Raw genomic sequence first — 461,373 nt, forward strand, 5'->3', positions numbered from 1 at the left:
GCCAGCTCCGGCGACAGGTGCGTGGCCAACAGCACCGCCACCAGCGGAAACCCGATGGTCACCAGGTTGACGAAGCCGCCGAAACTGTCCGCCGACCGGCGGGCGAACCCGGGACCGGCACCGAGCTGGTACGGCACGAGGAGGTCCAGCAGCGCGAGGAACAGGAAGACGGCGGTGGCGCCGAGCAGCACGACAGCCGCCACCTCCCGTAGCGGCATGGTGAAGTCCCTGGCCGGAGGTCGGTCTCCGGGTGTGGCCTCGGGGGGCGTGGTCACGGCTTCTCCCGATCCTTCAGTGGCGGTGTACCGGCAGAGCCTAACGGTGTCCGCCGATGGGCGAGGATGGTCGGCATGCGGATCGTGGTGCTGAGCGGTGGGATCGGCGGGGCGAAGTTCCTGGTCGGTGCCCGGGCGTACGCCCGGCGCACCGGGGCCGAGGTGACCGCCGTGGTCAACGTGGGTGACGACGTCATGCTGCACGGGCTGCGGATCAGCCCCGATCTGGACAGTGTGATGTACACCCTGGGTGGTGGTGCCGACCCGGAACGCGGCTGGGGTCGGGTCGACGAGACCTGGACCGTCAAGGAGGAGTTGGCCGCGTACCAGGCGGAGCCGACCTGGTTCGGGCTCGGTGACCGCGACATCGCCACCCACCTGGTGCGGACCACGATGCTCAACGCCGGCTACCCGCTGTCGGCGGTCACCGAGGCGCTCTGCGTCCGGTGGCGGCCGGGAATCCGGATGCTGCCGGCCACCGACGACCGGTTGGAGACCCATGTCGTCGTCGCGGACCCGGACGGCGGTGAGCGGGCCATCCACTTCCAGGAATGGTGGGTACGCCACCGGGGCGCGCTGCCGACGCACCGGTTCGTCTTCGTCGGGGCCGCCGAGGCGACACCGGCGGTCGGCGTACCGGAGGCGGTGGCCACCGCCGACGTCGTACTGATCGCGCCGAGCAATCCGGTGGTGAGCATCGCGCCGATCCTCGCCGTACCGGGAATCCGCGCCGCGCTGGTCGACGGCCCGGCACCGGTCGTCGGCGTCTCGCCGATCATCGGCGACGCGCCGGTCCGTGGAATGGCCGACCGCTGTCTGGCGGTGCTCGGCGCCCCCTGCACCGCCGGCGGTGTCGCCGGCCTGTACGGCGCCCGCCGCGACGGCGGCCTGCTCGACGGTTGGCTGGTCGACGGCGTCGACGCCGGCACCCGGCTCGACGGGGTCGAGGTCCGGGCCGCACCACTGTGGATGACCGACGAGGCGGCGACCGAGGCGATGGTCGCGGAAGCCGTGGAGCTGGCCGCAACGGCCAGGACCGAGGTCGCCGGATGAGACTGGAGATCCTGCCGGTGACCGGGATCGGCGAGGTACGGCCCGGTGACGACCTGGCCGACGTGATCGCCGACGCGGCACCGTGGCTGCGCGACGGCGACGTCCTGGTGGTGACCAGCAAGATCGTGTCGAAGGCGGAAGGTCGGCTGGTGGCGCTGCCGGCCGACGAGCCGGACCGTAGCCGGGTCCGCGCCGACCTGCTCGACGCCGAGACCGCCGAGGTGGTCGCCGAACGCGGGCCGACCCGGATCGCTCGGACCCGGCACGGGTTCGTGATGGCCGCCGCAGGGATCGACAACTCCAACGTGGCGTCCACCCATCTGGTGCTGCTGCCGGTGGACCCGGACCACTCGGCACGCCGGCTGCGGCGGGCGCTGCGGGCCCGGCGGGGCTGGGACGTGGCGGTGATCGTGTCGGACACGATGGGCCGGCCGTGGCGCAACGGCCTCACCGACGTCGCGCTCGGGGCCGCGGGCATCGACCCGGTCCGCGACTACCGGGGGCTGACCGATCCGTACGGCAACGAGTTGCGGCTGACCCAGGTGGCCGTGGTCGACGAACTCGCCAGCGCCGGTGACCTGGTCAAGGGCAAGGCAGAGCAGGTGCCGGTCGCGGTGGTACGCGGCTATCCGTGGCACCGGGGCGAGGCGGCGGAGCAGGCCGACGACGACGGCCCCGGGGTCCGGCCGCTGATCCGTGAACCGGGTCAGGACATGTTCCGGCTGGGCACCGCCGAAGCACACCGGGCCGGCCTGATCGCCGCCGCGACCCTGCCGGACCTCACCGGACCGGTCGACGGACCGGTCGACGCCGAGGCGGTACGGCGAGCGGTCCGGTTGGTGTCCGAGCTCACCGCGCCGGGCACCCGGTTCACCCCGTTGTCACCGCACGCCATGGCTGGGCCGACCGACGATGGGCCGACCGACGATGGGTCGACCACCGCCGTCTCGCCGATCGGCTACCTGCGCTGTCAGCCGCCCTCGGCCGCAGCGACGGATCTGGTGCGGTTCGGCGCGGACCTGCACCGGCTGCGGGCCGCGTTGGCCGCCGACGGCATCGCCAGCACGGCCCTGGTCACCGACGCACCCGACGGGCGGGTCGACGTACTGCTCGGGCTGACGCCCGACGCCGGGTCGACCGGCCACCTCGCGCACCGCGCCGGCAGCTGATCCGCACACCATCTGGGTGGCTGGCCCGCCGCCGGCGCGGTGACTCACACGTACCCGTCGGCGCCGCGTTCCTTGAGCGCGTCGACCAGTCGTTTGACGTCCTGCGCCCGGTCCCGGGGGCAGACCAGCACCGCGTCCGGAGTGTCCACCACGATCAAATCCCGTACGCCGAGCGCGGCGACCAGGCGGCCGGAGTGCGGCACGACGACGAGGCCGGTGCTGTCGTGCAGCAGCACACCCGGCTTCTCCTCGGCGGTCGGGGCGCCGAGCACGACGTTGCCGTCCGGATCGGCCGGCAGCACGTCGCCGAGGGTGTGGAAGTCGCCGACGTCGTTCCAGCCGAAGTCGCCCGGTACGGTGCCGACCCGACCGGCCGCCGCCGCGCCCTCCATCACCGCGTAGTCGACCGAGATGCGCGGCAGGGTGGGCCAGATGTCGCCGAGCACCTCGTCGCGGTCCGGCGAGTCCCAGCGCGCCGCGATCCGAGTCAGGCCGGAGTGCAGTTCCGGCTGCTGGCGGGCCAGTTCGGCGAGGAACGCGTCGACCCGCCAGACGAACATGCTGGCGTTCCAGAGGTGCCGGCCGGACCGCAGGTAGTTCTCGGCGACGGCCAGGCCGGGTTTCTCGGTGAACTGCTCGACCCGGCGGACCGGGCCGGGGCCGATGGTGTCGCCGCAGGCAAGGTAGCCGTAGCCGGTCTCCGGTCGGGTCGGGGTGATACCGACGGTCATCAGCAGCCCGGCCTCGGCTCCGGCCACCGCCTGACGGATCGTGGTCACGTACCGGTCGGTGTCGCCGATGAGGTGGTCGGCGGCGAACGATCCCATCACCGCCTGGGGTTCGCGGCGGGCGATGACCGCAGCCGCCAGGGCGATCGCCGCACACGAATCCCGGGGCGACGGCTCGACGAGCACGTTCTCCTCCGGCACCGCCGCCAACTGCCGGGCAACCGCTGCGGCGTGCGCCGCACCGGTCACCACCAGGATCCGGTCCGGATCGGTGAGCGGGGCGAGCCGGGCCACGGTCGCCTGGAGCAGCGACGCGGCGGTGCCGGTGAGCGGATGCAGGAATTTAGGGTTACCGGCGCGGGACAGCGGCCAGAGTCGGGTGCCGCTGCCACCCGCCGGAATGACGGCGAAGAGCATCAGCCCATCATGCCCGCCCGGCGCACCCGTCCCGGCGGTACCTGGACCGGCTCACCCGGCAGGCCCTGGACCGGCTCACCCGGCAGGCCCTGGACCGGCTCACCCGGCAGGCCCTGGACCGGCTCACCCGGCGGACCGTGCCGCTGCCCGGTGCCAGGACGCGACGTGCACCTGGGCGCTGGACGACCAGGTGAAGTCCCGGGCCCGGTCCACGCCGGCCTTGGCGAGCGCGTCCCGGCGGGATTCGTCGTCGAGCAGGGTGGCCAGGTCGGCGGCGATCCGGTCCGGGTCCTCGCTGGTGTAGGCGACCGCGTCACCGCCGACCTCGGGCAGCGACAGTCGGGGCGTGGTCAGCACCGGCGCGCCGCAGGCCATCGCCTCCAGGATCGGCAGTCCGAAGCCCTCGCCGTACGAGGGGTACGCGGCCACGAGCGCGCCGCCGAGGAACCCGGGCAGGTCGGCGTAGCGCAGGTAGCCGGGGCGCAGCAGCCGCAGGTGGGCAGGGACGTCGGCGACGGCCCGGTCGATGTCGTCGTCGTGGCCCTGGCCCCCGGCCAGGACCAGGGCGGGTGGTTCGGGGCGGTCCTGGACCGCACGTACCCAGCCCCGGATCAGGTTCGGGACGTTCTTGCGCGGCTCCTTGGCGCCGAGGAAGGCGATGTAGCCGGTGTCGGCGAGGCCGAGCCGGGCCCGGACCCGCGCCTTCTCCTCGTCGCTGGGCACGTGGAAGGCGCTGCCGTCGACCCCGTGGTAGGCGACGTCGATGCGTGCCTGGTCGGCGTTGAGCAGCCGGATCAGCTCGTCGCGACTGGCCTTGCTGGGCACGATCACCCGGCTGGCCCGGCGCAGCGAGGTCTTGATCGCGCTGCGGAAGAAGGTCCGGCGGGATTTGTCGTAGTGCTCCGGCTCGGTGAAGAAAGTCGCATCATGCACAGTCACAGTAACCGGACAACCCGCACGCATCGGGCAGGTGTAGTACGGGGAGTGCAGCACGTCCGCACCGACCTGCTGAGCGAGCAGCGGTAGCCCGGTCTGCTCCCAGGCCAACCGGGCGGGACGGTGCGCCACCGCCGCCGGAGCGGCGATCACGTCGACGGCCGGCAGCATCCGGGTGTACCGCTCGACGTCTGTACGCAGCGCGACGACGGAGACCTCGATGTCGCTGCCGACGAGGGCACCGAGGGCACCGAGCAGGCCGTCAACGTATCGACCAACGCCACCGCGGTCGGCGGGCACGCTCGTGGCGTCGATGAGTACGCGGGGCGGTCGACCGGCGGTCACAGGGCAACTCCTCTAGAGGGGTGGTGGAGGGTTGTGAAGAACGACACGTGTGCCAAGCCTACGCCGCCCGACGCCGTGCGCCGCGTCGACGACGCGGACGAAAACCAGCGTTCGTGTGCCGGCCGGCCGCCCGTCAGCGGGGCGAGACCGGACCGTGACTGCGAGTACGGTCAGTGACCGTCGGGCACCGCCGCGAACCGCACGTTAGGCTCGGCGCCGATGACCAACAACCTCGCCGGACTGCTCGCGGTCACCATCGCGGCGGATCCGACCCGACCACTGCTCACGTGGTACGACGACGCGATCGGCGACCGGACCGAGCTGTCCGGAGCGACCCTGGCCAACTGGGTGGCCAAGACCGCCAACCTGATCGTCGACGGTGCCGGTGCCACGGCTGGTGACACCGCCGAGGTGCTGCTGCCGCCGCACTGGCAGACCGCCGCGGTGCTGCTGGGCTGCTGGTCCGCCGGGCTCACGGTGCGGGCCCCCGGGCTGGCCGACGACCAGGACCAGGCCAGCGCCGGAAACCAGGTCGACGGCACGGCCGGCCCCGCCGCCGAGGTGTGCTTCGCCGCCGCGCACCAGCTGCCCGGACCGGACCGGCCACCAGCCGGGGAGCAGTACCTGCTGAGCCTCGCGCCGATGGCGATGCCGGCCCGCGACCTGCCGCCCGGCTGGGCGGACTACGTCACCGAGGTACGCGGGCACGGCGACCATTTCACGCCGTACCCGGCGGTCGATCCACAGGACGCCCAGCTGGCGGCCCGGGCGGCCGCACGCGGCGCGGAGCTGGGCATCGTCGCCGGCAGCCGGGTCCTGATCGACGCCGACCGGCATCCGGATCCGGTCGACTGGCTGCTCGCACCGCTGGCCGCCACGGCCAGCGTGGTGCTCTGCCGGCAGCTCGACCAGGCGTCGCTCCACGGGCGGGCGGCCAGCGAGAAGGTCGATCTGGTGCTGGCCTGAGCGGGCTGCTCCCGCCGGGTCACCCGCCCGCCGGGTCACCGCTTCCTGGTCAACGGTCCCTGGTCACCGGTCACCGGGTCACAGCTCGCTGGGGACCACCTCCCGTTGCGCCCCGTCCGGCGCGCACACGAAGAAGCCACCGCGCTCGGCCAGCCACGGCTTGCCGGCCGCCTCGCCGTCGGTGAGCACCTTTTCCCGGACCCTGAGGATGATGTATCGCGATCCGTCCGGATTGCCGTTCCGCCAGCCGGGCCCGTACAGGCGGTCGACCAGCATCTCGCGGCGCTGCTGAAGGATCGCACCGTTCACCACCCACTCGGTCGGCAGCCGGTACCAGAACGTCCGGGTGATTCCGGCCGCAGGATCGAAGGCATGCGTCCCCTCGACCCAGACGCCGAGCGTATCGGTGATCTGTAGGCGGAAGTAGATCCCCACGACAGTCAGACGCACAACGCTGACGCTGAGTTGCCAGGTCGGCCGAATTCGATCCACCGTCGGTAACTGGCCGGCACCCGTCGGTCAGCTGGCCGGCACCCGGTCGGTGGCGAGCCGGACGAACGCGTCGAGCGCCGCCGGGTTCGCCAGCGCCCCGCTCGCCACCGCCTGCTCCACCGGCGTACCGGTCAGGATCTTCTTCACCGGCACCTCCAGCTTCTTGCCGGACAGGGTCCGGGGCACCGCCGCGACCTGGTGGATCCCGTCCGGAACGTGCCGCGGCGACAGCGCCGACCGCAGCTCACGCACGATCCGGGTACGCAGCGCGTCGTCCAGCCCGGCACCGTCGCGCAACGCCACGAACAGCAGCAGCTCCCCCGCTCCGCCCTGCGGATCCTCCAGATGGATCACCAACGAGTCGGCGACCTCGGGCAGTGCCTCCACCACCGAGTAGAACTCGGCCGTGCCCAGCCGGACGCCGCCACGGTTGAGCGTCGCGTCGGAGCGACCGGTGATCGCGCAGGCGCCGTGCGCGGCGATGGTGATCCAGTCGCCGTGACACCACACACCCGGGTAGCGCTCGAAGTACGCCTGCCGGTAGCGGTGCCCGTCCGGATCGTTCCAGAACCCGACCGGCATGCTCGGCATCGGTGCGGTGATCACCAGCTCGCCCAGCTCACCGACGACCGCCCGGCCGTCGGCGGCCCGGGCCTCGACCCGCGCGCCCAACGCGCGGCAGGCGATCTCCCCGGCCCGTACCTCGACCAGCGGTACGCCGCCCACGAACCCGGTGCACACGTCGGTGCCGCCGGACAGCGACGCCAGCTGCAGGTCCGCGCCGACCGACTCGTACACCCAGGTGAATCCGGGTGCGGGCAGCGGCGCCCCGGTCGACCCGACGCCCCGCAACGCGGACAGGTCGGCGATCTCGCGCGGCACCAACCCGTCCTTGCGGCATGCCAGCAGAAACGGTGCCGAGGTGCCGAAGTAGGTGGTGCCGGTGTGTGCCGCGAGTCGCCACAGGGTGCCCAGGTCCGGCCGGGCCGGGCCGTCCGGCGCCGCGTCGACCGCCGGGTTGCCGTCGAACAGCACGATCGCCGCACCGACCGCCGGCCCGGAGGCGAGGTAGTTCCACATCATCCAGCCGGTCGTGGTGAACCAGAAGAACCGGTCTCCCGGGCCGAGATCGTGGTGCAGCGCCAGCATCTTCAGGTGCTCCAGCAGAATGCCACCGTGGCCGTGCACGATCGGCTTCGGCAGCCCGGTGGTGCCCGAGGAGTAGAGCACGTACAGCGGGTGGTCGAACGGCACCGCGTCGAACGCGAGCGGCTCGTCCGTCGGCGCGGCCAGCGCCGACCAGGTCGACGTCGCCCACTGCGGGGTCCCCTCCTGGGGCGACAGGTACGGGATCACCACCCGGTGCCGGGCCGACGGCAGCGCGGCGGCGATCGCCGCCAGCTCCGCCTGCCGGTCCACCGCCTTGTCGCCGTACCGGTAGCCGTCGACGGCGACCAGCACCGTCGGCTCGATCTGCCGCCACCGGTCGGTGACGCTGCGGGTGCCGAACTCCGGCGCGGCCGACGAGAAGACCGCGCCGAGGCTCGCCGAGGCCAGCATCAGCACGTACGTCTCCGGGATGTTCGGCGCGTACGCCGCGACCCGGTCGCCGCGACCCACCCCCAGGCGGCGCAGCCCGGCCCGCACCCGGCGCACCTGGTCGCGCAGCTCGGCGACGGTGAGGGTGACCGGGGCCCGGGTCTGACTGTGCGCGATGACCACCGGATCGTCGTCGGCGAGCCCGCCGGCGCGCAGCACGTGTTCGGCGTAGTTGAGCCGGGCACCGGGGAACCACCGGGCACCGGGCATCCGTGCCTCGGCGAGGACCTCCTGCGGCGGCTCGTGCGCGATCACGGCGAAGTACTCCCAGATCGACCCCCAGAAGCCGGCCAGGTCGTCGACCGACCACTGCCAGAGCTGCGGGTAGTCGGCGAACCGCAGGTCCCGGGTGCGTTCCAGCCACTGCAGGTAGGCACCGATCCGGGTCCGCTGCCGTACGTCCGCCGGTGGGCGCCACAGCACCTCGCTCACGCCTGCACTCCTCCCCGGGTCCCGGCCGCGCCGCCGGTGGCACCCGTGCCCATCCTCGCGTACCGCCGTCGCCATTGTCGTGCCTGCGGCACCGGTGCCATTGTCGTGCCTGCGGTGGGGGCAACGGAGCGTGCTGGGAACACAAGCCGTGGCGGGCAGGTCGCGGTACGGGCACAGCCGACCGGCGTACCGCCGAAAAACCCGCCGGTGCTGCCCAGGGTGCCCGCCATCACCCACCCGAAACGGTACGGTTCGCCCATGCGTCATCTCTGGAGCTTCCTCAGCGGCATCGCCGTCGCGCCGCTCTGTTGGCTGCTCGTCGCGGTGGGCCAGACGACGTCGACCAGGACCATCGGTGACTGGGTGTCCGACGGCGAGTACCACACCGCGACCCTGCTCGGGCCGGCGGCGCTGCTGTTCGCGGCCGGGCTGCTGCTCGGCCTGCTGGGTACGCTGCGGTTCTCCCCGCTCGGCCCGCTCGCCGCCGGGCTGGCCCTGGCCGCCCCGTACGTGGCGACGTTCATCGACCCGTTCGGCACCCGTGACCTCCTCGGCGTCGACGCGGTGGTGTTCGGTGAGCCGATCGTGCTGCTGACCCCGGTCGACAACGGCACCCTGGCCCTGCTCGGGGTGCTGTTGAGCACGGCCGTGCTGAGCCGGCGGCGCTGGTCGGCCGACCGCCGTACGGGCGACCCGACCCCCGCCGAGCCGGCGGCACCGGCGGCGGAGCCGTTGCCGGTCCGGCCGCTCGGCGAGTTCGACCCGTCGCTGTGGTCGCTGCCCGGTGGCCCGACCGAGCCGGCGCCGGCGGCGACCCCCACTGCGCCCACGGCGGCCGATCCGACGACCGGAGGCCGGACCGGCACCACCACCACGTTGACGGCCACAGCGGCCGACACCGACGCCGACCGGTTGCGGCCGGCCCGCCCGATCCCCCGGTCGGCCCGACGGAGCCGCTGACCCACGCGTCGGCCGCTGACCCACGCGTCGGCGGGGACTCCGCCGGTCACCTGCGGCCGCCATCGTCCCGGCGGGTACCGTGCGATGAGGTGTCGACGCGTGAGGAGTCCGGATGAGGCACGTGGGCTCGTTGGTGCTGTCGCTGGTCCTCGCCCCGGTCATCTGGTTCCTCGCCGGCCTCGGGCTCAGCGAGTACGCGGCGGCCCGTCGGGAGGCGTACGACCAGCCGCCGACCGAGGTGTTCGTCGGGCTGGCCGCGCTGGCGGTCTGCGGCATCGTGTACGCGGTGCTGCTGCTGCCCCGGCTGTCACCGATCGGACCGGTCGTCGCCGGCCTGTCGTTCCTGGGTCTCGCCGCCTGGTCGGCCGCCGACATGACCAGCTTCTACCAGAACATGCCGGGCCGGCTGTTCGGCACCGACGACACGTTCACCGCCCCGGCCGAAGGACTGGCCGTCGTGCTGGCGGTGCCGCTGCTGGCCACGGTGGTCAGCCCGCGACGGTGGCGCGGCGAGCGGATGGTCGCCCTGTACGCCGGTCAGCCGGACCCTCCGCAGGTGGCCAGGACGGCGCCGCTGCCCGGCCACGGCCAGGGCGGCGGGTACGGCGGCGGGTACGGCGAGCCCCGGGCGTACGGCGGGTACGGCGGCCCGGCCCAGACCATGGCGTTTCCGGCCGCCGCCGGGCCGCTGCCGCGCCCCGCCCATCCGGCGGGGATCCCGGATTCCGAGCAGGACACGATGCGGTTGACGCCACCGGGGCACCGCCGGGACGACCCGACGATCGCCCTGCCGCCGGTGCCGGGGGCAACGCCCCGGATCCCGGCCGGCCCGCCGCCGGTCGACCAGACGGTCCCGCTGCGCACCGGCGCCGGCACCGGATCGGCCGACGAGACGACCCGGATCCAGCTACCGGCCGCCGCCGACACCGGCAGCGACGAGACCACCCGAATCCAGCTACCGGCCGCCGCCGACACCGGCCAGACCACCCGCGTGCCGCCGACGGACGAGACGGTGCGGATGCGGACGCCACCGGCGGCCGACGCCACCGTGCGGATCACACCGGCGGCCGACGCGCCGGACACCGGGGGCGACGAGCAGACCACGGCCGTGGTCGCCCCCGCCGCCGACCCGGACGCCACCACGGCGCTGCCCCCGGCCGACCCGGACGCCACCCCGCGCAGGTCGTCCGACTGACCGACGGTCGCCGGGTCAGTCGGACGTCACCGCTCAGGACGACAGCAGCTGGCGGGCCATCACGATGCGCTGCACCTGGTTGGTGCCCTCGTAGATCTGAGTGATCTTGGCGTCCCGCATCATCCGCTCCACCGGGAAGTCCCGGGTGTAGCCGTAGCCGCCGAGCAGCTGCACCGCGTCCGTGGTGATCTCCATCGCGACGTCGGAGGCGAAACACTTCGCCGCCGCGCCGAAGAAGGTCAGGTCGGCGTCGCCCCGCTCGGACCGGGCCGCCGCCGCGTAGGTCACCTGACGCGCGGCCTCCAGCTTCATGCCCATCTCGGCGATCATGAACTGGACGCCCTGGAACTCGGCGATCGGCTTGCCGAACTGCTGGCGCTCCCGCACGTACCCCCGGGCGTAGTCGAGCGCGCCCTGCGCGATCCCGACCGCCTGGGCGGCGATGGTCACCCGGGTGTGGTCCAGGGTGCGCATCGCGGTGGCGAACCCGGTGCCGGGCTCGCCGATCATCCGGTCCGCCGGAATCCGTACGTTGTCCAGGTAGACCTCGCAGGTCGGGCTGCCCTTGATGCCCAGCTTCTTCTCCGGCGCGCCGAAGCTCACCCCGGGATCGGACTTCTCCACCACGAAGGCCGAGATCCCCCGGGACCGGGCACCGGGCTCGGTCACCGCGAAGACGGTGTAGTACTGCGAGACACCGGCGTTGGTGATCCACCGCTTGACGCCGTCGAGCACCCAGTGGTCGCCGTCACGTACCGCCCGGGTGGTCATCGACGCCGCGTCGCTACCGGCGTCCGGCTCCGACAGGCAGTACGAGAACATCGCCTCCCCGGCCGCGACCGGAGTCAGGTACCGCTGCTTGAGCTGCTCCGATCCGGCCAACAGCAGCGGCAGGCTGCCCAGCTTGTTGACCGCCGGGATCAGCGACGACGACGCGCAGGCCCGGGCCACCTCCTCGATCACGATCGCGGTGGCCAACGCGTCGGCCCCGGCGCCGCCGTACTGCTCGGGGATGTGCGGGGCGTGGAAGTCCGCCGCCCGCAGCGCGTCGTAGGAGGCGCTAGGAAACTGCGCGGTCTCGTCCGCCTCAGCGGCGTTGGGGGCGACCTTCGCGTCGCACACCTCCCGTACCGCCTGCCGGACCGCTTCGTGCTCCTCCGGTAGCTGATAGACATCGAACGCTGGCCCGGACGTCATCGCGCCCCTCCCTCACCTGGGGGTCACTACTCGCATCGTGCTCGAATGCGAGGATACCGGCGAGTAACGGCGGTGCCAGTCGCCCCTACCCCGCCGAACGGACTATCGTCTGCCGGGCAGCCGGCCGGCACCGCGTCCGGGTCGGGCCATGAGAAGCGGTCTGCCGCACACATCAGAACAACGATGATTGGTGTCGAGCCCCCGGCACCGGACCACCGAGCGCGACGCAACCACGGCGCCGCCAGCGCGAGCGGAGAACACAGGCGTGACCATCCCGTACCCGAACACCCAGCCAATGCCAGCCATCGCGGCGGTCACGCCGCCGTCCGGTGCCTCCCGTCCGCGGCTGACCTTCCTCGGTACCGGCTACCTGGGCGCGACCTACGCCATCTGCTTCGCCGAACTGGGCTACGAGGTGATCGGCTACGACGTCGACGCCGACAAGATCGCCAAGCTGAGCGCCGGTGAGGTGCCGTTCCACGAGCCGGGCCTCGACGAGCTGCTCAAACGAAGCCTGGCCGCCGGGCGGCTGCGGTTCACCACCGACATGGCGGAGACCGCCGAGTTCGGCGACGTGCACTTCATCTGCGTCGGCACCCCGCAGCGGGCCGACGGGATGGGCGCGGACCTGTCCTACGTCGAGGCGTCGGTGACCAGCCTGGCACAGCACCTGTCCCGCAAGGCGTTGATCGTCGGTAAGTCCACCGTGCCGGTCGGCACCGCCGAGTGGATCGAGCAGCTGGTCGGCAAGCACGCCCCGGGCGACCTCGGCGTCGAGGTGGCCTGGAGCCCCGAGTTCCTGCAGGAGGGCTTCGCCGTCGAGGACGTGCTGCGACCGAACCGGATCGTCGTCGGGGTGCGCAGCGAGTGGGCCAACGGCATGCTGTACGCCGCCCACAAGGGCGTGTTCGACCTGGCCGCCACCGAGGACCGGGAGGTGCCGTTGGTGGTGACCGACTTCGCCACCGCCGAGCTGGTGAAGGTCGCCGCGAACGCCTTCCTGGCCACCAAGATCTCGTTCATCAACGCGATGGCCGAGGTGTGCGAGGTCGCCGGCGGCGACGTCACCCAGCTGGCCCGCGCGATCGGCTACGACCCCCGGATCGGCAACCGGTTCCTGCAGGCCGGCGTCGGCTTCGGCGGCGGCTGCCTGCCCAAGGACATCCGCGCCTTCCAGGCCCGCGCCCAGGAGCTGGGTGCCGGTGAGGCGCTGCGGTTCCTGCACGAGGTCGACCTGATCAACCAGCGGCGGCGTACCCGGGTGGTGCAGCTCGCCGCCGAGCTGCTGGGCCGGCGGGCCGGACCGGCCGGACCGGACCTGTCCGGCACCACGATCGCCGTGCTCGGCGCCACCTTCAAGCCGAACTCCGACGACGTCCGCGACGCGCCGTCGCTGGCGGTGGCCGCCATGCTGGCCAAGACCGGCGCGCAGGTGCGGGTCTTCGACCCCGAGGGTACGGAGAACGCCCGCCGCGCCCAGCCGGACCTCAACTACGTACCGTCGATGGTCGACGCGGTCCGCGACGCGGACCTGGTCTGCGTACTGACCGAATGGGCCGACTTCCGCAACGCCGACCCGGTCGCGCTGGGTGAGCTGGCCGCCGGACGGCGGGTGATCGACGGCCGGAACTGCCTCGACTCCGTCCTGTGGACCAGCGCCGGCTGGGAGTACCGCGGCATGGGTCGCCCCTGACCCACGAGCCGACCGCGGCCGGTCCGCCGACCGTGGTCGGCTTTTTTCTCCGATCTCCACGCCGTCAGGGACTGTTCAACAGTTGCCTGGTTTAGGCATGCTTCGTTAGAAGCGGTCCACAGTGTTGGCCAGGCGTGGAGGAGGTGCCGATGAGTACGGCGTACCGCTGCACCTCGTGCGGACGGACGGTCCCGGCCGCGGCGACCTGTTCCCGTTGCGGCGCCGCGCAGCCGCAGTTCGCCGAGGACCTGGCCCGGATCGAGCGCTCGATCGCCGAGATGAAGGCGCGCGAGGTCGCACTGGCCAAGGAGCAGAAGCAGATGGCCGCCGACCTGCAGGCGGCGATCTTCCAACGGGACATCCTGTCCACCGGCGGAGCCGCCGGTCGTCGGGGTCCGGCCCCACGGATATCGGTACGCCGCCGCGCCGGCCGCCGGCCACCGACCGCCGAGGCCGGTGCCGCCCCGCCCCGGTTCCCCCGTCAGACACCGCACCGCTCCGGCGACGCCGGCACCGACGGCGGGCCGCCACCCGGCAGCGACGAACCCGGCTATCCCCCGGCGTCCGCCGACGACGATCCGACCCGGGTGCTGTCGGCCGACGGCACCCGACCCGAGGCGTCCCCACAGTCGATCCAGAACGTTCTGCTCGGTCTCGGCGCGCTGATGGCCATGGTGGTCTTCGCCGCCGTCGCCAACAGCACCCTGCCCGACGCCACCCGGCTGCTGATCCTGCTCACCGGCACGGTGCTGCTGCTCGTGGCACCGCCGGTCGTCGCGGCCCGGGGGCTGCGCTCCACCGCCGAGACGATCGCCGCCGTCGCGTTGATTCTCGTGCCGATCGACGGGTACGCGCTGTGGGTCACCGACGCGGTCCGGTCCGGCCCGGTCAGCCCGGCCGTCTTCGCCGGGCTGACCTTCGTGGTCACCGCCCTGGTGGCCGGCGGGTACGCCGCCACCACCGGGCTCCAGCTGCCCCGGTACGCGATGGTGCTCGCCGTCCAGCCGATCGTGCCGCTGCTCTGCTACGACCTGATCCTGGGGCCGGCCGGCTGGGCGCTGGCGCTCGCCGCCGTCGCCGTGGTCGATCTGCTGCTGGTCCGGCTGCTCACCGGCTCCGGGCGGTTCACCAGCGGGGCCTGGCTGACCGGCCGGGCCGGGCGGGCGACAGCCGACGGGGCCGCCGCACCGGCCAGCCCGGCCGGGTTGGTCGCCCCACCGCAGCGACGCTCCACAGACCCGGCCGCACCACCCGGTGGGCCGACCGCGCCGACCGACGACCCGGCCACGACGGCCGACGGGCCAGCCGACCCGGGCACGGCCGCGGGCAGCGGTGCCAGCCGGCCGGAGGGCGCCCCCGAGGAGGCCGACGCCGTCGTCGGCGCGGACCTGCCGGGCGACGCCGGACCGGACCGGCGGGCCGGGCGGCGCGGGCCAGGGTGGACGCCGCCGGCTCCCAGCGCCGCGATGCTCTGGCTCCGCGATCTGATCTGGACCCTGCACGGGCTCGCGGTCGCGGTGGCGCTCGCCTACGCCGTGGCAGCCGTGCTGAGCGCCGACACGGTGCCGGCCGCGGTCCGCGCCGGCGCGGTCCTGGTGATCGCCGCCGGAGTCGGGCTGATCGGCGGCTTCACCCTGGGGTACAAGCCGGTGCCGGACATCGCCGCCGGGGTGTTCACCCTGGCGGTCATCGGTGCCGCCAGCCGCATCGTGGCCGTCGGTCTACCCGGCCGGGCGCTGCTGCTGATCGCCGCCGTGGTCGCGATCGCCGGAATCGGCGTCCGGGCCCTGCCGGAAACCCTGCGGCGCGGTCCACAGCTCGCCGCCACCGCCACGCTCGGCGTACTCGGTGTCCTCGTCGCCGGCAGCGCACTACGGGCCGCGCTGGCCCCGGTCCGCGCCGCGCTGCCCGCCTGGCAGACCGAACTGTCCGACTACCAGCAGCGGCTGGACGCCTATGCCGGCCCGGCCGACTGGCAACTCGCGCTGGCCGCGCTGCTGATCACCGTCGCCGCGGCGGTCGCCGTACCGGTCGAGTGGCGCCGGGAGGCGACCGTCACCGGTGTCACGCTGACCGCGCTCGCCGTACCGGCGTCGTTCGACCTGCCCTGGTACGCCGCCTGCTGGCCACCGGTGCTGGCGGCCGTCGTGGTCGCCGGCGCCGGCCTGTTCGCCGGCTCCGAACGGTCCGCCCGGGTGCACGTCGGCTGCGCCGCCGTGCTGGGTGCCGCCGGAGCCGGTGCCGCCCTGGCCCGCCCCGGTGCGACCGCCGCCGTCCTGCTCGTGCTCGCCGCCGCCGGGGTGCTGATCGCGGTGGCCGGCAGCCTGCCGGAGATCCGCCGCCGACCCGCTGCCGACCCGGTCGCCGGTTGGGCCGCCGGTGGCGCGGCGTTCGCCCTGCCCGGCGGCGTCGCCGCGTTCGTCGCCGCGATGGTGCCGGCACCCGGGCCGACCGGGCCGGCGCTGCAGCAGACGACCGCGCCGATCCTCGCTGCCGCGTTCCTGGCCGTCTGCGGCGCCCTCTGCTACGCCGCGCTGGCGCAGGTCGCCGAACGGCAGATCCCCCGGCCGTTGACGATCGGCACCGGGCTCGGCGCGCTGGCCGTCACCGCCGCCACCTTCGGCTCCCCGGGTGCCACGGTCGCCGACGTCTGGGTCGCGGTCGCGCTGCTGCTCGGTGGCGTCCTGTTGTTCATGACGCCGAGCATCGACGCCAACCGGCGCGCCGACCGGCTGCTCGACGGCACCGACTACGCCGCCGCCGCCGCGATCGCCGTACTGGTCGGCACCCTGGCCAGGATCAGCGCCATCGTGGCCCCCGGCATCGAACTGGTCGCCAGCGCGGCGCTCGCGCTGCTGGTGGCGGTCGCCATCCGGGCCATGCCGCAGCACTGGCAGCGCGGGCCGGTGCTGGGGGTGGCGGCCAGTGGTGCCGTCATCGCGGTACTCGCCGGCTACACGGCGGTCGCTGGCGGCATCCGGGCGCTGGCCACCCCCGGGCAGCTGTGGCAGGCGGATCTGACCGCCTGGTCGGTCGAGACCACCGCGAACGCCTGGCAGGTGCCATTGGCGCTGGTGCTGCTGGCGATGGCCGCCGCGGTGGCGCTGCCCCGGCCCTGGTCGTTCCATGCCGCCGGGGTGCTGGTGGCGCTCGCCACCGTCGGTACCCCGGCAGCGCTGGGCCTGCCCTGGTGGTCACCGATCGCGGTCGGCTGCCTGGTCGCGATCGGGTACGGCATCGCTTCCGTGGCCGCCACCGACCCGCAGGCGGCGACCGCCCGGGCCACCGTCGCCGCCGCCGTGGCCCTGTACGCCGCCGGCGCGAGTCTCGTCCGGCCGTGGACCACCGCAGCGGCGCTCGGCGTGATCGTGCTGACCTGCGTCGTCGTGGCCGTGCTCGGCCGGGTGATGGCGGCCGACATGCCGCCGGACGCGGCGGACGGCCCGGACGACGACGCCGACGACGACACGGACCTCGAACTCGACCCGGCGGTGCGTCAGCGCCCGACGTGGGCGGCGGACGACCCCGCCACGATGCCCCGGCACCTGGCCACGGTCGGCGGTGCCGCCACCGGCGCCGCGTTGCTGGCGCTGCCCGGCGCGCTCGCCGCGTTCGCCGCCACCCTCGGCTGGACCACCGAGGTGGTGCTGACCAGTGCGTTGGCCGCGTCGGCGCTGGGCGTCGCCGTGCTGGCCGCGGTCCGCCGTCAGGTGCCGCACTACCTGCCGTACGCCACGGTCGGGGTCGCCGGCGGGGCCACCGTGACGGCGCTTGCCTCGCTCCCGACCGACCTGCCCACCGGGATGTACGCCGCCGGCGCGGCGCTGCTCGCCGTCCTCGCCGAACTGCTCCGGGCCGCCACCCCGCCGCCGACGGAGCTGTCCCGGCTGAGTCGGCGGTGGAGCGGACTCGGCGAACGGCTGGGCCGACCCGGGCCGCTGGAGATCGGCCAGGAGTGGGCGATCAGTCCGGTCAAGGGTGCCCTGGCCGCTGCCGCGCTGCCGACGGCGCTGGCTGTGGCGGCCGTGGCGCCGACGTTGACCACCGCGTTGGTCGAGCCGTACCGGACGTTGGCCGCGATCTGGCAGGGGCCGCCGGCGGTGCTGCTCGATCCGCCGGCCGCCGCCGTCGGCCCGACCAACGTTCTCGCGGCGCTGCTGCTCACCGTCGCCGCCGCGCTCGCCGCGACCGCGTTCAACAGCGGCCAGCCCGGGCAGATCGTTCCGGTGGTGCTGCCCGGCGTGGCGCTGACCCTGCTGATCACGCCGCTGTCGTTCGGCATCGGCTGGCCGACGAGCACCACGGCCGCGTTGCTGGTCTTCGCGGTCGCGATGATCGGCCTGGCGTTGACCGCGCCGCCGCCGGACACCGAACGGCACCGGCCGCTGCGGATCGCCCGTCGGGTGCTGTTCATCATCGGCCTGGCCGCCGGCGGGGCCGGGCTCGCCGGTGCCCTCGCCAACGACCAGCTGACCGTGTTCACCCTCGGCAGCGCGGTCGCCGTCGGCGCGGTCGCCGCGTACGGCGGGCGCAGCCAACCGGCCCGGATTCTCGGCTGGCTGTTCGCCTCGGTGATGGCGCAATTGTTCGTGCTGACCCTCGGACTGGTCGCCGGGTTGCCGCCGACCTGGTCGGCCTTCGGGGTGCTGGCCGTCGGGGCGGCGCTGCTGCTGTCGGCGACCCGGCTGCCCCGGCTCGACCATCCGGAGGCGGTCCGGGAACGGTCCGTCGTCGAATGGAGCAGCTACGCCGCGGCGCTGCTGGCCCTGGCGCTGGCCTACAGCTCCACGCCGCACCTGGCCGGGCTGCTGGCCGCCTGGGGTGCCGTTCTCGGGGTGACCGCCACCCGGCCTGGCCGGCGGGCGTTGGAGCGCCGGATCCTGTTCTGGACCGCCGTCGGCTGTGAGATCACCGCCTGGTGGATGCTGATGCGCATCGCCGACGTCGCGCTCATCGAGGCCTACACGCTGCCGTTCGCCGCGCTCGCCCTGCTCGTCGGGGTGCTGGAGCTACGCCACCGGCCGGACCTGAGCAGCTGGACCGCGTACGGGCCGGCGCTGGTCGCGACGTTCCTGCCGACCCTGGTGATCGTGATCAGCGACGGGGACAACAGTTTCCGGCACGTTCTGCTGCTGCTCGGCGCGGTCGGCACCCTGCTGCTCGGCGCGATGAGCCAGCAGCAGGCCCCGGTGGTCGTCGGTACGGTGGTCAGCGCGGTCACCGCGCTGCACGCGCTGACCTTCTTCGGCCCGTGGCTGGTGCTGATCCCGGTCGGCCTGGTGCTGCTGGCCCTCGGGGCGAGCAGCGAATGGCGACGCCAGACCCAGGAGCGGGTCCGGGGTGCACTGCGCGGGATGCGCTGACCCCCGTTACCGCCAAGATCCCGGCGATCTTGCAATTATTGACGGACAAATCCGACAAAAGTTCTCGATAACTGCAAGATCGACGCGGTCAGGTGGGGGTGGGGGTGGGGGTACGGGAGGCGCGCAGCGCGGCGTCCTTGGCGGCGACCAGCTCGACCAGCTCCTGCTGGTAGGCGGCCATCCGGGCGCGCAGCACCGGGTCGGCCGCCGCGAGGATCCGGACGGCCAGCAGGCCCGCGTTGCGGGCCCCGCCGATGGAGACCGTCGCCACCGGTACGCCGGCCGGCATCTGCACGATCGACAGCAGCGAGTCCATCCCGTCCAGGTGCTTCAACGGCACCGGCACCCCGATCACCGGCAGCGGGGTCATCGAGGCGACCATGCCGGGCAGGTGCGCGGCCCCGCCGGCCCCCGCGATGATCACCTGCAGGCCACGGTCGGCGGCGGAGCCGGCGTAGTCGAGCATGCCGCGTGGCGTGCGGTGCGCCGAGACGACCCGCACCTCGTAGGCGACGTCGAACTCGTCGAGCGCCTCGGTGGCCGCGCGCATCGTCGGCCAGTCCGAGTCGCTCCCCATGATGACGCCGATCATCGACCCTCCTGCAGCCAGCGGGCGGCGCGGGCCGCCCGGCCCCGTACGTCGGACAGCTCGGCACCCAGGACCGTGACGTGGCCGATCTTGCGGCCGGGCCGGACCTGTTTGCCGTACAGGTGGACCTTGGCGCCGGGGTCGGTGGCGAACAGGTGGTGCAGCCGTTCGTCGATGCCGATGCCGCCGTCGGCACCGCCCAGCACGTTCGCCATCACCACGGCGGGCGCGGTCAGTGCGGTCTCCCCCATCGGGTAGTCCAGCACGGCTCGCAGGTGCTGCTCGAACTGCGAGGTCCGGGCACCCTCGATCGTCCAGTGCCCGGAGTTGTGCGGCCGCATCGCCAGCTCGTTGACGACCAGCTCGCCATCGACCTCGAACAGCTCGACCGCGAGCAGCCCCACCACGTCCAACGCGGTCGCCAGGTCGATGGCCAGCTGCTGGGCCGCCACCGCGAGCCGCTGCGGCAGATCCGGCGCGGGGGCCAGCACCTCGACGCAGATGCCGTCGCGCTGCACGGTCTCCACCACCGGGTAGACCGCGATCTGCCCGAACGGCGAGCGGGCGACCTGCACCGCCAGCTCCCGACGCAGCGCCACCCGTTCCTCGGCGATCAGCTCCAGCTCGGGCCGGTCGGCCGGGTCCAGCCCGGCGGCGGCCAGCCCGGCCGGGCCGTCGATCACCCAGACGCCGCGACCGTCGTAGCCGCCACGTGCGGTCTTGACCACCACCGGCCAGCCGACCTGCGCGCCGAACGCGGCCAGCTCGTCGACCGTGGCGACGCGGCGCCACCGGGGCACCGGGGCACCCAGGTCGGTCAGCCGCTGGCGCATCAGCGCCTTGTCCTGGGCGTAGCGCAACGCGTCCGCCCCCGGGTGCAGCCGCACGCCCTCGGCGGCCAGCGCCCGGATGTGCTCCCCGGGCACGTGCTCGTGATCGAAGGTGACCACGTCGCAGCTCTTCGCGAAGGTACGCAGCGCGGCCAGGTCGGTGTGCTCGCCGTACTGCACGTCGGCGGCGACCAGCGCGGCACCGTCCTCCGGCGTCCGGGCGAGCACGCGCAGCGACTGGCCGAGGGCGATGGCGGCCTGGTGGGTCATCCGGGCGAGCTGCCCGCCGCCCACCATGCCGACGATGGGCAGACCGGTACGGGTATCCATGGCGGCGCCAGCCTAGCGCAGCTGGGCGGTCAGGTCGTCGGCCGAGGTGACCGGCCGGTCGCAGACGAAACCCCGGCAGACGTACGCGGTGGACACGCCGCCGACGGCGGGCCGGTCCGCCAGCAACGGCACCCCCGGCTGGTCGGTCGACCCGGCGACCACCACCGCGCCGGGTGGCGCGTGCCGGCGGGCCGCCCGCAGCAGCGGGTCGCCGGCCGGGTCGCCGGTGACCACGGCGATCTCGTACGGGCCGGCGAGCAGCGCCTCGCCGACCGCCGCCGCGTACCCGGTGAACCGGGCGTGCCGGGCCACCACCGGCGCGACGGTGGCCAGGGCGGCCTCGGCGGCAGCCCGGTACTGCGGGGCACCGCGCAGCGCGGCGTACGTGGTGAGGGCGGCGGCGGTCGCGCTCAGCCCGGACGGGGTGGCGTTGTCGGTCGGGTCGGCCGGCCGGGTGACGAGACGTTCGGCGTCGTCGGCGGTGTCGTAGAAGCCGCCGTTGTCGGCGGAGAACCGGGTCAACGCCACGTCGAGCAGCTCGCCGGCGAGGTCGAGCCAGCGGCCCTCGCCGCGCAGCTGGTGCACCGCGCAGAACGCCTCGGCGACGCAACCGTAGTCCTCCAGTACGCCGGCCGGGGCGCCGACCAGGCCGTCGCGGGAGACCCGCCGCAGCCGGCCGTCGACCAGGTGGGTCCGGGCCAGGTACGCCGCGGTGGCCGTCGCCAACTCGGCGGCCAGCTCGACGTCGGGATCAGCGGTGCCGCCGCTGTCGGCACCGTCACCGCCGAGGGCGTCGGCGGTGACGGCGAACTCGGCCAGGGCGGTGACGGCCAGGCCGTTCCAGGCGGCCACCACCTTGTCGTCGCGGGCCGGCTGCGGCCGGCCGGCGCGGGCCCGACGTAGCGCCGACCGGATCCGGTCCACCGGCTCCAGCGGCACGTCGTCGATGTCCCTGGCCAGTCGCAGCACGCTGCTGCCGTGCTCGAAGGTGCCGTCGGCCGTCACGCCGTACAGATCCGCCGCCCACTGGCCGTCCGCCTCGCCGAGGACCTCGGTCAGCTGCTGCGGGGTCCACACGTACGTCGCACCCTCGACGCCGTCGGTGTCGGCGTCCAGCGCCGAAGCGAACCCACCGCCGGGTACGGCGAGCGCCTCGGCGAGGAACCGGACCGTCTCCCGGGCGACCCGGGCGGCCAGCCGGTCCCCGGTGAGCCGCCACAGCTGGGTGTAGACCCGCAGCAGCAGCGCATTGTCGTAGAGCATCTTCTCGAAGTGCGGCACGGTCCAGGTGGCGTCCACCGCGTAGCGGGCGAAGCCGCCGGCGAGCTGGTCGTAGATGCCGCCCCGGGCCATCGCCTCGGCGGTGTGCCGGGCGGTCTCCAGGCTGTCGGCGTCGCCGGTGCGCTGGTGGTGGCGCAGCAGGAACAGCATCGCGAGATGTGGCGGAAACTTGGGCGCGCCGCCGAAGCCGCCGTGGGTCGCGTCGTACTCCTCGTGCAGCGTGCGCGCGGCGGCGTCCAGCAGGTCGGCGGTGAGCGGGGTGGTCGGGCCGCCGACGGCCTGCGCGCCACCGATCGCGGTGAGCACGGCGGTGCCCTGACGCCGTACGGCGTCGCGCTGGTCACGCCAGGCGGCGGTGACCGACTGCAGCAGCCGGACGAAGTTCGGCCGGGGGAAGTAGGTGCCACAGAAGAACGGGGTGCCGTCCGGGGCGGCGAACACCGTCATCGGCCAGCCGCCCTGCCCGGTCATCGCCTGGGTGGCCGCCATGTAGACCGCGTCGACGTCGGGACGCTCCTCACGGTCCACCTTGACCGCGACGAAGTTGTCGTTGATCAGCTGCCCGACGGCGACGTCGGCGAACGACTCGTGCGCCATCACGTGGCACCAGTGGCAGGCGGCGTAGCCGACCGAGATCAGCACCGGCACGTCCCTACGGCGGGCCTCGTCGAACGCCTCCGGGCACCACGGCCACCAGTCGACCGGGTTGTCGGCATGCTGTTGCAGGTACGGGCTGGTCGCCTCGCCAAGCCGGTTCACGCGGGCTGCTCCTCGGGTCGTCGTACAGCCGACCTTAGTCAGTGACCCGGCCCGGTGCCGGCAGCTGTGGATAGCACAGCGCGGTGAGGCCGGCGGCCGCTGCGGCCGCGACGTTCTCCGGTCGGTCGTCGACGAAGGTGACCTGCCCGGCCGGAGCGGCCAGCTGGCGCAGCAGGACCTGAAAGATCGCCGGGTCCGGTTTGGTCAGGGCGATGCGGCAGCTGAACAGCAGGTGGTGGAACGCCTGCGCCCAGGGTGCCGCCTCGATCGCGACCGCCAGCGACGCCGGGGCGTTGGACAGCAACGCGAGACCGTGGCCGGCGGCGGCGCAATCGGCGACGAACTCGACCGTGTCCGGATTGAGCCGTGACCAGCTGGCCACGTCGGCCCGGTCCAGCTCGACCACCAACGGGTCGTCGTCGTCCAGCGGCCGGCCGACGACCTGGCTCCAGTACCGGCCGGCCGGACAGCCCCCGTCGTAGGCGTCCCGGTACTGCCAGTACCGTCGCTCGAAGGTGGCCGCCGGCAACCCGGCGACGGCGGCCATGGCGGCCACCGCGTCCGGCGCCTGCGGCAACGAGATCACCTTGCCGTAGTCGAACACCAGCCAGCTGTCGGGGGCCGTGCCCGGGTGGGTGGTCACGAGGCGCCGTCCGCCCGCAGCGGGTAGATCTGGGCCTGGGCGGAGTCGAGCAACGACCGCAGTACGGTGACGATCTTGTCCGCCGGCATCGGCTTGAAGAAGTGGTAGCCCTGCGCGGCGGCGCAGCCGAGCGCGGCGAGCGTCGCCCGCTGGTCGGCCGTCTCGACCCCTTCGGCGACCACCCGCAGCCCCATGTCCCGGCCGAGATGGACGGTGTGCCGGACGATCGCGGCGTCCGCCGGCGAATCGATCATGTTCATCACGAACGACCGGTCGACCTTGAGTTCGTCCACCGGGACCCGGGTCAGGAAGGCCAGCGACGAGAATCCGGTGCCGAAGTCGTCGACCGCCAGTTGCACGCCCATCTCCCGCAGCGTGCCCAGCACCTCGTCGATGATCTCCAGCTCGCTCATCACCACCGTCTCGGTGATCTCCAGCACCAGCCGCCGGGCCGGCACCTGATGCCGGCGCAGCAGCTCGCCGATCTCGGCCGGCAGTTGCGGGTCGAGCAGGCTGCGGGCCGAGATGTTGACCGAGATCGGCACGTCGATGTCCTGCGCCGCCCACTGCGCCGCCACCGACAGGGCACGGTCGACGACGTACCGGGTGAAGGGGGCGAGCAGTTCGCTGCCCTCCACCGCCCGGACGAAGTCGACCGGGGTGAGCCGGCCGCGTCGCGGGTGCCGCCACCGGATCAGCGCCTCGACCCCGGTGGGCGCGCCGGTGGCGAGGTCCACCGCCGGCTGCAAAGCGAGTTCGAGCTGGTCGTCGGTGTCGAGCGCGGCGCGCAGCTCGGCCAGCAGCGCCAGCTGGTCGGTGCTGGCGGCGTCCTTGGCGCTGTCGTAGCCGGCGACGCTGCCGCCGATCTCCTTCGCCTGGCTCATCGCGATGTTGGCCCGGCGCAGCAGCTCGTTCATGTCGGCGGTGCCGGCTCCGGCGACCACCACGCCGAGGGCGCTCTCGACCGACATCCGCACCCCGGCGACCTCGGTCGGCTCCGCCAGCGCGGTGATCATCTCGCGGGCCCGCCGCATCGCCGTCCCGGTGGGCGAGCTCCGGTCGCCGGTGGCCCCCGACGGCGGTGCCAGCGACGTCAGCAGTACGGCGAACTCGTCGTTGCCGAGCCGGCCGAGCAGCTCACCGGAGCCGGTCCGGGCCCGCAACCGACGTGCCGCGGCCTGCAGCAGCTCGTCCCCGGCGGCGTTGCCGAGGGTGTCGTTGACCTCTTTGAAGCCCTTGATGTCCAGCATCAGCAGGGCTACCTGATGGTCGTTGCCGAGTTCCTGCAGGGCGGCGTCCCCGCCGGTCAGCAGCGCCGACCGGTTGAGCAGCCCGGTCACCGGGTCGTGCGTCGACTCGTGGGCGGCCCGGGCGCTGAGGCTGGCGAGCTCGCGGTGGGTGGTGGCGTCGTGCAGCGCGGCGGCCAGCGCGTGGCCGAAGGCGGAGAGCGCGTTGCGGTCCCGGGCACCCGGCAGCGCACCGACCGGAAGGTGGACCCGGAGCACGCCGACCGTGGTCGCACCGACGGTGAGCGGATGCACCAGGACCCGGTCGTTGGGTTCGACGTCGGCGTACGGAGCGGATCCGGCGTCGTGCCCCGGCACCCGTACCGCAGCTGTTCGCGCCTCGGCGGGTGCCTGCGCGCCGTGCAGTTGGCCGCTGTCGTCTCCGACGTAACGCCACAGCCGGCCGTCGGCGCGCCGGACATCCACCTCGACCCGCTCGGCACCGAACAGCGCCAGGCCGCCGACCACGCCGGCACCGGCCACGCTCGGCTCGTCCAGCTGGTTCAGCGCGTGGGTCGCCTGGGCGAACTCCTGCCAGGCCCGCCGCTCGTCCTCGACCCGCAGCCAGTGCCCGTAGGTCTGCTGCAGCAGCCACAGCACCGGTGGCAGCAGCAGCAGCCAGCGCGGATCGTGGTCCAGAACGGTCACCGTGCCGAGGCCGACCAGCACGTTGCCGACGAACATCAGCACCTTGTTGCGCAGCGCGTGCAGCAGGGTGGCGCCGAAGGGTCGGCCGTGGCGCAGGGCGATCGTCACCGCGGCCAGGCCTGCGGTGACGAGCAGATAGGTGACCGCGCCCAGCGCCAGGGCACCGGCCAGTGGCGGAGTCAGCGGCTGGCCGTACGGATCGGACACGACCCGGGTGAGCAGCCCCGCCGCGGCGACCGCGACGGTCAGCGAGGCGGTGACCCGGGCGATCTCCGGCACCGTCCGCGGCTCGGCGAACATCGACAACAGCGTCCAGGCCGCACTCACGCCGACTGCGGTTGCCACTGGCAGCCAGCCCGCTGGCACCAGGTACAGCCCGACGATGAGGGCTGCCTCGCCCCAGGTGAAGCTGACCGTGCCGGTGCCGATACGGAACCGCAGACGGGCGAGCTGGGCGACCCCGAGCAGCAGGACGACGACGGCGAACCGCGCCGGGGCGGGCCACGCCGTACCGCCGGGGTCGTCGTTGGTGACCAGGCCGATCGCGGCGGTGGCCAGCGCACCGAACAGGAGCGTGGCGGTGAAGACCGCCAACTGCCACTGCCCAGCGGGCCGGTCGGGCGTCATGGGCCGCTCCCGGTGCGGGCGACCGATCCGAGCGTCACTCGCGTCCGTGACGCCCCGCACGAGGCGACTGCAGTGCCGTCCATGGTCGCCCCTTTCCGCGCGCGGTCGGAGGAACTCAAGGCCCCCCGGCGGAAGGCTAAGCCAAAGCCGATTGCGGCAACAGGGGCCACAGGGCCGGTTTAGGAGCGGACGTCCACTCAGTGGGAGAAAAGTCCCTGACAGCAGGGGATGTAAGCGGTTACAAAGGCGATCCGGGGCGCGACTCCCGATCTGTCAGATCAAGGACATTAGCCTCGGCGGTCGCCGGCGTGTCGTCCGAGGATCGACTCTCGAACCGCTCGGGCAACCGCCGCAGCCGGGCGTTCATGTTCCGGACCAGCAGGACCGTCACCGCAGCGAGCAGCAGGAGCAGGAACAGACCCATCGGGCCGGCCAGCCCGCCGCTGCGGGTGTCCCCGAAGTTGTTGGCCGCGACGACCTGCACCAGGTCGAGCATGTCGGACTCCTCGCAAGCGCTGACGACGACAGGTACACGCTACGCCGCCCTGTTCAGGCCCGGTCCAACCACTCCCGTACTCCGGCGAAAAGGTCGGATTCCGGCATCGGGCTGGTCACCGACGACCGCACCAGTTCGTAGTCCTCCGTCGGCCAGGCCTGCCGCTGCACCTCCATCGGCACCTGGAACCAGAATCCGTCCGGATCGACCTGCGTCGCGTGGGCACGCAGCGCGTCGTCGCGGACCGGGAAGTAGTCGGCGCACTCGACCCGGGTGGTGATCCGGTCGCCCTTGTCCGGGCGGTCCTCCCACCGGTCCATCCACTCCACGTACGGCGACTCCAGGCCGGCGGCGATCATCCCCTCGTGCAGGGCGAGGATCCGGGCCCGGGTGAAGCCCATGCAGTAGTACAGCTTCAACGGCTGCCACGGCTCACCGAGCTGCGGGTACCGCGACGCGTCCCCGGCGGCGTCGAACGCGGCCAGGCTGACCCGGTTGCACATGATGTGGTCCGGATGCGGATAGCCGCCGTCCTCGTCGTAGGTGGTCACCACGTGCGGACGGAACTCCCGGATCAACCGCACCAGCGGCGCGGCGGCCTGCTCGACCGGCTCCAGGGCGAAGCAGCCCGCCGGCAGCGGCGGCAGTGGGTCGCCCTCGGGCAGGCCCGAGTCGACGAACCCCAGCCAGGCCTGCTCGACGCCGAGGATCGCCCGCGCGGCGTCCATCTCCGCCCGCCGGATCTCGGCGATGTTCTCCCACACGTCCGGCCGGTCCAGCTTCGGATTGAGCACACTGCCCCGCTCGCCTCCGGTGCAGGTGACCACCAGCACCTGGGCGCCTTCGGCGACGTAACGCGCCATCGTCGCCGCACCTTTGCTGGACTCGTCGTCCGGATGCGCGTGAACCGCCATCAGACGCAGTTGCTCAGCCAACGAACCGCTCCCTCGTAACACCACCGACGCCCCTGCCGACGTCTCTCCGGCCCGGCTTGCGACAATAGGGCCCGACGACCATTCTCACCGATGGCCCCGATCCGACCCGTTGGCACCGATCCGCCCCGCCGAGGAGATGCGTCCCGGGTGACCGACCCGTCCGCCACAACAGCACCGACCGCCGACATGTTCCCACCCGGGCGGTACGGCCGACGCCGCGCGTCCCGCCGTCGCCGGCCCTGGCTGGTCGCGGTGCTGGTCGCCCTGGCGGTGCTGGCCGGGCTGGTGGTCACGGTCCGGCTCTACACGCTCTACGGCGATCCGACGTACGACCCGAAGGTGATCACGTACACCGGGGCGACCGAGGAGGCGATCCTGATCGACTTCGCGGTGACGGTGCCGCCCGGTGGCGCCGCCACCTGCCTGGTCCGGGCGCGCTCGCGCGACGGCGCGGAGGTCGGCCGGGACGAGGTGACGGTCCGGGCCGCACCGGGCGAACGGCAGATCCGGACCACCCACCGACTGTCCACCGAGCGGCAGGCGTTTCTCGGCGAGGTCACCCGCTGCCGGCCGGCCGACTGAAACTCCGCCGGCCCGCAACCACGGCACCACCATGCCGATCACTGGTACGTTGGTAGTTCGACCTCGTCCGCCCGCAAGCCCCAAGGAGATCGTCTGTGTCCACGACCGACCGCGAGGCGCCCGCCACCTGGCTGTCCCAGGACGCTTACGACCGGCTCAAGGCCGAGCTTGACGAGTTGATCGCCGGTCGCACGGTGATCGCCGCCGAGATCAACGCCCGGCGTGAGGAAGGCGACCTACGGGAGAACGGCGGATACCACGCCGCCCGGGAGGAGCAGGGCAAGCAGGAGGCGCGTATCCGCTACCTGCAGGAGCTGCTGCGTACCGCGCAGGTGGGCGAGGCCCCGAACGCCGACGCCGTGGCACCCGGGACGGTCGTCACGATCCACTTCGACGACGATCCGGCCGACACCGAGACCTTCCTGCTCGGCTCGCGGGAGATCTCCTCGACGACCGAGCTGACCGTCTACAGCCCGGAGTCGGCGCTCGGTAAGGCGATCCTCGGGGCACGCAAGGGGCAGACGGTGACCTACACCGCGCCCAGCGGCGCGGACATCAAGGTCACCGTCGACACCTTCGAGCCCTTCGCCGGCTGAGCCGCTGTCGCTGGCCGCCGCTCCCGACTGACGCCGACGTTGACCGACGCTGACGGAGACCGACGACGCCGCCGCCGACGCTGACGGAGACCGACGACGACGGACACCGATGACCACCGACGCCACCGGCCGTCGGCCGTCGGTGTCCGGCCCGTTGGTCAGCCGGTTTCGGTCGCGGCGAAGCTGACCTGGTAACCCCGGCCGCGCAGCGCACCGACCAGGGCTTCCGAATGCTCCGGCCCCCGGGTCTCCACGGACAGCCCGACCTCCACCTCACCGAGTCGCAACCGGGGGCTGCGGCGCTGGTGTTCGACGTCGACCACGTTGGCCCGCTGCTCGGCGATCAGCGACAGCACCGCGGCCAGCTCGCCGGGGCGGTCGCCGCACCGGATCGTCAACCGCAGGTAGCGCCCGGCGGCGGCGAGCCCGTACTCGATCACCCGCAACAGCAGCAACGGGTCGATGTTGCCACCGGAGAGCACCGCGACGGTCGGCGTGGCCGGCCGTACGGCACCGGACAGCAACGCGGCGACGGCGGCCGACCCGGCCGGTTCGACCACCTGCTTGCCACGTTCCAGCAGCATCAGCAGGGCCTGGGAGATCTCCTCCTCCGACACCGTCACGATCTCGTCCACCAGCTTGCTGACGTGGGCGAAGGTGAGCTCGCCGGGCCGCCCGACGGCGATGCCGTCGGCGATCGTGCGCATGGAGTCCAGTCGCACCGGCGCACCGGCCGACAGCGACGGCGGGAACGCCGCCGCGTTGTCGGCCTGTACGCCGATCACCCGCACGTCCGGCCGCAGCGCCTTGACCGCGACCGCGATCCCGGAGACCAGCCCGCCGCCACCTACCGCCGTGACGATCGTGGTGACCTGCGGACACTGCTCCAGGATCTCCAGCGCCACGGTGCCCTGGCCGGCGATGACGTCCGGATGGTCGAACGGGTGGATCAGCACCGCCCCGGTCCGCTCGGCGTGCTCCCGGGCGGCGTCCAGCGCCTCGTCCACGGTGGCCCCGGCGAACTCGACCTGGGCGCCGTACCGTTTGGTGGCGGCGACCTTCGGCAGCGGCGCGCCCACCGGCATGAACACCGTGGCGGCGATGTCCAGCAGGCCGGCGGCGAGAGCGACCCCCTGGGCGTGGTTGCCGGCGCTGGCGGCGACGACGCCGCGCTGCCGTTGCTGCGCGGTCAGCCGGGAGATCCGCAGATAGGCGCCACGGACCTTGTAGGAGCCGGCGCGTTGCAGGTGCTCGCACTTGAGCCACACCGGACCGCCGAGCAGCTCGGTCAACGGCCGGGACGGCTCCAGCGGGGTGACCCGTACCACGTCGGCGAGAGCCGTACGGGCGGCGACGACGTCCGCGAGGGTGACCAGGTCCGGCATCAGACCCGCGCTCCGTCGTACACCTGGGGCCAGGCTCGGGCGAGCCGTTCCTCCTGGGCCCGACTGACCTGCCGGATGACGATCACGATCGACGCGGCGGCGACGCCACTGGCCGTCGCGGCGAGCACCCGCCCGGGCACCAGCGAGACGAACTCGGCGCGGAACGCGGTCAGGCTCACCGGGAACGCCGAATCCACGACCTCGGTGAACACCCGGTCGCCCTGCCGGCTCGCCACCCTGTTCAGCAGCTGGTAGCCGAGGAAGGCCGCCCACCAGACCCGGACCACCACCGGGGTGGCGGCCTGCCACAGGCTGTCCCGGGCCGCGTTGGCCACCACCCGGTACGGCACGAATAAGTTGGCGACCGGCACCAGCCAACCGGCGATCGCCCAGCCCCGGCTCATCGTCGCGCCTGCGCCGGGGAAAGCGTCCAAGTTGGACCGGACCCGGTAGGTCCACATGATCATCGGTACGCAGGCGGCCACGATCAGCGCGGCGGTCAGCAGCCCGAACGCGAGATCGACGGTGAGCGCCGCGAGGACCAGCAGGTCGCCGTCGCCGACCACACCGGCCTCGGCGAGCAGCGCGACGGCCAACGGCCAGCTGGCGTACCCGACCTCGGCGGCCACCACGGCGCCGATCGCCACGCAGGTCACGGTCCCGAGGGTGTGGGTACGGTACGTACGCACCCCGGGCCGCACCGCCGGCTCGCCGACCGGGGTGTTGCACCGCAGGCAGTACCGTCGCCCGGAACCGACCTGCCCGCCGCAGGTCGCGCACGGCACACTGGCCGCCTGATCGTCCACGTCGTCCTCCTCCACGCCCGCGACAGCATGTCGGGCGGCGGTGGCCGGGTCAACCTGGATCATCGGCCGACCGGGCTGCCCGGCCGCGGCCAGGAGGGGGCGTGCCGGGGCCAGGGTGCCATCAACTCCAGTTGGCCGGCGACGGCCAGCAGCAGCAACTCGGAACCGGGCGGGCCGACCAGCTGTACTCCGACCGGTAGCCCTTCAGGCCGCTGCCCGGCCGGCACCACCAGCGCCGGCAGACCGGCCATGTTCCATGGCGCAGCGTACGGGGCGTAGCGCACGCAGCTCCACATGTTCGCTGCCCAGGAGCGGCGCGCCCAACTGCTGGCCAGTGGCGGCACGCTGGCCAACGCAGGGGTCAGCAGTACGTCGACCCGGTGGTCGGTGAAGAGCCCGACCATCCGCTCCCGCCAGGCGGTCCGGTCGGCTTCCCGGACGTACCCCCGGCGTTGCACCCACCGACCCAGCGCGACGTGCCGGCGGGTCCGCGGCTGCAGGTCCCGCCCGCCGGCCCGGCCGACGGCGGCGTCCTCGGCGGCCCCGGCGAACCAGGTCGCCACTCCGCGCAGCCCGAGCGAGACCGGGTACGTCAGCTCGTGGCCGACCACGTCGTGCCCGGCCTCGGTGAGCCGGCGCGACGTCGCCGCGACGGCGTCGCGGTTGGCCGCGTCCGCGCGTACCCCGGCCAACGGAGAGGTCAGCGACACCGCGACCCGCAGCCGGGCCGGTTGCACCAGCTTCTCCGGCCGCCGGCCGGCGAGCACCGCGAACCCGGTGGCCGCGTCGGCCACGCAGCTGGCCAGGATGCCGTGTTCGGTGAGCCCGAACCAGTCCTCGGCTCCGAGTTGGCGTGGCACCACGTCGCGGCCGGGTTTGAGCCCGAGCAGACCGCAGCAGGCCGCCGGGATCCGGATCGAGCCGAACCCGTCGTTGCCGTGTGCGATCGGCACCATCCCGCTGGCGACCGCCGCCGCCGCGCCGCCGGAGGAGCCGCCGGGTGTGCGCGTCGGCTGCCACGGGTTGCGGCTGGTCCCTGAGGTGTCGTCGGTGGTCGCCCAGAGGCCGAGCTCCGGCATCCGGGTCACGCCGACGACGACCGCACCGGCTCCCCGCAACCGGCGGACGACCTCGTGATCGTCCTCGGCCACCTCGGTGCGCACCGCCGCCGAGCCGCGCCAGGTGGCCAACCCGGCGACCGGGGTGTTCTCCTTGACCGCCACCGGCACCCCGGCCAGTGGCAGGTTCGCCAGGTCCTCCTGCTCGTCGACCTTCTCCGCCTCGACGATCGCCTCCCCGCCCCGGACCGCGCGGAACGCGGAGAGCTCGCCGTCGACCCGGGCGATGTGGTCGAGGTGGTCGGCGACGACCTGGGTGGCCGAGGCGTCGCCCCGGCGCACGGCACGGGCGATCTGCCGGGCGGTGGTTCCCACCCAGGTCGGGACGATGTCGTGCACGGCACCTCCAGGCAGCCGGTACTAGGTGGGGGCTTTGCGACGTCTCAGCCGAGGGCCTGGTCGAGGTCGGCCAGCAGGTCGTCGACGGTTTCGATGCCGACAGACAGTCGCACGAGATCACCGGGGACTTCAAGAGGTGACCCGGCGGCGCTCGCGTGCGTCATCTGTCCAGGATGTTCGATCAGCGATTCGACGCCGCCGAGCGACTCGGCGAGCACGAAGAGTCGGGCCCGGTTGCAGATCTCGATGGCGCGGGCGGGCCCACCGGCGGCCCGGAACGACACCATGCCGCCGAACCGACGCATCTGCTTGGCCGCCGTCTCGTGACCGGGGTGCTCGGCGAGCCCCGGGTAGAGCACCTGGTGGACCGCCGGGTGGTGGACCAGGAACTCGACGATCCGCTCGGCGTTGTCGCAGTGCCGTTCCATCCGTACGCCGAGGGTCTTGACCCCGCGCAGGGTGAGCCAGGCGTCGAACGGTCCGTTGACGGCACCCATCGCGTTCTGGTGGAAGGCCAGCTCGGCGGCGAGCTCCGGGTCGTCGACGACGAGTGCCCCGCCGACCACGTCGGAGTGTCCACCCAGGTACTTGGTGGTGGAGTGGACGACGACGTCGGCGCCGAGGGCGAGCGGCTGCTGCAGGTACGGCGAGGCGAAGGTGTTGTCGACCACGAGCAGCGCGCCGGTGTCGCGGGCGAGGGCACCCAGGGCGGCGATGTCGGCGATGCCGAGCAGCGGGTTGGTCGGGGTTTCCGCCCAGATCATCCTGGTACGTCCGGGTTGTACCGCTGCCCGGACCGCGTCGACGTCGGAGATCCGCGCCGCGCTCCAGGTCAGCCCCCACCGCTGCGCGACCTTGGCGAACAGCCGGAACGTGCCGCCGTACGCGTCGTCCGGGATGATGACGTGGTCACCCGGCCGGCAGACGGTCCGCAGCAGCGTGTCCTCGGCGGCGAGCCCACTGGCGAAGGCGAGCGCGGTCCGGCCGCCCTCGATCGCCGCCAGGCATTCCTGCAGGGCGTCGCGGGTCGGGTTGGCCGAACGGCTGTACTCGTACCCCGACCGGGGGGCACCGACCTCGTCCTGGGCGTACGTGCTCGTCTGGTAGATCGGTGGCACGACCGCCCCGGTCCGGGCCTCCGGCTCCTGCCCGGCGTGGATGGCGACCGTGTCGAACCCGTATGTCATGGGTCGAGGCTAGGCCATCGTCGGGGAGCCGCCCCCGGTCGGGACGGATGCGGCGCTTCCGGATGGGTACGCCCTGACAGCGAGCCGGGAACGGCACACCGGGGCACCGGGGCACCGACGGGAACGACCCCGGGTACGCCGGCGGGAACGACCCGGCCGCCGACGGTGTTACCCCGGTGGCAACGACGAGAGGAGTCGCGGTGTTCCTACGACCGATGAAAGCGAACCTGCCCGCGCCGGGTCAGGCGCTGCCCGGCCGGGACCGGCCGATGCCGGTCGCCGACCGGCACCTGGTGCTCGGTACGCCGCTGGTCGGCCCCTGGCCGGCCGGTACCCGGGTGGCGATCTTCGGCATGGGCTGTTTCTGGGGGGCCGAGCGACTGTTCTGGAGCCTTCCCGGGGTCTACTCGACCTCGGTCGGCTACGCGGGTGGCGAGACCGCCAACCCGACGTACGAGGAGGTGTGTTCGGGGGCGACCGGGCACGCCGAGGTCGTCCAGGTGGTCTACGACCCGTCCGTGATCAGCTACGCCGACCTGCTCAAGGTGTTCTGGGAGAACCACGATCCGACGCAGGGCATGCGGCAGGGCAACGACGTCGGCACCCAGTACCGGTCGACGATCTACACCACCGACGCCGAGCAGGCGGCCGAGGCCGCCGCGTCCCGGGAGGCGTTCGCGCCGGTCGTGGCGGCGGCCGGGCGGGACGGGATCACCACCGAGATCCGGCCGGCGGGTGCCTACTACTACGCGGAGGACCACCACCAGCAGTACCTGCACAAGAACCCCGGTGGCTACTGCAACCACGGGCCGAACGGGATGACCTGCCCGGTCGGCGTCGCCCGTACCGCCTGACGGCACGGCTGTCCCTGAAGATCGGCAGGTCGGCAGGTCGGCGCTTGCGCCCCGGCGTCAGGCGGCGGCCTGCTCGACCTCCCGCAGCATCAGCCGCAGGGACTGGCTGTGTTTGACCGACGGCAGCCGGGCCAGTGCCGACCGGGCGTACCGCACGCCCTCGGTCCGGTCGCCCGACTTGACCAGCATGAGGCCACGGTGCAGCTCGATGTGGGTGGCGAACCGGGTCAGGCTCGCCGGCCGGGTCCGGTCCGCCCACTCCTGAGCCCCGATCGCGGCCGGGTCACCCAACCGGGCCAACAGCATGCTGGTGAAGGTGGCCATCCGCCACTGCGGCACCGCGAAGTCGGAGATCTGGTCGGCCGAGTCGACCGCGTCGAAGACCCGCCGGGCCGCGTCGAGATGGGCCAGAGCGGCGGTACGGTCGCCGCGTACCCCGGCGACCTGGGCCTTCGCCATCAGCGCGTTCAGCCGGCCGAGCGAGGGTCGCTCGCTCAGCGTGAGCGCCTGGTCGGCGAGGTCCTGCGCGACACCGAGCGCGGCACCTTCGTACCCGAGGGCCAGCGCGGCCCGGCCACGGACCCACACCCGTACGGCGGTGTCCCCGCTGCGATCGGCGGCGACGGCGGCGAGCCGGTACCACCGGACAGCCTCCTGTGCCTGCCCGGTGGTCTTGCCGTACACGCTGAGGAAGCGTGCGGCCAGCCCCCACATCGGCGGCGAACCGAGCTGCTGCTGCAGCACCACGAGGTCGCTGGCGAGCCGCTCCTGCAGCTCCCCGGCGCCGACGGACATGTAGTCGCGGCCGAGATTGTCGGCGCGCTCGCGCCACTGCTCCTCGGCCGCCGGGTCGCCGAGCGCGGCGGTGAAGCCACGGTGGATCAGTTCGGAGATGGCACCCGGTGCCACCACCCCGGCGGCCAGCCCGGTGATCAGACCCCGACGTTGCATCTGGTCCCCCAACACCTGTTCATACGCGGTCACCACGTCTGCTGTCGCGGTCCGCCGCCCGGCCTCGACGTTCGACAGATGGCCCTTGCTGAAGTGGCTGAGTGCCGCCATTCGGGCCAGACTGATGCCGGCGGATTCCCGGGCCACCCTCAGCTTCTCACCCGTTTCACTCATATTCTGCCCGCCCACCCCTATTGAAACCTGCTGAAAACCCGCCCGCCCTATTCATGGTCGACAGCGACGCACGACGCTATCGACCAGGGCTGCGGGGATGGCGCGAGGACGCGTTCGACGAGCCTCCACCGACTTGGCGTAACGACCCGTCGACCTCGCGGCCCGTCCACAGCTGCCGCCCCGGAACGTAGCCTTTGATCGACTTGTCCCCTCGATCACACACGCTGCGACTGATCGACTGTGTGTGGGTATTCGCACCGACCACGCCTGTCCGATCGTCGCGATGGAGCGAATCACCCGGAAAGACGATGGCAGATACAACGACCAACGGACAAGTCGCCATCGTATCGTTTCAGTCAATATTGATCACTCCACAGGTTTCCCCACTTCATAAGGCGAACATCAATACACCAGCCATTGCATACTTTATGCACACAGTTGACTACATTTAGTAACCACGCGGAGATCGACAGTCACCCCGACCGGTGCCACCCGGACGGTCGGAGCGGCGCACCGCCGGCCGTCGTGGTGGTCGGCAAAAACCGTTGCCGACGGCCAGCGCGCCCGGTTAGCGTTGCCGTACACGGGAAAGGAGGTGGTCCGACGTTGGATAGCAATGGGACTCGTGAGGTGACTGTCCGCTAGCCGCTGTCCTCGACAGCTCCGATCGTCGAGACCGTGTGGCAGCGGTGCGGCGAAACCACGACAGCCACCCGACCCCCGGGGTGCCGGCCCAGTCCAGCCGGCCCACGTCACCGACGTGGAAACCCCGGGGGTCGTTTTTCTCTCGGTACGCTCACCAGGTGGCGCTCATCCTCCGCCCGGCCCGGCTCGACGACGTCAGCGCGGTCGGCCACCTGCACCACCTCTCCCGGCGCAGCGCCTACCGGGGCATCGTCGCGGACGCCGCGCTGGACGCCGTACCCGGTCCGGCGCTGGCCGCCTGGTGGACCGAACGGCTGACCTACGAACGCGACACCCACCGGCTCACCGTCGCCGAACGCGACAGTGAGCTGGCCGGCTTCACCTACGTCGGCCCGCACAGCGACGGCGACCCCGACACCGGCGAGCTGTACGCCATCCACGTCGCCCCGCCGCACCAGGGCACCGGCATCGGCGCCGCGTTGCTGCGCGACGCGCTCGACACGATGCGCGGCCACCGCTACGACCGCGCGGTGCTCTGGGTGCTCGCCGAGAACCGGCCGGCCCGACGCTTCTACGAACACAGTGGCTGGCGGCCGGACGGGCAACGCCGGGACAGTTGGATCGGGCCGGTGCTCACCCCACAGCTGCGCTACACCCGCGCGCTGCCCACGACCGACGTGTGACGGCCGGGCGAGAGTACGGAGCCGCTGCTGCGGGGGTTCCGTCCAGCCCCGTACTCTCGCCCGGCACTGCCCGCCCTAACCGGGGGAAAACGCCTGGCCGAAGGCGCTCAACCGGCGGAGGCGTGCCGGTTGATCGGCGTGGGCGGGCAACAATGCGGGACACCGGGATGCTGGCGGGCGCCCGGGTCACCGCAGAGTGAAGCACCATGGTCGTCCGCCCCGGCAGCGGACAGTGCCGGGGCGGAACTTCCATAGCCCTAGTCAACATCAGCTCACGGCATCCAACCGGACACCCTGTGCGATTATTCGCCGCTGTTTCCGAGATGCGCCAACAGGTCCTGACGAGTGATCACGCCACGCGGCTTGCCGTCGACCAGCACCAGCGCCGCATCCGTACCGGCCAGCAGCGCCACCGCCTCGCGGACCGGCTGCCCGCCACCGATCATCGGCAGTGGTGCGCCCATGTGCCGCTCGATCGTGTCGTGCAGCTGCGCCTTGCCGCTGAACAGCGCGTCGAGCAGATCCCGTTCGGCGATCGACCCGGCCACCTCACCGGTCACCACCGGCGGCTCCGCCTTCAGCACCGGCAGCTGGGAGATGCCGTACTCGCGCATGTAGTCGACCGCGTCGCGGACCGTCTCGGTCGGATGGACGTGCACCAGCTCCGGCAGGCCACCCGGCTTGGCCGCCAGTACGTCACCGACGGTCGGCTCGGCACCGTTGGTGTCCAGGAATCCGTACCGGGCCATCCAGTCGTCGTTGAAGATCTTCGACAGGTAGCCGCGACCGCCGTCGGGCAGCAGCACCACCACCACGTCGTCCGGGCCGGCCCGGCGGGCCACCCGCAACGCGGCGGCGACCGCCATCCCGCACGAGCCGCCCACCAGCAGCCCCTCCTCGCGGGCCAGCCGCCGGGTGAGCACGAACGACTCCTGGTCGGAGACCTCCACGATCTCGTCGCAGACGGACCGGTCGTAGGTCTGCGGCCAGAAGTCCTCGCCCACCCCCTCCACAAGGTACGGTCGACCCGACCCACCGGAGTAGACCGAGCCCTCCGGATCCGCACCGATCACCCGGACCGCACCACCGGAGGCCTCCTTCAGGTAGCGGCCCACCCCGGAGATCGTCCCGCCGGTGCCCACCCCGGCCACGAAGTGGGTGATCCGGCCGTCGGTCTGCGTCCACAGCTCCGGCCCGGTGCCCTCGTAGTGCGACTGCGGGTTGGCCGGGTTCGCGTACTGGTCGGGTTTCCAGGCCCCCGGGATCTCCGCCGCCAGCCGGTCGGAGACCTGGTAGTAGGAGCGGGGGTCCTCCGGCGCCACCGCAGTGGGGCAGACCACCACCTCGGCGCCGTACGCCCGCAGCACGTTCTGCTTGTCCTCGCTGACCTTGTCCGGGCAGACGAAGACGCAGTGGTAGCCCTTGAGCTGCGCGACCAGCGCCAGGCCGACGCCGGTGTTTCCGCTGGTCGGCTCCACGATCGTGCCGCCGGGCCGGAGTTGACCGGACCGCTCGGCGGCTTCCACCATGCGCAGCGCGATCCGGTCCTTCACCGAACCGCCGGGGTTGAAGTACTCGACCTTGGCCAGCACCGTCGCGGAGATTCCGGCGGTGACCTTCCGTAGGCGGACCAGCGGGGTGTTGCCGATGAGATCAACGACGTTGTCGTGGTAACGCACCTCGTTGTGCCCTTCTGCTGACGCCGGCACCGTCATCGTCGGGGTCGAGGTCGTCAGCCGACAACAGCCCGCTGCCGGCGGTGGAGTATGTCGCGGTCAGCCTACGACCTGACCGGGCACCACCGACTCGCGACGCGTCTCCCAGTCCAGGAAGCGCTCGGTCTCGGCGAGCACGCTGCCCGCCAGCCAGGTGACCACCAGGGCGTCGTCGACGATGCCGAGCAGCATCAGGAACGCCTCCGGCACCAGGTCGACCGGGGAGGCGACGTACGCCACCGCAGCCGTCATCAACGCCAGCCGCAGGCCACCGTCGTAGTCGCCACGCATCGTGGCCCGGATCATCCGCGGCACCGCCGCCAGCCGACGCCCCAGCGACGGTCCGGAACGGGTCCCCGCCGTCAGCGCCCGGCCGAGCGCCGCGAACGCCGCCGCCCGCTTGAGTGTCCTGGCCATCGGCTCCTCCTCGTCACACCCGCCGGGCACGCACCGCCGCCCTTGCTCTCCATGATGCCCCCGATCGGCAAACTTCGCCGCGCGCGGATCCTCGCCGCGCGGAACCTCGCCGCGCGGAACCACCGCGTCCGTGCCGCGCCCGCACCGCGTCCGCGCCGTGCCCGCGCCGTCGCGTCCCGCCGGGACGGGACGGCGCGGCGGTTACCGAGATAATCTCGAACGGACGCAGCACGACGGCACGACGGCAGCAGCGGATCGCAGTCGGGGGGCGCGATGGGCACGGTTGACGCGGGGACACACCCGACCGGCCGGACGTGGGCGGTCCGTGCGGCCCGGCTCGCCGCGTTCGGGGCCGGCACCGCCGCCGCCGCCGCGGTGGTCGCCGCCGGCACCCTCTACGGTCAGGCCAGGCAGGCCCGGCGGATCATCCCGCTGGCGGAGGCACCCCCACCGCGCGGCGACGGGCTGTACGGTGCCCGGCTGCCCGGTCCACCACTGACCCTGGCGGTGCTGGGTGACTCGTCGGCGGCCGGCTACGGCGTGCACCGTCCCCGCGAGACCCTCGGCGCGCTGCTGGCCACCGGGATCTCGCGCCGGCTGCGACGGCCCGTACGGCTGCACCGGCTCGCGGTGGTCGGGGCCCGCTCGTCCGGTCTCGTCCCGCAGGTCGAGGCCGCCCTCGAGATCCGTCCCGACCTGGCCGTCATCCTGATCGGCGGCAACGACGTCACACACCGGACCCCGCTGGAGGTCGCCGTCGGGCACCTGGTCGACGCGGTACGCCAACTGCGCGCCGTCGGCGCGCAGGTCGTCGTCGGCACCTGCCCGGACCTGGGCGCGATCGAGCCGATCAAGCCCCCGCTGCGGTGGCTGGCCCGCCGCTGGAGCCGACAACTCGCCGCCGCGCAGACCGTAGCGGTGGTCGAGGCCGGCGGCTGGACGGTCTCCCTCGGCGACCTGCTCGGCCCACGGTTCGCCGCCGAGCCGACCCGGCTGTTCTCCTGGGACCGGTTCCACCCGTCCGCCGAGGGGTACGCGATGGCGGCCGCCGTACTGCTGCCGGCCGCGCTCGGCGCGCTCGGCGCCAGCACCGCGTCGCGGACCGGCGTCGCCGGTCGCGAGAAGGTCCGGACCCTGCCGCAGGCCGCCCACGAGGCGGCGCGTCACGCGGGCACCGAGGTACGCGGCACCCAGGTGGGCGGGCGCGAGCGCGGGCCGGACGGACGGTGGGCCCGGCTGCGCCGTCGCCCCCGGCTGCCCGGCCGCTCCTGGCAGAACGCAGCGCTGAGCTGGTTGTTCGGTCCGCCGGGGACGGATCGGGACGCCGACCACCGCCGATCGGCCGTATCCTCCGGTCAGCACCTGGGGCTGTCCCCAGCGGGTCCGGAAAGCTGAGCCGGTGCGCACCCGCCACCGCCGCAACGGAAGGCGACCGCTGTGACCACGAGGAGTCTCGCCGTACGGGTCGGTCAGGTCACCGCAGCGGCGGTCGTCGCCGGTACCGTCGGCAGCGCCGCGCTACTGGTCAGCGAGGCGCTACTGGCCCGCAACCGCCGGTACGCCCAGCCCGAGCTGGGACTGGCCGTACGGGCCGCCCTCGGGCCGGCCGGCGGGGAGCCACTGCGGCTCGTGCTGCTGGGCGACTCGGTGACCCTCGGGGTCGGGGTGAGCCGGGTCGCCGACACCGTCGGCGGACAACTGGCCCGGCTGCTGACCCAGCACGACGGCGACCCGGCTGCCGGCGAGCGCCGGGTGCTGCTGTCCAGTGTCGGGGTGGCCGGGTCCCGGTCCAGTGACCTCTCCACCCAGGTCGCCCGCGCCCTGCTGGGGCAACGGCCGGACGTCGCGGTGATCCTGATCGGGATCAACGACGCGACCTCCCTGCGTCGGCCGGGCGAGTCCGCCGTGCACCTCGCCGCCGCGGTACGCCGGCTACGCGGGGCGGGCAGCGAAGTCGTCGTCGGCACCTGCCCCGACCTCGGGGCGGCCCGCGCGATCGCGCCACCGTTGCGCCAGGTCGCCGGGCTGCTGGGGCGACGTACGGCCCGGGCACAGGCCCGGGCGGCACGCGACGCGGGTGCCCGGGTGGTCGACCTGGCGAACGAGACCGGTGCGGTGTTCCGCGCCGACCCGGGGACCTACTGTCACGACGGCTACCATCCATCGGCGGACGGCTACCGGATCTGGGCGCACGCTCTGCTGCCGGCGGTCCGGGGTGCCGCGACCTCGGCCTCCCACAGCTGAAGCCTGGGATCGCCGCCGTCAGAGCTGGTCGCGCAGTCGCCGTACGGCCGCCGCCGCAGGCTCCAGCGTCGCCGGTTCCGGCGACGCCCGGACCAGGTCCGCCGCCACCACCCGCAGCTGGTCCGGCAGGGCGGTGTCGAGCCGCAGCCGCGGCACCGGCCGGACCGGACGACCTTCGGCGGCGGCGCCCAGATCGGCGACGTACTGCACGAGTTGGTGGAACTCGCTGGCCCGCCGGCCGCCGCCGGCCGCCCAGCGGGGGTTCTCCCAGTGGCCCACCTGCCGGACCAGCAGCTGGACCTGCCGGGTCAGAGGGTCCGTCTGGTCTCCGGGCTGTCGCGTTCCCACCGACGCAGTCTAGTCAGCGGCGACCGGCAGCCACGGCCGGCGAACACCCGCACGTCAGGGCCGGCGAACACCCGCACCGCTACGGCCCGCCGACGGGGAAACGGCGCGATGCCCGGCCGCCGGGAACACCGGTGGCCGGGCATCGCGCGTACGCAGACCCGTCGGACCTGCGGGGTCGGACTCGCCCAGAGGGGCGCTGGATCAGTCGTCGCCCTGGAAGAAACTGAGCAGCCGCAGGATCTCGATGTAGAGCCAGATCAGGCTGACCAGGATGCCGAAGGCGGCGACCCAGGAGTACCGCTGCGGCAGGCCGAGCCGGACGCCCTCCTCCACCTCGTGGAAGCTCAGCACGAAGCTGAGCGAGGCGACCACGATGCAGATGAGGCTGAAGATGATCGCGATCGGGCCGCCGCTGCGCAGGCCGGTGTCGACGCCGAACAGCGACAGCACCAGGTTGATCATCATGACGGCGAAGACGCCGACCATCGCCGCGATCAACCCACGGGTGAACTTCGGGGTGGCCCGGATCACCTTCATCTTGTAGAGCGCGGCCATCAGGAAGAACACACCGAAGGTGGCGACCACCGCCTGCAGGACGATGCCCTGGTAGCCGGCGATCTCCTGGAAGAACTTGCTCACCATCCCGACGAAGACGCCCTCGACGACGGCGTAGGTGACCACCAGGGCCGGGTTCGCCATCCGGGAGAACGAGATGATCAGGCCCAGCACCAGACCGACGATCGCCGCGCCGATCCAGGCCACCCCGAGCAGTGCGTCGGGCACCAGGATCCAGGCGGCGACCGCCGACAGGCCGGTGATACCGAGCAGGGTCACGGTCTTGACGACGACGTCGTCGATGGTCATCGGCGCCACGGTGGGCGGCGCGGCAGGCGCACTGCCCGCGCCCGGGTACGGCTGCCCGTAGCCGGGCTGCCCGTACGGGCCGGCGGGGGCGTACCCGGCCGCCCGTTCCCGCTCGGCCGCCTGGCCGAGCCGGGCCAGGACCGGGTTGGATGTCTTCACTGTCCAGCCTCCCTCAGGGGGGTTGTCACACGATCGTGTGACTCAAGGGTAGACGCACCGATCGAGGGTGGGGAGGACGTGTGCGTCACGGGCCTGCATCGACGGGGTCGCGGTGACCAGGGACGGACCGCCGTGCCCGGGGCGGGACTCGAACCCGCACGCCTTTCGGCAGCCGCTTTTAAGGCAGCCGTGTCTGCCGTTCCACCACCCGGGCCCGTCCCGGCCGGGCTGGCGACGTCGGGCCGCCGACCGGCCCGCCGTCGGGTAGGTTGCCCGACCGCAGACTGTCACGTTAGCGGGTCGCACCCAGCCGGGCGCATCCCGGCCGGCGCGCGGCACTAGGGTTCGGTTCGTGACCCGCTCAGCCACCGCAGCGCAGGACACCGGCCCCGGTCCGGATGTTCCGGACGAATCCCCGCGGCGCGGCTCCCGACGGTCCCGGATCGCGGCAGCCGCTCGCCGACACGCGCCGGACATCGCGGTGAGCCTGTTCTTCGTCGCGGTCTCGGCCTGGTTGACCTACCACCTCTGGCCCTCGCCCGGTGGCCGGCTGCTGGCGCTCAACCCCGAGGACCAGACCCTGTACGAGTGGTTCCTGGCCAGCGACGCGCGGCTGCTGCTCGGCGACTTCAGCCTGCTCAGTGACCGACTGAACGCCCCGGACGGGGTCAACCTGATGACGAACACCACCGTCATCGCCCTCGGCTTCCTGATGGCCCCGGTCACCCTGGCGTTCGGCGCCCCGGTCACCTTCGCGCTGCTCGTCGCCGGCAACCTGGCGGCCAGCGCGATCGCCTTCTACCTGATGTTCGTCCGGCTCGTCGGCGCCCACCGGTTCGCCGCCGCCGTTGGTGGCGCGTTCTGCGGCTTCGCCCCCGGGATGGTGTCGCAGAGCAACAGCCACCTGCACATGACCGCGATCTGGCTGATCCCGGTGATGGTCTGGCTGCTGGCCCGGCTGATGCAGGCCGCCGACCCGACCGGGTCGACCCCGAACGGTCGCATCACCGGCCCGGCCGGCCGGGCCGACCGCCGCCGTACCGTCACCTCCGGGGCATGGCTCGGCGTGGTCGTCGCGGTCCAGGTCTTCGTCGGCGAGGAGGTGCTCTTCCTCACCGCCGTCACGTTGATCGTCATGGCCGCCGCGTTCGCGGCCGCCGCCCCCCGGTACGTGCGGCGGATCCTGCCCACCTTCGTGGTCGGCATGGCCGTCGCCGTCGCGGTCGGCGTGGTACTGCTGGCGTACCCGCTGTGGTTCCAGTTCGCCGGCCCGCAGGGCGTCTCCGACGGCGTGTTCGACCCCGACTACTTCTCCGCCGACCTGGCCAGTTGGCCGGCGGTGTCCGAGCTTTCGGTCGCCGGCTCGGCCAGCGCCGCAGACCTCACCACCGGCCCCGCCGAGTACAACACCTTCCTCGGCTGGCCGCTGCTGATCGTCACCGCCGGCTGCGCCGGCTGGTTGATCCGCCGGCCGATGGTGGTCGCCTGCACCGTGGGGACCGTGCTGATGGCCGGGCTCTCGCTCGGGCCACGGGTCGTCGTCGACGGTACGCGCACCGACGTTCCCGGGCCGTACGCGTTGCTCAACGGATTGCCGGTGGTCGACGGCGCGTTGCCGATGCGCTTCGCCCTCGCGGTGATCCCACTGATCGCCACCATCCTGGTCCTCGCGATCGACCGGGCGCTACGGCTCGGGTGGCGACCCGGCCGGGTGCTGGTGCCGGCGGTGCTCACCGCCGCGCTGCTGCCGGTCGTGCCGGCACCGCTGCCCGGCATGGACCGCGAGCCGTTGCCGGAGTTCATCACCGCCGGACACTGGCGCGAGTGCGTGTCGACCGGCGGCGTCCTGGTGCCGGTGCCGCCCGCCACCCCGAAGGAGCCGTGGCCGATGGCCTGGGCGACGGCCGCGAACGTCGCGTTCGGTATGCCGGAGGGCTTCTTCATCGGCCCCTACGCGCCCGGCGGGGAAGCCTCGATGGGCACGTTCAAGCAGCCGACCTCGAAGATCTGGGCCGAGGTGGCCCGCACCGGCGAGGTGCCGGAGATCACCGACGACGAGCGGGCCCGGGCCCGGCGGGACCTGGCGCGCTGGGGCGCCGACTGTGTGGTGGTCGCGGACGGCACGGTGCACGCCGACCCGCTGCGGCGCACCACCGAGGAGCTGATCGGCCCGGGTGAGCGGATCGCCGACGCCTGGGTCTGGCGGGTCGGCTGACCGCAGCCGGTACGGCCGAGCCGGCCGACCGGCGGTACCGGACCCACTTCGGTGCCGCCGTGGCGGCCTACCGCAGGTTGGCCGGCTCCGGTGCGGTGGTGACCGGCGGTGTCGCACCGAGGAAGTCCTCCCGCGGGTCGTGCAACTGGCCGAGCGCCACCACCTCACGCTTGAGGAACAGCGCGAGCGTCCAGTCGACGATGACCCGTACCTTGCGGTTGAGCGACGGAATCCGGCTCATGTGGTACGTACGGTGCATGAACCAGGCGGGCAGCCCGGTCATCTTGATGCCGTACACCTGGGCGACGCCCTTGTGCAGGCCGAGGCTGGCGACACTGCCGGCATGCTTGTGCCGGTACTCCACCGGCTGCTGGCCACGGATCACCGCCAGGATGTTGTCGGCCATGGTCCGGGCCTGGCGGACCGCGTGCTGGGCGCTGGGCGAGCAGTACGCCCCGGGCGGCCCGGTCAGGTCCGGCACCGCCGCGCAGTCCCCGGCGCTCCAGGCTCCCTCGATCGCCCGCCCGTCCTCGGCGACCTGCAGGGTGGCCAGGCAGTTGACCCGACGCCGCTCGTCACGGGGCAGGTCGGTGGCGTCGAGCATCGGTGACGGCTTGACCCCGGCGGTCCAGACGATCGTGTCGGCGCGGAAGCTGTCGCCGTCGGAGAGCCGCACCAGCCCGTCGACGCAGGATTCCAGCCGGGTGTCCAGCCGGATGTCCATGCCGCGCTTGACCAACTGCTGCACCGTGTACGCGCCCATGTCCCGGTCGACCTCGGGCAGCACCCGCTGGGTCGCCTCGACCAGCACCCAACGCATGTCGGCCGGCTTCAGCTCCGGGTAGTACCGCAGCGCGTCGCGGGCCATGTCCTCCATCTCGGCGAGCGCCTCGATCCCGGCGTACCCGCCGCCGACGAAGACGAACGTCAACGCGGTACGGCGTACCTCGCCGTCGACGGTCGCCGCCGCCACGTCGAGCCGCTCCAGCACGTGGTTGCGCAGGTAGATGGCCTCACCGATGGTCTTGAAGCCGATGCCGTGCTCACGCAGACCGGGGATGGGCAGCGTCCGGGACACCGAACCGGGGGCGACGATCACGTGGTCGTAGGCGATCTCCCGGGGCGGGCCGACGATCGGCTGCACGCTGGCGACCTTGCGGGCGTGCTCGATGCGGGTGACCGCCCCGGCGATGACGTGGCAGCGGCGCAGTTCACGGCGCAGCGGCACCACCGAGTGCCGCGGGGAGATGTTGCCCGCCGCGGCCTCGGGCAGGAACGGCTGGTAGGTCATGTGGGGCTGCGGGTCGACCACGATCACCTCGGCCTCGCCCCGTCGCATCTTCCGGGACAGGCGCAGGGCGGCGTAGAGACCGACGTGCCCGGCACCGACGACAAGGATCCGTTGCCTATTCACATCGCCATCTTCCTCCCGTCCGCCTCTTGACGCAGCCTCGAAAGCCAGATATGTGACCCAGCACGCGGGTGTGACGTCGCACGCAGTGACCCCCGACACCACCGCCGGTGCGGGCAGCGGGTCAGCGGCACCGGGTCGGTCAGCGGCGCCGGACCAGGGCGGCGAGCAGGGCGACGGCACCGACGGCGACCGCCAGCCCGGCCAGCGCCGCCAGCAGGAACGGCGGCCCGGCCGCCTGCCCGGCGACGGCGAGCATCAGCACCACCAGCACCGCCGACGCCAGCAGCACCCCGCCCGCCCGGGTCGACCAGCGGAGCACGACGTCCGGCGCGAGTACCACGTCGTACGGCAGCGCGGCGGCCAGCGCGGCCAGCGAATGCGTCAGGTAGAGCAGCGAGCCGACCGCGAGCAGCCGCCACAGCTGCACCGGTACGCCGTACACCGTGGTCGACAGCGCCCAGCCGACCAGCCCGACCAGGATCGCCACCGTCGGCGCGTGGCCGCGCGGCGCGAGCGCCGGCAGCACCGCGACGGCCAGCAGCGCCAGGCCGAGCCGGTCGAGCAGCAGCTCGGCCGGGTACGCCAGACCGAGGCCCAGCAGCGTCACCACGGCCACCGCGACGCGCAGCAGCACCGGGGCCAGGGTCGCCCGGTGCAGCACGGTGCGCACGGCCGCCACCCGGTCCCGTACGGCGGTGATCATCGCAGCACCGCCTTCGGTGCCGACGCCAACCGGGCCACGTCACGCAGCACCTGGTCGAGGCTGCCGGCGCCGGCCCAGGCCACCACCGGTACGCCGTGTTCCCGCAACTGCCCGATGGTGTTGTCGCGTTCCAGCCGCCACAGTCGGTACGCCACCTCCGACCAGCCGCCGGAACGGGCCGGCGGAGCCAGTGTGGCGGGCAACGTGTCGACGGCGACCACGATCCGCCCGGACCGGGCCATCCGGGCCAGCATCTCCGCGGACCGTGGGTCGACCAGCGGGGTCAGCACCACCACCAGCGCGTCGGAGGAGAGCAGCTGCGGGCCGAACACCTGGTCGTAGGGCTCGTACGGGGTGGGCCGGGCGGTGACGTCCAACAGCCATTCGAGCACGGTCAGGTACTGCCGCCGGCCGGTGGCCGGACGTAGCCGGCGGGCCAGTGGCCCGTACTCCAGCATCGCGACCCGGTCCCCCCGGTGCAGGTAGTGCTCGGCGACGGCGGCCGCCGCCCGGACCGTCGTGTCCAGCACCGACGCACCACCGGACACCCCGCCGGAGCGGCCGACCTCGGTGAGCACGTCCAGCAGCAGCACCACTTCGGCGTCCCGGTCGGACAGCGTCGCCGCCACGTGCAGCTGCCGGGCCCGCAGCGACACCCGCCAGTCGATCCGGCGCAGCCGGTCACCGGGGCCGAAGATCCGTACCCCGGCGAGTTCGCCGCCCTCCCCCGGCCGGCGGGACCGGTGCCCGCCGACCAGGCCGGCGGCCCGGGGCATCGCCTCGTCGGCGTCGAACGGCTCGATCACCGGGTAGACCGGCACCCGGACCGGTTCGGCGACGAGCGGCCGGCAGGCCAGCAGCCCGTCGCAGGCCACCGCGCGGGCGGCGACCGGGCCGATCGGCTGACGCCCCCAGCGCAGCGCCACCCCACCCAGTTCGAAGCCGGCGGCGGTGCCGCTCGGCACCGCCAGGGCGAACGGTCGGTCCGGCACCCCACCGGACGGCGTCGGCCGCGCCGGCGGGCCCAGTTGCTCGAGCACCTGCACCGACCCGGCATCGGCCGGCGGATCGGCGGCCCCGGTGCCGGCCGCCGGGTCGGCTCCGGCCACGGTCGCCGGGTCGGCGCCGACGCCGGTCGGGTCGATCGTCACGGCCGGCAGCATCCCGATCTCGTCGATGCGCAGCCACGGTGACACCTTCGCCCGGACCACCACCAGGTCGTAGTCGGCGTCCGCCGGGTTGGCGGCGGCCGCCCGGGCACCCACCTGACCGCCTTCGACGATCTCCCCGTCGACGGCGCCGACGTCGAGCAGCGGCGCGCCGGTCGGCCGGCGGCGCAACCCGTACGCCGCCCCGAGTGCGAACGGTGCCGCCAACGCGACCAGGTCGACCCGGCCCAGGAGCACTCCGGCGATCAGCAGCAGGCCGGTGACCACCACCGCCCGCCCGAGCGCCCGGGTGGGCAGCCACTCCCCGCCGGTCACTGCACCGGGCGGCGGCCGCCGGCCGCCACGCCACCGGCCGGGCCGAAGCCGCCCGCGTAGCTGGGCAGCGCGCCGCTGGCCGGTGCCGGCGTCTGCGCCAGCACCTCGGCGACGACGAACGACGGGTCGACCCGGCGCAGCCACATCTCCGGCCGCAGAGTGATCCGGTGCGCCAGCACCGGCGCGGCGACCTCCTTGACGTCCTCCGGGACGACGAAGTCCCGGCCGGCGAGTACCGCCTTGGCTCGGGCCAGCAGCAGCAGCGCCAACGACCCCCGGGGCGAGGCCCCGACCAGTACCGACGGGTGTTCCCGGGTGGCCTGGGTCAACGACACGATGTAGCGGCCGATGGAGTCCTCGACGACGACGTTCTCCAACGCGGCCTGCATGGCGCGCAGCCCGGCCGCGTCGACCACCGCCGACAGTTCGGCCTCCTCCTGCCGCCGGGCGATCCGCCGACGCAGCACCTCCCACTCCTCGTCGTGGGTCGGGTAGCCGAACGACACCCGCAGCAGGAACCGGTCCAGTTGGGCCTCGGGCAGCGGATAGGTGCCTTCGTACTCGATCGGGTTGGCGGTAGCCAGCACGTGGAACGGCGCCTCCAGCCGGTAGGTCACGCCCTCCACCGACACCTGCTTCTCCTGCATCGCCTCCAGCAGCGCCGCCTGGGTCTTCGGCGGCGTCCGGTTGATCTCGTCGGCGAGCAGCAGGTTGGTGAAGACCGGGCCGGCCCGGAAGGTGAAGTCGGCGCTGCGCTGGTCGTACAGGAACGACCCGGTGACGTCGGCGGGCAGCAGGTCCGGGGTGAACTGCAGGCGACGGAAGTCCAGCCCCAGCGCCTGCGCGAACGACCGGGCGGTCAGGGTCTTGCCGAGACCCGGCAGGTCCTCCAGCAGCACGTGCCCGCCGGCCAGGATGCCCGCCAGCACCAGCTCCAGCGCGTCCCGCTTGCCGACCAGGATGGTGCCGACCGAGTCCAGTACGGCGTGCGCCAGCCGGCTCGCCTCGGCGGTCGGGGCGGCCACCACGTCGTTCATATCTTCTCCAATTGGCTGATGAGCAGCGCGTAGTCCTTTGCCGACGGCGCGCGCCGGACGGGGGCGTCGAGGAGCCGCCACAGTTCGTCGCCGCAGATCGCCCGGGCCCGCTGCGGGTCGCTGGCCCGGGTGAACCCGTGCCGTTGCCGCAGCCGCTCGTCGACGAGGTCGGCGAGCACCGGCATCATCACCTCGGTGAACCGGGCAGCGTCGCGGTGCCCGGAACGCAGCCGGCTCTCCCACCGACGGACCGCCTCCCGCAGGCCGTCCTCGCCGCCGAAGACGTAACTGCCGTCCTCCGGGTCGACGCCGACCCGACGCAGCTTCACCCGCGGCGGGGCGGCGACCGAGCGTACGGTGCGTCGCAACGCCACCAACGCCAGGCAGCCACCGAAGACCGCCACCACCGGCACGGCGAGACCGAACGCCCGCAGCCCGAACACGACGACCGCCGTACCGGCGGCGGCGATCAGCAGTGCGCTGAACCAGCGACGGATCCGCCCGCGTGGGCGGGCGGCCGGCTCGGGGGCGGGCCGCTCCTCCTCGTGGCCGAGCAGGTCGTCGATGCTGGTCTGCTGGTCACGCATCGACCGGCTCACTTCCGGTGGCCGGGCCGGCTCCGGTGGCCGGGCCGTTGCCGGTGGCGCCGACGCCGGCGGTCAGCTCGCCGCGCAGCCGGCGCAGCGCCGACTGGGCCTGGGCGCGGGTACGTTCGTCGACCGCGTGCCGCGCGTAGCGGGCCTGGCGGTAGACGGCGGCGAACGCGGAGAGCACCTGCGCGCTGATCGCGTGCCCGGCCAGCAGCCGGGTCACCAGGTCGGTGGAGGTGTCGCCGACCTGTCGTGGGGTGCCGGCCGCGGCGGCGGCCTGCTCCAGCCGTACCCAGCAGGCGATCACGGCCCGGCGGGGGTCGGTGTCGGCGTCGGAGAGTTCGACCAGGCCGGCGTCGACGGCGGCGACCACCTCCGCCGCGCTGCCCGGCTCGTCCGGCAGGCGGGTACGTCGGCGGATGCCGCCGGTCGCCCGCCGGGGACGGCGACGGACCAGGTCACGTAGCAGCGTCCAGATCAGCAGGCCGGCGACCACCAGCACGGCCGTCCCGCAGAGGGCACCGGCGGCCAGCGGAATCCAGGACGGGATCTGCTGCTGATCGGCGGCGGCGAAGTCCTCCTGCGGCGGCTCGAACGTCGGCGCGGTCTGTGGTTGCTGGTAGTCCGGCAGGGCCGGGAGTTCCCGCTCGACGGTGGCGTCGGTCCGGCCGACCGGCAGGGTGGAGTTCGCTGCCGCGACGGCGGTCAGCGCGAGCAGGACGGCGACGGCAGCGAGTGGCCACAGTCGACGGAAGGCCGCATAATCCATTGGCGACGTGATGCCCCTCGAATCCTCCAGCGTGGGATGGCCCGCCTCAGCTGCCCAGCGCCCGGCGTTTCGCCTCGGCGAACACCTCGTCGAGCATGACCGGGGTGAGCCGGCCGGTGAACGTGTTCTGCTGGCTGACGTGGTAACAGCCCAGCAGGTCGGGCGCCCCCGCGCCACCCGACCAGTGTGCCCCATGGCCGAACGCCGGTCGGGGCGTGGGCGGGCGTCGGCCGTACACCCGGGTCAGCGTCGGCCACCACGCCGCCCAGGCGAACGCGCCGAGCGCGACCACCACCCGCAGCGAGGCCCGCAGCAGGTCGAACTCACGGTGCAGCCAGGGCGCGCAGGTGTCCCGCTCGGTCGGGGTCGGCTTGTTCGCCGGTGGCGCACAGCGCACGGCGGCCACCACCCGGGTGTCGATCAGGCGCAGTCCGTCGTCGGCTGCGACGCTGGTCGGCTGGTTGGCCAGGCCGGCCCGGTGCAGCGCGGCGAAGAGCACGTCGCCGGAGCGGTCGCCGGTGAAGACCCGCCCGGTCCGGTTACCGCCATGTGCCGCCGGGGCGAGGCCGAGCACGGCGATCCGGGCGTGGAGTGCCCCGAACCCCGGCACCGGCCGGCCCCAGTAGGTCTGGTCGCGAAACGCCGCCCGCTTCGTCGCGGCGACCTCCTCCCGCCAGGCGACCAGGCCGGGACAGGCCCGGCAGTGGGCGACCGCCGCGTCCAGCGCGGGCAGGTCCGACACCTGGGCCGCCGCCGTGGTCACCTCGTCGGCGGTACGGGTCACCACGGCTCCTCCCGGCGTCGCAACGGCGCAGCGGGCGGCGGCCACCGCACCGCCGCCCCCGACACCCGCCGCGCTCAGCCGAGTCGGGTCCGGAACAGTTCCAGGGTCCGCGCCCAGGCCCGCGTCGACGCGTCGGGGTCGTACGACTCCGGACGGTCGTCGTTGAAGAACGCGTGCCGGGTGCCAGGGTAGTCGTAGACGGCGCAGTCCCCGCCAGCTGCCTCGATGTAGCCCCTGGCCTGCTGAATGCCCTCGGCGGCGGAGGTGCCGTCCTGCTCCGAGCAGTGGATCGTCGCCGCCTTGCCGGCGTAGCCGGACCAGTCGGGGCGCATCCGCTCCCACGGCACCGCCGGGTAGAACCCTGCGGTGGCGACGATCCGGTCGGTGAGCGTGGCCGACCACAACGCCAAGCTGCCGCCGGCGCAGAAGCCGACCGTACCGACGGTGTCGCCGGCGGTCTCGGCCCGGCCGGCGAGGTAGTCGGCGGCCCCGGCGATGTCCTTCGCCGCCTGGTCCATCGCCAACCCCATCAGCAGCCGACGCGCCTGGTCCGGCTCGGTGGCCTGCACTCCGTGGTAGAGGTCCGGGGCGAGGGCGACGAAGCCGGCTTCGGCGAGCCGGTCTGCGACCGCGGTGATGTGCGGTACCAGCCCCCACCATTCCTGGATGACGATGACCGCCGGGGCACCGGTGTCGCCCGGTGTCGGCGGCAGGGCCAGGTATCCCTCGCTGGTCCCGCCGTTGCTGCGGTAGCTCACCATCTCGCCCATGGGGGGTCCTCCTGTCGGTCAGTCATCGTTGGCTGGCGCACAGTGGGTCACGTGTCCGGGTAGCCTGACACGCGCCGTGAGGCCGGGGAAGGCGCGCGGAGGGTGGCGTACGCCTCTTGGTGAGCTGCCGTACGCCCAATGGTCACCGGGGTCCGGCAGCCCCGGGGCCGCAACGACCACCGCCCGAGGTCTGCCGGTGGCCGCGACGGACCACCGCCCGGGGGCCTGCCCCGGAGCCACGACGGGTCAGCGCAGGCTCAGGCAGATCCCGTCGAGGATGTCGTGCTCGCTGGCGACGACGGCGGGCACCCCGGCCCGCTCCATGATGATCCGCAGCACCATCGCGCCGGCGGCGATCACGTCGGCCCGGCCCGGATGCATCACCGGGATCCGCAATCGCCCGGCGACCGGCATGGCGAGCAGGTCGGCCGTGACCGCGGCGACCTGCTGGTAGCTGACCGTGGCATGGTGCAGCCGCTCGGGCCGGTAGGCGTCCAGCCCCAGCGCGATCCCGGCGACGGTGGTCACCGAACCGGCCAGGCCGACCAGGGTCGGCGTACCGTCGGTCGACCCGGCGGCGCTGGCGCCGGTCGCCCGGCCGGCCAGGCCGACCGCCGCCAGTGCCCGGTCGACCGCCTCGGTGACGTCCCGCTGCGCGGCGTCGATCTGCGCCGGGGTCGGCGGGTCGGCCCGCAGGTGCCGTTCGGTCATCCGGACGCAGCCGATGTCGACCGAGACCGCCCGGTCCACGGCGTCGGCACCGACGACGAACTCGGTGGAGCCGCCGCCGATGTCGACGACCAGGTAGGGCGCGGCGGCGGTCGTGGCCAACCCGCCGACCGCACCGGCGAAGGTGAGCCGGGCCTCCTCGTCGCCGGTGACCACCTCGGGGGTCACCCCGAGGGTGGCCTGCACCATCGCCACGAACTCGGCGGCGTTGTCGGCGTCGCGGCTGGCCGAGGTGGCACACATGCGGACCCGCTCGGCGCCGTGCGCGGTGATCTCGGCCGCGTACCCGGTCAGGGCCCGGCGGGTCCGTTCGATGGCCTCGGGCGCGAGCCGGCGGGTCCGGTCGACGCCCTCGCCGAGCCGGACGATCTCCATCCGGCGGACCACGTCGGTCAGCGGCGGGTCGGCTCCCGGCGCGCCCAGGTCGGCGATCAGCAGCCGGACCGAGTTGGTGCCGCAGTCGATGCCCGCCACCCGCATCACGCCACCCATTCCCTCTCCCCGATGATCTTGCACTCATCGAGAGCTTTTGTCCAGAATATCCGTCGATAGTTGCAAGATCGTCGGGATCTTGGCGGGTCGGGGTGCTCAGCGCAGGTGCAGCAGCATCCGGGTGTTGCCGAGGGTGTTGGGCTTGACCCGCTCCAGCCCGAGGAACTCGGCGACGCCCTCGTCGTAGGAGCGCAGCAGCTGCTCGTACACCTGGCCCGGCACCGGCGCGCCGTCGATCTCGACGAAGCCGAAGCTGGCGAAGAACCGGGTCTCGAAGGTGAGTACGAAGACCCGGGCGACGCCGAGCTCGCGGGCGGCGGCGACCAGCTCCGCGACGATCCGGTGCCCGATCTTGCGGCCGCGACACAGCGGGTCGACCGCGACGGTACGGATCTCCGCCAGGTCCTCCCACATCACGTGCAGCGCGCCGCAGCCGACGATGGCACCGTCGGCGGGGCGTTGCGCGACCCAGAACTCCTGCACGTCCTCGTAGAGGGTGACGGTGGCCTTGCTGAGCAGGCGGCGGTCCGGGCTGTACAGGTCGATCAGTCGACGGATCCCCCGTACGTCGGGGGTGCGCGCCCGGCGGATCACCACCTCGGCGTCGTCGGTGTCAGGCGTCGACACGGTCGCCGTCCTGCGCGGGCTGCGCGGACCGCTCCGGCGACGCGGACCCGGCCGGCTCCACCGGTGGTACGCAGGGCCCGCCCTCCCACCACGGCCCGACCAGCTCCCGGACCCGGTCGCCGATCGGGTTGACGCCGGGGCCGACGGCGAGCGCGTGCCCCAGGTGCACGTGCAGGCACTTGACCCGGCCGGGCATGCCGCCGGCCGACACCCCGTCGATCTCCGGTACGTGGCCGATCGCCTCGCGCCGGGTCAGGTAGTCGTCGTGCGCCGCCCGGTACGCGGCGGCGAACTGCGGATCCTCGGCCAGCTGGTCGGCGAACTCGCGCATCAGGCCGGCGGATTCCAGCCGGCTGCACGCGGCGGTCGCCCGGGGGCAGGTCAGGTAGAACAGCGTCGGGAACGGGGTGCCGTCGGCCAGTCGGGGCACCGTCTCGACCACGTCGGGCAGCTGGCACGGGCAGCGGTGGGCGACCGCCCGGGTGCCGCGCGGTGGGCGACCGAGCTGCGCGGCCACCGCCGCCAGGTCCTGTTCGTCGGCGGGTCGGCTGGTCACGGCGAGGTCCCTTCGGTGGCGTCGGCGGCCTGGACGCTGGACCACAGGGTGTCGTACCACGGGTCGGCCGGTGTCGACTCGCCCTGCGGCGCGTCGAGCGGGTCGCCGGCGTCGCGGGCGGCCCCGGCCGGGTCGTGCAGCACCAGCAGCGGCACCTCCCCCGGGTACACCATGTAGAAGCGCCGTTTGGCCTCGATCCGGATGTAGTCCGGGTCCTGCCAGCGCTCGGCCTGCGCGGTCAGCTCCGCGATCCGCTCCCGCTGCTCCTGCTGGGCCTGCTCCATCCGGGCGATGTCGGACTGCTGGCTGAGGTACACGCGGACCGGATAGGTGTAGGCCAGGGCGAGCGCCACCAGCACCACCAGCAGGACGGTGGCCCGGCCGGTGACGCGGTTGGGCTGTGCCGCTGTGGTCCGCTTGACCGGCCCGGCGGGCGCCCGCCGGGCCGCCGCCGGCCGACTCGCCGGGCGCCCCGCGTCGCTGCCACGGCCGCCGTCGCGGGCGGTGTCGCGACCGACGCCGCGGGGAGCGTCGCGGCCGGTGTCCCGGCCGGCGGTACGCACCGGCCCCCGGGCGCCGGAGCGTCCGGTCTGGCCGGTTCGCCGGGCCGGGCCCTGCCCACTCGGTGTGCGCCGTTGCGTCACCGTCGTCACACCCCTCCCGGTCAGTTGGCGGTACGGAACCCGGCGGTGCGCGCCGGTCCGGGTGGCTCTGTCCAGCCGCCGGCCGGGCGCGCACCGCCGTCCGTGTGTCAGGTACGCCGTGCGGTCACGCCGAACGGTAGCGCGGGAAGGCGGCCGCCCCGGCGTAGCGCGCGGCGTCGGCCAGCTCCTCCTCGATGCGCAGCAGCTGGTTGTACTTGGCGACCCGCTCGGACCGGGCCGGGGCACCGGTCTTGATCTGCCCGCAGCCGGTCGCCACCGCCAGGTCGGCGATGGTGGTGTCCTCGGTCTCGCCGGACCGGTGGCTCATCATGCACCGCATGCCGTTGCGGTGGGCCAGCTCGACCGCGTCGAAGGTCTCGGTGAGCGACCCGATCTGGTTCACCTTGACCAGTACGGCGTTGGCGGCCTGCTCGGCGATGCCCCGGGCGATGCGCTCCGGGTTGGTGACGAACAGGTCGTCACCGACGATCTGGATCCTGTCGCCGAGCGCGGCGGTCATCGCCGACCAGCCGGCCCAGTCGTCCTCGGCCAGCGGGTCCTCGATGGACACGATCGGGTACTCGCCGACCAGCTTGGTGTAGTAGGCGATCATCTCGTCGGCGGACTTGTTCGCGCCCTCGAAGACGTACGCGCCGTCGGAGTAGAACTCGGTGGCGGCCACGTCCAGCGCCAGCACCACGTCGGTGCCGAGCTGGTAGCCGGCGGCGGCCACGGCCTCGGCGATCAGGTCCAGGGCGGCGGCGTTGGTCGGCAGGTCCGGCGCGAAGCCGCCCTCGTCGCCCAGCCCGGTGGCCAGGCCCTTCTTCTTCAGCACCGCCTTGAGCTTGTGGTAGACCTCGGCCCCGGTACGCAGCGCCTCACGGAAGGTCGGCGCGCCGATCGGCGCGATCATGAACTCCTGGACGTCGACGTTGGAGTCGGCGTGCGCACCACCGTTGAGGATGTTCATCATCGGCACCGGCAGCAGGTGGGCGTTCGGGCCACCGAGGTAGCGGAACAGGCTCAGCTCGGCGCTGTTGGCGGCGGCCTTGGCCACCGCCAGCGACACCCCGAGAATGGCGTTCGCGCCAAGTCCGGACTTGTCGGCGGTGCCGTCCAGGTCGAGCATCTTCTGGTCGATCAGCCGCTGCTCGCTGGCCTCGAATCCGACCAGCTGGTCGACGATGCGCTCCTCGATGTTGGCGACCGCCTGCTCGACGCCCTTGCCGGCGTACCGGTCGGCGTCGCCGTCGCGCAGCTCGATCGCCTCGAACGCCCCGGTGGAGGCACCGGACGGCACTGCGGCGCGGGCGATGGTGCCGTCGTCGAGCCCGATTTCGACCTCGACCGTCGGGTTGCCGCGCGAATCGAGAATCTCCCTGGCGACGATTCCCTCGATGGTAGCCACTGTGTCGCTCCTCGTGTTCAAATTCCCGCAAGGCCGCGACGGTGCGGCCGACCGTTCCGATGGCAGCGTATCGGGCGGGCCGGGGGTCGCGGGCGGTGCCTTCCCTAACGCGGGATGTACCAACCGTGAACCGCACACACCACGCAGCGCTCCCAATTATGGACATTGATGACAACGAGTTTGCAGGGAGTGGACAGCATCGGCCACCCTGTCCCCATGCGTGCACCGGGCAAGCTCGTCCGTCGGCTGACGACGGCCACCCTCGCCGGCACGCTGCTGCTGACCGCCGGTTGCCAGAACATCGCCGACGCGGGCCAGACCATCCAGCCGGCCGACCTGGTCAACGAACTGGCCACCCGGCTCGGCGGCGCCGACGACCTGACCTACTCCGCCGAATACCAGCTCGTCGGCGGGGCCAGCGCCAGCATCGTGCAGGCGCAGAACCCGCAGCGCACCGCGTACGTCTATCCCGGCGGCAAGCTCATCGTCACCTCGGCGGCGACCACGGAGTGCGACACCACCAGCGACCGCCCGGTCTGCACGCTGACCGCCGGGCCGTCGCCGTCGGCCCCGCCCCAGCCCGAGCTGTTCAGCGACGCCAACGCGGGCGGACTGGTCACCCCGCCGGTGGTGATCGCCCTGTTGAACGCCACCGCTGTCGACCCGGCGGCGGTGGTGACGCAGAACGACACCACGATCGCCGGGCGGCACGCCACCTGCGTCACGGTCCGGCAGGTGCAGGGCGCGGCGGCTCCCCGGTTCGACGTCTGCGTCACCACCGAGGGTGCCCTCGGCAGCTTCACCGGGGTGGTCGATGGACAAGCCGTCGAAATCGCGATAAGCCGGTACAGTGACACCGTCGACGACACCGCCTTCGAGCTGCCCGACGGTGCCCGCTCCGTCGACCGGCGACCCGGCCCGGCGTAGCCGCAGGTTCGTGCCGGACGCCGGCACCGGGGGCACCGCCGACCCGGCCGACCTCTGCCTGGTGGTCGCCGGCCGTCGGCTTCTCGGCGGCGCCCACGGCCCGCTGCCCTCGGTGGCCGACCTGCCGGCGGAGACCGAGTGGGTGCCGCTGGGCAGCCTCGACGGCGCCCGGGTCTGGGCCACCGGGCTACCCAGCGTCGACGAGCGGCTCGGCGACTGGCACAGCTGGCCGGCGCTGGCCGGCCGGCTCGGCGAGCCCCTCGCCGCCCTGGCCGGACGGGCGATGCAGGTGATCACCTGGCGGCGTACCCACCGGTTCTGCGGCGCCTGCGCCACCGAGCTGGCCGACGTCCCCGGCGAGCACGCCCGCCGCTGCCCGGCCTGCGAACTGTACGTACCGATGCAGCTCTCCCCCGCCGTGCTGACCGCGATCACCCGCACCTCGACCGCCGGCCGTCCGCAGCTGCTCCTGGTCCGGCACACCTACGGGCCGACCGCGATCTGGGCGCTGGTCGCCGGCTTCGTCGAGGCCGGCGAGACCCTGGAGGACGCGGTGCACCGGGAGGTCGCCGAGGAGGTCGGCCTCGACGTGCACGACGTCGTCTACTTCGGCAGCCAGCCGTGGGCGATGTCCGGCCCCGGCGTGGTGCTCGCCGGCTTCACCGCCCGGGCGGCGACACAGGCCGAACCGGTCGTCGACGGCCGGGAGATCGCCGAAGCCCGCTGGTTCGACCTCGACGACCTGCCGGCCGAGCTGCCGGCGGCGTACTCGATCTCCCGCTGGCTGATCGAACACCAGCGGACCGGACGCTCAGATCCGCAGTAGCGCCGGCAGGTGCCGCGGCGGCGGGGAGCCGTGCGCCAGCATCGCGTCGTGCCACTGCCGCACCGGGGTGTCCGCCGGCCGCTCGGCCGCGATCCGCGCCACCTCGGTGTAGCCCACGAAGTACGTGGACAGTTGCGTGGAGGTCAGCAGCGCCCGACGCCACTTGCCGGCCGCTTCGCCCTCCTCCTGGAACCCCCGGCCGGTCAGCAGCGCCATCGCCTGGGCCTGCGGCAGCTGCTCGCAGTGGGTCAACTGGTCCAGGATCGCGTTGAGGGTCATCCGCAGCTGCATCTTCAGCTGCTGCAGCCGCACCGCAAGACCGCCGAAGCCGGCGTCGACCATCAGCTCCTCGGCGTACACCGCCCAGCCCTCGACGAACGACCCGGACCGGCCGATCGCCCGGACCCGGGTGGTGCCGAGGAACCGGCGGGCGTGCGCCAGCTGCAGGAAATGCCCCGGCATCGCCTCGTGCACGGTCAGGTTGCGCACCATGTGGTCGTTGTACTCACGGTAGAACGACTCGACCCGCTCCGCCGGCCAGTCCGCCGGGGTCGGCGCGATGCAGTAGAACGTCGGCACGTCGGCGCGCTCCAGCACCCCGGGCGGGTCGCAGTAGGCGACCGCGACCCCCCGGGCGAACTCCGGCATCTCCTGGATCACGCACCGGTCGTCGACCAGCGACACCAGGTCGTGCGCGGCGACGAACGCGGTCGTCTCCCGCATCGCCGTCTGCGCCAACGTCACGATCGACGCATCGTCGGGGTGCGCGGCCGCCAACTGGCCCAACGCCGTACGGACCGTGTCGTCGTCGGCCGGCCCGCCGGTCAGCTCGGCCGCCGCCGCCCGGATCTCCCCGGTCACCCGCTCCAGGTTGGCCCAGGCCCGGTCCAGGACGTCGGCGGCGGTCAGCTCGGTGTCCAGGGTGTGCCACAGCTGCGCCTCCCACAGCCGCCGGCCCAGCCGGGGATCGCGCCGGTCGACGTCGCGCTCCAGACCGGCGCGCAGCCAGCCGGCGAACTCGTCGAGCGCGGCCGCCGCCTCGGTTGCCAGCGGCTCGACGGTGCCGCGCAACCCCGGCTCGGCGGCGAGCAGCGCCGGGACCTGGTCGCGGACCAGCGCGGCGGTGCCGGCGAACTGCCCGGCGGCGGTCTCGGCGTGGACGGCCGGCACGCCGCGCAGCGTTTCGCGCGCGGTGGCCAGCACGTCCGGTACGGCGCCGAGCCGCCCGGCCAGGCTGGTCAGCCGCTGCGCGGCCGGGGCGAACGGGCGGGCGATCAGGCCGTGCAGCAGCGGCCCCGGGTTGTAGACCAGCGGGTTCCACTCCCGGGCGCGTACCTCGGTCAGCTCGAACAGCCGCCGGTCGACGATCGCCGACAGGATCGCGTGGTCCACCCGTTCCTGGGCGGGCAGTGCGTCCGCGTCGACCTCGGCGAGCGCGTTGGTGGCGTCCAGCAGCATCGTCGCGGTGGCGGCGACCGTGTCGGCGGACAGGTCCGGCAACCGGTCGTCGTAGCGGTGGTCACCGGCCAGCGCCGCCAGTGCGGGGTCACTGGCCAGCAGCGCGTCGACGATACGTTCAGCCAACGGTACGAACGGCACCATGGCACCGACCATAGGCCATCCCACCGACGCCGGCCTCCGGCCGACCGGCGGGTCGGGTGGGCTGGTCGACCTGCCGGTCGGTCGGCTCGCCGGGTCGGCGTCTGCCGGCAGCCGGACGGGGTGATTCCCCGATAGAAACACCAATGCCACGAGGCGGCACTACCGGGCAAATCGACGAGGCGTTGCCGAACAAAAATCGACATCGACCTGCCAGAAACCTGCCGAACAGCCAGTGATGAAGATCACATGTATTGATGACGATCTTAGTTACTCTTTAGGATCTCCACGGCAGCGAGATAAGCACAATTGATCGGCACGTCGCCACATGCCCACCAGATCAATATCAGTCATGGACGCCCGTTCATCTCGATGCGATTTGATGCACAGGAGGGACAACTCCGCCGATGCCGCTTCTCGCCACAAAATCGCTGCGCGTTCACACACTCGGACCGTCGGGCACCAATTGCGAGGCAGCCGCTCACCACTGGCTCCAGCAGCGGGGCCTGCCGAATGGAGCTGTCGTGCTGCATCCCACGCTGGAACGCGCGGTGCAGGACGTGCTGGCCGAACCCGAGTCGAGCGCGCTGCTCGCCTGCGTGGTCTATCCACACCTGCACGAAATCGTGTTCAAGAATCTGACAATGCTGACCATGCGGGACTGCTTCGTCTTCCCGACCCACAACATGGTGTACGCAGGGCGACCCGACACCGACTGGCGAACTGTCGCCAGCCACCCCGCTCCAGTCAACCTCCTCGACGGTCGCGACGTCGAGATCATCCTCGTCAACAGTAATTCGGCGGCCGCCGCGACCTGCTCGGCCGGAAACACCGATGCCTGCATAACCACACTACCCGCAGCCCAACGCCACCAGTTGGACATACGAGCCGACTTCGGGCCGGTCCCGATGGGGTTCAGCCTGCACGCCCCGCGAGAATGCGATGTCTGAATCGACCAGAATCGTGTGGCTCGACGGTCGGCTATGGGACGCCTCCAAAGTCGGTTTGTCGTTGTGGAACCACTCCCTGCACTACGGGTTCGGTGTCTTCGAAGGGCTACGGGTCTACGCCCGCCCCGACGGGCCACACGTGTTCCGGCTCGCCGACCACGTACGGCGGCTCTACCGCTCGGCCGAGCACATCGGGCTGGAGATCCCCTTCGACCCGGAAACGGTCACCGCCGCGCACGCACAGGTCCTGGCGGCCAACGGCATCACCGAGGGGTACCTGCGCCCGATCGCGTACCTCGGTGACGGGCTGGCCGGGCTCACCGACACCGGCGTCCCGGTCCACCTGGCCGTCCTGGCCTGGCCGTGGCGTCCGCCAGCGACCCAGCCGACCGGCATCAGCCTCACCGTCTCACCCATCCGCAAGCCCTCCGGCGAGGCGTTTCCGCTCCAGGCCAAGGCGACCGGCTCCTACCTGGCTTCGAAGATCGCCTATCTCCGGGCCCGGCGTCTGGGGTTCGACGACGCGGTGCTGCTCGACGCGCACGGCATGGTCTCGGAGACCACCGCGCAGAACCTGTTCGCGGTGGTCGACGGCCGCTTGCTCACCCCGCCAGCCGAGAGCTGCCTGCCCGGGATCACCCGCGCCACCGTGATCGACCTGGCGCGACACGCCGGCATCACCGTCGCGGCAGAGGAACTGCCGCCCGGTCGACTCGGCGACGCCGACGAGGTCTTCCTCACCAGCACCGCCGGCGAGGTACGACCGGTCGGCCGGATCGACGACCACGTACTCGGCGACGAGGGCCGGCCAGGGCCGGTCACCCGGCTGCTCGCCACGGCGTACCGCGAACTGGTGACCGGCAGTCACGCCCGACCGACGGAGGAACCGATCCATGTCTGATGACGCTGTCGTCGACCAGCACCGTACGGTCGACCGGATCGTCAAGGCCGCGGGCATCACCACCTGCACCGTCTCCGACGTCCTCGACGGGCTCGGCATCGCGAACGCGGTCCTCGACGTCGACATCCGCCGGGTGGCCGGAGCACCCGGGCTGTTCCACGGCGCGGCGTACCCGGTCGAATGGGTGCCCAACCGCAAAGGCCCCCGGATCACCGCCGCCGGCCCGAGCACCTGGAGCCAGGTACGCGACTTCCTCGTGCCCGAGGTGACCGACGGCTCCGGCCGGGTCTACGTGGCCGGCTCCGGTGACCTGATCCGCGACGCGGCTCTCGCCGGCGGCCTGTCCTGCACGTACCTCGCCGAGCAGTTGCGGTTCGAGGGGATCGTGCTGGGCGGGGCGGTCCGGGACCGGGACGTCGTGGGCCGGTTGACCACGCCGGTGCTGGCGACCGGCTACGTGCCGGTCGACACCCAGGGCAGCTACCGGGTCGCCTCGACCGGCGGCGACTGCCTGGTGGCGAACGTGGTGGTCCGCCACGGCGACTGGGTGTTCGCCGACGACAACGGGGTCGTGGTCGTGCCGGCCGACCGGCTGGCCGAGGTCCTGGCCGTCGCCGGCGAGATCGAATCGACGGAGCGGGGCATCCTCGACCGGATCGCGGCGGGTGAGCGCCTGCCGGACATCGTCGACTCGCTCGGGCGGATCTGACCGCGCCGGCAAGCCCACGGCGCACCAACACCCTGACCCAGCGACACGCTCACCGCACCAGCGAGCTCACCAAGGAGATGGCGGATGGAAAAGACGACGACGCGCCTGGTCGAGATAACCAGGCCCGACGTGGACCTGGCCGAACTGCAACGGACCTTCGACGGCATTCCGCGCGACCCGTACCTGAAGGTCGGCGTCCGACACCGCACCCAGTCCCGCTTCCGGTACGAACCCGACCGGCTCGTGCTGCTCGACCGGGTCGACCTCTACCAGAGTTCCGACATCAACCCTCTGGAGCAGTACGGCGGCATCGTCCGGACGTACCCGGACATGCCGGCGTGGGTACAGACGAGCCCGGCCTTCCGCGCCTTCATCGACCACTGGCTGTCGCTGGTACCGGTACCGGTGACCGAGTTCTCCGCGCACCAGATCCGTACGGTGGGCGACGGGTCGCCGGTGCCGGAGGGCCGCCACCGCGACGGCTACGAGTACGTGGCCGTGTTCGTGGCGAAGCGGCACGGCATCACCGACGACTGCGCCCGCACGACCGTATGGGACGCGGCCACCGAGGAGCGGATCGTCGACGAGGTGGTCCTCCGCGACGGTGAGATGGTCACCTTCGACGACCGGCTCGTGCTGCACGACGTTTCCCCGCTGGTGCCGTCCGGCGAGGTCACCGACGCCTACCGGGACGTGATCATCCTGACCTTCCCGGACCACAGCAAGACGCTGGAGCACGGCAAGGTCGTCGCGGAATCGCAGAAGGGTGGGTCGTCGTGACCACGGTCCACGAATGGTTCGCGCCGGCCTCGGCCGGCCCCGGCAGCGAAGTCATCCCCGGCTACCACGGCCGGTTCGTGCACGGCGAGCACCTGACCGTGGCGCACTGGACGGCGGTCGCCGGCGCCGAGGTCCCGCTGCACGACCACCCGCACGAGCAGATGGTCAACTGCATCCGGGGCAGCTTCGAGATGCGCGTCGGCGACCAGACCTTCATGATGGGCCCGGGAGACACCGTCGTCATTCCCGGCGGCGTTCCACATTCGGCGCTCGCACACACCGATGTGTACTGCATCGACGTGTTCCATCCGGTCCGCGAGGACTACCGGCTCTAGGCTGACCCAGATGACCGCCGCCATCCTCGCGTTCCTGGTGTTCGCCGTCTCCGCATCCCTGTCGCCGGGGCCGAACAACCTGCTCATGGCGGCGTCCGGGTCCAGCCGGGGCTTCGTCCGCTCCGTACCGGCCATTCTCGGCGTCTCGGTCGGCTTCCTTGTCCTGCTGCTCATCAGCGCGACCGGGGCGGCCGCCGTACTGACCGGCAACGACCGACTGGTCCTCGCCCTCAAACTGGTCGGTGGCGCCTACCTGCTGTACCTCGCATGGAAACTCGCGACCGCCCCGGGCGTTCTCGTCGTGCCGTCCGACGACGACGGCCGGGGCGACCGGGTGCCAGCGGCAGGGCAGGAGGCCGCACCGGACCACCCTGCGGCGCCGACCGGCGACACCGGCCCCGCCCGCACCGTCAGCCGGCGGGCGGCCACCGCCGCCCCCGGCTGGCAGGTCGGGTTCCTGCACATGCTGGTGCTGCAGTTCGCCAACCCCAAGGCCTGGGCGATGGCGCTGTCCACCGTCGTGACCTTCCAGCCGTCGTTTCCCGGTTGGGCCGGCTTCGTCCTGCTCTGCCTGCTGTTCACGATCGTCAACCTGTTCGCGAACAGCGCCTGGGCACTGCTCGGCCAGGGCATCGGATCGTTCCTGGACCGACCACAGCGGATCCGGGCGTTCAACGTCGCGGCCGGCGTGCTGCTCGCCGCCTCGGTCCTGACCATCATGCTCTGACTAAGGCGGCGGTCCTTGCCGCCCCAGGCCCGGTCGTGCTCTGACTGGGGCGGCGGTCACGGCTGTTGGCGGCTGGTGGTGATCGAGAGGGTCCGGGTCGCGGTGATCCCGTTCGCGTCGATCACCTTGACGGTGAAGGTGAAGGTCCTGGCCCGGCTCGGGTGCCCGACGATCGCACCGGTCCTGCCGTTGAGGGTCAACCCGGGCGGCAACGGGCCCGCGCCCGCCACCATCCGCCAGCGGTACGGCCCCTCGCCACCGGTCGCGGACAGCTCCGACTTGTACCAGCGGCCGACCCGGCCGGGTTCGAGCGACTCGGTGGTGACGGCCAGCGGTGCGGCGGGCGTGGTGAAGCTCGACCGTGCGCCGGTCGTGGTGCCGGTGCCGTCGGTGATGCGCAGCCGGAAATGGTACGTCGTCAGCGGGGTCAGCCCGGTCAACTCGGCCCGGACCAGTTGCACCCCGGTGCCGGTGACCGGACCGACCGGTGACGTCTGGCCGTACCCGGGGGTCGGACCCCACTCGAAGGTGGCGGTGGTCGCCGGGCCGACGGCGGTGACCACGCCGTTGAGTACGGCCGTCGTGCCGGTCACGTCGCTGGCCGGCGCGGTCAGCCCGGCCGCGCAGCGCGGCGAGTCGAGAGTCGCGACCGCCTCCTGCCCGTCGACGGACCAGGCCACCGCGGGGAAGGCATTGGCGTTGAAGACCGCCGCGAACACCCGGGGGTAGTGGCCGACGTTGAAGACGCTCGGCTGACCCTGGTATCCGAGACCCGGATACACCTGGTTCGCGTCGCCGAACTCCAGCAACTGCTGGGCGCCCGCCTCGTATCCGAAGTAGATGGTGTAGACGCCGGTACCGTCGGGCCGCTCCTGGATGCAGTCCACGAACGGCCGGACCTGACCTGGTGCGGCGAACGCCTGTGGCACCGCCAGGCCGCCGGCCAGCAGGGTCGCCGTTGTCACCGCGAGCACGGAGAACAGCCGGCGTCGTCGTCGGGCCGGCCGGAGCCTGCGGGTGGAAAGTCGGTGGTGGCGGGTGGCCGGAGCCATGGTTCCTCCATAAGCGGTGTCTGTACCTCGGACTATGACGAGACGTAGCGCCCGGAACCATGAAGTAACACCGGCAGTTTCACCGGCACGACCCGACCGCTGCCGGCTCAGCCGAGCTTGCGGTCCAGCTCGGCTGCCTCGGGAAGACCCAGTTCGGCGAAGATCCGCCGCGCCGTCGTCCAATGCTCCTCGGCATCGCCGGGAGCGCCGCCAGCGGCGGCGATGTCGCCGAGCAGGGCCGCCGTCCGGGCCCGCCAGACCGGCACTCCGGCCGCCGCGTACCGGCGCAGCGCCGCCTCGGCCCGCGCAGCGGCTGCCGCCAGCTCGCCCTCGGCCAGCAGCAGCATCCCGAGGGTGTAGTCGACGAACGCCAGGCCGTCCGGCAGGTCCATCTCGGTGAACATGACCTCGGCCTCGGTCAGCAGCTGCCGGGCCGCGCCCAGCTCACCCTGTTTCAGCCGCAGGTCCCCCAGCGTGGCCAGCACCTGTGCCCGCAACCGCCGATCATCGGTACGCCCGGCGGCCGTCGACGCCTCGGCAAGCGCCTCGGCCGCCGCGTCCAACGTACCGGCGGCCAGATGGGTGAGCCCGGCACCCAGCAGTGCCTGGGCCGTGCCCCGCTGGTCGCCGCTTCTCCGGAAGATCGCCAGGGCCCGACCGAACCGCTGCACCGCACCAGCCAGCTCACCCCGGGTCCGATCGCGACCGCCGCCTGCACCAGCGCGTGTCCCGTACCGGTGGGCATGCCGGCGGCGGCGAACAGCTCGGCTGCGGTGGCCAGCCGAGCGCTGGCGTCGGCGAGCCGTCCGGCGCTGCGGTCGTTCGCGCCGAGCAGCAGCAACGCGTTCGCCTGGCCGGCCGGGTCGCCGATCTCCGCAGCCAGCGTCAACGCCCGGGCCAGCAGGACATCGGCCCGGTCGAACTGTTGGCGTACGACGTGCCACTCGGCCAGCCGGTGCGCCATCCGGGCGGTGCCGGCGGCGTCGCCAAGGGCCTCGCAGCGCCGCAGCGTCCGCTCGGCCACGTCCCGCCACTCGTCGAAGAGCCCTCGGGTTGCCCAGTAGTCGACCATCGCGTCGGCGATGGCAACCGCTGCCAGGGTGTCATCCGTCGCCAGGCCTTGACCGATCGCGGCAAGCAGCGCCGGCCGCTGCACATCGAACCAGCCCAGCGGGTCGGCCGCCAGTGCCGGATCCGCGTCGTCGTCGACCGGTGTGGTCGACATCGGCCGGGGCGCGCGCAGCGTGTCGCCGGGCAGGTGCCTGCTGGCCGTGTCGGCCATCGCCGCGTACGCCCGGATGCCCCGGCGGACGGCGGCGGTCCGCACCCCGGCGTCCAGCTCGGCCGCCGCCGTCTCCCGCCCGTACGCCCGGATCAGGTCATGGAACCGGTAGCCGGCCCGGCCACCGCCGACCTCGCTCTCAGCCGGCACCGCGTCGAGCAGGCTGGCCCGCACCAGCGCGTCGAGCGCCTCGGACGGGTCGGTGTCCAGCACCGCTGCCGCCGCCCAACCGGTCAGCGTCGGCGCGTCGAGCAGGCTGAGCAGCGGCAACGCCCGGCGGGCGGGCGCCGCAAGCAGGTCGACGCTGAGCGAGATGCTCGCCCGTACCCCGAGGTCGCCGGCGGTCAACCCGTCGAGCCGCTGCGACTCGACCGCCAACTGGTCACGCAACACGCCGATCGGTACGCCGGGCGCGACCGCCAGCCGGGCACCCACCACCCGTACCGCGAGCGGCAGGTGTCCACAGTGCCGCGTCACGTCACCGGCCGCGTCCACGTCGGCTGACACCCGCCGCGCCCCGGTGATCGTGCCCAGCAGCGCCAGCGACTCCGCCGGGGTCAGCACCCCGACGGCGACGAACCGCGCCCCGGCCAGCCCCGCCAGCGGATGCCGGCTGGTGACCAGCAGCGCGCCGCCAGCGGTGCCGGGCAGCACCGCGCGGACCTGTTCCTCGGCCGCCGCGTCGTCGAGGACCAGCAGCGCCCGCCGGTCGGCCAGAACGGAGCGGAGCAGGCCGACCCGCTCTGCCGTCTCGTCGGGCAACTCCCGGCCGGTGACCCCGAACGCGCGCAGTACGGCAGCGGTCAGCGCGCCGGCGGTCACCGGACCGGTGGCGGCGACGCCGCCAAGGTCGGCGAAGATCTGCCCGTCCGGGAAGTGCTCCCGCACCCGGTGGGCAACGTGGACGGCGAGCGTGCTCTTGCCGACGCCCGGCGGGCCGGAGAAGGCGTACACGACCGGACTGCCCGACCTGCCCGCTGTGGCCAGTTCGGCGCTGATCTCGTCGACGAGGGTGGACCGGCCGACGAAGTCCGGGATGTCCATCGGCAACTGCGCCGGCCGCAGCGACAGCGGCCGCCGTACCTCGGGTTGCGGGCCGGGCCGGGCGGCGGACCGGAACCGCTGCAGCTCTTCCTCGCTGAGACCGAACGCGGCGGCCAGTCGGGTGATCGTCGCCCGGCGGGGCCGGGCTACGCGGTTGCGCTCCAGGTCACTGACGGCCCGTACGCTGAGCCCGGTCCGCTCGGCCAGCTCCTCCTGGGTCAGGCCGGCGGCGACCCGCAGCGAGCTGACGAGCTGCCCGAACCCGCCCCGATCGTGCTCCGCCGACACCCGGCACATGCTAGACCAACAGCTCACCGCCGCCCGCCGCCGAGGCAGACCCGCCGAGGCAGAGCCCTCCAGTCACCGGGGTGCCCGATGACTCGATCCACATCGGTCCTGCGACGCGACACGCGGCAGTGCTGTCCGCTGTCGCGAAGTGGATCAGGACCGCCCACCGGCATCACGTCCAGGTAGAGTCCGGCAGCGTGGCGGCAGGGGTACGACCAGCCTGGGCCAACGGCCGCCAGGGTGGTCAGGAGGTGAGGCGCGATGCCGTTCACGGGTAGCCACGTCGCGGCGGTACTGCCGCTGACCCGGACGGCGTGGCTGGTCCCCTCGGCCCTGGTGATCGGGAGCATGGTCCCCGACCTTCCCTACTTCCTGCCGCTGCCGGTGGACGCGACACTGACCCACTCGCTCGTCGGTGTCCTCACCGTCGACGTGATCCTGGGTCTGCTGGCGGTGGCCGTGTGGCACGGGCTGCTGGTCCGCTTCCTGACTGCCATCTCGCCGGCTCCGCTACGCAAGCGCCTGCCACCGCCCGCGGCCCGGCGGCCGAGGTCGGCGCACCGGGTGGCGATGCTGGTTGCCTCGCTCGTGCTCGGGGCGTCGACCCATGTGCTGTGGGACTCGTTCACCCACGACGGCATGTGGGGCGCCACGCACATCGACTGGCTGGCCGAACCACACTTCGGCACGGCCGGCTATCGCTGGGCGCAGCGGGTGAGCAGCGTCGTCGGCGCGGCCGTCGTCACGGTCTGGCTGGTCCGATGGTGGCGTACGCGGCCGCCTGCGGCCAGACCCGCAGCCACGCAACCGCCACCGGCCGGTCGGCTGCTCATCGTGTCCGCGTGGACGACCATCGGGCTCGCCGCCGCCGGTGGTCTCGCTCTGGCCGCCGCTGGTGCCCCGACGCCCCAGCGCATGGTGTTCCTGGCCGTCACCTATGCCGGCGGCGCCGGTCTGGCGACCGTGACCGTCCTCGCTGCCGCCGCCGCGCTGCCTCGCGCCGTACGGCTCCTCCGCCACCGGGACGCGCCGTCGACGTGAGGCTCCCGGCAGCCTCGCCCGCCGGAGACGACGTCAGTCCGGATCGTCGCCGGCCGCCGTCTACGCCAAGCTTGGGCTCCGCCACTACACCGCGCCCTGATCAGACACCCGGCAGGCACCGGTCACCCCGGCAGGCACCGGTCACCCGGCGGTCGACGCGGCTGTGGGCTGCCGGGCGGCGGTGGGAGAATCACCGATCATGAGCGAGCAGGCCGGCACCGACGAGACCATCCACGAACCGACCGACGGCGGTACGGCGGCACGCGCGCCCCGCCAGCAGCGGTGGACCCGCCGGGCCCCGTGGCTCGCCTTCGGCATCGCCGCCACCGTGCTCGTCGTCGACCAGCTGACGAAGATGTGGGCGGAGGCGACGCTGACCCGGGGCGAACGGACCCCGCTGATCGGCGACGCCCTCGGCATCCAGTTGATCTACAACCCGGGCGCGGCGTTCTCGATGGGCGAGAACACCACCTGGGTGTTCACGATCGCCGCCGCGATCGGGGTCGGTGTCACGGCCTGGTTCGCCGCGCGGGCCCGCTCCCGAGGCTGGGCGGTGGCCCTCGGTCTGGTGCTCGGCGGGGCGTTCACCCACCTGCTGGACCGGCTGTTCCGCGAGCCGTCGTTCGGGCAGGGCCACGTCGTCGACTTCATCGCGTACTTCGACTGGTTCATCGGCAACGTCGCCGACATCGCGCTCTTCTTCGGGGTCGTCACGTTCCTGACCCTGGAGCTGCGCGGCATCCGGCTGCGCCCCGACGCCGCCGAGAAGTCAGAGTCGTCGGAGTCGTCGGAGTCGTCAGCCGGTGGTGGTGGCGCGGACGGCGTCGACGTACGCGAGGGCGGCGCGGCGTAACGCCCCTTCGGCGTCCAGGCCGTCGGCCCGGGCCTGCGCGACCAGCGCGAGCAGGTGCGCGCCGAGCCGCGTCGACGGGTCCGGGGCCGCGTCCGGCTCCGGCAGCGGTACGTCGACCCCGGCCCGCCCGGCCCGCTGCAGCACCTTGTCGGCCAGCGACAACGCCGGCTGGGCGAGCACGATCCCGTCCATCGGTGACGGCGTCCCGCCCACGCCAGCGGCGGCACCCGACTCGGCCCGCTCGGCGGCCTTGATCTGCTCCCAGTTGTCGATTATTTCTTCCACACCGTCGACCCGCACACCGGCGAAGACGTGCGGGTTGCGGCGGATCATCTTCGCCACCAGCCCGCCGGCCACGTCGTCGACGTCCCAACGTTCGTCCTCGGGCAGCTCCTGGGCGAGCCGGGCGTGCAGCACCACCTGCAGCAGCACGTCCCCCAACTCGTCGCGCAGCGCCGGCAGGTCACCGGCGGCGATGGCGTCGTACGCCTCGTAGCTCTCCTCTAGCAGATACCGCGCCAAGGAGTCGTGAGTCTGCTGCCGCTTCCACGGATCCCCGCCGGGCGAGACGAGACGGTCCATCACCTCGACGGCGTCGAGCAGCCGGGCCCCGGGCGGATCCCAGGAGCCGTACATCAGCTCCAGCTCGGCCAGGCCGGGCTCGCGGGCCAGGCGCAGCCCCAGCCGGCGGGCCAGGTCCTCGTCACCGGTCGGACCGGCCAGCCAGACCGCGGTGCCGTGCGCGGCGGCCGCCGCCAGCAGCGTCTCCTCTGCGGGCTCCGGTGCCGGCGCGGTCACCGGCGAGCCGCCGGCCACGCTGATTGCCGTGGTCAACTCGCTCTCCGCGCCGGCGAAGACCGGAAACCGGCGTACGGTGTCCCACGCTTGCGCCGTGAGCAGCCCGGCCGGCAGCCGGGGCGAGGTGACCAGCAGGACGACCCGGGCGGTCACTGCCGTTCGCTGACCGTACCCGAGTCGGTGTCGCCCAGCGGAATGCCGACCGCGATCACGTTGCTCTGGAAGCTGAGCACCGGAAACTCCAGCGGGCGGTAGCGCGGGTTCACCGACACGTCCTGCTCGGCGGCCGCCTCGGCGATCGTGTTCCGGGTGGCCAGGGCCGACCGCAGCTGCTCGCCGTCGAGCTGGCTGGCGGCCTCCTCGTCGGTGACCTCGGCCGGGATCACCCCGGCGGCGCGGCCCCGGTCGACCAGGTCCTGCAACTCCTCCTGGGTCGGCTCGACCAGCTCGCCGCCCTGCAGCCCGGAGATGCAGGTCCACGCCTGCGCCGCCGCCTGCACGTACGCCGAGTCGGCCGGCAGGCCGAACTGCTGACCGTACTGCTCCGGAGTGATCTGCTGGCCGCCGGCCGGCACGTCCAACTGCTCGCAGACGTCAGCCAGGACCAGGGCGCTGACGACCTGCTGGCGGGTCGGCGCAGCGGGGGCACCCTCCGGGGCGGCACCGTCGGCGCCGAGCTGCTCGGTGAGCTCGTCGACGAGGCGGGTCACCTGCTCCTCGGTGTACTGCTCGTCGCCGACATAGGCGGCGACCCCGGGCTGCGACCGGCAGGCGGACAGTGCGGCGACCCCGACCAGGGCAATGACGGTGATCGACGCCAGGCGACGGACACGCTGCATGGACGACACTCTCTCACGCACCCTTGCCGGCCGGTGCACCGACCCGGGCACTGTCCGTCGACGTCGACGCTGCGCTGCTCGGCGGGTCGCCGAGCAGGTCACGCAGCAGCTGGCCGCACCAGTCGAGCAACGCCTGGTCACGCAGCGGGTCCCCGCCGATCCGCCGGGTCGTCGGCCGGGGCACGCTGACCTGGTCGACGGCCGACTTGTAGACCGCGTCCGGGTGGTAGCGCTTGAGCCGCAACTGCTTCGAGTCGGGCAGCACCAGCGGGGCGAACCGGACATGCTTGCCCTGCATCGACACGTCGGTCAGCCCGTACGCCTTCGCCAGCAGCCGGAACCGCGCCACCGCAACCAGGTTGCCGACCTGCTCCGGTGGTTCACCGTACCGGTCGGTCATCTCGGCGACGATCTCCTGCAACGCGGCGGCGTCGCGGGCCCCGGCCAGTTTGCGGTACATCTCCAGGCGCAGCCGTTCCACCCCGATGTAGTCGTGCGGCAGGTGCGCGTCCACCGGCAGGTCGACCTTCACCTCGGCGGCCTCGGCGTCGTCGGGCGTCTCGCCCTTGAAGTTCTGCACCGCCTCGCCGACCATCCGCACGTACAGGTCGAAGCCGACACCCTCGATGTGGCCGGACTGTTCGCCGCCGAGCAGGTTGCCGGCACCCCGGATCTCCAGGTCCTTCATCGCCACGTACATGCCGGCGCCCAGCTCGGTGTGCTGGGCGATGGTGGCCAGCCGCTCATGGGCGTGCTCGGTGAGCGGCTTCTCCCGCGGGTAGAGGAAGTAGGCGTACGCCCGCTCCCGGCCCCGGCCGACCCGGCCCCGGATCTGGTGCAGCTGGGCCAGGCCGAGCAGGTCGGCCCGCTCCACGATCAGCGTGTTCGCGTTCGGGATGTCGATGCCGGATTCGACGATCGTGGTGCAGACCAGGACGTCGAACTCCTTCTCCCAGAAGCCGACCATCACCTTCTCCAGGGCGTCCTCACCCATCTGGCCGTGCGCCACCGCGACCCGCGCCTCCGGCACCAGCTCGCGCAGCCGCCGGGCCGCCCTGTCGATCGACTCGACCCGGTTGTGCAGGTAGAAGACCTGGCCGTCGCGGAGCAGCTCGCGGTGGATCGCGGCGGCGACCTGCTTGTCGTCGTACGCGCCGACGGCGGTCAGCACCGGGTGGCGCTCCTCCGGCGGGGTGGCGATGGTCGACATCTCCCGGATTCCGGTGATCGCCATCTCCAAGGTGCGTGGGATCGGCGTCGCCGACATGGTCAGGACGTCGACCGAGGTACGCAGCGACTTCAGGTGCTCCTTGTGCTCCACCCCGAACCGCTGCTCCTCATCGACGATGACCAGCCCGAGCTGCTTGAAGCGGGTCGCCGACTGCAGCAGCCGGTGGGTGCCGATGACGATGTCGGCGGTGCCGTCGGCGGCAGCGGCAAGGGTCTGCTCGGTCTCCTTCGCGGTCTGGAACCGCGACAGCTGGCGGATCTGCACCGGGAACTGGGCCATCCGCTCGGCGAACGTGTTGTAGTGCTGCTGGGCGAGCAGGGTCGTCGGCACCAGCACCGCCACCTGCTTACCGTCCTGCACCGCCTTGAACGCCGCCCGTACCGCGATCTCGGTCTTGCCGTAACCGACGTCGCCGCAGATCAGCCGGTCCATCGGGGTCGACTGCTGCATGTCGGACTTGACCTCGTCGATCGCCGCCAACTGGTCCGGGGTCTCGGTGTACGGGAAGGCGTCCTCCAGCTCCCGCTGCCACGGGGTGTCCGGCCCGAAGGCGTGCCCCTTGGCGGCCTTGCGGGCCGCGTACAGCTGGATCAGCTGGGCGGCGATCTCCCGGACCGCCTTACGGGCCCGCGCCTTGGCCTTCTGCCACTCCGAGCCGCCCATCTTGTGCAGCGTCGGCTGCTCGCCGCCGACGTAGCGGCTGAGCTGGTCGAGCTGATCGGTCGGCACGAACAGCCGGTCACCGGGCTGGCCGCGCTTCGCCGGGGCGTACTCGATGACCAGGTACTCCCGGTCGGCGCCGTTGACCTTGCGCTGCACCAGTTCGACGTAGCGGCCGATGCCGTGCTGTTCGTGCACCACGTGGTCGCCGGCGCGCAGCTCCAACGGGTCGATGGTGTTGCGCCGGCGGCTCGGCATCTTGCGCATGTCCTTGGTGGACGCGCCCCGGCCGCCGCTGATGTCGGCCCCGGTGACGATCGCCAGCCGGGCCCGTTCGGCGAGGAAGCCGTTGCCGACCCGGCCGCAGGTGACGATCAGCTCACCGGCTTTCGGCGCGTCCGGCACGGCCTCGGTGAGGGTCGCGCCGAGCCCGGCGTCACGCAGCACGCTGACCGAGCGCTGCGCCGGCCCGTGCCCCTCGAAGACCAGCACCACCGACCAGCCGTCGCCGGTCCAGCGTTTGAGGTCGTCGACGACCCGCGCGGTCTCTCCGTGGTACAGCGGCGCCGGGACGGCGGCCAACGCCACCGCGTCCCCGGCGTCCGGGGTCACACTCACCGGAGCCGGCGCGTCCGCCCACGGCTCGTCGTCAGAGGTCGAGTCGGTCTCCGCCTCGGTCAGCCCGAACGGCGACAGCGTCCACCACGGCTGGTCGAGCGTCGCGGCCACCGCGCGTACCTCGGCCAGCGTGCGGAAGGCGGCCGCGCCCAGGTCGATCGGGGCCTGGCCACCGACGGCGGCCGCGGCCCAGCTGGCTTCGAGAAACTCCGCCGAGGTACGGACCAGATCGTGCGCCCGGGTGCGGATCCGCTCCGGGTCGCAGAGCAGTACGTGGGTGCCGGCCGGCATGCAGTGCAGCAGCAACTCCATGCTGTCGGTGCCGTCGAGCAGGGCCGGGGCGAGGGACTCCATGCCTTCGACCGGGATGCCCTCGGCCAGCTTGTCCAGGATCTCGCCCAGCTCGGGGTGCTGCTGGGCCAGCTCGGCGGCCCGCCGCCGTACCGGGTCGGTGAGCAGCAACTCCCGGCACGGCGGGGCCCACAGCTGGCCGACGGCCTCGATGGTGCGCTGGTCGGCGACGGCGAAGGTACGGATCTCCTCCACGTCGTCGCCCCAGAACTCGACCCGGGACGGGTGCTCGTCGGTCGGCGGGAACACGTCCAGGATGCCGCCGCGTACGGCGAACTCACCGCGCTTGGTGACCAGGTCGACCCGCGCGTACGCCATGCCGACCAGCCGGTCGACGGTCTCCTCCAGGCTCGCCGTGCCGCCCGGCGTCAGGTGCACCGGCTCCAGGTCGCCGAGCCCTTTGAGCTGCGGCTGCAGCACGGACCGGACCGGCGCCACGACCACCCGCAGCGGCACCGTGTGGGTGGCACCATCCTGCGTCGGGCCGGTGTCGGCGTCGGGGTGCGCCAGCCGGCGCAGCACGGCGAGCCGCCGCCCGACGGTGTCCGATCGTGGTGACAGCCGCTCGTGCGGCAGCGTCTCCCAGCTCGGGAAGACCGCCACTTGACCGGCCGGCAGCAGGTCGCCGAGGGCGGCGGCCAGGTCGTCGGCCTCCCGGCTGGTCGCGGTGACCGCCAACACCGGCCGTCCCGCGCCGCCTGCGGTTGTTTGTGCCGCCACCGCCGCGACCGTGAACGGGCGCAGCGCCGGCGGCGCGGTGACGTCCAGCCCGTCCTTGTCTGGCGTGGCAACCTTGGCCAGGTCCCGTACCCGGGTCAGGGCGGGATCGGCGAGGGCGGCGCTGAGCAGGCCGGCGAGCGCGGTCATGATCACAACCTTCGCGGTGGGATACGCCTTGCTGTGCGGCGGTGCACGCCTGGGGCGCACACGCGACGACAACCCCGCGCCCGGTACGGGCGGGGGGTCAGGCCTACCAGCCTATCCGCCCCGCCCGCTCCGCCGAGGTCAGGCGGCCCACCGGTACGGGGTTGCCGCGTCGCCGCGCCGAGGCACCGCGTCGCCGGGTAGTAGTCGTGGAATGAGGTGCACCAGGGCGAGCGCCTGCGCGCGGTCGACCGGCCACTGGTCGACGTCGTCACCGAGCCGGGACGAGTGCCAGGCCGCGCTGTCGGGCGTGGTCGCGCAGTCGGGGCCACGCAGACACCGCGGCGGATGGGCACGCTTCGGTAAGAGCAGTCATCGAGGAGCCAGGAAGTCGCTCACCGGTCAAGGCCCGGGAACCTGGAGCGCCAACTCCACCCGGGCCGCCTACAAAACCTCACCACACTTCGACCTGCCACGGTCGACTTGGCCAATCTAGGATTACCTGTCATGTCAGGTCAAGCCCTGTTCTCTCTTGACATTGACGCTTGAGCGAGATCCGTGATCACATGGGCATACCTGCCACGGAAGTCACGCCCATGCCTGCCTACACGAAGAAACAGCGCTTGATCGACACGCTGACCTCGCGGATCGAGTCAGGCGAGTACCCACCCGGCGCGAAGCTGCCGTCCGGCACCGAGCTCTGCGCTGAGTTCGACGTATCCCGTCAAGTGGTCCGCGCCGCGATCGACTGGCTCAAGGCACGTGGCCTCGTCGATGGCGCACCCGGCGCCGGCGTGTTCGTACGGGAACAGTCGGATCGGTGACGTAACCGGCCACCGGGGCTGCGGTCGGCATTCGGCGTCGGGCAGGCTCTGCCGATGTCCCGCGCCGCCAAGATTCCGCGTGAGCTGAGGTCGGCCCCGTTCTCCGGGAGCGAGGCAGTCGCGACCGGCCTGGTCACCTGGGGCATGTTGCGCGGACCCACCTGGCGACGGTTACTCCCCGACGTCTACCTGCGGGCGGCTGCGTTCGACGCCGACGACCACCGGATGTGGTGCGAGGCGGTGTCAGTGAAGTTGCCGGTCGGTGGAGCGGTCAGCGGACTGAGCGCCGCACTGCTGTGGGGTGTCGACCTGCTCCCCCGAGGCGGCGGCCCGGTGCACGTCACCCTGCCCCGCTCGGCCCGGCTGGGCACGCATCCTCGGCTGGCGATCTCCCGTCGCACCCTCGACCCGACCGACATCACCATCTTGTTCGGCGGCGTACCGCTGACCACCGAGGTGCGTACCGCGTTCGACCTGGGCCGACTTCTCCCCCGCGCCGACGCGCTCGCCGCGCTCGACGCCATGCTGCACCGCCGCCTGTTCAAGGTCGACACCCTCACCTGTTACCTGAACGCCCACCCTCGCGGACGCGGCATTGCTCAACTGCGCGAGCTCGTCGGGCTTGCCGAGCCACGGACCGAGTCACCGATGGAGTCCCAGCTGCGGCTGCTGCTGCACGACGCCGGACTGCCCCGCCCGACCGCGCAGTACGAGGTACGCCTGCCGACGGGACGGTTCATCGCCCGGGTCGATCTTGCCTACCCGCAGTGGCGGATCGCGATCGAGTACGAAGGTGACCATCACCGGGAGCGTGCCACGTTCCGCCGTGACATCAGCCGGTACAACGCGCTGCGGGCCGCCGGCTGGCTGACGCTGCGCTTCACTGCGAACGACGTACTCCGACAAAGCGGGCAACTCACCGATCTGGTTCGACATGCCATCATCCAACAAGGCGGTTGAACGGATCGAGGGAACCGTCATTGTCGTCATCCGGCAGGTTTAACGACAATGGAGGTTCCCTCGCCGCGACGGAGGGGTCAGTAGTACACACGTGGGTGCGGCGGGCGGCGACGTCGATCCGGGCGAGTCCGCCGATCGGGACGATCAGCTGCGGATCGGTGTGCCCGACGTCAAGACCGAACACGATCACCGGCGCAGCGCCAACTCCAGCCTCAACACCACCACCGGTGCCATCACGACCAGCGCCAAGGCCAACTCCACCACCACGCCAGCGCCAGCCCCACCACCAGCACGGCCGTACTCGGTGAAGGCACGCAACACAAGCGGGCGCGGCGGGTCGAAGAGGGCGGCACGTAGGGAGGCCAGGGTCAACGGGTGCATCGCGCCCGGCCGGCCCAGGTGCACCAGCACCGAGCCGCCGTGGAAGGCGACCGTCCCCTGAGCGCGCGGGTGGTAGAGGCCGTGGAGGTGGTGCAGCAGGTTGGTGTTGTCGGAGTAGCCGAGGAACGGCCTCGGGTTCGCCCGCAGCACCTCGTCGTCGAGATGGCGGATGACCGTCAGCTGGTCGTCACCGCCGACGGCGCGATCGACGAGGGAGGCATGCGCAGCCCTGGTGGTGGGGTACCCCACGGGCACGAGGCCGAGCTGGTCGCGCAGCCGGCGCAGCCCCAGTTCGTACACGTGGGGGTAGACGGCCGCAAGTCCGGCGGAGGGCGACAGAACGGCCACCCGGTCCCCGGCCGCACCTTCAACACTGAGCGTCGGCAGGACCCTTGCGGAGGCGCAGAAGGGGACATTCCGGTACGGTACGCCGATCGCTGAGACAAGACTCACCAGTTTCCCCGCGCCCGGGGGGATCGCCGATAGCATCCAAAGATGTCGGACAGCGCCGTCCCTCGTACTCGCGTGAGGAGCGACCAGTGACCGAGCTGTCCGCAAACCCGATGCCCGACGCCCCGCAGACCGACGCCGCGACGCTCGACGCCACCCGGCTCGACGCGACGCTCGACGCCTCCGGCACCAGTCAGGATCAGGACGGACCGGACGCGGCGCTGCGGGCGGACATCCGCCGGCTCGGCACGCTGCTCGGCCAGACCCTGGCCCGGCAGGAGGGCCAGCCGCTGCTCGACCTGGTCGAGGAGATCCGCGCCCAGGTACGCAGTGACGCCGAGGCCGCCGCCGCCCGGCTCGGCGCGATGGACGTGACGACCGGCACGAAACTGGCCCGCGCGTTCTCCACCTACTTCCACCTGGCGAACATCACCGAGCAGGTGCACCGGGCCCGGGATCTGCGCCGCCGGCGGGCCACCGAGGGCGGCTGGCTGGACAAGGCGGCGACGTTGATCTCCGAGCGGGGGGTGTCGGCGGACGAGATCGCCGCCGCCGCCCGCCGGCTGGCGGTCCGCCCGGTGTTCACCGCGCACCCGACCGAGGCGGCCCGTCGGTCGATCCTGTCGAAGCTGCGCGCGGTCGCCGACGAGCTCGACGTGGAGATGACCGAGGCGGTGCTCTACGGCGCCAGCGAACACACCTCGGCGAGCAGCCGTCGGCTGGCGGAGCTGCTGGACCTGCTCTGGCAGACCGACGAGTTGCGGCTGGACCGCCCGGATCCGACCGACGAGGCCCGCAACGCGGTCTACTACCTGCGCGACCTGTACGCCGACGCCGCCCCGCAGGTACTCGACGACCTCGCTGACACGCTGCGCCGGCTGGGCGTCGAGACGTCCCCGACGTCGCGGCCGTTGACGTTCGGCAGCTGGATCGGCGGGGACCGGGACGGTAACCCGTACGTGACGCCGGCGGTGACCCGCGACGTGCTGATGATCCAGCACGAGCACGGGATTCAGGCCACCGACGCGGCGATGGACGCGCTGATCAGCGAGGTGTCGGTGTCCCGGCGGCTGCGCGGGGTGTCGTTGGATCTTTCCGCCAGTCTGGCGAAGGACCTGGACGCGTTGCCGGAGGTGGCGCCCCGGTTCCGGCGGACGAACGCGGAGGAGCCGTACCGGCTGAAGGCGCGCTGCGTGAAGGCGAAGCTGGCGAACACCCGGCTGCGGCTCAACCAGGGCACCGCGCACGTGCCGGGGCGCGACTACCGGGGCTCCGACGAGCTGCTGGCCGATCTGGAGCTGATGCGGGCGTCGCTGGCCCGCAACGCCGGGCAGCTGACGGCGGTCGGCAAGCTGGCGTCGGCGATCCGTACGGTGGCCGCGTTCGGCCTGCACCTGGCGACGCTGGACGTACGGGAGCACGCCGAGGCGCACCACGCGGTGCTGGCGCAGATGTACGCGCGGGTCGGGGAAGTGCCTGACTACAACTCGCTGTCGCGCCCCGAACGGACGAAGCTGCTGGCCGACGAGCTGACCGGGCGCCGCCCGCTGTCCAGTATCGACACTCCGCTGACCGAGTCGGCGCGCAAGACGTTCACCGTGTTCGGCACGATCCGCGAGGCACAGCAGCGGTTCGGTCCGGAGGTCGTCGAGTCGTACATCATCTCGATGACGCTGGGCTGCGACGACGTGCTGGCGGCCGCGGTGCTGGCACGTGAGGCCGGGCTGGTCGACGTGCACACCGGGCAGGCCCGGGTCGGCTTCGTACCGCTGCTGGAGACCCCGGCGGAGCTGGACGCCGGCGGTGAGCTGCTCGACGAGCTGCTGTCGCTGCCGGCGTACCGGGCGATCGTGCGGGCACGTGGCGAGGTGCAGGAGGTGATGCTGGGCTACTCCGACTCCAACAAGGAGGCCGGCATCACCACCAGCCAGTGGAAGATCCACAAGGCGCAGCGGGCATTGCGGGACGTCGCGGCGCGCCACGGCGTACGGCTGCGGTTGTTCCACGGTCGTGGCGGCACGGTCGGTCGCGGCGGAGGGCCGACGCACGAGGCGATCCTGGCCCAGCCGTACGGCACCCTCGACGGCGCGATCAAGGTGACCGAGCAGGGCGAGGTGATCTCCGACAAGTACACGATCCCCGCCCTGGCCCGGGAGAACCTGGAGCTGACGGTGGCGGCCGTGCTGCAGGCCACGCTGCTGCACACCGCGCCGCGTCAGCCACTGGAGCTGCTGGAGAACTGGGACTCGGCGATGGACGTCGTCTCCGACTCGGCGTTCCGTTGCTACCGCTCGCTGGTCGAGGACCCGGACCTGCCGGCGTACTTCTGGGCGGCGACCCCGACGGAGCTGCTGGGGGCGCTCAACATCGGTTCCCGGCCGGCGAAGCGGCCGAACACCGGTGCCGGCCTGGGTGGGCTGCGGGCGATCCCGTGGGTGTTCGGTTGGACCCAGTCGCGCCAGATCGTGCCCGGCTGGTTCGGCGTCGGGTCCGGGTTGGCCGCCGCCCGCGAGGCGGGCCTGTCGAACGTGCTCAGCGAGATGTACGACCAGTGGCACTTCTTCCGCACGTTCCTGTCGAACGTCGAGATGATGCTGACCAAGACCGATCTGAGCATCGCGCGGCGCTACGTGGAGACGCTGGTGCCGGGTCCGCTGCAGCCGATCTTCGACAAGATCTCCGACGAGTACGAGCGGACGGTACGCGAGGTGCTGGCGATCACCGGGTCGTCGAGTCTGCTGCAGAACAACAACGTGCTGCAGCGCACGCTCGCGGTGCGGGACACCTACCTGGAGCCGCTGCACCACCTGCAGGTGGCGCTGCTGCGGCAGTACCGCGAATCGGGGGCGGCGACCCGGACGGTGGCGACCGCGCCGGGGGCGCGCCGGGCACCGAGTGACAACACCGCGTTGGAGCGGGCCCTGCTGACCACGGTCAACGGCATCGCCGCCGGGATGCGCAACACCGGCTGACCTCAGCGCACAGCCACCGATGACGCGGCCGGGCCGGCCGACCAGTGGGGAGACTGGTCGGCCGGCGCGGGCACCCCCCGATGCGCAGCCGCTCGGTACGGCCGGTTCAGCTGGTTTCGCCGGCCACGCTGAACGAGCGGAGCCGGTCGATGGCGAGCAGGGTGAACAGCACCGCGATCACCGCGGTCATGATCACCGATACGGTGATCGAGACCTGCCCGTCGAACAGCGCCGTGGCGGCCATCCGGTCGGCGAAGGTGACCACGTACTGCTGGACGGAGAGCACCTGGGTGCCGGAGACGACGTTGCCGAGCAGGCCCTCCCAGATCAGGACGTAGACCAGGCCGAGCAGCACCGGGCGGCGGGTGATCAGGCTCAGCGCGACGAACAGTGCCGAGTACGCCAGCGCGCCGGCGGCACTCGCGGCGGCCAGGGCCAGGCCGAGGCGCACCGAGTCGGCGAGCACTCCGGCGACGTACAGCGGCACCGCGACGGTCAGCGCGGTCACGCCGACCGCGACGGCGAGCTTCGGCAGCACGATCTGCCAGCGGGGCAGCGGCTTGCTCAGCACGTGCACGATGGTGCCGTCGTCGATCTCCGAGCCGAGGACGCCGGTGCCGACGATCAGCGCCACCACCGGCAGCACCACCGCCAGGCCGAGGCCGATCAGCACCGGCTGGGCCCAGTTGCTCGGGGCGACGCCGAGAGCCCGGCACAGCACCGCGAGTGCGATCACGAGCAGCGGCAGCGGCAGCAGGAGCAGGAACCGACGGCGGCCGAACAACCCCCGCGCGGTGATCCACATGATGGTCGAGTTCACGGCGGTCAGGCCTCCACGAGGTAGGAGAAGACGCTCTCCAGGGATTCGTCCGAGGGCAGCAGGCGATGCACCCGGATGCCTTCGGTCAGCGCGATCCGGGGCAGGGCGCGGGTGAAGCTGCCGTAGTCCCCGGCCCGTACGGTGAGTCCACCGCCCTTGATCAGGTCGACGCCGGCGACCGACTCGTGTCGCAGCAGTGCCACCGCCAACGCCCGGTCGTCGCTGGACTGGACGGCGAACACGTGCGGCCGGTTGGTCATCAGCCGCCGGATGCTGCGGAAGTCGCCGGAGGCGGCCAGCCGGCCGGCGACCATCACCTGGACGGTGCCCGAGACCTGCTCGACCTCCTCCAGGATGTGCGAGCTGAACAGGATGGTGCGGCCGGCGTCGCCGAGCGAGTGCAGCAGCGTCATCATGTGCATCCGCTGGCGCGGGTCCATGCCGTTGAACGGTTCGTCGAGCAGCAGCACGGCCGGATCGTGCACCAGGGCGGCGGCGACCCGGGTGCGCTGACGCATCCCCTTGGAGTAGGTGCCGATCCGCCGGTCCTGCGCCGGGGTCATCTCGACCAGCTCGATGGCCCGCCGGGCGGCGGCCGCCGGGTCCGGCAGGCCGTGCAGTCGGGCGCTGGCCAGCACGAACTCGTACGCGGTGAGGAAGCCGTGCACCGCCTCCCGTTCGCTGACCAGCCCAAGTTTGCGGTAGACGCCCGGGTTGCGCCAGGTCGGTTCGCCGTCGACGGTGACGCTGCCCCGCGACGGGGCGAGGAAGCCGGCCATCATGTGCAGCAGGGTGGTCTTGCCGGCGCCGTTGGGGCCGAGCAGGCCGGTGACGCCGGCACCGAGGCTCATCGTGATGTCGTTGACCGCGACGACGTTGCCGTACCAGCGGGACACCCCGGCCAGTTCGACGGCGCTGCCGGTGCCGGGGCCGGCGGCGGGGCCGGCCGGCGTGGCAGGCGCGGTGGTGGTGGAGGTGGTCATTGGCGGGCCGCCTTCCGGTAGCGGGCGATCAGGGCGGCGAAGCAGCCGGCGATCAGGACGAGGGTGACCAGTCCGTACAGCGGGCCGAAGGAGCCGATGCCGATGCTGCCGCCACCGTCCGGACTGGTGACCAGCGCGTCACGGAACAGCCACAGTCCGGTGCCCTGCACCAGGCTGGACGGCGCGGCCAGACCGGCGAGCTGGTTGGCGGTGACCGACGGCAGCACCGACAGCACCCCGACGATCGGGGCGGTCATCAGGAACACGGCGACCACTCCACCGGCGGCGAATGCCCGCTTGCCGGTCACCGAGGCGACGACCAGGCCGATGGCGCTGAACACGGCGGCCCACAGCATCGCGTACACCAGGCCCGGGGCCAGGTCGGTGACCTCGTCCCACACTCCGGACCAGCCGGTGTCGGTGGTGAACGCGCCGCCGAGGAACATCACCAGCTGCGGTGCACCGAGCAGCAGGAACACGGCGCTGGCCAGGGCGGCGAACTTGGCCAGCGGATAGTCGACCAGCCGCAGTGGCCGGGAGAAGTACAGCGGCAGGACGCCGCTGCCGATGTCGCGGGAGACCAGTTCGGGGGCGACGACCGCGACGAAGAAGATCACCAGCCAGCTCATCGCGTCGGCGAACTGCGCGTACGTCAGCAGCACCTGACCGAACTGGGCGCGGACCGTCACCAGCCCGGCGGCGACGACCACCACCACGCCGACGATGAACCAGGGGAAGATCTTGGCCTTGGCGCTGCGGCCGAGCCCGAAGGCGGTCCGCAGGCTGTGCGCGTAGAGCGCGCCGAAGACGTGGCGGCGGCCGAGTCGCTGGCCGGTGTAGCGCTGGTAGCCGATGTCGTGGATGACGCCGGCGGCCGGTGCCGGTGCGGCACCGCCGGTCGCGGTGAGCTGCTCAGACAGTGACACGGGTGTCCTCCGTGGTGGCGAAGAGTTCGGCGACCCGGTGCCGGCGCTGGTCGAGCCGGTGCAGCGGCAGGTCGAGGTCGACGACCGCGGTGAGGATCCGGTCGTACACGTCGGTGCCGCCGTCGGTGGGCACCGGCACCAGCAGCAGCTGCCCTTCCCGGGTGACCGGCAGGTCGGCGGCGGTCAGCCGGGCGGCGAGCGCGTCGGTGCCCTCGCTGACCTCGATGGCGAGCACGTCGCTGGTGGTGGTCATGTCGGACAACTGCGCCGAGCGCAGCAGCCGACCGCCGTCGATGGCGATCAGTGAGTCGCAGATCCGTTCCACCTCGCCGAGCAGGTGCGAGCAGACCAGCACCGAGATGCCGAACTCGGACCCGATGCGGTGGATCAGGGCCAGCATGGCGTCCCGGCCGGCCGGATCGAGGCCGTTGGTCGGCTCGTCCAGCAGCAGCAGGTCCGGGTCGTGCACCAGCGCCTGGGCCAACTTGACCCGTTGCTTCATGCCGGTGGAGTAGCCGCCGATCTGGCGGTACCGCTCCTCGTAGAGCCCGACGTGGCGCAGCGCCTCGGAGGCCCGTTCCCGCGCGGCGGCACGCGGCAGCCCGCTGATCCGCCCCAGGTGGGTGACGAATTCGGCGGCGCTCAGGTCCGGTGGCAGGCAGTCGTTCTCCGGCATGTAGCCGACCCGGGCGCGGACCGCCTCGGCGTCGGTGGTCGGGTTCAGGCCAAGGACGCGCGCCTGCCCGCTGGTCGGCGCGAGCAGGCCGAGGAGGATCTTGATGAGGGTCGACTTGCCGGCGCCGTTGGCGCCGACCAGGCCGACGATGCCGGGCTGGACGTCGACGGTCAGGTCGGCCAGGGCCGTCACCCGCCCGCCGTACGTCTTGGTCAGCGCATCGGTCGCGATGAGAGTCACCCGGTCAGCGTAGAAAGACCTGGCACCTCGTGGGATGGGGTTTCCCCCTCAATGTTCCCTGAGGTGCACCCCACATCGCGCCATTAGGGGTGGCCCGACGCCGCGCCGTCAGGGGTGGCACCGCCACCGCCCGGCGCTGAACCGCGTTCCGGTTCGACCCGATCGGACGTCGACATCGTGCGATGGCGGGAGAACTCGCCGTGCCAGTCTCGACCCACGGCCGGCAGGCTGCGAAACTGTGAGCCGATCCATTGGGGGTGTGATGACCGACGGCTGGGTGCTGCCTGACGACGTGCTGCGGGACGCGCCGGCGTACACGCCGCGGCCGTTCGAGCTGGCCGATCTTGAGCTGATCCTCTCCGGTGCCTACGCCCCGTTGACCGGCTTCCACACCCGCGACGACCTGACCGCGCTGCGCAGCCGCGGCCGGCTGGCCGACGGCACGGTGTGGCCGGTGCCGGTCACCCTCGAGGTGCCGGCCAGCCTGGTCGCCGGTCTGGACCTGACCAACCCGCTGCGACGGGTGCTGGTACTGGCCGACCCAGAGGGCGCTCCGGTGGCGGCGCTGGACGTCGCCGACGCGTGGCCGAGCCGGGACGGCTACTCGGCCGTCGGCGGCCGGGTCCGTCGGCTAGGCGACGGCGTCCACGGGCCGTTCCAGCGGCTGCGCCGCAACCCCGAGGAGGTACGCGCGCTGCTGCCGCCGGGACGGGTGCTCGGCGTGATCGCCGACCGCCCGTTGCATCGCCCCCAGTTGGCGCAGATCGCGCACGCGGCCCGCACCCTGGCCGCGCATCTGCTGATCCTGATTCCGGTCGCCGACGGCGGTGTCAGCGGGCTGGCCCCCGAGGTGCTGGTCCGGTCGGTCTTCGCCGCCCGGGACCGGATGCCGCCGGCGACGCTGGTCGCGGTGCAGTTGACCCGGCGCGGCGACGAGATCCGTGACGCGCTGCTGCGGGCCCGGGTGGCCGCCGCGTACGGCGTCACCCACCTGCTCTCCACCGGCGAGATGCTCTCCGGCGGCGGCCCCCGGGTGCTGGTGCCCCGGGAGCTGGCCTACGACAACCGGGACGGGCAGTGGCGCTGGCGCGACGACATTCCGCCGCGCAACCGACGGCTGGCGTTGAGCCAGGAGGAGATCGACGACCTGCTCGACCGGGGCTTCCCGCTGCCGGAGTGGCACACCCCACCGGCGGTGGCGCGGGAGTTGGCCCGGGCCCGGCCGCCCCGGCGCCACCGTGGCCTGGTGGTGTTCTTCACCGGGCTGTCCGGCTCCGGCAAGTCGACCATCGCCCGAGGGGTCGCCGACGCGCTGCGCGAGTCCGGCGACCGGACGGTCACGCTGCTCGACGGGGACGTGGTGCGCCGGGAACTGTCGGCCGGGCTGACCTTCTCCAAGGCCGACCGGGACCGTAACGTGCGCCGGATCGCCTGGGTCGCCGCCGAGGTGGGCCGCCACCACGGGGTGTCGATCTGCTGCCCGATCGCCCCGTACGCGCAGGCCCGCGCGGTCGCCCGGCAGATGGCGACGGAGGCCGGTGCCGGCTTCCTGCTGGTCTGGGTGGCGACGCCACTGGAGGTCTGCGAGGCCAGGGACCGCAAAGGCCTGTACGCCAAGGCCCGCGCCGGCCAGTTGACCGGGATGACCGGCGTCGACGACCCGTACGAGGAGCCGACCGACGCCGATCTGGTGCTCGACACCAGCAAGATGACCATCGAGGCGGGGGTGCAGGCGGTGCTGCACCACCTGACCGAGACCGGCTGGGTGGAGCCCCGGCTGCAGCCGGCCTGACCCACCGCCTCCGGACGGCCGCCCCGCCCCGCCCCGCGCCGCAGGCCGGGCTCCCAGACCACTGCGGGCCGCGTCGGTGCCGGCCGCATCGGTGCCGGACATGTCGGCCGGACACCGACCGGTTGTCCAGATGACGGGAAGTCATCCGCCCGGCCGGTCCCCGGCGCCCCGCGTCGGCGTTGACCTCCACGAGGGTGTGCACCACACCCTCGTGGAAGGGAGACGCCGATGCCGCTACGCAACCGGATCCCCGCGCCGTTGGCCCGGTTCGTGCCGGCCCGGCCCTGGTCGTACGGTCGGTGGACGGCACCCGGCCGGGTGTTGCCGACGTTCCTGATCTGCGGTGGCCACCGATGCGGCACCGCCGGGCTGCACCGGCTGCTCGCCGCCCACCCGCTGGTGCTACGGGCGGCCCGCCGGGACGGGGTCAGCTTCTTCGACGTCTCCTACGAGCGCGGCATCGACTGGTACCGGGGCCACTTTCCCCGGCAGCGCACCGCCCGGCGGCTGCAACGGCGGCACGGCGGACCGACGGGTGCCTTCGAGACCAGCCCGTACTACCTCTACCACCCGTACGCGGCGGTGCGCATCGCCCGGGACCTGCCCGAGGTACGGCTGCTCGTCCTGGTCCGCAACCCGGTCGACCGCGCCTGGTCGCACTTCCGGCTGGAGCGGGCGGCCGGCCACGAACCGGAGCCGTCGTTCGCCCGCGCGCTGGCGTTGGAGTCGGCGCGGCTGCGGGGTCAGGAGGAGCGGCTCGGGGTCGAGGCCGGCTACCGCAGCTTCGCCCACCAGCACCACGCCTACCGCCAGCGTGGCGAGTACGCCGCGTACCTGGACCGGCTGGCCGGGCAGGTCGGCCGGGACCGGATCCACGTGGTGGAGGCGGAGCGACTGTGGGCGGCGCCGGCACGGGTCTACGCCGAGGTGCTGGGGTTCCTCGGGTTGCCGCTGCTCGGCGTACCGCAGGCGGACCCCGTCGGGCCGCCGGCCGCTACCGAGGGCGCCCCGGTCGAGCCGCTGGCTGGCCGCATCCGGCGGGAGCTGGGTGACCACTTCGCCCCGCACGATGCTCGGCTCGCCGGCTGGCTCGGGCGCCCGCCGGTCTGGCGCACCGCCGACGTCCTGCACCGGATGCCGCCGCACCCGGACGCCACCACCTGGTGAGGCAGGCCGGCGGACGGCGTCGTGCCTCACCAGGTGACACCGGCTCTTCCGCTGGGCCTCGCTGCGCGATAGTGTTCGGATCTGTTTGATTAGGTTCGAGCACGTGGGAGGCATCGTGCGACGGCTGGTGCTGGCGATCGACGGTCCCGGCGACGACGGCCACCGCGACGGGCCGGGCACCGACGACCACCGCGACGGTCCCGACGTCGGCGACCGCCGGCAGCAGGCCGGTGCCCACTGATGCTCGCCCCGCAACGGCAGTCGGCGATCCTGGAGCGGGTCCGCGCCACCGGCGGGGTACGGGTCAGCGACCTGTCCGCCGAGTTCGGCGTCTCCGACATGACGATCCGCCGTGACCTGGACATCCTCGCCGAACGCGGCCTGCTGGCCAAGGTGCACGGCGGGGCGACGCTGGTCGACCCCGGCGCCGCCGACGAACCCGGCTTCGCAGCGAAGTCGGCCCGTCAGCAGGCGGAGAAAGCGGCGATCGCGGCCCGCGCCGCCGGCCTGGTCGCCCCGGGCAGCGCGGTGGCGTTGTCAGCCGGCACCACCACCGTCGAACTGGCCCGCCGACTGGTCGACGTCGCCGGGCTGACCGTGGTGACCAACTCGATCCCGGCCGCTGACGTGTTCTACCGCGACGGCCGCACCGACCGCACCGTCATCCTCACCGGCGGAGTGCGGACCCCGTCGGACGCGCTGGTCGGACCGGTCGCCGTCACTGCGCTGCGTCATCTGCACGTCGACCTGCTCTTCCTCGGGGTGCACGGGATGAGCGAACGGACCGGGTACACCACGCCGAACCTGCTGGAGTCCGAGACCAACCGGGCGCTGATCTCGGCGGCGGCCCGGCTGGTGGTGCTCGCCGACCACACCAAGTGGGACACCGTCGGCATCTGTTCGATCGCCCCACTGGCCGAGGCCCAGTCGCTGGTCTCCGACGCCGGGCTGACCGCCGCCGCCCGCGACGCCCTCGCCGGGCACGACGTCGAGCTGCTGATCGCCGATCCACACCGATAGGAACCCCGATGAAACGCAGTACCGTACGACTCGCCGACGGGCGGGAACTGATCTACTTCGACGAACGTGACGACGCCGTCCGCGACGCCCCCGACCTGCGGGAGCTGCCCCCACCGCCGCCCGCCTCCGAGCTGCGCTACGACCCGCTCACCGACGAGTGGGTGGCGATCGCGGCGCACCGACAGACCCGCACGTTCCTTCCGCCTACCGACCAGTGCCCGCTGTGTCCGTCACGGCCCGGCCGGTCCAGTGAGATTCCGGCCCACGACTACGACGTGGTGGTCTTCGAGAACCGCTTCCCGTCACTGAGCGACCGGATCGGGACTTCCGCCGACCCGTCGTCGGCCGGCGACCAGAACGGCATCACCCCGTTCACCCCGACCCGGCCCGGTCTCGGCCGCTGCGAGGTGGTCTGCTTCACCGACCGGCACGACACCTCGTTCGCCGCCCTGCCACCGGAGCGGGTGCGGACCGTCGTCGACGCGCTCGCCGACCGCACCGCCGAGCTGTCCACGCTCGATGGCGTGGAGCAGGTGTTCTGCTTCGAGAACCGGGGCGTGGAGATCGGAGTGACCCTGCATCACCCGCACGGGCAGATCTACGCGTACCCGTTCGTCACGCCGCGGACCCGGGCGCTGCTGGCCGCCGCCCGCCGGCACGCCGACGCCACCGACGGGCGCAACCTGTACGCCGACGTGCTGGCCGCCGAACGGGCCAGCGGCGAGCGGGTGGTGGCGGCGAACGAGCTGTGGACCGCGTACGTGCCGGCGGCGGCCCGCTGGCCGTACGAGGTGCACCTGGCGCCGCACCGGCAGGTGCCGGACCTCGCCGCGCTCGACGACGCCGAGCGGGATGCCTTCGGCCCGCTGTACCTGGACGTGCTGGGCCGCTTCGACCGGCTCTTCGACACCCCGCAGGGCACCGGGTACATCGCCGCCTGGCACCAGGCACCGGTGCGGGTGGATCGGGAACTGGGCTACCTGCATCTGCAGGTGTTCACGGTGCGGCGGGCGGCGGACAAGTTGAAGTACCTGGCCGGGTCGGAGTCGGCGATGGGGGTGTTCATCAACGACATCCGCCCCGAGCAGGCCGCCGCCCACCTCCGTCGCTGACCTGCGGTCCGCTCTCGGCCACGAGTGACGGGTCGTGGCCGAGAGCGGATGCTCAGAGGCTCCTTGCCCGCGCGCCGGTCCAGGCGAGCCGCTTCCCAATTCGGGATTCCCGATTTAGGATGCCGAGTGATCACTCAGGACGGGTTCTGTGACATCGATAGGAGGTAACAGACGTGTCGTGGTTCACCCTGGCTTTCCTACTGGCGCTCGTCGGCTCCAGCGCTTACGCCGCCGGCCGCATGCACCTGCGCTTCGCCTATCGAGCCGGCTACCGCCATGGGCACACCGACGGTGCCCACCGACAGGTCGGCACGATGGTGCGCGTCATGGAGGAGGTCTCCCGCAACGGCAGCGCCGTATACGCCCGACGACCGGCAGCGGGACCGGCCGGGCTGCCCTCCACTCAGGAGTACACCGCCACCGCCCGGCACCGCAGAATGGACTGACAGTGGCTGTCACAGTGGTCCGCCGGCGCATTCGCGCCGGCGGGCCACTGTGACAGCCACAACTATCCGGACTCCCGATCGTCCAGCTGGTCGACCACGTCCGCCAGCCGCGCAAGCCCGACGTCGATCCGCTCGAGACGAGCCGACGACACCGGTGGACTGATCGTCGAATCCAGGTGTTCCACCAGCCGGTCGCGCGCACCGCTGCGATGCGCACCAGCAGCCATCTCCGCTACCAGCGCGGCGGTGGTCCGATCCGTCGACAGGGCCACGATCCGGTTCCGCTGGGTCGGAGACCAGCAGCCGGCGGCGATCAGCTCCGCCACGAGGACCCGCACCGGATCGTCACCCGCCCCAAGACACCGGCCAACGGCGAGGTGCTCGGCCACCACCCGGACCGCCGCCCGCACTGCCGGGTGCACCGTCAGCACCCGCGCAACGTGCCTGCGGTACCGTGCCGCCCGGGCCAGCCTCCGTTGACATCAGCGGCCGAGTGAACGGACCGGCCCCGCCACGACGACTCGGCCATCACCAACGGCCGCTGTCTGGGTCCTCGGTCATCACTTTCGCGAATTCTTCAGACAACATCTGGGCCCAGCTCACCCCGAAAACGTCCACTCCGCCGCGCATCATCCCCATGATCGTCGAGACCAATGCCTGCCGGGTGAAGAGCAGCGTCGTCCGCGGAGCCCGCCGCCCAGCCTGATCCCAGCCAATGAACTCCGCATAGATGAAGCGGTCGCGACCACCGCCGGTGGTGTCAGCCGACACCACCCCGGTCCGCATGCTCCTGGCCCATATCGCCTCGTCGGCGGCCGGCGTCGCCGCCTGCCCGGGCCCACAATCCGGAACAGCCGCCCCATCCTTTTTGCCGCCCGGCTCATTGCCGTTCACTGATCGAAATGCCACCGCCAGCTCCCCCAAACTCGTCGCATTCGCAATGACGTGTCGCCATTGCCGCCGTCGTTGGAAACGCGCCAGTCGACACCCAGCAGGCAAAGCCCGGAGAAACCACCGCCCCACGCCGGGGGGCGGGGACCCACCAGTGTGGTGCCCGTTCACCTTCCCGCTTGCCAGTCCCATAATGGAACATACAAACAGGAACTCCCACTGTCACGCTCAGCTACGCATGGGTTTCATGTGACTTGAGTCACAATGTTGTAGACGACGCCGAATCCTCGGCTGACCCCGACCCGGCCATGGACGGCCCGACACCCATCAGAGGTCGGTCAGCGACTTGGCCACCCGGACAAGAAAGTCGCTCGTCTCCTCCGGCGGGAGCGCGGCCTCACTCAGCCGCTCGAAAACCTCGCGGAAGCGCCTGACGTACGTCTCACCTTCCACGAATTGAGCAACCTCACATGTCTCGAGGAAGACCAGTGGTGGATCCGGGTCGAGTTCGAGTGTCACGAAGCCCCCACCGGCTGCGGCAAACGTCCTTCCCGCGACGAACGGCAGAATTCGGACTGAGAGGTTCGGGCGCTCGTTCGCTGCGGCGAGCGCCGTTATCTGCTCGCGCAGGACCGCACGATTCCCGACCTGACGGCAGATCGCCGATTCGTCGACGACCACCGAAATCGCGGCCGACGAGTCGGCACCGGTCAACAACTGCTGCCGAGCAGCCAGCAACTGCAACCGGTTGACTATCGTGTCTGGGTCGTGCCCTTCGGCGGCCAGCGTCGCGGACGCGTAGTCGGCGGTCTGGAGCAGGTGGGGAACGAACAGGCTGTAGATCGACAGCGCGCTCGCGGTGGCTTCGAGCCCGACGTACGTACGGAGCCACTCGGGAACGATCACACCCTCGCCGAACAGGGACGCCCGCCAACCACGACGTCCAGCCTCCCGGGTGAGGTCCTCCAACTCGCTCCGCAACTGCGCTGGCGCCCCGTACACGGCCATCAACGCCCGCAACGTATGGATCTTCGGGGCCGAGTGGCCATTCTCGAAGCGAGAGAGCGAAGACTTGGTCACCTCTGCGCGTTGGGCGGCTGCCTCGAGAGTAAGCCCTTTGCGCTCCCGCAGCGCTCGCAACTCCGACGCGATACGGCGCTTCAGGGCAACGGGCGGTCGGGTCATGGCAGACAGTCTGACATGCGCACAAGGTCCCGACCACGCTCGGCCACGCAGCCGAGGCGGACTCTGTAGAACTTCCATTCGCGGAAATTCCATCCGAGTCTACAGGGTAGTTCGATGCATGACCGGGACAACGCCCTGGCAAATTTCGCCCAGATATCGGCACCACGCTACATATCGGTCAAGTGCGTGGCCCGATCGGGCGACTCCACCGACGACACACGGCAGCCGCTGCGGTCCGGACATGGTTGCGGGGGGCCCGGGACAGGGCCCCCCGCAGGGAAGGGACGGCAGGCTGCTGGTTCACAGCCGAGGACCGACCGCTGACGTCATGATGCTCAGGGCGACCGCCAGCGCCCGACCCCCCTTGGACGCGACTGGCACCACGTCCATCCTGCTCAACGATTCGCCGTCGACACCGGTGACGGTGCCGCCCGACGGCCTCGAGACCGACGACCGGCTCAGCCGGGACAGGCGCTGAGCCGGTCAGGCGCTCAGGCGCTTGGCCAGGTTGCTGTCGAGTGCTGCCATGAACTCGTCGGTGGTCAGCCACGGGGCGTTGCGGTCGATCAGCAACGCCAGGTCCTTGGTCATCTGGCCGCCCTCGACGGTGTCGATGCAGACCTGCTCCAGGGTGTTGGCGAACTCGGTCACCGCCGGAGTGCCGTCCAGCTTGCCGCGGTGCGCCAGGCCCCGGGTCCAGGCGAAGATCGACGCGATCGGGTTGGTCGAGGTCTTCTCGCCCTTCTGCCACTGCCGGTAGTGCCGGGTGACCGTGCCGTGCGCCGCCTCGGCCTCGACCGTACGGCCGTCCGGGGTCATCAGCACCGAAGTCATCAGCCCGAGCGAGCCGAAGCCCTGGGCGACGGTGTCCGACTGCACGTCACCGTCGTAGTTCTTGCAGGCCCAGACGAAACCACCCTCCCACTTGAGCGCGGCGGCCACCATGTCGTCGATCAGCCGGTGCTCGTAGGTGATGCCGGCGGCGGCGAACTCGGCGGCGAACTCGGTCTCGTACACCTCGGCGAAGATGTCCTTGAACCGGCCGTCGTAGGCCTTGAGAATGGTGTTCTTCGTCGACAGGTAGACCGGGTAGCCACGGTCCAGGCCGTAGCGCAGCGAGGCGCGGGCGAAGTCACGAATCGACTCGTCGAAGTTGTACATGCCCATCGCGACGCCGCCGCCAGCGAAGTTGGCGACCTCCATCTCGACCGGGGCGCTACCGTCGGCCGGGGTGTAGGTGATGGTCACCGTGCCCGGGCCGGGCACCACGAAGTCAGAGGCCTTGTACTGGTCGCCGTGGGCGTGTCGGCCGATGATGATCGGCTTGGTCCAGCCCGGCACCAGCCGGGGCACGTTCGACATGATGATCGGCTCGCGGAAGACGACACCGCCGAGGATGTTACGGATCGTGCCGTTCGGCGACCGCCACATCTTCTTCAGGCCGAACTCCTCGACCCGGGCCTCGTCGGGGGTGATGGTGGCGCACTTCACGCCGACGCCGTGCTGCTTGATGGCGTTGGCGGCGTCGACCGTCACCTGGTCGTCGGTCTCGTCGCGGTACTGGATCGACAGGTCGTAGTAGTGCAGGTCGACGTCGAGGTAGGGCAGGATCAGCTGCTCCCGGATCTGCTTCCAGATGATCCGGGTCATCTCGTCGCCGTCGAGCTCGACGACCGGGTTCGTTACCTTGATCTTCGCCATCGACCGGCGCTCCTCTCGGAAACTCGTGTTAGCAGTACGAGCGTACTGGATTGCCGGTCGCGGCGTGCAGCCGGTGACCGAAGCAGCGACGGAGCTCAGCGGCGCGGGAGCGGCGGACGCCGACGGGCGGGCCGGCGTCGTCCGCCGTACCCGCCCGGTCTCCACTGGCGACCTGCCCGCCGCCTACAGGTTCGCGACGTCCGCCTGCTTGGCGCGGACCGCCTCGGCGGCCTCGGTCAGCGCGGCCAGCTCGGTCTCGGTCAGGTCGGTGGTGACCACCCGACGCACGCCCTCGGCCCCCAGCTCGGCCTCGACGCCCAGGTAGACGCCGTCGATGCCGTACTCGCCGGTGACCCAGGCACAGACCGGCATCACCGCGCCGGAGTCCTCCGCCACGGCCTTGGCCATCCGGGCCGCCGCCGCCGACGGAGCGTAGTACGCCGACCCGGTCTTGAGCAGGGCCACCACCTCGGCACCGCCGTTGCGGGTCCGGACCACCAGCTCCTCGATCTTGTCTGCGGGCAGCAGCTCGGTCAGCGGCTTGCCGTTGACCGTGCACCGCGACGGCACCGGCACCATCGTGTCGCCGTGCGAGCCGAGGGTCAGGGTACGCACGGTCGCCACCGGTACGGCGAGCGTCTCCGCGACGAAGTGGGAGAAGCGGGCGGTGTCCAGCATGCCGGCCTGCCCGAGCACCCGGTTGCGCGGGAAACCGGTGGCGATCTGGGCCAGGGCGGTCATCTCGTCCAGCGGGTTGGACACCACGATGACCACCGCGTCCGGGGCGTACCGGGCGACGTTCTCCGCCACCCCACGGACGATCTTCGCGTTGACCTCGAGCAGGTCCATCCGGCTCATCCCCGGCTTGCGGGGCAGCCCGGCGGTGATGATGACGACGTCGGAACCGGCGATCACCTCGTAGCCGGATCCGTCGACGCCGGTGGTCGCTCCGACGACCTTGGTCTCGAAGCCCTCGATCGGCCGCGACTGGTTGATGTCGAGGGCCAGGCCCTCGGGCTTGCCCTCGATGATGTCGGTCAGCACGACGGTGTCGAAGACGTCGTACTCGGCCAGGCGCTGCGCGGTCGTCGAGCCGTAGAAGCCGGCCCCGACGACGGTGACCTTCTTGCCCATTGTCGTCTCACTCCCTGCTACCGGGCGAATTTGACGGGACCGTATCAGCCAGGTAACGGCTCAGCGGCCCAGGGGCGCGCCCGGAGACCCACCTCACGCGCCCAGGACGGTCCCCGCCCGCACGCGTCCAGGACGGTCCATTCTCCCGCGCCCAGGACGGTCCCCGCCCTCACGCGTCGGCCAGGCCCCGCTCGGCGAGCTCGACGACGTTGGTCAGCAGCATCGCCCGGGTCATCGGGCCGATCCCGCCGGGCACCGGCGCGAGGGCGCCGGCCACCTCGGCGACGTCCGGTGCCACGTCACCGGTGTACTGCCCTTTGCCGTTCTCGCCGATCACCCGCGTGATGCCGACGTCGACCACGGTCGCCCCAGGAGTGATCATCTCGGCGGTGACCAGGCCGGGCACCCCGGCCGCAGCGATCACGATGTCGGCCCGGCGGGTGTGGTCGCCCAGGTCCAGGGTGCCCGTGTGGCACAGCGTCACCGTGGCGTTCTCGCTGCGCCGGGTCAGCAGCAGACCCAACGGCCGACCGACCGTCGTACCGCGGCCGATCACCACGACCTCGGCACCCCGGATCCGGATCGCGTGGCGACGCAGCAGCTCGACGATGCCGCGCGGCGTACAGGCCAGCGGCGCGTCGAAGCCGAGCACCAGCCGGCCCAGGTTGACCGGGTGCAGCCCGTCGGCGTCCTTGTCCGGGTCGACCCGTTCCAGCACCCGCTGGGTGTCGATCTGCGCCGGCATCGGCAACTGGACGATGTAGCCGTGGCAGGCCGGGTCGGCGTTCAGCTCGGCGACGACCGCCTCGACCTGCTCCTGGCTGGCGTCGGCGGGCAGGTCGCGGCGCAACGAGGCGATGCCCACCTCGGCACAGTCGCGGTGCTTGCCGTTGACGTACGCGTGGGAGCCGGGGTCGTCGCCGACCAGCACCGTACCGAGCCCGGGCACCACGCCCTGCTCGGCCAGGGCCTTGACCCGGGCGCGCAGATTGTCCTTGATCGCGGCGGCAGCCGCCTTACCGTCCAGAATTGTCGCCGTCACGTCACCGATCGTCTCACGGGCGTACGTCGGCACCGTAGGCCGCCGCCACCTGCACCGCCTGGCCCAGGTCGATCCGGGCATCGGTGAGATCGAGACCGCGCAGCTCGACCCCGGCCAGGTCCGCGCCGCGCAGGTCGGCACCACGCAACGTCGCGTTGGTCAATCGGGCGTAGCCGAGGTCCGCCCCGGTCAGGTCCACCCGGCTCAGGTTCGCCCCGGTCAGATCGGCCTCCCGCAGCCGCAGCCCGGACAGTTTCGTCCCGGTCAGATCCGCCCCGCGCAGCAGCACGAAGCCCCAGTCGCCGCCGTCGACGTGCAACGGTCGCAGCGTGCAGTCCAGGAACTGGCTCCCGGTCAGCTTGCAGTCGGTGAAGGTCGCGTCGAACAACGACGACCGCCGTACGACGCAGTGCAGCAGCGCGCAGTGGGTGAACGTCGCCGCGTTCGCCCGCACGTTGGCCAGGACGCAGTTGGTGAAGACGCAGCCGGCCAGCACCGCCTCGGTCAGGTCGACGTCGAGGAACTCACAGCGGTCGAAGTGGACACGGTCGAACTCGTCGAGCGCCCAGTCGGCGCCGACAATCCGTTCCTCGACCCGCTGCTGCGTCGACACGACGGCGACCTGCGGCTCAGTGGAAGAAGTGCCGGGTACCGGTCAGGTACATGGTGACCCCTGCGGCGGCCGCCGCCGCGATCACTTCCTCGTCCCGCAGCGATCCACCCGGCTGCACCACCGCCCGTACCCCGGCGTCGAGCAGCACCTGCAGGCCGTCGGCGAACGGGAAGAACGCGTCGGAGGCGGCCACCGACCCGGCGGCCCGCTGCGCGCCGGCCCGGCGGACCGCCAGTTGGGCGGAGTCGACCCGGTTCACCTGGCCCATCCCGACCCCGACGGTGGCCCCGTCGGCGGCCAGCAGGATCGCGTTGCTCTTCACCGCCCGTACCGCCCGCCAGGCGAAGACCAGGTCGGCCAGTACGGCGTCGTCGGCCGGCGTACCGGTGGCCAGCCGCCACTGCGTCGGGTCGTCACCGGCGGCGTCGATCCGGTCGGCGGTCTGGGCCAACGTACCGCCGGTGACCTGCCGCCACTCGACGGCGGCCGGCTGCCACGGCGGCGCGACAAGCAGCCGCAGGTTCTTCTTCGTCGCCAGCACCTCGACGGCCCCGGCCTCGAACCCGGGCGCCACCACGACCTCGGTGAAGATCTCCGCGATCTGGCCGGCCAGTTCGACGGTGACCGGCCGGTTGACCGCGATCACCCCACCGTACGCCGACACCGGGTCGCAGGCGTGCGCCTTGCGGTGCGCCTGCGCGACGTCGTCGCCGACCGCGATGCCGCACGGGTTGGCGTGCTTGATGATCGCCACCGCCGGGGCGGTGAAGTCGTTCGCCGCCCGCCAGGCCGCGTCGGCGTCGACGTAGTTGTTGTACGACATCTCCTTGCCGTGCAGCTGCTCGGCCTGGGCCAGCCCGGCCGGGGCCGCCGGGTCCAGGTAGAGCGCCGCCCGCTGGTGCGGGTTCTCTCCGTAGCGCAGCACGGTGGAGCGGCGCAGCGCCGTCCCGGCGAACTCGGGCCAGTCGGCCGTCGCCGCGGCGGACGGCGTACCGGCCGTCGCCGCGACCCCGTCGACGACCCCGTCGGCGACCCCGTCGACGTCCGCGCCGACCAGGACACGGGCGCACCAGTCGGCGACCGCCACGTCGTACTCGGCGATGTCGGCGAAGGCCCGCGCCGCGAGGGCGCGGCGCTGCCGCAGGGTGAAGCCGCCGTCGGCGAGGGCCTGCTCGATCAACGGGTACGCCGACACCGAGGTGACCACCGCGACACTGGCGTGGTTCTTCGCCGCCGCCCGGACCATCGCCGGGCCACCGATGTCGATCTGCTCGACGCAGCCGTCCAGGTCGGCGCCGGAGGCAACGGTCTGCGCGAACGGGTAGAGGTTCGACACCAGCAGGTCGAACGGCGCGACGCCGAGGTCGGCCAGCTGCCGGGTGTGGTCGGCCGACCGCAGATCCGCCAGGAGTCCGGCGTGGACGTGCGGGTGCAGCGTCTTGACCCGGCCGTCGAGGCACTCGGGGAAGCCGGTGACGTCCTCGACCCGGACCACCGGCACCCCGGTGGCGGCGATCGTCGACGCCGTGGAGCCGGTGGAGACGATCTCCACCCCGGCGGCGTGCAGCAGGCCGGCCAGTTCGGTCAGTCCGGTCTTGTCGTAGACGCTGATCAGCGCACGGCGGACCGGACGACGGCCGTCGGTGGTGGTCGGGTTCATCCGATGGTGACCTTTCGGTGCGAGATGCTCCAGCCGTGCCGGACCAGCCGGCCGACGTACTCGACGAGTTGGGCGCGCTCGGCCTGCTTGATCCGCTCGGTCAGGCTGGCCTCGTCGTCGTCCGGTTCGACCGGGACGGCGACCTGGGCGACGATCGGACCGGTGTCGACGCCCGCGTCCACGAAGAACAACGTGGCCCCGGCCAGCTTCACCCCGTAGGCCAGGGCGTCCCGGGGGCCGTTCATGCCGGGAAAGGCCGGCAGCAGCGAGTTGTGGGTGTTGACGTACCGGTCGCCGAAGGCGTCCAGGAACCGCGCGCCGACCAGCTTGAGGAACCCGGCCGAGACGACCAGGTCCGGCCGGTACGCCGCGACCTGCGCGGTCAGCGCCGCGTCCCAGTCGGCGCGGGTCGGGTGGTCGCCGACGCGGGTCACGAAGGTCGGCACCCCGGCGGCGACCGCCCGCTCCAGGCCGGCGATACCGTCGCGGTCCGCGCCGACCGCGACCACCTCGGCACCGTAGGCCGGATCGGCGGTGGCGTCGAGCAGCGCCTGCAGGTTGCTGCCGGAGCCGGAGACGAGCACCACGAGTCGGGCCGCAGACGAGGTCACGCCAGCACCCTACCCGGCGGCGCACCGGTGCGTCGCAGGCCATCGGACGGCAGGATTTGCGCTGACCAGATACGCTGCCGGTCGCTCGGGCAGTTTCCATTTCCGGCCCGGCCTGAGCGTCGTCGTCGTGAAGGAGTGCCCTGTGCAGCCCGGCTATCCAGGCCAGGATCCGTACGGCCAGCAGCCCCAGCAGCCCCAGGATCCGACCTCGTCTCCACCGTCCGACCCGTACGGCCAGCCCAACTACGGCCAGCCCGGCTACGGCCAGCCCACGTCGGGGCAGCCGGCCTACGGCATGCCGCCCACCTCCGGCCAGCCGTACGGCCAGCAGCCGCCCCCGGGCCAGCCCTACTCCGACCCGTACGCGCAGCAGCCGGTGCCGGGGCAGCCCTACCCGGCACCGGGTTACGGCGCGCCGGGCCCGCAGAAGAACAACACCCTCGGCCTGGTCGGCATGATCGTCGGTATCACCTCGATCGTGCTGGCGTTGTGCTGCCCGCTGCTGGGCATCCCGGCTGCGATCGCCGGCATCGTGCTCGGCTTCCTCGGCCGCAACAAGGCCGACCAGGGCCTGGCGGACAACCGGGGTCAGGCGATGGCCGGTCTGATCTGTGGCGCGGTCGGTGTGGTACTCGGTATCGCGAACGCGATCCTCGGCGTGGTGTTGAACACCGGCGGCGGTTTCACCTTCTGAGCTGGCCGGCCTCCTGAGCGCGCAGGGCGTCCCGGGTCAACCGGGGCGCCCTGCGGCGCGTCTGCGGCTCATCCGGGGCACCCCACGGCGTTGCCGGGGCGGATGCCGCCGGGCGCCGGCCGTCGTGCCGTCAACCGGTGGCGCCGCCACGGCGCGGGCCGCGCCGGCGCCGATCGCCGCGCCGACGCCGACCACCGCGCCCGCGACCGCCGCCACCTGCCAGGCGACCGGCCCGACCTCGGCCAGCCGGCCGGCACCGAGCGGACCGCTGGAGGCGGCGGCACCGGCACCGAGGATCACCCCGGCGACCGGGCCGCTGAGTAGGGCCGCACCGAGCAACGCGAGCCACCCCACCGGCTCGGCGGTGTCGTCGGCACCGACGGTGGACCAGCGCCGGGTCAGTACCCAGCCGGCGGTCATCCCGGCCAGCACCGGCAGGGCCAGCAGCGCGGCGCTGAGCCCGCCGGACGGGCCGCCCGGCAGGCCGGCGAACAGCGGTACGGCCGGCAGACTGCCGAGGGTGACCTCGCTGGTGCGTACCGCAGTGCCGGTGCCCAGCGCGAACCCGGGGCCAAGCAGATAGGACGTCGCCCACATGGCGGCGTTCGGCGCGTACGCGAGGCTGAGCAGGGTGATGCCGGCCTGGCCGGCGACGCCGGCCCGGTAGACGCCGATGGTGTCGGCGGCGTCCCCACCGCTGATCGCCACCGACAGCCCGACGGCACCGGCACCGGCCGCGAGCACCAGCAGCGCCGCGACCAGCCCGGTCCGGCCGGCGTGGCGCAGCGGCACCGGGACGCGGGCCCGCAGTCGGGCGTCGACGCCGGTGGTCCGGGCCGCGCCGAGCAGCGCACCGACCCCGCCGAACACCGCCAACCCGAGCCCGGCCCGGGTCGGGTCGGCCGCCGCTGTCGTGGCCCCGGCGACCAGCCCGGCGGCGGCACCGACGGCGCCGTACACGAGGCCGACCGCGAGCGCGACGGCGGCGGTGTGCCCCGGCGAACCGCTGCGGCGGGCGCCGATGGCCCGGGTGGTGTGCACCCCGGCGCGGTAGATCCGCCAGGCGGCGAGGGCGCTGAGCAGCAGCGGGGCCAGCCCGAGCGGGCCGGTCGAGGTCTCCAGTGGTACGCCGTGGCCGAGCAGCCAGGCGGCGAGGCCGACGCGGGCCGCGTCGGACACCGACGACGCCCCTTCGGCCGAGCGCAGCAGCCACAGCACCGCGGCGACCGGCAGGTAGGACACCACCGCCGCCCAGAGCGTGGTGACGGTGGCCGCGACCAGCAGCGGGGCCCGCCGGCGTCGGGCCGCACCGGCCGGTGACGGTCGGCTGGCATTCCCCGGCCGGCCGGCACCGGGCGGCCGGGCCACGTCGACGGGTACGGCGTGGTCCGGCGGCGGTTCCGGGGGGTGGGCTGCCATCGTGCCTACTTTGGCACGTCAGTGCACCGAAGCTGTGGCATTACCGCCGTGATCGGGCCGCTGACCTGCCGAACCACCCACCAATTCGGGCAAAAGACCGTACGCTCGGGGCGTACCGCACCGCCGTCGGCGGCGGTCGTCGACTCGACGGGGGTGTACGTGACCGCGCAGTATCCACCGCCTGCGGCAGCGGCCGGCAGCGACCGGAGCACCCTGTGGGGTGTGCTCGGCATCGTGGTCGGCCTGCTCTGCTGTGGCATCCTCGGGATCCTCTTCGGCGCGCTGTCGATCCGCGACGCCAACCGCTTCGGCAAGTCCACCGTGCTGGGTTGGGTGGCGATCGTGCTCAGCGTGCTGAACATCATCGGTGGGGCCAGTCTCTGGGCCACCGGGAACTACCCGATCGGCTGACCGGGCACAGCGTAGGGGGCCACCAGCCGGTCACCCGGCCGATGGCCCCCCTGCGGTGCGCACCGGTACGGCGGCTCAGCCGCCGGTGATGACCTGCCGCATCAGGCGGGCGGTCTCGCTCGGCGTACGGCCGACCTTGACGCCGACCGCTTCCAGGGCGGCCTGCTTGGCGTCGGCGGTGCCGGCGGAACCGGAGATGATCGCGCCCGCGTGGCCCATGGTCTTGCCGGGCGGGGCGGTGAACCCGGCGATGTAGCCGACCACCGGCTTGGTCACGTTGGCCTTGATGAAGTCGGCGGCCCGTTCCTCGGCGTCGCCGCCGATCTCGCCGATCATCACGATGGCGTCGGTCTCCGGGTCGTCCTGGAAGGCCGCCAGGGCGTCGATGTGGGTGGTGCCGATGACCGGGTCACCGCCGATGCCGACGCAGGTGGAGAAGCCGATGTCGCGCAGCTCGTACATCAGCTGGTAGGTCAGCGTGCCGCTCTTGCTGACCAGGCCGATGCGCCCGGCGGGGGTGATGTCGGCCGGGATGATGCCGGCGTTGGACGCGCCCGGCGAGGCGATACCCGGGCAGTTCGGGCCGATGATCCGGGTCTTGCCGCCGGAGGCGGTGTTGTACGCCCAGAACGCCGTCGAGTCGTGCACCGGGATGCCCTCGGTGATCACCACGGCGAGCGGGATCTCCGCGTCGATGGCCTCCATCACCGCGGCCTTGCAGAACGCCGGCGGGACGAAGATGACCGTGACGTCGGCGCCGGTGCTGCTCATCGCCTCGGCGACGCTGGCGAAGACCGGCAACTGCACGTCGCCGAACTCGACCTGCTGGCCCGCCTTGCGGGGGTTGACCCCGCCGACGACGTTGGTGCCGGCGGCGAGCATCCGCCGGGTGTGCTTGGAGCCTTCGGAGCCGGTCATCCCCTGCACGATGACCCGGGAGTCCTTGGTCAGCCAGATCGCCATTTCGATCACTGTCCTTCCGGGCGGCCGGACGCCGCTGCGGCGAGCTGCGCGGCCCGCTCGGCCGCTCCGTCCATGGTGTCGACCCGCTCGACGAGCGGGTTGGCTGCCGAGTCGAGGATGGCCCGGCCGGCCTCGGCGTTGTTGCCGTCGAGGCGGACCACGAGCGGCTTGGTGACCGTCTCTCCGCGCTGCTCCAGCAGCGCCAGGGCCTGCACGATGCCGTTGGCGACCTCGTCGCAGGCGGTGATCCCACCGAAGACGTTGACGAAGACGGTCCGCACGTCCGGGTCGGAGAGCACGATCTCCAACCCGTTGGCCATCACCGCCGCGCTGGCCCCGCCGCCGATGTCGAGGAAGTTGGCCGGCTTGACGCCGCCGTGTGCCTCACCGGCGTACGCGACCACGTCGAGGGTGGACATGACGAGGCCGGCGCCGTTGCCGATGATGCCGACCGAGCCGTCGAGCTTGACGTAGTTGAGGTCCTTCTCCTTGGCCCGCTGCTCCAGCGGGTCGACCGTGGACTGGTCGACCATCGCCTCGTGGTCGGGGTGCCGGAAGCCGGCGTTCTCGTCGAGGGTGACCTTGGCGTCCAGGCACAGCACCCGCCCCTCGGTGGTGCGGGCCAGCGGGTTGACCTCGACCAGGGTGGCGTCCTCGGCGACGAACGCCTGCCAGAGACGTACCGCGATCTCGGTGATCTGGTCGGCGAGCTCCGCCGGGAAGCCGGCGGCGGTCACGATCTCGGCGGCCTTGGCCTCGTCCACCCCGACGGTGGCGTCGATGGCGATCTTGGCGACCCGCTCCGGGGTCTCGGCGGCGACCTGTTCGATGTCCATGCCGCCAGCGACGCTGGCGATGCAGAGGAAGGTACGGTTCGCCCGGTCCAACAGGTACGACAGGTAGTACTCGTCGGCGATGTCGGCGGTCACCGTCAGCATGACCTTGCCGACGGTGTGCCCCTTGATGTCCATCCCGAGGATGTTGGTGGCGTGGGTGGTCGCCTCGTCGGCGTCCTCGGCCAGCTTGACGCCGCCGGCCTTGCCCCGACCACCGACCTTGACCTGGGCCTTGACCACGACACGGCCGCCGAGGCGCTCGGCGATCGCGCGGGCCTCTTCCGGGGTGGTGGCGACGCCGCCGGCGAGCACGGGCAACCCGTGTCGCTCGAACAGCTCGCGCCCCTGGTACTCGTACAGGTCCACGTTTGCGCGTCCCGTTCCGTCTCCGCGGCGCGCCGTCGCGCCGCCGCCAGCGTGCATTGCAGATGACTTGTCCGGTCACGAGCCGTGACCGGCCATTGGCGCAGCCTAACCACCCGTACCGGTGGGGCCAGCAGCCGGGCGGACGGTGTGCGCAACCGCACACACCTCGCCCGGACGGGAAAAAGACCGGCTGGCCACGTAACCACCGGTGACAGGCGTCGTTGACTGAGATGTCGGTGCACGCGCAGCGGGGCCGACACGAAAGCGGCCGATGCCCTGTCGGTCGAGGGGTGGCGGCGGGGCATCGTGCATGGAGAGGCCGGACGTGTGAGGGGTGCGTCCGGCCTCTCACCTATTGGCGGACGTGAGTCAGCTATGGCGCGAGTCGCTGGGTTGGCCGGACACGTTGCCGCGTACCCAGTCCACGATCTCGCTGGTGCTCGCCCCGGGGGTGAAGATCCGGGCGACGCCGAGCGCGGCGAGCGCGGCGATGTCGTCGTCGGGGATGATGCCACCGCCGAAGACCACGATGTCCTCGGCGTCGCGCTCGCGCAGCAGGTCGAGCACCCGACGGAAGAGCGTGAGGTGCGCGCCGGAGAGCACCGAGAGCCCGACGGCGTGGGCGTCCTCCTGGATCGCGGTCTCGACGATCTGCTCCGGAGTCTGGTGCAGGCCGGTGTAGATGACCTCGATACCGGCGTCGCGCAGCGCGCGGGCCACCACTTTGACTCCCCGGTCGTGGCCGTCGAGCCCCGGCTTGGCCACCACCACCCGGATCCGCGTCTGCATCGCTGCGCCTCCCGCCCGTCGGCCCGCCGCATGCGGCCCTTAACGAAGGTTAACCAACGTCGGCAGGCAGGCGGGAGCCCGCCCGTCGCCCGACGTGGACCGGCGGGCCGACCCACTGAACGCACGATAAGTATTGCTCAATGTAACCGGGAGTTACCAACGAGTGGGCCGATAAAAGGTTACGAATTCGGACAATACACAACGGACGATCGCAGATCGTCAACGGTTTTTTGCGAGTCGGGTTGTGGCCGGGCTGGGGGTTGGCTACCGTGTCCACGGTTGTCATCTGGTTCCGGCCAGATCCAACCCGGCCAACGAGCGTTAACCACACGGTCCCACGACGCTTGCACCACCGGCCGAACTACCCGCCAACGGAGGGTGTGCGTGCGCCAACGCCTGTCGTCAGAGCCCGACAGATATCGGGGTCGCCGCCGCGTACCCACCCCCCCTCGCAACCGGTACGCCGCGGTGATGACCACCGCCGTGGTCGGCGCGGGTGTCGTCGCCCTCGGGGCCAGCGCGATGCCGGACGCCAAGACACTGAGCCCGTCGGCCCTGGCCGACCTGGAGACCACGGCTGCCCTCAGCGACCAGGCCCTCGAGCGCGCCAGCGATGCCGAGCGGGCGTCTCGGGACACCGACCGCGCCCCGGCCACCTCGATGACCCAGGCAGCGCCGGACGTGTGGATGCTGCCGCTGCACGGCTACACCTTCACCTCCCCGTACGGGATGCGGTGGGGCAAGCTGCACGCCGGTGTCGACCTGGCCGCCCCGGAGGGCACCCCGTTCCAGTCGATCCACTCGGGCACGGTCACCCTGGCCGGCTGGAACGGCGGCTACGGCTACTGCGTCATCGTCAAGCACGACGACGGCACCGAGGCGGTCTACGGGCACGCTTCCCGGCTGCGGGTCACCGCCGGCGACCGGGTCGAGGCCGGTGACCTGCTCGGGGACGTCGGGAACACGGGCCACTCCTACGGTGCCCACCTGCACCTGGAGGTGCACGTCGAGGGCGAAGCGAAGGACCCGATCCCGTGGCTGCGGGACAAGGGAGTGGACATCCAGCTACAAGTCGAGTCAATTTACGGCGGAGTAGTCGACTCCTGACTTACGGTAGCAGAAGATAGCCGCCCAGACCAGACGGTCTGGGCGGTTTCTTGTGCCCCCCGGTCACCAAAAGTGACCTGCACCACTCGACGTATTGTGGCCGCCGTCACACTAACCTGCCCTGCGGAAACTACGCAGAGCTACCGCCCACGCCGCAGAACTCCCCCTCCGTAAGCACCCTGAGTGACTTCTCCGGGTACCCCGTACCCACCCTCCGTGGTTGGCACACCACCATTTTCGGGTCCGTGCTCTCCCTACCACGGAGGTCCCCCCGTGTCGCACACCGAGCCTTCCCGGCCCGCCGCACCGGCCCGACACCGCGCCACTGGCGCCCACCGGCTCCCCGCCGGCGCCCGCGCCCGGATCCGCCACATCGGGCGGCGCAGCCGCACCGTGGCGCTCACCGGGCTGGCGATCGCCGCCCTCGGCATCGGCGGTGCCGCCACCGCCCTGACCTACCCCGACGAGCCCGGGCAGAACGACCCCACCACCGTCACCACCGCTGGCGAACGGTCCAGCGACGAGCAGGCGGCCGTCGACGAACGGTCCGACGCGGCACAGCGGGCCGACCGCAGCGACCGCCGAGCCACCGCCGAGCCCGGCGGGCAGGCCGGCTTCGGCCCGGCCGACGCCACCCCGACGCCGAGCGGCACGACACCTGCTGCCGCGCCTACCGACGCGGCGACCCCGACCGAGGCCGAGGCCGACGCGGAGGCCGACGCCCCGGCCGACAGCGGGGCGGCCACCGCTGCCGCCGCCACCGCTCCCGACCCGACGCCGAGCGCCACCCCCGACTGGGTCACTCCGATGCCCGGCGCTCAGATCACCTCCTGCTACGGCCAGCGCTGGGGGGTCCTGCACGCCGGAATGGACCTCGCCATGCCGGCCGGTACGCCGGTCCTGGCCGCCGGAGCCGGCACCGTCACCGTCGCCGGCTGGGCCTACACCGGGTACGGCATCTCCGTGGTGATCGACCACGGCGACGGCCTGCTCACCCACTACGCCCATCTCTCCGCCACCAGCGTCGCCGTCGGTGACCGGGTGGCCCCCGGCGACCAGATCGGCCAGGAGGGCTCCACCGGTGACTCCACCGGCCCGCACCTGCACTTCGAAGTGCACGTCAGCGGGCTGTGGAGCCAGGTCGACCCGGCACCGTGGCTGCGCGAACGCGGCGTCGACCTGGGCTGCTGACCGTCGCTGGCGACCGCCGGTCGCGACCTGCCGCCGACCGGCGGGGCGCGATCCGGCCGACCTGACCGGCGGCCGGGGTCAGACCTTCTCGATCGGGGCGTGCCGCAGCACCAGCCACATCGTCTGATCGCCGAAGTCGATCTGTGCCCTGGCCGCCGGGCCGTGGCCTTCCACCGCCAGCACCCGACCCAGCCCGTAACGCTGGTGGTTGACCCGCTCCCCGACCGCCACCTTCGGAGCGGTTGGCAGCTCACTGGCGGTGCTCAGCCGGCTCGGGTCCACCCCGAGCCGCTGGGCGAGGCGGGCGGCTTTCGGCGTACCGCCGGCGAAGCCGCCACCGCGCGCCACCAGTGACCGGTCCGCAGTCCCCGACCGGCCCCCGACGCCGCCGCCCGTGCCGGACCAGGACGTGTACGCGCCCTCGGTGCGCTCCCAGCGGACCAGCTCGGCCGGCAGCTCGGCGAGAAACCGCGACGGCGGGTTGTACGCCGGCTGCCCCCACGCCGCCCGGGTGACCGCGCGGGACAGCAGCAACCGCTGCCGGGCCCGGGTGATCCCGACGTACGCCAGCCGCCGCTCCTCCTCCAGCTCGCGGGTGTCGCCGAGGGCGCGCAGATGTGGGAAGACGCCGTCCTCCAGCCCGGTCAGGAAGACCACCGGGAACTCCAGGCCCTTCGCGGTGTGCAGCGTCATCAGCGTGACCACGCCCTGGTGGTCCGGATCGTCGTCGGGCACCTGGTCGGCGTCGGCGACCAACGCCACCTGCTCCAGGAAGCCGGCCAGGGTGGCCGGCTCGTCGGACGCCTCGACCCGCTCGGTGTACTCCCGGGCGACGCTGACCAGCTCCTGCAGGTTCTCCACCCGGCCGGCGTCCTGCGGGTCCAGGCTCTCCTCCAGCTCGGTGAGGTACCCCGACCGCAGCAGCACCGCCTCCAGGACCTCCTCCGGCGTGGCGGTGGCGGCCGTCTCACGGACTCCGTCGAGCAGCGCCACGAACTCGCCGATGGCGTTCACCGCCCGGGTGGAGATCCCCGGGGCCTCGGCGGCGCGGCTCAGCGCGGCGCCGAACGAAATCCGCTCCCGGGCGGCCAACGCCTCGACGCACGCCTCGGCCCGGTCGCCGATCCCCCGCCGGGGCGTGTTGAGCACCCGCCGGATGCTCACCGTGTCGTCGGCGTTGACCACCGCCCGCAGGTACGCCAGCGCGTCGCGGACCTCCTTGCGCTCGTAGAAGCGCACCCCGCCGACCACCTTGTACGGCAGCCCGACCCGGATGAACACCTCCTCGAAGACCCGTGACTGGGCGTTGGTGCGGTAGAAGACCGCGACGTCGCCCGGCCGGGCCGACCCGTCGTCGCAGAGCTGGTCGATCCGCCGGGCCACCCAGTCCGCCTCGGCGTGCTCGGTGTCGGCGACGTAGCCGACGATCGGCTCGCCGTCGCCCTGGTCGCTCCAGAGCCGTTTCGGCTTGCGGCCGGCGTTGTTGGTGATCACCGCGTTCGCGGCGGACAGGATCGTCTGGGTGGAGCGGTAGTTCTGCTCCAGCAGGATCGTGCGGGCCTGGGCGAAGTCGCGCTCGAACTCAAGAATGTTGCGAATGGTCGCGCCCCGGAAGGCGTAGATCGACTGGTCGGCGTCGCCGACCACGCAGAGCTCCCCCGGCGGTACGCCGTCGCTGCCGTCGCCGACCAGCTCCTTGACCAACTGGTACTGCGCGTGGTTGGTGTCCTGGTACTCGTCGACCAACACGTGCCGGAACCGCCGACGGTAGCTCTCCGCGACGTGCGGGTGGGACTGCAACAGGTGCACCGTCGTCATGATCAGATCGTCGAAGTCGAGCGCGTGCGCCTCCCGCAGCCGGCGCTGGTAGAGCGCGTACGCCTCGGCGAGCGCCCGCTCGTTGGGGCCAGCCGCCCGGTCGGTGAACGTTTCCGGGTCGACCAGCTCGTTCTTCAGGTTCGACACTCCGGTGGCCAGCCCACGGGCCGGATAGCGCTTCGGATCCAGGTCCAGCTCGCGGGCGACGAGCTGCATCAGCCGCCGGGAATCGTCGGCGTCGTAGATCGAGAAGGTGGACTTCAGACCGGCGTGCTCGTGCTCGGAGCGCAGGATCCGCACACAGGCGGAGTGGAACGTGGAGACCCACATCATCCGGGCCCGGGGGCCGACCAGGTTGCCGACCCGCTCCTTCAACTCCCCGGCGGCCTTGTTGGTGAAGGTGATCGCCAGAATCTCACCGGGGTGGGTGCGCCGAGCGGCGAGCAGATACGCGATCCGGTGGGTGAGCACCTTGGTCTTGCCCGACCCGGCACCGGCGACGATCAGCAGCGGGCCACCGGCGTGGGCGACCGCGTCCCGCTGCGGGCCGTTGAGACCGGTCAGCAGGGCCGCGCCGGCGAGGGAACCGTCGTCGCCGGTCCGGGCGCGGTCAGCGGTACGAGGGCTGTCGTCGGGTACGCCACTACCGCCACGGCTGGCAGCAGGTACGGGTGTGGCCGCTGGGGTTTCGAAGAGAGGATGCATCGCAGCAGGAGTCTATGCCGACCGACTGACAGCGGTGAGCAGGCTCTCGGCGGGCAGTTGGCCGGAATCCTTGCGCTGGCGTCGGCCGCATGGGCATACTCACAGGCGTGATCCGCCGAGCGCGATTTTACTTTACCTACGGTTCCGGGAGTCCGGCTGCCGCAGGTCGCGCCTGATCATCAGACCTACGAATGCCCCGGCTCTCGCGAGAGTCCGGGGCATTTCGCGTTCCGGGCATCGCGGAGCGTCCACCGGGGGCCCGACCAGTCCAGGAGGCAGGACATGGGGACCAACGCCGTAGCGCCACAGAGCGCCGAGGACAGCGCCACCGGTGCCACCACGGGCGGCACACCGCCGGGTGGCCGGCAGCAGACCGGCACCGACGCTCCGGAGGCGGCCGACCGGATCCTGGCGATCCGCGACCGGATCAACGAGATCGACGAGGCCTTGATCTCGCTGTGGCAGGAACGTGCCGAACTGTCGCGCCAGGTCGGCGCGGTCCGGATCGCCTCCGGCGGCACCCGGCTGGTGCTGTCGCGCGAACGGGAGATCATGGAGCGGTACCGCACCGCGCTGGGCGCGGACGGCACCCAACTGGCCCTGCTGGTGCTGCGCGCCGGCCGTGGGCCGCTCTGAGCCATCCGTGAGCGGCCGGTTCAACGACCTGTGAACCGCCGATTCGATTGCCCGTGAGTCGCCGCTGACGCGACGGTGGCCGGCACCGATGACACCCGACGAGGGTGACGACCGGCGCCGGCCACCGTGGGCGGCAGCGCAGCCAGAGAGCTACTCCTTGGCGTGCACCACGTCGCGTACCTCGGCGAAGTGGCAGGCGCTCGGGTGCGCCGACGCGTCCCGTACCGTCAACGCCGGCTCCTCGGTCGCGCAGAGGTCCTGCGCCTTCCAGCAGCGGGTGCGGAACCGGCAGCCCGACGGCGGGTCGGCCGGCGACGGCACGTCACCTTCCAGAACGATCTGGTCACGCAGGCCGCGTACGGTCGGGTCCGGCAGCGGCACGGCGGAGAGCAACGCCTGGGTGTACGGGTGGGTCGGCCGCTCGTAGATCTCGTCCTCGTTGCCGATCTCCACGACCTTGCCGAGGTACATCACCGCGACCCGGTTGGCGATGTGCCGCACCACCGACAGGTCGTGCGCGATGAAGATGTACGACAGCCCCAGCTCCTTCTGCAGCTTCTCCAGCAGGTTGATCACCTGGGCCTGGATCGACACGTCGAGCGCGGAGACCGGCTCGTCGCAGAGGATGATCTCGGGACGCAGGGCGAGCGCCCGGGCGATCCCGATCCGCTGCCGCTGCCCGCCGGAGAACTGGTGCGGATACCGGTTGATGTGGTCGGGGTTGAGGCCGACCAGGTCCAGCAGCTCCTGGACCCGCCGTCGCCGGTCGCCGCGCGGCGCGACGTCCGGGTGGATCTCGAACGGCTCACCGATCAGGTCGCCGACCGTCATCCGTGGGTTCAGCGACGTGTACGGGTCCTGCATCACCAGCTGGATGTTGCGCCGGGCCCGACGCAGCTCGGCGCGGCTGCGACCGGCCACGTCGGTGCCGTGCACCAGGATCGAACCCGACGACGGCTTCTCCAGCCCGACCAGCAGCTTGGCCAGGGTGGACTTGCCGCAGCCGGACTCACCGACGATGCCGAGGGTCTCGCCCCGGCTCAACTGCAGGTTGATGCCGTCGACCGCGCGGACCGCGCCGATCTGCTTCTTGAACAGGATGCCCTGGGTCAGCGGGAAGTGCTTGACCAGGTCCCGGGTCTCCAGAACGACGTCACTCATCGCCCTTGACCTCCTTCCAGAAGTGGCAGGCGGAGGTACGGGTGGGGGCCACCGGGAACCGCGGTGGTGGCGGATCGGCCCGGCAGACGTCCTGCGCGTACCGGCACCGGGGGTTGAACGAGCAACCCGCTGGGATGTTCGTCAACGCCGGTGGCAGCCCCTTGATGACGTTGAGCTGCTGGCCCTTGAGGTCGATCCGGGGGATCGACTCCAGCAGCGCCTTGGTGTACGGGTGCGCCGGTGAGGCGTAGATGTCCCGGACCGGCGCCTCCTCGACGACCCGACCCGCGTACATGACGGAGATCCGGTCGGCGACGTCGGCGACCACCCCCATGTCGTGGGTGATCAGCACCAGACCCATGTTGCGTTCCCGCTGCAGCTCTGCGAGCAGGCTCATCACCTGGGCCTGGACGGTCACGTCGAGGGCGGTGGTCGGCTCGTCGGCGATCAGCACCTCGGGGTCGAGCGCCAACGCCATCGCGATCATCACCCGCTGGCGCATACCGCCGGAGAACTGGTGCGGGAAGTCGTTCACCCGCTGCCGGGCGGCCGGGATCTTCACCAGGTCGAGCAGCTCGACCGCGCGGGCCTTGCTGTCGGCCCGGGACATCCCCCGGTGCTTGCGGAACAGTTCGGACAGCTGGAACCCGACGGTGAAGACCGGGTTCAGCGCCGACAGCGCGTCCTGGAAGATCATCGCGATCCGGTTCGCCCGGATCTTGCGACGCTGCGACTCCGGCAGCTTCAGCAGGTCGACGCCGCGGTAGCGGATCTCGCCACCGGTGACGTACCCGGGGGGCGAGTCGATGATGCCCATGATCGCCTGCGCGGTGACGCTCTTGCCGCAGCCGGACTCACCGAGGATCGCCAGGGTCTCACCGGGCTGCAGCGAGAAGCTGACCCCGTTGACCGCGTGCGCGATGCCGTTGCGGGTGCGGAACTCGACCTGCAGGTCCTTGACCTGCAGCGGCGGGGCGCTGGAGTCGAGGCCGGGCAGTGCGTCGATGGTGGCGGTGATGTCTCTGTCCGTCGTCATGGCTCACCTCACCGCAGTTTCGGGTCGAGGGCGTCACGCAGCGCGTCGCCCATGAGGATGAAGGAGAGCACCGTGCCGACCAGCAGGCCACACGGGAACAGCAGCAGCCAGGGGTCCTCCAGGAAGTAGACCTGGTGGGCGTTGATCATGATGCCCCAGGACTGCGTCGGGGCCCGCAGGCCGACGCCGAGGTAGGTCAACGTCGCCTCGGCCGCCACGAACGCACCCAGCGCGATGGTCGCGTAGACGACCATCGGCGCGATCGCGTTCGGCAGGATGTGCCGCATCATCATCCGGCCGTTGGTCGCGCCCATCGCCCGCGCCGCCTGGACGTAGTCCAGCCCCTTGGATGAGATCACGCTGCCCCGGATGATCCGGGCGATCGTGGTCCAGCCCAACAGGATCAGCACCGCGCCGATCGTCCAGACGTTCTGGATCCGGATCACCGTCAGGAAGACGATCGCGCCGAGCAGGAACGGCAGTGAGAAGAAGATGTCGGTGATGCGGGAGAGGATCGCGTCGACCCAGCCGCCGAAGTAGCCGGCCAGCAGGCCGATGGCGCCGCCGATGAGCACGATGCCCGAGGTCGCGAAGATCGCGATCGACAGCGATGGCCGGGCACCGTAGATGGCGTGCGAGTAGTAGTCGCAGCCCAGCTGGTCGAAGCCGAACGGATGGTCCCAGCTCGGTGGCGTCCGGGTCCGGGAGACGTTGCAGTCGGCCGGGTTCTGGCTGGTCCACAGCCCGGGGAAGGCCGCCATCGAGCCGACGATCAGCAGGTAGATCGACGCGATCACGAAGACCGGGTCGCGGACCAGCTGCCGGCCCGCGTCGGCCCAGAGGCTGGCGTTGCGCTCCGTACCGGTCGTCGGGGTGCCGTTGGACGCGGTGCCGTTGGACGCGGCGTCGCCCGGGGTCGGGGTCCCGGCGGCGGGCGGCTCACCGTCGTCGACGGTCTTGGCCGCGTTGGTCGGGTCACTCATGGTGCCACCTCACTACGCTCGGTCCGCCATGGGTCCGCACGGCGCCGGGCAGGCCGATGTGTCGGTTGTACTCACTCATAGCGGATCCGTGGGTCGAGGACCGCGTAGAGCAGGTCGACCAGCAGGTTCACCACGAGGAAGACCAGGACCAGCATGGTGACCACGCCGATCGCCACGGACGCCTCACCGCCGGTCGCCGACCGGGCGACCAGCAGGCCGATGCCGGGGACGTTGAAGATCCGTTCGGTGACGACCGCGCCGCCCATCAGGACGCCGACGTCGACGCCCAGGTAGGTGATCACGGGGATCAGCGAGTTGCGCAGGGTGTGCACGCCGACGACCCGCTTGCGGGCCAGGCCCTTGGCCTTGGCGGTACGCACGTAGTCGGAGCGGATGTTCTCCATGATGCTGGTCCGGGTGAGCCGTGCGGTGGTGGCCAGCGACACCGCGCCGAGCACCAGACCGGGGATGACCAGGCTGGCGAACGGATACTCCACCTTGAACCCGGCGCTGAAGACCCCGCGGGATATCAGGTCGGGTATCCAGTCGATGTCCCGCAGCACGTTGCCGAACTTGACCCCGACGTACTCGCGCACCACGATGCCGAGCACGAAGATCGGCACCGAGATCACGAACACCGTCGAAATCTTGACCAGGTAGTCGGCGAAGCTGCCGCTGCGCAGTCCGGCGAGCACGCCGGCGGCGATGCCCACGATGGACTGGAAGAGCATCGCGATCAGGACGATCTTCAGGGTGAACGGCACCGCGTCGGCCACCATCTCGACGACCGGCCGGCCGCGCAGGTTCACGCCGAAATCGAAGTGCAGGAATATGCCCTGCAGGCGGTCACCGAACAGCCCGAAGCAGGGGTTGAACTTCTGTTCCAGGCACGGGTCGTCGAGCCCCAGCTTGGCGCTGAGGGCGTCCATCTGTGCCTGGGTGGGGGTCCGGTCGCCGAACAGGGCCCGGACCGGGTTGCCGCTCAGTTGGATACCCACCGACGTGATGTAGTGCAGCAGGAACATCGTCCCGAGCACGGTGGGGATGAACTGGAGCAACCGTCGGATGACGTAGCGCCCCATGACGGGGGTCTCCTCTCGGCGCTAAACGTGGCGGCAACAGGCTCCTCGTGGGAGACCCGTTGCCGCCACGTCGCGTTACGACTTGATCAGTCAGACCCGGGGGTCAGGAGTTGCTCTTCAGCGTGATCTTGCCGTACTCGGCGTCCGAGATCTTGTTCCAGACGAACTGGTCGACGTTCTCGCCGTACAGCGCCGCGACCTTGCTGAACCACATCGGGATGACCGGCAGGTCCTCCACGACGAGGTCCTCGGCCTGGTTGTAGAACGGGATGGCCGCTTCGAGGTTCTCGGCGGCGTCGCCCTGGGCGATCAGCGAGTCGAACTCCGGGTTCGAGTACGTGGAGTTGTTGCTGCCCGAGCCGGTGCCGTACAGCGGCTGCAGGTAGGTCTCGATGACCGGGTAGTCCGGGCCCCAGCCGAGCCGGAACGGGCCGGTGAAGGCCTTCTGGTCGGCGGTCGACAGGTACTCGGGGAACTGCAGGTTGACCTTCAGCTCGTAGTCGATGCCGAGCGCCGCCTTGATCTGGTCGCCGACGGCCTGCAGCCAGGCCTCGTGACCGGCACCGGCGTTGGCCCACAGCTCCAGCGGCCCGCCCTTCCAGCCGCCGGCTTCCTCCAGCAGCTGCTTGGCCCGCTCGACGTCCTGGGTGCAGTACTCGCAGACGCCCGGACGGTAGCCGTCGAAGGTCGGCGCCACGACACCCTCAGCCGGGGTGAACCGGCCATTGAAGACGGCGTCGATGATGCCCTGCCGGTCGATGGAGAGCGAGAACGCCTGGCGGATCCGCTTGTCCTTGAAGTTCTCGTTGTACAGCGGCATGCCGACGTAGGTGAAGCTGTCGCCCGGCGCCTCGTACATCTGCTCGCCGTACTGCTGCTTCGCCTCGGCGTAGCGGGCCGGCGGGATGGTGTACATGACGTCCAGCTCGCCGGCCTGGAAGGCGGCGTAGCCGGCGTCGACGTCCTGGTAGATCTTGTACGCCAGGGTGTCGGCCTTGCCCTTGTCCTCACCCGCCCACGAGTCACTGCGCACCAGGGTGATGCCGACGTCGTGCTGCCAGCTGCCCTCGATCTTGTAGGGGCCGTTGCCGATCGGGGTCTCGTTGCAGGCCTCGGTGTCGGCGATGCAGGCCTCGGCCATCGGGAAGAAGCCGGAGTAGCCGACGATCGCCGGGAAGCCGGAGAACGGCGCCTTCAGCTCGACGGTGAAGGTCAGGTCGTCGACCTTCTGCAGACCGGACAGCTCCTGCGCGGCCGGCTCCGGAGCCTCCTGCGGCCCGTCACCGTCCGGGTCCTCACCAGCGGTGACCTCGTCGATGCCGGCGATGCGCTTCATGAAGTACGAGTTGTTCTGGGCGTTCGGCCCGTACGCCGTGAAGTTCCACGCGCGGATGAAGGCGTCGGCGTTCACCGGCTCGCCGTTGTCGAAGGTGTAGCCGTCCTTGACCTTGATCGTCCAGGTCTTGTTGTCCTCGGACTCGATGGACTCGGCAAGGTCGTTCTCCGGCTCACCGGTCTCGGCGTTGTACTTGACCAGACCACGGTAGAGCTGGCGGATCACCAGGATGGACGGCTCGTCGTCACCAGCGGACGGCAGCAGGAAGGCCGGCTCCGAGGCATAGATGCGAAGTTCACCGCCGGAGTCGTTCTCCGTGGTCTCTCCGCTGTCGCTACTGCAAGCGGTGGCGAACAGAGCGATGGCGGTCGTTGCGACCGCCACCTTTAGGGATTTCCCACGCATGGGAGAGCCTCCTCAGGGCGCTCACGGGGGGGTTGTGAGGTGACTGACACTGTGACACCAGGTAGCCCGTTGCGTGAAGGTGCCGTTATCAAGCCGATACGCGGCCGGGACGGCTCCGATACGCCGATCGAGATCTCTCGACCTCGCCCGGAACCCGTGCTGACCTGGGCATCCGACCACTGTACAACCCCGATTACCGGAGAGTAGGGACGCCCTGCTGTGACCTTCCCCGCCACCCCTTCATCACTCTCGGATGTCAAGTTAATACTTTCCGTCACCACTCGCCCGAGGTGTCCGGATGCCGGATTGGCGACAATTGCGAGATTGTAACCCCGGCGTGAACGCGAGTCCGCAGTAGCGCTGCCCCGGCGGCCGGACCTGCCGGGGTCGACAGCCACCCGACACCCGTGGCGCCACCAGGTTCCCATCATCCGGGAGATAGAGCAAGTCCACTGACGGTCAGATCAGTCGTCGGTCTGCCGCCCATCTGGATAGTTCGTACCGGTTTGACATCTGCAGCTTCCGCAGCACGTTCGACACGTGGGTCTCGACCGTCTTGATCGAGATGAAGAGCTCCTTGGCGATCTCCTTGTACGCGTACCCCCGGGCCAGCAGCCGCAGCACCTCGCGCTCCCGGTTGGTCAGCTGGTCCAGCTCCGGATCCACCACCGGGGCGTCCGGCCGGGCCGCGAAGGCGTCCAGCACGAACCCGGCCAGTCGTGGGCTGAACACCGCGTCGCCGTCGGCCACCCGGTGGATCGCCGCCGCCAGGTCCTCCGGCGAGATCGTCTTGGTGACGTAGCCGCGGGCTCCGGCCCGGATCAGCCCGATCACGTCCTCGGCCGCGTCCGACACGCTCAACGCCAGGAACCGCACCGACGAACGACCGGCACCCGGACCCCGCAGGACGGCGTCCAGTACCGCCCGTCCGCCACCGTCCGGCATGTGTACGTCGAGCAGCACCACGTCCGGTTCGGTCGCCGCGATCCGGCTGACCGCCTCGGCGACCGTGGCGGCCTCGCCGATGACCGCCACGTGCGCCCCCAGCTCGGCCCGTACCCCGGCCCGGAACATCGCGTGGTCGTCGACCAGAAAGACCCGCAGTCGCCGCCCGTCGGAGGTGTCCGGCTCACCACCCGCCGTCGGTCGACCGGTCGGCTCGTCCATCACTGTCCGCCCTCTCCTGTCCGCGCGTCGGCGCGCGGCTCGTCTCCAGCCGTACGTGGCCCGTCCCCGTTCGCCCGCACTCCGGCCGCCGGCCGGGTCTCCGGGCCGACCGGGAGGGTCAGCCGGACCTCGGTGCCCTCCCCCGGCGTGCTGATGATCTCCGCCCGCCCGCCGTGTCGACGCATCCGCCCGACGATCGAGCCGCGCACGCCGTGCCGATGGTCCTCGACCTGCGCCGGGTCGAAGCCGGCACCCCGGTCCCGGACGAAGACGCTGAGCTGCTCGGGTTCGGCCTCGGCGTACAGCGAGACGGTCTGCACCCCGGCGTGCCGGGCAGCGTTGACAAGGGCCTCCCTCGTCGCCGCGACCAGGGCGCCGACCCGCTCGTCGGTGCCCCGGTCACCGACCACCACCGCTTCGACGCTGAGCCCGTAGGTGTCCTCGACCTCGGCCGCCGCCTGCTCCAACGCGGCCGCGAACCGTTCCGTCGGCGACGCCGTCGGCTTGTACAGCCAGTTGCGCAGCGACCGTTCCTGACCACGGGCCAGCCGCTGCACGGCCTTCGGGTCGGCGGCGTTGCGCTGGATCAACGCCAGGGTGTGCAGCACCTGATCGTGGATCATCGCGGCCAGCTCGGCCCGTTCCTGCTCACGGACCCGACCCTCGCGTTCGGCCCGCAGCTGGTTGAAGGTCCGCCACAGCACCGGCGCGGTCACCACCCCGACCCCGGCCAGCCCTACCAGAGCGAAGATCACCCCGTTGAGTACGGCGGCGGAGTTGCCCTGCGGCGTGTACACCGCCGCCACCCCGATCACGCCGACCGCGACGAGTAGCCCGCCGCCGATGAACCGCAGCAGGAACGCCCGCCGGTCGCTCTCCTCGACGACCGCCCCGAGCCAGGGCACCTGCGGCAGCGTCTCGCTCCACGCCCGCCGCCGCTCCGGCGCGGCGTCGTGCCAGATCACGCCGGCCCCGACCGCGACGATCGCGACCAGCCATCCGGCGGTGGTGCCGATCCCGCTGGAGGCGAAGACCAACGCCTGGATCAGGATGACGCCGAGGCCGATCGCGACGAACGGCAACAGCTCGACCAGGTCACGTCGGCGCGGCTGACCGTTGCTGGCCGGCGGGACGACGGCCCAGAACGCCGCGTAGAGCAGCACCCCGAGCCCGCTGAAGCCGATCAGCACGACGAACGCCGCCCGGACACCGACCAGTGGCAGGCGCAGATGCTGCGCGATACCAGCGGCCACCCCGGCCACCACCCGCTGCTCACGGGAGCGGTACAGCCGTGGTGGCTCGATCGCGGTGGTGATCTCGGCCTCCCGGGACGGCACGGACGCCGACGCGGCGGCGGCGGCGCTTCGATCGTCACACGTCGGACACCGCCCGGACCACGGGGACGTCCCGGAGACCCGGTGGCATCGGATCTCAGGGTGCGCTCAGGGTCGAATCCCGAGGCATGCCGGGCGGCCGGACCCGCAGGATCACGGTATGACCGACGACCCGACCACGCCGCGCGGTCCGGTGCCGCCACCCGGCCCGCCGCCCGCCAGTGACCCGCCGGCGGCCGAGCCCTCGGCCGCCGGGCCGCTGCCCGAACAGCCGCCGTCCGCCGAACAGCCGCCGTCCGACGAACAGCCGCCGTCCGACGACCCGCCACGGGGCGAGCCGTCGGCCGCCGGGTCGCCCGGTGGGGGGTCGGCGTGGGGTCCGCCGCCCGGGGCCTTCACCCAGCGGTACGGGCTCGTCCGGCCACGGCAGGGCCGTTACCTGGCCGGAGTGTGCGGGGCGATCGGGCGGGCCACCAACACCGACCCCGTCCTGTGGCGGGTGCTGCTGGCCGTCCTCGGCTTCTTCGGCGGCATCGGCATCCTGGTCTACCTGGTGGTCTGGCTCGGCACGCCGAGCGAAGGGGACAGCACCTCCCCGGTGGAGGGGCTGCTGGGCCGGGGCCGGTCGAGCATGTCGCCGGTCACCGTACTGGTCCTCGGCATCCTGGCCGCGGTGATGTTCGCCTTCATCGTCACCGACGGGTTCCGCGCCGTGCTGCTCGGCTCGGCGGTGCTGATCGGTGGAGTGCTGCTGCTCAACCGCAGTGCCCACCAGGGCGGCCCGGCGCCGGCCCCGTACCCCGGTGGGGCCCCCGACCCGGCCCGCCAGGGACCGATGGCCGCGGCCACCACCCCGTACCCCCCGTCGGGTTTCCCGGCCGCGGCGCCCTACCCGACGTCCTACCCGGTGCCGGCGGCCCCGGCGCCGGCCTATCCGTCGGCGCCCGGCGGGGCCGCCGCCGCGCCCACCGCCGGCTACCGGGCTCCGTTCGCCCCCTACGGGCCGTACGCGACCCGCCCGTCGCCGTACGGACCGGTGCCGCCGCCGGCACCGCCACCACCACCGGTGCCGCCACCACCACCGAAGGAGCGGTCCCGACTCGGCACCGTCACCTTCTCGATGATCTTCGTGGTGCTGGGCGTCGTCGCCGTGATCGACCTCACCGACGCGGCCGCGACACCCCCGTCGGCCTACTTCGCGGCGGTCCTGGCCACGATCGCGGTCGGTCTGCTGGTCGGCGCCTGGTTCGGCCGGGCCCGGTGGCTGATCGCACTGGGGCTGGTGGCCAGCGCCGCAGTCGGCATCTCCAGCCTGGCCGAGTCGGTCACCGCGACCGAGTCCCAGGCGGTGTACTGGCAGCCCGCCAACTACGACCAGCTGGCCTACCGGTACGAGACGACGTTCGGCGACGCCGTTCTCGACCTGCGCGACGTCGACTTCGCCGACCGGCAGACGGAGGTGACGGTGACACTCGGGCTCGGCACGCTGCTGGTGCAGCTGCCGCCGGAGGTGGACGTCCGGGCCGAGGCCGACGTGAAGGCAGGTGAGGCCGTGGTGCTCGGCCAGCGGTGGAGCGGATTCGACCAGTCCCCCCGGGTGATCTCCGATCTCGGCGACGACGGCGCCGGCGGCGGCGAACTCACCCTGCGTGTCAAGGTAGCGGCCGGCGACCTGGAGGTGGTCCGATGAAACGGCACCGTACCGATGTGGTGTCCCTCACCTTCGGGCTGATCTTCAGCCTGATCGCCGGATGGTGGTTGGTCTCCCGCATGGCCGACGTCCCGCTCCCACAGGTCGGCTGGGTGGTCGCCGGCGGTCTGATCCTGATCGGCGTCCTCGGTCTGGTCGGCGCGCTGCGCTCGGGCCGGGGCGACCGCTCGGACACACAACGGACCGACACCGCACCGACCGGCGTACCGTCCACCGACGCACCGCCGGTCGACGCACCACCGGTCGGCATGCGGACCGACCCGCGGACCGGGGACGACAGCGATGCGCCGACCCTGACCGAGCTGAGCGACCTGCCCGGTCCGCCACGCGGTTGACGGCCGCTGCGGGGTGCCGGGCCGGCACCTATGCTGGGCTTCGCGCCCCGCCATCACCGCCGCAAGGAGCCCGCCCGACATGTCTGACGCCCCTGCCCCGTCCGCTGCCGCCGCTGTCGGCATCGGTGACCGCGCCGCCCGGGCACTCACCGCCGAACTGGCCCGGGACAACGCGGAGAAGCACGCGCTGCTGGTGGACGCGACAGCCGGATCCGCCGTACTCGGTGCCGCGATCGACGCGCTGCTGCCCGGCGACACCCTCACCGTGGTGCCGGCCGACGCCGGGCAGGCGGCCCGACTGCGTACGGAGATCGCCGCGCACGGCCGCTGGGTCGCCGACCGGGTCCGGGTGGTGGACTCGCTGTCCGCCGCCGACCCGGCCGAGCTCCTGATCGTCGGGTCGGTCCTGACCGGCACCGGCGACGAGGCCCGGGCGGCCGTCGACGGGTACACCAAGTACCTGGCCGACGGCGGCGTGCTGGCGGTGGCGGCACCCGCGCTGCCCGGTGGCTCCGCCGGTGCCGCCGCCGAGCTGGACCGGCAGGCCGCGCTGTTCGGCAGCGGCAGTGACCTGGTGCTGCGCAACGCCCCGCCGCTGCGGGTCCACCGGCTGCGCTTCGCGGCCGCTCCGGCCGCGCGGGCCGACCGGCTGGGGCCGCTGTACCGGACCAGCAGTGTGCCACTGACCCGCGACATGCACATCGATTCCAACGGTGTCGCGGCCGCCGCGATCGCCCTCGGGTTGGCCGCCGCCACCCGGCTGGCCCGGCCGAAGAGCCGGCTGTGGCTGCTGCCGGCCCTGGCGGCGGCCCCGGTCGCCGCGTTCTTCCGCGACCCGCAGCGGGACGTGCCGCAGGACCCGGCGGCGGTGGTAGCTGCCAGCGACGGCCGGGTGCTGTCGGTCGAGCGGGTCCGCGACGAGCGACTGGGCGCGACCGAGTTCCTCCGGATCGCGGTCTTCCTGTCGGTGCTGGACGTACACGTCAACCGGGCCCCGGTGGCCGGACGGGTGGTCGACCACTTCGTCGTCGACGGCGGGTTCGCCGCCGCGATGAAGCCGGCGGCCGAGCACAACGTGGCGGCGTACACGGTGCTGGAGACCTCGCACGGCCGGGTGGTCGTCGCGCAGCGGACCGGGATGGTGGCACGGCGGATCGTGCACCGGGCCCCGGTCGGCGCGCTGCTGGCCAAGGGCGAGCGGTTCGGGCTGATCCGGTTCGGCTCGCGCACCGACGTCTACCTGCCGGCGGAGTCCGTCGACGCCCTGGTCGGCCCGGGTGACCGGGTCGCCGGTGGTGCCTCGGTCATCGCCCGCTGGCGCTGACCGGGGCACGCGCGGCTCCTGTTGGCGCTGACCGGGGCACGCGCGGCTCCTGTTGGCGCTGACCGGGGCACGCACCGGTCAGCCGCTCAGATCGCCCGGCGGCGGTGCAGCCAGAGCAGCGGCCCGCTGCCGAGGTACGCGAGCACGATCAGCCCGAAGGTCAACCGTACGTCGATCAGCGCACCGACCACCGGCACCGCCCACACCCACGGCGGCAGCTTCAACAGCCGGGCGAGTTTGACGTACGGGAAGCTGGAGACCATCGCGAAGGCCAGCAACGCGACGACGGCGAGCTGGGCGTCGCCGGGCATCGGCACGTCGATCAGTACGCCGATGCCGAGCACGGCGGCGGCCAGGGTGGTCGGGATGCCGGTGAAGAATCCGCCGTCCTTGGCGCAGACGTTGAACCGGGCGAGGCGGATCGCGGCGCAGGAGGCGACGAGCGCGCAAGCGACGGCGGCCGCCGGCGTGGCGACCGTACCGGCCAGCGAGGCGTAGACGACCACCGGAGCGGCCAGGCCGAACGAGCACATGTCGGCCAGCGAGTCCATCTGCGCACCGAACGGGCTGGCGACGCCGAGGCGGCGGGCCAGCGCCCCGTCGAGTCCGTCGAAGACGACACACGCGACGAGGCAGAAGGCGGCCAGCCGGATGTCGCCCTCCATCGCCAGGAAGATCGCGGCGAGGCCGAGCGTCAGGCTGGTCAGGGTGGTCGCGTTGACCAGCACGAAACTGGCCCGCCGGGCCAGGGTCGGGTCTCCGGGCAGCAGTGGTACCGCGACCGTCGTACCGTCGACTCCGTCGACGGACCGGGTCGCGGGGCGCAGCGTCGCATCCGGTGGGCCCGCCGGTCCGACCGCCGGGCTCACCGGGACGACCGCCGGGCTCACCGGGGCGATCGCGGCGATCTCCGCCGCCGTCAACGGGTCGACGTCGAGCCAGCCGCCCGACTCCCCCACCGGCCTGGTCGACCGATGGGCGTCCCGGCCGCGCCGGCCGACCCGGACCAGGAGCACCTGTCGGGCGAAGGTGCCGCTGCGACGCAGCGGTCCGGCCCATCGACGTCCTGCCGGTCGAGGACTGTCGGTCGTACGCCGCCGCCGCCACGGGGCACTCGCCACGGATCCCTCCATCATCGGTCGGTCGTGCGTCGCGGTCGCGACGGACGCCCGATTATGCGGCCTACACCATTGCACAGCCGACGCGGGTTGGCGAGAGATCAGTCTGGAGCATACCGATTCGTCCTGGGTAAACCGGACATCCGCTCGCGTTTTCGCTAGCTGACGCAAGCACCCTCGGCCTACCGACGGTCACCGTCCGTCGTACGCCGTCAGACCCCGTACCGCCTCGGCGGCGAGCGTGGTCAGCGGCAGCGTCGTCACCTCGACCGGGGTGAACCATCCGGCCGCGCCGGTCGAACCACCAGCGGCCTCGGTGACCCGCGCGGCGCTCGGCCGCTGCACCGACACCCGGTAGAGCACCTGCACCACGTGCCAGTCCACCGGATGGCCCTCCGGCCCGAGCGCGGCCGGATCATGGTGGTGCCGGACGGCCAGCAGCGCACCGACCCGCCCGTGCTGCCCGCTCTCCTCGACGATCTCCCGGGCCAGCCCGTCGGCCGGCTGCTCGCCGAAGTCGGTGCCGCCGCCGGGCAGATGCCACCGGCCGGCGCCGGGGTAACCGGGGGCGGTCCGGGTCAGCAGGAGTCGGCCGGCCGGATCGGTCACCACGCCGTACGCACCGAACCGCTGGTGTCTGCGGCGCCGGGCGTCGGGGTCACCGGCCGCCGGCTGCGGGGCCGCCGCCAGCGCCGGCAGGTCCCGCCGCGGCAGGTCGAGCAGCCGGGCGCACCAGGGCAGCACCGGGACCTTCCGCACCCGCGGGTCGGGCAGGAAGGCGACCCGGTCGGTGCCTCCGGCCGGCTCGGCCCGCGGCGGCGCGTCGTCGACCTCGATCCGGTAGACGATCCGGTCGGTGTGCCGCAGCCGGCCGGTACCCGGATCCGGCCCGACGTCCGCGCTGACGGTGACCAGGTCGACGATCCGGGCGGTCAGCCCGGTCTCCTCGGCGAACTCGCGGACGACGGCGGCCGCCGGATCCTCACCCTGCCGTACGCCGCCGCCGGGAATCTGCCACCAGCCCGGCACCCCGGTTCGTGCCGAGGCGCGGACCATCAGCAGCTGCCCGGCGGCGTCATGGCACACGCCGTACGCCCCGATCCGCCGCTCCCGGCCGGGACCGGCAACGACGACGCGGCCGGTTGCCCCTTCAGACAAGTCGGGCAGCGCCGACCGCCTCCGCGGTCACCTCGGTGAGCTCCGCCGGCGGCATGGCGGCCAGGTCGGCGGGGGCGAACCAGCGGGCCTCGGACGTCGACCCACCGACGTCGGCGACGATCGGCAGGGTCGGCCGGTCGACCGCGACCTCGTAGAAGGCCCGTACGCCGTGCCAGTCGATCGGGTAGCCCTCGGGGCCGAGCGAGGCGGCGTCGCGGTGGCTGGCCACCCCGAGCAGCCGGATCAGCCGGCCCCGCTGGCCGGTCTCCTCGACGAGCTCCCGGATCAGCGCGGTGCCGGGCTGCTCCCCGTAGTCGGTGCCGCCGCCGGGCAGGTGCCAGCGGCCGGCACCGGGGTAACCGGGGGCGATCCGGGTCAGCAGCACCCGCCGGGCCGGGTCGGTGGCGACCGCGTACGCGGCGAACCGTTGCGCCCGGTGCAGCCCGTCCGGGCCCGGTACGGCGTAGAACGACGGGAAGTCCGGCGCGGTGTCCGGCCGCAGGTCGATGGTGTCCGGCGGCAGACCGAGGGCGCTGGCCGTGAACGGCCGCAGCGGCAGCTGCTTGGCGTCGTCCAGGCTGCACCAGCGGGCCAGGTCGGTGGGCTGGTTGATCCGGTGGCAGAGCTGTCCACCCCGTACGGCGGCCTCGTAGATCAGCCGGTCGGTGTGGAGCGTGATGCCGCGCCGGGGCAGCGAGCGCATGTCGGCGAGCACGTCACGCAGTCCGGTGACCGCGACCGAAATTCCGGTTTCGGCGGCGGTTTCCCGAACGACGGTGTTGTAGGGGTCCTCCCCGTGGTCCACGGCCCCACCGGGCAGCGACCACACCCCGGGCGTACCGGAGCGCGGAGAGGCTCGGACCAGGAGAAACCGGTCCTCCGAGTCGACACAGACAGCGTATGCCGCGATCCGGCGCAGCGGCTCCAGGGCGGGGGTCACGAGTCCGAATTCTGCCCGTCGGTGGACGCTCGCCGGGAAAAACTGTCAGATTGGCGACAGTATTCTAGGTAACTACTTGACTACCTAGAGCCGCAATCCGGGGCAGATCAGGGTAATGATCCGGGCGGTCACCGAGGTCGCCGAGGGCCGGCACGCGGACCGTCGAAGCATGACGACACACGACACCGGCGCAGCTCAGGCCCCGTACAAGCAGCTTCGGCGACCCACCACTGACCGCATGATCGCCGGGGTGGCCAGCGGGCTCGGCCGCTACTTCGGCACCGACCCGACCCTGGTCCGGGTGATCTTCGCGGTGGCCACCGTGCTGACCGGCGGCCTGGCCGCGCTCACCTACCCGGTGATCTGGTTCCTGATGCCGCAGGAGCCGCCGAACGCGCCGGCCTGGCCCGACAGCACCGGGACCCCGCCCGGTGCCGCGCCGGCCCGGCCCCACCCGGCCGCTCCCGCCGACTGACCGGTCAGCTCACTCCCACTCGATGGTGCCCGGCGGCTTGCTGGTCACGTCCAGCACCACCCGGTTCACTTCGGACACCTCGTTGGTGATCCGGGTGGAGATCCGGCCGATCACGTCGTACGGCAGCCGCGACCAGTCGGCGGTCATCGCGTCCTCGCTGGACACCGGGCGCAGCACCACCGGGTGGCCGTAGGTACGCCCGTCGCCCTGCACCCCGACGCTGCGGACGTCGGCCAGCAGCACCACCGGGAACTGCCACACGTCGCGGTCCAGCCCGGCGGCGGTCAGCTCCTCGCGGGCGATCAGGTCGGCGGCGCGCAGCAGGTCAAGGCGCTGCCGGTCGACCGCCCCGATGATCCGGATCGCCAGACCCGGGCCGGGGAACGGGTGCCGCCAGACCATCGCCTCCGGCAGCCCGAGCTGCAGGCCGAGCGCCCGTACCTCGTCCTTGAACAGCGTGCGCAGCGGCTCGACCAGGGCGAACTGCAGATCCTCCGGCAGCCCGCCGACGTTGTGGTGCGACTTGATGTTGGCGGTGCCGGTACCGCCACCGGACTCCACCACGTCCGGGTAGAGGGTGCCCTGCACCAGGAACTCCACGTCCCCGGCGGCGGCCACCTCGCGGGCCGCCGCCTCGAAGACCCGGATGAACTCCCGGCCGATGATCTTGCGCTTCTGCTCCGGATCGGTGACCCCGGCCAGCGCGCCGAGGAACCGGTCGGCGGCGTCGACCACCTTCAGCTTGATCCCGGTCGCGGCCACGTAGTCCGACTCGACCTGCTCGGCCTCACCGGCCCGCAGCAGCCCGTGGTCGACGAAGACACAGGTCAGCTGGTCACCGACGGCCCGGTGCACCAACGCGGCGGCGACCGCCGAGTCGACCCCGCCGGAAAGCCCGCAGATGACCTCCTTGTCGCCGACCTGCTCGCGGATCCGGGCCACCTGCTCGTCGATGATGTTCTGCGGCGTCCAGGTCGGCTCGATGCCGGCGATGTCGTACAGGAACCGGGTCAGCATCAGCTGGCCGTGCGCGGTGTGCGCCACCTCCGGGTGGAACTGCACCCCGGCCCGCCGGCCGGCGAGATCCTCGAACGCGGCGACCGGCGCCCCGGCGGACCCGGCGGTCACCACGAAACCCTCCGGGGCGGCGGTCACGCAGTCGCCGTGGCTCATCCACACCGGGATCTCGCTCGGCAACTCCCGCAGCAGCACCCCGGCGTCGGGGCGGGCGGCCAGCGGAGTGCCGCCGTACTCGCGGTTGCCGGTGTGCGCGACCGTGCCGCCGAGCGCCTGCGCCATCGCCTGGAAGCCGTAGCAGATGCCGAAGACCGGCACCCCGCCGTCGAACACCTTCGGGTCGAGCTGCGGGGCGCCGTCGGCGTAGACGCTGGCCGGGCCGCCGGAGAGGATGATCGCGGCCGGATCCTTGGCCAGCATCTCGGCCACCGGCATGTCGTGCGGGACGATCTCCGAATAGACCTTGGCCTCCCGCACCCGACGGGCGATCAGCTGGGCGTACTGGGCTCCGAAGTCGACCACCAGGACCGGGCGCGGCGTGCTCATACCCCGGAGCCTACCGACCGTCGTCGGACCGCCCCGACGACGGTGCAGGTCGACGGTCCGGCTCACCCTTGACCGGCCAGTGGGCCATCGCCCGCTCGGCGAGCGCGACGATGGTCAGCGACGGATTCACCCCCAGGTTCGCCGGCACCGCCGCGCCGTCGACCACGTGCAGGCCCGGACAACCGAAAACCCGGTGGTACGGGTCGACGACGCCGTCCGCGCTGGTGGCCCCGATCACCGCCCCGCCCAGGATGTGCGCGGTCATCGGCACGTCGAACGGCTCGGTGAGCGCCCCGCCCGGGATGCCGCCGATCTCGTCGGCGAGCAGCCGCACCGCCCGGTGACCGGCCGGGATCCAGCTCGGGTTGGGCTCGCCGTGCCCGTGCCCGGCGACCAGCCGGCCCCGACGGTGGTACGTGGTCAGCGAATTGTCCACCGACTGCATCACCAACGCCACGATGGTCCGCCGCGACCAGTCCCGGACCGACAGCAGCCGCAGTGTCTCCCGGGGCCGGCCGACCAGCGCGGCCAGCCAGCGGCGCACCCGGCGCGGCCCGCCGGCCACCAGCGCCGACTGCAGCAGCCCCATCAGGTTGGCGCCGTGACCGTAGCGGACCGGCTCGATGTGGGTGCCCGGCTCCGGGTGGAACGAGCTGGTGATCGCCACACCGTCGGTGAAGTCGAGGTCGCGGCGGCGGGCGGCCCGGCGGGGCACCGCCGCGCCGAGGATCGCCTCCGAGTTGGTCCGGGTGAGCGCCCCGATCCGGGCGGAGATCGCCGGCAGCGCGCCGGTGACGCGGGCGGCGTGCAGCAGCCGTTGGGTGCCGAGCGCCCCGGCGGCGAGCACCACCTGGTCGGCGGCGATCGTCTCCCGGCCGCCGACCCAGGCACCGGTACGCCGTACGTCGACCAGGTAGCCGGCACCGCCCGGACCCGGCCGCAGCCCGACGACCGTGGTCAACGCCCGCACCTGGGCTCCGGCCCGTTCGGCGAACCACAGGTAGTTCTTCGGCAGCGAGTTCTTGGCACCGACCCGGCAGCCGGTCATGCAGGCCCCGCAGTGCGTGCAGCCGACCCGGTCCGGCCCGGCCCCGCCGAAGTACGGGTCGACGACCTGCTCGCCGGGTGGGCCGAGGTAGACGGCGACGGGTGTCGGCCGGAACGTGTCGCCGACACCCATCCGGTCGGCGACCGCCCGCATCGCCTCGTCGGCGGCGGTGGTCCGCGGATAGTCGACGACGCCGAGCATCTGTTTGGCGCGGGCGTAGTGCGGGGCGAGTTCGGCCCGCCAGTCGGTGATGCCCGCCCATTGCGGATCGGCGTAGAAGTCGGCCGGCGGCTCGTAGAGCGTGTTCGCGTAGACCAGCGACCCGCCGCCGACGCCGGCCCCGGACAGCACCAGGACCCCGGACCGGGTACCGCTGCCTCGACCAGCCGCCGCGCTCTTGCCGGCGGGGCGCAGCAGGGTGATCCGCTGGATGCCGTAGCAGCCGAGCGCCGGCGCCCACAGGAACCGGCGGACCCGCCAGGAGGTACGCGGCAACTCGTGGTCGGCGAAGCGGCGGCCGGCTTCCAGCACCAGGACCGAGTAGCCCTTCTCGGCGAGCCGCAGCGCGGCGACGCTGCCGCCGAATCCGGACCCGATCACGACCACGTCGTACCGCATCCCGCCATCATCACCGGCACGCCACCAGCCGTGGCGTACGGGCTAGCCTGCCGGCATGGGGAGCACCGAACTGGACGAGCTGATCGTCGCCGACGCCGAGGAGTTGCGCGCATGGCTGTCGGTCAACCACGCCACGTCGCCCGGAGTCTGGCTCGCCCTGACCCGCAAGGGCGGCACGGTCACCACGCTGACCTGGCAGCAGGCGGTCGACGAAGCGCTCTGCTTCGGCTGGATCGACGGACAGGCCCGCAAGCGCGACGAACAGACCTCCTGGATCCGGTACACCCCGCGACGCGCACGCAGTTCCTGGTCACAGCGCAACGTCGCTCACGTGGCCCGGCTGGAGGCGCAGGGGCTGATGATGCCGGCCGGCCGCGCCGTGGTGGAGGCGGCGAAGGCGGACGGACGGTGGGCGGCCGCCTACGCGCCGCCCTCGGAAGCCCAGGTGCCGGCCGATCTGCTCGCCGCGATCGCCGCCGACCCCGACGCCCAGGCCATGTTCGACGTCCTCACCAGCACCAATCGCTTCGCACTCATCCACCGGGTGAACGGCGTCAAACGGGCAGAGACCCGCGAACGGAAGATCCGCGAGTTCGTCGCCATGCTGGCCCGGCACGAGACGATCTACCCGCAGAAGGCGAAACCGCCCACGTTGTAGCGCATGGTCACCAGCGTTCCACCAGGTGTTCGCGGCCGTCGAGCCACAGCGCGGCGAACCGACCCTCGGCGATCACTCGTCGTGCCCGCAGATGCCAGTCACCGGGACATTCGATGTCGAATCACAGAAAGGCATCCTTGCCGCGACCGCGCTCCCGGGTCTGCGGCAGTTCGAAGACCACGTCGTCGGCGAGCAGGGCCGCGAACCCTGGCCAGTCCCGACGCTCCAGGGAGCTCCCAGCACATGGCCACGATCGTTCCAGCCGTACGTGTCCTGACAAGACCTTGCTTCCCGCAAGTTGGACGGCCGCCTTGCTCGCCGCCCCGGGCTACGTCGTGGTGGCGCCGATGGTCGCCCCGATCGCGACGGGCAGCGGGTACGGCCGCTCGGCGGGCAACAGGTCGGGCGGGACTGGCCCGTCGCTGGCGGCAAGCTGGCCTCGGATCGCGTGCGCCTGGTCGGTCACGTCGCTGATGCCGACGATCCACTCGTCGACGTACCGGTCGACGACCTGGCCGGACAGGCCTACCTGCAGCGACCGGTACGGCAGCGGGCCGAGCGACGGCGACCGCTCCGGGTCCCACTGGACTCTGACCTGGCTGGTTCTTACCAGTCGCGCCCAGGTGGTTCGGTCCGGATACAGGTCACGGTCGTAGTGGCTCAGGCACGCCTGGGCGAGCGCCGCGTCGAATCCACCGCGGAGGATCCTGACCGCCAGCACCCGCTCCTGACCGGGCTTGGACGCCCAGCCGCTGCGGTACATCATCCACAGGAACGACGGTTTGATCCAGGTCATCCGCTCGCGCTTGAACGGCGGCACGAACCGTCCGGCGGCCACCGCCGGGGCGGCGATCTCCGGCGTGTACGCCTGGTAGACGGTGACGGTCTGCTCGTCGAACGCGGCCCGGATCTGGCGGTACGGAACACTCACGCGCCCGATCGTGCCGGACGTGCCGGGCCGACCTCCACAGGATCTACTCGCTGGCTTCTCCGACGGCTGCGGGGCCGCCACCGGCGTGATGCCGGACATGGGGACGCTCTCGGCCCGGCGCAACCAACCACCTCCGCCTCGCGCTGCCGGATCAGGTCGGACCGTCGACCCGATCATTCGATCGCACGACACCACCAGCACGAGTACGCTCAGTAACGAGATTCGGCAGCCTCACGACGAGGAGGCAGCATGTCCATGTCACGCGAACAGTGGCTGGCGACCCAGGCGGCCAGCCGACAGACCCGGTCACGACCGACAGTTCACCGCTGCGGGCTGGTGGCCCGGCCGGACGGGCGGTTCGACGTACGGATCGAAGGGACCGACCTGCGCACCGGCGCCGTCCCGCCACTGATCCACATCGGTGGCCGACCGGCGCGGCGGATCGAGAGCCACGGTGGCACCGTCCTGCGTGCCGTGGTCGATCGCGGCGAACCCGGCGACGAGGTGACCATCGACCTCGGGCCGGCCGGCACGGTGCGGGCGACGGTCGGGCGGGTGTCATGAGTGTCCACCCACCACGCGTCCTCGCTCCGGTCGCTACCGGCGACGGCGTCGTCTGGGTCAGCGGGACCACCCCCGGCGCGACCGTCACGATCCGACAGGGCAGTGTCGAACGGGGACGCCGACAGGCCACCGGCCCGGTGACCCCGGTCGGCGTCACCGGGATCACCGGCGACCCGGTCGAGGCCGTCGCGCACCTCGACGCGCAGAGCGCCACCAGCGCCGCGGTCACCCCGGTGCGAGATCCCGGGGAGGCCGGCGAGTTTCCGGGTGCGGCTGTCCGCGACGTCGACTACGGCAGCTTCCCGGTACCGACGCATGACACTCCGCAGGGCACCGACGGCGGGTTCGCGGCCCCGCTGCGCGGCCGGGTGTGGCTGCCCGCCGACAGTGCCGGGCAGGTGCCGGGCGGGCTGGGCCGCCGGCCGCTGGTGGTCATCGCGCACGGCTACTGGGGGAATCCGCTGGAGGACGTCGAAAGCCTCAAGGGGTACGCGTGGCTGGCCGGGCATCTGGCCCGCTGGGGCATGGTGGCCTGCTCGATCGACCTGTCCACGGTCAACCGCGAGACGGCGATGGCGACCCAGCAGTGGTCCCGTGGCGAAGTGATCATGGCGATGCTCGACCGGCTGACCACCGACGACGACCTGGCCGGGTACGTCGACCGGGGCCGGGTCGGGCTGGTCGGCCATTCCATGGGCGGCGAAGGTGTCGTGCTCGCCCAGGCGATCAACCGCACCCGCCGGCCCCGGTACGGCATCCTCGGACTGGTCAGCATCGCCCCGACCAACCACCGGCCGGACGTCGCCGCCACCCACACCGCGTACCTGCAACTGCACGGCAGTCTGGACTACCTTCTGCAGGATCCGAGGTACGTCACCGGACCGGCGCCCCGCTTCGGCGGGTTCCGGCTCCACGACCGGGCCTGGCGGCCCCGCAGCCTCGCCTTCATCGACGGTGCCCGGCACGAGGGCTGGAACCCGATCTGGCTGGCCAGCCCGAACAGCCTGGAGCCGGAACCGGATCCAGCGCTGCCGGTGCTGCCCGCCGACCGGCAGCGACGCATCGGGCAGGCGCTGGTCACGGCGTTCCTGCTCGACGTGCTGACCGGACGGGAAGACTACCGCGGCTACCTCGCCGGCCCGGTGCTGCCCCGGGTGGTCGGCGCCACGGTGGTGCGCCGCCAGCACCAGTCGCCGTCGGTCACCGTGATCGACGACTTCGGTGACGCCGACGCCCAGCTCGACCTGCCGGCCGAGGAACCGGCCGACAAGACCGTCAACCGACGTGGCCTGGCCGCCCGCACCACCGGCGAGGGCATCGACCGGTGGGTGGACGTCGACCACCGTACGGACCTGCCGCTGAGCGTGCACGGCACGCGCGGGCTGGACGTCGCCTGGCGCAACGACACCACCAGCTACGAGACCAACCTGGACGCGGTGAGCGTCGCGCCGTCGGACACGCTGTCGATGCGGCTGGCCCTGCACTACGACGAGACCGACAGCGGGCTGCCCGACGAGACACACAACCCGGTCGGCGAAGACCTCGACGTCGTCGTGGAACTCGACGACGGAACCGAACGGGCAGCGGTCCCGCTGTCCGTGACCGGCCAGGTGGTGCGCTACCCGCTGGCCGGACCACAGACCTACAGCGTGTTCCAGACGGTACGGCTACCGGTCGACGCCTTCACCGCGACCAATCCGGACCTGGACGTCACCGCGCTGAAACGGATCCGGCTGGTCTTCTCCGATCGGCCCACCGGCCGCCTGCTGGTCGACGACATCGAGTTCGAGACCGCCGCGCTCACCGCTCCGTCGGCGATCAGCATGCTGCGGGTGCACGACCTGGGCGGCGGGTACGGCCCACCGGACGACCACATCGACACCGAGGTGATCGTGCACCTGGCCGGCCGGCCGGGCGAGACGTTCGGTCTGGCGCTGCGCGCCGACGCGACGTTGCCGGCCAACTGGGGCATGTTCACCGGGCTGCGCGTCGCGCTGGTCACCGGCGGTCAGATCCAGCTCGCCTACCGGCGGGTCGGACCCACCGTACGGGAGATCGTCGCCGTCGTCCCCAACTGAGCCGTGCGACGCGGCTACCGACCCGGAACACCGAGTGAGAGGAGAAATCGCCATGGCGGTACTGCGGGCCAGCGGAAAGGTAACCTTCCTGCGGGTACACGACCTGGGCGGCGGGTACGGCCCACCGGACGACCACATCGACGGCGAGTTGGTCACCACAGTCAGCGGGGCGCCGAACCACGCCGTCGGGGCAACGTTGCGCACCGACAGCCGGCTGCCCTCGCACGAGGGGATGCTGGCGCTGCTGCGTGACGGGCTGGTGCACCGATCGACGGTGGAGACCACCATCGACTACGACCTCGACACCGCGGCCGGCCGCCGCAACGGCCGGCTGATGCGGGTGGAGCTGCGCCCGGCCTGAGGCGACGACTCCGCGCCCCAGCAAGCGCAGGCGGTGGGCCAGGCGAAGCGGGACACCTCCCACATGGAGGGTTTCGTGATCGACCCGGCGGCCGGCACCGGGCTCACCGCCGGGCGCTGACCACCCACCCGAACGTAGTGCTGCTGCCCGTCGGCTTCACCGTCGGAGCGTACGTCGACGGCAGCACGCCCGTCGGACCCGGAGACGCATCTGCCGCCGGCCCGGCTGGTGCAGGAGCATCAGGAGCAGGAGCAGGCGTCCGATCCGGACTGACCGAGGGACGAGTCAGGGTTTCGCCGGGGCGGTGTCGCCGTACAACCAGGCGTCGAAGAACTCCCGCAGCGGCTGTCCGGTGACCCGCTCGGCGACCGTGACGAACTGCTCGGTGGTGGCGTTGCCGCCCCGGTACTCGCCGGCCCAGGTGCGCAGCAGCCGGAAGAAGGCGTCGTCGCCGACGGTCCGGCGCAGCGCGTGCACCGTCATCCCGCCGCGCTTGTAGACCGCCTGACTGAAGATCCCCGCCGGGCCGGGGTCGCCGGCCGGCTTCGTCCAGTCGATCCGGTCGTACTCCCGGTCGAACATCTCGTCGGCGGTGGCGACACCGTCGTGTTCGGACCACAACCATTCGGCGTACGTCGCGAAGCCCTCGTTGAGCCACATGTCCCGCCACTGCCGCAGCGACACGCTGTTGCCGAACCACTGGTGGCCGAGCTCGTGCGCGACCACCCAGGTCTCCGGACCACGGTCGAAGAACACGTCGCCGTACACCGGCCGGGACTGCGTCTCCAGGGCGTATCGGATCCGCTCGTCGCTGACCACGATCCCGCCGTACGCGTCCACCGGGTACGGTCCGAACACCGTCTCCAGGTAGTCGGCGATCTCCCCGGTGCGAGCCATCGCCTGCTCGGCCGTACCTCCCTCGGGCAGGTCGGCGTCGACGGCGATCACCATCGGCCGGCCGGCGTGGGTGCTGGACTCCACCCGGTAGTCGCCGATCACCAGGGTGGTCAGATAGCTGGCCAGCGGGGTGGACTCCGACCAGCGCCAAGTGGTCCAGCCGTCGGCGGTGGTGGTCTCCCCCGGCGCACCGATGCTCAGCGCCGCCAACCCGTCCGGCACGGCGATTTCGAGGTCGAAGGTCGCCTTGTCCGACGGGTGGTCGTTGACCGGGAACCAGGTGCTTGCCGACTCGGGCTGACCGAGCGCGATCGCCCCGTCGTCGGTGACCTGGAAGCCGCCCTCGCCGAAGTCGCGACTGACCAACGGCTCCGGCCGGCCGCCGTAGTCGACGACGACGGTGAACGCCGACCCCTCGGGTAGCCCGGCGGCCGGGGTGACGACCAGCTCGTCGCCGTCGCGGGTGTGCTGTGCCGGCCGGCCGTCGACGTCGACCGCGGCGACGTCCAACCCGGCCAGGTCCAGGTTGAACCGGGACAGGTCCATGGTGGCGGTCGCGGTGATCGTGGCGGTGCCGTCGAGCTGACGCGCCGCCGGGTCGTAGCGCAACACCAGCTGGTAGCCGGCGACGTCGTAGCCGCCGTTGCCGTACGTCGGGAAGTAGGGGTCGCCGATCCCGGCCGCACCGGCCTGGAAGTCGGCCTGCGGGGACCGGTCGACCAGCTCCGGCAGGACCCCGCAGCCGCTGGCGGCGAGGACCGCCGCCAGCGTCGCGGCAACGACCGACGTACGGCGCGCGGTCACCGGTCGAGAACCAGCCCGACCCGCTGGAACTCCTTCAGGTCGCGGTAGCCGCACTTGGCCATCGCCCGGCGCAGCCCGCCGAAGAGGTTCTGCTGGCCGTCCGGGGAGTCGGCCGGGCCGAAGAGCAGCTGCTCCATGTCGCCCAACGGTTCGCCGGCCACCCCGTACGCGCCGCGCGGCAGCTTCGGGTGGCTGGCCACCGAGTGCCACCAGGCACCGGACGCCGGGGCCTCGGCGCACAGCGACAGCGGCTCGCCGAGCATCACCGCGTCGGCACCGCAGCCCAGCGCTTTGGCGATGTCACCGGAGGTCTGCAGGTCACCGTCGGCGATCAGGTGCACGTACCGGCCGCCGGTCTCGTCGAGGTAGTCGCGGCGGGCGGCGGCCGCGTCGGCGATCGCGGTCGCCATCGGCACCCGGATACCGAGCACCGAGTCGGTGGTCGACCACTCGTCGGCGCCGATGCCGACGATCACGCCGGCCGCGCCGGTGCGCATCAGGTGCAGCGCCGTCTTGTAGTCGGTGCAGCCGCCGACCACGACCGGCAGGTCCAGGTCGGCGATGAACTCCTTGAGGTTCAGCGGCTCGTCGGTGGTGGAGACGTGCTCGGCCGAGACCAGGGTGCCCTGGATCACCAGGATGTCGACGCCGGCGTCGAGGATCACCGGGGCCAACGCCAGGGTGTGCTGCGGGGACACCCGGACGGCGACGGTGCCGCCGCCGGCACGCATCTGCCGGACCCGTTCGGCGATCAGCTCGGGGCGGATCGGTTCGGCGTACACCTCCTGCAGCCGCTTGGTGCCCGGGTCGTCGTCGTCCATCCCGGCCAGCTCGGCGAGAACCTTGGCCGGGTCCTCGTAGCGGGTCCACAGCCCTTCGACGTTGAGCACGCCGAGCCCACCCAGCTCGCTGAGCTTGGCGGCGGTGGCCGGGCTCATCGTCGCGTCCGACGGATGCGCCACGCACGGGATCTTGAACTGGTACGCGTCGAGCTGCCACGCGGTGGAGACGTCGTCGACGTCCCGGGTGCGCCGGCTCGGCACGATGGCGATGTCGTCCAGGTGGTAGCCGCGCTGCGCGGTCTTGCCCAGCCCGATCTCGACCACGTCACGCATGGGTGTCTCCGTTATGGACAGGTCGACGCGTGGCCGCCGCACGCTCGGCGACGGCAGGTCGACGGGGAACGTCAGCGGGTGTGGTAGTTGGGTGCTTCGACGGTCATCTGGATGTCGTGCGGGTGGCTCTCCTTCAGACCGGCGGCGGTGATCCGGATCAGCTGACCGCGCTGGTGCAGGTCGTCGATGCCTTCGGCACCGACGTACCCCATCGCCAGCCGGACCCCGCCGATGAGCTGGTGCACGACGGTGCTCAGCGGCCCACGGTACGGCACCTGGCCCTCGACGCCTTCGGGTACCAGCTTCTCGTCGCTGAGCACGTCCTGCTGGAAGTAGCGGTCCTTGGAGTAGGAGCGGGCCTGGCCGCGCGACTGCATCGCCCCCAGCGAGCCCATCCCCCGGTACGACTTGAACTGCTTGCCGTTGATGAACATCAACTCGCCGGGGCTCTCCTCGCAGCCGGCGAGCAGGCTGCCGAGCATCACCGTGTGCGCCCCGGCGACGAGCGCCTTGGCGATGTCACCGGAGTACTGGATGCCGCCGTCGGCGATCACCGGCACCCCGGCCGGCTGGCAGGCGCGGACCGCCTCCATGATCGCGGTGATCTGCGGTACGCCGACCCCGGCGACCACCCGGGTGGTGCAGATCGCGCCGGGGCCGACCCCGACCTTGACCGCGTCGGCACCCGCCTCGACCAGCGCCCGCGCGCCGGCGTAGGTGGCCACGTTGCCGCCGACGACGTCGACGGTCGTGTCGGCCTTGAGGGCCCGGACCATGTCCAGCACGGCCCGCTGGTGGCCGTGCGCGGTGTCGACGATCAGCACGTCGACGCCGGCGTCGACCAGGGCGCGGGCCCGCTTGTACGCGTCGTCGCCGACGCCGATCGCGGCGGCCACTCGCAGCCGGCCGGCGTCGTCCTTGGTCGCGTCGGGGTACTGCTCGCTCTTGGTGAAGTCCTTGACGGTGATCAGCCCGCGCAGCCGGCCGGCGTCGTCGATCAGGGGCAGCTTCTCGACCTTGTGCTGACGCAGCAGCGCCAGGGCGTCCGCCTTGGCGACGCCGACCGGGGCGGTGACCAGCGGCATCCGGGTCATGATCTCGCGTACCGGCCGGTTTTGGTCAGTCTCGAAGCGCATGTCCCGGTTGGTGACGATACCGACCAGGGCCCCATCGGCGTCGACCACCGGCACGCCGGAGATACGGTACCGGCCACAGAGCGTGTCGACGTGCTGCAGGGTGTCGTCCGGGCCACAGGTCACCGGGTTGGTGATCATGCCGGCCTCGGAGCGCTTCACCAGGTCGACCTGGAGCGCCTGGTCGTCGGCGGAGAGGTTGCGGTGCAGGACGCCGATACCGCCCTGGCGGGCCATGGCGATCGCCATCCGAGCCTCGGTCACCGTGTCCATGGCGCTGGACAGCAGGGGAATCGACAGCTGGACGTTGCGGGTCATCGACGTCACGGTGTTGACCCGGCTCGGGATAACGTCCGACTCGGCGGGCTGCAGCAGCACGTCGTCGAAGGTCAGGCCGAGCGGCACCGCCCGGGCCGACCCGGCCGGCATCTCCGGTACGTGACCACCGAACGCCGGGGGAACGGACACGTGCCCGCCGTTGGCGGTGCGGTCGACGACGGTCTGCTCGGCTGGCGAGTTCTCCACGACTTGATCCCCTGAGCTGGTCGGACGGGTGCGCCTGGTGGCAGGTGTGGGTGGGGGGACACACGCGGCCGGAGCGGAGGCGGCCCGGTGCCCGACGGCGGTTGACCGGCTCGCGCCGTCGCGACGGCGCGATGGTTCATCGTACCCACCGGTCCGGGCGCCGGCCGCGCCGCGCCCGTCTGGGCCGGCCGACCGGCGCGGCACGGCGGCTGGTCGCGCCGGGTGGGGCCGACGCGGCCGGTACGGATGGGACTACGGTGGAGGGGTGCACGAGGAGCCGATCGATCCCTTCAGTGGCGACCCCGCCGATCCGGCGGCCGGGCTGGAGGATCTCACCGAGGACGGGGAGTCCGACTCGTTGACCGCCGCCGAGCGGCAGGACGTGTTGGAGGACCTGGCGGACCTGGAGGTCTACCAGGCCCTGCTCGGCGCGGTCGGGATCCGTGGTCTGGTGATCGAGTGCGAGGACTGCCGGGAGCCGCACTACTTCGACTGGGATCTGCTCCGCGGCAACCTGCGGCATCTGCTCAACTCTGGCCGGCCACGGGTGCACGAGCCGGCCTTCAACCCGGACCCGGATCACTACGTCACCTGGGAGTACGCCCGGGGCTACGCCGACGGCGTACACGACACCCTGCACGACGAGTCCGACGATGACGAGATGCCGGAGCAGCCGTCCTGATCCCGTAGCTGTCCGGGCGGCGGAGACTTCTCAGGCGACCAGGCCGGTACGGAATCCGGTCGCCACGGCGTGGGCCCGGTCGCGGGCACCCAGTTTGCGGAACAGCCGTCGGGCGTGGGTCTTGACAGTGTCCTCCGAGACGAACAGTTCCCGGCCGATCTCACCGTTGCTCTTGCCTTCGGACATGCCGCGCAGCACCTGGAGCTCGCGTTCGGTCAGCCCGGTACGCCGCAGCGGCGAGCCGGACGGACCGATGGTCGGTGGAGTGCCGGCCGGGCCGACGGTGGCTGTGCTGCCGGGCGGCGTCATCGCGGTGCTCGGGCCGCCGGCCGCCGTCGCACCGCCGGCCGCCGTCGCACCGCCGGTGGTCGGGATGCCGGCGGTCGGGCTGGCCGGTGCCGTCGCATCGTCGCGCTGGTTCGGCACCACGGTCGATGCGGCGTCGGTCGGGGCGGGTGCCGCCGGACCGGTGTCGCCGCCGGGAGTCGCGCCGGTGGCCCGGTTGGTCGCCGCCGAGGCCGCGGCGACGGCACTGACCGTGGCCGTCTCGACCGGTGCGGGCGCGACGGTGCCGGTGATCGTCGCCGGCTGTTCGGCCAGCAGCGCCGGCACCTGCCGACCGGGGGCGGCCAGCAGCAGCAGGGTCTTGGCGACGACGCTGACCAGGTCGTCGGCGTCGCGGATCAGCCCGCGGGCGCCGGCCGCGATCGCGGCGGACGCCACCTGCGGGTCCTCGCCGCCGAAGAGCACGATCACGCTGTTCGGCGAGCGGGCCAGCACCCGACGGGTGAAACTGGCACTGTCCGGCCGGGCCAGCGCCGTGTCGGCGAGCACGATCTCCGCCGGCCGCTCGGACAGCCGCAGCATCACCTCGGGTTCGGAGACGGCGGTCCGGACGACAGCGGAGAGGCCGAGCCGGGCCGCCGCCCCGGTGATGTTCTGAGCTGCGGCAACCGACCGTACACAAACGAGCACCTTACGCACTGTGTCTCCCCTCTCCCGTGAGCAGGAGATCACGCGAGGCCGGCTCGCTCACACGCTTTGCCACGAAAAAAGATGAAAGTTCAGGACGGCTGGCCACGTCGCCGACCGGTCGTCACCGCCCAGGTTCTCGACAGGTTGCCTGTGCGGTGATTGAGCAGTGGGGCTGGCGGGTACCGCAGTGACTGTCGAGGACCGGTGCGCTTGCGCGGCCGGCCGCCCGGTCCGACCATGAGCTGTCCGCGGTGCCGCGCGGAAGGAGGGGTGCAGATGTCGGACGTACGTCGACTGCCCGGACCTATCGTCGACCTCTGGGAGTGGCAGATCCTCGGTGCCTGTCGCGGTCGCGACAGCGCGCAGTTCTTCCACCCGGACGGGGAACGGGGTTCGTCACGCACCCGGCGGGAGGCCGGCGCGAAGGCTGTCTGCCGGACCTGCCCGGTCCGCGCGGAGTGCGCGGCCCACGCCCTTTCGGTACGCGAACCGTACGGCGTGTGGGGCGGGTTCAGCGAGGCCGAGCGGCTGCGGCTGCTCGCCCTCGGCTGGGAGGACCTGGCCGACCGGCACCGGCACCGGGTGGACGTGGCCCGGCTGGAGGCCCGGCTCGGCCGCCCGCACAAGTCGACCGTACCGGCGCAGCACGAGACCGTACCGGCGCAGCGCCGGGCCGTACCAGCGCAGCACGAGACCGTACCGGCGCAGCGTCGGCAGCGTGAAGCCGCACCGGCGGCCTGAGCCGGCCGTCCGCTCGCGCCCGGCCGCCCGAGATCCGCTATGCCACGCTGACCCGGATCGTGTGCCAGCCGGTCGCCCCGTCCGGGGCGACCGGCTGGCGGCCCTCCGGCTGCGTCTCGCCGGTGGTGTCGGTCGCCCGCACCTGCAGCACGTGCTCGCCAGCGGTGGCCGGCCACTGCCAGACCCACTGCACCCAGGTGTCGGCGGAGACCGCGGGTGCCAGGGTCGCCGACTGCCAGGGGCCGTCGTCGACCCGTACCTCGACGGCGCGGATGCCCCGGTGCTGGGCCCAGGCCACCCCGGCCACCGGCACCGTGCCGGCGGTCAGCTCGGCCCGTTGCCTCGGCGTGTCGATCCGGGACTGGGTCTTGATCGGCCCCTGCGCCGACCAACCCCGGGGCACCCAGTACGCGTCGAAGTCGGCGAAGCTGGTCACCTCCAACTCGGTGATCCACTTGCAGGCGGAGACGTAGCCGTACAGACCGGGCACCACCATCCGGACCGGGAAGCCGTGCTCCACCGGCAGCGGTTCGCCGTTCATGCCGACCGCGAGCAGCGCGTCCCGCCCGTCGAGCAGCGCCTCGGTCGGCGTACCGCAGGTCCAGCCGTCGACCGACCGGCCGACGACCTGGTCGGCACCGGGCAGCGGGCCGGCGGCGGCCAGCAGTTCCCGCACCGGTACGCCGAGCCAGCGGGCGTTGCCGATCAGGTCCCCGCCGACCTCGTTCGACACGCAGGCCAGGGTGACGTACCGCTCGACCAGGTCCATCGCGAGCAGGTCGGGGTAGCTGACGGTGATCTCGGTGGCGACCCGGCCGTGGATCCGCAGCCGCCACTGCTGCGGGTCGACGCGGGGCACCACCAGCGCGGTGTCGATCCGGTAGAAGCCGCTGTTGGCGGTGACGTACCGGGTCAGCCCCGACACCTGCGGGTCCACACCGGAGGGTACGGGGGCGGCGACGTCGGCGGCGGCCGGCAGGGTGATGGAGGCCCGGACGCTGGCCACGCTGCGCTGCTGGGCCAGCCACCGGCCGCCGGCACCGGCCAGTGCGGCGGCCCCGACGCTGACGCCGACGGCGGACAGGAACCGCCGCCGGTCGCCCACCCCGGCTCCGGGCAGCACCGGCGCGGTCGGGGTGGCTGGAGCGGCTGGCCCGGCCGGCGGGGTCGGTGGACCCGCCGACGTGGGCGGGTCGGCGGCGGGGCGCAGCGGGCCGTTCAGCAGCGCCCGCAGCAGGATCGCCGCAGCCAGGGCGCCGAGCAGCGACGGTAGCGCGGACGCCGGACCGGCGTCCGGCCGGCTCACCGCCGCCGCGACGCCGACCAGGCCGAACGCGGCGATACCGAGATCCCCGGCGATCGGCGCGCGGGCCGCCAGGACGCCGATCCCGGCGGCGAACCCGGCCAGCAGGACGGCGGTGCCGACCAGCAGCGCACTCTTGTCGTGTACGCCGAACACGTCGATGGCGAACCGGGTGAGCGGCTCCGGCGCGGTGTCGACCACGAACCCGCCGACCGCGACCAGCGGTGCCGAGCGGGCACCGGCGACGACCGCGACCACCTCGGCGAGCCCGAGGGCGACGGCGGCGGCGGCCACCCCCGCGAGGGCGGCCAGTCGGGTCGGCGTACGGTCCCCGGCGGACCGCGCCACCGGCGGTGCTGCCTGATGCGTCATCGTCCGACGATACGTCGGGGTCGGGGCGGTCGGCGAAGAGCGGAATCCGCGCGACCAGGGCCGGCGGCGCAGCGCCGTGGTGCCCTGATCACGCGGATCCAGGTGGAACAGGTGGAGCAGGTACGGGTCAGAACCCGGGGCCGTGCTGGTGACCGTGCCCGTGGTCGTGCCCGTGGCCGCCGGCGGCCGGCTGCGGCTTCTCCGGCTTCTCCACCACGAGGGTCTCCGTGGTGAGCAGCAGCCCGGCGATCGACGCGGCGTTGGTGACCGCGTTGCGGGTCACCTTGACCGGGTCGACGATGCCGGCCGCGGCCAGGTCGACGTACGAGTCGGTCGCGGCGTTGAGGCCGTGGCCCCAGTCGGCTTCACGCACCTTGCCGACGACGACGTACCCGTCGTGGCCGGCGTTCTGGGCGATCCACCGCAGCGGCTCGTGCAGCGCCTTGCGGACGATCGACACGCCGACCTTCTCCTCGCCGGTGAAGCCGAGGTCGTCGTCGAGCACGCTGGCGATCTGGCTGAGCGCGGCGCCGCCACCGGGGACGATGCCTTCCTCGACCGCGGCCTTGGTCGCGGCGATCGCGTCCTCGATGCGGTGCTTGCGCTCCTTCATCTCGACCTCGGTGGCGGCCCCGGCCTTGATCACCGCGATGCCGCCGGAGAGCTTGGCCAGCCGCTCGGACAGCTTCTCGCGGTCCCAGTCGGAGTCCGACGCCTCGATCTCCTTGCGGATCTGGGCGACCCGGTCGGCGACCTCGGAGTCGCGGCCGCCGCCGTCGACGACCGTGGTGGTGTCCTTGTCGACCACGATCCGCCGGGCGCTGCCCAGCTGCTCCAGCCCGACGGCGTCGAGCTTGTAGCCCAGCTCCGGAGCGATCAGTTCGGCACCGGTGAGGATCGCCATGTCCTGCAGCATCGCCTTGCGGCGGTCGCCGAAGCCGGGGGCCTTGACCGCGCAGATCTTGACGGTCTTGCGGATGGCGTTGACCACCAGGGTGGACAGCGCCTGACCCTCGACGTCCTCGGCGACGATCAGCAGCGGCTTGCTGGCCTGGACGACCTTCTCCAGCAGCGGCAGCAGCTCCTCGATCGAGGAGATCTTCTGGGTGGTGATCAGGATGTAGGCGTCCTCGAGGACCGCTTCCTGCGCTTCGGCATCGGTGACGAAGTGCGGGGAGATGAAGCCCTTGTCGAACTGCAGGCCCTCGGTGACGTCCAGCTCGGTGGCGAGGGTGGAGCCTTCCTCGACGGTGATCACACCGTCGCGGCCGACCCGCTCCATCGCCTCGGCGATCAGGTCGCCGATGGTGGCGTCCTGCGCGGAGATCGTCGCCACCTGGGCGATCGAGTCCTTGCTGGCCACCTCGACGGCCTTGGCCAGCAGTTCGTCGGAGACCTTCTGGACGGCCGCGTCGATGCCGCGCTTGAGGCCGGCCGGGTTGGCTCCGGCGGCCACGTTGCGCAGTCCTTCACGGACCATCGCCTGGGCGAGCACGGTGGCGGTGGTGGTCCCGTCGCCGGCGACGTCGTTGGTCTTCGTCGCCACCTCCTTGACCAGCTGCGCACCGAGGTTTTCGTACGGGTTGGTGAGCTCGATCTCCTTGGCGATGGTCACGCCATCGTTGGTGATCGTCGGGGCGCCGAACTTCTTGTCCAGCACGACGTTGCGCCCGCGCGGGCCGAGGGTGACCTTGACCGTGTCCGCGAGGGTGTTGACGCCGTGCTCCAAGAGGTGCCGGGCGTCGTCCGAGAAACTCAGGATCTTCGCCATGACATTCCCTTCACAGGCACTAGCCGTCGGCCGGGCGGCGGAGGCCGCCGGGCACCGGCCTACGGGCGACGCCCCGGAGACCCACGTGGGGCTCCGGGGCGTTCAGCACTGGCAGTAGGTCACTTCTCGATGACGGCGAGGACGTCGCGGGCGGAGAGCACCAGGTACTCCTCGCCGGCGTACTTGACCTCGGTGCCGCCGTACTTCGAGTAGATGACCGTGTCGCCGACGTTGACGTCAACCGGGATCCGGTTGCCCTTGTCGTCGACGCGGCCCGGGCCGACAGCGAGGACGGTGCCCTCCTGCGGCTTCTCCTTGGCGGTGTCGGGGATCACGATGCCCGACGCCGTGGTGGTCTCAGCCTCGTTCGCCTGGACCAGGATCCGGTCCTCGAGCGGCTTGATCGCAACCTTGGTCGCGGTAGTCACGGGCATACCCTCCTGGGGTATCAGGTGTTGGTGCCGGTCGCGTGGGCGGCCAGCGTCAATCTGCCTCATGTCCACCGGGCGGGTCCGTCGTCGCGGGTGCCGGTCCGCCTGGCGTTTCGCCCTCCGGCCGGAGCCGGCGGGCTGGCACCCTCAGCATGAGAGTGCTAACCGCAGATTAGCAGTCGCCTGTGCGGAGTGCTAGCCCGATGGCCGACCATGGACAATGTCGCGGTGCACCCGGACGAGTTGGCCGCGCTGCGCTCCCCGGCCGGGGCGGCGGCCCTGACCGCCGCCGCGCAGGTGCTGGCCGCGCCGGGTGGCGACGATCCGCTGACCGCGGCGACCGCGCTGCGTACCGCCGGGGTGCCGGCCCCGCTGGCCACCGCCGCGCTCACCCAGGCCGCGCTGCGCGCCCGCGCGGTCGGCAAGTTCGGCCCGGCCGCCGCCCGGATGTTCTTCACTCGCGCCGGTCTGGAACAGGCCACCCGGGCCGTGGTCGCCGACCGCCGCGCCGCCCGGTTGCGCGCCGCCGGGGTACGCCACCTCGCCGACCTGGGGTGCGGGGTCGGCGCGGACACCCTCGCCGCGGCCCGGGCCGGCATCCGGGTGTACGCCGTGGAGGCCGACCCGGCCACCGCCGCGATCGCGGCCGCCAACGCCGAGGCCACCGGGCTGGCCGACCTCGTCACGGTGGTCTGCGCCGACGCCACCGACGTCGACCTCACCGGCGTCGACGCGGCCTTCTGCGACCCGGCCCGCCGTTCGGGCACCGGCCGGCGCACCTTCGACCCGGACAGCTACTCCCCGTCCTGGGACTTCGTCCGCTCCCTGGTCGCCCGGGTGCCCCGGACCGTGCTCAAGGTGGCGCCGGGCATCGACCACGCGCTGATCCCGCCCGGCGCCGAGGCCGAGTGGGTCAGCGTCGACCGGGACGTGGTCGAGGCGGCGTTCTGGTGCGGCCCGCTGGCCGGCCCACCCCGGCGGGCGACCCTGCTGCGCAGCGGGCGGCCGGCGACGGGCCTGGTCGGCGACGGCGGCGAGCCGGTGGCGGTCGGCCCGGTCCGGCGCTACCTGTACGACCCGGACGGCGCGGTGGTCCGCGCGCACCTGGTGGCCGCGTTCGCCGCCACCGTGTCCGGCACCCTGGGCGACGAGTCGATCGCCTACGTCTACGCCGACACGCCGACCGACACGCCGTACGGCCGGTGTCTGGAGATCACCGACGTGCTGCCGTTCTCGCTGAAGCGGCTGCGGGCGGTGCTGCGCGAACGCGGTGTCACGCGGCTGGAGATCCTCAAACGCGGTTCCCCGCTCGACCCGGCACAGTTGCGGCGCGACCTGCGGCTGCGTACCGCCGCCGGAGCCGGCGTGGCGGCGAGCCTGGTGCTGACCCGGGTGGCCGGCGCCCCCACGGCCCTGCTCGGCCACCCGGTGTCGGCGCCGCCGGGCCCGGTGGGCGCGCCCGCCCGCTGACGGCGCCCACCCGCTGAGGGTGCCGGGCCGGTAACGTCGCCGGACATGGCAGGTACGGCGACCCCCGCGACGACGCTGCTGACCCGGCGGCGGATCCCGTTCCAGGTGCACCCGTACCAGGTGTCGCCGGAGACGCCGGACTACGGCGCGGCGGTCGCGGCCGCCCTGGGCGTGGCGCCCGCGCAGGTGTTCAAGACGCTGGTGGCGCAGGTCGACGGGGCGCTCGCGGTCGGTGTCGTGCCGGTCACCGGGGAGCTGGACCTCAAGGCGTTCGCGGTGGCGCTGGGCGGCAAGCGGGCGGCGCTCGCCGACCGGGTGCTGGCCGAGCGGACCACCGGGTACGTCCGGGGCGGGATCAGCCCGCTCGGGCAGCGTCGGCGGCTGCCGACGGTGCTGGACGCCTCGGCGTGCGGGTACGCCGAGGTCTACGTCTCGGCGGGGCGGCGCGGGTTGCAGTTGAGTATCGCTCCGGGTGACCTGGCCGCCGTCGCCGATGCCCGGTTCGCCCCGATCGCTACCCACTGATCCGGCAGACGACGGGCAGATGTCCGTCACGTTGCTGAATTGTTATCGCTGGCAACAAAACTCGTGACGCCGGCGGTCTTGTGCTCGCCGCCACACTCCTAATACGTTGCCGGACACAACAAAACGACGACGACCCTCCGCCCCAACTGCGGGGAGTCGCCGTCGCCGGCCGGGTTCCGGAGCCCGCAGCGCCGCGCGAGCCACACCTCACGCACGAGCAGCACCACCTCAGCACGCACGAACAGCACCACCTCCTTGTACGCGACACATCACCCTTCGAAAGGACCCGAGCGATGCGCAAAGGGATCCTCAGCACCGCCGCCGCCGGCATTCTGCTCGCCGGCGGCCTGACCGCCTGCGGCAGCGACAGCGGCACCGACAGCGGCGACACGCCGACCCCGAAGATCGGCGTGATCCTGCCGGACAGCGCCTCGTCCGACCGTTGGGAGACCGCCGACCGGCGCTTCCTGGAGGAGGCGTTCGAGGCCGCCGGCGTCGACTCGACCATCCAGAACGCGCAGGGCGACAAGGCCCAGTTCCAGACCCTCGCCGACCAGATGATCACCGACGGCGTCACCGTCCTGATGATCGTCAACCTGGACTCCGGCACCGGCAAGGCCGTGCTCGACAAGGCCAAGCAGCAGGGCGTCGCCACCATCGACTACGACCGGCTGACCCTGGGCGGCTCCGCCGAGTACTACGTCAGCTTCGACAACGAGGCCGTCGGCAAGCTGCAGGGCGAGGGCCTGGTCAAGTGCCTGACCGACGCCGGGGTGCAGAACCCGACGATCGCCACCCTCAACGGCTCGCAGACCGACAACAACGCCACCCTGTTCAAGGCCGGCTACGACGGGGTCCTCGACCCGCTGTACGAGTCCGGCGAGTACACCAAGGGCCCGGACCAGTGGGTGCCGGACTGGGACAACACCCAGGCCGCGACGATCTTCGAGCAGATGCTGACCCAGACCGGCGGCAAGATCGACGGTGTGCTGGCCGCCAACGACGGCCTCGGCAACGCCGCCATCTCGGTCCTCAAGCGCAACCAGCTCAACGGCAAGGTCCCGGTCACCGGCCAGGACGCCACCCCGCAGGGCCTGCAGAACATCCTCGCCGGCGACCAGTGCATGACCGTCTACAAGGCGATCAAGGCCGAGGCGCAGGCCGCCGCCGAGCTGGCCATCGGGCTGGCCAAGGGCGAGCGCAAGGAGGTCGCGCAGACCGTCACCGACACGGAGACCAACCGCGAGGTGCCGGCGGTCCTGCTCACCCCGCAGGCCATCTACAAGGACAACGTCGTCGACGTGGTCAACGACGGCTACGTCACCGCCGAGGAACTCTGCACCGGTGAGTTCGCCGCGCTCTGCACCGAGGCCGGCATCAGCTGACCCGGCGTCGCCGGCCCGGCCCGGCAGCCCCGCCGCGGGTGTCACCCGGCAGCACCATCGCCGGGTGACACCCGCGGCGGACGCGCCGACGCCGCTGGACGGACACCCTCACGAAGGAGACCCACCCGTGTCCGCGACCCCCCTGCTGCAACTACGCGGGATCGACAAGAACTTCGGCCCCGTCCAGGTGTTGCGCAACGTCGACTTCGACGTCCACGCCGGTGAGGTGACCGCACTCGTCGGTGACAACGGCGCCGGCAAGTCCACCCTGGTCAAGTGCATCAGCGGCATCCACCCGATCGACCGCGGCGAAGTCCTGGTCGACGGCCGACCGGTGCACATCCACAGCCCGCGCGACGCCGCCGCGCACGGCATCGAGGTCGTCTACCAGGACCTCGCGCTCTGCGACAACCTCGACATCGTGCAGAACATGTTCCTCGGGCGGGAAAAGCGCACCGGGATCGTGCTGGACGAGACCACCATGGAACAGATGGCCGCCGACACCCTCGCCGGGCTGTCGGTGCGGACCGTCAAGTCGCTGCGCCAACTCGTCGCCAGCCTCTCCGGCGGCCAACGCCAGACCGTCGCCATCGCCAAGGCGGTGCTCTGGAACAGCAAGGTCGTGATCCTCGACGAGCCCACCGCCGCGCTCGGCGTCGCCCAGACCGCCCAGGTGCTGGAGCTGGTCCGCCGGCTCGCCGACAACGGCCTCGCCGTCGTGCTGATCTCACACAACATGAACGACGTCTTCGCCGTCTCCGACCGGATCGCCGCGCTGTACCTCGGCCAGATGGTCGCCCAGGTACGCAGCACCGAGATCACCCACGCCCAGATCGTGGAACTGATCACCGCCGGCCGCAGCGGTCAGCTCGGCCTGCCCGCCGACAACGGCGCCGAGTACACCACCAGCGGACCGGGAGCCGACCGATGAGCACCGCCACCTCGACAGCCCAGCGGCCGGTGGTCCCGGCCGACTCGCCGGGCGTCGCCGAGCATCTGCGCAACTACTTCTCCCGGGTCCGCGGCGGCGACCTCGGCGCGTTGCCGGCCATCCTCGGCCTCGTCGTGCTCTGCACCGTCTTCTCGATCGTGCGGCCCAACTTCCTCACCGCCGGCAACTTCGCCAACCTGTTCATCCAGGGCGGCGCGGTCGCCCTGATCGCGATGGGTCTGATCTTCGTCCTGCTGCTCGGGGAGATCGACCTCTCCGCCGGCTTCGCCAGCGGGGTCTGCGCCGCCATCCTGGCGGTCGTCTCCACCGAGATGGGCCTGCCCTGGTACGTGGCGGTCCTCGCGGCGATCGCCACCGGCACCCTGATCGGCACCGTCCTCGGCGTCCTGGTCGCGAAAGTCGGCATCCCGTCGTTCGTGGTCACCCTCGCCGCGTTCCTGGCCTTCCAGGGCACCGTGCTGCTGCTGATCGACGGCGGCCGCAACGTGTCGATCCGCGACAGTGTGCTGATCGCCATCGTCAACCGCAACGTCCCGCCGGTGATCGGCTGGGCCATCTTCGGCGTCGGGGTGGCCGGCTTCGCCGCGATCCAACTGCTGCGCCACCGCAGCCGCTCCGCCAAGGGCCTGGTCACCGACCCGCTCGTGGTGGTCCTGGCCCGCATCGGCGTACTGGTCGCCGTCGCCGGATCGGCCGTCTACATCCTCAACCAGGAGCGCGCGGTCAACCCGCTGTTCGCCTCGCTGCGCGGGGTGCCGATCGTGGTCCCGATCATCGTCGTACTGCTGATCTTCTGGACCTTCGTCCTCAAGCGGACCGCGTACGGCCGACACATCTACGCCGTCGGCGGCAACCGCGAGGCCGCCCGCCGGGCCGGCATCAACGTCGACCGGATCCGCATTTCCGCGTTCATGATCTGCTCCTCGATGGCCGCCGTCGGTGGCATCGTCGCCGCCAGCCGGGCCAACTCGGTGGACGCCAACACCGGCGGCAGCAACGTACTGCTGTTCGCCGTCGGCGCTGCGGTGATCGGCGGCACCAGCCTCTTCGGTGGCAAGGGCCGGGTCCTCGACGCCGTCCTCGGTGGGGCCGTGGTCGCGGTGATCGAGAACGGCATGGGGCTGCTCAACGTCGAATCCGGCGTGAAGTTCGTCTTCACCGGCCTGGTGCTACTGCTGGCCGCCAGCGTCGACGCGCTGTCCCGGCGGCGGGCCGCCGCCGGATCCCGATGACCGCGGAGACGACGGCGCGATGCGGGCAGGGCCCAGCCAGGAGGAGATCCGCCGGCAGAACCTGGGGGCGCTGCTGCGCCACGTCCACCTGCACGGGGCCACCACCCGCGCCGAGCTGACCACCACCCTCGGGCTCAACCGCAGCACCATCGGCGCGCTCACCGCCGACCTGGCCGCCGCCGGCCTGGTCAGCGAGGGCGGGGCGCGGGAAACCGGCCGGGCCGGACGACCGTCACTGGTCGTCCGGCCCGAGTCCCAACGGGTGTACGCCTACGCGCTGAGCATCGAGGTCGACCGGTTGCGGGCCGCCCGGGTCGGACTCGGCGGCCGGATCCTCGACGTCCGCACCGCCGACCGGCCCCGGGGCACCCTCGCCGCCGAGGCGGTCGGCCCGCTCGCCGGCTTCGTCAAGGAACTGCACCAGTCGGTTCCGGCCGGGTCGGTCTTCGTCGGCAGCGGCGTCGCGGTCAGCGGCATGGTCCGCCGCGACGACGGCATGGTCCGGCTCGGGCCCACCATGGGCTGGGTCGACGAACCGCTCGGCGCGGCCCTGGCCGAGGCGCTCGGCGACGACCGGGGCGTCCTGGTCGGCAACGTCTCCGACCTCTGCGCGTTGGCCGAGCATGCCCGGGGCGCCGCCGTCGGCTGCGACCACGTCATCTACCTGTACGGCGACGTCGGCGTCGGTGCCGGCATCATCGCCGGTGGCCGCCGGGTCACCGGCCACGGCGGGTACGGCGGCGAGGTCGGCCACATGGTGGTGCACCCCGGCGGCCGGCCCTGCCTGTGCGGCTCCCGGGGCTGCTGGGAGACCGAGATCGGCGAACACGCCCTGATCCAGGCGGCCGGCCGGACCGGGGCGATCGGCCGCGAGGCGGTGCTCGCCGTCGTCGACGCCGCCGACCGGGGCGACGGGCTGGCCCAGGCCGCGATCCGCCAGGTCGGCGACTGGCTCGGTTTCGGCGTGGCCAACCTGGTCAACATCTTCAACCCCGAGACCGTGGTCTTCGGCGGTACGCTGCGCGACGTCTACCTGGCGGCGGCGGCTCACGTCCGCAGCCGGCTCAACTCGATCGCGTTGCCGGCCTGCCGGGAACACGTCCGACTGCGTACGCCGAAGCTCGGCGACGACGCCCCGCTGATCGGGGCCGCCGAACTCGCCTTCGAGCAGCTGCTCGCCGACCCGCTCGACGCCACGCCCAGCTAGGTCCGGGCCGGCTCGGCGTGGCCCTGCCAGGTGCGCCACAACGCCGCGTACGAGCCGTCGGCGGCGACCAGCTCGTCGTGCGTACCGCACTCGATGATCAGCCCGTCGTCGACCACCGCGATCCGGTCGGCGTCGTGCGCGGTGAACAGCCGGTGCGCGATCGCGATCACCGTACGGCCGTGCAGCACCGCCCCGAGCGAGCGTTCCATCCGCCGGGCCGCCCGGGGGTCGACCAGCGACGTCGCCTCGTCCAGCACCAGGGTCTGCGGGTCGGCCAGCACCAGCCGGGCCAGTGCGAGCTGCTGGGCCTGGTCCGGGCCGATCCGGTGGCCGCCGGTGCCGACCACGGTGGCGACCCCGTCCGGCAGCTCGCTCACCCAGTCCAGGGCGTCGACGGCGGCCAACGCGGCGCCGATCTCGGCGTCGGTGGCGTCCGGACGGACCAACGCCACGTTGTCGCGCACCGTGCCGATGAAGACATGATGCTCCTGGGTGACCAGGGCGACCCGGGCGCGCAGCTGGTCCGGGCTCAGGTCGGTCAACGGTACGCCGCCGGCGGTGACCGAGCCCGAGTCGGGGCGCAGGACCCCGGCCAGCAGCCGACCCAGGGTGGACTTGCCGGCGCCGGACGGCCCGACGATGGCGATCCGCTCCCCCGGTCGCGGCACCAGGGTCACCCCGCGCAGCACCTCACGCCCGTCGACGTAGCTGAACCGGACGTCGCGGGCGGCGACCGGCTCGCTCGTCGGCGCGACCGCCGGCGAGCCGGTAGGGGCGGTCCGCGCTGGCGGGCCGGCCTGGGCGACGCCGAGGATCCGGGCCAACGAGGCCGCCCCCAGCTGCAACTCGTCCAGCCAGTTGAGCAGTCGGTCCAGCGGGTCGGTCAGCATCTGCACGTACAGCACCGCTGCGGTGACCTGGCCGAGGGTCACCCAGCCGCGCAGGTAGCACCAGCCGCCGACCACCAGCGTGGCCACCACCGGCACCACGTAGCTGATCTCGATCACCGGGAACCAGACGGTCCGTAGCCACAACGTGAACCGCTCCGCCGCGTACTGCCGGGCGATGTCGCTGTCGGTCCGCCGCCGCCGCTGCTCCTCGCGACGCAGCGCCGCCACCGTCCGGGCGCCGTCGACGGTCTCGCTGAGCCCGTCGGTGATCCGCGAGTACGCGGCGCTCTCGGCCAGGTAGCCGTCCGGGGCCCGGCGCAGGTACCAGCGGGTGCCCGCCCACAGCAGCGGCACCACGATCAGGCAGGGCACCGCCAGCACCGGGCCGACCAGCAGCAGCGCACCGAAGATGAAGATCGCGGTGCTGACCGCGATCAGCGTCTCCGGCACCGCGAACCGCACCGACTTGGACAGCACCGCGACGTCGTGCGACGTCCGGGTCAACAGGTCACCGGTGCCAGCCCGCTCGACTGTGGACAGGGGGATGCTCAGCACCCGGTCGATGAACTCCTCCCGCAGCCCGGCCAGCACCCGCTCACCGAGCCGCGCCGACGCCACGTGCGCGTACCGGGCCAGCACCGCCTGCACGACGAGGAAACCGCCGATCGCCAGCGCGGTCTGGTCGACGGCCGCCGCCACGCCGGTGGTCAGCGCCTGCACGAGGTCGCCGAGCAGCCGGGGCGCGGCCAGCCCGGCGACGGCGGCACCCGCGTGCAGGGCGAGGACACTGGCCAGCATCCGGGGGTGGCGCCGGATCAGCAGCCGGCTGTACCGGCGTACCTCGGCCCGGCCGGCGACCGGCAACGCGGTCACGACGCCTCCTCGATCAGCAGGGCCGGTTCGGCCCGGGTCACCAGCGCCGCATAGCGCGGCTCGGTCCTCAGCAACTCGGCGTGGCTACCCTCGGCGAGCACCTTGCCGTCGTCGAGGAACACCACCCGGTCGGCGTGCTCCAGCAGTAGCGGGCTGGTGGTGCAGACGACGGTGGTCCGGCCGGCCCGGGCTGCCCGCAACCGGGCCGCGATCCGTACCTCGGTGTGCGCGTCGACGGCGCTGGTCGGCTCGACCAGGACCAGGACCGGCGGGTCGGCCAGCAACGCCCGGGCCAGCCGCAGCCGCTGCTGCTGGCCGCCGGAGAACTCCCGGCCCCGCTCGGCGACCTCGGTGTCCAGCCCGTGGGGCAGGGCGTCGACGATGTCGGTGGCGCTGGCCGCCACCAGGGCCGCCCGGACCGCGTCGTCGCTGGCCTGCCCGGTCGCGTCGAGCTCGTCGCGCAGCCGGCCGGTGAACAGCCGGGCGTCGTTGTCGGCCACCAGAATTCGCTGCCGGACCGTGGCCAGGTCCAGCTCCCGCAGCGGTACGCCGGAGTAGGTGACCTCGGCGTCGCGGTAGCGGCCCAGCCGGTCGGCGAGTGCCGCCACGTCCTGCGGCGCGGTGGCCGCCACGGCGGTCGTCCGGCCCGACGCGACCCGCAGCCCGGAGGTGACGTCGACCAGGTCACCATCGGCAGCGGGCAGCTGCCGGGGGGCGGGCGGATCGGCGAACTCCGGATCGATCGCGAGCAGCCCGGCGACCCGCCGGGCCGCGACGTGCCCCCGGGTGATGGTGTGGATGAACTCGGTCACCGTCCGGATCGGACCGACCAGGAAGGCGGTGTACGCGTAGCTGGCGACCAGCTGGCCGACGGTGAGTTCACCGGCGACGGTGAGCCGGGCACCGAGCCAGGTCACCAGGACCAGGAACATGCCGGGCAGTAGCAGTTGCGCGGCCTCCAGCACGGATTCGACGCCGGCCAGTCGGCTCCCCCGCCGCCGCAGCTCCTGGGACTGGTCGCGGTAGCTCCCGGCGAGCACCGCTTCCCCGCCGACTCCACGCAGGATCCGCAGGCCGACGACGATGTCTCCGGCCAGGGTCGCCAGGGTCGCCTGCTGATCGCGGTACGTCTGCTGCCGGTGGTGCAGCGGCCGGATACCCAGCCCGATGACCGCCACCAGCACCGGAACCCCGATCACGATCACCAGACCGAGCGCCGTCGAGGTGCCGACCAGGATGACGGCGACGACGACGATCGCCGCCGCCGCTCCGATCGCCCGGGCGATGGCCTCGACCGCACCGCCCAGGCTGCTCATGTCGGCCGTGCCGATGCTCACCACCTCGCCGGTGGCCAGCCGCTTCGGCAGGGTGGCGCCGAGCCGGTTCGCCTGCCGTACGGTCAACTGCACGGTGCGGTACGCGGTGGACAGCCAGTTCAGCACCCCGAACCAGTGCTGGCTGACGCTGGCGCCGGCCTGGACCAGCCCGAGGCCGAGCAGCACCGCCGCCCAGCCGAGCAGCGCTGTCAGGTCACCGGCGGTCAGCCCGGCGTCGATCGCCCGGCCGACCACCGCCGGCATCAGCGCCTGACTGCCCATCCAGACGATGCTCAGCGCCGCACCGGCGGCCACGGACAGCCGGGCGCGACCGGTCAGCCAGCGCAGCAGGCGGGCGGCGGACCGGTGATCGGCAACGCCGGGATCGGCGACAGGCAGCGACCACATGACGCGGCGACCGTACGGCTACGGTCCGCGTCCGAGCTACCGATTTACCTCAGCGGTCGACCTGGGTGAAGTCCCAGCTGTGCGGCGGCCGGGTGACCAGCCGCAGCGGCGGATCCGGCAGCGACACCGGTGCGCTGCGCCATTTCGAGACGACCACCACCCGGTCGTCGGTGGACGAGAAGATCTCACTGGCCAGGTGCAGCGGGCTGTGCTCGATCTCGGGCAGCGCGGTGTCGCAGACCCAGGTGAGCAACTCGGGCAGGCGGGACGTCTCGGCCTTGGCCTCCCACATCCGCACGATCACGTCGCCGGACATTACACGCTCACCGTTGTCAGCGGCAGCGCGGAGTCGGCCGGCAGGTCGAGCCGGCTGGCCGGCACCCCGGCGGCCACCAGGTGCGAGCCGAGCGCGGCGACCATCGCCCCGTTGTCGGTACACAGCTTCGGCCGGGGCACCCGGACCCGGATCCCGTACCGCGCGCAGCGCTGCTCGGCCATCGCCCGCAGCCGCGAGTTGGCCGCCACCCCGCCGCCGATGACCAGGGTCTCGACGCCCCGCTCCCGGCAGGCGTCGATCGCCTTGGCGGTCAGTACGTCGCAGACCGCTTCCTGGAACGAGGCGGCCACGTCGGCGACCGGCACCGGCTCACCGGCCCGTTCTCGGGCCTCCACCCAGCGGGCCACCGCCGTCTTGAGCCCGGAGAAGGAGAAGTCGAACCGGTGCGTGGCCAGGTCCTTCGGCGCGGTCAGGCCACGCGGGAAGGCGATCGCGGCCGGGTCGCCGTCGCGGGCCGACCGGTCGATCGGGGGCCCACCGGGGAACGGCAGCCCGAGCAGCCGGGCCACCTTGTCGAACGCCTCACCGGCGGCGTCGTCGATGGTGGCGCCGAGCGGGGTGACCCCGGCGGTCAGGTCGTCGACCAGCAGCAGCGACGAATGTCCACCGGAGACCAGCAGGGCGATCGCCGGCTCCGGCAGCGGACCGTGTTCGAGGGTGTCGACGGCGACGTGTGCGGCGAGATGGTTGACGCCGTACACCGGCTTGTCGGCGGCGATCGCGTAGCCCTTGGCCGCCGCGACGCCGACCAGCAACGCGCCGGCCAGGCCGGGACCGGCGGTGACGGCGATCGCGTCGATGTCGGCGAGGGTCACCCCGGCGTCGTCGAGCGCCCGCCGCATGGTCGGCACGATCGCCTCCAGGTGGGCCCGGCTGGCCACCTCCGGCACCACGCCACCGAACCGGGCATGTTCGGCCACGCTGGAGGCGAGCGCGTCGGCGAGCAGGGTGTGCCCGCGGACGATGCCGACTCCGGTCTCGTCGCAGGAGGTCTCGATCCCGAGGACCAGGGGTTCGTCAGCCATCTCGCATCATCACCAGGGCGTCGGTGTTGCTGGGTTGGTAGTAGCCGCGACGTACGCCGACCGGTTCGAAACCGTACGCCGCGTAGAGCCGCTGCGCGGGCGCGTTGTCCACGGCGACCTCGAGGAAGGTCCGGCCGGCACCGCGCCGGCCGGCCTCGTCGAGCAGCGCGGTCAGCAGGGTACGGCCGAGGCCACGCCGTTGGGCGTCGCGGCGGACCGCGATGTTCTGCACCCACGCCTCGTCGGGTGCCCCGGGGTCACCGGCCCAGGCCAGTCCGGCGTACCCGGCGACCTGGTCGGCGTCGTCGACGGCGGCCAGGTAGTGATGGTCGTTGGCCAGCTCGTTCCAGAACATCTCGGCCGACCACCGCTCCGCACCGAACAGGTCGGCTTCGATCGGCAGCACCTGCTCGATGTGCCACCAGCGGAACCGGACGATTCGCTGCCGGGTACCGGCCTGGGTCACCGCAGCACCGGTTTCCGGCCGGTCGCCGCGACCGCGTCGGGCCGACGCAGGTAGCACGGGGTCAACGGCTCGCCGTCGGCACCGGCCCGGACCCGGTCGGCCGCGAGTTCGGCCAACGCCAGGGCGCTCGGGTAACGCGGCTCGGGCCGCACCGGCAGGCCGAGGACGTCGGCGTAGCGCAGCGCACCGTCGCCGACCGCCGCGACGACACCCGGCAGGGCGGCACCCGGTAGGGCCTCGGCCACGGTGGCCGGGGTCGCCACCGCCGGGTCGGTCAGTCGCCGCCCGTCGCCGTCGTACACCGCCCAGTAGATCTCGCGCCGACGCGCGTCGGTCGCGGCCAGCACCGGGCCGTCGGCGCGCCCATCGGCGGCGCCGGTGCCGGTAGCGGCCGCCCGGCCGAGCGCGTCGAGGGAGACGACGCCGTACGCCGGGACGTCGAGCGCGTGCGCCATGCTGACGGCGGTCACCAGGCCGACCCGCAGTCCGGTGAACGGCCCAGGGCCGAGCCCGGCGACGATCGCCGTCAGGTCGGTCGCCGTCGCGCCGGCCTCGGCCAGGCAGGCGGCGATCTGCGGTCCGAGCAGCTCGCCGTGCGCCCGCGCATCGACCGCGCGGCGGCTGGCCAGCAGGCGTACGTCGTCGGTGACCTCGGCCAGCGCGGCGGTCACCGCGGGCGTCGACGAATCCAGCACGAGTACCAGCACGGTAAGCACACTAACCGGACAGCCCCGCCGACCATCGCACCGGCCGGCAGATCACGCCCGGCGCGTCAGCTGGCGCGTCGATCCGTACGCGACGGGCCGAACACGTCACGGAACGTCACCGCCCGACAGACAACTACGCGCGTGAGTGATATTCCTCAGAGGAATGATTATTCCTCTGAGGAATATCGATGTGACGCAATACATGCGTCCGGTCGCGGAAGCCCCCTCGGAGTGGTAGCCACATCGGCGTGAAGACTGCAGCGGGGCGGAAGGCGCGGCGGAGCCGCTGTCCGGCAGCGGCTGCCCGGGAGCGGCTGTCCGGGAGCGGCTGTCCGGGAGCCGACATCGGACCTGCGCCCTACGGATGGACAGCCGCCCGGCGGCGGACAAGGATCGACGTCGATGGCAGAACACCCTTCGACGGCCCACCACGCCGCGACCCACGGCACCTCGGCCGCGACTCCCGCAGGCTCGCTGGCGGCGCTGATCGGCACGACGCTGCGCGACGAGCGGCAGGCGCGGCTGCTGACCCAGCAGGTGTTGGCCGATCGGGCCGGCGTGGGACAGGCCACCGTCGCCCGGATCGAGCAGGGGGCGCGGACGCCGAGCCTGGCGACGGTCGAACGGCTGTTCGCGGCGATGGGACGCCAACTGACCGTCGGCGTCGAGGACCTCGACGCCGATGTCGACCGGCGGATCGCCGAGATCGCCGCCCGCCCGTTCGCCGACCGGCTCGCGCAGACCAGCGTCGAACAGTTCCACCGCCAGGCCGCCGGGTTCAGCTTCGTCTTCGACGGTCCGACCGCGGCGCTGCTGCAGGGCGCGCCGGTGCCGGCGCCCGGAGTGCACGTGGCGTTGCTCTGGCGAGAAGCCGACGCCGTCACCGACTGGCTCACCCGCAAGTACGCCACCCGGTGGATGGACCGCTGGCAGGAGTACCGCCACATCCCGGTCGACCCTCGGGAGCCGTACCCGCACCGCTGGCAGACGATGGCCGGCGAGATCCACGCCCGGATGTACGACGAACTCCCGCCGGCGATCGAGGTACGCCACGACGGGCGGCACTACCCGGTCGTACCGCTGGCCGAGATCGACATCGTCGATCCGGACACTGCCGACCTGCTGCGCCGGTTCCGCGAGGTCCGCCGCACGGCCGGGGCCGCAGCCGGGGCCGACGAGAGCTGAGCCGGGGCCGGGGCCGAAGAGAGCTCAGCCGGCGCCGGTCCGGCTCCAGTCGATCCCGGGTAGACCGGCGTCGGCGAGCGCCTTGTCGGTGGCGCTGAACGGACGGCTACCGAGGAACCCGCGCGGATTCATCGGGCTGGGGTGACCCGCCTCCAGCACCACGTGCGCCGGATTGGTGATCAACGCCCGCTTCTTGCGGGCGTACCCACCCCAGAGCAGGAAGACGACCCGCTGCCCGCTGCCGTCGAGCGCCCGGATCGTGGCGTCGGTGAACTCCTCCCAGCCTTTGCCCGCGTGCGAGCCGGGCGTGCCCTCGCGGACCGTCAGGACCGCGTTGAGCAGCAGCACCCCTTGCGCCGCCCAGCCGGTCAGGTCGCCGCTGCGGGGCATCGGCACCCCGACGTCGGTGCCCAGCTCCTTGAAGACGTTGCGCAGCGATGGCGGGACCGCCACGCCGTCGCGGACGCTGAAGCTCAACCCGTGGGCCTGACCGGCCCGGTGGTACGGGTCCTGGCCGAGGATCAGCACCCGGCACTGCTGCGGCGGGCAGAGCCGGTACGCGGCGAACAGGTCCTCCTGCGGCGGAAAGACGGTCCGGGTCGCGTACTCGTCGGCGACGAAGGCACCGAGCCGGGCGGTGGCGGCCGGATCCAGGTGCGGGGTGAGGGCCGCCGTCCAGGCCGCAGGCAGCATGGCCAACAGGTCGAGCATCACAGAACGCCTTTCGTGGATCCGTCAGATCGGCGGGGTGCCGCGGACGAGGCGCACTCTAGCGCCCGGCTACGACATCACCGTCCAGCATGGCGAGACGCTCGGCCCAGTCGGCGCCGACCCCGGTCAGCTCCGCCGACCGGCTGTCGTCGTCGTGCCGGTGCATCCGGACCAGCAGGTGCGCGTCGGCGAGCTGCTCGACCATCCCCTCGCCCCATTCGACGACGGTGACCGCCCGGTCGACGTCGGCGTCCAGGTCGAGGTCGTCGATCTCGGCGCGCGGATCGGGTGCGTCGCCCAGCCGGTACGCGTCGGCGTGCACCAGGGTCGACGTACCGCCGAGGGCGGCGTCCGGCGGATGCACCCGGGCGATCACGAACGTCGGCGAGGTGATGTCGCCGCGCACTCCGAGGCCGGATCCGATCCCCTGGACCAGGGCGGTCTTGCCGGCACCCAGCGGGCCGGCCAGCACCACCAGGTCGCCGGGGCGCAGCAGGCGACCCAGTTGTCGGCCGAACGCATGGGTGTCGGCAAGTGCGGTCAGACGTACCCGGACTGTCATTCCTGGATTTTCGCAAGGAACGCGAACAGCGCGGCGTTCACCTGGTCGGCGTGTTCCAGCATCACCACGTGACCGCCGTCGGCGATCTGGACGTAGTCGGCGTCCGGCAGTCGGCGGACGATCTCCTCGGAGTGCGCCACCGGGGTGATCATGTCCTTGTCGCCGACGATGACCAGCGTCGGGTTGGGGGCGAGCACCGCCAGCGCCGGGTACCGGGAATGGGTGAGCAGGGTGCGTACGTACCGGGTGACCGTCTCGGCGGAGGTCCGCGAGTTCATCCGTTCCACGTAGCTGACCAGTGCCGGGCTGGGCCGGTCGGTGCCGAAGCCGTAGCGGCGGGTCAGCAGCCAGCTGAGGTCGGAGGCGGCCAGCCGGGTCCGGTCGATCACCCCGCCGGTCAGTCGGGTCGCGTTGTTGACCAGCATCAGCAGCGGGGAGCCGGCCCGGCTGAGAATCGCCGGTACGCCGAGCCGGGCCTCGTCGAGCAGGCCACCGGAGGTCGCCATCAGCACGGTGCCGGCGACCCGTTCGTCGAACAGCTCCGGGTAGCGCTCGGCGAGCGCCATGATGGTCATCCCGCCCATCGAATGTCCGACCAGGACGATCGGCCCGTCCGGGACCGCCTGCTCCAGGACCGCCCGCAGCGTGTCACCGAGAGCCGCGATCTCGTAGTCACCCGACTCCAGCCGCCCGGACCGGCCGTGCCCGGGCTGGTCGTAGCAGACGATCCGGTGTTCGCCCCGGCGGGTCAGCTCCCGGCGTTGAAAGTGGAACGTCCCCATGTCCAGGCAGTAGCCGTGCACGAAGACGACGGTGGGCCGGGGCGGGGCGTCCTCGTCCGGCTCGACGATCTCCACGTACACGTCGGTGCCGTCGCTGGCGGTGACCACCCGGGTCTCGTCGTAGGGCAGTTCGCCGAAGGGTTCGTCGGCGTACGGGTCGGTGGTGTCGCGTTTGAGCCGGCGGACCAGGGCGCGTTCGGCGGCGACGGTCGCGGTCACCCCGGCGGCGGCGAGGCCGAGTGCCGCGCCGACGATCCCGGCGGTCCGGGCCACCTTCTGTACGCCGGCCCGCGGCCCCGCCGTCCGCTGGGCCACCCCACGCTGCCTGCTCATGCCCGGGAGTCCTGGTAGCTGCGCGGCACCCGGGGGCTGCCGAACCGGGTGACGATCTCGTAGTTGATGGTGCCGACGGCGGCGGCCCAGTCGTCGGCGGTGGGCTCGCCGTGGCGGCCGTCGCCGAAGAGGGTGGCCACGTCGCCGGCCCGGACCTCGTCGTCGCCGCAGTCGAGGACGATCTGGTCCATGCAGACCCGGCCGGCGATGGTCCGGTTGCGCCCGGCCAACTGGACCGGGCCGCAGTTGGAGGCGTGCCGGGGCACCCCGTCGGCGTAGCCGAGCGGCACCACGGCGAGGGTGCTCTCCCGCCCGGTGTGGTACGTGTGCCCGTACGACACGCCCTGACCGGCCGGGACCCGTTTGGTGAGCATCACCCGGGCCCGCACGCTCATCGCCGGGCGCAGCCCGTGGTCCGCGCCGGGCACCGGGGACAGCCCGTAGCAGGCGATCCCGGGTCGGACCAGGTCGAAGTGGGTGTCCGGGCGGGTCAGGGTGGCCGCCGAGTTCGCCAGGTGCCGGTAGCGGGGGCGGACGCCGTACCGGTGGGCGACCGCCAGACCCTCGTGAAAGGCGGCCAGCTGCCCGTCGATGGTGGGGTGCCCCGGCGCGTCGGCGAAGACGAAGTGGCTCCAGACGCCGACCACCTCTACGGTGCCGTCGGACTGCGCCTTGGCTGCGGCCTCGACCAGGTCGGGCCAGTCGTCGCCGGTGGCGCCGCCCCGGGACAACCCGGTATCGATCTTGAGGTGGAGGCGGGCCGGTCGGCCGGCCAGCCGGGCGGCGGCGACCGCCTCGGCGACCAGGTCGCGGCTGCCCACGCCGAGGTCGATGTCGGCGGTGACCGCCTCGTGCAGCGCCAGTCCGGGGGCGAGCAGCCAGGCCAGCACCGGTCCGGTCTGCCCGGCGGCGCGCAGTTGCAGCGCTTCGCTCAGGGTGCAGACCCCGAGCCAGTCGGCGCCGGCCTCGCGGGCGGCCCGGGCGGCGGCGACCATCCCGTGGCCGTACCCGTCGGCCTTGACCACCGCCATCAGCTCGGCGCTGGTCCCGGCTCGCAACCGGGCGACGTTCTCCCGGATCGCGTCCAGGTCGACCCGCACCTCTGCCTGCCACATGGGTCCAGACTACTGATCAGTCACCTGATCGGGCAGCTTCCGCACTGGTCAGATCAGCTACCGCCGGACCCGTCGGGTTCGCCGCCGTACTGGTCAGCTCGGCCACCACCGGCCGCAGCGCGGCGGCGACCTCGGCCGCCGTCACCGGGCCGGCGGCGGCCGCGCGGCGGCCGGCCAGCCCGTGGGTGTACGCGGCGGCAAGGGCGGCGTGCTCCGGTGCCAGACCGGCGGCGAGCAGTGACCCGAGCAGACCCGCCAGGACGTCCCCGGTGCCGCCGGTGGCCAGCGCCGGGGTGCCGGTGGGGTTGACGTAGGCGCGGCCGTCGGGGGTGGCGACCACCGTACGATCGCCTTTGAGTAGGACGGTGGCCCGCATCCAGGCGGCCAGTCGCAGCGCGGCGGCGACCCGGTCGTCGCCCGGCTGACCACCGGCCAGTCGGGCGAACTCCCGGTCGTGCGGGGTGACGACGGTCGGTGCCCGCCGGGCCCGCAGCTGTTCCGACCAGGTGCCGTCGACCAGCATGGTCAGGGCGTCGGCGTCGAGCACCACCGGCACCGGTGCGGCCAGCACGGCCCGTAGTTCCGCGGCGGCGTGGTCGCCGCCACCGAGGCCGGAGCCGCACACCCAGGCCTGCACCCGGCCGGCGTCGGCGACCCGACCGGTGGCGATCACCGACGGGTACCGGGCGAGAACCTGCTCACCGGCGCTGCCGGCGTACCGGATCAGCCCGGTCGGACCGGCGACGGCCCCGCCGACGGAGAGCACCGCCGCCCCCGGGTAGGTGGCCGACCCGGTGGCCACACCGACGACGCCCCGGGTGTACTTCTCGGCGGCCGGCACCAGCGCCGGCCACCAGCGCGCCACGTCGGCGTGGCCGGGCACCTCGAACGCGGGGGTGCCGCGCAGCCACGGCGTGAGCCCGATGTCGACGAGCTCGACCTGCCCGGCGTCGGCAGCGGCCGGCCCGACCGCCAGCGCCGGTTTGAGGCACCCGAAGGTCACGGTCACGTCGGCGCGGACGGCCGGTGCCGCGCCACCGCCGGTGTCGACCGCGACGCCGCTGGGCACGTCGACGGCGACCACCGCCGGCCGCCCGCCGCGGGCCGAGGCCGCCGTGGTGGCGCGGGCCACCGCCTCGGCCGCCGGTGCGCGCAGACCGCCGCTGCCGCCGATGCCGACGATGCCGTCGACCACCAGGTCGACGGAGCGGCCCGGACCGTCGGTGACCCGACCGCCGGCGGCGCGCAGCGCGGCGAGCCCACCGGCGTGTGCCCGCTGCGGGTGCAGCAGCCAGGCGGCGACCCGCGCCCCGCGCCGGGCCAGTCGGGCACCGGCGTAGAGCGCGTCGCCGCCGTTGTCGCCGGAGCCGACCAGCAGCAGCACCTCGGCGCCGTACACGCCGCCGGTCCCGGCGAGCAGCAGCGCGCAGCGCCGCGCCAGCCCGGCGGCGGCCCGCTGCATCAGGGTGCCCGGCGGCAGCGTAGCCATCAGCGCCTGCTCGGCACGGCGCACGTCGGACACCCGCCAGACTCCGATCACGGCCACCACTCCCTGCTCGTCGTTGCTCTGCTCATCGTTCGGCGACGACCATCGCCGAGGCGATGCCGCCGTCGTGGGACAGCGAGAGATGCCACCGGCGCACCCCACGCGCGGCCGCTGCGGCGGCGACCGTGCCGGAGACGGTCAGCCAGGGCCGGCCGTCCGGGTCGGCGACCACCTCGCAGTCGTGCCAGCGCAGTCCGGCCGGTGCGCCGAGTGCCTTGGCCACCGCCTCCTTCGCGGCGAAGCGGGCGGCGAGCGACGCCGGTGACCGGCGGTTGCCCGCCGGGGTCAGCAGCTCGGCCCCGGTGAACAGCCGGTCGGCCAGCGACGGCGTGCGGGCCACCGCACGGGCGAACCGCTCGACGGCGACGACGTCCAGCCCGACCGACACGATCACACCGGCCACCATACCGGCGCTGGCGCATCCCCGGCCGCCGGTTGTCCACAGGGTGCAGCGGGACCGTCGGGATCGTCGCTAGCGTGTCGACACCGCCGCCGGCCGCCCGGTCGGCGCCCGGATCGGGAGGTGGGCATGCAGGGGTTCTCCGGTGGACCGGGGCCGGTGACGGTGCGTCCGGCCACGTTGTACGACGTCGCCGACCGGCTCGCCGTGTCGGGTCAGCGGTTGGGGCACGGGCTCGGCGGTGGGCCGGAGCTGACCGTCGAGGCACCCGGCTGGGCGGCGGCCGATCTGCTGGCCGAGGTGGCCGCGGCGGTGCACCGGCAGCTCTGCCAGGCCGGGGCCGACGCGGTGTCGGCCGGGCGGGCGCTGGTGGCGGCCGCCGACGGCTACGCCGACGCCGACGCCCGGGCGGCCCGTCGGCTGGGGCGGTGACCGCTGGGCCGGTGACCGCTGGGCCGGCGAGCGCGTACCAGCGGTTGTGGCGCGCCGACCCGGCCGCCTGGCAGGCGGCGGCGGTGGCCTGGCGGCGGGCGCAGCCGGTCGTCGACCGACGTACCGCCGACATCGTCGGGGCGGCCGACCGGCTGCGCCAGGGGTGGACCGGGCCGGCGGCGTCCGCCGCCGACGGGCGGTTGGCCGTCCTGCGTGACCGGTTGGCCGCCGCCGGCCCGGAGCTGTGCGTGGTCGACCAGGTCCTCAGCGGGTACGCGGAGCGGCTGAGCCGGGCCAAGGCGGTGCTCGCCGACTGGGTCGGTACGGCGGACCGGCTGGGTGTGTCCGTCGACCGTACCGGTCGGGTCACTGTGGACCCGACGGTGACCCGACCGGACGGTCCGACCCTGGCCGGTGCCGCCCGGGTGGCCGACGGGATCGCGGGGGCGCTCGCCCTGGCCGACGCGGCGGACGCCGACGCGGCCCGTCGGCTCGACGCGCTCGCCACCGCCGCCGCGCAGGGCTGGCCGGCCCGGCCGCCGCCGACCCGGCCACCGACGCACGCCCCACCGGCACGGGTGCGGGCCTGGTGGGACGGGTTGACGTCGGCGCAGCGGCGGTGGCTGATCCGGCACGAGCCGGCCTGGACCGGCCGGCTCGACGGGCTGCCGGCGGCAGTGCGCGACCAGGCGAACCGGTTGGTGCTGGACCGCCGCCGGGCGGATCTGGTGCGCCAGCGGGGGGCGTTGCCCGACGGCGGCCCCGGTTCGGCGACGCTGGTCGGGCAGGCCCGCCGGCTGGACCGGTTGATCGCCGGTCTGGACGCGGTCGCCGGCCGGTTGGCCGCACCGACCGGGCCCCGGGCGTACCTGCTGGCGTTGGACGAGGGCTCGGCAGCGGTGTCCGGCGTGGGCGGGCCAGCTCCGACCGGCCGGGTGATCGTGGCGCTGGGCGATCCGGACGCGGCGGCGCGGGTGCTGACCCACGTGCCGGGGATGGGCAGCGGGCTGGCGCGCGCCGGTGGCGAGCTGGCCCGCACCGAGCAGGTGGTACGCCGCTGTCACGAGCTGGCGCCGCAGCAGGCGACCGCCGGGGTGTTGTGGCTGGACTACGCAGCTCCGGCGTTCGTCGACGAGGCGGCCAGCCCGCTGCCGGCTCAGCGGGGCGCGGTGGACCTGCAGCGGTTCCAGGCCGGGTTGGCCGCCGGGCGCGACGGCGGTGACCCGGCCGGGCTGACCGTGCTCGGGCACAGCTACGGATCGCTGGTGGTGGGCGCCGCGGCGCGGGATCCGCAGCTGGCGGCCGAGAGCCTGATCTTCGTTGGCTCGCCCGGGGTCGGGGTGGACCATGTCGGCGAGTTGGCGGTGCCGGCCGACCGGGTGTGGGCCAGCACCGCCGACGACGACGTCATCCGGCACGCGACCTGGCCGCAGCTGTGGCCGGGTGACCGGCTGTGGCACGGGCAGGACCCGAGCGCCGACGGGTTCGGCGCCCGGGTCTTCACCGGTGACGCGGCCGGCCACCTGGGCTACTGGGCGCAGGACAATCCGGCGTTGGACGCGATGGCCCGGATCGTGCTCGGCGGTGAGCACCAGCGGGACGTGGTCACTCGACAGTGACCGACTTCGCCAGGTTGCGCGGCTGGTCGACGTCGTGGCCCCGGGCGGCGGCGATCTCGCAGGCGAGCACCTGCAGCGGCACCGTGGTCAGCAGCGGCGCGAGCAGGGTCGGGGTGCGCGGTACGTAGATCAGTTCGTCGGCGTACGGCACGACGGCGGTGTCGCCCTCTTCGGCGATCACCACGGTACGGGCACCCCGGGCCCGGACCTCCTGGATGTTGGAGACGATCTTGTCGTGCAGCATGCCCCGGCCGGCCGGCGACGGCACCACGCAGACCACCGGGGTGCCCTGGTCGATCAGGGCGATCGGGCCGTGCTTGAGCTCGCCGGCGGCGAAGCCCTCGGCGTGCATGTAGGCCAGCTCCTTGAGCTTGAGCGCGCCTTCGAGGGCCACCGGGTAGCCGACGTGCCGGCCGATGAACAGCACCTGGTTGGCGGTGGACAGGTCACGGGCCAGCTGCCGGACCGGCTCCATCGCGGCGAGCAGCTGACGCAGCTTGCCCGGGATCTCCTGGAGCTGGCTGACCACCGCTTCGACCTCGTCGGCGTACTTGATGCCGCGCACCTGGGCCAGGTGCAGGCCGATCAGGTAGCAGGCGACCAACTGGGTGAGGAAGGCCTTGGTGGAGGCGACCGCGATCTCCGGGCCGCCGTGGGTGTAGAGCACCGCGTCGGACTCGCGCGGGATGGTGGAGCCGTTGGTGTTGCAGATCGCCAGCACCCGGGCCTTCTGCTCCTTGGCGTGGCGCAGCGCCATCAGGGTGTCCATCGTCTCGCCGGACTGGGAGATCGCCACGACCAGGGTGGATCGGTCCAGCACCGGGTCGCGGTAGCGGAACTCACTGGCCAGCTCCACCTCGCACGGGATCCGGGTCCAGTGCTCGATGGCGTACTTGGCGACCATGCCGGAGTGGTACGCCGTACCGCAGGCCACGATGAAGACCTTGTCGACGTCGCGCAGGTCCTGGTCGGTGAGGCGGACCTCGTCGAGCATGATCTCGCCGGTCTCGGTGAGCCGGCCGAGCAGGGTGTCGGCGACCGCCTGCGGCTGCTCGGCGATCTCCTTGAGCATGAAGTAGTCGTAGCCGCCCTTCTCGGCGGCGGAGGCGTCCCAGTCGATGTGGAAGTCTCGGCCCAACGCGGGTGCGCCGGTGAAGTCGGTGATCTCGATGCTGTCCGGGGTGATCAGCACGACCTGGTCCTGACCGAGTTCGACGGCGTCGCGGGTGTGTTCGATGAACGCGGAGACGTCGCTGGCCAGGTAGTGCTCGCCCGGGCCGCGCCCGACCACCAGTGGGGAGTTGCGGCGGGCACCGACCACCGCGTCGGGGATGGCGGCGTCGACGGCCAGCAGGGTGAAGGCGCCTTCGAGGCGCTGGCAGACCCGGCGCATCGCGGCGGCGAGCAGTTGGGGCCCGTCCGGTTCACCGGCGGCCCGCAGGTCGGCCAGGGCGGCGGCGAGCAGGTGGGCGGCGCACTCGGTGTCGGTGTCGCTGACGAACTCGACGCCGTCGGCCTCCAACTCGGCCACCAGCTTGGCGAAGTTCTCGATGATCCCGTTGTGGATCACCGCGACCCGGCCGTCGCGGGACAGGTGCGGGTGGGCGTTGCGGTCGGTCGGGCCGCCGTGGGTGGCCCACCGGGTGTGGCCGATGCCGGCGGTGCCGTCGCCGATGCCGATGGGCGGCGGGCAGCCGGTCTCGGTGCCGGCACCCGCGGTGGCGGAGCCGAACCGCTCGTCGCCGAGGGCCTTCTCCAGGTTGCTCAGTTTGCCGGCCCGCTTCTCGGTCCGCAGCTCGTCGCCGCAGACGATGGCGACGCCGGCCGAGTCGTAGCCCCGGTACTCGAGTCGCCGGAGCCCGTCCAGCACGATTCCCAACGCCGGTCGCGCACCGACGTACCCCACGATTCCACACATGGCCCGTAGCCTAACCCACCTCCGCTCATCACGTGTGCGCATAACCCCCTCGATCGCTCACGACACCTGATCAGTAAGCGGCTATAGACGTCATTCCGGATAAAACACGGCTGCCGTCATTTGCTTCGATGGACCGCATAAAGTGGCGAGGTGGTCACCTCCCCCGACGTACCCGCCGACATCGACCCGCTGGTGCACCGGATGCGCCCGTTCGGGACGACGATTTTCGCCGAGATGTCCGCACTCGCGGTGCGCACCGGGGCGGTGAACCTCGGCCAGGGTTTCCCGGACACCGACGGACCGACGGCGATGCTCACCGCCGCCGCCGAAGCGATCCGGACCGGGCAGAACCAGTACCCGCCCGGCCCCGGCATCCCGGCGCTGCGCGAGGCGGTCGCCGGGCACCAACGCCGGTTCTGGGGCCTCGACTACGACCCGGCGACCGAGGTCCTGATCACCGCCGGCGCGACCGAGGCGATCGCCGCCGCGATCCTCGCGCTCTGCGAACCCGGCGACGAAGTGGTCTGCTTCGAGCCCTACTACGACTCGTACGCCGCGACGATCGCTCTCGCCGGCGCGGTCCGCCGACCGGTCACCCTGCGCCCAGACGGCGACGGCCGGTACGCCGTCGACCCGGCCGCGCTGCGCGCCGCGTTCAGCCCGAAGACCCGGCTGGTGCTGCTCAACTCGCCGCACAACCCGACCGGCAAGGTCTTCACCCTGACCGAACTGTCGGCGATCGCCGCGCTCTGCCGCGAACACGACGTCTGGGCGGTCACCGACGAGGTGTACGAGCACCTGGTCTTCACCGACGCCGACGCCCCGCACATCCCGCTGGCGACCCTGCCCGGGATGCGCGAGCGGACCCTGCGGATCTCGTCGGCCGGCAAGACCTTCTCCTGTACGGGCTGGAAGATCGGCTGGGCCAGCGGTCCTGCCCCCCTGGTCGCCGCCACCACCCGGGTCAAGCAGTTCCTCACCTACGTCAACGGCGCACCGCTGCAACCGGCGGTCGCGGTGGCGCTGAACCTGCCGGACAGCTACTACACCGGGCTGCGCGAGCGCATGCAGGCCCAGCGCGACCAGCTGGTGGCGGGACTGCACCGGGCCGGGTTCCGGGTGCTGGTCCCGGAGGGCACCTACTTCGCCACCGCCGACATCAGCGCGCTCGGCGGTACCGACGGCGTGGAGTTCTGCCGGTCACTGCCGCAACGCTGCGGCGTGGTCGCCGTACCGACCCAGGTCTTCTACGACGACCCCGACGCGGGCCGGCTGCTGGTCCGGTTCGCCTTCTGCAAACGGCCCGAGGTCCTGGCCGAGGCCACCCGGCGATTGGCCGCACTGCGCCAGCGGTGAGCGCCAGCGGTGGGCACCGCACGACGCGTGCGGATGTGCGGTGACGACCTAGACTGCGCCAGGTGCACGTCGGCGACCGGAAACCCGCTCAGCTGGGCATCGACTTCGGGACCTCGTCCACCGTCGCGGTGCTGGCAGTCGCCGGGCGGGAGCCCCGCCCGCTGCTGTTCGACGGTTCCCCGGTGCTGCCGTCGGCGGTCTGCCTCGATCCCACCGGTCGGTTGCTCACCGGCCGGGACGCGCTGCACACGGCGATCGCGACACCGGCGGCCTTCGAACCGCACCCGAAACTGCGCATCGACGACGACACGGTCCTGCTCGCCGGCACCGAGGTCGGCGTCGCCGAGCTGTACCGGGCCGTCCTCGACCGGGTGCGCACCGCCGCCCGGGCGGTCACCGCCGACGACGCCGACCCGCAGCTGACCGTCACCTGCCCCGCCGGCTGGGGCCGGGTCCGACGTGCGGTGCTGGCCGACGCGGCCGGGCCGCAGACCCGGCTACTGGACGAACCGGTCGCCGCCGCACACCACCTGGCCCACATCGCCGGCGACCGCGTGCCCGACGGCGGCCGGGTGCTGATCTACGACTTCGGGGCCGGCACCATCGACGCGGCGGTCGTACGCCGGCGTGGCACCGACTTTCGCACCGAGGCGTCGAACGGCACCCCGGACTGCGGCGGCCTCGACATCGACGCGGCGATCGTCGCGCGGCTACGGGTCCTCGGTACGGCGGCCCTGTGGCAGCGGCTCGACCAGCCGCGATCGGTCGGCGACCGCCGCGCCCGCCACCAGTTGTGGCACAACGTCAGGGCGGCCAAGGAGATGCTGTCCCGGGCCTCGACGACGCTGATCCACCTGCCGCTGCTCGACATCGACGTACCGCTCGGCCGCGAAGAGCTCGACGAACTCGCCGCACCGGTGATCGCACGCACGGTCGGCACCGTCGAGCAGACCCTCGCCGCCGCCGGGATCTCCGCCACCGAGCTGTCCGCGATCTTCCTCTGTGGCGGATCCAGCCGGATGCCGGCGGTCGCCACCGTGCTGCACCGCCGCTTCGGCATCGCACCGGTCACCGTGGAGCAGCCGGAGCTGGCCGTCGCCGAGGGCAGCGTACGGGTGCCCCGGGTCGTCGACCACCGCCCGCCGGCGACCGGCGTCCTGCCGCCGACCGTCGACCCCGGCGGGTCCGCGCCCGGTACGCCGGCCACCGCGCCCGCCGTACCGGCGGCCGGGGCCGCACCGCCCGGTACGGCGGTCGAGGTCGGCCGGCGCCGGCCCCGCCGGCCGGTGCTGCTGGCCGGAGCGGTCGCCGGGCTGCTCGGCGTCGTCGCGGCGCTCGCCCCCTTCTGGCCCGACATCGGCTCCGACGACGGCTCCGGCAGCGGCTTTGGCAGCGGCTCCGACGGCGCGACGGACCCGGTCGGGCAACCGTCGGCGTCGGCCGGCACCGGTTATCCCGCTGGCGTCGACCCCTGCCTGGTCGGCACCTGGCGAACCACCGTGGATGAGGTCGACGGCACGATAGACGGCGACCCGGTGCGGTACAGCGGGGGCGAGGGCGCTCTGACCACCTTCGCCGCGGACGGGTCGCTGTCGGTCGACTACACCCACCGCGCCCACCGCCTGGCGCAGCACGACGGGGTCTTCTGGTCGGACCATGTCCTCGGCACGGCCACCGGCAGCTACCACGCCGAGGACGCGGAGTTGATCATGCGGTACACCGAGGTCGACGCGGTGATCCGGCTCTTCCGGGGCGACGAGTTGCAGCGCGAACGTGTCCCCGAGTTCAGCGCCGTACCGGTGCAGTACCGGTGCACCCGCGACGAGCTGTTCACCTTCAGCACCGACGGGACGTTCTCGACACAGATGGCCCGGGTCCGGCCGCTCTCGACCCCGGCCCACGGCCCCCAGGCCTGACCGCCCGCCGGCCAGCGTCCAACGGCTGGGGCCCGCGACCGCCAGCGGCGGGGCCCGCGACCGGCCGGTGCCTAGGCCGGGCTGGCGGCGCGGACCGCGTCGGCGATCCGCTCGGCGACCGACCGGGCGTCAGCCACGGTGGCCGCCTCGACCATCACCCGGACCAGCGGTTCGGTACCCGACGGGCGCAGCAGCACCCGGCCGGTGCCGCCCAGCTCCGCCTCGGCCGACTGCGCCGCCGCCCGCACGGCCGGTGCCTCGGTGCCGGCGATCCGGTCGCCCACCGGCACGTTGATCAGCACCTGGGGCAGCTTGGTGACGGTGGCGGCCAGTTCGGCCAGCGACCTACCGGTGGCCGCCATCCGGGACATCAGCTGCAGGCCGGTGAGGACCCCGTCGCCGGTGGTGGCGAAACTCGGCAGCACGATGTGACCGCTCTGCTCGCCGCCGAGGGCGTACCCGCCGGAGCGCAGCTCCTCCAGGACGTACCGGTCGCCGACCTTGGTCTCGACCAGCCTGACGCCCTCCCGGGACATGGCCAGGCGCAGACCGAGGTTGCTCATCACGGTGGCGACCAGGGTGTCGGCCGTCAGCGTCCCGGCGTCGCGCATGGCCAGTGCGAGGATCGCCATGATCTCGTCGCCGTCGACCTCGTCGCCGGCGGCGGTGACCGCCAGGCAGCGGTCGGCGTCGCCGTCGTGGGCCAGCCCCAGGTCGGCGCCGTGCTCCAGGACGGCGGCCCGGACCACGTCCAGGTGGGTGGAGCCGCAGCCGTCGTTGATGTTGAGCCCGTCCGGCTCGGCGTTGATCGCGATCACCTCGGCACCGGCCTCCCGGTACGCCACCGGCGCGACCTCGGCCGCCGCGCCGTTGGCGCAGTCGACCACCACCTTCAGCCCGTCGAGCCGGTGGCCGACCGTGCTGGTGAGGTGCCCGACGTAGTGCTCGGCGCCGTCGAGCAGGTCGTGCACCCGGCCGATGCCGGCCCCGGTCGGGCGGCGCCGGCCGACCGAGCCGTCGCCGGAGATCGCCGCGTCGATCGCGGCCTCGATCTTCATTTCGATGTCGTCGGGCAGTTTGTGTCCACCGGCGGCGAAGAGTTTGATCCCGTTGTCGGGCATCGGGTTGTGCGAGGCGGAGAGCATCACGCCGAAGTCGGCCTTGGTCTCACCGACCAGGAACGCCACCCCGGGGGTCGGCAACACGCCGACCCGCAGCACGTTGGCACCGGCGCTGGTCAGTCCGGCCACCACCGCCGCCTCCAGCATCTCACCGCTGGCCCGGGGGTCGCGGCCGACGACGGCCAGCGGCTGGTGGCTCGGGTCACGCTCGGCGAGGGTGTGGGCAGCGGCGACGGCGACCGCCATCGCCAGCTCCGGAGTGAGATCGGCGTTGGCCCGCCCGCGTACGCCATCGGTGCCGAACAGCCGCGTCATACTTGTCATCCTCCGAGGGTCCCGCAACTGGTGCCGGTCCGCCGGCCCGCCACGGGGTGAGGGGCGGCCCACCCGGTGGTGTGCGGGTGGGGTCCGGCAACCGATGAAGATACTGCCGGCGAACGGGAGAAAACACGCCAACTAGACAAAAAAGCACGGACGGCCGGGAAACCCTGCGGAAAGGGTGTCCCGGCCGTCCGTTCAGCCGTGCACGACGACTAGCGCTTCGAGTACTGCGGAGCCTTACGGGCCTTCTTGAGGCCGTACTTCTTGCTCTCCTTGACCCGGGCGTCCCGGGTCAGGAAGCCGGCCTTCTTCAGCGCCGGACGGTCGTCGAGGTCGTTGGCGCACAGCGCCCGCGCGATGCCGAGCCGCAGCGCACCGGCCTGGCCGGTGATGCCGCCGCCGCGCAGGTTCGCGATCACGTCGAACGCCTCGGCCTTCTCGGCGGTGACCAGCGGCTCGCGGATCAGCTGCTGGTGCACCTTGCTCGGGAAGTACTCCTCGAGCTCCCGCCCGTTGCAGGTGATCTTCCCAGAGCCCGGAACGATCCGGACCCGGACGATGGCTTCCTTGCGCCGACCCACGGTCTGGATCGGGCGCTCTCCGCGCGGCGTGCGCACGACGGGGGCGGGCGCCGCAGCGGGGGCCACCTCGGTGTCGGCGTCGACGACGGCGACCGGGCTGGCCTCGGTGGTGTCGGTCATGCTGTTTCCTTCGCCCGCGCTCACTGCGCGATCTGCTTGATCTCGAACGGCACCGGCTGCTGCGCGCCGTGCGGGTGCTCCGCACCGGCGTACACCTTGAGCTTGCGGATCAGCTTGTTGCCGAGCTTGTTGTGCGGGAGCATGCCCTTGACAGCCAGCTCGATCGCCCGCTCCGGACGCTTGGCCAGCAGCTCGTCGTAGCCGACCTGCTTGAGCCCACCGGGGTAACCGGAGTGCCGGTAGGCCACCTTGGTGTGCCGCTTGTTGCCGGTCAACGCCACCTTGCCGGCGTTGACGACGATGACGAAGTCACCGGTGTCGACATGCGGCGCGAACGTGGGCTTGTGCTTGCCGCGCAGCAGCGTGGCGGCGTGGGTGGCCAGGCGGCCCAGCACGACATCAGAGGCGTCGATCACGTGCCACTGACGCTCGATCTCACCCGGCTTCGGGCTGTACGTACGCACAGGTCTACCTTGTCTCGTCGTCGGTCTGGGGTCGCGCGTCGGTCGTCGGGTAACGCGCGGGCCGGCAGGACGACCCGATGACCGGGCAACCCGTAAAGGAACGCGCGCGCGAACGACAAGCATACCCCGGCTGGCCTGCCACCCTGCAGCGGGCCCGCCCTGCGGGCAGTGCTCCCGACGGGCGACGCTCGCTGGCGACGGTGACTAGCCTGGCGAGGGACGCCCCTCGGCTGTCGCACAACAGCAGGCAACGATACCGGGTGACGGCCGGAGCGGTCAAAACAGCGGACCGCCGCCCGGCCGCCGCCCGGCCGCCGCCCGGCCGCCGCCCGGCCGCCGCCCGGTTCGGGCGCCCGACGGACACCGTCCGTCAGACGCCCGGCAGTTGCGCCCCCGGCCGCCGGTACACCGCCCAGGTGACCACCACGCAGACCGCGTAGAAGGCGATGAACGCCAGGTACGCCGCGTCCGCCGTACCGTAGGTCAGGAACGACTGCCGGAAGGCGATGTTGACCAGCACCCCGCCGAAGGCCCCGACCGCGCCGGCGATGCCGATCAGCGCCCCGGCCAGTCGGATCGACCGACGTTCGGCCGCGACCGGGTCGACCCCGGCGGTGATCTGTCCGGCCGCCTTCGCCCGGAAGATCGCCGGGATCATCTTGTACGTCGATCCGTTGCCGATGCCGGAGAAGACGAACAGGGCCATGAACCCGACCAGGTACAGCGGCAGCGAGCGCTGCGTCGAGGCGTACCAGACGATGCCCGCGCCGACCGCCATCGCCACGAAGTTCCAGAACGTCACCCGGGCGCCGCCGAGGCGGTCGGCCAGGTGGCCGCCGACCGGCCGGATCAGCGAACCGATCAGCGGTCCCAGGAAGGTCAGGTACGCGGCGTCGATCGGGGTGGCGAACTGCTCGGCGAACTGGATCTGCAGCACCTGGCCGAAGGCGAAGCCGAACCCGATGAACGAGCCGAAGGTCCCGATGTACAGGAACGACATGACCCAGGTGTGTGGCTGGCGGGTCGCCTCCCGCATCGCGCCGCGCTCGTTGGCGGCCGTGCTGACGTTGTCCATGTACCGGGCCGCGCAGAGCGCGGCGACCACGATCAACGGCAGGTAGACCGCGGGCACCAGACGCGGGTACGCGGCGCCGACCGTGGCCAGCACGGCCAGCCCGACCAGCTGCACGGCCGGTACGCCGATGTTGCCGCCGCCGGCGTTGAGCCCGAGGGCCCAGCCCTTGAGCCGCTGCGGGTAGAACACGTTGATGTTCGCCATCGAGGAGGCGAAGTTGCCGCCACCGACCCCGGCGAGGCAGGCCAGCACCATCAGGGTCGAGTAGGAGACGCCGGGTTCGAGCAGGATCGTCATCGGCACCGCCGGCAGGAGCAGCAGCAACGCGCTGACGATCGTCCAGTTCCGGCCGCCGAAGACCGCGACCGCGAAGGTGTACGGCAGCCGCAGCACCGAGCCGACCGCGGCCGGTACGGCGGTCAGCAGGAACTTGCCCGCCGGGTCGATGCCGTACTCCGGGCCCATGAACAGCACGAGCACCGACCACAGGCTCCACACCGAGAAGCCGATGTGTTCGGAGACGATGGAGAAGATCAGGTTGCGGCGGGCGATCGGCGCACCGGTCTCCCGCCAGAAGTCGGGGTCCTCGGGGCGCCAGTCGTCGATCCACCGGCCGCCCCGCCGCCGGTGGCCCTCCGGCGCGGACGCGGTGGTGCTCGGCGGCAGGACCGGATCGCTGGCGGCGACCTCTGCTGTCGTGGTATCCGTGGTGGCCTGGCTCATGGCGGCTCAGCTCCTCCGCGATCGGTCGGTAGCGGTCGGTGTTGGCAGGAAGCTAGGCGTGGCCAGTTTCGATCGGGTGCAACTGGCGATTCGGGCGCGCAACGGAGAACGCACGGCCCGCCGTGACCGATAGTGAGATCGATCAGGCGTCAGATCAGCCAACCCTCTGCCACCGGCTCGTGTGAGCCGCTCTTAGCAGGCTCGAAACAATCGAGACGTCCCGGCGAAATCGCCCACCGGCACGCTTCGCACATGCCACGCAGCGTGCAGGTGACCATCGGGCCGGCCGGCCAGGACACCGCCCGGACCGTGGCGACGCACTGTCCGTACTGCGCGTTGCAGTGCGGCATGCACCTGCGCGCCGACCCCGACGGCACGGTCACGGTGGAACCCCGGCAGTTCCCCACGAACCAGGGTGGCCTCTGTCAGAAGGGCTGGACCGCCGCCGAGCTGCTCGACCACCCGCAGCGGCTGACCACGCCGCTGGTGCGCGACCGGCGCGACGCGCCGCTGCGCCCGGCCAGCTGGGACGAGGCGCTGGCGCGGATCGTCGACGGCGTCACCGGCATCCAGCGGGCGCACGGCCGCGACGCGGTCGCCGTCTTCGGCGGCGGCGGGCTGACCAACGAGAAGGCGTACGCGCTGGGCAAGTTCGCCCGGGTCGCGCTGCGCACCCGCAACATCGACTACAACGGCCGATTCTGCATGTCCTCGGCGGCCGCCGCCGGGATGCGGGCCTTCGGCGTCGACCGCGGCCTGCCGTTCCCGTTGGCCGACGTCGGCGCCGCCGACACGCTGCTGCTGGTCGGCGCGAACGTGGCCGAGACGATGCCGCCGTTCGCCCGCTACCTGACCGAGCTCAAACAGCGCGGCGGTACGTTGATCGTGGTCGACCCCCGGCGGACGGCCACCGCCCGGCTGGCCGACCTGCACCTGCAGCCCACCCCCGGTACCGACCTGGCGTTGGCCAACGCGCTGCTGCACGTCGTGCTCCGCGAAGGCTGGGTCGACCGGGACTACGTGGCGCAGCGGACCACCGGCTTCGACGCCGTCCGGGCCACCGTCGCCGGGTACTGGCCGGCCCGGGTGGAACGGTTGACCGGCGTACCGATCGCCGATCTGGAGGCGACGGCGCGGGCCCTGGCCGGCGGCGGCCGACCCGACACCGACGCCGCGCCGGCCAGGGTCGTCATCCTCACCGCGCGCGGGGCCGAACAGCATGCCAAGGGCGTGGACACGGTCAGCGCGTACGTCAACCTGGCGCTCGCCCTCGGGCTGCCCGGCCGACCCGGCTCCGGCTACGGCTGTCTGACCGGTCAGGGGAACGGCCAGGGCGGGCGGGAGCACGGTCAGAAGGCCGACCAGCTGCCCGGCTACCGGCGCATCGACGATCCGGCGGCCCGCGCGCACGTCGCCGGGGTGTGGGGCGTCGACCCGGCCGACCTGCCCGGCCCGGGAGTCTCCGCCTACGAACTACTGGACTCGCTCGGTACCGAGGCCGGGCCGAAGGCGCTGCTGGTGTTCGGCTCCAACCCGGTGGTCTCCGCGCCGCGCGCCGGCCGGGTCCAGCAGCGACTGGCCGATCTGGACCTGCTGGTGGTGGCCGATTTCGTGCTGTCGGAGACGGCGGCGATGGCCGACGTCGTGCTGCCCAGCGCCCAGTGGGCCGAGGAGGACGGCACGATGACCAACCTGGAGGGTCGGGTGCTGCGCCGGCACGCGGTCCGCCCGCCGCCGGCCGGTGCCCGCACCGACCTGGCCGTCCTCGCCGACCTGGCGCAGCGGTTGGGCTGCCCGGCCGGGCAGTTCCCGGCCGAGCCGGGCGAGGTCTTCACCGAGCTGCGCCGCGCCTCGGCCGGCGGGATCGCCGACTACGCCGGGGTCACCTGGGAGCGGATCGACGCCGCCGACGGCGTCTTCTGGCCGTGCCCCGACCCGGACCGGCCGGACACCCCACGGATGTTCACCGACCGTTTCCCCACGCCCGATGGGCGGGCCCGGTTCGTCGCGGTGGAGCACCGTGGCGCCGCCGAGGAGCCCTGCGCCGACTATCCGCTCTACCTGACCACGGGTCGGGTGCTGGCCCAGTACCAGTCCGGCGCGCAGACCCGGCGGATCGCGCCGCTGCGCGACGCCGCCCCGGCCGCCTTCGTCGAGCTGCACCCGGACCTGGCCGAGCAACTCGGCGTCACCGACGGCGACCCGGTACGGGTGACCAGCCGACGCGGCGAGATGCGCGCCCCGGCCCGGGTGACCACCTCGATCCGCCCGGACACCGTCTTCGCGCCGTTCCACTGGGGTGGCGTGGCCCGGATCAATTCGGTGACCAGCGACGCGCTGGACCCGACGTCCCGAATGCCCGAGTTCAAGATCTGCGCGGTCAGGGTGGAGCGAGCGTGAACCGTATCGTCATCGTCGGTCACGGCATGGCCGGGGCCCGGCTCGCCGCCGAGCTGCACGCCCGGCGCGGTGACCTCAAGATCACCGTGTTCGGGGCGGAACGGCACCGGGCGTACAACCGGATCATGCTGTCCAACCTGCTCGCCGGCCGCGCCGACGAGCTGGACGTGACGCTGACCGAGGCCGCCGGGCACGGCGTCGACGTCCGCGCCGGGCTGCCGGTCGTCGCGATCGAGCCGACCACCCGCACGGTACGCACGGCCGACGGCGTCGCCACCGAGTACGACCACCTGGTGCTGGCCACCGGCAGCCGGGCGGTCGTGCCCGCGCTGCCCGGCCTGACCGGCCAGACCGGCACAGCGGACCCGGCAGGCGCAGCGGACCCGGCAGGCGCAGCGGACCCGGCGGGCGCAGCGGACCCGGCCGACTCGGCTGCGGCGGCCGGTGCACTCGACCCGGCGGCACTACCGGAGCGGGTCGCGGTGTTCCGGACCCTCGACGACTGCCGACGGATCCTCGCCGCCGCCGCCGGTGCCCGCAGCGCGTTGGTCCTCGGCGGCGGACTGCTCGGCCTGGAGGCCGCCCGGGGGCTGGCCGCCCGTGGACTCGACGTCCGGGTGGTGCACAAGGTCGACCAGCTGATGGAGCGCCAACTCGACCCGACCGCCAGCGCGGTGCTCGCCCGTACCCTCACCCGGCTCGGCGTCGGCACCGAGCTGGCCGCCGCCGCCGAGTCGGTCGACGCGGGCGCCGACGGCGTCAGGCTGCGCCTGGGGGACGGTCGGGAGCTGAACGCGGACCTGCTGGTGCTCGCCTGCGGGGTCCGCCCGGACACCGACCTGGCCCGGCGGGCCGGGCTGCAGGTCGGGCGGGGCGTGGTGGTCGACGACCGGATGGCCACCAGCGACCCGCGCATCTGGGCCATCGGTGACTGCGCCGAACACGACGGTGTGGTCACCGGGCTGGTCGCCCCGGCCTGGGAGCAGGCCCGGGTGCTGGCCCGGGTGCTGGCCGGCGACGACCCGGGTGCCCGCTACCGGCCGCTGCCCACGGTGACCCGGCTCAAGGCCGCCGGCATCGACCTGGCTGCGATGGGCGACACCCACGGCGACACCGACGCCGGCACCGAGGAGCTCAGCTTCGCCGACCCGGCCCGCGGCACGTACGCCCGGCTGCGCATCCGCGACGACCGGCTGACCGGGGCGATCATGCTCGGCGACAACCCGGCCGTCGGCACCGTCATCCAACTGTTCGACCGGGGCGGTCCGGTGCCGGCCGACCGGCGGGCGCTGCTACTCGGCCGGGCGGTCGGCGGCACCGTCGCGGCACCGGCGACCAGTCCGGCGCTGATGCCGGACGCGGCGACCGTCTGCCAGTGCAACACCGTCAGCAAGGGCGCGCTGGTGCGCTGCTGGCGCGCCGGTGCCCGGTCGGTCGGCGAGGTCGTCGCCGCCACCCGGGCCACCACCGGCTGTGGCAGCTGCACCGACGCGGTCACCGGCATCGTCGACTGGCTCTCATCTGTGGATTCCGACGTGGAGGTACCGGTATGAACCGGTTGGTCGTCATCGGCAACGGCATGGTCGGGCAACGCCTGGTCGAAGCGGTCCGCTCCCGCGACACCGCCGGCGACTGGCAGGTGACGGTACTGGCCGAGGAGTCGCGGCCGGCGTACGACCGGGTCCGGTTGTCGGCGTTCTTCGACGGGGTCGCACCGGAGGAGCTGAGCGTGCACACCCCCGACGACGGGGTGGACCTGCGGCTGGCCGAGCCGGCCCGGCGCATCGACCGCCAGCGCCGGGTGGTCGTCACCGACCACGACGAGTACGGCTACGACGCGCTGGTGCTGGCCACCGGCTCGTACGCGTTCGTCCCGCCGATCGACGGCGCGCACCGGCCCGCCGACGGCGACGGCGCCAACGGCAGTGCCCCGGCCGGCGCCGCCCCGGCCGGCGGCGAGCTGCGCGACGGCGTGTTCGTCTACCGCACGATCGACGACCTGGAGGCGATCCGGTCCTTCGCCACCGATCCGCAGGCCACCCGTCGGGTCGGTACGGTGATCGGCGGTGGGCTGCTCGGTCTGGAGGCGGCCAACGCGCTGCGGCTGCTCGGCCTGCGTACCCATGTGGTGGAGTTCGCCCCCCGGCTGATGCCGGTCCAGATCGACGAGGCCGGCGGGGCGATGTTGCGCCGCTACGTCGAGGACCTCGGCGTCGAGGTACACCTGGGGACCGCGACGTCGGCGATCCGCACCAGACCGGACGGTACGCCGCACGGTGTCACCCTCACCGACGGCACCGAACTGGAGTCCGACCTGGTGGTGGTGGCCGCCGGCATCCGCCCCCGCGACGACCTGGCCCGCACCGCCGGGCTGGCCGTCGGCGAACGCGGCGGGGTGACCGTCGACGCCACCTGCCGGACCAGCGACCCGCACATCTGGGCGGTCGGCGAGTGCGCCGCGATCAGCGTCGACGGTGAACCGGGCCGCTGCTACGGGCTGGTCGCCCCGGGCTACGCCATGGCCGAGGTGGTCGCCGACCGGCTGCTCGGCGGCACCGCCGCCTTCCCCGGCGCGGACACCTCCACCAAGCTCAAGCTGCTCGGCGTCGACGTCGCCTCGTTCGGCGACGCGCACGGCACCACCGCCGACTGCCTGGACGTCACCTTCACCGACCCGGCGACCCGGGTCTACGCCAAACTGGTCCTCTCCGACGACGCGCGGACCCTGCTCGGCGGGGTGCTGGTCGGCGACGCCACCGCGTACCCGACGCTGCGGGCCAGCGTCGGCGGCCCACTGCCCGGCCCGCCGCTGGCGCTGCTCGCCCCGGCCGGTTCCGACGGGGCCGGCGGGGCCGGCATCGACGCGCTGCCCGGCAGCGCCCAGGTCTGCTCCTGCAACGCGGTCACCAAGGACCAGATTCTCGGCGCGATCGGCGAGGGCTGCACCGACGTCGCCGCGATCAAGGCGTGCACCCGGGCCGGCACCAGCTGCGGGTCCTGCGTACCGATGCTCAAGCAGCTGCTCTCCGTCGCCGGGGTGACCCAGTCGACCGCCCTCTGCGAGCACTTCGACCACAGCCGCCAGGAGCTGTTCGACATCGTCCGGGTCCGCGGTGTCCGGACCTTCTCCCAGCTGGTCGCCGAGCACGGCCGGGGCCGGGGCTGCGACATCTGCAAGCCGGTGGTCGCCTCGATCCTCGCCTCGCTGGGCAACGGCTACGTCCTCGACGGCGAGCAGGCCGCCCTGCAGGACACCAACGACCATTTCCTGGCCAACATCCAGCGCGACGGCACCTACTCGGTGGTCCCCCGGATCCCCGGCGGGGAGATCACCCCGGAGAAGCTGATCGTCATCGGCGAGGTGGCCCGGGACTTCAACCTCTACACGAAGATCACCGGTGGGCAGCGGATCGACCTGTTCGGGGCCCGGGTGGAGCAGCTGCCGAAGATCTGGCGGCGACTGGTCGACGCCGGCTTCGAGTCCGGTCACGCCTACGGCAAGGCGCTGCGGACGGTTAAGTCCTGCGTCGGATCGACCTGGTGCCGCTACGGCGTGCAGGACTCGGTCGGCCTGGCCGTCGCGCTGGAACTGCGCTACCGGGGGCTGCGCGCCCCGCACAAGATCAAGTCTGCGGTCTCCGGCTGCGCCCGCGAATGCGCCGAGGCCCGCAGCAAGGACTTCGGCATCATCGCCACCGACGTCGGCTGGAACCTCTACGTCGGCGGCAACGGCGGCTTCCGGCCCCGGCACGCCGACCTGTTCGCCAGCGACCTGTCCACCGAGGAGCTCGTCCGCACCATCGACCGGTTCCTGATGTTCTACATCCGCACCGCCGACCGACTGCAACGCACCGCCGCCTGGATCGAGGCGATGGACGGCGGCCTGGACCACCTGCGGGCGGTGATCGTCGACGACTCGCTCGGGCTCGCCGCCGAGCTGGACGCGGCGATGGCCCGCCACGTCGAGTCGTACTCCGACGAATGGCGGGACACGATCGACGACCCGGAGCGGCTACGCCGCTTCGCCTCCTTCGTCAACGCACCCGACACCCCGGACCCGTCGATCACCTTCGAGGTCGAACGGGGCCAGCCGGTGCCGGCCCTGGGCGAGCGCCGGCCCGTGGCGCTCGGCCTCCCGACAACCCTGGAGGTACGCCGATGAGTGTGCAGACGATCAACATCACCGACCAGTGGACACCGGTCTGCCCGTACCCTCGGGTGGAGCCGGAGCGGGGCGTGGCCGCGCTGGTCGACGGCGAGCAGGTGGCGATCTTCCGGACCTACGACGGGGCGTTGTACGCGATCGGCAACCAGGATCCGGTGACCCGCGCCAACGTCATGTCCCGCGGCATCGTCGGCACCCGGGGCGACATCCCCACGGTGGCCTCGCCGCTGCACAAGCAGGTCTACGACCTGCGTACCGGCGAATGCCTGGACCTGCCGGGCGTCGCCGTGCCGACCTACCGGGTACGTTGCCGCGACGGGCTGATCGAGGTGCTCGGTCGGCGGCAGGACCAGTGATGTCCGACGAGCTGTCCGGATTCACCATCGGGGTCACCGCCGACCGGCGACGCGACGAACTCGCCGCGCTGCTGGAGCGACGTGGTGCCCGGGTGGTGCTCGCCCCGGCGCTGCGGATCGTGCCGCTGGCCGACGACACCGAGCTGCGCGCCGCGACCCGGGCCTGTCTGGACGATCCGCCGGACGTGCTGGTCGCCAACACCGGGATCGGCATGCGCGGCTGGCTGGAGGCGGCGGAAGGCTGGGGCCTGGCCGAACCACTGCGGGCGGTGCTCGGCGGCGCGTACATCGTCGCCCGGGGCCCGAAGGCCCGGGGTGCGATCCGCGCCGCCGGCCTGCACGACCAGTGGTCACCGGCCTCGGAGAGCTGCGAAGAGGTCATCGACCACCTGCGGGCCCGGGGCGTGGCCGGGCAGATCGTCGCGATGCAGTTGCACGGCGACCGGCAGCCGGAATGCTCCTCGGCGTTGGAGGCCGCCGGCGCCACGGTGATCGAGGTGCCGGTGTACCGCTGGGCGCCGCCGACCGATCCGGCGCCGCTGCACCGGCTGGTGGACCTGGTCACCGGCCGGCTCGTCGACGCCGTCACCTTCACCTCGGCACCGGCGGTCGGGGCGCTGTTGCGGGCCGCCGGCAGCAACGGGGAGGCGGTACTGGAGGCGATGCGTACCGACGTGCTCGCCGCCTGCGTCGGGCCGGTGACCGCCGCGCCGCTGCGCCGCCACGGCGTACCGGTGATCGCCCCCAGCCGGGCCCGGCTCGGCGCCCTGGTCCGCACCATCGTCGACGAACTACCCCGGCGGGCGGTCAACCTGAAGGTCGGCGGCCATCTGCTGACCCTGCGCGGGCACGCCGCGGTGATCGACGGCGAGCTGCGGCCGTTGGCACCCGCGCCGATGGCCGTCCTGCGGGCACTGGCGCAGACCCCGGGCCGGGTGCTGTCCCGGGCGGCGCTGCTGCGGACCCTGCCACGCGGTGCCGACGAGCACGCCGTGGAGATGGCCGTGGCCCGGCTGCGGGCCGGTCTGGGTGCCCCCGGCGTGATCCAGACGGTCGTGAAGCGGGGCTACCGACTACCCGTCGACTGACCGACCAGTTGGGCGAACGTCGCGGCGGCGCCCTGAGCTGAGCTACCGGCCAGCTACCGGGCGAGTGGCTGCTGGCGGTCGGACGGCGACCGGCGGTCTGGTCCGGCCGCCGGTCGCCGTCACTGGTCAGCCGACCGGGGTCGGGAACCCCCGGCCGTGCTCGGCCCGCAGCGTCGCCATCGCGTGCTCGACGACGTTGACCAGCACGTGCTTGGTCGAATCCCGGCTACGCGCGTCGCACATCACCAGCGGTACGTGCGGGGCGATCGCCAGCGCCTCCCGGATCTCCTCCGGCTCGTACCGGGGTGCGCCGTCGAAACAGTTGAGCGCGACGAGGTACGGCAGTTGCCGGTTCTCGAAGTAGTCGAGCGGGGCGAACGCATCGGTGATCCGACGGGTGTCGACCAGCACGGCGGCACCGACGGCGCCCCGGATGATCTCGTCCCACATGAACCAGAACCGGGTCTGTCCGGGGGTGCCGAACAGATAGAGAATGAGGTCGTCGGCCATCGTGATCCGGCCGAAGTCCATCGCCACCGTGGTGGTCTCCTTGCCGGGCACCTTCGACGGGTCGTCGATGCCGACGCCGGCCGAGGTCATCAACGCCTCGGTGGTCAACGGTGTGATCTCGGAGACCGCGCCGACCATGGTGGTCTTTCCCACCCCGAAACCGCCCGCGATGACGATCTTCGCGGAGGTGATCTCCTTTTTCTGGCCTACGCCAGGGCGGTCATAGCCTGCGAAGTCCACTTAGCACCCTTTCCAGAAGTTCCATCCGCTCCTCGTAGGCCTCTACCGGAGCGGCGCTGTGCAACGCCAGCAGGCCGTCGGCGACCATGTCGGCGACGAGGACCCGCGCGACGCCCAGCGGGAGCCGGGTGTACGCGGCGATCTCCGCCAGTGATTGCGCACGGTTGTCGCAGATGGTGGCGATCCGATGCTTGTCGTGCCCGGCGAACCGCGACTCGGTGACCGCTGCCGCGCTGGCCACCAGGACCGCCTCCAGCGCGATGTGTTGACGCGGCTCGGTGCGGCCCCGGGTGACCGCGTAGGGCCGGACCAGCGCCCCGCGCGGGTCCTGATGCGGCTGCCCCATCCGACGGTCACCTCCTTCTGGGTCTGTTGGCACGTCACCGGTGACGGTCCCCTGTCGCTACGGAACTTCGACGGCTCAGGGCCGGCCCACGGCCTCGCGCGGCAACGGGACCAGGGCGGCACCGACACGCTCGACGAGCAGCGCCATCTCGTAGCCGACCTGACCCACGTCGCAGCTGCGTGCGGCGAGCACCGCCATCGACGAGCCGTCACTGATGGACATGAGGAACAGGTATCCACTGTCCATCTCGATCACAGTCTGCAGCACGCCGCCGGCGCTGAACATCCTGGAGGCCCCGTCGGTCAGACTGACCACACCGGACGTGATCGCGGCGAGCTGATCCGCACGGTCAGCAGGCAGGTCCCGGGAGGAAGCGAGCAGCAGTCCGTCTGCCGAGACAGCCACCACGTGGGCGATGCCCGCCACGCTGTCGGCAAAGTTGCTGAGCAGCCAACCCATGTCCTGAATAGCTGCTGGCCTGTTCATTCGCTGTTCTCCTTGGTTGAAGTGGCGCGGTACTGCTCGCTGCCGGCGGTCCGACCGCGCTGCACCCCGCGGTGGTAGGCCGACAGCAGGCCGCGGACCTCGTCCGGGGTACGCCGGGTCGGTCCCCGGCTCGCCGCCGGCTCCACGCCGCCCGGCACGAGCTGCGCCTGGGGTTGACGCTTGGGCAGGCCCGATCGGGTGATGCCGGCTACCGCCGGCTCAGCTGCCTGGCTGGCCCGGGCCCACCCCTCGTCGGCAGCGGTCCGCCAGGCGCCGGAGTCGCCGGCCCGTTGCCGTGGGGTGGCACCCGTCGCCGCGCCACCGCTGGCGCCCGCAGTGGACGGTGCGTGGGTGGGTGGCGCGGTCGTTGACTGGGGTGCGGCGTTCGGCTGCACCGGAGCAGAGTACGCCGCTGGGGCCGGGGCGGACTGCCCCGGGTTGCGCGCCGGCAACGGTGGCCTGGTAGAGGTCGTCGTCGGGTACGCGGCGGTCGGCGCGGTGGCGCCTGTGGACAGCGTGGCGCCGGCCGACGGCGTGGCGGCGTCGGGCGCGTGGCCGGCGGTCGGCATCTGGAACACCTTGGTGTCGGCCTGACCCTGGGCGCGGAACCAGACCGCCTCCATCTCCCGGAAGATCGGCATCTCGGTCGCGTCCTCCGGCCGCGCCGCGCCCTGCCCACCGACGCCCTGCCCGCCGGCGGCCGGACCCTGCGGCAGTTGGCCGGCGGTGCGAACCACCGGTGCCAGCGGGTGCGCGGTGGCCGGGATCAGTGGCTGGTCGCCGGGACCGCCGGATCCCCGCAGCCCGGAGGCGCGCAGCGTCGGGTACGCCACCGTCGGCGGGCTGAGGTTGGCGGCCGGCTCGGCCGTCGTGGCGTAACCCGCCAGCGGGGCCGCCGGGTTGAACGACGGCGGGGACGGGCCGGCCGGCGGCGCGGGTGCCGGCACGGCGGTCGCCGGTGCCGCGGCGGCCGGTGCGGGCACCGGTGCTGGGGGCACCGGGCCGGCAGCGGGTGCGCCACGACCGGGGGTCACGGCCGGGAAGGCCGCGGTGGGGGCACCGGCCACCGCGTTCCACTGCGACGACCGGGCGTTGTGCCACTGGTCGGTCAGGGTCGCCGTACGGGCCGGGGCGGCGGACACCGGCGGTCCGGAGATCGGCGGTCCGGAGATCGGCGGTCCGGAGACGGGCGCCCAGGTGCCGCCCGAGGTGGGTGCGGCGGAGATCGGCTCGGCCGCCAGCCCCGGCCGGCCCCGACCGGCCACCGGTTCGCGGGTGCGCTGCGGCAGCACCAGGATGCTGCTGGGCAGGGTCACCTGCGCCAGGGTGCCGCCATCGACGTTGGGGCGCAGCTCGACGCGGATGCCGTACCGGCCGGCGAGCCGGCTGACCACGGCCAGACCCATCAGCCGGAACGCGGACACGTCCATCGTCGACGGCTCGGCGAGCCGCCGGTTCAGGTTGTCCAGCTGTTCCTCGGACAGCCCCAGGCCCCGGTCCTCCACCTGGATCAGCACGTAGTCGCGCAGCCGGCGGGCGTCGGCGACGACGGTCGTGGTCGGCGGGGAGAACCGGGTCGCGTTGTCGAGCAGCTCGGCGACGAGTCGGACCACGTCGTTGACGGCGGTCGCGGCGATCAGGATGTCGGTGTCGATGGTGCCGAACTCGATGCGGTTGTAGGCCTCGACCTCGGACTGCGCGGCCCGCATGGCGTCGACCAGCAGCGCGTCCTCGCGGCGCGGCGCGGTCGAGTCGGCCCCGGCGAGCACCAGCAGGTTCTCGTCGTTGCGGCGCATCCGGGTGGCCAGGTGGTCCAGCTGGAACAGCTGGGCCAGCCGCTTCGGGTCCTCCTCGTTGCGCTCGATGGTGTCGAGCTCGCCGATCATCCGGTCGACCAGGGTCTGACTGCGTCGGGCCAGGGAGAGGAACATCGCCGAGACGCTGGCCCGCAGTGCCGCCTGCTCGGCGGCGATCCGGACCGCTTCCCGGTGGACCACGTTGAACGCCCGGCCGACCTCGCCGACCTCGTCACGGTTGGGCAGCCGGATCGGATCCCGCAGGCTGCGGACGATCTCCTCCGGCCCTCGGTCGTTCAGGTCGTTGACGTCCCGCAGCTTGGCGACCGCCTCCGGCAGGTCCCGGTCGGCCACCGACAGGGCCCCGTCGCGCAGCCGGCGCAGCGAGTCGTTGAGCGACCGGGCGAGCACCACGGCCAGGGCGATCGCCAGCACCAGGGCGATCAGCACCAGGATCGACTCGATGATGGCCTGCCGGGTGACATTGGTGCTGACCTCGGTGGCTCGCTGCAGCAGCCGGGCCTCGAGCTGGATCTCGGCCCACCGCATCAGGTCGTTGACTGCGCCGACGGTCCGCGCCGCCTGGGTCGCGCCGATGCGGGACTGCTGGCCCACCGAGCGGGTGATCTCGGTGGCCACCCGGTCGGCCAGGAACACGGCGTCACCGGTGACGCTGTTGTCGACCAGGGCCTGTTCCCAGGGTGACGCAGCCAGCGAGAAGGACAGCAGCGCCTCCTGCTGGCCGGTCAGGGTGGCCAGGTAGGACGAGAACTGCTCCTCCTCCAGCCGGCCTCCGGACAGCGCGGCGAAGACGATCGCCTCCTCCTCGGCGGTCGCCGCCTTGGCGCGGGCGAAGGCGGCCACCGCGCGCAGGCTGTCCGGCACCTCGCCGTCACCGGAGACCTGGCCCAGCACCTCACCGTAGGAGATCAGGTCGGACAGGATGACGCCGTAGCGCAGCACGGCCTCCTGGACCGGCATCTCGCCCCGGCTGAGCACCTCCTGGCGGGTGGCGTTCAGGGTGTCGAGGTGATCGTCGATCGCGACCAGTTGCCGGTCGACGGCGTCCGGTACGTCGCCGGCCCGGTCGCGCTCGACGGTGTACGCGACGACCCGCTCGTCGGTGCGTCGCACCTGGACGTTGTACGCCTCGGGGTCGGCGCCGTCACCGGCGAGGAAGGCCAGCGCGACCATCCGCTCCTTGTGGACCTCCTGGGCGAGCGCCGACACGTCCACCGAGATCTCGGCCATCGAGCGCACCATCCGGGCGTCGAGCGCGCCCTGACCGACGTCGACCAGCCGTACGGTGGCCAGAGCGGCGACCGCGGCCAGCGGCACCACCAGGATGAGGGCCAGTTTGGACCTGATCCGGGCGTCTCGCAGCCGCGGCACCCATCGCAACGGCGCACGCCGCTTCCGCGGGCCGTTGTCGGGCAGGGTCGTCGGTCCAGTCCTCACGACATCGCCTCCGTCGCTATCTCCACACGCGGACTGCCGACCGGTGCCTGATGCAGCGGTGAGCGCCGCATGCGGCACGGCCGCGATTTCATCAGAAGTGGACCCTGTTGGGAAGCCTCAGCTAGGCAGGAATCAGTCGCACGGCACCGATTCATCCCTGAGTTACCGGACAGTATGAGCGCCACACCGCTCTGATCAGGGCGGATGGAACTTCCACCGACAGTTGCATCGGCAGTGTCACTGTTCGCGACCACTTCTCGCCGCCAACATGTGAGACACACTTCCCGGAACCGGATGACCGGCGCGCTTGACCAGAACGCCGCCCATTGGCAAGGTTTCCACGTTTGCAGGCTCCGCGCACACCGTACGGCATGCCGTCGGCGCGACTTCTATTGAGGACGCGACAACACGTACCGCCGCCGGCCGGACCGGTTGCGCATCCGCCGCGTACCTGGAGGACTGACTTGAGGCCCATCCGTTCCGCCGTCGCGACGGCGCTCGCATCCACATTGCTGGCCTCTTCGCTCGCGGGATGCCAGTTCGGTAGTGATTCGACAGCCGAGGGCGAGATCGTCATCGCCGCCGATCTTGAGCTGTCCGGTGCCGCTGCGGCGGTCGGCAAGGGCTACCAGCGCGCTCTCGAACTCAGGGTCGAACAGATCAACGAGTCAGGGCTGCTGGGTGGTCGCACCATCCGGCTCGACGTGCGGGACAACCGTTCTGATCCCAGTGAATCGTTGCGCAACATCGGCGATTTCACCAGCAACTCCCAGGTCACCGCAATCATCATGGGCAGCTGCAGTGACTGCGCCGTCGGCGCGGCCCGGACACTCAACGACAAGCGGGTGCCGACGATCTCGCTGGCGCCGGCGACCGCCGTGGCCACTCCGGTCGCCGAGCGGCGGTACGTGTTCAAGCTGGGGCCCAACGCGGCCGACAGCGCCGCCACCATCGCCAACGAACTCCGCCGCCGTGGCATCCGGCAGGCCAGCCTGCTGCACACCGACGACGAGTACGGCAAGGACGGCCTGCGGGTGATGTCCGCCGAGCTGGACAAGCTCGACATCGACCTGGTCGCCAGCAAGCAGGTCCGCACCACCGACACCGATGTCAGCCAGGCGGTTTCGGCGTTGGCGGAGCCGGAGGACGACGACGAGAATCCGGGCGCACTGCTGGTCTGGACGTCGGCCGAGCAGGCCGTCCTGGCCGCCGACAGCGCGGCGCAGGTCGACTACCCCGGGCCGGTCTTCTTCGACGCCGCCGCCGCCGGGGACCTGTTCCTGACCGGTGGCTCCGCCAACGGAGCCGAGGGCGTCAACCTGGTCTTCACCCAGACCATGGTGATCGACGACGTGATCGCCAACACCCCGGCGAAGGCCGCCCGTAAGCAGTGGTTCCGCGACTACACCGCCCGGTTCGGCAGCTACTACGGCTTCTCGTCGTTCGCCGCCGACGCCGTGCAGCTGATCGCCGAGGCGGTGGCCCTGTCCAGCGGCGAGACGGTCGACCGCGAGGCCGTCCGGGAGGTGCTGGAGACGACCCAGCTCGACGGGCTCTCCGGGCCGATCCGGATGACGCCGGACAACCACTCGGGGCTGATGCCGCAGGCGCTGACGATGCTGGTGTTCCGGGGTGGCCGCTGGCGGCTGGCCAGCTGACCGACCCGTCGGTCGACTCGACCCCACGCGCGGACGGGTCGGTCCCACCGTTGCCGGTGGGACCGACCCGTCCGCGCTGCGGTGCCGGTCAGCGGGCCGAGGTGGTCTCCCGGACCCAGGGCAGCAGCTGCCGTTCGACCAGTACGACGCTGAAGTAGAGCACGATGCTCATCAACGCGACCAGGATGATCGCGGCCCCAGCGGCGGCGGTCTCCCCCATCCCGCCGGTCTGCACGATGAAGTAACCCAGGCCCTCCTCACCGGCGTAGAACTCACCGATGATCGCGCCGATCGCGGCCAGCGGCATCGCGACCTTCAATCCGACGAAGATCTGCGGCAGCGCGGCCGGCAACCGCACCTTGCGGAACGTCTGCCAGCGGGAGGCGTCCAACGACCGGGCCAGTTCGGCGAGGTCGGCGGGGGTGGAGGTCAGCCCGGTCGCGGTGCCCAGCACGATCGGGAAGAAGCAGAGCAGGAAGACCATCGTCAGGATCGGCTGCTGACCCCACCCGAGGGTGGCGACGAGCAGCGGCGCGAGCGCGATCTTCGGTACGGCGTTGAGCGCCACCAGCAACGGGGAGAACATCCGCTCGACCGTCTGGGAGATGGCCAGCGCCAGCCCGATCAGCACCCCGACGACAGTGGATAGAGCGAAGCCGGTGACGGTCTCGAGGGTGGTCGTCAGGGTGTGCTCCAGCAGTCGCTGGGCACGCGGGGTGAAGGCACCCCACACGTCCTGCGGGGGTGGTAGCACCGCCGGGTGGACCAGTTGGAGCACGCTGGTGGCCAGCCACCAGGCGAGCCCCGTCACCAGCAGGCCGGCCAGTGGCAGCAGCACGGCGGCGGCCCGGCCACCGCCGGGCCGCCCCGGCGGCGCGGCCACGGGCACGGCCCGTACCGGTCGGGCCGCAGGTTTGAGTACGGTCATCGACACTCCTCGGGCTCGGACTCGGGCCGGCCGCGAGCGGGTACGGGTGGGTCGCCGTCGCGGCGACGACCCACCCGTACCCGCCGTCGGTCAGGACGCGGCGTTCGGCGCCAGGTCGAAGTTGACGACCTGCTCCGGCTCCAGGCCCGCCGGGATCGCACCGGCACCCTGCAGGATCGCGATGCTGCGGGCGATCCGCTGGCTGTCCAGCGCCCCGACCGGCACGCCGGAGCTGGTGGACTTGACGAACGCGGCCATCAGCTCGAGTTCGGCGGCGGCGGCGGCCGGGTTGGCCTCCTCCACGTTCTTCGCCAGGATCTCGCCGGCCTCCTGCGGGTTGGCGATGCTGTACTCCAGGCCCTTGAGCAGCGCGGCGCTGAACCGCTTGACCATCTCCGGGTCCTCCTCGGCGATCTTCGTCGAGGTGATCAGCACGTTGCCGTACAGGTCGGTCATGATGTCGCTGTACGGCAGCACGACGGCGGCCTTGCCCTGGGCGACGGTCTCCACGGTGGGCTTACCGACGACGAACTGGCCGATGCCGTCGACCTGCCCCGAGGCGAGGGTGCCCATCAGGGTCTGCGGGGTGCCGTTGACCCACTCCACCTTGGTCTCGTCGATGCCGGCCAGCGATGCGTACGTCGGGAAGAGGTTGCGTACCACCGAGCCGGGGGTGTCGGCGAGCTTCTTGCCTTCCAGGTCCTTCGGGGTGGTGATGCCGTTGCCGTCCAGGGCGATGATCGCCGCCATGGTGCGTTGCTGGATGCCGGCGACGACGACGAAGTCCTTGGCCTGTCCGTTGCCGAACTGCAACAGGCCACCGGTCAGGTCGATCGGGGTGAAGTGGGCCTGTCCGGCGACGACGGTCTTGATGTTGTCGCCGGTGCCGGCACCGGGCTTGATCTCCACATCGAATCCGGCCTCGGTGAAGAAGCCTTTGTCCTTGGCGACCCAGGCGTACGAATCACGGCCGAAGTTGCCGAAGGAAGTGAGGTACGTCACTTTCTTCACTTCCTCGGCGCCGCCGCCTGAGGCCTCGTCACCGTCGTCCGCGCTACATGCGCCGGTGACCGCGAGGGCCGCGGCCATGGCGGTTGCGGCGATCGTTCGGGTGAGCCTTGTCATGAGGGTGTGTCCTTTCCAACCCGGATGGTTGGTCGACGACCCGCAGGTCGCAGCGCCAACCAGAGGGGGTAGTTGGTCCGGCGCGGCGTCTGACCGGTGGGGGCCGGACGGGGCGCCGCGGTCGCGTCGGGAATCTTCGCGGGCAACAGAGTACGAGGGAATGCTGACCAATGCGACAGGCGGTCAGTGTGGATGCCCGACCGGCAGTAAAAGTGTTTACCGTACGGGTAGTGCGTCGTCGGCATGATCCGGATACTCTGTCCCGGCTGTTGATCGACTCTGGACGAGGGAGCAGCCGGCCGCATGATCGAGCTCAGTGGCGTCGGGCGCACGTTCACCGGCCGGTCCGGCACAGTGGAAGCCCTGCAGGGCATCGACCTGTCGGTCGCCGCCGGCGAGTTCGTCGCGGTCGTCGGCCGCTCCGGCTGCGGCAAGTCCACCCTGCTGCGGCTGATCGCCGGGCTGCTGCCGACGACCGCCGGCACCGTCACCGTCGGCGGGCAGCGGGTGGTCAAGGCCCGCCGCGACATCGCGATGCTGTTCCAACGCCCGGCACTGCTGCCCTGGCGGTCGGTGCTGGACAACGTCCTGCTGCCGGTGGAGATCTTCGGGCTGCGCCGCGCCCAGCACCGGGCCAGGGCACTGGAGCTGCTCGACCTGGTCGGCCTGACCGGATTCGAGAAGCGACTGCCGCACGAGCTCTCCGGCGGCATGCAGCAACGGGTGTCGCTGTGCCGCTCGCTGATCACCGAGCCGCGGGTCATGCTGATGGACGAGCCGTTCTCCGCCCTGGACGCCCTCACCCGGGAGGAGTTGTCGGTCGAGCTGCAGCGCATCCACATGGAACGCGCGGCCACCATCGTCTTCGTCACCCATTCGATCGACGAGGCGGTCCTGCTCGCCGACCGGGTCGTCGTGCTCAGCCCCCGACCGGGGCGGATCCGCAAGATCGTGCCGATCGACATCCCGCGCCCACGCAGCCTGGGGCGCAACGCGCACACCGAGGACGTCGCGCGGTGCAGCGCCGACCTGCACGAGGTCCTGATGGAACGGGAATCCCCGGCGTCGGCCGGGATCGGAGGAGAGTGACCATGCGGGTCAGCGTGTTCACCGAACCGCACCGTGGTGCCAGCTACGACGACCAGCTGCGGCTGGCCCGGCTCGCCGAGGAGTCCGGCTTCGAGGGCTACCTGCGGGCCGACCACTACCAGTCGATGGGTGAGCAGCTCGCCCTGCCAGGCCCGACCGACGCCTGGCTGACGCTGGCCGCGCTGGCCCGCGAGACGACCCGGATCCGGCTCGGCACCCTGGTCACCTCGGCCACGTTCCGGCTGCCCGGCCCGCTGGCGGTGATGGTCGCCCAGGTCGACCAGATGAGCGGCGGCCGGGTCGATCTCGGCATCGGCGCCGGCTGGTACGCCCGCGAGCACACCTCGTACGGGCTGCCGTTCCCGCCGGTCGGCGAACGGTTCGACCGGCTCGCCGAGCAGCTCGAGGTGATCACCGGGCTGTGGCGGACCCCGGTCGGCGACACGTACAGCTTCTACGGCGACCACTACCAGCTGGTCGACGCGCCGGCGCTGCCAAAGCCGGTGCAGGTGCCCGGCCCACCGATCATCGTCGGTGGGCGGGGCCCGAAACGCACCCCGGAGCTGGCCGCCCGGTTCGCCGACGAGTTCAACATGCCGTTCAAATCGGTGCCCGAGACGGCGGCCGCGTACGAACGGGTGATCGAGGCCTGCCACCGGACCGGGCGTACCGAGCAGGACCGGCCGCCGCTGACCCTGTCGGCCGGCATCGTCATCGCGATCGGCCGCACCGACGCCGAAGCCGCCCGCCGGGCCGCGCCGCTGCACGAGAAGAGCGCGCTGCCGCCGGAGGATCCGGTGGTCGGCTCCCCGGCACAGCTGGTGGACCGGATCGGCGAGTTCGCCGCGATCGGCACGAGCCGGGTGCACCTGCGCTTCATCGACCTGGCCGACCTGGACCACCTCGAGCTGGTCGCCGCCGAGGTGCTGCCGCAGCTGAGCTGAGGTGGAGCCCGCCGGGTGCACCGGCCGGCGCTGCGGTCGACAGTAGGGGCCGCCCGCCGTAGCCTCCCGGCATGGCGTTGCGGACCTGGCTCAAGTCGCTCGGCGCGGCGTTCGCCGGTGCGGCCGTCGTCGGCGCGGTTCAGCTCGGTGCCGGTTACGGTCTCGAGCTGGTACGGCTGCCACGCGACTTCACCGGCCCGGCCGTCGACCGCTGGCCGGCGCAGCTGACCTGGCTGGCCTGGTTCGCCGCGGTCGCCACCGCCGTCGGGGCGTACGCCGGGCAGCGGATCGCCGCCGGTCACCCGGCCCGGCACCGCGCCGGGGCAGGTCGCACGAGGGCGTACGGCCTCGCCCGTTCGATGGTCTTCGCACTGGTCGCCGCCGCCGGCGCGGCGATCGCGGTCGTCGGGTTGTCGGCCCTGCCGGCCCGGGCGGCCGTCGGCCCGGAGCAGCCGGTGCTGGCCGTCGCGCTGACCGGTGGGGTCGGGGCGGCGGTGGGCGTCCTGGCGGCCGTCGCCGCATCGGCCCACCCGGTGCTGCGGTGGAATCTGCTGCTCGTCACCGGGGCGCTGTGGCTGCTGGCGATCGGGTCGGTGGCACCGGTGCTGCGGGCCGGCGATCCGGTCGCCGAGATCCGGCTCGGGGTGTTCGACCCGGCCGGGCTCGACCCGACCGGGGCCGGCACCCGGGCACTGGTGCTGCTGCCGGCATTGGCGCTGGCGATCGCGGTGGCGGTCAGCGGCTGGTTCCGGTGGCGGCACCAGCCGGTGTTCGCCGGCGCGGTGGCCGGGATGCTCGGCCCGGCGGTGGTCAACGCCGCCTACCTGATCGCCGGCGCCGGCCAGGGCGGGCGCTACCAGGACGACCCGTACTGGGCGGCGCTGCTGGCGGTCGCCGCCGGGGCGCTCGGGTCGATCGTCACCACGGGGGTACGGCGGCCACGGTCGGCGGCCCGCACCGCACCTCCATCCACATCAGCACCCGCACCGGAGTCAGCAGCACCGGCACCGGTGCCGGCATCAGCAGCGCCGGTGGCGGCGCCGGCACCCGGCCCGTCGCCGGCCGTGCCGGCAAAGGCCGTGCCGGCAAAGGCCGTGCCACCGCCGGTGGTCGCGCCGGTGGTCGCGGCCGGGCCGGAGCCGGGGGTCGCCCCGGCAGCCGCCCGACAGCATCCGGGCAACCGGCCGGCGCCGGCGCCGGTCGCCGTGACACCCCGCGTCACCCCGTCACCGGTCGCCGCCGCCAGCGGGCCGGCGCCGGCTCCGGTGCCGGCGACGACCGCCCGGCCGGTGCCCCGACCGGTCGCTCCGCCGCCGGTGGCCACCACCCCGGTCGCCCCGCCGCCGGTGGCCCCGGCTCCGGTGACCCCGGCCTCGGTGACCCCGGCACCAGCCGCCGACCCCGGCGTGGGTGTGGGCCCGACGCGGACCAGCCGGATCCCCCGGCCCCGGTTCGGCCGGGCCCGCCGTCCTCCGCCACCGGCACTGACCGACGAGGAGGCAGAGCACGTCGACTGGGTCAGTGAGCTGCGCCGACCGAGCCGCCGCCCGGATGGCCGGTCCCGCAGCGGCGGCGCGGATGATCAGGCCAGCGGCAGGTAGACCCGCCCACCAGCGGCGACGAACTCGTCCGACTTGTCCCTCATGCCCTGCTGGGCGTACTCCTTCAGATCCTGCGTAATCTTCATCGAGCAGAACTTCGGTCCGCACATCGAGCAGAAGTGCGCCGACTTCGCCGGCTCGGCCGGCAGCGTGGCGTCGTGGTACGACCGGGCCGTCTCCGGGTCCAGCGACAGGTTGAACTGGTCCTCCCAGCGGAACTCGAACCGGGCCTTGGACAACGCGTCGTCCCAGGCCTGCGCCCCCGGATGCCCCTTGGCCAGGTCGGCGGCGTGCGCCGCGATCTTGTACGCGATCACTCCGGCCTTCACGTCGTCGCGGTCCGGCAGCCCCAGATGCTCCTTCGGCGTGACGTAGCAGAGCATCGCGGTGCCGAACATGCCGATCATCGCCGCGCCGATCGCCGAGGTGATGTGGTCGTATGCCGGCGCGATGTCGGTGGTCAGCGGGCCGAGCGTGTAGAACGGCGCCTGGTGGCACAGTTCCTGCTGCAGGTCCACGTTCTCCTTGATCTTGTGCATCGGCACATGGCCGGGGCCTTCGATCATCACCTGCACGTCGTGCTCCCAGGCGACGCTGGTCAACTCGCCCAACGTCCGCAGCTCGGCGAACTGGGCGGCGTCGTTGGCGTCGGCGATCGAACCGGGTCGCAGCCCGTCACCCAGCGAGAAGGTCACGTCGTAGCGGGCCAGGATCTCGCACAGCTCCGCGAAGTGCGTGTAGAGGAAGTTCTCCTCGTGGTGCGCCAGACACCAGGCGGCCATGATCGACCCGCCCCGGGAGACGATCCCGGTGACCCGGTCGACCGCCAACGGCACGTACGGCAGCAGCACCCCGGCGTGCACCGTCATGTAGTCGACGCCCTGCTCGGCCTGCTCGATCACGGTGTCCCGGAACACGTCCCAGCTCAGCTTGACCGGATCCCCACCGACCTTCTCCAACGCCTGGTAGATCGGCACCGTACCGATCGGCACCGCCGAGTTGCGCACGATCGCCTCGCGGGTCTCGTGGATCCGCTTGCCGGTGGACAGGTCCATCACCGTGTCCGCACCCCACCGGGTGGCCCAGGTCAGCTTCTCCACCTCCTCGGCCACCGACGACGAGACCGCCGAGGTGCCGATGTTGGCGTTCACCTTCACCAGGAACCGACTACCGATGATCATCGGCTCGGACTCCGGGTGGTTGACGTTGGCCGGCAGCACCGCGCGACCGGCGGCGATCTCCTCCCGTACCACCTCGACCGGAAGGTTCTCGCGCACCGCGACGAACTCCATCTCCGGGGTGACGGTCCCGGCCCGGGCGTACGCCAACTGGGTCGGCCGACGCCCGTCCGCGCCCGCCAGCGGGGTGCCGGCCCCGCGTGCCGGAGCCACGTCACCACGCTGCGCGATCCACGGTCCGCGCAGCGGCGGCAACCCGACCTGCGGGTCCGACCCCGGGCCGGACGTGTCGTAGAGCCGCACCGGCGGGTTGTCGCCCGCCAGGGTCACCTCGGCGAACGGCACCTGGATGTCCGGTCGCGGTCCTTGCACGTACACCTTTCGACGAGCCTGCATCGGCGGGCCTCCTTCAGATATGTGCCGACTTCGGTGGGGTGCCGACTTCAGATGGACAGCGGCTGGCGGGACCAGCCGAAGTGGTCGACCGGGCCGTGCCCGGCACCCAGCCGCCAGTGCGCTGCCCCGGCCAACGCCCCCGCGACGTACCCCTTGGCGACGTCCAACGCGGCCGGTACGTCGTCGCCGAGGGCCAGCCGGGCGGCGACCGCCGCCGCGAAACTGCAGCCGGTGCCGTGGGTGTTGCGGGTGGCCAGCCGCTCACCGGCCAGCTGCCAGCTGTCACCGGCGACACCGGCACCTGCCGCCGGGTCCGGTGCCGTCGCGACCACGTCGACCGCCGCCGGGTCGGTCGACGTACCGTCCGGGTCGCCGCCGGTGACCACCACGAACCTCGGCCCGCCGGCGACCAGCTCGGCCGCCGCCCGCGCCATCTCATCGGGTGTCCGCACCGGCCAGCCGACCAGCGCCGACGCCTCCGCCCGGTTCGGCGTCGCCACCAGGGCGTACGGCAGCAGCCGCTCCACCGCCCCGACCACCCCGAGCCGGTGCCCGCTGGTGGAGACCAGCACCGGATCGACGACCAGGTTCGGCAGATCCCCCGCCCGGGCCAGGGCGGCGACCGCCCCGGCGACCCGCGCCGTACCGAGCATGCCGGTCTTGACCGCGGCCACCGGCAGGTCGGCGCGGACCGCCTCGATCTGGGCCAGCACCTGACTCGCCGGCAGTTGGTGGACGCTGGTGACCCCGGTGGTGTTCTGCGCGGTCACCGCGGTGACCGCGCTGGTGCCGTGGACGCCGAGCGCGGCGAAGACCTTCAGGTCGGCCTGGATGCCGGCGCCGCCGCCGGAGTCGGATCCGGCGATCGTCATCGCCACGACCGGAGTGCTTCGGTCGGCGGCCATCAGCAGCTCACCTCGGCCGGCAGCAACCCGGCGGTCAGCTCGCGGACCACGGCCGCCGGATCGGCGGCACGCATCACCGCGCCCATCACCGCCACCCCTGCGGCACCGGCCGCCCGGCAGGTGGCGACCTGCTCCGCCGTGGCCACCCCGGCGAGCGCGACCACCGGCCGGCCGGCCCGGCGGGCCAGGCGGGCAAGTCCGGTCGGGCCGAGTGCCGGCCCGTAGCCGGGCTTGGACGCGGTCGCGAACACCGGTGACACCGTCACGTAGTCCTCCGTGGTCAGTCGGCCGAGTTCGGCCTCGTCGTGGCAGGAGCGCCCGACCAGCCCGTGACCCGGCGGGGGGTACGGTCCGGCGGCGCTCAGGTGCACGGCGTCACCGCCGAGCGGGTCCGGACCGGCGACGATCAGGGTGCCGGCGACCGGGGCGAGCAGGGCGCGCAGCCGGTCGGCCAGCGCGGCGCGCTGCGCCCGGAGCAGGTCGCGTTCCCGTAGCACGACCTGCCGGACGCCACCGGCGACCGCCGCCGCCACCACCTCCGGCAGCGGCCGGGTCGCCTGCCGGCGGTCGGTGAGCAGCAGAATCCCGTTCACAGCTCGGGCCGCCCCTCGTCCGGGGTGGACGCCAACGCGTGGAACCGTTTCGGGATCCGGCCGGCGCGGGCCGCCAGCCGGCCGGCGTCGATGGCGTACCGCATCGCGGTGGCCATCGCCACCGGGTCGGCTGCCCGGGTCACCGCGCTGGCCAACAGCACCGCGTCGCAGCCCAGCTCCATGGCGAGCGCGGCGTCGGAGGCGGTGCCGACCCCGGCGTCCAGGATCACCGGGATGTCGACCGACTGACGGATCAGTCGGATGTGGTGCGGGTTGAGGATGCCCAGGCCGGAGCCGATCGGCGCGCCGGCCGGCATCACCGCCGCGCAGCCGACGTCGGCCAGCCGCCGGGCCAGCACCGGATCGTCGGTGGTGTACGGCAGCACGGTGAAACCCTCGTCGACCAGCTGCTCGGCGGCGCGCAGCAGCTCGGCGCCGTCCGGTAGCAGGGTCCGTTCGTCGCCGATGACCTCCAGCTTCACCCAGTCGGTGTCGAACGCCTCGCGGGCCAGGTGGGCCACCTTCACCGCCTCGGTGGCGGTGTAGCAGCCGGCCGTGTTCGGCAACAGCCGTACGCCGCAGCGTTCCAGCAGGTCGAGCAGCCCGCCGTGCATGGTGGCGGCGCTGTCCACCCGGCGCAGTGCGACGGTGACCAACCCGGTGCCGCTGGCGGCGATCGCCTGCTCCAGGATGTGCAGGTTGGCGGCGCCGCCGGTGCCGAGGATCAGCCGGGAGTCGAAGCTGTGCCCGGCGACGGTGAACGGCATCCGGCTCACCCGCCCTGGGCCGCGATGAGCACCTCGACCCGGTCGCCGTCGCACAGCTGCTCGGCCGGCCAGCCGCTGCGCGGCACCACCTCACCGTTGATGGCGACGGCGACGCCCCGGTCGGCGTCGGTGACCGTACGGACGACGTCGGCGAGCGTGGCACCGGTCGGCGTGGTCACCGGCGCGCCGTTCACGATCAGCTCCATGGCTCCTTCTCCCTCGCGTTCTCCCTGGTCGCGGCGGTGAACCGGCCCGGTTGGAACGGTGCCAGCACCGGATCCGGGTCGGCACCGGCGGCCAGGTCGGCGATCAGGTCGGCGGTCACCGGGGTCAGCACGATGCCGTGCCGGTGATGCCCGGTCGCCACCAGCACCCGCCTTCCGTCCCCTGGCATTCGGTGCCAGCCGAGCAGCGGCGCGTTGTCCGGTGTACCGGGCCGGGCCGCTGCCCGCGCCTCGACCAGCTCGTACTCGGCGATCTCCGGCAGCAGGTCGGCGGCGGCGCGCAGCAGCTCCAGCACCGCTCCGGCGGTGACGGTGGTGTCGCCGCGTTCCTCGACGGTGGCACCGACGACCACCTCACCGTCGCCGCGCGGCACCAGGTAGACGTGCCGGCCGTCGGCGTACCCCCGGATCACGTGCCGGAACCCGACGGCGCCGGCGGGTGCCCGCAGCCGCAGGATCTGGCCTTTGACCGGCCGGATCGGCAGCCCGGTGAGCGTCGCCGAACCGCAGCCGGCCGCGACGACGACCACTTGCGCGTCCAGTGTGGAAACGTCGGTGACCGGCTGCGGGACCACGGTGACCCCGGCGCGGTCCAGCGCGGTGTCCAACGCCGCGACCAGCCGACGCGGGTCGACCTGGTGGTCGTCGGGCATCAGTGCCCCGCCGCGTGCCCTCGGGGCCAGCGCCGGTTCGCGCTCGCGCAGCGCCGTGGCGCGCAGCAGCGTGATCGGCAGGTCCAGGCTCTGCTGGTACGCCCAGAGCCGGTGCGCCTCCCGCTGGTCGTCGCCGGTGAGGGTGACGACCAGGGTGCCGTCGGTGCGGTAGCCGATGTCCTGGCCGGTGACGGCGGTCAGCTCGGCGGCGAACGCCGGCCAGCGGGCCGCCGAGTCGACCAGCAGCCGGGTCAGCTCCGCCTCGCCGAAGTGCGACTCGGCGACCGGGGCGAGCATCCCGGCGGCCACCGACGACGCCCCGGACCCGGGTGCCGGGTCGTGCAGCACGGTACGCAGTCCACGCTGCGCGCACCGCCAGGCGATGCCCATGCCGATCGGCCCGCCGCCGACCACCGCCACATCGGCCCGGCCGTTGGCGTGTCCGCTGCCTGTCGCCGTCATGCCGGCGCTCCGTCGGCGGCGGCGGTCGGCCGCTGCCGTACCGCTGTCAGCAGTTCGGCCGTGGCCCGGCCCGGGTCGGCGGCGGCCGCGATCGCGCCGACCACCGCGACCCCGTGCGCCCCGGCGGCCAGCAGGTGCGCGACCCGGTCCACGGTGACCCCGGCGATCGCGATCACTGGTACGTCGACCGCGGCGGCGACGGCGGCCAGCCCGGCCGGCCCGATCGGGTCGGGCAGCCCGGTCTTGGTCCCGGTGGCGTGGCACGGCCCGACCCCCAGGTACGTCGCCCCGGCGGCGACCGCCGCCTGCCCGGTGGCCGGGTCGCGGGCGGTGGCACCCAGGATCGCGGCCGGCCCGAGCACCCGCCGGGCGGCGTCGACCGGCAGGTCCGCCGCGCCGACGTGCGCGCCGGCCGCGCCGGTGGCGAGCGCGATGTGCAACCGGTCGTTGACCAGGCAGGTCACCTGGTACGCGGTGCATTCGGCGACCGCGCGGACGGTGAACTCGTAGGCGTCCCGGTCGGACATGTCGTCCTCGACGCGCACCTGCACGACCAGGTCGGCGGTGGCGTCGGCGGACCGCGCGGCAGCGAGTGCCGCCCGCAGTACGCCGAGCGGGTCGCGCCCGGGTCGGGTGTCGGTGATCAGATGCAGTCGCCCAAGGGACGGCACGGCAACGCTCCTCCCTGCGCCGGCATTACCCGGATCAGGTTCGACGGTCGGAGGCCGCGTCAGCCTCCCTCTCAGCCCGGTGCACCGGGCTCCCGTGGGTTACTTGCCTGTTACCGTACGACGGTCTCGTCGATCCGCCAAGGGCCAATCCGAGGCAACCTTCGGTCTGCCGCCCTCGCCCCACTGTTGGCCGTGACCAGGCTCACTGCGGTCGTGGTCGTGGCTGACCGGCGGGAGCCAGCCTCTCCTCACCCAGAGCAGGTACGGATCCCAGCGATATTCCTCTGAGGAATAATTATGGATCTTGTGTTGTGTCTGTGGGTGGTTCGGCGCGGCGTTGGTGGCGCACGCCGTTGCCCTGCCTAGGTTCTGGCTTGTCGAAGGTCAGAACTGGGAAAGGCGGGGAACGGCGTGCGTTCTGTCAGCGTATGGGCTGCTCTGCTCGGCGTCGAGCGGGCGGTGGTGGAGGACGTCGAGTTCGACGACGAAGACGCGTTGTTGGTGGTCCATGTACGGGTGCGTAGAGGGGCGCGGCGGCGGTGTCCGTACTGCGGCCGGCGGTGTCCGGGTTTCGACGCCGGTCACGGGCGGCGGCGGTGGCGGGCTCTGGATCTGGGCACGGTCAGGGCGGTCGTCGAGGCCGACGCGCCACGGGTGTCCTGCGCCGAGCACGGCGTGGTGGTCGCGGCGGTGCCGTGGGCGCGTCACAACGCCGGACACACCCGGGCGTTCGACGCCACCGTGGCGTGGCTGGCGGTGCGCACCGCGAAATCGACGGTGTGTCAGCTGATGCGCGTCGGTTGGCGCACCGTCGGGGCGATCGTGGCCAGGGTATGGGCCGACACCGGCGAGGTCACCGACCGGTTCGCCGGGCTGCGTCGGATCGGCATCGACGAGATCGCCTACAAGAAGGGTCACCGGTACCTGACCGTCGTGGTCGACCACGACACCGGCCGACTGGTGTGGGCCGCGCCGGGCAAGGACGCCGCGACGTTGCACGCCTTCTTCGACCAGCTCGGTGAGCAGCGCGCCGCGGCCATCACCCACGTGTCCGCCGACGGCGCCGACACGATCGCGAAGGTCGTCACCCGCCGCTGCCCGCAGGCGGTGCGGTGCGCCGACCCGTTCCACGTCGTGGCCTGGGCCACCGAAGCGCTGGACCTGGTACGCCGACAGGCGTGGAACCAGGCCGCCGGACGCGGCACCGGCCGACGCAACACCGCCCGGGGCGACGCCCGCACACTCAAGAACGCACGGTGGGCCCTGTGGAAGAACCCGGACAACCTCACCGAGGCACAGAAGGCAAAACTCGACTGGATCGCCAGGACCCAGCCCCAGCTGTACCGGGCCTGGGCCCTCAAGGAAGGCCTCCGCGCCGTGTTCGCCATGGCCAAGGACAGCCCGGCAGCGGCACTCGAAGCCCTCGACAGGTGGATCGAGTGGGCCCGCCGCAGCCGTATCGACGCCTTCGTCGAACTCCAACGCCGGATCACACGCCACCGCGACACGATCCGCGCCGCGATCGAACACCAACTGTCCAACGGACTCATCGAGTCAGTCAACGCCAAGATCCGGCTGATCACCCGGATCGCGTTCGGCTTCCACTCACCCCACGCACTGATCGCCCTCGCCATGCTCAGCCTCGGCGGCCACCGACCACAACTACCCAGATGACGATCCAGAACCGACCCACACAAACAACACAAGACCCATAATTATTCCTCAGAGGAATATCATCAGGAAGCAGTAGATGTCCCGAGACCGGGCTGACGACGCCGACGCGCGCCTGGACAGTGGGGTTCAGCTCAGCGAATCGGCGAGGGTGCCCGCCTTCGCGGCGGCGACGAACGCCGACCAGTTCGCCGGGGTGACCACCAGCACCGGACCAGCCGGATCCTTCGAGTCCCGCACCCCGACGACCCCACCCAGCCCGTCAGCCACCTCGACGCACTGACCCTGGTTGTTCGATCGGCTGCTCTTGCGCCAGCTAGCGCCGGAAAGATCGATCACGACTCGTACTCCTTCGCGGTCTGCCAGAAGAGGTCACGACTGGCCTGCTCGCTCAGCGCCCGGCCAGCGATGTCGGTGAAGGTCCAAGCGTACCGCTCAGCCTCATCCGGCCGATCGAGGAACAAAGCCCCGGTCAACTCCTCCACGTAGACGGTCGTCGGCTCGTTCCCTTCTGGAAAATCGAGAAGAGTGAACGAACCGTGCGCCATCAGGCCGGCGTGCAGCCCGGCACTGAACGGCAGCACCCGGATCGAAATGTTCGGCTGCTCCCCGGCCTGAGCCAGCCGACGCAGCTGCCCGGCCATGATCTGACCGCTGCCGATCGGTCGACGCAGGATCGCTTCGTCGAGCACGATGTCGAACCTGGGCAGGTAGGGCTCCATCCGGGTCAGCAACCGCGCGCGACGCATCCGCATCTCGACCCTGCGCTCGATCTCCTCCGCAGGCACTTCGTCCTGATTCATGCTGAACACCGCAGTTGCATACTCGCGGGTCTGCAGCACGCCGGAGACGAGCTCGGTATGGAATTCGCGGAGGTGGGCAGCTGCCTCCTCCAAACCGATGAACAGCTCGAACCAGGAAGGGATGCTGGCGTAGTCGTGCCACCAGCCCTTCTCCTTGGTCTTCGGAGCCAGCGCGGCCAACGCCTCGATGGTCTTCAGATCCGCGCCGTACAGCTCGCAGAGCAGCACGACATCCTCGGCGCGGATCGGCACCTCGCCCCGCTCCATCCGCAGCAGCTTGGTCGCCGACCACTCCAACTCCCGGGCCGCCGTGGTCTGCGGCACCCCGGCCAGCCGCTCACGCAGCCGACGCAGCTCCCGACCAAGCTGCCGGCGGGGCACCGACGAGTTCAACAATGCTGCGGGCACGTTGCTACCTCCTGATATGCCACTCACCGACGACAGGTTGATCGACAGACGACAGTCGCTCGACAGTTGACATATCTCTACCACGACACCACGACAGCGTTGTCGACTGCTAATTGATCATCGACTGACGGCCGGCCCGCGAAGTGGCATAAAGCGCCGCGATCCGCAGCCGGTCTCCACTCCACGCAATGCAGTTACCTGATCATCGGCGGAAGTCCAGCCGAGGAGACAAAATCATGTGAGGCTCAGATACCTTACGAGCGCGACGTAGGGTATCTGAGCCTCACATGATCTTGTGGATTCAGTGGCGGTCAGCTCAGCGAGCCGCCGGGGCCGGCGGGCTCCGGCAGGATCGCGCGCAACTCGGCGAGGTCGTCGGCGTCCGGCCGCCACGACCCGGCGGCGGCGTTCGCCCGTACCTGCTCGGGAGTGGTCGCCCCGGCGATCACCGACGCCACCGCCGGTTGGGCGGCCAGGCCGCCGATCGCGACGGCGAGCAGCGGCAGGTCCCGCTTCGCGGCGTACGCGTCGAGTGCCTCGATGACGTCCCACGGTGCCCCGGCGAGCCGGGCGGCGTACCGGCTGCCGTCGCCGGCCAGCCGGCTGCCCGCCGGCGGCGCCTCGGACCTGCGGTACTTGCCGGTCAGCAGCCCGTCGGCGAGCGGGAAGTACGGCAGCAGCCCCAGGCCGAAACGCTGACAGGCCGGCACCACTTCCTGCTCCACCCGCCGGTCCAGCAGGTTGTACTCGTTCTGCGCGCTGACGAACGGCGACAGCCCACCGGTGCGCGCGATCCACGCCGCGTCGGCGATCTGCCAGCCGGCGAAGTTGGAGCAGCCGACATAGCGGACCTTGCCGCCGCGTACCAGGTCGTCCAGGGCCTGCAGGGTCTCCTCGATCGGGGTGACCGGGTCCGGCTCGTGAAACTGGTACAGGTCGATGTGGTCGGTGCCGAGTCGGCGCAGCGACGCTTCGACGGCCCGCACGATGTACCGCCGCGACCCGCGTACCCCGTGGTCGACGCCGTTGCGCCCGGCCATGTCCATGCCGAACTTGGTGGCCAGCACCACCTCGTCGCGGCGGCCACGCAGCGCCGCCCCGAGCTGCTCTTCGGAACCGCCCTGCGGGGTGCCGTAGATGTCGGCGGTGTCGAACAGGGTGATCCCGGCGTCGAGGGCGGCGTCGACCACCGCGCGGGTGCCGGCGGCGTCGAGCTTGCGGCCGAAGTTGTTGCAGCCGACCCCGACCGCCGACACCATCAGCCCGGAGTCGCCCAACCGGCGGTAGATCATCTCAGCCATGTCGGCCAGCCTACGACGGTCAGCGTACGTCCCAGACCGGCTCGGGGACCTCGACCACCTCGCCGTCGCCCTGGAACAGCACGAACCGGTCGAACGACCGGGTGAACCAGCGGTCGTGGGTGACCGCGATCACCGTACCCTCGAAAGCCTTGAGCCCTTCCTCCAGCGCCTCGGCCGAGGCCAGGTCGAGGTTGTCGGTCGGCTCGTCGAGCAGCAGCAGGGTCGCCCCGGACAGCTCCAGCAGCAACACCAGGAAGCGGGCCTGCTGGCCGCCGGAGAGGGTGCCGAACCGCTGATCGCCCTGCCCGGCCAGGTCGTAGCGGGACAGCACGCCCATCGCCGCGTGCCGGTCCATCCCGGCCCGGTGGTCGTCGCCGCGCCACAGCACGTCGGCGAGGGTCTGATCGAGCAGTTCCGGCCGGTCGTGGGTCTGCGAGAAGTGGCCGGGACGCACCCGGGCACCGAGCCGGACCATCCCGTCGTGGGCCACCGGGGCGAGCGTCGCGCCGGCGATCGGGCCGGCCGCCGGGTCCGGGTCGGTGCCGCCCCGGGCCAGCAGCCGCAGGAAGTGCGACTTGCCGGTGCCGTTGGCACCGAGCACCGCGACCCGGTCGCCGTACCAGATCTCCAGGTCGAACGGGTACGTCAACCCGTCGAGCTCCAGCTGCTCGCAGATCACCGCCCGTTTGCCGGTCCGGCCACCGGACAGGCGCATGCGCAGCGACTGGTCCTTCGGCGGCAGCGGCGGCGGGCCGGCCTCCTCGAACTTGCGCAGCCGGGTCTGCGCGGCCTGGTAGCGCGAGGCCAGCCCGTCGTTGTACGCCGCCTTCTGCTTGTACATCAGCATCAGCTCGCGAAGCTTCTCGTGCTCCTCGTCCCACCGGCGACGCTGCTCCTCAAGCCGGGCGTGCCGGGCGGCGCGCGCGGAGTGCCAGCTGGCGAAGCCACCCGGGTGGGTCCAGGCGGAGCCGCCCTCGACGGCGACGACCCGGTCGGCGGTCTGGGCCAGCAACTCCCGGTCGTGCGAGACGTAGAGGACCGACTTGGTCGACTCGCGCAGCCGCTGCTCCAGCCACCGTTTCCCGGGTACGTCGAGGAAGTTGTCCGGCTCGTCGAGCAGCAGCACCTCGTCGGTGCCACGCAGCAGCAGTTCCAACGCGAACCGTTTCTGCTGTCCACCGGAGAGGGTCCGGACGGGACGGTCCCGCACCCGGTCCCACGGCAGGTCCAGCACTGCGGTGGCCACGGTGTCGAAGACGACCTCGGCCTCGTAGCCGCCGGCCTCGCCCCAGGCGGCGAGGGCGTTGGCGTACCCGATCTGGGTCTTCTCGGCGGCGGCGGAGTTCGCGGCCTCCGCGGCGTGCACGGCCCGTTCGGCGGCTGCGAGCCGCTCGCCGGCGGCCCGCAGCGGCGGCGGGGCCAGCGAAAGCGCCAGGTCGGCAAGGGTACGGTCGTCGCCGATCATGCCGATGAACTGCCGCATCACACCGAGCCCTCCGGCCCGGGCAACCGATCCGGTGGCCACCGGCAGGTCACCGGCGACCATCCGCAGCAGCGTCGTCTTGCCGGCGCCGTTCGGGCCGACCAGGGCGACCTTGGCACCCTCACCGACCCGGAACGACACGTCGGCGAACAGTTGCCGACCGTCCGGCAGGGTGTGCCCCACCGCGGCCACGTCCACATATCCCACCTCGGCATGGTGCCTGATCGGGCCGGCCGCCGGCAGCTGAGATTCCACGCCGCCGGCCCGGAAGGGATGGCGGTCAGTGCACGCGATGGGTGACCCGCAACACCCGGTAGCCCTTCTGGCTGGCGTGCCGATCGACCTGCCAACCCTGCTCCCGCAGCCACTGCTGCACCGAGTCGCCGCCCAGGTAGCGGGCGATGACCAGCCAGCCGACGCCGTCCGGGGCGAGTCGGGGCAGCCAGCGGGCGAGCAGGGCGTGCAGTTCCGCCTTGCCGACCCGGATCGGTGGGTTGGACCACAGCTGGGTGAAGCTGATCCCCTGCGGTACGGAGTCGGGGTCGGCCACCCGGACCCGGTCGGCGACGCCGACCCGGCCGGCGTTGGCCAGGGTGAGCTCCCGGGCGCGAGCGTTGACGTCCACCGCGTGGACCGTGGCGGCCGGCGCGTGGTCGGCCAGCACGCAGGTGATCGGGCCGTACCCGCAGCCGAGGTCGAGAAAGGGGCCGGGGTCGGTCGGCGCGGGCAGGTCGGCCTTGCGCAGCAGGACGGCGGTGCCCGGGTCGAGCCGACCGGCGGAGAAGACTCCGGCGGCGGCGGTCAGCGTGTAGTCCCGCCCGGCCACCGAGAACTCGATCTCCGAGCGGACGTCGGCGGTGGTGGGCTGCGGGCTGAAGTAGTGGTCGCCGGTCACCGCCGCATTGTCCCAACCCCGGCCCGACGGCCCGACGGCGGCGCGGGACCCCATCCCCCGTCGCTGGCGGTTTGTCGGAAAACTCAGTTGACGCCAGTCCCGACAAGCGGCGTGTTACCCGCCCGGTCCGTTACCCTGTGCGACATGACGTACGGGTACGAATCCGGCGCGGGGCATCGACCACCCCGGCCGGTCGGCCCGCCCCGGACTCCGTACGCCGGCCCGCCCCGCGCCCGGCCGGGTGACCCGCCTACCGAGTTGATTCCCGCCATGCCGCCGGCCGGGCCGGGTCGGCCGACCCGACTGCGCAACCAGCCCGGCCGGCGACGACCCACCCGTACGCCGGCACCCGCCGACCGCCTGCCACCCGGTGGTCGTCGACCACGGCCCGGCCCGGCCCCCGCACGCCCCGGCCTGTGGTCGTCGACCACGGTGTGGCAGGTGGTGATCAGCGGACTGTCCGTCCTGCTGATGCTCGGCGTCTGCGGCCTCAGTTCGTTCTTCATCGTGGCCGACGAACGCAACGGCCGGGTCGCCGCCGGGGTCGCCGAGCCCGGCGACCCGACCCCGGCGCCCCGCGACATCAGCTCCCGCGAGGTCGACCCGGCGCCGTTGACGGTGGAGGAGGTCTTCCCGACCGGCGACATCGTCATCGATCCCGCCGAACCGCCGTACCAGCTGTTGAAGACCCAGGTCGAAGCGCGGTGCCGGGCGGCGGTCGCCGGCGACATCGGGCCGATGCTCGACGAACTCGGCTGCAACCAGGTCGTCCGGGGCACCCTGCGCTCCCCCACCGGGGAGTATCTGATCACGACGGGCGTGTTCAACCTGGCCGACGCCACCGGCGCCGAATGGGCCCACACCCGGATCAAGCCGCTGGTCGACGAGGAGAAGGGACGCTTCCAGGGCATGATCGCCGACGAGGGTACGGAGGCCGTCGCGCTCTCCTCCGCCCAGGTCGGCTGGCACTCCCTCGGCCACTTCCTGATGTACTGCGTGATCGCCCGCGCCGACGGCGAACCGGTGCCCACCGACGATCCGTACGCCCGGCAGATCCTGTTCGACATGCTGCAACTGCACCTGCAGGCGGGTGTCCTGGAGAAAAGGGCGGTCCAGCCGTCAGTCGACGGCGGTCGGTAGCCGCAGCCGGCGGGTGACGGCGGCCCGGTCGGCGTAACCGGCCGGATCGGCCGGATAGCCGACCTCGACCAGGGTGAGCCCGTGCGGTGGGGCGACGGTGACCTCACTGGACCGTTCCCGCCGGCTCAGCAACGCGCCCGGCCAGTCGGTCGGCCGCCGGCCGTCACCGACGAACAGCATCGCGCCGACGAGGCTGCGCACCATCGCCTGGCAGAAGGCGTCCGCCATGACGGTGCCGATCAACGTGCCGGTGTCGTCGCGGTGCCAGTCCAGTCGGGTGATCTGCCGGATCGTGGTGGCGTGCTCCTTACGGCGGCAGTACGCGGCGAAGTCGTGCTCGCCGACCAGGTGGGCGGCGGCGGCGTTGAGCGCGGCCACCTCCAGCGGACGCGGCCAGGCGAGGGTGTCGTGGCGGCGCAGCGGCTCGGCACCGTACGGCGCGTCGGTGACCCGGTAGGCGTACCGCCGGAAGGTCGCCGAGAAGCGGGCGTCGAACTCGGCCGGCACCTCGGTGACCGCCCGCACCCGTACGTCGCGGGGCAGCGTGCCGGCGAACCGGCGCAGCAGCGTGCTGGACCGCTCGGCCCAGACCTCGGCCGGTACGTCGAGGTGGCAGACCTGGCCGGTGGCGTGCACCCCGGCGTCGGTACGCCCGGCCACCGTCAGCCCGACCGCGACGGCCGGCCCGAACGCCCGGTCGAGCGCGGTGGTCAGCTCCCCGGCGACGGTACGCCGCTGCGGCTGCACCGCCCAGCCGGAGAAGTCGGTGCCGTCGTAGCTGACGTCGAGCCGGAGACGGACGTACCCCTGCCGCACCTGGACCTCCTGCTGCGCTGCGCGGGTGTGGACAAGACAGCGGGACCCGGCGCTGCTGTCGCAGCGCCGGGTCCCGCCGGGTGTGCTCGTCGGACTCAGGCCTTGTTCTCGCCCTCGCCGGCCGGAGCGTCCTGGGTGGCACCGGTGTCGGTGTCACCGGAGGCCGACACCGGCGGCTCGGCGTCCTGGTCGTCGCTGCGCGCGGCCGGGGTCTCGTCGCCTCCGGCGAGTGCCTCGACCTTGTCCTGCTGGGCGGCGGCCCTGCGGTCGGCCTTGGCCGGCGTCGGGGCGGCCACCACCAGCTCCTCGACCAGCTCGATGATCGCCATCGGGGCGTTGTCGCCCTTGCGCGGGCCGGTCTTGACGATCCGGGTGTAGCCACCCGGACGGTTGGCGAACCGGGGCGCGATCTGGTCGAACAGCTCGAAGACCACGTCCTTGTCCCGCACGACGGTCAGCACCCGACGACGCGAGTGCAGGTCGCCCCGCTTGGCCTTGGTTATCAGCTGCTCCGCGAGGGGGCGCAGCCGCTTCGCCTTGGTCTCGGTGGTCTTGATCTTGCCGTGCCGGAACAGCGACGTGGCCAGGTTGGCCAGCATCATCCGCTCGTGCGCGGGGCTGCCGCCGAGGCGGGGGCCCTTGGTGGGCGTGGGCATGGTTGGTGCTCCTCAGTGGTGGCGGCAGCCGGTGTTACAGCTGCTCGGTCTCGCGGTAGTCGTCGGTGTCGTAGTCGGCTTCGCTGAAGGCGTCCACGACGTGTGCCGGGTCGAAGTTGGGTGCCGAGTCCTTCAGGCCCAACCCCATCCCGGCGAGCTTCATCTTGACCTCGTCGATCGACTTCTGACCGAAATTCCTTATATCGAGGAGGTCCGCCTCGGTCCGCCCGATCAGCTCGCCGACGCTGTTGATGCCCTCGCGCTTGAGGCAGTTGTACGACCGTACGGTCAGGTCCAGCTCCTCGATCGGCAGCGCCAGGTCGGCGGCCAGCTGGGCGTCCTGCGGCGACGGCCCGATGTCGATGCCCTCGGCGGTCTCGTCCAGCTCCCGGGCCAGGCCGAAGAGCTCGACCAGGGTGGAGCCGGCCGAGGCCAGCGCGGTACGCGGCCCGATCGACGGCTTGGTCTCGACGTCGATGATCAGCCGGTCGAAGTCGGTCCGCTGCTCGACCCGGGTCGCCTCGACCCGGTAGGTGACCTTGAGCACCGGCGAGTAGATCGAGTCGACCGGGATCCGGCCGATCTCGGCACCGGCCTGCTTGTTCTGCGCGGCGGTGACGTAGCCACGGCCCCGCTCGACGGTCAGCTCCATGTCGAGCCGGCCCTTGCCGTTGAGGGTGGCCAGCTTCAGATCGGGGTTGTGCACCGAGACACCGGCCGGCGGCTGGATGTCACCGGCGGTGACGTCGCCGGGGCCCTGCTTGCGCAGGTACATGCTGACCGGCTCGTCGTGCTCGGAGCTGACGCAGAGCTCCTTGACGTTCATGACCAGCTCGACCACGTCCTCCTTGACACCGGGGATCGTGGTGAACTCGTGCAGCACGCCGTCGATCTTGATGCTGGTGACCGCCGCACCCGGGATGGAGCTGAGCAGGGTACGCCGCAGCGAGTTGCCGAGCGTGTAGCCGAAACCCGGCTCCAACGGCTCGATGGTGAACAGGGACCTGGTCTCGCTGATCGACTCCTCGGACAGAGTCGGCCGCTGGCTGATGAGCACGTACTTCTCCTTGGGTCGGGGCGACCGCTATATGACGCCCGTCGGTGGTGCACCCGTCGGTGGGGGTCGCTGCCGGCCGGTGCCGGCCGCGACCCCCACCGACGGGGGTGGCTCACTTCGAGTAGAGCTCGACGATCAGCTGCTCCTGCACCTGCGTGTCGATGACCTGACGCGCCGGCATCGAGTGCACGAGGATCTTCATCTGGCTGGGGATCGCCTCCAGCCAGGCCGGGACGGTCTTGGAACCAGCCTCGCCCTGGGCGACCAGGAACGGGGTCAGCTCCTTCGACTTCGTCCGGACCTCGACGATGTCGTGCTCCTTGACGCGGTACGAGGGGATGTCGACCTTCTTGCCGTTCACCGTGAAGTGCCCGTGCTTGACCAACTGGCGCGCCATGTCCCGGGACTTGGCGTAGCCGGCGCGGTACACGACGTTGTCGAGCCGGGACTCCAGGATCTGCAGCAGGACCTCACCGGTCTTGGCCTGCTTGGCCACTGCTTCCTCGTAGTAGCCGCGGAACTGCTTCTCCAGCACGCCGTACACCCGGCGGGCCTTCTGCTTCTCCCGCAGCTGCAGGAGGTACTCGGTCTCCTTGGTCCGACCACGGCCGTGCTGGCCGGGCGGGAAGGGCCGGGATTCGAACGGGCACTTCGGCCCGTCGCACTTGCTGCCCTTGAGGAACAGCTTCATCTTCTCGCGCCGGCAACGGCGGCAGTCGGCACCCGTGTAACGAGCCATCTTTTCCTAACCTCTCAGACCCGGCGACGCTTCGGCGGACGGCACCCGTTGTGCGGCTGTGGCGTGACGTCGGAGATCTGCCCGACCTCCAGGCCGACTGCCTGCAGCGAACGGATGGCGGTCTCCCGGCCGGAGCCGGGGCCCTTGACGAAGACGTCGACCTTGCGCATGCCGTGCTCCATCGCCCGACGGGCGGCCGCCTCGGCGGCCAGCTGCGCGGCGAACGGAGTCGACTTGCGGGAGCCCTTGAAACCGACCTGGCCGGCGGAGGCCCAGGAGATCACCGCGCCGGTCGGGTCGGTGATCGAAACGATGGTGTTGTTGAAGGTGCTCTTGATGTGCGCCTGCCCGTGGGCGACGTTCTTGCGTTCCTTGCGCCGGACCTTCTTGACAGCGGCTCCAGCGCGAGCCTTCGGTGGCATGAGTTTTCTGCGCTCCTATTGGACGATCGAGGTATCCGGTCGGACCCGGTGACGGCCAGGACTACTTCTTGCCCGGCTTCTTCTTGCCGGCGACGGTCCGCTTCGGGCCCTTGCGGGTCCGGGCGTTGGTCCGGGTGCGCTGGCCGCGCACGGGCAGTCCGCGGCGGTGCCGGATGCCCTCGTAGCAGCCGATCTCCACCTTGCGGCGGATGTCTGCGGCGACCTCACGACGCAGATCACCTTCGACCTTGAAGCTGGCCTCGATGTGATCGCGGAGCTGGACCAGCTCCTCGTCGGTGAGGTCGCGGACCCGCTTGTTCGGGTCGATGCCAGTCGCGGCGAGCGTGGCGATCGAACGGGTCCGGCCGATCCCGAAAATGTAGGTGAGCGCGATCTCCATCCGCTTTTCGCGGGGCAGATCGACGCCGACTAGACGTGCCATGTGCGGGCGTACTCCTCAGATGGTGTGCGCGGAGGTCTGAGCCCGCCCCACCCCGGCTGCCCAGGTCGGCCGACCCGTACGGGCCGTCGACGTGCCGGGCCCCGGCCTCCGACCGGGGGTTGGGCCGCGTCGCACAGCGACGTGTCGCGCTGTAGCTCGCGGCTGGGACGAGCATGTGCTGTTGTGCGGATCGGCCGCCTGAGCCGCCCCGTCGCCGGCCCGGCGGTTGCCGGTCGGCCCCTGGGGTCAGCCCTGGCGCTGCTTGTGCCGGGGGTCGGTGCAGATCACCATCACCCGGCCGTGCCGGCGGATCACCCGGCACTTGTTGCAGATCCTCTTGACGCTCGGCTTGACCTTCACGGTGTGCCTTACTTCCAGTGACGCCCCGCCCGCAGGCGCGGACCGGGCTTGAGGACGGACACGGGACGCCCCGGCCGCCGTCAGGTGGTTACTTGTAGCGATAGACGATCCGCCCGCGGGTGAGGTCGTACGGCGAGAGCTCGACGACGACCCGGTCCTCGGGCAGGATGCGGATGTAGTGCTGCCGCATCTTGCCGCTGATGTGAGCCAGCACCTTGTGGCCGTTGGCGAGCTCCACCCGGAACATGGCGTTCGGGAGTGGCTCGATCACTCGGCCCTCGATCTCGATGGCCCCGTCTTTTTTCGGCATGTCCTCCGCTGTCCTGACGTCGGTTGCTCGGGATCGGCTCACAACACCATTCGCGGACCGCCGCCGAGGCCCGCCGACCGGGAACCGGTCCGCCAACCTTGCGACACGCCCGCGCCAGCCGCGGCTCCAGACATCTGCCGGGTGCGACACGGGTCGTGACAACCCGCCCGTCACTCGATCAGAAACGGCCTGCCGAAGCGCAGAGCAGGCACGCTGGAGTGGACGCTGTGCGCCGATCTATCAGTGTACGCGGGTTGTCACGCGGACAGCAAACCGCGCGTCGCCGGGGGTCAGTGTATCCGACAAACCCCGACACCACGGGTGATTACGGCTCTCAGCCGTACGGTGTCGTCGCTACGCGGCGCTCGGGCCCTGCTCCCGTTCGATCCGTTTCCGCTCGGACCTGGCCTGCTTGTCCAGTTCCCGCTGTGCCTGCTTGGCCGTCCACCGCTGCGGCTCGCCGTTCATCAGACCCAGCAACGTGGTGACGACCAGCACCGCACCCCACGGCCCGGCCACCCAGCCCGGCCAGAAGTAGAGCAGATCCTGGGACATGACACAGATCACCGCCCAGATCGCGGTAGTGATGCCCACCGCAGTGCCGTACCCCTCCCACTGTTTGGTGACCCAGCGGCGGGTGGCGTGCGGGTAGCGACCGTCCGGGCCCGGGGTCAGCTCCGCCGGCAACCCGGCACCGATGAGCGGAGCCAACTGCGCCGATCCGGCGGCCGCCACCGGCGGGAGATCGGTCAACAGGCCACCAAGATCGCCGTACGTCTTCGCCGCGTACACCCGTTGGAGGCGCTCGTCGAACTCGGCGAGGTCCAGCCGGCCCTCGTTCAGGGCCGTCCGCAACCGTTCGGCCACTGCCTCACGGTCGGCGTCGCTCGCCCGCATCCCGTCCCGCCGGTCCATGGGTACGAGCATGACACCCCGCCGCCACCGCTGGCCAACGCGGGTCGGGCGGAGCGCGGACTCAGTGCCGCGACTGCGCGGGCTGGCGGGCGGTGACCAGGTCACCGAGGCGGGACCGGCCACCGTCCGGCTCGGTCAACACCCAGACACCGTCGGGCAGCAACGCCATCGAATGCTCGACGTGCACCGCCATCGACCCGTCCCGGGTCACCACGGTCCACCCGTCGGCCAACTCCTCGGTGCGGGCCGACCCCTCGGTGATCATCGGCTCGATCGCCAACGCCATCCCTGGGACCAGCTTCGGCCCCTTGCCGGGCCGGCCGTAGTTGAGCACGTGCGGGTCCTGGTGCATCTCGGTGCCGATGCCGTGCCCGCCGTACCCTTCGACGATGCCGTAGCGGCCACCCGCCCGGATCGCCCGCTCGATCGCGTACGAGATGTCGGTGAGCCGGCCCCGGCCGCTGGCCGCGCCGCGCGCCGCGGCGGCGATCCCCGCCCAGAGCGCGTCCTCGGCGACCGTGACCATCCGCAGCAGTTCGGGCCTGACCTCGCCGACCGGCGCCGTGAACGCGGCGTCGCCGTGCCAGCCGTCCAGAATCGCCCCACAGTCGACCGAGATCACGTCCCCGTCGCGCAGCACCTGGTCGGCCGCCGGGATGGCGTGCACCACCTGGGCGTTCACCGACGAGCAGATCGTCGCCGGGAAGCCGTGGTAGCCCTTGAACGACGGCACTGCGCCGGCGTCCCGGATGGTCTGCTCGGCGATCGCGTCCAGGTCGGCGGTGGAGACACCGGGCGCGATCGCGGCCCGCATCCGGGCCAGCGCGTCGGCCACCACCAGGCCGGCGGCCCGCATCTGGTCGATCTGCTCGGGAGACTTCAGCTGAATGTCCAGCCGCTGGCGGCGCATCGGCCGTTACCCGCCGTACGAGCGCAGGGCGTCGATCGCGCGTACGGTGACGTCCTCGACCGGGCCGGTGGCGTCGATCCCCACCAGCTTGCCCTGGGCTCCGTAGTAGTCGATGAGCGGCGCGGTCTTGTCGGCGTACTCCACCAGCCGGCGCGCGATGGTCTCCGACTTGTCGTCGTCGCGTTGGAACAGCTCAGCCCCGCACCGGTCGCAGCGGCCCTCGGTGGCCGGCGCGTCGAACTCGACGTGCCAGATCTTGCCGCAGCCACGGCAGGTACGGCGGCCCGACAGCCGCCGGATCACCTCGTCGTCGTCGACGACCAGCTCCAGCACCAGGTCCAGCGCGGTACCGAGGTCAGCCAGCAACTTGTCCAACGCGGCGGCCTGCGGAGTGGTCCGCGGAAAGCCGTCGAGCAGGAAACCGTCGGCCGCGTCCGGCTCGGCCAGCCGGTCCCGGACCATGTTGATGGTCACTTCGTCCGGGACCAGCTTGCCGGCGTCCATGTACCGCTTCGCCTCGACGCCCAGCGGCGTGCCCTGGGTGACGTTCGCGCGGAAGATGTCCCCGGTCGAGATCTTGGGCACGGCCAGGTGAGCGGCGATGAACTCGGCCTGGGTCCCCTTCCCCGCCCCGGGGGGACCGACCAGTACCAGCCTCATCTACCGGAGGAACCCTTCGTAGTTGCGCTGCATGAGTTGGCTCTCGATCTGCTTCACGGTCTCCAGTCCGACGCCGACCATGATGAGCACGGCGGTTCCACCGAACGGGAAGTTCACGTACTGGTCGCTGTCCAGCCAGATGAAGAAGAAGTTCGGCAGGACGGAGATGAGGCCCAGGTAGAGCGCACCCGGCAGGGTGATCCGGCTGAGGATGAAGTCGAGGTACTCGGCGGTGGGCCGGCCCGGCCGGATACCAGGGACGAAGCCACCGTACTTCTTCATGTTCTCCGCGACCTCGGTCGGGTTGAACGTGATCGACACGTAGAAGTACGTGAAGAAGATGATCATAAAGAAGTAGGTGACGATGTAGATCGGGCTGGTCGGGTTGGCCAGGTTGTTCTGGATCCAGGCCTGGACCTGACCGGGGTCGTTCGGGTCGAAGAACTGTAGCCCGAGCTGCGGCAGGTAGAGCACCGAGGAGGCGAAGATCACCGGGATGACACCGGCCTGGTTGACCTTCAGCGGGATGTAGGTGGAGGTGCCGCCGTACATCCGCCGGCCGATCATCCGCTTGGCGTACTGCACCGGGATGCGCCGCTGCGCCTGCTCGATGAAGACCACCGCGGTGATGACCACCAGCACCAGGACCAGCACCAGGGCGAACATGCCCCAGCCGTGGGTGTTCTTGATGGCCCAGCCCTCGCTGGGCAGCCGCGCCGCGATCGAGGTGAAGATCAGGACGGACATGCCGTTGCCGACGCCGCGGTCGGTGATCAGCTCGCCGAGCCACATCACCATGCCGGTGCCGGCGGTCATCGTGATGACCAGGACGCTGAGCGTCAGCCAGGTCGGCAGGCCGGTGCCGTCCGGGATGATCGGCCACTGGTCGCACATGTTGTTGAACAGCTGACCGGAGCGGGCGAGCGCGACGAAGGCCGAGGCCTGCAGGACACCCAGGCCCAGCGTCAGGTACCGGGTGTACTGGGTGATCTTCGCCTGGCCGGACTGGCCCTCCTTGCGCAGCTGCTCCAGCCGGGGGATGACCACGGTGAGCAGCTGCAGGATGATCGACGCGGTGATGTAGGGCATGATGCCCAGCGCGAAGACCGACAGCGACAGCAGCGCGCCACCGGAGAAGAGGTTCAGCAGGGTGAAGACCCCGCTGGTGTCGCTGTTCTCCATCGTGTTGATGCACTGCTGCACGTTCCCGTACGACACACCGGGGCTGGGCAGCGTGGCCCCGAGCCGGTAGATCGCGACGATGAAGACCGTGAACAGCAGCTTCTTGCGCAGGTCAGGCGTACGGAACGCACTGAGAAAGGCGGAGAGCAACTTCTTCCTCCTGCTGCGCGAGGCGGCCGCCGGATGTCCTGGCGGGTCGGGGTGGGTGCGGGGCGCCCGATATCCATGGCTGGCATCGGACTCTAACAGTCCGGCGTCGGTCTGGGCAGGCGTGCCCTAGAACATACACCGATCCCGATGTTAACGGGATGAAAGCTTTCCCAGTAGGCCGTGGCGCCCGTCAGTCGTGAAGAACTGAGCGAGCGCCACGTCCAGGCTGGGGTGTTCAGAGCTCGGTGACCGAGCCACCAGCAGCGGTGATCTTCTCCTTGGCGGCACCGCTGAACGCGTGTGCCGACACCTGGAGCGCCACACCGCCCAGCTCGCCGCTGCCGAGGACCTTGACCGGTTGACCCTTACGGACCGCGCCCGCCTCGGTCAACTGCTCCGGACCGACCGCTCCACCGTTGGGGAAGAGTTCAGCCAGCCGGTCCAGGTTGACCACCTGGTAGACGACCTTGAACCGGTTCTTGAAGCCCTTGAGCTTCGGCAGCCGCATGTGGATGGGCATCTGCCCACCCTCGAACGCGGCAGGGATGTTCTTCCGGGCCTTCGAGCCCTTGGTGCCCCGACCGGCCGTCTTGCCCTTGGAGCCCTCACCGCGACCCACCCGGGTCTTCGCGGTCTTGGACCCCGGCGCCGGCCGGAGGTGATGGACCTTGATCGTCATTACTCGACCTCCTCGACCTTCACGAGGTGGTTCACGGTGAAGATCATGCCCCGGATCTCGGGCCGGTCCTCCTTGACCACCACGTCGTTGATCCGCTTGAGACCGAGCGACCGCAGCGACTCACGCTGGTTGCGCTTGGTCCCGATCTCGGATCGGACCTGGGTCACCTTCAGACGTGCCATTGCAGCCGCCCTCCGTTCATTGTCGCTGTCACGCCCCTGCGCCCGCGCGGGAGGCGAGCATCGCGGCCGGGGCCACGTCCTCGACCGGCAGACCACGCCGGGCAGCCACCGCCTCCGGCGACTCCAGGCTCTTCAGCGCGGCCACCGTGGCGTGCACGATGTTGATCGGGTTGGACGAGCCGAGGCTCTTGGAGAGCACGTCGTGGATGCCCGCACACTCCAGCACCGCACGCACCGGTCCACCCGCGATGACACCCGTACCGGCACTGGCCGGCTTCAGCAGGACCACGCCGGCGGCGTCCTCACCCTGCACCGGGTGCGGGATCGACGCGGCGATCCGGGGCACCTTGAAGAAGTGCTTCTTGGCCTCCTCGACACCCTTGGCGATCGCCGCGGGCACCTCCTTGGCCTTGCCGTAGCCCACGCCGACCGTGCCGTCGCCGTCGCCCACGATCACCAGGGCGGTGAAGCTGAACCGCCGACCACCCTTGACGACCTTGGCGACCCGGTTGATCGCGACGACCCGCTCCAGGTGTGGGGTCTTCTCGACGGGCGCGTTGCCGCGACCGCCCTCACGGCGGTTGTCGCGGCGACCACCTTCGCTGCCACCGGACCCGCCGCCACGACGCTGTTGACCTGGCATCAGCAGTCTTCCTTCCTACTCGTGACGGGGTTTGCTTCGATTCGACTCGTCTGCACACGCATCAGACGGCCGTCAGAACTCGAGTCCGGCTTCGCGGGCGGCGTCGGCCAGCGCGGCGATCCGCCCCGCGTACCGGTTGCCCCCACGGTCGAACACGACCTTGGAAACGCCTGCCGCCTTGGCCCGCTCGGCGAGCAGCGCGCCCACCTTGCCGGCCAGCTCGCTCTTGGCACCGGCGGTGCCACGCAGCGACGCGTCCATCGTCGATGCCGACACCAGGGTGTGGCCCAAGGTGTCGTCGACGATCTGGGCGACGATGTGCTTCAGGGAACGGGTGACCACCAGGCGGGGCCGCTGGGCGGTCCCACTGACGCTCTTGCGGACCCGGAAGTGCCGGCGCGCCCGCCCGATGGCGCGCCGCGCGGAGACGCTGCCGCCCGCCCGGCGCTTCAGCAGTGTGGCGCTCACTTCTTACCTGCCTTTCCGGCCTTACGGCGGATGACCTCGCCCTGGTACTTCACGCCCTTGCCCTTGTACGGCTCCGGCGGACGGATCTTCCGGATGTTGGCGGCCACCTCGCCGACCTGCCACTTGTTGATCCCGGCCACGTGGAACAGCGTCGGCCGCTCCACGGTGAAGGTGATCCCTTCCGGGGCCTGCACCAGCACCGGGTGCGAGAACCCGAGCGCGAACTCGAGGTCCTTGCCCTTGGCGGTGACCCGGTAACCCGTACCGGCGATCTCCAAGGTCTTGCGGTAGCCGTCGGTCACCCCGACGATCATGTTCGCCACCAGCGTGCGGCTCAGGCCGTGCAGCTCCTTGGCCCGACGCTCGTCGTTGGCACGGGAGATCTGCAGCTGGCCGTCCTCGCTGCGGTCGACCGTGATCAGCTCGGGCAGCACGTGGGCGAGCTCGCCCTTGGGCCCCTTCACCGTGACGGTCTGGCCGTCGATCTTGACATCGACGCCGGATGGCACCGGGATCGACTTACGTCCAATACGCGACATTGTTACCAGTCTCCCGATTACCAGACGAAGGCGAGGACTTCCCCGCCAACGCTCCGCTTACGGGCCTGCCGGTCGGTGAGCAGTCCCTGGGACGTCGAAATGATCGCCACGCCCAGGCCACCGAGCACCCGCGGCAGCTCGTCCGACTTGGCGTACACCCGCAGACCCGGCTTGGACACGCGCTTGATCCCGGCGAGGCTGCGCTCCCGGTTCTGGCCGTACTTCAAATCGACCACCAGCCGCCGGCCGACGGCGCCCTCGGCGGGCTCCTCGACCTGCCAGGTCGAGATGTAACCCTCGGCCTTGAGGACCTCGGCGATGTTCGCCTTGATCTTCGAGTACGGCATCGTCACCCGGTCGTGGTACGCCTGGTTGGCGTTGCGCAGACGGGTCAGCATGTCTGCGATCGGGTCGGTCATCGTCATGGGTCTCGTCAACCTTTCTCGCCGGGGTTCCCGACGGCTGTGCCGTCGGGCCTACGGCGAAGACCTGTCAAGGTGGGTTACCAGGAAGCCTTGGACACGCCGGGCAGCTCACCGCGGTGCGCCATCTCCCGGATGCACACCCGGCAGAGGCCGAACTTGCGGTACACCGCCTTCGGGCGTCCGCACCGCTGGCAACGGGTGTACGCGCGTACCGAGAACTTCGGCTTCGCGGCGGCCTTGATGATCAGCGCCTTCTTGGCCATTGCTCAGTTCTCCTTGAACGGGAAGCCCAGGAGCTTGAGCAGCGCCCGGCCCTCGTCGTCGGTCTTGGCGGTGGTCACCACGGTGATGTCCATGCCCCGGGTGCGATCGATCCGGTCCTGGTCGATCTCGTGGAACACCGACTGCTCGGTGAGCCCGAACGTGTAGTTGCCGTGCCCGTCGAGCTTGCGGCCGTCGAGCCCGCGGAAGTCACGGATACGCGGCAGCGCGATGGACAGCAGCCGGTCCAGGAACTCCCACATCCGGTCGCCCCGCAGCGTGACCTTGGCGCCGATCGGCATGCCCTCGCGGAGCTTGAACTGCGCGATGGACTTGGTGGCCCGCCGGACCTGCGGCTTCTGTCCGGTGATCGTGGCCAGGTCGCGGACGGCGCCATCGATCAGCTTGGCGTCCCGGGCCGCCTCACCGACGCCCATGTTCACCACGATCTTGACGAGCCCGGGAACCTGCATCGGGTTGCCGTACTGGAACTGCTCACGCAGCTGCGCGGCGATCTCCTCGCGGTACCGCTGCTTGAGGCGCGGTGCCGGCCTGGTCTGGGTAGCGGTGGTCATCACAGGTCCTTACCGTTGCTACGCGCGATCCGGACCTTCTGGCCGCTGTCGTCGACGCGGTACCCGACCCGGGTCGGCTTGCCGTCGGAGTCGAGCACCTGCACGTTCGAGACGTGGATCGGGGCTTCCTGAGTGACGATGCCACCGGACTTGCCGCCGCGCTGGGTGGTCTGGATGCGGGTGTGCTTCTTGATCCGGTTCACGCCTTCGACGAGGACCTTGTCCTGCCGCGGGTAGGCCGCGATGACCTTGCCCTTGGCACCCTTGTCCTTACCGGCGATGACGACGACCGTGTCGCCCTTCTTCACCTTCACGGTCTACAGCACCTCCGGCGCCAAAGAAATGATCTTCATGAACCGCTTGTCCCGCAGCTCACGACCGACCGGGCCGAAGATGCGGGTACCGCGCGGGTCCCCACCGTCCTTGATGATGACGGCAGCGTTCTCGTCGAAGCGGATGTACGACCCGTCCGGCCGCCGCTTCTCCTTCGCGGTCCGGACGACGACGGCCTTGACCACGTCGCCCTTCTTCACACCGGCGCCGGGGATCGCGTCCTTGACCGTCCCGACGATCACGTCACCGATGCCTGCGTAGCGCCGACCGGAGCCGCCGAGAACGCGGATGCACAGGATCTCCCGGGCACCCGTGTTGTCGGCGACACGCAGTCGCGACTCCTGCTGGATCACGTCTATCTCCTATGTCTGCCAGTCCTCCGGTCTCCCGGAGCTTGGAAGAACCTGGTCCGCGCGACGCGCGGGCTGCCATCCGGACCCGATCGACCGCCTCCGCCGCCGGTGGGCGGCGGACGCGGTCGTTCGGCTACTTCGCCTTTTCGAGGATCTCCACGACGCGCCAGCGCTTGGTGGCCGACAGCGGGCGGGTCTCCATCAGCAGCACCCGGTCACCGATGCCACACGCGTTCTGCTCGTCGTGCGCCTTCAGCTTGCTGGTACGGCGCATGACCTTGCCGTACAGCCGGTGCTTGACCCGGTCCTCGACCTCGACGACGACGGTCTTTTCCATCTTGTCGCTGACCACGAGCCCTTCCCGCACCTTGCGGCGCGGCCGGGCCACGGTCGTGCCCTGCTCGGGGGCGGTGTTCTCACTCATGATGCAGCCACCTCAGTCGGCGCGGCGGAGAGTCCCAACTCACGCTCACGCATGATCGTGTAGATCCGGGCAATCTCCCGACGGATGACCTGCAGCCGACGGTTGTTGTCCAGCTGACCGGTCGCGGCCTGCACGCGGAGGTTGAACAGCTCCGCCTTGGCCTCCCGCAGCTTCGTGACCAGCTCCTCTTCGGAGAGTTCACGCAGCTCGGCGGCCGGAACGCCCGCTGCCATCAGCTTTCACCCACTTCGCGCGTCACGATGCGGCACTTCATCGGGAGCTTGTGAATCGCACGACGCATCGCCTCACGCGCGATCTGCTCGTTCGGGAAGGACATCTCGAAGAGCACCCGTCCCGGCTTGATGTTGGCGACCCACCACTCGGGCGAGCCCTTACCGGAGCCCATCCGGGTCTCGGCCGGCTTCTTGGTCAGCGCCTGGTCCGGGAAGACCGTGATCCAGACCTTGCCGCCACGCTTGATGTGGCGGGTCATGGCGATACGGGCCGACTCGATCTGCCGGTTGGTCACGTACGCCGGCTCGAGCGCCTGGATACCGAACTCGCCGAACACCACCCGGGTACCGCCCTTGGCGGCGCCAGTACGGCTCGGGTGATGCGGCTTGCGGAAGCCCTTCGGGGGCTTGCGCGGGATCAGCATCTGTCAGCCCTCCTGCGCTGAGCTGTCCGCTCCGGCCGCAGCGGCCGGAGTGGCCGGCGCGGCGTCAGCCGGCGCGGCACTGCTGGTGGTGGTCGACGGCCCGCCGGAGATCTCGGCGGCGGCCGCCCGGCCGGCCTCGGTTCCACCGGCGGTCGTGCCGCTGGAACCGGAACGGCCACGGCGCGGCCGGTCCGGCCGGTCACGGCGGGGCCGGCTCGGCGCCTCGGCCGGGGCCTCCCGGCCCGCGACCGCGTCACCCTTGTAGATCCAGACCTTGACGCCGATCCGACCGAAGGTGGTACGGGCCTCGAAGAAGCCGTACTCGATGTTGGCGCGCAGCGTGTGCAGCGGCACCCGACCCTCACGGTAGAACTCGGTACGGCTCATCTCGGCACCGCCGAGGCGGCCGGAGACCTGCACCCGGATGCCCTTGACGATCGGGTTCTTCATCGCCGACTGCATGGCCTTGCGCATCGCCCGACGGAAGCTGACCCGGCTGGCGAGCTGCTCGGCCACCCCTTGGGCGACCAGCTGCGCATCCGACTCCGGGCTCTTCACCTCAAGGATGTTGAGCTGGACCTGCTTGCCGGTGAGCTTCTCCAGGTTGCCCCGGATCCGGTCCGCCTCGGCGCCCTTACGGCCGATGACGATGCCCGGACGGGCGGTGTGGATGTCGACCCGGACCCGGTCCCGGGTCCGCTCGATGTCCACCTTGGAGATACCGGCCCGCTCCAGACCCTTGGACATCATCCGCCGGATCTTGACGTCCTCGGCGATGTAGTCCTTGTAGAGCTTGTCCGCGTACCAGCGCGACTTCCAGTCGGTCGAGATGCCGAGCCGGAACCCGTGCGGGTGAACTTTCTGACCCATTACTCGGCACCCTCCGTGCTGCTCTGCTGGCCGCCGGCCGGCTCGTTCGCCGACGCGCTCTGCGCCGTGGTCTCCTGCTCGGCCGCGGCCGGCTGAGCCTTCTTCGCCGCCTTCGCCGGCTGGGCCTTGCCCGCCCGACGCGCCGGCGTCGCCGGGGCGACGGCCTCCACCGCGACGGTGATGTGGCAGGTCCGCTTGCGGATCCGGTACGCCCGGCCCTGCGCCCGCGGCCGGAACCGCTTCAGCGTCGGACCCTCGTCCACGAACGCCTCGCTGACCAGCAGGGCATCGGGGTCCAGCTGCTCGTTGTTCTCCGCGTTGGCGATCGCGCTGGCCAGGACCTTGTACACCTGCTCACTTGCCGCCTGCGGCGCGAACTGCAGGACGGTGAGCGCCTCCTTCGCGGGCAGACCGCGGACGAGGTCGACCACCCGACGCGCCTTCATCGGCGAGATGCGCACGTACCGCGCAACCGCCCGCGCGCCCGGAAGCACCGGAGCGTCGCCCTTTACTGGCATCGCTGTAACCCCTTGATCCTCTATCCGTGCCCGCGACTCAGCGCCGACGGCTCTTGCGGTCGTCCTTCTCGTGACCCTTGAAGGTGCGGGTCAGGGCAAACTCGCCGAGCTTGTGCCCGACCATCGACTCGGTGACGAACACCGGGACGTGCTTGCGCCCGTCGTGCACGGCGATCGTGTGCCCGAGCATCTCCGGGGTGATCGTCGAGCGCCGCGACCAGGTCTTGATGACGTTCTTCGAGCCCTTGTCGTTCTGCGTCTCCACCTTCTTCATCAGGTGGTCGTCGACGAACGGGCCCTTCTTCAGGCTGCGAGGCATGTTGTCCCAGACTCCTTCTAGCCGCGCTTGCGGGTCGCGTAGCGGCGGCGGACGATCAGCCGGTCACTCGGCTGGCCCTTACGGCGGGTCCGGCCCTCCGGCTTACCCTGCGGGTTCACCGGGTGGCGACCACCGGAGGTCTTGCCCTCACCACCGCCGTGCGGGTGGTCGACCGGGTTCATCGCGACGCCACGGACGGTCGGGCGCTTGCCCTTCCACCGCATGCGGCCGGCCTTGCCCCAGTTGATGTTTGACTGGTCGGCGTTGCCGATCTCGCCGACGGTGGCCCGGCAGCGCACGTCGACCCGGCGGATCTCACCGGAGGGCATCCGCAGCGTGGCGTACGCACCTTCCCGGCCGAGCAGCTGGATGCCGACGCCCGCCGAGCGGGCCAGCTTGGCACCGCCGCCCGGCCGCAGCTCCACCGCGTGGATCGTGGAACCGACCGGGATGTTGCGCAGCGGCAGGTTGTTGCCGGGCTTGATGTCGGCGCCCGGGCCGGACTCGACGGTGTCGCCCTGCTTGAGGTCCTTCGGCGCGATGATGTAGCGCTTCTCGCCGTCGGCGTAGTGCAGCAACGCGATCCGGGCGGTCCGGTTCGGGTCGTACTCGATGTGCGCGACCTTGGCCGGTACGCCGTCCTTGTCCACCCGCTTGAAGTCGACCAGACGGTACTGGCGCTTGTGGCCACCACCGTGGTGCCGCGCGGTGATCCGGCCGTGCGCGTTGCGCCCGCCCTTCTTCGGCAGCGGCACCAGCAGGGACTTCTCCGGCGTGGACCGGGTGATCTCAGCGAAGTCGGCGACGGACGAACCACGGCGGCCCGGCGTCGTCGGCTTGTACTTACGGATTGGCATTGTCTACACCCCTCAGCTGACCGGGCCGCCGAAGGCCTCGATACGGTCACCGTCAGCCAGCTTCACCATCGCCCGCTTGGTCGCCTTGCGCTGACCGAAACCGGTACGGGTCCGCTTACGCTTGCCCTCGCGGTTGAGCGTGTTCACGGTCAGCACCCGGACGTCGAAAATCTGCTGGATAGCGATCTTGATCTGGGTCTTGTTCGCGTCCGGGTGGACCAGGAACGTGTACCAGTTCCGGTTCAGCTCGGCGTAGCTCTTCTCCGAGACCACCGGCGCCACGATGATGTCGCGCGGGTCGGCAATCGTGCTCACTTGTCGCCCTCCTCGGTCTGCGCCGGCGTGCCCAGGAACTGGTCGAGGGCCTCCTTGGTGAAGACCACGTCGTCGGCGACCAGCACGTCGTAGGTGTTGAGCTGGCCCACCTCGATGAGGTGCACGAGCGGCGAGCTGTTGCGCAGGTTCCGCAGCGACAGCCAGTTGAGCTCGTCGGTCGCGCTGAGCACGACCAGCACCCGCTTGGCTGAGCTGACCTTGCGCAGGGTGGCGAGCGCCGCCTTGGTCGACGGGGTCTCGCCACCGACGAACGCCTCGACGACGTGCACCTGGCCGGCCCGCGCCCGGTCGGAGAGGGCACCGCGCAGCGCGGCCGCCTTCATCTTCTTCGGGGTGCGCTGGCTGTAGTCACGCGGCACCGGGCCGTGCACCACGCCACCGCCGGCGAACTGCGGGGCCCGGATCGAGCCCTGCCGGGCCCGGCCGGTGCCCTTCTGCTTGTACGGCTTCTTGCCGCCGCCGGCGACCTCGCCCCGGGTCTTGGTCTTGTGCGTGCCCTGCCGCGCGGCGGCGAGCTGGGCGACGACGACCTGGTGCATCAGGGCGATGTTGGCCTGTACGTCGAAGACCTCGCCGGGCAGGTCGACGGTGCCGCTCTTGGCGCCCTCGGCGTTGATCACGTCAACGGTGGTCATTTGGCGACACCGCCCTTCTTCGCCTGTGCCTTCGCCGCGCTGCGGACCAGGATCAACGCGCCGGCCGGGCCCGGGATCGCTCCCTTGACCAGCAGCAGGTTGTTCTCCGGGTCGACCGCCTGCACGGTGAGGTTCTGCACGGTGTAGCGCACGCTGCCCATGCGGCCGGCCATCCGGACGCCCTTGAAAACGCGACCGGGGGTCGCGCAGGCGCCGATCGAGCCGGGCGAGCGGTGCTTGCGCTCGACACCGTGGCTGGCCCGCAGGCCGTGGAAGCCGTGCCGCTTCATGACGCCGGCGAAGCCCTTGCCCTTGGTCCGGCCGGTCACGTCGATACGAGCACCCGGCTCGAACGTCTCGACGGTGACCTCCTGACCCAGCTCGTACTCGCTGGCGTCAGTGGTGCGCAGCTCGACGATGTGCCGCCGCGGTGCCACGCCGGACTTGGCGAAGTGGCCGGATTCCGGCTTGTTCACCTTGCGCGGGTCGATCGCGCCGAACGCGAGCTGGACCGCGGCGTAGCCGTCCTTGTCGGCGGTACGCACCTGGGTCACCACACACGGGCCGGCCTGCACCACCGTCACCGGGACGACCCGGTTGTTGTCCCAGACCTGGGTCATGCCGAGCTTGGCGCCCAGGATGCCCTTCACTTGCCTGTCCATTGTCCGGTCCCTACAGCTTGATCTCGATGTCGACGCCAGCCGGCAGGTCGAGGCGCATCAGCGAATCGACCGTCTTCGGGGTCGGGTCGATGATGTCGATCAGACGCTTGTGTGTGCGCATCTCGAAGTGCTCGCGCGAGTCCTTGTACTTGTGCGGCGAACGGATGACGCAGAAACGGTTGATCTCAGTGGGCAGCGGCACCGGGCCTGCGACCTGAGCGCCGGTGCGCGTCACCGTCTCGACGATCTTCCGCGCCGAGGAGTCCACGACCTCGTGGTCATAGGCCTTGAGCCGGATGCGGATCTTTTGTCCCGCCATGGTGGCTTCTGTTCCTTCTCTCTCCGCCCGCAATGGAGCCCGCTCGCCGAGCGGATGCCGCCGGTCGGACCCCGGCGCTGCCGTTTCTTCTCGTGTCCGACCCCCGCGGTCGGGCGTGTCGCAACCGCTGGCCAGGCTCCGCCCCGGGACTCCGGAACGATCTGGGCCATGCGGCGGCATACCCTGCCGCTGAGGCCGTGAGCACCGGGCCAGGTCGACCACGTCGACACCCCCACGACGACACGACGACGAGCGACGCTGTCGAGCGGGTGCGACGCCGTGGCGGATCTGCCCCGGACGCCGTGCGAGGGTGGCTGACTGCCGGGCAGCCAGCCACCCTACGCGGACGCAACCTGACTAGTATGCCGTACCGGAGTACGACAAGGCCAATCGGGTTACCAGTTCACTTGATGATCTTGGTGACCCGACCGGCGCCGACGGTCCGGCCACCCTCACGGATCGCGAACTTGAGGTTCTCCTCCATCGCGATCGGCTGGATCAGCTTGACCGTCATGGAGGTGTTGTCACCCGGCATGACCATCTCGGTGCCCTCCGGCAACGTGACCACGCCGGTCACGTCGGTGGTCCGGAAGTAGAACTGCGGCCGGTAGTTCTGGAAGAACGGCGTGTGCCGGCCACCTTCCTCCTTGGAGAGGATGTAGACGGTCGCCTCGAACTCGGTGTGCGGGGTGGTGGTACCCGGCTTGATGACCACCATGCCGCGCTCGACGTCCTCGCGCTTGATACCACGCAGCAGCAGACCGACGTTCTCGCCGGCCCGCGCCTCGTCCAGCAGCTTGCGGAACATCTCGATGCCGGTGCAGGTGGTCTTCATCGACTTCTCGCGGATGCCGACGATCTCCACCTCCTCGTTCGGCTTGAGGATGCCCCGCTCGGCGCGGCCGGTCACCACGGTGCCCCGACCGGTGATCGTGAAGACGTCCTCGATCGGCATGAGGAACGGCTTCTCGGTCTCCCGCTCCGGCTGCGGAATCGCGGTGTCGACCGCGTTCATCAGGTCCATGAGCTTGTCGGACCACTCCGGGTCGCCCTCGAGCGCCTTGAGCGCGGAGACCCGTACGACCGGCAGGTCGTCACCCGGGTACTCCTGCGCCGACAGCAGCTCACGGACCTCGAGCTCGACCAGCTCGAGCAGCTCCTCGTCGTCGACCATGTCGCTCTTGTTGAGCGCCACGACGATGTACGGGACGCCGACCTGGCGGGCCAGCAGCACGTGCTCGCGGGTCTGCGGCATCGGGCCGTCGGTCGCCGCGACCACCAGGATCGCGCCGTCCATCTGCGCGGCACCGGTGATCATGTTCTTGATGTAGTCGGCGTGACCGGGGCAGTCGACGTGTGCGTAGTGCCGCGCCTCGGTCTGGTACTCGACGTGTGCGATCGAGATCGTGATGCCGCGGGCCTTCTCCTCCGGCGCCTTGTCGATCTCGTCGAACGGCGTGTACGGGTTGAGGTCCGGCATCCTGTCGTGCAGGACCTTGGTGATGGCCGCCGTCAGCGTCGTCTTACCGTGGTCGATGTGACCAATGGTGCCGATGTTGACGTGCGGCTTAGTCCGCTCGAACTTCGCCTTCGCCACTGGTGTCCTCCTGTGGACTTCTTGGTTCGTACGCCCGGCGCGCCGTTCGGCGCTTAGGACTCTGTCGACAGCCTTTCCGGTCCGATGTCGGCGACCGGGAAGTGCTTGGGTCTTGCGGCGGTCACGCCTTCAGGCCCGGTACGCAGCTCGCCCGAGACGGGCCGGGGAAGCGACGCTCCCCCGGACCGTTACTCGCCCGTCGCCTTCGCGATGATCTCCTTCGCCACGCTCTGCGGCACTTCGGCGTAGGAGTCGAACTGCATGCTGTAGCTCGCCCGGCCCTGGGTCTTCGACCGCAGGTCGCCGACGTAGCCGAACATCTCCGACAGCGGCACCAGGGCCCGGACGACGCGGGCTCCGCCGCGCTCCTCCATCGCCTGGATGATGCCACGCCGGGAGTTGAGGTCGCCGATGACGTCACCCATGTTCTCCTCCGGAGTGGTGACTTCAACGGCCATCATCGGCTCGAGCAGCGCGGGATCCGCCCGGCGGGCGGCCTCCTTGAGCGCCATCGAACCGGCGATCTTGAACGCCATCTCGGACGAGTCCACCTCGTGGTACTGCCCGTCGACCAGGGTCAGCTTGACCCCGACCAGCGGGTAGCCGGCGAGGATGCCGTACTGCATGGCGTCCTGGGCACCGGCGTCGACCGACGGGATGAACTCCCGCGGCACCCGGCCACCGGTGACCGCGTTCGCGAACTCGTACGTCGGCGCCTCGTTGTCCAGCGGCAGCGGCTCCAGGCTGATGATCACCCGGGCGTACTGGCCGGACCCACCGGTCTGCTTCTTGTGGGTGTACTCGACCTTCTCCACCGCGCGGCGGATGGTCTCCCGGTACGCCACCTGCGGCTTGCCGATGTTCGCCTCGACGTTGAACTCGCGGCGCATCCGGTCGACCAGGATGTCCAGGTGCAGCTCGCCCATGCCGGCGATGACCGTCTGCCCGGTCTCCTCGTCGTTCTTGACGCGGAAGGTCGGGTCCTCCTCGGCCAGCCGCTGGATCGCGGTGCTGAGCTTCTCCTGGTCGGCCTTGGTCTTGGGCTCGATCGCCACCTCGATGACCGGCTCCGGGAACGTCATCGACTCCAGGATGACCGGGTTCGCCGGGTCACACAGGGTGTCCCCGGTGGTGGTCTGCTTCAGGCCCTGCACGGCGATGATGTCACCGGCGACCGCGGCCGGCCGCTCCTCACGCTTGTTCGCGTGCATCTGGTAGATCTTGCCGATCCGCTCCTTGCGGTCCTTGGTGGAGTTCACCACCTGGGACCCGGACTCCAGCTTGCCGGAGTAGACCCGAACGTAGGTCAGCTTGCCGAGGTGCCGGTCGGTCTGGATCTTGAAGGCCAACCCGGAGAACGGCTCGCTCGGCGACGGCTTACGCAGCATCGGGGTCTCGCCGTCGGTCGCGGTGCCCTCGATCGCCGGGATGTCCAGCGGCGACGGCAGGTAGTCGACGACGGCGTCCAGCATCGGCTGCACGCCCTTGTTCTTGAAGGCCGAGCCGCACAGCACCGGGTTGCCCTTGTCGGCGAGGGTGGCCCGCCGGATGGCGGCCTTGATCTCGGCGACGGAGAGTTCCTCACCTTCGAGGTACTTCTCCATGATGGCGTCGTCGACGTCGGCGAGGGTCTCCACCAGCTTCTCGCGCCACTCGGCGGCGGCGTCGGCGAGGTCGGCCGGGATCTCCTCGATCGCGTAGTCCTCGCCCTTCTGGGTCTCCCCGCGCCAGGTCAGCGCGCGCATCTCGACCAGGTCGACGACACCGATGTGGTCGCCCTCCAGGCCGATCGGGATCTGCAGCACCAGCGGGGTGGCGTTGAGCCGGTCCACCATCATCTGCACACAGCGGAAGAAGTCGGCCCCGGTCCGGTCGAGCTTGTTGACGAAGCACATCCGGGGGACCTTGTACTTGTCCGCCTGCCGCCAGACGTTCTCGGTCTGCGGCTCCACGCCGGCGACGCCGTCGTAGACCGCCACCGCGCCGTCGAGCACGCGCAGCGACCGCTCGACCTCGACCGTGAAGTCGACGTGGCCGGGCGTGTCGATGATCTGGATGGTGTGGCCCTTCCACTCACACTTGGTGGCGGCGGAGGTGATGGTGATCCCCCGCTCCTGCTCCTGCTCCATCCAGTCCATGACGGCAGCGCCCTCGTGGACCTCACCGATCTTGTAGGTGATACCGGTGTAGAACAGGATCCGCTCAGTGGTCGTGGTCTTACCGGCATCGATGTGCGCCATGATGCCGATGTTGCGAACCTTGGCGAGCGCGTCTGCGGCGGCCACTTCAATCCCTACTTCGTCTCGTCGTCGACTGTGTCTGCGCGGCTGTGCCGGGAGGCATGACAGCTGCCGCTTACCAGCGGTAGTGCGCGAAGGCCTTGTTGGACTCCGCCATCTTGTGGGTGTCCTCGCGACGCTTCACCGCGGCGCCCAGACCGTTGCTCGCGTCCAGCAGCTCGTTCATCAGGCGCTCGACCATGGTCTTCTCCCGGCGGGCCTTCGAGTACTGGACCAGCCAGCGCAGCCCCAGGGTGGTCGCCCGCGACGGGCGGACCTCGACCGGGACCTGGTAGGTCGCGCCACCGACCCGGCGGCTGCGCACCTCCAGGGTGGGCTTGACGTTGTCCATGGCGCGCTTGAGCGTGACGACCGGGTCGGTGCCGGACTTCTCCCGGCAGCCCTCCAGGGCGCCGTAGACGATGCGCTCGGCCAGCTGACGCTTGCCACGCAGGAGAATCTTGTTCACCAGCTGGGTGACCAGCGGGGAGTTGTACACCGGGTCCGCGACCAGTGGCCGACGCGGTGCTGGGCCCTTACGCGGCATGTCAGCTCTTCTCCTTCTTCGCGCCGTAGCGGCTGCGAGCCTGCTTGCGGTTGCGGACACCCTGGGTGTCCAGCGAACCGCGGACGATCTTGTAGCGGACGCCCGGCAGATCCTTCACCCGGCCGCCGCGCACCAGCACGATCGAGTGCTCCTGCAGGTTGTGGCCGACGCCGGGGATGTAGGCGGTCACCTCGATCTGGCTGCTGAGCTTCACCCGGGCGACCTTGCGCAGTGCGGAGTTCGGCTTCTTGGGGGTGGTGGTGTACACGCGGGTGCACACACCACGACGCTGAGGGCTGCCCTTCAACGCTGGCGTCTTGGTCTTGCTCGTCTTCGCCTGGCGGCCCTTTCGGACCAGCTGCTGGATCGTTGGCACCGGGTTCCTTTGCTCCCTCCGGCCGCAGGCGGCCGCACTGTTCCTCAGCCGCCCGTGGACGGCTCTCCTACATTCCGACCGGCCACCCCGGCTGGGGCCCCGGCACCCGCGGTCGGGCGTGTCGCCCGCGCGCGGACCCGGCACGCTACTGTCACCCACCGGGATCTGCATCCGTCGTGACGTCACTCGATGGCCGATGGCCAGGTCGAGCGCACGCACGACTTGCCCGGTCACGCCGGGCACGAGAGGAAAGAGTACCCACCCCACACGCGCAGGTCAAAACGGCTTCCGCAGCGGTCGCGTCAGCCGCCACCACCTGCCCGCCTGCGGCGGACGACTCCAGTGACCCAGTGTACCGGCTCGCCAGTCCATCGGCCGGCCGGCCCGGACCTTGCCCCGTACCGGGCCCGTCGGGGCCCGTCCGCCGGCCCGGCGTCCGGCGGCGTCTCAGTCAGGCGAGCACCAGGAGCATGGTCAGCACCAGCCCCAGCAGGGTGATCACCAGCCCGACGGCCCCGCAGCTGATCCCGGCGATCGCCACCCCACGCCCGGTGAACCGGACGGCCGGCGGCGGCGCGACCCGGCGGACCTGGCGCAGCCCGAGGACGCCCAGCGCCACCGCCGCGACCCCGAAGGAGCCGCTGAGCAGTGTGAACGCACCAGCCACCCAGCCGCCCCAGCCGCTGTCGGCACCGCCTGCCCCCAGGCAGCCGACCGCGAACGACACCAGCACCGAGACCACCCCGGCGATCAGCGCGGCGACCGCCAGCCCGGACACCACCGGCGCCACCTCCAGGTGGACCAGGCCGTACTCCGTACCGGGGACCGGATCGACCCGGCGCGGGCGCAACCGACCCTCCGGCGGCGGGGGCGGCGCCATCGGCCCGGCGACGGGCGGACCGCCCGCCGGCCCCGCAGCCGGGTAGCCCGGGAACTGGGTCACCTGATCGTCCTCCTCGTCCGTCACCGGCCGGTCGACGCCGGCTGGTCCGTCACCGGCCGGTCGACCCGGCCGGTGAATCGTCGGTCAGTCGACCCCGGGGGCGAAGTCCTGGCCGACCGGACCGGTCGCCCAGGCGAAGATGCCGAGCACCAGCGCCAGGGTCAGTACCGCACCGGCGAGGAGCAGGCCCGTCCAGGCCAGGCGCTCACCGCGCCGCAGCCAGATCGCTCCGGTCAGGTAACCCCGGGAGTCGTACGCCTCACGGCGCGCCTGCCGACCCAGCAGCAGCGCCACGGTGGCCGGCACCGCCCCGCCGACCAGCACTCCGGTGATCACGGCGACCAGCCCGAGCGCGAATACCGCCGCCGCCTTGCTGGACCGGACCGGATCCGGATCCGCCGGATGCCGGGGTCTCGGATACGTGGCCGAGGGCACCGGGGTCGCCTGCACGGTGTCAGCCTACAAGCTGACGGCGCCTGCCCCGCCGCGCTCGCGGTGGGACAGGCGCCGTCACAGCTGTACCGGACCGGTGGTCAGCGGTAGGAACCGAAGTCGAAGTCGTCCAGCGGGACAGCCTGCCCGCTGGCCGGCCCGAACCCGTAGTCGGTCTCCGGGTACCCGGTCATCGAGTAGACCTTCGCCTTCGCTTCCTCGGTCGGCTCGACCCGGACGTTGCGGTACTTGCTGATGCCGGTACCGGCCGGGATGAGCTTACCGATGATCACGTTCTCCTTGAGGCCGATCAGCGAGTCGCTGCGCGCGTTGATCGCCGCGTCGGTCAGCACCCGGGTGGTCTCCTGGAAGGAGGCCGCCGAGAGCCAGGAGTCGGTGGCCAGCGACGCCTTGGTGATACCCATCAGCATCGGCCGGCCAGCGGCGGGCTCGCCGCCCTCGGCGACGAGTCGGCGGTTCTCCGACTCGAACACCGCCCGGTCCACCAGCACGCCCGGCAGCAGCTCGGTGCCGCCGGAGTCGATGACCGTCACCCGCTTGAGCATCTGCCGGATGATGATCTCGATGTGCTTGTCGTGGATCAGCACGCCCTGCGAGCGGTAGACCTCCTGGACCTCCTGGGTCAGGTGGACCTGCACCGCCCGGGGGCCGAGGATCCGCAGCAACTCGTGCGGGTCGATGGTGCCCTCGGTGAGCTTCTCGCCGACGGTGACGTGGTCGCCGTCGTGCACCCGCAGCCGGACCCGCTTGGAGATCTTGTCGTAGACGATCTCGTCGCTGCCGTCGTCCGGCACCACGATGATCTTCCGGGACCGCTCGCCGTCCTCGATCCGCACCCGACCCGGGGTGTCGGCGATCGGCGCCTTGCCCTTGGGCACCCGCGCCTCGAAGATCTCCTGCACCCGGGGCAGACCCTGGGTGATGTCCTCGCCCGCGACACCACCGGTGTGGAAGGTCCGCATCGTCAGCTGGGTGCCCGGCTCACCGATCGACTGGGCGGCGATGATGCCGACCGCCTCGCCGATGTCCACGGTCTTGCCGGTCGGCAGTGACCGGCCGTAGCAGGCACCGCAGACGCCGAGCTTCGACTCGCAGGTGAGCACGCTGCGTACCCGGACGGTCTCGACCCCGGCGGCGACCAGCTTGTCGACCAGGATCGAGTTGAGGTCCGCGCCACGCTCGACCACGACCTCGCCGTCGGCACCCTTGATGTCCTCGGCGAGGGTACGGGCGTGTACGCCGGTCTCCGCGAACTCGTGCACCACCAGCTTGCCGTCGAGACGCTCACCGACCTGCATGGTGATCGCCCGGTCGGTGCCGCAGTCCTCCTCGCGGATGATGACGTCCTGCGAGACGTCGACCAGACGACGGGTCAGGTAACCCGAGTCTGCGGTCCGCAGCGCCGTGTCGGCCAGACCCTTACGGGCACCGTGCGTGGAGATGAAGTACTCCAGCACGGACAGACCTTCCCGGTAGCTCGACTTGATCGGCCGCGGGATGATCTCGCCCTTCGGGTTGGCCACCAGGCCACGGATCGCGGCGATCTGCCGCAGCTGCAGCAGGTTGCCCCGGGCACCCGAGTGGATCATCTTCCACAGCGGGTTCTCCTGGGGCAGCGCCGTCTCCAGGTCCTTGGCGATCTCGTTGGTCGCCTTGGTCCAGATCTCGATCAGCTCACCGCGCCGCTCTTCGCCGGTCATCAGACCACGCTGGTACTGCTTGTCGATCCGGTCGGCTTCCTTCTCGTACCGCTCCAGGGTCTCCTGCTTGTGCGGCGGTGCGATGACGTCCTGCATGCCGATCGTCACCCCGGACCAGGTGGCCCAGTGGTAGCCGGCCTCCTTGAGCCCGTCGAGGGTCGCCGCGAGGGCGACCTTCGGGAACCGCTCGGCCAGGTCGTTGACGATCGCCGACAGCTGGCTCTTGCGGACCTCGTAGTTGACGAAGCGGTAGCCGACCGGCATGACCTCGTTGAACAGCACCCGGCCGAGGGTGGTGTCGACGATCAGCGGCTCGCCCGGCTGCCACTGCTCGGGAGCGGTCCACCGCGCCGCGCCGGCCCCGTTGTCGACGTCGACGACGCCGCGCAGCCGGATCCGCACCGGCGACTGCAGGTGCAGCTCGCCGTTGTCGAAGGCCATCCGCGCCTCGGCGTCGGAGCTGAACACCCGACCCTCGCCGAGCAGTCCCTCGGTCCGGTGGGTCAGGTGGTACAGCCCGATGATCATGTCCTGGGTGGGCATGGTCACCGGCTTGCCGTCGGACGGCTTGAGGATGTTGTTCGACGACAGCATCAGGATCCGGGCCTCGGCCTGCGCCTCGGCCGACAGCGGTACGTGCACCGCCATCTGGTCACCGTCGAAGTCGGCGTTGAAGGCGGTGCAGACCAGCGGGTGGATCTGGATCGCCTTGCCCTCGACCAGCTGCGGCTCGAACGCCTGGATGCCGAGGCGGTGCAGGGTCGGTGCCCGGTTGAGCAGCACCGGGTGCTCGGAGATGACCTCTTCGAGCACGTCCCACACGACCGGCCGCTGCCGCTCGACCATCCGCTTGGCGGACTTGATGTTCTGCGCGTGGTTGAGATCGACCAGACGCTTCATCACGAACGGCTTGAACAGCTCCAGCGCCATCTGCTTGGGCAGACCGCACTGGTGCAGCTTCAGCTTCGGACCGACGACGATGACCGACCGGCCGGAGTAGTCGACCCGCTTGCCGAGCAGGTTCTGCCGGAACCGGCCCTGCTTGCCCTTGAGCATGTCGGACAGCGACTTCAGCGGACGGTTGCCCGGGCCGGTGACCGGCCGGCCGCGGCGGCCGTTGTCGAACAGCGCGTCGACGGCCTCCTGCAGCATCCGCTTCTCGTTGTTGACGATGATCTCGGGTGCGCCGAGGTCGATCAGCCGCTTCAACCGGTTGTTCCGGTTGATCACCCGGCGGTACAGGTCGTTGAGGTCGCTGGTCGCGAACCGGCCACCGTCGAGCTGCACCATCGGGCGCAGGTCCGGCGGGATCACCGGTACGCAGTCGAGCACCATGCCCTGCGGCGAGTTACGGGTGCTGAGGAACGCGGCGACCACCTTGAGCCGCTTGAGCGCGCGGATCTTGCGCTGGCCCTTGCCGCTGCGGATGATCTCGCGCAGGTTGTCGGCCTCGGCGTCGAGATCCATGTTGTGCAGCAGGGTCTTGATCGCCTCAGCGCCCATGCCGCCGGTGAAGTACGGGTCGAACCGGTCCCGTAGCTCCCGGTAGAGCAGCTCGTCGGTGACCAGCTGCTTCGGCTCCAGCTTGCGGAAGGTGTCGAGCACCTCGTCGAGCCGGTCGATCTCCCGCTGCGCACGGTCCCGGATCTGGCGCATCTCGCGCTCGCCGGACTCCTTGACCTTGCGGCGTACGTCGGCCTTGGCGCCCTCGGCCTCCAGCTCGGCCAGATCGGCCTCCAGCTTGGCGGCCCGCTTCTCGATCTCCGAGTCGCGGCTGTTCTCCGACTGGCGCTTCTCGGCGAAGATCTCGTTCTCGATCGTCGACATGTCGCGGTGGCGCGCCTCGGCGTCCACTCCGGTGATCACGTACGACGCGAAGTAGATGATCTTCTCGAGGTCCTTGGGAGCCAGGTCCAGCAGGTAGCCGAGCCGGCTCGGGACGCCCTTGAAGTACCAGATGTGGGTGACCGGCGCGGCGAGCTCGATGTGCCCCATCCGCTCCCGGCGAACCTTGGAGCGGGTCACCTCGACGCCGCAGCGCTCACAGATGATGCCCTTGAACCGGACCCGCTTGTACTTGCCGCAGTAGCACTCCCAGTCCCGCTGCGGACCGAAGATCTTCTCGCAGAAGAGTCCGTCCTTTTCCGGCTTCAGGGTGCGGTAGTTGATCGTCTCGGGCTTCTTGACCTCGCCGTGGGACCACTGACGGATGTCGTCGGCGGTGGCGAGACCGATGCGCAACTCGTCGAAGAAGTTGACGTCGAGCACGTTACGTGTCCCCTATGTCGTCGTCTCTACTGCTGGTTCGTGGGGCGGGTCGGCGGCCCTGTCGCAACAGGGCCGCCGACCGCACCTCAGACTTCCTCGACCGAGCTCGGCTCCCGCCGGGACAGGTCGATACCGAGTTCCTCCGCCGCCCGGAACACCTCGTCGTCGGTCTCGCGCATTTCCAGGGCCACGCCGTCGCTGGAGAGCACCTCGACGTTGAGGCACAGCGACTGCAGCTCCTTGAGCAGCACCTTGAACGACTCGGGGATGCCCGGCTCGGGGATGTTCTCGCCCTTGACGATCGCCTCGTAGACCTTGACCCGGCCCAGGACGTCGTCGGACTTGATGGTCAGCAGTTCCTGCAGGGCGTAGGCGGCGCCGTACGCCTGCATCGCCCAGCACTCCATCTCACCGAAGCGCTGGCCACCGAACTGGGCCTTACCGCCGAGCGGCTGCTGGGTGATCATCGAGTACGGGCCGGTCGACCGCGCGTGGATCTTGTCGTCGACCAGGTGGTTGAGCTTGAGGATGTAGATGTAGCCGACTGCGATCGCGTCCGGCAGCGGCTCACCGGAGCGCCCGTCGAACAGCTGGGCCTTGCCGGAGTTGCCGATCAGCTGCACGCCGTCACGGTTCGGCAGGGTGCTGCCGAGCAGGCCGGTGATCTCCTCCTCGCGGACACCGTCGAAGACCGGGGTCGCGACGTTGGTGTCCGGCTCGGCCTCGTCGGACCCGATGGCCCGCAGCGCGGCCTTCCACTCGGCGTCGTCGCCCTCGACCTTCCAGCCGGTCTTGGCCACCCACCCGAGGTGGGTCTCCAGGATCTGGCCGATGTTCATCCGGCCCGGCACACCGAGCGGGTTGAGCACGATGTCGACCGGCGTACCGTCGGAGAGGAACGGCATGTCCTCCACCGGCAGGATCTTGGAGATGACACCCTTGTTGCCGTGCCGGCCGGCGAGCTTGTCGCCGTCCTGGATCTTCCGCTTCTGGGCGACGTAGACCCGGACCAGCTCGTTGACGCCCGGCGGCAACTCGTCGCCGTCGTCGCGGGAGAAGGTCCGTACGCCGATCACCGTGCCGGTCTCACCGTGCGGCACCTTCAGCGAGGTGTCCCGGACCTCCCGGGCCTTCTCGCCGAAGATCGCCCGCAGCAGCCGCTCCTCCGGGGTCAGCTCGGTCTCGCCCTTCGGGGTGACCTTGCCGACCAGGATGTCGCCGGGGACGACCTCGGCGCCGATCCGGATGATGCCGCGCTCGTCGAGGTCGGCGAGCATCTCCTCGCTGACGTTCGGGATGTCGCGGGTGATCTCCTCCGGGCCGAGCTTGGTGTCCCGGGCGTCGACCTCGTGCTCCTCGATGTGGATCGAGGTGAGCACGTCCTGCTGCACCAGCCGCTGGGACAGGATGATCGCGTCCTCGTAGTTGTAGCCCTCCCACGGCATGAACGCCACGAGCAGGTTACGGCCGAGGGCCATCTCGCCTTCGTCGGTGCACGGACCGTCCGCGATGACCTGGCCGGCCTCGACCCGGTCGCCCTCGAAGACGGTCGGCTTCTGGTTGACGCAGGAGCCGGCGTTGGAGCGGCGGAACTTGTGCAGCAGGTAGGTCCGGCGGTGGCCGTCGTCCTGGTGCACCGTGACGTAGTCGGCGCAGAGGTCCTCGACCACGCCGCCGGCCTCGGCCAGCACCACGTCGCCGGCGTCGACCGCCGCGCGGTACTCCATGCCGGTGCCGACCAGCGGGGACTCCGCCTTGACCAGCGGAACCGCCTGACGCTGCATGTTCGCGCCCATCAGGGCCCGGTTGGCGTCGTCGTGCTCCAGGAACGGGATCATCGCGGTGGCCACGGAGACCATCTGCCGCGGTGAGACGTCCATGTAGTCGACGGCGGCCGGCGAGACGAAGTCGACCTCACCGCCCTTGCGTCGGACCAGGACGCGGTCCTCGGCGAAGGTGCCGTCGGCCATCAGCGGGGCGTTGGCCTGCGCCTTGACGTACCGGTCCTCCTCGTCGGCGGTCAGGTAGTCGATCTGGTCGGTGACCCGGCCGTCGACGACCTTGCGGTACGGCGTCTCGATGAAGCCGAACGGGTTGACCCGCCCGAAGGTGGACAGCGCCCCGATCAGACCGATGTTCGGCCCTTCCGGGGTCTCGATCGGGCACATCCGGCCGTAGTGCGACGGGTGCACGTCGCGGACCTCGAAGCCGGCCCGCTCCCGGGACAGACCACCCGGGCCGAGGGCGCTGAGCCGTCGGCGGTGGGTCAACCCGGCGAGCGGGTTGGTCTGGTCCATGAACTGGGACAGCTGCGAGGTGCCGAAGAACTCCTTGATCGCCGCCACCACCGGACGGATGTTGATCAGGGTCTGCGGCGTGATCGCCTCGACGTCCTGGGTGGTCATCCGCTCGCGGACGACCCGCTCCATCCGGGACAGGCCGACCCGTACCTGGTTCTGGATCAGCTCACCGACGGTACGCAGCCGCCGGTTACCGAAGTGGTCGATGTCGTCGGCCTCGTAGCCCTCCTCACCGGCGTGCAGCCGGCAGAGGTACTCGACGGTGGCGACGATGTCGTCCTCGGTCAGCGTCCCCTTGTTGATCGGGACGTCCAGCTCGAGCTTCTTGTTGAACTTGTACCGGCCGACCTTGGCGACGTCGTACCGCTTCGGGTTGAAGAAGAGGTTGTCGAGCAGGGTCTGCGCGTTCTCGCGGGTCGGCGGCTCGCCAGGACGCAGCTTGCGGTAGATGTCGAGCAGCGCCTCGTCCACCCCGGCGATGTGGTCCTTCTCCAGGGTGGTCATCATCAGCTCGGACCAGCCGAACCGCTCACGGATCCGGTCGGCGGACCAACCGATGGCCTTGAGCAGGACGGTCACGGCCTGGCGCCGCTTACGGTCGATGCGGACACCGACGGTGTCGCGCTTGTCGATGTCGAACTCCAGCCAGGCACCCCGGCTCGGGATCACCTTGACGCTGGACAGATCGCGGTCGGAGGTCTTGTCCGGCTGCTTGTCGAAGTACACGCCCGGCGAGCGGACGAGCTGGCTGACCACGACGCGCTCGGTGCCGTTGATGATGAAGGTGCCCTTCGGCGTCATCATCGGGAAGTCACCCATGAACACCGTCTGGCTCTTGATCTCGCCAGTGGTGTTGTTGGTGAACTCCGCGGTCACGAAGAGCGGTGCGCAGTAGGTCAGGTCCTTCTCCTTGCACTCCTCGATCGAGGCCTTGACCTCGTCGAAGCGCGGGCTGGAGAAGGAAAGCGACATAGTGCCGGAAAAGTCCTCAATGGGACTGATCTCGTCGAGAATCTCCGCGAGGCCTGATCGTGCGTGCGGGTCGTCAGCCGACCGGCCCTGCCAAGCCTCGTTGCCCACCAGCCAGTCGAAGGATTCGGTCTGGATGGAGAGAAGGTTGGGGACCTCGAGGTGTTCGGTGATCCGGCCGAATGAGATTCGGCGAGGAGCGAAAGCGCTCGACGTACGACTGGTCTTCGCAGGGCGGGAAGCTGCCAAGATGCGTCCTTCCGAGGACCGGTGCTGCAGACGGCTGTTTCGCGCGCACTCCAAGGAACCTCGGTCAAAATATCCAGGATCGGACATTCCGGGCGCGAGGCAAGTCGGAAGGCAGCGCAAACTAGCAGTGTAGCCGAGCGGCTAACCGCTGTCCAGCCCAACCCCGAAGGAACGTCGCGGAGCCGGCCGGGGCGTCGACTCGGACGCCTCTCGGACCGCTCGGAACGCGGCGTTTTCCCACGGGGCCTCGTGGGGCTGGCGGACAACGGGACACCGCACTCCGATCGCTCGGAGCCGGCGGCCCGCCGCTGGTGCCATTACCCAGCTTTGGCCGTCGCAAGCCTGGATCCGCCAACCGCCCTCGGCACACCGGGCCCGAGGCGACACCTGAAGGATCAGTCCTGCAGTAGTCAGCGTGCCTGCCGCCACGGGCCGCGTCAAGGCCTGTCGTACCGGCAGATCGCCTTTCCCCCAGCGGGTTGCCAGGCAGCCATCGACCGCAGCGCCCACCCGGAAAGGTGAAATGCCCTGATCATTGGGCAATCGCACCCGGTGTGCGAACGGAGACGGGCGGCGACCCTCGCTGAGGATCGCCGCCCGTCCCGTGGCCCGGTGTGGGTCAGGTCACTTGAGGGTGACCTTGGCGCCTTCCGCCTCCAGCTTGGCCTTGGCCTTGTCGGCGGCCTCCTTGTTGGCCTTCTCCAGGACCGGCTTCGGCGCGGCCTCGACCAGGTCCTTGGCCTCCTTCAGGCCCAGGCCGGTCAGCTCCCGCACGACCTTGATGACCTGGATCTTCTTGCCGCCGTCAGCCTCGAGGATGACGTCGAACTCGTCCTTCTCCGGCTCGGCTTCCGCCGCGGCGGCGGCCGGGCCGGCGGCCGCGACGGCGACCGGAGCGGCGGCGGTGACCTCGAAGGTCTCCTCGAACTGCTTCACGAACTCCGAGAGCTCGATCAGCGTCATCTCCTTGAACGCGTCGAGCAGCTCGTCGGTGCTGAGCTTCGCCATGGTCGGCTTCCTTTCGATGTGGTGACGTTACGGGGCACGGGCCGATCAGGCCGGCGTACCCTCGGATTCGCGCTTGTCCTGCAGCGCTGCCGCCAGGCGGGCGGTCTTCGACAACGGCGCCTGCAGCACGGCCGCGGCCTTGCTCAGGTTCGCCTTCATGGCGCCGGCCATCTTGGCCAGCAGCACCTCACGGGACTCGAGGTCGGCCAGCTTGGTGACCTCGGCCGCGGTGATCGCGCGTCCTTCGAAGACCCCACCCTTGATGACGAGCATCGGGTTGGCCTTGGCGAAGTCGCGCAGGCCCTTGGCAGCCTCCACCACGTCGCCGGAGACGAAGGTGAGCGCGGTAGGACCGGTGAACAGCTCGTCGAGTCCGTCGATGCCCGCGTCCGACGCGGCCCGCTTGGCCAGGGTGTTCTTCGCCACCGAGTAGGTCGCGCTCTGCCCCAACGAACGGCGCAGCTGGGTCAGCTGGGCAACGGTGAGACCACGGTACTCGGTGAGCACCGCGGCTCCCGACTCCCGGAAGCGCTCGGTCAGCTCGGCGACCGCGGTGGCCTTGTCGGCACGAACCGGCTTGTCCGCCATGTCCCTCCTCTCTGGTGCTCAGGGCTGGCGACCGACCGGCGCACGGCCGGGCGGTCGGTGAAGATCCCGCGCCCACGAAAAACGCCCCGGCGCGAGGCGCACGGGGCGGGCAGCCGTCGAAATCGACGGGAGATGCTCGGCTTCCGTTCCGCCCCTGCGCGGGCCGCCCGTGGAAACGGGACCTTCAACCGTGCCGAGGCACGGTGACCAGCGGTCTTTGGGTGTGGATACCGTCCAGCGTACGGCACGGCCGACGCGGGGCCAAATCGACGTCGCCGGGCCGGGCCGACGAGTACGTCGGCCCGGCCCGGCGATCACGCCGGAGGGCGCTCAGCTCTCGCTGGTCGCCTCGTGCAGGTTCTTCACCACGTTCGGGTCGACCGGCACGCCGGGACCCATCGTGGTGGTCAGCACGACCTTGCGCAGGTACTTGCCCTTGGCGGCGGACGGCTTGGCCCGCAGCACCTCGTCCAGTACGGCGGCGTAGTTGTCGATCAGCTGCGCCTCACCGAACGAGGCCTTGCCGATGATCAGGTGCAGGTTGGAGTGCTTGTCCACCCGGAAGGTGATCTTGCCGCCCTTGATGTCGGCGACGGCCTTGGTCACGTCCATCGTGACGGTGCCGGTCTTCGGGTTCGGCATCAGGCCGCGCGGGCCCAGGATCCGCGCGATCCGGCCGATCTTCGCCATCTGGTCCGGAGTGGCGATCGCCGCGTCGAAGTCCAGCCAGCCACCCTGGATCCGGGCGACCAGCTCATCCGTACCGACCTCGTCGGCACCGGCCGCGACGGCCTCCTCCGCCTTCGCGCCGGCGGCGAAGACGATCACCCGGGCGGTCTTGCCCGTGCCGTGCGGCAGGTTGACCGTGCCGCGCACCATCTGGTCCGCCTTACGCGGGTCGACGCCGAGGCGCATGGCGACCTCGACCGTGGCGTCGAACTTGACGGCGCTCGTCTCCTTGGCCAGCTTGACCGCCTCGGCCGGGGTGTACAGCCTCGTCCGGTCGATCTGCTCGGTGGCCTTGCGGTAGCTCTTGCTGCGCTGCATGTGTTTCTGCTCCTGTGGTCACTGGCGGGCCGCGCGTCGCGCGTACCCTCCCACGATGGTGACGGCCGATGTCCGGCCGTTCGATTTCGGTTCAGCGTCGGTGACCCGCGTCGGCGCGGGTCAGCGGCTCATTCCTTGACGGTGATGCCCATCGACCGGGCAGTCCCGGCGATGATCTTCTCCGCCTGTTCGACGCTGTTGGCGTTGAGGTCGGCCATCTTCTTCTCGGCGATCTCGCGCAGCTGCGCGCCGGTCACCGAGCCGACCTTGGTGGTGTGCGGCACCCCGGAGCCCTTCGGGATACCGGCGGCCTTGAGCAGCAGCCGGGCCGCCGGCGGGGTCTTCAGCACGAAGGTGAAGGTCCGGTCCTCGTACACGCTGATCTCAGCCGGGACGATGTCGCCCCGCTGCGATTCGGTCTGCGCGTTGTAGGACTTGCAGAACTCCATGATGTTCACGCCGTGCTGGCCGAGTGCCGGGCCGACCGGCGGCGCCGGGGTGGCCTGGCCCGCCGGCAACTGCAGCGTGAACGTCTTGACGAGCTTCTTCTTCGGAGGCATGTCACTTCCTGGGGCTTGATCCGGTGGTCCGCACCGGATCTGCTGGACGTCACCGGAGGTGACAACCCCTCCGGCGCGGGCTGGCGGACCCCCGGCACGCGCGCACGGTCAGGCGCGGCCCGGGGCCGACGTTATACGGTAGCGCAAACGACGCGGCAACCCCACGTCGGGTCGCCGCGTCGGCGGACAGCGATGGTGGATCAGATCTTGGCGACCTGGTTGAAGTTCAGCTCCACCGGGGTCTCCCGGCCGAAGATGGAGACCAGCACCTTCAGCTTCTGCTGATCGGCGTTGATCTCGCTGATCGTGGCCGGCAGCGAGGCGAACGCGCCGTCGGTGACGGTGACCGAGTCGCCGACCTCGAAGTCCAGCACCTTGATCTCGGCCTTGGCCTTCTTCGGCTCGGTGGCGACGGCCGGGGCCAGCCACTTGAGCACCTCGTTGAGCGACAGCGGCGCCGGTCGGTCGGCCCGGTCGGTCGCCCCGACGAAGCCGGTGACCCCGGGGGTGTTGCGCACGCAGGAGTACGACTCCGGCGTCAGGTCCATCCGGACCAGGATGTAGCCGGGGAAGACCTTGTTCTGCACCTGGAGGCGCTTGCCGTTCTTGACCTCGACCTCTTCGCGGGTGGGCACCTCCACCTGGAAGATGAACTCCTCCATGTCGAGGCTGCTGATCCGGGTCTCGAGGTTGGTCTTGACCTTGTTCTCGTAGCCGGCGTAGGAGTGGACCACGTACCAGTCACCCGGGGCGTAGCGCAGCTTCTGCCGCAGCTCGGCCACCGCGTCGAACTCTTCGTCGTCCGCCTCGACAGCGGGCTCGTCCGCCTCGGCGGCGGGGACCGATGGTGCGCTGGCGGCCTCAACCGACTCATCAGCCGCCGCCGTTGCCACCGTCGACTGGTCGTCGGTAACGCCGGCGGTCTCGTCGTACTCAGGCACGCTTGCTCACTTCCGTCACTCTCAGCTGGGGTTACCGAATACCCACAGCACACCCTTGGCGAACGCGAAGTCCAGCCCGGCCACGATGGTCAGCATGACCGCGATGAACACGACGACGACGGCGGTGTAGGTCAGCAACTCTTTCCGAGTCGGCCAGATGACCTTACGCAGTTCGGCGACCACTTCGCGGATGAACCGGATGATCCGGCCAAAAAAGCCCACACGGGCCTCGGACTTGGCCTTCGGACGACCGTCCGCCGACTCGGCCTTCGCCTTGGACCGGGTGGCCGTGCCACCCCGCGCTACCGGCTCGTCGTCATCGACGTCGTCGTCCGTAACGGACGTCTCGTCGAACGCCTCGTCCTCGGGGCGGTCGTCCGCGGCGTCATCGCCACGCCGGTTCCTCTCGGCCATCTCGCCCTCCGTCGCGGTGGTGGGGGTCACGCGCCAGGTCAAGCACGTGATGCATCGTGCACGCCGGCCATTCCCCTTGCGGGACGGCCGCCAACGGGGACGGCAGCCGACCCACCGGGTCGGTCAGGCCTTAGGCGCAGGGGTGACAGGACTTGAACCTGCAGCCTGCGGTTTTGGAGACCGCTGCTCTGCCAATTGAGCTACACCCCTGTGCGGGTCGGGAAACCCTGGCCATTCCTGCCCGGTGAACCACCCATGCAGGACTGAACAGGGGTCACGAACCCCACGGCGGACCAGTGTACGGGTAGAGCGACCACTTTCCCAACCGGTACCGCACCGCAAGGTGCGCGAGCCGTCGCCGGCCGCACACCACAGGGCCTCAGTCCCTGGTACGGACCAGCGCCCGCGCCTGGCTGAGTACCTTCTCGCCGGCGCACACCGCAGTGACATCGATCCTGGTCAGACCCGCCTCGGTGGCACCCTTGACCACCCCGGTGACCTCGATCTCGGTGCCGTCGTCGGTGTCCGGCACCACCACCGGGCGGGTGAACCGCACACTGAACTCGACCACCGCGTCCGGGCCACCGGCCCACGTCGCCACCGCCCGGGCCGCCAGCGCCATGGTGAACATGCCGTGGCCGATCACCCCGGGCAGGCCCACCCCGGTGGCGAACCGGTCGCTCCAGTGGATCGGGTTGAAGTCACCGGAGGCACCCGCGTACCGCACCAGGTCGGCCCGGGTCACCGTGAACCGCTGCGCCGGTAGTTGCATCTCAGCTCTCCCCCCGCACGACCAGCTTCATCCAGGCGGTGACCACCGGATCGCCGGCCACCGTCGCCACCTCGGTCCGGACGGTGAGGAAGTCGTGACCGCCACGCGACATGACCTCCTCGATCACGTCGGTGCAGACCAGCTCGTCCCCGGCGACCACCGGCCGGACGTACTGGAAGCGCTGGTCGCCGTGCACCACACGGCTGTAGTCCACGCCCAGGTCGGGATCGGACACGACCCGTTCGGAGGACGACATCGTGATCACGATGGGGAACGTCGGCGGCGCGACCACGTCCGGATAGCCGGCCTCACGCCCGGCAGCCGGATCATGATGGATCGGATCGGTGGCACCGACAGCGGTGGCGAACTCGCGGATCTTCTCCCGGCCCACCAGGTAGGAGGGGCCGGGCGGATAGCTACGGCCGACGACGGACGGGTCCATGGGCATGGCCAGAACCTACCCGGTGGACCCGCCGTGACGACGTGCGGCCCGATCGGGACCGGTCAGCGGGTCTCGCGGTGCAGCGTGTGCTTGCCGTCCCGGGGGCAGAACTTCTTAAGCTCGATGCGGTCCGGGTCGTTACGACGGTTCTTCCGCGTGATGTAGTTGCGCTCCTTGCACTCCACACACGCCAAAGTGATCTTCGGACGGACGTCGGTCGCCTTGGCCACGGCGGGGTGCCTTCCTCGCTATCGGAACAACTACAACGTGCCAGCGTAGCCGGAGCGAACGCGGACATGCAAAGCGGGCGCCAACGGCGCCCCCTGTACTTCACGCACCGGCCTCACCGGGAAGCCGACCGTAGCGGTGGCCGGACTTGAACCGGCGACACAACGATTATGAGCCGTTTGCTCTACCACCTGAGCTACACCGCCGTGACGGGTCCAAAGGAACCCACTGAGCCCCCTTACGGAATCGAACCGTAGACCTTCTCCTTACCATGGAGACGCTCTGCCGACTGAGCTAAGGGGGCCTGCCACACACCACCCGGGGGCGGATGCGCACGGGTAAGAGTACACGTACCCGCCCGCCAGGTGAAATCAGCTCCCCCCGTACCCGGATCTGCAGGTCAGGGCACGGCCCGCAGCCGACGGACCTCGCTGGACTGCAGCGTCTCCGGGTCGGCCTGGGCCTCGTACCAGGCCGCCAACCGCTCGTACGGCAGCGGCCGGCTGAACAGGAAGCCCTGGCCGACCTGGCAGCCGATGTCCTGGAGCAGCTCCAGCGTGAGCTCGCTCTCCACGCCCTCGGCGACCACGGTCAGCCCGAACTGCTGCGACAGGGTCACCACCGCGTTGACGATGGCCAGATCGCCGGGGTCGGTCGCCATCCCCTGGACGAACGAACGGTCGACCTTGACCTCGTGCACCGGCAGCCGCCGCAGATGGGCCAACGACGTGTAGCCGGTGCCGAAGTCGTCCACCGACAGGCGCACCCCCAGGTCACGCAGCCGGCGCAGGGACGGCATCGGACGGTCGGTGCCGTCGAGCACCCCCGCCTCGGCGATCTCCAGGGTCAGCAGCTCCGGTGACACCTGCTGCTCCTCGAGCAACGCCCGGACCAGCTCGGGGAACTCCGGATCGGTCAGGGTACGGGCGGAGAGGTTCACCGCCACCGGCAGTGGCTGCTGACCGATCTGCCACTCCCGGCTGCGCCGCAGCCCCTCCCGCAGCACGAACTCGGTCAACCGGCCGAGCTGGCCGGTGTGTTCGGCGACCGCCACGAAGTCCTCCGGCGCGACCGACCCGTGCGTCGGATGCTCCCAGCGGGTCAGGCACTCGACGCCGACCAGCCGGCGACCGTGCAGCGTCACCTTCGGCTGGTAGTAGACCTCCAGCTGCGCCTCGTCCAGCGCCGTCCGAAGGTCGCCGGCGAGCCCGAGCCGGCGGACCGACCGGGACTCCAGGGCCGGGTTGAACAGCTGGACCCCGCCGGGGATCGACTTCGCCGCCGTCGCCGCCAGATCCGCCCGCTGCAGCAGCGTCGCCGCGTCAGAGCCGTGGTCCGGATGCACCGCCACCCCGGCGACGGTGTCGACGTCCAGGGTCAGCGCACCGAAGACCATCTGGTCGCGGATCTGGTCACGCAGCTCGGTGGCCAACTGCACGGCCGCCTCGATGCTCTCCATCCGGAGCGTGACGACGAACTCGTCGCCGCCACTGCGACCGATCAGGGCCGACGACGGCGCCTGGGCCCGCAGCCGGCGGGCGACCTCGACGAGGACCTTGTCCCCGGCGGCATGCCCGAGGGACTCGTTGACCTGGCGCAGGCCGTCGACATCGAAGAGCAGGACCGCGACGACCTCACCCGGTGCCCGGATGGCCACCGACTCGTCGAGAGCCGCGGTCAGCCGGCGACGGTTGGCCAGCCGGGTCAGCCCGTCATGGGCCGCGTCGTAGCGCAGCCGGTCGACCAGCCGGGAGTTCTCCACCGCGACCGCAGCGTGCCCGGCGATGGCCTCCAGCAGGGTGACGTCGCCCGGCACGAAATGCGCGGAGTCGCCGAGCCGGCCACTGACCTCGAGGCAGCCGATCACCAACGAGCCGGCCCGCAGTGGCACGACGACGGCGTCCTTGGTCCCCCATTCCCGCAGCGCGTCACCGAAGGGGCTGTCGCCGAACTTCCCGCCGACGGCGAGCGACACACCGGTGGTGAACACGTGTTCCCGCAGCACGTGCGGTGCGCCGGCCGTGTCGACCAGGCCCTGCCCATCCGCGGTCGCGGAGAGCAGCACCTCCGGATAGCGGCCCTGTTTCGGCAGCCACAGTGTCGCGTACTCGGCCTGTAGGACTTCGCGGACCCGTTTGAGCAGGACATCGGAGATCGTGCCGTCGTGCGGAGTGTCGGCGATCGCCCTGGTCAACGCATAGATCTCGGACAGGGTCCGATTCTGGCGCAGCGACTGGGCATAGGAGCGGTACGCCAGCACGAAGGAGGTGATCAGGGCGACCAGCAGCACCAGAGCCCACTGGCTCTGTGCGAGCAGGATCAGGACCACCAGGCCGAAGGTCGTGTTGATGAACGCGACGATGAGGCCGGGGACGGTCGTGGTGGTGATCTCCCTGGTGGACAGCCGGCCCTGGACCAGAGTGATCACCACGAGGACGGCCACCAACGTGATGATCTGGTTGGCCGCCATCGCGCCCACCAGCGTCAGCCAGGTACGCGGCTGCGCGGCTTCGAGCACCTTGGCGTTCACCACTATCGCCGTGGCGATCGCGGTGCCCGCAGCCACGTTCGCCACGTTGAACCACAACTTGACGGGCGGCTGCCGGCGCATCATGTGGCCCACGATCGCCGCGATGACGCGCCCGAGAATCAAGGTCAGCGGCGGGAGAAAGAACAAACCCAGAAGGAAAGGAATCTCACCGATGTTCAGGGTGAACGACTGCCGACGCACCTCGAAGAGAAGGAGCGTCGCATGCGCAGCAACGAACAGCCCGAGAAAAAGGAGCCCGAGAAGCCAGTCACCGGTTGGGGCCGGGTGACTGAGGCCTATGGCCACAGAAATAAGGACCGCCGTCAGAGCGAGTGGGCCGGTTACGTACCATGCCCGCTCCGACGAATGCCGCCCCGCAGCCTGTGGCCTAGGCACTCGACTCCCTCGATGTCAGGTCCAGTTCAGTTCCAACTGAAGTCGAAGAGTGAGACCGGCGCATCGATCGAGTCGTTGTAGTCAAGCTTGTCCACCGGCAAGACCACCGGCACATCGTCACCGACCGTGACCCAGGCGTGAGCGGCCTGGGCAGCGGTCCCCGTGGTGAACGAGACAGCAATCCCTAGTGCGACGACCGCGACGACCCTGCCGAGCCGGCGGCCCATCGTGTGTCCACGCATGTTACAGACTCCCGTCCAAGGAGGCGAATGACTTACGCGATTGAGGGGCAGAGACTGATGGTGCCACACCGGACGGCACCAAGGGTAGGTTGACGCGGTCGGCCTGCACCTTCAGCACCGCCCATCCTAGCCAATCGGACGAGGAGAACCTTAGCGGCGGCTTTCCTCGGGGGCATTCGTCCCGTCGCAGGTCAGGCTGGCCGCTGGTAGATAACTCCGGGTTGGCGTGGACGTCACGGCATTGCCACGATCAGTACCGTAAACGGTGGCGGAGTCAAGGGAAGTGAGCACTTTGCGTCGACCGACATGTCGGATTTAATCTGATTCAGTAAAAGAAGTATTTATCACGTAATTTATACGACTATTAACTGAGATGCAGGTACGCAGGTCGAACCAGTGGCACCATCGACACGCCCTGTCGCCAGTTCTCGACGCTAAGCCCTAGGGGCAACTCAGCAGGGGCTCTTTCGGTTACAGCTCGGTGACGGCGGCTACTCGTCGGTTCGGAAATCGCAGCCCGAACGGCACGATGAGCCCGAAACCGACACCAGGCCCCTCGTCGGCCAGCGGATTGCGTGGACCTGTCACGCCGCGCTGCATCGGCCAGGTCCGTCCAGCTCACCGGAAACCGAGTGACGGCCGGGACCTGGCCGCCGTGCGCGTGTCTGCTCGCTGGTCTGGACACCCCGACACTCCGGATACTCGCCGGCATCACACCGACCCGAGGCAACGAGAGCGACGAGCTATGCCGCTGGCTCGAGACGCGCTCACGGAACTCTCCCTGCCCTACCACCGGGAAGGGAGCCGGGCAGGCGACGAGGAAGCCCTGAGGGTCATGGCTCACCGGCTGCTCGCCGGGGCCATCGGACCGCGTGACCTCACATCCTGGGCGTACGGCTTCACCACCCACGAGGGCACCCCCTGGCCGCCGAGCTGATCAACCTTGACAACGCCTACGAGTACGTGGACGCGATCCACGAGGGGCACCGGCAACCCAAAGGCGATCGACGCAGCTGTCACCGCTGAGGATGGCCTTTCGGCTGCCTCGCCGGTCCAGGAACGCGACCCCGACTTGCACCCACGAACGCCGTAGACGGCTGGATCCGGCTGGACCGGGCGGGACGCCGCGCTGCCCGTACGACAACAGCCCTTGACCTGTTGGTGCAGGTCAAGGGCTGTTGGTGCGCCTGGTGGCGGGTAGAGGATTCGAACCTCTGTAGCTTTCGCGACGGATTTACAGTCCGCTCCCATTGGCCGCTCGGGCAACCCGCCAGGGCGTGCCGCCTCGGCACGCGAGGCAACGCAGGAAAGGATAGCGGCATCACCGGGCGTTCCCGCAACCGGGTACGGTCGGCGGGAGTCCACCGCTCGGCCACGTCCGAGCCACCGTCCAGACCCGCACTGGCAGGAGCAGATCATCATGGCAGCCAACCCGTCGTTCGACATCGTCAGCAAGGTCGACCGGCAGGAGATCGACAACGCCCTCCGGCAGACCGAGAAGGAGCTGGCCACCCGCTTCGACTTCCGTGGCACCGGGGCGGAGATCGCCTGGGCCGGTGAGGAGGCGGTCTCCCTGCAGGCGGAGACCGAGGAGCGGGTCAAGGCCAGCCTGGAGGTCTTCAAGGAGAAGCTGGTCAAGCGGAACATCTCGCTGAAGTCGCTGGACGCCGGGGACGCACGGTCGTCCGGCAAGGTCTACAAGATCGACTGCAAGATCATCCAGGGCATCGAGTCCGACAAGGCCAAAGCGATCAGCAAGAAGATCCGCGACGAGGGCCCCAAGGGTGTCCAGGCGCAGATCCAGGGCGACCAGTTGCGGGTGACCGGCAAGAAGCGCGACGACCTGCAGGCCGTGATCGCGCTGCTCAAGGCCGAGGACTTCGGTATCGCCCTGCAGTTCACCAACTACCGGTGAGCTGAGGCATCGGTCGGGCCGCTGAGCGGATCACGTCCGGCAGCGGGGTATCTCCCCAGGGCGGTCAGACCGTCTCGCTCAGCAGCACCCGGTCGGGGTCGGCCGCCGAGCGTGTTTCGGCGCGGCGGATCGGCCCGGCCGGCCAGGCGGCGACCGCCGCCGCCACCGCGACGGCGGCGCCGGCGAACAGGAACGCCGCCGGCGGCCCGCCCCGCCCGTCGACGAGCACCCCGGCGACCGCGCCGCCGGCCGCGCTGAACCCGACGGCCATCGTCGCTACCCAGGTGTACGCCTCGTTCAGCATGCCGACCGGGGCGATCCGGCCGACCATCGTGTTCTCGACGGTCAGGGCCGGGGCGATCACCGCGCCACCGAGCACCAGTGCCACGCCCAGCGCCAGCGGGTGCGGCATCACGGCGTACACGACGAAGCTGGCGGCGACGGCGGCGAGCAACCAGGCGAACTGGCGGGTGGCGTCGAGGGCCGGCCGGCGGGTGCCGAAGTAGATGCCGCCGGTGGCGCTGCCGATCGCCCAGATGGCCAGCAGGATCCCGGCCAGCCGGCCACCGTCGTCAGCTGAGGCAGCGGCGGCAGCGGAGGACGCCGCAGATGCGGCGTGCGCGGTCACGTACGCCGGTACGGCGACCCCGGCGGTGCCGAACGCGATGCCGAGACCGGCGACGCAGAGCAGCAGCGCCGGAAAGCCGGGTACCCGCAGCGGGCCGAGCCCCCGGGTGTGGGTGCCGGTGGGCTGCGGCCGCCAGGAGCGCATGGCGGTGCCGAGGGCCACGACGGTGGTGCCGGCCAGGGTCAGTGCGGCGGCGGCGAGCAGCGCGGCGGACGCGTCGGCGAGCACCACCGAGGCGGCGACCAGCAGTGGGCCGATCACGAAGACGAACTCGAAGATGGTCGTCTCGGCGGCGAGCGCGGTGTTACGCAGGGCGTACCGGCCGCTGGCCGGGTCGGTCAGGTGGGTCCAGGCGCCTCGGATGGCGGCGCTCAGCGGCGGATAGCTGGCACCGGCGAGGCCGGCCATCGCGTACAGCAGCAGGATCGGGGCGTCGGCCCGGATGGTGAACAGCAGGCCGATCAGGGCGACGGGGTGCGCGATGCCGGTGGTCAGCAGCACCGGGGTGGGGCCGAACCGGTCGGCCAGGCGACCGGCGACCGGGCTGACCACCGCCCCGGCGACGGCGTAGATGCCGCCGGCCACGGCGGCGAGGGAGTACTTTCCGGTGACGTCGCTGATCGCCAGGAGCAGGGCGAGCGGGGTCATGCCGATGCTGAGTCGGCCGATGACGCCGGCGAGCAGCAGGGTGGGACCGCCGGGGATCCGCCAGACTTCGGCGTATTTGCGTAGCCCGCCCACCGGGCCTCCTCAGTGTTGCGGGTGGCACCGACGGCGGTGAAACCTGTGGTCGGCGGGCCGACCACAGGTAACGGGTGGTCGACCTGCCGACCCTAACGCCGAACCGGTCGCACCCCCAGCCGATTTTCTCGGCCGGGGGTGCGAGTCCGATCACAGAGCGCGGTCAGCGGCCGGCTCGACCCAGCGGGGGGCGCGGGGCGGTGTCAGCGGCGCGACACCGGACCGGCGTACGCCATCTGCTCCAGCCGGGCCACCCGCTGCTCCATCGGCGGGTGGGTGGAGAACAGCGCGGCGAAGCCGCCCTTGCGCAGCGGGTTGTCGATCATCAGGTGGGCCGAGCTGGCGAGCTGGCCTTCGGCCGGCAACGGCATCCGTTGCGTACCCATGTGGATCTTGCGCAGGGCGCTGGCCAGCGCGAGCGGGTCGCGGGTGAGGGCGGCGCCGGACGCGTCCGCCTGGTACTCGCGGTTGCGGCTGATCGCCAGCTGGATGATCGACGCGGCCAGGGGGCCGAGGATCAGCATGCCGAGCAGTGCCAGCGGGTTGGCACCCTCCTCGTCGTCGCCGCCGAACGGCAGGAACCAGGCCAGGTGGGCCAGCATGGTGACGATGCCGGCGAGCGACGCCGCGACGCTGGAGATCAGGATGTCGCGGTTGTAGACGTGGGACAGTTCGTGACCGATGACGCCGCGCAGTTCGCGGTAGTCGAGGATCTGCACGATCCCCTGGGTGACGCAGACCGCGGCGTTGGCCGGGTTGCGGCCGGTCGCAAAGGCGTTCGGCTGCATGGTCGGGCTGACGTACAGCCGGGGCATCGGCTGACCGGCCTCGACCGCCAGCTCGCGGACCATTTGGTAGAGCGCCGGGAACTCCGCTTCGCTGACCGGCCGGGCCCGCATCGACCGCAGCGCGATCTTGTCGGACCAGAAGTAGGTGCCGGCGTTCATCGCCAGCGAGACGCCGACGGCGATGATCAGGCCGCCGCTGCCGCCGAACCAGTAACCCACGCCGAGGATCATGGCGGTGAGCAGGCCGAGCAGGGCTGCCGTCTTGAGACCGTTGTGGTGGCTGTGCACGTTGACTCCTTCTCCACCGGGTCGTCGGGAAGACCCCACGGCAGGTGCAACGTTCAGATACCCGCGAACCATCCGCCAATAGCTGAGAGTTGACTGGGAATCAAGAGCCAGCGGCAAAGTTTTCGGTCAGCCTGCGACGACGTCAAACACCACTTGCGGGGCGAAACCGATCACTACCGCCACAATCGTCGCCGCCGCCAGAGCCACCGCGACCGGCCACGCCACCGGGCCGCCGGGCACCGCCGACGCACCGCCGGGCACCGCCGACGCACCGCCGGGCACCGCCGACGCACCGTCGCCGCTCGGCGTCACCCCAGGTCGGGCGTACAGCGTGGCACTGACCCGCAGGTAGTAGACCAGGCCGAACACCGCGTTCGCCGCCACCACCAACGCCAGCGCGCCGGCCCCGCCGACCAGCAGCGACCGGACCACCGCCACCTTCGCGAACAACCCGGCCAGGCCCGGCGGCAGACCCGCCAGCCCGATCAGCGCGAACACCAGCGCCCCACCGACCCACGGCCGCCGCCGGGCCGCGCCCGCGTACTCGGCGATCGTGCCGCCGTCGCCGGCCGCCGGCCGCAACGCCACCACCGCCGCGAACGCCGCCAGCTCCAACACCACGAAGAACACGGTGTACGCGAAGACCGCCGCGACCGCCACCGCCTGCTCCTCGACGCCCCGGCCGGCCAGCCCGGCCGCCGCCGCCAGCGGCACCAGGATGTAGCCGGCCTGAGCTATCGACGACCAGGCCAGCAGCCGAACCATCCGCCGCTGCCGCAGCGCCACCAGATTGCCGATCGTCATCGTCGCCACCGCCAGCGCCGCCAGCACCGGCCCGGAGGTGGCCAGCTGCGGGGTGAGCCCGTCGGCGACGACCGCAACGATCGCCACGACACCGCCGAGCTTCGACGCGGTCGACAGGTACGCGGCGACCGGCAACGGCGCACCGTCGTAGGTCTTCGGCGCCCAGGCGTGCAGCGGCACCGCCGCCACCTTGAACGCCAACCCGGTCAGCAGCAGCACCACGCCGACCCGGGCCAGCCGGGCCTGCCCGTCGGCCGAGCCGCCGACGACCGTACCGGCCGGACCCGCTGGCTCGGCCAGGCCGCTGGCGCCGGCGAGCAGGTCCAGGTGCACCGCGCCGTACGCGGCATACAGCAGTGCCGCGCCGAGCAGCGCCACCGCCGTGGCGACCACGCTGACGACGAAGAAACTCACCGCCGACTCGGCCGAGGCGACCCGCTGCCGCTGCAGCCCGACCAGGATGTACAGCGGCAAAGTCAGCGTCTCCACCGCCACGATCAGCGTGATCAGGTCACCGGCGGCACCGAGCACCACACCGCCGGTCATCGAGCAGGCCAACAGGAAGCAGTACTCCCCGACCGGCACCGCGCCGACCCGCAGCGTCGGCGCCGACAGGGCCAGCACCCCGACGGTCAGCGCGGCGAACAGCAGCGCGACCAGGGCGGCCCGGTGGTCGGCGACGTACGAGCAGGCGAAGCCGTCCTCGGCGGTCACCCCGGACGGCGTACCGCAGAAGGTGGCCCGGGTCGGTCGGCTCAGCGCCACCGACGCGGCGACGCCGACCGCGACGGCCCCCACCGTCGCCGTCGCCACCGTGGCCGCCCGACGGGCGACGAACAGGTCGACCAGCAGTACGGCGACGGCGGTCAGCGCCGCCAGGTACGCCGGCAGCAGTGCCACATGGTCGACCGACTGTGCGGCGAGTTCGCCGATCACCGGATCACCTCCAGCAGCACGTCCACCGGCACCTCGGCGATGCCGAGCACCAGCGTCGGGACCAGCCCGATGGCCAGTGCCGCCACCACCAGCGGCGCCCAGACCAGCGCCTCGGCGCGGCTGATCGCCGTCGCCGGGGCGGCCCGCAGCGCCGGGCCGGCCGGGCCGTGGGTGACCCGGCGCAGCATCCGCAGCAGGTACGCGGCGGTCAGGGCCGCCCCGACGGCCGCCACCGCCGCCAGGGTTGTCCACAGTGGCCCGCCGCGCTGCCAGGCGGCGACGACGGCGAACGCCTCACCCCAGAAACCGGCCAGGCCGGGCAGGCCGAGGGAGGCCAGCGCCGCGTAGCCGAGCAGCCCGGACAGCGCCGGTGCCTGTTCCCGCAGTCCGCCGAGGTCGGCCAGGTCACCGGTGTGGTAGCGGTCCTTGACCGCCCCGGCGAGGAAGAACAGCAGCCCGGTGATGACGCCGTGGGCGATGTTGCCGATCAGCGCGGCCTGGATGCCGGTGGCGCTGAGCGTGGCGATGCCGAGCAGCACGAACCCCATGTGTCCGACGCTGGAGTACGCGATCAGCCGTTTCAGCTCGGTCTGCGCCAGGCACACCAGGGATCCGACGATGATCGCGGCGACGGCGAGGGTCCCGAGCACCGGGGCGGCCCACCTGGCCCCCTCCGGGGCGACGCCGACGGCGACCCGGATCAGCCCGTACGTGCCCATTTTGAGCAGCACCCCGGCGAGGATCACGCTGCCGACGGTGGGTGCCTGGCTGTGCGCGTCGGGCAGCCAGCTGTGCAGCGGCCAGAGTGGGGCCTTGACCGCGAAGGCGAGCGCCAGCAGCGTGAACGCGGCGAGTTGGGTGCCCCTGGTGAGGTCGGCGCCGCCGGTGAGCACGGTCAGGTCGGCGGTGCCGGCGGCGGTCACCACGGTCACCACGCCGACGAGCAGCAGCACCGACCCGGCCAGGGTGTAGACGGCGAACTTCGTCGCCGCCCGCCGGTGCGCGGTCCTGCCGCCGGCCCTGCCGTCAGCCCCGCCGTCAGCCCCGCCGTCGGTTCCGGTGCTGGTCGCCGGGTCACCGGTGCCGCCCCAGCCGGCGATGATGGCGTACATCGGCAGCAGCACGACCTCGAAGAAGACGAAGAACAGCACCAGGTCGAGGGCGAGGAAGGTACCGACGATGCCGACCTCGACGACCAGCAGCAACGCGACCAACGCCCGGCCGTTGCGCTGCTGTGGGACCCGCCAGACGGTGTACGCGCAGCAGAGCAGCGTCAGCACGGTGGTGAGCAGCACCAGCGGGTACGAGATGCCGTCGACGCCGAGGTGGAACCGTAGGTCCAGGGCGGGCACCCAGGGCAGGTCCAGCTGATGCCAGGGCTGCACTCCCGGTGGGCCGTCCAGCGGTGACCCGTACGCGAACCAGCCCGCCCCGGCCGGTCGCCCCAGCAGCGGCAGGCTGGCCAGCACGGTCACTGCCGCGACGCCGGTGCCCAGGATCCGCCCGGCCCGGTCCCCCCGGTGATCCCTCAGTGGCAGGGCCACCACCAGCAGCGCCCCCAGCGCCGGCAGGATCAGTACGGCCAGCAGGGCGAGCTGCCCGGCCGTCATCGCGTCATCGGCGTACTCGGCGTACACGGCAGCGCCCGCCTCCCCTCAAGATCCCGACGATCTTGCAGTTATCGTTGGACAAAGTAGACAAATCCTCTCGATAACTGCAAGATCGTCGGGGAGGTGAGCAGGGTGAGGGCGGCGGTGAGCAGGGCGAGCAGCAGGGCTCCGGCCAGAACGAGGATCACCGCGAAGGGCAGTGGGGCGGCGGAACGGCGATCCAGAATGCCGCCAAGCCCCAGGACACCCCTACCGACACCGTTCACCGCCCCGTCCACACCACGTTCGTCGCCGACCTTGGCCATGGCTGCGAGCGCCACGATGGGGCGGACCACCACGGCCCGCTGCACCGCGTCCAGCCAGAACGCCGCCGCGAACGCCGGCCGCAGCGGCCCCAGCGCCTTGTCGGCCGGATCGGCGGCGGGGTTCCGCCGGTACAGCCACGCCGCCGCGCCGGCGCCCACTGCCAGCAGCAGCACCGGCAGCACCAGGTCGGCACCGACGTGGACCAGGTCACCCGGGGTGGCGCCACCGAGCCAGCCGGCGACGGTGGGGCTGAACGCGGCCAGGCCGAGCAGCGCCGCCGGCACCGTCAACGCCAGCACCGGCCAGCGCATCAACGCCGGCGGGTCGTGTGGGTGGGCGCCGGCGGGCAGCCGGGACGGCCCGAAGAAGGTACGCAGCAGCAGCCGGGTGGCGTACCAGGCGGTGACCGCCACCCCCACCAGCCCGGCGGTCCAGACCAGCCAGCCCAGCCACGCTGGAGCCGGCCCGTCACCGGGATGCCGGGCCGCGTGGGAGGCCGCGTACAGCACGCTCTCCTTGCTCCAGAACCCGGCCAGCGGCGGCAGCCCGACAAGCGCCCCCAGCCCGACCGCCGTGGCGGCGAAGGTGACCGGCATCGGCCGGCGCAGCCCGCCCATCGCCGACATCAGGTTGCTGCCGACGGCGTGGATCACGCAGCCGGCGGCGAGGAACAGCAGCGCCTTGAACGCGGCGTGGGTGAGCAGGTGGAACAGGGCGGCCGACGGGGATCCGACGGCCAACGCACCGGTCATGTAGCCCAACTGGGAGACGGTCGACCAGGCCAGGACCCGTTTGATGTCGTCGGCGGCGGTCGCCGCGAACGCGCCGAGCAGCAGAGTGACGACGCCGAGTACGCCGAGCAGCACCAACGCGGCCGGGGCGGCGACGAAGATCGGGTAGAGCCGGACGGTCACGTACACCCCGGCGGCGACCATCGTCGCGGCGTGGATCAGCGCGGAGATCGGCGTCGGGCCGGCCATCGCGTCCGGCAGCCAGGTGTGCAGCGGGAACTGGGCGCTCTTGCCGGCCACCCCGGCGAGCAGCAGCAGCGCCGCCGTGGTGACCGTCGCCGGCGAATAGTCGTGGGCGAGCACGTCGGCGATCCGGAAGCTGCCGGCACCGATGCCGAGCACCGCGACGCCGAGCAGGAAACCGACGTCACCGACCCGGGTGACCAGGAACGCCTTCATGGCCGCCGCCGGGGCCTCGGGCAGCCGCCGGTCGTGGGCGATCAGCAGGTACGAGCAGGCGCCCATCACCTCCCAGCCGACCAGCAGCATGATCAGGTCACCGGCGACGACGACCAGCAGCATCGCGGCGGTGAAGAGGCTGACCTGGGCGACGTACGTCGGGTAGCGCTCGTCGTCGGCCAGGTAGGCGACGGAGTACAGCTGGACGGCGAGCGCCACCGCGGCGACCGCGACGGCGAGCAGGGCGGCGGGCCCGTCGAGCCGTACGCCGAGCGTGACGGCGAGCCCGCCGAAGTCGATCCACGACCGGGACACGTCCACTGTCGGCGCGCCGGCGGCCAGCAGGGTGACGGCGGCGGCCAGGGCCAGCGCTGCCCCGCCGACGCCGAGGACGGCGGCGACCCGGCGGCGGGTGGCGCTCACCGTCGCACCTCCCGCGCGGCGTCGTCGGCAGCGCTACCGTCGTCGGTGTCGTCGTCGGTGTCGTCGCCGAGTGGGACGTCGTCGACGACCACGCTGGCCCGCAGCCGGTACAGGTGCAGCACGATGGCCAGCCCGACGCCGATCTCGGCGGCGGCGATCACGATGATGAACAGGGCGAACGTCTGCCCGGTGTGTGGCAACGCGGCGCGGACCGTGCTGTCGGCGGTGACCAGCACCAGGTTGACGGCGTTGAGCAGCAACTCGACCGACATCAGCAGCAGGACGGCGTTGCGGCGGCGCAGCACGCCGTACACGCCGAGGCCGAACAGCGCGGCGGCGACGACGTACGGGATGACCGGGCGCATCAGCTGCCGCCACCTGATCGGGATGCCGCGCCGACGTCGGGGCGGGACAGCACGATCGCGCCGATCAGCGCGGACAGCAGCAACACCGACAGCACCTCGAACGGCAGCACCCAGCTGCCGAAGATCACCGTACCGAGGCGGTCGGCGGTGCCGGCGGCCGGCAGTTCCACGCTGGACCAGCGGTAGGCGTCGACGAAGAGGGCGGCCAGGCCCAGCCCGGCACCGCCGCCGATCAGCGCGGCCGGCCAGCCGGGCCGGTCCAGGTCGGTGGCGGCCCCGATCGGTGCCCGGGTCAGCATCACCGCGAACAGCAGCAGTACGACGACCGCGCCGACGTAGATCAGCACCTGTACCCAGGCGACGAGTTCGGCGGCGAGCACCAGGTAGAGACCGGCGACCGCGCCGAGGCAGGCGACCAGGTACAGCCCGGCGCGGACGATGTGCCGGGTGCTCACCACCAGGGCCCCGGCGCCGACGGCGACCGCGCCGAGGGCGAGCAGCAGGACGTCCGTACCGGTCACGCGCGGGCCCTGCCAGCGCCGGGGCCGGCGGCCCGGCCGGGGCCTGGGCCAGCGCCGGGGCCGGCGGCCTTGCGGGCGGCGGCCGTCTCCTCCTTGGCCGGTTCGCCGTTCGGATCGTGCGCCGGTGGCGGCGGTACGCTGGCCAGCCACTCGCCGAGGTGCTCCTTGTCGTGCAGCAGGTCACGGATGTCGTACTCGGCGTACTCGAACTCCGGCGACCAGTAGAGCGCGTCGAACGGGCACACTTCGATGCAGATGCCGCAGTACATGCAGAGCGAGAAGTCGATGTCGAACCGGTCCAGCACGTTGCGCTGGCGGGCCCGGGCCGCGCCCGGCACCGACACCTCCTCCTTGTGCGAGTCGATGTAGATGCACCAGTCGGGGCACTCCCGGGCGCAGAGCATGCAGACCGTGCAGTTCTCGGCGAGCAGCGCGATCACGCCACGGGTGCGCGGCGGCAGCTCCGGCTCGACGTCCGGGTACTGCTGGGTGTGCGTCGGGCTGACCATCGTCTTGAACGTGGTCGCCAGACCCTTCAGCAGCCCCTCGCCGTGTCCGTCCATGTGCTCATCCTGCCGAATCCGGCCCGCCCACGCGAGCATCTGATCTCACCGATCGACGATGGGACCGGTGCCGGGCGGTCGCCCGCCTGCCCCCGCCCGGCACCGCCCGGCACCCGAGACAGGTACGTTTTCCAGCGGTATTCCTCTGAGGAATGATTATTCCTCAGAGGAATACTCGCGATTCGCTGTACCGGCCCGCCGGGAGGTGCGGGCGGGCGCGTCACCAGGGGCCGAGGCAGTGGAAGTCGGCGCTGGGCTCGACGGCCGGCGGGTGCGGGTCGGGCCCGGCGGCCAGGTCGACCAGCACCCAGGCCGCCGTCGAGCCGGAGTGCCGGTCGGCGGGGAAGCGGCGTACCGCCGCGACGGTGCCCTGGGCGGCGAGCGCGGCGGCGACGCGGTCCGGGTAGTCGCGGGGCTCGCCGCTGAGGTTGCGCCCGTGCACGTACCAGACGCGGCGGGCGTCGCCGAGCCATTCGGCGAGCCGCTGCGGGTCGCAGTTGGCGTGGCCGGGCGGGTAGAGCCGGACGGTGCGCGGCGCGAGCCCGTGCTGCGGCCCGTACCACTGGACCATCCGGTAGCTGAACCAGTAGAACAGCACCACGTCGCCGGGTCGGACCTGCCGGGCGACGTCGACGAGGGCACCCGGCCCGGCGTCCTTGACCCGGGGGTCCTGGACCTGCCGGTACGCGGCCTGGGCGGCCGGGGCGGCGACCACCGGCAGCGCGGCGACCGGTGCCAGCACCGCGACGACCAGCAGCGCTGTCCCGGCGCCCGGGGCCAGGGCCAGCCGGCGGCCGGCGCGCCGGAGCGCCCACCGGAGCGCCCGTACGCAGCCGTCCGCGCCAGCGACGACCAGGATCACCGTGGAGGCGATCAGCCAGGTGGCGACCCGGTCGGCCAGCGGCAGGCCGCGGACCGCCGCCGCCAGCACCGCCATCAGCAGTACGCCGCCGAGCATGGCGGCCCACTGTGGCCGGCCCCGCCGCACCAGTGCCGCCAGGCCGGCCAGGGTGAACGCCAGGATCAGCAGCGGGTACCGCCACTGCAGGGTGACGGTGACGAATCCGGTCCACATCTGCGGCAGCCAGGTGAGGATCTCGACCGGCCCGGACCCGGCCGGCGGGGTGCCGCCGACGAAGTAGTCGGCCTGGCCGGGCATGAACGGGTACTGGCGGCGGCGGTGGATCAGCCACGCGGCGAACGCGGCGGCCGGCAGCGCGCCGACGGCGAGCAGCAGCGTGTCGCGCCAGCGGCGGCGTACCGCCGTCACCAGGGTGGCGCCGGCGACGGCACCGGCCAGGGCCAGTACGGCGGTGAGGCTGACGAAGACCGCGACGAGGGTGGCCGCTACCCAGCCGACCAGCGGCAGCACGGCACGCCTCCTGTCGGCACGGGCAGCCAGCGCCGACGTGGCCCGTTCGGTGGCCAGGAGCACCGCCAGGGCGACGGCGGCTTCGACGGCGTACTGCTTGAGTTCGCCGACATAGGTCAGGACCATCGGCGCGACGGCGATCAGCGCGGTCGCGGCGGCCGCCGCCCAGCAGCCGACCGCCCGGTGGGTGATGACCGCCGTCAACGCCAGGACGGTGAGCATGCCGAGCAGGGACGGCAGCCGCAGGACGCGTTCGTCGGCGCCGAAGGCGTACAGCAGGGATTTTTCCAGCCAGAGCCAGCCGACCGGGGCGACCTGCTGGAACTCCAGGTCCTGGGTGAGGGCGAGGAAGCCGCGCCGCAGGTTGATGGCGATGGCGGTCTCGTCGTTCCACAGCCAGGTGCCGGCGGCCCAGACCCGGATCTGGCCGGCCGCGCCGACGGCGAGCGCCACGGCGAGCAGGGCGTTGGGGACGAGTCCGGGGGCGACGCGCGGGAGGGTGAACCCGGACGTCTGTCGGGTCATCCGATGGCGACCTTGACCCCGGCGGTCAGCACCAGTTGGGCCAGGGCGAGCGGAACCAGTCCGAGCCAGCACAACCGTTGTAACTGGTCTTCCCGTAGTCGAGGAAACGACACCCGGATCCAGATGATGACGAACGCGACGGCGAAGACCTTCAGCAGCGTCCACAGCCAGCCGAGCTGGTCGACGCCGAACGGCCCGTGCCAGCCGCCGAGGAACAGCACGGTGGTCAGCGCGGCGATGACGACGATGCCGGCGTACTCGGCGAGCAGGAAGAACGCGAACCGCAGCCCGGTGTACTCGGTGAGGTAGCCGAAGACGAGTTCACTGTCGGCGATCGGCATGTCGAACGGGGGGCGGCGGATCTCGGCCATCCCGGCGAGGAAGAACACGACCAGGGCGGGGGCCTGCCAGATCAGCCACCACGGCTGCCACGCTTGCACGATGCCGGACAGGGACAGGGTGCCGGCGGCCATGGCGACGCTGGCGGCGGCGAGCACCAGCGGCAGTTCGTAGGCGAGCAGTTGGGCGGCGCCGCGCAGCCCGCCGAGCAGGCTGTACTTGTTGGCTGACGCCCAGGCGGCCATCAGCACGGCGACGACGCCGACGCCCATCACGGCCAGGACGAAGAACAGGCCGACGTCGAGCGGCTGGCCGACGAGGTCGTTCGGCCCGAGTGGGATGACGAGCAGGACCAGCAGGTACGGCACGAGCGCGATCGCCGGGGCGAGCCGGAACACCGGCCGGTCGGCGGCGCGTGGGGTGATGTCCTCCTTCTGCACGAACTTGACCCCGTCGGCGACGAGTTGCGCCCAGCCGTGGAATCCACCGGCGTACATGGGGCCGAGTCGGCCCTGCATGTGGGCCATCGCCTTGTGTTCCATCTGTCCGACGAGCAGCGGCAGGGTCAGGAACGCGACGACGACGGCGCCGACGCGGATGGCCAGCTCCAGCCAGAGGGGCATCAGGCCGTACCCCCGTCTTTGTCGCCCTCGGCGGCGGCGCCCTCGGCGGCGGCGCGGGCCCTGGCGGCCTGCGGGCCCCATTCGGTCGGCAGCGGTACGCCCGGTGGCCGCATCGGAGCGCGTCGGGTGCCGCCGGATTCGGATTCGCCCGGCTCCTTCGCGCCCGGCCAGGGTTTCGCGACCCGGGAGGCGAGGATGAACTCCTTGCGCAGCGGGTGGCCTTCGAACTGGGGTGGCAGCAGCAGCGGGGTCAGGTTGGGGTGTCCGGTGAAGTCGATGCCGAACATTTCGTGGGTTTCCCGCTCGTGCCAGTCGGCGCCGGGGAAGACGTCGACGACGCTCGGCAGCTGCGGGTTGTCGCGGGGCACCCGGGTGCGCAGCAGTACGCCGTGCCGGGCGTGCGTGGACCACAGGTGGGCGACGATGGCGAAGCCGGCGTCGAGTTCGTCGACGGCTGACAGCCAGTCGAAGTAGTCGCAGCCCAGGTCGGTGTCGTCGCGGGCGGTGCGCAGCGCGTCCGGCCACTGCCCGGCCGGTACGTCGACGGTGGCGCGGGCGTACCGGCCGCCCCCGGAGACGCTGGCGGTGACGTCCGACGCGGCCTGCGGCTCCGGCTCAGGCTCAGTCAGGAGGCTGACCAGATGAGCGCCGATCTCGTCGGGGGTCATGCCAGTAGATACTAAGGGGGCGGGAGGGCGGCAACCGGTCAGACTTTTCCGGTGTAGCTCCCGCCGCTCGGGGAAACCACCCTGGTATGCGTGCGCTGACCGTGACTCCGGGCAAGGCCGACTCGCTGCGGCTCGTCGACGACGCGCCGGAGCCGGCGCAGGCCGAGGGCGAGGTGCTGGTCGAGGCGGTCGCGGTCGGGATCTGCGGTACGGATTCGGAGATCCTCGCCGGTGACTACGGTGCGCCGCCGGAGGGTCGGGACACGCTGGTGCTGGGCCACGAGTCGCTGGGGCGGGTGGTCGAGGATCCGACGGGCGCGATGCAGCCGGGTGATCTGGTCGCCGGGATCGTCCGGCATCGGGATCCGGTGCCGTGCCCGTACTGCGCGGCCGGCGAGTGGGATCTGTGCAGCAACGGCCGGTACACCGAGTGCGGAATCAAGGGCGTCGACGGGTTCGGCCGGCAACGCTGGCGGGCGCCCGCCGAGTACGTGGTGGCGTTGCGCCCGGAGTTGGGGCTGGCGGGGGTGCTGCTGGAGCCGACGAGTGTGGTGGCGAAGGCGTGGGACCACATCGACCGGATCGGGGCGCGGGGGTTCTGGGCACCGCAGCGGGTGCTGGTGACCGGGGCCGGCCCGATCGGGCTGCTGGCGGCGCTGCTGAGCGTGCAACGTGGCCTGGAGACGCACGTGTTGGCGCGGGGCAAGTCCGGGCCGAAGCCGGAGCTGGCCCGGCGGCTGGGGGCGACGTACCACGCGGTGCCGGTGGCGGAGCTGGACTTCGACCCGGACGTCATCATCGAGTGCACCGGCGCGCCGCCGGTGGTGCACGACGTGTTCGGCAAACTGGCCCCGAACGGCGTCGGCTGCCTGACCGGGATCAACGCCAGCGCCCACCACGTCGAGTTGGACCTCAACGAGCTGAACCGCTGCCTGGTGTTGAAGAACAACGTCATCTTCGGCACGGTCAACGCGAACCGGCGGCACTGGCGGCAGGCGGCCGACGCGCTGGCCCGCGCCGACCACGACTGCCTGATGGCGATGATCACCCACCGGTACGGCCTGGACGACTACGCCCAGGCGTACGCCGAGCAGGGCGGCATCAAGACCGTCATCGAGTTCTGACCCGGTGCCGGGGCTGCGGCCTGCCGGTTGGGGCGGCTCAGACCCAGGGCAGTTGGCCGTTGCGGAACAGGTCGACGAAGATCTGATGGTCGGCGCGGGCGCGGGCCCCGTACCGGTGGGCGAAGTCGACCAGGCCCTCGACGAAGCCGGCCTCGTCGGCGTCGACGGCCGCGACGATCGCCTCCTCGGTGGAGAAGTCGACCAGGTCGTGGCTGGACTCGTCGTCGGCGACCGAGTGCATTCGTGCCACCGAGTGGGCCAGGTCGGCGACGACGCCGGTCAGGTCGGCCAGTTCGTTGACGTCGGCCCAGTCCAGGTCGGCGGCGTACGGCGACACTTCGGCGACGAGCTGCCCGACGCCGCCGAGTTCGGTGTAGCCGAGCCACGGGTCGGCGTGGGCCTGCAGCGCCCGCTGCGATTCGGCGGTCCGGTGGCCCTGGTGCTGGAAGTAGGAGCGGACGCCGTCGTCGTCGATGTGCCGGGCGACGGCCGGCACCTGGGCCTGCTTCAGGTAGACGATGACGTCGTTCTCCAACGCCTGGGTGTGGCCTTCGAGCAGGATGCTGTACGACGGCAGCCCGGCGGAGCCGATGCCGACGCCTTTGCGCAGCACGATGTCCTTGATGTGGGCGGGGTCGGTCCGGCCGCCGCCGACGCGCTGCGGCAGCGTGGTCAGGTAGTCGGCGAACGCGGCGGTCACCGCGGCCCGGGTGTCGTCGTCGATGGCGTACACGCCGTCGCGGTGGATGAACCGCCGCTCGTAGTCGTTGATCGTGGTGAGGTTCTCCAGCAGGCCGACGCGGGTGTTGAGCCGGGCTTCCTGCAGCACGTGCCGCAGTACGCCGGTGGCGTTGGCGAGGGTGATCGAGCCGATCGCTTCCTCGCCGCCGGCGGCGATGGCCCGCAGTTCCGCCAGGTAGGCGGTGGCGAACGTGCGTACGAGGGTGCTGATGACGTCGTCGGAGAGCGCCTTGGCGTAGCCGATGAGGGCGACGCTGGCGGCGAAGCGCCGCAGGTCCCAGATGAACGGGCCGACGTACGCCTCGTCGAAGTCGTTGACGTTGAAGACCAGCTCGCCGGAGCCGTTCATGTAGGTGCCGAAGTTCTCGGCGTGCAGGTCGCCGTGGATCCAGACGCGGCTGGTCCGCTTGTCGCAGAAGCTGTCGTCGTTGAACGGCCCGCCGGGGTCGGTCTGGTCGGCGTAGAACAGGCAGGCGGTGCCCCGGTAGAACGCGAACGGGCTGGCGGCCATCTTGCGGAACTTGCGCTGGAAGGCGGCCGGGTCGATGGCCATCAGGTCGCCGAACTCGGCGGTCAGGATGTCGACGATCTGCGTCGCGCGCTGAGTCTCACTCACGTCCGGGCACGCTACCGCGCGTGGGCAACAGCTCCGCTGAGCGCCGGCTCAGAATCAGCTGTACGCCGAGACAGCTCGCCCGTTCAGCGAGTCGGTGGTTTGACGACCGGTGCGGTGAGCCGGTCGACCGGGGAGGCGAGCGGGTCGGGCCGGTGCACGCCGCCGATGCCGGAGCGCTCGGCGGCGATCTTCTCCTGCAGCCGCAGGATGCCGTGCAGCAGCGCTTCGGGCCGGGGCGGGCAGCCGGGCACGTACACGTCGACGGGGATCAGCTGGTCGACGCCCTTGGTCACCGAGTACGAGTCCCAGTACGGGCCACCGCAGTTGGAGCAGGCACCGAACGAGATCACGTACTTGGGTTCGGGCATCTGGTCGTAGAGCCGCTTGATCGCTGGCGCCATCTTGTCGGTGACGGTACCGGAGACGACCATCAGGTCAGCCTGGCGCGGCCCGTGGGCGAACGGGATGACGCCGAGGCGGATGAAGTCGTGCCGGCCCATGCTGGTGGCGATGAACTCGATCGCGCAGCAGGCCAGGCCGAAGTTGAACACCCAGAGCGAGTAGCGGCGACCCCAGTTCAGCACGAACCGGATCGGCTCACCGAGCACCGCCGGCAACTGCACCACCGCGCCGCCACCTCCTCCGGCCCCGCTCCCCCACCTACGTACGTGCCACCCAGTCAACCACAACAGCTGTACGGGGCAGTCGATCAACTCGAGCCAGTCCCGTCCGGCTGTCGACGGTCGGTATCGAACTCCATGACGAGGCCGAGGTGCCGGTACGGGTGACCATGGCCTGTTGATCCGTCGGGCTGCCGCTGTTCGGTCGGCCTGAGAAGCGATCGCGACGGCAGCCGATGTCCGAGCTGAACGACATCCGCGCAGGGCTCCGTAAGGTGGCCGCTTATGGCGCCAAGAGGCCGCTGCTCAGCGCTAACGCACATAAGCTGGCATCCTTCATCCGATCCGTGGAGCAGACCCGGCCAGACGAACGATCTTCACATTTTAGCCTCAGGTAGCCTATCGTGCCAGCATGGCGGAGCGGACGTACGGCGAGATCCCTGGCTACCCACCCGGCTCGACGTTTGCGAACCGCACCGAGCTGGCAGCATCCAAGGTCCACCGACCGCTTCAGGGCGGCATCTGCGGCGGGCAGGATGGAGCCGAGTCCATCGTCGTCTCCGGCGGCTATGTCGACGACGAGGACTACGGCACCGAAATCATATATACGGGCCAAGGCGGCAACGACCCTCGAACCAAACGCCAGATCGCGCACCAAGAGCTCAAACTTGGCAACCTGGGGCTCGCCAGGAGCCAACTCGAGGGCTATCCCGTACGCGTAGTTCGTGGTGCCGGCGGAGACAAGAAGTATTCACCTGAGACAGGGCTCCAGTACTCCGGACTCTTCCGGGTTGTCGATCACTGGAGCGATATCGGAACCGACGGATTCACCATCTGGCGCTTCCGTCTGGTCGCATACGAAAGCGCGGATACACCCCCACCAGATCTCGCCCCATCAGACGTAGCCAGCGAGGTCACTCGGGTCGAAGCAACAATCCAGCGACTCGTGAGAAACACCTCGGTAGCGGTGGAGGCTAAACGTCTGTACGACTACACATGTCAGATCTGCGGCGAACAGCTCATGACGCCTGCTGGACCGTACGCGGAAGCCGCCCATATCAAGCCGCTTGGAAAGCCACACAACGGCCCGGACACCATCAGCAACGTGCTATGCCTTTGCCCAAACCATCATGTCCTGTTCGATACGGGCGCACTACAGATCGACCCAGAAGGACGAGTCGTAGACACGATAAACAACGCCATCGTGGTTGATCTTCAACTCACCGAAAAGCACCCTATCAACTGGTCGCTAGTCGAGTACCACCGAAGCATCCACGCGAACAAAAAGCAAGCCGAAAAATAGGTGCCAGAGCGAGTTTAGCAGGCTAGCTTTGCATCGCGAATTCGGTTGCCTCAGCGAGGATCTCGTCGAGCTCGGCGTCGGACAGATCGCCCTCCGTAAGAATCTTATAGGAGGTAGCCAACTGGATCTTGCCGATCATCTCCTGGCTGAGGTCATATTCGGTAGCTGGGTCCAGAACCGACTTGATCAAAGCTTCCGCCCCAATCGGATCAATGTCCGGCCCTCCATGGCTCAGGTCCTCCCGAAGTGCGGCGACGAACCGAATGATCTCGCCCGGGAGCACGTCCTCACCGAACCTACGATCGACAGCAGCGAAGAACAACGACGCGAGGAAGCGAGGGAAGCCATCCCAGCCATCGCGATCCAGCCGCTCCTCGATTTGGTCGTTCAGGTCGTGTTCGCCTCTGACCAGAGTCCGGATGTACAGGGGAAGTTCAGGATTCATTGCCACTGCGACGTTTCCTCTCGCGGTTCTTTTTTACGTTATTTATCGTAGCCTTCAAGGCGATTGCCAGTGCGCCTGCCGCCATCGCGACGGCAGTGATCGGATTATCAACATCAACACGCTCGCCTGTGGGCGCAGGATCGACTTTAACCGGGTTAGACGAGGTCGCACCCGGCGGATCGGGGAGCTTCTTGAAGTAGTCAACGAGCGTCTTGGCGTTAGCCTCGAATTTCGAGAGGCTTTCCTGCGTGTCGTCAGCCTTCTGCACTTGTTGGCGGAGGAACTGCTCCCTCCGGCTTGCTCGACGCCCCGTGTCCGACAGGAGCTTCTCCCCGGAGGGCACACCTGAAGGCGATCCGAGGTTGGCAGCCGGTGCGACTCTTGCGAAGTACGCCTGGTAGTGCCGCTGCACTCGATCGAGTAGATTGGCATATCTGCCGGCTTTGGCTGCGGCCGTTTGTGCTTCTGACGCCGCACGACGGATGTTCGGGTTAGCTGATCCCTCGGAGAGTTGAAAGTACAGCTTGTAGGCTTCGTCAAAGTCCACCTTGGCCCGCATCGCTGTCACAGCGGCTTCAGCCAACTGGCCCTTGGCGCGTTGCATCTGCGCAATGACTTGCTCCATGCCGCCCGACATCAGAGCGCGTCCCGGTAGGCGTCGGCCAGCTCGACCGCAGCGTTGACCCGGCTGAGCACCCGGTCGACCTCGTCGTCAGCCGCCTTGAGGGCCGCTGCTGCCTTCTCGATGTCGTCATCCGCGCTGTCCTGCACCGTGTGCAGCGCCAGGGCGCTACCTTGCGCGCCGGTCTCGGTGGCCTCCTCGAAGCCTGCCTTCCCCTGCATCATCAGGGTCCTGGCACGGTTGAGGTCACTCTTGATGTCATCGACGGTCATGTCAGCGACGCTCAGCCAAGCAAGCTGCTGTAGTTGCGGGTCGCCTCGCCAGCACCATGGACAAGGGATGTCGCGTCACCAAGAAGCTTCTTACTCTGCTCGCAGCGGCTGATCGCCTCGCCAATGGTGGGGTGACCGGTGCCCGCCGCAGCGGCGCGCAAGCTGGCGATCATGCGGTCGAGAGCGTCTGCCGCTGACCGGATCTGCTGCACAGTGGCGTTGCCGTGCTGACCTGCCTGCGCCAGCCCCGCCTTGACTTCCTGGATGCTGGACATGTTGCCGCCTCCCGATGTCCTGCTCAACCCTCGCCGCACGGTCGAGCCTATCGAAGCCGGTCATCCTGCTTCCGGCCCTGCCGTCGACGATGTCAGGAAGCAGTCACTTCGGTTCGGCGACGAAGACGCCAACGCCGTGGGCGCTCTCGACCAGGCCCTCAGTGCGCAGGGCATGCATGGCGTAGCGGATCACCGAGTCCGAGACGTTGTGCTCGGCCTTGAGCTGGGCAGTTGATGGGAGCTTGTCGCCGGGCCGCAGTTCGCCGCTCCTGATCTGAGCGCGGATGTGGTCGGCAAGCTTCTCCCACTTGGTGGCGGGCATGGGCACTCCTTGGTCTCCACCCGCCATGAGATCACGCTGACAGTTCAGGCAGCAAGATGCCGGTACAGCGAACTAGTGGTGTTGACTTAAGCGAACTACTTCGCTTAGGTTCCTCGGTGCGAGGTTTCCTCCTTGGTCTCCAACCTCAGAGGACTCCACGCAGCCGGTCGGGGCGTGTAGCGAGTCATGCCGTTGGGCGTCCCGGCCCCGAAGGTTTGCCCTGGTCGCCGTACTGCCAAGGAGGGCTGCGGCGATTGGGGTGGGGGTGGCCCCGCCGGGATCGGCAAGCGGCAGGGCCACCCCCGTCCAGGCACACCCACGACACCGCCCGAACGGCACCAGCAGCGAACACAATGGGGAGGAACACGTGATGCGAGAGCTCTGGCGACGCTGGCGACTGCGCTGGCAACGCCGCAAGATGGCCACCACCCCGCCACGTGACTGGCCGGAGGGCAGCGGCGTCTACCGCGTACCCGCTGGTCGCAACCGCAACCAGCGACCCACCGCGTACCGGCCGATCCGCCCTTGGCAGATCCGCAGCCACCGCTTCCCGACGGCCCCCCGGCGCGGCGGCGGCCGGGGCCTCGACCCCGGCGAAGTCGCCGCCTTCCTCGAGAGGATCGCCCACGACCTCGGCATCGTCTACGCCGAACTCGACCGCACCTACGAGCAGAACGACCGCATCAAGGACGCGCTCCGCCGCTGGCAGACCAGCCAGGCCCTCGCCGCGCAGACCACCATGCACCTGCCCGCCTGGACCGGCACCAGCGCCACGACCCGGTACGCGGGGCAGTCGTGACCGAACCGCCCCCGCACCCCGTCACCGTCGTCACCTGCCCCGGATGCCACGGCAGCGGGCACGCCGCCACCAACGACACCGCCGACAGCCCCGCCCAAGCGTGTGGCCGCTGCGGCGGAGCCGGCAAACGCCGCGCCCAGCTCGTCCTCACCGCCGTCAACATCGACACCGGGGCGATCGCCTCCGCCAACGTGCTGCCCGGCATCACCGCCGCCGCGCCGACCGACGACGACCCGTACTGGTTCCTGAACCTGCTACCGGTCATCTGCGACCTGACCCGCCAGGTCGACGCCGCCGACCTCCACGACCCGCGAACACCCGGCCGGCCGATCCTCACCCCCACGATGCGGCTCGCCAGACAGTGGCAGCCCGACCTGCCCGCCGACCAGCGGTACGTCCTCGAAGCCGAAGCGATCGCCGCCGAAGCCTACGACCCGTGGCGGATCTGGTACGGCCGCAGCACCCCCGACCTGCCCACCGACCCCACCCAGCGGCTCGCCACCCTCGGTGAACTCGCCGAACTGCTCTGCCTCGACCTGGTCGTCGAAGCCCGCCGCAACCCACACACCCCCGACAGCGGCCACTTCCACTGGGACATCCGCTTCGAACTGCCCGGCAGCCCCGCCCCCACCGGCGTCGGTCGCTACGACAGCTTCACCGACGCCGCCACCTGCGTCGACGTCGCCCGAGCCTGCTACGCGCTGGTCGACCGCAGCCGGCACGCCCCCGCCCACTACGTCACCCCACGCCCCGCCAGCCGCATCAGCCTCCGCCCGCCACCCGTCGACCCCGACCAGCTCGAACGCCGCATCGTCGCCGACTGCCTCGCCGCACTGCTCACCGACGGGCCGGCCCCCGGCGCGCAAGCCATCTGGCGCAACGGCCGCTGGTGGCACACCACCCTGCGCGCCGACACCGACTCTGGCCCCGACACCGACTCCGGCGCTGGCCCCGGCGTCGGCTCCGGCGGGCGGCTGGTCCGCACCTGGCAGCCGCCCCCGCCAAGCTGGCAGGGCCCGCCGATCCCGTACCGGCCCTGCCCCGACTGCGCCCACTGGCCAAGCTGGGAAAACTGCGACTGTGCCCGGATCAACGGCTGCGCCACCTGCGGCGGCACCCACCGCATCTACCACGGTGGGACCGTCACCATCGCCGTCGGTCGCCGCCAGGTCCGCCACCTCAACTGGCCACCCCACGGCGGTACGCCGCCAACCCCACCGCCCCGCATCGGCTACCACCCGAGCGGCAAAGCCATCCACCAGCTCCCGCCGGAATACCAGCTCACCCACCAGCTGACCGCACTCGGCCTCGACCCCACCGAGTTGACCACCCTCGACGGGCTCACCATGCACCTGCGCGACCACGAACTGCTGCACGGCTACGCCACCGTGCCCCGCACCGGCAGCGACCCGGTCACGGCGTACCTCGAAAATGTCGCCAACGGGCACCCCGGCGGGCGGATCCTGCTACACGCCACCCCACCGAAAGTGCCACCACTGGCCACAGTGGTCAAAATGGCGTACGGCCTCGGCCTGGCCCTGGTCGTCAGCGTCGCCGACCACCGCCGCAACGACGGCATCCCGTACCAGATCCAGGGCCTGCGCTGGGGAGTCCGCTTCGCCCCACCCGGCACCACCAGCCCACTCGGCCGCTGGTCCCCCGGGGCGTACGAGCTCAGCCTGCCGAAAGCGATCGCCCAGGCCCTGGAGCACGTCCGCCACGCCAGCAACGCGATCGTGCCGACCGACCCGACCACCCCGATCCCCGCCCCCACCAACGTCGACGACGGTACGGGTCACACCGGCGGCGACCCAGTTGACCCGGTGCCGACGCTCACCGCAATCGCCACCCACCACCCCGGCACCGTCGTCACCATCGTGCTCACCCCACAGCGGTACGACGTACACCTGCCCGACGGCCCGCACCACACCACGGTGGTCGCCACCGCCGCCACCCTCACCGAAGCAGCCGCCGCGGTGATGGCCGATGTCTGAACCGACCTCGCCGGCCCGACGCGCCCAGCTCGTCCTCACCGTCGCGAACATCGACACCGCCGCCGTCGCCTCCGCCAGCATCACCCCCGGCACGGTCACGCCGACCCGCGACGCCGACGACCTGTTCTGGTGCCTCGACCTCGCCCCGGTCGTCGCCCGCCTCGCCGCACAGGTCGGCGCCACCCACCTCTACGAGCCCGACCTGCCCGACGACCCGGTCATCGCCCCCTGGACCGACCTGCCGAAAGGGTGGCAGCCCGACCTGCCCGCCGCGCAACGCCTCGCCTACGAAGCCCAGGTGATCGCCGACGAAGCCCGCGACCCGTGGCACATCTGGCTCGGCCGCAGCAGCCCACCACCGACCACCGACCCGTCCCGCCGGCTCGCCCAGCTCTGCCACGTCGCCGAACAGCTCTGCCTCGACCTGGTCGTCGAAGCCCGCCGGCTCACCCCCGGCGACGGCACCCTCGGCTGGGACATCCGCTTCGAACTCCCCGACGGCCCGGTCGGCGACCGCCTCGCCCCCTGGTCCGACCTGGCCGAAGCGGCCGTCATGACCACCGTCGGCCGGGCCGCCGCCGGCCTCGCCGAACACGGCCGGCACGCCCCCGCCCACCACATCACCCCGACACGCGACGCCGCCTCGCCCGCTGTCGGCCTGCCCGCTGTCGGTCTGCCCCGCGTCGACGTCGACCGGCTCGAACGCCGCATCCTCGCCGACTGCACCGCCCTGCTCACCGGCGAACCCACCGCCGGCGGGCACGCCATTTGGCGCGACAACCGCTGGTGGCACACCACACTGCGTACCGCCGGGGAAGTCACCGTCCGCGCCTGGCAGCCGCCGCCGCCGTCGTGGCAGGGCCCACCGATCCCGTACGCCGCCTGCCCGACCTGCCCGCCCGCGCCGGACCTGGCCCGCTGCCGGTGCCCCCGGATCGGCGGCTGCCGCACCTGCCACGGCACCCACCGCATCTTTCACGCCGCCAGCGTCACCATCGTGGACGGCGCACACCGCGCCCGGCACCTCAACTGGCCGACCCCGGCCACCGGCCCTGCCCCGCCCGCCGATGCTGGCCCTGCCTCGCCCGCGCCAGCCGTCAGCTCGTTGGTCCGCCAGCTGCCGCCGGAGTACCGGCTCCGGCCCCAGCTCACCGCGCTCGGCCTCGACCCGGACGACTGCGCGCCACTCATCGACGCCCACTACCTGCCGGAGTCGGCGCTGCTCGACGGCTACGCCACCCTGCCCCACCCCGACGCCGACCCGCTCCGCAGCTACCTGCAGCAGGTCGCCCACGGGCAACCCGGCGGCCGGATCTTCGTCCAGGCCGCGCCGCCGTACGCCCCGGAACTGTCCACCATGGTCACGATCGTGCACACCCTGGGCCTGCACGTCGTGCTCTGCGTCGCCGACCACCGCGCAAACACCGGTACGCCGTACGTCGTCCAGGGCCTGCGCTGGGGTGCCAAAGTTGCCCCGCCACATGCAAGCGTCGACGTGCCCCGTTGGGCGCCAGGCGCACACCACCGTACGGTCGCCCAGGCCGTCGACCATGCGCTGCGCTATTTGCGCAACGCCAGCGACCGGTCCGTACCCGCCGAACCCGCCACCCCGATTCCCGCCCCGGCCGGCGACGGCTCCCGCCCCTCTACCGTCCTGACCGGCCCGGAGTCCCCGGAAGCCCTGCTCAGCATGCTCGCGGGCAGGCATCCCGGTGTCACGGTGACCGTGGTCCTGACGCCGGACCGCTGCGCCATCCACCTCCCGAAGACAGCGACGTCCCCTGATCGGCAGGTCGTCATCTCCGCCGCCACCCTCGCCGAAGCAGTCGCCGCAATCTGACCTTTCCTCGTTCCTGAGTCGGATTCGCGACCAGGCCAGCGTTCGGGGCAGCAGGCGACAGCGGCCATCCGGCAGGCTCTGCCGGATGGCCCGCCCCGTCAAGGTGCCCCGTGAGTTGACTGTGGAACCCTTCGCCGGCAGCCGGGCGGTCGCCGCCGGCCTGATCACCAAGCGGATGCTCGCCGGCCCGACCTGGCGCCGGCTGCTCCACGACGTCTACGTGCATGCTGACGCCTACGACCCCGACGACCACCGGATGTGGTGCCTCGCCGTCGCAGTCCGTCTCCCACCCGGTGCAGCCATCTACGGGCTGAGCGCTGCCCTGCTCTGGGGCGTCGACCTGCTGCCACACCGGAGCACGGTGCCAGCGCCCGTGCACGTCGCCGTACCGACCAAGGCCAGGCCAGACCCACAGCCCCGGATCCGGTACGCCAACCTGGCCCTCGACTGGGAGTACGATGTCACGTCACTGTCCGGGATGCCCGTCACCACCGGTGTCCGTACCGCCTATGACCTGGGGCGGCTCCTGCCCCGGGCCGACGCGCTCGTCGCCCTTGACGCGCTCCTGCGCCGCCGGACCTGCACCAGGACCCAGCTCAGCGCTTATGTCGATGCCCACCCGGGGCGGAGGCAGGTAAAACAACTCCGGGAACTGCTGATGCTCGCCGAGCCGTTGAGTGAGTCGCCGATGGAGAGCCGGCTCCGACTGCTGCTGCACGACGCCGGCCTACCCAAGCCCACCCCGCAGTACGAAGTGCGCACACCGGCGCCGGGCTCAACGGGCTCAGCCGACTCGGCAGTTGGCGGGAGGTTCATCGCCCGAGTCGACCTTGCCTACCCGGGGTTGAAGATTGCCATCGAGTACGAAGGTGACCACCACCGGGAGCAGGCCACCTTCCGGCGTGACGTGCACCGGTTCAACGCCCTGCGGGCCGCCGGCTGGTTGGCGCTGCGCTTCACTGCCGACGACGTACTCCGGCGAAGTGAACAACTTACCCAAACCGTACGGCAGGCGATCGCTGAGCGGGCCGGCTGACCGCATCGAGTGGAGGGCCCAGGAACGTAATTCTCGCGGAATTACGTACCCCAGCCCTCCACTCGCGAGTTCTCGACATGCAGCCACGACAGCCCACGGCGGCGCACCTTCACGCATTGTGTCCAGGTAGTACATTGGCGTGACCGCCGAAAGCCAACCTCACAAGGTAGGGATGACGGACCTTGACCGCACCGAGTGAGCCGGACCGCTCAGCACCGCACCGGCGACAGTTGGGACGACGCCGAGCGCTCACCCCAGTGGCGCTGGTCGCCCTCCTGACTGCCGGGGCATTGCCCGCCTGTGCACCCTTCGGCAGAAGCGAGCCGGCACCTGACCCGAGCGCCTCCTGCGTCGAGGCACCGAAGGAGCCGCTGCCCGGCACTGCCGGCTCCGGCGAAGCAGCCCCGGACGGCGGCGGCCTGCGCGTCACCGAGTCCGGCGTCTCATTCGTCCCGTCAGGCGGGGGGACGCCCGACACCGCGAGTCTCGGCGTCATGGTCGAAAACACCAGCGAGTACGCCGCCTACCGCACACTGATCCGGTTCGAGGTCACCGACGAGAGCGGGACCGCGATTGCCACCGGCACGGGCAGCGAGGCGCTCGTGCTGGAGGTGCCGCTGATCCTGCCCGGCGCCCAGGTCGGCGTTGGCACGGCCGCCTACCTGGACGAGGGCATGACGGTCACCGAAGCGACGCAGGTGACCACGCACTTCGGAGCCACCACCTGGGTGGCGGCGAACGACGCGCCAGCCGTCGCCATCGAGACGAAGCACGACAGCATCACGATGACTGAGGTGGAGAGCGGGAGCGGCTACATCGACTATCAGATGACGTCGCCCTACTGCCAGGGTCTCGTCAGCCGAGGGGTGAGCAGCATCTTCCGGGACAGTTCCGGGAAAATCGTCGGCGGCGCCGTTATCTCCGACAGGGGCAGGATCTACTGCACCGCCGGCACCACCGAGCAGACCATGAACGCGACCTACACCATCCCCGACGGCATCGACGAGTCGGCGACGTCGACCTACCCGTACTGCGATTTCAGCATGGAGCCGACCACGCCCCGGCCGACGATCGTCCCTTTCAACTGATCGAGCCGGTGGTCAACTACCCCTGATCGACCCCCTCGGAGGTTCCTGTGACGCACAGTGCGGGCAATCACGGCGAGGAGCTGGGCGCGGATCTCTACGCCCTCTGGCGCGCGGGCCGGGACAACCTGCCGACCGTGGCCAACGCCTACTCCAGGGCCGCCAATGCCCTCGACGACGCGACCGTCGGCCTCCCCGGGGCGTTCCGGCGGACCGGCGACCTCGCCGGTGCCCCGTACGGCCCGGCCTACGAGCCGTGGCTGCTGCTGCGCGACACCATTGCCCAGATCTGCCGGGACACCGCCGACAACATCGAGATGACCGCGGACGCGCTCTGCCTCGCCACGGTCGAGTACGCCCGGACCGACTACGAGGCAGCCAACGAGTTCGCCCGGCTGTTGCAGGTCAACGGCGAGCCGAAGGTCGGTGACGAATGAGTTTCGACGAGCTCATGCAGCACGCGTACGAGATCCAGCAGCAGGCGACGCTGAAGGCCCTCACCCAGCACGGGGTGCGCCCCGCGACTCCGGACGGGCTGCCGCAGCCGGCACCCCGGCACAACGAGTTGGAGACCCGGCGGAGCATCGAAGGCCAGTTCGCCGACATCCCGGATCTCTTCCGCGCCTTCGCCGAAATGCCCGACCCGCAGGCATTCAAGCCCCGCCTCGAAGCCGTCAACCGAGCGCTCGAAGAATTGTCGTCGGGGTGGGCGTCCGACGACCCGATCAATGGCCGGTACTACCGCGCCAACGACAAGCTCGACAAGATGATCGACGCGACGAATCACATCGTGCGGTGGACCGGTCGGGCGGCGATGGAGTTCCGAGCCAACTTCATCGCGCCGTTCCGGTCGATCGTCGCCAACCAGTTCATCGCGACGGTGATCCTGCGCTCCGCGCTCGAAGCAGAGCAGGAGATCTGGGTACGGGCGAGGAACGACATCGACAAGATCGCCCACGACACGCTCGTCGCGTTGGACCGGATGGACGACTGCGGCAAGAACTCGTGGGTGATGACCTTCACCGTGCTCTCCTCGGTCGCGGCGGTCTCCGGGGCGGCGCTCGCCCCGTTCAGCGGCGGGGCCTCGCTCAGCTTGACCGCCGTCGCTGCCGGCTCGCAGGTGGCGGCCGCCGGCGTGCCGGACGACCCGCCCAAGGTCAACTTTCAGGGGGAGACCGCGATCGCCGTCATCGCGTCGATGCGGGACGCCATCGCGCTGCTGCGCGGCTACATCGACGAGCAGGAGCGCAAGATCGCCAACGCGCTCAACCACAGCTACCAGGAGATCATGCAGGACCGGGACAGTTTCGTCGCCAAGCGGCCGGCGCTCGCCGACGCCACGGCGGCCGACGTCACCGGCCCGCTGTTCATGGGCTACTCGAGATAACGACGACGCAGAGGAAGAGACCGGGGGCGGATCGTGGGACTGCTGGCGCAGCGACTGGACGAGATGCACGTACGGGTGACCGCCCCGGGCGGTGACCTCTCCGGCGAGCTGCGGGGCCGGGACCAGGTCCACATCGCCTTCGCCGCCGGCCGCTACCAGTGGCTGTCCGAGCAGTACGTCGAGCAGCAGCTCGCCGCCGTCGGCCGGCTGCTCTGGGCGGCGAGGATGAAGGCGTACCACGCGGCCGTCAGCGACGCGCTGCAGATGCCGGTCGACCGCGACGAGCCGCCGGTCAGCCAGCAGGACGTCGACTTCGTCGCCGCCCGGGAGAACCTGGTGGCGCGGGGCGCGTGTGCGGACAACTCGGTGCACATCGAGGTCCGGGGGATGCGGAGCTGGACGGTGGCGATCGCGCCGGGCAGCCTGCGCCGGTTCCGGGAAAGCGAGTTCACCGTACGGGTGCAGGAAGCCGCCACCGCGCTGATCCGTGATCAGTTCGCGCAGGTCCGCAGCCTGAAGGACCAGATCTACGGCTGAGGGTCGAGCCTCGGGTACCAGGCGGCGGCTTTCATGTCGACGCCGTCGCCGCGCAACGGGCAGCCTTCGGCGCGCAACAGGGCCCGCGCTCGGGCTTCATGGCCGGGCGGCAGCCGGCCGGATGACGACACCACCCGGTGCCAGGGGACGCCGCCGCCGTGCCGGGCCATGATGGTGCCGACCAGCCGGGCGGACGCCCGACCAGAAAGTTCAGACAGGGCGTCGGCGATCGCGCCGTACGACATGACCCGGCCGGGCGGGATGCGTTCGACGAGGGCGAGCACTTCCTCGACGTACTCCTGCGGGGTCACGCACGCCACGATATGAGATCTCGTGCCGACGCCGCGCACGGCGGCGCGCAGAATGGGCGGGTGCGTGCAGCAGTCACCGAGGCGAAACGGGTCGTCGTCAAGATCGGCTCGTCGTCGCTGACGACAGCGGAGGGCGGGCTCGACGGCGACCGGGTGGACGCCCTGGCCGATGTCCTCGCCGACCTGCGCAGGGCCGGACGGGAAGTCGTACTGGTCTCCTCCGGGGCGATCGCGGCCGGGCTCGCGCCGCTCGGGCTGACCCGACGCCCGCGTGACCTGGCCACCCAGCAGGCGGCGGCCAGCGTCGGGCAGGGCCTGCTGATCGGCCGGTACGCCGCCAGCCTGGCCCGGCACGGCCTGACCACCGGTCAGGTACTGCTCACCGTCGACGACGTGACCCGCCGGGCGCACTACCGCAACGCGTACCGCACGCTGCGTAAACTCCTCGACCTGGGGGCGGTCCCGGTCGTCAACGAGAACGACACGGTCGCCACCGACGAGATCCGGTTCGGCGACAACGACCGGCTGGCCGCCCTGGTCGCCGCCCTGGTCCACGCCGACCTGCTGGTGCTGCTCTCCGACGTCGACGCCCTCTACACCGGCGACCCGGCGAAGCCGGCCAGTGAGCGGATCACCGAGGTACGCGACGCCGCCGACCTGGCCGGGGTGGCGATCGGCAAGGCCGGGCGCGCCGGGGTCGGCACCGGCGGCATGGTCACCAAGGTCGAGGCGGCCCGGATCGCCACCGGCTTCGGCATCCCGGTGGTCCTGACCGCCGCCCCGCTGGCCGCCCAGGCGCTGGCCGGCGACAGCGTCGGGACCTTCTTCCACCGGGTGGCGCACCGGCCGACCGCCCGGCTGTTCTGGCTGGCGCACGCGACCGCCCCCCGGGGCCGGCTGCACCTGGACGCCGGGGCGGTGCAGGCGATCGTGGCCCGGCGCAAGTCGCTGCTGCCGGCCGGGATCACCGCCGTCGACGGGGCGTTCACCGCCGGCGACCCGGTCGACCTGGTCGACACCGCCGGTGCGCCGGTGGCCCGTGGGCTGGTCAACTATGACGCGGTGGAGTTGCCGGGTCTGCTGGGCCGGTCCACCGGTGAGCTGGCCGCCACCCTCGGCCCGGCGTACGAGCGGGAAGTCGTGCACCGCGACGATCTGGTACTGCTGTAGCGGAACATGTGAGGAGACGACGAGGATGAGCGTGATCGAGCAGGCCCGCCGCGCGCGGGTGGCCGCCGACGAGCTGGTCACCGCCACCCGGGCGACCAAGGACGCCGGGTTGCTGGCGATGGCCGACGCGCTCGTCGCCCGTACCGCTGAGATCGTGGCCGCGAACGCGGCCGACCTGGACGCCGGACGGGCCGGCGGGCTGTCGACGGCGATCCTGGACCGACTGGCTCTGAACGAGACGCGGATCCAGGACATGGCGCAGGCGTTGCGGGAGATGGCCGGGCTGGCCGACCCGGTCGGTGAGGTGGTCCGCGGCTCCACCCTGCCGAACGGGTTGGAGCTGCGGCAGGTGCGGGTGCCGTTCGGGGTGGTCGGCATCATCTACGAGGCGCGGCCGAACGTGACCGTCGACGCCGCCGGGATCTGCCTGAAGTCGGGCAACGCGGCGCTGCTGCGCGGCTCGTCGTCGGCGGCGCACTCCAACGCGGTCCTGGTGCGGGTGCTGCGGGACGCGTTGGTCGGCGTCGGTCTGCCGGCCGACGCGGTGCAGCTGCTCGACGCGTCGTCGCGGGATTCGGTGAAGGAGCTGATGCGGGCCCGGGGCCTGGTCGACGTGCTGATCCCGCGCGGCGGCGCCGACCTGATCCGTACGGTCGTCGAGGAGTCGACGGTGCCGGTGATCGAGACCGGCGTCGGCAACTGCCACGTGTACGTCGACGCCGCCGCCGACCTGGACAAGGCGCTCGCGGTGGCGGTGAACTCGAAGACGCAGCGGCTGTCGACCTGCAACACGGCGGAGTCGCTGCTGGTGCATGTGGACGTCGCGGCGGCGTTCCTGCCAAAAATGCTGAAGGAACTGCATAACGCGGACGTGACGGTGCACGGCACCCCGGAGGTGGCGGCGTTCTCGGCCGAGGTGGTGCCGGCGACCGATGAGGACTTCGCCACCGAGTACCTGTCGGCGGACCTGTCGGTCGCCGTCGTCGACTCGCTCGACGCGGCGGTGGCGCACATCAAGCGGTACGGCACCGGGCACACCGAGGCGATCGTCACCGACTCGGCCAGCGCGGCCCGGGAGTTCGTCGCCCGGGTTGACGCGGCCGCGGTGATGGTCAACGCGTCCACCCGGTTCACCGACGGCGGGCAGTTCGGCTTCGGCGCGGAGATCGGCATCTCGACGCAGAAGCTGCACGCCCGTGGCCCGATGGGGCTGCCGGAGCTGACCTCGACGAAGTACGTCGTCACCGGCGACGGCCACGTACGGAAGTAGGAGCCCGTCGGCGGCCGACGGCCGCCGGCCGACGGACAGGCGGGGTCAGCGGCAGGCGCGGATGGCGGCCAGGGCGGCGTGTACCTCGAAGGCGTCGCCGGAGTCGCTGTCCCAGCCGCCGTCGCTGCGTTGGGTGACCGCCAGCCGGCGGCGGGCGTTGACCAGCAGCCAGTCGTCGTCGGCGAGGCCGGCGCGGCGCAGCGCGGCGGCGAGCTGGGCGACGTCGCCGGGGGTCATGGTGGCGAGCCGGTCGTTGAGCACCACCTGCATCCGGGCCGACTCGTAGAACATCGTCTGCCGGTAGAGGGTGGCGGCGGCCAGCCAGCCGGCCAGCAGGTACGACGGCCAGGTGCCGTCCGGGCGCATCTGGGCGGCCAGGTAGCCGGCGGCGCGCTGCGCGGCGTCCCGGTGGGCCGGGTCGCCGGCGCCGTCAGGCCCGCCGGGAGTGCCTGGCCCGCTGGCGCCGGCGGCGACGCTGAGCCAGTAGCCGGCGTTGGCGGTCAGGTAGTAGGTGGCCTCCGGGTCGCCGGGGCGGGCCCACTCGGGTGCCTCGGCGGCCAGCGACTCGTCCTCCTCCCAGCTGCCGTCGCCGCGTTGCCGGCTGACCAGCCAGTCGAGGGCTTTGCGGGCCGGTGGCCGGTGCAGCGCGCCGAGGTCGTCCAGCTCGGCGAGGCGGAAGCAGGTGGCGTCGACCGAGGCGACGTCTCCGGCCCAGAAGGCGGGCCAGCCGCCGTCGGGGGTCTGCCCGATCTCGGCGCTGGTCAGCACGTCGGGCTGCGGGGCGGCGCCGGTACGCAGCCACGACAGCCGCGCCCGGTCGACGGTGTCCCCGTGCGCCACGACGAACCCGATGGCGGCATCCATATCGACCACGGACGACAGGTTACCGGCGGGTCCGGATTCCTGCCTCGGTAAGTCAGTCAAGGTCAACTAGCCGGCCGGGGACCTGGATGAACCAGATCCCCGGCGGCGTCGTCCGGTCAGTAACGTGGCAGCATCAGTGGCCGGGCAGCAATGTCAGTAGCTGCTGTGCAGCAGCGTCAGTAGCTGGGCAGCGACGGGTCGATCTGCTTGACCCAGGAGACCACGCCGCCCTGCAGGTGGACGGCGTCGGCGAACCCGGCGGCCTTGACCGCGGCGAGGGCTTCGGCCGACCGTACGCCGGACTTGCAGTGCAGCACGATCTGCCGGCCCTGCGGTAGCTTCGCCAGGGCCTCACCGGTGATGAACTCGCCCTTGGGGATCAGCGTCGAGCCGGGGATCCGCACGATCTCGTACTCGGCGGGCTCCCGGACGTCGACCAGGAAGAAGTCCTTGCCGGCGTCCTGCCACTCCTTCAGCTCCCGGGGGGTGATCGTCGAGTCGACGGCCGCCTCCTCGGCCTCGGCGGAGACCGCGCCGCAGAAGTCGTCGTAGTCGATCAGGCCGGTGATCGGCTCGCCGTTCGGGTCCTTGCGGATCTTGATGACCCGGTAGGACATCTCCAGGGCGTCGTAGACCATCAGGCGGCCGAGCAGCGGCTCACCGATGCCGGTGATCAGCTTGATCGCCTCGGTCACCATGACCGACCCGATCGAGGCGCAGAGCACGCCGAGCACGCCGCCCTCGGCGCAGGACGGCACCATGCCGGGCGGCGGCGGCTCCGGGTAGAGGTCCCGGTAGTTCGGGCCGTGCTGGTCCCAGAAGACACTGACCTGGCCGTCGAACCGGTAGATCGAGCCCCACACGTACGGCTTGCCGAGCAGCACGCAGGCGTCGTTGACCAGGTAACGGGTGGCGAAGTTGTCGGTGCCGTCGAGGATCAGGTCGTACTGGCCGAAGATGTCGAAGACGTTGTCGTTGTCCAGGGTCACGTTGTGGATCCGGACGTCGACGTACGGGTTGATCTCCCGGACCGACGCGGCGGCGGACTCGGCCTTGGGCCGGCCGATGTCGGACTGGCCGTGGATGACCTGACGCTGCAGGTTCGACTCGTCGACGATGTCGAAGTCGATGATGCCCAGGGTGCCGACGCCGGCCGCGGCCAGGTACATCAGCGCTGGCGAGCCGAGGCCACCCGCGCCGACGCAGAGGACCTTGGCGTTCTTGAGGCGTTTCTGGCCGTCGACGCCGACGTCCGGGATGATGAGGTGCCGCGAGTAGCGGCGGATCTCATCGACGGTCAGCTCGGCGGCGGGTTCGACGAGCGGGGGCAACGACACGGTGAACTCCCCGGGATCGGCAATGGTGGCTGCGCTATTGTTGCTCGCTTCGCGGCCGATCGGCCATGAGCAGTGACACCGCCCGCCATCCGGGATCCGGGAATACCGGGCTGTCCTTCTCGGCCGACCCCGCTGCGACCAGCTGCCTCAGACCATTGGTGGGCCGGTGTACCGCTTGCCGTCGAGGTAGGGCCAGCCGTTGGCGACGCAGCCCTGCATCCCGTACGTCTGCTGCTGCATGACCGGGGCGGGCCGTCCGGGTGCCGGGCAGACCTCGTGGAACATGCCGAACTGGTGCCCGACCTCGTGGTTGATCGCGTAGGCCCGGTACTCGGCCAGCGGCGCGTCGAAGTGCGGTACGGCCTCCAGCCACCGGGCCACGTTGATGATCACCTGACCGGGGAGCCGGCAGGAGGTGTACTGCTCGGTCGACAGGCCGCCGAGCGCGCACATCCGCTCGGAGGTGGCCGGCGAGGCGAGGTAGATGGTGAACTCGGCGGCGTCGGCGCGGGAGACCCGCTGCAGCCGGAACTGCCGGGAGGCGACCCAGCTGCGCTGGTCACCGAGGGTGGCGTCGACGATCCCGGCGAACTCGTCGGCCCGCTGACCGATGCCGTCCTCGACGGCGATGCGGAACCGGCGCAGTTCACCGGCCCAGCCCAGCACCGGCCCGGAGCCGGTGAGGTAGCCGAAGGTGCCGGTCCCGGCCTGCGGGTAGCTGGCCGGCGGTGCCTGCGGCCCGCCACGCGCGCCCGGTGCGTCGGCGTTGCCCGGCCCGTCGGCGTCACCGGGCGAGTCGTCACCGGGTGCGTCGGCGCTGTCGGACGCGTCGGGGTCCGGTGTGCCGCTCGGCGCGGGTGCGATCAGCGGTGGCAGCGCGGCGGCGCCGTCGGGGGTGCCGCTGTCCGGGGCTTCGGCGTCGGCAGCGCCGCCGGGGCCGGGCTCGCGGACGGCGGCCGGTAGCCGGCCCTCGGCGTCGGCGCCCGCCCGCAGCAGGTCGACCCCGATCAGCGTCGCCGCGACCGTCACCAACGCGAGTACGCCGACCCGTCGGCGTCGGCCGCGTAGTTCACGGCGACGCGCCGGGTCGGCGGCCGACCGCCGACCATCGTCGAGGGCTGATCGTCGACCGCTGGCGGAGGCCGACGGCCGGATGTTCGCAGCTGACTGGATCTTGCGCACGGTGACCGCCCCCTCCTGGCAGCTCGCCTGATGCGCCCAGATTGTCATGACATATGTACCTGGCCGTGGCGACGCGCGGGCACCACCGACTTAGCAGGTCAATCTGACCAAATGCCCCGTATCCTTCGACGTTTCGTCAGTCGGGCAGGGTCTAAAGCGGCGGACCGGCGTACCGCTCACCGGCCAGGAACGGCCACGGGTTGGCCACACAACCGTTGAGGAACAGCGTCTGCTGCATCATCACCGGCGCCGGCTCGCCGTCACCCGGGCAGCGCTCGTGACCGTGCCCGAGCTCGTGTCCGACCTCGTGGTTGAGCACGTACGTCCGGTAGACGTCCAGCGGTACCCGCGCCTGCACGTAGTGGTCGACCGACCGGCGCCACCGGTCCAGATTGATGATCACCTTGCCCTGCGCGCGGCAGGACGTGTACGGCACCCCGTCGATGCGGATGTCCACCCAGCCCGCCTGGCACATCCGGTACGCCGTCTGCGCCGTCGCCAGGTAGACGGTGAAGTCGTGCCCGGCCTGGTCCGGGACCCGCTGCAACCGCCACTGGCTGCCGCCGGTCCAGCTGCGCGGGTCGGCCAACGTCCGGTCGACGATCTCGCCGAACGCCTCGACGTCCTCGTCCGCGCCGACCTCCACCGCCACCCGGTAGCGGCGCAGCGTGCCCGACCGGCCGGCGATCTCACCCTGGACGGCGCCGAACGCGAACTCGCCGCTGCCGGCCGACGGCACCGCGCCCGGCAGCTGCAGCACCGGCGGCGGGGGCGCCGTCGTCGGCGGCGGGGCAGCGCTCGTCGGTGCGGCGCTCGACGCGGGGGTCGGCGACTGCGACCCCGGCGGTACGGCGGTCGACCGCCCGACACCCACCGGCGCGGCCAGCACGTCCCAGCCACCGACCCGGGGCAGCGCGACCCCGATCACGCCCAACCCGATCGCGGCGACCAGCGCCGCCGTCAGCACCGGCCAGCGCAGCCGCTGCCATCGCGACCGGGGTCGGCCGGTCCGGGAGCGCGCGGCCGGCGACCGGGTAGCCCGGGAGCGCACGGCCCGGCGTCGGCCGGGCTGGTGGGTGCGACGGGCATCACTGACGGACATCGCCGTCCACCTTGCCACAGCCCACGCCCGAACCGGCGTGTCGGATCAGGCCAGCAGGGCGTCCAACCTGCGGTTGACCGCCGCCAACGTGGCGCGTACCACAGCCTGCCGGGGATCGCCGGAGACCACCGCCGAACCGGCGAGCTGCTCAACCCAGCCGCCACAGGCCAGCAGTACGACGACCACCGCCACCTCGCAGCCGCCCATCGGCACCACGGCCGCGTGCTCCACGAAGCACCGCCCCCGGTCGAACGCCCCGGCCGGACCGGTGAGCAGCTCCTCGATAGCGGACGCGGCGGCGACCGCACACAGTCGCAGCACGTAACCGTCGACCGCCGGTCCGGTCGCGACACCGGAGGTGGTACGCGGCCCGGCGGTCAGCCGTACCTCCACGGTGGCGTCCACGCCGAACGTGGAAACCTGCACGTGGTCCAGCACCACCCGGGGCCCTGGCCGGCCACCGGGGTTCAGCGGGCGCGGCGGCCCGCTCGCCGGTGCGGTGGAACTGTCCGGGCAGGTCACTGCCGCCGGCTCCGCCGGTGCGGTCGGCGGCGGGTCGCCGTACTCCGGTTGGGGTCGTTGGCCGGGTCGACGCCGGCGCGGCACGTCCGCCGGCTCCGGGGTCGACCACCCGGGCCCGACGGCCTGCGACGGGGCCGGTGGCAGCGGGGCGGACGCCCGCCCCCGGGTCGGCAACGCCGGCAGCGCGCCGCCGAAATCGGCACCGGGCAGATTCTGCGGGGCCGCCGCGAGGCCCATGCGTTCCTGCAGCAGCCGCGCCACCATCCGGCTCACCTCGGCCGGGTCGGCGCCTTCGGCGAGGTCCAGGCGCAGGCTGTGCGCGCCGGCGTCGGTGGTCCGCAAAGAGGCGTCCCGCACCCCGCCGACGCCCCGTACGGCGGCCAGGATGGCGTTGACATCGAAGCCTTCCGGCCGCTCCTGCGGCTGCCCGGCGGAGTCGCCCCGGCGCAGATGGGAGGCGATGCGGGCAAGTTCCGGCGTCTCCGCCGAGGGTTCCACCGCGGGAGGTTGCGGCACAGTTGGCACGTCCGGATCGGCTGGGACCCGCTGCGGCAGCGAGTCCAGCGCGGCAGCGGCGATCGGGGTGGACAGGTCGGCGGCAGGTACGGGCGGTGGTGCCGGGTCGTCGGGTCCGAAGCCACCGTGCCCGCTCGATCCGAAGTCGGTGGCCGACGGCCAGGACTGGTCGGTCCCGGACTCGGCCGGCGGCCAGGGCTGGGACTCGGCGGTGGGTTCGGTCGACTGCCAGCGCGGCTGCTCCGGCGGCGACCAGCCACGGTCGGCGTCGTCCGACCAGTGCTGCGCTGTCGGACCATGCTGCGCCGACGGACCGTGCGGTGACGGTGGGCCGGTCTGTGGCGTCGGACCATCCGGTGGCGTCGGAGCGGTCTGCGACGTCGGACCGGACCAGTCGGGTGCCGGGTCGTCGGCCCAGGGACGCGGCCTGGCCGGCTCCTGAGACGTCCACTGTTGATCGGCGTCGGGGCTGGTCCACTCCGGCTGTGTCGGCGCCCAGCTCTGCCCGTACGACCAGTCAGGTCCGACGTCGCCGGTCGGCCCGCCGGAGGTGGGCGAGCCAGCGCCGTACGGCTCGGATCCGGCCTGCGGCGACCCGGCCTGCGGCTGGTCCGCGTCGCCGGCACGCGGGTGGTCCCAGTCGTCGGCACCGGACCGGCCGGGCCAGTCGCCGGCACCGCCGCGCCGGTCCCAGTCCCCGGTCGGCTGTTGCGGCCAGGCACCGGTGCTGCTCTGCCGGGGCCATTCACCCGTGGGCTGTCGGATCGCGCCGACGCTGGTCGACGGCCGCGCCCAGGCCGGGGTCCCGCTGGCCGGCGGCGCCGACGTGGGTCCGGCGGTGCCGGGCTGCCCGGTCCCGGACCCGCTCGGGTCGGGTCGGGTCACCCGGTCGGTGGACCGATCGGCCCGCGCCGCCCCGTAATCGGCCGGGTCGGGGCGGGACGATCCGTAATCGGCCGGGTCGGGGCGGGACGGGCGGTCGTCGGCCGAGGCGGTGGTGTCCCGACGCATCGGCGCACCGTCGGCGCGGCTGTTGTCGCTCCCCCCCGGCCGCCGGGGCGACCGGTCGCCCTCGACCGCCGGGCTCGCACCCGTCGGGCCCTGGAATCCGGGTGGTGTGCCGGGGCGGACCGGGCGCGGCGCGGCCGGCGACACCGGCGTCGCCGAGGCGACCGGCACGGGTCGCAGCGGCGTCGACGGCACCACCCGAGCGGTCTCCTGCCACCGGGGCGGCGAGTTCACCGGGGTCGGCACCGGTCGGGCGGGTTCGGCCGGGCGACGCGGGGCGTCGCCGCTGGTGTCCCGGCTGGCGCTCGGCGCGGTCCGGTCGTCGTCGGAGCCGGGACGCTCCGGACGGTGGCCGTCGGCGCGCTCCGGACGCTGGCTGTCTGCTCGCTCCGGACGCTGGCTGTCGGTGCGCTCCGGACGCTGGCTGTCGGTGCGCTCCGGACGGTGGCCGTCGGCGCGCCGGACGGACCCGTCGATCGCCTCGCCGGCGGGGGCGGGGCGGGGGGTCGGCACCACGGCCTGCTCGCGGGCGGCACCCTGGCCGCTCGAGTACGGGCTGGCGCTCACCGGTTCGGACAGCACCCGCCCCGTGTCGGTGCCCAGCCTGCCCCGGGTGGACCCGCTGCGCGGGGTACGGGTGAACGGCAGCACCTCGGCGTACCGCGACGGCGGATCAGCCCAGTTGGCCGCGCTACCCGGGGCACCGGACGACGTCCAGCCGGTCCCGGACCGCTCGCCTTCCGGCTCGATGCCGGACCCGTCCGACCACCTCGTCGGCGACCCTGCCCAACTGCCCATGCCCTGGTCACGACGGCCTCGCGAGTCCGCTCCGCCATCGTCTGGTCCCGGTGCGGCCCCGCGGGGTTCACCTGATTCGTCCACCGTGCGCTCCTCGGTCGCCCCCGCTGAGGCTACCGTGTGCTGACAGTGGCGATAAGTTGCAACGTCGGGCTAATTGACCGGCCAGGTGATATGCACTGATCGTTTCGTTCATACGCCGACCAGATCGTTCCACCCGGACTCGGAGGTTCGACATGACCGCTGCGTCGAGCGGCGCACAGACGGCCGGCCGGCCGGCGAGGATGCCGCGCTCCGCACGCCGTAAGCAACTGCTCGCCGCCGCACAGGAGGTGTTTGTAGCACAGGGTTACCACGCGGCGGCGATGGATGACATCGCGGAGCGTGCCGGGGTGTCCAAGCCAGTGCTGTACCAACATTTTCCGGGCAAATTGGAGTTGTATCTGGCGCTTCTCGACACGCACTGCGACTCGATCATCGCCAAAGTCGCGGCGGCGATGGCCGCCACCAGCGACAACAAGGAACGGGTCAGCGGCGCGGTCCAGGCGTACTTCGACTTCGTCGACGAGGAGAGCGGCGCGTTCCGGCTGGTCTTCGATTCCGACCTGCGCAACGAGCCGGCCGTACGGGCCCGGGTCGAACGGGTCGAGCGGGAGTGCATCGCCGCCATCACCGACACCATCATCTCCGACACCGGGGTGAGCCGGTCCCGCGCCGAGCTGCTCGCGTCCGGGCTGGTCGGGGCGGCGGAGACCGCCGCCCAGTTCTGGCTCGCCGGTGGCCGGCAGGTACCCAAGGGCGAGGCGGAGTCGCTGCTCGCCGCGCTGTCCTGGCGTGGGATCGCCGGATTTCCACTACAGGGCGAGGCATCCTGAACGCAGTGCGCGCGCATCGGCTAACCTTCGCGATGGCGCTGTTTTCGCCCACCTCAAGGAGGACCCGTGGAGGTCAAGATCGGCGTGCAGTACGCGCCGCGTGAGCTCGTTCTGGAGAGTTCCCAGTCTCCGGCGGAGATCGAGCAGATCGTGACCCAGGCCATCGCGACCGAGGGGACTCTGTCACTGACCGACGAGCGTGGCCGGCGGGTCATCGTTCCGGTGGCCAAGATCGCCTACGTCGAGATCGCCGAGGCCGCACCCCGATCGGTCGGCTTCACCGTACGTTGACCATCGCCGTGACCCGCTGAGCGGCTGAGCGGCTGCTCATCAGCGGGTACCGACTCCGTCGGCGGATGCGTGGCCGCGCATCCGCCGTACGCTGTCGGCAGCATCCGGCGGCGCAGTGATGTGTCGTCCATCACGATGGACCCGCCTGCCGCCGCTACTCCCGGTGACTCGAATCACACAATCGTGCTCCGGTTGCCCGGTCGGTCGCCGAGGTTTTCCACGTCGACGCTGGCGGTGGGCTACGATGGTCAGCAAATGCTGCGGCCGTCGAGATTGCTCGCGCGGGGTTCGCGGCGCGCGTGCGGCCCGCGACCTGTCGATCGCGTGTGGCCAGCGCCGTCAGTTGACGCACCGCCGCATCCACACACCCGGCCGCGCCGACGTCACCCGGACCATCCGCGCCGACCCGGCACCGCTACTCACCGGTGCCGTACCGGCACTGAACCACGACGGTGCCGTACCGGCACTGAACCCAAACGGTGCCCTACCGGCACTGGACACCACAGGCGCCCTGGCGGCGCCGACATCCGATTCGCGCCCTCACGACGCATGCGGGGCGCGCCACGAGAGGGCACCCCCGACACCAGATGACTGACTTCACCGATATCCCCACCGGCGACGAGCCGGCGAAGCGCCCCCCGGTCCGCCCGGACAGCCCCACCTTCGCCCAGCTGGGCGCGCGACCGGAAACGGTCGCCGCGCTGGCCGAGGTCGGGATCGTGCACACCTTCGCGATCCAGGAGTACGCCCTGCCGATCGCGCTGCGCGGCACCGACCTGATCGGGCAGGCACCGACCGGCACCGGCAAGACCCTCGGCTTCGGCGTACCACTGGTCGACCGGGTCTTCGCCCCCGGCGAGGGCGCCGACGGCGTACCGCAGGCCCTCGTCGTCGTCCCCACCCGCGAACTCGGCCTGCAGGTCGCCAAGGACCTCGCCGCCGCCGGCAGCACGCGCGGCGTCCGGGTCCTGCCGATCTACGGCGGCGTCGCCTACGAACCACAGATCGAGACGCTCAAGGCCGGCGTGGAGATCCTCGTCGGCACCCCGGGCCGGCTGATGGACCTCGCCAAGCAGAAGAAGCTGCGGCTGGACCGGATCCGGGCGCTGGTGCTCGACGAGGCCGACCGGATGCTCGACCTGGGCTTCCTCGACGACGTCGAGCGGATCCTGGCGATGCTGCCCGAGGACCGGCAGACGATGCTCTTCTCGGCCACGATGCCGGACCCGATCGTCGCGCTGTCCCGCCGCTTCCTGCGCCAGCCGGTGACGATCCACGCCGGGCACGCCACGATCGCCGGGACGGCACCACTGACCCGCCAGGTGGTGTACCGGACCCACCCGATGAACAAGATCGAGATCGTCGCCCGGATCCTGCAAGCCGAGGAGCGTGGCCTGACGATGATCTTCACCCGGACCAAGCGGGCCGCCGATCGGGTCAGCGAGGACCTCGACTTCCGTGGCTTCGCGGTCGCCGCCGTGCACGGTGACCTCGGTCAGGGCGCCCGGGAACGGGCGCTGCGCGCCTTCCGTACCGGCAAGATCGACATCCTGGTGGCGACCGACGTCGCCGCCCGTGGTCTGGACGTCTCCGGCGTCACCCACGTGATCAACTACGACTGCCCGGAAGACCAGGACACCTACACCCACCGGATCGGACGGACCGGCCGCGCCGGCGCCACCGGGGTGGCGGTCACCTTCGTCGACTGGGAGGACATCACCCGCTGGCGGATCATCGACAAGACCCTCGGGCTGGAAATGCCCGAACCGCCGGAGACGTACCACACCTCCGACCACCTCTACGCCGATCTCGGCATCTCCCGGGAGGTCTCCGGCACACTGCCCAGCGCCGAACGGACCCGGGCGGGGCTCGGTGCCGAAGTCGAGGAGGACCTCGGCGGCCGCTCTCCCGGTGGCCGGCGACGCGGCGACTCCAGCGCCCGGTCCGACCGTGGCCCGCGCGGCGAAGGCCGCTCCCGGCGCGGATCCGGCGACCGGTCCCGCTCCAGTGACCGGTCCGGTGACCGGTCCCGTGCCGGTGGTCGGTCACGCTCCGGCGCAGCCAACGGCGACGCCGACCTGACCGCCGGTACGCCGACCGACGCCGGCGAGGACGCCGGCAGCACCCGCGCCCGGCGGCCCCGCCGCCGTCGCCGCGCCGGTCAGCTCGTCGACGGTGGCACCGACACCGCCGGCACCGCCGCAGCCGTCCCGGCCGCCCGTACCGCCACCGACACCCAGATCGCGGCGGACGGGCACCCCACCGGCGCGGCCGACACCGGCAGCACCGCCCCGCGCCGACGGCGTCGGCGCACCCGCAGCGGTCAGGGCAGCGGCAGCGCCAGCCAGGACAGCGGCGGCAGCGAGAACTGAGCAGTTCCGGGGTCCGACCGGGCCGGGCGTCGCCCGCCGGGCCGGACCCCGGATCATGACAGCCATGCCGCAGTCCCTCCCCGACGCGCTCGCCGACATCCGGGCGCTGCTGCTCAGCCCACAGCTGACCCGGGCCGTCGCCGCCGGCCGGCAACGCGGCCGGACCCCGTCGGTGACCCGCGCCCAACTGCGGCCGGTCGCCCTACGCACCGGCACGCACCTGCAGATCGTCACCACCGACGGCACCCGGCCGGTGACCCGCAACGTCGCGCCCGGCCCACCCGCCGAAGCAGCCGTCGACGAACTGCTCGCCGAACCGTTCGGCAACTGGCACGTCGAGACCACCGACAGCACCGTGCAGCTGCGGGTCACCAAGAAGGGCGCCGCCCAGCTGCACCGGTCGACCGCGGACCGGACCGCCGCCGCACCCGCCGGGCACGACCGGACCAAGCAGTACCTGCTCGACCCCGACGACCCGCTGTTCACCGCGATCGGGGCCAGCGCGGCGAAACGCCGCCAGGTCGACGCCTTCCTGCGGGCCCTGGCCGCCACCCTGCCCGACCCGCTGCCCACCGGGCCGCTGCGCGTCGTCGACCTGGGCTGCGGCAACGCGTACCTGACCTTCGCCGCCTACCGGTACCTCGTCGACGCCGGCGCCGAACCGCTCGTCACCGGCGTCGACATCCGCACCGACCAGCGCCGCCGCAACACCGCGCTCGCCGCCGAACTCGGCTGCGCCGACCGGGTCACCTTCGTCGCCGGCACGATCGAGCAGGCCGTCGTCGACCCGCCGCCGGACCTGGTACTCGCCCTGCACGCCTGCGACACCGCCACCGACGACGCGCTCGCCCGCGCGGTGGCCTGGCAGGCCCGCTGGGTCCTGGCCGCCCCGTGCTGCCACCACGACATCGCCGCGCAGCTGCGCCGCCAGCCGGCACCCCGCCCGTACGGGCCGCTGGTCTCCGCCGGCATCCTGCGGGAACGCTTCGCCGACGTGCTCACCGACACGCTGCGCGCCACGCTGCTGCGGGCCAACGGCTACCGGGTCGACGTCGTCGAGTTCATCGACTCCCAGCACACCCCGCGCAACCTGCTGCTACGGGCCCGCCGTGGCGGCGTACCGGACTCCTCGGCCCACCAGCGGGCCTACGCAGAGCTGGTCGACCAGTGGGCGGTGACGCCCCGGCTGCAGACCCTGCTCGCCGCCGGCGCGACCTCCGGCGACGCATGACCTCCGGCGACAGCGGTCAGCTGACCGTCACGGTGAACTCGGCGGTGTGCACCACACCGGCCACCTGGAAGTCCAGGAACAACCGGTAGTCGCCGGCGCTCGGCGCGGTCAGCCAGAACTTCACCGCCCCGTCGACCAGCTCGGCCTCCGGGTGCACGTGCAGGTAGCCGAGGTCACCGGCGCGCAACGCCACCAGGTGCCCGTACGCGCCCAGGTAGGGCTCCAGCGTCGGCGCCGCGCCGTCGGCGGTGCTCACCTGGAACAGCAGCGGCGCGACGACCCCGCGCTGCGGGGCACCCTGCATCCGTACGGTGAACTCGCCGGCCTGGGCGGTGTCCGCCGCCGCCGGCAGCGCGACCGGCTGATAGTCCCCGGCCGCGACCAGGTCGACGCCGAGGGTCAACGCCACCGGCGTACCGGCCGGGTCGGTGACGGTGAAGTCGCCGAACATCCGCCAGACGCCCGGCGCGGTCAGCCGCAGCGGGATGCTCCAGGTGCCGTCCGGCGCCAGCTCCGGATGCAGATGCTGGAATCCGGTCAGGTCCCGACGGGCCACGATCAGGTGCATCGGCTTGTCGTGCACCACCGCGAAGTCGGTCACCGGTCGCTGATCCGGGCCGACGATCCGGAACCGCAGGTCGACCTCGTCGCCGACGGGCAGCTGGGTCTGCTCGGGCACCAGCGTCCAGCCGCCGACGCTCACCGACAGCCCGGAGACCTGGCCGTCGGCGCCGGTGTCGGTGCCCGTACCGGGGTCGGAGCCGTGCGCGTGCGGTGCCGTGCCGGCCGGGTGGGAGTGGTCCGCGGTGCCGGCGGCGACCTGCGTACCGAGGCTGGTCGGGGCGTCGACGGCGCGACCCAGCGCGTACCCGGCGAACAGCGTCAACACGACGCCGCCGACCATCGCGGCCAGGCGCAGCGTGGGTGTCTCCGTCACGGTGCCCGCCCCTTCCCGTCCGCCGTCGCAGGTCGCGCCCAGCGCGTCTGACGGTAGCCGTTGGGCGGCCGCAGGACACCAGCCGGGTGGCTGGCCGTGGCTTTCGTAACGTTCGGTCGTTGTACCCCCTGTGACCGTTAATAGCTTGGCAGTAAGGGCAGCCGCCCTCGTCACCGCTGTAACCGCCACGCTGCTGCCGGCCCAGGCGCAGGCGCAGGCCTCGCTCGCCGAACTGGACCGGCGGATCGACCAGGCGGCCCACCAGTTGGAGACGGTGGTCGAGCAGTACAACGAGACCAGGGTGGTGCTGCGCGCCAACCAGGAGCGGCTCGACCGGCTCCGTACCACCATCGTCGAACTGGACCAGCAACTCGCGGACCGCCACGACCAGGTCGGCCAGCTGCTCGCCAGCACCTACCGGGTCAACGGCAGCCGGCCGGTAGTCACGTTGCTCTCCACCGCCTCGGCGGAACACTTCGTCGACCAACTGCTGATGGCCGACGTGATCAACCGTGACCACGAGCGGAGCATCGCCGGCCTGCGCGACGTCCGCGACCGCAGCGAATCGGCCCGCCGCGCCGCGACCGCCCTGATCGAGCAGCAACAGCTGCAGGAGCAGCAGCTGGCGGCGAAACGCCAGCAGATCGAGAACGACATCCGGCACCTCACCGAGCTGCGCAACCGCCAGCAGGCCCTGCTCAACCGCTCGGGTGCCTCGGCGGCCAGCCGCAGCCCGGCGCACACCCGGCTGCCCGAGGCCGCCACCGGGGCGGCAGCGGCAGCGGTGGCGTTCGCGCACGCCCAGCTCGGCAAGCCGTACCGGTGGGGGTCGGCCGGGCCGAACTCGTACGACTGCTCCGGGCTGACCTCGGCGGCCTGGGCGAAGGCCGGGGTGCAGTTGCCGCACAACGCCCGCCGCCAGTTCGGCGCGGTCACCCGGGTCGGCCGCGACCAGCTCCGCCCCGGCGACCTGGTCTTCTTCTACAGCAACATCCAGCACGTCGGGATCTACATCGGTGCCGGGCAGATGATCCACTCGCCCCGGCACGGCGAGGTGGTCCGGGTCGACCGGATCGACTACATGCCGATCCGGGGCTACGGCCGACCGGGCTGACCGGCAACCGCCATACCTGGCCTGGCCCCGCCGGATCTCCCGGCGGGGTCAGTTCGTGGTGGCCGGTCTCCTGGCCGGATCAATTCGTGGTGGCCAGGGCCAGCGGCAGCACCGCCGGCGCGCCGGCCTGCCGCAGCAGCCGGGCCACCACGGTCATCGTCCACCCGGAATCGACCAGGTCGTCCACCAGCAGCACCGGGCCGGTCAGCCCGGACAGCGCCGCGGCCAGCTCCGGCGGCGCGGTGAAGGCGTCATGGAGGGTACGGACCCGTTGCGCGCTGTTGCCCCGGCCGGCAGCTGCCGGCGGCTGCGCCCAGGCCGGCTCGACCGCGCCGAGCAGCGGCAGCCGGCCCACCTCAGCGATCCGCCCGGCGGTGCTGGCCACCAGCTGCGGGCGGGTCCGCGACGCCACCGCCACGATTCCTACCGGCCGGGCCGGCCACGGCTGGCTGCCCCGCGCCCAGTCACGCAGCACGTCGATCACCCCGGCGGCGACGTCCGGCGGCAGCGCCGCGTCCGGCCGGCCCGGCCCGAGCAGGTCCCGCAGCCGGGAACCCCAGCCCAGGTCGGACAGCCGACCCACGGCCCGGCCGGGCAACGCCTGCTCGTCGGGGCCGATCCGGCCCCGCAGCGGTACGCCGACCGCCTCCAGCCCGGTCGGCCAGAGCTTCTTCGGGGCGATCTCGACCCCGGCCCGGCCGAGGAACGTCTCGGCGGCACGCAACGCCTCCGGGCTCACCTCGGTCGGCAGCCAACCGCCGGCGCAGCGGTCACACCGCCCGCACGGCTGCGCCTGCGGGTCGTCGAGGCAGTGCCGCAGGAACTCCATCCGGCAGTCCGGCCGGCCGGCCACGGTCTCGGTGGCCGGTACGGCGTACTGGCGCATGATCTGCTGCTCGGCGGCGCGCGCCTGGGCGACCCGCTCCAGGCGGGCGGCGTCGTAGTGCCACGGTTGCCCGGTGGCGACCCAGCCGCCGCGTACCCGGCGGACCGCGCCGTCGACGTCGAGCACCTTGAGCATCAGCTCCAGCCGGGTCCGCCGCAGGTCGACCAGCGGCTCCAGGGCCTGGGTGGACAGCGGTCGGCCGGCCTGCTCCAGGGCGGCCAGCACCGACCGCACCTGCTCCTCGCGTGGGAAGGCGAGTGAGGCGAAGTACCGCCAGATGGCCTGGTCCTCCGGCCCCGGCAGCAGCACCACGTCGGCGTACCGGTCGCCGTCGAGCGCCCGGCCGGCCCGGCCCACCTGCTGGTAGTAGGCGATCGGCGACGGCGGTGCGCCGAGGTGCACCACGAAGCCGAGGTCCGGCTTGTCGAAGCCCATGCCGAGCGCGGAGGTCGCCACCAACGCCTTGATCTTGTTGTCGAGCAGGTCCTGCTCGGCGGCGCGGCGCTGCGCGTCGTCGGACTGACCGCTGTACGCGGCGACGGCGTAGCCACGCGAGCGCAGAAACTCGGCGGTCTCGGCGGCGGCCGCCACGGTGAGGGTGTAGACGATGCCGGAGCCGGGCAGCGTGTCGAGGTGCTCGGCGAGCCAGCCGAGCCGGTGTGCGGCACCCGGCAGGTCCAGCACGGCCAGCCGCAGCGACTGGCGGTCCAGCGGGCCGCGCAGCACCAGCGTGTCCGCGAGCATCCCACCGGTGGTGGCGTCGAGTTGCTCGGCGACGTCGTCGGTGACCCGGGTGTTAGCGGTGGCCGTGGTGGCCAGCACCGGCGTGCCGGGGCGCAGATCGTGCAGGAAGGTACGGATTCGCCGGTAGTCGGGGCGGAAGTCGTGCCCCCAGTCCGACACGCAGTGTGCCTCGTCGATGACCAGCAGCCCGGTGGTGGCCGCGAGGCTGGGCAGGACGTTGTCCCGGAAGTCGGGGTTGTTCAGCCGTTCCGGGCTGATCAGCAGCACGTCGACGGCACCGGCGCGGATCTCCGCGCTGATCGGGTCCCACTCCTCCAGGTTCGCGGAGTTGATCGTGCGAGCCTGGATCCCGGCCCGCTCGGCCGCCGCCACCTGGTTGCGCATCAGCGCCAGCAGCGGCGAGACGATCACCGTCGGACCGGCTCCGGCTCCGGCTGCGGCGTCGGCTGCGGCTGCGGCGTCGGCTGCGGCGTCGGCTCCGGCTGCGGCCGGGCCGACGGCGCTCGCGGTACCGGCGGTGCCCGTGCGCAGCAGGGCGGTGGCGACGAAGTAGACCGCCGACTTGCCCCAGCCGGTGCGCTGCACGCAGAGCACCCGCCGCCGATCGACGACCAGCGCTTCGATCGCCCGCCACTGGTCGTCGCGCAGCCGCGCGCCCGGCCCGGCGAGGCGCTGCAGGACCTGTTCGGCACGCTCGCGCAACGCTTCCCGGTCCACGGTGACGGTCATGCACGCGACGGTAGCAAGGACCGGCGGGGCCGGCCGGCGGGCACCACGCCGGCCCCGCCGAGCCCGCAGCCCGCCGCTACCCCACTACCCACCTGCCCACCCATGATCGCGACGATCTTGCAGTTATCGTTGGACGAATCGGACAAATCTTCTCGATAACCGCAAGATCGTCGGGATCACCTGGACCCGTCAACCGATGGCGGTACGGGCGGCCACGGCGGTGTCCGGGTGGTCGGCGAAGAGCCCGTCCAGCCCGAGGCCGAAGAAGAGTTCGTACTCGCTGGTGATGTCGCCGCGCGCGGCCGGGTCGGTGCCGATGCGGTGGTCGGCCGCCAGGAACTGGTTCTCGGCCCGGAACGTCCAGGCGTGCACGACCAGCCGTACCCGGTGGGCGTCGCGGATCAGCGTGGTCGGCGGGCGCAGCGCACCGCTGGCGTCCCGGGGAACGATCAGGTCCTTGTTCGGGCCGACCCCGTCGGCGTAGCCGGCGATCCAGCGCAGCCCCTCCGAGGTGGCCAGGTCGGCGTAGGTGCGCCGGTCACCCGCGACGGTGAAGTCGTACGGGCGGCCGGTCGAGTTGAGCAGCTGCACCAGCCGTACGTCGATCATCGTGTCGAGTGCCCGTAGGTTGGCCGTCTCGAACGACTGGATGAACACGGCGTCGGACCGGCTGGTCAGCTTGTTGCGTCGCAGGGTGGCGACCAGCGGCTCCTCCAGCGGCAGCCCGATCGACCGGAAGTAGGTCGGGTGCTTGGTCTCCGGGTAGATGCCGATGGTCCGGCCCAGCCGCCGGCTCTCGCTGCGGGCCAGGTCGATGACCTCCTGCAGGGTGGGCACCAGGAACTGACCGTCGAAAGCGGTGTTGGTCGGCCGGAGCTGCGGCAGCCGTTCGACGGCCCGCAGGGTACGCAGCTCGGCGAGGGTGAAGTCCTCGGTGAACCAGCCGGTGACGCTCACCCCGTCGATGGTCTTCGTGGTCCGCCGGTCGGCGAACTCGGGCCGGGTCGCCACGTCGGTGGTGCCGGAGATCTCGTTCTCGTGCCGTGCGACCAGCACGCCGTCGGCAGTCGGCACCAGGTCGGGTTCGATGTAGTCGGCGCCCTGGCGGATGGCCAGCCGGTACGCCTCCAGGGTGTGCTCGGGGCGGTAGCCACTGGCCCCGCGGTGGGCGATGACCAGCGGTTTCGGTTCGGCTTTCGACCCGTGGCGCGACGCGGCACCAGCGGCGTCGGTCGCGCCGGTGGCACTGACAGCGGACGGGATCGCCATGGCGGCCAGCAGGGTGCCGGCGAGCATCATGACCGGCAGGGTACGCGACAACACCGTCTCCTTCAGATGAGAGGGATGGAGTCCGGCAGGACATCAGTCGGGATCAGTCCCGCAGGGACATCAACCGGGATCAGCCCCGCAGGGACATCAACCGGGATCAGTGAAGCCGGGGTGGGCGACGGTCGGGCGTCCGGGACGCGACGGCCGGCAAAGCGTGGGCTGGCCGGCGGATGAATGCGGCGCAACTGGCTGAAAGCTCCGGGTTCGCGGTGGTATGACAGCTCTGATGCGCCGGCCGCTGCGAAACCCCGCCCGGATCGTGCCGATCGCGTTCCTCGGGGCGATAGCCGTCGGCACCGTACTGATGATGCTGCCGGCCAGCCGACAGGGACCCGATCCGGCACCGTTCGTCACCGCCCTGTTCACCGCCACCTCGGCGGTCTGTGTGACCGGGCTGGCGGTCACCGACACCTCGACCTACTGGACCCCGTTCGGCCTGGTCCTGATCACCGTGCTCACCCAGGCCGGCGGCTTCGGCATCATGTCGATGGCCACCCTGCTCGGCCTGCTGGTCTCCCGGCGGCTCGGGCTGCGCAGCCGGCTCACCGCGCAGGCGGAGACGAGCAGCCTCGGCCTGTCCGACGTCCGGCAGGTGCTGCTGCGGATCGCGCTCACCATGCTGGCGGTCGAGGCGACGGTCACCGTGCTCCTGGCGGCCCGACTGTGGCTGCACTACGACTATCCGCTCGGCCGTGCCCTCTGGTACGGGCTGTTCCACGCGGTCCAGGCGTTCAACAACGGTGGCTTCGCGCTCTACTCCGACGGGCTGGTCCGGTTCGTCAGCGACTGGTGGATCTGCGTACCGCTGATCGTCGCCGTGGTGGTCGGCGGCCTCGGCTTCCCCGCCCTGTTCGAGCTGTTCCGGGAACGCCGCCGGCCCCGACGCTGGTCGGTGCACACCCGGCTGACCGTCTGGGGCACGCTGGCGCTGATCGCCGTCGGTTTCATCGCGATGCTGGCGTTCGAATGGGCCAATCCGCGCACCCTGGGGCCGTTGGACCTGCCCAGCAAGGTGCTGGCCGCGCTCTTCCAGGATGTGATGACCCGCTCCGGCGGCTTCAACACCGTCGACGTCGGCGCGCTCAACCAGGAGACGACGGTCCTCTCCATCGGCATGATGTTCATCGGCGGCGGCAGCGCCAGCACCGCCGGAGGCATCAAGGTGACCACGTTCTTCCTGCTCGCCTTCGTGATCTGGTCCGAGCTGCGCGGCGAACACGACGTGGTGATCGGGCAGCGCCGGATCGCGTCGGCGAGCCAGCGTCAGGCCCTCACCGTGGCGCTGATCGGGGTCGCTCTGGTCGGTGCCGGCACCCTGGCGCTGATCGGCCTCACCGACGGGGTCGACACCGACCAGGCGCTGTACGAGGTGACCTCGGCGTTCGGCACCGCCGGTCTGTCCACCGGGATCACCGGTGAGCTACCGGCGACTGCGCAGGTGCTGCTCGCCGTACTGATGTTCGTCGGCCGGATCGGCAGCGTCACGTTGGGTTCGGCGATCGCGTTGAACACCAGGAGAAAACGGTTCCACTATCCGGAGGAGCGACCCATCGTTGGCTGACCGCACCGCAACCAGGTCCGCCAGGACCGTCGTCATCATCGGGCTCGGCCGGTTCGGCGGCCAGGTCGCCGACTCGATGCTCCGGTTGGGCTTCGAGGTGCTCGGCGTCGACACCGACCAGTCCATCGTGCAACGGTGGGCGGACCGGTTGACGTACGTGGTCCAGGCAGACTCCACCGACACGGAGACGCTGCGGCAACTCGGGCTGCGCGACTTCCAACGGGTGGTGGTCGGCATCGGCTCGGACGTCGAAGCGAGCGTACTGACCGTGCTCAGCCTCGCCGAGATCGGCGTCACCGACGTGTGGGCCAAGGCGGTCTCCGGTAAGCACGGCAAGATCCTGCGGTCGGTCGGCGCCAGTCATGTGATCTATCCGGAGGCCGCGATGGGCGACCGGGTGGCGCACCTGATCACCAGCAAGATGCTCGACTTCATCGAGTTCGACGACGGATTCTCGATCGCGGAGACCAGGCTGCCGACCGACACGGTGGGCCGGCGCCTCGCCGACGCCGGCATCCGGTCCCGGTACGGGGTGACCGTGATCGGGGTCAAGATGCCCGGTGAACGGTTCAGCTACGCCGACGGGGAGACGGAGTTGCGCGAAGGTGCGCTGCTCATCGTCTCCGGCACTACCGAACAGGTGCAGCGTTTCGCTGCCGCCACCTGAGCTGCCGCCATCTGAGCCGCCGCGCGGGAGTCAGTCGGTCGGGGTGTCGACGGCGGCATGCAGCAGATCAGGCGCGCCGGCCGACTGCCCGGCGATCGCGGCGACCGTCACGCCGCAGTCCTGTTCGTCGAGGTGGAACTCCAACGGCAGCGTGTTGACGCCGTCGTAGTCGCCGGTCAGCCGTACCGCCGTCGATGCCCCGGCGGCCAACGGCGCGCCGTCGCCGACCGGTCGCAGCACGACGTCCCGGCCCTGCTGGTGCCAGTGGGCCGACGCCACGGCGGTGAGCCGCTGGGTGCCGGGGAAGGCGAACCGCACCGACCAGTCGGTCACGGCCGCCGACCCGGTGTTGGTGACGGTCGCGACTGCGACGAACTGCCGACCGTTGTCGGCGTGCACCGCGTAGTCGACCTGGCAGGGTGCCGGTGACTGGGCGGCCAGTGTCGGAGTCTGGGCGGCCAGCCCCAACCGGGGTGGCGCGGCGAGTGCCTCCCGGGCGCGGTCGGTGGCGGGCGTCGCGCCGGCGCCGGCCCAGACCAGGGCACTGACCATCATCAGCCCGATGCCGATGACGACGGCTTCGGCCCGGCGCTGAACCCAGGAGGTACGCAGTCTGCGTCGCCGGGCGGCACCGCCGGCCGGTCCGGTGGCCGGTCCCGTCGCGGGTCCTGCGGCGGCGACCGGAGCTGACGCCGCACGGGCGACCGAGCCGGTCACCACCAGGTCGCCGTCGGTCCTTGCCGGATCGGTGCCGGTCACCATCAGGTCTGCACCGGTCGTCGACAGATCGAGACCGGTGACCTCCAGTCCACAGGTGATGTCGACCAGCGGCGGCAGCCCGTCGGCCCCGGCACCGACATCGGCCGCGTCGCCACCCGGTGCCTGCACCGGCAGCGCCATCGTCGACGACGACCGGCCCGCCGCCACCCCGACGGCGGCGGCCAGGCTCTTCGCCACTTCCTCGCTGGTGGGCCGGTCCGCCGGGCGTTTCGCCAGACACCGTACGGTCAGCCCGATCACCTCCGCCGGCAGCCCGGCGACCGGCGGCATCGGAGCCGGCGCGGTGTGCAGGTGTGCCCGCAGCATCTCGGTGACGTTCGCCGCCGGCCAGGGCAGCCGACCGGTGAGCGACCGGTAGAGCAGCAGCCCGACCGCGTACACGTCGGTGGCCGGCGAGACCTGGCCGCCGTTGAGCCGCTCCGGGGCCAGGTACGCCGGGGTGCCCAGCAGGTTGCCGTCCGGGCCGACATCGCTCTCCCCGGTCAACGCGGAGATGCCGAAGTCGACGACTTTCGCTCCGGTGCTGGTCAGCATCACGTTCGCCGGGGTGACGTCGCGGTGCACCACACCGGTGGCGTGCGCGGCGGCCAGCGCCGACGCGACCTCGGCGCAGACGGCCACCGCCACCCGCCAGGGCAGGACGTGGTCGCGGCGCAGCCGGTCGGCCAGCGACTCGCCATCGACGAGTTCCATCACGACGTACGGCAGGGTGGCGTCGTCGCGCCGTGCCTCACCGTAGTCGTAGACGTTGGTGATGTGTGGGTGGCACAGCCGGGCGGCGGCCTGGGCCTCGACCCGGATCCGGGTGCGGAACGCCTGGTCAGGAGCGTACTGGGGAGCCAACACCTTGACCGCCACCTGGCGGTCGAGAATTTCGTCGTAACCGCGCCACACCACCGACGTCCCACCGGTGCCGAGCCGTTCGATCAGCCGGTACCGGTCGCCGAGCAGTTGCCCGCGATCGTTCGCCACCCCACCCATGGTTCGCAAGATGCCCGATCTGGGCCGGCCTACACCTGGTCAGGGGGCGACCAGCAGTTGATCGACCGGGGCGTAGTCGTCGGTCAACGGTAGCGCATCGCCGACAAAACCGATCAGATCATCACCAGTAAGGAGTAAGTACTCAGAACCCACCGTAGCGGTCAGCCGGGCCTCGATCTCGTCCAGCGGCAACGGCCGGTCCGCAGCGAGGATCACGAAGTTGCTGCCGGTTGGCAGCGTCAACCCGTCCGGCCGGGTGACCAGCGCCACCTCGGGAAACTCGGCGGCGACAGTCGCCACCTCCGCCTGGATGAACCGCAGCGGCGGATAGTCGATCACGTTCTGGGCGTAGATGCCGTCCGGTCGCAGCACCCGACGGACCTGCGCCGCCATCTCCCGGGTGGCCAGGTGCCACGGCACCACCAGGTGCCCGAACGCGTCGCCGACCACCAGGTCGACGCTGTCGCCGGGCAGGTCGGTGACCAGCACCCGGGCGTCACCGACCGCGACGGTCAGATCCGGGCCGGGCCGCACGTCGAGCTCCCGGACACCGAGGTCGACCAGACCGCCGTCGATCTCGTACACGGTGTTGCGGGTACCCGGCCGGGTGGCGGTGAGGTAGCGGGGCATGGTGAATCCGCCGCCGCCGACGTGCAGGGCGTCGAGTGGTTCGCCGGGCGGTGCGACGACGTCGGTGACCGCCCCGATCCACTTGGTGTACGCGAACTCCAGGTGCGTCGGGTCGTCGAGGTCCACGTACGAGTGCCGGGCCGAGTTGAGCAGCAGCAACCGACCGCCGTCGCGTTCCGGGTCGGCCTGCACGGTCGCGCAGTGGTACTCGGTCTCCACGTCGCACGGGTCCGGTGCGACGACGGCCAGGCCGGCGACGGTGAGCCCGATCACGGCGAGCGTCGCCCGGGTCGAGGCGGAGAGCGGGCCGCCGCCGACCGACGGCACGTCACCGTCCGTGGCCTGCGGCCGACTCCGGTGCAGGTGTACGCCGAGCGCCACGCCGCCGACGCCGAGCAGCACCGCCAACCCGATCATGATCACACTGCTGGGCAGGGTCGCGACGAGGAAGAAGCCGGTGCCGAGGGTTGCGGTGATCGCACCGAGCGTACCGATGCTGGACAGCTTGCCGACGACCTCGCCGGTGCGGCTCAGGTCGCCCAGCTGCAGCTTGATCACCAGCGGGGTGACCGCCGACAACAGCGCCGCCGGCAGCACCACGGCGACCATGGTGAGCAGCAGGATGCCGACGATCGCGCTGCCCCGCAGCAGTTCACCGGCGTAGCGCACCAGCGGCAGGGTGACCGCGGTGGTGATCGCCGCCAGGACCAGGGCGGCCGGCAGCAGTGGTCGCGGGTCGCGGCGGTCGGCGATGCGCCCGCCGGCCCAGGTGCCGTACGCGATCGCGGCCAGCGCGACCCCGATGACCGCGCTGTTGGTCTGCAGGGTGACCCCGACGTACGGGCCGACCAGCCGCAACGCGACGATCTCCAGCACGAGCACGGCACCGCTGGAGACGAAGACCAGTGCGGCGGCGAGTCCGGGGCGTAGCGGCGGGGGCGGCGCGTCGGCGCGCTGCGGTGGTGGCGATTCCATCACCTGCGATCGTACGCAGCTCCCGACCCACCGATCCGGCGGTCAGCAGTCACCGGTCAGCGCGTCGAAACGTCGACAGGTGCACGGGGTGTGGTTCAGAGCATCGACAGGTGCACGTGGTTGGTGTGGTCGCCGGCCGGGCTGCCACCGCCGTTGTACGAACTCCACCCGTTGCCGGGCATCCAGATCTGCCGGTACCAGATGACGTACAGCACGCCGAGCCGATCGGCGTTGTTGACGTAGTACGCGGCGAGGTTGTTGCCGTACGTGCGGTTGTCGCCGGTCGCGTCCCGGTCCTTGAAGCCGCCGGCTTCGGCGGAGAAGTCGCAGGCCCGGCCCTTCGGGTGCTCGCCGCTGCCGCCGCTGCGGAAGCAGGAGACGTAGCGGGTGAAGCCGGCCGCCTTGGCCTGGTTCATCGCGTGCAGGGTGCGTGGGGTGATGCACCCGGAGGTGGTCGGGTCGTCGACGTTGCAGGACTCCGACGGCCAGGAGCCGTCGGAGTTGCGGGGGGCCGGCTGCGCGGCGGCCGAGGTGGTGCTGATGAAACCGCCGCTCGCCTGGCTACCGACAGCGGCCAGGGCGCGCTGGGCGTCCTGTTTCTTGCGCGCCATGATGGCGACCTGTTTCTCCTGCTCGCGGACCTCGTTGTCGATGGCGGCCTTGGCGCGGGCGGCCTGTTCGTGGGCTTCGTTGAGGGCCCGCAGGTTGCGGCCTTCGCGTTGGGCCATCACTTCGAGGCCGGCCGCGCGCTCCAGCATGTTCTCCGGGGAGGCGCTGTTGAGCAGCATGGTGACCGAGGTCAATCGGCCCAGCCGGTACGACTCGGCAGCCATCGTCCCCACCTCGTCGGTGAGTGCGACGAGCTGCTGCTGGAGGGCGTCGTACTGGGCGGCCAGCTCGCCCTGACGCTTCTTCGAGTTGTCGAGCTTGGCCTTGGCCTCGATGTGGCCTTTGGAGGCGGCTTCCAGGACTTCCCGCAGGCTCTTGTCGTCGCCTTCGTCCGGCGCGTTGGGCGCGGCGGTCGCCGCCGATGCACCGAACAGGAGCGCGAATGCGGTGATCAGCGTGACGATCGACGCTACCGCGCTGCGGCGCCGTTGTGCTGTAGTCGTGCCGACCACAGTCCGGTCCTCCTGGTCACTCGCCGGTGGGGCATATCGAAACCGCGCGTAGCTTACCGGATTTCGTCGCCGGGTCCGGTACACGCGGGGCGCTCGCGCATTACCACATCGTGCAGATGGCGCGCAGCAAACTCCGCACTATTACGTGTCGCAGTGAACCAGTCACAGAAAATTGTCATGCCGAGTCTCTCGGCGCGTCGCGCAGCAGTGGCGTAGCCGAATGGACACCGTCCGTCCCAATGTCTCGCCTTTCCGGGACGCAATTTAAGATAGCCTAACCTTATTACCGACGGTGAGGAACGACCCGGTGCCACGATCCGAGGCCCACGTGCGGACCCTTGCGGCACGCAACCATTTGACGCAGCTCTGTGCGCACTTCGCCGTCGCGGTCCCGGTGACGGAACGGGTCGACACCGCGGAGATCGACTTCACCTTCGGCACCTGCCGGCTGGCGATCGTCGACGACGGCCTGGCGCTGACCGCCGACGCGGTCGACACCATCAGCCTGGCCCGCGTCGAATACCTGGTCGGGGATCACCTGGAGCGCCTCGGCGCCCGGGACAGCCTGGCCGTCGACTGGCAGCCGGCCCTGGACGGCACCACCGGTGCCCCGCCGGCAGCGGACGACACCACCGGTGCCCCGCCGGCGGCGGACGTCGCCGGGTCCGGCGCGGTCGGCGACCGGGAGAAGGCGCTGGACCAGCCCTAGCCTGGCCCGCCGCCGCCGTCGCCCCGGGCCGGCGCGCCTCCCCTGCCAGCTGATTCCGGCTCGTCCGGACCCAGCGCGTCGAGGATGAGGTCGAGGCCGAACTCGAACTCGGTGGTGTGGTCGTAGCCGGCCGCACGCAGCTGCTCCGCCACCACCTCGGCGAGGTACGGGTGGCTGCCCGCCGGCAGGCCGCGCAGGATCCCGTCGGCGACCGCACCGGCGTCGGCGGGGTTCGCGAAGGGCAGGCTCCGCTCCTGGAGCACGAAGCCGTACAGGTAACTGTCGATCACCGACATGGCGTGCACCGCCATCTTGACGGAGAAGCCACCCGTCCGCAGACAGCCGAGAACCGCGTCGTGGTGGCGCAGGGTCGCCGGGCCAGGTGCGGCACGGGAGTCCAGCAGGCCGACCGCCCACGGGTGCCGCCGCAGCGCCGCGCGCACCGACACCGCCCGGTCCCGTAGGGCTGCCTGCCAGGGCGCCGCCGCCGGCGGTGGACCGATCTCGGCGAACACCGCGTCGACCATGCCGTCGAGGATGCCGTCCCGGCTGGACACGTGGTGGTAGAGCGACATGGCCTCGACGCCGAGCCGGGCGGCGACCGCTCGCATCGTGACCCCGGCCGCGCCCTTCTCGTCGGCCAACGCCACCGCCGCCGCGATCACCCGGTCACGGGTCAGCGACGCCCGCTCGGCCCGGGTACGCCGGACGCCGGACGGTTCCGTCACCGCCGGTCACCTCCCACCGCCCTTGACTGCCTTACGCCGTAAGCCTACGCTGCCTTACATCGTAAGGTTGAGCACGACACGGAACCGGAAGGCTGATCATGAGCGACAATCCGATCCGGCGCGTCTGCGTCGTCGGCGCCTCGGGCAAACTCGGCCAGTACCTGGTGCGGCACTGCCTGGACCGCGGCTACGAGGTCGTCGGCGTGTGCCGCGAACGCAGCGTCCCGAAACTCGCCGCCGTCGCGGACCGGATCACCATCGTGCCGGCACCCACCAACGACCGGGCCGCGATCCGTACGGCGGTCGCCGGCTGCGACGCGGTCCTGACCGTACTCGCCCCCTGGGGTGTGCAGCAGTACTCGTCCGGCACCGCGCAGGCCGTACTCGATTACAGCGAACCCGACGCCCGGCTGGTCTTCTCTTGCGGTTGGCACGTCAGCCGCGACGGGCAGGACCGCTACTCGTGGCGGTTCCGGGCCACCGTACGAATCGTCACCTGGCTGGCCCGCGCCGTACGGGCCGTCGAGGTCGACGACCAGGTGGAGGCGTGCCGGCGGATCTTCGCCAGCGACCGCCGGTGGACCGTCGTCCGCGGCAGCGACCTCGAAGAGGGCGAAAGCCAGGGGCTACCCGTGTGGAGCCGGCACGTCGGTGACCCGGTCCTCACCAGCAACCTGACCCGGCGGACCGACTTCGCCCTGTTCATGGTGGCGGCACTGACCGACGACACCCTCGTACACGAGGCACCGGCGATCGTCGGACGGCGCTCGGCCAGCGCCCTCGCCCACGCTGACGCCGGTCGACGCTGACGCCGGTCGACGCTGACGGCGGCGGCACCGGGTCCGCGCTGACGCCGGCGGCACCGGTCCGCGCTGGCGGGTGCCGTCGTCAACCCAGCAGCGCCCGCTGCAGCTCCTGCCAGGCCGCCTCCGACCGGGCCACCAGCAGCCCTGCCCGGTCGTCGGTGAAGTCGTACGGTCCGCCGTCGAGGCGCCGCGCCACCCCACCCGACTCCTCGACCAGCAACGTCCCCGGCACGTGGTCCCACGGCAAGGTCCGCCAGAACAGGGCGAAGTCCTGCGTACCGGCGGCGATGTCCCAGTGCTCCCGGCCCGCGCAGTGCTGCCCCGGCAGCACCGCACCCACCTGGTCCCCGCCGGCCTGCACGGTGACCCGGACCCGGTCCGGCAGGTACTTCAACGGCACCGCGCCGCGCAAGGTCCGCAGCGGCGGTGCCGCGCCGTTTCCCCCGACACCCAGCGGTACGCCGTCCACCGCGCTGCCGGCACCCCGGCGCGCCACCGCCAACGAGTCGGCGACCGGGTCGTAGATCCAGCTCGCCACCGGCTGACCACCGTCGAGCAGCGCCACCATCATCACGAACGGTCGACGGCCGGCGGCGAAGTTCGCCGTACCGTCGATCGGGTCCACCAGCCAGACCCGGCCGGCGTCACGCAGCCGGTGCAGCAGGTCGGCGTCGGCCGAGACCGCTTCCTCCCCGACCACGACCGAATCCGGGGCCAGCCGCAGCAGCCCGGCGGTGATGATCTCCTCGGACCGCCGGTCGGCGACGGTCACCAGGTCACCGGGGCCCTTCTCGTCGATGTGCTCCGCGGACAACCGGCGGAACCAGGGCAGTACCGCCTGCTCCGCCGCGTCCCGCAGCAGTTGACCTACCTCGTCGATCATGCGTCAGCCACGCGGTGGCAGCTTCACCACGCTGACGAAGAACTCGTCGATCTGCCGGATCACCGCGATGAACCGCTCGAAGTCCACCGGCTTGGTCACGTAGGCGTTGGCGTGCAGCTGGTAGGAGCGCAGGATGTCCTCGTCGGCCTGCGACGTGGTCAGCACCACCACCGGGATCCGGCCCAGCTCGTCGTCCTTCTTGATCTCCTCCAGCACCTCCCGGCCATCGCGGCGCGGCAGGTTCAGGTCGAGCAGGATCAGGTCGGGCAGCACCGCGTCGGCGTACTTGCCCTCCCGACGCAGGTACGCCAGGGCCTCGGCACCGTCGGACACGACGTTGAGCCGGTTGCGGACCTTGTGCTCCTCGAACGCCTCCTGGGTCATCAACACGTCGCCCGGGTCGTCCTCGACGAGCAGCACCTCGATCGGGCTCTTGCCGTCCGGTTCGGTCATTGCCGCCTCCATCATGAGACCGCCTGCGTGGCAGCGGTCGGTGCACCGTCGTTCTCCGCCGCCTCGGCCTGGCGTGGGGTCACCGGAAGAGTAAAACTGATCGCCGTACCCTGCTCGACCTGGGTGTCGACCCAGATCCGGCCGCCGTGGTACTCGACGATCTTCTTGCCGATCGCCAACCCGATCCCGGTGCCCGGGTAGGCGTCCTTCGAGTGCAGCCGCTGGAAGATCACGAAGATCTTGTCGGCGAACTCGGCTTCGATCCCGATTCCGTTGTCCCGGCAGGTGATCTCCCACTCGCCGTCGACCCGGCGGGCGGAGACCTCCACCTTCGGGGTGACCTCCGGCTGGCGGAACTTGAACGAGTTGCTGACCAGGTTGACCAGCAGGTTCGTCAGCAACGGCTCCTCGCCGGAGACCACCGGCAACTCCGACCAGGTCAGCTCGCCGCCGACGTACTCGCGGGTCGACTCGGTCTGGCTGGCCACGTCGGCCATCACCTTGTTCAGGTCGACGTCGGTGAACCCGCTGGTCAGCCGGCCGATCCGGGAGAACGCCAGCAGGTCGTTGATCAGCCGCTGCATCCGCTGCGCCCCGTCCACCGCGAAGCCGATGTACTGGTCGGCGCGGGCGTCGAGCTGGCCGGCGTACCGGCGCTGCAGCAGCTGGCAGAAGCTGGCCACCTTGCGCAGCGGCTCCTGCAGGTCGTGCGAGGCCACGTAGGCGAACTGCTCCAGGTCACGGTTGGAGCGCACCAGCTCCTCCGTCTGCTTCTGCAGCTGGCTGTTGACCCACTCGACGCGTTCCCGGGCGTCACGCACCTCGTCCAGATCGGCGGCGATCTTGCGGCGCATCCCGTCCACGTCGCTGGCCAGCGCCGCCAGCTCCGGCGGCCCGACCCCGGTGATGTCGCGTTCGTACTCGCCGTTGGCCACCTGCCGCACCTGGGCGGCCAGCCCGGTGACCGGGCCGATGACCAGGCGGTTCAACGAGACCATCAGGACGATCCCGGCTGCCACCACGACGAGCGCCGCGATGATCAGCAGGACCACCAGGGTGCCGCTGGTACGCCGGGCGTCGTCGGCGACCTGGTTGCGCACCACCAGGATGTCCGCCTGCAACTGGTCGACGTCGGCGCGCAGCCCGTCGAACTGCTGCCGGGCCGCGTCGGTCAGCAACGCCTGGGCGGCCGCCGTACCTTCGGCGTCCACTGCGTCGATCACCGGTTCGGCGACGGTGTCGCGCCACTGCTGCGACGTGGTCGCCACCTCGTCGATCTGCGCCCGCAGCGGATCGTCCGGCCCGAGCAGCGCGACCATGTGGTCGATCAACTGCCGCTCCCGCGCCACCCCGTCGCGGTACGGCACGAGGTCGGCGGCGTCCCCGGAGACCGCGTAGCCGCGTACCCCGGTCTCCTGGTCGACCAGGGCGGTGAGCAGGCTCTCCGCGTCGGCCCGCAGCGGACCGGTCTGGTTCAGCACGGTGTCGATGTGGTCCCGGTTGGCGTCGGCGACCACCGCCGCGCTGCCGGCCAGCACCGCCAGCAGACCGCCGACGACGGCGCACAGCAGCACCACCCGGGCCCGCAGGGTCAACCGGTTGGGCCCTGCGGCTGCGCTCATCGGCCGCCGCCCCGGCTGACCAGCAGCATCGCGACGTCGTCGGCGAGCGGACCACCGTTGATCTCCTCGGCCCGACCGACCAGCCAACCCGGCAACGCCGGCAACGGCACTGCGCGGGCCGCCGGCTCGGCCACCAGCCGCTGCAGGCCGGCGACGTCGAGCCGCTCGTTGGAGTCGCCGAGACGCCCTTCGATCAGACCGTCGGTGTACATCAACAGGGACCACTCATCGGTGTCGAACTCCACATCGAAAGCGCGGGGTGGGCGGGGTCGGACACCGAGCAGCAGGCCCCCCGGCGCGGGCACCGGCCGGACCTGGCCGCCGCTGAACAGCAGCGGAGGTGGATGTCCCGCCAACCGTACCGTGGCCCGGTTCGCCTGCAGATCCAGCCGGACCGCCGCCACCGTGGCGAAGATCTCCCGGAGCCGGCGTTCACTCATCAGCACCTGCTCCAACGCCGGCAGTACGGCGTCGTCGGCCACCCCGGCCAGCACCAGGGCCCGCCAGGCGACCCGCAGCTCCACGCCGAGCGCGGCCTCGTCCGCGCCGTGCCCGCAGACGTCACCGACGATCAGGTCGACCCGGTCCGGGGTGGTCTGCACCACGTCGAAGAAGTCGCCGCCGATCAACGCGGCGTGCCGGCCCGGCCGGTAGAACGTGTGCACCGAGATCTCGTCGGTCTCCATCAGCGGCTGCGGCAACAGGCCACGCTCCAGCCGGGCCGACTCGGCCTGCCGCAGCTCCACCTCCCGCAGCCGCCGGGCGTTGTCGTCAGCCCGCTTGCGTTCCACCGCGTAGCGCAGTGCCCGGCTCAGCAGCACCCCGTCGACCTGGCCCTTGACCAGGTAGTCCTGGGCGCCTTCGGCGACCGCGTCGACTCCGAGGTGCTCGTCCTGGCGGCCGGTCAGCACGCAGACCGCCGCCCGACCCGCCATGCCCAGCACCCGACGCAGGCCGTCGAGCCCCTGTGCGTCCGGCAGCCCCAGGTCGAGCAGGACGCAGTCGACCCCGGCGATACGTTCCCGGGCCTGGTTGAGGCTGTTCGCGACCACCAGGTCGACCGCCGCCTGCGACTCGGCCAGCAGTTCGCCGACGAGGAAGGCGTCGCCCTCGTCGTCCTCGACCAGCAGCACCCGCAGGCGCCGCGCCGGCGGTACGGGCGTCGGCCCGCCGGTCGACTCACCGGTCTGCGCGCGAGGCTGGGAGCGGGGCGGCACCAGCGACGAACCGGTCATGCCGGCCCACCCCGGATGCACCACCGCCGTAGTCGGTGAGTGTCGATGGCCGGCTCCTTCAGGGTGACCCGCTGATCGTCTCCCACACTGACCCGACGCACAACCGCAGCCACCGTGCCGGTGGCGCGGCCGGTCGGACCGTCGGATACGAGGGCGGGCATGTTCACAAACTAGGCCACGGGACCGTCGGCCGGTGACCCGGCCGGCCCAGGTCGGGCAGGATGGGGTCCACCCGACCCCGCTCCGGCAGGAGAGCCACATGGGCGCACCCCTCGTCGCCGCCGCGTACCGGGCGTTCACCCGGCCCCGCCGCCGGCCGGCCGCCGCGTTCGCCGCGTTCGCCGCGCTCGGGATGGTCGCCGCCGGCACCGTCGTCGACCTGCGCCCGCCGGCACCCCGCGACACCGACGCACCGGCCACGGCGTTCAGCGCTGACCGTGCGTACCGGCACGTCGAGCAGGTCGCGCGGCAGCCGCACCCGGTCGGCAGCCCCGCCAACGACGCCGTCCGCGACCACCTCGTCGACACGTTGACCGGGCTGGGTCTGGTGCCGGAGGTGCAGGAGACCGTCGGCGGCGAGGCCGGGCAGTTGAGCGGGGCCTCCGCCGGTGCCACCCTGGCCCGGGTCCGCAACGTGATCGCCCAGATCCCCGGTACGGATCCCACCGGCCAGGTCCTGCTGGTCACCCACTACGACTCGGCGCAGGTCAGTCCCGGCGGCAACGACGACGGAGCGGGCGTCGGCGCCCTGCTGGAGGTGGCCCGCGCGCTGATCGAGGGCGACCGGCCACGCAACGACGTCGTACTGCTGTTCACCGACGCCGAGGAGGCCTGCCTGTGCGGCGCGTCGGCGTTCGTCGCCGGTCACGCGCTCGCCGTGGACCGCGACGCCGTGGTGCTCAACCTGGAGGCGCGGGGCAGCAGCGGCCCGGTGGTCACCTTCGAGACCTCCCGGGGCAACGCCGGCCTGATCGACGTCTTCGGCCGCGCCGCGCCGCACCCGGTCGGTACGTCGTTCGCGGTCGAGGTGTACCGGCTGCTACCCAACGACACCGACTTCACGCCGTTCCTCGACGCCGGATTCGCCGGGCTGAACTCGGCGTACATCGACGGGTCGGCGGTCTACCACACCCCGCAGGACACCGCGACGTCGATGAGCCTTGCCAGCCTGCAGCACCACGGCGACAACACTCTCGGCCTGGCGCGCGGGTTCGGCGAGGTCGACCTGTCGGCACCGGCCGCCGACACCGACGCCACCTACTTCCCCACCCCGGCCGGGCTGGTGCACTACTCGGGCACGCTGACCTGGCCGCTGGCGGTGCTGGCCGCGGTGGTCGTCGGAGTGCTGGCCTGGCTGACCCACCGCCGGGGTCGGGCCAGCTGGCCCCGGCTCGCCGCCGGCGTCGGGCTGGCCGGCGTACCGCTGGTCGCCGCGCCGGCCGCCGCGCAGGCGCTCTGGGCCGTCGTGGTCGGGCTCCGGCCGCAGTACGCCGACCTGCTCGACCCGTACCGGCCGGTGCCGTACCGGCTGGCGGTGCTGGCGCTGACCGCGGCCGTGGTCTTCACCTGGTACGCCCTGCTGCGCCGTCGGGTCGGCCCGGCGGCGCTGGCCGTCGGCGGCCTGGCCTGGCTGGCGCTGCTCGGTCTGCTGCTCGCCGGGTTCGCCCCCGGCGGGTCGTACCTGGCGGTGCTGCCGGCGCTGGCGGGAGCCGCCGGGTGCCTGGTCGCGCTGTCGGTACGGCCCACCGGTGCGTGGCCGGTGGTCGCGGTGACCGCCGGGGCGTCGGTCGGCGTACTGATTCTGCTGCCCACGGTGGTGCTGCTGTTCCCGGCGCTGGGTCTGGGGCTGGCCGGGGTCGGCGCGTTCGTCGCGGTGCTGCTGGCGTTCGCGGCGTTGCCGGTGCTGGACCTGGCCCTGCCGCAGGCCGGCGGGCAGCGGGGGCTACGGGCGGTCCGGGCCCGCCGGGTCGGGCCGGTGCCGGCGGTCGCCGCCGCGCTGGCGGCGCTGGTGCTGATCGGGGTCGGTCTGGCGGTGGACCGGTTCGACGCCGACCGTCCGGTACCGACCCATCTGATGTACGCGTTGGACACCGACACCGGGCAGGCCAGGTGGTTGACCGAGGAGACCCGGCCGCAGCCCTGGACCGCCGGGTACGTCGACACGACCGCCACAGTGGACGCCGAGTTCCCGTTGCTGGGTGGCGCGCCGTTGGGTGCCGGGCCGGCCCCGGCGGCGGACCTGCCGGCACCGGCGCTGGACCTGCTCGACGACACCGGGGGCGGCACCGACGGGCAGCGGACGGTGCGGCTGCGGCTGCTGCCGCAGCGCCCGGTACGGCTGGTGACGTTGCACGTCGCGGCCGGGTCGACGACGGTGGTGTCGGCACAGGTCGCCGGGCGGGACCTGCCGGTCGGTGCAGCCGCCGGCACCGACCACACTGGGCCGTGGAGCTTCGGTACGGTGTTCCACGCCCCGCCGCCGCAGGGCGTGGAGGTCGTCCTGGTGCTGCGGGTCGACGACTCCGACTCCGGCTCGGTGCGGATCCGGGTCGCTGACGGCAGCGACGGCCTCCAGGACCTGCCCGGCTTCACGCCCCGCCCCGTGGGGGTGGGGATCACCGGCTCACACACCAGCGAACTGGTCACCGTCGCCCGCACTTACACCTTCTGACCCCCGCCCCACCCGTACCCTGCCCCTCCCGCCGCCCCCTCCCGCGACGATCTTGCAGTTATCGCGAACTTTTGTCCGTTTCGTCCAACGATAAGTGCAAGATCGTCGCGATCATGGGAGGGGTGGGAAGGGGCAGAGGAGGGTGGATCAGCCGCGACCCTGGTCGGCGATGAAGGCCGCGATCCAGGCCAACGGCGCGTTCCAGTTGATGGTCAACTCGTTGGTGGACCAGGACTCGATGTCGTCGACGTAGCAGAACTGCGGCGCGCAGCCGGTCAGCAGCCGCTGCGCCACCGGGTCCTGGATCGACGAGTTGGGGCCACCGGCTAGCGTGCCACGCGGCGGGTTCGGCAGCTCGGGGTTGAGCTGCCGGGCGTACCAGCGGGAGTGCTGGTTCTGCGACGACACCGTGCCGTAGCCGGTGACGTAGGAGATGTTGAGCGCGTTGCGGCCGAAGATGTAGTCCATCGACTGCAGCACCCCGTCCCGGTACTTCTCCTTGCCGGTCAGGTCGTACGCCGTGGCGATCACGATCGCGTTGTTCACGACGATGCTGTTCGAGCCCCAGTCGTAGATGTTGCCGGCCGGGGCGTACGGGACGCCGTACGGGTGAGCCTTGAGCGTGGCCAGGTAGCGGTCCGCCGCCTCGATCACCGACGCCCGCACCTGCCACCAGCCCGGCAGGCTGTTCGGCACCGTGGCCAGGGCCATCCGGCCCAGCGGCGCGGTCCACTGCCAGCCGAAGGCACCCTCCTTGAAGATGTCACCGGTGTGGTGCGGCGAGGCGAGCACGAAGTCGCGGAACTCCCGTTCCCCGGTGGTCAGGTAGAGCTCGGCGGCCGCCCAGTAGAACTCGTCGGTGACGTCGACGTCGTCGTAGGGACCGCCGCCGATGGCGTCGGCCGGGTCGGCGTACATCTCGGGGTTGGCCTTGGCCGCCGCCCACGCGGTCCGGGCCGCGCGCAGGTTGCGCTCGGCGAAGGCCGGGTCGTACGGCGTGAACACCCGCGCCGCCTGGGCGGCGGTCGCCGCCAGGTTCAGGGTGGCAGCGGTCGACGGCGGGTGCAGCTCCCGCAGCTGGGCGTCCAGGTGCGGCAGCAGCGGCAGGCCGGTCCACGCGGCGTCGTGGATCTTGTGGTGGGCCATGCCGGCCAGCGGCTGCCCGGCCGGGACCTGCATCTTCAGCAGGAACTCCTGCTGCCAGCGAACCTCGTCGAGGATGTCCGGCAGGTTGTTGCCACTCTCCGGCAGGTCCAGCACGCCGTCGCGCTGCAGCCACGAGTTGCCCTGGCCGACCCGCAGACTCCGCTCGTACTCGTTCATCAGCTGGTAGACGGAGATGCCGCCGTTGACGACGTACTTGCCGTGGTCACCGGCGTCGTACCAGCCACCGGAGACGTCCAGGGTGTAGTCACAGACGCCGGGTTGGCAGGGCACCTCCAGGTCACCCTGGTTGGGGGCGACGCCGACGTGCCCGGCCGGGCGGCCGTAGCCGGGCCGCAGCTCGTCTGAAATCTCGATGCCGCTGCGCTGGGTGTAGTAGAACTTCAGCGCGTCGGCGCGCAGCTGGGTGTAGAAGCTGGTGCCGATCTCGAACGGGAAGCTGGTCTCGCCGTCGGCGACCAGGGTGTAGCCGGTGCCGGGCCGAACGAATCGGCTGAACGTGATCGAGTGGACGTTCTGCCCGGAGGATTCGTCCAGCCCGCGCGGGGTCGACTTGCCGTTGACGACGACCTTGCCGCTGGAGTCGTACAGCTTCCAGGGCAGCGGGTCGGTGGCGTCGGTGACGAGGGTGGCGTTCTTCGGCCCCTTCGGCAGGTAGCCGACCTGGTTGACCCGCACCCGGGGTCCGGTGTCCGGCACGTACTCCTCCGGTTCCGCCCCGCCGCGCAGCGAGACGTCGTCGAGGCAGAACCGCCACGGGTCGGCGCTGCCGCCGATCTGGAAGGCTACTTGCGCGTTCGGCAGGTCGGTCGGGGCGGTGAAGGTGAACGTGTAGTTGTTGCCGGAGACGCTGACCTCGGGGTTGGCCGCCATGTACTGGGTCCACGGATCGACCGGGAGTTGGATCAGCGCCCGGACCACCTTGTTCGGGGTCGCGGTGGCGAAGAACTTGTATTCGTACGTCTCACCGGCGACCAGCGGGACGTTGTCCTGGCCGATGATGACGTCCCACGGGTTGACGGTGCCACCGGGGATGTCGGCACAGAGCTGCTGGCTGCTGGAGTCGAGGGTGATGTTGGGAGTTCCCCACCAGGGGTCGTGGCCGTCGTCGAAGGTGCCGTTGACGATCTGTTCCGGTGCCTCGTCCTGCGCGTGGGCAGGAACAGCGGCGGTGAGGGCGGTAGCGGTGAGCGCCGCCACCGCAGTAACGGCGAGCGGGACGGTCCGCCGCCGGGAGAGAATCGACACGCCGGTTCCTTTCGATGGTCGTGCGGCGTGAGCAAGGCTCTGCCCGGCGCCGCGTCAGCGGTCGTGCATCGAAAGCAGCGGGTGGGAGCGCTCCCACCCGCAGTACTCGAATATTCGCAGCGTGTTTCGAGCATGTCAATAGATCTATGCAGGCCCTTTACCGGGGGCGCAGCGCCGATACCCGGTCGTAGACCTCGTTGCGGTGCAGACCGGTCAGTGCGCCCGCCAGCGAGCGCACCGTCCGGGTGTCCAGGCCGGCACCGAACAACAACTCGATCACCCGGTCCGGGTCGAGCGCACCGCCGACGCCACCGGCCGCCGCGTCGCGCCGTGGTGCACCCTCCACCACCACGGTCACCTCACCCTTGACCTCGTCGCGGGCCGCCAGGTCGGCGTGCACCTGCGACACCGGCCCGCGCAGCCACTCCTCGTACGACTTGGTCAGGTTGCGCACCAACGCCGCCGACCGGTCGCCGAGCACCTCACACACGTCGGCGAGCATCTCCACCACCCGGTGCGGCGCCTCGAAGAAAATCAACGTCGCGGCCACCGGGGCAATCTCGGTCAACGCGGTCCGCCGCGCCGCCGACTTGCGGGGCAGGAAACCGACGTACAGGAATCGGTTGGCCGGCAGCCCGGAGCCGACCAGCGCGCTCAGCGCGGCGCTGGCCCCGGGTAGCGGGTCGACCCGCAGCCCTTCGGCGAGCGCCGCACCGACGACCAGATAGCCGGGGTCGTTGACCAGCGGCGTACCCGCGTCGGAGATCAACGCGACGTCGGTGCCGGCGTTCAGGGCGTCGACCAGCTCCTTCGTCCGCGCCTGCTCGTTGTGGTCGTAGCAGCTGACCACCCGGACGTCGATGTCGTGCGCGTCGAGCAGCCGCCGCGCCCGCCGGGTGTCCTCGGCGGCGACCAGCCCGGCGGTCCGCAGCACGTCCAACGCCCGAAGCGTGATGTCACGCGGGTTGCCGATCGGCGTCGGCACCACCGACAACGTGCCGCGCCGCTGCTCGCCTTCGGCGCTGCCCCGCGCGCCCTCAGCCCCCCGCTTCGCCTCACTCACCCGGCGATGGTAGCCAGCCCGGTCCGACGTCAGCAGGTCAGCCCGAGCGCCGTCGCCAGCCGGGCGACGCCGGCGACCTGCGGTCCGGTGCGGGCGATGTCCGCGACGAGGGTACGGGCGGAGGGTCGGGCGCGGATCTCAGCCGGTGGCGGTCTCGTGCCGGCGTCCAGCAGCTCCGGCGTCATCCGCAGCAACCGGGGATAGTCGCCGTGCTGGTACGTCGACCAGGCATGGTCGATCCGCCGGGACACGTCGCCCCTGTCAGTCGCTGGCCTGGGTGGGCCGGCGGTGAAGACGCCGTAGCGGGCCAGCGCCGCCCGGACCGCGTGGACACCGGCCGGCGCGGTGTTTGCGGTTCATCGGATGCGGGTGATCTGACGAGGCGTCGGCGTGTCGAGTCGATGAGGCGTAGTGGATCAAGAGGCCGGTGGTCAGAGGTAGAGGCCGGCGAATTCGGCCCGGCTCGCCTGGCCCGAACCACCGAGGTAGAACCGATCCGACCGCGCCGTGGGCGGTCTAGGACTGGGGTGGGATGGGCGTCTGCTGGTAGAGGGCGAGTCGCCAGACGCCTTCTTGACGGGTGTAGACGCTGGACATCAGCGCGACGAACGCGGGCTCGCCCTCCTCGCGGTAGGCGCGGCCGGTGTAGAGGAGGATCGCCTGATCGCCATTGAGGGCGATGAGCCGTTCGTCGGTGATGTCGTAGGTCCGCCACGGCGGTGCCTCGTTCAGGGATTCGGTGACTGCCTGCCGATCGAAGACCTGGCCGTGGGCGAGGACCATGACGCCGTCGCTGGTCATGATCCGTCCGTAGAAGTCCGCGCCGGTGCTGCCGCAGAGCGACGCCCACCCCTGGTGTTCAAGGTCGAGCAGCTCGTCGAGCACGATGTGGGCCCCCTGGCTAGGTGGAATTCCAGGCTACTTCGACAGCGACGGCACCGCCGAGAGTCTCCAGCACCGACGTGCCACCGCTGCGCTGCCGAGGCTCTGGGCTGGTTGGCCGGGTCTGTGATCATGCTGGGGTGATCGCCGTGCAGTTCGACGTGCCTGTCGATGCTCCAGCGCAGGTGACCGGGTTCGAGTTGGGGCACGTCAGTGTGTGCTGGGACGGCGGGGCCCACAGTTCCCGCCAGTTCGGGTCTCGCGGTTTGTCGATGGTGTATCTCGTCGCCGCAGACATGCTCAGCGGTGTCGTGACCCTGTTGGCGCACCCGGACGCCAGCTACGTGTTGACCAGCGCCGCCAGCGGCTGGGGTTTCGCCGTACGCCGTACCCGCCGTCATGGTCTGCAGCTGAGCACGCCCGCTGGTCGGCCGCTGTGCCAGGTGCCCGAGGCTGACTACGCAGTGGCGGTCTGGCGCGGCACCGGCGCGTTGCTGGCCGCCCGCACACCGATCGACGGCGGACCCTTGGCCGACCTGCAGACCGCGATCGCCGCATTCCCGGACATCTACCGCCGCTGACGCCACGCACGACCACTCGCCCGACTCATCACACCGAAGAGCTCGCCGCGTGACCTGGGTCACGACAGTCACACCGGGCGCTGCGCCGGTGTCTTCGGGTCGGACCGTCAGCGAAGGGAGTCAGCAGTGAGCGGGAAGATCAGGGTGGTAGTGATCGGCGGCGGATTCGCCGGCGTCATGGCCGCCAATCGCCTGACGCGACGCGGCGACGTCACCGTGACGATGGTGAATCCGCGACCGAACTTCGTGGTACGGCTTCGGCTGCACCACGTCGTCGCCGGGTCGCACGACGCGGTCGTGGACTACCGGGACGTACTTGCCCATGGTGTCCGGCTCGTCGGGGACACCGTCACGGAGATCGACCCGGCGCGGCGCAGGGTGACGCTGGCAACGGACGACCTGGTCGATTACGACTATCTTGTCTACGCGGTGGGCAGTGCGAGCACCGAACCGGGTGTTCCCGGAGCGGCTGAGTTCGCCTATCCGATGGCCACCCTGGAGACGGCCCAGCGGCTGCGTGCGGTCATCGTCGGCAGGCCCGCAGCGACCACGGTGACGGTCGTCGGAGCCGGGCCGACCGGCATCGAGACCGCCGCCGAGCTCGCCCATCGGGGTCACCGGGTCACCCTGGCCTGTGGCGGCGAGCTCGGCGCCTACCTGCATCCGCGGGCACGCCGCTCAGCCGCCAGGTCACTGACCAGGATCGGGGTGAACGTACTCGCCGGTCCCGGCACCGACGTCGCACAGGTCGGGCGGGACACCGTCCGGCTCGGCGACGGTCGTACGCTGCCGAGCACGGTCACGATCTGGGCGGCTGGCTTCGGGGTGCCGGATCTGGCCGCCCGCAGCGGTTTGCGGACCGACGCCATCGGTCGTCTGCTCACCGACGAGACGCTGACCAGCATCGACGACGAACGCATCGTCGCGGCCGGGGATTGCGTGGCGCCGTCCGGCCTGCCGTACCGAATGAGCGCCTACACCGCGAGCTGCCTGGGCGCGCACGCCGCCGACAGCGTGCTCCGGCGCATCGCGGGTGCCTCCGCCGAGCCGGCGAGTGTGTTCTTCGGCGCCATGTGTGTCGGGTTAGGCCCACGTGCCGGCATCTATCAGGTGGCAAACAGGGACGACATCGCGACGAGGCTCTTCGTCGACGGCCGCCTCGGGGCGAAACTCAAGGCACTCACCTACAAGTTCAGCGTGAGCCACCTCGCCAAGGAGGCCCGCGAGCCCGGATCGCACAGGTGGCTGGGCAATGACAGGCGGCAGCGGTTGCTGCAGGCCGAAACGGGCCGGGTGCGGACTTCGGGTGCGTGGTCGGCCTAATCCGCCGAGCTGTGGTCCATAGCACGGGAGCATTGCGAAAGGTCGGACATTGAGTACGCAGGACATCGACCCGGCGACCGACATCTTCCTCAGCTACCGCAACCTTCTGTTCACCGTCGCCTACGAGATGCTCGGATCGGCAGCCGACGCCGAGGATGTTCTACAGGAGACCTGGCTGCGATGGGTCGACGTCGATCTCGGTCGAATCCGCGACCGACGTTCCTACCTGGTTCGCATCACCACCCGCCAGGCGCTCAACCGGATGCGTACGACGAAGCGCCGCAGGGAGGCGTACGTCGGCCCCTGGCTGCCGGAACCGCTACTGACCACCCCCGATGTCTCCGAGGATGTCGAACTCGCCGAAAGCATGTCGATCGCTCTCATGCTGATCCTCGAGACGCTGTCGCCGACCGAGCGGGCCGTCTTCGTGCTGCGCGAGGCCTTCACTTTCAGCTACGACGAAATCGCCGCAGCTGTTGGCAAGAGCCCTGCCGCCGTACGCCAGATCGCCCACCGCGCCCGCCGACACGTCGATGCCCGCCGGCCACGTCACCCGGTTTCGGCAGACCAGACCCGGGCCGCGCTGCAGTCGCTGCAACGCGCGATCGAGACTGGCAACCCGCAGAGCCTGCTGGATGTACTCGCCCCCGGAGTCGTCCTGGTCGGCGACGGTGGCGGCGTCAAGCATGCCACGCTGCGACCGGTCGTCGGTGCCGACAAGGTGGCTCGGATGTTCCTTGGCGGTCTCGGCAAGGTTCCCGGCACCATCACGGTTCAACCGACCTTGGTCAACGGTAGCCCCGCGCTACTCGTGCACCTGGACGGCGAACTCGACGGCGTTCTCACCGTCCAGGTCGACACCGGCCTCATCGCCGGCCTCTACTACGTACGTAACCCGCGCAAACTCGCTCGGATACACACCGCAACCCCGCTGACCCTTGGCCGCTGACGAGGCACACGCTCCACCGGCGGTAGGGCGGAGCCTGGCCGACATCTGTAGGAGCCTCACCGATGAAAGTCCTGATCCTGACTCTGGGAACCCGTGGTGACGTGCAGCCGTTCGTGGCGCTGGCCCGCGAACTGCAGGATCGCGGCCATCATGCGGTACTGGCGGCGCCGGAACGGTTCGCTGATCTCGTCACTGGGCACGGGGTGCCGTTCGCCCGGGTGGACGACGGCCCGCTGCGGGTCGTGGACAGCGCCAGCACGGTGGGCGAGGTGGCCGCCGGTGGGGTCCGCGCGAAGTTCGCCCTGATGCGCAGGATGCGGACGATGGTCACCGCCGTGCTCGACGACTGCTGGCAGGTGGCCTCGACCGGGCCGGGCGCCGATGCCGATCTGATCGTGCACAACGGCCAGATCATGGCGGGTCATCACATAGCGGAGAGACTGGGTGTGCCGGCGGTCATGGCTCTGCCGACACCGGTGTACGTGCCCACCCGGCAGTTCCCATGGCCTGGCCAGCAGTTGCCCGAACGGCTCCCGACGTGGCTGAACCGGTCGACCTATGCCGGGATGACGGCGGTGACGGTGATGTTCGGTCGCACCGTGGACCGGTGGCGCGCCGGCCTCGGCCTGCCTCGACGACGCGGCCGGCACGATCCGCTGCGCCGCGCGGACGGCCAGGCTGCTCCCGTACTGCACGCCGTGAGCCAAGCGGTACTGCCCCGCCCGACGGACTGGCCGCCGACGGCCCGCGTCACCGGCTACTGGTTCATGGACGCGGCGACGGATGCGACGAGGGCCGTACCCGAGCCGGTGGCCGCCGCTCTGGAGCGCGGCGACGAGCCGGTGGTTTTCGTCAGCTTCGGCAGCATGGCGGGTCCGGATCCGGTGGCCACGACGCAGGAGGTGGTGCGGGCGTTGCGGCTCGCCGGCGTCCGTGGCGTGCTCGCCACCGGCTGGGGCGGGCTGCAGGAGATTCCGTCGACGGCAGACGTGTTCGCGACCGGGGACCTCCCCCACGACGTGGTGTTTTCCCGGGTGGCGGCGATCGTGCACCACGGTGGCGCCGGCACCACCGCCGCCGCGATCCGAGCGGGCAGACCGCAGGTGATCTGCCCGTTCGTCGCGGACCAGCCGTTCTGGGGCCGCCGGATGCAGCAGCTGGGTGTCGCGCCAGCGCCGATTGACCAACGGCGCCTGACCGCCTCCGGGCTGGCCGCCGCGATCCGCCAGGCCGTCGAGGATCCGGCGATGATCGCCGCCGCGCGTCGGCTGGGCGAACAGGTCCGGGCCGAGAAAGGCGTCGTCGTCGCGGTCGACCTGTTGGAGCAGTTCGCCGAGGAGCCGTAGAGCCGAGAGTTCGGGTTGTCTTGACCTTGTCGTAGCGGCAACGTTTCTACTGGTGGCATGCGGATCGGCGAGCTTGCCGCGCTGGTCGGGGTCTCCACCCGGACCGTGCGCCACTACCACCACCTGGGGCTGCTACCCGAGCCCGAACGGCTCTCCAACGGCTACCGGGAGTACCGGCTGCGGGACGCCGTCGCGCTGGCCCGGGTACGCCGGCTGAGCGAGCTGGGGCTCTCCCTCGACGAGATCCGCGACGTGCTCGCCGACGACCAGGGGCGGGAGCTGCGCGAGGTGCTCACCGAGCTGGATGCCGACCTGGCCCGCCAGCAGGCGGGGATCGCCGGCCGGCGGCAACGGCTCGCCGCGCTGCTGGCCGCCGGTGAGTCAGTCGAGGAGCTGGACGCCGATGCCACGGTCTCCGAGGAGATGGCGGAGGTGCTGCGTCAGCTGCCGACCGACGGCTCGGCGTTCGCCGCCATGGACCGGGAGATGCTGGCCCTACTGGACACCGGGGTCGCGCCGGAGCAGCGGGGCGAGTTCAGCGCGCTGTTCCAGCCGTTGACCGAGCCGGCCATGCTGGCCCGAACGCAGGATTTCTATCGGCGGCTCGACGAGATCGCCCACGCCGATCCGGCCGACGCGCGGGTGGCGTCGCTCGCCGCCGACCTGGAGGGTTTCCTGCCGGCCGAGATGACCGAGGCGATCGCCACGAACGCCGACGACGCGGACGGCGTCCAGTGGGTCACCGCGATCACCCGCGAGTTCTCCCCCGCCCAGGCCGAGGTGTTCCGGCTGCTGGTCGCCCGGTTGCGAGGCCGACGATGACCGCGCGTCGGGTCGGGGTGGTGCTGCGCCGGCTGGCCGGCTTCGAGGCCGCCGGCCTGGTCAGCCTCTGGCTGTGGGTGCGCCGTCGCCGCCACGGCGTACCGGAGTCGGCGACGGCGGTGCCCTATGCCGGGGCGGTGGCGTCGACGATGGTGATGTTCCTGGTGGTGTCGATCGTCGAGCTGGTCGCGGTGGAGATCCTGCTGCGGGCGGTCGGCGCGCCGGACCCGCTGCGGCACGGGATCCTGATCGTCGACGCGTACGGCGTACTGATCGCTCTGGCCGTGATCGCCGCGACCGTGACCCGACCGCATGTGATCGGGCCCGACGAGATCCGGGTCCGGTCCGCCGGGTTCCTGGACGTACGGGTGCCCCGCCGACTGGTCACCGAGGTGCGGATGGTGCGCAACTACAACGAGCAGGGCACCATCCTCGTCGACGGTGACGTGCTGATCGTGTCGGCGATCGCGCAGACGAACCTGGTGGTCGAGCTGGCCGAGCCGGTCCGGGTGGTCCGCCCCTTGGGCCGTGTCGCACACGTACGGACGGTCCGGTTCTTCGCCGACGACCCGACGTCCGCACTGTCGGCCTGGTCGACCCGGCGGGCCGCGACCGACCGTCCTGTGCCATCGCCGGTCAGCCAAGCAGCTGCTCCGAGCGCTCCCACAGTCGGCGGGCGAGATCAGGGTCGTACGCCTGGGAGTTGACTCGTCGGGCGGGTCGGCGCTTCTCGTAGTACAAGCCGGGCTCCCAGTCGGCGCCGGGCCGACTGGTGGCCAGCCAGACCAGCTGATCGGCGCCCTTTTCCGGGGTGGTCAGCATGGCCCGGGTGACCGGGTTGGTGGTGATGAACCGCATCAGCCGGCTCGCCGACCGGGTGCCGAAGCTGGTCGCGACGTTGCCCGGATGGAACGCGGCGGCGGCGATGCCTTCGGCGTGGTAGCGGCGGTGCAGTTCCGTGGTGAACAGGATGTTCTCCAGTTTGGCGGCGCTGTAGGCGCGTACCGGGTCGAAGTCGCGGTCGAGGTTGAGGTCGTCGATGTCGAGCTTGCCGGCCAGCCGGGCCCCGACGCTGGAGGTCTGGATGACGGTGGCCCGCGAGGCGGTCAGCTTGTCGATCAGCAGCCGGGTCAGCAGGAACGGCGCCAGGTGGTTGATCTGGAACGTCTGCTCGAAGCCGTCGACGGTCCTGGTCGGGTCGCCGAAGACGCCGCCGGCGTTGTTGGCGAGCACGTCGATGCGCGGGTACGTGGCGTCGAGATCGGCGGCGAGTGTGCGTACCTCGTCGAGGCGGGTGAAGTCGGCGAGGAAGTGGTCCGCGCCGATCGCGCGGGCGACGGCCTCGGTCTTGCCGGGGGATCGACCGACGATGACGACGCGGTGGCCGTCGTCGTGGAGTTGGCGGGCGGCCGCAGCGCCGATGCCGTCGCTGGAGCCGGTTATGACGATCGTCCTGGTCATGGGTGACAGCATACGCCCAACATGTCAGTGACTGACAAGTTCGGCGGAGGGTGTCCAACATGGCGGCGGGTGCTACCGTGGCGGCATCATGAGCGGCAAGCAACCCACCAGCCTGCGGGAGCGCACCCGCCGAGCGGTGCAGCGCGACATCGCCGAAGCGGCGCTGCAGCTGTTCGTGTCCCACGGCTACGACGCCACGACCATCGACGACATCGCGGCGGCCGTCGGCATGTCCCAACGCAGCGTCTTCCGGTACTTCGCGACGAAGGAGGACATCGTCGTCGGCAAGTTCGACCTCGGCGCCGACGGCATGCTCGACAACCTGCGGACCCGGCCCGGCGACGAACCGGTCTGGACGTCGCTGCGTCGGCTGTTCGACATCGTGGAGTCACCAGCCCAGCAGCAGGTCACCAAGCCGGTCCAGCGAGTGATCCTGGAGACACCGGCGCTGCTCGCCGTCTACCTGGGCAAACTGCAGAGCATGCAGAACGCCGTCGTCGCCGTGCTGCGCGAGCGCGCCGAGGCGGCCGGCACCCCGTACGCCGCCGACGACCCGACGCCGCGTGCCCTCACCGCCGCCGCCTTCGGCTGCCTGATCGCGGCACAGCACGCCTGGCTGGTATCGACGACGGCCGACCCGCTGGCCGCGTACATCGACCGCGCGATGGCGACGCTCAGCCCACGATGAGTTGCTGCGCCGCTTCCCACGACGTTGGCGGAGACGTTGGCGGAGTCACTTCCAGCGGAAGTGGACGAACAACCGACCGAAGTTCTTCGAGTCCTTCTCCACCCGGTGGTAGAGCTGCTTGATCTCCTTCTGGTCGAGAAACCGCAGCACCCGCTTCTTCAGCTGGCCGGAACCCTTGCCGGGAATGATCTCGACGAGGGTGGCCTTCTTGGCCACCGCCTCGTCGATGATCCCCTTCAACGCCCGGTCGATGTCCTGGCCACGGTTGAAGATGTCGTGCAGGTCCAGTTTGAGCTTCACGACGCCCTTCCGTTGACCTTCTCCTCGACCCGGTGCAGCGCGGCCAGGTAGTCCGAGTGCTCGGACCGCATGGCGGCGGCCAACCGCAGGTGCCGCAGCGCCTGCGCCGGCCGACCGAGCCGTTCCAGGGTACGGCCCAGCACGTGGTGGGCGTAGTGGTCGCTCGGGTCCCGGGCGATCAACTCCCGCAGCTGCTCCTCGGCCCGACCCAACTGCGCGGACTGGAAGTAGGAGCGGGCCAGCAGTTGGCGGACGGCCGAGTTGTCCGGCTCGGCGGCGATGATCGGCTCCAGCAGCCGGGCCGCCCCGGACGGGTCACCGGAGTCGAAGTACAGGTTCGCCCGGCGGTACTCCTCCAGCAGATCCATGGCCGCCCCACCTTTCCGGTCGCCATCAGTATCAGGTCGCGATCACCGACAACCCTGACGCTGGCACAACCACGGACGGAATGCGACTGTTCCCGTACCGGACATCCGCCGGTCACCCGGCCAGCTTCGTCGCTTTCCGCCATGAACCGGTCACGACCCGACCAGCGGCCCGGCAGGACCGGTCACGATCCGACCAGGGTCCAGGCCCGGACGCCGCCGACGATGCCGGCGGTGTTCGGCACCACCACCACGTCGTCGCCCATTCTGGCCAGCTGTTCGGGACGGATCAGCCGCGAGTTGCCGCCACCGAGGTAGAGCCGGTCCCAGCAGAACACCGGACGCAGACCGTCGACGACACCGCGTACCCGCCGGGACCAGAACGCGTCGCCGAGCCGGCGGCGTTCGTGCTCGCCGACGTAGGTGTCGTAGCTCTGCCCCCAGCGCACCGGCGCCTGGGACAGCTCCAGGTGCGGGGCGAGCAGGCCGCCGTCGAACAGCGCGCAGCCGAGTCCGGTGCCGAGGGTCAGGACCAGTTCGCAGCCGGCCCCGGCGACCACCCCGGCACCGTGCACCTCGGCGTCGTTGAGCACCAGGACCGGCAGGTCGAAGGCGGCGTGCAACGCCGTACGGGCGTCGAAGCCGGACCACGCGGCGAACAGCGCCGGGTCGGCCCTGGTCCGCGGCCCGGCCTTCGTCACGTAGTGCGGGGTGGCGACCACGACGCCGTGGCGGATCATGCCGGGCATGCCGACGGTGACCCGGTCGGCGGCCGGCAGTTGGTCGCCCAGGCCGCGCAGGGTCTCGACGAAGCGTTCCGGCGGCAGCGGGTACGGCGTCGGCACCCGCAGCGGCCGGGCCCGCATGGTGCCGGTCTCGTCGAGTACGGACGCCTTGATGCCGCCGCCGCCGCAGTCGATCGCCAGCGTGGAAATCATCAGCACAGTTTGCCGGTCGGCGGCTACGATCGCCGGGCCATGAGCGCCACATTGATCGCCAAGGACCTGTCCGCCGGGCACGGTGACCGGCAACTCTTCGCCGGGCTGGACCTCGTCGTCGCGCCGGGGGACGTGATCGGGCTGGTCGGCGCGAACGGTGCCGGCAAGTCGACGCTGCTGCGGATCCTCGCCGGCACGGCCGCGCCCGAGTCGGGCACGGTCACGCTCAGCCCGCCGACCGCCACCGTCGGGCTGCTGCCGCAGGAGCCGCAGCGCAGACCGGGCGAGTCGGTGCGCGACTTCCTGGCCCGCCGGACCGGGGTGGCGGCGGCGCAGCAGGCGATGGACGCCGCCGCCGAGGCCCTCGCGGCCGGCCGGGCCGGCGCCGACGACGACTACGCGGTGGCGCTGGAACGCTGGCTGGATCTCGGCGGTGCCGACCTGGCCGAACGCGCCGAGCAGGTGGTGGCCGATCTGGGTCTGGCGGTGGCGTTGGACCAGCCGATGACGGCGCTCTCCGGCGGCCAGGCGGCCCGCGCCCAGCTCGCCTCGCTGCTGCTCAGCCGCTACGACGTGGTACTGCTCGACGAGCCGACCAACGATCTGGACCTGGCCGGGCTGGCCCGGCTGGAGCAGTTCGTCACCGGGCTGCGGGCCGGTGCCGTACTGGTGTCGCACGACCGGGAGTTCCTGACCCGCACGGTCGACCGGATCGTCGAGCTGGACCTGGCCCAGCAGCAGGTCAACCAGTACGGCGGCGGGTACGCCGGCTATCTGGCCGAGCGGGAGGTGGCCCGCCGGCACGCCCGCGAGGCGTACGAGGAGTACGCCGACACCCGGGCCGGGCTGGAGGCGCGGGCGCGCACCCAGCGGGCCTGGATGGAGAAGGGGGTCCGCAACGCCCGGCGCAAGGCCACCGACAACGACAAGTTCGTCCCCAACTTCCGGGCGGAGACAGCGGAGAAGCAGGCGGCGAAGGCCCGGCAGACCGAGCGGCTGATCGAGCGACTGGAGGTCGTCGAGGAGCCACGTAAGGAGTGGGAGCTGCGGATGGAGATCGCTGCCGCGCCCCGCTCCGGCGCGGTGGTCGCGGTGCTGCGACAAGCGGTGGTACGCCGTGGCGGGTTCACCCTCGGCCCGCTGGATCTGCAGATCGACTGGGCGGACCGGGTGGCGATCACCGGTCCGAACGGGTCGGGCAAATCGACGCTGATCGGTGCACTGCTGGGCCGGTTGCCACTGGAATCGGGTGAGTCGTGGCTCGGCCCAGGAGTGGTGGTCGGCGAGATCGACCAGGCCCGCCAGCTGTTCCTGCGGGACGAGCCGGTGCTGGAGGCGTTCCGGGCGGCGGCCGACCTGGCCCCGGCGCAGGCCCGTACGGTGCTGGCGAAGTTCGGCCTGCGGGCCGGGCACGTGCTGCGGCCGGCGGCCACCCTGTCGCCAGGTGAGCGGACCCGGGCGGCGTTGGCGTTGCTGCAGGCCCGCGGGGTGAACCTGCTGGTGCTCGACGAGCCGACCAACCATCTGGACCTGCCGGCGATCGAGCAGTTGGAGTCGGCGTTGGAGTCGTTCACCGGCACGCTGCTGCTGGTGACCCACGATCGTCGGATGCTGGAGTCGGTCCGGCTGACCCGCCGGCTCACCCTCGGCGGTGGCGGCGGCCCCGCGTTCCAGTCGTTGCTGGACCTGTCCCTGGACTGAGTGGGACTACGGGGCCGCCGGCAGCGTCGCGCGGGTCAGCGGCTGTCGTCGGGTGCCGCTGTCGGACCGTCGGCCGACTCGGTGACGTCCGGCGGGTCCTGCTGCTGGTAGATGTCGGGGATCCCGTCGCCGTCGGCGTCGCGCTGTTCCTGAGCGGAGATCCTTCGGTAGACCTTGTTGCGCTGGATCAGGATGACGGCGGCGAGCAGGGCGGCGGTCAGCGAACCGATGAGCACGGCCGCCTTGACGTGGGCGTCGCGGTCGCTGCCGGCGCCGAACGCCAACTCGCCGATCAGCAGCGACACGGTGAAGCCGATGCCGGCCAGTAGGGACACCCCGAGCAGGTCGACCCATTTCAGGCCGCCGAGGTCGGCCCGGGTGAACCGGGTCATCAGCGCGGTGGCGCCGAGGATGCCGATGGTCTTGCCCAGGACCAGACCGGCGATGACGCCGATGGCCACGGGGTCGGTCAGCACGGAGCCGATGCCGCCGTCGCGCAGCGACACTCCGGCGGCGAAGAACGCGAAGACCGGTACGGCGAAGCCGGCCGAGACCGGTCGCCACAGGTGTTCGAAGTGCTCGGCGAGGCCGTGGTGTTCGCCCTTGCGGGGCAGTACGGGGACCATGAACCCGAGCAGCACCCCGGCGATGGTGGCGTGCACCCCGGAGGCGTGCATCAGGGTCCAGGTGACGGCGGCCAGTGGGATGAGCGCCCACCACCAGGTCTTTCCGGCCCGCAGCAGCAACGCGAAGATCAGCAGTGGCAGCAGTGAGCCGCCGAGGGCGAGGAAGTTGACCTGCTCGGTGTAGAAGAAGGCGATGATGGTGATCGCCAGCAGGTCGTCGACGACGGCCAGGGTCAGTAGGAAGGCGCGCAGGCCCTGCGGCAGATGGGAGCCGATCACGGCCAGGACGGCCAGGGCGAAGGCGATGTCGGTGGCGGTCGGGATCGCCCAGCCGCGCAGCGCGCCGTCGCCGGTGTTCAGGTTGATCAGTACGTAGATGAGCGCCGGTGCCGTCATGCCGCCGATCGCGGCGACCACCGGCAGAGCGGCGCGGCGCGGGCTGCGCAGTTCACCGGCGACGAATTCCCGCTTGAGTTCGAGACCGACCACGAAGAAGAAGATCGCCAGCAGCCCGTCGGCCGCCCAGTGTGCGAGGTTGATGTCGAGGTACAGCGGTTCCCCACCGGCCCACGGCACGAACTGCCCGAGGCTTTCGTAGGTGTCGCCCCAGGTCGAGTTCGCCCAGATCAGCGCGATGACCGCGCCGAGCAGCAACAGCCCGCCGCCGACGGTCTCGGTGCGCAGCACGTCGCCGATGAACTTGGCTTCCGCCCAGGAGGAGAGTTGGAACGGCCGGCGGGACTCGGGCGGTGTGGGGTTCTTGTCGGGTTTGGACGCCTTGGTGGGGGTCGGGTCGGCCATGTTGTAGGTCTCCACCTCCACTGTCACATCGGGCACCGCTGGCGTGGGTCACCGGCGCACTGGCGGTCACCACACTATCCGTTTCGCCCCGATCACTGAAGGTCGGCACATGGTGAACATGATCATGGGCGGTACGCTCTCCCCCGTACCCGGATTCTTCCAAGGTCATGTTCGCCTGACCAGGCACTGTGCGACTGACGGACGGCCCGAGCGGCCGCCGTACGACCCACGCCACTCAGCGCACCGGCCCGACCGCCTACCGCAGCGGCGGAACAGTCGCCACACCGGCCCGCTGTCCGGTGGGAGCGAATGCCACCACCCCGCCCCAGTGTCGGATCCACAGTTCCAGTTGCAACAACGTGAAGAGGGTGTAGGCGTGGTCCAGGCCCGCGTCGTGTTCGTCCAGCAACCGACGTACCGCCGCCGGCCGCCACAGACCACGGTCCCGGCAGGTCTGGTCGGTCAGCGTGTCGCGGGCCAGTTCCCGCAGCTCGACGCGTAGCCAGCCGGCCAGTGGCAACCGGTCGGACACCGGCGCCGGCCAGGTAAGCCGCGCCGGCAGCCAGCCGGCGGCCGCCTGCCGGGCCAGCTGCCGCCGGCCGCCCGGCGCCTTGCACCGCGCCGGCAGGCAGGCCGCCCAGTCCAACAACCGGTGGTCCAGCAGCGGTGCCCGCAGCCGCAGGCCGGCCCCGACCGTCATCGACGACCACCGGTAGAGCACACCGCCGGGCAGGTAGCCGTGCCGGTCGGCGTCGATCATCCGGGCCAGCGGGGAGCCGCCGTCGCCGGCCAGGTAGGCGGCCTCGGCGAGCCGGCCACTGTCCACATCGGCAAGTTCGGTACGCAGCGCCCCGGTGTACAGGTCGTCCTTCTGTTCGCCGCTGCACTGCCCGACGATCCGGGCGTAGCGCAGCGGCGGGGCGCAGCCGGCCACCTCCAGCAGTCGGCCCAGCCGACGCACCGGCGTACCGGGGAAGCTGCGGTCCACCAGCGCGGCACCGACCCGTTGCACCCGGGGCAGCCCGCCGGCCCGGTCCGGCCAGCGGCTGAGCCAGCCCAGCAGCAGATGGTGCGGGAACCCGCCGTACACGGCCGGGCCGCCGAGCCCGCTGAGGACGTCGGTGGAACGCACCGCCGCGTACCGGGCGACCAGGAAGGAGCCGAACGCGGCCGGATCGCCGGACGGTTCGTCGCACCAGCGGACCATCTCCTGTGCGACAGCCGAGTCGATCCCCGACGCCGGGTACTCCTGGTGCTCGGCGCCGAGATGCCCGGCGACCTGGCGGGCGGTCGCCCGCTGGTCCAGGCGCGGATCGTCGAAGGTCACCGTGCAGGTCCGGATCGGCCGGCCGGTGCAGGTCGCCGCCGCCGCCGCGACCAGGGACGCGCCGATTCCGCCGGAGAGCAGCACCTGCGGGGGCCCGTCGGCGGGCAGCTGGGCGCGGACCGCCGCGACGAGTCGTTGCCGGAACTGCCCGGCGATGTCGGCGGTCGGGCCGGCCGACGGGTCACCGGTCGCGACTGCCGGTGCGGCGTGGGCCGACGCGGAGTCGGCATCGACGTGGGCCGGCACGACGTCGGCACGGGCCGGCGCGGTCGGGCTCCAGTAGCGGTCGACGACGACCCGCCCGTCCTGCCAGATCAGCCGACTGCCCGGTGGCAGTTTGCGGACCCCGGCCACGATCGACCAGGGGGCCGGGACGTACCGGTAGGTCAGGTAATGGTGCAGCGCGACGAGGTCCAGGTCACGGCCGGTACGGGGATCGGCGAGCAGGGCGCGCAACTGGGAGGCGAAGACGAGCTGCCCGCCGCGCAGCCGCCAGTAGATCGTCTGCTGACCGGTGTGGTCGCCGGCCAGCAGCAGTCGACGTCGGCGGCTGTCCCAGACCGCGACGGCGAACCCCCCGGCGAGGTGCCGGACGAGGTCGTCGCCGTGGCGTCGGTAGCGCTCGGCCAGATCCGGGTGGGCTCCGGTGCCGACCGCGACGATGCCGTCCCCGACCCCGCTCCCCGGACGGGGTCCTCGCCCGGGGCGTGGTCCGGGTCCGCCGCCGCTGTACGGCGAGGAGCGGGCGATGATGGTCGCCCAGTCGTCGCCGTACCAGCCGGCGTCGGCCATGTCCGCCGGTGCGCAGGCGGCAGCGAGGCGCCGAGCCAGCTCGCCGTCACCTCCTGTATCTCCGACAATCCCGACTATTGCTGACATACGGTGACGCTAGCCGTCTCGGTCGCCCCAGCGGCCCCGGTCGGCGAAACCACCTCACCCGGACGGCCTGAGATTCGCTCCGGCTATTGACCAGTTCTCCTGATAGATGCCGAATGTCTGGTTAGTCTGATCCCGAATCGACCGAGGTCAGAGGTGACAAAATGACCGGACGACCGGATGACCGGGACCAATTCCCGGAGTACCCGCAGGAACCCGAACGGACCCAGCAGCACCAGGCATGGCCGGCCGACCAGGCCCAGTGGACGGCAGACCAGGAACAATGGACAGTCGACCGGACCCAGTGGTCGACCGGGCAGGAGGACTGGCCGGCCGAGCACGCGCACTGGTCAGACGAGCAGGCGCACTGGTCAGGCGATCAGGGACAGTGGTCGACCGAGCAGGCGCAGTGGTGGACCGGGCAGGCCGTAGCTGATGCACCGGCGTCGGCGGAGCCGGCACCGGAGCCGGTGGTCACCGTCTCGTCGACCGGCGGCGGGGCGCACCGACGCCCGGAGCCCACCCGTCGCCCCCGCCGACTGCGCCGGATCGCCCTGCTCGGCATCACCGGCCTGGTGGCCACCGCGCTCGCGGCCGCCGGCGCGGTCACCCTCGTCGGCCACCACTACCTCGGTGAGATCGAGCGGATTCCCGACCCGTTCTCGGCCATCCCCGCCGAGCAGCGCCCCGCGCCGACCCCGGAGGGTATGACGTTCCTGCTTGCCGGCATCGACAGCCAGGCACCCGGCGCGACCGGAGCGGACGCCGCCGACACCCCGTACGGGCGCACCGACTCGCTGATGGTCGTCCGGATCACCGCCGACCATGAGCAGGCGTACGTCGTGTCGATCCCCCGCGACGCCTGGGTGCCGATTCCCGGCCACGACAACTTCAAAATCAATTCGGCGTACGCCCTCGGCGGGGTCAGCCTGGCCGTCCAGACCGTCGAGAACGCGACCGGCCTGCGGATCGACCACGTCGCGGTGATCGACCTCGCGGGCCTGCGCGACCTGACCGACGCGGTCGGCGGCGTCACGGTCGACATCCCGGCCGGCACCCCGGGGCTGAGCCTCAACGCCAGCTGGCCGGCCGGCCCACAGCGGCTCACCGGTGAGCAGGCCGTCCAGTACGTGCGGCAGCGCCACGGCCTGCCCGAGGGCGACTTCGACCGGATGCGCCGGCACCAGAACTACCTGCGGGCACTGCTCACCGAGACCCTGGACCGGGACACCCTGACCAGCCCTCGCCAGCTCAGCGCCCTGCTCGACGCGATCACCGGCACGGTCACCGTCGACGACGGGCTAACCAACGACAAGCTCCGCCAGCTCACCTTCGACCTGCGCAAGATCCGCAACGACGTCCGATTCGTCACTGCTCCGGTCGCCTCCACCGGCTTCGTCGGCGACCAGTGGGTGATGTGGCTCGACACCGAACGCGGCGTGGACTTCTGGAGCGCGGTACGCAACGACGACCTCGACGGCTACATCGACCGGTACGGCGCCGACCAGCTCGACACCGTCGTGCGCTGACCCGGCCGCCGCGAGCCTCCTCGGGCCGAGGATCACCGGAGCCCGGGGAGTACGGGTCCCAGCGGGGACCGCCACCGTGCGGCGACGGACGCCGCACCCGACCGAATCAGGAGGCAGGAAGAATCGTGCGTAAAAATTACAAGGTAGGGATCGTCGCGATGGCGGCGGTTGCCACGCTCGCGCTGACCACCATGCCGGCCCTCGCTCAGGAGAACACCGCCACGACCTTCGACGTCGCCGCCGGGACGTTGGACCTCTCCGTTCCCGCGACCGCCGACCTCGGCTCGGGTGACGGCGGCACCACCATCACCGCGCAACTCGGCGCGGTCACCGTCGACGACACCCGCGCGGCGGCGGACGCCTCCTGGGACGCCACCGTCGAGGGGACCGACTTCGAGACCGACGACGGCGGGGACCCGAGCGAGATCATCGACGTGACGAGCATCGACTACTGGTCCGGCGCCGCGACCGCGACCACCGGCAACGGGACGTTCACCCCCGGCCAGCCCCTGGCGGAGAACGCCGTCGCGCTGAGCGACGTCACACCGGTCACCGCGTTCAGTCACGACGGTGGCACCGGCAGCAACTCCGCGACCTGGAACCCGACGCTGGACGTCAACGTACCGCTCGCCAACGTCGCCGGCACCTACACCGGGACGGTGACCCATTCGGTCGCCTGACCGCTACCGGCACCGGCTCGCCGTCGCCGGCGTCGCCGCGCTGTGCCTCGTCGCCGGTCCGGGCCTCACCGCCCGGGCCGGCGCCGGTCAGCAGCCCGCGCCGGGCGGCATCGGCATTCAGTTGCTGGAGGCCCCGGTGCAGCGGCGGGCCGACCCTCGGGCGCACCGGTACATCGTCGACCACGTGCCACCCGGCACCGGGATCGAGCGGCGACTACTCGTGGTCAACAAGTCGGCTCAGCCCCGTCGGGTCGACGTGTACGCCGGTGCCGCCAGCATCGAGCAGGGGCGGTTCCGGTTCGCGAGCGGCCGGACCGGCAACGAACTCACCTCCTGGATCACCGTCGGCGAATCGACGGTGGATCTGGCAGCGTACGGGCAGGCCGAGGTCGAGGTCGCGATCGCCGTACCGACGCAGGCCTCGGAGGGCGAGCGGTACGCGGTGGTCTGGGCCGCGACCGGTGCATCGGCCGACGGCACCGATGCCGCCGAGATCCGCCAGGTGCATCGCACCGGCGTCCGGGTCTACCTGGACGTCGGGATGGGCGGCGAGCCGCGCTCCGACTTCTCTATCGAGGGCATGGTGCCGGCCCGCGACAACGCCGGGACACCGTCGCTCACGGTCGGGGTACGCAACACCGGCGGCCGGGCGGTCGACCTGACCGGAGAGGTCGACCTCGCCGACGGCCCGGCCGGCATCCGGGCCGGACCGTTCGACGTCGCCACCGCCACCACGTTGCTACCCGGGGAGTCCGGCGAGGTCCGGATCGAGCTGCCGGGTGATCTGCCGGCCGGGCCGTGGACGGTCACCGTACGGCTGCGCAGCGGGCGGATCGAGCACAGCGCCACCGGCCGGATCACCTTCCCCGCGCCGGGCACGACCGGCGTGCCGGCGACGCTGGCCGCGCAGATGGTGACCACCCCGACGGTCGTCGGCGCGTCGTTGCTGGTCGGTCTGGTGCTGCTGACCGGCGTCGGGCTGGTCGCCCGGCGGGTCAGGTCCGCCTGACCCTCGGGGACCGAGGAACAGCGCCCGACCGGCCTCGGCGGGGCGCGGGGTCAGCCGGCGGCGGCCGGCTGACCGGTCTCGGCCTCGGCGGTGGTCGCCCGGCCCGACCACCAGCGGGCCAGCGCCGCGCAGACGATCAACTGGATCTGGTGGAAGATCATCAGCGGCAGGACCAGCAGGCCGAGCAGTTGCGGGCTGAACAGTACGGCGGCCATCGGCAGCCCGGTGGCGAGGCTCTTCTTCGCGCCGCAGAAGACCGTGGCGACCCGGTCGGCGTGGTCGAAGCCGAGCAGTCGACTGACCCCGAACAGCAGCCCCATGACGACGGCGAGCAGCGCGCTCACGGTGGCCGCCAGGATCAGCAGCTGCCCGACGGAGATCTGCTGCCAGATCCCGGCGACGATGCCGGCGCTGAACGCCGTGTAGACCACCAGCAGGATCGAGCCGCGGTCGACCATCGAGGTGAGACTCTTGTGCCGGGTGATCCACCCGGCGGTCCACTGGCGCGACAGCTGGCCGGCGACGAACGGCAGCAGCAGCTGGCCGACGATCGACCCGATCGAGCCGGCGGTGAGGCGCAGGTCCCCGGTGTCTGCCATCAGCAGCACCGCGAGCAGCGGGGTGAGGGCGATCCCGGCGATGTTGGAGAAGGACGCGCTGAACACCGCCGCCGGGACGTTGCCGCGGGCGATCGAGGTGAACGCGATCGACGACTGCACGGTCGACGGCACCACGCAGAGGAAGAGCACGCCCTGGTACAGGTCGGCCGGCAGCAGTTGCGGACTGATCAGCCCGACGGCGAGGCCGAGCAGCGGAAACACCACGAACGTGGTGCTCAGCACGACCGTGTGCAGGCGCCAGTGGCGAGCCCCGGCGAGCGCCGCAGCGGGGGCGATCCGGGCCCCGTGCAGGAAGAACAGCAGCGCGATGCCGACACTGGCGACGACGCCGGCGACCGAGGCGGCGGTGCCGCGTACCGGTAGCAGGGCCGCCAGTGCCACGACGCCGAGCAGCATCGCGATGAACGGGTCGATGATCAGCCAACGGGGCCAGCGCATCCGGTCGCTCCAGGTCAGGGGTGGGTGCACCGCCATTCTGGGCCGACCCAGGGTCAGCGGGAAAGGCGATCACCGCGCTCACTGTGATCGCGAACCGCGATAACATCGGTACGGTGTACGACCCCACCCACCTCCGCAGCTTCCTGGCGGTCGCCCAGGCGCTCAGCTTCACCCGCGCCGCCGGCCGGCTCGACGTCGGCCAGTCGACGGTCAGCGCCCACGTCCGCCGGCTGGAGGAGGCCGTCGGCCGACCGTTGCTGCTGCGCGACACCCACACCGTCGAGCTGACCGTGGACGGCGAGGCCATGATCGGGTTCGCCCGCGAGATCCTCGACGCCCACGACCGGGCCCAGCGCCACTTCGGTGCCAGCACCGTACGCGGCAAACTCCGCCTCGGCGTCTCCGAGGACCTGATCTCCACCTACCTTCCGGCGGTGCTGCAGACGTTCCGGCGGCGCAACCCGCTGGTCGAGGTCGAACTGACCGTCGCGCTGAGCGGGACCCTGCACCAACTGCTCGACGCCCGCGGCCTCGACCTGGTCTTCGCCAAGCGGTTGACCGGGCAGAACCGGGGCAGTGTCATCTGGCGGGACCGGCTGATCTGGCTCGGCGCGGCGGAGCCCGGCGGGCAGCCGGCGGCCCGGCGGCGGCCGGGCGACCCCGTACCCCTGGTGGTCTACCCGCCGCCGAGCATCTCCCGGGCGCAGGCCCTCGCCGCGCTCTCCGCCGCCGGCCAGCCGTGGCAGGTCGCCTGCACCAGCGGCAGCCTCGGCGGCCTGGTGGCAGCCACCCGCGCCGGGCTCGGACTGCTGCCGCACTCAGCCCGGCTGGTGCCCGCCGGGCTGACGCCGGTGGCGGCGCCGGAACTGCCGCCCCTGGGCGAGGTGGCGTTCATCCTGCTGTCCCGACCGGACACCGAACCGGCGGTCCGCGACGCGGTGAGCAGCGCGATCGCGGCGGTCGGGCCACCCTCGGGTGACGATCTGACGGAACGGCCTCGGCTGTAGTCTGCCCTGATAACCTCGGCACGGCCGACGACCTGGCCAGCGTCCACCCGTCTGACGGAAGAGGTTGCCTGTGCGGATCGGGCCCCGGATAGCGACCGTCGTCGTCAACTACCGCAACGATGACGACACGGTCCGGTGCCTCACGTCGTTGCAGGCCAGCGAGCACGCCGATCAGCGGATCATCGTGGTCGACAACACCGAGCCGGAGCATTCCGACGCGGTCCTCGCCGACCTGCTGGACCCTGCCGTCGAGGTGATCACCGTCGGCGACAACGTCGGCTTCGCAGCAGGGTGCAACATCGGTATCCAGGCGGCGCTGCGCACCGGCGTCGACTTCGTCTGGCTGGTCAACCCGGACGCGGTGGTCGGTCAGGAGACGCTGGGCCGGCTGCTGGCCACGGCAGCGGACGAGCCGGACGCCGGCATCGTCGGCTGCCGCATCCTCGACGGTGGGCATCCGGCCCGGATCCTCTTCAACGGCGGGGTCATCACCGGCGCAGGGTCCACGTTCCACGCCAACGCCGGCGAGTTCGACCCAGCCGTTCCCGACGGCACGGTCCGGGACGTCGACTACGTGACCGGTGCGTGCTTCCTGATCCGGCGGGACACCCTGCACCAGATCGGCCTGCTGTCCGAGGACTACTTCCTGTACTACGAGGAGACCGACTACTGTCTGCGGGCACAGCGGGCCGGGTGGCGTACCGTCCTCGCACCCCGGGCTCGGACGTGGCACTACAAGCGGTCGGCCGGGAAACCCCCGCCACCGCACTACGTCTACTACATGTGCCGCAACCGGGTGCACTTCAGCCGGCGTTTCTTCGCCGCCGCGATCGCGGAGATCGAGGTCGAGTTGGCGCCGTTCATCTCGGGTTGGCGCAAGCAGGTCGCCACCCACGCGCCTGAGCTCGTCGACGCGTACGAGAAGATCATCGACATCGCACTCGCCGACGGCCGGGAGGGTCGCCTCGGCCGGCGTGACGACATCAGCGACCTCGTGCCCAGCTAGTCGGACCAAAGTCAGGCTGGTCGGACCGGACCAGCGTCGGTCGGATCAGATCGGAGTCGGGCGAGCGGCCCCCCGGCTGCCCCGTGTTCACCAGCGCACCTGTGGAGGCGGACATGAGCAGGTACTCGTACAGCTTCGACCCCGACGACACCAACAACACCGCCGCCGCGGTCTACCGGTTGGCGTCGACCGGCGGTCAGCGGGTGCTCGACCTCGGTTCCGGCCCGGGCATCGTCGCCGGAGCCCTCGCCACCGCTGCCGGCCGCACAGTCACCTGCGCCGACGTCGACGTCGAGGCGCTCGCCGAGGCCCGCGCCGCAGGCGTGGCGGAGACCGTCCTGGTCGACCTGCGGGAACCCGGGTGGACGCGGCAGCTCACCGGACGCGACTACGACGTGGTGATCCTGGCCGACGTACTGGAGCACCTGGTCGAACCGGAGCTCGTCCTGCGTGCCCTGCGCGCCGAGGGCATCCTCGCGGCGGACGGCATCCTGGTGGTCAGCTTCCCGAACATGGCCCACGAGTCGGTGATCCTCGAGCTGATGACCGGCAACTTCGAGTACACCCGGACCGGGCTGCTGGACTCGACCCATCTGCGGTTCTTCACCCGGACCAGTATGCAGACCCTGCTGGAGTCCACCGGCTACCTGGTCACCGAGCTGCACCGGACGGTCCGTACCGCCGAACAGACCGCCCAGCGCGCCCGGGCCGTCGAGGTCGACCCCGAGCTGCGCAAGGTCGTGGCGAAGCTCGGCGAGGACGCCGAGACCTACCAGTACGTCGTCCTGGCCCGGCCCTCGACCGAGGCGGTACGGATCAACCTGGCCGAGCGGCGGCTCACCGCCGAACACTCGGCCCACCTGAGCGTCCTGACCGACAATCAGCGCCTGGCCACCCAGCTGGAGCAACTGCAGCACCGGCACCAACAGCTGGACGTGCAGCTGCGCCGGGCCCAGGACGCCGTCGCCCAGGAGCGACTCGACGCGCTGCAGGCCCGCGAGATGCAGCGCCGGGCCGAGCAGGAGCGCGTCGACTTCCAGGCCAAGCTCAAAGAGAGCCAGGCCAGGCTCAAGGAGGCCCAGGACAAGGCGCGGGCGCTGCAGGACAAGGCCAACAAGCTCCAGGCCCGGGTCCAGCAGCTGACCACCAGCAACACGTACCGGGCCGGAAAGATGGTCCGCTACGTCCTGCGGCCGGCCGAAGGCATGCGGGCCGTCAAACGGCGGCGGGGGCGCGCCGCCGGCCGCGCCAGCGGCGGCGGTGCCAGCACCGACGGAGCCGATGGTCGCGGTGCACCGGTCACCCCGGTTCCCGACCACTTCCGGACGCTGACCGCCGACCCGGCGGTCCGCCACGCGTACGAGACGGCCTGCCGACAGGACCGGTTCCACGCCACCGGGGCGGTACGGGTGGCGTTCTGTGTCTCCACGACCGACCTGGACGCCGGTCGTGGCGACCTCTACGTAGCGGTGGGCATCGGCCGCCACCTGCAACGGCGCGGCTACGAGGTGGCGTACCTGCCGGCCGACCGGTGGACCGATCTGCCACCGGACACCGACATCACGGTCGCGATGATCCCCACGTTCGATCCGTTGGCCGTACCGGACGACTGCCGGACCATCGCCTGGGTCCGCAACGAGACCGACACCTGGCAGCAGCACCCGCACCTGGCACTGTTCGACATGGTCGTCGCGTCGTCGTCGGTGTCGCTGAACCGGCTACGGGACCGCTACGACGGGCCGACCGGGGTGCTGCCGCTCGGGGTGGACACCGAACTGTTCACCCCGCCGGCCGAGGACCGGCCCCGGGTCGGTGCGGTGACCACGGTGAACAACTGGGGCCGGCAACGGCATCTGTACCAGTGCCTGGGCGGGCTCGATCTCGAGTTCCCGTTCGTCATCTTCGGGGAGCTGCGCCGTCTCGACTCCTGGTTCTCCCGCTACGGAGCCGGTCCGACCAGCTACTTCAACCTGCCGGAGATCTACCGGCGGTCGCTGCTGGTGCTCGACGACCTGAACCACACCACCCGCCCGTACGGCAACGTCAACTCCCGGCTGATGGAGAGCCTCGCGGCGGGCGCGCTGCCGGTGACGAACAGCCGGGTCGGCCTGGCCGAACTCGGGCTCGACGAGCTGCCGGTCTACCACGACACGACGAGCCTGGGCGAGGCGCTGGGCCGGTTGACCGCCGACCCGGCCGGCACGGCGGCGCTGGCGCGGCGGTTGGCCGACGTGGTCCACGAACGGCATTCCTACGAACGCCGGGCCGAGGAGCTGGACGCGCTGGTCGGTGGTCTCGACCGGCGACCCCGGCGGGCCCGTGACCGGTTCGTCGGCGTGTATCCGTACTATGTAGACAATCCGTACCAGATGGTACTGATGTCGGGTCTGCGCGACGCCGGAGTGCGGTGGTTCCCGGTCCCGGACGTCGTCGATGCCGCGCCCGCGCCGCACCTGACCGGCGGACGGTTGGACAACTACATCCTGCACGTGCACTGGACCGACCCGATCGTGCATCCGGCGACCGACGCCGGGCAGGCGGCCGCCCGGCTGGCCGGGTTCCGGGAGCGGGTCCGCGACCTGCGTCGCCGGGGCGGGCGGCTGATCTGGACGATCCACAACGTCTTCCCCCACGAATGCAAGTACCCGGAGGTGGAACGGGAGCTGGCGGCGTTCCTCGCCGCCGAGGCCGACGTGGTGCACGTGCTCTGTCCGGAGACGGCCGCCGCGGTCGCACCGCACTACGTGCTGCCACCCGACCGGACCCGGGTGATCCGGCACAGCAGCTACCTCGGGGTGTACCCGGACGCGGTGAGCCGGCTCGCCGCCCGACGCCGGTTCGGCTTCGACTCCGACGATCACGTCCTGCTGTTCTTCGGCGGGATCCGACCGTACAAGGGGGTCGGGGAACTGCTGGACGCGTTCGACGCGGCCGCCGCGCGCGATCCCCGGCTGCGGCTGGTCGTCGCCGGCGCCGCCAAACGGCTCGACCCCCGGGACGACCTGCCGCAGCGGTGTGCCGGCGACCCACGGATCACCGCAGTGTTCGACCCCGTCGCCGACGAGGAGATCCAGTTCTACTTCAAGGCGGCGGACTCCGTGGTGCTGCCGTACCGGTCGGTGCTCAACTCGGGCAGTTTCCACCTCGCGGTGTCGTACGGGCGGCCGGTCGTGGCACCCCGGGTGGGCGCCCTGCGGTCGTTGCTGGATCCGGCGTACACCGTCGGGTACGACCCGGACGACCCCGACGGGCTGATCGAGGCGTTGCTGGCCGCGACCGCGCTGCGGGGCCGGCAGGTGGAGCTGGCCGCGCGGGCCGCTGCCGGCACCTACCGGTACGGCGAGATGGCACGCGACTACGCCGCGCTGGTGACCGAGTTGTTCGCGGCACCGGTCGGCGCCGGACTGGGCACCGCCACTGTGGATGGCACTATGGATGATCATTAAGATCGCCCGGTGATCAACCGACGTACGGCCCATGCAGTCCTGATCGGACTGCTGGCCGCCATCATCCTGCCAGGAATTCCGCCCGCCCGGGCCGACGAGACCAGACCCACCGAGAACCTGCGGATGGAGCTGGTCCTGGACGTCAGCGGCTCGATGCGGGAAGCCGACATCGACGGGCAGACCCGGATGGCCGTCGCCCAACGTGCGTTCAACGAGGTCGTCGACGCGGTGCCGGCCGGCACCCACCTCGGCATCCGGGTCCTGGGCGCCACCTACCCCGGCGACGACCCGGCGCTGGGCTGCCGCGACACCCAGCAGATCGTGCCGGTCGGGCCGGTCGACCGCGACCAGGCCAAGGCGGCGATCGCCAGCCTGCACCCGACCGGGTACACCCCGATCGGGCTCGCCCTGCGGGAGGCCGCCAAGGATCTCGGCACCGGCGAGACCGCCCGCCGGATCGTACTGATCACCGACGGCGAGGACACCTGCGCGCCACCGGACCCGTGCGACGTCGCCCGGGAGCTCGCCGCCCAGGGCACCCGGCTGATCGTCGACACGCTCGGCCTGATCGCCGACGACAAGGTCCGCCAACAGCTGGTCTGCATCGCCGGCGCCACCGGAGGCACCTACACCGCCGCGCAGAGCGCCGACCAGCTCGCCGACCGGATCAACCAGCTGGTCGACCGGGCCCAGGACACCTACACCCAGACCCCGGAACTGGTCACCGGCAGCACGGACTGCGCCGAGGCCCCACTGCTCACCGCAGGCGTCTACACCGACCGGGAACGCTTCTCCGAGCACCGTTGGTACCGCGTACCGGTCCGCACCGACCAGGAGCTGCGCGCCTCGGTCAGCATCGCGCTGGACCGGCCGGTCAACCGTGACTACGGGGTGCTGCTGCGCGCGGTCCACCCGAACGGTCGGGAACTGGTCCGGGGCACCGACGCCGGCAGTGGCCGCACCGACGTACTCTCCACCGGTCTGCGCTGGTCGGCCGACACCGACACCGACCGCGATCCGCCAGACGACACCGACACCGACACCGACACCGACACCGACACCGACCGTACCGGTGCGGCGTCGGACTCACCGGCGGTCGCCGCCACCGAGGCCCCACCCACCGAGGTCTGCCTGGTGGTGAGCAACTCGTTCGCCGCCCCCGGCGGCCCCGGCGACGCACCCGGCATGCCGATCGAACTCACCGTGGACGTGGTCGACGCCTCCCCGACCCCGGACAGTCCCGGCCTCGGGCGGGGCTGGCTGCTGCTCGTCGTACTCGGGCTCGCCGGCCTGCTGACCGGTCTGCTCGCCGGCTGGCTGACCCGCTGGTGGGGCACCGTCTGGAAGGAGAGCTGAAATGACCCGGCAGATTCTCGACCAGGTCCGGACCGGCCTCGCCGCCAGCGCCACGGTGCTGCTCGCCGCCGGTGCCGTCACGCTGCTCGACCCGGCCCCGCGACCGGCCACGGCCGACGGGCCGACACCGCTGCCCGCCGACGCGACCCTCACCAAGGCCGGTACGTCGTTCCTCACCGCGGCGGCGGTCAACATCGACCAGCCGGTCCGGGTCGCCGCCGCCACCGGCGAGTACCTGTACTGGTCGTTCCCGGCGGTCGCCGGCCAGACCAGCACCATCTCCGCGACGGTCACCCTGGCCGATCCGGCCGACCGCGGCGGTCCGTCCACCTGGTCGGTCGACGTCTTCGACGGACTCCGCCGCCGACAGCCCTGCACGGCCGGCATGCAGTCACCGACCGGTGCCGCCACCGACCGGGAGATCCGGGCCGGCTGCGTGCTCCGGCAGGTACGCGGCTGGGCCGAGCCGTGGTCGGCCGACCCGCTGCCCGGCACGTACTTCGTCCGGATCGCCGTCACCGACGTGCCCGAGTCCGACCTCGGACTACCGGTGCAGGTCGAGTTGCGGATCAGCGCCGAGGTCTCTGACGACGTCACTCCGGAAGGTGGGCGACTCGACGCCCCGCTGACCCCGACGGCCAGGCAGGGCGCGGTGCTGACCACGGTCGCGGACGACAGCACCACGGCCTACGGCGCCGCCGCTGACGCCGGTGACACCGACGACGGGCAGTGGTGGTGGGAACGGCTGGCCGGCTGGTTCGCCGACCGGCTGCCCGCGTTCTCCAGCCGGTGGGTCTGGACCACCATCGGCGGGGTGCTCGCCGCCGTCGGTGGCGTCGTCGGCTTCGGCCTGACCCGGCGTCCCCGGCGGCCGACTGTCAACTGACCGTCGGCCGGTCAACTGACGGTTAGCCGGTCAACTGACGGTCAGCCGGGTTGCCACCGGTCAGCCGGCGACCGCCACTGGCGCTCGACGGCCGGTCAGGGATACGCCTGGCCGGCCGGCGAGCGCCGGCGGGTCGAGGTCGGCCAGCAGCCGCCGGAACAGCGCCGGTCGGTCCACCCGCACGACGGTGCTACGGGCGCCGCGTTCCAGGACGGTGTGCGGCAACGCGAGCACCGGCGCGGCGCTGCGCAGCAGGGCCGCCGCCGGGGTGCTCACCGCGAAGGTGAGCACCCCGGCGGTCTGGTCGGTCGGGGCGAGCAGCGCCGCCATCCGCCAGACCGCCAACGCCGCCGGGTAGTGGGCCGCCGCGGTCTCCGGGCAGGCCAGCATCCGCCGCCCGTCGCGCCACGCACCGGCCAGCGCCCGTAGCACCCGGTGGTACGCCTCCGCGGTCACGTCGACCCGGGTCAGCACCGCCGATCCGCCGACCGGCGTGCTGACCGCCCAGGTCATCGTGGTCAGCAGCCGGGTCAACCGGGCGGCGGCGGCCGGCTGCCCGGTCTGGGCGACCGGCAGCTGCCGCTGCGGCGTGGTCGGCGCCGGTCCGAGCCGTCGCCAACCGACCGGTCGCCGCTCGTTCCAGCAGAACGCCGCCTCCAACATCGGGTACGGCCCGAGTGGCCCCTCCGCGACGACCCGCAGGACCTTGTCGACCCCGGTGCCCGTACGGTGGTCGGGACGGGCGTCGGCCATGCCGATGGTGCCACCGTTCGTCATCGATACGGTCATCTCGCACTCCCTCGCCACGTTCATGGATGCGCCCCGGTGGGCGCGTGGTCAACTCGCCGGAATGGCCCGCTCCGCCACGAACAGGCCCTGTCGCACGCGGAACGCCCACACCGAGACGGAGGAGCTCACCAGCTCGCCACTGGACGTCCAGGCGATCCGGGTGGTCACGCCGGGACCGTCGTACGCGTCGACGAACGCCTCCATCCCGGCCCGGTCGCCGTGACCGGCCCGGATACCGGCCAGGAACACCCGGGCGGCGTCGTACGACTCGGCGCTGTTGGTGCCGGGTTCCCGCCCGAAGCTGTCCCGGTAGTGCTGGGGGAACTGCTCCCCGGCCCGCTCCGGCGGCAGGCAGGGGCAGGTGATCACGACGTCGTCGGCGGCGGCGTCGCCGGCGGCGTGCAGGAACCCGTCGGCCTTCACCCCGTCCCCGGCGACGAAGGTCGCCGCGACCGCGCCGGCGCGCAGCTGCCGTAGCAGCCGACCCGCCTCCGCGTAGTAGCCGCCGTAGAAGACGACGTCGGCGTCGGCCGAGCGGACCTGGCCGACGACCGCGCCGAAGTCGGTCGCCCGTGCGGCCACCGTCGCCCGCTGCACGACCTTGGCACCGAGCCGGTCCACCACCTCGTCGGCAAGCCCCCGGCCGTACGCGCTGCCGTCGTCGACGACGAACACCGCGGTGCCGCCGAGCACCTGATCGATGTACCAGCCGGCGGCACGGCCCTGCGCCGCGTCGTTGCCGACCAGCCGGTGGAAGGTCGGCCAGCCACGTGCGCTCAGTTCGGTACGGGTGGCCGAGGTGGTGATCGTGGTGACGCCGCCCTGGTCGAGGATCGGCAGGGCGGCCTCGGCCTCGCCGGAGAACCCGGGTCCGATGACGCCGACGATGCGCGGGTCGTCCACGATCCGCTGGGCCAGCGCCGGCGCCTGCTTCGGGTCGCCCTGGGAGTCGAAGTCGACCAGGTCGACCGGGCAGTCCGGGTGCGCCGCCGCGTACTGGTCGAACGCCAGACGGGCGCCGTCGTAGATGTTGCCGCCGAAATCCGCCGAGTCGCCGCTGAGCGGTCCCAGCACCGCGATCCGGCTGCCACAGGCGTCGACTGGCGACGGCTCGTCGTCACCGGTCGCGGAACACCCCGCGAGGACGGTCACCAGGGCGAGCAACGCCGTGCGGGCCCGCAACGTCAGCACGTACACCTCCTGCACCCGGCCGGATCGGCATATCCTGCGCCTGGGAGCGTGAGGTTTTGATGAGACGGATCCTGTGGATCGCGGCGGTGCTCGCGCTGGCCGGTTGCGACCGGCCGGCGGCCCTCGCCCCGTCCGGCGCGCCGCCGAACCCGGTCGCCACCGCCGCCGGCACCGCGCTGTTCGCGGTGGAGTCCGCGACGCTGGACGAGATCGTCATCGACGCGCAGGGCTTCGTGCTGTACCGCTCCGACCGGGACACCGCCGGCGTGAGCGACTCCGCCTGCACCGGGCAGTGCCTGCAGTCCTGGCTGCCGGTGCCGTGCCAGGGCGAGGTCCGGGTCGAGGGCATCGACCGGCAGCTGGTCACCTGTTTCACCCGGTCCGACGGCCGGCGGCAGTTGTCGTTGGCGGGCTGGCCGCTGTACGGCTACGCCGGCGACCGGATGCCTGGCGACACGAACGGCCACGGGCAGGCCGACGAGTGGTACGCCATCAGCCCGAACGGGCAGCGCGCCGGTCAGGTGCCCTGACCGGGCGACCGGGCCGGCTACCGGCCCCGCACCGGGGCGGATCAGCTGCCCTGACCGGGCAGCCGCAGCCGGGCCTCGGTGCCGCCGCCCTCGGCGTTGCCCAGCCGCAGCTGGCCGCCGTGCAGCTGCACCACCCAGCTGGCGATCGCCAGCCCGAGCCCGGTGCCGTCGGCGGCGCCGGTGCGGAACCGCTGTTCCGGGGTGGCCGCCACCGCTTCGCTGAGCCCCGCCCCCCGGTCGCGAACCCGTACGGTCGGCGGTTCGGCGCTGACCTGCAGCCGCACCTCGGCCGGCCGGTCGGCGATCCGCCCATGTTGGACGGCGTTCTGGATCAGGTTGCGCAGCGCGATGCGCACCAGTGCCGGATCCCCGACGGCGACCACCGGCACGGTGTCCGGTACGGCGACGTGCGGCGGCTGGACCGTGTCGGCGAGCACCTCCTCCGCCAGTTGGTCCAGCCGGAACGGTTCGCGGCGCAGGTCCCGCAGGCCGGCGACCAGTTGCGCGCGGGTGAGCAGGACGGAGACCGAGTCGGCGAGCCGGTCGGCGGAACGCACCACCTGGCGTAGCGCCGCCGGCCGCCGGTCCGGCTCGGCCAGCGCGTCCTCGGAGACCGCCCGGATCACCGTCAGCGGGGTGCGCAGCTCGTGCGCGGCGTCGGCGACGAACCGCTCCTGCTGGTTGAGCGCGTCGGCGATCGGCTCGGTGCCGCGCCGGGCGAGCAGGTAGCCGCCGGCGCAGGCGAGGATGGTGAAGGCGACGCCGCCGGCGGTCAACGCGAGCGCGAGTCGCTGGTTGGCCGCCTGCGCCGGGCCGGTGTCACCGAGGACGACGACGGCACCGGCGACGGTGCCGGTGACCGCGTGTTCGAACGGTACGGCGAGCAGCGGGGTCGGCGTACCGGCGCGGTCGGCGAGCGGGTCGACGATCTCGGTACCGGACGACCAGACCTGCCGGGCGGGGGCGAGCAGCTGCGCGGGCGGGACCACCGGCAGCCGTGCCGGGTACGCGAAGACCAGGCTGAGCTCGGCGCGGCCGGCTTCGTAGACGTAGACGGCGGTCGGTCCGTTGGCTACCGCGTTGTCGAACAGCTTGTCGAGTTGCAGGGCGCCGGAGTCGTAGTAGAGCAGGGCGGCGGCGGTGCTGGCGGTGCGCCGTAGTTCGGCGGCGACCACTTCGTCGCGTTGCCGTTCGTCGACCAGCAGGGCGACCGCGCCCATCCCGGCGAGCCCGACCACGTTGATCGCCATGACCAGGACGGTGATCCGGATCCGCAGACCGCGCAGCCGCTCCGCGGTCTGCAGCGGTTTGCCCGCCCGTCGTCCGCTCATGGTGTCGGTGCCTGCCGTCCGGTCATGGCTGGGACGCCGCGATCTGGTAGCCGAAGCCGCGTACGGTGTGGATCAGTTGCGGCTCGCCCAGCTTGCGGCGCAGTTGGGCGACCACCGCGTCGACCACGTTCGAGCTGGGGTCGGCGAGCTCGTCCCAGCAGTGTTCGAACAGGTCGCCGCGGCTGACCGCGGCCGGGCAGCGGACCAGGAGCATCTCCAGAACGGCGAACTCCTTGCGGGTCAGGGTCAGCAGGATGCCGGCTCGGCGGACCTCCCGGCGGGCCGCGTCGACCTCCAGGTCGGCGATGCGCAGCAGCGGCGGGCTGGTGACGCCCCGGCGCCGGCACAGCGCCCGGACCCGCAGCACGAGTTCGGCGGTGACGAATGGTTTGACCACGTAGTCGTCGACGCCGGCCTGGAAACCGGCGATCCGGTCCCCGGCGCTGTCGAGGGCGGTCAGCACCAGTGCCGGTACGGTCAGGCCGGCGCGGCGGCGGTGGCCGAGTTGGTCCAGCGAGTCGCCTTCCGGGAGGATCCGGTCGAGCACCAGGCAGTCGTAGTCGTTGACGCTCATGTTCAGGTCTGCCTGGCTCCAGTCGGCCGCCTGGTCCACCGCGAAGCCGCCGGTACGCAGCGCGGTCACGACGGCGCCCCGTACCTCGGGGTCGTCCTCGACCACCAGCACCCGCATGCGGGCGAGGCTAGCAAGTTGTCGTCACCAGGACATTTCGCCGGCCGTTTCCGGGTCAGCGTACCGCCGTGCACTTCGCGCCGTTGAGGGTGAAGTCGGTCGGCGCGGTGGTCGCGGTGGCGGCGGTGACCATGAAGCCGAGCTGGACGCTGCCGCCGGGCGCGATCAGGCGGTTCCACTGGTAGTTGCGGACCGTGAAGTCGGGTGGGGTGAGATCGACCGGCTCGGCACCCCACAGGTACGCGATCCGGTGGTCGCCGGGCCAGGTCCAGCTCAGCGTCCACCCGTCGATCGGCTCCGCCGCGAGGTTGCGGACGTCCAGCTGCGCCTGGAGGGCACCCGGCCAGTGGTTGATCACCTGGTAGGCGACCTCGCAGGCCGGGGCGACCGGGGTGGTGGTCACGGTCAGCGGTGCCGACAGCGGTGAGCTGTTGCCGGCGTCGTCGTGGGCCCGTACCGCGAAGGTGTAGCTGGTGCCGGGCTGCAGACCGCCGACCCGGGCGGTCGGACCGGTCGGCGGGTGCTGCGGAGCGGTGGCCACCCGGGTGGTGGAACCGTCGGGGTGCAGCCGCAGCACCTCGTACCAGGCGACGTAGACGTTGTCGGTGGACGGCTGCCAGCGCAGGGTGACCGCGTCGGCGCCGGTCTGGGTGGCGGTCAGGCCGGTGGGGGCGGTCGGCGCCTGGTCGTCGCCGGGCGGCATGGTCAGTCGCAGGCTGGGGCTCGACGGCGACCGGTTGCCGGCGGCGTCGCGCGCGGCCACCCAGAACTGGTACGTACGCGACGGCTGCAGGCCGACGACGGTGATCTCGTTGACCGGGGTGGTCGTGACGATGACGTAGTCGGTGTGCAGCTGGGCGACCTCGTAGCCGGTGACCGCGACGTTGTCGGTGGCGGCAGTCCAGGTGAGGGTGACCTGGTCCGGGCTGATGGCGGCGACGGTCGGGGCACCGGGGGCGGTGGGTGCCTCGGTGTCCGCGGCGGTCGCGGCACTCGCGGTCGCCGCTGGCAGGGCGAGCCCGAGCAGTACGGCGGCGAGCAGGGTACCCAGCGGCCGGGCCGGCCGGCGGCGACGGCCCCGGTGAACTGTGTGGCGGGAACACGACGGCGGCACAGTGGTCACGGGTGTCTCGCTTTCGGTGCGGGCACCGGCGAACGAACCAGCGCCAAGACATCCATGGTCAACGATATCTGCCGTGGGTCGCCATCCGCCGTCCGGTGACAGTTCCGTAGCGGGCACCCGAGCGACCCACTGTGAGCTGGGACACCATCGCGCCGTGGCCCCAGACGACCGGCGATGCCCGCACGGCGCCGCCGCCACGCCTGACCGCAGCCAGGCCAGGCAGCCACGACATCCTCATACACAACGAAGCCTGCCGATGCATCGGCAGGCTGGGCAGGACAGTTGGACGCAGCGGCGTCGCGGTCCTGACTTGTCGGCGATTCCACGTCGTAACAATCCCGGACTAGCGTGGGGACGGGGAGGGCAACCCCCGTCCCCACCATCAGTTACTGACACGCACGAGCGGTTTGGCGTCCAGGTCGTGCGTGACGCGCGGGAGCCGGGCCACGCGAGTGGCTCTGGTTCCACCTCCTCTCGACAGGTGGTGCGTCGGCTGGCGGCGGAGTCCGGGCTGGCCCGCCGCCAGCCCAAGGGCTGAGCGGTCGACGAGGCACTGCGAACAGCACCACGCCACGCGTCGGTACAGTGTTCCGGGTGCACATCCATCAATGGAAGCGCTCCCATGGGAGGACTGTAGCCTGAGTCACGAGTTTGCGAAAGTCCAGAGCCTGATCAGCTCACGAAATGAAGGCGTGACGAGACGGTTACGCCCAGGATCCCAGGGTCAGCCGCCGAACCGCTGCACGTCCGCGGTCGACCCGGCGACGATCAGCAGCGCGTCCGGCGGGATCACCGAGTCCGGTACGGCGTACCGCAGGTGCTGGTCACGTTCCTTGATGCCGACGACGGTGATGCCGTACCGCTGCCGCAGCCGGGCCTGCGCCAGGGTCTGGCCCGCGCTCTCCACCGGCGCGCACACCTTCGCGATCGCGAAGCCGTCGTCGAACTCGATGAAGTCGAGCATCCGGCTGGCCAGCAGGTGCGCGACCCGGTCGCCCATGGTGGCCTCCGGGAAGATCACGTGGTGGGCACCGACCGAGGCGAGGATCCGGCCGTGCTTGGCGGTGATGGCCTTCGCCCAGATCTCCGGTACGCCGATCTCGGTCAACGCCACGACGGTCAGGATGCTGGCCTCGATGTCGGCACCGATGCCGACGACCGCGCACGGATAGTCGGCCACGCCGAGGTGTCGCAGGGACTGTTCGTCAGTAGGATCCGCCTCGACCGCTCGGGGCAGCCGGTCGGTCCAGCGCTGCACCAGGCGGGGATCGCCGTCGATGCCGAGCACCTGGTGACCGAGCCGGCACAGCGACAGCGCCACCTGGCCACCGAAGCGACCCAGGCCGATGACGGCCACGCTGTCGTCGGCGACGCCGTCGTCACCGTCGGCCACGCCGGCAGCGCTGCCGCCGACGTCGGCCAGGGACGGGTCGCCTGCCGCCAGGGACAGGTCGTCTGCCATCAGGGAATCAATCCAGAGGTGTTATTTCCTATTTTCAACTTCTGTCGTATTTTAGGCAGTTGTACCCCTCGGCCGCAGCTCTATCGACACAGCCGGCCACGACATGCCGTAGGCCCGCCGATGCAGAAAGTGGACATTACCCAAAGTCGTTGTCCAGTAACGGAATTCTCCCTGGTCAACGACGGTCGTCGAGGTGTTGTCGCCGGTCACCGATCCGGTAAGCTTGCCGGCGGTCTCCGCCAGGCGGCACCCACCGGTGCCGGCGGTGACCGCCGCCTAATCGTCCTTCGGGGTGAGCCGGGGAACCACGTTTCCACCGGGGTGAATCCGCGACGTCGCGGTAGGGATCGTTCCGTCCCGAACCCGTCAGCTAACTCGGTCGGCGGCCAAGGAAAGGAACAGGATGACCGCACCCCTATACCGGCGGGTTCCGTTCACCGCCGCACTGGCCGCCGTGACCACCTTGCTCGCCGGCCTGGTCGTCGCCACCCCGGCCGCCGCCCAGGACCCCTCGGACGAAGGTGCGCAGCCACTGCTCAGCGACGTCATCGAGTCGACCAGCCGAGGCTTCGTCGAAGCAAAGGCCGCCGTCGAGGAGTCACGCAAGCGGCAACTTCAGCTCAACCTCGAACTGGAGAAGGTGGAGGAACGACTGGAGGCGCTCACCCCGCAGATCGGCGAGGTCGCCTCCAATTCGTACCGTCTCGGCCGGATCACCCCGGTGATGGTGCTGCTCAACAGCGCCAGCCCGGACGATCTGCTGGACCGGGCCGAGGGCCTGGACATGATCGCCATGCACGACAACAAGCGGGTCCGCGAGCTCAACGAGGCCCGCGAACAGGCCGCCCGGGCCGTCGCGGCGATCGAGGCCGAGGTGACCCGTGAGGAACAGCAGCTCGAGGTGATGTCCCGTCAGAAGAAGGAGGCGGAGAAGGCCCTGCAACTGGTCGGCGCGGTCGCCACCAACGGGTTCGTCTCGGCCACCTCGCCGGTCGCCGCTCAGGCACCCCGCAACGCGAACGGTTCCTGGCCGTCCGAGTCGTGCAGCCTGGACGACCCCACCACGAGCGGCTGCATCACCCCTCGGACCATGCACGCGCTCAACGAGGCCAAGAAGGCCGGCTTCACCCGCTTCGTCTCCTGCTTCCGACCCGGTGGTCCGTTCGAGCACCCGAAGGGCCGGGCCTGCGACTTCTCCATGCAGTCCAGCGGATTCGGCGGCGACGCCACCGGCGACGCCCGGCTCTACGGCAACAACCTGACCGCGTTCCTGGTCCGCAACGCCGACAAACTCGGCATCCTCTACGTGATCTGGTACCGCCAGTTCTGGTCACCGACGACAGGCTGGAGCTCCTACAGCGGCGCTGGCGGCGACCCGAGCAGCGACCACACCAACCACGTGCACCTGTCCCTGCTCTGAGTGCCCGCGCGCCGGTCAGTCAGGACGGCTGGCCGGCGCGCGAAGCGTCGTACCCGCAACCGGTACGGGGTCAGTCGGTACGGGCCGACCGGCGTACCGGGGAGCGACCCGCCGGCTGCTGCGGCGGCGGGCTTGCCACCCCGGCCGGCGCGATCGCCCGGGTGACCGGCTTGTCGGCGGCGACGGTGATCGCCTCGCCGTGGTGGGTCAGTTCGATCGTCGCGTTCGGATCCACGTCGCGCAGCGCGTAGGTCACCTCGTCGCGCCCGACGGACACCCGCAGCCGCATGCCCCGCCACATCATCGCGAACTCGAGCCGGTTGATCCGCTGCGGCAACCGGGGGGCGAAGGAGAGCTCCCCGGTGTGGTCGCGCATCCCGCCGAACCCGGCCACCAACGCCAGCCACGCCCCGGCCAGCGCCGCGACGTGGATGCCGTCACGGGTGTTGCGGTTGATGTCGTGCAGGTCCATCAGCGCGGCCTCGCCCAGGTAGTCGTGGGCGAGCTCCAGGTGACCCGTCTCGGCCGCGATCACCGCCTGGGTGCAGGCCGACAACGAGGAGTCCCGCACCGTACGCCGCTCGTAGTAGGCGAAGTTGCGGGCTTTCTCCTCGTCGGTGAAGGCGTCGCCCCGCCAGTGCATCGCCAGCGCCAGGTCGGCCTGTTTGACCACCTGTTTGCGGTACAGATCGAAGTACGGGTAGTGCAGCAGCAGCGGATAGCGGTCCTGCGGAGTGCCCGCGAAGTCCCACTCCTGGTGCCGGGTGAACCCGGCCGACTGCGGGTGCACACCCAACTCGTCGTCGTACGGAACGTGCATGGACAGCGCGGCGTCCCGCCAGGCCGCGGTCTCCTCGTCGTCGACGCCGAGCACCCAGGCCCGGTCGGCGTAGCGCAGCGCGCAGTCGGCCGCCGTCAGCAGGTTCCGCTGCGCCATCAGGTTGGTGTAGATGTTGTCGTCGACCACCGCCGTGTACTCGTCCGGCCCGGTCACCCCGTCGATGTGGAACCGGCCGTGCCGGTCGTGGTGGCCGAGCGACCGCCACAGCCGGGCCGTCTCCACCAGCAGCTCGAGGCCGATCTCCCGCTCGAACTCGACGTCGCCGGTGGCCTGGACGTAGCGCCGGACCGCGTCGGCGATGTCCGCCGCCACGTGGAAGGCGGCGGTGCCGGCCGGCCAGTACGCCGAACACTCCTGCCCCCGGATGGTCCGCCAGGGGAAGGCCGCCCCGTTGAGCCCGAGCATCCGGGCCCGTTCCCGCGCCTGGTCCAGGGTCGAGTGCCGCCAGCGCAGCACCGAGGCGACCGCCGCCGGCTGGGTGTAGGTCAGCACCGGCAGCACGAACATCTCGGTGTCCCAGAAGGCGTGTCCGTCGTACCCGGGCCCGGTCAGGCCTTTGGCGGCGATCGGCCGCTGCTCGGCGCGGGCACCGGCCTGCAGTACGTGGAACAGGCCGAACCGGACCGCCTGCTGGATCTCCGGGTCGCCGTCGACCCGCACGTCGGAGTGGTCCCAGAAGTCGTCGAGGTACTTGCGCTGCTCGGCGCAGAGCCCTTCCCAGCCGGAGATGCGGGCGCCGGCCAACGCCGCACCGACCTGGTCGCGCAGCGCCGGCAACGAGCGCTGACTGGACCAGCCGTACGTCAACAGCTTCACCATCCGCAGCCGCTGCCCCGGCTGCAGCAGGCAGGAGACGGTGGTGCGGACCCAGTCGTCGAAGCCTTCGGTGCTCACCGCCACGTCACCGGGACCGTCGATCTCGTGCCCCATCGCCGCCGCCATCCGCAGCCCGCTGGCCTTGGTCCGGTGGATCAGCAGCCCGCCGTCGGACTGCACCAGCCGCTCCTCGGCCTGCAGCGGCTGGTCCAGTACGGCGGCCACCCGGGGGTCCTTGCTCTGCGCCGGCAACTCCTCGTTGGCGACCAGCTCGGACTGGACGATGATCCGCAGCGGCTCGTCGACCGCCTCGACCTCGAAGCAGATCGCCGCGACCGCCCGCTGGGTGAACGACACCAGCCGGGTGCTACGGACCCGGCAGGTCCGCCCGGCCGGTGACCGCCACTCCAGGCGCCGGTCCAGCAGCCCGGCCCGCAGGTCGAGCACCCGTTCGTGGGAGATCAGGTCGCCGTAGCGCACATCGAACGGTTCGTCGTCGACCAGCAGCCGGATCGGCTTGCCGTTGGTGACGTTCACCAGGGTCTGCCCGGACTCGGGGAAGCCGTACCCGGCCTCGGCGTAGGGCAGCGGCCGCAACTCGTAGAACGAGTTGAGGTAGGTGCCCGGCAGGCCGTGCGGCTCCCCCTCGTCCAGGTTGCCGCGGAATCCGATGTGCCCGTTCGCCAGGGCGAAGACCGACTCCGACTGCGCCAGGATGTCGAAGTCCAGCCGGGTCTCCCGGACGTGCCAGGGCTCGACCGGATAGGCCCGCTCGCGGATCACCGTTCGGCTCCGACCAGCAGCTCCCCCAGGTCGCTCACCACGATGTCGGCACCGTGGGCGAGCAGTTCGTCGCCGATACCGACCCGGTCGACGCCCACCACGCAGCCGAAGTCACCGGCCCGTGCCGCCGTCACGCCGGCCAGCGCGTCCTCGAAGACCGCCGCGTTCGCCGGCTCCACCCCCAACTGCGCGGCGGCGGCCAGGAACGTGTCCGGTTCCGGCTTGCCGCGCAGGCCCTTCTCTCTCGCGATCACCCCGTCTACCCGCACCTCGACCAACTCCTCAATCCCCGCCGCGATCAGCACGTCCCGGCAGTTGGCGCTGGCCGACACGACGGCCCGGTGCAGCCCGACCCAGCGGGCAGCGTGAAGGTAGGCCAGCGAACCGTCGTAGACCTGCACGCCGTCTTCGGCGATACGTCGCAGCAGGACCTCGTTCTTCCGGTTGCCGATGCCGTTGACGGTGTCGGCCGCCGGGGGGTCGTCCACCGACCCCTCGGGAAGCTCAACGCCTCGCGAGGCAAGGAAGGAACGCACCCCGTCGGCCCGTGGTCGGCCGTCGACGTACCGGCTGTAGTCGGCGCCGGGATCGAACGGGAGAAAGGGGTGACCGGTGGCCAGGGCACGGGCACGGAGGAAGTCGTTGAAGGTCTCCTCCCACGCCTTGTTGTGCACTTTCGCGGTCTGAGTCAACACCCCGTCGAGGTCGAAAAGGCAGGCGGTCACATGAGTGGGTAGACCGAGCACCCCGCCAATCTAACCTGATCTCCACGGTGCCGGCCCGGTTTCCGTCGCCCGCCGGCGACGCGTGGCGGGTGAACGCGGCGGGTGAACCGGTCACCGCCACCCGACGTCGATGCGGTCACCCCGCTCGTCGAAGAAGTGCAGCGCGTCCATCCGGACCGAAACCGCCAACGGGTGCCCTGCGGTGACCGCCGGGTACGGAGCGAGCCGTACCGCCAGCTCGGCCGGGCGACGGTGGTGCCGGCCGCCGTCGCTGAGCACGCTCTCCCGGGCACCGCCGGACCGGGGCGAGGCCGGGTCGGCAGCCACCGGCTCGGCGATACGCCCGGTGAGACGTTGCATCACGTTGCCGAGGCGACGCAGCCGCTGACCGGAGCCGCCGGTCGGCTCCACCGGCGTACCGCCGAGGTCGTCGACGACGATCGCGGTCGCGCCGATGTCGAGGTAGGCCAGGGATTCGTGGCCGTGGTGTTCGAGGAAACGGATCCGGCCCTGCAGGACGTCGCCGGGGGTGTCCGGGGCGACCGGGGTGAGTGCCTCGGCACGCATTCCGACCACGATGCGTTCGCCGTGGTAGTGCGACACGGCGCGGGCCCGGATGTCGGTCCAGGGCAGGTAGAGGGCCTGGTCGCCCAGGCTGAGCGTGACGTACCGGTCGAGGTGCACGTAGACCGAGGCTTCCAGCAGGTTCATCCGGGGGCTGCCGAGGAACGCGGCGACGTAGAGGGTGGCCGGCCGGCCGTACACCTCGGTCGGGGTGCCGACGTCCTGGAGCACGCCCTTGCGCATGATCGCCACCCGGTCGGCCATGGTGAGCGCCTCGGCCTGGTCGTGGGTGACGTAGATGGTGCTGACGCCGAGCTCGCGGACCAGGCCGGAGATCTCGGCGCGCAACTCGGCCCGCAACCCGCTGTCCAGGTTGGACAGCGGCTCGTCCATCAGGAACAGCCCGGGCCGACGGACGATCGCACGGCCCATCGCCACCCGTTGCCGCTGGCCGCCGGAGAGCTGACTCGGCCGACGGGCGAGCACGTCACCGATGCCCAGCGCGCTGGCGACGTCGGCGACCCGTTCGGAGCGGGCCTCGGTGTCGACCCCGGCCAGCCGCAGCGGGAAGGCGATGTTGTCGCCGACGGTCATGTGCGGGTAGAGCGCGAAATCCTGGAAGACCATGGCGACCCGCCGGTCGCGCGGCGGGACGTCGTTGGCCAGCTCGCCGTCGAGCATGATGGCACCGCTGCTGGGATCCTCCAGACCGGCGACCATCCGCAGTACGGTCGACTTGCCGCAGCCGGAAGGGCCGAGCAGCACCATGAACTCGCCGTCGTTGACGTCGAGATTGACGTTGTCGACGGCAACGGTCCCGTCGGTGAAGACCTTGGTCACGTCCTTGAGCGCGACGGTGGTCACCGTCACCTCCCCGCAGCATCGATTGCCCGCCCCGCATTGACTGTGACGAGCACCATGCCTCTGGCACATCGGGTAAACGTGCCATGTTCACATTGTGACAGTGTGATTACCGATGATGCCGGGGAGATTACCGAGCGGTTACTTCCGCAGGGTGGGGCGCTGGGGCCGGGGCGGTGCCGAACTCCGCGTACCGGGGGACGCCGTCCCACTGCTGACCGGAACGGCGCAGGAAGTAGTCGAGCCCGGCGTCCCAGGTGTGCCCGGTCGCCCGCCGCTCGTACAGGTACCCGAGCGGATGGGTCCGGTAGATCAGCCCACCGGCGCGCAGCACCCGGTCCATCAGGCCGCGGTCCACCGACCGGGGCACCGGCCGCCAGCCGCCGACCGCCTCCAGGTCGCCCCGGGCCATCAGCATGGTGCCGCCGGCGACCGGAGCGCCGTACGTCTCCGGCGGTACGGCGGCCCGCCGTACCGTCACGCCCAACGTCTGCAGCACCACGAACTCGGCCGCCTTGCCGACCAGCATCGCCCCGGAGAACTCGCGGGCCAGCACCAGGTCCCAGACGTGCTCCGGGCCGTACACGTCGTCGTCGTCGACCTTGGTGACCAGGCTCCCCCGGGCCTGGGCGGTCGCCGCCCCCATCACCTCACCGAAGCTCAACCCGGCCGGCGCGCTGAAGATCTGGATCGGCCGGCCGCAGTCGGCCAGCTGCGACCGTACGTCCGCCGCCAGCTCGATGCCGTGCAGGCAGAGCACGATCTCCAGCTCCGGGTAGGTCTGCCCGGCGAGTTGCCGCACCACCTCCGGCAGATACTCGGGCCGGCGGGTGACCAGCACCGCGCTCACCGACGGCGGGGCGGCCAGCGCCGGGAACGTACCGCCGGTGACGTCGCCGGCGGCGAACGCCGCGCCGTGTCCGCGCAGCGCCGCCGACCGCTGCCGTACGCTGCGGATCTCCCACTCCAGCGGGTCCGCGCCCACCCCGGGCAGCTCGGTACGCAGCACCTCGAGCAGCCCTTCGGCGAGCCGGTCGGCGACCGACGGCGGCAGCTGTGGCACCCGCAGCACCGCCCCGCCCGCCGCCACCTGGGCCAGCAGCGTCGCCTCCGCCGCCGGGTCCGCCGCCGGCAGCTCGGGGCAGGTCAGCTGGGCGAACCGCCGGGTCGCCGCCAGCTGGTCGCCGGTGAGCGGCAGCGCGTCGAGGCGGCCGGACGCGACCGGTGGCGTGTCGGCACCGCCGGACGGACGGATCCGCCACCGCAGGACCGGCTCGCCGGTCAGCAACTCCAGCACCCCGGACGGTTCCTCGGGCCCGTACCGGCGGCCGCGCCCGATCGGGTTCGCCATCGCGGCGTCGACAAGCACCAGCGGCTGCCGGTTGGTCACCCGGGCACCGGTCCCGCCGGCCGTCACCGCGACCCCGACCAGCTCGGGCCCGGCGGTCAGGACCGCCGCGTCCGGCGCGAGCACCACGTCGTACGCCCGGATCTCCGGGTTGACCGCCAGTTGGTCGGCCACCGTGACGTTGCCCGCCGGCGCCTGCCAGGCCGGGACCGGGCCGACCACGGTGACGTCGGCGCTCGCCGGGCGCGGCAACGGCCGCACCGGCGCCAGCACCGCCCAGACAGCGGCCAGTACGTCGTGCAGCGCGACGGGCGCGGCCAGCTCGACGGTGACCCGTGCGGTACCGCCGCCGGCCGGCAGCACCACCCGCTGCCCCCGGACACCGGGCACCGGGCCGAGCCGGCCCGACCAGCCCGGCGTCGGCGGGCGCCAGCGACGCACCCGGACGGTGAGCCGACGCACCGGGGTGCGGGCGGCCGGTGCGGTGAACAGCGTGCGCAGCGCGGCCAGCGACTCGGCGTCGACCAGCAGGTGGCGCAGCGGGCCCGCCATCGCGGGCAACGCCCGCTCGGGGCCCTGTTCGGACAATCGGATCCGCCGCCACCAGCGGCGGGAGCCGACACCGCCGGCCCGCATCCGGTCCGCTGCCGTCGAGGAGGACTGCACCGCCGCCTGCTCCGTCACCCTGCTGCCACCCTGCCCTCGGATCAGATCCCGCAACGGGGCCGACGCGCGCCCGCGCCCGACCCACGTCACGCCAGAGGCTACCGGTCGGCGTTGCGGTACGCTGCACGCGTGTCCCAGCCCGGCGCCGTGTCCTCCGCTGCCTCACCACACAACGACTGGTCGCGGATCCGTCCCGCCGAGCCGGGGCAGTCGACGACCCGGGCCCAGGTGACCGTCTGCGTGGTCGGCGGCGGCGGCGACCCGACGGCCGCCGCCCGGACAACCGCGGCGCTCGCGCATCAGCGCCACCCCGCCGAGCTGCTGCAGGTCGCCACCTGCGCCGACGACAACGGGTTCGTCGACCTGGTCGCGGCGGCCACGAGCGAGATCATCGTCCGGATCCCGGCCGGCGCGGTGCCGGGGCCGGATCTCGTCGGTGCCCTGGCCCGCTGGCCGCAGGCCGACCCGGATGCGGTCAGCCTGGCCGTACCGGCGTGCTTCGGTGGCACGGTCCCGGAGCCGGAGATGGTCGCCGCGCACGCCAGCGCCGGCACTCTCGGGCAACTCTTCGCCAGCAGCGCCGTCGACGCCGGGCTGACCCGTCGCCTCGAGACCACCCATCAGCTGCGCACCGCCGACCACACCGCCTTCCAGACCGCCGCCGGCACCGCCTTCGCCTTCCACCGCAGCCGCTACCGGCCCGGCACCGATCCGTACCAGGGCGCCGACGTCGAGGTCGCCTACCGGCTGGCGCAGGCCGGCGCCGTGTTCGTCCCGGAGCCGACGGCCAGCCTCTGGACGCTCGTCCCGGCCGATCCGGCCGGGCGTGACCGGCAGGCCCGCGCCGAGCTGACCGATCTGCTGCCCTACCCGCGTCAGCACCGTGACCGGCCCGGTCGGACCTGGCAGGTGCCGCTGATCTGCGCCGTGGTGCCGGTCGACCAGCCGTACGAGGTGGTCCGCGCGTGCGTCGACCGGCTGCTGGCCAGCGACGAGCGGGACCTGCAGGTCGCCCTGGTCGCCGACTGGGCCGCCGCCGGGCAGCCGGACGACCTGCGGCTGCTGGCCGCCGAGTACCGCCACGAGCCGCGGGTCCGGCTGGTCGACACCGCCCCGACCAGCGCCTACCCGTCGCCGTACCTGCTGCGGGTGCCGGCCCGGCTGGGCGTCGGTCGGCGGACCGTGGGTGCGGTGACCGCCGCCATGGAGAAGTGGCGCTGCGGACTGCTGCGGGTGCTGCCCGCCGGTGCCGGCTCCGCGACGTACGCCGTCGAGCTGTGGTCGACCGCCGCCCGATCCCGGGCCACCCACGCCGGGACGCCGGAGGACGGCCTGGTCGAGGCGGTCGCGGCGAGCCACGGCCAACGCTGGGAGACCGGCAGCGAGTACGACGTCGTCGACCTGGCCGCCACCGGGCCCGGTGCCGCCGACGCCGCCCCGACGGCCGCCCCCCGACGGGCGGCGCAGACCGTACCCGTCGGTGGTGCCCGCAGCCTCGGCCGGGCCACCGTCTTCGTCGCCAGACAGTACGCCCGTGGAGTTCGTCGACGGCTGGTGTCCCGCTGAGCGGGTCGCACCCGCGCACCTTTCGAACACCGCCCGGCCAGGCCGCACCGCTGGGCCGACCGGGCCTCGATGGTCGGGTTTCCGCCGGCCCGTTACCGTGGAGTGGACGCCCTGCGTGGGCGGTGACGTGCGACGGTCCCGAAGGTGGTGGATCGATGGCCGGGTTCGGCAGGTCGAGCCGGGTGACACCGGCGGGCCGGCCATGAGCACGACGGTCGACGCGCTGGACCCGGTCGACCGGCTCCGCCCAGGTTTCGACCACATCGGGTTGCTGTACGGCGACGAACAGGCCTACCTCACCACGGTCACCCGGTTCGCCCGCGACGCCGTCCGGGCGGCGGCACCACTGCTGATCGCCGTACCGTCGGAGAACCTGGCGGCGCTGCGCGGCGCTCTGCGTGAGGATCCGGCGGTCGACACCGCCGAGGTCGGCTTCGTCGACATGCGGGTGGTCGGCCGTAATCCCGGCCGGATCATTCCCAAGGTGCTGCTCGCCTTCACGCAGCGGTACCCGGACCGGCAGGTCTGGATCGTCGACGAGCCGGTCTGGTCGGGTCGCCACCCGGACGAGTACCCGGCCTGCACGGAACACGAGATCCTGGTCAACGTGGCGTTCGCCGGTCGTCCGGCGGTGCTGCTGTGCCCGTACGACGCCCGGTCGCTGCCCGCCGAGGTGGTGGCCGACGTGCAGCGTACCCACCCGATCGTGACCGACGGTGCCGGCCGCCGGCCGAGCGCCCGGTACCTGCCGCCGGCCTACGCGCTGCACCGGGTCCGCCGGCCGTTGCCGGCACCGCCGGCGCGGGCGGCGACCATCGGGTTCGCCGACATCCCGGCCCTGGCCGGGGTCCGCCGGTTCGTCGCCGGGCAGGCCCGCGCGGCCGGGCTCGACCACGACCGGGTCGACGATCTCGCCCTGGCCGTCAACGAACTCGCCACCAACACCGTGCGGCACACCGACGGCGGCGGCCGGGTGTGGCTGTGGGTCACTTCGGACGCGGTGGTCTGCCAGGTCGAGGACACCGGCCATCTGCCCGACCCGCTGGTCGGGCGGATTCCCCGGCCGCCGGATCAGCCAGGCGGCCGGGGGCTGCTGCTGGTGCACGACCTGTGCGATCTGGTCCGGGTGTACAGCCGGCCCGGACGGACCACGGTCCGGGTGCAGGTGGACCGATCCCGACACCGTGAATCATGAAAACTTCTCGTTTCCTGGCCGCCGTACCGCAGCCTTTGCGACGAGGAAACCCGCTGGTCGAAGGTCCTTTCGGACGTTCCATCGCGCCAACGGTATGAGCGATCCGGAATACACCTTTCAGTATCGACTCAGATTACTCTCAGCTAGATCGGCGTTCACTGATCCGCTGTGACCGTCAGCGGACGGACCCGCCGGTGGAATGGGAGGACGGGAGATGCATCTCCCCCACAGAGTCGTCATCGTCGGTGCCACCGCGCTGGCCATGGTGGCCGCTGCTGCCGTACCCGTCAGCGCGGCACCACCGGAAGGAACCATCCGGCACGCCGGCGGCGCCACCGCCGTACCGGACAGCTACATCGTGGTGTTCAAGGACAGCGCCGTGGCCCCCGGGCAGGTCAGCGCCACCGCGCAGGCCCTGGCACGGCAGCACGGACGCACCGTGGCCCGCACCTACAGCGCGGCGCTGCGCGGCTTCGAGATCAGCGCGACCGCCCGTCAGGCCGCCCGGATCGCGGCCCACCCGTCGGTCGACTACGTCGAGCAGAACCACACCGTGACGCTCACCGACACCCAGCTGAACCCGCCATCGTGGGGCCTGGACCGCATCGACCAGCGAGCCCTGCCGTTGGACGACTCCTACACGTACCCGAACACCGCGTCGAACGTGCACGCGTACATCATCGACACCGGCATCCGGTTCAGCCACAGCGACTTCGGCGGCCGCGCGATCAGCGGGTACGACGCCGTCGACGGCGGCTCCGCCGACGACTGCAACGGCCACGGTACGCACGTCGCCGGCACCGTCGGCGGCACCGCGTACGGCGTCGCCAAGGGCGTCACCCTGGTCGGCGTACGGGTGCTCAACTGCGCCGGCAGCGGCACCAACGCCGGCGTCATCGGCGGCGTCGACTGGGTCACCGCCAACGCCGTCACGCCGGCCGTGGCGAACATGAGCCTCGGTGGCGGCGCGAACACCTCGCTCGACACCGCGGTACGCAACTCGATCGACGCCGGCATCACCTACAGCCTGGCCGCCGGCAACAGCTCCGCGAACGCCTGCAACACCTCGCCGGCCCGGGTCACCGAGGCCATCACCGTCGGCTCCACCACCAGCACCGACGCCCGGTCCAGCTTCTCCAACTTCGGCACCTGCCTGGACATCTTCGCGCCCGGCTCGTCGATCACCTCGGCCTGGCACACCAGCGACACCGCCACCAACACCATCAGCGGTACGTCGATGGCCGCCCCGCACGTCGCCGGCGCGGCCGCCCTGGTCGCCTCCGCCAACCCCGGTTGGAGCCCGCAGCAGGTCCGCGACTACCTCTACGACAACGCCACCGTCGACGCGGTCGGCAACCCGGGCAGCGGATCGCCGAACCGGCTGCTGTACGTCGTCAACGACGGCACCCCGCCGGCGGACGACTTCACCGTGTCGGTCACGCCGACCAGCGGCTCGACCGCCCCGGGCGGCACGGTGTCGGCGACGGTCACGACCAGCACCACCGCCGGTACGCCGCAGTCGGTCAGCTTCTCGGCCAGCGGTCTGCCGAGCGGCGCGACGGCCAGCTTCAGCCCGGCCACCGTCACCTCCGGCGGCAGCGCCAGCCTCACCGTCGCCACGTCGGCCGGCACCGCCCCCGGCACCTACCCGGTGACCGTCACCGGCACCGGCGCCTCGGCGACCCGGACCGCGTCGTTCACCCTGACGGTGACCGGCTCCGGCGGCGGCTGCTCCGGCACCAACGGCACCGACGTGGCGCTGCCCGACCCCGGTACGGCGGCCAGCAGCATCGTCATCGCCGGCTGCGGGCGCAGCGCCTCGTCGTCGTCGAGCGTGGACGTCGACATCAAGCACACCTACCGGGGCGACCTGATCATCGACCTGGTCGCACCGGACGGCTCCGCCTACCGGCTGAAGAGCTGGGCGCTGTTCGACGGCGCCGACAACGTGATCACCACGTACTCGGTGAACCTCTCCTCCGAGGCGGCCGACGGCACCTGGCAGTTGCGGGTCCGTGACGTCTTCAGCGGGGACACCGGCTACATCGACACCTGGACGCTGACGCTGTAACACACCGTACGTACGGGGGGTGTGGTCGGCCGACCGCACCCCCCGTACGGCGGTGACATCCTGGGCGTCACGGCAGCGTCACGCTGCCGAACGACCCCACTGTCGGGCATCTGACCAGCAGGTTCGTACTCCGGTCCGGCGCCGTGCGCGTCTAGCGGATACCTCGGCTCACCAGCCGTGGCCCGCTGTGCACCGCGTACCGCCCGACCGGCAGGAGCCCAAGATGACCGCGATCCATCCCGCCGCCGTGACGATCCGTACCGCCGGGATGGACGACATCCCGCAGGCAGCGACCCTGCTCACCGAGGCGTTCCTGATCGCCCCGGTGTCGCAGTGGCTGATCGGTGACCTCGACGCACGGGCCGACGTCTTCCGGACCCTGTTCACCCTCGAACTGGACCACGCGATCCGGTCCGGCGGCGCGGTGCACGTCGCCGGCCAGTTCAGCGGCGTCGCGGTCTGGCACCCCCGGGGCCGTCGGATCGCCACCGACCCGGAGACGGTCAGCGAACACGAACTGCGTCTGCTGAGCGCCGCCGGGCGCTGGCAACCACGGTTCGCCGCCCTCGCCCGGATGCTGTCGGCGCACCACCCGTGGCAGCCGCACTGGCACCTGGCGTACCTGGCGGTGGCGCCCTGGCGTCAGGGCGGCGGCCTGGGCAGCGCGTTGCTGCGCCACCACCACCGCCACCTCGACGGCCACGGCACGCCGGGCTATCTGGAGGCGACCACGCCGCGCAACCGGGACCTGTATCTGCGGCACGGCTACCGGGCACACGGGCCGATGCGGCTGCCCGATGGCCCACCGATCTGGCCGATGTGGCGGGAGCCGCGCCAGTAGTCCGGTGGCCCCGAGCCGTGATCGGATCGGACCGTAGATGTCGGGCGCGACCCGGGTGTGGTCGACCAGGCTGGTCGGTGAAGGGAGGCCATCGTGATCTCGGCACTCAACCACCTCGTCGACCTGGTCGAGGCACACCTCGCCGGCCCGGTCGAGACGCACCTCGCCGGGGAACCCCGGGTCGGGGAGCGTCCAGGCGGAGAGTTCGACGTCGAGTCGGTGGCGGGTAGGCACGGCACGACCGAGTACCACCTGCGCCGGATGTTCTCGTCGTTGGCCGGCATGCCGCTGTCGGAGTACGTACGGCGGCGACGGATGACCCTGGCGGCCGCCGACGTGGTCCGGGGCGAGGACGACCTGCTGACCATCGCCGTCCGCTACGGGTACGGCTCGACCGAGGCGTTCGGGCGGGCGTTCCGGGCGGTCCACGGTGCCGGTCCAGGTGAGGTACGCCGCGACGGTGGCCCCCTTCGCAGCCAACCACAACTCAGGTTCCGCCTGACCGTCGAAGGAAACACCCGCATGGACACCCGCATCGTCGACCGCCCCGCGTTCCGGCTGGTCGGACACGCCACCCGGGTCCCACTGATCCACCACGGCGTCAATCCGCACATCCAGCAGCACATCGCCGCTCTGCCGGCAGCGGAGCATCAGCGGTTGAAGGCCCTCAGCGACACCGAGCCGGCCGGCATCCTGCAGGTCAGCGACGACCTGGCGCCGGACGACCCGGAAGGCAGCGAGCTGACCTACCTGCACGGGGTCGCCGTCGCGGCGACCGGCACCGCCCCCGACGACCTCGATGTGATCGAGGTGCCGGCCGGTAGGTGGGCGGTCTTCCGTACCGCCGGACCGTACCCGCAGGCGCTGCAGGCCACCTGGGCGGCGACCGCCGCCGAATGGTTCCCGTCGAACCCGTGGCGGCTGCGGCCCGGCCCGTCGATCGTCGCCGTCGTCGAGCGGGCGGCCGATTTCAGCACCGCGACCTGCGAGCTGTGGCTACCCGTCGAGCCCGGCTGACGTCGCTGCCGGCGGCGGGGCAGACTCGCTGCCGGGACGACGCTCGGTCGGCCGCCCGACCGGCTGGCCGGCGAGACGCTCGGCCGGCTCGCCGACGGGGTCGGCTCGGCGCCCGCGCGTCAGCAGCCGGAACACCAGCATCGGCAGCAGATGCAGGACGACGGCGACCGCGCCGGCCAGCGCCGCGATCTGGCCGGGGGCGAGCCCCGCCAGTGCCAGCACCACCGCCGCGAGCGCCCCGGTCCGCGCCGCGTTGCCGGCCAGGCGCAGCAGCAGTCGCGATCGGCTCAGGGCTTCGGGGTCCGCCGACTCGGTAGCGGCCCGCCGGTGCGACATCAGCGCGGACACGACGGCCCACAGCGCGATCAAGGTGGCGATCTGCAGCGCCCAACCGGCGGTCGCGCCGACGCTGGCCGCCTCGGTCAGCGGCGGCGCGACCACGGTCGCGACAGCGAGGACGCCGAAGGCCGGCGGCCAGGTGAAGACGTACGCGAGCAGCACCCCTCGGATGATCATGATCCGCAACGGCTCGCGGGTCGGCAGCGGCTCGACCTGCTGGGCGATGCCGGTCAGCACCTCGGCGGGTGCCCACACCAGCTGACGGTCCGGGCGGCGGTCCGACGCAGGGCTCGACATGCGGCCAGGGTAGCGCGCCGACACCATCGACGATGGACCCCGGACGGCGCAGATCAGGTCGTCGGGTCCAAGTGGCGGCGCAGCTCGGTGGCGAGCAGGTCGCTGACCTGTGCCGGGGCGAGCGGTCCGAGGTGGTCGCGCAGCGCCGTACGGACCGTGTCGGCGGCCGCCCAGCCGCTCCCGGTCGCCTCGGTGATCACCTCGGCGGCCTTGTCGGGGTCGGCGAGGTCGAACCGGCGCAGCGCGGCGTCGGGCATCAACCCGCCGACGGTGGTGCCGGTCGAGACGAACGCCGGCAACTCGAACCCGGCCGTCAGGGCCAACGCACCGGAGTTCAGCGACGACCGGTACGGGTAGACGGCGGCGTCCGCAGCGCGCAGGAAGTACTGCACGTCGGAGTCGGGGGCGAAGCCGGGGTGGAAGACGACCGCCGGGTGTTCGGCGGCGCGGCGCATGAACTCGGGCCCGCCGGTCTCCTCCCGGACCTTGCCGGCGACCAGCCAGCGCAGTCGCGGGTCGTGGCGGGTCGCGGCGTCGAGTACGTCGAGAAAGTCGGTGTGTCCCTTGTACGGTCGGACCTGGCCGAAGGTGACCAGTAGCCGGGCACCGAGCGGGATCCCCAGATGGCTGCGGGCCGCAGCCCGGTCCACCCAGTCCGGGTACGCCCCGACGAAGGTCGGATGCCGGGCGACGACCACCTGCCGGGGCGAGGTGCCGAACGCCTCCTGCAGGATCTCCAGGTGGCTGTCGTGCATCAGGTGGACGACGTCGGCGGCGACCAGCATCACCTGCCGCAGCCGGGTCTCGGTCTGCCGGTGCACGGTCTCGTGCGGCAGCAGATTGTGCACCGTCCAGACCAGCCGTACGCCGTCGGCCCGCAGACTGTCCAGTGTGGCCGCAAAGGCGTCGACGGCGGCCTCGGCCCGCGCGGTGGTGGCGCAACCGGCGGTGACGTCGTACAGCCAGTGGACGTGCAGCACCCGGGTGACGCCGTCCGGCAGCGCGGGCAACAGGCGGTCGAGCTGGTCGAGGCGCCGGATCCGGATCGGCACCAGGTTGTGCCGAGGGAACCGGCTGTAGATCAACGACTGGTACGGGTTGGCCGAGTCCACCGGCCAGTGCAGCCAGGCGATCGGCGGGCGGGCGCGGTCCGCCCAGTCGGCGGCGGCGAGGGCGGACAACGCATCGTCGACGAGGTGGCCGGCGGAGGTGCCCCGACGCCAGGGAACGATCACGGTTGACCACCGTACCGGGCGCCGATGCCGGCGGCGACCGCCCGGGCGACCGGGGCGCTGGCGGCGTCCGCGGAATGCACGGTGGTGACCTGACGGTCGGCCGCGAGCCGGGTCAGCACGCCGGTGGTGAGCTGGTCGACGAGCGCGGGCGGCAGCTCGGCCCAGGCGGCCCGCCAGTACGCCAGCGGCTCGTCCTCGTCACCGACGGTGACCTGCAGCGGAGCAGTAGCGGTCGGCCGCCGTACGGTCAGCCGGGTGGCCGCCTGGTCGGCGATGAGCGATTTACCCCGTTCGGTCGGATCCTGGTCGGTCGGATCCTGCGGGCAGTGACCTACCGCCGGTGCCGGTGCCCCGGTGCCGATCAGTCGCGCCGCGCGCTGTTCACCCTCATTGGCAACCCCCCGCTGCACCATGCGCAGCAACACCGCGTTCACCATCGCCCGATCACCCTTGTCGTTGGCAATCTTGGCGAGTACCCGAATCTCGTTCGGGGTAATGTTCGGGCTGTACAGTAGCGCCGCTGGTTGCATGATCCGCGCCCGGGAGCGACGAAGCACATTCCTGACCGGACGCAGCAGGCGACGTACCCTAGGCAAATAGGTCACTGATCCAGATTACCCAGTCGTGACACGAGGTGAGCGCGTGCCATCCCCGACGGTCAGCGTCGTCGTCCCGGTCTACAACACCGAAAAGTGGCTCGAAGAGGCACTCGACTCGATCGAACGACAGCCCGCCCGGGACCGCATCGAGGTAGTCGTCATCGACGATGGCTCCACCGACGGCTCGGCCGACATCGCGCGCCGGTACGCCGACCGGGCCACCGGGGTGCGCTACGTCCGCCAGGACAACGCGGGCCTGGGCGCGGCACGCAATCATGGGGTACGCCTCGCCACCGGCCGCTACCTGGCCTTTCTTGACTCCGACGATCTCTACCCCGACGGGGCGCTGAGCTACCTCGTCGACCTCGCCGACCGCGAGCAGGCGGCGGTGGCCGTCGGTGACATGCAGGGACTGCCGCCCCGGCCCAACCCGGCGTGGCGTCGGGAGCTGCTCGTCGGGGAACGGGTCGTGGAGCGGATCGCCCAGGCCCCCGGCCTGGTCGGCAACCCGTCGGCATGCAACAAGATCTTCCGGCGTGACCTGGTCGACTCGACCGGTGTCCGGTTCACCGAGAACACGGCCTTCGAAGACGTGCTGTTCACCGTACCGGTGCTGGCCCGTTCCCCACGGACGGCGCTGACCCCCCGGCTGAGCTATCTGTACCGGCAGCGCGGGGACAACTCCTCGCTGATGGACACCCGCAGTCAACCGCTACGGATCATGCAGCACGTCGCCATCGTCGAGCAGCTCGCCGACGAGTGCCGCGACCTGCCGTCCGACGACCGCGACGCGGTGTACCGGTGGATCGCCTACATGCAGCTGCACTATGCGTGGCGGGCCGCGAACGGCTGTGACGACGAACAGCTCGACGAATTCACGATCCGGATGCACACCCTGTTCAAGGACATCCCGGTGCGGTTGGCGACCGAGTTCGTCAGCAACGCCGGTGCCGGGTTGCGCGCCGCCGCGATCTACGAACAGAATCCGGCGACCATCCGGGAGCCCCGGTCCGCGCTGCCACTGCGGGTGTACGCCGGACAGGCCTACCTGGGGCACACCGATTTCGACGCCTACCGCGACCTGCTGCTCATCCGGGAGATCACGGCGACCGTGCACCGCATGCGCGGCAGTGGGCCGGCCATCGCACTCGAAGGCAGCGTCCGCACCAAGGGGATCGACGGCGAGCCCGGTCAGGTACGCCACGACCTGCTGGTGGAGATCGGCGACGGGCTGGCCCGACAGCCGGTCACGGTGCTCCGGCGGACCGGCAACGACCTGCGCTGGTCCTGCACGATCCCGGTCGACCACCTGCCCGGTGGGCGCTACGACGTGCGGGTCGTGGTGCGCGACAACGACCGGGAGTACGCCGTACCGCCGGGTCCTCAGCAGGGCGGCCGGGGCACCCGCGGCACCCGCCCGACGCGGATCGGTACCCGGGTCGGCTGGCTGACCCCGGGGCCGGACGGCGCGCGGTTGATCATCACCGACACCGCTGGTGCCGTGGCCCGCAGCCCGCAGTGGCTGTCCCAGATGGGCGCTCGGCAGAGCCGGTCGTTGTGGGGCCGGGCGTGGGGCACCGCCCGACGTACCGCCCGCAACCGGCTGCGGCCGACCACGCCGACCGCACCGCCGCCGGCGGCTCCGGCCTCGTCGCCGTCGGCTCCGGCCTCGTCGCCGTCGCCGCCCGCGCGCTGATCAGGATCAGGCCGCCCCGGGTCTCAGTTCGCCACCAGCGCCACCCGGTACAGCCGCTCCGGCTCCAGCCGCAACCGGGGCAGCGCCACCGGGCCCGGTCCCACCTGACCCGCCCCGTCCCGGATCCGCAGCGACATCGACAACTCATGCACCCGGTCGTCGTCCGCCGACCGGTAGCCGAACCACCAGCGCCCCGGCTCCGGCCGGTCGGGGCCGTCCGCCGGTACCCGCACCAGCCAACCTTCGTCGACCGCTTCGACCGGCAGTTCCCGGTCCGCCGGGGCCGCCGGGTCCCGCAGGTCGTCGGCGTGGCGCAGCACCACCGACGACGGCGCCGCGTCGACCGGACACGCACCGCCCAGGGTGACACCGGCCTCCTCGACGGTGGCCCAGGTCGCCAGCGGCCCGGCCGGTAGCACCCGGATCGACAGCTGCCCCTGATCGGCCGACTCGACCAGCAGACCCGGCCCCCCGGGCAGCGGACGCAGCTCGGTGAAGTCGGCGCCGACCGGCAACCCGCGCCCGGCGGAGGCGTCGGCACCGCCGTCGATGTGCCAGCCCACCAGCCAGCCGACCGCCGGGTCGCCGACCGCAGCCGGTCGCGCGGGTGCCGCCGGACCGGTCAGCAGGTCGTCCAGCGGAATCCGGCAGCTGAACCCGGTGCCGCCCGACGAGGGCCCGACGGCGTCGTCGGGCCGGGTCGGATACCGCCGGGCCACGATCATCGGGGTCCGGGCCAGGGTCAACGCCGACGGCACCGGAGCACCGGCGACGGCCGTACCGCTGATCACCAGATCCTCGCCGACCAGCCGGGCCGCCGCCGCCCACACCGACGGGTGTTCCACCCGCAGTCGCAGCGCTCCGTCGTGCAGCACCGGCACCACCCGTACCCCGGGTGCCACCCAGACCGCCGGTAACGCCGGCACCACCTCGCCGACCTTGACCGGCCCGCTCTCCGGCCCGCCTGCCACGTCGATCACGCCCGCCATCACCAGCCACGTCGCCGGCGGCCAACTGGCGGCGGAGCGCAGCGCCAGAACCGGCAACGACGTGGCGAACCCGGACCAGGCCGGCAGGTCGTCCGTCGCCGGGTCCGCCGCGATGGTCCGGCGAGGCAACAGCCGCGACCTGGCCGGTGCCGGCCCCAACCGGCGGCGGCGGCCCTGCTCGCTCAGCCACAGGGCGCGCAGCTGCGGCCCCGGCGGCGCGTCCGACGCCGCCGGAGTCCGCAGGACGTGTCCGGAGATCCGCAGCTGCCCGGCCGACCAGGAGATCGCCCGTAGCGTCGTACGCAGCCGGGGCGTCGGGCGGTACAGCGCCGCCGGGACGTCGCTGACCCTCGGCGGTACGCCACCGGACCGGGTCGCGGTGACCACGCGCAGCAGCTCCGGCAGCCGACCGTCGCGGGCCAGCCGCCACGCCACCCGTAACCGGGGATCGAGCCGGTCCGGCACCGCCGGATCCACCTCGGCGAGGAACTCCGCCGCCAGCTGGCAGAACCGCTGCCGGTACGCCACGTCCGACACCTCCGGCAGCAGGTGCAGGAACATCCGCAGGTCGCTGCGCAGCGCGGTGGCGTCGTAGTGGTTCTTCAACGACCGGTCACCGGTCGCGGCCAGTGACCGGCTGGCGCTGCGTACCGCCGCGAAGCGGTCCACCAGGTTGGCGACCTCGGCCTGTCGCTGGCTGATCGACTCCTCGGCACCCGCTTCGCGCTGCCGCCAGTGGTAGACCACCGTGGGCAGCACGTCGATCGACTCGGCCAGCGCGTACGCCGGGATCGTCACCGGGATGTCCTCGTAGCGCACCCCTTCGGGAAACCACAGGTCGTGGCCGGTCCAGAAGTCCCGCCGGAACACCTTGTTGCAGGCCAGCCGGTCGTAGACGAGGTTTCGGCGACGGCGCAACCGGGTGCCGAGCCAGGTCTGTCGGTGGGTGCCGCGGTGCAGCGGCGACTGCCACAGCCCACGTGAGTTGAACAACGCCACGTTGCCGGAGGCGATCTGCGAACCGGTCGACTCCACCGCGCCGACCAGCACCTCGAAGGCGTACGGCGGCAGCACGTCGTCGCTGTCGACGAACGCCAGGTAGTCGCCGGTGGCCGCGCGGATGCCGGTGTTGCGGGCCGCGCCGAGGCCCTGGTTCGGCTGGCGGATCAGCTGGAACCGGGCATCGGCGGCGACCCGGGCGGCGGCGATGTCGCCGCTGTCGTCGGTCGACCCGTCGTCGACCAGGACGATCTGAACGTCGGAATGGGTCTGCGCGGCCAGCGAATCGAGACATTCGGTCAGGTAGCGGGCCACGTTGTAGATCGGAACGACGACGCTGAGCAGGGCACCCATCGGGCGGTTCAGCCCTGCTCCCCGAGCAATGCCCGGCGGACCACCCGCTCGGCCGCGCGCCCGTCGTCGAGGTGGCAGAACCGGGCGCGGAACTGGGTCCGGGCCTTGACCGCGGCGTCGTCGCCGACCGCACCGGTACGGAAGACGTCGAGCAGGTGTCCGAAGGTGGTGGCGACGGCACCCGGCGGCTCGGCGGTGATGTCGAAGTAGACGCCACGGGCCATCGCGTACGCCTCGGCGTCCGGCGCGTAGATCACGATCGGCCGGTCCAGGACCGCGTAGTCGAACATCGCCGAAGAATAGTCGGTGACGAGTACGTCGGCCGCGAGGTACAGGTCCTCGACGACCGGATAGCTGGACATGTCCCGGATCCGACCGCTGGCCGGGGCGTCCGGGGCCCGGCCGGTGCGCTGCCGGTCGTGGAAGTAGTGGCTGCGGATCAGCAGCCAGGCGTCCGGGCCGAGCACTTCGGCCAGGGCGTCGGCGTCGAAGTCGGGTTGCCAGCCGGGCTGGTGTTCCCGGTGCGTCGGCAGGTAGAGCACGACCCGCTCGCCGGGGCCGATGCCGAGCGCTGTACGGGCCGCCGCCACGTCGGCGTCGGTGGCCAGCGCCAGCCGGTCGTTGCGCGGGTAGCCGGTGTCGAGCGAGACGAAGTCGCCCGGGTAGGCCCGCTCCCACATCTGGGTGGAGAAGTGGTTCGCGCTGACGCTGAAGTCCCACCGGTCGATGCGGCGCAGCAGATGGGGGAAGTTCATCGACGCGGCGCCGACCGGGTGCCGCTGCTGGTCGAGCCCCATCACCTTGACCGGAGTGCCATGGTGGGTCTGGATGTGCACCGATCCGGGCCGCTTACGCACGTAATCGGGGAAGTTCACGTTGTTGATCAGCCACTTGGCGCGGGCCAGCGCCCGGTAGTAGCGCCAGGTGCCGGCGACGACGTACCGGACGCCGGTCGGCATGCTGGCCGCCCGGTCCCGGCGGACCACCCAGACCCCGTTGATGTGTGGTGCCAGCTCGGCCGCCTTGGCGTAGATCGCCGCCGGGTTGCAGCTGTAGCCGCGGTACCAGTAGGCGGCGTACAGCGCCATCGACTGGTCCATCGGCAGGCGCAGTTGGATCCGGTAGTAACCGAGCAGCGCCGTCCGCCGTCCGGTGCGGGCCAGTTCGCGCAGGCCGCGCTTGACCGGGCGGCCGATCCGCTTGACCGTGGAGATCAGCTTCTTGCGGGCGCGTTGGCCGACCCGCAGCGCGGCGAAGGTCCGCCAGCGGTTGGCGGCGAGCAGCCGGCGTTTGAGCCCTTCGACACCGCCGGGCACGGGGTACCCGCCGGGCGGGAGCCGGCGCTGGTAGTCGGCGTGGGCGCGGGCGAAGAACTGCTGATGCAGCTGCGGGGGCAGCCGGCCGCTGTGGCCGAGCACCATCAGGTAGTGCGAGATCATCAGAGCGAACAACTGCGGCCGTACGGCGTCGACCTGCGGCCCACGCTGGTCCAGCCAGTCGAAGGTGTGTCCCCAGTGGTCGAACATCTCGAAGTGCCGGGGGCTGCGGGTCCGGGTGATCGCACCGGTACGCCGCTGCCGGTAGTTGACGCACACGCGGTCGAGTACGGTGACCCGCTCGGCGGCGACCAGCAGCGGGAAGGTGAACGAGACGTCCTCGTACCAGCCGTCGGCGAACCGCAGTCCCAGGTCCACCAGGAACTGTCGCCGGGTGACCTTGTTCCAGGCGGTGTGCAGCACCTTGAGCGTCTCGGGCCGGGTCCGTACGTCGAACACCTCGGCACCGGGTGACGTGGGGAACGCCTGCCGCAGCGCGCTGGCCGATTCGTGGAAGTTCCAGAACACCCGCACGTGGTCGACGATCAGCACGTCCGGGGTGGTGTCACGGAGCCGGTTGGCGACCGCGCGCAGCGATCCGTCGGTCAGCCAGTCGTCGCTGTCGAGGAACCAGACGTACTCACCGGTCGCCACGTCCAGCCCGGCGTTGCGGGCACCGCCGAGGCCGGCGTTGGCCGGCAGGGACAGCACCCGGAGCCGGGGGTCGCGGGCGGCGTACTCGGCGAGGATCTGCCCGGAGCTGTCCGGGGAGCAGTCGTCGACCGCGATCACCTCGATGTCGGTGAACGACTGGTCGAGAATCGAGTCGAGGCATTCTCGCAGGTAACCCTGCACCTTGTAGACCGGCACGACAATGCTGATCAATGTCATCAGAGGTCACCTGTGGTCGGGCCGGCGGGGCGGCCGGCGGAGCTGAAGGGTGGTGCCGGGTCGACCGGCGGATCGGTGGGGCGGCGGGGAGCCGGCACCGACACCCCGGCCGCCGGTCGCCGGCCAGGCTCAGCGGACGCCGGCCGCTGGCCAGGCTCAGCGGACGCCGGCCGGTGGCCAGGTTCAGCGGACGCCGGCCGGTGGTCGAGTACGGCGGTGGCCACGAAGTGCACTGCCAGATAGCCGGCGAGCGCGCCGGTGGCGCCGGTGGCCAGGGTCGTCGGGTCGGCCGCGCCCGACCCGGTGGCGGCGGCCAGGGCCGCCCCGGCGCTGGTCAGCGTGATCAGCAGGACCCGGCCGTCCCAGCCGAGGCTCCACCGGTGCAGCGGCGGCGCACCGAGCCGCTTCTCCAGCCGCGCGGTCAGGTCGTAGTGCCCCAGGGCGAGGACGAACAGCAGTCCGTAGGTGACGACCGGAGGCACGTCGGCGACCGCGCCGGCGGCGACGACGATCAGGAACTCGACGGCCCGCAGCCCGGCCGGCACCAACCAGTCCAGCGACCCCACGGCTGGCCGGGCCGCACTGGCGATCCCCGCCGCCAGCGCCGCACCCGCCCCGGCCAGCAGCGCCACGGCGCTGATCCCGCCGGCGACGCCGAACGCCGGCAGCAGCAGCGCGGCGGTCGCCGCGGCCACCGCCGCGCCGACGAGCGGCAACTGGCCCGACCCGGCGGCGACCACCGCACCGACCCGGTGGGCGAGCAGCCGGGCGAGCGGCCCGTCGTCGCGGTACCGGGCGGTGTCGACCGCCGCGAGGACCGGCACCCGCATGGACCGCGACCGCAGCGACCGCAGGGCCAGCGTGTAGCAGAAGGCGAGCACCCCCCAGCCGAGTACGGCGAGCAGCGCGGCCCGTTGGCCGAGGACGGCGGCGGTGACCGCGATCAGCGCCCACCGCTCGCCGATCGGGAAGACCACCGTGCGCTTCGCCCAGTAGACCAGTGACCCGGGGGCGGCCAGGACCCGGTCGGAGACCTGGCTGAGCCGGCTGCCGACGCCGGCCGGCGCGCTCGCCTCGGTCGACACCGCCGGTACGCGGCGGGCGGCGTCGTCGTGCAGCGCCCCGTACCAGGCGTCGGTCATGTGCCGGACGGTCTGCAACACGATTGCGGCGGTGGCCAGCAGCCAGCCGTCGGCGGCACCGGACAGCTGTACGCCGGCTCCCAGTCCGGCGTACACCAGGTATTCCTTGCCCCGGTCGGCGATGGTGTCGAGCCAGCCGCCGAAGGCGCTGTACCGACCGGTGTAGCGGGCGAGCTGACCGTCGACGCAGTCGAGGACGAAGCCGAGGTAGAGCAGGACCGCGCCGAGCAGCAGCACGAGCGGCCGGTCACCGACCGCGAACAGCAGCGCGGCCGCGCCGGCGAACAGCACCGAGATGGCGGTGACTCCGCTCGGGCTCAGCCCGAGCCGCGCCGCACCCTTGGTGACCAGCGGCGACCAACTGCTGACGCAGTACGTAGCGAACAGATCGTCGTGTTCCTTGACCGCCAGCCGCAGCCGGGCCCGATCCGGGTCGACGGCACGCACCTGCGCCTCGGCGGCGGCCACCCCGGCCTGGTCGGTGACCCGGACCGCGACGAGCTGACGCAGCGGGTACGCGCCGACGGTGGTGCCGGCGGCCACCAGCTCGGCGAGGATCGCGTCGAGCGGTTGCCGGGTAGCGTCGCCGGGACGGTCGGCGACCCGGCGGGCGGCGGTGGCCAACGCCGGCAGGTCGCCGACGCCGACCCGCAGCACCCCGCCGAAGACCGGCCCGCCGGCGGCGCTGGCCGAGGCCGCACTGGCCGGGGCGGCACTGTCGGTGGTCGGTGCCGGGGCGGCACTGTCGGTGGTCGGTGCCGGGGCGGCAACGAGGTTTCCGCGCCGGGCCCCGACCGCGAGGGCGCCGGTGCCCTCGTCGGCGGGCAGCAACAACGCTCTCGTGGTGGTCGTCGGCCCCGAGCCGAGCAGGCGGAACAGCTCGGTGTGGGCGACCACGTCGGCGGCGCACAGCAGCATCGGCCCGGTCGCCTGCTCGGCGAGGTCCGCCAACTCGGCCGGCCCGGCGGTGCGCACCTCGTCGGCCCCGGCTTCGGCGAGCTGGGCCCGGATCCGGTCGGGCAGGGTCAGCCCGCCCGCGATCAGTAGTCCGCCCTGGTCGGCGGCGGGGGCTCGGGTGGCCGGGGTGAGGATCGCCAGTGTCACATCCGCGCTTCCGTCGTACGAGCCGGGAGCGACCGGCGCTCCGAGGGGTGGCGTCGCCCGGCGGCGGCCCGTGACGACACCACCTGTCCGACGGCTGGGGAGACCGTCGGGCGGACGACGCGGGCAAGGTTAGCAGTCGGTGAACAAAGCGGGTAGCGCACACATCCGGCAGGTGACGCGGACGGGAGCCGACCCGATCGACCGGTTGCGATGATCTTGATCAGATCAGGGTAGGACCCGTACGGGAGCCGCCATCGCCGATCCGTCGCAGGACTGAGGGAGCCGGCCGGCGGCACCCCTACCGTTGAAGATGGCTGGCAGTCGCGATCCAGTGACGGAGGGCGGCCGACACCCGACAGGGGCAGCCGAGACTAGTGGACAAGGAGCGTGGCGATGAGCCGCAAACTGGTACGACCCCGCGACGGACGGATGATCGCCGGTGTCTGCGCCGGCCTGGGCCGGCGGTTCGGCATCTCGGCCGGGATGGTCCGGTTGCTGTTCCTGCTCTCCCTACTGCTTCCCGGCACCCAGGTGATCATCTACCTGGCGCTCTGGATCATCATGCCGAACGAGGACCGGTACCTCGCCACCTCGCACTGACCGTGGTCACCGCCGGACGAGGCACGACGGTGCTCACCGCCGGACGAAGACCGCCACCTGCGCCGGAAGGTCATCGCGGACCGCCCAGTACCGCTCGTCGAACTGGTCCCGGTGGAACCGCAGATCCTCCCAGATCAGCTCGTCGCCGTCGCGGGTGAGCACGAAGACATCGATCGGCCCGTACGCCGTGGCGGCGGACTCGGCGGCGAAGGCCGCCGGGTCCCGCTGGGTGGCCAGCGCCGCCAGCTCGGCCTTGCGCTCGTCCCAATGGGTGAGCGTGCCGCCGGCGGTACGGTCGTTGCTGAGGTAGCCGGGCCACGGCAGGTAGGAGAAGAGCCGTTCGTCGACGCTCACCGTCACCCGCTCGGGGTCCGGTCCGGTCACATCCTCCACAGCCAGGCGGATCGGCTCGACCGGGAACCAGGCGGGGCGCCCGCTGGCCGGTGCGAACCGGGGGTAGCCGCCACCGGGCAGCGGTTCGGCGTGGGCGGCGGTCGCGTAGGACGAGCCGGACCCGTTGATCGACGGCATCCAGGCCCCGGTGTAGGCGGTGACACCCCAGGCGAGCAGCACCGCGAGCGGTGCGCCGACCAGCCCGACCGGTGGCACGACCCGCAGCCGACGCAACACCAGCGGTACGACGTGCACCAGGGTCAGCACCCCGGCGATCGCCAGCACGACGCCGTACAGCCGCACGGTGTAGTGGGCGAAGGCGGTGTGCCCGGTCAGCAGGAAGCGGACCATCGACAACAGTCGGTACGCGAACGCGGCCCCGGCGATCAGCAGCAGCGGAGGCGCCCACCAGGTGCGGCGGAGCAGCCACACGAGGCCGATCATGCCGACCAGTTGCAGGGCCCGCAGCAGGACGTTGCTGCCGTCGGCGGACTGGATGTCCAGGAACGGCAGCAGCCCGGAGAGGTAGTACGGCGAGGTGTACAGGTCGGAGACCAGCTGCCCGCCGCCGTCGGTGAGCAACGTCCAGCCGTACGGCAGCACGTACCAGGACGAGGTGACGGTGGCGACGACCGCGACGCCCACCAGCCGGCGGACGTACGCCCAGCGGTCCGGCTCGGCCCGCCAGGCCAGCACGATGATCACCATCAGCCCGAGCGCGGCGTAGACCAGCCAGGCCTGGTAGAGCACAACCAGCAGGCCCCCGAGCAGCCCGGAGGTCAGCCAGTGCAGGCGGTTGCGCGGCGGCCGGGTGAAGGTCTCCAGCACCCAGGGGATGAAGATCACCAACGCCAGGACCTCGTACGCCTTGCGCGGGTCGGACCAGGCGAGCACCGCGACACAGGAGATCGCGAACGCGGTCCAGGCCCCCGCCTGCCGACGCCACAGTAAGAAGCCGGCCAGCAGTGACGCGGAGATGAACAGCACCTCGGCATCGGCCAGCAACCGCCAGGCGGGCTGGTCGAGCAGCACCGAGGCCCGGCCGACCAGCCAGGCGTACAGCGGCGGGTACTCCGACGGCAGCCCGACGATGTTGGTGTCCGCGCTGGCGGTGGTGACCGTGTAGCGGGTCACCGACGCGGTCATCCTCAGCATGTCGCCGCTGAGGCCGCCGAAGCCGAACGGGGTGCCGTACAGCGCGGACCGCAGCACCAGCACCAGCCAGGCACCGGCCAGTCCGGCACTGGCCCCGGCCAGGGCGTCCATCGCCGTAGGCACCCAGCGACGGGCGACCGCCGCAGCGGCCAGCACCGCCGACACCAGCAGCAGGCCGCTGGCCACCGGCAGCGCGCGGCCGGCGACGGTGAACGGATCCTTGCCGACGATGCCGGGCAGTACGAAGGCCACCGGGGTGGCGACCAGCCAGGCCAGCACCGCGACAAGGCCGGGATGGCGCAGGACCGCGCGCAGCTGTCGAGGACCGCGCCGGGCCGCAGCCGTACGGTCGGCGGCGGCCACGACGCCCGGCGTAGGCCTGGCCTCGTCCGGCGCCTCGCCGAGATCGGCCGGGGTTGTCTCGACAGTCATCGTGCTCCGTCAGCTGTCGCCGTTGTCAGGATCGGTCGCCGCGCCCGGCCCGGGCGCCTCGCTCAGTTGGCGCTCGCGGCCAGGGTGCTCGGCGACGGGGTCTCCTGGTCGGCGACCGCGGCGGAGACCCGTCGCAGGCTGAGCAGGCTGGAGAAGAGCCCGGCGAAGATGAGTGTGGCACCCAGGCCGATCGCCGTCGAGGAGGGCAGCACCACACGCATCGTGGCGCTCACGTCCTGGGCGCCGAATCCGGTCGCTCCCCAGGTCGCGACGGCGACGATGGTCCCGACGAGGCCGAGCAGGATCAGCGCGACGCCCCCGGCGGTGCAGGTCTCGAACCGGATGTAGCGGCCCCAGCGGTCGGCCTGTTGCAGGTTGGTGATGCCCTCGTACCTGCCGTAGATCAGCGCGAACGCCCCGAACAACAGCAGCTGCGCGCCGACCAGCATCGCGAGACAGGTGTAGACGAGGGTGCTCACGTCGAAGCCGATGCCGGCGACGACGAGCGGGCCGAGAACGAGGGTCGCGGTGCCGACCAGGCCGAGGAGGAACAGCGCCGCACCTGGCCAGATGAGCGTCTTGCGCGGCGCGAAGACCAGCAGGAAGCGCAGGTGCCGCCAGCCGTCGCGCCAGGTCCGCAGGTGCGGTGGGCGGCTGCGCCCGTCCGGGCTGAGCGTGGTCGGCACCTCGACGATGTCGTATCCGTTGAGCGCTGCCCGGACCACCAGCTCGGAGGCGAACTCCATGCCCGGCATGCACAGCTGCAGCTGCCGGATCCGGTCCCGGTTGAACCCCCGGATGCCGCAGTGGAAGTCGCCGACCTTCAGGTTGAACAGCCGCCGGCCGAGCCAGGAGAGCACCGGGTTGCCGAGGTACCGGTGCAGGAACGGCATGGCACCCGGAGCGATGCCGCCCCGGAAGCGGTTACCCATGACGACATCGTGACCGGAGCGCAACGCCTGAATGAACGGCTCCAGCGTGGACAGGTCATAGGAGTCGTCGGCGTCCGCCATGATCACGTATTGACCGCGGGCCTGCTCGATTCCGTTGATCAGGGCACCGCCGTAGCCGCGGATCGGGGCATGCGAGACGCGGGCCCCGGCCCGCACCGCGATCTCCTGGGATCCGTCGGTGGAACCGTTGTCGCTGACCAGCACCTCGCCCTGGACGCCCAACTCGTCGAGCGCCTGGCGGGCCTTACGGATGCAGACCTCCAGGGTCTCCGCCTCGTTGAGGCAGGGGAGCAGGACGGTGACCTCGACCTGGTCGCTGCGCACGGGTGATACCCCCGAAAACTAGTGATGCCACGATCAGGCCAGCCCCGCGTCGACAGACGGTCCAGCCGGCGCGCCGTTACGACAATGGCCTTCGGCTGCACTCTAACGTGGCCGTCATCCGACACGCGCTTGGACCCGGCGAAGAAACGCGGACCCAGCGGATGATTCGGATCGCGGAACCGCCACCCTTTCAGGGTGTCACCCAGTTGTGCGGAAGCTTCGCATCGCGATGGCCGATCATCGCCCAGCTCACGGCGCTACTACTACGTCAGTGACGAACGGTCGGTATCACCACTCAGGGCGACACGAACGTTACAGTAACCGTTTCATAACCCAGAGAACGCAACAGCCCGGCCAACATCTTGCGGGTGTTGTCTTCGGCCCGCTCGGCGATCCCACTGTCCCGCGCGGCCGCCGCGATCCGCTCCTCGGCGAGCTGGTAGACCTGCCGCTGCCGGTTCGGGTCCCCACCGAACACCTCACTGAGCCGGTTGAGCAGACCGCGTTGTTCGGCGAAGACATAACTGTTGGCGAGGTCCAGGTCGGCATCGGTCAGCTGCGGCGCCGGCAACCGAATTTCTACGGAAAGACCGTCTTCAGCAACAACGATCGCATCTTCGCCGATCTGTCCGAAATCAACATATGCCTCGACTGCGCCGACACCGACAAAAAGGGTGCGCTGGTTGAGCAGAAAGTCCGGAACGTACCGTCGGTCCTGTTCCAGATCCACGACCACCTGGAAGGTGCCCTCCGCCGCGACGAACCGGCTCAGATCCTGGATCGACTGCAGCACCGGCGGCTGGGTGCGGTCCGTCTCCTCCTGGGCGAAGGGGTTACGCCAACTGGGCAACATGCCGGCGGCCTGGGTGGTCAGCGCCAGCACCACCACCAGGCCGGCAGCGACCGCAGCCCAGAACATCCCCCGGCGCCAACCGCCGGGCCGTGGCTCGACAGGTGGTGCACCGGCGGCCTGCGGATCCCCCCCACCGCCCGAATACTCCGGAAACTCCCGGGTCGCTGCGTGGCCATCGCCGTCACGGGGCATCTGGATCACCGTCCTCACCAGACGACGGCCCACTGTCGGGTCGTCTGGGCACACCGTACGACCCCGGTACGACAAGCGCATCCGCAAGCGGCCCCGCCATCGGCCGGCCGGCGACGCTACTCCTCAACCGGCGAGACGCTCGGCGGCGAGCAGGTAGACCCGGGCGTGGATCTGGTTGCGCTGCTGCAGCGCGGCCCGCAACGCCCGGTGCAGGCCGTCCTCCAGGTAGAGCGCGCCGTTCCACTGCACGACGTGTGGAAAGAGGTCCCCGTAGAAGGTCGAATCCTCGGCGAGGAGCTTGTCCAGCGCCAACTCACGCTTGGTGGTGATCAACTGATCCAGCCGTAACGGCCGGGGTGGAATCTCGGCCCACTGCTTGAGCGTCAGCCCGTGCTCGGGGTAGGGACGGCCGTCCCGCACCGCTTTGAAGATCACGACGGCGCGCTCCTCCCATGTCGCCTACCGAACGATGTGCCCACTCGCAACCCCTTGCCACTGCCGCCGCCACCCGGCACGACCCGTCGGACACCACCCGACCGGACCGCCACCATACGTCGGCGCGACTGCCAGACTAGCGAGTTCGTCCGACCGACCGGGCTGATCCTCGCTGTCGGCTTCACCGCACTAGGCACCCCACCGCCCCCGGTGGACCACCTCGTCGACCGGTCGTCGCCCCCGCCGCAGCGACGCCGACCGGGTGTCCGGCGCCGGATAGCCGACGGTCAGCGCGCCGATCGGGGTGAAGTCGTCCGGTACGCCGAACGCCGTCCGGTAGTGGCCCGTGCGCTCCGGCGGGATGCCGAAGAAACACGCGCCCAGCCCCTCGTCGACCGCGGTCAGCAGCATCAGCAACGCGGCGAACCCGGTGTCGATGTGCCAGTACGGCACCGGCCACCGGGCCTCGTCCCGATCGGTCCAGCCCTTGTCGGGTTGGGCGTACCGGTCGAGATAGGCCGACCGGTTGGCGTGCGGGACGATGATCAGCGGAGCCCGGCTCATCCCGGTCAACCAGCGGCTGCGCCGCGCGCTGTCCGGATCCCCGGCGACCGGCGTCGTCGCCGTCCAGAACAGCTCCCGGTCGGCCGGGGTCTCCAGCACCAGGAAGCCCCAGCCCTGGGAGAAACCGGCGGACGGGGCCCGGATCGCATGCTCCAGTAGCCGCTGCACGACCTCGGGCTCCACCGGGCGGTCCGGATCGTAGTTGCGCACCATCCGCCGACGGCGGATCACCTCCCGCAGCTGCATCAGCGCGCGCCCGGACCCGCCTCGGGGCGGATGCCCCAGCTGGCCTGCCAGGTCTCGGCCGGCGCCAGCACGATCAGATCGCGCCCGGACCGGAACGCGTCCGGCGGGCAGGTCATCGGCTCCACCGCGATCGACCGGCGGTAGCGCGGCGGCGCGAAAGTGTCCCCACTGAACAGTTGCCACCAGCCGAAGGCCGGATCGGCCCAGATCGTCACGGCCGCCGAACCATCCGCAGTAGACAGCCGGGCCGCCGAACCACCGGACGGGTCGCGGTCCAGGTCGCCGAAGGCGGTGTCCAGCACCGTGGCGCCGACCCGTCGACCCGAGGTGAAGTCGAACTCGCTGCCGGCCACCTTCGCCGTACCGATCGGCAGCAGCCGGCCGTCGACCAGGACCCGGCTGCGGGCCGGCAGCCGCACGACGGTGTCGTCGGCGTCGGTGTCGGGCAACCGCAGGTACGGATGGACCCCGAGGCCGAACGGCGCCGGCTCGGCGCTGGCGTTGGTCGCCTGGTGGGTCACCCGCAACCCGTCCGCGCCGACCTGCCACCGGGTACGCAGCACCAACGTCCACGGGTATCCGGGGGTGGCGGGCAGCGTCGTCCCGATCACCACCTCGTCGGCTGCCTTGGACACCAACTGCCAGGGCAGCCAGCAGACCAGGCCGTGCAGGGCGGTGTGTCGGGACGGCTCCGACAGGTGCAGTTGGCGATCGACCCCGTCGAAGGTGTAGCGGCCGTCCCGGATCCGGTTCGGCCAGGGGATCAGCACCTGGCCGGCGCCGCCCACGCAGAGTTCGTCCTCGGCGTACCCGTCGACGTAGTCGAATCCACCGGCCCGGTAGGCCCGCAGGCCGCCACCCACCTCGACCACGACGGCCTCGTGCCCGTGTGCCGTGATCGTCCACTGCGCTCCGGACGGTGGGCCCGGACGTGCATCGACGTTGTCCATGCGGCGACGATATCGGGTCGATCCACGCATCGCCGCACCCGTGACCCCATGATCCACAACAGCTAAGCGTAAATTAAAGGTCGCTCTACGGCGCGAGTCGCTCGATCGACCAGCCGCCGGTCGGCTCCCGCCGGTACCGGAACCGGTCGTGCAGTCGACTTGCCCGGCCCTGCCAGAACTCGACAGTCTCGGGCACCACCCGGAAGCCGCCCCAGTGGGGCGGCGGAGGTACCGCCGCCGGCCCGGGGAACCGCCGGTCGGCCTCGGCCAGACCGGCCTCGACCGCCGCACGGTCCGCCATCACCTGCGACTGCGGGCTGGCCCACGCCCCCAGTTGGGAGCCGCGCGGCCGGGTCGCGAAGTACGCCTCGGTCTGTGTCCGGGGCACCTTGACCACCGATCCGCACACCTCGACCTGCCGGGACATCGGATACCAGGGAAAGAGCAGACTCGCCGCGGGATTGACGACGAGCTGCCCACCCTTTCGTGACCGGTAGTTGGTGAAGAAGATCAGCCCGGTCTCGTCGTACCCTTTCAGCAACACCGTCCGGGTGCTCGGCCGACCGTCGGCGTCCGCCGTCGCGAGAACCATCGCGTTCGGCTCGGCGATTCCGGCCGCGACCGCCTCGGCGAACCAGCGCGCGAACTGGGTGTGCCAGTCGCCGGCGAGACTGCTGCGACGCAGCTCGGGGGCGTCGCGATAGTCCCGACGCATCGGGCCCGGTCGTGGTGTGTCTCCCGTCACGTCGCTCTCCTGGTCTAGGGCTACCCCGGCACTCGAACCTAGGCTGGTTACCCACCGGACACGAGGCCGAGTGACCACGTCACCGATACGGCACGGCCGGACACCAGACAGGCAACAACGCGGGCACCATAAAGGCAACACGTACGTAGCAGCCGTCAGGGCCGCCTGAAGCAGTTCTACCGGGCGTTCGGGCCGGACCACCAAAATCCCCACCCAGGAGAGCCATATGTCCGACTTCAAGCCAGGACTCGAAGGTGTGATCGCATTCGAGACGGAGATCGCCGAACCTGACAAAGAAGGCGGTGCGCTGCGGTACCGCGGGGTCGACATCGAAGACCTGATCGGGCAGGTCTCCTTCGGCAACGTCTGGGCGCTGCTGGTCGACGGCCGGTTCGGGCCGGGTCTTCCGCCGGCCGAGCCGTTCCCGGTGCCGGTGCACTCCGGCGACATCCGGGTCGACGTGCAGTCCGCGGTCGCCATGCTCGCCCCGTACTGGGGGTTGTCGCAGCTGCTGGACATCTCCGACGAGCAGGCCCGCGCGGACCTGGCCCGGGTGTCGGTCACCGCGTTGTCGTTCGTCGCCCAGTCGGCCCGGGGGCTCGGACTGCCGGCCGTGCCGCAGAAGGAGATCGACAAGGCGCAGACCATCGTCGAGCGCTTCATGCGCCGGTGGCGGGGCGAGCCGGATCCGCGGCACGTCAAGGCGGTCGACGCGTACTTCATCTCCGCCGCCGAGCACGGCATGAACGCCTCCACCTTCACCGCCCGGGTGGTCGCCTCCACCGGGGCCGACGCCGCCGCCTGCATCTCGTCGGGCATCGGCGCGCTCTCCGGGCCGCTGCACGGCGGCGCCCCGTCGCGGGTGCTGCACATGATCGAGGGCGTGGAGCGCAGCGGTGACGCCGAGGCGTACGTCAAGGGCGTGCTCGACCGTGGCGAACGGCTGATGGGCTTCGGGCACCGGGTGTACCGGGCGGAGGACCCCCGTGCCCGGGTGCTGCGGCGTACCGCCAAGGAGCTGGGTGCCCCCCGCTACGAGATCGCCGAGGCGCTGGAGAAGGCCGCCCTGGAGGAGCTGCACAACCGCAAGCCGGACCGGGTGCTGGCCACCAACGTCGAGTTCTGGTCGGCAGTGGTGCTCGACTTCGCCGAGGTGCCGGCGCACATGTTCACCTCGATGTTCACCTGCGCCCGGATGGGCGGCTGGAGCGCCCACATCCTGGAGCAGAAGCGGCTCAAGCGGCTGGTCCGCCCGTCGGCGCGCTACGTCGGCCCGGCCCCACGCAAGCCGCACGAGGTCGCCGGCTGGGACGCCGTACCGCACGACGTCTGACCCGCACGCTCCTCGGTCGACCCCACGTCCCGGGCCCGGACGACGGGCCCCGGATGTGGGGCACGCCTCAGTCGCAGGCATGAGACCACGCCCCGGGCCCGGTGCCCCGGGTGCGAGGATGGGAGACCCATAGCGCACCCGGAAGGACTTCTGGTAACCGTGGCTGACGTTGCGACCATCCGCATCCCCGACGAGATCAAGCCCGCCGACGGCCGGTTCGGCTGCGGCCCGTCGAAGGTCCGTCCGGCGGCCGTCTCCGCGCTGGCCGAGGTCGCGACCAGCTACCTGGGTACCTCGCACCGGCAGAAGACGGTCCGCGACGAGGTGGCCCGGCTGCGCCGGGGCATCGCCGAGTTCTTCGCCCTGCCCGAGGGGTACGAGGTGATCCTCGGCAACGGCGGCACCACCGCGTTCTGGGAGGTCGCCACGTTCGGCCTGGTCCGCGACCGGGCACAGTTCGCCAGCTTCGGCGAGTTCGGGGCGAAGTTCGCCAAGGCGGTACGCGATGCGCCGTTCCTCGGCGAGCCGACGGTCCGCAAGGCCGACCCGGGCTCGGCCCCCGCGCTGGTCGCCGAGGCTGGGGTGGACGTCTACGCCACCCCGCACAACGAGACCTCGACCGGCGTGGCGGTGCCGATCCGGCGGGTGGCCGGTGCCGACGACGGTGCCCTGATGCTGATCGACGCCACCTCGGGGGCCGGGGGGCTGGAGGTCGACCCGGCCGAGACCGACGTCTACTACTTCGCCCCGCAGAAGTGCTTCGGCTCCGACGGCGGGATCTGGTTGGCCCTGATGTCCCCGGCCGCGCTGGAGCGGGCCGCCCAGGTCAAGGCGTCGGGCCGGTACATCCCGGCGTTCCTGGACCTGGTCACCGCGATCGACAACTCGCGGCTGGAGCAGACCTACAACACCCCGGCGCTGGCGACGATCTTCCTGGCCGCCGAGCAGACCGACTGGATGAACGCCCAGGGTGGACTGGCCTGGGCGGCGAAGCGGACGGCGGAGAGCGCGGCGGCGATCTACGGCTGGGCGGAGCGTTCGACGGTGGCGACGCCGTTCGTCACCGACCCGGCGCTGCGTTCGAACGTGGTCGCGACGATCGACTTCGCCGACGGGGTGGACGCTTCGGCGATCGCCAAGACGCTGCGCGCCAACGGCATCGTGGACACCGAGCCGTACCGCAAGCTCGGCCGCAACCAGTTGCGGGTGGCGCTGTTCCCGGCGGTCGACCCGGCCGACGTGGAGGCGCTGACCGCCTGCGTCGACTTCGTCATCGAGCGGCTCTGAGCGAAATCGGATGACACGGTCGGTTCAGTCACTGATTGTGGCTGAACCGACCGATTTGCCGTAGAATCCCGGTCGGCGATCTCACCATCCGTGATCGCCGGTCCTCGATCACTGTCGACCACCCGACTCGCCGGCCGGGGCGGATCCGGGCAGCTCACTCGACATGCCCGGCGTGGCCTACTCCCATCGGATGACTTATCGGCGTACCGTGTGCCTGAGGACGCCGGGGGGCGAGGTCGGTCTACGGCGTGGGGCAGCTCGGCGGGACGGAGGCAACGCGATGCGCCCAGTACGCTTCGTCGCCCTCTCCGAGGACGGACAGGCCCTGGTCCTCGCTGACGAGGTCGGCCGACTGCTCGCCCTACCCATCGACGACCGGGTCTCCACCGCCGTGCAGGCCGATCCCGGCACCAGCCCCACCACGCTGGCCGTCGCCGGCGCGCCGGGCGACCCGAAGCCGTCGCTGTCGCCGCGGGACATCCAGGCCCGGATCCGGGCCGGCGAGTCCGCCGACGACGTCGCCCGCATCGCCGGGGTGCCGGTCGACCGGGTCCTGCGGTACGCCGGCCCGGTGCTGCAGGAGCGGGCGATGCTCGCCCAGCACGCCCGCCGGACCCGACTGAAGAACTCCGAGAAGGGTGCCCCGCTGGCCGAGGTCGTGGACGGGCGACTGGCCCAGCACGGCATCGACGCGGAGAAGATCTCCTGGGACGCGTACCGGCGCGACGACGGCACCTGGCGGATCATCGCCACCTGGCCGTCCGGCAAGGCCACCGCCCAGGCCATCTGGGAGCTCGACAAGAGCCGCCAGGTGATCTCGCCGCACGACGACATGGCGCAGTACCTCTGCACCGAGCGGCCCACCCAGATCCTCGGTCAGGAGCCGGCAGCGGAGCGCGGCGGCCACGCCCTGCCCGGTCCGTCCCGGGGTGAGCTGGGTCGCGGGCACGCGCTGCCCGCCGCCCCCGGCGACCCGCCCCGACCCTCCCGGGACCCGATCCGCGCCGGTCGGGACGCGCTGCTCGCGTCGCTGGACCGTCCGCTGGGTTCGGCCGCTGGTCGCGGTCTGGAGCCGGCGGCCAACGCGGAGACGCCCCGGCAGCGGCCGGTGGCCGGTGGTGCGGCCGCGCTGCTCGGCGGCGGTGCCGGATCGGCCTTCGACGACGACGCCGATGCGCCCAAGGAGGTCCCGGCCGTGCCGTCGCTGGCGGTGCTGCGGCCCCGTCGCGCCACCACCGGCAGCGGCGGCGAGACCCCGGCCGATGGCACCGGCAAGCCCCGCAAGCGGCTGCCCAGCTGGGACGACGTGCTGTTCGGCAGCGGCCCGGCCGACCGCGCCAGCTCCTGACGACCCCGCCAGCTCCTCACCCCGCCAGTCGGCGACGATCTTGCACTTATCGACGGACAAACTCGACATTTGCTCTCGATAACTGCAAGATCGTCGTGGGTGGGGCGGGGAGGACGTAGAACTTCGGCAGCGGAGCCCAGCGCAGCCGCAGCCGACTGCCGGTGCGGCGCAGCTGCCACAGCAGCGCGGCAGCGGCGGTGAGGAACGACAGCGCGCCGCCGAGCCAGATACTCGCCCCGGCTCCGAGGTGTTCGGCGACCCAGCCGATGGCCGGCGCACCGACCGGGTTGGTGCCCAGGAAGACCAGCACCCACAGAGCCATCACCCGGCCGCGGAACGCGGCGTCGACGCCGAGCTGGACCCGCTGGTTGGATGCCTGCGCGAAGTAGACCATGAAGAATCCGGTCGGCACCAGCAACGCCACCACCAGCCAGTACGTCGGCGCCAGCCCGACCAGGGTGGCGAGGCCGGCGAAGGCCAGCGCGCTGCCGAGCACCACGTAGACCGACGGGCGGCCACGCCGGCCGCTGGCGGCGAGCGCGCCGGCCAGCGCGCCGGTGGCCAACGCGGTGGTGAACAGCCCGAACGACGCCGCCCCGGTGTTGAACACCGTCTTGGCCAGCGCGGCGAGGGTGATCTGGAAGTTGAACAGCAGCAGCCCCATGACGGCCATCAGACCCATCGGCAGCATCAGGTCGGGCCGGCGGGCGACGTAGCGCAGCCCGTCGGCGACCTTCGCGCCGTCGCGGGCCCCGCCGACGGGCAGGTCGGCACGGTGCAGCTCGCTGGCGCGCATCTGGATCAGACCCACCAGCGGGGCGGCCGACGCGATCGCGCTGATCAGGAAGACCGGGCCGACGTCGAACGCGGCGATCGCCAGGCCGGCGACGGCCGGCCCGACGATCCTGGCGGTGTTGAACGTCGCCGAGGACAGGCCGAGGGCGTTGGGCAGCAGCGGGGTGCCGACCAACTCGGAGACGAAGGCCTGCCGGACCGGGGTCTCCAGGGCGTTGCCGACGCCGAGCAGTCCGGCGAAGACGAACACGTGCCACAGTTGCACGGCGCCGGTCAGGACCAGCACGCTCATGCCGAGGGCGAGCACGAACCACATCGCGTTCGCGACGAACAGCAGCATCCGCTTGTCGTAACGGTCGGCGAGCCGGCCGAAGACCAGGGTGAACAGCAGCACCGGGGTGAACTGCAGGGCGACGACCACGCCGAGCGCGGTGGCGGAGTCGCCGGACAGTTGCAGGACGAGCCAGTCCTGCGCGATGAACATCATCCATACGCCGATCAGCTTGATCAGCTGACCGGTGGCGAAGATCCGGTAGTTCCGGACCCGCAGGGACTGGAAGGTGGTGGTCAGTTTCGCCCGCACTCGGGGTGCGCCTCCTCGGATCGTACGCGTCATCCACGTGGGACGAAGCGGACCCGGTGGCCGACGAGCGGCGCGTCAGGCGCGCGACACCTGCTGCAGGATCTCTGCGGCCTGGCGCAGCGTGTCGCGTTGGTCGGGGCTCAGCGCGTCGAGCCGACTGGCCAGCCACTCGTCACGTATCCGCTCGAACGCGGCGAGCACCTCGCGGCCCGATTCGGTGGCCGACAGGATCACCTGCCGACCGTCGGTCGGGTGCGGGGTACGCCTGACCAGTCCGCGCTCTTCGAGCTTCGCGACGATCTTGGTCATCGTCGGCGGCTGGACCCGCTCGATCTCGGACAGCTCCCGCGGGGTCAGCGCACCGGCCAGCTGCAGGCTGGTGAGCGCGGAGAGCTGGGTGACCGTCAGGTCGCCGACCGGGCGGGCCTGTCGGACCCGTCGGTTGAGTCGGGTGATGGCGTCGCGCAACGACACGGCCAGCTGCGCGGCTGAGACCTGCTCTCCCATCACCGCCCACTCCGTCACGTTCGTTAGCCTAACTAACGAACCACCTGATCGCCCAGCCGTTATGACCACCGTCACCGGCGGCCCCCAGGGTACCGCCGGCGCCAAGGATCGGGCGGGCCCGGCTGGTCAGCCGATCAGCAACTCCAACGGGTGACGCAGGAAGTAGAGGGTGAACAGCACGGCCACCCCGTACAGCAGCGGGTGCACCGCCGCCGCGCGACCCTTCACCAGCTTGATCAGCACGAAGGTGATCACCCCGGCGCCGATGCCGTTGGAGATCGAGTAGGTGAACGGCATCAGCACGATCGTCAGGAACGCCGGAATGGCGATCTCGTAGTCGGTCCAGTCGATGGTGCGCACCGCGGTCAGCATCAGGAACCCGACCACCACCAGCGCGGTCGACGCGGCCTCGAACGGCACCACCTCGACCAGCGGCGACAGGAAGACCGCGAGCAGGAACAACCCGCCGGTGACCAGGTTGGCCACCCCGGTGCGGGCACCCTCCGCGACCCCGGCGGCACTTTCGATGTACGAGGTGTTGCTCGACGTACTCGCCATGCCACCCGCCGCCGCCGCGATCGAGTCGACGACCAGGATCTCCTTGGTCCTCGGCGGCATCCCCTCGTCGTCGAGCAGACCGCCCTCCTGGCCGACAGCCACCATGGTGCCCATCGTGTCGAAGAAGTCCGTCAGCAACAGCGTGAACACGAACATCAGGGCGACCAGCCAGGTCGCCGACTCCCATGCGCCGAGCACGCTGAAGTTGCCGAGCAGCGACAGGTCCGGCATCCCGAAGACCTGGTCCGGCAGGCTCGGCACGGTCAACGCCCAGCCACCGGGCCGGCCGTCCGGGCCACCGGCCGGGCCGAACCGGCCGATCGCCTCGACGACGATGGCCAGCACCGTGGAGCCGAGGATGCCGATCAGGATCGCGCCGCGTACCTTGCGGACCACCAGCACCAGGGTGAGCAGCAGACCGAGCACGAAGACGAACGCCGGCCAGGTGGCGATCACGCCGTTGACGCCGAGGCCGAGCGGCGGCGACGCGGTGCCACCGGTGACGAACCCGGCGTTGACGAAGCCGATCAGCGCCAGGAACAACCCGATGCCGACCCCGATCGCGGTCTTCAGCTGGGTCGGCACCGCCCGGAACACGGCGGTCCGCAGCCCGGTCAGCACCAGCACCAGAATGATCACGCCCTCGATGACCACCAGCCCCATGGCGTCGGCCCAGGTCATCTGCGGCGCGATCTCGAAGGCGACCAGGGCGTTCACGCCGAGGCCGGCGGCCAGCGCCAACGGGAACCGGGCGACCACCCCCATCAGCAGGGTCATCACCCCGGCTACCAGGGCGGTCGCCGCAGCGATCGCCGGGATTGCCAAGGTGGCCCCCGCGCCGTCCACGGCGCTGCCCAGGATCAACGGGTTGAGCACGACGATGTAGGCCATCGTGAAGAAGGTGGCCAGCCCGCCGCGTACCTCCCGACCCGGGGTCGAGCCCCGGGCGGTGATCTCGAAGAACCGGTCGAACACATTACGCGGGGTGCGGTCCGGGGTGGGCCCGGTCGTCTCCGCCGGTACTGTCGCCATGGGTCCTCACAGCTGATCATAAGGATGGATGGGCGCATCGTCTCAGATCAACTGTTACCGAGGAAGGTCATCCCGGTTACGTCCAGCAACAGGGGGGCGGTGAGCCGGTCGACGACACCGTGACGGCGGACTCATCCGTACCCCCGAGGTGATCAACCAGGACGTACGCTGGCCTGGTGCCCGAATCGCCGTCGCTGAACCCGCCGGACACCGGCGGCGGCCGTGTCCTGCCGCTGCGGTCGGCGCCCCGGCCGGAGCCGCTCGACCCGCCGATGGTGCCGATCGCCGTCGGCGGCCTGATCGCCTGGGCGATCGCCGGGCTGGTCTGCCTGCTGGCCCGCGACTGGCTGGCCGACACCGGGCGGACCGACTGGTTATGGACCTGCCTCGCCGGACTGCTGGTCGGGCTGCCCGGCCTCGCGGTGATGCTGCGGCACGACGCCCACCGACGCCGCCGCCAGGGGCGGGTCAGTCCTGCGGAGCCGCCGACGGCGTCGTGACGTCGACCGTCTCCACCTCGCCGTCGTCATAGATGGTCGGCAACTCGTCGACCGGCGTCTCGACCGGGCCGGACAACGCCTCCGAGTGCGCCCCGCAGCCGTGGTCCACGCTCACCACCCGGCCGTCGTCGGGCGCGTACACGTTGCCGCACACCCCGAAAGCCTGCCGCAACGCCCCGGCCAGCTGCAGGTAGAAGCCGCAGGTGCCGCAGCGGGCGGTGGCCGGGGCAGCGGTCGAGATGGGTGCCTGCGGCCCGTGCTCACCGTCGTACCAGCGCTGTGCCGTGTCGGCCCGCCCCTGCCGGGACATCACCCGGCTGCGGCCGAGGCCGAGCTCCCAGCTGACCTCCTCCACGGCGGGGTCGTCGGACTGCAGGTAGCCGGGGGCGAGCCGGTCGTCGTCGAACGACGTCGGCAGCAGATCGCCGACGCCGAGGTCGCCCGGCTGCAGGCGCTCGTGCCAGGGCAGCCAGCCAGGGGCGAGCAGCGCGTCCGGACCGGGCAGCAGCACCGTCTCGCAGACGGTCACCTGGCGGCTGCGCGACACCCGGGTGACGGTGACCGCCCAGCGCCAGCCCTGGTAGCCGGACAGCCGGCACTCGAACAAATGGGTGACCAATCTCTCACCCTCCGCAACCACCTGCAGATGGTCGCCGATCTCGGCCGGGTCCACCGCCTCGGCAAGCGCCGCGTAGGCGACGTCGACAGCCTTGGCACAGACCGCATCGAGGCGGGAGGCGCGAGCGGTGCTCCTGGTCACCCTCCCATTGTTGCCTACCGGCCGGCGTCGACGACAGGCACTCCCCGACCGGTCCGTACCGCCGCCGCACCCGCCCACTCACGCCGGATTTCCGGTACAGCCCGAGACGGGGCGTGTGCGGATGGGTGAGGATGAGCACATGGGGCTGTTCCGCTCGATCGGGCACACCACCGGGACCGCTGTCCGCGGCACCCGCGCCGTGCTGCGCGGCACCGCGTACAGCAGTCGGTGGGCGGGGCGCAAGGTCCTGCAGGTACGCCAGCGCGGCGCCGGCGGCGAACCGGGCATGACCCGGCTGTTCGACCTGCACGCCACCTCCTGCGCCGGCGACACACTGATCACCATCGGGCTCGCCGGCACGATCTTCTTCAGCGCCCCGCTGGGCGAGGCCCGCAGCAGCGTCGCGCTCTACCTGCTGGTCACCATGGTCCCGTTCGCGCTGCTGGCGCCGGTCGTCGGTCCGGTGCTGGACCATTTCCGGCACGGCCGGCGGTACGCCCTGGCCACCACCATGCTGGGCCGGGCGTTCCTGGCCTGGCTGATCGCCGACCACCTCAACGGCTTCGGGTTGTACCCGGCGGCGTTCGGAGTGCTGGCCCTGTCCCGCGCGTACGGCGTCGGCCGCTCGGCCGCCGTACCCCGGCTGCTGCCACCCAATCTGGGGCTGTCCCAGGCCGGGGCCCGGGCCAGCGTCTACGGCACGATCGCCGGCGCCGTCGTGGCCCCGCTGGGATTGGCGGCCTTCTGGTTCGGGCCGCAGTGGCCGCTGCGGGTCGCCTCGGTGATCTTCCTGGTCGGCATGGTCATCTCGTTGCGCCTGCCGCCCCGCGCCGACTCGGACCCACCGGAGCGGGTGCCCCGGGCGTTGCGCGTGTTCGGGCTGCGTCGGGAGGCACACCGGCAGCGGATCCTCACCGGCCGGCTGGTGGTCGCCACCCTGATCGGCAGCGCCACGTTGCGCTGCCTCTACGGCTTCCTGCTGCTCTACCTCGCCTTCGCGATCAAGGCCGGCGACCTGACCACCGTCGTGCTTGGCCGTGACCTCGGCGACGAGGGCGCGCTCGGAGTGGTCGGTGCCGCGCTGGCCGCCGGCAGTTTCATCGCCACCGCGATCGGCAGCCGGATGCGCATCCACCGACCGCTGGCGCTGCAGTCCAGCGGACTGGTGATCGTCGCCGGCGTCGGGGTGCTCGCCATCGTGCAGTTCTCCCTGCCGATGGTGGCGCTGTTCTGTTTCGTCACCGCCGTGATCAGCGGAATCGCGAAACTCGCCGTGGACGCCACGATTCAGGAACGGATCGCCGAGCGGCAGCGGGCCAGCGCCTTCGCCCACTCCGAGACGATCCTGATGCTGGCCTTCGTGGCTGGTGGGGCGCTCGGCCTCATCCCGATGGACGGGCGGATCGGGGTCGCGGCGGCGGCCGGGTTCGCCGTGCTCGCGGCGGCCAGGGCGGCGTTCGTCGCCAGCCGGCACCGGCAGGAGCGGCTCAACGGTCGCCCGGCCGACGACAGCCCGACCCATGGAGGTCCGGCCCACGACGGTCCGGCCCACGACGGTCCGGCCCACGACGGCGAGGTCGACGACGCCACCGGCACCGACTCCGTCGGGACCGGCCGCGACGGGCCCGCCGACAGCGCTGCGGCCGCCCCGGTGCGGGCGGTCGGGCCGGGCGCCGTGCCGCCGCGGGCCCGTCGGTCCATCTTCCCGGCCCGGCCCCGGCCCCGCGCCCGGTCCGCGCCGCCGGCACCGGTCACCGCCGGATCGGCGGGCGCCTCGGTCACCGGGGCCGAACAGGCCACGTCGGCAGCCGCTACCGGGCCAGCGGCCACCGGGGCCGCTACCGGGCCGGCCGGCACCGCCGGTGAGGCGACCGCCGCGCCAGCCGGTACCGACGTCGGGCAGGATGACGCCGACGACGCCACCCCACCCGGCTTCCACATCTACCGACCATCGTCGGCCCGGCCACGCCCCGACGGGGCGGGCCCGACCAACGGGCCGGCACCGGGCCGGTGACCCCGGAAGGACACCGCGTGCCACTGCTGATCGTGACGGCGGTCGACGCCGAGGCCGCCGCCGTACGCCACGGGCTGACCGCGGCACCCGGTACGCCGCCGGAGGTGGTCGCCGTCGGTGTCGGTGCCGCAGTGGCGGCAGCCGCGACCAGCCGGCAACTGGCGCTCGCGGCCAGCGCCGGGCGGCCGTACCAGGGGGTGCTCTGCGCCGGGATCGGCGGCGGCTTCGTCGGCCGGATCGACCTGGGACAGACCACCGTCGCGACTCGCAGCGTCGCCGCCGACCTCGGCGCGCAGTCCCCGGACGGCTTCCTCAGCCTGGACGAACTCGGCTTCGGCAGCGCGGTCGCGGCCACCGACGGTCGGCTCACCGGCTGGCTGCGCGCTGCGCTGCCGCAGGCCGTACCCGGGACGGTGCTGACCGTCAACACCGTCACCGGCAGCGCCGCGACCGCCGCCGCTCTCGCCGACCGCTACCCGGACGCCACCGCCGAAGCCATGGAGGGTTTCGGGGTGGCCGCTGCGGCCCGGCTGTTCGGCCTGCCCTTCGCGGAGCTGCGGACCATCTCCAACCCGGTCGGCCCGCGCGACCGCGCCGCGTGGCGCATCCCACCGGCGCTGGCCGCGTTGACCGACGCCACCGCCGCGCTCACCCGCCGGTACGCCGACTACCGTGGCTGACGTGGCTCTGCACCTGGCGTTCTCCCCCTGCCCCAACGACACGTTCGTGTTCCACGCCCTGGTGCACGGCCAGGTGCCGGGCGCGCCACCGGTCACCGTCACCTACGCCGACGTGGACGTCACCAATACTGCCGCCGCGCGGGGCGAGTTCGACCTGGTGAAGGTCAGCTACGCGGCGTTGCCGTGGCTGCTCGACAAGTACGAACTGCTGCCCTGCGGTGGGGCGCTCGGCCGGGGCTGCGGCCCGCTGCTGCTCGCCGCGGGCGACCAGGCCGGCGATGCCCGAGCCGGCCGTGCCCTGGCCGCCGGTGACCTCACCGGGGCGACGGTCGCCGTACCCGGTGAACGGACCACCGCGTACCTGCTGTTGCGACTCTGGTCGGCGGACCGGCCGCCGGCCCGGATCGAGGTCGTGCCGTTCCACGAGATCATGCCCGGGGTCGCCGCCGGTCGCTACGACGCCGGCCTGGTGATCCACGAGGCCCGGTTCACCTACCCCCGGTACGGACTGACCGAGCTGGTCGACCTCGGCGCCTGGTGGGAAGCCGACACCGGACTGCCGATCCCGCTCGGGGCGATCCTGGCCCGCCGTGCGACGGTCGACGCGCGGCAGGCCGCCGACTGGGTACGCGACTCGGTCCGCCGGGCCTGGGCCGACCCGGCCGCCTCCCGGGACTACGTGCTGCGCCACGCCCAGGAGATGGAGCCGGAGGTGGTGGACCGGCACATCGGGCTGTACGTCAACGAGTTCACCGAGGACCTCGGCACCGACGGGCGGGCCGCGGTGACCGCCCTACTGGAACGGGCGGCAGCGCAGGGACTGACCCCGCCACTGCCGCCCGGCTGATCCGGCTACCGCCCGGCTCGCGCCCGGCTACCGCTCAGGTCTCCAGCTCGCGGGCGACCGCGTGCACCAACTGGGCGACCGTCTGCGCGGTCCGGCGGTCCGGGAACCGCCCCCGGCGCAGGTCCGGCTGGACCTTCGCCTCCAGCACCTTGATCATGTCCTCGACCAGCCCGTGCAGCTCCTCCGGTGGCCGGCGACGCAGCTCCGCGACGGACGGCGGTGCCTCGAGCAGCTTCACACCGAGCGCCTGGGCGCCGCGCCGGCTGTCGACCACGCCGAACTCCAGCCGTTGACCGGACTTGAGGTCGGTGACGCCGGCTGGCAGCGCTCCCTTCGGCAGGAACACGTCGCCGCCCTCGTCGCTGGTGACGAAGCCGTAACCCTTCCCTGCGTCGTACCACTTCACTCGACCCGTCGGCACCACTGACCTCGACTTCACTTGGGTGGATTTACCTCACCAGGCTAGCCGGAGCGGACCATCGAGCGCCGCTGGGAATCCGGTCAGGTCGTCGATGACCGCCGCCGCCCCGGCGGCCAGCAGATCCGCCGCCGGACAGGGCCCGGAGGCGACACCCAGGCCGGGGATGCCGGCGGTCCGCGCGGCCACCATGTCCGCGGTGTGATCACCCACATAGACCTGTACGTCGTGCTCCCGCAGGGCCGCCGCCTTGCCCTCGGCGAACAGGTCCCCGGCGAGCACGTCCACCGACAGCCCCAGGTGGTCCAGGTGCAGTTGGGCGAGCCGGCCGAGTTTGGAGGTGACCACCACCACCCGGCCGCCCCGGTCGTGGACCAGGTCGAGGGCGGCGACCGCGCCGGGCAACGGCAGCGACGGCGCGACCGCGTACCGGGGGTAGAGCGCCCGGAACTGCTCGACCGCGGCGTCGACCTGCTCGGGTGGGAACCACTGGCCGATCTCGTGACGCAGCGGCGGACCCAGCCGGGACACCGCGACGGCGGCGTCGACGTGCACCCCGGTCCGCGCGGTCAGCGCCCGGTAGGTCGCGGCGATCCCCGGCCGTGAGTCGATCAACGTCATGTCCAGGTCGAATCCGACCACCAGTGGCATCGCCCCGCTCCCCTCCCCAGGCAGGCGGCCATCGTCGCACGGGCCACTCGGCCCACTGCGGCACGGCCGGGGCCACGGCCGGCCGTCGGCGGGCTAGCGTGGAACGACGATGACCACCACACTTGCCGACCACCTGCGGTCCCGCTCCGACGCCGAGCTGGGTGACCTGCTACGGCTGCGTCCGGATCTGGTCGTACCGGCGCCGACCGACCTGGCGACACTGGCCGCCCGCGCGCAGTCGCGGATCTCCACCGCCCGTGCCCTCGACGACCTCGACGAGTTCACCCTGCGGATCCTCGACGCGGCGCGGCTGTCCCGGGATCCGTCCGACGGGGTCACCTCGGTCGACGCGGTGCTGGCGATGGCGGTCGCCCCAGGCGGCGCGGCCGACGCCGATCAGGTACGGCAGGCGCTGGACCGGCTGCTGGCCCGCTGCCTGCTCTACGGGCCGCCGACCGGGCTGCGGGTGGCCGGCGGAGTGGACGAGGCGGGTTCGCCGTACCCGGCGGGGTTGGGCCGACCCGCCGCGGAGCTGGACGACCGGGTGGCGCGGCGGTGCGCGGACCCGGCACAGCTGCGCCGTACCCTGCTCAGCGCCGCACCGCCGGCGCGGGCGGTGCTCGACCGGCTGGCCGCCGGGCCGCCGCTGGGCACCGTCGGGTCCGGCACCGGCGGCCCCGAGACCGGGCCCGGCCAGCCGGGTCCGGTGCGATGGCTCGTCGACGCCGGGCTGCTGGCCGTGGTCACCGACGTGCCGGCGGCCGAGCGCGGCCAGACCGTCGAGCTGCCCCGGGAGGTCGGGCTGCTGCTGCGCCGGGAAACCGGACCGCTCGGGGTGCTGCGCCCCGACCCGCCGCCGGTCACCGCCCCCGGTCGGCCGCCGAAGACCGTCGACGCGGCCGGCTCCGGTCAGGCCATGGAGTTCGTCCGGCACGCCGGAGACCTGTTGGAGGCGGTGGCGACGGAGCCGGTGCCGATGCTGCGCACCGGCGGCATCGGCGTACGCGAACTGCGGCGGCTGGCCCGCGTCGGGGGCATCAGCGAGCAGCTGGCCGGGCTGGTGATCGAGGTCGGGTACGCCGCCGGGCTGATCGGCGAGGTCGACGCCGCAGGTTCGGCCAACCGGGCCGCCGTCGACCAGCAGCTGCTGCCGACCACCGGCTACGACCTGTGGTGCGTCCGGCCACCGGCCCGCCGGTGGGAGCAGCTGGCGCAGGCGTGGCTGGCGATGACCCGCCGGCCCGGTCTGATCGGTGGCCGCGACGACCGGGACCGGGCGATCACCGCCCGGTCGCCGGCGGTGGAACGGGCCGGCGCGCCGACGGTACGCCGTACCGTGCTGGGGGTGCTCGCCGGGCTCGCGCCGGGGGCCGCGCCGACCGCCGACGACGTGCTGACCCTGCTCGCCTGGCAGGCGCCGCGCCGCAGCCGGGGCCGCGACGAGCTGCACCGCGAGGTGCTCGACGAGGCGGCCCAGCTGGGCGTCACCGCGCTCGGGGCGTTGACCGGGTACGGCCGGCTGCTGCTGCTCGCCGAGGATCCGTCGACCGGTCCGGCGGGCGGGGTGGACGACGACCCGCTCGGGGTTCGGTCGACCGAGCGGGAGCACCGGGGTGAGGCGTCTGCTGTGGAGCGGGCGTTGGCGGCGCTGCTGCCCGACCCGGTGGACCACTTCCTGGTCCAGGCCGACCTGACCGTGGTGGTGCCGGGCCCGCCGGATCCGTCGCTCGCCGCCGAGTTGGAGGTGGTGGCCGAGCCGGAGTCCACCGGGGCGGCGAGCGTGCACCGGGTCACTCCGGCCAGTGTCCGGCGTGCCCTGGACGCCGGCTGGTCCGCCGGCGATCTGCACGAGCTGTTCGCCCGCCGGTCCCGCACCCCGGTGCCGCAGGGGTTGACCTACCTGGTCGACGACACCGCCCGTACCCATGGTGGGCTGCGGGCCGGTTCGGCCGGCGGGTACCTGCGCAGCGACGACGAGGCGCTGCTGGCCGAGGTGCTGGCGGACCGCCGGCTCGGCGGGCTGGTGTTGCGGCGGCTGGCGCCGACGGTGCTGGTCAGCGCGGCGACGGCCGGCCGGTTGGTGGACGCGCTGCGGCAGGCCGGCTACGCGCCGACGGTGGAGGACGGTTCCGGGGCGGCGCTGCGGCGACCGCCCCGGGTACGCCGTGCGCCGGCACCGCATCCGGCGACGATGCGCCCGGTCGACCCGTTGGCGGCGCCGCCGTTGACCGGTCCCCGGATCGAGGCGCTGGTGGAGCAGTTGCGGCGCGGCGAGGCGGCGGTCCGGGCGGCGCGGCGGACCCCCGGGCCCGTCCGGGCGGCCAACGGACAGCCGGTCGACGGGCTGGCGGCGGTGCAGGCGCACGCGCAGGCCCTGGCCGTGCTGCAGCAGGCGGTACGGGACAAGTCGCTGGTCTGGGTTGGTTACGTGGACGCCCATGGGGCCGCCGCGTCACGGCTGGTCCGGCCGGTGTCGATCGGGGCCGGCTTCCTGCGGGCCGAGGACGAGCGGACCGAGACACTGCACACTTTCGCGTTGCAGCGGGTGACGGCCGCCGTGGTCCACGACTGACCCGGCAGCGACCGGAGTGCCGTGATCAGCTGCCGGTCAGCCGGGGCGGGGTCCGCCGTCGTGCCGGTGCCGGCGGGCGGCTTCGATCACCGACACGGCCAGCAGCAGCGTGAAGCCGGTGCCGAGGGCTTCGCCAACGGAGTCGACGAAGCCCTGGCGCAGGACCAGCCAGCCGAACAGGAACCAGCCGACGAGCAGGGTCGACGCGAACGCGTACCAGAAGAGGGTGGCCCGCGAGACCGGCCCGGGGTAGCTCCGGTCGGCCGGCCCTGGTCGATCCGCCTTGTCGTTGACCGTCATGACCGCCTCCCGGCCCGATCGTTACCGCCGCTGTCTCCAGACTGGCAGGTTGGAGCGGGATCGGACAGCAACCGGCGGTGGCCGACGTGTCCGAGGTCGGCTGCGTCGCACGGTGCCGGCGGGAGGTCCGGTGCCGGCGACCTCCGGTGCCGGTGCGGGCCGCGGCCCGCACCGGCACCGGGTGGCCTCAGTGGGTGAGCACGACCGTGGAGATGCTGCGCGCGCCGACGTTGACGGTGACCTGGTTACCGTTGACGCCGACCGACTGGCTGGCCGCGTTGGAGTACTGCGAGGTGAGGAGGTGCTCGGCCCGCGTGACGTTCTGCGGGGCCGCGACGACCGCACCGTTGACGGCGCTGTTCGACCGGTTGAGGATCACCAGGGTGGTCTTTCCACCGCCGGTGTAGGCGGTCACCTCCAGCGGTGACGCCTTGGAGCTCTTGGTCAGGGCGACCCGCTGGTAGCCGGGGCGCACGTACTTGGCGTACTGCGAGAAGGCGTACCCGCGCTTGAGTGGCGCCCCGGCCGTGGTACCGAAGGCCGACTCACCGTCGCCGATGAAGGAGTAGTACCGCTTGCCGTACCACCAGATGTAGGCGCTCCAGTTGGCCTCCATCGACCGGTGCACCGTACGCATGATGTCGTCGAGGGTCTCGTTCCAGACGGTCTGGTTGCTGGGGTTGCCCCAGATGTTGGAGCCGCTTCCGTCGGCCTCGTGGAGGTTCCACTCGGTCATCCACACCGGCTTGCCGTGCTGGTTGGCGAGGTTGTACGGCCCCAACCGGCCCGACGCCTCGGTGCCGTACAGATGGCCGCCGATGTAGCCGATGTTGTTGCGGGCGGTCGCGTCGTTGAGGGTCGGGTCGGTGTAGCTGTAGTTCAGGTTGACCGCCTCGGCGACCATCAGCCGGGTGTTCTGCACCCGCCACCCGTGGTCGCGGACGAAGTTGCGCAGCTCGGTGCCGTTCCAGTCCATCGAGTCGTAGCTCGGGTGCCAGTCCGGCTCGTTCTGCACCGAGGTGACGTCGACGGTCACGCCCTGGTTGCGCATGTACTGGACATAGCTGTTCAAATGGTTGGCGTAGTCGTCGTAGTAGTCGGTGCGCAGCTTGCCGCCGTTGATCCGGCTGTTGTTGGTCTTCCAGGCCGCCGGTGCCGTCCACGGTGACGCCAGGATCTTCACGTCCGAGCCGTACGACTTCGCCGTGCGCAGGGCGTTGACCTGGATCGGCCACTCGCCGGACTCCGGCGAGATGCCGGTCCGGATGATCGACAGGCCCAGCTGGTTGGGGCCCAGTCCGACCAGGGTCTGGGTCTCCGCCGTCGACCAGGTCCCGTTGCCCCAGATCCAGGTGGCGGCTCCGAATCCGTCGACCGTCTGGTACCTGGTGCCGGTGTTCACTGTGATGTCCGCCGGCCCGGTCGGCGGCGGCGTGGTCGGCGGCGCCGTCGTGGGCGGAGCGGTGGTCGGCGGAGCGGTGGTCGGCGGCGCCGTCGTGGGCGTGGTGCTGCCGGTGCAGGCCACGCCGTTCATCGTGAAGGCGGTCGGTACGGGGTTGCTGCCGGTCCACGAGCCGTTGAAGCCGAACGACGTCGTCCCGTTGGTCGGGATGGCACCGTTGTAGCTGACGTTTCTCGCGGTGACGGTCGCCCCACTCTGGGTGAGTGTGGTGTTCCAGGCCTGGGTGACGGTCTGCCCGGCACCGAAGCTCCAGTTCAGCGTCCAGCTCGTCACCGCGTCACCGAGATTGGTGATGGTGACGCTGGCACCGAACCCGCCCGGCCACGACGACGACACCGCGTAGTTCACCGAGCAGCCAGCGGCGGCCGAGGCCGGCACGGCTGCGGCGACGGCCGCCGAGGCCAGCAGCACGGCACCGGTGGACACGATGGCGGCGTTGGTTTTCAGTCTTCCCATCTGCGTGTCCTCATCCTGTCCAGGCTCAGCTGGCCGTGCAGCTGGGTGTCGGGATGGAGCCGTTTCCGGTGGCCTGGAAGCCGAACTCGGTCGACTGGCCGGCGGCGACCCGGCCGTTGTAGTCCACGTTGGTCCAGTCCACCGCACCGGTGTTGCCGCTGCGGTTGGCGTTCCAGGAGCCGGTGACCGTGGCTCCGGAGGGCACCGTCAGCCGGACCCGCCAACCGTTGATCGCCGAGGAGCCGGCGGTGACCCGGACGGTCGCCACGAACCCGCCGTTCCAGGAGTTGAGCGACACGCTGGCCGAGCAACCGCCGCCCGACGGCGGCGGGGTGGTGACCGGCGGCGGCGCCGTGGTCGGCGGCGGCGGGTTGTTGCCGCCGGCGTTGAGGGCATTGAGAACGGCGTCGTAGGCAGGCTTCTTGTTGCCGTTGCCGTCGAACAGCAGCGGGTTCGCCCCGGTCCGCCAGGAGTCGGGGTCGAGCACGCCCCAGACGGTGATGCCGGTGCACCGGGCCACCGCCAGGCAGGCGCGGGTCACCTGGCCGTACATGTTGGCCTGGTTGGCGCCCTGCTGGATGTCGAGCTCGGTGATCTGTACGTCGACGCCGAGGTCGGCGAAGCGTTGGATGTTCTGCTGGTAGGTGGGATCGAGGGTGGTGCCCAGGTGCGACTGCAGGCCGACGCAGTCGATCGGCACCCCTCGGGCCTTGAAGTCGCGGACCATGTTGTAGATCGCGGTCGACTTGGCGTTGATCCCGTCGGTGTTGTAGTCGTTGTAGCAGAGTTTGGCGCCGGGGTCGGCGGCCCGGGCGGTGCGGAAGGCGACCTCGATCCAGTCGTTACCGGTGCGCTGCAGGTTGGAGTCGCGCCGGGCACCGCTGCCACCGTCGGCGAACGCCTCGTTGACCACGTCCCAGGAGTGGATCTGGCCGCGCCAGTGTCCGGCGACCCGGTTGATGTGGTTGATCATGGCGTTACGCAGCGCGGTGCCGGACATGTTCTCCGCCCAGGCGGGTTGCTGGGCGTGCCAGACCAGCGTGTGGCCGCGGACCGTCATCCCACGGGCGCGGGCGTGCGCGATGAGCTGGTCGCCGGCGGTGAAGTTGAACTGGTTCTGGTTGGGTTCGGTGTGGTACCACTTCATCTCGTTCTCGGCCACGATGGAGTTGAACTCGCGATTGAGGACCGTGGCGTGCGGTTGGCGGTTCAGCATGAACGAGTTGGTGGCGGCGCCGAAGTAGCGGCCGGACTGGGCCGCCGCCGCGCCGAGCGTCGTCGCCGCGTTGGCCGACGTCGAGATGGCCACCGCCATTCCGGCGGCCAGCACCATCGTGGCGGAGACCGCGACGATGGCACGGATTCTTCTGGTCCTTCTCATTCCCTTGCCTTTCGTGAAGGGTGCGGTGTGGTGCGGTATTTTCACGGCGTACTCAGTTCGAACCGTCGGACGGTGACGGCGCCACCGAGCGCCTGCGTCGCATAATTGAAGATCCCGAACCGGTAGCCCATGAAGAACTGCCACTCGTTGTTCAACGTGAACGCCGGCCCGAAGCTCACGAAATTCACCCCGTCCGTGCTGTACGAAAACCGCGCCTGCCGCCCCGCACCCGGCCGAATATCGGCATTCGCCCGCAACCAGACCCGACCACCGGACACCAGCGCACTCGCCACCTCGACCCCGGTGCCAGTCGTGTTCCAATTGGAGTCCATCGTCAACCCGTTCGTCACCACCACCCGGGTCGACCCGCCGTCACGACGCACCCCGATCCACGCCGACGACTGCCGCAACATCGCCAACCCCGACCGGTCACCATCCCGCATCGCCGAATAATCCAACTCCACCGTCGCCGTCGACGTCGGCCCCGCAATCCGATGCGTCAACGTGTTCCGCGCACTATAGAGATCGTTCGTCACCGTCGCCGTGGACAACCGCAACCCGTCGTTCACCGACCACCGCGAATCATCCGGATTGTGGTTCCACTCCCACTGCGGCCCCAACACCGTCCCCGCGAACGTCTCCACCCCCGTCAACGGCTTCACCGCACGCGGCGGCGCCGGCAGGTTCGGCCGCGGATAGTTCACCCCCCACGCACCATTGACCGTCTGCACCTGCGGCCACCCGTCACCCGTCCACGAGATCGGCGCCAACGCCGGCATCCGCCCACCCGGATACGCGTCCACGAACGCCATGTAGTACCAGTCACCGTTCTGCGTCTGCACCACACCACCCTGATGCGGCACCCCACCACCCGAGATCGGCCCCCGCATGTCCAACAACACCTGCCGCATCTCGTACGGCCCGAACGGCCCCGACGTCGACCGCAACACGTACTGACCGTTCGCCGGCCGCGTCAACCAGATGTAGTACGCCCCGTTACGCTTGAAGAACCGCGCCCCCTCCAACGTCCCCACACTCGACGGCGTCTGGAACACCTGCTGCGCCCGCACCTGCGACCGACCATCCGCCGACAACTGCGCCACACTGATCGTCCCGTTCCCGTACGCCACGTACGGCGTGTCGTCGTCATCGAACAACAACCCCGCGTCGTAGTAACACGGCAACGTCGCATGCTTCGTCCACGGCCCCTCCACCGACCGCGACGTGTACATGTGCGTCTGACTGAAATCGATACAACCCGCCCAGTAGTACGTCCCGTTGCTCCGCCGGTAATTCAACGTCGACGCCCAGATCCCCCGCACATAACCCCGCTGCGCCCCCGACAGGTCGTACTTCGTCCCGAACTCCAACCTCGGCACCGCATGACCCGCGAACTCCCAGTTCACCAGATCGTACGACCGCAGAATCGGCGCACCCGGCGAATAATGCATCGTCGACGCCGTCATGTAATACGTGTCATCGACCCGGATCACCTCCACATCCGCGAAGTCCTGCCACACCACCGGATTCGTGTACGGCCCGGTCTGCGGCGGTGGTGTCGTCGGCGGTGGGGTGGTGGGCGCCGGGGTGGTCGGTCCGGGGGTGGTGGGCCCCGGGGTGACCGGGGCACCGGTGCAGGTCACGCCGTTGAGCGCGAAGCTGGTCGGCACCGGGTTGGTGCTGGTCCACGCTCCGTTGAAGCCGAAGTTGACGCTGCCGCCGGTGGGGACGCTGCCGTTGTACGCGGCGTTGGTGACGGTGACCTGGTTTCCGGACTGCGCCACCGCGCCGTTCCACAGTTGGCTGATCGTCTGGCCGGCGGCGAACGACCAGGTCAGTCGCCATCCGTTCAGCGGATCGCCGAGGTTGTCGATGACCACGTTGGCGCCGAAGCCGCCCTGCCACTGGTTCGTCACGGTGTAGGTGACCTTGCAGCCGACCGCCGCCTGGGCGGAGACCGCTGTGATGACGCCTGCCGCGCTGACGGCGGCGACCGCCGTCGCAGCGGTCAGGAGCCGGAGACCTGAGCGTTGCACTGCCGTTCATCTCCTCGCGGGATCGGTGAGGTGCGGGACCGGCACCCCGACGGTCGCCGCCGGATCCGGTGGTGCGGTCCGGTGCTGCCGGCGATGCGCACCGGCGATACGGACGGGCACGCCGGGTCGCCCGTCGGTGGCGGATCGACGGTCGAGGTGACAGGTGGGGCCAGAGGCGACAGTGCTGGCGGGTCACCGGCGTGCACACGGGTGGACACGCAGGTGAACCGTCAGCGGGACGGAGGTGTCTGCCGTCGGGCCCGGATCGACGGCGGGCGTCCGACACTGCGGCCCGGAAAGGCGGCGTCTGACGCTGCTGGTGCCGACTCCACCGGGTCACGGGGGCCTCGACGGAGTCACGGAGCGTGCCCTGCGCTCTCGAACAGGAGCATAGTTGTGATCGCTAACAACCACAAGGGATCGAGCAGTGACAATCGCTCAGCGCGCTGCTGAAACGGTTCAGTCAGGGAAGAATCCTGCTTGTGGGCATTTGCCTGACGACCCAGCCACGCCCACCGCGAACACCAAATGTTGACGATAACAGCGAATCCACGAACCGTTTCGACGACGAACAGCGACCCGCCCGCCACCAGATACGGTGACGGGCGGGTCGCCCGGTAGGGCGGGTGACTTCGGTCCCAGCCTGGCTGGTCAGCCGTCCTTGCGCTGGCTGAGCACCCACTTCAGGATGCTGCGGTCGGCGTACGTCGGACCGTAGGCGGCGTGGTAGTCCGGGATCGAGAACGACTCGTTGTCGTACTCGGTGTAGCGCAACAGGTCGGCGATCTCCTGTTCGGTCTTGCCGTCCTCGGTGTACGCGGCGGTCAGCGCCGCCCGGGAGTTGCGCGCCAGCGAGATGTTGAGCAGGTGGTCGTTGACCCCGTGGGTGATGTAGACCGGGATCTCAGCCTCGGCGATCGCGGCGGCCTGGGTCGCGTTGACCTGGAAGCCGCCGGTGATCAGGCCGGCCGCCCACAGGTCGGACCGCTTGGCGAAGGCCTCCCACGCCAACTGCGAGCCGTAGGAGACGGTCGTGGCGTAGACCCGGCTGGTGTCGACGCTGTGGTCGGCGATGAACTGGTCGATCAGCTTGACCAGCAGATCGGCCTCGGCGACGGCACCGACCCGCTGGTTCTGCGGGGCCAGCACGATGACGTCCTCGTCGCTGCCGGTCCAGCTGCGCTGCAGCCAGGCCACGGCCGGGATGTCCGCCGCGATCTGCACGCCGGTGTTGACCCCGTCCCAGCCCATGCCGTGGCCGGGCAGGACCACCATCAGCGGGTACTTCCTGGCCGGGTCGTAGTCCGCCGGCAGGTGGTAGTGGTACGGCAGCACCATGCCGCCGCTGAGGAAGGCGTCGTAGGCGAACTCGTCGACGAGCAGGTTCACCGGCTCGTTGGTCATCGCACGGACCCGGTTCGGGGTGCCGGGGGCGAGCATCGGCCCACCGTTGCCCAGGGCCCGTACCGGCTTGCGCTGGGTCAGCGTGGTCGGCAGCTCCGGGTTGACCTTGACCGTGCACAGGAACGTCGGGCACTTGGAGACGATCACCGTCCACCCGCCGACGTCGGCCGGGTCCAGCTCGATGATGACGTACCTGCCGTTGACGGACTGCTTGTCGTGCCGGGTGTGTGCCCGGCTGTTGGTGTAGACGTCGGTGATGGTCCGGTCGGCCATCTTCGACAGGTCGTCGATCGGGTTGAACCGGAAGTTGTACACCGTGTCGGAGACGGTGAAGGACTTCAGGTCGACCGATGCGGGGTCGACGTTGGCGCTGTACTCGACGGCGACCGCGGAGACCCGCTGGCCGTACGTGTAGACCTCGGTGATCGGGGTGATGCTCTGGATCCCGGTGACGACGCTCGCGTTGCCGCCGCCCTGAGCGTATGCCGCTCCGGCGCTGGTCAGCACTGCGGCCGTAGCCAGCAGCGCGACCGCTCTCCTGCTGAAGGTCACTGCGTCCGTTCCTTTCCGCGCATGCGCGTGTGCCCAGCCAGGCCACCACCGGGTCGACACCGGAGGCGAAGGGGGTTGGCCCGAAGACCCCTGAGCTGGTCGTAGATCGACGCTAAACTGATTTAGCTCGGAGCATGCTCGCCATGATCAGCCGCTGTCAAGACACCGGCTGGAAATCGGCTGGAAATACGAACGATGCCGGTGGGACGGCTGATACCGCATCAGACGACCCCCGCAAGCACGACGAAACGCCGGGTGGAGCGGATCCGTGGTACGGATCCGCCCCACCCGGCGCGCCGGTCAAGGACAGGTACGGCAGGTCAGTCCAGACAGCCCCGCAGCGCCTCGGTGAGCCGGTTCGCCCGATCGTCGACCGGGCCGCCCATCTGGTTGAGCACGTACCCGAAGCCGACCCGGTACCGGTCGTCGGCGAACGCCAGGTGACCCCCGGCCCCGTCGTGGCCGAAGCTGCGGTCACTGAGCATCGGGCGGACCCGTGGCGAGCGCAGCAGGAACCCGGTCCCCCACCGCTGGCCGGCGTCCGGTCCGCCGTACCGCTGCTGGCCCTGGACCCGGACCACGACGGCGTCGTCGACCGACGCCGTGCTCAGCAGCGGCGCGCCGGCGACCTCGGAGACACAGGCGGCGTACAGCCGGGACAGCCCGGCGGCCGAGCTCACCCCGCCGGCGCCGGGAATCCCGGCGGCCTGGATCGCCGGGTCGTTGAAGCTCACCAGCCCGTCGGCGTCGGCCGGGAAGTCGAACGCCCCACCCATGGTCAGCGACCGTTCGCTGACCTGGTCGGGGAAGGGCACCGGGCCGCCCGGCGGGGCCAGGGTCCAGGCGACCGCGTCGCGCTCGGCCGCCGGCAGGCCGATCCAGGTCCGCAGCCCGAGCGGCCCGGCGAGGGTACGGCGGAAGTACTCCCCCGCTGGCAGTCCGGTGACCCGCCGGATCAGCTCACCGACCAGCCAGCCGTACGTCAGGGCGTGGTAGGTGTACGCCGTCCCTGGCTGCCACAGTGGTCGCTGCTGTTCGATCGCCTCGATCACCGGCCGTTCGGCGATGACCTCGGCCCGGGTCAGGTCCCGGTCCAGCGCGGGCAGCCCGGCCTGGTGGGTGAAGAGCCACCGGACCGGGATGTCCGCCTTGCCGTTGGCACCGAACTCCGGCCAGTAGCGGGTGACCGGTGCCGACAGGTCGAGCTGGCCGGACTGCACCAGCAGGTAGGCGCAGACCGCCAGGATCCCCTTCGTGCAGGAGAAGACGACCGCCGGGGTCTCCCGGGTCCAGGCCCGTCCGGTACGCGGATCGGCCAGGCCGCCGTACAGGTCGACGACGACCCGGCCGTCGACGTGCACGACCAGGCCGGCGCCCACCTCGCCGCGGGTGGCGAAGTTGTCCCGGAACACGTCGGCCACCGGGCCGTAGCCGTCGGCCACGTCCCCGTGCACCGCAGTGGTTGTCGGCACGCTCATCCTTTGACCGACCCTTGCAGAAGGGCCTTGATGAACTGGCGCTGGAAGATGAGGAACACGATCAGGGTCGGCGTCAGGATCAGCAGCGATCCGGCGCAGAGCAGCACCTGGTCGGTGCCCCACTGGCCCTGGAAGGCACCGAGCGCCCCGGCCATGGTCCGCTTGGTGCCGTCGTCGACGAGCACGATGGCCAGCAGGAACTGGTTCCAGGTCCACAGGAACAGCAGGATCGTCAGCGAGGCGATCGCCGGGCGGGCCAGCGGCAGATGGATCCGCCAGAACAGCTGCCAGGTGGTGCTGCCGTCGACCCGGGCCGCCTCGGACAGCTCCGGCGGCACGTTGATGAAGTGGGTACGCATCCAGAACACGCCGAACGGCATGAACAGCCCGATCAACGGCAGGATGATCGCCCACCTGGTGTTGAGCAGCCCGAACGACTGGATCTGGTAGTAGATCGGGGTGATCACCGCCTCGAAGGGCATCGTCAGGCCGAGCAGGAAGAAGACGAAGACGAACCGGGCACCGGGGATCTTGAGATGGCCGAGACCGAAGCCGGCCATGGTGGCGATGACGACGGCGACCGGCACGACACCGGCGACGATCAGCCCGCTGGACTTCAGCAGTGCGCCCATGTTGGCGACGGTGAAGGCCTCGGCGAAGTTGCCCCACTGCGGGTCCGACGGCCAGGCGAGCCCGGTGGGGACGGTCCCGCGCGGCTGCAACGCCGCCGAGAGCATGCTGACGAACGGCAGCAGGGTGACCAGGGCCAGCAGGATCAGGAAGATCCGCCCGGTCAGCTGCTCGCTGCGGCTGAGCCTCATCCCTTTTCCTCCCGGGTCAGTCGCTGGATCGGCAGCACGCAGATCAGCACCAGCGCCATGAGGACGATGCCCAGCGCGGAGGCCAGCCCGACCTGCCGTTGCGCGAAGGCGAGCCGGTAGATCTCCAGACCCGGCACCGTGGTCTGGTAACCCGGACCACCGCTGGTGGAGATGTAGACGATGTCGAAGCTGGCCAGCGCCGCGATGACGGTCACCGTCAGGCAGACGCCGATCTCCCGGCGCAGGCCGGGCAGGGTCACCGCGAAGAACTCCCGGACCGGTCCGGCGCCGTCCATCCGGGCGGCTTCGTACAGGCTCGGGTCGATCTTGCCGATCCCGGTGATCAGCAGGATGGTGCAGAGGCCGAGGGAGACCCAGGCACCGATGACACCGACCGACGGCAGGGCGGTGTCGAAGTCGCCGAGCCACGGCCGGGCCAGCCCGCCCAGGCCGACCGCGCGCAGCGCCTGGTTGACCACGCCGGTCGAGGAGAGCAGCCAGCTCCACGCGATACCGGCGGCGACCAGCGGGATGACCTGGGGCAGGAACAGGATCGTCCGGATCGAGGTGCCGAACAGTCCGGTGGCCATCCGCCGGACCAGGCTGGCCACCAGCAACCCGACGGTGACCGGGACGAAGCTGAAGAAGATGATCAGGATGAAGGCGTTGCCGATGATCTTCAGTAGATCGGAGTCGGTGAACACCGTGACGTAGTTGTCCAGACCGGCCCAGCGCGCGGCGCCGATGCCGTTCCAGTGGTAGAGCGAGTACTGGAAGGTCAGCGTCAGCGGCCGGATCACGAACACCACGTACATCACCAGCGCCGGCACCACCCACAACCAACCGGACCAGCGGCCCGGGCGGGCCCACCGTGTCCGGTGGGTCCGCCCGGGGGTTGCGCTGCCGGTGGCGCGCAGGGTCATCGAGACAGTTCCTCTTCGTACTGGGCCTGGACCGCCTTGACGTACCCCTCCGGGGTCTGCTGGCCGACGATCAGCTTCTGCAGTTCCGGGGTGATCGCCGAGGCGAAGATCGAACCCGTCGCGTTGGCGGTGAAGTCCACCGCGCCGTTCTCCTCGGCCAGCTGGTTGCTGGCGGCGAGGGTCTCGGCGAGCACGGTGCCCTCGGCCGGGACCGGCACCTCCAGGTCCGCCGGGCCACCCGGGCTGGAGCCGCCGACCTGCACGGAGATCTGCCGGGCGGTCTCGTTGGTGTGCACCCAGTTCAGGAAGAAGGCGGCCGCGTCGGCGTTCTTGGCCTTGGCGCCGATGCCGAAGGTGTTCGGTGCCGACATCGCGACCCGGTTGGCGCCCTCGGTCTCCCCCGGGAAGAGGAAGAAGCCGACGTTGCCGGTCATGTTCGCGTCCAGGTTGCCGGACTCCCAGTCACCGTTGAACATGAACAGGCCGTTGCCCTCCTGGAACTGGCCCATCATGTTCGTGTAGTCGATGGCGTTGGCGTCCGCCGGGAAGTAGCCGGCCTGGGCCCACTTCTCGATGGTCTGGGCCGCCTTGAGCGCCGCCTCGGTGTCGAAGGTCGCGCCCTCCTTCTGGAAGATCCAGTCGGCGATCTCCTGCTGGTCGCCGTACTGGTTCTGCAGGGCCTGGTACGGGAAGTTGATCCCGGCGGTGTCCTGGTTGAACTGCATGATCGGCTGGATGCCGGCGGCCTTCGCTTCGGCCAGCAGCTCCTCGAACTCGGCGATCGTCGCCGGCGGCTCGGTCATCCCGATCTGCGCGGCGAGCTCCTTGTTGTAGAACACGCCGGTGACGCTGTAGCCGAGGCCCATGCCGTAGAGCGAGCCGCTGCCCCGTGCCCCGTCCTCGGTGATCCGCAGCTGCTCCAGCTGCGAGGCGGGGAAGCTGTCCCAGCCGTACGCCTCGAAGTAGGGGTCCAGGTTCTTCAGCAGGCCGTCCTTGACCAGGTCGACCATGGTGGGCAGCCGGATGATGTCGGGCGAGTTGTCGCCGGCGAGCACCCGGGGGGCGTTCTCGACGATGACGGTGAACTGGTCCTCGCGCACGTTGAACGTGACGTTCGGGTACTGCTTGCTGAACTCGTCGGCGAGCGCCTTGGCCAGCGGGAAGCCGGTCTCGGCGTACATCTCGATGGTGATCGGGTCGCTGCCGAGCTCGGTGCTGACCTCGGTGTCGCCGTCGTCGGTGGCGACCGGGTCGGAACCGGGCGGCGAGCAGGCGCTGACTGCGAGGGCCGCCGCCATCAGCGGCGCCAGCACCACTGCCGGGCGACCGGCGTGGAGCTTCCGCGCGAAACTACGCATATCGGGACTCCTTGAGTTCTCACCAGTTGCGCCGATCCCACGCGGCGCAGCGGTTGTTTCGGTTCACCGGCCGACGGCCGAGGCCGTCGGGAACTCCCTAGCTAAACTGATTTAGCAGAGCATGCTTCCGATTGCTCACTGCTGTCAAGGACTAGTTGGCAACGGTCCGGAAACGGCTCGTTCACACTGGACCGGCCGCCCCGGCACACCCGCCCCGTCGACCACTGCCCGGCCACCGGTTCGGCCGACGCCACCCCGGCGGACCGGCCGCTACCAGCGATCCGGTCCCGCCACGGCCGTGACCCGCCGGTGACCCGGCCGGCCCACCATCGCATCATTGAGCATGGGCCTGACCGGCGGAGGCAATGCTGTGGACAAAGAAACCTCACCTAACGGATCAACACCTCGAAATCGGGCGACACTGGCAGATGTCGCCCGACGCGCCGGTCTGTCCAAGACCGCTGCCTCGATGGTGCTGAACGGACGGGAGGGCACGCGCCTGTCGGTGGAGGCACATCAGCGCGTCTTCGCCGCCGCCGAAGAACTAGGCTACCGCCCCAACGTCGCCGCACGAAGCCTCAGGACCAGAAAAACCGCCACCATTGCCTTCGTGTCCGACATCGTGGCTACTACCCGATTTGCCGGTGGGTTGATTCGGGGCGCGCTGGACGCCGCCCGGGAGCGCGACCACGTCCTGCTGATCACCGAGACCCAGGGCGACGCGGCCTTCGAGCGGTACGCGATCGAGGCCATGCTGGACCGCCAGGTCGACGGGGTGATCTACGCCGCGATGGCGACCCGCCGGCTGACCGTGCCGCCGGCGATCCTGGGCGGACCGGTGGTGCTGCTCAACGCCACCAGCGCCGACGACCTGCCCTGCGTCGTCCCCGACGACGAACAGGCCGGCCGGGCCGTCACCGAGGCCCTGCTCAAGCAGGGCCACCGGCACCGGATCGCGCTCATCGGGCGCAACCGGCTCAAGGAACGGGACCCGGAGGTCTCCCTCGCCGCCGAGGCCCGACTGCGGGGCATCCGGCACGCGCTGTCCGCCGCCGGAGCCACGCTGTACGCCGAGCCGTCCTGCCGGGAATGGCTGCCCGAACACGGCTACACCACGATGCGCGGCATCCTCGACCGGCCCGACCGCCCCACCGCCGTGATCTGCATGAACGACCGGCTCGCCTTCGGCGCGTACCAGGCAGTCGCCGACGCGGGCCTGACCGTCCCGACGGACATCTCGATCGTCTCGTTCGACGACGACCCGATCGCCACCTGGCTGCGCCCGGGGCTGTTCACCGCGGCCCTGCCCCACGAGCAGATGGGCCGTCGGGCGGTGGAGATCCTGCTCGACGGCGAGCCCGGCACCCCCTGCGTGGTGCCGATGCCGCTGCGCCGCCGTAAGTCGATCGCCGCCCCCCGGCCGCACTGACGGCAGGCCGGGTGCGCCCGTGCGGGCACCAGCGGCACCAGCGGCACCAGCGGCACCAGCGCGATCCTGCGTGGGACCGGTCCGGACCAGTCCCACGCTTGGCGCTAAACCGATTTACTGTTAGGTTCCAACGCATGCTTCGGCTATCGGACCACTGGGTGTGGGACAGCTGGTACGCACGGGACGACGACGGCCTGTGGCACGCGTTCTTCCTGCGCGCCTCCCGAGCCTTGCTCGACCCGCACCGCCGCCACCACCGCGCCACCATCGGCCACGCGGTCTCGACGGACCTGCACGACTGGCGACTGGTCGCCGACGCGCTGGTCCCCGCCGACGCCCCCGCCTGGGACGACCTGGCCACCTGGACCGGCAGCACGGTACGCGGTCCCGACGGCCGGTGGTACCTGTTCTACACCGGGGTCAGCCGGGCCGAACAGGGCCTGGTCCAACGGATCGGCCTGGCCGTCTCCGACGACCTGGTCAGCTGGCACCGCCACGGCGACGGCCCGCTCGTCGAAGCCGACCCCACCTGGTACGAACTGCTCGACCGGGACGCCTGGTACGAGCAGGCCTGGCGGGACCCGTGGGTCTACCCGGACCCGGCCGGCAACGGCTGGCACATGCTGATCACCGCCCGAGCCCGCGACGGCGTGGCCGACTCGCGCGGCGTCATCGGCCACGCCACCTCCGACGACCTGCTCACCTGGCAGGTACGGCCGCCGGTGTCCACCCCGGCGGGCTTCGGCCACCTCGAGGTGCCGCAGGTGGTGGTGATGGACGGCCAGCCGTTGATGCTGTTCTGCACCAACTCGGTCACCGCCGACCGGGGTGGTCCCGACGCGGCCCAGGTCTGGGTGGCGCCCGGGACCTCCACCACCGGCCCGTGGGACGTCGCCGCCGCGATGCCGTACGCCCATCCGAGCCTCTACGCGCCGCGCCTGCTGCCCGACGGCGTCGGCGGTTGGCAGCTGATCGGCTTCCGCGACCACGAGGACGGCCGGTTCGTCGGGGAGATCACCGACCCGGTCCCGGTCCGCTACGTACCCGGAGTCGGCCTGGTGCCGACCGGTCCGGGCACATCGGCCACCCCCCGGACGCCCACCGCCCCGGCACAGACTGCCGTCGCTCACGCGGAGACCGTCGTCCGCTGACGACCGACCTGGTCGGTCGTCAGCGGACGACGGCCGTACGGTGCCGGCTGGGCGCCGCCCACGGACCGCTCGCCCCCGTTGCTCCGCCCGCCGCGCCGCACTCTCCGGCCGGCGCTGCCGCCCGGGGTGGGTCGCTGTGCGGATCGAACGCGTCCCGCGACATCCACCGACCACCGTGACGGACGCACCCGACCGGGACGGCCGTCGTGGTTAGAGACGCGACACCGGCCAGGTCGGTTGCGTAATCCGAACGATTCTCTTCAATCGGGACTCCGACAGTGGCGTCGGTCACCGCAAGCGGGGCGGGCAGCCGGCCGGTGTGCCAAACTGGCAGGTCGGCCACAAGGGGGGACTGACGTGCACAACGGCCCGCTCATCGTCCAGTCGGACAAGACCCTGCTGCTGGAGATCGACCATCCGGACGCCACCGCCTGCCGGATGGCCATCGCACCCTTCGCCGAGCTGGAACGCTCCCCGGAGCACGTACACACCTACCGGCTCACCCCGCTCGGGCTGTGGAACGCCCGCGCCGCCGGGCACGACGCCGAGAGCGTCGTCGACGCGCTGCTGAAGTTCTCCCGGTACCCCGTACCGAACGCGCTGCTGGTCGACGTCGCCGAGACCATGGACCGGTACGGCCGGCTGCAACTGGTCAACGACCCGGCGCACGGGCTGGTGCTGCGGGCCACCGACCGGGCGGTGCTGACCGAGGTGGTCAAGAGCAAGAAGCTCGCCGGCATGTTCGGCGCGAAGATCGACGACGACACCGTCGCGGTGCACCCGTCCGAACGGGGTCGGCTCAAGCAGGGCCTGCTCAAGCTGGGGTGGCCGGCCGAGGACCTGGCCGGCTACGTCGACGGCGAGGCGCACCCGATCGAGCTGGCCACGGCCGGCGGTGACGGGCAGCCCGGCTGGACGCTGCGCTCGTACCAGCGGGAGGCGGTGGAGCAGTTCTGGGCCGGCGGATCCGGGGTGGTGGTGCTGCCCTGCGGCGCCGGCAAGACCCTGGTCGGCGCGGCGGCGATGGCGCAGGCCAAGGCGACCACGCTGATCCTGGTCACCAACACGGTCGCCGGCCGGCAGTGGAAGCGGGAGCTGATCGCCCGGACCTCGCTGACCGAGGAGGAGATCGGCGAGTACTCCGGCGAACGCAAGGAGATCCGCCCGGTCACCATCGCGACGTACCAGGTGCTGACCTCACGGCGTAAGGGTGCGTTCACCCACTTGGACCTGTTCAACGCCCGCGACTGGGGCTTGGTCGTCTACGACGAGGTGCACCTGCTGCCGGCGCCGATCTTCCGGTTCACCGCCGACCTGCAGGCCCGTCGGCGGCTCGGGCTGACCGCCACCCTGGTCCGTGAGGACGGCCGGGAAGGTGACGTCTTCTCGCTGATCGGCCCGAAGCGCTACGACGCGCCGTGGAAGGACATCGAGGCGCAGGGCTGGATCGCCCCGGCCGAGTGCGTCGAGGTCCGGGTCACCCTGACCGACGCGGAACGGATGGCGTACGCGGTCACCGAGACCGAGGAGCGGTACCGGTCGGCGGCGACCGCGCGCACCAAACTGCCGGTGGTCAAGGCGCTGGTGCAGCGGCATCAGGGCGACCAGGTGCTGGTCATCGGGGCCTACATCGACCAGTTGCACGCTCTCGGCGAGTACCTCGACGCCCCCATCGTGCAGGGCGCGACGACCAACAAGGAGCGGGAACGGCTGTTCGACGCGTTCCGCCACGGCGAGATCCCGACGTTGATCATCTCCAAGGTCGGCAACTTCTCGATCGACCTGCCGGAGGCGGCGGTGGCGATCCAGGTCTCCGGCACGTTCGGCTCCCGGCAGGAGGAGGCGCAGCGCCTCGGTCGGGTCCTACGGCCCAAGGCCGACGGCCGGCAGGCGCACTTCTACACCGTGGTCTCGCGGGACACCGTCGACACCGAGTACGCCGCACACCGGCAACGGTTCCTCGCCGAGCAGGGCTACGCGTACACGATCGTCGACGCCGACGACGTCCTCGGCCCCGCCCTCCCCTGACCCCTGCCCCCTGCGCCCACGCCCACGCCCATGATCGCGCCCATGATCGCGACGATCTTGCACTCGTCGCGAGGATATGTCCACTTTGTTCCACGATAACTGCAAGATCGTCGGGATCATGAGGGGACGGGTGGGCCGACGGTGAGCAGGTCGGCGAGCAGGTCGCCGTACTCGTCGATCCGGTCCAGCACCTCGGCGGCGGTGAACTGGCGCACCACACCGGGGTCCCCCGCCGCCGCGGCCTCCACCTCCGGCCAGGTCAGCGGGGTCGAGGCGGCCGGGACCGGGCCGGCCCGCAGCGAGTACGGCGCCACCGTCGTCTTCGCCGCGTTGTTCTGACTCCAGTCGATGAAGACCCTTCCCGGGCGCAGCCGCTTCGCCATCCTGGAGGTGACTTCCTGCGGGCGGGTGCGTTCCAGTTCCTCGGCGACCTGCTTGACGTACCTCGAGATCACCTCGGCCGACTGGGTGGCGGAAACCGGCGCACACAGCTGCATGCCCTTGCGGCCGGAGGTCTTCGGCCAGCAGGCGATGCCGTCGTCGGCGAACCGGTCCCTGATCGCCACCGCGACCACGCAGCACTGCTCGATCCCGGCCGGCGCCCCCGGATCGAGGTCGACGACCAGCAGATCGGGGTCGGCGCCGACCCGCCACTGCGGGGTGTGCAGCTCCAGCGCGGCCAGGTTGGCCAGCCAGACCAGGGTGGGCAGGTCGTCGGCGACGACGAAGTCGATCTCCTCGCGGCCGCGCGAGGACCCAGGGGTCGGCAACCGGGCGGTACGCACCCAGTCAGGGGTGCTGGCCGGGGCATTCTTCTCGAAGAAGAACTGCCCGTCGACCCCGTTCGGGTAGCGGATCCGGGTGAGCGCCCGGTCGGCGAGGTGCGGCAGCAGCACCCCGGAGACCCGGGTGTAGTAGTCGATCACCTCGCCCTTGGTGAACCCGGCCGCCGGGTAGAGCACCTTGTCGAGGTTCGACAGCTCCAGCGCCCGACCGGCCACCTCCACCCGGATCCGCCCGGCCGCCCCCGGTCCCCGGTCAGCCGGCATCGGCGGCACCCGACCTCAGGTCACCCCGCATCGGCGGCACCCCACCTCAGGTCAGCCGGCATCGGCGGCCTCGGCGTCGACGTCGGTGGCCGGCACGTCCGGGCGGATCCGCAGGAAGCGTGGGAAGCGCAGCCGCCCGTCCGGGGTCTGCTGGCCGTACCGTACTTCGATCACGACCTCGGGGCGGACCCAGATCGCGCCCTTGGCGTCCTCGCGCGGCAGCGGCCTGTCGAACGGCGACCCGTCGGTACGCAGCGGTTCGAGCGCGGCCAGCAGGGCGCGCTCGGCGGCCGCCCCGATGCCGCCACCGACCCGGCCGGTGAACCGCAGGGCACCGGTCGCCGCGCCGGCCGGGTCCCGCCCCGGTACGCCGACCAGCAGCCCGCCGACGCGCCGCACCCCGGGCCGCCAGCCGCCGACGACGAAATCCCTGGTCAGCTCGATTTTCACCTTGACCCAGTCAGGGCTGCGCACCCCTGGACGGTAGATCGCGTCGTGTCGTTTGGCGACCACGCCCTCCAGGCCGTGCTCGGCGGCGGCGGCCCGGGTGGCCGGCCCGTCGGCGAAGCTGGGCGGCACCGCCCAGGCCGGCCCGGCCAGGCCGAGGGCTTCCAGCGCGTGCCGGCGGTCGTGGTACGGCCAGCCGGTCAGGTCCGCGCCGCGTAACCGCAGCAGGTCGAAGATCATGTACGTGGCCGGGGCTCCGGCGGCCAGCCGGGCGGCCCGCGCCGGGTCCCGTACGTGCATCCGCTCGGCGAGCGCGGTGAACGACGGCCGGCCGGCGGCGTCGAGCAGCACCATCTCCCCGTCGAGCAGGGCGTCGTCCAGGGTACGGGGCAGCCCGGACAGCTCCGGGTAGGCCACCGTGATCTCGGCGCCGGAGCGGGCGTACAGCCGCTGCCCGCCGCCGGAGATGTCGGCCAGCGCGCGGACCCCGTCCCACTTGAGCTCGTACCGCCAGCCGGGGCCTGTGGGCAGCTCCCCGGTCGTCGCGAGCATCGGCCGCAGCGGTCCACCCGGCACCCTGCCACTGTAAAACCAGCAACGAAGCGGTCGCGCTGAGTTCGCTCGGATGCGATCCTGAAGCAACACCGGGCCGACCTGGCGATCTTGACCTTGGGGAAGGGCGGGACAGGGCGGCGGCCGCCGGTGGTGGCGAAGGGGACTCACCATGCGCGCGATCTGGAAAGGCGCGGTGTCGTTCGGCCTCGTGTCGATCGGGGTACGCCTGTACTCCGCCACGGAGGAGAAGGACATCCGGTTCCACCAGGTGCACCGCACCGACGGCGGCCGGATCCGGTACAAGCGGGTCTGCTCGGTCGACGGCGAGGAGGTCAGCTACGACGACATCGCCAAGGGCTACGACCTCGGCGGTGGCGAGATGGTGATCCTGACCGACGAGGATTTCTCGGATCTGCCGCTGAGCACGTCGCGGGCGATCGACGTACTGGAGTTCGTGCCGGCCGACCAGGTCGACCCGATCCTCTACAACAAGGCCTACTACCTGGAGCCGGAGGGCACGGCGACCAAGCCGTACGTGCTGCTGCGCGACGCTCTGGCCGACTCCGACCGGGTGGCGATCGTCAAGGTGGCGCTGCGGCAGCGGGAGCAGTTGGCCACCCTGCGGGTCCGCGACAACGTGCTGGTGCTCAACACGATGCTCTGGCCGGACGAGATCCGCCAGGCGTCGTTCGGTTTCCTCGACGACGACGTGCAGGTCCGGCCGCCGGAGCTGGCGATGGCGGCCTCGCTGATCGATTCGATGGCCGGCGAGTTCGCCCCGGACGAGTACACGGACGACTACCGGGCCGCCTTGCAGGAGGTCATCGACGCCAAGGTGGAGGGCAGGGAGATCGTCGCGCCGGAGGAGGAGGCGGAGGCACCGCCGGCGGCGGTGGACCTGATGGCGGCGTTGCGGGCCTCGGTGGAGCGGGCCCGGGTGGCCCGTGGCGAGGCCGCCGACGAGGCTGCCGACAGCGACCGGGCCCCGGCCGAGCCGACCCCGATCACCTCGGCGAGGAAGGCGGGCGGCAAGGCCCCGGCGGCGCGTCGGACCGCCGCGAAGAAGGCCGAGCCAGCCAAGCGGGCCGAGCCGGCGAAGAAGGCTCAGCCAGCGAGGAAGGCCGAGTCGGCCGGCAAGAGCGAGCCGGCGAAGAAGGCTGCCGCCGACACGAAGGACGCCGCCAAGCAGAGCGGCGGCACGAAGACCGCCGCCAAGAAGGCCGGTGCCAAGCAGGCTGCCGCCAAGAAGGCCAGCTCCCGCAGCTCGACAGCGAGGAAGACCGCCGACCGCAAGTCGGCCTGATCGGCGGTCGGCGGTCGGCGGTCGGCGGTCGGTAACCCGAACGCAGGTTCCCGCCGAGGATCATTCCTGTGTGGAACATGTGTTCCACACAGGAGTCTGCGCTGGTCGCAGTACGTGCCCCCACCGAGCAGCAACGTTGCACCACAGCGCATCAAACTTGGTCAATCCCACTATTCGACACAGTCGCCCCAGGTCCACTACTCCCGCATAGGACGGATTCGTCCACCGCGCCAAGCTGGCAATTCACCCATCCTGACAATCCACTCAGGATCAGTGAAATTTGTCTCACTCGACAACTACCCCGGCCAGAGATCACTATGTGAAGTCGGATGATCACCAAAGGGCCAGGATGTTGCGGGGGCGCGGCGGAAGGCGACACATGCACGGAACCTCCCTGTTGGACCGACTGGCCGGACAGTTGACTCGGCTCTGCGCGGTCGTCGACACCGATCCGACCATCCCCCGGCAGCTCGTTGCCGACCTGCTCGGCCCGGCCGCGACCCGACCCGTCGACCAGCCACCGGCCTGGCCGTCCGACATCGCCGACGACCACACCCCGGTCGAGTACTCCGTCGCGTTCAACGAGGCCGAACCGCCGACCCTGCGGATCCTCGCCGAGGCCCAGGCCGCCACCGGAGACCTCGCCGCGCACGCCCGGGCCGCGTACCGCTTCCTGGACCGCCAGGTCGACCGGTTCGACCTGGCCACCAGCCGGTTCGACGCGGTCCGCGAGGTCTTCGAGACCGACCAGCCGCGCGGCGCCTTCGCGCTGTGGTACTCGCTGGTCTTCCGCAGCAGCCGCCGACCCGAACTCAAGGTCTACTTCAACCCGGCGGTACGCGGCGAGGAGCACAGTGCCGCGCTGGTCGTCGAAGCGCTACGAAAGCTGGGGCTCGACGCCGCGTACCCGATGATGGTCGACGGCGGCCTGCGCCCCGGTGAGCTGGGCCGACGCGACCAGCTGACGTTCTTCGCGCTGGACCTGCACGACGGCGACCAGGCCCGGGTCAAGCTCTACGTCAGCCAGTACGACGCGACCGCCGACGACGCCGTCCGCGCCGCGACCGTGGTCGACGGCATCGACCCCGAACAGGTCGCTGACTTCTGCACCACCGCGGCCGGCGGCCCCGGCCCTTACGCGCGCCGCCCCCTGGTCAGCAGCTACACCTTCACCACCGGCGCCACCCAGCCGGTCGGCTACAGCCTGTACGTGCCGATCCGCGACTACGTCGACGACGACGTCCAGGCCCGCGACCGGGTCCACGAACTGCTCGACCGGTACGGCCTCGACGCCAGCCGGCTCGACCCGGCAATCGACGCGGTCACCGACCGGCCGTTGGCCGACGGCGTCGGCCTGATCGCGCACGTGTCACTGCGGGTCGGCCGCCCTCGCCCCGGCATCACCGTCTACCTGTCCGCCGAAGCCCACCAGGTCGCCGCGGCGCGACCCGGGCGACACCGTACGCCGATGAACGCCGGGAGCATGTGATGCAGCCAGCCGACCGACGCACCACCCTGCCGCCGTACCGGATCAAGGTGGTGGAGCCGATCCCGTTCCTGACCGCAGACGAGCGACGCGCCGCGCTGGCCGACGCCGGTTACAACCCGTTCAATCTGCGGGCCGACCAGATCACCATCGATCTGCTCTCCGACTCCGGCACCGGGGCCACCTCCACCCTGCAGGAGGCTGCGGCGGCGCTCGGCGACGAATCGTACGCCGGGGCCCGCTCCTGGTTCCGGTTCCGCGACGAGATCCGCGACCTGACCGGCTACCCGCACGTGCTCCCGGTCCACCAGGGCCGGGCCGGCGAACGGATCCTCTTCGGTGACCTGCTGAAACCCGGCCAGATCAGCATCAGCAACACCCACTTCGACACGACCCACGCCAACGTGGTGCTGGCCGGCGCGCAGGCGGTCAACCTGCCCTGCGCCGCCGCCACCGACCTGGACGACGACGCACCGTTCAAGGGCGACATCGACCTCGACGCGCTGGAGCGGACCCTGACCGGCCCGGACGGGCACCGGGTCGGCGTGGTGCTGATGACGATCACCAACAACGGGCTCGGCGCGCAGCCGGTGTCGATGGCGAACCTGACCGCCGTACGGGACCTGTGCCGCCGCTTCGACGTGCCGTTCTTCCTGGACGCGGCCCGGTTCGCCGAGAACGCCTGGCTGGTGTCGCAACGCGAGGAGGCGTACCGCGACAAGACTCCGCGCGAGATCGCCCGCGCCGCCTTCGACCTGGCCGACGGCTGCGTCATCAGCCTGAAGAAGGACGGCCTGTCGGCGATCGGCGGGGTCATCGGACTGCGCGACGAGGCCCGGTACGCCGCCTGCGAGGCCAACCTGATCGCCACCGAAGGCTTCTCCACCTACGGCGGTCTCGCCGGACACGACCTGGAACGGCTCGCCCAGGGCGTACGGGAGGTGCTCGAACCGGCGTACCTGCGTTCCCGCGCGGCCTCGACCGCCCGGCTGGCCCGGCTGCTCGCCGACGCCGGGGTGGCCACGGTCGCACCCGCCGGCATCCACGCCCTCTACCTGAACGCGGGTCGGCTACTGCCGCACCTGGCGCCGCACCAGTTCCCCGGCCACGCCCTGGGCTGCCAGCTCTTCCTCGACGGCGGGATCCGCTGCGCCGAGCTGGGCTCGCTGTACCTGGGCGGGCTCGACGACGCCCACCAGCTGGTGACGCCGGCACCGTTCGAGCTGGTCCGGCTGGCGATCCCGCGCCGGGTCTACACCGACGCCCATCTGGAGTACGTCGCCGAGGTGCTGGCCGACATCGCCAAGGATCCGCAGCGGGTCGGCGGCTACCGGATCGTCTCCGCACCGCCGCTACTGCGCCACTTCAAGGTCCGGCTGGCCCCGGCGTAGCCGGGGCATCAAGGTCCGGCTGACCCGGCATAGCCGGACCTTGGGCGGGGCAGGCTCAGCTGGCCACCGGCAGCCGGCGCATCGCGTGCTTGACCAGCTCGATCAGGGTCTCCTTGCAGGAGGCCCGGTCCCGGGCGTCGGTCCACAGCAGCGGTACGGCCGGATCCAGCTCCAGCGCGCCCCGAATCTCCTCCTCGGTGTAGAGGCACTCACCGAAGAACTGGTTGACCGCGGCCACGAACGGGATGCCGCGTCGCTCGAAGTAGTCGATGGCGGCGAAGCTGCTGTCCAGCCGACGGGTGTCGACCAGCACCACGGCACCGATCGCCCCCTGGGCCAGCTCGTCCCAGATGAACCAGAAGCGGTCCTGCCCGGGGGTGCCGAACAGGTAGAGCACGACGTCCTCGGCGATGGTGATCCGGCCGAAGTCGAGGGCGACGGTGGTGCTGGTCTTGTCCTCGATGCCGGTGACGTCGTCGACGCCGATGCTGGCCTCGGTCAGCACCTCCTCGGTGGTCAGCGGCGGAATCTCGCTGACCGAGCCGACCATGGTGGTCTTGCCCGTGCCGAATCCGCCAGCGACCACGACCTTGACCGATTTGCGATCCACGGTGATCAGTCCTTCTCGTCTACAGTCGCTGAAGGCCCGCGAGCACGGTCGCCAGCAGGTCACGGTCGGCGATCTTCTGCTGGGCCGGCGTACCGATGTCCAGGTAGCCCTGCTCGAGCAGCACGTCGACCATCACCTTGGTGATGGTGAGCGGGTGGTGCAGGTAGGCGCCGATCTCGGCGATCGACATCCAGGTCGAGCAGCGCTCGACGATCTCCCGGTACTCCGGTTCCAGCCGCGACAGGTCGGCGGGCAGCGCCACCACCTGGGTGGCCAGGTCGAGGTTGGTGTTGCGTGGGCTGGTCCGCCCGTTGACCAGGATGTAGAGCGGGACCAGTCGGCCCGCCTCCGAGTCGTCGTCGCCGTCCCACACGTCGTGTGTCATCGGCCCGGCCCGGGATTGCCGTTGATCTGCGTCACCGCGGTCCGTGGATCGGTGCTCAGGTACTCACCGATGCGGGTGACCAGCCGACTCATCTCGTACGCGACGGTGCCCATGTCGACGCTCTGCTCGCACAGGACGGCGAGCCGGGCGTTGTGCCCGGCGGCGGCGATGAACAGGCTCTGCCCCCGGTACTCGACGATGACCTGGTGCACCGGGCCGCTGTCGAACCGGCGACTGACCCCGGCGGCGACGCTGTGCAGCGACGACGCCCCGGCGGCGAGCAGTTCGGCCTGGTCCTGCGGCAGCGATGTGGACTTCTGGATGATCAGACCGTCGGTGGACAGGACCACCGCGTACAGGACGTCAGGGACCCCGACGAGGTCGTCCAACATCCAGGTCAGGTCGTTCTGCGGGTGAGAGTTGGTCACGCGTTCCTGCCTTGATCATCATTAGTTGCCGGGGCGTCGTTGGCCGCCGCGTCGTCGCTGGCTGCCGCCTGACCGGCGCTCCAGGCCCGCTGGTACCGGCTGAATCGGTTTCTGGCCTCCTCCGGGGAGCGCATCGGTGTGGCGGCCGCACCAGGGTCACCGTCCGCCGCGATCTCGTCGCGCAGCTCCGGCGCGATGTGCTGCTGCGGTTGGCGGTGCGGCAGCGGCGGCCGGGCCGGCGGGGCGGACGGCGGCGTACCGGTGACCGGGGTGCCGTCGGCGGCGGCCGGGTCCGACTCGGCCGGCTCCGGGTCGAGCCGCCACTCCACCTGGGCGGCCCCGTTGCGCCGGTAGTCGGCCGGGTCGCCGGTACGGTACGGATGTCCTGCCACGTCGCCTGTGCTCCGTCGTTCGTACACCGTGCCGCCGCCCACCGGGGCGGAGCCGGCCGTCGACGCCGGTCCGGGGATCACCGGGGCCGGCCCGACGGTGCTGCCGGGCGCCGCCGCGGTCGCGACGGCGTTCGTGGCCGCTGCCCCGGTCGTCCCGACGGTCGTCGGAACCGGTGTGGCCGAGGGTGCCTGCGGGTGTGCCGGCGTCTGCGGATGTGCCGGCGCGGTCGTGGTCGCCGATGCCTGCGCGGGTGCCGTCGTGGTCGTGGTCGCGGTGTTGGCGGCGGCCCGGGGGTGGTGCCGCAGCGCGTTCGGGCGGGCCACCGCCCCGGCCATCGCCGGGACGAGCCGTTCCTGCTCCAGGTCCCGGCCGGTCCGGTCGTCGGTGCGGCCGGCGAGCAGCCGTTCCGGCAGCAGCACGATCGCCAGCAGGCCGCCGTACGCCGAGGTCCGCAGGCTGACCTGGATGCCGTCCCGCTTGGCCAGCTCGGCGACGACGTGCAGACCGACCTGGGCACCGTCGCGCAGCGCCATCACGTCCGGGGTCGGCGCGGTGGCGAGCAGGTCGTTGGCCCGGTCCAGCGCCTCGCCGCGCATCCCCATGCCGGCGTCCTCGATCTCCACCGCAAGGCCGTGCTTGACCTCGTTGCAGGTCACCCAGACCATCGTCTCCGGCGGCGAGAAGGCCAGCGCGTTGTCCAGCAGCTCGGCGAGCAGGTGGATGGTGCCGGCGACGGCGTGCCCGTGCACCGCCAGGTCGGCGGCCTTGCGCAGGGTGATCCGCTGGTAGTGCTGCGACTCGGCGAAGGCGGCCAGCAGCACCCGGCGGACCGGGACGGGGTTCTTGAACCGGCGGCCGATCTGCCCACCGGCGAGAATGACCAGGTTTTCCAGGAAGCGCCGGGTCTGGGTGAGCTGGTGGTTGATGTCGAACAGCTCGCCCAGCAGCTTCTCGTCACCGATGCGACCTTGCAGGTCCTCGATGACCCGCAGACCGCGCTGCAGTGGCCGCTGCGGGCGCCGGGCGACGCCCATCAGCATGGTGATACTCGACGTACGGGTCTGTGCCTCGTTGACGGCCGCAGCCGCCGCCGCCTGCAGCGACCGGTTGATGACCTGAGCCACCTGGCCGATCTCGTCGGCGCCGTAGTCCTTGGTGGCAAGCTCGGCGGAGAGGTCGACCTGTTCGCGGCGGCGCAGCCGGTCCATGACGGCCGGCAGCCGCTCGTCGACCATCGCGGAGGCGTCCTGGCCGAGCTGTGCCAGGCGCAGCGACAGCGCCTGGTCGACGAGGACCTGCGACTGCCGGACCGCCCAGACGGTCGCGGCGACCGCGACGGCCAGCGCGAGGAGACTGCCGAGCAGCGCCAGCAGCAGCTGGTTGTTACCGGTACGCAGGGTCTGCGCGGAGACCGAGTCGGCCTGCACGATGACCAGGTCGACCAGGTCGGCGGAGACCTGCGCGGTGAGTTCGGCCCACTGCGTACGGTCGACGCCGAGCCCGCCGGGGACCGAGTTGCCCCAGGCACCGGCGGCGATCAGCTCGTTCTCGGCGGCCTGCAGCCGCTGCCAGGCGTCGCTGGCGACGATCTCCTCGTAGCGCTGCTGGGCGTCGGGGCGCAGGTGCGGGGAGACGGCGGCCAAGGTGGCCCGGTAGGCACCGACCAGCTGGACAAAGGCGAGATGTTCCTGCTCGGTGAAGGACCGGGAGCTGAACGCCTCGTCGCCGAGGGAGCCGGCCCGCGACATGAGGTCGCTGGAGAGGAACGCCTCGGTGGCGGCGATACCACCCTGGGCGGCGGTCACGTCGGGCACGATCCGGGCCTGGATGTCGAACATCTCGGTCGCGGCGTCGAGCAGGCCGTTGTAGAACTCGTACGCCTCCTGGCCACTGGCCGACCGGGAGTCGATGGTGGTCCGGATGCTGGGCAGCTGGTCCAGGTACCCGGTCAGGGTGTTCCACTGGTTGACGATCGAGTCGGGGGCGGCGGCGAGGGAGCCTTCGGCGACCGCCCGTAGCGCGGCCAGCTGCTCGTCGGTCTGCCGCCGCTGGTCGAGCAGTTCCTGCAGGTCGTTGTCGGACTGGGCCAGGTAGGCGATGCCGAGGCGGCGCTCCTCCTGGATGGAGGCCAGCGCCGGGACCGCCGGGATCGACACCTCGCGGACGCCGACGGCGACCTGTCGGTTGTAGAAACCCTGGAAGACCAGGTAGCCGGAGGCGGCGAGCCAGAGCGCCAGGGCGGCCACGCCGGGGATGAGGACCAGCCGGATGACCCTGCGCTTGATCGACTGCTGACGGTCGTTGCCGCGTCGGGACTTCTTCGGCTGCTGGCCGTCGGCCTGTGTGCGTGCCAACTTGTATCCAATCGAATGGCGGCCTGAGTGGAGCAGCGCACGTCCACAGCTGGCCAACGCCGATGCGCGTGGCACGATACCGCTGAGCTCGTAGTCAACACCACCCCTTCGGTGTCGATGGGTAGGGGGTCGCTCACCCTCGGCGCGACCTGGCTAAACCGGTCTACCAGGGAGTGTGGGAGCGCTCCCGGCCAATAGTTGCGCCGGCAAATTGTGGCGTACACCACTGTCTAACTGAGAGTGACGGCGACCGGGACCGCTGCCAGCTGACGATCGCTGTCAGCGGGTCGTCGGTCAGCTGGCGGCGGTGGTCCAGTAGCGGCAGCCAGCGTGGTCGAGATGCGCCGCCGCGACCCGGCCGACCGCGTCGGCGGCCAGCGCGGTGAGCCGCCCGACGAGGTCCGGCACGACCGGCGGCACCAACTGCTGCGGCACCGGCACCGGCTGCGCCCGATCGGTCGGCACCGACTCGGCGGCACGCAGATCCAGGCGGTACAGGCAGTCCGCTACCGCCTGCTGCACACTCGCGCCCAACGGCCGTTCCAGCGGGGCCGACTCGTCGACCGGGACCGCCGCCGGCACCACGTCGACCGACCAGAACAGGCCGTACGACATCATCGGCTGGTCGACCTGGCGGGGCAGTTCACAGGCGGTGACCCGCAGCGCCAGACCGAGCCCGACGACCAGCGCGGCGACGGCGTCGAAGGCCGGCAACTCGGCCCAGTCGGTGGCGTGCACCAGCAGCCGGGCACCGGGCCGGCCGGCGGCGGCCTCGGCAACGTACCGCCGGACCGGGTGCCCGAAACTGCCGGAGCTGCCGTCGCGCGCCGCGATGCCGTCACGCAGCCACAGCGACAGCACCCGCTCGTGGGTCAGATCCAGCAGGTCCACCGGCCGTACCCCGAACACCCCCGCCCACCGACCGAGCCGGAACCGCTCCGGCAACCGCTGGTCCCGCCACCGGTCCACACTGTCTGCGGTGACGGGGTCTGGGTCGCTGGTCGACGCCCGCCACTCGACGTGGGTCGCCCGGTCCCGCAGATTGGTGACGGTGACGACGGCACCGGCGTACCGCCGCCCGTGACCGCCGCAGCGCCGGCAGGTCAGCACCGGGTGCCGCCAACCGGTGGCGTGACAGTCCAGGCACGGCACCCCGAGGATCGGCTCGCCCCACCACGGTGGCGACGACGGCTGCTGAGCCCGGCACAGCAGCGGCGCGCGTTCCGGGATCGCCGGACGGGGGCCGAGGATCCGCCGCAGCGAGGTGTGCCGCCAACGGCGGTCCCGCCAGATGGCCTGCGCCCCGGTCGTCGGTGGCCCGGTCGTCGGCGGCCCGTCGCCGCAGTCCCGGATGATCCGGCGTTCCAACTGGTCGGCGTCGATCGCCTCGGGCGGCAGCGTCGAACGGGCCTGCGGCCGCAGGAAGTACGCCGGCGCGGTCAACGACCGCTCGGCGAGCCCCGCCAGCGCGTCCAGCACGCTGGTGCGCTCCAGCGCGGCGGGCAGGCTGTCGGCGTACCCACGCTGGTCGCGTGGAACGGCCGCGCCGGGCACCTCGAACCGGATGTCCCAGTTCAGGCCGGCCGCGTACACGCCCCACCGGGCCTCGACGACCAGGTCCAGGCAGAGCAGGTCGGCGAGGGCGCAGAGCCGGCCGAGCCGGTCGTCGGCGCTGGCCGGCGCCGCCGCCACGGTCCGCCCGAGCAGGATCGTCCACGCCGGGTGGCGCAGCTCCCGCAGCGTCGAGCAGTCCACTTTGACCTGAGCGGCGAGTTCGTCGCGTACCGGCGCCAGCGGCAGCCGCCAGCCACCGCCGGAGTCGGCGTGGGTGCCGACGGCGACGCTGGCCGAGGCGACCACGCCGGCGTCCAGGTTCGCGACGGTCAACACCATGTGGGTACGCGGCCCGCCACTCATGCGTACATCCGGGTCTGGGCCGACTGCCATTCGCGCAGCGCACGCTTGATCCGCAGGTTCTCGTCGTCGGTGCGCCGCAGATCGTCCCGCAGGGCGGTCAGGTCCTCGGCGACGTAGTGCAGGAAGGCGTACACCTCGTCCGGGTCGAGACCACGGCGGACCTCGCGGAACCGGCGGTCGCGGACCTGGCTGGGGTAGATCCGGGGCCGCAGCGGCGGGCGGCGGAACACCCCGGCGTTGCGGGGCCGCCCGGCCGGCTGCGGCTCGATGACGTGGTGGAGGCGGCGGCGGGGTCGACTGAAGATCCGGTGGAGAAGGTTGCGCATCGCGGGGGTTCCCCTTCGTCAGGAGTTGGATGGGGCGACCCGCCGGCCGGGAAGGCGTATACGGGAGCGCTCGTAGCCGACGGGTCGCCCCAGCTCCGGCCGGTCGCAGCCTCATTCGGCGGGTACGACCCCGGAGCGGCTTCTGGTGGGTTTCCTGGGTACGGGTGTCGCGGGTTGCGGGTTTCGCAGGGGTTCACTCGGGTAGGGCGGTCGGGGCGGGCAGGCCGCGAGCCACCACCCCGCCCCGACCAGGGCACGAGCACTCCGTCGTTGCCACGCGAGGAGCGCCCGTGGAAGCAACTTATATGAGGAAGCCAAGTAACTCAAGTTCCATTGCTCGCGCACCTTCCTTGTGATCAAATTGGAGTCGCCACGCGAGGAGCCCCGACATGCAGGAGCGTCATGCCTGCCAAGCCCGATTACCTGCGGGTCGCCGACAAGATCATGGCCGACATCCGCTCAGGTAAGTACCCGCCCGGCAGCAAGTTGCCGTCGATCGCCCAGTTCTGCGAGATCTACACGGTCAGTTCGTCCACCATGCAGCTGGTAAACGTCCGACTCGAAGCCCTTGCGGTGATCCGTCGCCACCAGGGCAAGGGAATCTTCGCCACCGATCCGGCGACGTGGATGCGCAAGCCGTAGACCATCGACCGGTCACCGGCGAGGATTGCCGAGTTGATGATCCACTGCGCCTCGTCGACTGACACGCCGACGGCTCGTCAGCAGACACGCATCCGATCGCCATACCTCGACATCCATCGAGAAGGTTGCCGTGCCTCCACCCGCCCGACAGCCCCACTTTGCACGCTCAGCGACCTGAGCACCACGCTCAGTCAGACAACGCTGACCTGCGTTCGTCGCGAGGCGAGGCTGACACCTGCGATCTCGACGATCTTGCAGTTATCGCGAGGATTTGTCGGATTCGGTCCACGATAAGCGCAAGATCGTCGCGATCTTGGTGTCGGCTGTTCGACCGCCGAGCTCACTCCTGAGGTCGACGTACCCCGATCAGGGTCGACGCGCTCACCGAGGCATCCTTCTTGCCCACCCCTGCCGCTGCCCGCAAGGTCACCAAGGTCGTCACGTCCACCGCGTCCACTGCCCCCCGCCCCGGAGGGTCCGCCTCAGCTGTGGCGAGCTGGTCGACCACACGAACGCCCTGCTCCTGTGGCAGGAACACGCCCCCCGCCAGGCCGTGCTCGTTCGTACCCTCTTGTACACCCCGGAGGTGGGTCCGGACACCCGGCCGAAGCCGGAGCCTTGGGCAACGAAGACGCAGGTTAGTGCCCTTGAGAAGGCACCACAACTGGCGAGTCGGCCTACGTAGCGCTCGGTTGGGCCACATGGCCCGCACCGGGCACCCTGACGGCTCCACTTGTCACGCTCGGTGACCCTACACGGGGTGGTGGTCGCTGCACCGACCCGAGATCACGCACGAGGTGACGCTGACGCACGCCAAAGCGCGCTCGTAGGGTGTGTCAGCGTCACCTCGATTGGTGGTCGTGTCGCCAAGGCGACGAGCGCGCGCGGACGTAGCGAAGGCTGTGTATGTTGGGAAACATCAGGTTACCGGGCCCATACCTGAAGTGGATCCACAAGTGAATAACGGGGTACCTCCCGTTCGTTGACGAACGAACTCTGCCTCGGGGGCACCGAGGTGTCGGCAGAAATTCGACGATCACGACGAGGAAGTAGGAACACAAGTGAAGATCCGTACCAGCCTGGCTGTGCTGTTCGCAGCAGTCACGGCCGCAGCGTTCATGGCCGCTCCAGCTTCGGCGACGCCGTCGGGCACGGCGGAGACGACCGTCGCCGTCGACCCGGCCAGCGTCGACACGATCACGTACGGCGCGAAGTCCAGCGCACCGGAACGCGCAACCGAGGTCGGACTGCTCTGGGAGCGGTGCCTGGTACAGGGCTCTACCGGCAACCAGGCGTGCTTCGAGGACTACGGCGACTGGTTCTACGTGTACGACGGCGCGTCTGACGGCGCGTCGGGCGCCGCCTACTGGTGGACCGACTACGGCCGCTCCGGCATCTGCTACAACTCCAACGGTGCCGGCACCTGGGCGTCCTGCAACTACGACATGCGCGAGGACGGCATCGTCTACTGGAAGACGTGCTACCAGAACCGGTCCGCCGGTGGCGACCTGTACTGCACCCAGACAACGGTGTCCAAGGCCATCAACGGCGACTGGTGATCGCCTGAGCTGAACTGACCTCGGGTTGCATTTGTGGGTGGGTCCGGGTTCGTCCGGACCCACCCACCACACGCGGTGGGCCGACACCCCGTTGTGCATCGACGGTTACTAATGCCACGATGGGAGTGCCTACAGTGGCCTGGGCCGGCGGACAGCTGTGGGACCGTCCGTCCTGCCGGCCCGCCGGGTCGGCACGGGTACCTGGGATCGAAGGAGACCAGCCCCATGTCGTTGTCGTTCACCCCACCGACGCACCCCCGTACCGATGAAGTGCCCCGCAGCTCCCGACGGACCTCGTGGTGGCGGGCCGCCGCCGGTGTCGCCGCCGCCGTGGTCCTGGCCGCCAGCGGTACGGCGGCGACCAGCGCCCCGGCGCACGCGACCGGCACGACCGCCGACGCCACCAGCAGCGCCGGATGCCTGACGGTGACAATCGAGAGCAGCTACTGGAACAACGGCCCGGACAGTGGCGGCGTCTTCCGCGACATCACCATCACCAACAACTGTGCCACGGCGGTCACCGGTTGGAAGCTGGTGCTGACCCTGCCGGCCGGCGAAACGGTCCAGCAGGGCTGGAACGCCAACTGGACGCTGGAGGGCAAGACCCTCACCGCCACACCGACGACGTGGAACAACGTCATCGCCGCCGGCCGGTCGGTCGAGATCGGGTACGTCGGCGCCTGGACCGGCGGCCGACCGCAGGACCCGGGATGCACCATCAACGGCGACCCGTGCGACGGCACCGGGCCGGAACCGGCACCCGAGGTGACACTGACCAGCCCGCTCGACGGCAGCTACGTCGCCGGACTCTGCGCGGTCCGGATGACCGCCGATGCCACCACCAACGTGGGGACCATCGACCGGGTCGAGTTCTACATCAACGACATCCTGGTCGGCAGCGACAGCAGCGCCCCGTACGGCATCGACGTCCCACCGGACCACCCGGCGCTGCGCACCGGCTCGCCGACCGTCCCCCGGCACACCGCCTACGCCCGGGTCGTCACGGTCGCACCGGCGGCGACCGCCGACTCGCCGAAGGTCGGCTTCACCCCGGCGCCGATCCCACCGGCGCTGATGGTGGTCGCCTGCCCATCACAGGTGCAGGTGCCGGCCGGCGGCACGACGACCATGGTGTTCACCCTGGCCGCCTGCACCGCCACCGCCGGGCTGACCCTGACCGTCACCGGTGACCCCCGGATCACCGTGTCGCCGCTGGTGCTGCCGGCCGGCACCCGGGAACGCCAGGTCACCGTCACCGCCGCCGTCGGCAGCGAAGGTGCGACGGCCCGGATCACCGCGACCGCCGACACCTCCTGCCTACCGGGCAGTGCCCAGGTCACCGTCGTCCCGGCGGTCTGACGGTCGACATCGACCCGGTGGTGTGGGCACGCTGTCGAGGTGACGCAACACCTGGCGACCACACCCCGGGTCGTGGCCGTGATCGGCTACCCGCTGACGGCGGCCAGGAGCAGGAAACCGAGCCCCAGCGGGACATCCAGCATGACGCAGAACTCGGCCAGCGACCGGGGCACCACCCGGTCCCGCCGGTAGTGCACGACGTCCCAGATGCCGTGCCCGGCCAGCGCCAACCCGGCCAGCACCATCCCTGCCGCCGGCGCGACCAGCACCGCGGCGACCGCGAGCCCGCCGTAGCCGAGCAGGGCGAGCGTCTGCGCGGTGAGCGGCACCCGTGGCACCCCGGCGAGCAGCCCGGCCGCGACCAACGCCACGGCGACAACGCCGAGGCCGGCCCACCACGGCAGGCCGGCCACCTCGCTGGCGGCGACCACCAGCGAGCCGACACCGACGCCGACCCAGGCCATCCAGCGCCGCCCCGTCGCGGCAGCGGTGAGGTAGCAGAACGCCGCGACACCGAGCACGATCGCCAGGACCGCCCGCTGCGCCCCGGTCGCCAACACCAGGACGGCACACCCCACGCCGAGCAGACTCGGCCAGCGGTGCAGCAAGGTCGAAGCCATACCTACCGTCGAAGTCATACCTACCAGCATGCGACAGGACGACGCGACAGCTGCCTCAGCCCAGTGTCGGGTAGTCGATGTAGCCGGGTGCGCCGCCGCCGTACACCGTCGACTGGTCGACCTCGTTGAGCGGAGCCGACTCGCGCCACCGGCGTACCAGGTCAGGGTTGGCGATGAACGGCCGACCGACCGCGACCGCCGCCGCTTTTCCGCTGCGTACCAGGGTCTGCGCGGTGTCCCGGTCGGTGACCGACGCGAACCCGGTGTTGACGATGACCGGGCCACCGAAGCGGGCCGACAGGTCCGCCAGCAGCGGGTCTGCCGGGTCGATCGACAGGTGCAGGAACGCCAGGCCGAGTGGGGCGATCGCGTCGACCAGCGCCCGGTAGGTGGCGGCGGTCTCGGCCGGGTCGTCCTCGACCAGGCCGTTGGCCCCGTTCGCCGGGGAGATCCGCAGGCCGACCCGCTCCGGGCCGATCTCCTGGGCGGCGGCGGTCACCGCCTCGACGACGAACCGGGCCCGCGCGGCCGGCGAACCGCCGTAGCCGTCGGTGCGCTGGTTCGTCGTCGGGGCGAGAAACTGGTGCAGCAGGTAGCCGTTGGCGCCGTGCAGTTCGACCCCGTCGAGGCCGGCGTCGACGGCCGCCCGCGCCGCCCGGCGGAACTCGTCGACCACCTGTGGCAGCTCGTCGGTGGTCAAGGCCCGAGGCGTCGGGTACGGCTGTTTGCCGCTCGCCGTGCCCATGGTGCCCTCGGCGGCGACGGCGCTGGGCGCGACCGTCTCCTGCCCGTGCTTGTTGTCCGGGTGGGCGATCCGGCCGGCGTGCATCAGCTGGGCGACGATCAGCCCACCGGCGGCGTGTACGGCGTCGGCGACCGCACGCCAGCCGTCGACCTGCTCGGGTGTGTGCAGACCGGGGGTGTTCGGGTAGCCCTGCCCGACGGCGCTGGGCTGCACGCCTTCGGTGATGATCAGGCCGGCGGTGGCCCGCTGCCGGTAGTAGGTGGCGGCGTGCTCGTTCGGCAGCCCGTCCGGTGTGGCCCGGGTCCGGGTCATCGGTGCCATGACGATCCGGTTGGGCAGGGTCCACTTGCCGATGTTCACCGGCTCGAACAGGTCAGGCATGGTCAGGTCTCCCCAGGTGGTGGTGGCGGCCGGTCGTGGCGGTGGCAGGTGGTCGTGGCGGCGGCAGGTGGTCGTGGTGGCGGCAGGTGGTCGTGGTGGCGGTGGCGGTCGGTCGTGGCGGTGGCGGGTCAGAAGGCGTACGGGCCGAAGCGGCCCCAGGCGACGACGGCGGCCATGGCCAGGAGGACCAGGTTGGGCACGATGGCCGGGTACTCCTTGCGCTGGATGTGCACGATCGCGGCGCCGATCATCATCGCGACCAGGCCGAGTGCGGCCAGCGGGACGAAGATCGGGGCGATGCCGGTGACCGCCGGCAGGATCAGGCCGATCGCCGCGAGGATCTCCAGCGCGCCGATGGTCCGTACCAGGCCCATGGGGAAGTCGGCGGCGAAGCCCATGCCCTTCTCGACGAGCTTCTCCCTCGGTTGGCTGACCTTCATCAGTCCGGCGCCGAGGAACGCTGCGGCGAGCAGGCCGGCGAGCACCCACAGAACGATGTTCATATCTGTCTCCGATGTCGTCACACTTTAAGCTTGAAGCGAGGCTAGCCCGCGATGACTTCAAGCGTCAAGTGACGCAGCTCTCGTGATCACTTGACGCTTGAAGCTAGACTCGACGACATGGCCACCCCGACCGAGCAGCCGCACTGGCTCGACAAGGAGGAACTGGAGACCTGGTTCGCCCTCGTCGGCGTACTGGCCAGGCTGCCGGGCGCCCTCGACCGGCAGCTGCAGCGCGACGCCGGGATCAGCCACTTCGAGTACCAGGTGATGGCCGCGCTGTCCGAGACACCCGAGCGCACCATGCGGATGAGCCGGCTCGCCATGATCGCCGACGGGTCGCTGTCGCGGCTGTCACAGGTCGTCACCCGGCTGGAGAAACGCGGCTGGGTCAGCCGCGCACCGGACCCGACCGACGGCCGCTACACGCTCGCGACGCTGACCGACGCCGGGTGGGACAAGCTGGTCGCCACCGCGCCCGGACACGTCGCCGAGGTACGCCGCCTCGTCTTCGACCCGATCACCAAGGCACAGTCCCGGCAGCTGCGCGACATCGGCCGACGCATCACCACCACCATCGACCCCGACGACTCCTGCCTGCGCTGAGCACGGCCCGCACTGAGCGCTGAGCGCGGTCCGCCCGCCCTGTCCCGGGTACGCAGGCCGCGCTCAGTGGACGGTCACCCGATCGGGCCACCCGCCCTTCCAGCCATCCGGGCAATCATGGTTTCGTCCGCAGCTCCCGCATACAGGTCTGACACGAAAATCTCGGTGACTGGGCGCGGACCTGTTCGGGTCAGCTGGCTTGTGGGAGCGGGTCGAAGCGGACGGTCAGCCCGAGGCTGTTGGCCTCGCGGATCATCCGTTTCATGGCGCGTTCGGGGTCACGCTTGGTGAAGTAGTCGGCTCCGAGGTCGGTGAAGGTGGTCTTGTCGTGTAGGACGTGCCAGATCGCGATGGCCAGCTTGTGCATGACGGCGACGAGTGCCTTCTTCCCGCCACGGCGGGCGGCGATCCGCCGGTAGTACACCCCGTAGTAGGAGTTCCTGTCGCGCAGGGCGGCGAGGGCCGCGACGCCGAGGATGCGTTTGAGGTTGGCGTTGCCGCTGCGGGTCCTGCCCGACATGGTGACCCCGGCTGACTCGTTCATCCCGGGACAGACACCGATCCACGAGGCCAGATGCCCGGCGGTGGCGAACCGGGTCATGTCGCCGCCGGTCTCGGCGAGGATCACCTCCGCAGCGCGGCGGCCCACACCGGGCAGGGAGTCGAGGTTGTCGATGTCGTCGTCGTGGCCGGCGGTCAGGTCGGCGATCCGCTGGTCCAACTGCCCGACGAGCCGGTCGAGGTGATCGATCCGGTCCAGGTAGTGCCGACACATCCAGCCGTGGTGGTCGGTGAACGTGCCATCCAGGGCGGCGACCAGGTCGAGGGTCTTCTTCCGTGCCCGGCCGACAGCGAGTCCGGCCAGCACCTGCGGATCGCGTTCGCCGGCGACGAGCGCGTCGATGATGGCCCGTCCGGTCGTACCGACCACGTTGGTGATGACACTGGTCAGCTTCATCCCGGTGTCCTCCAGTTCCTTCTCCAACCGCTGGATCTCCTGCCCACGGGCCACGGTCAGCTCGGTGCGGCGGCGGGTCAGGTCACGCAGTGTCAAGCCCCGGGTTTGATGGAGAGTTGGTTAGCTGGTTTTCAGGGGTGCGGTGACCGGTTGGGTCATCGCGTGTAGTGCTTCGTACTCGGCGGGCGGGACGTGTCCGAGCTCGCCGTGGAGCCGTCGGTTGTTGTACCAGTCGATGTACTCGACGGTGGCCATCTCCAGGTCGTCGAGTCCGCGCCACGGACCGGTGTTGCGGACGAGTTCGGCCTTGTACAGGGAGTTGAACGCCTCGGCCATGGCGTTGTCGTACGAGTCCCCTTTGGATCCAACGGAGGTGACGGCGCCGGCCTCGGCGAGGCGTTGGGTGTAGCGAATCGCTCGATATTGGACTCCCCGGTCGGAGTGATGGACGAGTCCGCCCAGGTCAGCGCCCTGGTTCTCGCGGCGCCAGATCGCCATCTTCAGCGCGTCGAGCGCCAGATCCGTGTACAGCGACGTCGAGACCTGCCAGCCGACGATCATCCGGGAGTACACGTCGAGGACGAACGCGGCGTACACCCAGCCCACGCTGGTGCGCACGTAGGTCAGGTCGGCGACCCACAGCTGGTTCGGCCGCACCGCGGTGAAGTCGCGGTTGACCAGGTCAGCGGGCCGGCTGGTCTCGGCGGCGGGCCGGGTCGTGCGCGGTGACCTGTCGCGTAGCAGCCCACGCAGTCCGGCGGCGCGCATCAGCCGCTCGACCGTGCACCGGGCCACGTCGACGCCTTGGCGGTGCAGCTCGTGCCAGATCTTGCGGGCCCCGTAGACGCCGTAGTTGGCCGCGTGGACCTGGGCGATCATCGCGGTGAGCTCGTCGTCACGTCTCGATCGGGCCGAGGCGGGGCGGGTTTTCGTGGCGTAGTAGGTCGATGGTGCGATCTCGGCTGGCGTGTCTTCAAGCGCCCGCAGGACCGGCTGGACACCGTGTTCGGCCTTCTGGGAGTCGACGAACTCCGCTCTCATCGCGACGGACGGTCCAGCTCCGCCGCGAAGAAACTCGCGGCGGATTTCAGGATCTGGTTCGCCCGCCGCAGCTCACGGACCTCCCGTTCCAGCGCGGCGATGCGGTCGGCGTCGCCGCTGGTGGTGCCCGGACGGTCACCGGCGTCGACCTCGGCCTTCTTCACCCAGACCCGCAACGCCTCGGGATGCACCCCGAGTTGATCGGCGATCCGCCGGATCGCGCCGACAGCGGACGTCGGGTCCCGGCGCGCGTCGAGGGCCAACCGGGTCGCACGCTCACGCAGCTCGTCGGACCCGACTTGGGTCACGTTAATGATCATCTTCCGATCTCAGCGCTGCGACCTGCTGCGTTGCTCGCGATGCCGCCGGAATTTGCGCACTAACCGGCGCCACGGCCTCACCAAAAGGTCCTTTTTGGGTATTTTCTCACGCCTTCCCGGGAGGGCGAGACCATCCAATGAGCCATTTTCATCCTGTGTAGCGGTTGGCTTCGACGTGGTGCAGGACGAGGATGGCCTGCACGATCGCGGTGGCGCGGTGTGGGCTGCAGCGCAGCTTGGTCAGGATCTTCCAGGTCTTGAGCGTGGCGATGGCCCGTTCGCCGTGTGCTCGGATCTTCGCGTGTGCCCGGTTGATCGTCTTCTGGCGGCGTGACAGCTTCGGCCGGGAGCGGTGGCGCTTGAACGGGGTGCGGACGGTGCCTCGGGCGCCCTGGTAGCCCTTGTCGGCGAAGGTCATCACCTGGGCGCTGGTCAGCGCGTGGGTGATGCCGTGGACACGGGCGGCGGTGAGGTCGTGCGCCGAGCCCGGCAGTGTCCGGGAGGCCCAGACGAGCCGGCCGGCGGGGTCGGCGATGACCTGCACGTTCACGCCGTGGCGCCGGTGTTTGCCGGAGTAGTACGGCTTCTGGTCCGCCACGCGGTCGATCGGGATCAGCGTGCCGTCGAGGATCGTGTACGCCAGGTGTCGGATGCGGCGCATCGCCGTGGCCAGGTCCTCGGCGACCGCGGCGAGCAGGGCGATCGCTTCCTGCACGTACCGCCAGGCGGTGGCGACGCCGATGGCGAACCCGGCGGCGAGCCGGGTGTAGGTGTCGCCGTTGTGTAGGTGGGCCAGGGCGAGTAGTGCCTGGCGGCCGGGGTCGAGGCGCCGCCATCGGGATCGATGCTGGTTGCGGTGGGCTCGGATGAGGTCGGTGAGGTGGTTGAGGGTGCGGCTGGACAGCGGGATCGTGGAGGGGTAAGACAGCACGGGCGAGGCTCCCGGTCGGGGCATCGGATCTTGGTCGACTGCTGTCTTACCTGGAGCCTCGCCCTCATCGCTCTCCTGGCTTGCTGCGCCCGCCCTGACCTGCAAGATCAGCTTGGAAAAGGCTCAATATAGATGGACAACCGAGACCGAAGAGCCCAGAGTCCCGACCGCGAGGCGTGGACCAGGGTCCACGCGAGCGGATGTCGAGTATCCGTCAAGCCGACGCGCCGCTATCCAGAACGAAGTTGTCCCTTCGGTTGGGGCGCTCAACGTGCGACACCGCGACCACCAGCGGAAACACTGCGCTGATCGTCGTACGCACTAAATGACCCAAGTCGGGACGCTCACGCAGCTCGTCGGAGTACTTCTTCGGTGCGGGCATCGCTGGTGTTCCTCCCAGGTTTCGATGTCTCCATCAAACCCGGTGCGGAACACACCGTGGTCACGGCCGCGAAGAGACCCGCACCGTCAAAGCCGTCACCGTCGCCACCCCGGTGGTATCGCCTTCCCACACGCCCGGCAGGCCGTGCGTGTCATCCGGACTCGCATCGTCGCTGGTAGGACCAGCAGGGAGACGGCCTACCTGACCGTGTCGCTGCCCGCCGGTGAAGCCTTGCCCCGTGAACTGCAGAGCTGGATACGCCGGCACTGGCACATCGAGAACAGACTCCATCACGTACGAGACGTGACGTTCCGTGAAGACCTCCACCAGGCCCGGACCGTAACAGGCCCACCGTTCTCGCGACGTTGCGTAACACCGCGATCGGCTGGCGCCGCACCACCGGAGCGACCAACATCGCGAGGGCAACCCGCCACGCCAACCGCCGATCACACGACCTGATCACCGCCGTGACCAGCAGTTACCCAACAACGCAATAGCCCTGCGGACCACACCCAGGTCAAACACGGAAATCTACGCAATCCCAGTTCTCACTGAAGCTTGCGAAAACATTCTGATCTGACTTCTCATCGATACCGTCGTCGCAATTCGGATGCCAGTTCACGTAACTGCCCAAGAGCAACATCGTCGGGTCGGACCGCAAGTCGACCCGCAATGAATTTGTCGACCGAACGACGCAGAGCGGCAACCAGCTCAAGCCGGCGGCCCAGGTCCACCTCATCGATCCACAAGCAGTTTAGATCAATCGCATCCGCAACGACCTGACGGTCAGCAGGGTTACTGACGACAGAAAGAAGGTTATCCATTAGCACACCAAATGTAACACTCCTGAGGAAAACCTCTCCATCTTCAAAAGCAACCATTGCCGACACTGCAACCTCATCAATTCAGAATATCGGTGCCGTTGATAATCATTACTCGAACCTGGATTGATCGATCCAGGCCACTATAGTACCCCATCACATCATTCACCTGCGAAGGCGACGCGCCCGTCAGATCCACGACCGCAAAATCTGACTTGTACGCATGCCTCGGAATCTGAGCAAGAAACCGAGTTCGCTGCCTATCCCAGTTCGCGAAGGCACCAGGCGCACCCATTGCATCGTATTTCACACCATTACCATCGATAAAGTCCCCGTCAGGCGCGTTGATTCCGCGAATATCTTCTCCGGGGAATATTTTATTCATTCGCTCAAGAGTTGCCTGTTCAGCCGCATTCAGAATCGGCACTGACCGTGGACAATTGTGAACCAGCACCACCGCAGGACCAGCCGACACATAATAAGTGTGGATGTCGTCGATGGTGAGGTTGTGGACCGTACGGGTGTCGGTCCACTGGCGGATTGCAGTGACCTGGACGAAGATGCCGGCGGAGGTTTGCAGCCACTGGCCGGCTGTCAACTCTGCGGCGTCGAGCCACTCGCCTTCCTCCGGCACCCAGAACGGGTGAGTGTCGGTGGCGACCAGGACCCCTTCGGCGTCACCTCGGTTGCCATCTGTGTCGACGGTAATCTCGACCAGGTTCTTCTGTCCGTGGCTGGTGATAGTGGCGACGGTCGCCTTGGCAGCGGTCTCGCCGGTTTCTGGGTCGGTGGCCACCACTAGGTCACCGACGTCGAGTTTCTCGATCGGTTTAGTCGATCCGTCAGCGAGGAGCACCAGGGTGCCTGGCACGAAGCTGCTCGTCGCACACGTTCCCAAGTCGTCGAGCTTCTTTCGACTGCTGAAGAAGGTTCCGACAGCGTCCTTGAGCTTCCCGCCCAGGTTCCACAATCGCTCACCGATTTCCTTCAGCTTCCATGGCCTCGAACCGTACCGAAGAAGCAGCTTTCCAGCAGCGCCACCCACCGCGGTCAAGACCACGTTCAAGGCCGTCATCGCACAAGCGCCCATGTCGCCCTTGATGAAACAGTCGACCGCGTCGGTGATCCCCAACTCATCCATCAGGATCTTGCCAAGCTCCATCGCCACCGCGACGACGATCTGCTTCGCCTCCTGCACATCCCGACGCGCCTGAGCAACCTCCGGCGGCACCGACGGACGCGACGGCCTCGGCACCACCGTCCACCCACCCGCCGACGACGGGCTATACACCAACCGCTGACCAACGTCCTGCCAGTACGCGTCCTCCTCCGCACCACCACCCGTCGCCAACGGCCGCAAACCATCCGGATCCGTAAACGACACCGGCGAATTGTTCGCGTACGCATAACCATGCATCTGCTGCGGATCGCCCACATCAATGATCGGATCCACCGAAATGAACCGACCAGTCTGCGGGTCATACTCCCGCGCACCCAGATGCGTCAACCCCGTCGACACATCCTGCGTACCACCGACGAAACCCTTCTCACCCAACCACTGACCAACCCCCGGCTGGCTGCCCCGCGCAGTACCGAACGGCGCCATCCGACGATGCGTGATCTGCCCCGACGCCCCGTCCACCGCAGCCTGCCCGGAACCGTGATGATCCGCAGCCTGCACCTGCACACCAGCGACAGTCCGCACCACCGTCAACTGACCGCCGACCGGGTAGTAGCGCGTCCCGTCGACCACCGAGTTGGAGCGGTTCAGCTTCAACTCCATGTTCGGCAGATACACCGTGATCGAATCCGAATCCTTCCGGACCAACCGACCACCATCGGCGTCGTACACGAAACTGGTGGTCTTCCCGTCCTCGGTCACCGACTCCAGCCGGCCCTCGGCGTTCCAGACCAGGTCCTGCTCCTCGCCAACCCGGACCCGCTTCGTCGTATTACCCGCCGCGTCGTACTCGTACGAGTACAACCGGTTACCGGCCGAGGTCTCCTCGACCACCTGCGACAACGTGTGCGGCTGCGCCTGACCCGGCTGCGGATACGAATACGTCCGCTCCACCTCGTCCGCCCCGCCAGCGGCGTGGATCGTCTCGCTCAACCGGTTACCGGCCAGGTCGTACTCGTAAGAATGGTGGTACGGTGCCGGACCGCCCACCCCGCTGGTGCCCGGACCACCCGCACACGGATCACTCGCGGTCGTCGCCGTGCTCCAGGCCCGCGTCATCCGCCGCAGGTAGTCGTACTGGAAGCACTGGATGTCCCGGACACCGGTGCCCGGCCGGTCAGCGATCCACAGCACGTTACCGATAGCGTCGTACTCGTAGTGCTGGTCGATGTCGCTGGTCGGCACCATCGGGTTCTCGCCCGCGAACGCCTGACGGCTCAGCATCGACCGGGTCAGCCGCTTGGTGCCCTCCTCGTAGAAGTAGGTGCCGTAGACCTTGCGGCTGCCGACGCTCGACTCTGCCTGCAGCAGCTCGCCGGTCTGCGCATACTCGGCCCGGCTGAGATACGTGGACGACGAGTTGCCGATCTTCGTTACCCGCTGCAGATCGTCGTACGTGTACACGATGCCCTCGCCCGGGAGCCCGCCGCTCGCCGGGAAGCTCGTGCTCTGCACCGTGCCGTCTTGGTTGTACTGGGTAAAGAATCGATAGGTTCCGGCGAGTTCGGCGTGCGTGTCTGCTTCCGGGATCGAGTAGCGAACCTCCTGCACCCGATATAACGCATCTCTAGCGGGGTAGATGGTGTGGTATTTGTGGCCACCATCGACGATACGGGTGGCGAAGTAGAGCTGCCCCTTCGCGATGGTGTCGTAGCCCCACTCGGCCAGCTTGGTCCCGGTCGCGACCGAACCCTCGTATGTCCCGGTCTTGCGGCCGAGCACATCGTAGGTGTGGCTCAGCGTGACGCCGCGGCCGTCCGTGGTCGAGGTCAGCTGATCGTAGTCGTTGTAGGTGAAGGTGCTGGTCCCGCTGTCCGGGTCGACCGCTTCGATCTTGCGGCCCCGCTGGTCGTACTCGTAGGTCCACACGTTGCCGGCCGGGTCGGTGACGCTGGCCTGCTGACCGGCCGGGGTGTAGGTGTAGGTGGTGCTGTCGTGACCGCCGCTCGGCCCGGCACCGTGGTACTGCTTCAACTCGACGACCTGACCGCGGGCGTCGGTGACGGTGGTGGTCGGGGTGCCGCCGGTCGGCGGGTCGACATTGACGCGGTCACCGCCGTACGTGGTGACCGTCCGCCACTTCTCCTGGCCGGCCACCTGGGTGATGGTGTGCTTGACCCGGTCGAGGCCGTCGTACTCGTACACCGTCTGCAGGTCGACGTCGCCGTTGACCGTCTTCAACAGCGTGCCCGACGGTGCGCCGGCGGCATGGAACTTGTCGTTGAACTTCGCCACCTTCCCCGTGGCGGTGTAGAAAGTCTCCGAGACGAGCCGTCCACTGTCCGGCCCGGGCACCTGGATCTGCCGAGGACGCAGGAACCCGTCGTAGATGGTGTATTCGGCGTTCGATACGCCGTTGACGATCTGCTCTTTCTTCACCGAAACCGGCGCGTTGTCCTGGTTATGGTAGGTGTAGCGGACACTTGGCTCGTTGGGGAAACTCGCCTTGGTCTTGTCCGGCAGCCAGACCCGGACGGTGCGGCCCAGCTTGTCGTAGTCGACGTCGGTGCGCTTGCCGTTCCAGTCGATCTGGGTGACCGGCTGCCCCCACGCCGGGTGGTAGTCGGTGGTCGCGATGAACCGGGTGTCGGCGGTGCCGACCCGGATCTGTGGCCCGGTCTCCATTTTGCGGGTGGTCAGACCATTGGTCTCGGTGTATGCGATGTTGGTGACCGCGCCGGAGCCGTCCTGGGCCGTCAGCGGCCGACCGTACTCGTCGAAGGTGCCTTCGCCGACCGTGACATAGCTGGCGGCGGAACCGGTGTGGCTGCCGAGCTTCTCGATCCGGGTGGCGTTGCCCTTGGTCGGCGTCGCACCGTACGCCAGTCCGTCGTACGAGGTCCGGTTGTCAGTCAGCAGTTGGGTGGCCCGGTTGGGGTTGGCGACCGAGCAGGCGACCGAGACGGTCTCCTCCCGGGCGACCAGGGTCCGCAGCCGCAGGTTGTGGTTGTCGGCGTAGGTGGTCCGGGTGCACCGGTCGTCGGCGGGCGTGCTGACGTCGCCGAGATCCTCGACCTGCGTCACCCGGCCGACCGGGTCGGTGTAGCTGCCCGACGCCGGGTCGTAGGTGGTGACCGATCTGGTTTCCCGCCAACCGCCGGCGGCCAGCGCGGTGAAGCCCCTGCTCACCTGCGGTTTGACGAAGAACGCCCGGTCGGTGCCGCCCGGCCGGGTGTGACTGGCGGTCTCGTACCGCCACGGGCTGGTCACCGACTTGCTGCTGACCTGGGAGCCGTCGTAGACGGCGGTCTCGATCTCGAAGCCGGCGAGTTCGTCGTGGTCGGTGTAGGAGGTGCCGACCGAATCGGTACGGGTGACCGTGCGGGTGCCACCGGCCGGGTGCTTGTCGCCGTGCATGCCGCGCAGGTAGGTGTGCTCGGTGCGGGTGGTAAAGGTGACACCGTTGCCGCGCCGCACCCGGACCTTCTCGTAGCCGCGCCACTGGTTCCAGGTGAGGAACTTGGTGTCACCGATGCCGTCAGCGTCGGCGTGCCGCCAGGCCGCGTCACCCAGGTACTCGTAGCTGGTCACCATGTCCGGGGCCAGGGCGGTGCCGGGCTCGACGTTCGTCCGGTCCGATTCGGTGACCGACTTGACGACGTACTTGTGGAACCAGTCGGTGATCGGGTTTGCCTCGCCACCGGGTGACCATTTCACCGGATAGCAGCGACGGGTGCTGTTGCCGGCGGTCGGCAGCGAGTTCGCCGAGCAGTCCGGGGTTTCGTACGTGACGTCGACCTGCCCGCCGGAGTCGGTGTAGACGGTGGTGAGTCGGGGCCGGATCAGCGGGGCGATGTTGTCGTTGGGGATGTCGATCCGGTTGGCCAGTTGCAGTGCGCCAAGCTCGACCGATGGCACGGTCAACGGCGTGCCGCCACCGTACCGGCCCTGGTGGTCGATCTTGTGCAGCCACAGTGAGCGGCTGCCGTCGGAGTTGTTGGTGAACAGGTGGGTCAGGTTCCACGAGTCGACCGGCGTCCAACCACTGGCGGTACGGATCTCGGTGGTGATCTGGCTGACCCGCTTACGGGTCCAGAAGCTGGGCGACGACTGGCTGACCGTGCAGTGCGTGCCGGCGGCGCAGTTGCGATCCCACGGCACGTCCGGCCAGGCGTTCGCGGTGGTGTTGTTGAGCTGACCCGGTGCGCAGGTGATGCTGCCATCCGGGATGCACCGTTCGGCGTCGGTGAAGACCACCCGGGCCGCCGCCGGGGTGGAGTAGACCGCGTTGTGCCGCTGGCCGTAGTCGATCCGCTTGAGCCAGCCACCCCGGTGGTACGCGGTGCCGTTGACGCTGGTCTGTGCCCGCAGGGCGTAGTGGTTCGTCTCCCGCTCGTAGAAGTAGGAGGTGACGTTGCCGTGCCGGTCCTTGACGTAGTCGAGGTTCCACCGCCACGCCTGGTGGCACCAGGCGTTCGCCAGGGTGGTGTTGTAACACGGTTCGTTGACGTCGTCGCCGAAGACCGGCACCGTCCACACCGAGTTGGTTTCGGCGTTGCCGGACGCCCAGCCGTACAGCCGGTTCAGCCCGAAGTAGTGCTCGGTGCCGTCGATCGTGGTGACCTTCCAGAACTCACCATCGTTGTCACCGTTGACGGCGCCGTCGACCGGGCCGTCGGACCGTTCGATCTTCGACCCGTCGTCGTTGGCGAACCGCCAGGTGTCTCCGGTACGCACCAGGGTGCTGGACCGGCCGTTGAGCATCAGGACGGCGTTGTCGAACGCCCAGCACAGGTCGCCCATGCCGTCGCGGCCGTCGTCGAGGCAGGTGTTGTAGCGGCGTTCCACGTACCCGGGCTCGTAGCTGAAGCCCTCACCCAGCCAGGAGCCCTGGTTGTTGGTGGTCGCGGTCCGGCCGTCGGTGGCCTGCGAGTTGTATCCGAGCACCACCGACGGGGCCAGCCCGCCTGGCACCGGCGGCACCCGCATCGGGTACGACCAGTTGAACGCACCCGACGACGGCGACACGTTCCACTTCGACGACGGCGCGAACTCGGTCGCGCCGAAGCTGCCCTGCGCGGAAGCCTCCGAGGCGACCATCGCGAACAACGCGGTGCCGGCACCGACGTCGATCGTGGCGGTGAGGGTGTCCGCTTCCGTGTTGTTGACCGCCGGCACCGGCTCCGGCGCGCACGCCGGCGCGTCCGGCGTCGTCAACGCGCACTCGGGCAACCGGACCAGACGCAACCGGGCACCGAAGTCTCCGCCGTACGCGTCGGCGATCCCGGCGTAGCTCAACGCCAGCCGTACGGTGCCCGCACCGGTCTCGCCAGCGGCCCGGCCGATCCGGGTGACCGGCCCGTCGACCTTCGCTTTCGTCGACACCGCGCGGTCGAGGGTCTGCACCCGCACCTTGCTCGGCGGTGCGGTGCCGGCCGCCCGGCCCGCGGCACCTGCCGGGCTGGCCACCGGCGTCACCGGTACCTCCACCGTCCCGGCCGCCGGCCAGGCAACCTCCGGTGCGGTACGCAGCGCCGCCTGCACCACTGGGTTGGGCTCGCGGGGCGGCACCGGTGCCGCCGGGCGGTCCGGGGCCGGCTCGTCCTGCTGCTGGACGGCCGGAGCTTTGGAGGCAGGCTCGGCTCGGGCCGGGCTCTCCACCCCCTGGAGCAGACCGGCGGCGACAACGACCGCCGTCGCCCAGGTGACGCCGACGGTCAGCCGTCGACGGCGGGTCGGGGTCGCAACCAGAATCCGGGAACTCATCACCACTCCAGAGGGCAGACGAGGCGGGGACGGCACACGCATCAGATCAGAGGTACGGGTTGAGCTCGGGGATGGCTATTTCCTGGATCGTTTGGTCGTCGGCGACCCCGGTGTAGACCCGTACCTCGTCGACGACACCGCCGAGGTACTGGCCGAAGCTGCCGTCGTGCAGGGCCCGACCGATCTGCAGCGGCCCGTCCGCCCGCCAGCCGGCGGTGTAGGTGGTGGCAGCGGTCGTGGCGACCTCGCCGTTGACGTAGAGCCGCACCTCGTTGCGGAACGCGTCGTAGACCACCGCCACGTGCTGGCCGTGCTGGTCGGTGCTCGGCAACAGGTTGCCGTTGAAGACCACGGTGGTCTGCGGATTGTTGATGTCGCTGTGCGGCAGCACCAGCTCCCACCGGTCGGCGCTGCCGCAGCGGATCACGAATCCGCTCGCTGCGACGCCGGCCTGGGAAAGCACCGCCTGGTCCCGGTCGCCGCAGGTCGGACTGGGCAGCCGCACCCGGGCGGCGACGGTGAAGCTGCCGTCGGTCACCGCCACCGGCGCTTCGGTGCGGGCCCGGTCGTCGACCCCGTCGAGCACCAGATGGCCGCCGCCGACCATTGCCGGCTCCGCGAACGGATCCGCGTCGAGGTCCGGTGCGTACAGCTGGGCGCCGCCTTCCAGCAGCAGCTCCTGCCCGTTCTCGTCGTAGGCGGGGCTGCGGTCGTCGGACACATCGTCCAGCGGCCAGTAGCCCAGCCGTACCGGCCGCAGGGTGGACAGCTCGCTCACCTCGCGGGGCACCAGCACCCGGTCGAAGACGGCGATGTCGGCCAGCTCACCGGCCCAGCCGGCGGTGTGGCCGCTGCGGGCGTACGCCCGACCGATCTGCACCGCGCCCCGCGACGTCCAGGCCGACCGGCGCTGCACCGTCGGCTGGACGTCGCCGTTGACGTACAGCGTCATCGTCTTCAACTCCGGGTCGTACGCCGCCGCCAGGTGGGTCCACTCGTCGCGTACGGCCGGCGCGGTGCTGGTCACCGACCAGCCGGTCAGCGACAGCACGTCCGTCGACGGGATCGCGAACTCCCACTTGCCGCTCGCGGCGTCGAAGCCGAGGGTGAAGCCGGGCTCGCCGCTGCCGTCCTGGCTGATCGCGACCCGGTCGGTGGTGTCGTCGGTCAGCCGCACCCAGGCGCTGGCCCCGAACCCGGTCGACGTGTCGATCAGCGCCGAACTGGTGGTGGCCAGGTAGCTGTCGGCGGCGTCGCCGGTGAACCGGATGGCCCGGTCGAACTGGCACTGGGGGCCGGAGTCACCGCAGCCAGGACCGGCCACCCCGAACGTCGCCCCGGATCCGGCGGTCGCCGGATGGTTGCCGCGCGCGTCCTCAGCTGATGTGGCACCGGCTGTTTCGCCGAGCCCCCATTCGCCGGCCGCCAGCCGGGTCGGCACGGAGAAGACACAGGTGGCGATCGCCGACCGCAGGCCGGACTGGTCGACCGCCTGCACGGTGACGAAGTTCGGACCGTCGTCGACCGGCATCCAGCGCAGCGACACCGGGCCGCCGCCGCTGGCGGGGACCAACTCGTTGCTCGTCGACGGGTTGGTGTTGAAGCCGTACAGGTAGCGGACCGCGTCGGTGGACGACGAGTCGAAGGTGAAGGTGCCGTAGATGCCGACCCCGCCCCGGTGCTGGTCGTCCTCGACGCAGGCGCTGGTGTGCTCGCCGGCGTCGAGCGGCAGGTACTCCGGCGAGTCGATGTCCGGCGCGGCCGGCGCGGTGGAGTCGTAGACGAACTGGCAGTTCGCGTGCGCATCCGCCTCCCAGCTCCATTTGCTCCAGGCGTGCGAGTCGCCGGTGCGCACCTCCCAGGTGATCGGGGTGTTCTGCGGGATGTTCGACGGCAGGGTGTACTGGAAGCGGGACCCGCTGGCCTTCCACCCGGTGGTGAAGTAGCGGTTCACCCGGGTGCCGGCCGCGTCGTACCAGTAGTAGAGGATCTCGCCACGGACCTGCTCGGTGTGCGCCGAGCTGTGGTCCGGGTCGCGCAACACCATGAACAGCGTCGGCGGGGTGTCGACGTACGGGCGGTTGGTGCCGGTGACGCAGACCCCGCCCGGCGACATTGTCAGATCCGCCCGCTTCGGCTGGGTCGGCGTCCGGTTGTAGTGCACCGACAGGATCGCGTTGCCGCAGAACCGCTTGAACGCCTCCTGGTCGCTCTCGTTCGTGGCAGCGAGCCCGAACGTCGTGGTCGACCAGCCCTTTGACGCGGCCTCCCGCACCGCGGCGGTGGCGGTGAAGCCGACGTTCTGGTTGGTCGACGTGCAGGAGCTCTGCTTCGCGGTCGGCGCCTTCGTCTGCTGCAGCACGCTCAGCGCCGGCTTGTTGTTCCAGTTCGTGCCGGAGCTGATCCCGGACCCGGCACGGTACAGCGAGACGTTCTTGGCAGTCGAGTTGTACGTGTGGGTCATCGTGACCCGGAACTCGGCGCTCAGGATGGTCCGCCCCGAGTACGGCGTCGGCAGCGCGTAGTAGATCCGTTTGACCCCGACGTCGTTGCACTGCCCGGAGCTCACCGGGCAGTCGCCGACGCCCTCGGTGCCGGAGAACTTCCAGTACTCCTGGTTGGGGTATCCGCTGGCCACCATCGCCCAGGAGCTGTTGCGGGTGTCCTGCCAGATCGGGTCGATGTAGACCGGCCAGCGGGTGTCCGGGTCGGTGAGCATTGCCTGGTCCGGCACCAGGGTCAGCTGGTCACCGTCGATCCGCCAGTCAACCGGGGCGAGGCTGGCGCCAGGTGGCGCGGCCTCGGCCGGGTCGCTGGCGACGGCGGCCGCGTCGGGTGCCGCCGCATCGGTGGCGGCCCGGCCCTGCGGTGCCGCGCCCGGCTCGCCCGAGTCCCACATCACCGGGGCGGCGGCCTCCAGCACCGGCGCACCGGACGTCGTGTCGACGGCGGCGAGCCCACCGTCGGCACTGTCCTGCACGGTCAACCCGGTCGTGGCCAGGTCGAACTGCAGCTCGGCGAGCTCCGGCTGCTGGGCCGCCTCCGGAGTCTTGACCACCAGGACGTGTGAGAACCCGGTCACGCCGACATCGACCACCAGGTCGACGCCGGGCAGCACCTCCGGGTAGGTGACCTGGTCGCCGTCGACGGTCGGCGCCGGTAGCGGGCCCGGCCAGTCTAGGGCCAGGCTGCGGCCGGCGCGGTCCACCCGTACCAGCGGGGTCTCGTCGCCGCTGGCGACGTCGCCGCCGGAGAGCCGGATGCCGAGCGCGGCGGCCCGGGGGACGATGCTGCCGTCGGCGGTGGCGACCAGGTTCGGGTCAATCGGCACCCAGCGCCCGTCCCGGACCACCCGGAACGGTTGGGCGTGCTGCACCGAGGTGAGCGTGCCGTCCGGGTTGGCGAACGTCTGGATGGACTCGCCCTGAAACGCGCCTATCTCGACCCGCTCCCCGGTGTCGACGGCGTGGGCGACCGCCTCGGCCTCGGTCTGCCGCACCGGTTCCGTGCCGTCCGTCGCCGCCACGTGCACCGATTCGGCTGTCCCCGCTGCCGCAGCGTCGGTCGCCGGGGCCGGCTCGGTCTGCTGCCGCGCCTGGTCCGGGGCGGCCATCGCCGGTCCGGTCACGACCGCGTACCCGGCCAGCAACCCGGCCAGCCCGAGGCCGAACCCGAGCCCGCGCCGCCGACGCGTCGTCCGTCTGCCACCGATCACGTCACTGCCCTCCCCCGTGCTGCCGTTTCGTCCGTTGCCGACCATCAGTTCGCCGCCGCACCGAAGGCGACCGCTGCAGCCGGGAAACCGTCCTCGCCGGCCCGCCACACGTGCTGCGGGGTCGCCGACCCGGCGGCCAGCGTCGACCACTCGATCGCGTAGACCGCCCGGTCGGAGTACGGGCTGGCCACGTGCAGGTGCGTCGGGCTGCCGGAGATCGACACCCCGATGAGTTCCTGGGCGACCGGCGTACCGGGCAGGGCGGTGGCACCACGCTCGACCGTGGCGTAGCCGCTGACCGGGTCCGCCGCCGCGCCGAACACCCGCACCACGCCGGCGTCGGCGGCCGGGCCGGTGTCCTCGCCGGGAGCACCGACGGCGAGCAGCAGGTTCTGCGCGGTCGCGGCCGATCCGGGGGCGAGGTTGACCAGGTGGACCCGTTCGCCGAAGTAGTCGCCCTCCTCGTCGCCGCTGGGGATGCCGACGATGTGCTGGGCCAGCACCGGCAGCTCGGTGAACCCGCTGTCGGTGATGTGGAACCTTTGGACGACGCCGGTGTCGGCGATGCCGGCCGCGCCGTACTCCTTGCCGGGCACGCCGACGGCGAGGAACGAGTCGGTGCCGCCGGCCGGAGCCCCGGCCGCCCGGTACTCCACCATCGACAGCGACTTGCCGAAGGTGTCGTTGGCGGTCGAGGTGCCCCAGACGTTGGCCCGGTTCTGGTCGAGTACGGCGACCAGCGTCGGCCGGCCCGAGGTGAGCTGGTGGCTGAAGACGTTGACGCCGCCGGCGAACACCTCGGCGCCGATCGCCTCGCCCGGGGCGCCGACCGCCAGGTGGTGTGGTGAGGCGGCGACGGCGTACCCGGTCATGTCGTCGTTCTCAAGGTCCCCGACGATGCCGCCGCCGCCCTGGCTGAGCAGGATGTTCGCGGTGCCGCGCAGGTAGTGCACGACGCCGGTGTCCACGGCGGCGCCGAGGTCCTCGCCGGGTGCGCCGATCAGCAGGTACGCCGCACCGGCGGCGGTGTGCCCGGCCGCGAGGGAGAAGCCGAACCAGTCGCCAACCTCGGCGGTCTCCGGGAACGCCGCCTGGCTCTGGTGGTAGACCAGCGACGCCGGCCCGGTCGCGAGCCCGGTCGGCGAACCGAGCAGTACGTAGACGACTCCCACGTCTGCCTTGCCGTCCAGATCCTCGTACGGCACCCCGACCGCCAGATCGGTGCAGCCGTCGTGGTTGACGTCGTAGCTGGCCAACGCCGTACCGAACTGGTCGCCGGCCTCGGCGGCGCCGGCCACCTGGGCATTGTTCTCGTGCAGGGTGTCGACGGTGCCGGTGCCGGCGTAGCGCACGTGCACCTGGCCGGCCTTGGCCTGTCCGGCGACGGTGGCTTCGGGGTCGGCGATCGCGATGTCCGACACGCCGTCGCCGTTGTAGTCGTTGGCGGCCCCGCCGACGCAGCCGTCGACCGGTGGCGCGGTCACGTAGACGGTCATCTCGCAGAAGCTGGACCAGACGGCACTGCCGGCGACTCCGTCGTTGGCGCGCACCCGCCACTGGTAGCGGCCGCCGTCGAGGAACGCCCCGGCGGGTACGGTGACGCTCGCCGTCGCACCGGAGGCGACGTTGGCGACGGTCTGGCCGCCGAGGCGGGCCGAGGCACCGACCATCCACCATTCGAACTCGACCGACATCGCGGTGCCGTCGCCGTCGGCGACGGTCGCCCGCAGCTGCGGGGTGAGGGTGTTGACCAGCGGTCGGCCCGACCCGCTGACGCAGGCGGTCGCCGGCACCGTCGACCGGGCAGTCACCGTCGGCCACGCGTTGTAGGTGACCGACGCGTACGGCACATGCGACGTCGTGCCGTGATCGCGGGATCGGAACTGTTTGAAGGTGGCGATGTCGGTCTCGTCGGTGGCCCGGATGCCCATGTGGGCCTGGCTCGCTCCGGCGGTCGCCGCCCGCTGGAAGAACGCGGTGCCGCTGATCGTCGACCAGCCGTCGTCGCAGTCGACGTCGTGACCCTTGGTCATCGTGGAGGTCGCCTCACGGTGCAGCCACTGCGGTTGGTTCGTCCAGCGGGTCGCGGTGCCGGCCGCGCCGGTGGACCAGATCTCCCAGGCCTTCGGCGTGCAGGAGTGCGACCACCAGTTCCAGAAGTAGACGGTCGCCGAGTTGATCTGCTTCCCGGCGAGCACCGCCGCGTTCCACGTGACGAACGACCGGGTGATCGTCGGCGGGCTGGTGGCGAGCAGCCCGATCTGCAGGTCGTTGGTGCCGCTCCGGTTGGCGGTGACCCCCTCCTGCACGTACGCGTCGAAGGTCGTCGACAGCGGGTTGACCGTCGGGTCGAGAGTCACCGGGTAGACAGTGTCTGGTGCGTCCAGCCAGTCGGTGTCGGGCCGCAACCGCAGCTCGACGCCGTCGGGGCGGGCGGTGACGGTGGTGTCGATCGGGGCGGTGCGGGCCGGTGCACCGGCCGGGGTCTTCTGGGCGTCCCACATCGCCGGGGCCGGTACGGCGGCCAGGGTCGCACCGTCGGCACCGGTGAGGGTGACGCCGGCTAGTTCGTCGTGGGTGTGCCCGGCGATGCCCGGTCCGGTGAGGGCGAGGCTGACCTCGCGGACCCGGGTGGCCGCTGCCCGATTGGCGACCACCAGCAGCTGTTCGAAGCCGATCCGGGTGGCCCGTACCACCAGGTCGACGTCCGGCAGCACGTTCCGGTAGGTGGCGACCGGGCCGTCCAGCTGCGGCTCCGGCAGGACACCGGTCCAGCTCATCGCGACCCGGGCGGCACCGTGGCCGACAGCGGCCAGTTCGTGGGTGCCGGCCGGGCGGGCACCGGAGATCCGCAGGTCGTTCGGGTGCGCGGTGGGGGTGACCGTGCCGTCGGCGGCCCGCCGCAGGCGCAGGTCGACGGGTACCCAGCCGTCGTCCCGGCGGACCCGGACAACGTCGGCGGAGATCCGGGCCTCCAGCTGGCCGTCCGGTCGGGCCCAGACCTCGGTGGTCTCGGTGGTCCGGCCGTCGACGCGGACCGGTTCACCGCTGTCGCGGGCGGCCAGCAGGGCACGGCCTTCCTCGGTGTGGTCGGCGGCGGCCAGCGCGTCGAACCGCCCCGGATCCTCGACGGAGACTGTGGCGGTCACGGCCAGCAGCACCGCCGCAGCGGTGATGACCGCGGTCCGCCGTGGTGCGTGCCTGGACGCGCGCCATCGACCCACTGCCATTCGGTCCTCCCCCGTGCGAGACCTCGAAGCTGAGTGGACTGTGACGCTACGGGGCAGATACCTTACTGTCAATGAACATGTGAACGACGTTGCAGGTCAGCGCAACAGTGGGTCACTAAAATCCACAGTGGATGTACGTGGTCGGGTCGGCGGCACCGGGGCCGAACTCGTCGAAGTCCATGTTGGCCAGTGCCAGGTTGCCGTGCACGCTCAGGACCTGCTCCGGAAGCAGCCGGAACGGCTGACCAGCGGGCGACTCCACGTCGTCGTCGTAATCCTCGTCGTCGTCGTCGAACTCGTCATCCTCATCGTCGTCGAGCTCGTCGTCATCGTCGTCCTCGTCGTCGACCTGGACGGCGAGCAGCGGCTGCTCACCACGCATGGTCACGGCGTCGGCGACGAAGAAGACCGGCAGGTGGTCGTCAGCCGCGACCGCCGCCCGGATCTCCTCGATCGTGGCGCCGTCGAAGGCAGGGTCGTCGACGATGGCCGCCGGGTTGATGCCGGTGGGGAAGTCCGGGTTGTCGTTGCACCGGCGCAGCACCTGCTGCCAGGCCGCCTCGTCGGAGAAATCGGTGCGCACCACGCACGGCTCGAACTCCAGGTCGTCGGTGCGGACGATCAGCGGACGGGTGGGCACAGGTGGCTCCTTCGGATCGACGGCGACGCCGCCAGCTCGGCCGGCGGCAGCACGGCCCAGCGGCGCGGGCCGACCTCGCGGCATCGTAGCGGGACCGCCCCGGCCGGCCGGGGCGGACGCGTCACCCCTGGGTCACGTGTCGCAGGTGGACGTACGGGCGGCCGTCCGGGTCGTCGTCGACCTGAGCGTGTACGTCGTAGACCGCGCCGATCCGGGCCGGCGTCAGCACCTGTGCCGGTGGGCCGGCGGCCACCACCCGGCCGCCGTGCAGCAGCACGATCTGATCGCAGAACCGGGCCGCCAGGTTGATGTCGTGCAGGGCCGCTATCACGGTCGTCGGTTCGGCCGCCAGCCGGTGCAGCAGCTCCAGCTGGTGGCGGATGTCCAGGTGGTTGGTGGGTTCGTCGAGCAGCAGCAGCCGAGGTTGCTGCAGCAGGGCCCGGGTGATGTCGACCCGCTGGCGTTCCCCGCCGGACAGCGACGACCAGCGGCGGTCGGCGAAGCCGGGCAGTCCGGCGTCGGCCAGGGCCTGTTCGGCGGCGGCGACCTCCGCCGCCGTGGTCGCGGCGAGCAGCGGCCGGTGCGGGATCCGGGCCAGCAGCAGTACGTCACGTACCGACATGTCCACGTCGGCTGCGGTGTGCTGGCTGACCAGGGCCAACGTCCGGGCCAGTGTCCGGCGCGGGACGGTCGTCGCGTCGACGCCGTCGAGCAGCACCCGCCCGGTGTCCGGCCGCTGCAGCCCGGCGAGCACCCGCAGCAGGCTGGACTTGCCGGAGCCGTTCGGGCCGAGCAGCCCGACGAGGGTGCCGGGGGCGGCGTCGAGGGTGACGTCGGCGAGCAGCGGCGTACCGCGTACCGCCCAGCTGATCTTCTCGGCGCGCAGTCTCATGCCGGCGCCTGCCGACGGCGGATGAGCAGCGCGAACGCCGGCACCCCGAGCAGGGCGGTGACCACCCCGACAGGCACCTCCTGCGGCGCGAAGACGGTCCGGGCGGCGGTGTCGGCCCAGATCAGGAAGGTGGCGCCGATGATCGCGCAGGTGGGCAGCAGGATCCGGTGCCGGGAGCCGACCAGGAACCGGGCGGCGTGCGGCACGGTCAATCCGACGAAGCCGATCGCGCCGCTGGCCGCGACGAGGACCGCCGCCAGCAGCGCCGTGGTGGTGAACAGCGCCGCCCGGACCTTCGCCGGGGCGAAGCCGAGGGACTGGGCGACGTCGGTGCCGTAGGTGAACGCGTCGAGCGCCGGGGTGGCCGCCCAGCAGATTCCGACAGCCACGGCGGTGACGGCGGCGGCCAGCGCCACCGACGGCCAGCTGGCCATGGTCAGCGAGCCGAGCAGCCAGAAGGTGACGCCCCGGGTCTGCTGCGGTGAGGCGGCCGAGACCACGATCAGGCTGGTGACGGCGGCGAAGAGTTGGCCGACGGCGACCCCGGCGAGCAGGATCCGGGACGGTTCGGTCCACCGTCGGCCGGCCATCGCCAGGGCGGCGGCGAACGCGGCGACGGCGCCGACGAACGCTCCGCCGGTCAGCGCGGCGGTGCCGGCGCCGAGGCCGAAGACCAGCACCGACACCGCGCCGGTCGACGCCCCGGCGGAGATGCCCAGCAGGTACGGGTCGGCCAGCGGGTTGCGGGTCAACGCCTGCAGGACCGCGCCGCAGACCGCGAGGCCGCCGCCGACCAGGCCGGCGAGCAGGACCCTGGGGGTACGCAGGTTCCACACGATGCTGTCGGCCAGCGGCGGCAACGGGGTGACCGGGAGTCCGAGGTGGACGGCGTGGGTGCGGAACACGTCGGCGACGGTCAGGTCGGCGGTGCCGATCGTGGTCGCGGCCGCGATGCTCAGGGTGAGGACGGCTAGGGCCAGGGCGAGGACCGGCCCTCGGGTGCGGGCACCCCGTGCCGCCCGCACCCGGGTGGGACTCGCCCGTGGCGGCGCGATGGTCATCGGCGCGCGAAGACCACGTAGTCGTCGAGGTACTGCCAGATGGTGCCGACCTCGGCGAAGCCGGCGGTACGCAGCGCGGCGAGGTGGAACTGCAGCGGCGAGTCCGGCTGCCGCGGCCGGTCGGCGAAGCGCCGCTGCCGCTCGTCGGTCAGGGCGGCGAGGGCGGGGGTACGCGCCGCCTCGGCGTGCCAGGCGTCGTAGCGCAGCGCTCCGCTGGCGAACCCTTCCTGCTGGGTACGCTCGTCGTGCTGCTGGGCCAGCGTCGCCAGGGTCGGCTGCTCGGGGCCGAACCGCAGGTGGTCGGCGTTGAGCAGGATTCCGCCGGGGCGCAGCAGCCGGGCGGCTGCGGTGTAGACGGCGAGCAGTTGTGCCGGGGAGAGCCAGTGCAGGGCGGTGGAGCTGACCACCGCGTCGACGGTGTCGACGCCGAGCCGGTCGGCCCAGTCGTCGGCGACCAGGTCGAGGTCGCGTACGTCGGCGCGGTCGCCGTGGTCGGCGAGCGCGGCGGTGGCGATGCGCAGCAGCATCGGGTCGTAGTCGACGGCGACGCAGCGGGCGGCGGGCAGTTCGGTGAGCACCCGGTCGGTGAGGGCGCCGGGTCCGCAGGCCAGGTCGAGTACGGTCGCAGGCCGGTCGCCGAGGTACAGGCGCAGCACGTCGCGCATCGCCTGGAAGCGGTTCTCCCGGTGGGCGACGTACGCCTCCTGTTGGGTGTCCCACAGGTCGAGCAGCCGGCGGGCATCGGCCGGGGTGAGCTGGTCGGTCATCAGGTCGGTCATCGGGCTACTCCGTAGAGCCGGTGAGCTGGGCGAGGCCGGCGGCGACCGCTTCGACGGCGGTGACACTGCGCACGGACGGGTCCATCGAGGATCCGGAGACGGTGATGAACCGGCCGGCCTTGACGGCGTCGAGTTCGGCCGTGGTCGGGTTGCTCCGCAGGTAGTCGATCTTGGCCTGGGCGCTGTCGCCGTCGCCACCCCGGGTCAGGTCGGCCAGGACGATGACGTCGGGGTTACGGGCGGCGATCTCTTCCCAGTTGCCGGCCGGCCAGGTCTGTTCGGCGTCACCGTAGGCGTTGGTGACGCCGAGCTGGGTGCTGATCGCGTCGGGCAGGCCGCCGGATCCGGCGACGTACGGGGTGGCGGTGCCGGAGTAGTACCAGAGCAGGCTGGTGTCGGCCGGTGCGGTGGCGGCCGCGGTGGCGGCGTCGAGCCGGCCACGCTGGTCGGCGACGAGTTCCTCGCCCCGCTCGGTGACGCCGAAGATGGTGGCGATCTCGGTGATCTCGGCGAAGATGCCGTCGAAGTCGACCGTGGTATCGCCGGTGGCGGGGTCCTCGCAGGCGAAGCGGGACAGGTAGGCGGGCACGTCGAGGGCGGCCAGGTCGGCGCGCGGGCCGGCGGCCTCCGGGCCGTACGCGGAGGTGAAGGTGGAGTAGACGAAGTCGGGC

Annotated in this window: 409 protein-coding genes, 5 tRNA genes, 4 pseudogenes and 2 riboswitches (2 of these 420 only partly in view); of the genes and pseudogenes, 137 read left to right on the forward strand and 281 right to left on the reverse strand. The window is 71.5% G+C overall.

Annotated features, from left to right (window positions below; all coding sequences use genetic code 11):
- Positions 1-275, reverse strand: the beginning of a protein-coding gene (locus O7623_RS16025) for a hypothetical protein (RefSeq protein ID WP_282223854.1). 571 nt of this gene lie to the left of the window's left edge; 275 of the gene's 846 nt are visible here — the first part of the coding sequence; the start codon lies at positions 273-275; its stop codon lies off the left edge, out of view.
- A 75-nt stretch (positions 276-350) separates the two neighbouring features.
- Here O7623_RS16025 and cofD point away from each other — a divergent pair, with 75 nt between their 5' ends.
- Positions 351-1,328 (forward strand): 2-phospho-L-lactate transferase, encoded by a 978-nt coding sequence (gene cofD / locus O7623_RS16030; protein ID WP_282223855.1) that lies wholly within the window; start codon positions 351-353, stop codon positions 1,326-1,328.
- The gene (locus O7623_RS16035; RefSeq protein ID WP_282223856.1) at positions 1,325-2,497 is read left to right on the forward strand and encodes a coenzyme F420-0:L-glutamate ligase; all 1,173 of its coding nucleotides are present in this window, start codon (positions 1,325-1,327) and stop codon (positions 2,495-2,497) included. Before cofD ends, O7623_RS16035 begins: the two co-directional genes overlap by 4 nt.
- Before the next feature lie 44 nt (positions 2,498-2,541).
- On the opposite strand, the gene O7623_RS16040 is transcribed toward O7623_RS16035, so the two are convergent.
- Both O7623_RS16040 and O7623_RS16045 read right to left on the reverse strand, forming a co-directional pair.
- Entirely contained in the window at positions 2,542-3,642 is a 1,101-nt protein-coding gene (locus O7623_RS16040) for a sugar phosphate nucleotidyltransferase (protein WP_282223857.1), read from the reverse strand.
- A gap of 123 nt (positions 3,643-3,765) precedes the next feature.
- Entirely contained in the window at positions 3,766-4,923 is a 1,158-nt protein-coding gene (locus O7623_RS16045; RefSeq protein WP_282223858.1) for a glycosyltransferase family 1 protein, read from the reverse strand.
- A gap of 219 nt (positions 4,924-5,142) precedes the next feature.
- Between O7623_RS16045 and O7623_RS16050 the strand changes: the two genes are divergently transcribed.
- A complete protein-coding gene (locus O7623_RS16050; RefSeq protein WP_282223859.1) occupies positions 5,143-5,889 on the forward strand; it encodes a TIGR03089 family protein in 747 nt (248 codons plus the stop codon).
- A gap of 78 nt (positions 5,890-5,967) precedes the next feature.
- On the opposite strand, the gene O7623_RS16055 is transcribed toward O7623_RS16050, so the two are convergent.
- Entirely contained in the window at positions 5,968-6,339 is a 372-nt protein-coding gene (locus O7623_RS16055) for a hypothetical protein (RefSeq protein ID WP_282223860.1), read from the reverse strand.
- Positions 6,340-6,408: 69 nt separating this feature from the next.
- Positions 6,409-8,412 (reverse strand): acetoacetate--CoA ligase, encoded by a 2,004-nt coding sequence (locus tag O7623_RS16060; RefSeq protein ID WP_282223861.1) that lies wholly within the window; start codon positions 8,410-8,412, stop codon positions 6,409-6,411.
- 258 nt (positions 8,413-8,670) lie between these two features.
- Here O7623_RS16060 and O7623_RS16065 point away from each other — a divergent pair, with 258 nt between their 5' ends.
- Together O7623_RS16065 and O7623_RS16070 are read left to right on the forward strand one after the other, a co-directional pair.
- Positions 8,671-9,372, forward strand: coding sequence for a hypothetical protein (locus tag O7623_RS16065; RefSeq protein ID WP_282223862.1), 702 nt, complete (start codon positions 8,671-8,673; stop codon positions 9,370-9,372).
- Positions 9,373-9,484: 112 nt separating this feature from the next.
- A complete protein-coding gene (locus tag O7623_RS16070; protein WP_282223863.1) occupies positions 9,485-10,567 on the forward strand; it encodes a hypothetical protein in 1,083 nt (360 codons plus the stop codon).
- A gap of 33 nt (positions 10,568-10,600) precedes the next feature.
- Here the strand turns inward: O7623_RS16070 and O7623_RS16075 are convergent, their stop codons facing one another.
- On the reverse strand, positions 10,601-11,764 hold the full coding sequence (locus O7623_RS16075; protein ID WP_282223864.1) for an acyl-CoA dehydrogenase family protein: 1,164 nt from the start codon (positions 11,762-11,764) through the stop codon (positions 10,601-10,603).
- A gap of 265 nt (positions 11,765-12,029) precedes the next feature.
- On the opposite strand from O7623_RS16075, the gene O7623_RS16080 reads away from it, so the two are divergent.
- On the forward strand, positions 12,030-13,457 hold the full coding sequence (locus tag O7623_RS16080; protein WP_282223865.1) for a UDP-glucose/GDP-mannose dehydrogenase family protein: 1,428 nt from the start codon (positions 12,030-12,032) through the stop codon (positions 13,455-13,457).
- Between the two features lie 149 nt (positions 13,458-13,606).
- A complete protein-coding gene (locus O7623_RS16085; protein ID WP_282223866.1) occupies positions 13,607-18,820 on the forward strand; it encodes a permease in 5,214 nt (1,737 codons plus the stop codon).
- A gap of 88 nt (positions 18,821-18,908) precedes the next feature.
- Here the strand turns inward: O7623_RS16085 and purE are convergent, their stop codons facing one another.
- The 7 genes from purE to mca all read right to left on the reverse strand — a co-directional run bounded on the left by purE (position 18,909) and on the right by mca (position 27,244).
- On the reverse strand, positions 18,909-19,412 hold the full coding sequence (gene purE, locus O7623_RS16090) for a 5-(carboxyamino)imidazole ribonucleotide mutase (protein WP_282223867.1): 504 nt from the start codon (positions 19,410-19,412) through the stop codon (positions 18,909-18,911).
- Positions 19,409-20,569: a 5-(carboxyamino)imidazole ribonucleotide synthase gene (locus O7623_RS16095; protein ID WP_282223868.1), complete on the reverse strand. Its 1,161-nt coding sequence runs from the start codon at positions 20,567-20,569 to the stop codon at positions 19,409-19,411. The genes purE and O7623_RS16095 overlap by 4 nt, the downstream gene beginning before the upstream one ends.
- Positions 20,570-20,581: 12 nt before the next feature.
- Entirely contained in the window at positions 20,582-22,609 is a 2,028-nt protein-coding gene (locus tag O7623_RS16100; RefSeq protein ID WP_282223869.1) for a thioredoxin domain-containing protein, read from the reverse strand.
- Between the two features lie 34 nt (positions 22,610-22,643).
- Entirely contained in the window at positions 22,644-23,252 is a 609-nt protein-coding gene (locus tag O7623_RS16105; protein ID WP_282223870.1) for an HAD-IA family hydrolase, read from the reverse strand.
- On the reverse strand, positions 23,249-25,813 hold the full coding sequence (locus O7623_RS16110) for a GGDEF domain-containing phosphodiesterase (RefSeq protein ID WP_282223871.1): 2,565 nt from the start codon (positions 25,811-25,813) through the stop codon (positions 23,249-23,251). Before O7623_RS16110 ends, O7623_RS16105 begins: the two co-directional genes overlap by 4 nt.
- 238 nt (positions 25,814-26,051) lie before the next feature.
- Positions 26,052-26,309 carry a hypothetical protein gene (locus O7623_RS16115; RefSeq protein WP_282223872.1) on the reverse strand — a complete coding sequence of 86 codons (258 nt, stop codon included), beginning with the start codon at positions 26,307-26,309 and terminating at the stop codon, positions 26,052-26,054.
- Between the two features lie 53 nt (positions 26,310-26,362).
- Positions 26,363-27,244, reverse strand: coding sequence for a mycothiol conjugate amidase Mca (gene mca / locus O7623_RS16120; protein ID WP_282223873.1), 882 nt, complete (start codon positions 27,242-27,244; stop codon positions 26,363-26,365).
- A 186-nt stretch (positions 27,245-27,430) separates the two neighbouring features.
- Between mca and O7623_RS16125 the strand changes: the two genes are divergently transcribed.
- Complete coding sequence (locus tag O7623_RS16125) at positions 27,431-27,826, forward strand: DUF4307 domain-containing protein (RefSeq protein WP_282229430.1); 396 nt, start codon at positions 27,431-27,433, stop codon at positions 27,824-27,826.
- A gap of 95 nt (positions 27,827-27,921) precedes the next feature.
- Positions 27,922-28,422 (forward strand): transcription elongation factor GreA, encoded by a 501-nt coding sequence (gene greA, locus O7623_RS16130; RefSeq protein ID WP_282223874.1) that lies wholly within the window; start codon positions 27,922-27,924, stop codon positions 28,420-28,422.
- Positions 28,423-28,580: 158 nt separating this feature from the next.
- On the opposite strand, the gene ilvA is transcribed toward greA, so the two are convergent.
- From ilvA to O7623_RS16150, 4 genes are read right to left on the reverse strand one after another with little or no spacing between them, the layout of a single operon-like run.
- Positions 28,581-29,807, reverse strand: a complete 1,227-nt coding sequence (gene ilvA / locus O7623_RS16135) for a threonine ammonia-lyase (protein ID WP_282223875.1) — start codon at positions 29,805-29,807, stop codon at positions 28,581-28,583.
- Complete coding sequence (locus O7623_RS16140) at positions 29,807-30,676, reverse strand: DUF4328 domain-containing protein (RefSeq protein ID WP_282223876.1); 870 nt, start codon at positions 30,674-30,676, stop codon at positions 29,807-29,809. The genes ilvA and O7623_RS16140 overlap by 1 nt, the downstream gene beginning before the upstream one ends.
- Positions 30,673-32,070, reverse strand: coding sequence for an amidase (locus tag O7623_RS16145; protein WP_282223877.1), 1,398 nt, complete (start codon positions 32,068-32,070; stop codon positions 30,673-30,675). Before O7623_RS16145 ends, O7623_RS16140 begins: the two co-directional genes overlap by 4 nt.
- Positions 32,071-32,114: 44 nt before the next feature.
- On the reverse strand, positions 32,115-33,257 hold the full coding sequence (locus O7623_RS16150; protein ID WP_282223878.1) for a cystathionine gamma-synthase: 1,143 nt from the start codon (positions 33,255-33,257) through the stop codon (positions 32,115-32,117).
- Between the two features lie 200 nt (positions 33,258-33,457).
- Here O7623_RS16150 and msrA point away from each other — a divergent pair, with 200 nt between their 5' ends.
- Positions 33,458-34,111, forward strand: a complete 654-nt coding sequence (gene msrA / locus O7623_RS16155) for a peptide-methionine (S)-S-oxide reductase MsrA (protein WP_282223879.1) — start codon at positions 33,458-33,460, stop codon at positions 34,109-34,111.
- 57 nt (positions 34,112-34,168) lie between these two features.
- On the opposite strand, the gene O7623_RS16160 is transcribed toward msrA, so the two are convergent.
- A complete protein-coding gene (locus O7623_RS16160; protein ID WP_282223880.1) occupies positions 34,169-35,236 on the reverse strand; it encodes a helix-turn-helix transcriptional regulator in 1,068 nt (355 codons plus the stop codon).
- Positions 35,237-36,039: 803 nt separating this feature from the next.
- Between O7623_RS16160 and O7623_RS16165 the strand changes: the two genes are divergently transcribed.
- Positions 36,040-36,564, forward strand: coding sequence for a GNAT family N-acetyltransferase (locus O7623_RS16165; RefSeq protein ID WP_282223881.1), 525 nt, complete (start codon positions 36,040-36,042; stop codon positions 36,562-36,564).
- Between the two features lie 302 nt (positions 36,565-36,866).
- Here the strand turns inward: O7623_RS16165 and O7623_RS16170 are convergent, their stop codons facing one another.
- Entirely contained in the window at positions 36,867-38,243 is a 1,377-nt protein-coding gene (locus O7623_RS16170; RefSeq protein WP_282229431.1) for a cystathionine beta-synthase, read from the reverse strand.
- Between the two features lie 96 nt (positions 38,244-38,339).
- Entirely contained in the window at positions 38,340-38,696 is a 357-nt protein-coding gene (locus O7623_RS16175) for a YkvA family protein (RefSeq protein WP_282223882.1), read from the reverse strand.
- A 273-nt stretch (positions 38,697-38,969) separates the two neighbouring features.
- Between O7623_RS16175 and O7623_RS16180 the strand changes: the two genes are divergently transcribed.
- Positions 38,970-40,091, forward strand: coding sequence for an SGNH/GDSL hydrolase family protein (locus tag O7623_RS16180; RefSeq protein ID WP_348775090.1), 1,122 nt, complete (start codon positions 38,970-38,972; stop codon positions 40,089-40,091).
- A 42-nt stretch (positions 40,092-40,133) separates the two neighbouring features.
- Positions 40,134-40,940, forward strand: a complete 807-nt coding sequence (locus tag O7623_RS16185) for an SGNH/GDSL hydrolase family protein (protein WP_282223883.1) — start codon at positions 40,134-40,136, stop codon at positions 40,938-40,940.
- Between the two features lie 18 nt (positions 40,941-40,958).
- Here the strand turns inward: O7623_RS16185 and O7623_RS16190 are convergent, their stop codons facing one another.
- From O7623_RS16190 to O7623_RS16200, 3 genes are all read right to left on the reverse strand, one after another.
- A complete protein-coding gene (locus O7623_RS16190; protein WP_282223884.1) occupies positions 40,959-41,288 on the reverse strand; it encodes a hypothetical protein in 330 nt (109 codons plus the stop codon).
- 201 nt (positions 41,289-41,489) lie between these two features.
- A complete protein-coding gene (locus O7623_RS16195) occupies positions 41,490-42,311 on the reverse strand; it encodes a Bax inhibitor-1/YccA family protein (protein WP_282223885.1) in 822 nt (273 codons plus the stop codon).
- A 133-nt stretch (positions 42,312-42,444) separates the two neighbouring features.
- Positions 42,445-42,525 (reverse strand) — tRNA-Leu (locus tag O7623_RS16200).
- Positions 42,526-42,663: 138 nt separating this feature from the next.
- On the opposite strand from O7623_RS16200, the gene O7623_RS16205 reads away from it, so the two are divergent.
- Complete coding sequence (locus O7623_RS16205) at positions 42,664-44,526, forward strand: hypothetical protein (RefSeq protein ID WP_282223886.1); 1,863 nt, start codon at positions 42,664-42,666, stop codon at positions 44,524-44,526.
- Between the two features lie 67 nt (positions 44,527-44,593).
- Here the strand turns inward: O7623_RS16205 and O7623_RS16210 are convergent, their stop codons facing one another.
- The 13 genes and pseudogenes from O7623_RS16210 to eno all read right to left on the reverse strand — a co-directional run bounded on the left by O7623_RS16210 (position 44,594) and on the right by eno (position 56,533).
- Positions 44,594-45,940: an NAD(P)/FAD-dependent oxidoreductase gene (locus tag O7623_RS16210; protein WP_282223887.1), complete on the reverse strand. Its 1,347-nt coding sequence runs from the start codon at positions 45,938-45,940 to the stop codon at positions 44,594-44,596.
- A gap of 139 nt (positions 45,941-46,079) precedes the next feature.
- Positions 46,080-46,643, reverse strand: coding sequence for a hypothetical protein (locus O7623_RS16215; protein WP_282223888.1), 564 nt, complete (start codon positions 46,641-46,643; stop codon positions 46,080-46,082).
- The gene (locus O7623_RS16220) at positions 46,640-48,127 is read right to left on the reverse strand and encodes a DUF58 domain-containing protein (protein WP_282223889.1); all 1,488 of its coding nucleotides are present in this window, start codon (positions 48,125-48,127) and stop codon (positions 46,640-46,642) included. Before O7623_RS16220 ends, O7623_RS16215 begins: the two co-directional genes overlap by 4 nt.
- Complete coding sequence (locus O7623_RS16225) at positions 48,124-49,164, reverse strand: MoxR family ATPase (RefSeq protein ID WP_282223890.1); 1,041 nt, start codon at positions 49,162-49,164, stop codon at positions 48,124-48,126. The genes O7623_RS16220 and O7623_RS16225 overlap by 4 nt, the downstream gene beginning before the upstream one ends.
- On the reverse strand, positions 49,161-49,751 hold the full coding sequence (locus O7623_RS16230; RefSeq protein ID WP_282223891.1) for a hypothetical protein: 591 nt from the start codon (positions 49,749-49,751) through the stop codon (positions 49,161-49,163). The genes O7623_RS16225 and O7623_RS16230 overlap by 4 nt, the downstream gene beginning before the upstream one ends.
- Positions 49,744-50,523 carry a DUF4129 domain-containing protein gene (locus O7623_RS16235; protein ID WP_282223892.1) on the reverse strand — a complete coding sequence of 260 codons (780 nt, stop codon included), beginning with the start codon at positions 50,521-50,523 and terminating at the stop codon, positions 49,744-49,746. Before O7623_RS16235 ends, O7623_RS16230 begins: the two co-directional genes overlap by 8 nt.
- A gap of 46 nt (positions 50,524-50,569) precedes the next feature.
- Positions 50,570-51,307 (reverse strand): uracil-DNA glycosylase, encoded by a 738-nt coding sequence (locus O7623_RS16240; RefSeq protein ID WP_348775091.1) that lies wholly within the window; start codon positions 51,305-51,307, stop codon positions 50,570-50,572.
- A gap of 74 nt (positions 51,308-51,381) precedes the next feature.
- The gene (locus O7623_RS16245) at positions 51,382-52,077 is read right to left on the reverse strand and encodes a dienelactone hydrolase family protein (RefSeq protein WP_282223893.1); all 696 of its coding nucleotides are present in this window, start codon (positions 52,075-52,077) and stop codon (positions 51,382-51,384) included.
- A gap of 246 nt (positions 52,078-52,323) precedes the next feature.
- Positions 52,324-53,280, reverse strand: a complete 957-nt coding sequence (locus O7623_RS16250; protein ID WP_282229433.1) for a Ppx/GppA phosphatase family protein — start codon at positions 53,278-53,280, stop codon at positions 52,324-52,326.
- 114 nt (positions 53,281-53,394) lie between these two features.
- Positions 53,395-53,925: an amino-acid N-acetyltransferase gene (locus O7623_RS16255; RefSeq protein ID WP_282223894.1), complete on the reverse strand. Its 531-nt coding sequence runs from the start codon at positions 53,923-53,925 to the stop codon at positions 53,395-53,397.
- Positions 53,926-53,992: 67 nt separating this feature from the next.
- Positions 53,993-54,481, reverse strand: a pseudogene (locus O7623_RS16260) (DUF501 domain-containing protein); the annotation flags it as partial.
- Positions 54,478-55,125 (reverse strand): septum formation initiator family protein, encoded by a 648-nt coding sequence (locus O7623_RS16265; RefSeq protein WP_282223895.1) that lies wholly within the window; start codon positions 55,123-55,125, stop codon positions 54,478-54,480. The pseudogene O7623_RS16260 and the gene O7623_RS16265, both read right to left, overlap by 4 nt.
- Positions 55,126-55,249: 124 nt before the next feature.
- Positions 55,250-56,533 (reverse strand): phosphopyruvate hydratase, encoded by a 1,284-nt coding sequence (eno, locus tag O7623_RS16270; protein ID WP_282223896.1) that lies wholly within the window; start codon positions 56,531-56,533, stop codon positions 55,250-55,252.
- A 216-nt stretch (positions 56,534-56,749) separates the two neighbouring features.
- Here eno and O7623_RS16275 point away from each other — a divergent pair, with 216 nt between their 5' ends.
- Positions 56,750-57,460: a hypothetical protein gene (locus O7623_RS16275; RefSeq protein WP_282223897.1), complete on the forward strand. Its 711-nt coding sequence runs from the start codon at positions 56,750-56,752 to the stop codon at positions 57,458-57,460.
- Positions 57,423-58,286 (forward strand): NAD(+) diphosphatase, encoded by an 864-nt coding sequence (nudC, locus tag O7623_RS16280; protein ID WP_282223898.1) that lies wholly within the window; start codon positions 57,423-57,425, stop codon positions 58,284-58,286. Before O7623_RS16275 ends, nudC begins: the two co-directional genes overlap by 38 nt.
- On the opposite strand, the gene O7623_RS16285 is transcribed toward nudC, so the two are convergent.
- Positions 58,272-59,888 (reverse strand): DUF885 domain-containing protein, encoded by a 1,617-nt coding sequence (locus O7623_RS16285; protein WP_282223899.1) that lies wholly within the window; start codon positions 59,886-59,888, stop codon positions 58,272-58,274. The genes nudC and O7623_RS16285 overlap by 15 nt on opposite strands.
- A gap of 521 nt (positions 59,889-60,409) precedes the next feature.
- Here O7623_RS16285 and O7623_RS16290 point away from each other — a divergent pair.
- The 6 genes from O7623_RS16290 (at position 60,410) to O7623_RS16315 (ending at position 64,287) form a co-directional block, all read left to right on the forward strand.
- Positions 60,410-60,835 (forward strand): hypothetical protein, encoded by a 426-nt coding sequence (locus O7623_RS16290; RefSeq protein WP_282223900.1) that lies wholly within the window; start codon positions 60,410-60,412, stop codon positions 60,833-60,835.
- Complete coding sequence (locus O7623_RS16295) at positions 60,828-61,736, forward strand: branched-chain amino acid transaminase (protein WP_282223901.1); 909 nt, start codon at positions 60,828-60,830, stop codon at positions 61,734-61,736. Before O7623_RS16290 ends, O7623_RS16295 begins: the two co-directional genes overlap by 8 nt.
- Entirely contained in the window at positions 61,729-62,445 is a 717-nt protein-coding gene (locus O7623_RS16300) for a hypothetical protein (RefSeq protein ID WP_282223902.1), read from the forward strand. Before O7623_RS16295 ends, O7623_RS16300 begins: the two co-directional genes overlap by 8 nt.
- An 84-nt stretch (positions 62,446-62,529) precedes the next feature.
- Positions 62,530-63,225, forward strand: a complete 696-nt coding sequence (locus O7623_RS16305; RefSeq protein ID WP_282223903.1) for a 2OG-Fe dioxygenase family protein — start codon at positions 62,530-62,532, stop codon at positions 63,223-63,225.
- Positions 63,222-63,560, forward strand: coding sequence for a cupin domain-containing protein (locus O7623_RS16310; protein WP_282223904.1), 339 nt, complete (start codon positions 63,222-63,224; stop codon positions 63,558-63,560). The genes O7623_RS16305 and O7623_RS16310 overlap by 4 nt, the downstream gene beginning before the upstream one ends.
- 10 nt (positions 63,561-63,570) lie before the next feature.
- A complete protein-coding gene (locus O7623_RS16315; RefSeq protein WP_282223905.1) occupies positions 63,571-64,287 on the forward strand; it encodes a LysE family translocator in 717 nt (238 codons plus the stop codon).
- A 56-nt stretch (positions 64,288-64,343) separates the two neighbouring features.
- Here the strand turns inward: O7623_RS16315 and O7623_RS16320 are convergent, their stop codons facing one another.
- From O7623_RS16320 to O7623_RS16330, 3 genes are all read right to left on the reverse strand, one after another.
- A complete protein-coding gene (locus O7623_RS16320; protein WP_282223906.1) occupies positions 64,344-65,339 on the reverse strand; it encodes an Ig domain-containing protein in 996 nt (331 codons plus the stop codon).
- Between the two features lie 107 nt (positions 65,340-65,446).
- Positions 65,447-65,902, reverse strand: coding sequence for a hypothetical protein (locus O7623_RS16325; protein WP_282223907.1), 456 nt, complete (start codon positions 65,900-65,902; stop codon positions 65,447-65,449).
- On the reverse strand, positions 65,794-67,953 hold the full coding sequence (locus O7623_RS16330; RefSeq protein WP_282223908.1) for an NB-ARC domain-containing protein: 2,160 nt from the start codon (positions 67,951-67,953) through the stop codon (positions 65,794-65,796). Before O7623_RS16330 ends, O7623_RS16325 begins: the two co-directional genes overlap by 109 nt.
- Positions 67,954-68,214: 261 nt before the next feature.
- Between O7623_RS16330 and O7623_RS16335 the strand changes: the two genes are divergently transcribed.
- Positions 68,215-68,994, forward strand: coding sequence for a DUF4184 family protein (locus tag O7623_RS16335; protein ID WP_282223909.1), 780 nt, complete (start codon positions 68,215-68,217; stop codon positions 68,992-68,994).
- Positions 68,995-69,193: 199 nt separating this feature from the next.
- The gene (locus O7623_RS16340) at positions 69,194-69,847 is read left to right on the forward strand and encodes a signal peptidase II (RefSeq protein ID WP_282223910.1); all 654 of its coding nucleotides are present in this window, start codon (positions 69,194-69,196) and stop codon (positions 69,845-69,847) included.
- On the opposite strand, the gene O7623_RS16345 is transcribed toward O7623_RS16340, so the two are convergent.
- The 3 genes from O7623_RS16345 to mfd are packed head-to-tail and all read right to left on the reverse strand — an operon-like array spanning position 69,791 to position 75,211.
- Entirely contained in the window at positions 69,791-70,798 is a 1,008-nt protein-coding gene (locus O7623_RS16345) for a MazG family protein (protein ID WP_282223911.1), read from the reverse strand. The two genes, O7623_RS16340 and O7623_RS16345, sit on opposite strands and share 57 nt — an antisense overlap.
- Positions 70,795-71,484, reverse strand: a complete 690-nt coding sequence (locus O7623_RS16350) for a hypothetical protein (RefSeq protein WP_282223912.1) — start codon at positions 71,482-71,484, stop codon at positions 70,795-70,797. Before O7623_RS16350 ends, O7623_RS16345 begins: the two co-directional genes overlap by 4 nt.
- 13 nt (positions 71,485-71,497) lie before the next feature.
- Positions 71,498-75,211 carry a transcription-repair coupling factor gene (gene mfd, locus O7623_RS16355; RefSeq protein WP_282223913.1) on the reverse strand — a complete coding sequence of 1,238 codons (3,714 nt, stop codon included), beginning with the start codon at positions 75,209-75,211 and terminating at the stop codon, positions 71,498-71,500.
- Between the two features lie 542 nt (positions 75,212-75,753).
- Between mfd and O7623_RS16360 the strand changes: the two genes are divergently transcribed.
- Positions 75,754-76,032, forward strand: coding sequence for a winged helix-turn-helix domain-containing protein (locus O7623_RS16360; protein WP_282223914.1), 279 nt, complete (start codon positions 75,754-75,756; stop codon positions 76,030-76,032).
- Between the two features lie 54 nt (positions 76,033-76,086).
- A complete protein-coding gene (locus tag O7623_RS16365; protein WP_282223915.1) occupies positions 76,087-76,992 on the forward strand; it encodes a DUF559 domain-containing protein in 906 nt (301 codons plus the stop codon).
- Here O7623_RS16365 and O7623_RS16370 read toward each other — a convergent pair.
- The gene (locus O7623_RS16370; RefSeq protein WP_282223916.1) at positions 76,973-77,182 is read right to left on the reverse strand and encodes a hypothetical protein; all 210 of its coding nucleotides are present in this window, start codon (positions 77,180-77,182) and stop codon (positions 76,973-76,975) included. The genes O7623_RS16365 and O7623_RS16370 overlap by 20 nt on opposite strands.
- Positions 77,179-77,721: an LD-carboxypeptidase gene (locus tag O7623_RS16375; protein ID WP_282223917.1), complete on the reverse strand. Its 543-nt coding sequence runs from the start codon at positions 77,719-77,721 to the stop codon at positions 77,179-77,181. The genes O7623_RS16370 and O7623_RS16375 overlap by 4 nt, the downstream gene beginning before the upstream one ends.
- 191 nt (positions 77,722-77,912) lie before the next feature.
- On the opposite strand from O7623_RS16375, the gene ppc reads away from it, so the two are divergent.
- Positions 77,913-80,795 carry a phosphoenolpyruvate carboxylase gene (gene ppc / locus O7623_RS16380; RefSeq protein WP_282223918.1) on the forward strand — a complete coding sequence of 961 codons (2,883 nt, stop codon included), beginning with the start codon at positions 77,913-77,915 and terminating at the stop codon, positions 80,793-80,795.
- Between the two features lie 106 nt (positions 80,796-80,901).
- Here the strand turns inward: ppc and O7623_RS16385 are convergent, their stop codons facing one another.
- The 4 genes from O7623_RS16385 to O7623_RS16400 are packed head-to-tail and all read right to left on the reverse strand — an operon-like array spanning position 80,902 to position 84,440.
- The gene (locus O7623_RS16385; protein ID WP_282229434.1) at positions 80,902-81,600 is read right to left on the reverse strand and encodes an ABC transporter permease subunit; all 699 of its coding nucleotides are present in this window, start codon (positions 81,598-81,600) and stop codon (positions 80,902-80,904) included.
- A gap of 20 nt (positions 81,601-81,620) precedes the next feature.
- Positions 81,621-82,598, reverse strand: coding sequence for an ABC transporter ATP-binding protein (locus tag O7623_RS16390; protein ID WP_282223919.1), 978 nt, complete (start codon positions 82,596-82,598; stop codon positions 81,621-81,623).
- A complete protein-coding gene (locus tag O7623_RS16395) occupies positions 82,595-83,518 on the reverse strand; it encodes an ABC transporter permease (protein ID WP_282229435.1) in 924 nt (307 codons plus the stop codon). Before O7623_RS16395 ends, O7623_RS16390 begins: the two co-directional genes overlap by 4 nt.
- The gene (locus O7623_RS16400) at positions 83,511-84,440 is read right to left on the reverse strand and encodes an ABC transporter ATP-binding protein (RefSeq protein ID WP_282223920.1); all 930 of its coding nucleotides are present in this window, start codon (positions 84,438-84,440) and stop codon (positions 83,511-83,513) included. Before O7623_RS16400 ends, O7623_RS16395 begins: the two co-directional genes overlap by 8 nt.
- A 262-nt stretch (positions 84,441-84,702) precedes the next feature.
- Here O7623_RS16400 and cysC point away from each other — a divergent pair, with 262 nt between their 5' ends.
- The 6 genes from cysC (at position 84,703) to O7623_RS16430 (ending at position 89,977) form a co-directional block, all read left to right on the forward strand.
- A complete protein-coding gene (gene cysC, locus O7623_RS16405) occupies positions 84,703-86,232 on the forward strand; it encodes an adenylyl-sulfate kinase (protein ID WP_282229436.1) in 1,530 nt (509 codons plus the stop codon).
- 228 nt (positions 86,233-86,460) lie between these two features.
- Positions 86,461-87,399 carry a sulfotransferase domain-containing protein gene (locus tag O7623_RS16410; protein WP_282223921.1) on the forward strand — a complete coding sequence of 313 codons (939 nt, stop codon included), beginning with the start codon at positions 86,461-86,463 and terminating at the stop codon, positions 87,397-87,399.
- A gap of 103 nt (positions 87,400-87,502) precedes the next feature.
- Complete coding sequence (locus O7623_RS16415; RefSeq protein WP_282223922.1) at positions 87,503-87,640, forward strand: hypothetical protein; 138 nt, start codon at positions 87,503-87,505, stop codon at positions 87,638-87,640.
- On the forward strand, positions 87,640-88,419 hold the full coding sequence (locus tag O7623_RS16420; protein ID WP_282223923.1) for a DeoR/GlpR family DNA-binding transcription regulator: 780 nt from the start codon (positions 87,640-87,642) through the stop codon (positions 88,417-88,419). Before O7623_RS16415 ends, O7623_RS16420 begins: the two co-directional genes overlap by 1 nt.
- An 8-nt stretch (positions 88,420-88,427) precedes the next feature.
- The gene (gene galT, locus O7623_RS16425; protein ID WP_282223924.1) at positions 88,428-89,531 is read left to right on the forward strand and encodes a galactose-1-phosphate uridylyltransferase; all 1,104 of its coding nucleotides are present in this window, start codon (positions 88,428-88,430) and stop codon (positions 89,529-89,531) included.
- Between the two features lie 173 nt (positions 89,532-89,704).
- Positions 89,705-89,977 carry a hypothetical protein gene (locus O7623_RS16430; protein WP_282223925.1) on the forward strand — a complete coding sequence of 91 codons (273 nt, stop codon included), beginning with the start codon at positions 89,705-89,707 and terminating at the stop codon, positions 89,975-89,977.
- A 62-nt stretch (positions 89,978-90,039) separates the two neighbouring features.
- Here O7623_RS16430 and O7623_RS16435 read toward each other — a convergent pair whose 3' ends face one another.
- The 9 genes from O7623_RS16435 to purN form a co-directional block, all read right to left on the reverse strand.
- Entirely contained in the window at positions 90,040-90,408 is a 369-nt protein-coding gene (locus O7623_RS16435; RefSeq protein ID WP_282223926.1) for a hypothetical protein, read from the reverse strand.
- Between the two features lie 97 nt (positions 90,409-90,505).
- Positions 90,506-90,871, reverse strand: coding sequence for a hypothetical protein (locus O7623_RS16440; RefSeq protein ID WP_282223927.1), 366 nt, complete (start codon positions 90,869-90,871; stop codon positions 90,506-90,508).
- A gap of 324 nt (positions 90,872-91,195) precedes the next feature.
- Positions 91,196-92,053 carry a helix-turn-helix transcriptional regulator gene (locus O7623_RS16445; protein WP_282223928.1) on the reverse strand — a complete coding sequence of 286 codons (858 nt, stop codon included), beginning with the start codon at positions 92,051-92,053 and terminating at the stop codon, positions 91,196-91,198.
- 483 nt (positions 92,054-92,536) lie between these two features.
- Positions 92,537-93,754, reverse strand: a complete 1,218-nt coding sequence (locus tag O7623_RS16450) for an NADP-dependent isocitrate dehydrogenase (RefSeq protein WP_282223929.1) — start codon at positions 93,752-93,754, stop codon at positions 92,537-92,539.
- A 183-nt stretch (positions 93,755-93,937) separates the two neighbouring features.
- Entirely contained in the window at positions 93,938-94,888 is a 951-nt protein-coding gene (gene mdh, locus O7623_RS16455; protein WP_282223930.1) for a malate dehydrogenase, read from the reverse strand.
- Positions 94,889-95,057: 169 nt separating this feature from the next.
- Positions 95,058-95,930: a bifunctional methylenetetrahydrofolate dehydrogenase/methenyltetrahydrofolate cyclohydrolase gene (locus tag O7623_RS16460; protein WP_282223931.1), complete on the reverse strand. Its 873-nt coding sequence runs from the start codon at positions 95,928-95,930 to the stop codon at positions 95,058-95,060.
- Between the two features lie 13 nt (positions 95,931-95,943).
- Positions 95,944-96,543 (reverse strand): pentapeptide repeat-containing protein, encoded by a 600-nt coding sequence (locus tag O7623_RS16465; protein WP_282223932.1) that lies wholly within the window; start codon positions 96,541-96,543, stop codon positions 95,944-95,946.
- Between the two features lie 16 nt (positions 96,544-96,559).
- The gene (purH, locus tag O7623_RS16470) at positions 96,560-98,203 is read right to left on the reverse strand and encodes a bifunctional phosphoribosylaminoimidazolecarboxamide formyltransferase/IMP cyclohydrolase (RefSeq protein ID WP_282223933.1); all 1,644 of its coding nucleotides are present in this window, start codon (positions 98,201-98,203) and stop codon (positions 96,560-96,562) included.
- A complete protein-coding gene (gene purN / locus O7623_RS16475; protein WP_282223934.1) occupies positions 98,200-98,814 on the reverse strand; it encodes a phosphoribosylglycinamide formyltransferase in 615 nt (204 codons plus the stop codon). The genes purH and purN overlap by 4 nt, the downstream gene beginning before the upstream one ends.
- A gap of 142 nt (positions 98,815-98,956) precedes the next feature.
- Here purN and O7623_RS16480 point away from each other — a divergent pair, with 142 nt between their 5' ends.
- On the forward strand, positions 98,957-99,508 hold the full coding sequence (locus tag O7623_RS16480; RefSeq protein WP_282223935.1) for a DUF4190 domain-containing protein: 552 nt from the start codon (positions 98,957-98,959) through the stop codon (positions 99,506-99,508).
- A gap of 36 nt (positions 99,509-99,544) precedes the next feature.
- On the opposite strand, the gene O7623_RS16485 is transcribed toward O7623_RS16480, so the two are convergent.
- Positions 99,545-100,927 carry a DUF6350 family protein gene (locus O7623_RS16485; protein WP_282223936.1) on the reverse strand — a complete coding sequence of 461 codons (1,383 nt, stop codon included), beginning with the start codon at positions 100,925-100,927 and terminating at the stop codon, positions 99,545-99,547.
- A gap of 159 nt (positions 100,928-101,086) precedes the next feature.
- On the opposite strand from O7623_RS16485, the gene O7623_RS16490 reads away from it, so the two are divergent.
- Positions 101,087-101,338 carry a hypothetical protein gene (locus O7623_RS16490; protein WP_282223937.1) on the forward strand — a complete coding sequence of 84 codons (252 nt, stop codon included), beginning with the start codon at positions 101,087-101,089 and terminating at the stop codon, positions 101,336-101,338.
- Between the two features lie 75 nt (positions 101,339-101,413).
- Here O7623_RS16490 and sucD read toward each other — a convergent pair whose 3' ends face one another.
- The 3 genes from sucD to O7623_RS16505 all read right to left on the reverse strand — a co-directional run bounded on the left by sucD (position 101,414) and on the right by O7623_RS16505 (position 104,292).
- On the reverse strand, positions 101,414-102,301 hold the full coding sequence (gene sucD, locus O7623_RS16495; protein WP_282223938.1) for a succinate--CoA ligase subunit alpha: 888 nt from the start codon (positions 102,299-102,301) through the stop codon (positions 101,414-101,416).
- A 5-nt stretch (positions 102,302-102,306) separates the two neighbouring features.
- Positions 102,307-103,503 (reverse strand): ADP-forming succinate--CoA ligase subunit beta, encoded by a 1,197-nt coding sequence (gene sucC / locus O7623_RS16500; RefSeq protein ID WP_282223939.1) that lies wholly within the window; start codon positions 103,501-103,503, stop codon positions 102,307-102,309.
- 369 nt (positions 103,504-103,872) lie between these two features.
- A complete protein-coding gene (locus O7623_RS16505; RefSeq protein ID WP_282223940.1) occupies positions 103,873-104,292 on the reverse strand; it encodes a cobalamin B12-binding domain-containing protein in 420 nt (139 codons plus the stop codon).
- Between the two features lie 384 nt (positions 104,293-104,676).
- Between O7623_RS16505 and O7623_RS16510 the strand changes: the two genes are divergently transcribed.
- Both O7623_RS16510 and O7623_RS16515 read left to right on the forward strand, forming a co-directional pair.
- Positions 104,677-105,399, forward strand: a complete 723-nt coding sequence (locus O7623_RS16510; protein WP_282223941.1) for a M23 family metallopeptidase — start codon at positions 104,677-104,679, stop codon at positions 105,397-105,399.
- A 273-nt stretch (positions 105,400-105,672) separates the two neighbouring features.
- Complete coding sequence (locus tag O7623_RS16515) at positions 105,673-106,590, forward strand: M23 family metallopeptidase (RefSeq protein ID WP_282223942.1); 918 nt, start codon at positions 105,673-105,675, stop codon at positions 106,588-106,590.
- A 78-nt stretch (positions 106,591-106,668) separates the two neighbouring features.
- On the opposite strand, the gene pcrA is transcribed toward O7623_RS16515, so the two are convergent.
- Entirely contained in the window at positions 106,669-109,113 is a 2,445-nt protein-coding gene (gene pcrA / locus O7623_RS16520) for a DNA helicase PcrA (protein WP_282223943.1), read from the reverse strand.
- Positions 109,114-109,395: 282 nt separating this feature from the next.
- Between pcrA and O7623_RS16525 the strand changes: the two genes are divergently transcribed.
- Positions 109,396-109,749, forward strand: a complete 354-nt coding sequence (locus O7623_RS16525; protein WP_348775092.1) for a chorismate mutase — start codon at positions 109,396-109,398, stop codon at positions 109,747-109,749.
- Between the two features lie 150 nt (positions 109,750-109,899).
- Here the strand turns inward: O7623_RS16525 and O7623_RS16530 are convergent, their stop codons facing one another.
- The 7 genes and pseudogenes from O7623_RS16530 to O7623_RS16560 all read right to left on the reverse strand — a co-directional run.
- Positions 109,900-110,910, reverse strand: coding sequence for a dipeptide ABC transporter ATP-binding protein (locus O7623_RS16530; protein WP_282223944.1), 1,011 nt, complete (start codon positions 110,908-110,910; stop codon positions 109,900-109,902).
- Positions 110,903-111,946: an ABC transporter ATP-binding protein gene (locus O7623_RS16535; RefSeq protein WP_282223945.1), complete on the reverse strand. Its 1,044-nt coding sequence runs from the start codon at positions 111,944-111,946 to the stop codon at positions 110,903-110,905. The genes O7623_RS16530 and O7623_RS16535 overlap by 8 nt, the downstream gene beginning before the upstream one ends.
- An 8-nt stretch (positions 111,947-111,954) precedes the next feature.
- Positions 111,955-112,929: an ABC transporter permease gene (locus tag O7623_RS16540; RefSeq protein ID WP_282223946.1), complete on the reverse strand. Its 975-nt coding sequence runs from the start codon at positions 112,927-112,929 to the stop codon at positions 111,955-111,957.
- Between the two features lie 71 nt (positions 112,930-113,000).
- Positions 113,001-114,011, reverse strand: coding sequence for an ABC transporter permease (locus tag O7623_RS16545; RefSeq protein ID WP_282223947.1), 1,011 nt, complete (start codon positions 114,009-114,011; stop codon positions 113,001-113,003).
- A gap of 103 nt (positions 114,012-114,114) precedes the next feature.
- Complete coding sequence (locus O7623_RS16550; protein ID WP_282223948.1) at positions 114,115-115,752, reverse strand: ABC transporter substrate-binding protein; 1,638 nt, start codon at positions 115,750-115,752, stop codon at positions 114,115-114,117.
- A gap of 459 nt (positions 115,753-116,211) precedes the next feature.
- On the reverse strand, positions 116,212-116,919 hold the full coding sequence (locus O7623_RS16555; protein WP_282223949.1) for a response regulator transcription factor: 708 nt from the start codon (positions 116,917-116,919) through the stop codon (positions 116,212-116,214).
- 107 nt (positions 116,920-117,026) lie between these two features.
- A pseudogene (locus tag O7623_RS16560) lies at positions 117,027-118,223 on the reverse strand (PspC domain-containing protein); the annotation flags it as partial.
- A gap of 190 nt (positions 118,224-118,413) precedes the next feature.
- On the opposite strand from O7623_RS16560, the gene O7623_RS16565 reads away from it, so the two are divergent.
- From O7623_RS16565 to O7623_RS16575, 3 genes are all read left to right on the forward strand, one after another.
- Positions 118,414-119,943 carry a PspC domain-containing protein gene (locus tag O7623_RS16565; protein ID WP_282223950.1) on the forward strand — a complete coding sequence of 510 codons (1,530 nt, stop codon included), beginning with the start codon at positions 118,414-118,416 and terminating at the stop codon, positions 119,941-119,943.
- Positions 119,940-120,299, forward strand: coding sequence for a hypothetical protein (locus tag O7623_RS16570; protein ID WP_282223951.1), 360 nt, complete (start codon positions 119,940-119,942; stop codon positions 120,297-120,299). Before O7623_RS16565 ends, O7623_RS16570 begins: the two co-directional genes overlap by 4 nt.
- 79 nt (positions 120,300-120,378) lie before the next feature.
- Positions 120,379-121,623, forward strand: a complete 1,245-nt coding sequence (locus O7623_RS16575) for a phosphatidylserine decarboxylase (protein WP_282223952.1) — start codon at positions 120,379-120,381, stop codon at positions 121,621-121,623.
- An 86-nt stretch (positions 121,624-121,709) separates the two neighbouring features.
- Here O7623_RS16575 and O7623_RS16580 read toward each other — a convergent pair whose 3' ends face one another.
- The 3 genes from O7623_RS16580 to O7623_RS16590 all read right to left on the reverse strand — a co-directional run bounded on the left by O7623_RS16580 (position 121,710) and on the right by O7623_RS16590 (position 124,839).
- Positions 121,710-122,669 (reverse strand): CDP-alcohol phosphatidyltransferase family protein, encoded by a 960-nt coding sequence (locus O7623_RS16580; RefSeq protein ID WP_282229437.1) that lies wholly within the window; start codon positions 122,667-122,669, stop codon positions 121,710-121,712.
- Positions 122,670-122,933: 264 nt separating this feature from the next.
- Positions 122,934-123,899 (reverse strand): NUDIX domain-containing protein, encoded by a 966-nt coding sequence (locus tag O7623_RS16585; protein WP_282223953.1) that lies wholly within the window; start codon positions 123,897-123,899, stop codon positions 122,934-122,936.
- A complete protein-coding gene (locus O7623_RS16590) occupies positions 123,892-124,839 on the reverse strand; it encodes an NUDIX domain-containing protein (RefSeq protein WP_282223954.1) in 948 nt (315 codons plus the stop codon). The genes O7623_RS16585 and O7623_RS16590 overlap by 8 nt, the downstream gene beginning before the upstream one ends.
- Positions 124,840-125,008: 169 nt before the next feature.
- Between O7623_RS16590 and O7623_RS16595 the strand changes: the two genes are divergently transcribed.
- Positions 125,009-125,314 carry a PspC domain-containing protein gene (locus O7623_RS16595; RefSeq protein WP_282223955.1) on the forward strand — a complete coding sequence of 102 codons (306 nt, stop codon included), beginning with the start codon at positions 125,009-125,011 and terminating at the stop codon, positions 125,312-125,314.
- A gap of 9 nt (positions 125,315-125,323) precedes the next feature.
- Here the strand turns inward: O7623_RS16595 and guaA are convergent, their stop codons facing one another.
- Both guaA and O7623_RS16605 read right to left on the reverse strand, forming a co-directional pair.
- A complete protein-coding gene (gene guaA / locus O7623_RS16600) occupies positions 125,324-126,877 on the reverse strand; it encodes a glutamine-hydrolyzing GMP synthase (protein ID WP_282223956.1) in 1,554 nt (517 codons plus the stop codon).
- Positions 126,878-126,887: 10 nt separating this feature from the next.
- Complete coding sequence (locus O7623_RS16605; protein WP_282223957.1) at positions 126,888-128,543, reverse strand: GMC family oxidoreductase; 1,656 nt, start codon at positions 128,541-128,543, stop codon at positions 126,888-126,890.
- A 55-nt stretch (positions 128,544-128,598) separates the two neighbouring features.
- Here O7623_RS16605 and O7623_RS16610 point away from each other — a divergent pair, with 55 nt between their 5' ends.
- Positions 128,599-129,201 carry a YdeI/OmpD-associated family protein gene (locus O7623_RS16610; RefSeq protein WP_282223958.1) on the forward strand — a complete coding sequence of 201 codons (603 nt, stop codon included), beginning with the start codon at positions 128,599-128,601 and terminating at the stop codon, positions 129,199-129,201.
- Positions 129,202-129,529: 328 nt separating this feature from the next.
- Here O7623_RS16610 and O7623_RS16615 read toward each other — a convergent pair whose 3' ends face one another.
- A complete protein-coding gene (locus O7623_RS16615; RefSeq protein WP_282223959.1) occupies positions 129,530-130,132 on the reverse strand; it encodes a DUF4291 domain-containing protein in 603 nt (200 codons plus the stop codon).
- A 249-nt stretch (positions 130,133-130,381) separates the two neighbouring features.
- On the opposite strand from O7623_RS16615, the gene O7623_RS16620 reads away from it, so the two are divergent.
- Genes O7623_RS16620 through O7623_RS16630 form a run of 3 tightly spaced genes read left to right on the forward strand, consistent with a single transcriptional unit; the run spans position 130,382 to position 133,135 of the window.
- Entirely contained in the window at positions 130,382-130,696 is a 315-nt protein-coding gene (locus O7623_RS16620) for a hypothetical protein (protein WP_282223960.1), read from the forward strand.
- Positions 130,693-132,774, forward strand: a complete 2,082-nt coding sequence (locus O7623_RS16625; protein WP_282223961.1) for a hypothetical protein — start codon at positions 130,693-130,695, stop codon at positions 132,772-132,774. Before O7623_RS16620 ends, O7623_RS16625 begins: the two co-directional genes overlap by 4 nt.
- A 52-nt stretch (positions 132,775-132,826) precedes the next feature.
- Positions 132,827-133,135 (forward strand): hypothetical protein, encoded by a 309-nt coding sequence (locus O7623_RS16630; RefSeq protein ID WP_282223962.1) that lies wholly within the window; start codon positions 132,827-132,829, stop codon positions 133,133-133,135.
- Between the two features lie 285 nt (positions 133,136-133,420).
- Here the strand turns inward: O7623_RS16630 and O7623_RS16635 are convergent, their stop codons facing one another.
- The 3 genes from O7623_RS16635 to guaB form a co-directional block, all read right to left on the reverse strand.
- A complete protein-coding gene (locus tag O7623_RS16635; RefSeq protein ID WP_282229438.1) occupies positions 133,421-134,800 on the reverse strand; it encodes a M1 family metallopeptidase in 1,380 nt (459 codons plus the stop codon).
- 32 nt (positions 134,801-134,832) lie between these two features.
- Positions 134,833-135,951, reverse strand: coding sequence for a GuaB3 family IMP dehydrogenase-related protein (locus tag O7623_RS16640; protein WP_282223963.1), 1,119 nt, complete (start codon positions 135,949-135,951; stop codon positions 134,833-134,835).
- Between the two features lie 71 nt (positions 135,952-136,022).
- Complete coding sequence (gene guaB / locus O7623_RS16645; protein ID WP_282229439.1) at positions 136,023-137,513, reverse strand: IMP dehydrogenase; 1,491 nt, start codon at positions 137,511-137,513, stop codon at positions 136,023-136,025.
- Positions 137,514-137,874: 361 nt separating this feature from the next.
- On the opposite strand from guaB, the gene O7623_RS16650 reads away from it, so the two are divergent.
- Positions 137,875-138,291 (forward strand): DUF5319 domain-containing protein, encoded by a 417-nt coding sequence (locus tag O7623_RS16650; protein ID WP_282223964.1) that lies wholly within the window; start codon positions 137,875-137,877, stop codon positions 138,289-138,291.
- 30 nt (positions 138,292-138,321) lie between these two features.
- Here O7623_RS16650 and O7623_RS16655 read toward each other — a convergent pair whose 3' ends face one another.
- Positions 138,322-139,275 carry a response regulator transcription factor gene (locus O7623_RS16655; RefSeq protein ID WP_282223965.1) on the reverse strand — a complete coding sequence of 318 codons (954 nt, stop codon included), beginning with the start codon at positions 139,273-139,275 and terminating at the stop codon, positions 138,322-138,324.
- 267 nt (positions 139,276-139,542) lie between these two features.
- Here O7623_RS16655 and O7623_RS16660 point away from each other — a divergent pair.
- Positions 139,543-139,911 (forward strand): annotated as a pseudogene (locus O7623_RS16660) (WhiB family transcriptional regulator); the annotation flags it as partial.
- A 133-nt stretch (positions 139,912-140,044) separates the two neighbouring features.
- Here O7623_RS16660 and O7623_RS16665 read toward each other — a convergent pair.
- From O7623_RS16665 to groES, 3 genes are all read right to left on the reverse strand, one after another.
- Entirely contained in the window at positions 140,045-141,682 is a 1,638-nt protein-coding gene (locus O7623_RS16665; RefSeq protein ID WP_282223966.1) for a molybdopterin-dependent oxidoreductase, read from the reverse strand.
- A gap of 127 nt (positions 141,683-141,809) precedes the next feature.
- Positions 141,810-143,453: a chaperonin GroEL gene (gene groL / locus O7623_RS16670; RefSeq protein WP_282223967.1), complete on the reverse strand. Its 1,644-nt coding sequence runs from the start codon at positions 143,451-143,453 to the stop codon at positions 141,810-141,812.
- Between the two features lie 119 nt (positions 143,454-143,572).
- On the reverse strand, positions 143,573-143,887 hold the full coding sequence (groES, locus tag O7623_RS16675) for a co-chaperone GroES (RefSeq protein WP_123606067.1): 315 nt from the start codon (positions 143,885-143,887) through the stop codon (positions 143,573-143,575).
- A 225-nt stretch (positions 143,888-144,112) separates the two neighbouring features.
- On the opposite strand from groES, the gene O7623_RS16680 reads away from it, so the two are divergent.
- The 6 genes from O7623_RS16680 (at position 144,113) to O7623_RS16705 (ending at position 150,655) form a co-directional block, all read left to right on the forward strand.
- Positions 144,113-145,354 carry a class I SAM-dependent methyltransferase gene (locus O7623_RS16680; RefSeq protein WP_282229440.1) on the forward strand — a complete coding sequence of 414 codons (1,242 nt, stop codon included), beginning with the start codon at positions 144,113-144,115 and terminating at the stop codon, positions 145,352-145,354.
- Positions 145,355-145,399: 45 nt separating this feature from the next.
- A complete protein-coding gene (gene ybaK, locus O7623_RS16685; protein WP_282223968.1) occupies positions 145,400-145,879 on the forward strand; it encodes a Cys-tRNA(Pro) deacylase in 480 nt (159 codons plus the stop codon).
- 293 nt (positions 145,880-146,172) lie between these two features.
- Entirely contained in the window at positions 146,173-147,264 is a 1,092-nt protein-coding gene (locus O7623_RS16690) for a substrate-binding domain-containing protein (RefSeq protein WP_282223969.1), read from the forward strand.
- A gap of 127 nt (positions 147,265-147,391) precedes the next feature.
- Positions 147,392-148,195 (forward strand): ATP-binding cassette domain-containing protein, encoded by an 804-nt coding sequence (locus O7623_RS16695; protein WP_282223970.1) that lies wholly within the window; start codon positions 147,392-147,394, stop codon positions 148,193-148,195.
- Positions 148,192-149,448 (forward strand): ABC transporter permease, encoded by a 1,257-nt coding sequence (locus O7623_RS16700; protein ID WP_282223971.1) that lies wholly within the window; start codon positions 148,192-148,194, stop codon positions 149,446-149,448. Before O7623_RS16695 ends, O7623_RS16700 begins: the two co-directional genes overlap by 4 nt.
- Before the next feature lie 19 nt (positions 149,449-149,467).
- Positions 149,468-150,655, forward strand: coding sequence for an ROK family transcriptional regulator (locus O7623_RS16705; RefSeq protein WP_282223972.1), 1,188 nt, complete (start codon positions 149,468-149,470; stop codon positions 150,653-150,655).
- On the opposite strand, the gene O7623_RS16710 is transcribed toward O7623_RS16705, so the two are convergent.
- The 6 genes from O7623_RS16710 to tsaB are packed head-to-tail and all read right to left on the reverse strand — an operon-like array spanning position 150,652 to position 156,677.
- Positions 150,652-152,418, reverse strand: a complete 1,767-nt coding sequence (locus O7623_RS16710) for an ABC transporter ATP-binding protein (RefSeq protein ID WP_282223973.1) — start codon at positions 152,416-152,418, stop codon at positions 150,652-150,654. The two genes, O7623_RS16705 and O7623_RS16710, sit on opposite strands and share 4 nt — an antisense overlap.
- Positions 152,415-154,142, reverse strand: coding sequence for an ABC transporter ATP-binding protein (locus O7623_RS16715; RefSeq protein ID WP_282223974.1), 1,728 nt, complete (start codon positions 154,140-154,142; stop codon positions 152,415-152,417). Before O7623_RS16715 ends, O7623_RS16710 begins: the two co-directional genes overlap by 4 nt.
- A gap of 49 nt (positions 154,143-154,191) precedes the next feature.
- Positions 154,192-154,446 (reverse strand): hypothetical protein, encoded by a 255-nt coding sequence (locus O7623_RS16720; protein WP_282229441.1) that lies wholly within the window; start codon positions 154,444-154,446, stop codon positions 154,192-154,194.
- 11 nt (positions 154,447-154,457) lie between these two features.
- Positions 154,458-155,504, reverse strand: coding sequence for a tRNA (adenosine(37)-N6)-threonylcarbamoyltransferase complex transferase subunit TsaD (gene tsaD / locus O7623_RS16725; protein WP_282223975.1), 1,047 nt, complete (start codon positions 155,502-155,504; stop codon positions 154,458-154,460).
- A complete protein-coding gene (gene rimI, locus O7623_RS16730) occupies positions 155,497-155,970 on the reverse strand; it encodes a ribosomal protein S18-alanine N-acetyltransferase (protein WP_282223976.1) in 474 nt (157 codons plus the stop codon). Before rimI ends, tsaD begins: the two co-directional genes overlap by 8 nt.
- Positions 155,967-156,677 (reverse strand): tRNA (adenosine(37)-N6)-threonylcarbamoyltransferase complex dimerization subunit type 1 TsaB, encoded by a 711-nt coding sequence (tsaB, locus tag O7623_RS16735; RefSeq protein WP_282223977.1) that lies wholly within the window; start codon positions 156,675-156,677, stop codon positions 155,967-155,969. The genes rimI and tsaB overlap by 4 nt, the downstream gene beginning before the upstream one ends.
- Before the next feature lie 402 nt (positions 156,678-157,079).
- On the opposite strand from tsaB, the gene O7623_RS16740 reads away from it, so the two are divergent.
- Positions 157,080-157,862: a helix-turn-helix transcriptional regulator gene (locus tag O7623_RS16740; protein ID WP_282223978.1), complete on the forward strand. Its 783-nt coding sequence runs from the start codon at positions 157,080-157,082 to the stop codon at positions 157,860-157,862.
- A 24-nt stretch (positions 157,863-157,886) separates the two neighbouring features.
- Here the strand turns inward: O7623_RS16740 and ung are convergent, their stop codons facing one another.
- Genes ung through O7623_RS16770 form a run of 6 tightly spaced genes read right to left on the reverse strand, consistent with a single transcriptional unit; the run spans position 157,887 to position 163,305 of the window.
- On the reverse strand, positions 157,887-158,573 hold the full coding sequence (ung, locus tag O7623_RS16745; protein ID WP_282223979.1) for a uracil-DNA glycosylase: 687 nt from the start codon (positions 158,571-158,573) through the stop codon (positions 157,887-157,889).
- A gap of 58 nt (positions 158,574-158,631) precedes the next feature.
- Positions 158,632-159,135: a tRNA (adenosine(37)-N6)-threonylcarbamoyltransferase complex ATPase subunit type 1 TsaE gene (gene tsaE / locus O7623_RS16750; RefSeq protein WP_282223980.1), complete on the reverse strand. Its 504-nt coding sequence runs from the start codon at positions 159,133-159,135 to the stop codon at positions 158,632-158,634.
- Positions 159,132-160,250 carry an alpha/beta hydrolase gene (locus tag O7623_RS16755; RefSeq protein ID WP_282223981.1) on the reverse strand — a complete coding sequence of 373 codons (1,119 nt, stop codon included), beginning with the start codon at positions 160,248-160,250 and terminating at the stop codon, positions 159,132-159,134. Before O7623_RS16755 ends, tsaE begins: the two co-directional genes overlap by 4 nt.
- Positions 160,247-161,365 (reverse strand): alanine racemase, encoded by a 1,119-nt coding sequence (gene alr, locus O7623_RS16760; RefSeq protein WP_282223982.1) that lies wholly within the window; start codon positions 161,363-161,365, stop codon positions 160,247-160,249. The genes O7623_RS16755 and alr overlap by 4 nt, the downstream gene beginning before the upstream one ends.
- Before the next feature lie 16 nt (positions 161,366-161,381).
- On the reverse strand, positions 161,382-162,905 hold the full coding sequence (locus tag O7623_RS16765) for an NAD(P)H-hydrate dehydratase (RefSeq protein WP_282223983.1): 1,524 nt from the start codon (positions 162,903-162,905) through the stop codon (positions 161,382-161,384).
- A gap of 31 nt (positions 162,906-162,936) precedes the next feature.
- A complete protein-coding gene (locus O7623_RS16770) occupies positions 162,937-163,305 on the reverse strand; it encodes a holo-ACP synthase (protein WP_282223984.1) in 369 nt (122 codons plus the stop codon).
- A gap of 135 nt (positions 163,306-163,440) precedes the next feature.
- Here O7623_RS16770 and O7623_RS16775 point away from each other — a divergent pair, with 135 nt between their 5' ends.
- Positions 163,441-163,743 (forward strand): hypothetical protein, encoded by a 303-nt coding sequence (locus O7623_RS16775; protein ID WP_282223985.1) that lies wholly within the window; start codon positions 163,441-163,443, stop codon positions 163,741-163,743.
- Complete coding sequence (locus O7623_RS16780; RefSeq protein WP_282223986.1) at positions 163,740-165,362, forward strand: alpha/beta hydrolase; 1,623 nt, start codon at positions 163,740-163,742, stop codon at positions 165,360-165,362. Before O7623_RS16775 ends, O7623_RS16780 begins: the two co-directional genes overlap by 4 nt.
- Here O7623_RS16780 and glmS read toward each other — a convergent pair.
- Positions 165,349-167,280, reverse strand: a complete 1,932-nt coding sequence (glmS, locus tag O7623_RS16785) for a glutamine--fructose-6-phosphate transaminase (isomerizing) (RefSeq protein WP_282223987.1) — start codon at positions 167,278-167,280, stop codon at positions 165,349-165,351. The two genes, O7623_RS16780 and glmS, sit on opposite strands and share 14 nt — an antisense overlap.
- 150 nt (positions 167,281-167,430) lie before the next feature.
- Between glmS and O7623_RS16790 the strand changes: the two genes are divergently transcribed.
- Both O7623_RS16790 and O7623_RS16795 read left to right on the forward strand, forming a co-directional pair.
- Complete coding sequence (locus tag O7623_RS16790; RefSeq protein ID WP_282223988.1) at positions 167,431-168,636, forward strand: pyridoxal phosphate-dependent aminotransferase; 1,206 nt, start codon at positions 167,431-167,433, stop codon at positions 168,634-168,636.
- A 62-nt stretch (positions 168,637-168,698) separates the two neighbouring features.
- A complete protein-coding gene (locus O7623_RS16795; RefSeq protein ID WP_282223989.1) occupies positions 168,699-170,552 on the forward strand; it encodes an Hsp70 family protein in 1,854 nt (617 codons plus the stop codon).
- A 71-nt stretch (positions 170,553-170,623) separates the two neighbouring features.
- Here O7623_RS16795 and glmM read toward each other — a convergent pair whose 3' ends face one another.
- From glmM to O7623_RS16815, 4 genes are all read right to left on the reverse strand, one after another.
- Positions 170,624-171,988 (reverse strand): phosphoglucosamine mutase, encoded by a 1,365-nt coding sequence (glmM, locus tag O7623_RS16800; RefSeq protein WP_282229442.1) that lies wholly within the window; start codon positions 171,986-171,988, stop codon positions 170,624-170,626.
- 218 nt (positions 171,989-172,206) lie between these two features.
- Positions 172,207-172,695: a 30S ribosomal protein S9 gene (gene rpsI / locus O7623_RS16805; protein ID WP_282223990.1), complete on the reverse strand. Its 489-nt coding sequence runs from the start codon at positions 172,693-172,695 to the stop codon at positions 172,207-172,209.
- A gap of 20 nt (positions 172,696-172,715) precedes the next feature.
- Positions 172,716-173,159: a 50S ribosomal protein L13 gene (gene rplM / locus O7623_RS16810; RefSeq protein WP_282223991.1), complete on the reverse strand. Its 444-nt coding sequence runs from the start codon at positions 173,157-173,159 to the stop codon at positions 172,716-172,718.
- Between the two features lie 370 nt (positions 173,160-173,529).
- Positions 173,530-174,957, reverse strand: a complete 1,428-nt coding sequence (locus O7623_RS16815; protein ID WP_282223992.1) for a nitrate/nitrite transporter — start codon at positions 174,955-174,957, stop codon at positions 173,530-173,532.
- Positions 174,958-175,209: 252 nt separating this feature from the next.
- Between O7623_RS16815 and O7623_RS16820 the strand changes: the two genes are divergently transcribed.
- Genes O7623_RS16820 through O7623_RS16840 form a run of 5 tightly spaced genes read left to right on the forward strand, consistent with a single transcriptional unit; the run spans position 175,210 to position 182,966 of the window.
- Positions 175,210-177,357, forward strand: a complete 2,148-nt coding sequence (locus O7623_RS16820; protein ID WP_282223993.1) for a molybdopterin oxidoreductase family protein — start codon at positions 175,210-175,212, stop codon at positions 177,355-177,357.
- Positions 177,354-178,910 carry an FAD-dependent oxidoreductase gene (locus tag O7623_RS16825; RefSeq protein WP_282223994.1) on the forward strand — a complete coding sequence of 519 codons (1,557 nt, stop codon included), beginning with the start codon at positions 177,354-177,356 and terminating at the stop codon, positions 178,908-178,910. The genes O7623_RS16820 and O7623_RS16825 overlap by 4 nt, the downstream gene beginning before the upstream one ends.
- Positions 178,907-181,519, forward strand: coding sequence for a nitrite reductase large subunit NirB (nirB, locus tag O7623_RS16830; protein ID WP_282223995.1), 2,613 nt, complete (start codon positions 178,907-178,909; stop codon positions 181,517-181,519). The genes O7623_RS16825 and nirB overlap by 4 nt, the downstream gene beginning before the upstream one ends.
- Positions 181,520-181,521: 2 nt before the next feature.
- The gene (nirD, locus tag O7623_RS16835) at positions 181,522-181,878 is read left to right on the forward strand and encodes a nitrite reductase small subunit NirD (protein WP_282229443.1); all 357 of its coding nucleotides are present in this window, start codon (positions 181,522-181,524) and stop codon (positions 181,876-181,878) included.
- A complete protein-coding gene (locus O7623_RS16840; protein WP_282223996.1) occupies positions 181,878-182,966 on the forward strand; it encodes a uroporphyrinogen-III synthase in 1,089 nt (362 codons plus the stop codon). Before nirD ends, O7623_RS16840 begins: the two co-directional genes overlap by 1 nt.
- A 126-nt stretch (positions 182,967-183,092) precedes the next feature.
- Here O7623_RS16840 and O7623_RS16845 read toward each other — a convergent pair whose 3' ends face one another.
- The 4 genes from O7623_RS16845 to O7623_RS16860 all read right to left on the reverse strand — a co-directional run bounded on the left by O7623_RS16845 (position 183,093) and on the right by O7623_RS16860 (position 187,802).
- Positions 183,093-183,716, reverse strand: a complete 624-nt coding sequence (locus O7623_RS16845; protein WP_282223997.1) for an ATP/GTP-binding protein — start codon at positions 183,714-183,716, stop codon at positions 183,093-183,095.
- Positions 183,697-184,062: a DUF742 domain-containing protein gene (locus O7623_RS16850; protein WP_282223998.1), complete on the reverse strand. Its 366-nt coding sequence runs from the start codon at positions 184,060-184,062 to the stop codon at positions 183,697-183,699. The genes O7623_RS16845 and O7623_RS16850 overlap by 20 nt, the downstream gene beginning before the upstream one ends.
- Positions 184,063-184,137: 75 nt before the next feature.
- A complete protein-coding gene (locus O7623_RS16855; RefSeq protein ID WP_282223999.1) occupies positions 184,138-184,548 on the reverse strand; it encodes a roadblock/LC7 domain-containing protein in 411 nt (136 codons plus the stop codon).
- The gene (locus tag O7623_RS16860; RefSeq protein WP_282224000.1) at positions 184,545-187,802 is read right to left on the reverse strand and encodes a nitrate- and nitrite sensing domain-containing protein; all 3,258 of its coding nucleotides are present in this window, start codon (positions 187,800-187,802) and stop codon (positions 184,545-184,547) included. Before O7623_RS16860 ends, O7623_RS16855 begins: the two co-directional genes overlap by 4 nt.
- A gap of 464 nt (positions 187,803-188,266) precedes the next feature.
- On the opposite strand from O7623_RS16860, the gene O7623_RS16865 reads away from it, so the two are divergent.
- The gene (locus O7623_RS16865; protein ID WP_282224001.1) at positions 188,267-189,460 is read left to right on the forward strand and encodes an ABC transporter substrate-binding protein; all 1,194 of its coding nucleotides are present in this window, start codon (positions 188,267-188,269) and stop codon (positions 189,458-189,460) included.
- Between the two features lie 88 nt (positions 189,461-189,548).
- On the opposite strand, the gene O7623_RS16870 is transcribed toward O7623_RS16865, so the two are convergent.
- Positions 189,549-190,388 (reverse strand): ABC transporter permease, encoded by an 840-nt coding sequence (locus O7623_RS16870; RefSeq protein ID WP_282224002.1) that lies wholly within the window; start codon positions 190,386-190,388, stop codon positions 189,549-189,551.
- Positions 190,389-190,478: 90 nt separating this feature from the next.
- Complete coding sequence (locus O7623_RS16875) at positions 190,479-191,513, reverse strand: ABC transporter substrate-binding protein (protein ID WP_282224003.1); 1,035 nt, start codon at positions 191,511-191,513, stop codon at positions 190,479-190,481.
- 303 nt (positions 191,514-191,816) lie between these two features.
- Here O7623_RS16875 and O7623_RS16880 point away from each other — a divergent pair, with 303 nt between their 5' ends.
- The 3 genes from O7623_RS16880 to O7623_RS16890 all read left to right on the forward strand — a co-directional run bounded on the left by O7623_RS16880 (position 191,817) and on the right by O7623_RS16890 (position 195,147).
- Positions 191,817-192,602, forward strand: coding sequence for an ABC transporter ATP-binding protein (locus tag O7623_RS16880; protein ID WP_282224004.1), 786 nt, complete (start codon positions 191,817-191,819; stop codon positions 192,600-192,602).
- A gap of 2 nt (positions 192,603-192,604) precedes the next feature.
- Positions 192,605-193,546, forward strand: a complete 942-nt coding sequence (locus tag O7623_RS16885; RefSeq protein ID WP_282224005.1) for an LLM class F420-dependent oxidoreductase — start codon at positions 192,605-192,607, stop codon at positions 193,544-193,546.
- A gap of 71 nt (positions 193,547-193,617) precedes the next feature.
- Positions 193,618-195,147, forward strand: a complete 1,530-nt coding sequence (locus O7623_RS16890; protein WP_282224006.1) for a hypothetical protein — start codon at positions 193,618-193,620, stop codon at positions 195,145-195,147.
- Here the strand turns inward: O7623_RS16890 and thiC are convergent.
- The 7 genes from thiC to O7623_RS16925 form a co-directional block, all read right to left on the reverse strand.
- Positions 195,129-196,721, reverse strand: coding sequence for a phosphomethylpyrimidine synthase ThiC (gene thiC, locus O7623_RS16895; protein ID WP_282224007.1), 1,593 nt, complete (start codon positions 196,719-196,721; stop codon positions 195,129-195,131). The two genes, O7623_RS16890 and thiC, sit on opposite strands and share 19 nt — an antisense overlap.
- A gap of 47 nt (positions 196,722-196,768) precedes the next feature.
- The gene (gene thiD / locus O7623_RS16900) at positions 196,769-197,626 is read right to left on the reverse strand and encodes a bifunctional hydroxymethylpyrimidine kinase/phosphomethylpyrimidine kinase (RefSeq protein WP_282224008.1); all 858 of its coding nucleotides are present in this window, start codon (positions 197,624-197,626) and stop codon (positions 196,769-196,771) included.
- Complete coding sequence (locus tag O7623_RS16905) at positions 197,626-198,219, reverse strand: thiamine phosphate synthase (protein WP_282224009.1); 594 nt, start codon at positions 198,217-198,219, stop codon at positions 197,626-197,628. The genes thiD and O7623_RS16905 overlap by 1 nt, the downstream gene beginning before the upstream one ends.
- Entirely contained in the window at positions 198,216-198,986 is a 771-nt protein-coding gene (locus O7623_RS16910) for a thiazole synthase (protein WP_282224010.1), read from the reverse strand. Before O7623_RS16910 ends, O7623_RS16905 begins: the two co-directional genes overlap by 4 nt.
- A 5-nt stretch (positions 198,987-198,991) precedes the next feature.
- On the reverse strand, positions 198,992-199,192 hold the full coding sequence (thiS, locus tag O7623_RS16915) for a sulfur carrier protein ThiS (RefSeq protein WP_282224011.1): 201 nt from the start codon (positions 199,190-199,192) through the stop codon (positions 198,992-198,994).
- The gene (thiO, locus tag O7623_RS16920; RefSeq protein ID WP_282224012.1) at positions 199,183-200,325 is read right to left on the reverse strand and encodes a glycine oxidase ThiO; all 1,143 of its coding nucleotides are present in this window, start codon (positions 200,323-200,325) and stop codon (positions 199,183-199,185) included. The genes thiS and thiO overlap by 10 nt, the downstream gene beginning before the upstream one ends.
- On the reverse strand, positions 200,322-200,996 hold the full coding sequence (locus O7623_RS16925; RefSeq protein ID WP_282224013.1) for a thiamine phosphate synthase: 675 nt from the start codon (positions 200,994-200,996) through the stop codon (positions 200,322-200,324). The genes thiO and O7623_RS16925 overlap by 4 nt, the downstream gene beginning before the upstream one ends.
- Positions 200,991-201,102, reverse strand: a riboswitch (TPP riboswitch). It overlaps the preceding gene by 6 nt.
- A 305-nt stretch (positions 201,103-201,407) precedes the next feature.
- Between O7623_RS16925 and O7623_RS16930 the strand changes: the two genes are divergently transcribed.
- On the forward strand, positions 201,408-202,670 hold the full coding sequence (locus O7623_RS16930) for an ISL3 family transposase (protein ID WP_282223817.1): 1,263 nt from the start codon (positions 201,408-201,410) through the stop codon (positions 202,668-202,670).
- Between the two features lie 126 nt (positions 202,671-202,796).
- On the opposite strand, the gene O7623_RS16935 is transcribed toward O7623_RS16930, so the two are convergent.
- From O7623_RS16935 to O7623_RS16955, 5 genes are all read right to left on the reverse strand, one after another.
- Positions 202,797-203,006: a DUF397 domain-containing protein gene (locus O7623_RS16935; protein WP_282224014.1), complete on the reverse strand. Its 210-nt coding sequence runs from the start codon at positions 203,004-203,006 to the stop codon at positions 202,797-202,799.
- Positions 203,003-203,878, reverse strand: coding sequence for a helix-turn-helix transcriptional regulator (locus O7623_RS16940; RefSeq protein ID WP_282224015.1), 876 nt, complete (start codon positions 203,876-203,878; stop codon positions 203,003-203,005). The genes O7623_RS16935 and O7623_RS16940 overlap by 4 nt, the downstream gene beginning before the upstream one ends.
- A 311-nt stretch (positions 203,879-204,189) precedes the next feature.
- Positions 204,190-205,170: an aldo/keto reductase gene (locus O7623_RS16945; protein WP_282229444.1), complete on the reverse strand. Its 981-nt coding sequence runs from the start codon at positions 205,168-205,170 to the stop codon at positions 204,190-204,192.
- 28 nt (positions 205,171-205,198) lie between these two features.
- Positions 205,199-206,869: an ATP-binding cassette domain-containing protein gene (locus tag O7623_RS16950; protein ID WP_282224016.1), complete on the reverse strand. Its 1,671-nt coding sequence runs from the start codon at positions 206,867-206,869 to the stop codon at positions 205,199-205,201.
- Between the two features lie 73 nt (positions 206,870-206,942).
- Positions 206,943-207,557 carry a methyltransferase gene (locus O7623_RS16955; protein ID WP_282224017.1) on the reverse strand — a complete coding sequence of 205 codons (615 nt, stop codon included), beginning with the start codon at positions 207,555-207,557 and terminating at the stop codon, positions 206,943-206,945.
- 144 nt (positions 207,558-207,701) lie between these two features.
- On the opposite strand from O7623_RS16955, the gene O7623_RS16960 reads away from it, so the two are divergent.
- Positions 207,702-208,697, forward strand: coding sequence for a hypothetical protein (locus tag O7623_RS16960; RefSeq protein WP_282224018.1), 996 nt, complete (start codon positions 207,702-207,704; stop codon positions 208,695-208,697).
- On the opposite strand, the gene truA is transcribed toward O7623_RS16960, so the two are convergent.
- The 55 genes from truA to O7623_RS17235 all read right to left on the reverse strand — a co-directional run bounded on the left by truA (position 208,677) and on the right by O7623_RS17235 (position 250,221).
- Entirely contained in the window at positions 208,677-209,513 is an 837-nt protein-coding gene (gene truA / locus O7623_RS16965) for a tRNA pseudouridine(38-40) synthase TruA (RefSeq protein ID WP_282224019.1), read from the reverse strand. The genes O7623_RS16960 and truA overlap by 21 nt on opposite strands.
- A gap of 95 nt (positions 209,514-209,608) precedes the next feature.
- Positions 209,609-210,169 carry a 50S ribosomal protein L17 gene (gene rplQ, locus O7623_RS16970; RefSeq protein WP_282224020.1) on the reverse strand — a complete coding sequence of 187 codons (561 nt, stop codon included), beginning with the start codon at positions 210,167-210,169 and terminating at the stop codon, positions 209,609-209,611.
- Positions 210,170-210,203: 34 nt separating this feature from the next.
- Complete coding sequence (locus tag O7623_RS16975) at positions 210,204-211,226, reverse strand: DNA-directed RNA polymerase subunit alpha (RefSeq protein ID WP_282224021.1); 1,023 nt, start codon at positions 211,224-211,226, stop codon at positions 210,204-210,206.
- A gap of 112 nt (positions 211,227-211,338) precedes the next feature.
- A complete protein-coding gene (gene rpsD, locus O7623_RS16980; protein ID WP_282224022.1) occupies positions 211,339-211,965 on the reverse strand; it encodes a 30S ribosomal protein S4 in 627 nt (208 codons plus the stop codon).
- A gap of 14 nt (positions 211,966-211,979) precedes the next feature.
- Complete coding sequence (gene rpsK, locus O7623_RS16985; protein ID WP_007073011.1) at positions 211,980-212,387, reverse strand: 30S ribosomal protein S11; 408 nt, start codon at positions 212,385-212,387, stop codon at positions 211,980-211,982.
- Between the two features lie 61 nt (positions 212,388-212,448).
- Complete coding sequence (gene rpsM / locus O7623_RS16990; RefSeq protein WP_282224023.1) at positions 212,449-212,829, reverse strand: 30S ribosomal protein S13; 381 nt, start codon at positions 212,827-212,829, stop codon at positions 212,449-212,451.
- A 246-nt stretch (positions 212,830-213,075) separates the two neighbouring features.
- The gene (gene rpmJ / locus O7623_RS16995; RefSeq protein WP_012184307.1) at positions 213,076-213,189 is read right to left on the reverse strand and encodes a 50S ribosomal protein L36; all 114 of its coding nucleotides are present in this window, start codon (positions 213,187-213,189) and stop codon (positions 213,076-213,078) included.
- Positions 213,190-213,277: 88 nt separating this feature from the next.
- Positions 213,278-213,499, reverse strand: a complete 222-nt coding sequence (infA, locus tag O7623_RS17000; RefSeq protein ID WP_007073013.1) for a translation initiation factor IF-1 — start codon at positions 213,497-213,499, stop codon at positions 213,278-213,280.
- A gap of 354 nt (positions 213,500-213,853) precedes the next feature.
- On the reverse strand, positions 213,854-214,414 hold the full coding sequence (locus O7623_RS17005) for a DUF1707 domain-containing protein (protein WP_282224024.1): 561 nt from the start codon (positions 214,412-214,414) through the stop codon (positions 213,854-213,856).
- A gap of 61 nt (positions 214,415-214,475) precedes the next feature.
- Positions 214,476-215,324, reverse strand: a complete 849-nt coding sequence (map, locus tag O7623_RS17010) for a type I methionyl aminopeptidase (RefSeq protein ID WP_282224025.1) — start codon at positions 215,322-215,324, stop codon at positions 214,476-214,478.
- A 6-nt stretch (positions 215,325-215,330) separates the two neighbouring features.
- A complete protein-coding gene (locus O7623_RS17015) occupies positions 215,331-215,984 on the reverse strand; it encodes an adenylate kinase (RefSeq protein ID WP_282224026.1) in 654 nt (217 codons plus the stop codon).
- A complete protein-coding gene (gene secY, locus O7623_RS17020) occupies positions 215,985-217,316 on the reverse strand; it encodes a preprotein translocase subunit SecY (protein ID WP_282224027.1) in 1,332 nt (443 codons plus the stop codon). It lies immediately after the preceding gene.
- Between the two features lie 235 nt (positions 217,317-217,551).
- Positions 217,552-217,995 carry a 50S ribosomal protein L15 gene (gene rplO, locus O7623_RS17025; protein ID WP_282224028.1) on the reverse strand — a complete coding sequence of 148 codons (444 nt, stop codon included), beginning with the start codon at positions 217,993-217,995 and terminating at the stop codon, positions 217,552-217,554.
- Positions 217,995-218,177: a 50S ribosomal protein L30 gene (rpmD, locus tag O7623_RS17030; protein ID WP_018784560.1), complete on the reverse strand. Its 183-nt coding sequence runs from the start codon at positions 218,175-218,177 to the stop codon at positions 217,995-217,997. The genes rplO and rpmD overlap by 1 nt, the downstream gene beginning before the upstream one ends.
- Before the next feature lie 28 nt (positions 218,178-218,205).
- Positions 218,206-218,820 carry a 30S ribosomal protein S5 gene (gene rpsE / locus O7623_RS17035; RefSeq protein ID WP_282224029.1) on the reverse strand — a complete coding sequence of 205 codons (615 nt, stop codon included), beginning with the start codon at positions 218,818-218,820 and terminating at the stop codon, positions 218,206-218,208.
- Positions 218,821-218,892: 72 nt separating this feature from the next.
- The gene (gene rplR / locus O7623_RS17040) at positions 218,893-219,276 is read right to left on the reverse strand and encodes a 50S ribosomal protein L18 (protein WP_348775163.1); all 384 of its coding nucleotides are present in this window, start codon (positions 219,274-219,276) and stop codon (positions 218,893-218,895) included.
- An 8-nt stretch (positions 219,277-219,284) separates the two neighbouring features.
- A complete protein-coding gene (gene rplF / locus O7623_RS17045; protein ID WP_282224031.1) occupies positions 219,285-219,827 on the reverse strand; it encodes a 50S ribosomal protein L6 in 543 nt (180 codons plus the stop codon).
- A 17-nt stretch (positions 219,828-219,844) separates the two neighbouring features.
- The gene (rpsH, locus tag O7623_RS17050) at positions 219,845-220,252 is read right to left on the reverse strand and encodes a 30S ribosomal protein S8 (protein ID WP_282224032.1); all 408 of its coding nucleotides are present in this window, start codon (positions 220,250-220,252) and stop codon (positions 219,845-219,847) included.
- A gap of 77 nt (positions 220,253-220,329) precedes the next feature.
- Positions 220,330-220,515: a type Z 30S ribosomal protein S14 gene (locus O7623_RS17055; protein WP_007465272.1), complete on the reverse strand. Its 186-nt coding sequence runs from the start codon at positions 220,513-220,515 to the stop codon at positions 220,330-220,332.
- 3 nt (positions 220,516-220,518) lie between these two features.
- A complete protein-coding gene (gene rplE, locus O7623_RS17060; protein WP_282224033.1) occupies positions 220,519-221,088 on the reverse strand; it encodes a 50S ribosomal protein L5 in 570 nt (189 codons plus the stop codon).
- Positions 221,088-221,402 carry a 50S ribosomal protein L24 gene (gene rplX, locus O7623_RS17065; protein WP_282224034.1) on the reverse strand — a complete coding sequence of 105 codons (315 nt, stop codon included), beginning with the start codon at positions 221,400-221,402 and terminating at the stop codon, positions 221,088-221,090. The genes rplE and rplX overlap by 1 nt, the downstream gene beginning before the upstream one ends.
- Before the next feature lie 3 nt (positions 221,403-221,405).
- The gene (gene rplN, locus O7623_RS17070) at positions 221,406-221,774 is read right to left on the reverse strand and encodes a 50S ribosomal protein L14 (protein WP_123606139.1); all 369 of its coding nucleotides are present in this window, start codon (positions 221,772-221,774) and stop codon (positions 221,406-221,408) included.
- A gap of 133 nt (positions 221,775-221,907) precedes the next feature.
- Positions 221,908-222,198, reverse strand: a complete 291-nt coding sequence (rpsQ, locus tag O7623_RS17075) for a 30S ribosomal protein S17 (protein WP_278112100.1) — start codon at positions 222,196-222,198, stop codon at positions 221,908-221,910.
- On the reverse strand, positions 222,195-222,431 hold the full coding sequence (rpmC, locus tag O7623_RS17080; RefSeq protein ID WP_278112098.1) for a 50S ribosomal protein L29: 237 nt from the start codon (positions 222,429-222,431) through the stop codon (positions 222,195-222,197). The genes rpsQ and rpmC overlap by 4 nt, the downstream gene beginning before the upstream one ends.
- Positions 222,431-222,856: a 50S ribosomal protein L16 gene (gene rplP / locus O7623_RS17085; RefSeq protein ID WP_123606142.1), complete on the reverse strand. Its 426-nt coding sequence runs from the start codon at positions 222,854-222,856 to the stop codon at positions 222,431-222,433. The genes rpmC and rplP overlap by 1 nt, the downstream gene beginning before the upstream one ends.
- Positions 222,857-222,859: 3 nt before the next feature.
- Positions 222,860-223,726, reverse strand: coding sequence for a 30S ribosomal protein S3 (gene rpsC / locus O7623_RS17090; RefSeq protein ID WP_282224035.1), 867 nt, complete (start codon positions 223,724-223,726; stop codon positions 222,860-222,862).
- Complete coding sequence (gene rplV / locus O7623_RS17095) at positions 223,726-224,244, reverse strand: 50S ribosomal protein L22 (protein WP_282224036.1); 519 nt, start codon at positions 224,242-224,244, stop codon at positions 223,726-223,728. The genes rpsC and rplV overlap by 1 nt, the downstream gene beginning before the upstream one ends.
- Positions 224,245-224,281: 37 nt before the next feature.
- Entirely contained in the window at positions 224,282-224,563 is a 282-nt protein-coding gene (rpsS, locus tag O7623_RS17100) for a 30S ribosomal protein S19 (RefSeq protein WP_278112094.1), read from the reverse strand.
- 17 nt (positions 224,564-224,580) lie between these two features.
- Positions 224,581-225,420 (reverse strand): 50S ribosomal protein L2, encoded by an 840-nt coding sequence (rplB, locus tag O7623_RS17105; RefSeq protein ID WP_282224037.1) that lies wholly within the window; start codon positions 225,418-225,420, stop codon positions 224,581-224,583.
- Between the two features lie 12 nt (positions 225,421-225,432).
- A complete protein-coding gene (gene rplW, locus O7623_RS17110; protein WP_278173680.1) occupies positions 225,433-225,735 on the reverse strand; it encodes a 50S ribosomal protein L23 in 303 nt (100 codons plus the stop codon).
- Positions 225,732-226,391: a 50S ribosomal protein L4 gene (rplD, locus tag O7623_RS17115; protein WP_282224038.1), complete on the reverse strand. Its 660-nt coding sequence runs from the start codon at positions 226,389-226,391 to the stop codon at positions 225,732-225,734. The genes rplW and rplD overlap by 4 nt, the downstream gene beginning before the upstream one ends.
- Positions 226,388-227,053, reverse strand: a complete 666-nt coding sequence (gene rplC / locus O7623_RS17120; RefSeq protein WP_282224039.1) for a 50S ribosomal protein L3 — start codon at positions 227,051-227,053, stop codon at positions 226,388-226,390. The genes rplD and rplC overlap by 4 nt, the downstream gene beginning before the upstream one ends.
- A 10-nt stretch (positions 227,054-227,063) precedes the next feature.
- Complete coding sequence (gene rpsJ, locus O7623_RS17125; protein WP_007073037.1) at positions 227,064-227,372, reverse strand: 30S ribosomal protein S10; 309 nt, start codon at positions 227,370-227,372, stop codon at positions 227,064-227,066.
- 403 nt (positions 227,373-227,775) lie between these two features.
- On the reverse strand, positions 227,776-228,969 hold the full coding sequence (tuf, locus tag O7623_RS17130) for an elongation factor Tu (protein ID WP_282224040.1): 1,194 nt from the start codon (positions 228,967-228,969) through the stop codon (positions 227,776-227,778).
- Between the two features lie 188 nt (positions 228,970-229,157).
- A complete protein-coding gene (fusA, locus tag O7623_RS17135) occupies positions 229,158-231,254 on the reverse strand; it encodes an elongation factor G (RefSeq protein ID WP_282224041.1) in 2,097 nt (698 codons plus the stop codon).
- A gap of 70 nt (positions 231,255-231,324) precedes the next feature.
- On the reverse strand, positions 231,325-231,795 hold the full coding sequence (rpsG, locus tag O7623_RS17140; RefSeq protein ID WP_282224042.1) for a 30S ribosomal protein S7: 471 nt from the start codon (positions 231,793-231,795) through the stop codon (positions 231,325-231,327).
- A gap of 1 nt (position 231,796) precedes the next feature.
- Positions 231,797-232,171: a 30S ribosomal protein S12 gene (gene rpsL, locus O7623_RS17145; protein WP_014440718.1), complete on the reverse strand. Its 375-nt coding sequence runs from the start codon at positions 232,169-232,171 to the stop codon at positions 231,797-231,799.
- A 451-nt stretch (positions 232,172-232,622) separates the two neighbouring features.
- Positions 232,623-233,114, reverse strand: coding sequence for a hypothetical protein (locus tag O7623_RS17150; protein ID WP_282224043.1), 492 nt, complete (start codon positions 233,112-233,114; stop codon positions 232,623-232,625).
- An 84-nt stretch (positions 233,115-233,198) separates the two neighbouring features.
- Complete coding sequence (locus O7623_RS17155; RefSeq protein WP_282224044.1) at positions 233,199-233,564, reverse strand: hypothetical protein; 366 nt, start codon at positions 233,562-233,564, stop codon at positions 233,199-233,201.
- An 83-nt stretch (positions 233,565-233,647) separates the two neighbouring features.
- Positions 233,648-237,535 (reverse strand): DNA-directed RNA polymerase subunit beta', encoded by a 3,888-nt coding sequence (locus O7623_RS17160; protein ID WP_282224045.1) that lies wholly within the window; start codon positions 237,533-237,535, stop codon positions 233,648-233,650.
- An 86-nt stretch (positions 237,536-237,621) separates the two neighbouring features.
- Positions 237,622-241,053 (reverse strand): DNA-directed RNA polymerase subunit beta, encoded by a 3,432-nt coding sequence (locus O7623_RS17165; RefSeq protein WP_282224046.1) that lies wholly within the window; start codon positions 241,051-241,053, stop codon positions 237,622-237,624.
- Between the two features lie 624 nt (positions 241,054-241,677).
- A complete protein-coding gene (rplL, locus tag O7623_RS17170) occupies positions 241,678-242,061 on the reverse strand; it encodes a 50S ribosomal protein L7/L12 (RefSeq protein WP_282224047.1) in 384 nt (127 codons plus the stop codon).
- 45 nt (positions 242,062-242,106) lie between these two features.
- Positions 242,107-242,649, reverse strand: coding sequence for a 50S ribosomal protein L10 (gene rplJ / locus O7623_RS17175; protein WP_282224048.1), 543 nt, complete (start codon positions 242,647-242,649; stop codon positions 242,107-242,109).
- A 330-nt stretch (positions 242,650-242,979) separates the two neighbouring features.
- Positions 242,980-243,696, reverse strand: coding sequence for a 50S ribosomal protein L1 (rplA, locus tag O7623_RS17180; RefSeq protein WP_282224049.1), 717 nt, complete (start codon positions 243,694-243,696; stop codon positions 242,980-242,982).
- Positions 243,697-243,824: 128 nt separating this feature from the next.
- The gene (gene rplK, locus O7623_RS17185) at positions 243,825-244,256 is read right to left on the reverse strand and encodes a 50S ribosomal protein L11 (protein ID WP_282224050.1); all 432 of its coding nucleotides are present in this window, start codon (positions 244,254-244,256) and stop codon (positions 243,825-243,827) included.
- Positions 244,257-244,456: 200 nt separating this feature from the next.
- The gene (nusG, locus tag O7623_RS17190; RefSeq protein ID WP_282224051.1) at positions 244,457-245,197 is read right to left on the reverse strand and encodes a transcription termination/antitermination protein NusG; all 741 of its coding nucleotides are present in this window, start codon (positions 245,195-245,197) and stop codon (positions 244,457-244,459) included.
- A gap of 21 nt (positions 245,198-245,218) precedes the next feature.
- Complete coding sequence (gene secE / locus O7623_RS17195) at positions 245,219-245,611, reverse strand: preprotein translocase subunit SecE (RefSeq protein ID WP_282229445.1); 393 nt, start codon at positions 245,609-245,611, stop codon at positions 245,219-245,221.
- A gap of 137 nt (positions 245,612-245,748) precedes the next feature.
- Positions 245,749-245,821: transfer RNA gene (locus O7623_RS17200), tRNA-Trp, on the reverse strand.
- 169 nt (positions 245,822-245,990) lie between these two features.
- The gene (locus O7623_RS17205) at positions 245,991-246,383 is read right to left on the reverse strand and encodes a MaoC/PaaZ C-terminal domain-containing protein (RefSeq protein ID WP_282224052.1); all 393 of its coding nucleotides are present in this window, start codon (positions 246,381-246,383) and stop codon (positions 245,991-245,993) included.
- Position 246,384: 1 nt separating this feature from the next.
- Positions 246,385-246,831, reverse strand: coding sequence for a MaoC family dehydratase N-terminal domain-containing protein (locus tag O7623_RS17210; protein ID WP_282224053.1), 447 nt, complete (start codon positions 246,829-246,831; stop codon positions 246,385-246,387).
- A gap of 56 nt (positions 246,832-246,887) precedes the next feature.
- Positions 246,888-247,055, reverse strand: a complete 168-nt coding sequence (gene rpmG, locus O7623_RS17215; protein WP_046567246.1) for a 50S ribosomal protein L33 — start codon at positions 247,053-247,055, stop codon at positions 246,888-246,890.
- 131 nt (positions 247,056-247,186) lie between these two features.
- Positions 247,187-247,259 (reverse strand) — tRNA-Met (locus O7623_RS17220).
- Positions 247,260-247,284: 25 nt separating this feature from the next.
- Positions 247,285-247,357, reverse strand: a tRNA-Thr gene (locus O7623_RS17225).
- Positions 247,358-247,453: 96 nt separating this feature from the next.
- Positions 247,454-249,979, reverse strand: coding sequence for a sensor domain-containing phosphodiesterase (locus tag O7623_RS17230; RefSeq protein ID WP_282224054.1), 2,526 nt, complete (start codon positions 249,977-249,979; stop codon positions 247,454-247,456).
- A 26-nt stretch (positions 249,980-250,005) separates the two neighbouring features.
- On the reverse strand, positions 250,006-250,221 hold the full coding sequence (locus O7623_RS17235; protein ID WP_282224055.1) for a hypothetical protein: 216 nt from the start codon (positions 250,219-250,221) through the stop codon (positions 250,006-250,008).
- A 745-nt stretch (positions 250,222-250,966) separates the two neighbouring features.
- On the opposite strand from O7623_RS17235, the gene O7623_RS17240 reads away from it, so the two are divergent.
- Positions 250,967-251,158, forward strand: coding sequence for a hypothetical protein (locus O7623_RS17240; RefSeq protein WP_282224056.1), 192 nt, complete (start codon positions 250,967-250,969; stop codon positions 251,156-251,158).
- Between the two features lie 251 nt (positions 251,159-251,409).
- Here O7623_RS17240 and O7623_RS17245 read toward each other — a convergent pair.
- Positions 251,410-251,493, reverse strand: a tRNA-Tyr gene (locus tag O7623_RS17245).
- Between the two features lie 148 nt (positions 251,494-251,641).
- On the opposite strand from O7623_RS17245, the gene O7623_RS17250 reads away from it, so the two are divergent.
- Positions 251,642-252,136, forward strand: coding sequence for a YajQ family cyclic di-GMP-binding protein (locus O7623_RS17250; protein ID WP_282224057.1), 495 nt, complete (start codon positions 251,642-251,644; stop codon positions 252,134-252,136).
- Positions 252,137-252,200: 64 nt separating this feature from the next.
- On the opposite strand, the gene O7623_RS17255 is transcribed toward O7623_RS17250, so the two are convergent.
- From O7623_RS17255 to O7623_RS17305, 11 genes and pseudogenes are all read right to left on the reverse strand, one after another.
- Complete coding sequence (locus tag O7623_RS17255) at positions 252,201-253,505, reverse strand: MFS transporter (RefSeq protein WP_282224058.1); 1,305 nt, start codon at positions 253,503-253,505, stop codon at positions 252,201-252,203.
- Between the two features lie 203 nt (positions 253,506-253,708).
- Complete coding sequence (gene htpX / locus O7623_RS17260) at positions 253,709-254,581, reverse strand: zinc metalloprotease HtpX (protein ID WP_282224059.1); 873 nt, start codon at positions 254,579-254,581, stop codon at positions 253,709-253,711.
- 126 nt (positions 254,582-254,707) lie between these two features.
- Complete coding sequence (locus O7623_RS17265) at positions 254,708-256,321, reverse strand: proton-conducting transporter membrane subunit (protein WP_282224060.1); 1,614 nt, start codon at positions 256,319-256,321, stop codon at positions 254,708-254,710.
- Positions 256,318-257,931: an NADH-quinone oxidoreductase subunit M gene (locus tag O7623_RS17270; RefSeq protein WP_282229446.1), complete on the reverse strand. Its 1,614-nt coding sequence runs from the start codon at positions 257,929-257,931 to the stop codon at positions 256,318-256,320. The genes O7623_RS17265 and O7623_RS17270 overlap by 4 nt, the downstream gene beginning before the upstream one ends.
- A 68-nt stretch (positions 257,932-257,999) precedes the next feature.
- Positions 258,000-259,835, reverse strand: a pseudogene (locus tag O7623_RS17275) (NADH-quinone oxidoreductase subunit L); the annotation flags it as partial.
- 11 nt (positions 259,836-259,846) lie between these two features.
- Positions 259,847-260,215: an NADH-quinone oxidoreductase subunit NuoK gene (gene nuoK, locus O7623_RS17280; RefSeq protein ID WP_282224061.1), complete on the reverse strand. Its 369-nt coding sequence runs from the start codon at positions 260,213-260,215 to the stop codon at positions 259,847-259,849.
- Positions 260,215-260,736 carry an NADH-quinone oxidoreductase subunit J gene (locus O7623_RS17285; protein ID WP_282224062.1) on the reverse strand — a complete coding sequence of 174 codons (522 nt, stop codon included), beginning with the start codon at positions 260,734-260,736 and terminating at the stop codon, positions 260,215-260,217. Before O7623_RS17285 ends, nuoK begins: the two co-directional genes overlap by 1 nt.
- Positions 260,733-261,299: an NADH-quinone oxidoreductase subunit I gene (locus O7623_RS17290; RefSeq protein ID WP_282224063.1), complete on the reverse strand. Its 567-nt coding sequence runs from the start codon at positions 261,297-261,299 to the stop codon at positions 260,733-260,735. Before O7623_RS17290 ends, O7623_RS17285 begins: the two co-directional genes overlap by 4 nt.
- A gap of 220 nt (positions 261,300-261,519) precedes the next feature.
- Entirely contained in the window at positions 261,520-263,196 is a 1,677-nt protein-coding gene (locus O7623_RS17295) for a hypothetical protein (protein ID WP_282224064.1), read from the reverse strand.
- Entirely contained in the window at positions 263,193-264,158 is a 966-nt protein-coding gene (gene nuoH, locus O7623_RS17300; RefSeq protein WP_282224065.1) for an NADH-quinone oxidoreductase subunit NuoH, read from the reverse strand. Before nuoH ends, O7623_RS17295 begins: the two co-directional genes overlap by 4 nt.
- Positions 264,158-264,826 (reverse strand): NADH-quinone oxidoreductase subunit C, encoded by a 669-nt coding sequence (locus O7623_RS17305; protein WP_282224066.1) that lies wholly within the window; start codon positions 264,824-264,826, stop codon positions 264,158-264,160. The genes nuoH and O7623_RS17305 overlap by 1 nt, the downstream gene beginning before the upstream one ends.
- Before the next feature lie 86 nt (positions 264,827-264,912).
- Between O7623_RS17305 and O7623_RS17310 the strand changes: the two genes are divergently transcribed.
- Positions 264,913-265,950 (forward strand): glucose 1-dehydrogenase, encoded by a 1,038-nt coding sequence (locus tag O7623_RS17310; RefSeq protein ID WP_282224067.1) that lies wholly within the window; start codon positions 264,913-264,915, stop codon positions 265,948-265,950.
- A 37-nt stretch (positions 265,951-265,987) separates the two neighbouring features.
- Here O7623_RS17310 and O7623_RS17315 read toward each other — a convergent pair whose 3' ends face one another.
- Together O7623_RS17315 and O7623_RS17320 are read right to left on the reverse strand one after the other, a co-directional pair.
- Positions 265,988-267,307, reverse strand: coding sequence for a DUF2252 domain-containing protein (locus O7623_RS17315; RefSeq protein WP_282224068.1), 1,320 nt, complete (start codon positions 267,305-267,307; stop codon positions 265,988-265,990).
- Positions 267,308-267,390: 83 nt separating this feature from the next.
- A complete protein-coding gene (locus tag O7623_RS17320) occupies positions 267,391-267,930 on the reverse strand; it encodes an NADH-quinone oxidoreductase subunit B (RefSeq protein WP_282229447.1) in 540 nt (179 codons plus the stop codon).
- Between the two features lie 409 nt (positions 267,931-268,339).
- On the opposite strand from O7623_RS17320, the gene O7623_RS17325 reads away from it, so the two are divergent.
- Entirely contained in the window at positions 268,340-269,230 is an 891-nt protein-coding gene (locus O7623_RS17325) for a YDG/SRA domain-containing protein (RefSeq protein ID WP_282224069.1), read from the forward strand.
- Positions 269,231-269,252: 22 nt separating this feature from the next.
- On the opposite strand, the gene O7623_RS17330 is transcribed toward O7623_RS17325, so the two are convergent.
- The 5 genes from O7623_RS17330 to O7623_RS17350 form a co-directional block, all read right to left on the reverse strand.
- Positions 269,253-269,675, reverse strand: coding sequence for a hypothetical protein (locus O7623_RS17330; RefSeq protein WP_282229448.1), 423 nt, complete (start codon positions 269,673-269,675; stop codon positions 269,253-269,255).
- Positions 269,665-270,300, reverse strand: a complete 636-nt coding sequence (locus tag O7623_RS17335) for a hypothetical protein (protein ID WP_282224070.1) — start codon at positions 270,298-270,300, stop codon at positions 269,665-269,667. The genes O7623_RS17330 and O7623_RS17335 overlap by 11 nt, the downstream gene beginning before the upstream one ends.
- Positions 270,301-270,311: 11 nt before the next feature.
- The gene (locus tag O7623_RS17340; RefSeq protein ID WP_282224071.1) at positions 270,312-270,569 is read right to left on the reverse strand and encodes a hypothetical protein; all 258 of its coding nucleotides are present in this window, start codon (positions 270,567-270,569) and stop codon (positions 270,312-270,314) included.
- An 11-nt stretch (positions 270,570-270,580) separates the two neighbouring features.
- Entirely contained in the window at positions 270,581-270,844 is a 264-nt protein-coding gene (locus O7623_RS17345) for a hypothetical protein (protein WP_282224072.1), read from the reverse strand.
- Positions 270,845-270,947: 103 nt separating this feature from the next.
- Complete coding sequence (locus O7623_RS17350) at positions 270,948-271,193, reverse strand: winged helix-turn-helix domain-containing protein (protein ID WP_282224073.1); 246 nt, start codon at positions 271,191-271,193, stop codon at positions 270,948-270,950.
- A gap of 343 nt (positions 271,194-271,536) precedes the next feature.
- Here O7623_RS17350 and O7623_RS17355 point away from each other — a divergent pair, with 343 nt between their 5' ends.
- The 8 genes from O7623_RS17355 to O7623_RS17390 all read left to right on the forward strand — a co-directional run bounded on the left by O7623_RS17355 (position 271,537) and on the right by O7623_RS17390 (position 279,844).
- Positions 271,537-271,965 carry a DivIVA domain-containing protein gene (locus tag O7623_RS17355; RefSeq protein ID WP_282224074.1) on the forward strand — a complete coding sequence of 143 codons (429 nt, stop codon included), beginning with the start codon at positions 271,537-271,539 and terminating at the stop codon, positions 271,963-271,965.
- Positions 271,962-273,959 (forward strand): hypothetical protein, encoded by a 1,998-nt coding sequence (locus tag O7623_RS17360; RefSeq protein WP_282224075.1) that lies wholly within the window; start codon positions 271,962-271,964, stop codon positions 273,957-273,959. Before O7623_RS17355 ends, O7623_RS17360 begins: the two co-directional genes overlap by 4 nt.
- A complete protein-coding gene (locus tag O7623_RS17365; protein WP_282224076.1) occupies positions 273,952-275,799 on the forward strand; it encodes a hypothetical protein in 1,848 nt (615 codons plus the stop codon). The genes O7623_RS17360 and O7623_RS17365 overlap by 8 nt, the downstream gene beginning before the upstream one ends.
- Before the next feature lie 85 nt (positions 275,800-275,884).
- A complete protein-coding gene (locus O7623_RS17370) occupies positions 275,885-276,835 on the forward strand; it encodes a DUF559 domain-containing protein (protein WP_282224077.1) in 951 nt (316 codons plus the stop codon).
- Positions 276,836-277,092: 257 nt separating this feature from the next.
- A complete protein-coding gene (locus O7623_RS17375) occupies positions 277,093-277,923 on the forward strand; it encodes a hypothetical protein (RefSeq protein WP_282224078.1) in 831 nt (276 codons plus the stop codon).
- 47 nt (positions 277,924-277,970) lie between these two features.
- The gene (locus O7623_RS17380) at positions 277,971-278,357 is read left to right on the forward strand and encodes a hypothetical protein (RefSeq protein WP_282224079.1); all 387 of its coding nucleotides are present in this window, start codon (positions 277,971-277,973) and stop codon (positions 278,355-278,357) included.
- Positions 278,354-279,307 carry a hypothetical protein gene (locus tag O7623_RS17385; protein ID WP_282224080.1) on the forward strand — a complete coding sequence of 318 codons (954 nt, stop codon included), beginning with the start codon at positions 278,354-278,356 and terminating at the stop codon, positions 279,305-279,307. Before O7623_RS17380 ends, O7623_RS17385 begins: the two co-directional genes overlap by 4 nt.
- Before the next feature lie 33 nt (positions 279,308-279,340).
- Complete coding sequence (locus O7623_RS17390; RefSeq protein ID WP_282224081.1) at positions 279,341-279,844, forward strand: hypothetical protein; 504 nt, start codon at positions 279,341-279,343, stop codon at positions 279,842-279,844.
- Here O7623_RS17390 and O7623_RS17395 read toward each other — a convergent pair.
- Positions 279,835-280,155 (reverse strand): MGMT family protein, encoded by a 321-nt coding sequence (locus O7623_RS17395; protein ID WP_282224082.1) that lies wholly within the window; start codon positions 280,153-280,155, stop codon positions 279,835-279,837. The genes O7623_RS17390 and O7623_RS17395 overlap by 10 nt on opposite strands.
- Before the next feature lie 60 nt (positions 280,156-280,215).
- Here O7623_RS17395 and proB point away from each other — a divergent pair, with 60 nt between their 5' ends.
- Together proB and O7623_RS17405 are read left to right on the forward strand one after the other, a co-directional pair.
- On the forward strand, positions 280,216-281,325 hold the full coding sequence (gene proB, locus O7623_RS17400; RefSeq protein ID WP_282224083.1) for a glutamate 5-kinase: 1,110 nt from the start codon (positions 280,216-280,218) through the stop codon (positions 281,323-281,325).
- Complete coding sequence (locus O7623_RS17405; RefSeq protein ID WP_282224084.1) at positions 281,210-282,595, forward strand: glutamate-5-semialdehyde dehydrogenase; 1,386 nt, start codon at positions 281,210-281,212, stop codon at positions 282,593-282,595. Before proB ends, O7623_RS17405 begins: the two co-directional genes overlap by 116 nt.
- 45 nt (positions 282,596-282,640) lie before the next feature.
- Here the strand turns inward: O7623_RS17405 and O7623_RS17410 are convergent, their stop codons facing one another.
- The 5 genes from O7623_RS17410 to O7623_RS17430 all read right to left on the reverse strand — a co-directional run bounded on the left by O7623_RS17410 (position 282,641) and on the right by O7623_RS17430 (position 288,883).
- On the reverse strand, positions 282,641-283,459 hold the full coding sequence (locus O7623_RS17410; RefSeq protein WP_282229449.1) for a prenyltransferase/squalene oxidase repeat-containing protein: 819 nt from the start codon (positions 283,457-283,459) through the stop codon (positions 282,641-282,643).
- 176 nt (positions 283,460-283,635) lie between these two features.
- Positions 283,636-284,796: an adenylyltransferase/sulfurtransferase MoeZ gene (gene moeZ / locus O7623_RS17415; protein ID WP_282224085.1), complete on the reverse strand. Its 1,161-nt coding sequence runs from the start codon at positions 284,794-284,796 to the stop codon at positions 283,636-283,638.
- Positions 284,797-284,943: 147 nt separating this feature from the next.
- Positions 284,944-286,026 carry a DUF3152 domain-containing protein gene (locus O7623_RS17420; protein WP_282224086.1) on the reverse strand — a complete coding sequence of 361 codons (1,083 nt, stop codon included), beginning with the start codon at positions 286,024-286,026 and terminating at the stop codon, positions 284,944-284,946.
- A gap of 103 nt (positions 286,027-286,129) precedes the next feature.
- Complete coding sequence (locus O7623_RS17425; protein ID WP_282224087.1) at positions 286,130-287,080, reverse strand: DUF3152 domain-containing protein; 951 nt, start codon at positions 287,078-287,080, stop codon at positions 286,130-286,132.
- 45 nt (positions 287,081-287,125) lie between these two features.
- Positions 287,126-288,883, reverse strand: coding sequence for a hypothetical protein (locus tag O7623_RS17430; RefSeq protein ID WP_282229450.1), 1,758 nt, complete (start codon positions 288,881-288,883; stop codon positions 287,126-287,128).
- A gap of 1,277 nt (positions 288,884-290,160) precedes the next feature.
- On the opposite strand from O7623_RS17430, the gene O7623_RS17435 reads away from it, so the two are divergent.
- The 4 genes from O7623_RS17435 (at position 290,161) to O7623_RS17450 (ending at position 294,693) form a co-directional block, all read left to right on the forward strand.
- Complete coding sequence (locus O7623_RS17435; RefSeq protein ID WP_282224088.1) at positions 290,161-290,799, forward strand: TetR/AcrR family transcriptional regulator; 639 nt, start codon at positions 290,161-290,163, stop codon at positions 290,797-290,799.
- Between the two features lie 66 nt (positions 290,800-290,865).
- On the forward strand, positions 290,866-291,090 hold the full coding sequence (locus O7623_RS17440; protein ID WP_282224089.1) for a DUF3107 domain-containing protein: 225 nt from the start codon (positions 290,866-290,868) through the stop codon (positions 291,088-291,090).
- A 587-nt stretch (positions 291,091-291,677) separates the two neighbouring features.
- Entirely contained in the window at positions 291,678-293,462 is a 1,785-nt protein-coding gene (locus O7623_RS17445) for a DEAD/DEAH box helicase (RefSeq protein ID WP_282224090.1), read from the forward strand.
- 64 nt (positions 293,463-293,526) lie between these two features.
- On the forward strand, positions 293,527-294,693 hold the full coding sequence (locus tag O7623_RS17450; protein ID WP_282224091.1) for an SAM-dependent methyltransferase: 1,167 nt from the start codon (positions 293,527-293,529) through the stop codon (positions 294,691-294,693).
- A 16-nt stretch (positions 294,694-294,709) separates the two neighbouring features.
- Here the strand turns inward: O7623_RS17450 and O7623_RS17455 are convergent, their stop codons facing one another.
- The gene (locus O7623_RS17455; protein ID WP_282224092.1) at positions 294,710-295,630 is read right to left on the reverse strand and encodes a hypothetical protein; all 921 of its coding nucleotides are present in this window, start codon (positions 295,628-295,630) and stop codon (positions 294,710-294,712) included.
- A 145-nt stretch (positions 295,631-295,775) separates the two neighbouring features.
- Between O7623_RS17455 and O7623_RS17460 the strand changes: the two genes are divergently transcribed.
- Positions 295,776-296,744: a C40 family peptidase gene (locus O7623_RS17460; protein ID WP_282224093.1), complete on the forward strand. Its 969-nt coding sequence runs from the start codon at positions 295,776-295,778 to the stop codon at positions 296,742-296,744.
- A 79-nt stretch (positions 296,745-296,823) separates the two neighbouring features.
- On the opposite strand, the gene O7623_RS17465 is transcribed toward O7623_RS17460, so the two are convergent.
- Both O7623_RS17465 and O7623_RS17470 read right to left on the reverse strand, forming a co-directional pair.
- The gene (locus tag O7623_RS17465; protein WP_282224094.1) at positions 296,824-299,103 is read right to left on the reverse strand and encodes a DEAD/DEAH box helicase; all 2,280 of its coding nucleotides are present in this window, start codon (positions 299,101-299,103) and stop codon (positions 296,824-296,826) included.
- Positions 299,104-299,292: 189 nt separating this feature from the next.
- A complete protein-coding gene (locus O7623_RS17470) occupies positions 299,293-300,423 on the reverse strand; it encodes a glycerophosphodiester phosphodiesterase (protein WP_282224095.1) in 1,131 nt (376 codons plus the stop codon).
- Positions 300,424-300,658: 235 nt separating this feature from the next.
- Between O7623_RS17470 and O7623_RS17475 the strand changes: the two genes are divergently transcribed.
- Together O7623_RS17475 and O7623_RS17480 are read left to right on the forward strand one after the other, a co-directional pair.
- Positions 300,659-301,993 carry a potassium transporter TrkG gene (locus O7623_RS17475; RefSeq protein ID WP_282224096.1) on the forward strand — a complete coding sequence of 445 codons (1,335 nt, stop codon included), beginning with the start codon at positions 300,659-300,661 and terminating at the stop codon, positions 301,991-301,993.
- Complete coding sequence (locus O7623_RS17480) at positions 301,986-302,660, forward strand: TrkA family potassium uptake protein (protein WP_282224097.1); 675 nt, start codon at positions 301,986-301,988, stop codon at positions 302,658-302,660. The genes O7623_RS17475 and O7623_RS17480 overlap by 8 nt, the downstream gene beginning before the upstream one ends.
- 30 nt (positions 302,661-302,690) lie before the next feature.
- On the opposite strand, the gene O7623_RS17485 is transcribed toward O7623_RS17480, so the two are convergent.
- The 3 genes from O7623_RS17485 to O7623_RS17495 form a co-directional block, all read right to left on the reverse strand.
- Positions 302,691-304,421 carry a serine/threonine-protein kinase gene (locus O7623_RS17485; RefSeq protein ID WP_282224098.1) on the reverse strand — a complete coding sequence of 577 codons (1,731 nt, stop codon included), beginning with the start codon at positions 304,419-304,421 and terminating at the stop codon, positions 302,691-302,693.
- Positions 304,422-304,460: 39 nt separating this feature from the next.
- Positions 304,461-306,026: a fused MFS/spermidine synthase gene (locus O7623_RS17490; protein WP_282224099.1), complete on the reverse strand. Its 1,566-nt coding sequence runs from the start codon at positions 306,024-306,026 to the stop codon at positions 304,461-304,463.
- 95 nt (positions 306,027-306,121) lie between these two features.
- Positions 306,122-307,069 (reverse strand): hypothetical protein, encoded by a 948-nt coding sequence (locus tag O7623_RS17495; protein WP_282229451.1) that lies wholly within the window; start codon positions 307,067-307,069, stop codon positions 306,122-306,124.
- Positions 307,070-307,454: 385 nt separating this feature from the next.
- On the opposite strand from O7623_RS17495, the gene O7623_RS17500 reads away from it, so the two are divergent.
- Positions 307,455-307,856 carry a DUF2218 domain-containing protein gene (locus O7623_RS17500; RefSeq protein ID WP_282224100.1) on the forward strand — a complete coding sequence of 134 codons (402 nt, stop codon included), beginning with the start codon at positions 307,455-307,457 and terminating at the stop codon, positions 307,854-307,856.
- On the opposite strand, the gene O7623_RS17505 is transcribed toward O7623_RS17500, so the two are convergent.
- Positions 307,853-308,584: a TetR/AcrR family transcriptional regulator C-terminal domain-containing protein gene (locus O7623_RS17505; protein WP_282224101.1), complete on the reverse strand. Its 732-nt coding sequence runs from the start codon at positions 308,582-308,584 to the stop codon at positions 307,853-307,855. The two genes, O7623_RS17500 and O7623_RS17505, sit on opposite strands and share 4 nt — an antisense overlap.
- 98 nt (positions 308,585-308,682) lie before the next feature.
- On the opposite strand from O7623_RS17505, the gene O7623_RS17510 reads away from it, so the two are divergent.
- Positions 308,683-309,393, forward strand: a complete 711-nt coding sequence (locus O7623_RS17510; RefSeq protein ID WP_282224102.1) for an NAD(P)H-binding protein — start codon at positions 308,683-308,685, stop codon at positions 309,391-309,393.
- Between the two features lie 79 nt (positions 309,394-309,472).
- Here O7623_RS17510 and O7623_RS17515 read toward each other — a convergent pair whose 3' ends face one another.
- From O7623_RS17515 to O7623_RS17530, 4 genes are read right to left on the reverse strand one after another with little or no spacing between them, the layout of a single operon-like run.
- Complete coding sequence (locus tag O7623_RS17515) at positions 309,473-310,273, reverse strand: inositol monophosphatase family protein (protein ID WP_282224103.1); 801 nt, start codon at positions 310,271-310,273, stop codon at positions 309,473-309,475.
- A 3-nt stretch (positions 310,274-310,276) separates the two neighbouring features.
- Complete coding sequence (locus O7623_RS17520; RefSeq protein ID WP_282224104.1) at positions 310,277-310,726, reverse strand: response regulator; 450 nt, start codon at positions 310,724-310,726, stop codon at positions 310,277-310,279.
- An 11-nt stretch (positions 310,727-310,737) separates the two neighbouring features.
- Positions 310,738-312,348 (reverse strand): sensor histidine kinase, encoded by a 1,611-nt coding sequence (locus O7623_RS17525; RefSeq protein ID WP_282224105.1) that lies wholly within the window; start codon positions 312,346-312,348, stop codon positions 310,738-310,740.
- On the reverse strand, positions 312,345-313,583 hold the full coding sequence (locus O7623_RS17530) for a fused response regulator/phosphatase (RefSeq protein WP_282224106.1): 1,239 nt from the start codon (positions 313,581-313,583) through the stop codon (positions 312,345-312,347). Before O7623_RS17530 ends, O7623_RS17525 begins: the two co-directional genes overlap by 4 nt.
- 259 nt (positions 313,584-313,842) lie before the next feature.
- On the opposite strand from O7623_RS17530, the gene O7623_RS17535 reads away from it, so the two are divergent.
- Positions 313,843-316,254 carry a M28 family peptidase gene (locus O7623_RS17535; protein WP_282224107.1) on the forward strand — a complete coding sequence of 804 codons (2,412 nt, stop codon included), beginning with the start codon at positions 313,843-313,845 and terminating at the stop codon, positions 316,252-316,254.
- Positions 316,255-316,401: 147 nt separating this feature from the next.
- Here the strand turns inward: O7623_RS17535 and O7623_RS17540 are convergent, their stop codons facing one another.
- The 4 genes from O7623_RS17540 to O7623_RS17555 form a co-directional block, all read right to left on the reverse strand.
- The gene (locus O7623_RS17540) at positions 316,402-318,618 is read right to left on the reverse strand and encodes a glycoside hydrolase family 9 protein (RefSeq protein ID WP_282229452.1); all 2,217 of its coding nucleotides are present in this window, start codon (positions 318,616-318,618) and stop codon (positions 316,402-316,404) included.
- Between the two features lie 205 nt (positions 318,619-318,823).
- Positions 318,824-319,729: a 16S rRNA (cytidine(1402)-2'-O)-methyltransferase gene (gene rsmI, locus O7623_RS17545; protein WP_282224108.1), complete on the reverse strand. Its 906-nt coding sequence runs from the start codon at positions 319,727-319,729 to the stop codon at positions 318,824-318,826.
- 29 nt (positions 319,730-319,758) lie between these two features.
- The gene (locus O7623_RS17550) at positions 319,759-319,980 is read right to left on the reverse strand and encodes a hypothetical protein (RefSeq protein WP_282224109.1); all 222 of its coding nucleotides are present in this window, start codon (positions 319,978-319,980) and stop codon (positions 319,759-319,761) included.
- A 265-nt stretch (positions 319,981-320,245) separates the two neighbouring features.
- Entirely contained in the window at positions 320,246-320,614 is a 369-nt protein-coding gene (locus O7623_RS17555; protein ID WP_282224110.1) for a nuclear transport factor 2 family protein, read from the reverse strand.
- Between the two features lie 137 nt (positions 320,615-320,751).
- Here O7623_RS17555 and O7623_RS17560 point away from each other — a divergent pair, with 137 nt between their 5' ends.
- The 6 genes from O7623_RS17560 (at position 320,752) to O7623_RS17585 (ending at position 326,339) form a co-directional block, all read left to right on the forward strand.
- On the forward strand, positions 320,752-321,192 hold the full coding sequence (locus tag O7623_RS17560) for a hypothetical protein (RefSeq protein ID WP_282224111.1): 441 nt from the start codon (positions 320,752-320,754) through the stop codon (positions 321,190-321,192).
- Between the two features lie 126 nt (positions 321,193-321,318).
- Complete coding sequence (locus tag O7623_RS17565) at positions 321,319-322,515, forward strand: FAD-dependent oxidoreductase (RefSeq protein ID WP_282224112.1); 1,197 nt, start codon at positions 321,319-321,321, stop codon at positions 322,513-322,515.
- Positions 322,516-322,564: 49 nt separating this feature from the next.
- Entirely contained in the window at positions 322,565-323,464 is a 900-nt protein-coding gene (locus tag O7623_RS17570) for an RNA polymerase sigma-70 factor (RefSeq protein ID WP_282224113.1), read from the forward strand.
- Between the two features lie 62 nt (positions 323,465-323,526).
- The gene (locus O7623_RS17575; protein ID WP_282224114.1) at positions 323,527-324,810 is read left to right on the forward strand and encodes a glycosyltransferase; all 1,284 of its coding nucleotides are present in this window, start codon (positions 323,527-323,529) and stop codon (positions 324,808-324,810) included.
- Positions 324,811-324,867: 57 nt separating this feature from the next.
- Positions 324,868-325,632: a MerR family transcriptional regulator gene (locus O7623_RS17580; RefSeq protein ID WP_282224115.1), complete on the forward strand. Its 765-nt coding sequence runs from the start codon at positions 324,868-324,870 to the stop codon at positions 325,630-325,632.
- A complete protein-coding gene (locus O7623_RS17585) occupies positions 325,629-326,339 on the forward strand; it encodes a hypothetical protein (protein ID WP_282224116.1) in 711 nt (236 codons plus the stop codon). Before O7623_RS17580 ends, O7623_RS17585 begins: the two co-directional genes overlap by 4 nt.
- Here the strand turns inward: O7623_RS17585 and O7623_RS17590 are convergent.
- Complete coding sequence (locus O7623_RS17590; protein ID WP_282224117.1) at positions 326,269-327,093, reverse strand: SDR family NAD(P)-dependent oxidoreductase; 825 nt, start codon at positions 327,091-327,093, stop codon at positions 326,269-326,271. The genes O7623_RS17585 and O7623_RS17590 overlap by 71 nt on opposite strands.
- Before the next feature lie 88 nt (positions 327,094-327,181).
- Between O7623_RS17590 and O7623_RS17595 the strand changes: the two genes are divergently transcribed.
- The gene (locus O7623_RS17595) at positions 327,182-327,781 is read left to right on the forward strand and encodes a TetR/AcrR family transcriptional regulator (protein ID WP_282224118.1); all 600 of its coding nucleotides are present in this window, start codon (positions 327,182-327,184) and stop codon (positions 327,779-327,781) included.
- Positions 327,782-327,826: 45 nt separating this feature from the next.
- Here the strand turns inward: O7623_RS17595 and O7623_RS17600 are convergent, their stop codons facing one another.
- The 3 genes from O7623_RS17600 to O7623_RS17610 form a co-directional block, all read right to left on the reverse strand.
- Positions 327,827-328,081 carry a Smr/MutS family protein gene (locus tag O7623_RS17600; RefSeq protein WP_278111949.1) on the reverse strand — a complete coding sequence of 85 codons (255 nt, stop codon included), beginning with the start codon at positions 328,079-328,081 and terminating at the stop codon, positions 327,827-327,829.
- A complete protein-coding gene (locus O7623_RS17605) occupies positions 328,078-328,449 on the reverse strand; it encodes a tetratricopeptide repeat protein (protein WP_282224119.1) in 372 nt (123 codons plus the stop codon). The genes O7623_RS17600 and O7623_RS17605 overlap by 4 nt, the downstream gene beginning before the upstream one ends.
- 182 nt (positions 328,450-328,631) lie before the next feature.
- A complete protein-coding gene (locus O7623_RS17610) occupies positions 328,632-329,384 on the reverse strand; it encodes an ROK family protein (protein WP_282224120.1) in 753 nt (250 codons plus the stop codon).
- Positions 329,385-329,423: 39 nt separating this feature from the next.
- On the opposite strand from O7623_RS17610, the gene O7623_RS17615 reads away from it, so the two are divergent.
- Positions 329,424-331,085 (forward strand): ABC-F family ATP-binding cassette domain-containing protein, encoded by a 1,662-nt coding sequence (locus O7623_RS17615; RefSeq protein WP_282224121.1) that lies wholly within the window; start codon positions 329,424-329,426, stop codon positions 331,083-331,085.
- 35 nt (positions 331,086-331,120) lie between these two features.
- Here the strand turns inward: O7623_RS17615 and nhaA are convergent, their stop codons facing one another.
- Positions 331,121-332,512 (reverse strand): Na+/H+ antiporter NhaA, encoded by a 1,392-nt coding sequence (gene nhaA / locus O7623_RS17620; RefSeq protein WP_282229453.1) that lies wholly within the window; start codon positions 332,510-332,512, stop codon positions 331,121-331,123.
- 256 nt (positions 332,513-332,768) lie between these two features.
- Positions 332,769-334,718 (reverse strand): asparagine synthase-related protein, encoded by a 1,950-nt coding sequence (locus tag O7623_RS17625; RefSeq protein ID WP_282224122.1) that lies wholly within the window; start codon positions 334,716-334,718, stop codon positions 332,769-332,771.
- 161 nt (positions 334,719-334,879) lie between these two features.
- On the opposite strand from O7623_RS17625, the gene O7623_RS17630 reads away from it, so the two are divergent.
- The 3 genes from O7623_RS17630 to O7623_RS17640 all read left to right on the forward strand — a co-directional run bounded on the left by O7623_RS17630 (position 334,880) and on the right by O7623_RS17640 (position 337,933).
- Positions 334,880-336,244: an LCP family protein gene (locus O7623_RS17630; RefSeq protein WP_282224123.1), complete on the forward strand. Its 1,365-nt coding sequence runs from the start codon at positions 334,880-334,882 to the stop codon at positions 336,242-336,244.
- 125 nt (positions 336,245-336,369) lie between these two features.
- On the forward strand, positions 336,370-336,924 hold the full coding sequence (locus tag O7623_RS17635) for a hypothetical protein (RefSeq protein WP_282224124.1): 555 nt from the start codon (positions 336,370-336,372) through the stop codon (positions 336,922-336,924).
- Positions 336,925-337,060: 136 nt separating this feature from the next.
- Entirely contained in the window at positions 337,061-337,933 is an 873-nt protein-coding gene (locus tag O7623_RS17640; protein WP_282224125.1) for a hypothetical protein, read from the forward strand.
- Between the two features lie 50 nt (positions 337,934-337,983).
- Here O7623_RS17640 and O7623_RS17645 read toward each other — a convergent pair whose 3' ends face one another.
- Entirely contained in the window at positions 337,984-338,991 is a 1,008-nt protein-coding gene (locus O7623_RS17645; RefSeq protein WP_282224126.1) for a bile acid:sodium symporter family protein, read from the reverse strand.
- Positions 338,992-339,104: 113 nt separating this feature from the next.
- On the opposite strand from O7623_RS17645, the gene O7623_RS17650 reads away from it, so the two are divergent.
- From O7623_RS17650 to O7623_RS17670, 5 genes are all read left to right on the forward strand, one after another.
- Positions 339,105-339,998, forward strand: coding sequence for a LysR family transcriptional regulator (locus O7623_RS17650; RefSeq protein WP_282224127.1), 894 nt, complete (start codon positions 339,105-339,107; stop codon positions 339,996-339,998).
- Between the two features lie 70 nt (positions 339,999-340,068).
- Positions 340,069-341,004, forward strand: a complete 936-nt coding sequence (locus O7623_RS17655) for a glycosyltransferase family 2 protein (RefSeq protein WP_282224128.1) — start codon at positions 340,069-340,071, stop codon at positions 341,002-341,004.
- A 113-nt stretch (positions 341,005-341,117) separates the two neighbouring features.
- A complete protein-coding gene (locus O7623_RS17660) occupies positions 341,118-344,450 on the forward strand; it encodes a glycosyltransferase (protein ID WP_282224129.1) in 3,333 nt (1,110 codons plus the stop codon).
- Between the two features lie 9 nt (positions 344,451-344,459).
- Positions 344,460-345,806 (forward strand): VWA domain-containing protein, encoded by a 1,347-nt coding sequence (locus O7623_RS17665; protein ID WP_282224130.1) that lies wholly within the window; start codon positions 344,460-344,462, stop codon positions 345,804-345,806.
- A 1-nt stretch (position 345,807) separates the two neighbouring features.
- Positions 345,808-346,692, forward strand: coding sequence for a peptidase (locus tag O7623_RS17670; protein ID WP_282224131.1), 885 nt, complete (start codon positions 345,808-345,810; stop codon positions 346,690-346,692).
- A 60-nt stretch (positions 346,693-346,752) separates the two neighbouring features.
- Here the strand turns inward: O7623_RS17670 and O7623_RS17675 are convergent, their stop codons facing one another.
- Together O7623_RS17675 and O7623_RS17680 are read right to left on the reverse strand one after the other, a co-directional pair.
- Positions 346,753-347,481 carry a hypothetical protein gene (locus tag O7623_RS17675; protein ID WP_282224132.1) on the reverse strand — a complete coding sequence of 243 codons (729 nt, stop codon included), beginning with the start codon at positions 347,479-347,481 and terminating at the stop codon, positions 346,753-346,755.
- A 48-nt stretch (positions 347,482-347,529) separates the two neighbouring features.
- The gene (locus tag O7623_RS17680; protein WP_282224133.1) at positions 347,530-348,672 is read right to left on the reverse strand and encodes a branched-chain amino acid ABC transporter substrate-binding protein; all 1,143 of its coding nucleotides are present in this window, start codon (positions 348,670-348,672) and stop codon (positions 347,530-347,532) included.
- A gap of 59 nt (positions 348,673-348,731) precedes the next feature.
- Here O7623_RS17680 and O7623_RS17685 point away from each other — a divergent pair, with 59 nt between their 5' ends.
- Positions 348,732-349,202, forward strand: a complete 471-nt coding sequence (locus O7623_RS17685) for a hypothetical protein (RefSeq protein WP_282224134.1) — start codon at positions 348,732-348,734, stop codon at positions 349,200-349,202.
- Positions 349,203-349,243: 41 nt separating this feature from the next.
- On the opposite strand, the gene O7623_RS17690 is transcribed toward O7623_RS17685, so the two are convergent.
- The 4 genes from O7623_RS17690 to O7623_RS17705 form a co-directional block, all read right to left on the reverse strand.
- Positions 349,244-350,533 (reverse strand): HAMP domain-containing sensor histidine kinase, encoded by a 1,290-nt coding sequence (locus tag O7623_RS17690; RefSeq protein WP_282224135.1) that lies wholly within the window; start codon positions 350,531-350,533, stop codon positions 349,244-349,246.
- 22 nt (positions 350,534-350,555) lie between these two features.
- The gene (locus O7623_RS17695; protein WP_282224136.1) at positions 350,556-351,224 is read right to left on the reverse strand and encodes a response regulator transcription factor; all 669 of its coding nucleotides are present in this window, start codon (positions 351,222-351,224) and stop codon (positions 350,556-350,558) included.
- A 55-nt stretch (positions 351,225-351,279) separates the two neighbouring features.
- Positions 351,280-352,347 (reverse strand): fibronectin type III domain-containing protein, encoded by a 1,068-nt coding sequence (locus O7623_RS17700; RefSeq protein WP_282224137.1) that lies wholly within the window; start codon positions 352,345-352,347, stop codon positions 351,280-351,282.
- 724 nt (positions 352,348-353,071) lie between these two features.
- Positions 353,072-353,809: a TrkA family potassium uptake protein gene (locus O7623_RS17705; protein WP_282224138.1), complete on the reverse strand. Its 738-nt coding sequence runs from the start codon at positions 353,807-353,809 to the stop codon at positions 353,072-353,074.
- 263 nt (positions 353,810-354,072) lie between these two features.
- Positions 354,073-354,210: riboswitch (cyclic di-AMP (ydaO/yuaA leader) on the forward strand.
- 2 nt (positions 354,211-354,212) lie between these two features.
- On the opposite strand from O7623_RS17705, the gene O7623_RS17710 reads away from it, so the two are divergent.
- Positions 354,213-355,229 (forward strand): hypothetical protein, encoded by a 1,017-nt coding sequence (locus tag O7623_RS17710; RefSeq protein ID WP_282224139.1) that lies wholly within the window; start codon positions 354,213-354,215, stop codon positions 355,227-355,229.
- A 70-nt stretch (positions 355,230-355,299) separates the two neighbouring features.
- On the opposite strand, the gene O7623_RS17715 is transcribed toward O7623_RS17710, so the two are convergent.
- The 4 genes from O7623_RS17715 to O7623_RS17730 form a co-directional block, all read right to left on the reverse strand.
- Positions 355,300-357,669: a glycoside hydrolase family 65 protein gene (locus O7623_RS17715; RefSeq protein WP_282224140.1), complete on the reverse strand. Its 2,370-nt coding sequence runs from the start codon at positions 357,667-357,669 to the stop codon at positions 355,300-355,302.
- Positions 357,666-358,415, reverse strand: coding sequence for a beta-phosphoglucomutase family hydrolase (locus O7623_RS17720; protein WP_282224141.1), 750 nt, complete (start codon positions 358,413-358,415; stop codon positions 357,666-357,668). The genes O7623_RS17715 and O7623_RS17720 overlap by 4 nt, the downstream gene beginning before the upstream one ends.
- Positions 358,416-358,505: 90 nt before the next feature.
- Positions 358,506-359,822, reverse strand: a complete 1,317-nt coding sequence (locus O7623_RS17725) for an ABC transporter ATP-binding protein (RefSeq protein ID WP_282224142.1) — start codon at positions 359,820-359,822, stop codon at positions 358,506-358,508.
- Positions 359,823-359,949: 127 nt separating this feature from the next.
- The gene (locus O7623_RS17730; RefSeq protein ID WP_282224143.1) at positions 359,950-361,851 is read right to left on the reverse strand and encodes a hypothetical protein; all 1,902 of its coding nucleotides are present in this window, start codon (positions 361,849-361,851) and stop codon (positions 359,950-359,952) included.
- 111 nt (positions 361,852-361,962) lie between these two features.
- Here O7623_RS17730 and O7623_RS17735 point away from each other — a divergent pair, with 111 nt between their 5' ends.
- The 5 genes from O7623_RS17735 (at position 361,963) to O7623_RS17755 (ending at position 368,523) form a co-directional block, all read left to right on the forward strand.
- Positions 361,963-363,399: a hypothetical protein gene (locus O7623_RS17735; RefSeq protein ID WP_282224144.1), complete on the forward strand. Its 1,437-nt coding sequence runs from the start codon at positions 361,963-361,965 to the stop codon at positions 363,397-363,399.
- A 202-nt stretch (positions 363,400-363,601) separates the two neighbouring features.
- Positions 363,602-364,594, forward strand: a complete 993-nt coding sequence (locus O7623_RS17740; protein ID WP_282224145.1) for a sensor histidine kinase — start codon at positions 363,602-363,604, stop codon at positions 364,592-364,594.
- 214 nt (positions 364,595-364,808) lie between these two features.
- Positions 364,809-366,665: a S8 family peptidase gene (locus O7623_RS17745; protein WP_282224146.1), complete on the forward strand. Its 1,857-nt coding sequence runs from the start codon at positions 364,809-364,811 to the stop codon at positions 366,663-366,665.
- Positions 366,666-366,888: 223 nt separating this feature from the next.
- Positions 366,889-367,506 carry a GNAT family N-acetyltransferase gene (locus tag O7623_RS17750; RefSeq protein ID WP_282224147.1) on the forward strand — a complete coding sequence of 206 codons (618 nt, stop codon included), beginning with the start codon at positions 366,889-366,891 and terminating at the stop codon, positions 367,504-367,506.
- Between the two features lie 93 nt (positions 367,507-367,599).
- Positions 367,600-368,523 (forward strand): GyrI-like domain-containing protein, encoded by a 924-nt coding sequence (locus O7623_RS17755; RefSeq protein WP_282224148.1) that lies wholly within the window; start codon positions 367,600-367,602, stop codon positions 368,521-368,523.
- On the opposite strand, the gene O7623_RS17760 is transcribed toward O7623_RS17755, so the two are convergent.
- Genes O7623_RS17760 through O7623_RS17770 form a run of 3 tightly spaced genes read right to left on the reverse strand, consistent with a single transcriptional unit; the run spans position 368,503 to position 370,831 of the window.
- Positions 368,503-369,159 carry a hypothetical protein gene (locus O7623_RS17760; protein WP_282224149.1) on the reverse strand — a complete coding sequence of 219 codons (657 nt, stop codon included), beginning with the start codon at positions 369,157-369,159 and terminating at the stop codon, positions 368,503-368,505. The genes O7623_RS17755 and O7623_RS17760 overlap by 21 nt on opposite strands.
- Positions 369,160-369,212: 53 nt before the next feature.
- On the reverse strand, positions 369,213-370,394 hold the full coding sequence (locus O7623_RS17765; protein ID WP_282224150.1) for a glycosyltransferase: 1,182 nt from the start codon (positions 370,392-370,394) through the stop codon (positions 369,213-369,215).
- Positions 370,391-370,831 carry a hypothetical protein gene (locus O7623_RS17770; protein ID WP_282224151.1) on the reverse strand — a complete coding sequence of 147 codons (441 nt, stop codon included), beginning with the start codon at positions 370,829-370,831 and terminating at the stop codon, positions 370,391-370,393. Before O7623_RS17770 ends, O7623_RS17765 begins: the two co-directional genes overlap by 4 nt.
- Before the next feature lie 205 nt (positions 370,832-371,036).
- On the opposite strand from O7623_RS17770, the gene O7623_RS17775 reads away from it, so the two are divergent.
- Entirely contained in the window at positions 371,037-372,689 is a 1,653-nt protein-coding gene (locus tag O7623_RS17775; RefSeq protein ID WP_282224152.1) for a glycosyltransferase family 2 protein, read from the forward strand.
- 23 nt (positions 372,690-372,712) lie between these two features.
- On the opposite strand, the gene O7623_RS17780 is transcribed toward O7623_RS17775, so the two are convergent.
- From O7623_RS17780 to O7623_RS17790, 3 genes are read right to left on the reverse strand one after another with little or no spacing between them, the layout of a single operon-like run.
- Positions 372,713-375,031 (reverse strand): glycosyltransferase, encoded by a 2,319-nt coding sequence (locus O7623_RS17780; RefSeq protein WP_282224153.1) that lies wholly within the window; start codon positions 375,029-375,031, stop codon positions 372,713-372,715.
- Positions 375,032-375,039: 8 nt separating this feature from the next.
- Positions 375,040-377,238 carry a bifunctional glycosyltransferase family 2 protein/CDP-glycerol:glycerophosphate glycerophosphotransferase gene (locus O7623_RS17785; protein ID WP_282224154.1) on the reverse strand — a complete coding sequence of 733 codons (2,199 nt, stop codon included), beginning with the start codon at positions 377,236-377,238 and terminating at the stop codon, positions 375,040-375,042.
- On the reverse strand, positions 377,238-379,484 hold the full coding sequence (locus tag O7623_RS17790) for a DUF5941 domain-containing protein (RefSeq protein ID WP_282224155.1): 2,247 nt from the start codon (positions 379,482-379,484) through the stop codon (positions 377,238-377,240). The genes O7623_RS17785 and O7623_RS17790 overlap by 1 nt, the downstream gene beginning before the upstream one ends.
- Before the next feature lie 393 nt (positions 379,485-379,877).
- Between O7623_RS17790 and O7623_RS17795 the strand changes: the two genes are divergently transcribed.
- Entirely contained in the window at positions 379,878-380,084 is a 207-nt protein-coding gene (locus tag O7623_RS17795; protein ID WP_282224156.1) for a PspC domain-containing protein, read from the forward strand.
- Between the two features lie 33 nt (positions 380,085-380,117).
- On the opposite strand, the gene O7623_RS17800 is transcribed toward O7623_RS17795, so the two are convergent.
- The 7 genes from O7623_RS17800 to pdxH form a co-directional block, all read right to left on the reverse strand.
- Positions 380,118-382,064, reverse strand: coding sequence for an arabinofuranosyltransferase (locus tag O7623_RS17800; RefSeq protein ID WP_282224157.1), 1,947 nt, complete (start codon positions 382,062-382,064; stop codon positions 380,118-380,120).
- A 62-nt stretch (positions 382,065-382,126) separates the two neighbouring features.
- On the reverse strand, positions 382,127-383,341 hold the full coding sequence (locus O7623_RS17805) for a glycosyltransferase family 2 protein (RefSeq protein WP_282224158.1): 1,215 nt from the start codon (positions 383,339-383,341) through the stop codon (positions 382,127-382,129).
- Positions 383,342-383,636: 295 nt separating this feature from the next.
- A complete protein-coding gene (locus tag O7623_RS17810; RefSeq protein ID WP_282229454.1) occupies positions 383,637-384,386 on the reverse strand; it encodes a DUF4230 domain-containing protein in 750 nt (249 codons plus the stop codon).
- 123 nt (positions 384,387-384,509) lie between these two features.
- Positions 384,510-384,821 (reverse strand): type II toxin-antitoxin system VapB family antitoxin, encoded by a 312-nt coding sequence (locus tag O7623_RS17815; protein WP_282224159.1) that lies wholly within the window; start codon positions 384,819-384,821, stop codon positions 384,510-384,512.
- Between the two features lie 189 nt (positions 384,822-385,010).
- Entirely contained in the window at positions 385,011-385,631 is a 621-nt protein-coding gene (locus O7623_RS17820; protein WP_282224160.1) for a nitroreductase family protein, read from the reverse strand.
- Positions 385,631-386,581 (reverse strand): aldose 1-epimerase family protein, encoded by a 951-nt coding sequence (locus O7623_RS17825; RefSeq protein WP_282224161.1) that lies wholly within the window; start codon positions 386,579-386,581, stop codon positions 385,631-385,633. The genes O7623_RS17820 and O7623_RS17825 overlap by 1 nt, the downstream gene beginning before the upstream one ends.
- 85 nt (positions 386,582-386,666) lie before the next feature.
- Positions 386,667-387,296, reverse strand: coding sequence for a pyridoxamine 5'-phosphate oxidase (pdxH, locus tag O7623_RS17830; RefSeq protein ID WP_282224162.1), 630 nt, complete (start codon positions 387,294-387,296; stop codon positions 386,667-386,669).
- 256 nt (positions 387,297-387,552) lie between these two features.
- Here pdxH and O7623_RS17835 point away from each other — a divergent pair, with 256 nt between their 5' ends.
- The 3 genes from O7623_RS17835 to sepH all read left to right on the forward strand — a co-directional run bounded on the left by O7623_RS17835 (position 387,553) and on the right by sepH (position 391,294).
- Entirely contained in the window at positions 387,553-388,659 is a 1,107-nt protein-coding gene (locus O7623_RS17835) for a citrate synthase 2 (RefSeq protein ID WP_282224163.1), read from the forward strand.
- Positions 388,660-388,818: 159 nt separating this feature from the next.
- Entirely contained in the window at positions 388,819-389,946 is a 1,128-nt protein-coding gene (gene serC, locus O7623_RS17840) for a phosphoserine transaminase (protein WP_282224164.1), read from the forward strand.
- Positions 389,947-390,226: 280 nt separating this feature from the next.
- Complete coding sequence (gene sepH, locus O7623_RS17845; RefSeq protein WP_282224165.1) at positions 390,227-391,294, forward strand: septation protein SepH; 1,068 nt, start codon at positions 390,227-390,229, stop codon at positions 391,292-391,294.
- A 46-nt stretch (positions 391,295-391,340) separates the two neighbouring features.
- On the opposite strand, the gene O7623_RS17850 is transcribed toward sepH, so the two are convergent.
- The 3 genes from O7623_RS17850 to O7623_RS17860 form a co-directional block, all read right to left on the reverse strand.
- A complete protein-coding gene (locus O7623_RS17850) occupies positions 391,341-392,672 on the reverse strand; it encodes an MFS transporter (protein ID WP_282224166.1) in 1,332 nt (443 codons plus the stop codon).
- Positions 392,673-392,747: 75 nt separating this feature from the next.
- Positions 392,748-393,179: a MarR family transcriptional regulator gene (locus O7623_RS17855; protein WP_282229455.1), complete on the reverse strand. Its 432-nt coding sequence runs from the start codon at positions 393,177-393,179 to the stop codon at positions 392,748-392,750.
- A 126-nt stretch (positions 393,180-393,305) separates the two neighbouring features.
- Positions 393,306-394,769, reverse strand: coding sequence for an NCS2 family permease (locus tag O7623_RS17860; RefSeq protein WP_282224167.1), 1,464 nt, complete (start codon positions 394,767-394,769; stop codon positions 393,306-393,308).
- Between the two features lie 272 nt (positions 394,770-395,041).
- Here O7623_RS17860 and O7623_RS17865 point away from each other — a divergent pair, with 272 nt between their 5' ends.
- Positions 395,042-395,269, forward strand: coding sequence for a DUF2530 domain-containing protein (locus O7623_RS17865; RefSeq protein ID WP_282229456.1), 228 nt, complete (start codon positions 395,042-395,044; stop codon positions 395,267-395,269).
- Here O7623_RS17865 and O7623_RS17870 read toward each other — a convergent pair.
- Positions 395,238-396,029: a DUF3027 domain-containing protein gene (locus O7623_RS17870; RefSeq protein WP_282224168.1), complete on the reverse strand. Its 792-nt coding sequence runs from the start codon at positions 396,027-396,029 to the stop codon at positions 395,238-395,240. The genes O7623_RS17865 and O7623_RS17870 overlap by 32 nt on opposite strands.
- 139 nt (positions 396,030-396,168) lie before the next feature.
- On the opposite strand from O7623_RS17870, the gene O7623_RS17875 reads away from it, so the two are divergent.
- The 3 genes from O7623_RS17875 to O7623_RS17885 are packed head-to-tail and all read left to right on the forward strand — an operon-like array spanning position 396,169 to position 399,570.
- Complete coding sequence (locus tag O7623_RS17875; RefSeq protein ID WP_282229457.1) at positions 396,169-398,043, forward strand: MFS transporter; 1,875 nt, start codon at positions 396,169-396,171, stop codon at positions 398,041-398,043.
- Positions 398,044-398,060: 17 nt separating this feature from the next.
- Entirely contained in the window at positions 398,061-398,723 is a 663-nt protein-coding gene (locus O7623_RS17880) for a futalosine hydrolase (protein WP_282224169.1), read from the forward strand.
- A gap of 1 nt (position 398,724) precedes the next feature.
- Positions 398,725-399,570, forward strand: a complete 846-nt coding sequence (locus O7623_RS17885) for a 1,4-dihydroxy-6-naphthoate synthase (RefSeq protein ID WP_282224170.1) — start codon at positions 398,725-398,727, stop codon at positions 399,568-399,570.
- Between the two features lie 34 nt (positions 399,571-399,604).
- Here O7623_RS17885 and O7623_RS17890 read toward each other — a convergent pair whose 3' ends face one another.
- Both O7623_RS17890 and O7623_RS17895 read right to left on the reverse strand, forming a co-directional pair.
- The gene (locus O7623_RS17890; protein WP_282224171.1) at positions 399,605-399,991 is read right to left on the reverse strand and encodes a cold shock domain-containing protein; all 387 of its coding nucleotides are present in this window, start codon (positions 399,989-399,991) and stop codon (positions 399,605-399,607) included.
- 33 nt (positions 399,992-400,024) lie between these two features.
- Complete coding sequence (locus tag O7623_RS17895; protein ID WP_282224172.1) at positions 400,025-400,639, reverse strand: HAD family hydrolase; 615 nt, start codon at positions 400,637-400,639, stop codon at positions 400,025-400,027.
- Positions 400,640-400,748: 109 nt separating this feature from the next.
- On the opposite strand from O7623_RS17895, the gene O7623_RS17900 reads away from it, so the two are divergent.
- Complete coding sequence (locus tag O7623_RS17900) at positions 400,749-403,211, forward strand: helicase-associated domain-containing protein (RefSeq protein ID WP_282224173.1); 2,463 nt, start codon at positions 400,749-400,751, stop codon at positions 403,209-403,211.
- A gap of 36 nt (positions 403,212-403,247) precedes the next feature.
- On the opposite strand, the gene O7623_RS17905 is transcribed toward O7623_RS17900, so the two are convergent.
- From O7623_RS17905 to O7623_RS17945, 9 genes are all read right to left on the reverse strand, one after another.
- Entirely contained in the window at positions 403,248-403,511 is a 264-nt protein-coding gene (locus O7623_RS17905; protein ID WP_282224174.1) for a hypothetical protein, read from the reverse strand.
- A 187-nt stretch (positions 403,512-403,698) separates the two neighbouring features.
- The gene (locus O7623_RS17910) at positions 403,699-405,429 is read right to left on the reverse strand and encodes a cellulose binding domain-containing protein (protein WP_282224175.1); all 1,731 of its coding nucleotides are present in this window, start codon (positions 405,427-405,429) and stop codon (positions 403,699-403,701) included.
- Positions 405,430-405,454: 25 nt separating this feature from the next.
- Entirely contained in the window at positions 405,455-406,810 is a 1,356-nt protein-coding gene (locus O7623_RS17915; protein ID WP_282224176.1) for an endo-1,4-beta-xylanase, read from the reverse strand.
- A gap of 41 nt (positions 406,811-406,851) precedes the next feature.
- A complete protein-coding gene (locus O7623_RS17920) occupies positions 406,852-408,846 on the reverse strand; it encodes a family 43 glycosylhydrolase (protein ID WP_282224177.1) in 1,995 nt (664 codons plus the stop codon).
- A gap of 651 nt (positions 408,847-409,497) precedes the next feature.
- Complete coding sequence (locus tag O7623_RS17925) at positions 409,498-410,802, reverse strand: hypothetical protein (protein WP_282224178.1); 1,305 nt, start codon at positions 410,800-410,802, stop codon at positions 409,498-409,500.
- A 320-nt stretch (positions 410,803-411,122) separates the two neighbouring features.
- Positions 411,123-412,280 (reverse strand): serine hydrolase domain-containing protein, encoded by a 1,158-nt coding sequence (locus tag O7623_RS17930; protein WP_282224179.1) that lies wholly within the window; start codon positions 412,278-412,280, stop codon positions 411,123-411,125.
- Positions 412,277-413,101 (reverse strand): carbohydrate ABC transporter permease, encoded by an 825-nt coding sequence (locus O7623_RS17935; protein ID WP_282224180.1) that lies wholly within the window; start codon positions 413,099-413,101, stop codon positions 412,277-412,279. The genes O7623_RS17930 and O7623_RS17935 overlap by 4 nt, the downstream gene beginning before the upstream one ends.
- On the reverse strand, positions 413,098-414,024 hold the full coding sequence (locus tag O7623_RS17940) for a sugar ABC transporter permease (protein ID WP_282224181.1): 927 nt from the start codon (positions 414,022-414,024) through the stop codon (positions 413,098-413,100). Before O7623_RS17940 ends, O7623_RS17935 begins: the two co-directional genes overlap by 4 nt.
- Positions 414,021-415,382, reverse strand: coding sequence for an extracellular solute-binding protein (locus O7623_RS17945; RefSeq protein ID WP_282224182.1), 1,362 nt, complete (start codon positions 415,380-415,382; stop codon positions 414,021-414,023). The genes O7623_RS17940 and O7623_RS17945 overlap by 4 nt, the downstream gene beginning before the upstream one ends.
- Positions 415,383-415,725: 343 nt before the next feature.
- Between O7623_RS17945 and O7623_RS17955 the strand changes: the two genes are divergently transcribed.
- The 3 genes from O7623_RS17955 (at position 415,726) to O7623_RS17965 (ending at position 419,990) form a co-directional block, all read left to right on the forward strand.
- Positions 415,726-416,811 carry a LacI family DNA-binding transcriptional regulator gene (locus tag O7623_RS17955; protein ID WP_348775164.1) on the forward strand — a complete coding sequence of 362 codons (1,086 nt, stop codon included), beginning with the start codon at positions 415,726-415,728 and terminating at the stop codon, positions 416,809-416,811.
- 134 nt (positions 416,812-416,945) lie between these two features.
- Complete coding sequence (locus tag O7623_RS17960; RefSeq protein ID WP_282224183.1) at positions 416,946-417,962, forward strand: family 43 glycosylhydrolase; 1,017 nt, start codon at positions 416,946-416,948, stop codon at positions 417,960-417,962.
- 357 nt (positions 417,963-418,319) lie between these two features.
- Positions 418,320-419,990, forward strand: a complete 1,671-nt coding sequence (locus O7623_RS17965) for a DNA repair helicase XPB (protein WP_282224184.1) — start codon at positions 418,320-418,322, stop codon at positions 419,988-419,990.
- A 116-nt stretch (positions 419,991-420,106) separates the two neighbouring features.
- Here the strand turns inward: O7623_RS17965 and ligD (O7623_RS17970) are convergent, their stop codons facing one another.
- Both ligD (O7623_RS17970) and ligD (O7623_RS17975) read right to left on the reverse strand, forming a co-directional pair.
- Positions 420,107-421,039 (reverse strand): non-homologous end-joining DNA ligase, encoded by a 933-nt coding sequence (gene ligD, locus O7623_RS17970; protein WP_282224185.1) that lies wholly within the window; start codon positions 421,037-421,039, stop codon positions 420,107-420,109.
- A 51-nt stretch (positions 421,040-421,090) separates the two neighbouring features.
- Positions 421,091-422,062 carry a non-homologous end-joining DNA ligase gene (gene ligD / locus O7623_RS17975; RefSeq protein WP_282224186.1) on the reverse strand — a complete coding sequence of 324 codons (972 nt, stop codon included), beginning with the start codon at positions 422,060-422,062 and terminating at the stop codon, positions 421,091-421,093.
- Between the two features lie 148 nt (positions 422,063-422,210).
- On the opposite strand from ligD (O7623_RS17975), the gene O7623_RS17980 reads away from it, so the two are divergent.
- From O7623_RS17980 to O7623_RS17990, 3 genes are all read left to right on the forward strand, one after another.
- Positions 422,211-423,344, forward strand: coding sequence for a Ku protein (locus O7623_RS17980; protein WP_282224187.1), 1,134 nt, complete (start codon positions 422,211-422,213; stop codon positions 423,342-423,344).
- 379 nt (positions 423,345-423,723) lie between these two features.
- Positions 423,724-424,833: a tryptophan dimethylallyltransferase family protein gene (locus tag O7623_RS17985; RefSeq protein WP_282224188.1), complete on the forward strand. Its 1,110-nt coding sequence runs from the start codon at positions 423,724-423,726 to the stop codon at positions 424,831-424,833.
- Positions 424,833-426,221 carry a tryptophanase gene (locus O7623_RS17990; RefSeq protein ID WP_282224189.1) on the forward strand — a complete coding sequence of 463 codons (1,389 nt, stop codon included), beginning with the start codon at positions 424,833-424,835 and terminating at the stop codon, positions 426,219-426,221. The genes O7623_RS17985 and O7623_RS17990 overlap by 1 nt, the downstream gene beginning before the upstream one ends.
- Positions 426,222-426,276: 55 nt before the next feature.
- Here O7623_RS17990 and O7623_RS17995 read toward each other — a convergent pair whose 3' ends face one another.
- The 6 genes from O7623_RS17995 to O7623_RS18020 form a co-directional block, all read right to left on the reverse strand.
- Positions 426,277-426,831 carry an ATP/GTP-binding protein gene (locus O7623_RS17995; RefSeq protein ID WP_282224190.1) on the reverse strand — a complete coding sequence of 185 codons (555 nt, stop codon included), beginning with the start codon at positions 426,829-426,831 and terminating at the stop codon, positions 426,277-426,279.
- A 19-nt stretch (positions 426,832-426,850) separates the two neighbouring features.
- Positions 426,851-427,216, reverse strand: coding sequence for a DUF742 domain-containing protein (locus O7623_RS18000; protein WP_282224191.1), 366 nt, complete (start codon positions 427,214-427,216; stop codon positions 426,851-426,853).
- On the reverse strand, positions 427,213-427,644 hold the full coding sequence (locus tag O7623_RS18005) for a roadblock/LC7 domain-containing protein (RefSeq protein ID WP_282224192.1): 432 nt from the start codon (positions 427,642-427,644) through the stop codon (positions 427,213-427,215). The genes O7623_RS18000 and O7623_RS18005 overlap by 4 nt, the downstream gene beginning before the upstream one ends.
- A complete protein-coding gene (locus O7623_RS18010; protein ID WP_282224193.1) occupies positions 427,641-430,391 on the reverse strand; it encodes a nitrate- and nitrite sensing domain-containing protein in 2,751 nt (916 codons plus the stop codon). Before O7623_RS18010 ends, O7623_RS18005 begins: the two co-directional genes overlap by 4 nt.
- Positions 430,392-430,685: 294 nt before the next feature.
- A complete protein-coding gene (locus tag O7623_RS18015; protein ID WP_282224194.1) occupies positions 430,686-432,308 on the reverse strand; it encodes a hypothetical protein in 1,623 nt (540 codons plus the stop codon).
- The gene (locus O7623_RS18020; protein WP_282224195.1) at positions 432,305-432,634 is read right to left on the reverse strand and encodes a DivIVA domain-containing protein; all 330 of its coding nucleotides are present in this window, start codon (positions 432,632-432,634) and stop codon (positions 432,305-432,307) included. Before O7623_RS18020 ends, O7623_RS18015 begins: the two co-directional genes overlap by 4 nt.
- A 402-nt stretch (positions 432,635-433,036) precedes the next feature.
- Here O7623_RS18020 and O7623_RS18025 point away from each other — a divergent pair, with 402 nt between their 5' ends.
- From O7623_RS18025 to O7623_RS18035, 3 genes are all read left to right on the forward strand, one after another.
- Positions 433,037-433,276, forward strand: a complete 240-nt coding sequence (locus O7623_RS18025) for a winged helix-turn-helix domain-containing protein (protein ID WP_282224196.1) — start codon at positions 433,037-433,039, stop codon at positions 433,274-433,276.
- Between the two features lie 1,061 nt (positions 433,277-434,337).
- Positions 434,338-434,835, forward strand: coding sequence for a hypothetical protein (locus O7623_RS18030; RefSeq protein ID WP_282224197.1), 498 nt, complete (start codon positions 434,338-434,340; stop codon positions 434,833-434,835).
- A gap of 225 nt (positions 434,836-435,060) precedes the next feature.
- Positions 435,061-436,194, forward strand: coding sequence for a cellulose binding domain-containing protein (locus tag O7623_RS18035; protein WP_282224198.1), 1,134 nt, complete (start codon positions 435,061-435,063; stop codon positions 436,192-436,194).
- A gap of 86 nt (positions 436,195-436,280) precedes the next feature.
- On the opposite strand, the gene O7623_RS18040 is transcribed toward O7623_RS18035, so the two are convergent.
- The 3 genes from O7623_RS18040 to O7623_RS18050 all read right to left on the reverse strand — a co-directional run bounded on the left by O7623_RS18040 (position 436,281) and on the right by O7623_RS18050 (position 438,443).
- Entirely contained in the window at positions 436,281-436,814 is a 534-nt protein-coding gene (locus tag O7623_RS18040) for a hypothetical protein (protein ID WP_282224199.1), read from the reverse strand.
- Between the two features lie 55 nt (positions 436,815-436,869).
- A complete protein-coding gene (locus tag O7623_RS18045; RefSeq protein ID WP_282224200.1) occupies positions 436,870-437,940 on the reverse strand; it encodes an alkene reductase in 1,071 nt (356 codons plus the stop codon).
- A 128-nt stretch (positions 437,941-438,068) separates the two neighbouring features.
- The gene (locus tag O7623_RS18050) at positions 438,069-438,443 is read right to left on the reverse strand and encodes a DoxX family protein (protein ID WP_282224201.1); all 375 of its coding nucleotides are present in this window, start codon (positions 438,441-438,443) and stop codon (positions 438,069-438,071) included.
- Between the two features lie 117 nt (positions 438,444-438,560).
- Here O7623_RS18050 and O7623_RS18055 point away from each other — a divergent pair, with 117 nt between their 5' ends.
- Entirely contained in the window at positions 438,561-439,046 is a 486-nt protein-coding gene (locus O7623_RS18055; RefSeq protein ID WP_282224202.1) for a MarR family transcriptional regulator, read from the forward strand.
- Between the two features lie 190 nt (positions 439,047-439,236).
- Here the strand turns inward: O7623_RS18055 and O7623_RS18060 are convergent, their stop codons facing one another.
- From O7623_RS18060 to O7623_RS18115, 12 genes are all read right to left on the reverse strand, one after another.
- A complete protein-coding gene (locus O7623_RS18060; RefSeq protein ID WP_282224203.1) occupies positions 439,237-440,100 on the reverse strand; it encodes an IS110 family transposase in 864 nt (287 codons plus the stop codon).
- A 24-nt stretch (positions 440,101-440,124) separates the two neighbouring features.
- A protein-coding gene (locus O7623_RS18065) for an IS3 family transposase (RefSeq protein ID WP_282224204.1) occupies positions 440,125-441,365 on the reverse strand; the annotation gives its coding sequence in 2 pieces (ribosomal slippage) (positions 440,125-441,080 and positions 441,080-441,365; 1,242 coding nt in all).
- A gap of 148 nt (positions 441,366-441,513) precedes the next feature.
- Positions 441,514-442,296, reverse strand: a complete 783-nt coding sequence (locus O7623_RS18070) for a transposase family protein (protein ID WP_282224205.1) — start codon at positions 442,294-442,296, stop codon at positions 441,514-441,516.
- Between the two features lie 214 nt (positions 442,297-442,510).
- Positions 442,511-442,678 (reverse strand): hypothetical protein, encoded by a 168-nt coding sequence (locus O7623_RS18075; RefSeq protein WP_282224206.1) that lies wholly within the window; start codon positions 442,676-442,678, stop codon positions 442,511-442,513.
- 900 nt (positions 442,679-443,578) lie between these two features.
- Positions 443,579-450,385 (reverse strand): polymorphic toxin-type HINT domain-containing protein, encoded by a 6,807-nt coding sequence (locus O7623_RS18080; protein ID WP_282224207.1) that lies wholly within the window; start codon positions 450,383-450,385, stop codon positions 443,579-443,581.
- A 46-nt stretch (positions 450,386-450,431) separates the two neighbouring features.
- Entirely contained in the window at positions 450,432-454,100 is a 3,669-nt protein-coding gene (locus O7623_RS18085) for a LamG-like jellyroll fold domain-containing protein (RefSeq protein ID WP_282224208.1), read from the reverse strand.
- A gap of 44 nt (positions 454,101-454,144) precedes the next feature.
- Positions 454,145-457,330 (reverse strand): hypothetical protein, encoded by a 3,186-nt coding sequence (locus O7623_RS18090; RefSeq protein ID WP_282224209.1) that lies wholly within the window; start codon positions 457,328-457,330, stop codon positions 454,145-454,147.
- A 115-nt stretch (positions 457,331-457,445) separates the two neighbouring features.
- Positions 457,446-457,970, reverse strand: a complete 525-nt coding sequence (locus O7623_RS18095) for a hypothetical protein (protein WP_282224210.1) — start codon at positions 457,968-457,970, stop codon at positions 457,446-457,448.
- A 121-nt stretch (positions 457,971-458,091) separates the two neighbouring features.
- On the reverse strand, positions 458,092-458,862 hold the full coding sequence (locus O7623_RS18100) for an ABC transporter ATP-binding protein (protein WP_282224211.1): 771 nt from the start codon (positions 458,860-458,862) through the stop codon (positions 458,092-458,094).
- The gene (locus O7623_RS18105) at positions 458,859-459,923 is read right to left on the reverse strand and encodes an iron chelate uptake ABC transporter family permease subunit (RefSeq protein ID WP_282224212.1); all 1,065 of its coding nucleotides are present in this window, start codon (positions 459,921-459,923) and stop codon (positions 458,859-458,861) included. The genes O7623_RS18100 and O7623_RS18105 overlap by 4 nt, the downstream gene beginning before the upstream one ends.
- The gene (locus tag O7623_RS18110) at positions 459,920-460,702 is read right to left on the reverse strand and encodes a class I SAM-dependent methyltransferase (protein WP_282224213.1); all 783 of its coding nucleotides are present in this window, start codon (positions 460,700-460,702) and stop codon (positions 459,920-459,922) included. Before O7623_RS18110 ends, O7623_RS18105 begins: the two co-directional genes overlap by 4 nt.
- A 4-nt stretch (positions 460,703-460,706) precedes the next feature.
- Positions 460,707-461,373: the 3' portion of an ABC transporter substrate-binding protein gene (locus O7623_RS18115; RefSeq protein WP_282224214.1), read on the reverse strand. 350 nt of this gene lie beyond the right edge of the window; only the last 667 of its 1,017 coding nucleotides appear in the window; its start codon lies beyond the right edge, outside the window; the stop codon is at positions 460,707-460,709.

It is taken from the genome of Solwaraspora sp. WMMD791, assembly GCF_029581195.1.
In the GTDB taxonomy this organism is placed as follows: Bacteria; Actinomycetota; Actinomycetes; order Mycobacteriales; family Micromonosporaceae; genus Micromonospora_E.

What these genes read in the sequence shown, in the direction of transcription:
- O7623_RS17685 (WP_282224134.1), top strand. Translation starts at nt 348,732, where the DNA reads ATGAGACGGATCCTGTGGATCGCGGCGGTGCTCGCGCTGGCCGGTTGC.
- O7623_RS17760 (WP_282224149.1), bottom strand. Translation starts at nt 369,159, where the DNA reads ATGTCGAGCCCTGCGTCGGACCGCCGCCCGGACCGTCAGCTGGTGTGG.
- tsaE (WP_282223980.1), bottom strand. Translation starts at nt 159,135, where the DNA reads ATGACAGTCCGGGTACGTCTGACCGCACTTGCCGACACCCATGCGTTC.
- groES (WP_123606067.1), bottom strand. Translation starts at nt 143,887, where the DNA reads ATGCCCGTGACTACCGCGACCAAGGTTGCGATCAAGCCGCTCGAGGAC.
- O7623_RS17985 (WP_282224188.1), top strand. Translation starts at nt 423,724, where the DNA reads ATGCACGGAACCTCCCTGTTGGACCGACTGGCCGGACAGTTGACTCGG.
- O7623_RS16445 (WP_282223928.1), bottom strand. Translation starts at nt 92,053, where the DNA reads ATGACCCGACCGCCCGTTGCCCTGAAGCGCCGTATCGCGTCGGAGTTG.
- O7623_RS17005 (WP_282224024.1), bottom strand. Translation starts at nt 214,414, where the DNA reads ATGGACCGGCGGGACGGGATGCGGGCGAGCGACGCCGACCGTGAGGCA.
- O7623_RS18110 (WP_282224213.1), bottom strand. Translation starts at nt 460,702, where the DNA reads ATGACCGACCTGATGACCGACCAGCTCACCCCGGCCGATGCCCGCCGG.
- O7623_RS16880 (WP_282224004.1), top strand. Translation starts at nt 191,817, where the DNA reads ATGATCGAGCTCAGTGGCGTCGGGCGCACGTTCACCGGCCGGTCCGGC.
- O7623_RS16320 (WP_282223906.1), bottom strand. Translation starts at nt 65,339, where the DNA reads ATGGCTCCGGCCACCCGCCACCACCGACTTTCCACCCGCAGGCTCCGG.
- O7623_RS17785 (WP_282224154.1), bottom strand. Translation starts at nt 377,238, where the DNA reads ATGACATTGATCAGCATTGTCGTGCCGGTCTACAAGGTGCAGGGTTAC.
- thiO (WP_282224012.1), bottom strand. Translation starts at nt 200,325, where the DNA reads ATGACGGCGACAGGCAGCGGACACGCCAACGGCCGGGCCGATGTGGCG.
- thiC (WP_282224007.1), bottom strand. Translation starts at nt 196,721, where the DNA reads ATGCAGGCTCGTCGAAAGGTGTACGTGCAAGGACCGCGACCGGACATC.
- O7623_RS17205 (WP_282224052.1), bottom strand. Translation starts at nt 246,383, where the DNA reads ATGCAACTACCGGCGCAGCGGTTCACGGTGACCCGGGCCGACCTGGTG.
- O7623_RS16890 (WP_282224006.1), top strand. Translation starts at nt 193,618, where the DNA reads ATGGCGTTGCGGACCTGGCTCAAGTCGCTCGGCGCGGCGTTCGCCGGT.
- O7623_RS16390 (WP_282223919.1), bottom strand. Translation starts at nt 82,598, where the DNA reads ATGACCACCTCCACCACCACCGCGCCTGCCACGCCGGCCGGCCCCGCC.
- nhaA (WP_282229453.1), bottom strand. Translation starts at nt 332,512, where the DNA reads ATGGCCGACCCGACCCCCACCAAGGCGTCCAAACCCGACAAGAACCCC.
- O7623_RS16040 (WP_282223857.1), bottom strand. Translation starts at nt 3,642, where the DNA reads ATGCTCTTCGCCGTCATTCCGGCGGGTGGCAGCGGCACCCGACTCTGG.
- O7623_RS17610 (WP_282224120.1), bottom strand. Translation starts at nt 329,384, where the DNA reads ATGATTTCCACGCTGGCGATCGACTGCGGCGGCGGCGGCATCAAGGCG.
- O7623_RS17615 (WP_282224121.1), top strand. Translation starts at nt 329,424, where the DNA reads ATGAGCGCCACATTGATCGCCAAGGACCTGTCCGCCGGGCACGGTGAC.
- galT (WP_282223924.1), top strand. Translation starts at nt 88,428, where the DNA reads ATGAAACGCAGTACCGTACGACTCGCCGACGGGCGGGAACTGATCTAC.
- O7623_RS16855 (WP_282223999.1), bottom strand. Translation starts at nt 184,548, where the DNA reads ATGAACAGGCCAGCAGCTATTCAGGACATGGGTTGGCTGCTCAGCAAC.
- O7623_RS16050 (WP_282223859.1), top strand. Translation starts at nt 5,143, where the DNA reads ATGACCAACAACCTCGCCGGACTGCTCGCGGTCACCATCGCGGCGGAT.
- O7623_RS16115 (WP_282223872.1), bottom strand. Translation starts at nt 26,309, where the DNA reads ATGCTCGACCTGGTGCAGGTCGTCGCGGCCAACAACTTCGGGGACACC.
- rplE (WP_282224033.1), bottom strand. Translation starts at nt 221,088, where the DNA reads ATGACCACCGCTACCCAGACCAGGCCGGCACCGCGCCTCAAGCAGCGG.
- O7623_RS17915 (WP_282224176.1), bottom strand. Translation starts at nt 406,810, where the DNA reads ATGAGAAGGACCAGAAGAATCCGTGCCATCGTCGCGGTCTCCGCCACG.
- O7623_RS18050 (WP_282224201.1), bottom strand. Translation starts at nt 438,443, where the DNA reads ATGAACATCGTTCTGTGGGTGCTCGCCGGCCTGCTCGCCGCAGCGTTC.
- rplD (WP_282224038.1), bottom strand. Translation starts at nt 226,391, where the DNA reads ATGACCACCGTTGACGTGATCAACGCCGAGGGCGCCAAGAGCGGCACC.
- O7623_RS16410 (WP_282223921.1), top strand. Translation starts at nt 86,461, where the DNA reads ATGCCGCTACGCAACCGGATCCCCGCGCCGTTGGCCCGGTTCGTGCCG.
- O7623_RS16595 (WP_282223955.1), top strand. Translation starts at nt 125,009, where the DNA reads ATGACGACACACGACACCGGCGCAGCTCAGGCCCCGTACAAGCAGCTT.
- pdxH (WP_282224162.1), bottom strand. Translation starts at nt 387,296, where the DNA reads ATGCGTCGGGACTATCGCGACGCCCCCGAGCTGCGTCGCAGCAGTCTC.
- O7623_RS17290 (WP_282224063.1), bottom strand. Translation starts at nt 261,299, where the DNA reads ATGGACGGACACGGCGAGGGGCTGCTGAAGGGTCTGGCGACCACGTTC.
- O7623_RS17235 (WP_282224055.1), bottom strand. Translation starts at nt 250,221, where the DNA reads ATGCGTGGACACACGATGGGCCGCCGGCTCGGCAGGGTCGTCGCGGTC.
- O7623_RS18045 (WP_282224200.1), bottom strand. Translation starts at nt 437,940, where the DNA reads ATGCCTGACCTGTTCGAGCCGGTGAACATCGGCAAGTGGACCCTGCCC.
- O7623_RS16565 (WP_282223950.1), top strand. Translation starts at nt 118,414, where the DNA reads ATGACCGACGACCCGACCACGCCGCGCGGTCCGGTGCCGCCACCCGGC.
- rpsJ (WP_007073037.1), bottom strand. Translation starts at nt 227,372, where the DNA reads ATGGCGGGACAAAAGATCCGCATCCGGCTCAAGGCCTATGACCACGAG.
- O7623_RS17910 (WP_282224175.1), bottom strand. Translation starts at nt 405,429, where the DNA reads ATGGGAAGACTGAAAACCAACGCCGCCATCGTGTCCACCGGTGCCGTG.
- rpsM (WP_282224023.1), bottom strand. Translation starts at nt 212,829, where the DNA reads ATGGCACGTCTAGTCGGCGTCGATCTGCCCCGCGAAAAGCGGATGGAG.
- O7623_RS16550 (WP_282223948.1), bottom strand. Translation starts at nt 115,752, where the DNA reads ATGCGTGGGAAATCCCTAAAGGTGGCGGTCGCAACGACCGCCATCGCT.
- O7623_RS16640 (WP_282223963.1), bottom strand. Translation starts at nt 135,951, where the DNA reads ATGCGTGACGTGGTCGAGATCGGGCTGGGCAAGACCGCGCAGCGCGGC.
- O7623_RS16095 (WP_282223868.1), bottom strand. Translation starts at nt 20,569, where the DNA reads ATGGATACCCGTACCGGTCTGCCCATCGTCGGCATGGTGGGCGGCGGG.
- O7623_RS16555 (WP_282223949.1), bottom strand. Translation starts at nt 116,919, where the DNA reads ATGGACGAGCCGACCGGTCGACCGACGGCGGGTGGTGAGCCGGACACC.
- rpsH (WP_282224032.1), bottom strand. Translation starts at nt 220,252, where the DNA reads ATGACGATGACCGACCCGATCGCAGACATGCTGACCCGTCTGCGCAAC.
- O7623_RS17435 (WP_282224088.1), top strand. Translation starts at nt 290,161, where the DNA reads ATGACCGCTGCGTCGAGCGGCGCACAGACGGCCGGCCGGCCGGCGAGG.
- O7623_RS16285 (WP_282223899.1), bottom strand. Translation starts at nt 59,888, where the DNA reads ATGGTGCCGTTCGTACCGTTGGCTGAACGTATCGTCGACGCGCTGCTG.
- O7623_RS17865 (WP_282229456.1), top strand. Translation starts at nt 395,042, where the DNA reads ATGGTGCCGATCGCCGTCGGCGGCCTGATCGCCTGGGCGATCGCCGGG.
- O7623_RS17015 (WP_282224026.1), bottom strand. Translation starts at nt 215,984, where the DNA reads ATGAGGCTGGTACTGGTCGGTCCCCCCGGGGCGGGGAAGGGGACCCAG.
- ung (WP_282223979.1), bottom strand. Translation starts at nt 158,573, where the DNA reads ATGCTCGACCTGTTGGCCATGCTGCCTGCGGCCTGGACGGCGGCCCTC.
- O7623_RS16850 (WP_282223998.1), bottom strand. Translation starts at nt 184,062, where the DNA reads ATGGGGCAGCCGCATCAGGACCCGCGCGGGGCGCTGGTCCGGCCCTAC.
- O7623_RS16420 (WP_282223923.1), top strand. Translation starts at nt 87,640, where the DNA reads ATGCTCGCCCCGCAACGGCAGTCGGCGATCCTGGAGCGGGTCCGCGCC.
- O7623_RS17595 (WP_282224118.1), top strand. Translation starts at nt 327,182, where the DNA reads ATGAGCGGCAAGCAACCCACCAGCCTGCGGGAGCGCACCCGCCGAGCG.
- O7623_RS17535 (WP_282224107.1), top strand. Translation starts at nt 313,843, where the DNA reads ATGGGCGCACCCCTCGTCGCCGCCGCGTACCGGGCGTTCACCCGGCCC.
- O7623_RS16180 (WP_348775090.1), top strand. Translation starts at nt 38,970, where the DNA reads ATGGGCACGGTTGACGCGGGGACACACCCGACCGGCCGGACGTGGGCG.
- O7623_RS17990 (WP_282224189.1), top strand. Translation starts at nt 424,833, where the DNA reads ATGCAGCCAGCCGACCGACGCACCACCCTGCCGCCGTACCGGATCAAG.
- O7623_RS16245 (WP_282223893.1), bottom strand. Translation starts at nt 52,077, where the DNA reads ATGGGCGAGATGGTGAGCTACCGCAGCAACGGCGGGACCAGCGAGGGA.
- O7623_RS17945 (WP_282224182.1), bottom strand. Translation starts at nt 415,382, where the DNA reads ATGCGTAGTTTCGCGCGGAAGCTCCACGCCGGTCGCCCGGCAGTGGTG.
- O7623_RS17625 (WP_282224122.1), bottom strand. Translation starts at nt 334,718, where the DNA reads ATGTCAGCAATAGTCGGGATTGTCGGAGATACAGGAGGTGACGGCGAG.
- O7623_RS17820 (WP_282224160.1), bottom strand. Translation starts at nt 385,631, where the DNA reads ATGCAGCTGCGGGAGGTGATCCGCCGTCGGCGGATGGTGCGCAACTAC.
- O7623_RS16275 (WP_282223897.1), top strand. Translation starts at nt 56,750, where the DNA reads ATGCGTGCACCGGGCAAGCTCGTCCGTCGGCTGACGACGGCCACCCTC.
- O7623_RS17930 (WP_282224179.1), bottom strand. Translation starts at nt 412,280, where the DNA reads ATGAGCGTGCCGACAACCACTGCGGTGCACGGGGACGTGGCCGACGGC.
- infA (WP_007073013.1), bottom strand. Translation starts at nt 213,499, where the DNA reads ATGCCGAAAAAAGACGGGGCCATCGAGATCGAGGGCCGAGTGATCGAG.
- O7623_RS17590 (WP_282224117.1), bottom strand. Translation starts at nt 327,093, where the DNA reads ATGACCAGGACGATCGTCATAACCGGCTCCAGCGACGGCATCGGCGCT.
- O7623_RS16505 (WP_282223940.1), bottom strand. Translation starts at nt 104,292, where the DNA reads ATGCAGACGCGGATCCGGGTGGTGGTGGCCAAGCCGGGGCTCGACGGC.
- O7623_RS16755 (WP_282223981.1), bottom strand. Translation starts at nt 160,250, where the DNA reads ATGAGCAGGCAGCGTGGGGTGGCCCAGCGGACGGCGGGGCCGCGGGCC.
- rpsC (WP_282224035.1), bottom strand. Translation starts at nt 223,726, where the DNA reads ATGGGTCAGAAAGTTCACCCGCACGGGTTCCGGCTCGGCATCTCGACC.
- O7623_RS17750 (WP_282224147.1), top strand. Translation starts at nt 366,889, where the DNA reads ATGACCGCGATCCATCCCGCCGCCGTGACGATCCGTACCGCCGGGATG.
- O7623_RS16300 (WP_282223902.1), top strand. Translation starts at nt 61,729, where the DNA reads ATGTCTGATGACGCTGTCGTCGACCAGCACCGTACGGTCGACCGGATC.
- O7623_RS17405 (WP_282224084.1), top strand. Translation starts at nt 281,210, where the DNA reads ATGACGCGGTGGAGTTGCCGGGTCTGCTGGGCCGGTCCACCGGTGAGC.
- O7623_RS16235 (WP_282223892.1), bottom strand. Translation starts at nt 50,523, where the DNA reads ATGGATTATGCGGCCTTCCGTCGACTGTGGCCACTCGCTGCCGTCGCC.
- rpsG (WP_282224042.1), bottom strand. Translation starts at nt 231,795, where the DNA reads ATGCCGCGTAAGGGCCCAGCACCGCGTCGGCCACTGGTCGCGGACCCG.
- rpsE (WP_282224029.1), bottom strand. Translation starts at nt 218,820, where the DNA reads ATGCCAGGTCAACAGCGTCGTGGCGGCGGGTCCGGTGGCAGCGAAGGT.
- O7623_RS17875 (WP_282229457.1), top strand. Translation starts at nt 396,169, where the DNA reads ATGGGGCTGTTCCGCTCGATCGGGCACACCACCGGGACCGCTGTCCGC.
- O7623_RS16960 (WP_282224018.1), top strand. Translation starts at nt 207,702, where the DNA reads ATGACGTACGGGTACGAATCCGGCGCGGGGCATCGACCACCCCGGCCG.
- O7623_RS16365 (WP_282223915.1), top strand. Translation starts at nt 76,087, where the DNA reads ATGTCCCGCGCCGCCAAGATTCCGCGTGAGCTGAGGTCGGCCCCGTTC.
- nuoH (WP_282224065.1), bottom strand. Translation starts at nt 264,158, where the DNA reads ATGCCCCTCTGGCTGGAGCTGGCCATCCGCGTCGGCGCCGTCGTCGTC.
- glmM (WP_282229442.1), bottom strand. Translation starts at nt 171,988, where the DNA reads ATGACGCGGCTGTTCGGCACCGATGGCGTACGCGGGCGGGCCAACGCC.
- ilvA (WP_282223875.1), bottom strand. Translation starts at nt 29,807, where the DNA reads ATGCCGGACCTGGTCACCCTCGCGGACGTCGTCGCCGCCCGTACGGCT.
- O7623_RS17690 (WP_282224135.1), bottom strand. Translation starts at nt 350,533, where the DNA reads ATGAGCGGACGACGGGCGGGCAAACCGCTGCAGACCGCGGAGCGGCTG.
- O7623_RS16385 (WP_282229434.1), bottom strand. Translation starts at nt 81,600, where the DNA reads ATGTGGATCACCGCGCGGGGGTTGTTCGGCCGCCGTCGGTTCCTGCTC.
- purE (WP_282223867.1), bottom strand. Translation starts at nt 19,412, where the DNA reads ATGATCGGCGTCATCATGGGGAGCGACTCGGACTGGCCGACGATGCGC.
- O7623_RS16450 (WP_282223929.1), bottom strand. Translation starts at nt 93,754, where the DNA reads ATGGCGAAGATCAAGGTAACGAACCCGGTCGTCGAGCTCGACGGCGAC.
- O7623_RS16540 (WP_282223946.1), bottom strand. Translation starts at nt 112,929, where the DNA reads ATGAGTGACCCGACCAACGCGGCCAAGACCGTCGACGACGGTGAGCCG.
- O7623_RS16295 (WP_282223901.1), top strand. Translation starts at nt 60,828, where the DNA reads ATGTCTGAATCGACCAGAATCGTGTGGCTCGACGGTCGGCTATGGGAC.
- O7623_RS18000 (WP_282224191.1), bottom strand. Translation starts at nt 427,216, where the DNA reads ATGACACACGACGTGTGGGACGGCGACGACGACTCGGAGGCGGGCCGA.
- O7623_RS16530 (WP_282223944.1), bottom strand. Translation starts at nt 110,910, where the DNA reads ATGAGTGACGTCGTTCTGGAGACCCGGGACCTGGTCAAGCACTTCCCG.
- O7623_RS17295 (WP_282224064.1), bottom strand. Translation starts at nt 263,196, where the DNA reads ATGACCCGACAGACGTCCGGGTTCACCCTCCCGCGCGTCGCCCCCGGA.
- O7623_RS16705 (WP_282223972.1), top strand. Translation starts at nt 149,468, where the DNA reads ATGCGGGCAGGGCCCAGCCAGGAGGAGATCCGCCGGCAGAACCTGGGG.
- rplP (WP_123606142.1), bottom strand. Translation starts at nt 222,856, where the DNA reads ATGCTGATCCCGCGCAAGCCCCCGAAGGGCTTCCGCAAGCCGCATCAC.
- O7623_RS16075 (WP_282223864.1), bottom strand. Translation starts at nt 11,764, where the DNA reads ATGACGTCCGGGCCAGCGTTCGATGTCTATCAGCTACCGGAGGAGCAC.
- nuoK (WP_282224061.1), bottom strand. Translation starts at nt 260,215, where the DNA reads ATGCGCCCGGTCATCCCGTACGTCGTCGCCGCCGCGCTGTTCGGCCTC.
- secE (WP_282229445.1), bottom strand. Translation starts at nt 245,611, where the DNA reads ATGGCCGAGAGGAACCGGCGTGGCGATGACGCCGCGGACGACCGCCCC.
- thiS (WP_282224011.1), bottom strand. Translation starts at nt 199,192, where the DNA reads ATGGAGCTGATCGTGAACGGCGCGCCGGTGACCACGCCGACCGGTGCC.
- glmS (WP_282223987.1), bottom strand. Translation starts at nt 167,280, where the DNA reads ATGTGTGGAATCGTGGGGTACGTCGGTGCGCGACCGGCGTTGGGAATC.
- O7623_RS17860 (WP_282224167.1), bottom strand. Translation starts at nt 394,769, where the DNA reads ATGGCGACAGTACCGGCGGAGACGACCGGGCCCACCCCGGACCGCACC.
- O7623_RS16620 (WP_282223960.1), top strand. Translation starts at nt 130,382, where the DNA reads ATGTCCATGTCACGCGAACAGTGGCTGGCGACCCAGGCGGCCAGCCGA.
- O7623_RS17675 (WP_282224132.1), bottom strand. Translation starts at nt 347,481, where the DNA reads ATGACCGTATCGATGACGAACGGTGGCACCATCGGCATGGCCGACGCC.
- O7623_RS16065 (WP_282223862.1), top strand. Translation starts at nt 8,671, where the DNA reads ATGCGTCATCTCTGGAGCTTCCTCAGCGGCATCGCCGTCGCGCCGCTC.
- O7623_RS18015 (WP_282224194.1), bottom strand. Translation starts at nt 432,308, where the DNA reads ATGAGTGGCGGGCCGCGTACCCACATGGTGTTGACCGTCGCGAACCTG.
- O7623_RS16070 (WP_282223863.1), top strand. Translation starts at nt 9,485, where the DNA reads ATGAGGCACGTGGGCTCGTTGGTGCTGTCGCTGGTCCTCGCCCCGGTC.
- O7623_RS17525 (WP_282224105.1), bottom strand. Translation starts at nt 312,348, where the DNA reads ATGAGCGCAGCCGCAGGGCCCAACCGGTTGACCCTGCGGGCCCGGGTG.
- rplO (WP_282224028.1), bottom strand. Translation starts at nt 217,995, where the DNA reads ATGACGATCAAGGTCCATCACCTCCGGCCGGCGCCGGGGTCCAAGACC.
- O7623_RS17240 (WP_282224056.1), top strand. Translation starts at nt 250,967, where the DNA reads ATGCCGCTGGCTCGAGACGCGCTCACGGAACTCTCCCTGCCCTACCAC.
- O7623_RS17410 (WP_282229449.1), bottom strand. Translation starts at nt 283,459, where the DNA reads ATGGATGCCGCCATCGGGTTCGTCGTGGCGCACGGGGACACCGTCGAC.
- O7623_RS18035 (WP_282224198.1), top strand. Translation starts at nt 435,061, where the DNA reads ATGTCGTTGTCGTTCACCCCACCGACGCACCCCCGTACCGATGAAGTG.
- ligD (WP_282224185.1), bottom strand. Translation starts at nt 421,039, where the DNA reads ATGCCGGCTGACCGGGGACCGGGGGCGGCCGGGCGGATCCGGGTGGAG.
- O7623_RS17710 (WP_282224139.1), top strand. Translation starts at nt 354,213, where the DNA reads ATGACCGCACCCCTATACCGGCGGGTTCCGTTCACCGCCGCACTGGCC.
- tsaD (WP_282223975.1), bottom strand. Translation starts at nt 155,504, where the DNA reads ATGGCTGACGAACCCCTGGTCCTCGGGATCGAGACCTCCTGCGACGAG.
- O7623_RS17325 (WP_282224069.1), top strand. Translation starts at nt 268,340, where the DNA reads ATGGCGGAGCGGACGTACGGCGAGATCCCTGGCTACCCACCCGGCTCG.
- O7623_RS17670 (WP_282224131.1), top strand. Translation starts at nt 345,808, where the DNA reads ATGACCCGGCAGATTCTCGACCAGGTCCGGACCGGCCTCGCCGCCAGC.
- O7623_RS16700 (WP_282223971.1), top strand. Translation starts at nt 148,192, where the DNA reads ATGAGCACCGCCACCTCGACAGCCCAGCGGCCGGTGGTCCCGGCCGAC.
- map (WP_282224025.1), bottom strand. Translation starts at nt 215,324, where the DNA reads ATGCGCCGCCAGCGGCTGGACATTCAGCTGAAGTCTCCCGAGCAGATC.
- O7623_RS18105 (WP_282224212.1), bottom strand. Translation starts at nt 459,923, where the DNA reads ATGACCATCGCGCCGCCACGGGCGAGTCCCACCCGGGTGCGGGCGGCA.
- O7623_RS16340 (WP_282223910.1), top strand. Translation starts at nt 69,194, where the DNA reads ATGAGCGAGCAGGCCGGCACCGACGAGACCATCCACGAACCGACCGAC.
- rpsI (WP_282223990.1), bottom strand. Translation starts at nt 172,695, where the DNA reads ATGACCGACACCACCGAGGCCAGCCCGGTCGCCGTCGTCGACGCCGAC.
- O7623_RS18080 (WP_282224207.1), bottom strand. Translation starts at nt 450,385, where the DNA reads ATGAGTTCCCGGATTCTGGTTGCGACCCCGACCCGCCGTCGACGGCTG.
- O7623_RS16715 (WP_282223974.1), bottom strand. Translation starts at nt 154,142, where the DNA reads ATGTGGTCGCTGCCTGTCGCCGATCCCGGCGTTGCCGATCACCGGTCC.
- O7623_RS16485 (WP_282223936.1), bottom strand. Translation starts at nt 100,927, where the DNA reads ATGGCAGCCCACCCCCCGGAACCGCCGCCGGACCACGCCGTACCCGTC.
- O7623_RS17510 (WP_282224102.1), top strand. Translation starts at nt 308,683, where the DNA reads ATGAGCGACAATCCGATCCGGCGCGTCTGCGTCGTCGGCGCCTCGGGC.
- O7623_RS17740 (WP_282224145.1), top strand. Translation starts at nt 363,602, where the DNA reads ATGAGCACGACGGTCGACGCGCTGGACCCGGTCGACCGGCTCCGCCCA.
- O7623_RS16815 (WP_282223992.1), bottom strand. Translation starts at nt 174,957, where the DNA reads ATGAGCCAGGCCACCACGGATACCACGACAGCAGAGGTCGCCGCCAGC.
- pcrA (WP_282223943.1), bottom strand. Translation starts at nt 109,113, where the DNA reads ATGCATCCTCTCTTCGAAACCCCAGCGGCCACACCCGTACCTGCTGCC.
- thiD (WP_282224008.1), bottom strand. Translation starts at nt 197,626, where the DNA reads ATGGCCGCCGACCGAAGCACTCCGGTCGTGGCGATGACGATCGCCGGA.
- O7623_RS16535 (WP_282223945.1), bottom strand. Translation starts at nt 111,946, where the DNA reads ATGACGACGGACAGAGACATCACCGCCACCATCGACGCACTGCCCGGC.
- O7623_RS16665 (WP_282223966.1), bottom strand. Translation starts at nt 141,682, where the DNA reads ATGACGCATCAGGCAGCACCGCCGGTGGCGCGGTCCGCCGGGGACCGT.
- rplB (WP_282224037.1), bottom strand. Translation starts at nt 225,420, where the DNA reads ATGCCAATCCGTAAGTACAAGCCGACGACGCCGGGCCGCCGTGGTTCG.
- O7623_RS16625 (WP_282223961.1), top strand. Translation starts at nt 130,693, where the DNA reads ATGAGTGTCCACCCACCACGCGTCCTCGCTCCGGTCGCTACCGGCGAC.
- O7623_RS16125 (WP_282229430.1), top strand. Translation starts at nt 27,431, where the DNA reads ATGTTCCCACCCGGGCGGTACGGCCGACGCCGCGCGTCCCGCCGTCGC.
- rplA (WP_282224049.1), bottom strand. Translation starts at nt 243,696, where the DNA reads ATGCAGCGCAGCAAGAGCTACCGCAAGGCCACCGAGCAGATCGACCGG.
- O7623_RS17330 (WP_282229448.1), bottom strand. Translation starts at nt 269,675, where the DNA reads ATGAATCCTGAACTTCCCCTGTACATCCGGACTCTGGTCAGAGGCGAA.
- O7623_RS17425 (WP_282224087.1), bottom strand. Translation starts at nt 287,080, where the DNA reads ATGTCCGTCAGTGATGCCCGTCGCACCCACCAGCCCGGCCGACGCCGG.
- rpsK (WP_007073011.1), bottom strand. Translation starts at nt 212,387, where the DNA reads ATGCCACCGAAGGCTCGCGCTGGAGCCGCTGTCAAGAAGGTCCGGCGC.
- O7623_RS17420 (WP_282224086.1), bottom strand. Translation starts at nt 286,026, where the DNA reads ATGACAATCTGGGCGCATCAGGCGAGCTGCCAGGAGGGGGCGGTCACC.
- O7623_RS18025 (WP_282224196.1), top strand. Translation starts at nt 433,037, where the DNA reads ATGCCTGCCAAGCCCGATTACCTGCGGGTCGCCGACAAGATCATGGCC.
- O7623_RS17895 (WP_282224172.1), bottom strand. Translation starts at nt 400,639, where the DNA reads ATGCCACTGGTGGTCGGATTCGACCTGGACATGACGTTGATCGACTCA.
- cysC (WP_282229436.1), top strand. Translation starts at nt 84,703, where the DNA reads ATGACCGACGGCTGGGTGCTGCCTGACGACGTGCTGCGGGACGCGCCG.
- O7623_RS16085 (WP_282223866.1), top strand. Translation starts at nt 13,607, where the DNA reads ATGAGTACGGCGTACCGCTGCACCTCGTGCGGACGGACGGTCCCGGCC.
- O7623_RS17605 (WP_282224119.1), bottom strand. Translation starts at nt 328,449, where the DNA reads ATGGATCTGCTGGAGGAGTACCGCCGGGCGAACCTGTACTTCGACTCC.
- cofD (WP_282223855.1), top strand. Translation starts at nt 351, where the DNA reads ATGCGGATCGTGGTGCTGAGCGGTGGGATCGGCGGGGCGAAGTTCCTG.
- O7623_RS17705 (WP_282224138.1), bottom strand. Translation starts at nt 353,809, where the DNA reads ATGGCAGACGACCTGTCCCTGGCGGCAGGCGACCCGTCCCTGGCCGAC.
- O7623_RS17210 (WP_282224053.1), bottom strand. Translation starts at nt 246,831, where the DNA reads ATGCCCATGGACCCGTCCGTCGTCGGCCGTAGCTATCCGCCCGGCCCC.
- O7623_RS16945 (WP_282229444.1), bottom strand. Translation starts at nt 205,170, where the DNA reads ATGATCTACCGCCGGTTGGGCGACTCCGGGCTGATGGTGTCGGCGGTC.
- O7623_RS17940 (WP_282224181.1), bottom strand. Translation starts at nt 414,024, where the DNA reads ATGACCCTGCGCGCCACCGGCAGCGCAACCCCCGGGCGGACCCACCGG.
- rplK (WP_282224050.1), bottom strand. Translation starts at nt 244,256, where the DNA reads ATGCCTCCGAAGAAGAAGCTCGTCAAGACGTTCACGCTGCAGTTGCCG.
- O7623_RS17745 (WP_282224146.1), top strand. Translation starts at nt 364,809, where the DNA reads ATGCATCTCCCCCACAGAGTCGTCATCGTCGGTGCCACCGCGCTGGCC.
- guaA (WP_282223956.1), bottom strand. Translation starts at nt 126,877, where the DNA reads ATGAGCACGCCGCGCCCGGTCCTGGTGGTCGACTTCGGAGCCCAGTAC.
- rpmC (WP_278112098.1), bottom strand. Translation starts at nt 222,431, where the DNA reads ATGGCAGCGGGCGTTCCGGCCGCCGAGCTGCGTGAACTCTCCGAAGAG.
- O7623_RS16775 (WP_282223985.1), top strand. Translation starts at nt 163,441, where the DNA reads ATGCAGGGGTTCTCCGGTGGACCGGGGCCGGTGACGGTGCGTCCGGCC.
- purH (WP_282223933.1), bottom strand. Translation starts at nt 98,203, where the DNA reads ATGAACCCGACCACCACCGACGGCCGTCGTCCGGTCCGCCGTGCGCTG.
- O7623_RS17955 (WP_348775164.1), top strand. Translation starts at nt 415,726, where the DNA reads ATGGGCCTGACCGGCGGAGGCAATGCTGTGGACAAAGAAACCTCACCT.
- O7623_RS16820 (WP_282223993.1), top strand. Translation starts at nt 175,210, where the DNA reads ATGCCACGCAGCGTGCAGGTGACCATCGGGCCGGCCGGCCAGGACACC.
- O7623_RS17905 (WP_282224174.1), bottom strand. Translation starts at nt 403,511, where the DNA reads ATGACGGTCAACGACAAGGCGGATCGACCAGGGCCGGCCGACCGGAGC.
- O7623_RS16740 (WP_282223978.1), top strand. Translation starts at nt 157,080, where the DNA reads ATGGCAGAACACCCTTCGACGGCCCACCACGCCGCGACCCACGGCACC.
- O7623_RS16840 (WP_282223996.1), top strand. Translation starts at nt 181,878, where the DNA reads ATGTCCGACGAGCTGTCCGGATTCACCATCGGGGTCACCGCCGACCGG.
- O7623_RS16575 (WP_282223952.1), top strand. Translation starts at nt 120,379, where the DNA reads ATGTCTGACGCCCCTGCCCCGTCCGCTGCCGCCGCTGTCGGCATCGGT.
- O7623_RS17575 (WP_282224114.1), top strand. Translation starts at nt 323,527, where the DNA reads ATGAAAGTCCTGATCCTGACTCTGGGAACCCGTGGTGACGTGCAGCCG.
- O7623_RS16335 (WP_282223909.1), top strand. Translation starts at nt 68,215, where the DNA reads ATGCCGTTCACGGGTAGCCACGTCGCGGCGGTACTGCCGCTGACCCGG.
- O7623_RS18020 (WP_282224195.1), bottom strand. Translation starts at nt 432,634, where the DNA reads ATGCGCAACCTTCTCCACCGGATCTTCAGTCGACCCCGCCGCCGCCTC.
- O7623_RS17935 (WP_282224180.1), bottom strand. Translation starts at nt 413,101, where the DNA reads ATGAGGCTCAGCCGCAGCGAGCAGCTGACCGGGCGGATCTTCCTGATC.
- nirB (WP_282223995.1), top strand. Translation starts at nt 178,907, where the DNA reads ATGAACCGGTTGGTCGTCATCGGCAACGGCATGGTCGGGCAACGCCTG.
- O7623_RS17450 (WP_282224091.1), top strand. Translation starts at nt 293,527, where the DNA reads ATGCCGCAGTCCCTCCCCGACGCGCTCGCCGACATCCGGGCGCTGCTG.
- O7623_RS17335 (WP_282224070.1), bottom strand. Translation starts at nt 270,300, where the DNA reads ATGGAGCAAGTCATTGCGCAGATGCAACGCGCCAAGGGCCAGTTGGCT.
- O7623_RS16305 (WP_282223903.1), top strand. Translation starts at nt 62,530, where the DNA reads ATGGAAAAGACGACGACGCGCCTGGTCGAGATAACCAGGCCCGACGTG.
- rplQ (WP_282224020.1), bottom strand. Translation starts at nt 210,169, where the DNA reads ATGCCCACGCCCACCAAGGGCCCCCGCCTCGGCGGCAGCCCCGCGCAC.
- O7623_RS16110 (WP_282223871.1), bottom strand. Translation starts at nt 25,813, where the DNA reads ATGACGCCCGACCGGCCCGCTGGGCAGTGGCAGTTGGCGGTCTTCACC.
- O7623_RS16315 (WP_282223905.1), top strand. Translation starts at nt 63,571, where the DNA reads ATGACCGCCGCCATCCTCGCGTTCCTGGTGTTCGCCGTCTCCGCATCC.
- O7623_RS17270 (WP_282229446.1), bottom strand. Translation starts at nt 257,931, where the DNA reads ATGACGGCCGGGCAGCTCGCCCTGCTGGCCGTACTGATCCTGCCGGCG.
- O7623_RS17810 (WP_282229454.1), bottom strand. Translation starts at nt 384,386, where the DNA reads ATGCCCCGTGACGGCGATGGCCACGCAGCGACCCGGGAGTTTCCGGAG.
- O7623_RS17645 (WP_282224126.1), bottom strand. Translation starts at nt 338,991, where the DNA reads ATGCGCTGGCCCCGTTGGCTGATCATCGACCCGTTCATCGCGATGCTG.
- O7623_RS16225 (WP_282223890.1), bottom strand. Translation starts at nt 49,164, where the DNA reads ATGAACGACGTGGTGGCCGCCCCGACCGCCGAGGCGAGCCGGCTGGCG.
- O7623_RS17980 (WP_282224187.1), top strand. Translation starts at nt 422,211, where the DNA reads ATGCGCGCGATCTGGAAAGGCGCGGTGTCGTTCGGCCTCGTGTCGATC.
- O7623_RS16175 (WP_282223882.1), bottom strand. Translation starts at nt 38,696, where the DNA reads ATGGCCAGGACACTCAAGCGGGCGGCGGCGTTCGCGGCGCTCGGCCGG.
- O7623_RS17900 (WP_282224173.1), top strand. Translation starts at nt 400,749, where the DNA reads ATGACCACCACACTTGCCGACCACCTGCGGTCCCGCTCCGACGCCGAG.
- O7623_RS18090 (WP_282224209.1), bottom strand. Translation starts at nt 457,330, where the DNA reads ATGGCAGTGGGTCGATGGCGCGCGTCCAGGCACGCACCACGGCGGACC.
- O7623_RS16140 (WP_282223876.1), bottom strand. Translation starts at nt 30,676, where the DNA reads ATGATCCAGGTTGACCCGGCCACCGCCGCCCGACATGCTGTCGCGGGC.
- O7623_RS17520 (WP_282224104.1), bottom strand. Translation starts at nt 310,726, where the DNA reads ATGACCGAACCGGACGGCAAGAGCCCGATCGAGGTGCTGCTCGTCGAG.
- O7623_RS16160 (WP_282223880.1), bottom strand. Translation starts at nt 35,236, where the DNA reads ATGAGTGAAACGGGTGAGAAGCTGAGGGTGGCCCGGGAATCCGCCGGC.
- rplC (WP_282224039.1), bottom strand. Translation starts at nt 227,053, where the DNA reads ATGGACAGGCAAGTGAAGGGCATCCTGGGCGCCAAGCTCGGCATGACC.
- O7623_RS17250 (WP_282224057.1), top strand. Translation starts at nt 251,642, where the DNA reads ATGGCAGCCAACCCGTCGTTCGACATCGTCAGCAAGGTCGACCGGCAG.
- O7623_RS17350 (WP_282224073.1), bottom strand. Translation starts at nt 271,193, where the DNA reads ATGGCGGGTGGAGACCAAGGAGTGCCCATGCCCGCCACCAAGTGGGAG.
- O7623_RS16545 (WP_282223947.1), bottom strand. Translation starts at nt 114,011, where the DNA reads ATGGGGCGCTACGTCATCCGACGGTTGCTCCAGTTCATCCCCACCGTG.
- guaB (WP_282229439.1), bottom strand. Translation starts at nt 137,513, where the DNA reads ATGCCGGCCGGGTCGGCCCGGGCGGTGCCGCTCGGCCTGACCTTCGAC.
- O7623_RS16875 (WP_282224003.1), bottom strand. Translation starts at nt 191,513, where the DNA reads ATGACAAGGCTCACCCGAACGATCGCCGCAACCGCCATGGCCGCGGCC.
- O7623_RS17445 (WP_282224090.1), top strand. Translation starts at nt 291,678, where the DNA reads ATGACTGACTTCACCGATATCCCCACCGGCGACGAGCCGGCGAAGCGC.
- O7623_RS17055 (WP_007465272.1), bottom strand. Translation starts at nt 220,515, where the DNA reads ATGGCCAAGAAGGCGCTGATCATCAAGGCCGCCGCGAAGCCGAAGTTC.
- O7623_RS17825 (WP_282224161.1), bottom strand. Translation starts at nt 386,581, where the DNA reads ATGGACAACGTCGATGCACGTCCGGGCCCACCGTCCGGAGCGCAGTGG.
- rpmD (WP_018784560.1), bottom strand. Translation starts at nt 218,177, where the DNA reads ATGGCACGTCTGAAGGTGACCCAGGTCCGATCCGAGATCGGGACCAAG.
- O7623_RS17310 (WP_282224067.1), top strand. Translation starts at nt 264,913, where the DNA reads ATGCGTGCGCTGACCGTGACTCCGGGCAAGGCCGACTCGCTGCGGCTC.
- O7623_RS18055 (WP_282224202.1), top strand. Translation starts at nt 438,561, where the DNA reads ATGGCCACCCCGACCGAGCAGCCGCACTGGCTCGACAAGGAGGAACTG.
- O7623_RS17515 (WP_282224103.1), bottom strand. Translation starts at nt 310,273, where the DNA reads ATGATCGACGAGGTAGGTCAACTGCTGCGGGACGCGGCGGAGCAGGCG.
- O7623_RS17485 (WP_282224098.1), bottom strand. Translation starts at nt 304,421, where the DNA reads ATGGGTGGGGTGGCGAACGATCGCGGGCAACTGCTCGGCGACCGGTAC.
- O7623_RS16525 (WP_348775092.1), top strand. Translation starts at nt 109,396, where the DNA reads ATGGGGACCAACGCCGTAGCGCCACAGAGCGCCGAGGACAGCGCCACC.
- O7623_RS16910 (WP_282224010.1), bottom strand. Translation starts at nt 198,986, where the DNA reads ATGCCGTTCACCGTCGCCGGGCACAGCTTCGACTCCCGGCTGATCCTC.
- O7623_RS17385 (WP_282224080.1), top strand. Translation starts at nt 278,354, where the DNA reads ATGAGTTTCGACGAGCTCATGCAGCACGCGTACGAGATCCAGCAGCAG.
- O7623_RS16690 (WP_282223969.1), top strand. Translation starts at nt 146,173, where the DNA reads ATGCGCAAAGGGATCCTCAGCACCGCCGCCGCCGGCATTCTGCTCGCC.
- rplF (WP_282224031.1), bottom strand. Translation starts at nt 219,827, where the DNA reads ATGTCGCGTATTGGACGTAAGTCGATCCCGGTGCCATCCGGCGTCGAT.
- O7623_RS16350 (WP_282223912.1), bottom strand. Translation starts at nt 71,484, where the DNA reads ATGCAGCGTGTCCGTCGCCTGGCGTCGATCACCGTCATTGCCCTGGTC.
- ybaK (WP_282223968.1), top strand. Translation starts at nt 145,400, where the DNA reads ATGGCAGGTACGGCGACCCCCGCGACGACGCTGCTGACCCGGCGGCGG.
- O7623_RS16630 (WP_282223962.1), top strand. Translation starts at nt 132,827, where the DNA reads ATGGCGGTACTGCGGGCCAGCGGAAAGGTAACCTTCCTGCGGGTACAC.
- O7623_RS17475 (WP_282224096.1), top strand. Translation starts at nt 300,659, where the DNA reads ATGCGCCGGCCGCTGCGAAACCCCGCCCGGATCGTGCCGATCGCGTTC.
- O7623_RS17370 (WP_282224077.1), top strand. Translation starts at nt 275,885, where the DNA reads ATGGCCCGCCCCGTCAAGGTGCCCCGTGAGTTGACTGTGGAACCCTTC.
- O7623_RS17465 (WP_282224094.1), bottom strand. Translation starts at nt 299,103, where the DNA reads ATGACCGTCACCGTGGACCGGGAAGCGTTGCGCGAGCGTGCCGAACAG.
- O7623_RS16885 (WP_282224005.1), top strand. Translation starts at nt 192,605, where the DNA reads ATGCGGGTCAGCGTGTTCACCGAACCGCACCGTGGTGCCAGCTACGAC.
- O7623_RS17660 (WP_282224129.1), top strand. Translation starts at nt 341,118, where the DNA reads ATGAGCAGGTACTCGTACAGCTTCGACCCCGACGACACCAACAACACC.
- O7623_RS17355 (WP_282224074.1), top strand. Translation starts at nt 271,537, where the DNA reads ATGCGAGAGCTCTGGCGACGCTGGCGACTGCGCTGGCAACGCCGCAAG.
- O7623_RS18100 (WP_282224211.1), bottom strand. Translation starts at nt 458,862, where the DNA reads ATGAGACTGCGCGCCGAGAAGATCAGCTGGGCGGTACGCGGTACGCCG.
- groL (WP_282223967.1), bottom strand. Translation starts at nt 143,453, where the DNA reads ATGGCGAAGATCCTGAGTTTCTCGGACGACGCCCGGCACCTCTTGGAG.
- O7623_RS17305 (WP_282224066.1), bottom strand. Translation starts at nt 264,826, where the DNA reads ATGACCCCCGACGAGATCGGCGCTCATCTGGTCAGCCTCCTGACTGAG.
- O7623_RS17780 (WP_282224153.1), bottom strand. Translation starts at nt 375,031, where the DNA reads ATGGGTGCCCTGCTCAGCGTCGTCGTTCCGATCTACAACGTGGCCCGC.
- O7623_RS17630 (WP_282224123.1), top strand. Translation starts at nt 334,880, where the DNA reads ATGACCGGACGACCGGATGACCGGGACCAATTCCCGGAGTACCCGCAG.
- O7623_RS17530 (WP_282224106.1), bottom strand. Translation starts at nt 313,583, where the DNA reads ATGACCGGTTCGTCGCTGGTGCCGCCCCGCTCCCAGCCTCGCGCGCAG.
- O7623_RS17855 (WP_282229455.1), bottom strand. Translation starts at nt 393,179, where the DNA reads ATGGGAGAGCAGGTCTCAGCCGCGCAGCTGGCCGTGTCGTTGCGCGAC.
- rplJ (WP_282224048.1), bottom strand. Translation starts at nt 242,649, where the DNA reads ATGGCGGACAAGCCGGTTCGTGCCGACAAGGCCACCGCGGTCGCCGAG.
- O7623_RS16870 (WP_282224002.1), bottom strand. Translation starts at nt 190,388, where the DNA reads ATGACCGTACTCAAACCTGCGGCCCGACCGGTACGGGCCGTGCCCGTG.
- O7623_RS16605 (WP_282223957.1), bottom strand. Translation starts at nt 128,543, where the DNA reads ATGCGGTACGACGTGGTCGTGATCGGGTCCGGATTCGGCGGCAGCGTC.
- O7623_RS16035 (WP_282223856.1), top strand. Translation starts at nt 1,325, where the DNA reads ATGAGACTGGAGATCCTGCCGGTGACCGGGATCGGCGAGGTACGGCCC.
- O7623_RS16150 (WP_282223878.1), bottom strand. Translation starts at nt 33,257, where the DNA reads ATGACATACGGGTTCGACACGGTCGCCATCCACGCCGGGCAGGAGCCG.
- rplV (WP_282224036.1), bottom strand. Translation starts at nt 224,244, where the DNA reads ATGCCAGTAAAGGGCGACGCTCCGGTGCTTCCGGGCGCGCGGGCGGTT.
- O7623_RS17835 (WP_282224163.1), top strand. Translation starts at nt 387,553, where the DNA reads ATGTCCGACTTCAAGCCAGGACTCGAAGGTGTGATCGCATTCGAGACG.
- O7623_RS16230 (WP_282223891.1), bottom strand. Translation starts at nt 49,751, where the DNA reads ATGCGTGACCAGCAGACCAGCATCGACGACCTGCTCGGCCACGAGGAG.
- alr (WP_282223982.1), bottom strand. Translation starts at nt 161,365, where the DNA reads ATGTGGCAGGCAGAGGTGCGGGTCGACCTGGACGCGATCCGGGAGAAC.
- sucD (WP_282223938.1), bottom strand. Translation starts at nt 102,301, where the DNA reads ATGGCGATCTGGCTGACCAAGGACTCCCGGGTCATCGTGCAGGGGATG.
- O7623_RS16215 (WP_282223888.1), bottom strand. Translation starts at nt 46,643, where the DNA reads ATGATCACCGCCGTACGGGACCGGGTGGCGGCCGTGCGCACCGTGCTG.
- mfd (WP_282223913.1), bottom strand. Translation starts at nt 75,211, where the DNA reads ATGACCGCGCTCGCCGGCCTGCTCAGCGCCGCCCTCGCCGATCCCGCC.
- O7623_RS17695 (WP_282224136.1), bottom strand. Translation starts at nt 351,224, where the DNA reads ATGCGGGTGCTGGTGGTCGAGGACGACCCCGAGGTACGGGGCGCCGTC.
- O7623_RS17580 (WP_282224115.1), top strand. Translation starts at nt 324,868, where the DNA reads ATGCGGATCGGCGAGCTTGCCGCGCTGGTCGGGGTCTCCACCCGGACC.
- O7623_RS17585 (WP_282224116.1), top strand. Translation starts at nt 325,629, where the DNA reads ATGACCGCGCGTCGGGTCGGGGTGGTGCTGCGCCGGCTGGCCGGCTTC.
- O7623_RS17960 (WP_282224183.1), top strand. Translation starts at nt 416,946, where the DNA reads ATGCTTCGGCTATCGGACCACTGGGTGTGGGACAGCTGGTACGCACGG.
- O7623_RS17340 (WP_282224071.1), bottom strand. Translation starts at nt 270,569, where the DNA reads ATGACCGTCGATGACATCAAGAGTGACCTCAACCGTGCCAGGACCCTG.
- sepH (WP_282224165.1), top strand. Translation starts at nt 390,227, where the DNA reads ATGCGCCCAGTACGCTTCGTCGCCCTCTCCGAGGACGGACAGGCCCTG.
- O7623_RS17770 (WP_282224151.1), bottom strand. Translation starts at nt 370,831, where the DNA reads ATGGTGAACGCGGTGTTGCTGCGCATGGTGCAGCGGGGGGTTGCCAAT.
- O7623_RS16570 (WP_282223951.1), top strand. Translation starts at nt 119,940, where the DNA reads ATGAAACGGCACCGTACCGATGTGGTGTCCCTCACCTTCGGGCTGATC.
- rpsQ (WP_278112100.1), bottom strand. Translation starts at nt 222,198, where the DNA reads ATGAGTGAGAACACCGCCCCCGAGCAGGGCACGACCGTGGCCCGGCCG.
- mdh (WP_282223930.1), bottom strand. Translation starts at nt 94,888, where the DNA reads ATGGGCAAGAAGGTCACCGTCGTCGGGGCCGGCTTCTACGGCTCGACG.
- O7623_RS18040 (WP_282224199.1), bottom strand. Translation starts at nt 436,814, where the DNA reads ATGGCTTCGACCTTGCTGCACCGCTGGCCGAGTCTGCTCGGCGTGGGG.
- O7623_RS17800 (WP_282224157.1), bottom strand. Translation starts at nt 382,064, where the DNA reads ATGACTGTCGAGACAACCCCGGCCGATCTCGGCGAGGCGCCGGACGAG.
- rpsD (WP_282224022.1), bottom strand. Translation starts at nt 211,965, where the DNA reads ATGGCTCGTTACACGGGTGCCGACTGCCGCCGTTGCCGGCGCGAGAAG.
- O7623_RS18075 (WP_282224206.1), bottom strand. Translation starts at nt 442,678, where the DNA reads ATGCCCGCACCGAAGAAGTACTCCGACGAGCTGCGTGAGCGTCCCGAC.
- rplL (WP_282224047.1), bottom strand. Translation starts at nt 242,061, where the DNA reads ATGGCGAAGCTCAGCACCGACGAGCTGCTCGACGCGTTCAAGGAGATG.
- O7623_RS17795 (WP_282224156.1), top strand. Translation starts at nt 379,878, where the DNA reads ATGAGCCGCAAACTGGTACGACCCCGCGACGGACGGATGATCGCCGGT.
- O7623_RS17490 (WP_282224099.1), bottom strand. Translation starts at nt 306,026, where the DNA reads ATGGAATCGCCACCACCGCAGCGCGCCGACGCGCCGCCCCCGCCGCTA.
- O7623_RS17345 (WP_282224072.1), bottom strand. Translation starts at nt 270,844, where the DNA reads ATGTCCAGCATCCAGGAAGTCAAGGCGGGGCTGGCGCAGGCAGGTCAG.
- O7623_RS16610 (WP_282223958.1), top strand. Translation starts at nt 128,599, where the DNA reads ATGGGGAGCACCGAACTGGACGAGCTGATCGTCGCCGACGCCGAGGAG.
- rpsS (WP_278112094.1), bottom strand. Translation starts at nt 224,563, where the DNA reads ATGCCTCGCAGCCTGAAGAAGGGCCCGTTCGTCGACGACCACCTGATG.
- O7623_RS17365 (WP_282224076.1), top strand. Translation starts at nt 273,952, where the DNA reads ATGTCTGAACCGACCTCGCCGGCCCGACGCGCCCAGCTCGTCCTCACC.